Below are 447833 nucleotides of genomic sequence, written 5' to 3'. Positions count from 1 at the left end.
GAAAACGACAGCATCGCCGCCGAAGCCGAGCGCGAGCTGGCCTTCCGCGCCGACGAGGAACAAGCGCTGCGCGCCGAACTGCAGACGGTAAACAGCGACATCGCCAACCATGTGGCGGCCATCCGCCAGCGCGGCGCCGAGATCCGCGAAGCCGCGCTGCGCCCCGGTGCGCAGATGGACGCCGCGCAGCTGCTGCAAGCGGCGCGCGACCACTACCAGCGGGCCGAATCCGCGCACGAAGCGCTGCTGGCCATGAACGCCGAACTGGAAGCCGAGATCGCCGCCAAGCTGGCGCGCTACCGCAGCGACGAACTGTATGCCTACCTGCTCGGCGTCGGCTACGGCACATCGTCCTATCGCAGCGACGAGGGCGACCCGGCCAAGGACGAGTGGATCGCCGGCCTGTGCAATTTCGCCGCGAACCGCCGCAACGAAAACATCCTGCTGGCCATGCAGGAAGCCCTGCCTGCGCGCGCCGAACGCAGCGCGCAGGCGCTGGCCGAAGCGCGCGCGGAGCTGGACAAGCTGTCCTTCGCGCCGCCGCCGCCCACCATCGCCGAACGCATCGCCGAGGCGGTGGCGCCGCTGGAGGCGGCAGTCGCGCAGGCGGACGAACGTCTGCGCCGCGTGCGCGCCAGCCTGGCCGACTACGCCGCGCGGCGCGACCCGCGCTACCTGCGCGCGCAGGAGCTGCAGGCCGCCAGCCTGAAGTCGCTGCCGATCGCCGAGCTGATCGCACAGGCGCGCGCCACGCCCAGCCCCGAGGACGACAAGCTGGTGCTGGAAATCGTGAATTTGCAGGACAAGCTGGCCGGCAGCCGGCGCGACTACGAACGCGCGCTGGCCGCGCGCCGGCACGCCGAGGAGGACGCGCAGCGCGCCGAAGCGCTGGAAGCGGACCTGCGGCGCGGCGGCTTCATCGACACCAGGGAGATCGACTTCCGCGACGGCCTGGACCTGCCGTCGCTGATCGGCCGCTACATGAACGGCGAACTGTCGCTGGGCGGCTTCACGCTCGAACTGCAGCAGTACGCGCGTGAGCTGCGGCCCAAATTCCGCTACGGCGAAACCGCCTGGGGCAGCGGCGCCAGCCGCAGCTGAGCAAAGCCGGCGTGCAGCCCTCCGGCATGGGGCGGCGTCTGCTGCCCGCCTTGAATCCCGCCTTACAGCGCGCCCTGCAGCTGACGTTCCAGCGCGGCCACGCCGGCCGCCACGTCCACGTCCGCGCCCAGGTCCTTCATGGTCGAACCCAGCGCGTGCACGGTGCGGAACAGGTGGTGGGCGCGGCACTGTTCGCCCATCTGCCCGATGCGCACGATGTTGAGGCCGAAGGAACCGGAAATCTCCACCCGGTACTTGAGCGAGATCTGCTCGCAGATCTCGGCGCGGTTGATCCCGTCCGGCACCACGACGCCCACCACCGAATTCAGGCGCGACTCCGGCGTGCCGTACAGCTTCAATCCCATGGCCTCCACGCCGCGCTGCAAGCCCAGCGAGCAGCGCAGGTGGCGCGCGAAGCGTTCTTCCAGCGTCTCCTGGCAGATCAGGTGCAGCGCCTCGTGCAGCGCCAGGATGCCCGACACCGGCGCCGTGTAGTGGTAGGACGCGTTATGCCAGAACTGCTCCGCCAGCTTGGCATCCAGGCACCAGTGCGGCGGCGGCACCGGGCGCGCGCTGATGCGCTCCCAGGCACGCTCCGAAAACGCGATCAGCGACACGCCGGGAATCGACGACAAGCCCTTCTGGCCGCCGGTCACCATCGCATCGATCTTCCAGTTGTCCATCTCGCACGGCATGGTGCTCAGGGTGCAAACCGCGTCCACGATCACATAGCAGCCATACTCGCTGGCCATGCGCGTGATCTGCGGCAGGTGGATGTTGAACACGGTGGACGAGGTTTCGCCCTGCGCGATGGTCAGTACCTCCGGGCGGAAGCGCTCCAGGTATGCGCGCACGGCCTCCACCTGGGCCGCCTCGCCGTCCGACACGTTCAGGCACTCCACCTGGCCGCCCACGCGGGTGGCCATCTCGGCGAAGCGGCGGCCGAAGTAGCCGTTGCACACGCTCAGCACGCGTGTGCCGGGGAACACCAGGTTACACACGCTCATCTCCATCGCCGCCGAACCGGGGCCGGCCACGCCCAATATCCAGCGCGACTCGGTCTGGAACACATAGCGCGCCATCTCCTTCATCTGGTGGATGATCTTCGCCATCGTGCCGCCGAGGTGGTTGATGACGATGGAATTGGCCTGCGCCACGCTGTGCGGAATCGGCACCGGGCCGGCGCCCATCATCAGCAGCGGTTCGGAAGGAAGCAGGGAATTGATACTGTCTACGGTAGGCGGGGAGAACATGGGAGCGGCTTGCGTTGTAGTTAATGTTGCTACAACTATAGCCGAAGTACGGCCGGCCCGCTGCCGGCCCGCAGCATCACTACAGCATCAGCACCGCGAACAGCGATTTCACATCATTGGCCGACTCGCGCAGGATATCGTCCAGCGTGCCGTCGCCGATGGCGAAGTCGACGGTGCGGGCGGCGGCCTGCGTGGTGGCGCCGGGACGCTGGTGCATGGGCGAGGGCACGGGCGCGAGGTCATTGGCCAGCAGCAGCGTGTCGCCCAGGTTCTCCGGCGGCAGCGCGCGCATGCCTTCCCACATGGCCTCCACGGACGCCATCACCGCCTCCGGCACCACCAGCTTGCGCAGCACGCCGCGCCCGATGGCCATCTCCCCGTACTCCACCCACTCCTCCGGCTCGCCCTGCATGATGCCCGGGTAAGCGTCGGCCTGCGCCAGCATGTAGAACGCGCCCACCTCGTGCACGATGCCGGTAAACAGCGCTGTATCGGGATCGACATGAGTCACGCGGCGCGCGATGACCTGCGCCAGCGCCGCCACATGGGCGGTGTGCTCCCACAGCTGGGCGGACATGGCCTGCAGGGTAGGATCCGTGATCTTGCTGCCGAGCTGGCGCACGATGAGCGCAGCCACCAGCGACTGCAAGGTCCGCACGCCAAGCCGCTGGACGGCCGAGCGCACGCTGGAGATTTCGGTACCGGAACGGTTGTACGCCACCGAGTTGGCGATGGCCACGGTGCGGGCCGCCAGCAGCGGGTCGGCCTGGATCAGTTTGGCAGCTGCCTCCACGTGGCAGTCCGGATCGCTGAGCGCCTCCTGCAGGCGGATCGAAGCGTTCACATTGGTCGGGAACGCAAGATCCCCCCGGCTCGCTTGAGCAGCGATATGCTTGAAGGCGTCCAGTCTGTCCATCAGGAAATTATACGCAAATTATTGCCGCATAGAATTTAATTGCAGCACATTTCGCCCCCCGAAAAATGGGGTCAGGGTTAATTATTTGGGAAATGTTTCCTGCAAAATTAACCCTGACCCCATTATTTTAGTCGGCTTCGCTGAAGATGGCGTCGCAGCCTTCGCGCGTGCCTTCGGTATCTTGCAGTTCGTCCACCAGGCCGAGGTCGAACAGCTCCTCGATGGCGTTCATGAAGCTGTTGTGCTTGGTGGCGCCGATCAGGCGGTAGATTTCACCGTCTTCATTACGCACGCCGATCAGCAGCTTTTCCTTGCGCACTTCGTCGGGGGTGTCGACGTTGAGCAACAGGTTGCCGATGATGTGCTTGTCGAATTTCGCAGGCTTTTTGCCTTCGAGCAGGGAGGTTTTCAATGTCGTTCCTTGGTTGTTGGGGGGAATGGGCGCGCTGGGGCGGGTGCAGTCTGCTGCCGGCCCTCAGGCGCCGCCTGCCGATATCACTTGTTTGAGGCCGGACAGGGTTTTTTCAAGGGCGGCGAAATCGTCGTCGCTGAAGTTGGCGAAAATGTCGCCGCCACGGGCTATGACTTTGGGAAACACCTCGCGGAACACCTGCTCGCCTTGCGGCGTGAGCCGGATGAACCAGGAACGCTTGTCGTCCAGGCTGCGCTGGCGCTCAACCAGGCCTTTCTGCTCCAGGCGCTCAATCACGCCCGTCATCGTGCCCTTGGTGATCAGCGTCTTGTCGCCCAGCTCTTTGTAGGACATGCCGTCGGTGTTGCCCAGTGTGGCGATGATGTCGAATTGCGCATGGGTCAGCCCGCACTCGCGCACGTGCTCGCCCGACAGGCGTTCAAAGCCTTGCATGCATTCGGCCAGCAACCGGATGCTTTTCAAATATCGTTCACCCATAGACCATGATTATAGCGCCCGCGCCGCTGCGCGTCGGCAATCGCGGTACACTACGCGGCTAGCCAATATTACTAAAGAGACATGCCGTCCCTGCCTAACCACCTTCGCGGCATTGCCGCCTTGCTCCTCGTCACCCTGGTCTGGGGCACCACCTTCCCGGCCATGAAGGACATGACCGATTACCTGTCCACCAACTGGATCGTCGTGACCCGCTTTGCCATGGCCAGCCTGATCCTGTCGCCCTTCCTGTTCCGCGCCAAGTGGGCGGACTGCCGCTACGGCTTGCTGAGCGGCATACTGCTGTTCTTCTGCTATCTGTTCCAGGTGGAAGGGCTGGCGCTGACCAGCTCCAACCGCAACGCCTTCGTGTGCGGCCTGAACGTGCTGGTGCCGCCGCTGCTGGGCGTGTTCCTGGGCAAGCTGCCGGAGCGCCGCATTGTCGTGGCGCTGGCGCTGGCGCTGCTGGGCTTGTTCGCGCTGTGCTGGGACGGCGCCTTCGTCTGGGGCAGGGGCGATACCCTGGCGCTGCTGGCCGCGCTGTGCTTCGGCTGCTATATCAAGACCATGGAAGTGTTCAGCCGCAAGGCCGAGCGCCTCATGACGCTGACGGCCGCGCAAATCCTCACCGTGGCCGTGTGCGCGGCGCTGTGGATCGCCTTGCGCGAAGTGCCGCGCGGACCGGTGGCCGGCCCGCAGGACATGGGCGATTACTGGGAATACGTCTGGCAGGGCCTGAAGCTGTACCGCTGGAATCTGATCTACCTGGGCGTGGTGGCCACCGCCCTCATCATTTCGTTGCAGACCTGGGGCCAGAGCCACAGCACGGCCAACGAGGCGGCCGTCATTTACGCCTTCGAACCGGGCTGCGCGGCCATCTTCGGCTATTTCTGGCTGGGCGAGACCCTGGCATGGACGGGGCTGCTCGGCGCGATATTGTTGATCTCCGGTATGATAGTGAGCCAGTGGAGCGTTGCGCGTCCGCCGACCGCGCTGGCGCCCGAGTAAGACCCGGGTAAGAGCCAAGTAAGACCCGAGATTTCCGAACCACCTAGCTTAGATCCGCCGATGCCGTTTTCCGATTTGTCCCGCCTGTCCCAGGAGCAGCCGCTGCGCGTGCTGCTGGTCAACGCGGGCGAGGCGGATACGCTCACCTGGGCCGGCCTGGTCCAGCCGCTGCGCCTGGCCGCGCGCAGCGTGGGTCCCCAATTCCAGCTCGACATCCGTACGCCGCAGGAACTGGCCGCCGCGCCCGCCGGCAGCTGGCAGCTGGCGCTGCTGGTGGCCGACGAGCAGCAGGAAGCGCCCCCGCCCGCGCAACTGCGTGCCGTGGTGGAGCGCCTGCGCGCAGCGCCGTACTGGGGCGGGGTGGGCGCCGGCGTGCTGTGGCTGGCCGAGGCGGGGCTGATGGGCGGCGTGCGCATTGCGCTGCCCTGGGCGCTGTATGCGGACACCGAATCCATTTCCGAGCGCGCCATCCTCACGCCGCACCTGTTCGAGATCGACGGCCCGCACCTGAGCTGCTGCGGCGGCGCCGCCAGCGCCGACTTCGCGCTGACCCTGGTGGAGGCGCTGTACGGCGCGAACGTCCAGGCCGAGGTGAAGGAAGCGCTGTGCATCGACCGCGTGCGCGGCCACGAGGAGCGCCAGCGCGTGGCCCTGCAGGCGCGTTTCGGCGCCCTGCAGCCCAAGCTGTCGGAAGCGGTGACCTTGATGGAGGCCAATATCGAGGAGCCGCTGTCCACCGATGACATCGCCAACCTGGTGGGGCTGTCGCGCCGCCAGCTGGAGCGGCTGTTCAAGCAATACCTGGGCAGCCTGCCGTCGCGCTATTACCTGGAGCTGCGCCTGCAGCGTGCGCGCCAGCTGCTGCTGGAGACCAACTCCTCCATCGTGCAGGTGGGGCTGATGTGCGGGTTTTCGTCCGGCTCGCACTTCTCTACCGCCTTCGGGACCCTGTTCGGCAACACGCCGCGCGAGGAACGCCAGCGCAAGCTCAACGGCTGAGCCGGCGGGTTACGCCGCGCCGCGGCTAGGCCGCCCTACCCACTGCCGCCCGTACGTAGGGCGGGTTAGGCGGAGCCGTAACCCGCCGGCGCCGGCACCGGCACGATGCCGTGCGCGGCGCTGGCGGTGCTGTCGGTCGGCTCCGGCGCCACCAGCGGCAGGGTAAGCTCGAAGCGCGTGCCCTTGCCGTCTTCGCTGTGCAGCGCGATGGCGCCACCCAGTACGCCGGACACCAGCGTCTGCACGATGTACAGCCCCAGCCCCGAGCCACCCTGGCCCATGCGCGTGGTGAAGAACGGGTCGTACACCTTGTTGCGGTGCGCGGTGGGAATACCGGCGCCGTCGTCGGCGTAGCTGAGCTGCACGCGCTCGCCCGCCGGCACGGCCGTGATGCGCACCGTGCCGCCCGGGTGGCCGGCGAAGGCATGCACCAGCGAGTTTTCCAGCAGGTTGGACAGCACTTGCGCCAGCGGGCCGGGGAAGCTGTCCAGTTCGATGTCGGCGGGGATCTCGAGCAGCACGCGGTGCGGCGTGGCCTTCCAGGCATTGTGGTGGGTGGCCACCACTTCGCTCACCACGTGCGCCAGGCCGAAGCGGCGCCGCCGCGCGCTGGCCTGGTCCACCGCGATTTCCTTGAAGTTGTCGATCAGCGCGGAGGCGCGGTAGGCGTTGCGCTCGATGATGCCGCATGCCTGCTGGCACTGTTGCACGAACTGGTCGGCTTGCGAACGGCGCAGCCCGCCGTTGGTGAGCGCGGCCCCGAACTCGCGCACCAGGTCGCGCAGCGAGGTGGCGGCCGTCAGCGTGCTGCCCAGCGGCGTGTTGAGCTCGTGCGCGATGCCCGCCACCAGCCGTCCCAGGGACGCCACTTTTTCAGTCTGCACCAGCTGGTCGGCCGCCAGGCGCAGCTCGTCGTTGGCACGGCTCAGCTGCATGGTGCGCTGTTCCACGCGCAATTCCAGCGCCGCGTTCAGCAGCTGGATCTCGTCCTCGCGCGCGCGCCGCATGGCCACTTCGCGCTGCAGCTCGGCGGTGCGGCGCTTGACCATCACCCGCAGCTGCACGATGAACGCCACCGCCACCAGCAGCGCGCCCAGCGGCCGGTAGTCGAGCTCGTGGGTGAACTGAACCGTGGCCCACTTCTGCCGGATGGCCTCGCGCTCGCTGCGCGGAAGGGCCGCCAGCGCCGTGTCCAGGATGGGCAGCAGCTCCGGCCAGTCGGCCCGCACGCCGTAGCCGATGTGGTACTGGTAGTCCGTCTCGCCGGCCACGCGGATGTCGCTGGCGCCTTGCTCCACCAGCTGGTGGGTGCCGGTCAGCAGCGGGCCGACAAAGGCGTCGATGCGGCCGCTGCGCAGCAGTTCGGCCGCTTGCTTGAAGTTATCCGTCGGCACGGTGGTGATGCCGGCCCAGTCGCGGTGCAGCAGGCTTTCCACGCCGGTGCGCGCCGATACGCCCACCTGCTTGCCGGCCAGCCCGCTCAGCCCACCCGGCGGCGGCGAGCCTACCCGGTTGAAGATGACAATCGGCGTGGCGATGAAAGGCTGCGTCAGATTCATGTAGGCGCGCCGTTCGGGCGACTGCGTGATGGCGGACACGATATCCACATCCCGGCGCTGCAGCTTGTCGAGCTGCTCGGCCACGCTCTTGCTGGGCACCAGTTCGAAGCGCACGCCCAGCATTTCCTCCATGCGGCGCAGGAAGTCGAGCGAGATACCGCGCTGCTCGCCGTCTTCGCCGCGCCACTCGATGGGCGCGCGGCCGCCGTCCATGGCCACCCGCACCACGGGATGCGCGGCCAGCCAGTCGCGCTGAGCCGGCGTGAGCGGCAGGTCGCGCTGCACTTGCACGCCTTCGGCGCCGGCCAGCCAGCGCGAGCGTATCAGTTCGTGTTCGGCCGGCGTGATGGCGGCCAGGCCCTTGTTGACGATGGACAGCAGTTCCGGTGCGTCGTTGCGCAGCGCGAAGCGCACCGTGGCCGCTTCCGAGTAGTAGTACAGCAGGGCGATCTTGAGCTGGCGGTCGACGCCCATGGCGCGCTGGATCACGGGCAGGTCGTCGAAATAGCCGTCGGCCTGGCGCTGCTGCACGCTCGCCATGCCGTCCTGGATGCTGTCCACTTCCACCAGCACGCAGGCCGGGCAGCGCTCGCGCAGCACCGGCACCCGCACCGTGTTCTTCACCACGGCAATGCGCTGCCCGGCAAAGGACGCCAGGCTGCGCGCGCTGGCGTGATCGGGCCGGGTCGCCAGCGCAATCGGCAATTCCAGGTAGGGCGTGGAGAAGTTCAGCCGCGACTGGCGCTCGGGCCGCTCGCGGGCGCACAGCACGCCGTCCACCTCGTGCGCCATGCCCTTGCGCAGCGCTTCGTCCCAGGTAGAGCCGGCGAACTGGAATGTAAGCCCGGTGTAGCGCGCTACCAGCTGGGCGTAGTCGATGGACGCGCCGGCGTAGGAGTTCTCGTTGCCGTCGGCGCGGCGGAAGTTGAGCGGGGGATTGAACTGGTCCAAGGCCAGCGTCAGTTGCGGATGCGCCTTCAGCCAGGCTTGCTCCGCGGCTGTGAGCGCGACCGTTTGCGCCCGGGCCTGTGGTGCGGCGGCAACTGCCAGCAGCCACAGGCCGCATAGCCAGGCAGCAAACGATATTCGAGGATTTCGCATTGGAGTAATCTTGGGCAACGCCGTTTGGACAGCATAGCCGAGTATTCGTACAGGAAACAAGGCTGGCCGCAGATTCGTCTCGTGGAGTGCACAATGCGTCACTGTCTGTTGCTACTGGGCATCCCCGGGCTGGCGTGCGCGCGGGGCGGCGCCACCGTGTTCGGGGTGGTCGACGCCCCTTCTGAATTATGAAAATCCTTGTCGCATCCGCAAAAGAGTTTTAGCATCCCGCTTTTTATAATGTCGTACCACCCGTAGCCGCCTGGTTGCGGCCGTACCTCTATACATTGATAGGGAATGCCATGAACGCAAAGCTTGATTCGACTGTAACCACTCGCCCTGTCACCCGGCAGACTTTTGACGAAGTGCTGGTTCCAACCTACGCGCCCGCCGCGATGGTGCCGGTGCGCGCATCGGGCCTGGACCTGTGGGACCAGAACGGCAAGCATTACCTGGACTTCACCTCCGGCATCGCCGTCACCGCGCTGGGTCATTGCAACCCTGTCATCGTCGAGGCGCTGACCAGGCAGGCCAACACCCTGTGGCACCTGGGTAACGGCTACACCAACGAGCCGGTGCTGCGCCTGGGCCTGGCCCTGACCGAAGCCACCTTCGCCGACCGCGCCTTCTTCTGCAACTCGGGCGCCGAAGCCAACGAAGCGGCCCTGAAGCTGGCCCGCAAGCACGCCCACGCCAAGTTCGGCGAGCACAAGTCGCGCATCGTGTCCTGCTTCAGCTCCTTCCACGGCCGCACGCTGTTCACCGTGTCCGTCGGCGGCCAGTCGAAGTACACCGAAGGCTTCGAGCCGCTGCCGCCAGCGATCGATCACATCGAATACAACAACATTGAATCCGCGCGCGCCGCCATCGGCGACGACGTGTGCGCCGTGATCGTGGAACCGATCCAGGGCGAAGGCGGCGTGCTGCCGGGCGACAAGGCCTTCCTGCAAGAGCTGCGCAACCTGTGCGACAAGACCGGCGCCGTGCTGATCTTCGACGAAGTGCAGTCGGGCATGGGCCGCACCGGCCACCTGTTCGCCTACCAGGGCTACGGCATCACCCCGGACATCCTGACCTCGGCCAAGGCGCTGGGCAACGGCTACCCTGTGGCCGCCATGCTGACCACCAACGAACTGGCGGCTTCGCTGGGCGTCGGTTCGCACGGCACCACCTACGGCGGCAACCCGCTGGCCGCCACCGTCGCGCTGACCGTGCTGGACACCATCAACCAGCCGGCCTTCCTGGCGCGCGTGAAGGAAGCTTCCGCCAAGATGGTGGCCATGCTGGAAGGCCTGACCAAGGATTACCCGGCCATCCTGTCGACCGTACGCGGCAGCGGCCTGCTGCTGGGCGTGGTGGTGGCGGACGCCTGGAAGGGCAAGTCGAAAGACATCCAGAAGGCAGCCGAAGCGCAAGGCCTGATGGTGCTGATCGCCGGGACCGACGTGGTGCGCTTCGCGCCCGCGCTGGTGGTGACCGACGCGCAGATCGCCGAAGCCGAGCGCCTGCTGCGCGCCGCGCTGGACAGCCTGGCCGCGTAATGCTGGCGGGTTACGGCGTGCCGCCTGACCCGCCCCACGCCCGCCGAGGTTTCGATGTGCGGGTAATACGTAGGGCGGGTTAGGCGCAGCCGTAACCCGCCGCGCCGCAGCACCCGTAAGTATAAAAACAAAGGAGTTCACATGTATGTTGTCCGTCCGGTAGAACTTGCGGATATCGCAGCGCTGGAAAAGCTGGCTGCGGTAAGCATGCCGGGTGTCCATACCTTGCCCAAGACGCGCGACAAAATCGCGCAGGCGGTCGAGGCTTCGATCGCATCCTTCAGCGCCCACGTCGATATCCCCAGCGAGGAATCGTACCTGTTCGTGCTGGAATCCCTGGCGGACCACGGCATCGTGGGCACCGCTGCCATCTTCGCCTCGGCCGGCTCCAACGGCACCTACTTCTCGTTCCGCAACGACGTGATCCAGCAGGTGTCGCGCGACCTGAACATCAGCCACAGCGTGCACGCCTTGACGCTGTGCTCCGAGCTGACCGCCTATTCGCAGCTGTCCAGTTTCTACGTCAACGAAGCGGTGCAGAGCCGCCCCGAAGCGGCGCTGCTGTCGCGCGCGCGCCTGCTGTTCGCCGCCATGGCGCCGCAGCGTTTCGCGGACCGCTTCTTCGTGCCGCTGGCCGGCGTCACCAGCGCCAACGGCGAGTCGCCGTTCTGGAACGCGGTCGGCCGCAAATTCTTCCAGATGGACTTCCTCGACGCCGAGCGCACCATAGGCGGCGCGCGCAACCGCACCCTCATCGTCGAGCTGATGCCGCACTACCCGGTCTACGTGCCGCTGCTGCCGGGCGACGCGCAAGCCGTCATGGGCCAGATCCACCCGTCCGGCGAACTGGCCTTCAACCTGCTGACCGCCGAAGGCTTCGAGGCCGACGACTACATCGACATCTTCGACGGCGGTCCCATCCTGCAGGCGCACAAGCACGCGCTGCGCACCTGCACCTCGTCGCTGCAGCGCACCGTGGCCACGCCGCGCCCGTCGCGCGCCGGCGAGCCGGTGGTGCCGTACGCGGTGGCCGCCAACGCCGGCCAGGAGTTCCGCGCCGTGGTGGTGTCGGTGCCGGCCATCGAAGGCAGCGCCACCATTGCCCTGCCGGTGGAAGTGCAGGAAACGCTGCAGGTTGCCGAAGGCGGCAACGTGATTTGTGTACGCATCTAAAAAGAGACTCTTATGCTAGTAGTACGCGCCATACAAGCCACCGACCTGGACTCCCTGTTCGATATGGCCAGCCAGGTCGGCTCCGGCATGACCACGCTCAAGCCGGACATGAAGATGCTGGGCGACCGCGTGGAGATCGCCGTCGCCTCCTTCGCCGAAACCATCCCGCCTGAAAAGCGCGACTACATGTTCGTGATGGAAGACACGGACAGCGGCCGCCTGGCCGGCGTGTGCGCCATCAAGGGCGCCGTGGGCATGGACGAGCCGTTCTACAACTACCGCATCGGCACCCTGGTGCACTCCAGCCGCGAGCTGAAGGTGTTCACGCGCATGGAAACGCTGTACCTGTCCAACGACCTGACCGGCAGCACCGAACTGTGCTCGCTGTTCCTCAATCCGGCCTACCGCCATGGCAACAACGGCAAGTTCCTGTCCAAGTGCCGCTTCCTGTTCATCGCCCAGTTCCCGCACCTGTTCACGGAAAAGCTGATCGCGGAGATGCGCGGCTACCAGGAGTCCAGCGGCCGCTCGCCGTTCTACGAAGGCCTGGGCCGCCACTTCTTCAAGATGGAGTTCGACCACGTGGACGCGCTCACCGCGCAGGGCAAGAAGTCCTTCATCGCCGAGCTGATGCCGCGCCAGCCGCTGTACGTGGCCTACCTGCCGCAGGATGCGCAGGACGTGGTGGGCAAGGTGCACACCTCCACCGTGCCGGCGCGCCGCCTGCTGGAGCAGGAGGGCATGCACTTCGAAGGCTATATCGACATCTTCGACGCCGGCCCGGTGCTGCAGGGCCGCGTGTCCGAGCTGCGCGCGGTGCGCGACAGCGCGCTGGCCGTGGTCGACGTCGATACCGACATGACGCACGCCTGCGCGCCGCAGATGGAGCCGGTGCTGGTATCGAACACCAACCTGAAGGATTTCCGCATGATCCTGTCCGACGCCGCCTCGGTGAATGGCAAGATTGACCTGTCCGCCGACGACCAGAAACTGCTGCGCGTGCATGCGGGCGACGTCGTGCGTACCCTGACTCTCAACGTGAGGAAGAACACCAATGTCTGACGCATCGAACAACGCATCGAGCAACGCCCTGAGCAACTTCATCAACGGCCAGTGGTCCGCCGGCCACGGCGCCGAACTGGTGACCATCGACCCGTCGAACGGCAAGCAGACCTGGGCCAGCCGCGAAGCGACCGCCGAGGACGTGGCCGCCGCAGCGGGCGCAGCGCGCGCCGCCTTTGAAGACTGGGCGCTCACGCCGCTGGAGCAGCGCGTCGCCATCGTCACCCGCTTCCGCGACCTGCTGAAGGAAAACGCCGAAGAGCTGGCGCTGCTGATCGCCGAGGAAGTGGGCAAGCCGCTGTGGGAAGCGCGCACCGAAGTGACCACCATGGCCAACAAGGTGGACATTTCGATCCAGGCCTACGGCGCGCGCACCGGCGAGACCCGCAGCAAGGTGGCCGACGGGGAAGCCGTGCTGCGCCACCGGCCGCACGGCGTGTTCGGCGTGTTCGGCCCCTACAACTTCCCCGGCCACCTGCCTAACGGCCACATCGTGCCCGCCCTCATCGCCGGCAATACCGTGGTGTTCAAGCCCAGCGAATACGCGCCGCGCACCGCCGTGAAAACCGTGCAGCTGTGGGAAAAGGCAGGCGTGCCGGCCGGCGTGGTCAACCTGGTCAACGGCGGTCGCGACACGGGCATCGCGCTGGGCCAGAACAAGGACATCGACGGCGTGCTCTTCACCGGCAGCAGCCAGACCGGCGCGGCGCTGCACCGCCAGTTCGCCGGCCAGACCGGCAAGCTGCTGGCGCTGGAAATGGGCGGCAACAACCCGCTCGTGGTGTGGGACGTGCAGGACGTGGACGCCGCTGTCTTCATGGCCGTGTCGTCCGCCTTCATCTCGGCTGGCCAGCGCTGCACCTGCGCGCGCCGCCTGGTGGTGCAGACCGGCGCCGCCGGCGACGCCTTCGTCGCGCGCCTGGTGGACGTGGCCTCGAAACTGGTGGTGGGCGCATCGAACGCCGAGCCGCAGCCCTTCATGGGGCCGGTGGTGTCGGCGCCGATCGCCGCGCGCCTGGTGCAGGCCCAGCACGACATGGTGGGCAGGGGCGGCAAGCTGCTGCTGGAAATGAAGCAGCTGCAGGAAGGCACGGGCTTCGTTTCGGCCGGTATCGTGGACACCACCAACGCCGTTGGCATCCCGGACGAGGAATGGTTCGGGCCGCTGCTGCAGATCATCCGCGTGGACGATTTCGACAGCGCCATCAAGGTGGCCAACGCCACCGAATACGGCCTGGCCGCCGCGCTGATCTCGAACGACGCAGCGCTGTGGAACAAGTTCCAGGTGCTGGCGCGCGCCGGCATCGTCAACTGGAACCGCCCCACCACGGGCGCGGCCAGCAGCGCGCCGTTCGGCGGCGTGGGCAAGTCCGGCAACCACCGTCCGAGCGCCTATTACGCGGCCGACTACTGCGCCTATCCGGTCGCCTCGATCGAGAACAGCGCACTTGAAATGCCGGCGAAACTCTCGCCCGGCATGAACTTCTAAGGAAATCCGAGGACCCCATGCGGCAAGCACGCGAATTCAACTTCGATGGCCTGGTAGGCCCGTCCCACAACTACGCCGGCCTCTCGTTCGGCAACGTGGCTTCGTTCAACAACGTCAAGAGCGCGTCGAACCCTAAGCAGGCTGCCCTGCAGGGCCTGGCGAAGATGCGCGCGCTGGCGCAGCGCGGCTTCGCGCAGGCGCTGCTGCCGCCGCAGGACCGTCCCAATTTCCGTTTGCTGCGCAGCCTGGGCTTCACCGGCAGCGACGCCGACGTGCTGGCCAGGGCCTACAAGGAATCGCCGGTGATCCTGGCGTGCGCATATTCCGCCTCGCCGATGTGGACCGCCAACGCCGCCACCGTCAGCCCGTCGGCCGACACGGCCGACGGCCGCGTGCACTTCACGCCGGCCAACCTGAACAACAAGCTGCACCGCGCTTTCGAGCACGCGCAGTCGGCGCGCAGCCTGCGCGCCATCTTCAGCAATCCGCGCTACTTCGCCGTGCACGACGCGCTGCCCGGCACGCCGGCCTTCGGCGATGAAGGCGCCGCCAACCACACGCGCCTGTGCGCGGCGCACGGCGCCGACGCGGTGGAGATGTTCGTCTATGGCCGCGTGGAGTTCGACGCGTCCGCGCCCGCGCCGAAACGCTTCCCGGCGCGCCAGACGCTGGAAGCTTCGCAAGCCGTGGCCCGCCTGCACGGCCTGGCCGCCGAGCGCACCGTCTATATCCAGCAGAATCCGGATGTGATCGACCAGGGCGTGTTCCACAACGACGTGATCGCAGTCGGCAACGGCAACGTGCTGTTCTACCACGAGCAGGCCTTCGCCGACGAAGCGGCCACCTTGGCGTCGCTGCGCGCGGCCATGGCCGGCGTGGGCGCCGAGCTGCAGGCGGTGCGCGTGGACACCGGCGCCGTGGCGGTGGCGGACGCGGTGCACAGCTACCTGTTCAATTCCCAGCTGCTGTCCAAGCACGACGGCAAGATGGCGCTGGTGATCCCGCACGAGTGCCAGGAAAACGCCGCCGTGGCGCGCTACCTGGAAGGCCTGGTCGCCAGCGGCGGCCCGGTCGATGAACTGATCCATTTCGACCTGCGCCAGTCGATGCGCAACGGCGGTGGCCCGGCGTGCCTGCGCCTGCGCGTGGCGCTGACGGACGAGGAATCGTCGGCCATGCACCAGGGCGTGATCATGACCGAAGCGCTGTACCATACGCTGGTGGCCTGGGTGGAGAAGCACTACCGCGATCACCTGGAGCCGAAGGACCTGGCCGACCCCGCGCTGGCGCTGGAAACCCACGCCGCACTGGAAGAGCTGACCCGCATCCTCGGCTTGCCGGGCCTGTATGATTTGTAATTTGTAAAAACCGGATTCATCCCCATCTGGTGGCGGGGCCAACCCCCGCCACCGAATAAAGCGTCGCCGCCGTCCAGCCAAAAGCCTCACGGTGTGGACGGAATACACACAACGTATTGGAGAAGCAACGATGACACAAATGCCACAAGACCTGCGCAAACAGACGCTGGACCTGATCAACGCGAACAAATCGGCCGACAGCGGCCAAGTCTCCGCCCTGATCGGCGCCTGGCTCGCGGCCATAGACGAGGAAGACCTGGCCGGCGTTGCGCCGGAAAGCCTGGTCCCGGTGCTGTGGGAAGGTTTTGCGCAGGCGGCCAAGCGCACCGGCGCTGGCGTGCAGATCGCCAAGCTGCGCTACGCCGACGGCCGTGGCGGCAAGGCCACCGCGTTGCTGATCCTGAACGACGACATGCCTTACCTGGTGGACTCCATCGTCATGGCCCTGCGCAAGCAGCGCCTGATCGCCAACGGCGTGCTGAACGCCGTGCTGCCGGTGGCGCGCTCCGCCGACGGCGTGGCGACCGCAGTGGGCGCAGGTGCTGAAACGGCGGGCGGCAAATTCGAATCCTATGTGCTGGTGCTGCTGGCCGACGACCTGGCCGAAGGCGACCTGGCGGCCCTGGTGGCGCGCGTGGAACTGGTGGCGCGCGACGCCGCCGTGGTGCGCCGCGACCTGGACGCCATGAAGGAGCGCTTCACCAGCGTGGGCGCGGCCGCTGCCGCCAACGGTGGTGAGGAAGGCCAGGAAGTGGCCGCCTTCCTGGACTGGGCGCGCACCGAAGGCTTCGAGCCGTTCGGCTACGCCTACTACCAGGTCAAGCCGGGCGTGCGCGAACTGGAACGCGACATCCCGAGCCGCATCGGCGTGCTGCAGGACACCTCGCATCCGGTGTACGGCACCTGCCTGGCCAACATCCCCGGCGACTTCGACACCCTGTCCAAGCGCCCGCATACCCTGTCCATCGTGAAAGCCGACGTGGAAGGCACGCTGCACCGAGACCAGCAGCTGGACTTCATCGGCGTGCGCAACACCGACGCCAACGGCGCCATCCTGGGCGAGCACTGCTTCGTCGGCCTGTTCACCCGCGCCGCCACCATTACCCCGCTGGCCCGCATGCCGTTCGCGCGCGGCCGCATCGCGCAAGTGCTGCAGATCGCCGGCGTGCGCAAGGAAGGCTTCCGCGCCGAGAAGTTCGTCGAGATCCTGGAATCTCTGCCGCGCACCGAAGCCATGGAAGCCGAACCGCAATGGCTGGCCGACGTATGCGGCGCCGTTGTGTCGCTGTACAAGCAGCCGCGCACCAAGGTGTTCGCCCGCCGCGACGTGTATGCGCGTCACCTGAACGTGCTGGTCTACCTGCCGCGCGAGCGCTACAGCGCCTCGGTGGCGCACGCGCTGGCCAAGGCCCTGCAGCAAAGCTCGGGCGCCTCCCACGTCAGCTCGCAAACCCTGGTGGCCGACGGCCCGCTGGCGCGCGTCTACCTGATCGCGCACGCCGCCCGCTATCCACTGGACCTGGAGTCCGATATCCAGCGTCCGCTGCTGTCCATCCTGGACGGCTGGCACAACAGCTTCTCCACCCTGGCCGATGCCGTATCCGAAGAGGACACCCGCAGCAGCCTGCGCAAACTGTGCGCGACGCTGCCGGTGGACTACGTGAACGCCACCCCGCCCGCGGTCGCCTTCCATGACCTGGGCGCCATGCTGCGCCAGGGCGACGGCGGCCGCGTGGCCGCGCGCGTGGAACTGGCCTCGGCCGACAGCCAGGCCACCACCATCCGCCTGTACTCGGTGGAGCGCGTGCCGTCGCTGTCGAACATCCTGCCGGCGCTGCACAATGCCGGCGTGGCGATCGACCGCGAACAGACCTACACCATCCATACCGGCGACGGCAAACGCCACTTCGTCACCAGCCTGCTGGTGGACGCGGACAGCGCCGCCAAGCTGGCCCAGCCCGGTGTGGCCGAAGTGGTGCAGGACCTGGTCACGTCGCTGTTCAACAATGAAGCCGAAGACGGCCGCCTGAACGGCCTGGTCATCGAAGGCGGCTTGAGCACCCGCCAGGTGCAGCTGGTGCGCGCCTACGCGAGTTACTGGCGCCAGGCCGGCACCCGCTTCTCGGTGCGCTACATCGCCGAAATGCTGCGCAAGCAGCCGGTGCTGGTGAAGGAACTGGTGGACGCGTTCGAGCAGCGCTTCAACCCCGCGCTGCCTGAATCCGAGCGCGCCGCCGCGCTGGACAAGCTGGCCGCCATCAAGTCGCGCCTGCCGTCCGTGAACCACGCGGACACCGAGGAAATCCTGGCCGCCATGGTGGACCTGATGGCCGCCACGCTGCGCACCAACTACTACCAGAACAATCAGCAGGGCGACAAGATCATTTTCAAGTTCGACACCAGCAACCTGGCGCTGGTGCCGGAGCCGCGTCCGTTCCGCGAGATCTTCGTGTTCTCGCGCCGCTTCGAAGGCGTGCACCTGCGCGGCGGTCCTGTCGCGCGCGGCGGCCTGCGCTGGTCGGACCGCATGGAAGACTACCGCACCGAGGTGCTGGGCCTGGTGAAGGCGCAGATGGTGAAGAACGCCGTCATCGTGCCGGCCGGCGCCAAGGGCGGCTTCGTGTGCAAGATGATGCCGAAGGACGCCGTGCGCGAAACCATCGCCGCTGAAGGCGAAGCAGTCTACCGCCTGTTCATTTCCAGCCTGCTGGAAGTGACCGACAACCGCGTGCTGGGCAACATCGTCTCGCCGGCCGACACCGTCTGCTACGACGGCAACGACCCTTACCTCGTGGTGGCTGCCGACAAAGGCACCGCAACCTTCTCCGACATCGCCAACGGCATCGCCGTGCAGCGCGGTTTCTGGCTGGGCGACGCCTTCGCCTCCGGCGGCTCGAACGGCTACGACCACAAGAAGATGGGCATCACCGCCAAGGGCGCCTTCGAAGCCGTGAAGCGCCACTTCTACGAGATGGACCACAACATGGAAACCACCCCGTTCACCGTGGTGGGCGTGGGCGACATGTCGGGCGACGTGTTCGGCAACGGCGTGCTGCTGTCGAACCAGATCAAGCTGCTGGCGGCGTTCGACCACCGCCACATCTTCCTGGACCCGAATCCGGACACCGCCGTTTCCTTCGCCGAACGCCAGCGCATGTTCGCGCTGCCGCGCTCCTCGTGGGAAGACTACAACAAGGACCTGATCTCGCAGGGCGGCGGCGTGTTCCCGCGCAGCGCCCGTTCGATCGAACTGTCGCCGCAGATCCGCGCCGCGCTGGACATCGAAGAGACCGCGCTGTCGCCGGAAGAACTGATGCACCGCATCCTGCTGGCGCCGGTGGACCTGTTCTACAACGGCGGCATCGGCACCTACATCAAGTCGTCGGCAGAAACGCATGCGCAAGTGAAGGACCGCGCCAACGACAACATCCGCGTCAACGGAAATGAGCTGCGCTGCAAGATCGTGGCCGAAGGCGGCAACCTGGGCGCCACCCAGGCCGGCCGTATCGAGTTCGCGCTGGCCGGCGGCCGCATCTTCACCGATGCGATCGACAACTCGGCCGGCGTGGATTGCTCGGACCACGAGGTGAACGCGAAGATGTGGCTGGACGTGGAAATGAACGCCGGCCAGCTGTCCGAAGCGGACCGCAACCGCATCCTGAATGAAATGACGGACGACATCGAGCGCCTGGTCCTGCGTGACAACACGCTTCAAACCCACCTGCTGGTGCGCGAGCAGCAAGCCCAGTCCGAAGCTGCGGTGCAGGACGGCTACGCCGCGCTGATCGCCAGCCTGGAAGAAGAGGGCGCGCTGTCGCGCGAACTGGAGCAGCTGCCCACCGTGGCTGAACTGGCGCGCCGCAAGCTCGATGGCCGCGGCCTGACCACGCCGGAGCTGGCGGTGGTGATCGCCAACGTGAAGAACCGCTACAAGCGCATGCTGTCCGCGCTGCCGCTGACGGAAGAGAGCTGGGCCGAGTCCGTGCTCAAGCCTTACTTCCCGGACCTGCTGGTGGCCACCCGCCCGGCGCTGGCACACCCGCTGGCCAACGCCATCCTGGCCACCGTGCTGGCCAACGAGTCGGTGAACCGCTGCGGGCCGCTGATGCTGCGTGAGCTGGCGGCCGAGCACAGCGTCGACGAAACCGACGTGATCCTGGCGTGGGGCCAGGCATGGTCCGCGCTGAACCTGGCGCCGGTGTTCGAGGCGCTGGACGCGGATGCATTGAAAGTGCCGCGCGCCGTGTCGATCAAGGTCGACGGCCGCACCCGCAGCCTGCAGCGCGCCGTCATCCAGGGCGTGCTGGCAGTGCCGGGCGACCAGCTGCGCGCAGCCGGCGGCATCGCCGAGCTGACCCGTTTGTTCGCCCAGCCGGACATGCTGAAGAAACTGGTGCCGGCCGATAGCCAGTCCGAAGCCGACACCACGCCGGGCCTGCGTCCGCAGTTCGTGCAGGCGTGGAAAGCGGTGGACGCGATTGAAGGCGTGGCGGCATTCGTGTTCGCTGCGCTGTCGGTCAAGCGTCCGGGCGGCATGGACCTGCCGGGCTTCCTGCAAGTGGGCATGGCCCTGCGCAGCCAGGCCGGCATCGACACGCTGGAACGCGGCCTGAAGCTGCCAGCCACCAGCCGCTCGCAAGAGCAGCTGCGCAGCTACGCCCAGCATGCGCTGCGCCGCACGCAACAGCGCCTGCTGTCGCAAGTGCTGGCTCGCGCCACCAACGGCCACGACGCCACCGAAGCGGTGGAAGTGGTGACCAACACGCTGGGCCTGTCCGGCTACGCCACCTCGGCGGACCTGGAGCAGGCAATGCTGGACGTGTGGGCGCTGTCCGAAGCGGCCAACGCTGTTCCGCTGGCGGCGTAAGCGCATGGCCGTGGCAGACGACAAGGCGGCGCAAGCCGCCGGCGGTGACGCGGCGGCAATGCGTTCCGGCGCGCTGCCGCCGGCGCTGCCGGACGCCGTGCGCGCGCTGGCCGAGGCGGACTTCAGCGCCGTCGCGGCCCGCTTCACGGCGGCCGGTTTTGCGGTCACGCAGCCGGCCGACGGCATCCTCACCGTGAAGCGCCCGGCCGCGGCCGGCGGTGCAGTGCCGGCCGTGCTGGTCTCCGTCGGCGTGCACGGCGACGAGACCGGTCCCATCGAAGTGGTGGCCTACCTGCTGGACGCGCTGTCGCGCGACGTGGCGGCCAACGCTTCCGCGCTGGCGGTGGACCTGATGCTCTGCGTCGGCAACATCGGCGCCATCCGCGCCGGCAAGCGCTTCATCGACGCGGACCTGAACCGCATGTTCCGCGCCGAACGCGGCGCGCTGGCAGGCACCGCCGAAGCGGCGCGCGCCGACGAGATGGTGGCCGCCACCAGCGCCTTCTTCCAGGACGCCGGCCCGGTGCGCTGGCACCTGGACCTGCACACCGCCATCCGCCCATCGGTCTATCCGACTTTTGCCATCGTCCCCGAGATCATCGAGGACGGCGCGCGCAAGAAGCTGATCGACTGGCTGGGGCAGGCGGCGATAGGCGCCGTCATCATGAATCCCGCCTCGGTGGGAACCTACAGCTACTACTCCGCCGAGCACCACGCGGCGGCCGGCACCACCATCGAATTGGGCCGCATCGGCACGCTGGGCCAGAACAACCTGGAGCAGTTCGCCGAAGCGTCGCAGGCGCTGGACAACCTGCTGCGCGGCGCGCAGCCCAGGCAGGCCAAGGCAGCGCCGCACGTGTACGCCACGGCGCGCCAGATCATCAAGCTGAGCGACCAGTTCAAGATGGCCTTCGGCAAAGACACATGGAACTTCACCCCGCTCAAGCAGGGCGAGGAGATCGCGCGCGACGGCGACACGGTCTACACCGTGCAGCACCCGGAGGAGATGGTCGTGTTTCCGAACCCGGACGTGCGCGTCGGCCTGCGCGCGGGCCTGATGGTGGTGCGGCTGTCCTAGCGTTTCAGTCCAGGGCGATCACCCGGTCGCCCGGTCCGGCCTGGCATCCTGCGGCGGCCGGCGTCCAGCCCTTGTGCACCACGATCTGCCGCGCGTTGTGGCAGATCTCCGTGCGCTCGCTCGCCGGATACAGGCGCTGCACAAATTCCTCCAGCGTGGACGGCAGGCTGACCTTCAGCTTCATCTCATAGCGGTCCTGCTCCGGATGGTCGTCCAGGTGCACATGCGGCACGAAGTAGGAAGCCAGCATCAGCAAGGGCGAATCCACGTCCACGCCCTGCGGCGCATAGCCCGAATCGCGCAGCCAGGTCTGCGCCCGCGCGCGCACGTCATCGCCATTGGCCAGCTTGCCCCATGCCGTGGCCAGCAGCTCGGCCACCCATTGATTGCAGTTCTGGTAACGCAGGCTGAAGGCATAGGCATTGGCGCTGTAGGTGCCCGCCAGCAGGCCCAGTGCGATCTGCCCGTCCAGCGACGCCAGGCGCACCGCGTTGGCCGCCTCCGCGGGCAGGCGCAGCACGGAGATATAGCCCACCTTCGGATCGTCCGTACCCATGACGAAACCAGCCACGCCCTGGTCGAAGATGCGCGGTCGTTTTTCGTCGCAGGAGTAGTAGAGCTGGCGCGTGGTCCAGGCGCCGGTATCGCCGCGCCAGCCGAGGGCGGCATGCGAATAGCGGATGTTGAATCGGGACAGGTCGAGGCCGGAGCGGCTCACCAGCGCGGCGCTGCCGCCAGGTACCGCCAACTCCTCGCGCACCACGGCGGCAAAGCGCAGCAGCGTGTCCTGCTCGGCTGCGCTGAGGGCGTTGGCGCGGTCGCAGAAAGTGGCCGCCTGCGCATCGTTCAAAGGCAATGCGGCCAGCGGCAGCGCGGCCATGACACCCAGCGCGCATGCCGCCAGGCGGCGGACTATCACAGGCTGACCGGACGCGCTGCCAGTTCGCTGTGCCAGTCGTCTTCCAGCACCAGGAAGAAGGGCTTCTGCGTGTCCGCGTGGGCAAATTCAAAGCCGTAGGAACGCGGCTGCGTCAGCACCACGCCGCCCAATTCCAGGCCTTCCTTGGCCGCGATGGAGGCGGGCAGGTCCAGCACCAGCAGCTGCTTGCTGGCGTCGTGCTCCATGGTCAGGCGGGTGGTGTCCGCCTTGCCCGGCGCGGCGGCCATCTGGATGATGTGGTAGGGGCCGCCGGCGGTTTTCTTGTCGCCGCTGGAGCTGTTGCTGGAACCGTTGAGCGAGGTGGAAATGCTGCCGCTGGAGGCGGAGCCGGCGCTCGACGCGGACGAGGCAAAGCTGTCGGCCTGCGCGTTCAGGGCGAAGGTGGCGGCGGCTGCAACGCCGGCCGCCTTGAAGATGGTTGGGAACTTCATTGTCAATCCTATAATTACGCTTCTGCGAGCGAAAACCAGATAATACACGTATGATTTCCTCCTCACTACCAACGAAGGAAGCTGCCATGTCCCTATCCATGTATCAGGTATCGGTTCCGGTGTTTGTGCGCGCGCTGAAAGTGCTGTCGGCGCTGCTGAAGAAGGGCGAGGAACACGCCGCCGCCACCGGCGCGGTGCCGGACGTGCTGCTGGGCGCGCGCCTGGCAGACGACATGCTGCCGCTGTCCGCGCAAGTGCAGCGCGCCAGCGACGCGTCCAAGCTGTGCGTGGCGCGCCTGTGCGGCGTGGACGCGCCGAAGTATGAAGACAACGAGGCGAGCTTCCAGCAGCTGCAGGAACGCATCGAGAAGACCATCGCCTTTCTGGAAAGCGTGTCGCAGGCGCAGTTCGACGGCGCGGACGAGCGCAACGTCACGCTGACCTTCGGCGCCTTCAGCCAGTCCTTCACCGGCCAGGGCTATCTGCTCACCTTCGCGCTGCCGAACTTCTACTTCCACATCACCACCGCCTACGGCATCCTGCGCGCGCAGGGCGTGAAGATCGGCAAGCTGGATTTCCTCGGGCCGTTCTAACTGCCCGTGGCCACCGGCCACACCATCTCCAGCTCCATGCCGATGGAGCGCGCCAGGCCGTCCAGGTCCGGGAACAGCGTGGCGTTGGTGATGTTCATGCGGTACAGCGCTTTCATGGCCTCGTCCCGCATGGACTGCGGCAGCACGATCTGCTTGAGCAGGGCGCCGCTGTCGCCGTAGGCGGGCAGGATCTCGTCCAGCGGCTTGTCCAGCATGCCCGGCACCACCAGCGTTCCCGATTGCGCCACCAGGCGGCGGTCCATCTCGGTCGGCTCGCCGATCCAGATGATGGCGTGGCTATTGGGCAGGTAGAAGCGCGTGAAGTTGCCGCCCTCGCGCGGGTCGATATGGTCGCGGTCCATGCCGGGATCGGTGTGCGGCGCGGCGGTCCACAGGCGCGGCGTGTTCAGCGCATAGACGGCGGCGTCGCCGGTGGCGCGCTCGAGTGCGAAGAAGGCCGCCACGAAGGGCGACTTGGTGAAGTCCAGCAGGCGGGTCGGCGCGCCGTGGTGCTGCATCAGCGCCAGGCAGCGCAGCGCGTTGTCCAGCACCGACGGGTCGGTGAGGTAGTTGTGCGCCTTGCGGCGGAAGATGCGGATGGCGCGTTCCTCGCGCGCGCGCCAGCTGGCGCGGTCGGGAATGTAGGCGCTCAGGTAGCGCGACAATGACGTCATCAGCGGCCAGCGCACCTCCTGCTGGCCACGGAAAGCCCAGCCGTCCAGCTCCGCGCTGAGGGCCATGAATTCGTTCCAGTTGCTGACGCTGATCTGTTCCATCCGGTTCTCCAAATATTTGTGCGGCGTGCCGGCGGGTTACGCGCTTCGCGCTAACCCGCCCTACGATGCAATCGTTTCAGTACGGTACACAACGGTGTTACCGCGCCCGCCGTGCCCGCGTTACGCAGCCAGCAGCGCAAGGCGCTGCACCGCCGCGCGCGGCGCCGGCGCGTGCACGCCGTCGTCCGCGTTGAGGCGGAACACGCTCACCAGCCGCGCCAGCTCGGCCGCACGGTCCTGCAGCGCCTGCGCCGCTGCCGCCGCCTGCTCCACCAGCGCCGCATTCTGCTGCGTGGTCTCATCCATCTGCACCACCGCCTGGTTCACCTGCGCCAGACCGCTGCTCTGCTCCGCGCTGGCCGACGCGATCTCGCTGATCGACAGCGCCACCTGCGCCACGCTGCTCACCACATTATGCATCGTCGCGCCGGCCTGCTGCGCCAGTTTGCCGCCGTTTGCCACGCTGGCGGTGGATACGTCGATCAGCTGCTTGATGTCCTTGGCCGCCGCCGCAGAGCGCTGCGCCAGCGTGCGCACTTCGGACGCCACCACCGCAAACCCGCGTCCCTGTTCCCCCGCGCGCGCCGCCTCCACCGCCGCGTTCAGCGCCAGGATATTGGTCTGGAAGGCGATACCGTCGATCACGCCGATGATATCGCCAATCTGGCGCGAAGACGCGCTGATCGCGTCCATGGTCGCCACCACCTGTTCCACCACCGAACTGCTGCCCGTGGCCACGCCGGATGCGTCCTGCGCACGCTCGCGCGCCTGGCGCGCATGCTCCGCGTTCTGGCTCACCGTGGCCGACAATTCCTCCATGGCGGACGCGGTTTCCTCCAGCGCGCTGGCCTGTTGCTCGGTGCGACCCGACAGGTCCAGGTTGCCCTGCGCGATCTCGCTGGCGGCGCCGGCAATCGCGTCGGTGCCGCTGCGCACCTCGCTGACGATGTTGCGCAAGCTCCCGTTCATTTCTTTGAGTGCCTGCAGCAGCTGGCCCACTTCATCCTGCGAGCGCACTTCGATGTCGCTGCTCAAGTCCCCGCTGGCTACCGTGCGCGCCACCCGCACCGCGTCGCCCAGCGGGCCGGTGATGGAGCGCGTAATCCACAGGCCGAAGCCGACCGCCAGCACGCAGGCCACGCCGGCCAGCAGCAGGATGTGCAGCCGCTTTTGCGCATACAGTTCGGCCGCCTCGCGCCCGCTCTTTTCCATCAGCTTGCCGCCGCCGGCCAGGAAGCCTTTCATGCGCGCTGTATAGGCCAGCTGGTCCTCGCGCAGCGTGGTCATGAGCAGCGTGGACGCGTCGATGGTACCGCCGCTGCCCGCCAGCTTCATGAACTCCGCCTGGCCGGCCTGGTATTTCGCGCGCAGCACCTGCATGTCCGCGTAGGCCTTGCGTCCCGCTTCACTGGACAGCATGCCCTGCAGCTTGTTCAGTCCCTCCGCGATGGCCTGCTCGCCCGCCGCAATGGCGGCGGTCTCCGCCTTCAGCATGTCCGGGTTATCGGCCAGCAGCATGTTGCGCATGGAGATGGCGTTTTCGTTCACCTGCATCAGCAGGCCGGTGGTCAGCACCACTTGCGGATAGCGGTCGTCGACGATCTGGCTGGTGGCCTGGTTCAGGCTGGCCAGGCTTTGCACCGCTACCAGCACGATGCCGCCCAGCAGCGCAATGATGATGCCGAAGCCTGCCGCCAGCCGGGTGCCGATTTTGAGATTTGCAAACATGTGGAACTCCATAGAGAACGCCGCGCGGCCCGGAACGGGGCGGCGCGGCGTGGCAATGCGAACGGGATCAGAAGGAGTGGTGCACGCCTACCGTGGTCACCAGCTGGTTGCGGCCATCAGCCGCGCCGGTGTTGTTCTGCAGCGCGAAGCGCGCCGTGCCGCCGGCCTTCTGATAGGCTGCCTGCACGTAGAACTCGGTGCGCTTGGAGAAGGCATACGCATTGCTGATGCTGAACTGGTCGTACTTGGCGCCTTCCAGCTTGGAGCGGGTGTAGCCGAAGTTCAGGGTGTTCAGCGGGTTGTAGTTCCAGGCCGCGCCCAGGTCCGCGTTCTTTTGCTTGAAGCTGGACGCCGGCAGGTCCACCGTGCTTTGCGTGTACAGCGCATTCAGGCGCCAGTCGCCGACCTTGTAGCCGCCGCCGGCCGCCCAGGTGGTCAGGCTGCTGAACACCGTGCCCGCGTTGCCCAGGTTGAGCGTGGACAGGAAGGCGCCCGCGTAGCCTGCGGCGCGGTCGTTCTGCTTGCTGTAGGCCAGCGCCAGGCGCAGCGGGCCGTTCACGTAGCTGGCGCCGGCGCTGGTGTTGCGGCCCTTGCTGCTGTCGCCGGCCTGTTCGCCCAGGCCCACCATGGCGCTCACGGTCAGGCCGTTCATGGACGGCGAGGTGTAGCGCACCACGTTGTTGTACTGGTAGGTGTTGGCCAGCGTGTCCAGGTTACCGGGGTGGAAAAGGTAGAAGTTCGTCAGCTGGAAGCCGTTGCTCAATTTGCCCGCGTAGTCGAACACGATGTCCGGCATATTGCCCACGGTGACGCTGCCGAAATTGCCGGACAGGCCGACCATGGTGGTGCGGTTGAACAGCTTGGTGGCATTGACGCTGGCGCCGGTGTCGGTGGCGAAGCCGCCCTCCAGCTGGAACACGGCTTTCAGGCCGCCGCCCAGGTCTTCCACGCCGCGGAAGCCGAAGCGGTCCGGCTGCATGGTGCCCTGGTCGACGCGCGTGACCGACTGGCCATTCAGGTTGCTCACGTAAGCCACGCCCGCATCCAGGCTGCCGTAGATGGTGACGTTGCTTTGCGCCTGCGCTGCGCCGCCGGTGATGATGGTGGCGACGGCTGCTGCGGCGTGGATGTGCTTCTTCATCGGTACTCCCCTTTTGTTATGGGCGGCATGAGCCGCGTTTCATGGATAAAACGTCGTTTCAAACTTGAATGGGGCGCAAAAAAAACCGGAGTGGTCCGGTGGTGCGCTTTGCGGGTTACGCGCTACGTGCTAACCCGCCGTCACAGGTCGAGCACAAGCCGGTTCCCCTTGCAGCCCGATACGCAGACCATCATGGTCTTGCCCGACTCGCGCTCGGCCTTGGTCAGCACACCGTCGCGGTGTTCCGGCACGCCGTCCAGCACCGCCGTTTCGCACGAGCCGCACACGCCTTCGCGGCAGCTGTGGTCCACGTCGATGCCCGCTTCCAGCAGCGCGTCCAGCAGCGACTTCCCGGCCGGGACCATCACCATCTTCTGCGACCTGGCCAGCTGGCATTCGTATTCGCTGCCCTGCATCGCCACCACCGGCTCGGCGGGAGCGAAGCGCTCGATATGCACGTTGGGCAGCTTCAGCTCCGCGCAGATGCTTTCGAACGCATTCAGCATCGGCGTCGGGCCGCAGCAGTAGAAGTGCGCCGCGGCGGACTTGCCGGCCAGGTAGCCGCGCAGGTCCGGCGGGCCGCCCGCTTCCTGGTCGAAGTGGGTTTGCGCCCGGCCCTCGGCCACCAGCTGGTCGACAAAGGCGGCCTCCTTGCGGCTGCGCGCGCAGTACAGCAGCTCCACCGACTTGCCCATGCGGCGCAGTTCGTTGAACATGCTGTAGATCGGCGTGATGCCGATGCCGCCGGCGATCAGCACCGTGTGCGCGGCCGACTCGTCGAGCGGGAAGTTGTTGCGCGGCGTGCCGATCTGTATCGTGGAGCCCACCCGCAGCTGCTCGTGCACATAACGCGAGCCGCCGCGCGAGTTCCGGTCGTGCAGCACGCCGATCACATAGCGGCGACGTTCCAGCGGGGAGTTCGACAGCGAATAGCTGCGCACCACGCCGTTCGGCAGGTGCAGGTCGATGTGCGCGCCGGCCGCGAAGGCTGGCAGTTCGGCGCCTTCCGGCGACACCAGCTCCACGCTGACGATGCCCTGCGCTTCGAAGCGCATGGCTTGCACGCGCACGGTGATCTGTTGGCTGTTACTCATGGCGATAGCTCCCGATACTCTTTAATGATTTAGGCCGTCTTTTCCTCGGCGGCGGCGATCTGCGCCTTGGCCAGGTTGCGCAGGTGGCGGCGCAGGCGCACGATGCCCATGTCGTGCTGGTACAGCATTTCGCGCTGGTTGGCGTCCGGCTCCATCGCTTCCAGGATCTCGCGGTCCTGCTCCAGCACGTGCCAGTGGCGCGCCTCCAGGCGGTTCTTGTACAGGAAGCGCCAGGTGTCGCGCTGCCAGCCGTCCACCTTGCGCACGCGCCAGAAGAACACGGCGGTGGCGCCTTCTTCCATCGGCGCGTAGCCGCCGATGATGATGAAGTTGCCGCCCGGGCCGCCGGTCTTCGGATATGGAATCTCCAGGCGCATCCACTGGATGCCGGTTTCGGCGTATTCGGTCCAGTCGAAGTTCACGCCGCGCTGGCCTTCCTTCTCGAAGACAAAGCCGGTGTCGGTGTCGCGCACGCGGAAGGCGGCGGTCGATTCGCCCTCGGCCATGGAGTGCGACTGCTTGTGCAGGAAGGTGCCGTGCATCGGATCGAGCACGTTGTCCAGCACGTAGCGGTAGTCTCCGTTCCATTCGGCATAGCACAGGAAGTTGGAGTACTCGGGCGCGCTCAGTTCCGGCGGCAGTTCCAGCGGCGGCGGTTCCGCCACGTCCTTGCTGGCGTTGTAGAGGAAGATGGCGCCGGCCGCTTCCTGCACGTGGAAGGCGCGCGTGGCCTTGGCGCCTTCCAGCTTGCAGCCGGGGCTGCCCGGCACGCTGGTCACCACGCCGTCGAAGCGCACCTGCACGCCGTGGTAGCCGCAGGCGATGCGGTCGCCCAGCGCGATGCCTTTGGACAGCGGCGCGCCGCGGTGCGGGCAATGGTCTTCCAGCGCGTGCAGCTTGCCGCTCGCTTCGCGCCACAGCACGAATTTGCGGCCCAAGCGGCGCAGCGAGACGGGACGCTCGGCGATGAAGCTCGACGGGCAAATCGGATACCACAGGTCTTTCAGGCCGGCTGCGAGCACGGCGTCTACTGGGTCGTTGGCTACGGTTCTCATGGCTTGTCCTTCCTGATCAGCATTCAGCGGCCAGGCGCGCAACTTCGGCCTGGTATCCTTCTTCGGTCCACGCGCCGCCGCCGGGGAAGCCGGGGCCGGTGCGGTTCAAGTGCGCCACCAGCGCGGTGAGGTCGGCGATGCCGGACGCGAAGGCGCGTTCGATGGAATCGCCCAGCAGGTCCTCGTAGCCGGTGGGTTCACGGCGGCGGGTCTGGTGCACGGTGAGATAACGTTCTTGCATGATGGTTCTCCTTGTTCCGGATTCAGGACTTTGGTTTGTCAGTCAGGAATTTGCCTTCGGGCGCTTTCGCGTGGCGCTGGCGGCGGGTATTGCCATCCAGGCCGCCTTCGATGGCCCACTCGGCGAATACCGTGGGGCCGGGTTCGAATTCGCGCGGCTCCCAGTGCTCGTCCAGCTGGTCCTCGTCGGCGTAGTACTCGATCAGGCCGCCGGCCGGATTCTTGAAGTACCAGAAGTAGGCCGACGAAATCGGATGGCGGCCCGGTCCCAGCTGCGTATCCCAGCCCTGGCGCGACATGTGCATGCCGCCGCCGAACACTTCGTGGATATCGCGCACGGTGAAGGCCACGTGGTTCAGGCCGGCCTTTGGATCGGGCGTCTGCAGCAGGAACAGGTCGTGGTGTCCGCCCACGTCGGCGCAGCGCAGGAAGGCGCCGCGGCCGGGATAGCTGTCCGACTGCACGAAGCCGAAGTGCTTGCGGTAGAAGGCCTCGCAGGCCGCCACGTCCTTCACGAAGAACACCACATGGCCCACTTCGATCGGCGTGGCGCGCTCGTAGGCCGGGCTGCGCTGGTTCACGCGCGGGCGGTGCGACCAGGTGTTCATCTGGGCGCAGTCCACGTCCACGTCGCACTTGCGCGTCACCTGGAAGCGCACGGCCAGGCCGTTCGGGTCGGTGCAGCCGATGCGGCCGGCGGCTGCGTCCGCGTAGGCGCCGGGCAGTTCGCGCACGATGGCGCCGAAGCGGTCCATCACGTCGGCCGAGGATACGCCCCACACCACTTCGCGCAGCGTCGGGCCGGCCTCGATGGCGGGCGGCAGCGCCGGGTCGTCCGAGCGGCGCACCAGCACGCGGCAGCCGTTCAGGGTTTCGAAAGCCAGCAGGCTGTCGGTTTCTTCCACCAGCTTCAAGCCCCAGTCGGAGAAGAAGGTTTTGCAGGCGGGCAGGTCGTCCGCGCCATAGGTGATTTCATCAATGCCAAGGACATCCATTATTTCGCTCCCTGCGCCCACGGCAGCGGCATGTCGTTCATGCCCCAGTAGACGCTTTTCTGTTCCATGTACTGCAGAATGCCGAGCCGACCCTTCTCGCGTCCCAGGCCGCTGTCGCGCCAGCCGCCGAACGGGGTCGAAATCGAAAACTGCTTGTAAGTGTTGATCCACACGTTCCCGGCCTGCACCGCGCGGGCGTAGCGCCAGGCCTTCTTGTAGTCCTGGGTCCAGATGCCGGCGGCCAGCGCGTACACGCTGTCGTTGGCCTGGCGGATCAGGTCTTGTTCGTCCGCGAAGGGCATGGCCACCAGCACCGGGCCGAAGATCTCTTCCTGGCAGATGCGCCAGTCGTTCCGCACGTCTTCGATGATGGTGGGCAGGTAGTAGTTGCCCTTGTCGTAGGCGGCGCCCTGTGGACGCATGCCGCCGACGCGGATGCGGCCGCCCTCGGCCACGCCCAGCGCCACATAGGACTCGATGCTGTCGCGGTGGCGTGCGGTGATCAGCGGGCCGAGCTGCGTTTTCTCGTCGGCAGGGTCGCCCACGCGCAGCGCGGCAGCGCCGGCGGCCAGGCGCTCCATGAAGCTGTCGTAGATGCTGTGCGCCACGAACAGGCGCGAGCCGGCGATGCACGATTCGCCCGAGCTGCTGAAGATCCCGTACAGCACGCCGGCCACGGCGTGGTCGATGTCCGCGTCCTCGAACACGATGGTGGGCGACTTGCCGCCCAGTTCCAGCGACACCGGCATCATCTTGTCCGCCGCGATATGGGCGATGTGCTTGCCGGTGCTGGTGCCGCCGGTGAAGGACACGCGCTTGACCAGCGGATGCAGCGTGATGGCGTCGCCGATCACCGAGCCCTTGCCGGGCAATACGCTGATCAGGCCGGCCGGCACGCCCGCCTCGATGCAGATGCGCGCCAGTTCCAGCGCGGCCAGCGGCGTCACTTCGGCGGGCTTGACCACCACCGCGTTGCCTGCCGCCAGTGCCGGCGCCATCTTCTGCGCTTCGCTGGCGATGGGCGAGTTCCACGGCGTGATGGCGGCCACCACGCCCATGGGCTCATACACGCTCATGGTGAGGTTGTCGCCGCGCGCCGGGGTGATGGTTTCCTCCAGCGTTTCGCAAGCGGCGGCGAAGAACTGGAAGGTGGCGGCGGCGCTGGCCACCAGGTTGCGCGTTTCGGTGATCGGCTTGCCGTTGTCCAGGCGCTGCAGTTGCGCCAGTTCCTCGCCGCGTTCGCGGATCAGCTGCGCCACCTTGTTCAGCACTGCCGCGCGCTCGTGCGGCTTGCGCTGCGCCCAGCCGCTGGTGCGGAAGGCATGGTCGGCGCGCTCGATGGCTTCGTTCACGTCGCCGACGCTGGCGGCGTTCAGGTAGGCCACCGGTTCGCCGGTGGCGGGGTACAGCGTGGCGTACTTGTCGCCGCCGCCGAGGCGCCATTCGCCTGCCACGCAGATTGCTTGGGTGATGTTGGGGTTCATCTGTGTTCCCTTAGATCGAAAGTGCGTGCGCGCGGTTGTTCAGGGCGCGCACCACGCTGAACACCGTCAGCGCGGAAGTCTTGGGATTGGCCGCCAGCGGCTTGCCGCGCATGGTCAGCTCGAAGCCGCCAAAGGCGCCGCTCGCTTCCACGTGGTGGACGTTTTCCGTCACGCCGGGGTCGGCCAGCAGGCGCACCTGCGTGTGGTCCAGGCCCAGGCCCGCCAGCGACAGCGTGGCCGCCACGTTGGCGTTCTTCGGGTACAGGCGCGCCGCTTCGCGCGCCGTGCCTTCGAAGATCACGGTGGCCTGCGTCAGCGCATCCAGGTCCACCACCTGCTCGGCGGGCGTGTCCTTCCATGCGCGGGGCGGCTTGCGGCCGGTGTAGACCACCGAGTCCAGGCCGCCGATGCGGGCCGCCGACAGCGCGTCGATGGCGCCGATGGCGCCGGACAGCAGCTGCACCTGCGTCTTGCCGCGCTGCGCCGCCTGCTCCAATTTTTCAGCCAGGCCTTGCTCGGACAGCGCGCCCACCGACACCACCATGCACGGAATGCCGCTTGCCAGCGCCGGGATGATGTGCTCCTCGATGGCGAGGTGGCCGGCGCATTCGATCAGCAGGTCGGGACGGCTGCCGTTCAGGCCCACGTCCACGCGGGTGTGCGGGCACAGTTCGCGCACGGTGGCGCCGGCATGTTCCAGCCCGGACTGCGGCACGATCACCAGGTCGAACACCACCTCGGGATCGCTTTTCAGCAGCTCCATCACACCGACGCCGATGGCGCCGCAACCTATCATCGATACATGCAGCATGGCGGCTCCTTAAGCGGTGGCTTCGGCTGGGGCGGACGCAGGTTCGGCGGCTTTCACAGGAGGACCGGCGAAGGCAGTCTTGAAGCTGCCGATCGACAGCATGTCGATCTCCAGCAGGAAGGGACCCGGCTCGGACAGCGCGCTGCGCAGCGCCGCGTTCAGCCCACCCTCGACATCGGCCAGATTGCTCACGCGGGCGTGGCGCAGCTGCAGCGAGTGCGACAGCTCGGCGTAGTCCGGCGTGTGCAGGTCCACGTAGTGGCGGCGGCCGCCGTACTGCACGTCCTGGATGTTCTTGATTACGCCGTAGCCCCTGTCGTTCATCAGCACGATGACCATGTCGGCCTTTTCCTGCACCGCCGTGGCCAGCTCGCCCAGGTTCAGGATGAAGCCGCCGTCGCCGGCCAGCGTGAAGGTCTTCTTGCCGGACTTGGTGACGGCCGCGCCAATGGCCGCGCCGATGCCCATGGCCAGGCCCTGGCCGATGCCGCCGCCCAGCGCGTGCACGCCTGCCAGCGGATCGAAGATGCGCAGGTAGCGGTTGCCCCAGGTGGAGTTCGACACCGTCACGTCGCGCACCCAGTTGAAGCGGCGGCCGGCCGCTTCCTGCAGCTGGTCCACCAGCGCGCTGTAGGGACCGAGGCCGTCCACCAGGCCGGCCACGGCCACTGCGCGGGCGGCCTGCAGGTCGGCGATGAAGGTGGGGGCTATGCTCATCTTGCCTTCCAGGCGGTCTGCCAGCCCCTCCAGCGCCAGTTCCGCGTCGCCGCAAACGAAGTAGTCGCTCTTGTAGCAGCGGCCTTCGGCGGCCGGATCGGCGTCGATGCGGTACAGCGCGCGCGGCAGCTTCAGTTCGTACTTCAGCGTTTCATTGCCGCGCAGGCGCGAGCCCACCACCAGCATGGCGTCGCAGGTCTGGTAGAAATTCTCCACCGGCTTGTGCAGGTTGAACGCGCCCAGCGAACGCGGGTCGTCCTCCGGGACAACGCCGCGGCCCTGGGTGGTGGTGACCACGCCGAAGCCCATGTCCAGCAGGCGCTGCACCTGCTTCGAGGCGCCGCGGCTGCCGCCGCCCAGCCACAGCATGGGGCGCTTGGCCTTCTTCAGCTGCGCGGCCAGTTCGTCCAGCGCGTGCACGGACGGCTCGTTGCGCTGGATGGGCAGCGGCTTGAAGTCGGACGGCATGTCGATCAGCGCGGCCTGGATGTCGATCGGGATTTCCACGCTGACGGGACCCATCGGCGGCGTCAGCGCGATCTGGACCGCCTGCTTCACGGTGCTCAGCGCGGTGTCCGTGCTGCGGATGCGGAAGGCGGCTTTCGACACGGCCTTCAGCATGGTCAGCTGGTCCGGCGCTTCGTGGATATAGGACAGGCTCTGGTCCAGGTAAGGCGTTTCGATCTGGCCGGTCAGGTGCAGCAGCGGCGTGCCGGCGGTGAGCGCTTCCACCATGGCGCCGGCGGCGTTGCCCGCCGCCGTGCCGGTCGAGGTCAGGCACACGCCCAGGCCGCCGGTGCTGCGGGCGTAGGCGTCGGCCATGTTGGCGCCGCCCGCTTCGCCGCGTGCCGGCACGAAGCGGATCTGGCCGCGTTCGCCGAAGGCGTCCAGGATGGGCATGTTGTGGATGGAGATCACGCCGAACGCAGCTTTGACGCCGCACTGTTCGAGGAAAGCGGCGATGGCGCCGCCGACGGTGATTTGTTTGGTATTAAACATGGCGTGAAAGTCCTCCAGAGACGTCGATATGGCTGCCGGTAGTGTAGGAAGAGAGCGGAGAGGCCAGGAACATGATGGCGCGCGCTGCTTCTTCGGGGAGGCCGAGACGGCCGATTTGAATTTGTTTTTTCTGCGCCAGGCGGCGCGTCCACGCGGCCCAGTCCAGGTCCTGCTCTTCCGAAGGGCGGGCGTCGAAGCGGCGCTTCCACTGGCCCGATTCCACCAGGCCGATCAGGATGCCGTTCACGCGCACGCCGTGCGGCGCGAATTCGGTGGCCAGCGAGCGCACCAGGTTGTGCACCCCGGCGCGCGCGGCGGACGTGGCCACCATGTGCGGCTCCGGCTGCACCGCCAGCAGCGAGTTGACGCACACCACGGCGGCATCGGGCCCGGTTTTCAGCTGCGGCAGGAAGGCGCGGGTAGGGTGGATGATGGAGAAAAATTTCAGGCGCAATTCCTCCATCCACGCTTCGTCGCCGGTGTCGGCGAAGGTCGACACGCGGCCCTGGCCGGCGTTGTTGACCAGGATGGACGCGGCGCCCAGCTCCCGCTGCACGCGGGCGGCGAAAGCGGCCACCTGTTCCGGCGCCAGCACGTCGCAGCTTTGCGCCAGCAGGTGCGCGGCGGGGAAGCGCTCGCGCAGGCTGGCCACGGCCGTTTCCAGGCGGGCGGCGTCGCGGCCGCACAGGGCCACGGCGGCGCCGGCGTCGAGCAGCAGTTCCACGGTGGCGTAGCCGATGCCGGACGAACCGCCCGTCACCACCGCCACCCGGCCTGCAAGATTAGTCATGCTCATCATGTGCTCCGTTGTTCAGTGCTGCTTAGCGTTGCCACAGGTTGACGATCTGCGCGGTTTCGGTCGGCGCGTGGTCCAGCAGGCGGGACAACTCGTCGGCGCTGCCGCGCACTTGCGCCACCACGCGCTCCAGGTGTTCCGCGCCGATGTGCGGATCGGGAATCGTGGCGCCCAGCGCGGCGACCACCTTGCCGCTGTGGTCGCGCACCGGCGCGGCCATGGTGGAAATGCCGCGCTCGAAGAAGCCCTGCTCCCATACGTAGCCGCGCTCGCGGTCCTGCTGCAGCAGGTTGAACAGGTCCAGCACCGTGTGCGGGGTGCTTTCCGAATACACCTTCAGGTGCTCTTCCGGATACAGTTCGCGCAGCTGCGGCAGGGTCAGGTCCTGCAGCAGCACGCGGCCCAGCACGGTGGCGTGGGCGGGCAGGCGGGTGCCGACGTTGACGGTGCTGACGAAGGGCGCCGGCGTGCTGGACTTGGCCACGTACACGATGTTGCGCGCGTCGCGCACCACCAGCGTGGTGGAGTAGCCGATTTCGTCGCGCAGGCGCTCCAGCAGCGGGCGGCCGATTTCGGTCAGCTCCAGCGACGCCAGGTATTCAAAGCCCATGCGCAGCACGGCCATGCCGAGGCGGTAATCGCGGCCGCCTTCTGCGCGCTCGACGAAGCCCATGCGCTCCAGCGTGGTCAGCAGGCGGAACACGGTGGAACGCGGCACGTCCAGGCGCTTGGCCAGTTCCGGCGCGGACAGGGTCTTCTCGTGGCGGCTGAATTCACACAGCAGGCGCAGGCCGCGCTCCAGGCCGGGCACCGTGTACTTGTCGGCGCTGTCGTCTTCCGCTTGTTCAGGCTTGTTGTTCATGTGATGTCCCGTTAGTAGTGGTTGTTCAGTTCAGGATGGCGGCCGTGGCAGCCGTGGGCTGCTCTACGTAGCAGGCATGGCCAGCCTGGTCTATCAATGCAAAGGGCATTCCGTGGCGCTCGGCCACCAGGCGGCAGTCGGCCGGCGTGGTGACGTTGTCGGCGCTGCCGCAGTGGACCGAAGCCACGGCGCACACGGCGCCGGACAGCGCGTAATTCTCGATGGCGTCGCCGCACAGCAGGTGCACCGCCTGCGTGTAGCCGGGCAGGTTCAGCTGCGCCATGTTCCAGCGTACCCAGTCGCGCTGTTCGGTCGTTGCGCCGCCCGACAGCAGGCGGCTGGAGCGCTGCGTGGCCATGCCGTGCACGCCCAGCTCGCCCACCGCGGACAGGCGCTCGCGCGCCACTTGCGCGCCTTGCTCGAGCCGCGCCGCCTGGCCGTAGCCGCGCGCGGGGCTGAGCAGCACCAGCTTGTCCAGCGTGGTGGGATAGGCGGCAGCGTAGGCCGAGGCCATCATCGCGCCCAGCGAGTGGCCCACCAGCACGCAGCGGCCGACGCCCAGTGCCTGCAGCAGCTGGCGCAGGCGGGCGGCATAAGCGTCGGCGCCGGGACGGGCGGCCGGCAGCACCGAGGAGCTGCCGTAGCCGGGAGCGTTCCAGGCGATGATGCGGCTGCCCGGCGCGGCGGCGGCCAGCGCCAGCGCGCAAGGCAGCCAGGAGGCGGCGCCCGAGCCTATGCCGTGCAGCAGCACGATGACAGGCGGCGTGGCGGACTGCGCGGTGGATTGCGCAGGCTGCGCCGACGGTGCGCCCGGCGCCGGGGCGATCTCGCGGTAGCTCACCACGCCGCCTTCAACGGCGACGGTGCGTTCCGCGAAATGGCGCTCCAGCAGGGACAGGGCGTGCTGCAAGCTGTCCGCTTCCGGTGCCATGGCGCTGATGCCGGCAAAATTCATCTCAGCCTCGCTTGATGCTGGCCAGCGGGTGCTCTGGCGGATAAGTTGGCGTGACCGGCTTCTGCGCGCCCAGCATCACGCACATCAGCGCGTCTTCCTCGCCGATGTTGATCTCTTCGCGGTACACGCCGGGCGGAATCGACACCACGTCGCGGTCGGTCAGGATGGTCTCGTAGCGCTCGCCGTCCTTTTCCAGCACCAGCTTCAGCTTGCCGCGCAGGACGAAGAACACTTCTTCCACGTCCACGTGCACGTGCGGCGGGCCTTCATGGCCGGCCGGGATGATCATGGTGGAGAAGGTGAAGTGCTCGGACGGGATCACGCTGCTGTCGTTGGCCACGCCGGTGCCGCCGGTGCCGATGTAGCGCATCTGCGCGCGGCGGTATTTCGGGTCGTAGTCGGCCTGGAACTTCAGCGCGTTCCAGTCGTACTTGCGGGTGGAGAAGCGCGCCACGCGCGTGTTCATCCATTCCTCGAAGGAGGCGCCTTGCGGCTGGTCCCAGCTGCGCTGGATCTGCTTTTGTTCGGATACGTCGCTCATAATTACTCCTGATTAGTTCATAACGAAGCCGCCGTTGACGGCAAGGACTTGTCCGGTGACGAAGCGGGACAGGCCGGACAGCGCAAACAGCACCGCGCCGGTCACGTCTTCCGGCAACTGCAGGCGCTGCAGCGCGCGTCCGTCCTGGTAGGTCTGGTAGCGCTGGGCCGGCACGTATTCGGTCGCTTCCACTTTGGTCAGGCCCGGCGCCACTGCGTTGACGGTGATGTTGTGGGCGCCTTCCTCGCGCGCCAGCGAGCGCGTCATGCCGATGATGGCGCCCTTGCTGGCCACGTAGGCCATCAGGTTGGGCGCGCCCCACAGCGGCGTGTCCGAGGCCAGGTTGACGATGGCGCCGCTGCCTGAGGCGCGCAGCGCGGGCAGGCAGGCATTGGTCATCAGCCAGGTGCCGCGCACGTTCACTTCCATCACCTTGTCCCAGGTGCCGATCTCGATCTGCCCGGACGGCTTGCCGCCGGAATTGGTGATGGCGGCGTTGTTGACCAGGCCATCGAGGCCGCCCAGCCGGGCCACGGCCGCCGCGGCGCAGGCGTCGATCGATGCCGGATCGGCCATGTCGAGCGGGAAGCCGTGCACCTGCAGGCCGCGTTCGCGCAGCGCGGTCACCGAGGCGGCCAGCGTGTCGTGCAGGATGTCGGCCAGCGCCACGGTGGCGCCGGCTTCGGCGATGGCGGTGGCGAAGGCCAGGCCCAGGCCGCGCGCCGCGCCGGTGACGAGCACCTTGCGGCCGGCCAGCAGTTGGGGGGCAGTCAATTGAGTAGTAGTCATCTCGGTTCCTTTACTTCGTGCTGGTGGCGGCTTTGGGCAGGTAGTGCAGCACGCGCCGCTCCGCCCAGACCACGGCGCCGTAGGTGACGATGCCGGTCAGCGTCAGTGCGCAGATGGCCACGAACACGGCGGCGGTGTTGCCCTGGCCTTCGCCATCGACCAGCAGGAAGCCCAGGCCCTGGTTGCCGCCCACCAGTTCGCCCACCGTCACGCCGATCACGGCCAGCGTGGAGGCGATGCGCAGGCCGGAGAACAGGGCCGGCATGGCGGAGCGGAACTCCACCAGGCAGAAGATCTGCCAGCGCGAGGCGTTCAGCGTGCGCACCAGGTTCACCATGTCCGGGTCCACCGTGCGGATGGCCGACAGCACGTTGATCATCACGGGGAAGAACACGATCAGCACGGCGACGATGATCTTCGGGTAGATGGTGTAGCCCAGCCACATGACGAACAGCGGCGCGAAGGCGACCTTGGGTGCGATCTGCAGCGCCAGGATGTAGGGCGACAGCATGGCTTCGGCGCGCGGCGACAGGCCCAGCGCCACGCCGACCGCGAGGCCGAGCAGGGAGCCGAGGGCGAAGCCGATCACCACTTCCATGGCGGTGATGCCGAAGTGGCCCAGCAGGTCGCTGTTCTTCCACATGAAGACCGATTCCTGCATCACGCGCGAGAAGCGCGGCAGGATGAACTCGGGCATGCCCAGCGCGCCGGGACCCCATTCCCACGCTGCCAGGAAAATCGCCAGCACCAGCAGGCTGCCCAGCACGGTGCGGGTCTTCTCGCTCAGCAGCGGGGCGGTCTTGGCAGGCGTGGACATGGTGGTGGGGAGAGAGGTTGCGGTATCCATTTAGCGTGCCGTCCCGATGAACTGGTTGGTGAACAGGTCGTTGACGGCGGCCGCCTTGGAGACGATGCCTTCGCTGACGTAGAACTTCTGCACGCTGTCCATGCGCGCGGCGTCGATCTGGCCCAGCGGCTTCTGGTTGGCGTACACGTATTTGCGGTACATATTGAAGATCTGCTCGATGCTCGCTTCCTTGCCCTTGTAGGAAGGCACGGCTTCCACGTAGGCGGCGGTGGCCGCTTTCGGGTCCTTCATGATGTCTTCCATGCCGCGCAGGGTGGCGCGCACCAGGCGCTTGAGCAGCTCCGGCTTGTTCTTGATGGTGTCGTCGGAGGCCAGGATGGCCTGCGCCATGGACTTGAAGCCGTTGGTCTCGATGATGTCCACCTTGGCGCCGGCGTCGGTGGCGCTGACGATCCAGTCCGGCACGCCGGCCAGCGCCTGCGATTTGCCGGCCGCGAACACCTGCCACACGCCGGACGGGCCGGCAGCCTGGATGGCGGCGTCGCTCTTGCCCAGGTCCACGTGCTTCATATTGCCCAGCAGCGCGTAGTAGGTGGTGTCGGTGTAGGACATGACGGTGATGGTCTTGCCCTTCAGGTCGGCCAGCGACTTGATGCCGCCGCCCTGGTGTACGCCCACCATGGTCAGCGAGCCGGCGCCCAGCACCGCGATGGCTTTGACCGGCACGCCGTTGGCGCGCACGATGATGGGGGTGTCGCCGATGGCGCCGCCGATCACCGCGTTGCCCGCGCCGATCTGCTTGGCCACGTCCACGCCGCCCTTGGCCGCAACGAAGGTCACCTTCAGGTTCTCTTCGGCGTAATAGCCTTTTTGCTGCGCGATCATCCACGGCGCGAAGGCCGGGGTGTTCGGCGGCGCCGGCAGCAGGTAGGTGACTTCTTCAGGCGCCGCCATGACGGGTGCTGCGGCGAAGGCCATGGCGACGGCGCAGGCGGCCGAAGCGAGGATTTTATGCATGCTCATATAACACTCCTGAGGGATAATCTTTACAGCGATCGTAGAAATTAATGCAGTTCGGCTTCCTGGTCCTTGCCCACTTTCAGCAGCTCCATCAGGCGTCCCGCCAGGGGACCGATTTCAGGCAGCTTGCGGCGCGCCAGCGGGTCGTTGCGGTGCGGCAGATCGACCACGATTTCCTCGATCACGGTGCCGGGCCGTTCGCTCATCACCAGCAGGCGGTCGGACAGGGCGATCGCTTCGATCAGGTCGTGGGTGATGAACAGCGCGGTGCGCTGCTTCTCGTACAGCATCTGCGCCAGGTCCTGCTGCAGGATCATCTTGGTCTGCGCGTCCAGCGCGGAGAAAGGCTCGTCCAGCAGCAGCACGTGCGGGTCCACCGCCAGGGTGCGGGCCAGCGCGGCGCGCTGGCGCATGCCGCCGGACAGCTGGTAGGGGTAGTGGCCTTCAAAGCCTTTCAGGTGGCACTTGGCCAGCAGCGCGTTGGCCGCCAGGTCGCGCTCCCTGGCCGGCACGCCGTCGATCTCCAGGCCCAGTCCCACGTTGGCGCGGATGGTGCGCCAAGGCATCAGCAAATCCTTTTGCAGCATGAAGGCGACTTTCTTCACCGGCTTGGTCACCAGTTCGCCGCCCACGTAGACCTCGCCCACGGTCGGCAGGTACAGGCCGGCGCCCATGTTCAGCAGGGTGCTTTTGCCGCAGCCGGACGGGCCGATGATGGAGACCACCTCTCCACTGCGGATGGAAATGTTGACGTTGCTAACCGCTGCGCGCGGCTGTGAGGTTTGCCGGTCGATGAAACTCTTGCCGACGTTGCGGAATTCGATTTCGATCATCATGTCTCTCACAATCATGTGTTCCACATATAAAACGGTGCTTCGTATGTGGGTTGTAATGTGATTGAAATATAGCAGACATTTTTCAGGAATCCAGCACTTTGTCTCAAATAAAAATCAGCGTTTCATAGGTAAAACAAAGCGCAGAAAATGAGCAGGCGAAAAAAAGGGGCGCTGCCCTATGGCCGCGCCCCTTGTCGGATGAAAGTTGCTTTGAAGTGCTGTTGTTTTTGTGCCTGCTTTTTACGCTAGGTAGTGGAGGTGACATGCGCGGCGCGGCGCACGCGCGGCTGCATGGAACGGTCGGGCGCAGGGGCAGCAACGGGTGCTGCAACCGGAGCCGCAATCGGGGACGCCTGGGGAGCGGAGGAAACCGGTGGCATGTCGTTGTCGCTGTCGACGGCGCGCGGGTGGGCGGGCAGCCAGCCGGCGATGGCCGCGGTGCCGGCCATGCACAGCGCAATGACGGAGATCGCAGCGCCTGCGCTCAACGCGGAAAAGCGGTTGCTGACAGTGGGGATTTTTTTAATGATCGCCATGATGATCTCCTTTGTATTTTTTGCCGAGACTCAAGATTAGCGAGCCGTCACGCCGCAAGCTATACATGGCGCTGTATCAAAAGTAAGCAACTGTAACGAGGGACTTGAAGTGGCGGTACACTGGCGTCTTTTCCTGCACGGAGAGCGCCATGAGCCAGCTGTTCACACCCTATGCACTCGGCCCGCTGAAGCTGGCCAACCGCATTGCCGTCGCGCCCATGTGCCAGTACTCGGCGCACGACGGCCTGGCCACGGACTGGCACATGATCCACCTGGGCCAGCTGGCCCTGTCCGGCGCCGGCCTGCTGATGACGGAAGCGACCGCCGTCTCGCCAGAGGGCCGCATCTCGGCCTGGGACCTGGGCCTGTGGTCGGACGCGCACCAGGCCGCGCTGGCGCCGGTGGTGCGGGCCATCCGCGCGTATTCGGCCATGCCGCTGGCGGTGCAGCTAGGCCACGCGGGCCGCAAGGCGTCCAGCCAGCGGCCGTGGGAAGGCGGGGCGAGCGTGCCGCCGTCGGCGGGCGGCTGGCAGACCGTGGCGCCGTCCGCCGTGCCGCACGCGCCGGGCGAGCATGCGCCGCTGGCGCTGGACGAGGCGGGGCTGCAAAAAGTGAAGGACGACTTCGTGGCCGCTGCGCGCCGCGTGCATGCGCTGGGCATCGAAGGCATTGAGCTGCACGGCGCGCACGGCTACCTGCTGCACCAGTTCCTGTCGCCGCTGTCCAACCAGCGCACCGACCAGTATGGCGGCTCGCTGGAGAACCGCATGCGCTTCCCGCTGGAGGTGCTGCGCGCGGTGCGCGCTGCGGTGCCGGCATCCGTTTGCGTGGGCATGCGCATTTCAGCGTCGGACTGGGTGCAGGGCGGCTGGGACATTGAACAGAGCGTGGCCTTCGCGCTCGAGCTGCAGCAGGCCGGCGCGCACTTCATCCATGTGTCCAGCGGCGGCGTCTCGCCGCTGCAGCAGATCCCGCTGGGACCGGGCTACCAGATCCACTTCGCGCGCCGCATCAAGCACGCCACCGGCCTGCCCACCATCGGCGTGGGGCTGGTGACGGAGCCGGAGCACGCCGAATCCATCGTGGCCCAGGAAGACGCGGACGTGGTGGCGCTGGCGCGCGCCATGCTGTACGACCCGCGCTGGCCGTGGCACGCCGCCGCCAAGCTGGGCGCGCAGGTGCAGGCGCCGCCGCAGTACTGGCGTTCGCAGCCGCGCGAACTGAAGGATTTGTTCGGCAGCACCCGGCTCGGCCAGCGCTGATGCAGCGCTGATGCCCGCGCTGATGTCCGCACCTGACGGCGCCGCCGAACGCGTCTTAACGCAACAACATTGTTGCCATTCTTGTACAAAATTCCTCGTGGCGGCCGCCGCGTAAAGCCCTATAATCGCTTGTTTTTGACCGTACCCATCAGCAGAGCGCGGCGGCACAACCGGCGCGGCGGCTACATACCATACAAGGAATGCCTGTGACTCAAACGCTGGCCCAGAAATTGACTCGTACCAAGCCGGTCGGTTTGCACGCCGAACAAGGCGACACCCACACCGGAGGCCTGGCCCGTTCCATGGGCCTGTTCTCGCTGACCATGATAGGCGTCGGCGCCACCATCGGTACCGGCATTTTCTTCACCATGGTGGAAGCGGTGCCCAAGGCCGGCCCCTCGGTCATCCTGTCCTTCCTGCTGGCGGCCATCACCGCAGGCCTGACCGCGCTGTGCTACGCCGAGCTGTCGTTCCGCATACCCGCTTCCGGTTCCGCCTATTCCTTCGCCTACAGCACCGTGGGCGAGTTCCTGGCCTTCATCGTCGCCTTCTGCCTGCTGCTTGAATATGGATTGGCGGCCAGCGCCACGGCGATCGGCTGGTCGGACTATCTGAACAACTTCCTCGTCAACGCCATCGGCTGGCAGATACCCGAAACCCTGCGCACGCCGATGATACTGGCCACGCCCACCGGCTGGGCATGGAACGCAGGCCACTTCAACCTGCCGCCGATGGTGCTGGTGGCCATGTGCTGCGTGCTGCTGGTGCGCGGCACCAAGGAGTCCGCCACCACCAACGCCATCATGGTGCTGGTGAAGTTGGCCATCCTGGTGTTCTTCGCGGCGGTTGCGCTGAGCGGCTTCGACACCAACAACTTCACGCCATTCCTGAAGCCGGTGAGCGGCGAATGGCTGCCCGGCGCCACCGGCATCGCTGCCGCGGCGGGCACGGTGTTCTTCTCGTTTATCGGCCTGGACACCATCGCCACCGCCGGCGAGGAAGTGCGCAACCCCAAGCGCAACGTCCCCATCGGCATCCTGAGCGCGCTGGTCATCGTCACCGTGTTCTACCTGCTGGTGGCCGTCGCTGCCATGGGCGCACAGCCGGCGCACAAGTTTGAAGGCCAGGCCGCCGGCCTGGCGGTGATCCTGCAGAACGTCACCGGCAAGGCATGGCCCGCGCTGATCCTGTCGGCCGGCGCCGTGATCTCGGTGTTCTCCGTGACCCTGGTGACCATCTACGGCCAGACCCGCATCCTGTACGCCATCTCGAAGGACGGCCTGGTGCCGAAAGCCTTCCAGACCGTGAACCCGAAAACCCACTCCCCGGTCAGCAACACGCTGATCGTATGCGTGGTGGTGGGCGTGGTGGCCGGCCTGGTCGACTCCACCTTCCTGTGGGACATGGTCTCCATGGGCACGCTGACCGCCTTCATCATCGTGTCGGTGGCTGTGCCCGTGCTGCGCCGCAAGGACCGCGCGGCCGGCATCCCGACCAAGGGCGGCTTCCGCGTCCCCGGCGGCGCCTACTTCGTGCCGGCCCTGAGCATCGCCGCCTGCGCCTACCTGATGGTCAACCTGTCGCACGCCACCAAGGTGATCTTCACCATCTGGATGCTGGTGGCGGTGGCTACCTACTTCGGCTACAGCATTCACAACTCGCGTCTCAAAAAGGTATAAACCCATGCAGGTAAAGGCAATTGCTCAAGCAGTCTTTCTGGCCACGGCCACACTGTCGGGGGCGATTGCCCAGGCCGAGGGACAGGCCCTGCGCGAATACCGCGCGCTGGCGCTGTCCGGTGCGGGCGACCGTGTTGTGGCGCTGGAGTCGAACGATCCCGGCGGCCTGTCCAAGCGTCCGCACGCCACCGTGGTGGTGCGCGACGCGGCCAGCGGCAAGGTACTGAACGAATACGATCCCTGCGCCGCCTGCAATTACGACCGCCCGAGCTGGTCGCCGGACGGCCGCAGCCTGGCCTTCATCGCGTCGGACAGCAAGGCAGGCACCGCCATGCTGTTCGTGGCGCAGCAGGGCAAAGCGAAGCAGTTGCTCACGCTGAAGGGCGTGGCCAACACCGCGCGCTGGTCGCCGGACGGCCAGCGCCTGGCGCTGCTGGCCACGCTGAACGCGCGCAAGCAGGTGGGCGCGGTGGAAGCGGGCGCGCCGCAAGTGGGCGAGATCGGTGAAGTGGAAGACGCGCAGCGCATCGGCACCGTGCCTGCCGCTGGCGGCGCGCTGAAGCTGCTGTCGCCGGCCGACAGCTACATCTACGAATACGACTGGACGCCGGACGGGCAGGGCTTCGTGGCCACCGGCGCCAAGGGCAACGGCGACAACAACTGGTGGGTGGCCAGGCTGCTGCACATCGACGGCGCGGGCAAGGAGCGCGTGATCGCCGCGCCCGGCACGCAGATCAACCTGCCGCACGTGTCGGCCGACGGCAAGACCGTGGCCTACATCGGCGGCCTGATGAGCGACTTCGGCTCCATCGGCGGCGACGTGTACACCGTGCCGCTGGCGGGCGGCGAGCCGGTCAACCTCACGCCCGGCTACGCGGGCAGCTTCAACGGCCTGGCGTGGCGCGGCAAGCGCCTGCTGGCCACCGCGCTGGTTGGCGCGGACCACGCGGCGCTGGAATTGAGCACTACCGGCGGCAAGCACGCCGTGCTGTGGTCTGCCCCGGTGAGCGCCTCGGGCGCCGATGGCCGCATGGCCTTCAGCGCGGACGGCAGCGTGGCTGCGGCGGTGCTGGAAGACTTCCGCACCGCGCCGCATATCGCCACGGGCCGCCTGCCGCAGCTCAAGGCTGTCACGCAGGACAACGCGGCCTTCACGCCGCAGGTGTCGGTGCAGAGCATCAGCTGGACCAGCGACGCCTTCCAGGTGCAAGGCTGGCTGCTTGGTCCGCAGAAGACCGAGCCGGGCAAGACCTATCCGATGGTGGTGCAGGTGCACGGCGGCCCGGCCGCCGCGGCCTCGCCGCGCTATGTTGCCGGCGGCGAGCAGGCCAATCCGCTGATCCGCGAGCTGACCGCCAAGGGCTACTACGTGTTCCTGCCGAATCCGCGCGGCAGCTACGGCCAGGGCCAGGAATTCACGCGCGCCAACCGGCGCGACTTCGGCGGCGGCGACCTGCGCGACATCCTGGCCGGCGTGGACGCGGTGCAGAAAGCCGCGCCGGTGGACGGCGAGCGCCTCGGCATCTGGGGCCATTCCTATGGCGGCTTCATGACCATGTGGACGGTGACGCACAGCCAGCGCTTCAAGGCGGCGGTGGCCGGTGCCGGCATCGCCAACTGGATCAGCTACTACGGCCAGAACGGCATCGACCAGTGGATGGTGCCGTTCTTCGGCGCTACCGCCTATGACGATCCGGCCGTCTACCGCGCCGCGTCGCCGATCGAGTCGATCAAGGCGGCCAAAACGCCGACCATGATGTATGTGGGCGAACGCGATGTGGAGACGCCTGCCGTGCAATCGCAGGAGTTCTGGCATGGCCTGCGCGCGATGAACGTGCCGTCGGCGCTGGTGATCTACGAAGGCGAAGGCCACGCCATCCGCAAGCCGGACAACCAGCGCGACATCCGCCGCCGAACCATAGGCTGGTTCGACCGGTATCTGAAGTAAATGACGTAAAAAAAACCGGCTTCGGCCTAATGCCGTTCAGTTAAGACTGAGCGGCATTTTTATTTTGTGGTTGTAAACATTGCAAATCGCTGTTAACCTGCGTCGCAATGCTAGATGACGCCGTTCATTTCCTCGCCGATGGTTTAGAGTGCCCCGATTGGCGGCGGCTTGGGCAGCATTTACCCTATGATTGGATCGAAGAAGCGGTTGTCTGCACACACGCGGTGAGCATCCGCCAGCGTCGGTTGCCAGCCGAGCAAGTGGTGTGGTTGATCATCGCTCTGGCGCTGTACCGGCACAAATCCATAGGCGAGGTACTTGACGACTTGGGCTTGGCATTGCCGGACGCGCAAGCGCCTTTTGTGAGTAAAAGTGCGGCGGCCCAGGCGCGTCAGCGCCTCGGGGCCGAGCCACTGCAATGGTTGTTCGAGCGCTCGGCGCAAGCCTGGTGCGAGCAAGATCGCCGGGCCTATGTATTCAAGGGGCTCCAGTTGTTCGCTATGGACGGCACGACCTTGCGCACCCACGACACAGCGGATAACAGGGTCCATTTCGGTGCGCAAAATTACGCCGGCGACACTGTGGCCGGCTATCCGCAAGTACGCGGCGTAACGCTGACCGCGCTCCCCACCCACTTGATTCGCAACGCCGCGTTTGGGCCTTACGCAAGCAACGAGATGGTCTATGCTAAAGAGCTGGTACCCCATATTCCGGCTGATTCGCTCACCATATTTGACAAGGGCTTTCTGGCGGCCGAAATTCTGTGCGCTGTGACGACCGGGGCCGAGAACCGCCATTTCCTCATCCCCGCCAAATCCAACACCAAGTGGGAGGTGATCGAGGGCGAGGAGCACGACGCCATCGTGCGCATGCGGGTATCACCACAAGCGCGCGTCAAGTGTCCGGCATTGCCGGAGTTCTGGGAAGCGCGCGCCATCACAGTGGTTGACCAACAGGCGCGCAAAAGGATCCTGCTTACTTCGCTACGCGACCGTCGGCGCTATCGCGCTGCCGACATGGCGGCCTGCTATGAACGACGCTGGGGCATCGAAACCAGTTACCGCGAGCTCAAACAGACCATGCTGGGCACGGCGTTCACCTTGCGATCAAAGACGGTCGAAGGCGTGTATCAGGAAATATGGGGCACGCTGACTGCATACAATCTGATTCGACTGGAAATCGCCAAGGCGGCACTAGTCGCCAAGTGCGAGCCATCGGAGGTGAGCTTCATCAGGGCATTCCACCTCATCCAGTTCGAATTGCACTGGGCCGGCGTCACGCGCTCTTACGGCAAGCTGCCGGCATCGATGAAGCATTTGCGGGAAAGGTTGGTTACCCTCCTCAATGAGGAACGGCCCGGTCGGAAATTCGACCGGGCCGTCAAGGGCAGACCAAGGAAATATGCCGCCAGGGTACTAAAGAAAAGCCCTTAACTGAACGGCATTAGGCTTCGGCCGGTTTTTTTCTTGGTGTGGCCTGGTGTAGCCTGCTGCGGCTTAGTGTGCCTTGGCCAGCGTCTCCAGCTCTTCCAGCGAGCGGTCCAGCACAGGCTGCAGGCAGATGCGGGCGGCGACGACAGCGGCGCCAACGACGGTGGTGAACAGTGCGATCAGTTCCATGCTTAACCCCGCGAAGCCATGAAGTGCAGTTCGGCCATGAGGTTGGGCATGTTGGCTTGTGGACGGCTGGCCAGTTCGAACAGGGTAGGCTGCGGCGTGCTGCGCTGCACCGGGGCGGCGGCTGGCTTTTGCGCCAGCAGGGCAGCGATCAGACCGCGCACGGCGCGGCCAACGTTGGCCAAATAGCTGGTTTCGTTGTAGCTGTTGAACGTCAGGTTGCTTGCGGTGGTCATGATGTGCTCCAATGTGTGCGATGTTGCAGTGCAGTATAAGTGCCTTGCGTCCATAAATAAACTTTTCGTTTGTGATGTGGCCTATAAAAAATATAGATAACTCTCCCGATGAGAGAGAGGCGCCATGGTGTAGCTCTGTTGTATCATTGATGGCTTAAAAGCAATTAAAACAGGGGATAGGATGTCTTTGCGGATCAAACTGATGCTGGCGCTGCTGCTGACGGGGCTGGCGGCGGTGGCGGTGGTGGGCGGGCTGACTTATGCCAGCGTCAACAAGAAATTCGACACCATACGGAGCAAGCAGGCCGCCGAACATTTCCATAAGTACATGACGGCCTACCTGACCGAATACGGCGACTGGAAGACCGCGATCTCCACCGAGTCATTCGACCGCTTCCTGCAGCGCACCGAGCGCCGGGGCGGCGAGGGCGCGCCGGACGGCGAACGCCCGAGCGACCTGCTGGAGCGCATGCCGCCGAGTATCGACCTGCTGTCGCGCGGCAGGCCCGCGCCCGACGCCGGCTTCCCGCTGCCCGCCCCGCGCGCAGATGCGCCGCCAGCCGAAAACGGCGCCCGCCCGCCACGCCCTGCCGATGCTCGCCAGCCTGACGACCGCCAAGCCCCTCCCGACGGCCGTCGCCCCGAATACGACGACCGCCGCGGCCCGTCCGATGCGCGCCGCCCCGAGTTCGACGACCGTCGTGGCCCACCCGACGGCCGCCGCCCCGAATACGACGACCGTCGCGGCCCGCCCGATGCGCGCCGCCCCGAGTTTGACGACCGCCGTGGCCAGCCCGATGCCCGCCGCCCCGAATACGACAATCGCCGTGGCCCGCCCGATGCGCGCCGCCCCGAGCCGGATGACCGCCGCGCTCCCCCGGATGGCCGCCCGCAGCCGCCTGCCGAGCGTTCATCGCAGGCAGACGATCTTGCTGCGCCCCGCATCTGGCGCGCAACCTCCCGCCAGCCATCGCCAGCCTATGGCCCTCAGCAGCAGCCCGACACCGCGCGCGACGGCCTGCGCGATGGCCCGCGTGGCGACGAGGACGATCGCCGTGACGGCCCGCGCCCGCGCGGTCCCGGCGGCGATCCCGAACGCGGCCGTGGCGGCCCCGACCGCCAGCGCGACGTCCACCCATACCGCTTCGTCCTGACCGACCCCGACTACAAAGTATTGCTGGGCGCCGGCCAGTACGGCCGCGACACCATCCTGCCCGAAGACGCCCGCGCCCAGGCCCGCCCGATCGAAGTGAACGGCAAAGTGGCCGCCTACGTCTCCACCGAAGGCGTGGTCACGCCCACCCGCCAGGAACTCGAATTCCTGGACGCGATGCGCTCCTCGCTGGCCGCCGGCGCCGCCGGTGCGGCCGTGCTGGCGCTGGGCCTCGGCTTGGCGCTCAGCCGTGGCCTGAGCAGCCGCCTGAGCCACCTCACCAGCGCCGTGCGCGCCATGCACGGCGGCTCGCTGCGCCAGCAAGTCCCGGTGCAAGGCAAGGACGAAGTGGCCACCCTGGCCAGCGCCTTCAACGAAATGAGCGAACAGCTGGCGCGCAGCCACGAAGAGCTGCAAGCGTCGCATCAGACCATCATGGAACAGGCCGACCAGCTGCGCGAACTGAGCATCCGCGACGCGCTCACCAACCTGTACAACCGCCGTCACTTCGACGAGCAGGCCAGTTCGCTGTACAACCAGGCCGTGCGCCACAAACGCCCGCTGAGCCTGGTCATCGGCGACATCGACTTCTTCAAGAAGATCAACGACAACTACTCGCACGCCACCGGCGACGCGGTGCTGCGCCAGGTCGGCGCCATCCTGCGCCAGCATGTGCGGCTGAGTGACCTGGTGGCGCGCTACGGCGGGGAAGAGTTTGTGCTGGCGCTACCGGAAACCGACCTGCCGCAAGCCGCCGCCCTGTGCGACAAGCTGCGCCAGATCATCGAGCAGCACCCGTGGCACGAAGTGGAGCCTGGGCTGAAAGTCACCATGAGCATGGGGGTGTTCGCCGACTACGCGGTGGGCACCGCCGAAGCCATGCTCCAGAAAGCCGATGCGCTGCTGTACCGCGCCAAGGAAACGGGCCGCAACCGCGTCTGCCACGCTTAGGCGGTTTCGGTTTCGGTTTCGGCTTCGATCTCGGCCAGGCCGTAGTGGGCGCGCGCCGCGTTGCAGGCGGGCGTGCCCGCCTCGAATTCGCGGCAGGTGCTGGACCGCAGGGGATAAATGGAACAGCCGACCTGCCGGCCGACTTCGCCCTCCAGCGCCGCGCAACGCGACGGCCGGTGCTCGGTGCCGCGCATCGCCACCAGGTGCGGCGAAATCGGGATCACCATGCGCTGCGGCACGGTGCCGCCCGGATGCGCATCCGTTTCACCCCAATAAAACGACACCCGGAATTTGGCGCAGCATGCGCCACAGCTCTGACAGAATGACGACATCTTCCATAGCAATGAAACAATACTGCCTGCTATGATAATCAGGACGCCGCACGCGATCAAGCGTGCGCCGCACCGGGAGACGCCATGCCGCAGCCACTGCCTCCGCACCTGATCGCACCACGGCCCGCGCTCGGCGCCGCCGACACCGCCGCCCTGATCCCATTCCCGGCGCTGGCCGACGCGTTGCGCCTGGCCGTGGCCGAAGCCGCGCAAGGCACCATCGCCTGTCCCGCGCGGCAAGTCGTGCCGCTGGCAGGCGGCGGCGTGATCCTCTCCATGGTCGCCACCGCGCCCGATATCGCCGTGCACAAGCTGATCACTGTCGTACCGGCCAACAGCGCGCGCGGCCTGCCCACCATTGCAGGCCAGGTCAGCATACTGGATGCCGCCACCGGCGCCATCGTCTTCGCGCTGGACGGCGCCACCGTGACGGGGCGCCGCACGGCCGCGCTGTCCATGCTCGGCATCGCCACGCTGCTCGGCCGCGCGCCGCGCCATGTGCTGCTGGTCGGCACCGGCACGCAGGCACTGAACCACGCGCAGGCGCTATCCGTCATGTACCCGCAGGCCAGCATCAGCATTGGCGGCCGCACCGGCGCCTCCGCCGAACGCTTCATCGCCGAACACCTGCACCCGTCCGGCAGCAGCGCTGGCAACGCGCATCCCGGCATCATCCACGGCGCCGCCCCTGGCGCCGCCGCACGCCGCCCGGCTGCCGCCGACATCGATGCGGTGGCCGACGACATCGACGTCGTCATCACCGGCACCACCAGCAAGCAGCCGGTCTACCTGCACCCCGCGCGCGCCGGCCGGCTGATCATCGCCGTCGGCGCCTTCAAGCCCGACGCCGCCGAAATCGCCCCCGCCACGGTACTGGCCAGCCGCATCTACGTCGACGACCCCGAAGGCGCCCGCCACGAAGCCGGCGACCTGCTGCAAGCCGGCGCCGACTGGTCGCAAGTCCACGGCATCGCCGAGGCCCTCGGCGCCGCCCCGATGGCCGACACCGAGCCCGTCCTCTTCAAAACCGTCGGCTGCGCCGCCTGGGACCTCGCCGCCGCCCGCGTGGCGCTTAACACTATGCGCGGCCAGGGCTGAACGTTTATGCCGTGTCGACGAAGGACTAAGGCTGCACCTTGTGGTCTTCGGCCTGGGCTTGCTCCATGGCGGCGGGTTCGAGTTCTTCGGCGGAGCGGTTGAGGTGGATGAAGATACCCCACGAGGCCAGCAGCACGCCGACACCGGCGATCAGCGCGGCGACGTAGAGCAGGTCTTCGGCGTCGTCGTGCACGGCGCGGAAGGTGGCGACCAGGCCTTCGATGGCCAGCGCCACCACTACTACAACGAAGAAGCGCGACAGGAAGCGCCGCACGCGGGTGGGCGCGCTGATGTCGGCGTCGCGCACCACTTCTTCTTCGATGATGGTTTCGGCAATCTGCAGCGCCACCACGGCGGCGGCCAGGATGCCGATCGCTTCGATCACTTCCTGCGCCGCGGAGAGCCCGAACTCGCCGCCTGCCGCGTGCCAGCCCATGCGGGCGGCAATGGCGACCAGGAACAGCGCCCCGGCGCCGAACAGCAGCGCGATCATGGCGTGCAGGCCGCTGCAAATCAGCATCAGCTGTTTCATGGGAGGGCTTCCGTATGGTTGGGCTGCCTACATTGTAGGACGGCTTGCCGGCGCGTTATGTGCGCTACACATCATATGGCGCTTATGGATGAGCTCAGGCGCGGTCCAGCAGCCGGCCGCCCCACAGCACACAGGCAAGCGCGGCGACGATCAGCGCAATGCCGCTCCATTGCAGGCCGTTGATGGTGTCGCCCAGCACCAGCATGCCGGCCGCAATGCCGACCACCGGCACGCCCAGGCTGAACGGCGCCACGCGGTTGACTGGATGGCGCTTGAGCAGGCCGGTCCACATGGCGTAGCCAAGGATGGTGGCCATCCAGCCCAGATAGGCCAGCGAGGCCCAGGTGCTGAGCGGCGCGCCGGTCCAGCGCCAACGCGTGGCCGGGTCGTCGAACAGCAGCGCCAGGCCGATGAAGGGCAGGATGGGCGCCAGGCTGCTCCACACCATGAAGGCCAGCACGTCGAATTGGGGCGTGCTGCGCTGCGCGCGCCGCACCACGATGTTGGACACGGCCCACATGGCGGCGGCGCAAAGGCAGAGCAGGAAGCCGGCCAGCGTGGTGGCACCGGCGGCGCTGGCCGGGGCGCCGGCGGCGCCAGTGCCGGCCGCCGCCCCCGCGCCGCCCACGTAGTTCATGCCGAAGCATGCCAGCCCGCACGCGGCCAGCGCCAGGCCTGCCAGCAGCGCGCGGCTGGGACGTTCGCCCAGCACGGCGTAGCTGAAGATGGCGGTGAAGAATACCTGTGTCTGCAGGATGACGGAGGCCAGCGCGGCGCTCATGCCGGCCCGCAGCGACAGGAACAGCAGCCCGAATTGCCCCACGCCCTGGCACAGCCCGTACAGCAGCACGATGCGCCACGACAGCTTGGGCGGGCGGATGAAGAAGATCAGCGGCAGGATGGCGAACAGGAAGCGCCCGGCGCCCAGCTGGAAGGGCGTGAAGTCGCGCAGGCCGAATTTCATGGCGACGAAGTTGGTGCCCCAGATGAGGACCACGCACAGCGCGGCGATCAGGTCGCGGCCGCTCAGCGGTGCGTGGTCGTTCATATGGTCTCCCGGGGCTAGTTGGCCGAGACGTTGTGGACGATCGCCTCGCTGTGAACAATGATTTTATCCGCATCGGCCTGCAGCAGCCGGATGCGCCGCTGCACCACCGGCCAGCCGGACCAGGCCACCGCAGATTCCGCACCTGCCGCCGGCTCGGGCGCCGGCGAAGGAAGCGGCTGCGCGGGCAGCGGCGAAATCGGCTGGCCGTGCTGCGCCAGCGCGCGCGACAGGGTCTGGAACACTTGCGCGTGGCTGTGCGCCAGCATGGCGTTCACCGCGTCCGCCGGGATGTCCTTCACGTGCCGCCGCAGGATCGCGCGCAAGGCCGCCACGTGCGCCACCAGCAGGTAGTTTTGCACGATGAACAGGTTGATGTCCTCGGCCGCGCGCTGCTTGCTGGCCGGCTCGTCGAGCATGCGCACCAGGGCCGCGCTCAGGCCGGACAGGCTGTCCATCAGGCGCTTGCGCTCGATGCGGTAGGGGAAGTCGTTGCGGCACTTTCCCTGCAACAGATCGAACGAGGCCTGCATGTAGCGCAGGTTCACGTCCAGCACCTGCCGTATCAAACGCGGCAAGGTCTGGTATTCCCAGTTGGCCAGCACGAAGCTGAACGCCGTGGCCACCGCCGCGCCGATGAAGGTGTCCACCAGCCGCTCGGTGATCAGGCTGGTATTGCCCGGCGCGATCAGGTGCATCTGCAGCAGGATCATGATGGACACGGCAATCGCCGCGTAGCGGTAGCGCAGGTAGATGAAGGTGGGCGTGGCCACCGTCGCCAGGATCAGGATGCCGACGATGGCCGGCGTGTAGTGCACGAACTTCAGGATCAGCGCCGTGATCACGCAGCCGATGATGGTGCCGATGATGCGGTCGCTGCGGCGCTGCTTGGTCATGCTGAAGCTGGGCTTGAGGATGATCACGATGGTGAGCACGATCCAGTAGCTGTGCGCCGCGTACGGCAGCACATGGCCCACCGCCAGACCGGCCGCTATCGCCATCGCCACCCGCAGCGAAAAGCGGAAGATGGGCGAGTCCATGCGGAAGTGCGACAGCATCAGCTGCAGCTCGTACTTCTGCTGCGACAGGAAGGGCTGCATGTCGGCGTCCACCCAGAACGGCGTGCCCTCGTATGCCTTCTGGCTGGCCACGTGCAGCTCGCCTATCATGCGGACGATGGCGCGGATCTTGTTGCGCTGCGCGCGCAGCACGGCCAGCGCTTCGCCGGCCGGCTTGCCGGCGTCGGCGTCCGCCTGCAGCTGCGCAATGGCCGCCTCCAGCGCCTCCAGTTCCGGCGCATAGCTGATGGCCGCGTGCGACGGCCGCTTGCGCGTGACCGCATAGCCGACCGACTCGATATCGCGCGCCGCCTTGTACGCCAGGTCATGCAGCGTTGCCAGCACCGGCGAATCGGCCAGGTGGGCGCGCAGCAGCGCGTAGTCCGTGTGCGTGGACAGGATCTGCTCGTACAGGTCCAGCATGCAGACGTGGATCTGCACCACGATGGCGTCCTTGCGGTTCTGGTGGCTGCGCAGGATCAGGTCGCGCGAGGCTTGCTGGCGGTCCGCCAGCAGCGCCTGGTGCCGCACCAGCTTGTTGAACTGCTCGGCGAGGTTGTAGCGCGTGTCGTAGAAGTCGGCCTTGATGTCGATGTAGGCTGCCAGTTCGAACAGCGCTTCGGCCAGCACCTGCTGCTTGATGCGGTGGCGCAGCAGCCAGGCCAGCGCCATGGCGTAGCCGAGGTAGGCCACGCTGCCAAGCAGGAACAGGCCGGCGTGGATGAAGGACTCGCGCACCGTCATCACATGCTCCATCGACATGGTCATGATGAACAGCGTGGCGAGCTGCAGGGGCATGGACTTCTTCCCGTACACCACCATCATGCTGGCAAAGAAGCTCACCAGCACCAGCATGGTCATCAGCAGCCACGGCACGGCGCCGCACAGGCTGATGAGCAGGGTCACGGAAGTGCACAGCAGTACCGACGCCAGCATCTCGTTGAGCTTGTGCTTCAAGGGGCTGGGCATGTCCATCAGCGCCGTGCACAGCGCGCCGATGCACACCGTCATGGCAACGGCCATGCCGGCGAACTGCAGCGCGATGATGGTGACGCCGACCAGGCCTGCCGCGAAGCGCAGGCCCAGGTGGAAGTAGTGGCTGTAGAAGAAGGTCCGCAGGTTCAGTGCGTAGTGCATCGATCTCTTACAGGATCGACAGCACGGGGTAGCGGCGCCATTCCGGCTCGGCGTGCCGCTTACCGTTGTGGAAGATGAAGTGCAGCACCGCGTCCTGGTCGGACAGCAGCGCCGGGTTGGCCAGCTTCCACGCTTCGAACTTGGCCTTCAGCTCAGGCTCGGTTTCCAGCATCTCCAGCGCCAGGTCTTCGAACACGTAGTCGGAGAAGGCTTCCTTCTTTTCCAGCACGCTGTTGAAGAAGCCCCAGCGGAAGAAGCTGTCGTGGCCCTGCGGCTCCAGCGTCTCCACCGCGTAGCGGGCGTTGTCCTGGTCGAGCGGGACGATGTAGTCGCCCACGTTGAGCTGGAAAGCGCCGCTGCGCGCTTCCACTTCCACGCCGTCGTGGAACATATGGCCCTCGTAGGCGGTGGGGCGCGATTGCACGGAAGCGATGTGGTAGTACTGCGCCTGCACCGTTTCGGCTTGTTCAACGCGCGTCATCTGCACGCCGTTCCATTGCAGGCGCTCGATGGCTTCGCGCCACTGCTGCGGCACCACGTAGGCTTTCGGCGCGCGCACGGTGACGCTGGCGGGGAAGCTGTTGTAGTAGGCGATATCCTTTTCCCACGGCTGGCTGCGGTCGTAGGACAGGCGGGTGTAGTTGCCGATCACGCTGGGGTGGCGCCTGGCGGCGTAGCCCTTGAAGCGGAAGGTGGCGGGGTTGTTCTCGTCCATCTGCCACATTACCGGCCAGGCGGCCTGCTTGCGGCCTGCTGCCTTGGCTTCGGCGCGCAGGCGCTTGATCTCGGCGCCGTGCTGCACGGTGAAGGCCAGCGTGGTTTCCACCAGCGCGCGCATGGATTCGTAGCGGTCCGCGAATGGCTTGAGCATATGCGTCTCGGGCATGAAGCCGATCACGTGGTGCAGCGCTGCGAAGCCGGTGGAGAAGCGCGGCACTTCCAGGAATTCGGCGATGCCGTCATCCGGCGTATCCTGCACCGGATTGACGTAGGGGCAGGTGGGCCAGCCGCGCTTGTCCATCTCCGCGTAGATCGCGGGCAGCATGGTGTTGCGCAGGAAGGGGCCGAGGCCGTAACCCAGCTTGTCGGCCTGGGTGTGGATCAAGGTCATCGTATACGGATAGTCGGCGCCGTTGGAGGTGTGGGTGTCTACCATCACGTCCGGCTGCCAGGTGGCGATCAGCTGGTTGAACAGCTTCGCGTTCAGGGTGTCGCACTTGACGAAGTCGCGGTTCAGGTCGAGGTGGCGGCTGTTGCCGCGGAAGCCGAACTGCTCCGGGCCATCCTGGTTCACGCGCGAAGTGTTGGCGCGGTTCAGGCAACCGTCCACGTTGTACACGGGGATGAACAGGAACACGGTCTCGCCCAGCGCGGCCAGCTTGGCCGGGTCGTAGCAGAAGTCGCGCACCATGGCCATGCAGCTGTCCACGCCCTCCGGTTCGCCGGGATGGATGCCGTTATTGTTGAAGAACACAGTGCGGCCGGCGGCCTTGATCTCGTTGCGGCCGAACACGCCGTCCGCGCTCACCACGCCGCGATGCACGGGAATGCCGCCGTCCGATACGCCGATCTGCTCGAAGCGCAGCACCTGCGGGAAGCGGCGCGCCAGCTCCTCGTAGAAGGCGATGCATTCGGTCCAAAGGGTGGTCTGGTTACGGTTGCCCTTCTCGTAGGGCGTGAGCATTTCTGGGTGCATGGCGTCTGGATCTCAGAGGTATGGTGGTGAAGGCGCACCGGGTAGGCGCTGAATCAGAGCCGAATTGTAGCACCGGGGCGGCCGTTCCCGCCCCGGCGGCGCGCTTACACGGGCGCGTTCTTGTCCACCCAGGCGGCGTAGGCGGTGATGAACTTGCGCAGCACTTCGCGGGTCTGGTCGTTGTTCACTTTGCCGTCTTCGCCCAGCATCTTGGTGGCGCCGCCGATGTAGGCTTCCGGCGCCGGCATGGTCGCCACGTTGAGCGCCACCAGGGACTGGCGGATGGCGTGGTTGGCGCCGAAGCCGCCTACGCCGCCCGGCGACACCGTCACCACGCCGCCGGCCTTGCCGCTCCAGATGCTTTTGCCGGCAGGGCGCGAGCCGACGTCCAGCGCGTTCTTGACCGAGGCTGGCATGGAGCGGTTGTATTCGGGCGAGACGATCAGCACGCCGTCCACCTTGGCCATGGTGTCGCGGAAGGCGGTCCAGGCGGCAGGCGTCTGGCCTTCGTCGTCCAGGTCCTGGTTGTACAGGGCCAGGCCGCCGATGTCGACGAATTCGAACGCCAGCGAGGCGGGCGCCAGGGCGATCAGCTCGTGCGCGAACTTGCGGTTGATGGAATCCTTGCGCAGGCTGCCGATCAGGACGGCGATTTTCTTGGTGGTCATGGGTGGGCTCCAGGTTGATGAATGGGTAAGGCTGACTTTAACGCAACTATGTATTTTTCGGCGTGCATTAAAAATTGCTTGCTATTAAATAGCGCACTATGTATTATTCCTTCCATGCAGCGCCAACAACGTTGCCAGCTCCGGCTCAACAAGTAGTGCACTATCCAATAACTCACTATCTAAGGACAACTATCATGCGTACCATCAAGACCCTGATCGCAGCATCCCTGGCCACCCTGATCGCTTCGAGCGCCATCGCCGGCGGCCTGCCGGGCGTGGAGTCCAAGACCGCCAGGTTCCTGACCGCGCTGGAAGGCGGCCAGCCGCTCGAGACCATGACCCCGGCCGCCGCCCGCGCCGTGCTGGAAGGTGCACAGAAGGGCGCCAGGCTGCCTGCGGCCGACGTGTCGCGCAAGACCATCACGGTGGACGGCGAAGAGATCAAGCTGGTGATCGTGCGTCCGGCCGGCAGCAAGGGTACGCTGCCTGCGTTCATGTTCTTCCACGGCGGCGGCTGGGTGCTGGGCGACTTCCCCACCCATGAACGCCTGATCCGCGACCTGGTGTCCGGCTCCGGCGCGGCGGCGGTCTACGTGGACTACACCCGTTCGCCGGAAGCCGGCTACGGCGTGGCCATCAAGCAGGCTTACGCCGCCACCAAGTGGGTGGCTGCGCACGGCAAGGAAATCCAGGTGGACGGCAGCCGCCTGGCGGTGGCCGGCAACAGCGTGGGCGGCAATATGGCGGCGGTGGTGGCCCTGATGTCCAAGGACAAGGGCGAACCGAAGCTGCGCTCGCAAGTGCTGCTGTGGCCCGTGACGGACGCCAATTTCGACACGCCGTCGTATAAGCAGTTCGCCGACAACCATTTCCTCACCCGGAACATGATGGTCTGGTTCTGGGACAGCTACACCAAGGATGCGGCGCAGCGCAAAGAGATCTACGCGTCGCCGCTGCAGGCCACGCTGCCGCAGCTGCAAGGCTTGCCGCCAACCCTGATCCAGACCGCCGAGTTCGACGTGCTGCGTGACGAGGGCGAAGCCTACGGCCGCAAGCTGGACGCCGCCGGCGTGACGGTGACCAGCGTGCGCTACAACGGCATGATCCACGACTTCGGCCTGCTCAATCCCCTGAGCGATGTGGACGGCGTGCGCGCGGCGATGAGCCAGGCGTCGCAGGAACTGAAGGCGCGTCTTAAGTAAGTTGTTCTAACCCAGCGCTGCGCCCAGGTCTTCGTAGAGGAACTGGGTCAGCGCTTTGATGCGCGCGGTGTCTTTCAGGTCGCGATGGGTCAGCACCCACAGGCCCGTGTCGAAACGCGGATCGGGATCGGCAACGCGCTGCAGGCGGCGCTCCGGGTCTGCGAGGTGGCATAGCAGCGGTGCCATGCCCATGCCGTCGCGCGCGGCGTCCACCATGGCCAGCAGGCTGTCCACCCGCATGCGGATGCGTTCTGGGGGCACGTTCTGCGCCAGCCAGCGGGCCTGTTCCAGGTGCGCCAGCGAGTCATCCAGCCCGATCCAGTCGTGCGCCGCCCAGTCGTACGCAACCCGGTTAATCCGGGCGCCGCCGCTAACGCGGCCAGTGCCGACGCCGCGTTTGACCGCCGCCTTCAGGTAGCTGTGCGAGGCATAGATGGCGCTGGACAGCGCGCCCAGGCGGCGGCCGACCAGCGTGTCCGGCGGCGAGTTGGATGGCCGCAGCGCCACGTCGGCCTCGCGCCGGTTCAGGTTCAGGAAGGCGTTGTTCAGCACCAGTTGCAGGCGCACGCCGGGGTGGCGCTGCTGGAAGCGCGCCAGGCTGGGCATGAGCAGGCTGCGCGCCAGCGTGTCGGTGGTGGTGATGCGGATCTCGCCTTCGAGCTGCTGGTCATGCCCGGCAACGGCGCTGCGGGCCGCGGCGATCTGCTCCTCCACGCCCGCCAGGCGCGCCCGCAGTGTTTCGCCCGCTTGCGTCATCGTGTAGCCGGACTGGAACCGCTCGAACAGGCGCACGCCAAGCGCGCGCTCCAGGCTGTCCAGCCGTCGCAGCACGGTCGAGTGGTTCACGCCCAGTTCGCGCGCAGCTGCCGACACGCCGCCGCCCCGCCCCATGGCGCCGCTCAGGGCGATGAAATAGCGCAGGTCTTCCCAATCCGTACTGTGCATTTTTGCAGAACCATTTGGCAGTTTTTGCCAATTTTAATGCGTTTTTGCAGAACCTATACTGGCTCCGTCACTACACAAGGAGCCGCACCATGATCACGCTGTACACCGCCGATACCCCGAACGGCCAGAAAATCACCATCGCCCTGCAAGAGCTGGAACTGGCGCATGAAGTGCGCCTGCTCGACCTGAACGCCGGCCAGCAGCACCAGCCCGATTTCGCAACCATGAGCCCCAACCACAAGATCCCGCTGCTGGTCGATGACGGCCAGGCCATCTTCGAATCCGGCGCCATCCTGATTCACCTGGCCGACAAGGCCGGGCGCCTGCTGCCGAAGGACGGCGCGGCGCGCAGCGAAGTGCTGCAATGGCTGTTCATGCAAGTGGGCAGCGTCGGACCGATGCTGGGCCAGCTATGGTGGTTCCGCCATGGCGTTTGCGCCGCGCCGCGCAACGAGCAGGCGCTGGAGCGCTACGGCCGTGAAGTGCGCCGCCTGTACGGCGTATACGAGCAGCGCCTGGCCTCCAGCGCCTGGCTGGCGGGAGGCAGCTACAGCATCGCCGACATCGCCACCTGGCCGTGGCTGGCCTCGCACCACGAGCTGGGATTGGACATGGCCGAGTACCCGGCGGTGTCCGCCTGGCTGGAGCGCATCGCGCAGCGCCCCGCGACCAAGCGCGGCATGGCGCAGGCGAAAGGGCAGTGACATGGCCTGGCTGATCCTGCTGGCCGCCGCGCTGGTGGACATCGCGATGGCGGTGGCCTTGAAGTACGCCGAAGGCTGGACCCGTTTCTGGCCCAGCGTGGCAGGGCTGGCATTCGCCAACGGCGCCATCGCGCTGCTGACGATATCGCTCAAGCAGCTGCCGGTAGGCACAGCCTTTGCCGTCTTCACCGGCCTGGGCGCAGCCGGCGCCGCGCTGATCGGCATCGCCGCCTTCGGCGAAAGCGCCAGCCCGCTGCGCCTGCTGCTGATCGCCGCCATCATCGCCTGCATCGCCGGCCTCAAGCTGGCTCCCGCTTGATGCGCCCAGGCGAAAAAAAGCCACGCGGGCAGTCGGGCGCGCGTGGCTTTCAAAGGGCGGGGAGTGACCGCCCGAGTTAGACGCCGATGTTTACTCGGCGCCCATTTCTTTCAACAGGTTGTCGGCGTGGTCCACGTGCTTCATGTTCCACAGCATGTAGCGCAGGTCGACCTGGATGTCGCGCGTGTTGGCGTTGTTGAAGTCCCAGTCGGAGATGATGGAGTCCAGCGTGCCGTCGAAGGCCAGGCCGATGAATTCGCCCTTGGCGTTCAGCGCGGCCGAACCGGAGTTGCCGCCGGTGATGTCCAGCGTGGCCAGGTAGTTCACGGGAACGGTCTTCAGCACCGGATCGACATACTTGCCGAAATCCTTGTTCTTGATCGCTTCCAGCTGCGCTTTCGGCGCGTTGAACTCGCCTTCGCCGGTGGCTTTGGCGGCCACGCCTTTGACGGTGGTGAACGCGGTCCAGGCGGTGCCGTCGGCGGTGCCCCACGGGCGGCCGGCGATCTTGCCGAAGGTCACGCGCAGGGTGCTGTTGGCATCCGGGTAGACGGCCTGGCCCTTCGTCTTCATATAGGCGATCTTGGCCTTCATGTAGCTCGAATAGGCTTGCTGCAGGCTGCCCGCCAGTTCCTCGTCTTCCGCTTCTTCCTTCATCGCCACCTCATACATGACCACGGCGGCCTTGATGAAGCTGTCGTTCGATGCCTGGAAGTCGGCCGGCTTCTTGCCCAGCCATGCCTTGCGTTCGGCCGCGTCGCCCAGCTTGCTGCCGGCGTACAGCTTGTCGATCGCGCCCTTCAGCGCGGCCGCGTCCATGCCGTCCACGATGCCGATGGCGGCGTCCCAGTTGGCGTTGCGCTCGGCCTTCGGCATGGCGGCGTACTTGGCCAGGTGGTGCAGCACCAGCGCCTTGTCCACTTTCTCGTCGTAGTTGCGCACCAGGGCGGCCACCGACGCTTCAATGCGCTTCAGGTCGCGTTCCTGGTAGCCGGCCTTGCGCTCCACGTCCGGCTTTTGCGTTTCATTGGCCAGGCGGTACAGCGTGCGCGCGGTGTTCAGCAGGCGCGGCTGCGAATAGCTCAGCTCGAACTCGCGCTTGACGTTGGCGTCGCGCTTGGCGATCAGCTCTTCCACCTGCGCGATGCCGGCCGCGTATTCGGCCTTGCGCTTGGCGTCGCTGTTGACCCAGGCTTTCAGCTCTTCGTGCTCCCTGGTCTTGCGGGCCAGGAAGTCGCTGCCGGCGTAGGAGTCCAGCATGCCCTGGCGGTTCTTGTAGTAGTTGTTGATACCGGCCACCTGACCCGCGTATTTCAGCGCGGTGTCCTTGTTGTCCTTGGTCTCGGCAGCGATGATGGCCAGGTTGTCGCCCGACGCCTTGACGAACTGTGGATAGTTCCAGCCGAAGGTGAAGTCCACTTCCGACGGCAGGCGGTGGCGGTTGGTGCGGCCCGGATAGCCGGCCACCATGATGAAGTCGCCTTCCTTCACGCCTTCCTTGGCCAGCTTGAGCACGTGCTTGGGCACGTAAGGCACGTTGTCCTTGCTGAAGTCGGCGGCCTTGCCGTCCTTGCTCACGTAGGCGCGGTAGAAGCCGTAGTCGCCGGTGTGGCGCGGCCACATCCAGTTGTCGGTGTCGCCGCCGAACTTGCCCACGCCGGCCGGCGGCGCGTGCACCAGGCGCACGTCGCGGATTTCCAGTTGCTTGATCTTGTAGTATTCCAGGCTGCCGTAGTAGGCGGACACGGTGCAGCGGTGGCCCTCGTCCTTTTCGCACTCGGCCACCATGGCCTTCTGGTTCTTCTCGATCGCATCGCTGCGCTTCTTGCCGTTCAGCTTGGCCACTTCCGGCGTGATGATCTTGGAGGTCACGTCCACCACTTCCTTGGTCACGAAGATGCGCGTGCCCGGCGTGGCCGGCACTTCGTCGGCGAAGGTCTTGGCCAGGAAACCGTTGGCCAGCAGGTCGTTCTGCGGGGTGGAGTTATGCGCCACGCTGTTGTAGACGCAATGGTGGTTGGTGGCGACCAGGCCTTGCGGCGACACGAAGGAGGCCGAGCAGCCGCCCAGGCTGACAATGGCGCCCATCGGGAACTCGGTCAGCTGGGTCAGTTTGGACGGGTCCAGCTTCAGGCCGGCGGCTTTCAGTTGCTTGGCTACTTGTGGCAGCTGTTGCGGCATCCACATGCCTTCGTCGGCGTGGGCTGCGGTGCTCAGGATGGCGAGCGCGATCAGGGTTTTTTTCATTGAACAGAATACTCAGAGGGCGGAAAAATGCCGAGTATCCTGATGGTGTGCAATTACGTCAACGGGATTCTTAGTTGCTGTGCACAAAAAGCCAACGCTTTGCGTTGGCTTTTTGTTAATTGCGGGATGGGGCTAGCGCAAACGGCCACGGAATATCAGGTTGACTATGCCCAGCAGTATCACGGCGCCCAGGAAGGATACGAGCAGCGACAGCGCGCTGAAATCGTCCGCGTTGATCGTGCCTGCGCCGAACAGCGGCGAGAGCAGCCAGCCGCCCAGCAGGGCGCCGACAATACCAACCACCATGTTCAGCAAAATGCCTTGCTGCGCATCGGTCTTCATGACCATGCTGGCAAGCCAGCCGATGATGCCACCAATCACAATCCAGATGATAAAGTTCATAGTAATCCCCTTTACAGTTGACTGACAGGCCAACCCGGCCGGGTGGCCCTTGGGGCTATTCTCATTGCGAAACACGCGCCAGTCCGTGCGCCAGCGTACGCAGTTGCGCTTACATTTGATTACTCAGGAAACATTTTTCCAACAGCCCGATCCGTTTCTGGCGCGTTATCACCGGTATCGGCGCATCTGAGCGCCTATTTTACGGAGAAGAAAAATGGAAAATACCTCGACCAGCAACCGCATCCACCCGCTGATGGCTGTCGCCGCCGCGTCCGTCACCATCGCCAGCCTGGTTGGCGCCGCCGCGTTCGCCGGCTTGTTGCCGGGCTCGAAAGGCAGCGTGGAGAGCGCGCCCGTCACGGCAGCCGTGCAGGGCAGCGCGCCGGCCGAGTTGAGCGCCACCGCACCGGGCGCCGTGCCTGCGCCGGCCGCGAATGCGCTGGCCGCGCAGCCGGTTGCAGCGCAGCCGGCCGCAGCGGCCCCGGCGCCGAAGCAGGTCGTGCATCACAAGACCGTGGTGCATCATGAGTACGCGAAACCGGCTCCGGTTCAGGAAGCCGCGCCGCAGGTGGCACAGCAGCCGGCCCAGGCTCCGGCTCCGGCAGCGGCGCCGCAGAACAGCGCGCTGGGCATCGGCATCGGCGCCGTGGTGGGCGGCCTGGTGGGCAACCAGGTGGGCGGCGGCAAGGGCCGCACGCTGGCCACGGTGGCGGGCGCCATCGGCGGCGGCTACCTCGGCAACGAGATCGCCAAGCGCAACCAGGCCAGCTCGGCGCCCGAGCAGAAATAATGCGAGAATGTTGGGCTTAGCTACTGTGCCTGGCCCAGCATGACCGACTCCGCCGCATCCCCCACCGCCTCACCATTCACCGCCGCTGCAAGTGCCGCTGCCAATGCCGCAACGGTTGCGGGCCGCGCGCCGGGCGGCGGGCACGCGGTTCCGCTGGCCGCGCGCGATGCGCGCCGCATCGCGCACTATGCCGCTGCGGCGGACGCCGCGCGTTTCCTGCATCCCGTCCAGCAAGCCTTGCTGCACCGGCGCGGCTGGCTGAAGCTGCTGGCGCCGCGCGCGTGCGGCGGCGCCGAGCTGGCCCTGCCGGAGGCGGTGCGCCTGGAGGAAGCGGTGGCCGCCATCGACGGCAGCATGGGCTGGGTGCTGACGCTGTGCGCCGGCGCCGGCTGGTTTGCCGGCTTCCTGCCGCCGGACACCGCGCGCGCCATCGTCGGCACGCAGCGGGTCTGCGTGGGCGGCAGCGGCGCGCCGACCGGCTACGCCGACGCGGAAGGCGAGGGCTACCGCATCAGCGGCCGCTGGGACTACGCCAGCGGCGCCCCCATGGCCACCCATTTCACGCTGAACGCCGTGCTGCGCGCACACGGCCAGCCGCTGCTCGACGAGCACGGCGCGCCGCGCATCCGCGCCTTCATCGTGCCGGCCGCGCAGGTGCAGATGGTGCCGTCGTGGGGCAGCATCGGCATGCGCGCCAGCGCCTCGCACAGCTACCGCATCGACGGCCAGTGGCTGCACCGCGACCACGGCTTCACCATCAGCGCCGCAACGGCCACGGCGGACGGACCGCTGTACCGTTTCCCCTTCTATTCATTGGCTTTCGTCACGCTGGCCGCCAACATGGCCGGCATGGCCGCGCACTTCATGCAGCTGGCGCGCCCTGCGATCAGCCGCCGCAAGCATTCCATGACCGGCCTGCCGCTGCTGGAGGCGCCCGGCGTGGCGGCGCTGCTGCAAGCCAAGGAGCAGGCGTTCGCGGCCGCCCGCGACCACTTTTATGCCGTGCTGGACGCAGCCTGGGCGCTGGTGGCGTCGGGCGCGCAACTGGACGGCGGCGGCATGGCCGGCCTGCAGGGCGCGTCGCTGGCCCTGGTGGCGGTGTCGCGCCAGGCGGTGGACGAGCTCTATCCCTATTGCGGCCTGTACGCCGCCAGCGAAGCGAGCGACATGAATCGTGTCTGGCGCGATTTTCACACGGCCAGCCAGCACTCGCTGCTATTGCCCTGAGCCTTGTGCGCGGTAAAGACAGTGCCCTCGGGGGACCAGCAGCATCGGCAGACCTGGTGAAGATCGGCTCGATGATCAGCTGATGATCAGAGCTGCATGATGCCGCGGCGTACCGCGATCGCCACGGCTTCCGAGCGGCCACTGGCGCCCAGCTTGTCCAGGATGTGCTTCATGTGCGCTTTCACCGTTTCTTCTGAAATGCATAGCTGAGCGGCGATGTCCTTGTTGCGGTGGCCGCGCGCGACTTTGGACAGCACCTCGATTTCACGCGCTGTCAGGCCGGACTCGCCGGTGTAGTGAGCAAGCTGCGCGGCCACGTCCGCCGGTATGCATCGCCTGCCTTGATGGGCCTGGCGGATGATGGCCGTCAGCTCGTGCGGCAGGGTACTTTTAAGGACGTAGCCCCGCGCGCCGCCGCGCAGGCAGCGCTGGATGTCCACGTCCCCTTCCGCAGTGGTGAAGACGATGACGTTCGCTTTCTGATCCTCCGCGCGGATTGCCATCAGCACTTCGATACCGCTGATATCCGGCAGACGGAGATCGAGCAGCGTAATGGCCGGCCTGTGCTGGCGGTATAGTTCCAGCGCTTCCCTGCCGTTGGCCGCTTGCGCCACAACATACATGTCGGGCTGATCGTTGATCACCTTCGACACGCCTTCGCGCATCAGCGGATGGTCATCGACGACCAGCAGGCTGATTTTGGCGGGTCCGCTCATCACTCGGGTCCTTTTGCGTCATCGGTGGCAAGCTGCCTGCGCGCGAAACACTGTGCGACCTTGGCCGAGACGCGTTTCAGCATGCCGTAGGGTGGTGTCGCGTACGCCATCTTTCCCGGAACGGCCAGTTCCACCACCGTGCCGCCGTTCGGCCCGCCAGCAATGCTCAACTTTGCATGGATACGGCAAGCCCGCTCCTGCATGCCCAGCAGGCCGAAGTGCCCGGGCCGGCCGTTACTAGCGATATCAGGTGCAATCCCCGCTCCATTGTCGGAGATACGCACGATCAGCTTATGCGCGTAAACCAGCACTACTCGCAGCGCATCCCCGCCTGAATGCCGGAGGCCATTGAGGATGGCTTCGTTCCCGATGCGATAAACCTCTTCGCGCACGATGGGATGCAGGTCGCGCGGCTTTCCTTCAACAGACACCGTAAATCGCATCGAAGCGGGGACGCCGAGCGATTCGGCGGTGCACTGGAATGCCTGGGCAAGGTCGTTCTTTTCCACAGTGGACGAACGCAGGTCGTTCAGTGCCGCGCGCGCCTCCGTGGTCGCCTTCGCGAGCCAGTTGGAGATGCTGACGATAGCCTCGTTGAGTTCAGCCGGTTTTTGGGAGGCCGCACCGTGGCGCGCGTGGTCGGCAATCAGCTTGGTGGCCTGGATCGATTGCAGTATGGTGTCATGCAGCTCCGCTGCAAGCCGGGTGCGCTCGGCGGTCCGTTCATCAAACCGCGCGGTCAGGGCCGCTGCAATTTGCCGCACCCTGATACGGTATGCCAGATAGAAAAACATGACGGTCACGGCAGCGGCCAGGGCACGAAACCACATGGTCTGATAATACGCCGGAGTAATGCTGAAATTGAGCGCTGCCCCAGTTTCGTTCCAGACGCCATCATTGTTGCAAGCCATCACGTTGAAGCGGTAGCTGCCCGGCCGAAGATCATTGTAAAACGCCTGGCGCCGGTTGCCCGGTTCTTGCCAGGCGGCGTCATGCCCATCAAGCTTGTAACGGAATTTGACCTTCTGGGGCAGTGCGTAGCTCAGCGCCACGTAGTCGATCTGGATGTCTTTCGTCAGGGCGGGCAAGCTCATGCCGTTCGTGGGTGCGTAGCGCTTGCGGTCTGCGGTGATTGCTTCGATATGTACCGGCGGCGGGACGCGGTTATCCGGCAAGCGGCGCGGATCGATGACCTGCAAGGTCCGGTCATTGACAAACCACAGCCTGCCATCGGTCGATTTTGTGACCTCGGGAGAGAAGGGCGATGAACCCGCGACGTAACCGTCCAGCAAGCCGAAAAGCCGGAACTTGAGCGAGGCATTCGGACTGCCCCACCAAGTGTTCAATTCCGAGGCGGAGATGGAGATCACACCGCAGCTCGCATAGACCCAAAGAGTGCCGGCATCGTCTTTGATCACACTGTAGGCACGATCGCAGGGCAGTCCGTTACGGCTGTCCATGAGGCGTAATCCGTTGTCCTTCCAAAGTGCAATGCCACGCGAGGTTGCTGCCCATAATGAGCCGTCCCGCTCCGTCCACATCCCGCCAATGCCATTGTCACTCCCTGCACTGGCCACGACCGTCATTTTTCCGCGCGTGTAGTGCTGGAGGATTCCGCGCGCTCCCCCGATCCATACTCCCTCGCGGACGTCAGCCTTGATCGCCCGGCCCATCGCGGACTGCGGGACCGGAATCGATTCGAGTACTTGCGCGCCCCGGATTTTATGGAGTGTTTGCGGACTGCCAGTCGTCACAGCCCAAATGTTCTGCGCTCCATCCTGCACAATGCTGATGACGACGCCGAGCGCGCTGCCGTCGGGTTGGGCCACTATCCGAGAGCGGCCTTCCTCTCTCACCACCAGATTCACATCGACGCCATACCATAGCCTGTCCCGGTGGTCGATCAACAACGCCGTGATCTGCTTGCCCAGCAGGTCCTTCTCAGTGAGCGAATGGAGACGTCTGTCGTCCTTCAGAAAATCCAGCGCGTTGCCATTGCCGACCCAGAGCCCACCGTCGCGCGTGGCGGCCACGCTCGCCACATGGTCGCCGCTTAGTCCCTGCTGAGCGGTCAATGAGATGACCGGTAAATCGCGGAAGCGGTCGATGCCTTGCGATGACGCGACCCAGATATTCCCTTCGCGATCTTCAAACAACGCATCCGGGGACTCGCTGGCCAGTCCTTCGTGCCGGCTGAAATGATCGACCGCGCTGTCTTGCACGTGATAGATGCCGTCGCGGACAGTCGCCACCCACAGACCTCCTGAGCGGTCGGCATGCAGGGCACTGACAGCCCAGGCTGTCCCGTTGGCATCGTGCGCCCGGAAGCCGCTCCATGCGCCGTCCTGCAATCGCTGTAGCCCGAGTCCTTCGCCGCTTTGGCCCACGCCGACCAGGACGCTTCCGTCGGCCTGGCGCAGCAGTGCCAGGACACCGGTCGCGCCCGATGCGGTGGCGAGGGACGGCGGCAAGTGCGGCTTGGTCTGCTTGGGCGTCCAGTGGTAGACGCCATGAACCGTACCCAGCCACATTCCCCCAGAGCCGTCCTCGGCGACCGCTGCCAGGCCGTCCTTTTTGAATGGAAGACCGTCCTTTGCGCCGAAACAGGCCATGGCGGCCTCGGAGATGCGGCAGAGCGGCGCGTCGTCCGGAGCGACCAGCCTGGACTTGGCGATCCATACGCTGCCGGCGCTGTCTTCTACGATCTGGTTGATTTGTGCGCGGAGGGGATACTTCTTCGAGATGCCATTCTTGACGCGATACAGCCAGCGGGGCGTGCCGATCCATAGGCTGCCATCCCGCGCTCCCATCAGACTCAGTATGGCGCATTCGCAGAGGGCGTCTCCCGCCGGCGCCACCCAAGGCACAAAGCGCGCGCCATCGAAGCGGACCAGGCCTCCCTCGGTGCCCATCCAAAGGTAGCCATCGGTCGTTTGTGCTATGGCATGGGGTATGCCTGGCAGTTCGCCATCGGCCATGCGCCATGTCGTATGGGCGTATTGCGAGACTGAGCGGTTTGGATCGAGGGCACGGGCGGTGCGGGCAGGCAGCAAGGACAACAGCAGCATCCCTAGCAGCACCAAGCAGCCACCCCAGCGCGAAGTTAGCACCATGTTCCCATCTCTGTGAGAGGCAGTTCTACTGGGTTGTTGCAGTCTAACATTGAAATTGTGACATCGGGGTGGCAAAAAGATTACCCTTTCACGGGATAGCCGCCAATCGAGGGCGGTGACATGATCGGCTCAGGTTTTCATGTTTCGCAAACAAAGGAGCTGATGATGAAACGGTGTTTGAGAGCGGTATTCATGTTGCTGGCCCTGAGCGGCCCGTCTTTTTTCAACGTCGCCATGGCGGCCGGACAGAAAGTGCCTGCACTGCCGTCGAGCTTCAAAGCGCGCACGGTCAAGGCGCCCGATGGCACGTCGATTTTTGTCCGCGCGGGCGGCACCGGTCCTGCCGTGGTGCTGATCCATGGCTATGCGGAGAACAGCGACTCCTGGGGACCGCTGGCGGCCGACCTGATGAAGGACCATACCGTGATCGTGCCCGATTTGCGCGGCATCGGACGTTCGTCCATTCCGGCCAGCGGCTACGACAAGAAAACCCAGGCCGGGGACATCCGCGCAGTCGTCGAGGCCCTGGGCCACGACAAGACGGCGGTGGTGGCGCACGATATCGGCAATATGGTCGCCTATGCCTACACGGCGACTTATCCCGACAAGGTTGAGCGGTTGGCCGTCATGGATGCGCCGATTCCCGGCATCGGCCCCTGGAACCAGATCCTGCAGAACCCCGGGGTGTGGCATTTCAATTTCAACGGACCGGATGCGGAGCGCCTGGTGGCGGGCCGCGAACGGATCTACCTGAACCGCATCTGGAGCGCCTTCTCGGCCAGCCCGGATCAACCCAGTCCTGCCACGAAGGATTTCTTCGCGAGGACCTATTCCCGTCCCGGCGGCATGCGCGCCGGCTTCGCCCAGTTCGCAGCATTTAGCCAGGATGCCCAGGACAATCTGGCCTTTGCCAAGACCAAGCTGACCATGCCGGTGCTGGCCATGGGCGGAGAAGAATCCTTCGGCGCCATGCAGGCGCAGATCATGCGGGAAGTGGCGGTCAATGTCCAAGAGTCCGTCATCCAGGGATCGGGCCACTGGCTGATGGAAGAGAAGCCGGCCGAGGCGGTGGCAGTGATCCGCCAGTTCCTCGACAGTCCGTCCATGAAAGGTGGTCAGCCATGAACCTCGAACTGGCAGGAAAAACCGCGCTGGTCACCGGCTCCACCGCCGGGATCGGCCTGGCCATCGCCACGCGGCTGGCAGGCGAGGGCGCCGACGTGATCGTGAACGGCCGCACCGAAGAGCGCGTCAGCAAGGCGATGGCCGCCAGCGGCGCCGCGCATGGCCTGGTGGCGGACCTGGCAAGCGAAGGAGGTTTTCGGTTATGCATGGAACGCTTTCCGAAAATCGATATCCTGGTGAATAACCTGGGCATTTTCGAGGCCAAGCCGTTCGGCGACATACCGGACGCCGACTGGCGCCGCTTTTTCGAGGTCAACGTGCTGAGCGGCGTAAGGCTGTGCCGTCACTATCTCGCCCCGATGCTGGAGCAAAACTGGGGGCGCATCGTCTTCATCTCCAGCGAATCGGGCCTGCAGATACCGACCGAGATGATCCATTACGGCATGAGCAAGACAGCACAGCTTGCCGTCTCGCGCGGCCTGGCGGAAACGACCGCAGGCAGCGCCGTGACAGTCAACGCGGTCTTGCCAGGGCCTACCAAATCGGAAGGCGTGACGGCCTTTGTGGACCAGATGGCCAAGGAGGGCGGCCAGGGCAGGGACGAGGTTGAGAAAGCGTTCTTCCGGAACGTGCGGCCCACATCGATCCTGCAGCGTTTTATCGCCCCCGATGAAATCGCGGCGGTCGTCGCATTCGTCTGCAGTCCCCTGGCCGCCGCGATCAACGGCACGTCACTGAAAGCGGATGGCGGCGTGGTCCGCTCCATAGCGTAGAGTCCGGACGGTACCGACATGAAAATTCTTCACATCATCGCGATAGCCGGGGCATTGCTGGCCACGCAGGGGCGTGCCGCCGAGCCCATCTGGGACGGCAACAAGGTCGACATGGCCGGCGACAAGCTTGCTGACGGCGTGTACGCGTACTACGCCAGCAATGCCAAGGAGCTCAATGCCAGGGGCGGCGCTGCCGCGACCAGCGGCGGTCTCATCGTCGGCAGCAAGGGGGCGCTGCTGGTCGACACCATGCTGAACAAGCGCTTGAACGGCCAGGTGCAAGCCTTGAGCGAGCAGCTTGGCCACAAGCCCATCCTCTATGCCGTCAACACCAGCTCGCACGGCGACCATACCTACGGCAATATGTATTTGCCGGCGAAGACCATCATCATCCAGCATGAGCAGACGCGCAGCTATATATCCGGCCACCTGGACGACGACAAAGCATTCATGATCAAGAATTTCGGAACCGGGCGCGGCATTGAGCAAATCCGGGCGCGCGCGGCTGATTTGCTGGTTGCGCCCGGCGGCAAGGTAACGCTGGACTTGGGCGGCAAGACGGTCGACATCATCGACTTCGGCTTTGCGCAGACGGGCGGCGATTTATGGGTGTGGGAGCCGCAGGCAAAAGGCCTATGGACAGGCAACGCGGTGATTGCCAAAAAGCCCGCGCTCCCCTGGCTGCTTGATGGCCATCTGGTCGCCACGCTGGACACGCTGCGCCGGGTGCATGCCTTCCTGCCGGCCGATGCCCGCGTTGTTCCGGGACACGGCGTGCCGATGGGCAAAGAGGACATCAAGTGGCATATAGATTACCTCGATAGCGTCCGCAGCCAGGTGCAAGCTGCGGTGGATAAAGGGCTGGGCCTGGATGAAACGGTCAAGCAGGTCGCCTTGCCGGAATTTTCCGGCTACGTCCTCTTCGATTGGGGCCATCCCGCCTTGAACGTCCCCGCAGCCTATAAGGATTTAGGCGCGAAGCTGCAACAGCTTGTTCCGCCCAATTGAGAGCCTGGCCATCGCTCTTTGCCGCATTACGCCTGGAACGCCGCGGCGCCGTTTACTCGAATGCGGCGCGGTGTTTGGCGACGAACTGCTGCACGGTCATTGGGGGGATGCCGGTCAGTTTGCCGATAACGCTGTCCTCGCCTTCGAATACGCCGTTGCAGCAATCGGCCGCCACCTCGCACAGGTGCTGGATGATGTGCGGCCACAGGCCGCTGGCAGCCAGGCGCCTGCTGTACTCCTCCATGCCGATGGGCTGGTAGCGCACGTCGCGGCCCAGCGCTTCGCCAACCGCAGCGGCGATGCCGTGTTCATCCATCTCGACCGGCCCGTTCAGCACATAGGTCTTGCCCCGGTGCGGCGCAGGATCGGCCAGGATGGCCGCAATGGCGCGGCCCTGGTCTTCCGCCGCGATCGGCGCGTGGCGGCCGGCGCCGAACGGCAGCTTGATCACGCCCTCGCTGCGCAGTTCGGCCCGCACATGCGGATACAGCAGCCATTCAGCGAAATAGGTCGGCCGGATGTGGGTCACGCCCGCGCCGGACCAGTCGAAGACGCGCTCGGCGATCCAGTGGTCGCGCGCTGCGTTGCTGAGCGAATCGCGGCGCGCCGATATCTGCGACATGTTGACCACCGCTTCCACGCCGGCTTCCTGCACCGCCTGCGCGAAGTAGGCCGTCGCCTGCACCAGCCCGTGCTTGATCGGATAGATGAAATAGGCGCCCGCGACGCCCTCCAGCGCGGCGCGCACGCTGCCGATATCGAGCAGGTCGCCCGGCACCACTTCCACGCCGCGCGCGCGCGCAGCGCGGCGGCGCGCTCGTCGTCGTTGTGCACGAAGGCGCGCACCGCCAGGCCGCGCGCCAGCAGCGCGTCCACGGTGTGGCCGCCGGTGTGGCCGGTGGCGCCGGTCACGAGGTATGTTTTCGAATCCATTGCAGTTTCCTTATCAAACACCGTCATCCTGAAATTTAGATGTCGCGTGAAATCCAATTAGATATCAGGTAACATCTAAATGTCAAGCGGCTGCTGCGCCGCGGTTTTGGAAAGAAGCACAGGCAATGAGAAAATCGAGAGCGGAAACGGCGGCCACGCGCGAGCGCATCGTGGAGGCGGCGGCCGGGGAGTTCCGCCGCAACGGCATCGGCGCCACGGGGCTGAGCAATCTGATGGGGGCGGCGGGGCTGACGCATGGCGGCTTCTACAAGCACTTTGCGTCGAAGGAGCAGGCGGTGGCGGAGGCCTGCGCCTACGCCATCGAAGAAATCGGCGAAACGCTGGGCGCGGCGATGGACAAACGCGGCGCCAAACCGGCGCTGCACGGGGCGGTCAACGCCTATCTGTCGGTGGACCATCGCGACAATGCCGGTGCCGGCTGCCCGTTCGCGGCACTGGGGGCCGAGCTGGCGCGCGGCAGCGAGCCGGTGCGCGAGGCCGCCAGCGCCGGGCTGGAAGGCTTGATTGCCCAGCTTGCGGCGCGCCACGCGGAGCCTGGGTCCGCGCAGGCATCGACCGAGGCGGTGCTGACGCTGTCGTCCATGATAGGTGCGCTGGTGCTGTCGCGCATCGTCACCGACGACAAGCGTTCCAGGGACATCCTCAAGCAAATGCGCTTGCATCTGACGCAGGGCGGCTGATGGATACGCGCGAACAAATCTTGGCGGCAGCGCGCAAGATGGTGCAGGCGCGCGGCTACAACGCGTTGAGCTTTCGCGATATCGCCGCCAGCGTCGGCGTCAAGAGCGCCAGCGTGCACTACCACTTTCCCACCAAGGGCGACCTGGGCGCGGAACTGGCGCGCCGCTACACGGCGGACGGCGTGGCCTATCTGGACGAGCTGCTCGCTTCAGGTGGGGACTGGCGCGCCATCCTGCGGCGGTACACCGGCATTTTCCGGGCCGCGCTGGTGGACGGCAACCGCATGTGCTTGTGCGGCATCATGAGTGCGGAACATGAAGACCTGCCGCCCGAAGTGCGGCAGGAGGTGGACGCGTTCACCGAGGCGAACCTGGCCTGGCTGGCGCGCCTGCTGGAGACGCGCCGGCCCGGTACCGGCGGCGCCGAGGCGCAACAGCGCGCCATGGCGATCTTTGCCGCCGTCGAGGGCGCGCAGCTGGTGGCACGCGGTCGCGGCGACCCCGCAGTCTTCGACGCGATCCTGGCCGGCTACGAGGCGGCGGGGCTGTTCAGCTAAGGCCTGCTCAGCTAAGGCGTGCTCAGAAGCCCAGGCGCGCCAGGTCTTCCGCTTCGAAACCCTGGCCGCTGCGCCGCTTCACGCTGGGCAGCTCATGCACCCTGGCCTGCCAGGCCAGCAGCGCGCTGCATTCCGCCGGCACCGCCAGTCCTGCCGCACCGGCGAACATCAGGCCTGCCGCCACGGTGATATCGGCCATAGAGAAGCGTTCGCCCGCGACAAAGGGCTGCGCGCGCAGCACGCTGTCAAAGTAACGCATGCCGCGCAGCGCGCGTTCGCCTTCGCGCTGCCCCCATTCCGCCCGCGCGCCCCATTGCGGACTCTTGTGCGCTTGCAGGGCCGCGCCCAGGCCCGGCGTGGCGTGGTGGAAGTAAATCCCCACCGGGTCCAGCAGCTCGGACTCGGCGCGCCGCTGCATCATGTGGATCAGGCCCTTCTCGCGCGGCGTGGCGCCGGTCAGCACGGGCTTGCCGTCGAGATTGTCCAAGTACTCGGTGATGGCGGTCGATTCGGCCAGCACGGTGCCGTCGTCCAGTTCAAGCGCGGGGATCACGCCCAGCGGGTTCCTGGCGAGATAGGCGGGGACTCTTGTGCTCGGCGCCGATCAGATCGACGCTGACAAACTGCACCAGGTGCTCCAGGCCTTTCTCGGCCAGGACGATACGGATGCGGGCGGTGTTGGGAAAGCCGGAACGGTCATACAGTTTCATCATTCACTCCTAGGTTGTCTATCTATCGATAGGTAGATAGTGTGGCGATGGTACGGCAGGAATTTAGATGTTGTCAATCATATTTATGCGGCTGTCTTTAATTCACTTCGGCGACGCAAGTAAAATTTGCTCGAAGGCGGCGAACACGGCGGGGTCGAAATGGCCTTCGCGGGTCCAGTCCGCCATGCGGCGCAGCGCCTCCGGCCGGCTCCACGCGGCCTTGTAGGGACGCGGCGAGGTGATGGCGTCGTACACGTCGCACACGGCGCACATGCGCGCTTCCAGGCTGATGGCTTCGCCGCGCAGGCCGGACGGATAGCCTTTGCCGTCATAGCGTTCGTGGTGGTGCAGGCACACGTCGAGCACGATGGCGGGCAAGCCCCCGGCGGCGCGCAGCAGGGCGTGGCCGGCCACCGGATGCAGCTTGACGGCCTCGAACTCGGCCGGGCTCAGCCTGGCGGGCTTGTTCAGGATGTCGGACGGCACCGTGGCCTTGCCGATGTCGTGCAGCAGGCCGGCCAGGCCGCAGTCGCGCACCGCGCCAGCCTCCATGCCCATGTGCCGCGCCAGCGCCAGCATCAGCGAACCCACCGCCACCGAATGCGCATAGGTGTAATCGTCTATGGTGCGCAGCCGTTCCAGGCAGCGCAGGGCGCTGGTGCTGAGCGTAATTTCCTTGAGCATATCTGGATTCTTTTAATGCATCAGACCAGTATCAAGGCGATCACAAGCAAGCCCCACAGGCAGGCTCTTATAAGAATCATCGAATTGATCTATTGCGTGGCGGCTTAATGGTGGCGCGGCCCGGTTAATTGACGAGATTTGTAAATTACAATTTCAATTTGTGAATTGTTTAAGTCGGGGTGCTATAATTTTTCTCTGAATCAGTTGGCGCTGAATTGCAAAATGACCAATATACTTCCTTTTGGGAAATGTTCATAGGTCATTACCGGACATTCTTCAGGTCAGTTCAGGACAGGTAACAAGAAATGAATCAGTCAGTCAACGCCAGCCAATTGCTTCAGGATTCCAGCCCGTCCATTGTCGCCCCGTCCCCTTACAGCCAGGGCGTCCGCTTTTATCCGGCCCACCTGGTGGTCTTCCTGTTGGCCGAGCTGGCGCGGCGCGGCGTACCGGCGCAGCTGGCGCTGGCTGGCAGCGGCATCGGCGAGGCGGAGATGCGGGTGGCCGCCACGCGCTTCTCCGTGCTGCAGATCATGGCCGTGATCCGCAACGCGATCCGGCATGCGCCCGGGGTTGCGCTGCAAGTGGGTACTTGCTTCAATACCTCGGCCTGCGGCATTTTCGGTTTTGCCATCCTGAGCAGCCCGAGCCGCAAGGCGCTGCTGCAGACCGTCCTCCGATACAACCGCCTGATCGACCCGCTGACCAGCTTGCGCTACGCCGGCAGGGACGGCTGGGCCGTCTGGGAAATCGAACCCAGCCTGGCCTGCGCGCCGACCGATCCTTTATACCGGTTTGTGGTCGAATTAAAAATGTCGTGTTTTAAAGCGATGGGCCGGGATTTATATGGCGGTGATTTTGAATTAAAGCGTATCAGCGTGCGCTTTCCGTCGCCGCCCCACGCCGATGAATACAAGGGCATATTCGACTGCGATATATTATTTGACCAGGAAAGAAATGAAATCGTTTTCAGGGAAATATTAACCAATAAGGCGCGCCCCGAAGCGGATGCGATTACGCATGCGATGATGCTGGAATTGTGCGAACAGGCCTTGCAGAAGATGACGCGCAATGCCACGGCGGCCGGCGCGGTGCTGATGATATTGCTGGGCTGTTCCGGCGTCTTTCCGAATATAGACGAGGTGGCGCGGGAATTGGCCGTCAATGCCCGTACCTTGCGCCGCCGGCTGGAAGCGGAGGGCACCAGCTATAGCGAAATCCTGTCGCGCCACCGCATGCAGCTGGCCCTCAGTTATTTAAGGACCAGCGAGCTGAATAATAATGAAATCGCGGCGCGGCTCGGTTATAGCGATGCCACCAATTTCAGGCGCGCTTTCGTGTCATGGGCGGGCGCGCCGCCCAGCCACTTCCGGCCCTCACACCTTGCGTAGCACCAGGCGCGCCTCCAGGCCGCCGCCGTCGCGCTGGTGCAGCGTGAGCGTGGCGTCCATGGCTTGCGCCAGCTGGCGCGCGATGGCCAGGCCCAGGCCGGTGCCGCCGGTGTTGCGGTTGCGCGAGGTTTCCAGCCGCACGAAAGGCTCGAACACCGCTTCCAGCGATTCGGCCGGGATGCCGGGGCCGCGGTCCAATACAGAGATGGCCAGCGCGCCCGCTTGCGGCGTCACCACGATTTCGGCGGCGCCGCCGAACTTGAGCGCGTTGTCCACCAGGTTCACCAGCACGCGGCGCAGCGCCTGCGGGCGCGCCATCAGCGCGCCGCCGGCCTTGCCTTCCAGCGTCACGTCGTGGCAGGCGTCGCGGTAGTCGGCCAGCATGCTGTCGAGCAGGGCGTCCGGATCGATGCGGCGCGGCTCTTCGCCGGTGCCGTGCAGCGTGCGCGCGTACGCCACGCCTTCCTTGACCAGCGTTTCCATCTCGTGCAGGTCCTGCTGCAGCTTGGCGTGCTGGGGCGCGTCGTCCATCATGTCCACCCGCAGCCGCATGCGCGTGATCGGGGTTTGCAGGTCGTGCGAGATGGCGGCCAGGATCTGCAGGCGCTCGGTCATATAGCCGGCGATGCGGTCCTGCATGGCGTTGAAGGCGCGCGCGGCGCGGGCAACTTCGGACGGGCCGGTTTCGGGCAGGCGCTCGGCTTTCAGGTCCGGGCCGAGCGCATCGGCGGCCTGCGCCAGCTGGTGCAGCGGGCGGGTGGCCAGGCGCACGGCGAACCAGCAGCAGGCGGCCAGCACTGCCAGCTGCAGCGTGAGCAGCAGCGGCAGCCAGCGCGACAAGGGGATGCCGGGCATGGGGGTGATGTCGATGGTGAGCGGCGAACCGTCGCTCAGGCGCAGGTGCACTTGCAGGCGCTCGCGCTCGCCGGGCACGGCGTTGGCGGTCAATTCGTAGGTGGTGCCGATGCCCTCGGCGATGGAGGCCGCCACGCGGGCCGACAGGGTGGCGTCCGGCGCCACGCCGGAGACGCCGGGTTCGAGCATGAAGTGGTAGCTGCGGCGCGCCAGGCGCGGCAGCCAGGCCGGGCGCTCGGCGGCAGGCAGGCGGTCGAGCAGGGCGACCGAGCTGGCCACTTCGCGCTCGATGTAGCCGACCATCACGTTCATGGTGGCCTGGTTGCGCTCTGTCATGGTGAGCCAGAACGAGGCGGCGTTGCCGGCCGCCAGGCCCACGAACAGGATTAGCGCCAGGCGGGCGAACAGGGAGCGCGGCCAGCGCAGCGGGCTCGATTCGCGGCCTTCCAGCACCGTCACGGCGGCCGAGAACACATAGCCTTCGCTGCGCAGCGTCTTGATGTAGCGCGGCTCGCGCGCCACGTCCTTCAGCGTCTGGCGCAGGCGGCTCACCAGCAGGTCGATAGAGCGGTCGAAGGCGTCGGCCTGGCGGCCCTGGGTCAGGTTCAGCAGCTGGTCGCGCGTGAGCACGCGCTGCGGATGGTCGAGGAACACGCGCAGCAGCCGGTACTCGGCGCCGCTCAGCGCCACCATGGTGCCGTCGGCGTCGAGCAGGTGGCGCGCCACCGTGTCAAGCTTCCAGTCGCCGAAGCCCAGCACGTGGGCCGCCTCGGTCACCTGCATATTCTTGGGCAGCATGCGGGCGCGGCGCAGCACGGCGCGGATGCGCGCCAGCAACTCGCGCGAGGCAAAGGGCTTGGACAGGTAATCGTCCGCGCCCATCTCCAGGCCCACGATGCGGTCGGCCTCCTCGCTCAGCGCGGTCAGCATCAGCACCGGCACGGTGCGGTGCTTGCCGGCGCGCAGTTCGCGGCACAGCAGCAGGCCGTCCTCGCCGGGCAGCATCAGGTCCAGCACGATCAGGTCCGGCTCGCCCTGTTCCAGCACGGCGCGCATCTGGCGCCCGTTGGCGGCCAGCGACACGCGCATGCCGTTCTTTTCGAGGTAGGCAGCCAGCAGTTCGCGGATGCCGCGGTCGTCGTCGACGATGAGTACGTGGTCAGTATTTTCCATGCAGCCATGATAACCCAGGCGATTTGGGCTTTTGTATCCCTCTGTATCCCGTTCCGCGCCGTACACACTACATTGCAGCGCCGCCGTGCGGCGGACACAAGGGGGATACCTGGGGGCGGTCCAATGGAGGCTATCGAATCCACACAAGCACACGGAGCGCCGCCATGCACAACCTGATCGAAACGCCCTTGGCCCTGCTGGCCGGCGTGTTCACCATCGCCTCGCCCTGCGTGCTGCCGGTGATGCCCATCCTGCTGGGCAGCGCGGCGGGCTCCGGCGCCAGCACCAGCGCTACAACCCGTCCGCTGTACATCATCGCGGGCTTCATCATCACCTTCGCCTCCTTCGCCATGCTGCTGGGCGCGGTATCGTCGGCCGTGCACGCGGCGCAGGAAGCGCTGCGCAACACCGCCATCGCCATGCTGGCCATCTCCGGCCTGCTGCGCCTGTGGCCGCAGCCCTACGACTGGCTGGTGGCGCGCCTGCAGCAGCTGTTGCCCGGCATGGGGGCGGGCGCAGCGTCCGGCCCGCGCGACGGCAATCTCGGCGGCTTCGTGCTGGGCATGTCGCTGGGCGCCGTGTGGACGCCGTGCGCCGGCCCGGTGCTGGCCTCCATCCTGGCGCTGGTGGTGCGCTCGCAGGACTTGGGCTGGTCCGCGCTGCTGGTGACGCTATACGCCGTCGGCGCCGCCATCCCGATGCTGGCCATCATCTACGGCGGCCAGTACGCCACCGCCAGGGTGCGTGTGGTGGCGCGCCACGCCGCCCGCCTGCAGCAAGTGTTCGGCGTGCTGGTGATCGCCACCGCGCTGGCCATCTACCTGCAATACGACATCCTGGTTTACGCCCAACTGGCTTCCGTCTTCCCCACCCTGAAAGGACTCTGACATGAACATCCCACGCAAACTGGCCGCTGCCGCCGCCCTTGCCCTGGCCACCGGCGCCGCCGTCGCCGGCCCGCTGAAGAACCCCACCCCCGCCGCCGAATTCACCGGCATCGAAAAATGGCTCAACAGCGAGCCGCTGACGATGCAGCAGCTGCGCGGCAAGGTGGTGCTGGTGGACTTCTGGACCTACACCTGCATCAACTGCATCAACGTGCTGCCGCACGTGAAATCGTGGCACGAGAAATACAAGGACCAGGGCCTGGTAGTGGTGGGCGTGCACACCCCCGAGTTCCCCTTCGAGCGCAGCACCGGCAATGTGCAGACCGCCATCAAGCGCTTCGACATCCACTACCCGGTGGCGCAGGACAACCGCTACGCCACCTGGACCGCCTACAACAACCAGTACTGGCCGGCGCTATACCTGATCGACCGCAGCGGCAAAGTGGTCTACACCCACTTCGGCGAAGGCCAGTACGGCCAGACCGAGGCCGCCATCAAGGCCCTGCTGGCGCAAAAGTAGGGCGGGTAGGGCGGGTTAGCGCAGCGTAACCCGCCGCGCACGCACCGCGACACCCCAAAAAAAAAATCCCCCGTGGGCGAGTGCCGACGGGGGGGGCGGGCAGAAAGCGCTACAGCTTACTCAGCCTTGATCGCCTCCACCTGGATCGCCAGCTTCACGTCCGGCGAAAAGTTCGGCAAGCCATAGTTCAGGCCGAAGTCGCTGCGCTTGAATTCGGCGGTGGCATCGGCGCCGCACACCTCGCGCTTCAGGCGCGGATGCATGATGCACTTGAACTTGTTCACGCTCAGCGTGACCGGCTTGGTCACGCCCAGCAGCGTCAGGTTGCCTTCCACGCCCACCAGCTTGTCGCCGTCGAACTTCAGCGCCGTGCTCTTGTAGGTCACTTCAGGGAACTTCTCCACGTTGAACATCTCAGGCTTGCGCGCATGGGCGTTCATCGCTTCCAGCCCGAAGTCGATGGTCTTGGCGTCGATCACGATGTCCAGGCTGCCGGTCTTGCCGGCGCGGTCCAGGTTCACGGTGCCGGTGGTCTTGCCGAACTTGCCGCGCCAGACCGACAGGCCCATGTGGTCCGCTTCGAAGCTCGGGTAAGTGTGGTTCGGGTCGATGTTGAAGGTGTCGGCCATGGCCGAACCGGCGCTGGCTGCAACCAGGGCGGCGATCAAAAACTTGAATTTCATTGCGTCTCCGTAAAGGGGGTGGTGTTTACTGTGCTGCAACTACGTGAAACTTGATCGTAACATCATCGGCAACCATGCCGGTATCCTTCCACTCGCCTTCACCTATATTGAAGGCCAGACGCTTGATCGGCAGCGCGCCGTCGAAAATCTGGTTCTTGCCGTCGGCCTTCACGGTCAGCGGGAAGCTCACGTCGGCGGCCTTGCCCTTGATGGTCAGCTTGCCGGTAACGGTCAGCTTGCCGGGACCGGCGCTCTTGATGGCGGTGGAGGTGAAGGTGGCTTTCGGGAACTGGGCCGAGTTGAACCATTCCTTCTTGGCCACTTCCTTGTTCATGTCGGCGTCGCCCAGGTCCATGCTGGCGGTGTCGATTTCCACCGTGGCCTTGGACGATTCCGGCGCGGCCGCGTTGTAGTCGATGACGATGTTGTGCTTCTTGAATTTCGATTCGATCGGCACGTTCATCTGCTTGAAGGTGGCCGACACGGTGGACTTGGCCGCGTCGGTTTTCAGGACGGCGGCGCTGGCGGCCAGCGACAGGCCCAGCAGGGAAACGAGTACGGCGCGTTGCGTGGTGTTCATGGAAACTCCTGGGTGGTGGAAGGGTTAAAACTTCGGCAGCATGCGCTTGAGCACGTCGTCGCGGTCGATGAAATGGTGCTTCAGGGCGGCACCCGCATGGGCCAGCACGGCGGCGGCCATGGCCATGTTCAGCCAGTAATGGATGGGCTTGAAGAATTCCTTCAGCTCGGGCGTGCCTTCGAACAGGGCGGGGATCTGCCACAGGCCGAGGTAGACCACCGGCACGTTGGCGGCCGTGGTGTACAGGTAGCCCGAGACGGGCACGGCGAACATGAAGAAGTACAGTGCGTAGTGCATGGCGTCGGCGGCTTTGTGCTGCCACGCCGGCATGCCGGCCGGGGGCGGCGGCGGCACATTGGCCTTGCGCCACAGGATGCGCACGGCAGCGAGCAGCAGGACGGTCACGCCCATCCACTTGTGCCAGGAGTAGTACTTGAGCTTGGTGGGCGAGAAGCCTTTGATGTCCACCATCGTCAGCCCCAGGAAGAAGGCGGCGATGATCAGGACGGCGACCAGCCAGTGCAGCAGCATTGCGGTTTTGGAATAGCGTTGCATCGGCGTCTTTCAGAAATTAGTACGTGTTAGGACTAATATACCAAAGAAAACTGAAGCGTGCTTAAAACTGCCTTAGATCGGCGGGGGAGGGGTGTTAGCGGTGCTGTCGGCGGATGACGCGCTGTGCGCTAATCCGCCCTACGCCCAAGCCCAACGCCCAAGGTCTGCGCCGGGGCGTAGGGCGGGTTAGGCGGCACGCCGTAACCCGCCGTGCCTGCGTTTAGATGGCCTTGGCCAGCTTGTCGGCGATGCCGATGTAGTTGGACGGCGTCATGGCCAGCAGCAGGTCCTTGGCTTCCTGCGGGATCGCCAGGCCGGTGATGAAGTCGCGCAGCGCTTCCTTCGAGATGCCCTTGCCGCGGGTCAGCTCCTTGAGCTGCTCGTACGGGTTCTCGATGCCGTAGCGGCGCATCACGGTCTGCACCGGCTCGGCCAGCACTTCCCAGCTCGCGTCCAGGTCGGCCGCCAGGCGGGCCGGGTTGACTTCCAGCTTGTTCAGGCCGCGCAGGCAGCTGTCGTAGGCCAGCAGCGTGTAGCCCAGGCCCACGCCGATGTTGCGCAGCACGGTCGAGTCGGTCAGGTCGCGCTGCATGCGGGACACCGGCAGCTTCTCGGACAGGTGCTTGAGCACGGCGTTGGCCAGGCCCAGGTTGCCCTCCGAGTTCTCGAAGTCGATCGGGTTGACCTTGTGCGGCATGGTGGACGAACCGATTTCGCCGGCCTTCAGCTTCTGCTTGAAGTAGCCCAGCGACACGTAGGTCCAGATGTCGCGGTTCAGGTCCAGCAGGATGGTGTTGGCGCGCGCGAAGGCGTCAAACAGCTCGGCCATGTAGTCGTGCGGCTCGATCTGGATGGTGTACGGGTTGAACACCAGGCCCAGGCGCTGCTCGATGACCTGCTGCGAGAACGCAGCCCAGTCGAACGACGGGTAGGCCGACAGGTGGGCGTTGTAGTTGCCCACGGCGCCATTCATCTTGCCCAGGATTTCCACTTGCTCGATGCGCTTGACGGCGCGCTGCAGGCGGGCCACCACGTTGGCGAATTCCTTGCCCAGCGTAGTCGGCGAGGCGGTCTGGCCGTGGGTGCGCGACAGCATCGGCAGCGCGGCGTTGATGTGGGCGATTTCGGTCAGCTTGGCCACCAGGCCTTGCAGGGCCGGCACCATCACGCCGTCGCGCGCCGCTTTCAGCATCATGCCGTGCGAGGTGTTGTTGATGTCTTCCGAAGTGCAGGCGAAGTGGATGAACTCGGAGGCGGCCACCAGCTCGGGCACGTCCTTCACTTGCTCTTTCAGCCAGTATTCCACGGCTTTCACGTCGTGGTTGGTGACCGCTTCGATTTCCTTGATGCGGGCGGCATCGGCTTCCGTGAAGTTCGACACCAGCTTGTCCAGCAGCGCGGTGGCTTCGGCCGAGAACGGCTTGATCTCGGCGAACCCGGCTTGCGACAGCGCTTGCAGCCAGTTGATTTCGACTTTCACGCGGTTGTGCATGAAACCGGACTCGGACAGGATGGGGCGCAGCTTGTCGGTCTTGGAAGCGTAGCGGCCGTCGAGGGGAGACAGGGCCGACAGAGTGGAGTAGGGCGTAGTAGTCATGGAGGCGGGAAGCAAGTTAAAGAAGACGGAGCTAAAGAAGACGCAGCAGGCCGCCATTCTACCACCGCAGCGCCTTGGCCCGGATTGTCGATGTTATACTGCCAGCTACTTCTATCCTGTTGGCCTCTATGAAACTAATCGGTTCCCTCGCCAGTCCCTATGTACGCAAAGTCCGTGTTGTGTTGGCAGAAAAGAAGCTGGATTACCAGTTCGAGCTGGAAAACGTGTGGGTGTCGGAAACCCGCATCAATGAAGTCAATCCGCTCGGCAAGGTACCTTGCCTGATCATGGAAGACGGCCAGGCGATGATAGATTCGCGCGTCATGGTCGAATACCTCGATACGCTGACCCCGGTCTGCAAGCTGCTGCCGCCCAACGGCCGCGACCGCGCGGACATCAAGTGCTGGGAAGCCCTGGCGGACGGCGTGACCGACGCCGGCGTGCTGGTGCGCCTGGAGCGCACCCAGCGCCCGCCCGAGCAGCAGAGCGCGGAGTGGATCGCGCGCCAGCTGATGAAGGTGGACCTGGGCCTGGCCGAAATGGCGCGCAAGCTGGACGATACGCCGTACTGCGCCGGCATCCATTACACCTTGGCCGACGTGGCCGTGGGCTGCACCTTGGGCTGGCTGTCGTTCCGCTTCCCGGAAATCGACTGGCGCGGCGCGCACCCCAACCTGGCGCGCCTGTACGACAAGCTGTCCGAGCGGCCATCGTTCCGCGACACCGCGCCGCAGTAAGCGCCGGTCCCGCCTGCCCATGCCGCCCGTCAAACCCGAGGCGCCCAGCGCCCAGCAGCGCCGCCTGCAGATGGCCGACATCGCGCGGCTGGCGGGCGTGTCCACGTCCACCGTGTCGCGCGCGCTGGCGGGCAGCAAGCTGGTCAACGACGAAACGCGCCAGCGCGTCATGGAGCTGGCGCGCTCGCTCAACTACTCGATCAACATCGGCGCGCAGAACCTGCGCCTGAAGCAGAACCGCACCGTGGGCGTGGTGGTGCCGTACGACCCGGACACCCGCCAGCAGCTCACCGATCCCTTCTTCCTCGCCATGCTGGGCAGCCTGGCCGACGCGCTCACCGAGCAGGGCCTGGACATGCTGCTCACGCGGGTGGACGCCGGCACGCTGGACGCCGCCGCCCAGCCCTTCGACAGCGGCCGCGTGATCGGCGTGATCCTGATCGGCCAGTGGCGCCACCACGACCAGCTGAACCAGCTGGCGGCGCGCCGCGTGCCCATCGTGGTGTGGGGCGCGCAGCTGCCGCAGCAGCTCTATTGCACCGTCGGCGGCGACAACGTGGCCGGCGGCGCGCTGGCCACCGGCCATCTGCTGGCGCAGGGCCGCCGGCGCATCGCCTTCCTGGGCGACACCAATCTGCCCGAGGTGGCGCAGCGCTACCAGGGCTATTGCAACGCGCTGGCCGCGCAGGGGCGGCAAGCCGATCCGCAACTGATGGTGCCGGTGTCCTTCCTGCCGGGCGGGGGCGAAGAGGGCGTGCGCGAACTGCAGCGCAGGGGCGCCGGCTTCGACGGCCTGTTCGCCTGCAGCGATTTGCTGGCCATGGCAGCCATCAATACTTTGCGCGCCGCCGGGCGCAGCGTGCCGGACGACGTGGCCGTGGTGGGTTACGACGATATCGAGCTGGCTTCCTATTTCCATCCTCCGCTGAGCACGGTGCGCCAGCCGATAGCCGCCGCCGGGCGCGCCCTGGTCGGCGCGCTGCTGGCCCTGGCGGACGGCCATGACGCTGCCTCGCAGCAACTTCCCACCGAACTGGTGCGGCGCGCCAGCGCCTGACCTGCCCCTGCGCCGCAACAGCGGCGATGCAACCGTTTGCAATTAACTTCAGCCAGGCGTTTGCACGTTCTTTAAAAATTTATTGCAATCGATTGCAATAAATTTGGAACTGGTGAATAATGAGGCAACTGCACACCGCAGACCTGCCGCCAACGAATGCGGCGCCACCTAGAAGATCCAGGAGACATGATGCAAAACCAACCAGCCAAACTGGCTTGCATGGCCGCAGCCGTCGCAGCCGCACTGATGCACCTGAGCGCCGCCGCACAGTCCACCGCCACCGCCGCAGCCGTTCCCGAAGCCGCCGCCGCCGCCGAAGCAGCCCCTGCCGCTGCCGACGGCCTGAACATGGAGCGCGTGGTCGTCACCGGCACCGCGCGCGGCAGTTCCAAGATGAAGTCCAGCGTGTCCGTCAGCACCATGGACCCCGACACCATCGCCCTGACCGCGCCCACCAGCGCCGCCGAGGTGCTGCGCTCGGTGCCCGGCCTGCGCTCGGAATCGTCGGGCGGCGAGGGCAACGCCAACATCACCGTGCGCGGCGTGCCGATCTCGGCCGGCGGCTCGCGCTACGTGCAGATGCAGGAAGACGGCCTGCCCATCCTGCAATCGGGCGATTTCAACTTCATCACGCCGGACAGCTACGTGAAGATCGACGGCACGCTGGACCACCTGGAAGTGGTGCGCGGCGGCTCGGCCTCCACGCTGGCGAGCAATTCGCCGGGCGGCATCATCAACTTCATCAGCAAGACCGGCGAGAGCAAGGGCGGCAGCATCGGCATCTCGCGCGGCCTGGGCTACGACCAGACCCGCTACGACTTCAGCTACGGCGCCCCGCTCACCGACAAGACCCGCTTCTTCATCGGCGGCCACTACCGCACCGGCGAAGGCATCCGCCGCACCGGCATGAGCACGGAAGAGGGCGGCCAGGTCCGCGGCAACCTGACGCACGAATTCGAGCGCGGCTATATCCGCCTGTCCTTCAAGCACCTGGACGACAAGTCGCCCACCGCGCTGCCGGTGCCGGTGCAGGTCAACAACGGCCGCATCTCCGAGATCCCGGGCCTCGATCCGCGCACCGTCAGCTTCTACTCGCCGTACTGGGTGCGCGACGTGTCGCTGGACAAGGGCAATGGCCATGTATCGAGCAACGTCAACGACGGCCTGGCCGTGAAGAGCGACAGCTTCGGCATCGCCTTGTCGCTGGACCTGGGCAACGGCGTCACGCTGAGCGAGAACTTCCGCAAGAGCGACAACAGCGGCCGCTTCATCGGCGTGTTCCCATCCAATAACGGCACGACGGGCACCTACACCATCGCCACCGGACCGCAGAAGGGCCAGGCCTACAATGGCCGCGCCTTCAACGCCGTGGTGTTCAACACCTCCATCGACGACGCGGGCAACACGCTGAACGACGTCAAGCTGTCCAAGTCGCTGAACGTAGCCGGCGGCAAGCTGACCGGCACCGCGGGCCTGTACAACTCCCTGCAGCAGCTGGGCCTGACGTGGAACTTCAACGAGTACCTGATGCAGGCCAAGGCGGACAGCCCGGCGCTGCTGCAGACCGCCAGCACCGGTGCCAGCGCGACCCCCGGCCTGATCGGCCCTGCCTTCGGCGCCTGCTGCTCGCGCGCCGTGGACATGGAATACAAACTCACCTCGCCCTACGCCAACCTGGGCTGGGAAAGCGGCCCGGTGAACATCGACGCCAGCGTGCGCAAGGACAACCAGCGCGCCACCGGCACCGCCAACATCGCCAGCAGCGCCGGCAATGCGGGCCTGCGCTACGAGGCGGCCACGCAGCAACTGGTGAACTACAAGGTTGACCACACCTCCTACTCGGTGGGCGGCAACTACCAGCTGCAGCGCAACCTGGCGCTGTTCGCGCGCGTCAGCGACGGCGTGTCCTTCAACGCGGACCGCATCCTGTTCGGCAGCCCGCTGGACGGCAGTGCGCCGGTCAGCCTGAACACGGTCAAGCAGGTGGAAGGCGGCGTGAAGTGGCGCCAGGGCGGCGCCAGCGCCTTCCTCACGCTGTTCCAGGCCAAGACCAACGAAAGCAACTACGAGGCCACCACGCAGCTCAGCACCGCGAACCGCTATGAAGCCAAGGGCGCCGAACTGGAAGCGGCATGGAGCATGGGCGGCTTCCGCGTCAACGGCGGCCTGACCTACACGGACGCCGAAATCACCGGCACCGCGCCGGGCCAGGAAGCCGTGATCGGCCACACGCCGCGCCGCCAGGCCAAGGTGGTGTACCAGCTGGCGCCGAGCTATGAAATTGGCGACGTCACCTTCGGCGCCAGCATCATCGGCACCGGCCGCTCGTGGGCGGACGACGCCAACACCATCAACATGCCGGCCTATCGCGTGGTGCACGCCTTCGTGAAGTACCAGCTCAATCCGCAGACCGTGCTGTCGCTGACCGCCAACAACCTGTTCAACAAGCTGGGCTACACCGAGGTGGAAGGCGACGGCCACGCCGCGCGCGCCATCACCGGCCGCGCCGTCAAGGCCAGCCTGAGCTACAGCTTCTGACCCGCCCCGCAACCCGTAGAAGAAGATGATCAAGATGTCCCAGCCTTTGCAGTCTTTGCTGGCCGCCATGCCGGCGCTGCCCGCAGCGCGGCGCGCCGAGTTCGCGCGCCGCTACACCGAACAGGAGGCGGTGCTGCACCAGCGCCTGTCCGGCCTGTACGGCCAGCAGCCCGGCTTCGCGCAGTGGTATGCCGATCTGGCGGCGCAAGTGGGCCGCCTGGCGGCCGCGCGTCCGGCCGAGCTGCAAGCGCTGGACGAGCAGCGTCTGGCCCGGCCGGACTGGTTCCAGCACCAGTCCATGCTGGGCTACTGCGCCTACGCGGACCGCTTCGGCGGCACCCTGGCCGGCGTGGCCGAGCGCATTCCGCACCTGCGCGAGCTGGGCGTGCGCTACCTGCACTTGCTGCCCTTCCTGCGCCCGCGCGCCGGCGAGAACGACGGCGGCTTTGCCGTGGCCAGCTTTGACGACGTGGACCCCCGGCTGGGCGGCAACGCCGACCTGGACGCGCTGACCGCGCGGCTGCGCGCGGCCGGCATCAGCCTGTGCTCGGACTTCATCCTCAACCACGTGGCGGACGACCACCCGTGGGCGCGCGGCGCGCGCCATGGCGACCAGGCTCTGCGCGGCTACTTCCACGTGTTCCCGGACCGCAACATGCCGGACCGCTACGAGGCAACGCTGGGCCAGGTGTTCCCGCAGGTGGCGCCGGGCAATTTCAGCCGCGTGGACGAGATGGGCGGCTGGGTCTGGACTACCTTCTATCCCTACCAGTGGGACCTGAACTACGCCAACCCGGCGGTGTTCGCGGAAATGGCGGCGGCGCTGCTGCGGCTGGCCAACCGGGGCATCGAGGTGTTCCGGCTCGACTCCACGGCCTTCCTGTGGAAGCGCGAAGGCACCAACTGCATGAACCAGCCGGAGGCGCATGCGCTGCTGCAGGCGCTGCGCGCCATCGTCGCCATCGCCGCGCCGGGCGTGCTGCTGAAGGCCGAAGCCATCGTGCCGACGCGCGAGCTGCCCGCCTATTTCGGCGACGCGGCCGCGCCGGAATGCCACATCGCCTATCACAGCAGCTTGATGGCGGCCGGGTGGGGCGCACTGGCCGAGCAGGATGCATCGTTGCTGCGCGCCGTGCTGGCCCGCACGCCCGAGCTGCCGCCGCACACCTCGTGGCTGAGCTACGTGCGCTGCCATGACGACATCGGCTGGAACGTGCTGCGCGCCGAGGCCGGCGAAGACGGCGGCGCGGACGCTGGGCCGGAACGCGCCCGCGCGCGGCTGGCCGCGATTGCCAACTTCTACAGCGGTTCGGCAGGCGCCTATGCGGACGGCGCGCTGCCCGACGGCGCCGCCTTCCAGAGCAGCGACCCGACCGCCGCGCACGGCAGCAACGGCATGGCCGCCTCGCTGGCCGGCCTGACAGCGCCAGCCCAGCAGCACGCTGCGCTGCGCCGCGCGCTGCTGCTGCACGGCCTGGCCCTGAGCGCCGGTGCGTTGCCCGTGCTGTACATGGGCGACGAACTGGCCCAGCGCAATGACAGCAGCTACCGCGACCGCCCCGAACACGCCATGGACAGCCGCTGGCTGCAGCGCCCCGTCTTCGACGACCACGCTTTCGCGCAGCGCCACGACCCCGCCACGCCCGCCGGCGAGATGTACGGCGGCCTGCGCGCCCTGCTGGCCGCGAGAACCCGGCTGGACGCGCTGGCGGCGGGCGCGCCGCGCAGCGTGCTGCCCTCCGCCCCCGCCGTGCTGGCGCTGGCGCGCGGGCCGCGCTTCCTGGCGCTGTTCAATTTCTCCGGCGCCGCGCAACAGCACCCGCTGCCCCCGCATGGCAACCCGGGCAGCCCCGCCAGCCCCGGCAGCGCCTGGCGCGACAGCTTGACAGGCCAGGCCCGCTCGGGTGTAGTGGAGCTCGCGCCCTGGTCCATGCTATGGCTGGAGGCCGCGCCATGAACAACGCAGAAGGAGCAGCAATGAAGCAAGCACGCGGGGCCGCAACTGCCGTCGTATTCGGCGAAGCACTGGTAGACGATTTCGGCGACCTGCAAGTGGTCGGCGGCGCCCCGTTCAACGTGGCGCGCAATCTGGCCGGCTTCGGCATGCCGCCGCTGATGGTCACCCGCATCGGCGACGACGCCAACGGCGCCCGCATGCGCAACGAATTCCAGCGCTTCGGCATGAGCGAAGCAGCGTTGCAGACCGGCGCTGGCGAACCCACCGGCCGCGTGCAAGTCGAACGCACCGGCGACGGCAGCCACCGCTTCCACATCCTGCCGGAGCAGGCCTACGACCGCGTGCAGCCGGACGCCATGCTGGCCGCGCTGGCCGCCTGGACTGGGCAGCAAGCGGCCGCCGCGCCAGTCCCCGCCGCCGTCTACTTCGGCACCCTGGCCCAGCGCACGCCGCAAGGCCGCGCGGCCCTGCAAGCCCTGCTGCGAGCCAGCAAGGCGCCGCGCTACCTCGACCTGAACCTGCGCGACGGCCAGTTCACCGAAGCCACCGTGTTCGATTCGCTGTGCCAGGCCGACACGCTCAAGGTCAACGAGGAAGAACTGGTGCAGCTGTTCGACTGGTATGCCCACATCAGCCCCGGCACCGCCGACATGGACAGCCTGGACGTGCGCCTGGCGTGCGCCGAACTGATTACCAAGTTTTCGCTGGCCAGCATCATCGTCACGCTCGGCCCGCGCGGCGCGGTGCACTACGGCGCCGGCGGCGAAGTCACCGCCAGCGGCCCGGCAGCAGTGCCGCGCATGGTGGACACCGTGGGCGCGGGCGACGCCTTCTCCGCCGTCTACCTGTACGGCAGCGCGCAATGCTGGCCGCTCGCGCTCACCATGGCGCGCGCCAACGCCTTTGCCGGCGCCATCTGCGGCATCGCCGGCGCCGTCCCGCAGGACACGGCCTTCTACCAATCCTGGATCGCGCGCTGGCACAGCGCCGCCTGAGATCCCACTCGAACCCCAACCGGAGCACGCCATGGCGCTGCACAAGCCCCGCCTTTCGTTCTGGCAGATCGTCAACATGAACGTCGGATTCTTCGGCATCCAGTTCAGTTTCGGCCTGCAGCAAAGCAGCATGAGCCCCATCTACAGCTACCTCGGCGCCGACGAGGCCAGCCTGCCTTACCTGTGGCTGGCCGGCCCCGTCACCGGCCTGCTGGTGCAGCCGCTGGTGGGCGCGCTGAGCGACCGCACCCTGAGCCGCTGGGGACGGCGCCGCCCCTACTTCCTGATCGGCGCCATCCTGTGCAGCCTGGGCCTGCTGGCCATGCCCTTCAGCTCCGCGCTGTGGATGGCGGCCAGCCTGCTGTGGATACTGGACTCGGCCAACAACGTCACCATGGAACCGTACCGCGCCTTCGTCAGCGACCGCCTGGCGCCGGCCCAGCACTCGCTGGGCTTCCTGACCCAGAGCGCCTTCACGGGACTGGGGCAGACGCTGGCCTATCTGACGCCGTCGCTGCTGGTCTTCCTCGGCATGAGCCGGGACGCCGTCAGCGGCAGCCATATCCCGCACGTGGTGATTGCGGCCTTCCTGATCGGCGCCGTGTTCTCGCTGGGCAGCGTGCTGTGGACCCTGAAGACCACGCCCGAGCTGCCGCTGGACGACGAGGAAATACGCCGCATCCGCGCCGCGCCGGTGGGCTGGCGCAGCACGCTGGCCGAAATCGGCGCCGCCGTGCGCGACATGCCGTCCACCATGCGCCAGCTGGCGCTGGTGCAGCTGTTCCAGTGGTACGCCATGTTCTGCTACTGGCAGTACATCGTGCTGTCGCTGGCGGCCACCATGTTCCACAGCACCGACCCGGCTTCGCCCGGCTTCCGCGAGGCGGGGCTGCTGAACGGCCAGATCGGCGCCTTCTACAACTTCATCGCCTTCCTGGCCGCCTTCGCGCTGGTGCCGTTCACGCGCCGCTACGGTCCCAAGGCCATGCACAGCGTCTGCCTGGCGCTGGCCGGCGCGGGCATGCTGAGCATGCCGCTGATCCACAGCCCATCGTTGCTGCTGCTGCCCATGCTGGGCATTGGCGTGGCCTGGGCCAGCATGATGGGCAACCCCTACGTGATCCTGGCGGGCAGCATCCCGCCCGAGCGCACCGGCGTCTACATGGGCATTTTCAATATGTTCATCGTGATCCCGATGATCATCCAGATCCTCACGCTGCCGCTGTACTACCGCGCCTGGCTGGGCGGCCATCCGGAGAACGTGATACGGCTGGCGGGCGCGCTGCTGCTGTGCGCTGCGGTGGCGATGCTGCTGGTGAAAGTGAAGGCGGCGCGCGGCCGGGAGGCGGGGGACGTAGGGAAGGACCCGGCCGCCGCGGCGGGGGCGGCGGCCAAGGGGTAATGCGTTGGCGGCTTATTCGGACATCTGGCTCTGCAGGTAGTTCTGGATGCCGACTTTGCCGATCAGGTCGATCTGGGTTTCCAGCCACTCGATGTGCTCTTCGGTGTCTTCCAGGATCATCAGCAGCAGGTCGCGCGACACGTAGTCGCCCACTTTCTCGCACTGGGCGATGCCTTCCTTGATCGTGATGTGCGCGGCGCGTTCCAGTTTCAGGTCCAGGCCCAGCATCTCTTCGGTGTTCTCGCCGATCATCACCTTGTGCATGGCTTGCAGGTTCGGCAGGCCTTCCAGCATCAGGATGCGGTCGATCAGTTTGTCGGCGTGCTTCATCTCGCCGATCGATTCTTCGTACTCTTTCTTCGCGATCTTCTCGAAGCCCCAGTGGCGGTACATGCGCGCGTGCAGGAAGTACTGGTTGATTGCGGTCAGCTCGTTGGTCAGCTGCGCGTTCAGCAGGCGGATTACGTCGTTATCACCCTTCATGGGATACCCTCTTTTTATCTGGTTGTTGAAGCAGGAAATGCCGCCATTCTGCCACGAACGCCCTCATATCTCTAAGTAAAACATGAAAAAATGGTCAGATAATAGTGGTGGTGAAAACGCTGTTGGAAGTGCGAACAATTATCGTTTCTGTTAAGCGGCCTTTGTCGGATAATACCGGCTTAGCCCAAGCAAGGACCCGACCATGATGCTGCACATCCCCGGCGTGCTGACGCCGGAACAAGTACTGACTTTCCGCCAGCGCCTGGCGCAGACCGACTGGGTGGACGGCCGCGAAAGCGTAGGGGCGCAGGGCGCGCAGGTCAAGCGCAACCGGCAGCTGGCCGAAGGCTCGCCGCTGGCCAGGGAACTGGGCGACATCGTCGCGCGCGCGCTGACGGCCAACCCGCTGTTCTTCGCCGCCGCGCTGCCGCTGCGCATCCTGCCGCCTTACTTCAACAGCTATGCGGGCGGCGAACAGTATGGCCTGCACATCGACGGCGCCGTGCGCACCGACGGGCGCACCTTGCAGACGCTGCGCGCCGACGTGTCCACCACGGTGTTCCTCAGCGAACCCGAAGAATACGAAGGCGGCGAACTGGTGGTGATGGATTCCTATGGCGCGCATGAAGTGAAGCTGCCGGCCGGCGACGCCATCGTCTACCCGTCCAGCAGTGTGCACCGCGTGATGCCGGTAACGCGCGGCGAGCGCGTGGCGTCTTTCCTGTGGAGCCAGAGCATGGTGCGCGACGACGCCCGCCGCGCCATGCTGTTCGAGCTGGATCAGAACATCCAGAAGGTGCGCGCCCAGCTGGGCGACAACGACGCTGCGGTGGGCCTGGCCGGCCACTACCACAACCTGCTGCGCATGTGGGCGGAGATGTAGGGGAGGCTCAGGCCTGCTGGAAGTTGCTCGGGAAGCCCTTCTCGCTGAGCAGCACGCGCAGCATGACCACGCCGGTTTCGCCCGGGCGGCGCGGCATGGCGGGATAGACCGGTGCCGGCGGACTTACCCAGCCTGGCCAGCCCTGCGGTGAGGGCTAGTCTATCGTCATCGCATGCATTGCGCTTCTTACGTGGTCATGGACGGCCGCTTCAGGACGGTTTCGTTGATGCGGCCCAGGTGTTCGTTCAGGATCTCTTCCGCGGTGGAGGCGCACTGGCCGCAGCACGTGGCCAGGCCGAGGTCGGCGCGCAGTTCATCCATGGAAGTGATGCCCAGTTCGATGGCTTGACGGATTTCGCGGTCCGAGATGTTGTTGCAGATACAAACAATCATTGCGTTACCTTCTGGCTAGTTGCGGCTAGATGCGGCTAAGTTTTTGATGCTGATTCATCATTCTTAATAGTTTCTTAATGAGAATCATTATCATTACGTTTCCTATTCTGCCGCAGTCCGGCGTACAATGCAAGAAGTTCCTGCAAATCCAACTCATTCTCATTTAGCTTTATAATGGCCGCACAGAAATTCATCACCGATCCGACTGGAAGCCCCATGACGCAAGCGCCCCCCCTGACCCAACTGGACCTGCTGGAGACCGGCAAAAGCGCGGTGGTGGTGCATGTAGCGCCGGGCAATCCGCAAGACGTGGAAGACGGCGCAGACCTGGCGCGGCGCCTGATGGAGCTGGGTTTCGTGCCGGGCGAGCGCATCCGCATGCTCAAGCGCGGCATGCCGGGCGGCGAGCCGCTGGCCATCAAGGTAGGCAACTCCACTTTTGCGTTGCGCCGCTTCGAAGCCGCGCTGATCTCTATCCAACCGGACTAAACCATGGGTGCAGTAGAAAAACCGGCGCAGGCCGTAGCGCAGGCGCCGATGGTGGCCCTGCTGGGCAATCCGAACTGCGGCAAGACCGCGCTGTTCAACCGCCTGACGGGCGCGCGCCAGAAGGTGGCCAACTACGCCGGCGTGACCATCGAACGCAAGGAAGGCCAGTTCACCTCGCCCGACGGCCACGGCTTCCGCCTGCTGGACCTGCCGGGCGCCTATTCGCTCAAGGCGCACACGCCGGACGAAGCCATCACGCGCGACGTGGTGGCCGGGCTGCGCGCCGGCGAAGCGTCGCCGGACGTGGTGGTGTGCGTGGTGGACGCGACCAATCTGCGCCTGAACCTGCGCCTGGTGCTCGAGATCAAGCGCCTCGGCCTGCCGATGCTGCTGGCGCTGAACATGGTGGACGTGGCGAAAAAGCGCGGCATCGAGATCGATGCCGACAAGCTGTCCCAGGAACTGGGCATGACCGTGGTGGAAACCGTGGCCGTGACGGCCGGCGGCGAGAAGTCGCTGCTGCGCGCGCTGGACCAGATGTGGCCATTCGCCGCTGTCCAGGCCAACCCGCTGGCCGCCATCGACGCGGTGCCGGTGGAGGAGACGCAGCGCGAAGTGCGCCGCATCCTGTCCGTGGTCAGCAACGACAGCCGCGACAAGGGCAACCTGAGCGAAAAAATCGACGACGTGGTGCTGCATCCGGTGCTCGGCCCCATCATCCTGGCGGTGCTGATGTTCCTGGTGTTCCAGGCCGTCTTCACTTGGGCCGCGCCCGTCATGGAATGGATCAAGGACACGGTGGACGGCGGCGGCGGCCTGCTCAAGGAGCACATGGCCGACGGCGTGCTGCGCAGCCTGCTGGTGGACGGCGTGATCAGCGGCGTGGGCAGCGTGCTGGTGTTCCTGCCGCAGATTTTGATCCTGTTCTTCTTCATATTGGTGCTGGAAGACTGCGGCTACCTGCCGCGCGCGGCCTTCCTGCTGGACCGCCTGATGGGCGGCGTGGGCCTGTCCGGGCGCGCCTTCATCCCGCTGCTGTCCAGCTTTGCCTGCGCCATTCCCGGCGTGATGGCGGCGCGCACCATCCAGAACCCGCGCGACCGGCTGGTCACCATCATGATCGCCCCGCTGATGACGTGCTCGGCGCGCCTGCCGGTGTACGCGCTGGTGATTGCCGCCTTCATCCCCGAGCGCGAAGTGTGGGGCTTCCTCAGCCTGCAGGGCCTGGTGCTGTTCGCGCTGTACGTGGCCGGCATTGTCTCGGCCATGGGCGTGGCGTGGTTCTTCAAGCGCACGCTGGGCGCCAAGAGCAAGCAGCCGCTGATGCTGGAACTGCCCAGCTACCACTGGCCGCACCTGCGCAACCTGGCCATCGGCCTGTGGGAGCGCGCCAAGATCTTCCTGACTCGCGTCGGCACCGTGATCCTGACCCTGATGGTGCTGCTGTGGGCACTGAGCAGCTTCCCCGGCGCGCCCGAAGGCGCCACCCACCCGGCCATCTACTACAGCCTGGCGGGCCTGCTGGGACGCGGCCTGGAATTCATCTTCGCGCCGATCGGCTTCAACTGGCAGATCTGCATCGCGCTGGTGCCGGGCATGGCTGCGCGCGAAGTGGCGGTGGGCGCGCTGGGCACGGTGTACGCGCTGTCCCAGACCGGCGACGAGCTGGCCTCGCAGCTCGAACCCATCCTGGCGCACACCTGGTCGATGGCCACCGCCTTGTCGCTGCTGGCCTGGTATGTGTTCGCGCCGCAGTGCCTGTCCACGCTGTCCGTGGTGCGCCGCGAAACCGGCAGCGTGCGCTACGCCTTCATCATGGCCGGCTATATGTTCGCGCTGGCCTACACCGCGTCCTTCATCACTTACCGCGTTGCGGTCATGCTGGGAGCCTGATATGTGGCAGCAGATTATTGTCGGCCTGATTGTCGCAGCGGCACTGGTGCACGCCAGCACCAAGTATCTGCCGGCGGCCTGGCGCCGCCGCATCGTCTATACGCTGGCGCAGCGCGGCATGAATGAAGACAAGCTCGCGAAATTCTTCAAGGTGCAGGACAGCTGCGGCTCCGGCTGCGGCAGTTGCGGCAGCTGCGACAGTGGCAGCAGCGATCCCTCCGTTCCGCCGCCATCGCCCCCCGGCGCGCGCCGCGTCATCAAGCTTCACGTCCAGCGCTGAAGTCCGGCGGCTTACGCGCTGCGCGCTAACCCGCCGCAGCGCCGCCACTCACGCCAGCGGGTGGAAGGATTCGGCCTGGGCCATGGGCCAGTAGAGGCCGAATACGGGCGGCAGCCTGGCGAGCAGGCTGGGGTCGAGCAGCTGGCCCGGTTCCAGGTAGGGCAGCAGCGCCGATGCCAGCTTGACCTGGTTGGGCGAGATGCGCCGCACGATGTGGTGCGGCTTCAGTTGCGAGGGGTGCGTCAGGCCGGCGGCGGCGATCAGCTCGGCCAGCGCTTTCATGGTGTTCTGGTGGAAGTGCGCCACGCGGCTGGTCTTGTCCGGCACCACCAGCGCGCGCTGGCGCAGCCTGTCCTGCGTGGCCACGCCGGTCGGGCAGTGGTCGGTGTGGCAGCTTTGGCTCTGGATGCAGCCCAGCGCGAACATGAAGCCGCGCGCGGAGTTGCACCAGTCCGCGCCCAGCGCCAGCGTGCGCGCGATGTCGAAGGCGGTGATGATCTTGCCCGAGGCGCCGATCTTGATGCGCTCGCGCAGCCCGGCCCCCACCAGCGTGTTATGCACCAGCAGCAGCGCTTCCTGCAGCGGCGTGCCGACGTGGTCGGTGAATTCCAGCGGCGCCGCGCCGGTGCCGCCTTCGCTGCCGTCCACCACGATGAAGTCCGGCGTGATGCCGGATGCCAGCATGGCTTTCACGATGCCGAAAAATTCCCACGGGTGGCCGATGGCCAGCTTGAAGCCGGTCGGCTTGCCGCCGGACAGATTGCGCAGCCGCTCGATAAAGGCCAGCATTTCCAGCGGCGTGGAGAAGGCCGAGTGGTTGGCCGGCGAGATGCAGTCCACGCCCGCCATCACGCCGCGCGTGGCGGCGATCTCCAGGCTGACCTTGGGGCCGGGCAGCACGCCGCCGTGGCCCGGCTTGGCGCCCTGCGATAGCTTCAGCTCTATCATCTTGACCTGCGGCGTGCAGGCGTTGGCCACGAAGTTCTGCTCCGAGAAGCTGCCGTCCTCGTTGCGGCAGCCGAAGTAGCCGGAGCCGATTTCCCATACCAGGTCGCCGCCGTTTTCGCGGTGGTAGGGACTGATGCTGCCTTCGCCCGTATCGTGCATGAAGCCGCCGATGCGCGCGCCGCCGTTGAGCGCCAGGATGGCATTGGCCGACAGCGATCCGAAGCTCATGGCCGAGATGTTGAACACGCTGGCCTTGTAGGGCTGGGCGCGCGGGCAGTCCGGGTGGTTGCCGATCTCGATGCGGAAGTCGTGGCCGTTCACCGGCACCGGCTGGATCGAGTGGTTGATCCATTCGTAGCCGGCCTGGTAGACGTCGAGCTGGGTGCCGAAGGGGCGCTTGTCGGTGTCGAGCTTGGCGCGCTGGTAGACGATGCTGCGCTGGTTGCGCGAGAACGGCGCGGCGGACTGATCGTCCTCCAGCAGGTATTGGCGGATCTCGGGGCGGATGGCCTCGAACATGAAGCGGAAGTGCGCCAGGATGGGATAGTTGCGCCGCAGCGCGCGCTTGGTCTGCAGCACGTCGGCGATGCCCACCGCCGTCAGCGCCGCCGCCGCCGCCGGGACCCACAGCGGCGCGCCCATGGCCAGGGACAGCGGCACGGCAACGGCAGCGCCGGCGAATGCGGAATAACGCAACATGGTCATGGATGCTCCTGGATCGGTTGGTGGGCCGATTGTAGGGGCGAAGCAAAAAAAACGCCACCGTCATGCGGTGGCGTTTCAGAAAGCGGTGCAGGCTTAGAAGCGGATGTTGGCGGTCAGGCTGGCCGAGCGCGGGGTGCTCGGGGTGTAGCGGTAGCCGGACTTGTTGATCGCCGCCACGTACTCCTTGTCGGTGACGTTGTTCACGTTCAGCTGCAGGTCCACGTTCTTGTTGACGGTGTAGGCGGCCATGGCGTTGGCGACCCAGTAACCGTCGGCGTAGGCTGGGGTACCCACGGCGCCGTCGGTGCCGCGCAGCAGCTTGCCGGAGTAGCGCAGGCCGCCGCCGATCTTCACGCCGAACGGCAGCGTGTACGAGGTCCACGCGGTGAAGGAGTCCTTGGGCGTGTAGGTCAGCTGGTTCTGGCCGTTGGCCGTGACGGCCTTGCCCGACAGGACTTCGGTCTTCATGTGGGCGTAGCCTGCGCTGATCAGCCAGCCGCGCGTGATCTCGCCGGTGACGCCGATTTCCACGCCTTCCACGCGCTTCTTGCCGGTCTGGTAGTACTGCAGGTCCAGCGGGTCCTGTTCCACTTCGTTCTTCACGGTGGTGCGGTAGATGGCGCCGGTCAGGGCCAGCTTCTGCTTGAGCAGGTCCCACTTGCCGCCGATTTCCTGGGTGGTGGTTTCCTGCGGATCGAACTTTGGATTGGCCGCGCTGTTGGCGCTGGTCGACAGCGAGAAGTTGGAGCCGCCCGGCGGCTGCTTGGACGTGGCCACGGTGGCGTACACGCTGCTGTCGGGAGTGGGCTTGTACAGCGCGGACAGCTTGCCGTTGACCAGCGTGTCCGACAGCGCCAGGTTGGTCGGCACCAAGGTGCCGACCGGCAGGGTCGGATTGGCTGCGGCGGTCGACAGCGACGTGGCGCTGTAGGTGGTGCGGTAGTGGTCGGCGCGCACGCCGCCGCTGAACATCCAGCGCTCGCCCAGCTTGGCCGTGTCGAACAGGTACACGGTCTGGGTGTTGGTGGTGCCGTCGGTGAACACGCCGTTGCGCACCGGGTTCAGGCCGGACACCGGCGCCGACGGGTTCGGGTGGTACAGGCTGGCGTCGCCCAGCACGCCCAGGCTGGCCGGCACGTAGCCATACGTGACCTGCTTCTCGTTGACGAACTCCAGGCCGGCGATGGCGGTGTGCTTCATGCCGCCGGCGTCGAATTCAGCCGACAAGGTGGTCTGGTTGGTCAGGATTTCGTTCTTCTGGTCCTTGATGGTGCGGGTGGTGCGCGCCAGGCGCCATTGCGACGGGTCCAGCACCACGCCGGCCGGGGTTTCGGTGATCAGGTTGCCCAGCGCGCCGGTGGTGGCGTTGGTGCCGGTGGCCATGAAGGCGCTCAGCAGGTAGTCCTGCTTGGTCTTGCCGAAGCGCGCGGTGTTCTGCAGCTTCAGGCTCGGCGAGAAGTCGTGCTCGACGCGCACGGTGGCCATGTCGGCCTTTACCTTGTCGTAGTCGCTGGTCGAGCCGTAGAAGCCTTCCGGGTCCACCATGGGGGCGGTGTTCAGGTAGGTGCGGCGCTTGGCCGGGTTCGGGTTCAGCGAGTCCGGGCTGGTGTAGCCGGGCAGGCCGATGGTGGGCACGCCGCCGTCGGGGATGTTGTCCTGGTCCACGTGCAGGTAGCTCAGGGTCAGGCGGGTGGGGCTGCCCAGGCCGAAGGCCACGGTGGGGGCGATGGCCCAGCGCTTGTTCTCGATCACGTCGCGGCCTGGCTTGCCGCTGTTCTGCACCAGCGCGTTGAAGCGGAACGCCATGCCTTTCTCCGCGTTCAGCACCTGGTTCACGTCCACGGTGCCGCGCTTCTGCTTGGCGCTGCCGACCGTGACGCGGCCTGAGTAGGCGTCCTGCATCTGCGCCTGCTTGGAGGTCAGGTTGACCGAGCCGGTCGGCGAGCCGCGGCCGCTGTCGGTGCCGGCCGGGCCTTTCAGGATGTCGATCTGTTCCACGTTGAAGGTGTCGCGCGAGATCGAACCCATGTCGCGCACGCCGTCCACGTAGATGCTGCTGGAAGCGTCGAAGCCGCGCATGAAGATGGCGTCGCCGGTGTTGGTGTTGCCGTTCTCGCCCAGGAAGAAGGCGCCCACGCCCGGCGTGTTGGCCAGCGCTTCGGTCAGCGTGGAGGCGGCTTGCTGTTCGATCAGTTCGCGCTTGATGACGGTGATGGTCTGCGGCGTGTTTACCAGCAGTTCCGTGTACTTCATGGAGGCGGCGCGGTCGGCCTTGAAGTCGTTCTCTTTGGCACCGGCAACGCGCACTTCCTGCACCTCGCCCACGGGCGCGGCGGCGCTGCTGCCGGCGGCCGCTTCCACCTCGGCCGCATGGGCGCCGGTGGCAACCATAGGCAGCAGCATGGCGGCCAGAAGCGTGTTCATGGGAGTGAAGGCTGGGGTTGCGTGCTTGCGGCTTTTGATTGCCATGGTGTTGTTCTCGGTAAAAGTTTGTAAAGATCAACGAGATAATAGCAATTGCAAGCAACTATGTAAACGAGAATTGTTATCATTCCCATTCAAGTAGAGTGATAGTTCCAACCGAAACGTGGCTGGAATGCTAAGCTGGCGGATTGCGGGCGGCCGCCCGCGCACTATGAGGAAAGCGCCATGATCGTGGTCCACCACCTGAACAATTCGCGCTCGCAGCGCGTGCTGTGGCTGCTGGAAGAACTGGGGCTGGAATACGACATCGTGCGTTACCAGCGCGACCCCAAGACCATGCTGGCGCCGCCGTCGCTGCGCGCCATCCACCCGCTGGGCAAGTCGCCCGTCATCACCGACGGCGACGCCACGGTGGCCGAGTCGGGCGCCATCATTGAATACCTGGTGGAGAAGTACGGCAACGGGCGCCTGGTGCCGCCGGCCGGCAGCGCCGACAAGCGGCGCTGGACCTATTTCCTGCACTACGCCGAAGGCTCGGCCATGGCGCCGCTGCTGATGAAGCTGGTGTTCGACCGCGTGGAAAGCAGCCCTGCGCCGTTCTTCGTCAAGCCGATTGCCAAGGCCATCGCGGCCAAGGTCAAGGGCAGCTACATCCTGCCGCAGATCGGGCAGCACCTGGACTACCTGGAGGGCGAGCTGGGCAAGAGCGAATGGTTCGCCGGCGCCGAGTTCAGCGCGGCCGACGTGCAAATGAGCTTTCCGCTCGAAGCGGCCGCCGCGCGCGGCGGCCTGGCGCGCAGCCGCCCGAAGCTGATGGCCTTCCTGGACCGCATCCACGCCCGCCCGGCCTACCAGCGCGCGCTGGAAAAAGGCGGCCCGTACGAGCTGCTGCGCTGAGCCGGGGCTGAAGCAAGCGTGGCGCCAGTGCTAGAATGGCGCCACCGAACCAGAAGCAGATTTTCCATGGGTAGACTCCTCGCCATCGACGGCTTGAACATAGTGCGCCGCGTGTATGAAGCCAGCCCCGAACCCGATTCGGACCTGAAGGCCGACATCGCGCTGCGCCATGCGCTGTCCTCGTTCCGCAACCTGATCACCGACCACCAGCCCACCCACGTGCTGCCGGCCTTCGACTTCGGCGGCCCCACCTGGCGCCACCAGCTCTACGCCGGCTACCGCGAGGGCCGCGCGCCCATGCCCGGCGTGCTGCGCGAGGCGCTGCCGGAGTTCTACCAGAGCCTGGGCCGCTTCGGCCTGCGCGTGGTCAGCCTGCCGGACGTGGAGGCGGACGACGTGATCGGCACCGTGGTGCTGCGCTGGCTGGCCGAGGACCGCGGCGCGGCCGTGGTGGCCACCACCGACAAGGACCTGCATTGCCTGGTTGCCCAGGGCGCGCTGGTGTGGGACCATTTCAAGAGCGAGTGGCACGACCATGCCTGGTGCGAAAAGAAGTGGGGCGTGCCGCCCGAGCAGCTGCCGGAACTGCTGGCGCTGATGGGCGACGCCACCGACAGCATTCCGGGCGTGTCCAAGGTGGGCATGAAGACGGCGGCCAAGCTGTTGCGCACTTACGGCAGCCTGGACGCCATCATGGCCGGCGCCGGCATCCTCAAGGACACGCTGGGCGAAACGTTACGAAAAGAGCGCGAGATGCTGTATCTTTCTCGTCAGCTGGTGCAGTTAAAGACGGATGTGCGGGTCGGCGTGAGCTGGAACATGCTGGCCTGGGAGTCCGCGTGAGAATACAGAACAAACGGGGTGAGAGATGTTAAAAGCGGTGATAGTCGACACCAGCGCGGTGGCGCGCGGCTTGCTGAATACGGTGCTGCTGGACGGCGGCTACGACGTGGTGGGCCAGGGCCACACCGGCCCCAGCGCCATCGCGCTGATGGTCAAGCACCAGCCGCAGATCGTCTGCATCGCGCGCGACGTGTTCGATGCCGACGAGGCTTCCATCGCCGAGCTGCGCAAGAACTGGCCGAAGTCGCTGATCTTCATGGTCTCGAGCGAGTTCGACGCGGCCACCGTGCAGAAGGCGCACGCCATGGGCGTGAACGGCTTCATCGTCAAGCCCTTCAACGGCGGCACGGTCCTGAAGACCATCCGCAACACCGTACTCGCCATGGTAAAACGCCAGCAGAAAGCGCTGGCGGATCAGAACGGCGCCGAGCCGTCGGGCGGGTAGGGCGGGTCAGCGCGGCGCGCCGCGCGTAACCCGCCGCCTCAGAACGTCGAGCCGGCGATAATCCCGCCCCCCAGGCACACATCGCCGTCATACAGCACGGCCGACTGCCCCGGCGTGACCGCCCACTGCGCATCCGGGAAGCCCAGCGAGAAGTTCAGCGCGCCGTCCGCCTGCACGTCGCACGGCACATCCGCCTGGCGGTAGCGGGTCTTGGCCGATATGCGGCCGGCCTGCGGCGCCGTGCCCGCGATCCAGCTGGCCTGGTCCGCCGTCAGCGCGGACGACAGCAGCCACGGATGGTCGTGGCCCTGCACCACCCACAGCGTGTTGTTCTCGATGTCCTTGCGCGCCACATACCACGCGTCGCTGGAGCCGTCCGCATTCTGGTAAGTCTTCACGCCGCCGATGCCGATGCCCTTGCGCTGGCCCAGCGTATAGAACGACAGGCCCACGTGCTCGCCCACCACCTTGCCGTCCGGCGTCTTCATCGGACCCGGCTTGTGCTGCAGGTAGCGGCCCAGGAACTCGCGGAACGGGCGCTCGCCGATGAAGCAGATGCCGGTCGAATCCTTCTTGGCGGCGTTCGGCAACTGCAGCTTCTCGGCGATCTTGCGCACCTCGGTCTTCGGGATTTCGCCCAGCGGGAACAGGGTCTTCGACAACTGCGCCTGGTTCAGTCGGTGCAGGAAGTAGCTCTGGTCCTTGGTGTGGTCGAAGGCCTTGAGCAGCTCGAAGCGGCCGTGCTCCGTGTTCTGGCGCACGCGCGCATAGTGGCCGGTGGCGATCAGGTCCGCGCCCAGGTGCATGGCGTGGTCGAGGAAGGCCTTGAACTTGATCTCGGCGTTGCACAGCACGTCCGGGTTCGGCGTGCGGCCGGCCTGGTATTCGCGCAGGAACTCGGCGAACACGCGGTCCTTGTATTCGGCGGCGAAGTTGACCGCCTCGATGTCCACGCCTACCACGTCGGCCACGCTGGCCGCGTCGATCCAGTCCTGGCGCGTGGAGCAGTATTCGGAGTCGTCGTCATCTTCCCAGTTCTTCATGAACAGGCCGATCACCTCGTAACCCTGTTCCTTGAGCATCCACGCCGCGACCGAGGAATCCACCCCGCCAGACATGCCGATAACGACTTTTTTCTTACTCATTCTTGATTTCCGTCAAACTTCTTACAACTTCTTTTAAACCTCGTCGAACACGGAGATATGTGTGTGCAACAGGTCCAGCGGCGCGCGTTTGCCCGCCAGGTACTCGTCCACGCAGGTCAGCAGCAAAGGGCTGCGGTGGCGCTCGGCGCAGGCGGCGATTTCATCGCGGGTGAGCCACATGGTGCGCAGGATGCCTTCGTCCAGCGGACGGCCTTCGTGCAGGGCGCCGGCCACGCCGCAAAAGGCGAAGCGCAGGTACTGCACCGGCTCGCCGGTGCGGGCCGAACGGTAGCGCGACATATACATGCCCACCAGGCCGGTGGGTGTGAAATCGTAGGCCGTTTCCTCCAGCACTTCGCGCACCACGGCCTGTTCCAGCGACTCGAACGGGTCCAGGTGGCCCGCGGGCTGGTTCAGGCGTATGCCGTCGCTGGTTTCCTCTTCGATCAATAGGAATTTGCCATCGCGTTCGATGACAGCGGCAACGGTTACAGAGGGTCTCCAGGTACGCGGCATGTGTCTCTTCCTTGAAAGAGCCGCCATTTTAGCTTGTTCCGGGGCGTTGCGTTCCGATGTCGGCTAAATAGAGGGAAACTTCGATTAAAACCGGTTTCCGGGCCTTGTTTTGCACGTCGTGGGATATGGCTTTCACGGTATGAAACCGGGGGTATCTTATGCGCGACAGGCTATGGTTGTTGCCGGGCCAAAAAGGTTATCTTTCTAGAAAACCGTGCTATGTTCTCTGGAAGAGCAAGATATGCAACATTATTTGGCAATATTTAATAGCAATATTTAATAGCAACTTCTGGAGGCAACATGAGGATAGGCATACCGGCGGAAACGCGGCCAGGGGAAACCCGGGTTGCGGCCACGCCAGAAACAGTGAAGAAGCTCGCTGCCAAGCATCAGATCATCGTCCAGTCCGGGGCCGGCATCACGGCCTCGGTGACGGACGAGGCCTATGCGGCGGCCGGCGCCACCATCGGCACGGCAGCGGACGCCTATGGCGCCGAGGTGGTGCTCAAGGTGCGCGCCCCCAGCGCGGAGGAGCGCGTGCTGATGAAACCGGGAACGGTGTTGATCGGCATGCTCAATCCCTTCGATGCGGAGAACATCACGGCCATGGCGGCGGCCGGGCTGCAGGCGTTCGCGCTGGAAGCCGTGCCGCGCATCACGCGCGCGCAGTCGATGGACGTGCTGTCCTCGCAGGCCAACATCGCCGGCTACAAGGCGGTGCTGGTGGGCGCCAACACCTACCAGCGCTTCATGCCCATGCTGATGACCGCCGCCGGCACCGTGAAAGCGGCGCGCGTGCTGATCATGGGCGTGGGCGTGGCCGGCCTGCAGGCCATCGCCACCGCCAAGCGCCTGGGCGCGGTGATCGAAGCGTCCGACGTGCGCCCGCCGGTCAAGGAGCAGGTGGAGTCGCTGGGCGCCAAGTTCATCGACGTGCCTTTCCTCACCGATGAGGAAAAAGAGATCGCGCAAGGCGTCGGCGGCTATGCCCGTCCGATGCCGGCCGACTGGATGAAGCGCCAGGCGGCGCTGGTGCACGAGCGCGCCAAGCTGGCCGACATCGTCATCACCACCGCGCTGATACCGGGCCGTCCCGCGCCGGTACTGATCTCGGAAGAAACCGTCAAGGCCATGAAGCCGGGCTCCGTCATCGTCGACCTGGCCGTGAGCCAGGGCGGCAACTGTCCGCTGTCCGAACTGAACAAGACCGTCATCAAGCACGGCGTGCACATCGTGGGCGAGCCGGACCTGGCCTGCCACGTGGCGGCCGATGCCTCCGCCCTGTACGCGCGCAACGTGCTGGACTTCCTCAAACTGATCATCGACAAGGAAGACAAACTGGTGATCGACCGCGAAGACGAAATCCTGAAGGCCACCCTGGTGTGCGCCGACAATCTGGTGCTGCGCAAATGACTGCGCGAATAAGGAGAACAACATGGAAGTAAGCCACACCATCATCAACCTCATCATCTTCGTGCTGGCCATCTACGTCGGCTACCACGTGGTCTGGGGCGTTACGCCCGCGCTGCACACGCCGCTGATGGCGGTGACCAACGCGGTGTCGGCCATCATCATCGTCGGCGCCATGCTGGCCGCCGGCCTGACCGAAGGCCTGACCGGCCAGATCGCCGGCACCATCGCGGTGGCGCTGGCCGCCGTCAATGTGTTCGGCGGCTTCCTGGTCACCCAGCGCATGCTGGAGATGTTCAAGAAGAAGGAACCGAAGGCCAAGCCTGTTGCGGCCGCGATCGAGGGAGGCAAAGCATGAGCTTCATCAGCATGAACCTCGTCACGATGATGTACCTGATCGCCTCGGTATGCTTCATCCAGGCGCTCAAGGGCTTGTCGTCCCCGGCCAGCGCGCGCAAGGGCAACGCCTTCGGCATGACCGGCATGGCCATCGCGGCCGTCACCACGCTGGCGCTGATCCTCAAACTGCGGGCCGACGCGGCCAGCGCCGGCGCCGGCAACGGCCTGGGCCTCGGCCTGGTGGCCCTGGGCGTGGTGGTGGGCGGCGGCATCGGCGCCTACCTCGCCAAGACAGTCGAGATGACCAAGATGCCGGAACTGGTGGCGGCCATGCACTCGCTGATCGGCCTGGCCGCGGTGTGCATCGCGGTCGCTGCCGTGTCCGAGCCGCACGCGTTCAACATCGCCCAGGTGGGCGAGGCGCTGCCGATGGGTAACCGCATCGAGCTGTTCATCGGCACCTTTGTCGGCGCCATCACCTTCTCCGGCTCGGTGATCGCCTTCGGCAAGCTGGCGGGCAAGTACAAGTTCCGCCTGTTCCAGGGCGCGCCGGTGGTGTTCGCCGGCCAGCACATGCTGAACCTGGCGCTGGCCGTGGTGATGGTCGGCCTCGGCCTGGCCTTCGTGTTCGCGGGCGGCGTGGCGCCGGCGTGGACCCCGTTCATCATCATGACCGCCATCGCCTTCGTGCTCGGCGTGCTGATCATCATCCCGATCGGCGGCGCGGATATGCCGGTGGTGGTGTCGATGCTGAACTCCTACTCCGGCTGGGCGGCGGCGGGCATCGGCTTCTCGCTGAACAACTCCATGCTGATCATTGCCGGTTCGCTGGTGGGTTCCTCGGGCGCCATCCTGTCCTACATCATGTGCAAGGCCATGAACCGCTCCTTCTTCAACGTCATCCTGGGCGGCTTCGGCGGCGACGCGGCGGCCGCCTCGTCGGGCGGCGGCGCGCAGCCTGCGCGTCCGGTGAAGTCCGGCTCGGCCGACGACGCGTCCTTCATCATGGCCAACGCGGAAACCGTGATCATCGTTCCCGGCTACGGCCTGGCGGTGGCGCGCGCGCAGCACTCGCTGAAAGAGCTGGTGGAGAAGCTGACCCACAAGGGCGTGACCGTGAAGTACGCCATCCACCCGGTGGCGGGCCGCATGCCCGGCCACATGAACGTGCTGCTGGCCGAAGCCGAAGTGCCGTACGACCAGGTGTTCGAGATGGAAGACATCAACGGCGAATTCGGCCAGACCGACGTGGTGCTGGTGCTGGGCGCGAACGACGTGGTGAACCCCGCCGCGAAAGATCCGAAATCGCCGATCGCGGGCATGCCCATCCTGGAAGCCTACAAAGCCAAGAGCATCATCGTCAACAAGCGTTCCATGGCCTCCGGCTATGCGGGCCTGGACAACGACCTGTTCTACCAGGCCAACACCATGATGGTGTTCGGCGACGCCAAGAAGGTAATTGAAGACATGGTCAAAGCCGTCGAATAAAACCGCAGCAAGGCCGCGTAGGGCGGGTTAGCGGCGCAGCCGCGTAACCCGCCTTTTTTTATCGGCGTCCGTACATCATCAACTCTGCCAGCACGCCGCGCGCCGGGCCGAACAGGTCGATGGCGGCCAGCGACGCGCCCAGCAGCGCTTGCGCCGGCGACTCGTTGGCGAACACGCGCGCCATGGTATCGGTCAGCCGCACCGTCAGGCCGCGGTCGCCGCGCCGCAGCGCTGCAGTACTGCGCCAGCATGGCCGGCGTGGCGCCTTGCGCCAGCAGGCGCGCCAGCACGGCGGCGTCGCGCAGGCCCAGGTTCAGGCCCTGGCCCGCCACCGGATGCAAGGTCTGCGCGGCGTTGCCGATGGCAGCCATGCGCGCCGTGCCATCCTTGTCAGCCATGCCGGCGTTCAGGCCGAGCGGAAAGGCCAGGCGGCGGCTGGCGCTGGTGAAGCTGCCCAGGCGCGTGCCGAAGGCCTCGCCCAGCCGCTGCAGAAAGGCCGCGTCGTCCAGTCCCAGCAAGGCTTGCGCCGTGTCCGGGCGCACGCACCACACCAGCGAATACTCGTCGTCCTGCGGCAGCAGCGCCAGCGGGCCTTGCTCCGTGAAGCGCTCGTAGGCGCGGTGCGCCACCGGCGCGCTGCAGCGTACCTGCGCGATGATGGCGGTCTGGCCGTAGTCGCGCTGCATGGACTTGGCGCTCTGCTCGCCGAACAGGCCGCCCTCGGCCTGCACCACGATGGCGGCCGTCAGCGTGCGCGGCTTGCCGTCTGCCTCCACCGTCACGGCCACCTGGCCGGGCTGCTCGTCCAGGCCGGTCACCAGCGCCGGGCGCAGCGCGGCGATGCCGGCGCGCTCGCAGGCTGCGCCCAGCTCCGTCACCAGCGCGCCGTAGCGGCTCACGTAGCCCAGCGCGTCCAGCTTGTGCTCTGCGCGGTCTATCATGCTGCGCCCGAACTGGCCGCGGCGCGACACGTGGATCTGGTGGATGGCGGTGGCGGGCACCGGCCAGCAGCCGATGTCTTCCAGGATCTGGCGGCTGCCGTAGGACAGGGCCAGCGAGCGCGGATCGTTGCTGGCCTGCTGCAAGGTGCGCGCGTCGATCAGTGCGATGCGCTGCGGCGCCACGCCGCGTTTGGCCAGCAGCGCCGCCAGCGCCATGCCGGCCGGGCCGGCGCCGCAGATGGCGACGTCGTAATCCGGCGACGGCGCCGGCGCGTCCGCAGCGCCTGTGTAAGCGCTGGTGTAGCTGCGGTTCTGGGTTGCCATGCCGGTCATGCGCTTCTTGCCTGCTGCATCAGCTGCTCGATCTCGTCCACGGTCTTGGGCGCGGCGGCGCTCAGGATGGTGTAGCCGTCGTTGGTGACCAGCACATCGTCCTCGATGCGGATGCCGATGTCCCAGTACTGCCGGGGCACATCCTCGCCCGCGCGCACATAAATGCCCGGCTCCACCGTCAGCACCATGCCCGCGTGCAGCAGGCGCGATGGCGTGCCGGCGGTGCGCACGTCGCGGTACAGGCCCACGTCGTGCACGTCCATGCCCAGCCAGTGGCCGGTGCCGTGCATATAGAAGCGGGTGTAGGCCTTGGCGGCGACGGCTTCGTCCACCGTGTATTTCGCCTTGTCCAGCAGGCCCAGGTCCAGCATGCCCTGCGCCAGCACGCGCACGGCTGCGTCGTGCACCGCCTGGTAGGGCTGGCCGGGACGGATCGCCTGCAGCGCGGCGGCCTGCGCCGCCAGCACCAGCTCGTACAGCGCGCGCTGCGGCGCGCTGAAGCGGCCGTTCACCGGATAGGTGCGCGTGATGTCGGAGGCGTAGCCATCGAGTTCGCAGCCGGCATCGATCAGCACCAGGTCGCCGTCCCTGGTCTGCGCGTTGTTGGCGCTGTAGTGCAGCACGCAGGCATTGGCGCCGCTGGCCACGATGGAGTTGTAGGCCGGCGCCTGCGCGCCGTTGCGGCGGAACTCGTACAGCAGCTCCGCTTCGATTTCGTATTCGTGCATGCCGGGACGCGAAGCGCGCATGGCGCGCGCGTGCGCCTGGCCGGAGATGGTGGCTGCGCGCAGCATGGTGGCCTGCTCGTACTCGTCCTTGATGAGGCGCATCTCGTCGATCAGCGGCAGCAGGTTGTGCTGCGTTTCCGGCGCCGTGACGCCGGTGCGCGACTGGGCGCGCACCGCGTCTATCCAGCGCTTGATCTGCGGCTCCAGCTGCGCGTGCTGCGCGGCGCGGCCGTGCGGCGCGTACAGCGTGGGCACGTTGGCCAGCAGGCGCGCCATCTCCACATCGAGCGCGGCGACGGGGAAGGCGGCGTCGAAGCCGAAGGCCTCGCGCGCCGCTTCCGGGCCGTGCCGGTAGCCTTCCCAGATTTCGCGCTCGGCGTTTTTCTCGCGGCAGAACAGGATGGCCTGCGCCGGTGCGTCGTGATGCGGCGCCACCAGCACCAGCACCGCTTCCGGCTCGGTGAAGCCGGTCAGGTAGTAGAAGTGGCTGTCGTGGCGGTAGGGGTAGTCGCTGTCGCTGTTGCGCGGCACTTCGGGCGCGGTGGCCAGCACGGCCACGCTGCCCGGCTCCATCAACGCCAGCAGGCGCTTGCGGCGCAGGGCGTAGGCGTTCATGCCTTCACGCCGTTCAGCTCATTGAGCTGGTCCACGGTGCCCACGTTGACCCAGTCGCCCTCATACAGCTCGCCGCCCACCTGGCCCAGGTCGGCGTACTTGCGGATCAGCTTGCCCAGGCCGGCATGCTGGCCCGGCGCGATGCCGTCGAACATCTCGGGGCGGTACACGCCGATATTGCCGAAGTTCCACAGCACCTCGCCCTCGTTGGCCACCGAGTACATATTCAGCGCGAAGTCGCCTTTCGGGTTGTGCCACGGGTTCTTGGTCAGCCATACCCAGGCGATGTCGCGCTTGTCGCTGGCGTAGGGATTGCCCCACATGTCCTTATCGTGCAGCACGTCCTTGACCTGCTCGAAGTCGAAGTAGGGGCAGTAGATGTCGCCCGAGATGGCCAGGAAGGGCTCCTCGCCCAGCAGGTGGCGCGCCTGGGCGATGCCGCCCGCCGTTTCCAGCGGCGAGTCGGCCGGCTCGGGCGAATAGCGGATCTGCGCGCCGAACTGGCTGCCGTCACCCAGCGCGTCCTCGATCATGTGGCCCAGGTGCGCGTGGTTGATGACGATGTCCGTGATCCCGCCGCGCACCAGGTTCAGGATGTGCCACACGATCAGCGGCCGGCCGCGCACTTTGAGCAGCGGCTTGGGACACGCGTCGGTGAGCGGGCGCATGCGCTCGCCGCGTCCGGCGGCGAAGATCATTGCTTTCATGGCGCGTCCCTCAGAAGGTGTAGCCGACTTGGGGCTGTTTGTTTTCCAGCGCGTCCAGCAGGCGCACCAGCGGCTTCAGGTCCTTGTAGCGGCCGGCCGTCTTGCGCACGTATTCCAGCACCGTCGGCAGGTCGCCCAGGTACAGCGGCTTGCCGTCGCGGTAGTTCAGGCGGCAGAAGATGCCGAGGATTTTCAGGTGGCGCTGCAGCGCCATGTACTCGAAGTCCTTGTAGAAGGCGTCGATGTCCTTGTTCACCGGCAGGCCCTCGGCCTTGGCGTGCTGCCAGTAGCGGATGGCCCAGTCCAGCACCAGTTCCTCGTCCCACGAAATGTAGGCGTCGCGCAGCAGCGAGGCCACGTCGTAGGTGATGGGGCCGTAGACGGCGTCCTGGAAGTCCAGGATGCCGGGATTTTTCTCGTCCATCCACATCAGGTTGCGCGAGTGGAAATCGCGGTGCATATACACCTGCTGCTGCGCCAGGCAGTTGGCGATGATGGCGTCGAACACCTTCTGCAGCTCGGCTGCCTGGGCCTCGGTCAGCACGGCGCCCAGGTGCTTGGCGATGTACCATTCCGGGAACAGGTTCAGTTCGCGCAGCATGAAGGCGCGGTCGAATTCGGGCAGCACGCCGGGCTGGCTGGCCTTCTGGATCTTCACCAGCGCTTCCAGCGCCTCGGCGTACATGGTGGAGGCGTTGTCGTGGTCCAGCACCTGCAGGTAGGTGCTCACGCCCAGGTCCTGCAGCAGCAGGAAGCCGCGCTCGACGTCCTGCGCCACGATGGCCGGCACGGAAACGCCGGCGGCGGCGAACAGCGCGTCAACCTTGACGAAGGCCGGCACGTTCTCGCGTTCGGGCGGCGCGTCCATCACGATCAGGGTGGCGCCGTGGGCCGCTTGCTGCGCCGGCAGCACGTCGACGCGGAAATAGCGGCGGAAGCTGGCGTCGGCCGAAGCCGGGCGCGCGGACGCCGGGTCGACCAGGTTGAGGGAAACGAGCCAATCTTTCAACAGGATCAGGCGAGTATCGGGTGCCAGGGCGCCGTCTGGGGCGCCGTTGGATGGTGAATTAGATAATAAAGACATGAAACAGCCTGTGGAATCCGGTTGGTGTGAACAATTCCCATATAATAAGGGATTCAACTTAAAAAATCGCCTGTCAATGGTGTTTCGCCCCTTCATTTCATGAGCCGGTTCTCAGTCCCTCCTAGCCCCCACAGCTGGGCGTTCGCGCTCACGGCCCTCGTCACCGCCACGGCGGTGCCCGGCTACGCCCAGACCGCCCCCAAACGCAGCCACGTGGCGGACCCGGATGCGCCCACCATCGTCCGTGCCGAAGAATTCGACGGCCGCCCCGACCGCGAGCTGAACCTGACGCGCGACGTGGAAATCGTGCGCGACAAGACGCGCGTGACGGCCGACGTGGCCTGCTTCCGCCAGGTGGAGGATGAAATCGAAGCGCGCGGCGGCGTGAAGATCTGGCGCTACGGCGACTACTACACCGGCGACGAGCTCAAGCTGAACATGGAGTCGGGCAAGGGCTATATGCTCAACCCGACCTACAAGCTGGAACTGAACGCGGCCCAGGGCAAGGCGCAGCGCATCAACTTCCTCAACGAGGACGAGGCGCTGGTCATCGACGGCACCTACAGCACCTGCCAGGGGCCGAACCCGGACTGGTACCTGAAATCGAGCACGCTGAACCTGGACACCGGGCGCGACGTGGGCGTGGCCGGCAAGACCATCGTCTACTTCAAGGACGTGCCCATCATCGGCACGCCGGCCATGTCGTTCTCGCTGTCGGGCGCGCGCCGCTCCGGCTGGCTGCCGCCTATCCCGGGCTTCGGCTCCAAGGGCCGCGCCGAGCTGACGGTGCCGTACTACTTCAACATCGCGCCCAACCGCGACCTGACCTTGTTCCCGCGCCTGATCGCGCAGCGCGGCATCCAGATCGGGGCGCACGCGCGCTACATCGGCGAAACCGACGCCGGCAGCTACGCCGGCGACACCTTCATCGAGTACCTGCCGAACGACAAGCTGGCCAACGCCGACCGCTGGATGATCACGTCCAACCACACGCAGGCCATCGCCAAGGACTGGTCCTACGGCTGGAACGTGCGCGCCGCGTCGGACAACAACTACCCGAACGACTTCTCCAAGACCGTGTCCGGCTCGGCCGAGCGCCAGCTGCTGCGCGAGCTGCGCACCGACTACCGCGGCGAGTACTGGAGCCTGTCGGCGCGGGTGCAGAAATACCAGGTGCTGCAGGACCCGGCCGCCGCCACCGACGCGTCGCTGTTCGTGTCGCGCCCGTACGACCGCCTGCCGGCCATCAACTTCCACGCGGCCCGCTACGACGTGGCCGGCTTCGACTGGCAGGTGAGCAGCGAACTGACCAGCTTCTGGCACCCGACGCTCACGCGCGGCAGCCGCCTGGTGGCGGTGCCCCAGGTGAGCTACCCCATCATCGGGCCGAGCTACTTCATCACGCCCAAGCTGATGCTCAACGCGGCGGCCTACCAGCTCGACGCGCACGACGGCGTCGACGGCAAGTCGCTCACGCGCGCGGTGCCCACCATGTCGCTCGATTCGGGCCTGGTGTTCGAGCGCGACACCAAGCTGTTCGGCCGCGCCATCACGCAAACGCTGGAGCCGCGCCTGTTCTACGTGAAGACGCCGTACCGCGACCAGAAGGAAATGCCGAACTTCGACACCGCGGCCGCCACCTTCAACTTCTCGCAGATCTTCAACGAGAACCGCTTCGTCGGCTCGGACCGGGTCGGCGACGCCAACCAGATCACGGCCGCCGTGGTGTCGCGCTTCCTGGAAGCGAGCGGCGCCGAGCGCCTGCGCCTGGCCTTCGGCCAGCGCTTCTACTTCAGCGACCAGCGCGTGCAGCTGGACGCCAGCACGCCCACGCGCGACGCCAAGTCCGACATCCTGCTGGCGGCCACCGGCACGATTTCCGAGACCTGGGCGGTCGACAGCGCGCTGCAGTACAATCCCTCGGACAGCCGGGTAGTCAGTTCCAACCATGCGGTGCGCTGGAGTCCGGGCCCGAAAAAGGTGCTGAACCTGGGCTACCGCTACCTGCGCGACACGGTCAGCAACAAGGACGTGTTCAAGAACGTGGACCTGTCCAGCCAATGGCCGCTGACGGCGCGCTGGTACGGCGTGGGCCGCATCAGCTATTCCTTGCAGGACAAGAAAATCCTGGAAGGCTTGCTGGGCCTGGAATACGCGCACGACTGCTGGGTCTTCCGCATGGGCGCGCAGCGCTTCGTGACCACGGCCAAGGAAGCGTCCACGCCGATCTTCTTCCAGCTCGAGCTGAACGGCTTGTCCAAGTTCGGCGTCGGCAATCCGCTGGAAGCGCTGCGCAACAGCATTCCAGGCTACCAGCGCCTGAACGAGAGCACCCGCCGCTAACCCGGCTTTATCCTTCACCACTGACTCATGAGCGTCACATCTATGCGTAATGCCCGTATGCACCAACTCAAGATCGCAGCCCTGCTGCTGTGCGCCATCGCCGCCGGCGGCCACGCCGTGGCGCAGGACGCCAAGCCGGCCGCTGCCCCCGCCGCCGCACCGGCTGCCGCCGGCAAAGGCTTCACGCCGCCGGTCCCGGTCGGCCAGACCAGCAACACGCCGATCGACTCGATCGCCGTGGTGGTCAACGAAGACGTCATCACGCGCCGCGAGCTGACCGAGCGCGTCAAGACCGTGGTCCAGCGCATGAAGGCGCAGAACGTGCAGCTGCCCGGCGACGCCGACCTGCAGCGCCAGATCCTCGAGCGCATGATCGTCGAACGCGCCCAGCTGCAGCTGGCCAAGGAAATGGGCGTGCGCGTGGACGACAACCAGCTCGACCGCGCCATCGCCCGCATCGCCGAGCAGCAGAAGATGACGGTGCAGGACATGCGCAACCAGATGGAGAAGGAAGGCATCACCTTCGCCGCCTTCCGCGAAGAGATCCGCGAAGAGATCATCATGCAGCGCCTGCGCGAGCACGAAGTGGACTCCAAGGTGCAGATCTCGGACGCCGAAGTGGACGCCCAGCTGGCCGCCGAGGCGGCCATGGCGGCCGAGCAGTATGAAATGAACATCTCGCAGATCATGATCCGCATCCCGGAAAACGCCTCGCCGGAAGTGATCGCGCAGAAGAAGGCGCGCGCCGACGAGGTGATGCGCCAGCTGCGCACCGGCGCCGACTTCGCCAAGATGGCCGCCACCTATTCCGACGCCGGCGACGCGCTCAAGGGCGGCGAAGTGGGCTGGCGCAGCGCCGACCGCCTGCCGCCGCTGTTTGCCGAAGCGCTGGAAAAGCTCAAGCCGGGCCAGGTCACGCCGGTGATGAAGAGCGTGGGCGCCTTCCACATCCTCAAGCTGAGCGACAAGCGCAGCATGGCCGAAGCCCAGGCGGCAGCGGCCGTGACGCAGACGCACGCGCGCCACATCCTGATCAAGGTCACGCCCACCACCAGCGCGGCCGACGCCAAGCGCAAGCTGCTGGAACTGAAGGAGCGCCTGGACAACAAGGCCGCCAAGTTCGAAGACCTGGCGCGCCTGCAGTCGAACGACACCTCGGCCGCCAAGGGCGGCGACCTGGGCTGGCTGATGCCGGGCGACACGCTGCCCGAATTCGAAGCGGCCATGAACGGCCTGAAGATCGGCGAAGTGAGCGCGCCGGTGGAAACCAGCTTCGGCTACCACCTGATCGAAGTGCTGGAGCGCAAGACCGACGACCTGTCGAAGGAAAAGCAGCGCACCGCCGCCCGCAACGCCATCCGCGAACGCAAGACCGAGGAAGCGGCCGAAGACTGGCAGCGCCAGGTGCGCGACCGCGCCTACGTCGAGTACCGCGGCGACGACCTGAAATAACCACCAAAGGGGAGCCTCGATGAGCGCCACTCTGCAATCCGGGCGCCCCAGAGTGCGCCCCCCCGGCAGCCGGCCCGCCATTGCCGTCACGGTGGGCGAGCCGGCCGGCGTCGGCCCGGAAATCGCCATCCGCGCGGCCTGGGCCATGCGCCAGGACGTCAACTGCGTGCTGCTGGGCGACGCCGCCTTCCTGGCCATGACGGCCAGCTATATCGACCCCGCCATCCGCCTGTCCGCGCTGTCGCTGCAGGCGGTGCGCAACGGCGGCCTGCCGCATTTCGGCCCCGGCACCATCAGCGTCATCGACGTGCCGCTGGCCGCACACGTGGTGCCCGGCACGCTGGACAAGGAAAACGGCCGCGCCGTGCTGGCCACGCTGGACGCCTCCATCGAAGGCATCGCCGCCGGCTGGTTCGAAGCGGTGGCCACCGCCCCGCTGCAAAAGAGCACCATCAACGACGCCGGCGTGCCGTTCTCCGGCCACACCGAATACTACGCCGAGAAGACCGGCACCGCGCAGGTGGTGATGATGCTGGCCGGGCAGCCCCTGTCCCCGGCCGGCGAGGCGCCGCAGCCGCCGCTGCGCGTGGCCCTGGCCACCACCCATTTGCCGCTGAAGGACGTCGCCGCCGCGCTGACGGTTGACGGCCTGGGCACCACGCTGGACATCATCGCGCACGACCTGAAGACCAAGTTCGGCATCGCCGCGCCGCGCATCCTGGTGGCCGGCCTGAACCCGCACGCGGGCGAAAACGGCTACCTCGGCCGCGAAGACATCGACGTGGTGGCGCCGGCCATCGCGGCCGCGCAGGCGCGCGGCATAGCCGCCGCCGGCCCGTACCCGGCCGACACCCTGTTCCAGCCCAAATACCTGCAGCACGCCGACTGCGTGCTGGCCATGTACCACGACCAAGGCCTGCCCGTGCTCAAGTACGCCACCTTCGGGCGCGGCATCAACATCACGCTCGGCCTGCCGCTGATCCGCACCTCGGTCGACCACGGCACCGCGCTCGACCTGGCCGCCCAAGGCCTGGGGCTGGCCGACTGCGGCAGCATGGAAGCGGCCATCGCCGCCGCCGCCGCCATGGCCAACGCCGTCCACCACACTCAACCAGAACAACCATGAAACACATCGCACGCAAACGCTTCGGCCAGAACTTCCTGCACGACGACCACGTCCTGTCCAGCATCACCGAATCCATCAACCCGCGCGCCGGCGACGCCATGGTGGAAATCGGCCCCGGCCTGGCCGCGATGACGGACCAGCTGCTGCGTTCGCTGCCCCATATGCACGTGGTCGAACTGGACCGCGACCTGGTGGCGCGCCTGGAAAAGAAATACCCGCGCGAGAAGCTCACCATCCACTCCGGCGACGCCCTCAAGTTCGACTTCAGCACTATCCCGGTGCCGGAAGGCCAGAAGCTGCGCGTGGTCGGCAACCTGCCGTACAACATTTCCAGCCCGCTGCTGTTCCACCTGGCCGAGTTCGCGCCGCAGGTGCAGGACCAGCACTTCATGCTGCAAAAAGAAGTGGTCGAGCGTATGGTGGCCGAGCCCGGCAGCAAGGTCTACGGCCGCCTGTCCGTGATGCTGCAATGGCGCTACCACATGGACCTGCTGTTCGTGGTGCCGCCGGAAGCGTTCGACCCGCCGCCGAAAGTCGACTCCGCCATCGTGCGCATGATCCCCGTGGCCAAGCCGCTGCCGTGCGACCGCGAAACGCTGGAAGCGGTGGTGCAGAAAGCCTTCTCCCAGCGCCGCAAGGTGATCCGCAACTGCCTGTCCGGCATGTTCACCGAAGAGCAGATCCGCGCCGCCGGCGTCGACCCCACGGCCCGCCCCGAGACCGTGGCCCTGGAAGGCTACGTCGCCCTCGCCAACCTCCTCAAGCCCGTCTAGCCCCCGCGAAGCGCCCCCCAAAATGGGGTCAGGGTTAATTATTCGAGAAATATTTCCTGAATAATTAACCCTGACCCCATTTTTGTTTGCGCAGGGCAAAAAAAAGCCCGCTCAGGGAGCGGGCTAAATCCAATTCTTTGGGAAGAAATGGAGGAGACAGGTGCATTATGCTGCGCCGCAGAATATATCGCCAATTTATTTTGACGATACCAGTTATTCTCCTCCTTTATATCTTTCTTAGTTCGGTGCGCAAGTGACGACGATGTTGGCGCGGTTGGCGTTGCCCATCACGTCGGTGCCGTTGGCCACGCTGCAGCCCAGCTTCACAGGGGTGACCGTGGCCGAGGTGATGCTCAGCACCGTCACGCCGTAGGCCTGGCCGTCCGCCACCGGGGTGCCGAACGTGAAGTTAGGCGTGTCCTTGGTCAACGTGACCTGGCCGCCGGTGCTGCCGTTGGTCAGCGTGACCACGTAGTCGCCGGTGATGCCGCTCACCGTGCCGCCGATGGAGTAGGTGTTCTGGGTGCAGATCACGCTGGCTGCAATGGTGGCCGTGTGGCCGGCCGAACCGCTGCCGTTGACCACGCTGCACGTCATGTGGTTGGGCTGGGTCAGCACCTTGATGTCGTAGGCGGTGCCGTAGGAAATGCTGTTGGCGAACTTGAAGGTGGTGGCGCCCACCGGTACCGACAGGTTGTCGCCGCCGTTTTGCAGCACCAGGCCGCTGTTGGCCAGCGGCTGGCTGATGCCTTGGCTGGTGACGAATACGCCGGCCACGTCGAACGACGCTTTGCCGCCGCAGGCGGCCAGCGCCAGCAGCAGGGCCGCCGCGGCGGTAGTGCGTACAGGGGAATGCTTTCATGTAGGGCTCCAGGCTTAGATGCAGGTGACGGCGACGGTGGTGACAGCGGCCATCGGCATTTGCGCGGCGGTGCCGTTGGCCACGGTGCAGGTCTGGCCGGCTGGCTGCTTGAGCACGGTGACGCCGTACGGCGCGCCGTTCGGCACCAGGACCGGGAAGGTGAACGTGGTGGCGCCGGCCAGCGGGGCCACGGTGTTGTCGCCGTTGGCCAGCACCAGGCCGGAGCCGCTCAGGCCGGCAATCGTGCCGCCCAGCGGGAACGGATCGGTGCTGCAGCTGATCACGGTGGTGCTGTAGGTGTAGTAGTTGATCTTGTTCTTGTTATTGCTCGGCGTGCATTTCTGGCCGGCCGGGCTCTTGTCGACCAGCACTTCGAACGCCGTGTCCGGCGCCAGCAGGTCGGGGAAGGAGAAGGTGGTGGGCGCGCCGTCGATCACCAGCTGCTTGCCGCCGTTGCTCAGGATCAGGCCGGGACGGTTCAGGCCGATAATGCTGCCGCTCACCGGCAGGCTGCCGCTGTCGCTGCCGCCGCAAGCGGCCAGCGCGCTGGCCAACAGCAGGGCGGCGCCGCAACGCGAGGTCAAACTTTTCATAAAACTCTCCAGATACTGATGTAAGTACTTAAGGTAAGGAAGGCCGGGCCTTGCGGCGGCGGGTGCGATAGGCGCAATCGGCGCCTGATTTTAGTGCATCCGCAACCGGCAACTTGTAACAGCTTGTGACTTTTGGCATGGCGTAACCGGCTATTGTACTTGTGTCACGCTGCATGCGGAGCGTCTGCCGCTGATACGGCAGCGGTTTTTTATGGCGCCGAGGCGGTCGTGCACCGTCACGGTCCATACGCCGGGTGCGCCGCGCTCCATGGCCATGAAGCCGAAACCGCCTATCCAGGTGCTGAACTGGTCGGCCACGGCGCCCGGGGCGGGGGCGACGCCGGGCGGCAGGCTGGCCGGCAGCGGGGCCATGTCTTCGGCGGTGCCGGAGAAGCCGGCCACGAACTGCGTCGGGTGCGGGCTGGCAAAACTCAGCTGCTGCCACAGGTGCACATGGCCGGACAGCAGCGCCTGCACCTGGGCCGGCAGCAGCAGCGGGTTGAGCGAGCCGAAACTTTGCTGCAGGCCGAGGTCGCCCAGGTGCCATTCGAAGGCGCCGTCCGGCTTGACTTCGGCGCCCACGCCCAGTATCGGGTGGTGGGTGACGGCGATATTCCATGGCGCCTGCTGCGACAGCGCGTCCAGGCGGCGGTAGGCGGCGCGGTATTGCTCGTAGCCGGTGTCGCCCGGCTGCAGGCCTTTCCAGGTGGTGGCGGCGGTGTCGGCCACCAGCAGCTGGGCGCCGCCGCCCAGCGATACGGCGTAGGGATCGCTGTAGTTGGCGTCCGCGTCGCGGGCGGGATCGGCGCAGTCGCGGCCGGCTTGCAGCGGGCGCGGGTCGAGCAGGCGCCACCAGCCCTGGCCGGCGCGTTCGCAGCTTTCGTGGTTGCCGCGCGCCACCACCCACGGCGCGGCCGACAGCAGCGCGGCGGCCGGCGCGAAGAAGTCGGCGCGCCACACGTCCCAGCCGTAGCCGTAGGGGCTGCCCGCGCAGCCGGCGCGGCCGTCTGGGCAGGGGCTTTCGCGGTAAGCGTAGTCGCCCACGTGCACCACCAGGTCGGGCCGCCACGCGGCCGCTGCGGCGGCGACGGCGGCGAAGGGATAGGCTTGCGGGTCGTTGCAGTCCTGGTATTCGTTGCCGCTTTCTTTCATGCGGCAGCCGGTGTCGCCGATGACGACGATGCGCCGTGGTTCGGCGCGCGGCAGCGGCAGGGCGCGTCCCAGCACGCTGGCGCTGGCGGCGCCGGGCGGCAGCGCCGCCTCGCACACCCGCAGCGGGAAGGCGGACGGCTTGGCGTCGCCCTTGCTGGCGTTGGGGCGCAGCGGCAAGGTGGCGGGCGCGGCGCGCAGCGCCATCGGGCCGCTGGCGCCGTCCACGGTGATGGCCGGGCAGGCCGGCGCATCCAGCACCACGCGCGCCACGGCGCCGGATTCGCCCATCAGCACGTAGGCGGCGTAGCCATCCGGCGCGGCCGGTGTGCCGGACTGGGTGGCGCAGCCGGCCAGCAGGGCAAGCAGGGCTAAGGCGGCCAGCGGGGCCGGGGGCAGCTTGGGCAGCGGGGACAGGGTGGACAAGGGGTGCTCCGTGTAGACAATCCGCCAATTTTACATGCTGCCCGGGACATGCGCGGCGCGCGCCCGTAGCGCCGTGCCGCGCAGCCATGCGACAATATCGCCATGACTGCCCGCCTGCCCCTGAAAGCCATCCTGTTCGACCTGGACGACACGCTGTGGCCGATCGCGCCCGTGATCGCCCAGGCCGAGCTGACCCTGCACGCCTGGCTGGCCGAGCACGCCCCGCGCGTGGCGCAGCAATTTTCCATCGACGAGCTGCGCGCGCGCCGCATGGCGCTGCTGGCCGCCCGCCCCGAGCTGCACGTGGACCTGGCCAGCCTGCGCCGCGCCGGCCTGCAGGCCGCATTTGCCGAGCTGGGCGAGGACGAGCGCCACCTGGACGGCGCCATGCGCCATTTCTCCGCCGCGCGCAACGCCGTCCAGCTGTACGACGACGTGCTGCCCGGCCTGCTCAAGCTGAAGGAGCGCCTGGTGCTGGGCACCATCACCAACGGCAACGCCGACCTTGAAGTGGTCGGCATGGCCCACCATTTCAAGGTGTCGCTGGCGGCCGCGCACTTCGGCAGCGCCAAGCCCGATCCGGCCATCTTCCTGGCCGCCTGCCGGGCGCTGAACGTGGAGCCGTCCGAGGCGGTGTACGTGGGCGACGATTTGAAACTGGACGTGGAGGGCGCCCAGCGCGCCGGCCTGCGCGCGGTGTGGATGAACCGCGGCGGCAGCGCGGCCCACCTGGACGCGGGCATTGCGCCGGACGCCATCTGCGCCACATTCGATGAACTCCTGGACTGGCTGGAGACCCAGCTGGCAGATTGATCTACAGCCGGCGCGCGTCTGCGTGCATAATAAGCCCATGCAACTCGATACTCGTGCTCAAACCCTGCTCAAGGCGCTCGTGGAGCGCTACATCGCCGACGGCCAGCCGGTAGGCTCGCGCGCGCTGTCGAAAATCTCGGGACTGGAGCTGTCCCCGGCCACCATCCGCAACATCATGGCGGACCTGGAGGAGCTGGGCTACGTGTCCAGCCCGCACACTTCGGCCGGCCGCATCCCCACGCCGCGCGGCTACCGCATCTTCGTCGACACGCTGCTGACCGTGCAGCACATCGACGAGAGCTCGGTGGAGGCGCGCATGCGCCTGCCCAGCCAGCAGCCGCAAAAGCTGATCGCCAACGCGGCGCAGATGCTGTCCTCGCTGTCCCAGTTCGCCGGCGTGGTGATGGCGCCGCGCCACGAGTCGGTGTTCCAGCAGATTGAGTTCCTGCGCCTGTCCGAGAAGCGGATTTTGCTGGTCATCGTCAGCCCGGCGGGCGACGTGCAGAACCGCATGCTGCTCACCGACGTGGACTACACGCCGGCCCAGCTGGTGCAGTCGGCCAACTACATCAACCAGCACTACAGCGGCCTGGCGCTGGAAGAGGTGCGCGGCCGCATGCAGAACGAGCTGCGCCAGCTGCAGACCGACATGGGACGCCTGATGCAGGCGGCGGTGGAGGCCGGCAGCGAAGCGATGGCCGAGAGCGCGGACGACATGGTCATTTCCGGCGAGCGCAACCTGCTGTCGGTGAGCGACCTGTCCTCCAACATGAGTTCGCTGCGCCAGATGTTCGACATGTTCGAGCAGAAAACCGGGCTGATGCAGCTGCTGGACGTGTCCAGCAAGGCATCCGGCGTGCAGATTTATATCGGTGGCGAATCCAGCCTGGTGCCGATGGACGAGATGAGCGTGGTGACGGCGCCGTACGAAGCCAACGGCAAGATCGTCGGCACGCTGGGCGTGATCGGGCCGACGCGCATGGCGTATGAACGGGTGATCCCCATCGTGGACATTACCGCCAAGCTGCTCTCGAATGCGCTGAGCAACCATTGAAAAAAAAAACCGGGCCAGGCCCTAATGCCGTTCAGTTAAGACTGAGCGGCATTTTTATTTTGTGGTTGTAAACATTGCAAATCGCTGTTAACCTGCGTCGCAATGCTAGATGACGCCGTTCATTTCCTCGCCGATGGTTTAGAGTGCCCCGATTGGCGGCGGCTTGGGCAGCATTTACCCTATGATTGGATCGAAGAAGCGGTTGTCTGCACACACGCGGTGAGCATCCGCCAGCGTCGGTTGCCAGCCGAGCAAGTGGTGTGGTTGATCATCGCTCTGGCGCTGTACCGGCACAAATCCATAGGCGAGGTACTTGACGACTTGGGCTTGGCATTGCCGGACGCGCAAGCGCCTTTTGTGAGTAAAAGTGCGGCGGCCCAGGCGCGTCAGCGCCTCGGGGCCGAGCCACTGCAATGGTTGTTCGAGCGCTCGGCGCAAGCCTGGTGCGAGCAAGATCGCCGGGCCTATGTATTCAAGGGGCTCCAGTTGTTCGCTATGGACGGCACGACCTTGCGCACCCACGACACAGCGGATAACAGGGTCCATTTCGGTGCGCAAAATTACGCCGGCGACACTGTGGCCGGCTATCCGCAAGTACGCGGCGTAACGCTGACCGCGCTCCCCACCCACTTGATTCGCAACGCCGCGTTTGGGCCTTACGCAAGCAACGAGATGGTCTATGCTAAAGAGCTGGTACCCCATATTCCGGCTGATTCGCTCACCATATTTGACAAGGGCTTTCTGGCGGCCGAAATTCTGTGCGCTGTGACGACCGGGGCCGAGAACCGCCATTTCCTCATCCCCGCCAAATCCAACACCAAGTGGGAGGTGATCGAGGGCGAGGAGCACGACGCCATCGTGCGCATGCGGGTATCACCACAAGCGCGCGTCAAGTGTCCGGCATTGCCGGAGTTCTGGGAAGCGCGCGCCATCACAGTGGTTGACCAACAGGCGCGCAAAAGGATCCTGCTTACTTCGCTACGCGACCGTCGGCGCTATCGCGCTGCCGACATGGCGGCCTGCTATGAACGACGCTGGGGCATCGAAACCAGTTACCGCGAGCTCAAACAGACCATGCTGGGCACGGCGTTCACCTTGCGATCAAAGACGGTCGAAGGCGTGTATCAGGAAATATGGGGCACGCTGACTGCATACAATCTGATTCGACTGGAAATCGCCAAGGCGGCACTAGTCGCCAAGTGCGAGCCATCGGAGGTGAGCTTCATCAGGGCATTCCACCTCATCCAGTTCGAATTGCACTGGGCCGGCGTCACGCGCTCTTACGGCAAGCTGCCGGCATCGATGAAGCATTTGCGGGAAAGGTTGGTTACCCTCCTCAATGAGGAACGGCCCGGTCGGAAATTCGACCGGGCCGTCAAGGGCAGACCAAGGAAATATGCCGCCAGGGTACTAAAGAAAAGCCCTTAACTGAACGGCATTAGGCCAGGCCCGGTTTTTTATGGCTTGTGGGGGCAGGCTGTCTTGACGCAGTTGCCGTAGATGGCCAGCGCGTGCTCGGCGATCTTGAAGCCGCGCGCTTCGGCGATGCTCTGCTGGCGATGCTCGATTTCCTCGTCGAAGAACTCTTCCACGCGGCCGCAGTCCAGGCACACCAGGTGGTCGTGGTGCGAGCCGGCATTCAATTCAAAGATAGCCTTGCCGGTTTCGAAGTGGTTGCGGTTGAGCAGGCCGGCCTGCTCGAATTGGGTCAGCACACGGTAAACCGTTGCCAGGCCAACATCCATATTATCCGCCAGCAGGATCTTGTAAACATCCTCCGCAGTCAGATGGCGCACCGGGCTATTCTGGAAAATGTCGAGGATCTTCAGGCGCGGTAAAGTCGCTTTCAGGCCGCTTGCCTTCAGGTCGGTTGGGTTGTTGCTCATGTTTCTTACTCGTGTGTGGGACAATGTGCTTTATCATATAGTGTTTTGGCACTTCCGCTCAATCGATTTGAGGTCATTTATGCGCATCACCCAGGCTATACCGCAGTCCCTGTTGCACAGTATGAAACGCCGCACGCCCCTCGTGGCGGGGGCGATTTGCCTTGCGCTGTCCGTTTCCGGCTGCGCATCCCTCAGCACGCTGGGCGAGAAAAAGGCCGACCTCAAAGTCGAAGATAACGCGGTGGTGGCCAGCAAGGGCGCGCAAGTCCGCAGTATTTCTCAGCTGCAGAAATTCATGTGGTTCTTCTCGCCCTACCGTCCGGACATCCAGCAAGGCAACTTCATTTCCCAGGAAATGCTGCAGCAGCTCAAGCCCGGCATGACGCGCGACCAGGTCCGCTTCATCCTCGGCACGCCGCTGCTGCAGGACATCTTCCACGCCGAGCGCTGGGACTATCCGTTCCGCCTGGCGCGCGGCAATGGCGAGACCATCGACGCCACCGTGGTGGTCTACTTCAAGGACGGCAAGGTGGACCGCTTCGAAGGCGGCAACCTGCCGACCGAGCAGGAATACATCGCGCTGATCGCCGGCCCGGCCAAGAACGCCAAGCAGGCGCTGAAGGACCAGGACAAGGACAAGATCGTCGCGGGCAAGCAGAATCCGCTGCCGGCCGGCACCGACAAGCCGGCGCCGTCGGCCGTGGACGTGGAAATCAAGGCGAAAAACGATTCGAAGTAAGACCGAAGCTAGGACTATTGATGACTGAACTGAACATTGCAATCGCGGGCGCGAGCGGCCGCATGGGCCGCATGCTGATCGACGCCGTGCAGGCCGCGCCGGACGTGCGCCTGGCCGGCGCGCTGGACCGCGCCGGCTCGCCCAGCCTGGGCCAGGATGCCGCCGCCTTTTCCGGCAAGCCGGCCGGCGTGGCCATCGAATCCGACCTGGCCCAGGGCCTGGCCGGCGCAGACGTGCTGATCGATTTCACCCGCCCTGAAGGCACGCTGGAGCACCTGGCCTATTGCGCCGAGCATGGCATCAAGATGGTGATCGGCACCACCGGTTTCGACGAAGCCGGCAAGGCCGCCATCGCCGAGGCAGCCAAGAAGACCGCCATCGTGTTCGCGCCCAATATGAGCGTGGGCGTGAACGTCACCCTCAAGCTGCTGCAGCTGGCCGCGAAGAACCTGAACGTGGGCTACGACATCGAGATCATCGAGGCGCACCACCGCCACAAGGTGGACGCGCCGTCCGGCACCGCGCTGAAGATGGGCGAAGTGGTGGCCGACGCGCTGGGCCGCGACCTGAAGGATTGCGCCGTGTACGCGCGCGAAGGCGTGACCGGTCCGCGCGACCCGTCCTCCATCGGCTTTGCCACCATCCGCGGCGGCGACATCATCGGCGACCACACCGTGCTGTTCGCGGCGGACGGCGAGCGCATCGAGATCAGCCACAAGTCCAGCAGCCGCGTGTCCTACGCCAACGGTTCGGTGCGCGCCGCGCTGTTCCTGGCCGACAAGTCCGTGGGCCTGTTCGACATGAATGACGTGCTGTCGCTGAACTGACGATGGACGACCTGGAGAACCACTTCAGCCTGGCGCGCTACTGGGCGCAGGGCGACGCGCTGAGCCACGCGGTGGCCTACGTGCTGCTGGCGATGTCGCTGGTGAGCTGGTACTTCATCCTGTCCAAGGCCTACGCCTCGTGGCGGGTGCGGCGCAGCGCCGCCGCGGTGGAAGCGTTCTGGAACGCGCCCACCATGGGCGACGGCGTGGCCGCGCTGGAAGCGGCCGACCCGGAGCGCATCTACCTGCCACTGGCGCAGCAGGGCGCGGCCCAGGTGGACGTGGTCAACCGGCGCACGCTGGCGGGCGACATGGGCCACGCCGAGCAGGTCACGCGCGTGCTGCGCGGCGCCATCCACCGCTCCACCAGCCGGCTGGAAAGCGGCCTGACCCTGCTGGCGTCGATCGGCTCGACCGCGCCCTTCGTCGGCCTGCTGGGCACGGTGTGGGGCATATACCATGCGCTGTCGGCCGTCTCCAGCCACGGCACGGTGCAGATCGACAAGATCGCCGGCCCGGTGGGCGAAGCGCTGATCATGACCGGCATCGGCCTCATGGTGGCCATCCCCGCCGTGCTGGCCTACAATGGCTTCAACCGCGTGAACCGCCTGACGCTGTCCGAACTGGACGCGTTCGCGCACGACCTGCACGCCTACCTGACCAAAGCCCGCTAAGGAGTCCGCATGGCCTTCGGCGCATTCAACCACCACCGGCAGAAGGAAGCGATGTCCGACATCAACGTCACGCCCATGGTGGACGTGATGCTGGTGCTGCTGGTGATCTTCATTCTTGGCGCGCCGGCCTTCACCAGCGCCGTCAAGCTGGACTTGCCCAAGGCCCAGGCCACGCAGTCGCAGCAGCAGCCGGCCACGGTGACGGTGGCCATCGACGGCGCGGGCAAGATGTACTGGAACAATGAAGCGGTCACGCAGGCCGTGCTCGAGCAGCGCCTGGCCGAAGCGGCCCGGCTGGACGTGCAGCCCGAGCTGCAGCTGCGGGCCGACAAGGACACCCGCTACGAAACCGTGGCGCAAGTGATGGCGGCCGCGCAGACGCGCGGCCTGAGCAAGATGGGTTTCGTTACCGACCCGAAGGAAAAAAAATAATGGCTACCGCAGAACTGAACGGCGCAGCGATCAAGGATTTCGACAGCTTCCACGCCGAATGCAAGGCCGCCTTCGGCTTTCCCGACACCTACGGCAATACCATGGACGCGTGGATCGACTGCCTGAGCTATGTGCGCGACGAGGACGGCATGACGAAGTTCCACCTGAAGCCGAACGAGCTGCTGGAGATCGTCATCAAGGACGCCGCCGCCATGCAGGCGGCGGTGCCGGACATCCTGGAAGAAATTACCTACTGCATCGGCGGCATCAACGAGCGCTACGAGGACTACGGCGAAAAGCCGGCCCTGAAGCTGACTTTGCGCTGACGTTGCGCTGACTTTGCGGTGAATTGGCGTTGAATTGGCGGGTTGCGCCTTCGGCTAGCCCTGCTCGCCCGGCGCCAGCGTCAACACTTCGTAGCCGGTCTCGGTGACCGCCACCATGTGCTCCCACTGCGCGGACAGCGAGCGGTCGGCCGTCACCACGGTCCAGCCGTCCGGCATTTCGCGCGATTGCGGCTTGCCGGCGTTGATCATCGGCTCGATGGTGAACAGCATGCCCGGCTGCAGCGTCATGCCGGTGCCCGGCTTGCCGTAGTGCCGCACCTCCATCGATTCGTGGTACACCAGGCCGATGCCGTGGCCGCAGTAATCGCGCACCACGCTGAAGCCGGCCGCCTCGGCCACCCTCTGGATCGCGTGGCCGACGTCGCCCAGGGTGGCGCCCGGCTTGACCGCGCGGATGCCCGCCCACATCGATTGGTAAGTCACATCCACCAGGCGCTGGGCCTGCTTGCTGGGCTGGCCCACGTAGTACATGCGGCTAGTGTCGCCGTGCCAGCCGTCCTTGATCACCGCCACGTCGATGTTGATGATGTCGCCGTCGCGCAGCACGCGCTTGGGCGAGGGGATGCCGTGGCAGATCACCTCGTTCACCGAGGTGCACACGGTGGCCGGGAAGCCGCCGTAGCCCACGTTGGCGGGCGTGACCTGCTGCACCTTGACGATGTAGTCGTTGCAGATCTTGTCCAGGTATTCGGTGGTGACGCCGGCTTTCACGTACGGGCCTATCATGGTCAGCACGTCGGCCGCCAGCTGGGCCGCCACGCGCGCCTGCGCGATCTGCTCCGGACTCTTGATGAGGATTTCGTCCTGCTTCTTCTTACGCATGGTGCCTCCGCTCCTCGATGGGGGCGCCGATGGCGTCGGCCAGCGTGGGGCCGTCCTGCGCGGCGGCGCGCAGCAGCATCTGGCAGATGTCGCTGTAGCGCAGCTCGGGGTTGGTCTCGGCCAGCATGCCGATGCGCAGCCAGTGCTCGGCCTGCGCGTTGATGGAGCGGCTCAGCGCGCCGCTCGCCACCCGCAGGTTTTCATGCATCTGGTCGGAAATTTTTACTATGCCCATGGTGATCGTCTTATATATGGTTTGTATATGAAACGTATATTACCATGGATTGCGGGCTTAGCGCCGGACGGCGGTGATTTCCATGACGCCGGCAATGCGGTTCAGCAGCGGAATGTGGCAGGCGTAATGGTCCAGCCGCATCAGTTGCCGGCTGAATATGCTGTAGATGCGGCGCAACGCGGCCGGCATGCCGGTCAGGTTCTTCGGCACCAGATTGGCGCGCCGCATGCGCTGCACGTCGAAGCCGGCCTCGTCGAGCAGGGCGGCGATTTCCGTGCTGCTGTAACGGCGGGGATGGGAATAGCCCAGCTTGAAGCGCCGCACGACGGCCTCCTGCCACGCCGCGCGCTGCGGCAGCTGGTAGATCAGCAGCTTGCCGCCCGGGCGCAGGATGCGGGCGATTTCGCGCAGCGACTTCTTCTCGTTGCCCGCCTCGCTGTATTCGTCAACGTGCTCCAGCACGCCGCAGCTGAGCACGCCATCCAGCTGCTGGTCCGGGAAGGGCAGGTGCGTGGGATGCTGCGTGCGCACTACGTGTAAGCCCTCGCACAGTGGAATGTCGGGCAGCTGCATGTCGTCCGGCCCCAGCTCGAACGAGGTGACCTGCAGTGCGCGGCGGCGCAGCAGCCAGCTCATCTGGCCCCAGCCGCATCCCCAGTCGAGGATGTGGGCGCCGCCCGGAAGCTGGGCGGCGATGTCGTTGGCGATCCGCACATAGTTGTACAGATTGATGGTCTGATCGAGGTGCCAGAAGTCCAGGCCCGCAGCCCGTATCGCCCGGGCGTTGGTTTGCAGGAAGGCGATATCGCTTTGGTCTTGCGCTGAGGTCATGGGCGGGGGCGTATTGCGAAAGACGCAATTATAGCCCTAGCGCACGTCCTCCAGCTTGAACACGGGGTTGTAGATCAGGCCGAGGATGTTGCCGTATGGGTCGTTCAGCTCGGCTACCTTGATGCCTTCGCCTACTTCCTGGATGGCGGAATGCACGCTGGCGCCCAGCGCGGTGATGCGCTCGACTTCGGCGTCGATGTCGTCCACGCCCCAGTAGACGCGGCTGCCGGCCGGGCCGGGCGTGCCGTCCGGGATCAGGCCCAGTTCGAAGCCGCCGACGGCGTAGCCGGCATAGAAGGGCTGGTCGAAGTAGGGGGCGACGCCGAACACGCTGGTGTACCAGGACTTGCCCTGTTCCATGTCCGGCACCGGATAGATGGCGGTGCGCAATCCCTTGATCATCTTGTTCTCCTTGAAAGGTTGTCGATGCCGGCATCTTGCCACGCCCGGCGCCGGCGCGATTGGAAGAATGGAAAGTCAGCGCAGGAAGCTTTCCGGGGCGCTGCCGGAGAATTCCTGGAAGTCGTGGATCAGGTGGGACTGGTCGAAGTAGCCGCAGTCCAGGGCCAGCTGTGCCCAGTCCGGCGCGGCGGCCTGCGCCAGCGCGCTGGTGGCGCGGCGGAAACGGCAGATGCGGGCGTACATTTTCGGCGTCAGCCCCACCTTGGCGCGGAACTGGGCTGCCAGGTGCTGGCGCGACACGCCCAAGCCGTCGGCCAGGGCGTCGATGCGCAGCGCGCCGCCGCTGCGGTCGATAGCGGCCAGCGCGGCGCCCACCAGCGGCCCGGCGGGAAACGCCCGGGCGGCTGCGCCGCCTGCGCCGGCCGCCAAGGCGGCGCCGGGGCCGCCATGCGCTGCTGCCGCCGCTGCCGCCTCATCACCGCCCGCTGCGGCCTGGCGCAGGCGCGCCAGCAGGCTGCGTTCGACCAGGGCCAGGCGCTGCGTCTGGCTCAGCTCGCGGCTCCACAGGCTGTCGGCCAGGCGGTCGGCGTCGCCGCTGCCCCATAGCTGGTCCAGGCCGGTGCGCTGGTCTGCCAGCTGGTGCAGGGGCAGCGCCGGCGACAGGAACAGCCCGGCCGCGCCGGGCTTGAAGCGCACCGCCACGGTCCGCACCACCTGGTCCGAGGCCACGTGGATGGCGCGCGTCATCATCCCCACCGCGAAGGCCGGCGCGCCCGTGTCCTGCCACAGGATGTCGATGCAGTTGTCCGGCAGCACCCGGTGCGAGGCGGCGCGCCCGCCCGCCGCAGGCCCGCCGGACGCGCTGGCCCACAGGCAGGCGACATGCGCGCGCAAGGCGGGGTGAGGCGGAAATTCCTTATAGTGCATGCTGTTATAATGACCGGTTCATATCCACCAATATTTCATACTGGCCGCACACATCATGCAAGATAAATATAGTCCCGCCGACGTTGAAAAAGCCGCCCAATCGCACTGGAAGGCGATCGATGCCTACAAAGCGGTAGAAAACGACCCACGTTTCCCCAAAGGCAAGTACTACGCTTGCTCGATGCTGCCTTACCCTTCGGGCAAGCTGCACATGGGCCACGTGCGCAACTATACAATCAATGACGTGATGTACCGCTACCTGCGCATGAACGGCTACAACGTGCTCATGCCGATGGGCTGGGATGCGTTCGGCATGCCGGCGGAAAACGCGGCCATGGCCAACAACGTGCCGCCTGCGCAATGGACCTATTCCAACATCGCCCACATGCGCGAGCAGATGGAATCCATGGGCCTGGCCATCGACTGGTCGCGCGAAATGACCGCGTGCAAGCCGGAATACTACAAGTGGAACCAGTGGATGTTCCTGAAGATGCTGGAAAAAGGCATCATCTACAAGAAGACCGGCACCGTCAACTGGGACCCGATCGACCAGACCGTGCTGGCCAACGAGCAGGTGGTGGACGGCCGCGGCTGGCGCTCCGGCGCGCTGATCGAAAAGCGCGAAATCCCGATGTACTACGCCCGCATCACCGACTACGCCGACGAACTGCTGGACTACGTGGACACCAAGCTGCCGGGCTGGCCCGAGCGCGTGCGCACCATGCAGACCAACTGGATCGGCAAGTCGACCGGCGTGCGCTTCGCCTTCCCGCATGAGATCAAGGATGCCGACGGCAAGCTGATCCAGGACGGCAAGATGTTCGTCTTCACCACCCGTCCGGACACCATCATGGGCGTGACCTTCTGCGCCGTGGCCGCCGAGCACCCGCTGGCCACGCACGCCGCGCAGAACAACCCGGAACTGCAAGCCTTCATCGCCGAGTGCAAGATGGGCTCCGTGATCGAGGCCGACATGGCCACGATGGAGAAGAAGGGCATGCCGACCGGCCTGTTCGTCACCCATCCGCTGACCGGCGAGCAGGTGGAAGTCTGGGTCGGCAACTACGTGCTGATCACCTACGGCGACGGCGCCGTGATGGGCGTGCCTGCGCACGACGAGCGCGATTTCGCCTTCGCCAACAAATACAAGCTGCCGATCAAGCAGGTCATCACCACCGCCGCCAACCCGGCGTTCTCCAGCACCGAATGGCAGGAATGGTATGGCGACAAGGACGTGTCCATCGTCACCAACTCCGGCAAGTACGACGGCCTGAATTACGCCGCCGCCGTGGACGCCGTGGCCGCCGACATGGAAGCCAAGGGCCTGGGCGAGAAGAAGATCACTTTCCGCCTGCGCGACTGGGGCATTTCGCGCCAGCGCTACTGGGGCACGCCTATCCCGATGATCCACTGCGCCGATTGCGGCTCTGTGCCGGTGCCGGAAAAGGACCTGCCTGTCGTGCTGCCGGAAGACTGCGTGCCGGACGGCACCGGCAACCCGCTGAACAAGTACGAGGCCTTCCTGAAGTGCGACTGCCCGCAGTGCGGCAAGCCAGCGCGCCGCGAAACCGACACCATGGATACCTTCGTCGATTCGTCGTGGTACTACATGCGTTATACCTCGCCCGGTTCGGACAAGGCCATGGTGGACGAGCGCAACGACTACTGGATGCCGATGGACCAGTACATCGGCGGCATCGAGCACGCCGTGATGCACTTGCTGTACGCGCGCTTCTGGACCAAGATCATGCGCGACTTCGGCCTGGTGAAGTTCGACGAGCCGTTCGTGAACCTGCTCACGCAGGGCATGGTGCTGAACGAGACCTACTACCGCGAAGACGCGGCCGGCAAGAAGACCTGGTACAACCCGGCCGACATCAACCTGACCACCGACGACAAGGGCCGTCCGCAAAGCGCGCTGCTGAAGGAAGACGGTCAGCCGGTGCAGATCGGCGGCACCGAGAAGATGTCCAAGTCGAAGAACAACGGCATCGACCCGGCCGCGCAGATCGAGCAGTATGGCGCCGACACGGCCCGTTTGTTCACCATGTTCGCCTCGCCGCCCGAGCAGACGCTGGAATGGTCCGGCTCCGGCGTGGAAGGCGCGAACCGCTTCCTGCGCCGCGTGTGGGCGTTCGGCTATGCGCAGAAGGCGCGCATCGAGGCGGCCGGTTCCGCCGCCACCGCCGCCGCATCGGGCGACGCGCAGAAAACCCTGCGCCGCGAACTGCACAAGATCCTGCAACAGGCCGACTACGACCTGAAGCGCATCCAGTACAACACCGTGGTGTCGGCCTGCATGAAGATGCTGAACACGATGGAATCGGCCAAACTGGATGACAGCGCAGAATCGAACGCGGTGATCTCCGAAGGCTTCGCCATCTTCCTGCGCCTGCTGAACCCCGTGGCGCCGCACATCACCCACGTGCTGTGGGAAGGGCTGGGCTACGGCCAGGCGCTGGGCGACCTGCTGAACGCGCCGTGGCCGCAGGTGGACGCGGCCGCGCTGGAGCAGTCCGAGATCGAGATGATGATCCAGGTGAACGGCAAGCTGCGCGGCTCGGTGAAGGTGGCCAAGGGCGCCGACAAGGCCGCCATCGAAGCTGCCGCGCTGGCCGAGGAAAGCGTGCAGAAGTTCATCGAAGGCACGCCGAAGAAGGTCATCGTGGTGCCGGGCAAACTCGTCAACATCGTGGTGTGAGCATGAAGACCACCACCCATGTCCTGAAACGCGGCGCCGGCGCGCTGCTGGTGGCGGCGGCGCTGGCCGGTTCGCTGTCGGCCTGCGGCTTCCACCTGCGCGGGTCCGGCGGCCATTACACGCTGCCGTTCCCGTCCATGTACATCGGCCTGCCCGACTCATCGCCGCTGGCGATCGACTTGAAGCGCAACATCCGCGTCAACGGCAACACGGTGGTGGTGTCCGATCCGGCCAAGGCCGACGGCGTGGTCGAGGTGCTGACCGACCCGGAGAAGACCCGTACCAAGAGCATCCTGTCGCTGAACAGCAATGGCCGCGTGCGTGAATATCTGCTGGCGTACAACATCGTGTTCCGCGTGCGCGACAAGCTGGGCAACGAGCTGCTGGCGCCGACCACCATCAGCCTGAATCGTCCGATCACCTTCGACGAAACCCAGCTGCTGGCCAAGGAGCAGGAAGAAGCGCTGCTGTACAAGGACATGCAGACCGACCTGGTGCAGCAGATGATGCGCCGCATGGCCGCCATCAAGCCGGTGTCGGCGCTGTCGCTGCCGCCGGCCAAGCCGGTCGCCGCGCCGAAGGAATAAACGTATGCAATTGAGGCTGGACGCGCTGGACGGGCATTTGAGCAAGCCGCTGGCGCAGCTGTACGTCATCACCAGCGACGAGCACCTGCTGGCGCTGGAAGCGGCGGACAAGATCCGCCGCAGCGCGCGCGCGCAAGGCTATTCCGAGCGCGACGTGCTGACCGTGGAGCGCAGCTTCAAGTGGGGCGAGCTGCTGGCGGCGAACCAGGCCTTGTCCCTGTTCGGCGACAAGAAGCTGATCGAGCTGCGCATCCCGACCGGCAAGCCGGGCAAGGATGGCGGCGCGGCGCTGCAGAACTACGTGAAGGATTTAAGCCCGGACAACCTGACGCTGATCACGCTGCCCAAGCTGGACTGGCAGACGCAGAAGGCGGCCTGGGTGGCCAGCCTGCAGCAGGCCGCCGTGTACATCGACATTCCGAATGTCGAGCGCGCGCAGCTGCCGGGCTGGATAGGCAACCGCCTGGCAGCGCAAGGCCAGAGCGCGGACCGCCAGAGCATCGACTTCATCGCCGACCGCGTTGAAGGCAATCTGCTGGCGGCGCACCAGGAAATACAGAAACTGGGCCTGCTGCACGAAGCGGGCAAACTGACATACGAGCAGGTGCATGACGCGGTGCTGAACGTGGCGCGCTATGACGTGTTCAAACTGAGTGAAGCGATGCTGTCCGGCGATCCCGCGCGGCTGGTGCGGATGCTCGAAGGCTTGAAAGGCGAAGGCGAAGCGCTGCCGCTGGTGCTGTGGGCGGTGTCGGAAGAAATCCGCACGCTGCTCAAGCTGAAAGCCGGAACGGCGCAGGGACGGCCGCTGGGCGCGCTGCTCAAGGAGTACCGCATCTGGGGGCCGAAAGAGCGCATGATGGAACCGGCGCTGCGGCGCGTGTCGCTGCCGCTGCTGGAGGCTGCGCTGCAGGAAGCGGCGCAAATCGATAAGATGATCAAGGGCCTGCGCGCCAGGGCTTTTGCCGGCGACGCGTGGGACGCAATGCTGCAGCTGGCGCTGAAGGTGGCGCGCGGCTGATTTGGCGGCGCGTGGTGGCGGCTCGTTGTGGCGGCTTACGCGCTGCGCGCTAAGCCGCCCTACGTGCCGCTGGCGGCGCCTGACGGAACACTGCAACAACGGCATCAATGGCTTTACGTAGGGCGGCTTAGGCGCGCAGCGCCGTAAGCCGCCGGAACTGAACGGGACTGAAATGGACATCACCCAATACATGGAACAAGTAGGCCGTCAGGCGCGCGTTGCATCGCGCGCCATGGCCCGGGCCGACAGCGCGCAGCGCAACCGCGCGCTGCTGCTGATCGCCGACGCGATCGAACGCGACGCGGCCGCCCTGCGCGCCGCCAACCAGCTCGACCTGGACGCGGCGTCCGCCGCCGGCATGGCGCCGGCGCTGCTGGACCGCCTCGCCCTGTCCGACAAGGCCATCGCCACCATGGTCGAAGGCCTGCGCCAGATCGTGGCGCTGCCGGACCCCATCGGTGAAATCAGCGGCCTGAAATTCCGCCCGAGCGGCATCCAGGTGGGCCAGATGCGCGTGCCGCTGGGCGTCATCGGCATCATCTACGAAGCCCGCCCCAACGTGACGGTGGACGCGGCCGGCCTGTGCATCAAGAGCGGCAACGCCACCATCCTGCGCGGCGGTTCGGAAGCCATCCACTGCAACCGTGCGCTGGCCAGGCTGGTGATGGAAGGCCTGCAGGGCGCCGGCCTGCCTGCGGACGGCGTGCAGGTGGTTGACACCACCGACCGCGCCGCCGTCGGCGCGCTGATCACCATGCCGCAGTACGTGGACGTCATCGTGCCGCGCGGCGGCAAGGGCCTGATCGCGCGCCTGATGAAGGAATCGACCGTGCCCATGATCAAGCACCTGGACGGCATCTGCCACGTCTACATCGACGCCAAGGCCGACATGAAAAAGGCGCTGGACGTGGCGTTCAACGCCAAGTGCCAGCGCTACAGCCCGTGCAACACCATGGAAACGCTGCTGGTGGCCCGCGCCATCGCGCCGCAGGTGCTGCCGGAGCTGGCCAGGCTGTACGCGGCCGAGAAGGTGGAACTGCGCTGCGACCCCGAGTCGTACAAGATCCTGGAAGGCTACCCGCACCTGGTGCACGCCACCGAGGAAGACTGGGCCACCGAATACCTGGCCCCCATCCTCGCCGTGCGCGTGGTGGACGGCATCGACCAGGCCATGGACCACATCAGCACCTGGTCGTCCAAGCACACCGAGTCCATCATCACCGAAGACTACAGCGACGCCATGCGCTTCCTGCGCGAGGTCGATTCCGCTTCCGTGATGGTGAACGCCTCCACCCGTTTCGCGGACGGCTTCGAGTACGGCCTGGGCGCCGAAATCGGCATCTCCAACGACAAGCTGCACGCGCGCGGCCCGGTCGGCCTGGAAGGCCTGACCTCGCTCAAATACGTGGTGTTCGGCCACGGCGAAGTTCGCAAATAAGGAAGCCTATGCTCTGGGTAAAAGCGTTCCACATCCTGTTCGTCGTGTCCTGGTTCTCCGGGCTGTTCTATCTGCCGCGTATTTTCGTCAACCTGGCAATGGAAAAGGAAAGCGTGAGCAAGGAACGCTTGCTGCTCATGGCGCGCAAGCTGTACCGCTTCATGATGATGCTGTCGGTGCCGGCGGTGCTGCTGGGCGCCTGGCTGCTGTGGCTGCAGTACGGCGGCGAGGGCGGCTTCAGGATGCCCGGCGGCTGGATGCACGCCAAGCTGGCGCTGGTGGTGCTGGCCATCGGCTATTCGCACGCCTGCGGCGCCATCCTGAAGAAATTCGAGCGCGGCGTGAATACCCGCAGCCACACGTGGTACCGGTGGTTCAATGAAGTGCCGGTGCTGCTGCTGCTGGCGATTGTGATCCTGGTCGTTGTGAAACCTTTCTGAGAGAGAGACGCATGAGCAAAACCTGCCAATACTACTTTGCCCCGCACTCGCCGTGGAGCTATCTGGGCCACGAGCGCTTTGTGGCGCTGGCCAGGGCGAACGGCGCGCAGATCGATATCCGTCCCTTCGACCTGGGCAAGGTGTTTGGCGTGTCCGGCGGCCTGCCGCTGGCCAAGCGCGCGCCGCAGCGCCAGGCTTACCGCCTGGTGGAGCTGGCGCGCTGGTCCAGCTTCCTCGGCGTGCCGATGAACGTGCAGCCGAAGTTCTTCCCGGTGTCGCCGGACGCGGCCGCCAAGCTGATCATCGCCGCGCGCCTGACGCATGGCGTGGACACGGCGCTGCAGCTGTCCGGCGCCGTCATGCGCGGGCTGTGGGCCGAAGAGCGCAACATCGGCGACGAAGAGACGCTGGTGCAGATCGCGAACAGCTGCGGCCTCGATGGCCGCGCGCTGTTCAAATCATCGGAGACGGCCGGCGTGCAGGCCGAGTACGACAAGAACACCGAGGACGCCACCGCCGCCAATATATTCGGCTCGCCGTGGTACATCCTCGATGGTGAAAGTTTCTGGGGCCAGGACAGGCTCGATTTCCTCGAGCGTGCACTGGCCTCCTGAAGTACATCGTTCCGCGCAGGCGGAACGTTTTTTTTAAACGGATAAAAGGTACCCCTATGGCTTCCTATTTTTGCCCATGCCCGCGCGGCATGGAAGCGGCGCTGGCCGAAGAACTGACTGAAATCACGCAGCTGCCCGGCAGCACCCTGAAGGTGCACAACCAGGTGCCGGGCGGCGTGCACTGCTCCGGCGCGCTGGAAGACGCCTACCGCGTCAACCTGCACTCGCGCATCGCCTCGCGCGTGCTGATGCGCATGGCCGCCGGCGGCTACAAGAACGAGAACGACATCTACGACCTGACCCTGGCCCAGCCATGGGAAGAGTGGTTCGGCGTCGACCATACCATCCGCGTGGACGTGACGGCCGTGAAGTCGCCGCTGAAAAGCCTGGAATTCACCACGCTCAAGATCAAGGACGCGATCTGCGACCGCTTCCGCGACATGTACGGTTCGCGCCCGTCCGTGAACACCCGCGAGCCGGACATGCGCATTGTCGGCTTCCTGGATGCGCACCAGTACATCGTCTACCTGGACACCTCGGGCGAAGCGCTGTTCAAGCGCGGCTGGCGCGACGAGACAGGCGACGCGCCGCTGCGCGAGAACCTGGCCGCCGGCCTGCTGCGCGTGTCGGGCTGGAAGCCGGGCACGCCGCTGTTCGATCCGATGTGCGGCTCGGGCACCATCCTGTGCGAAGCGGCGCAGATGGTGCAGGGCATCCCGCCCGGCGCGCGCCGCCGCTTCGCGTTCGAGAAGTTCCACGACTTCAATCCGCAGCCGTGGCAGGACATGAAGAACGCCATCAAGCCCAATCCGCTGCCGTCCGAGCCGACCATTTTCGGTTCCGACATTTCGGGCGACATGGTGGCCATGACGCGCCATAACCTGAAGTGCGCCGGCATCATGTTCGACATTCCGCTCAAGCAGATCGAGGCGCAGCAGGTGCAGGCACCGACCGCGCAGCCGGGCATCCTGCTGACCAACCCGCCGTACGGCGAGCGTATCGGCGTGCGCGGCGACAGCACCCTGGCGGAAGATGAACTGGCCACCTCGTTCTACTCGGCCTTCGGCACCACGCTCAAGCAGCGCTTCGCCGGCTGGACGGCATTCCTGTTCACGGCCGACCTGGGCTTGCCCAAGCTGCTGCGCTTGAAGGAAGCGCGCAAGACGCCGTTCTTCAACGGCGCGCTGGAATGCCGCTTGTTCCGCTTCGATATGGTGGCGGGTTACAACCGCCGCGAAGAAGCCAAGCCGAAAGCTTGATGCGCGGCGGCCGCCGACCGGGGCGGCGGGTTACGCGCCTGCGGCGCTAACCCGCCCTACGCCAATGGCCGCCATTCCAACGCCGCCAGCGAGACCGCCCATGTTCCCCACCCCCCCCGCCAATCTCCCTCCCGATCCCGTCGCCGAGATCCCTCCGCCCGAGCCGAGCTACGCCAGGCCGCTGAGTGCCTTCGCGCTGGCCATCGTGCTGGCCGCGCTGGCCATGCTGGGGCCGTTCTCGATCGACGCCTACCTGCCGGCCTTCCCCAACATCCAGGCCTCGCTGCACGCCACGCCGCTGGAGGTGCAGCAGACGCTGACGGCCTACATGCTGGCCTTCGCCTGCATGGTGCTGTGGCACGGCGCGCTGGCCGACGCCTTCGGGCGCCGCAACGTGGTGCTGGTGTCGCTGGTGCTGTTCGCCATCGGCACCATGGGCTGCGCCGCCGCGCACTCGGTACACTACCTGTGGTTCTTCCGCGTGCTGCAGGGCGTGTCGGCCGGCGCCGGCGTGGTGGTGGGGCGCGCCATCATCCGCGACCTGTACGCGGACGCGCCGGCCGCGCGCCTGCTGTCCATGGTCACCATGATCTTCTCGATCGCGCCGGCCATTGCGCCGGTGCTGGGCGGCGTCATCGTCAAATACCTGGACTGGCGCGCCATCTTCCTGTTCCTCTTCGTCTATACCATCGGCCTGTTCGTGGTGTGCTACCGCCGCCTGCCCGAGACGCTGCCGCCGGGCCGGCGCCAGCCCTTCAACCCGCGCTACCTGGTGCACAACTACCGCACCATATTGATGTCGCCGCTGTTCCACATGAAGTCCGGCGTGGTGGCCTTCAATTTCGCCGGCCTGTTCGTCTACATCACGGCGGCGCCGGTGATGCTGCCGCGCCACCTCGGCCTCGGACCGGACCAGTTCGGCTGGCTGTTCATCCCCGCCGTGAGCGGCATCTTCCTCGGCGCGCTGGCGGCCAACCGCATTGCCGGCAAGATGAGCTTCGCGCGCCAGATCGGCATCGGCTTCTGCTTCCTCATCGTGGCCGCCAGCGTCAACGTCATCTACCATTTGTTTCTGCCGCCCGCGCTGCCCTGGAGCGTGGCGCCGCTGTTCTTCTATACCTTCGGCATGTCGGTGGTGGCGCCGGCCGCCACGCTGCTGGGGCTGGACCTGTTCCCGCACATCCGCGGCACGGTAGCATCCTGCCAGTCATTCGCCACCACCTTGCTGGGCGCCGTGGTGGCCGGCGGCATCGCGCCGGTGCTGTCGGACTCGGTGTTGTGGCTGGCCTACGGCCAATTGGGCTTTACCCTGGCGGCGCTTGCATTGTGGTTGACGGCGCGCTATTACCGGCGCATGCTTCTAGCCGATCAGGCGGGCGGGTAGTTATCGGCAAGGAAGTGTGATAAGTTTAGGAAGAAATTTTTCTTGCCGATAAGTTATCTAAGTTGTTTATGCTACTATCGCTTTTTGAGTGCCTGGTTTTTATACAGTTGGTTAAATAATAATGCGGTGGCGCCTTGCCGTTGTGCGCCTCTCACTCCTCGATGGAATTCCTTGGCGGCAATGCGTGATACGATGCATCAATCAGACCATGATATTCGCAATCGCTTGCTGATTGCCCGTCTGCCGGCCATGCCGCAGATACTCATCAAGTTGATAGAGCACTTGCAGGCCGACGACGCCGGCATGCCGGAACTGGCCGCGCTGATCGCCAAGGACGCCGGCATGACCAGCAAGATCCTGTCGGTCGCCAACAGCTCCGCCTACCATCGCAACAACCGCGCCGTGGGCCTGGAACAATCGCTGGTGTCGCTCGGCACGGACATGATCAAGACGCTGGTCATCAGCGAATCGGTATTCCAGACCTTTAACAGTTTCCCCCACTCCGGCAGCACCGACCTGCGCAGCTTCTGGAAAAGCTCGCTCACCACCGCCGTCATCGCGCGCGACATCGCCAAGCAGCTCGACTACCCGCACGTGGAGGAAGCCTACCTGGCCGGCCTGCTGCACAACGTGGGCCGCCTGGCGCTGCTGGCCACCGCGCCGAAAGAATACGCCTTCAACTTCACCGCGCGCGACGACGAGGACCTGTGCGCGGTGGAGCAGCGCACCTTGCAGATCACGCACTCCGAAGCGGGCGCCTGGCTGATCGAGCGCTGGAACCTGGATTCCTTCCTGGCCGATTCCGTGCTGTACCACCACGAGCCGGTGGCGCGCCTGGAAGCGGCGCATCCGCTGATCCGCATCGTGCGCCTGGCGCACCTGCTGTGCTGCCACGAGGACGAGGATGAAGCCATTGAAGCGGGCGCCGGCCTGTGCGCCATCGACAGCGACGCGCTGCACGTGATCTGCCACGCCGCCGCGCGCCAGGTGGAAAAATCGGCCGCCTACCTCGGCATCGAACTGGCCGGCGCGGACGACATCGTGGCCCCTGCCGCCTACGCGCCGCCGCCGCCGGTGGACCCGGTGCAGCAGCGCCTGTCCGAGGAAGTGCGCAACATGGTGCTGGTGTCCGAAATGGGCCAGACCTTCGCGCGCCAGACCGGCGAAACCGGCATGCTGGAAGCGATGACGCGCTCGGCGCGCATCCTGTTCGACTTCGACAATACGGTGATTCTGCTGGAGAACCCCACCGGCCACGCCCTGGTGGGCATGACGGCCGGCGAGCAGCAGCAGCGCCTGGCCGAATTCTCCATCCCGCTGGCGAAGGGCGGCACCGTGGCGGACGCCGCGCGCGAACGCCGCGTGGCCTACCTGAGCAAGGCCGGGCAGGGCGCGACGCCGGTGGGCATTTCGGAAGAACAGCTGTTCCGCATCCTCGGCACCGAGAGCATGGTGTGCGTGCCCATGGTGGCCGGGCAGCGCTGCCTGGGCGTGCTGGTGGGCGGCGCGGCGGCCTGGCAGCTGCCGTCGTACCACAAGCGCGAGCGCTTCCTGCAAGCGTTCGGCAACCAGGCCGCCACGGCGCTGGAAACCCAGCTCTCCGAACGCGGCCACGCGCGGCGCCAGATCGCCCACGTGGCCGAGGAATACCGCGAGGCCTCGCGCCGCGTGGTGCACGAGGTGAACAACCCGCTGTCCATCATCAAGAACTACCTGTCGGTGCTGGACACCAAGCTGGCGCGGCGCGAGCCGGTGGTGGGCGAGATGTCCATCCTGAACGAGGAGATCGACCGCGTCGGCTCGCTGATCAACGGCCTGGCCGACCTGCAGCCGTCCGACGGCAACCGCGTCACCGACGTGGCGCGCGTGGTGGACGACGTGCTGCGCCTGTTCCGCGCCACCGATTTCGTGCCGGCCTCGGTGCAGATCCTGGTGCGCATGCAGGACGAGCCGGCCGAGATCGACGGCGACGCCGACATCCTGAAACAGATCCTGGTCAACCTGGTCAAGAACGCGGTCGAAGCGCTGCCGGACGGCGGCAGGATAGAGATCGCCAACCGCGGCCACGTGAACCGCGAGCGCAAGCTGTACCTGGAGCTGGTGATCGGCGACAATGGCCCCGGCCTGTCGACCGAGGTGCTGGCCAACCTGTTTACGCCGGTGCGCAGCAACAAGGAAGGCAAGCACCACGGCCTGGGCTTGTCCATCGTCCACAGCCTGGTCAAGAAGCTGGACGGCATGATCACCTGCCGCAGCGGCAAGAGCGGCACCACTTTTGAAATCCTGCTGCCCGTACGGGCCGGCACTACCCTCACCGCCGGCGCGCAAACGCGGGCGATGGACTCTGTATGAACAACGCGAACTCGCCCAGCGCTGCCGGCGCCCCAACCCTGCATCCGGCCAACGACGCAACGAGCGCAAGCGCCGCCGTCAGCGTGGCGAGCGATTTTTGCCCCCGCCTGCTGCTGGTGGACGACGAGCCGCGCCTGTTGTCCTCGCTCTATGAACTGCTGCGCGACCGCGACTACCAGCTGGTGACCGCCACCTGCGGCAGCGAAGCGCTGGCCCAGCTGACCAGGATGAAGTTCGACCTGGTGCTGCTGGACCTGCGCCTGCCCGACATGAGCGGGCACGAGATCATGGACTTCATGAACGGCAAGGGCATCGACAGCGACGTGATCGTGATGAGCGGCGACGTCGGCATCGAGGCGGCCATCGGCGCGCTCAAGCGCGGCGCCTACGACTACCTGCGCAAGCCCTACAGCCGCGAAGAGCTGCTCAAGACCGTGGAGAACGCGCTGGCGCAGCGCCGCCTGGCGGTGGACAACGAACGCATCGCGCAGCGCCTGGAAACCTCCGAGCGCATGTACCGCAACCTGGTGGACAGCTCGCCGGACATCATCTACACGCTGAACCAGGAAGGCCAGTTCACCTTCGTGAACGACCGCGCCTATCAGCTGCTGGGCTTCACGCGCGAGGAACTGCTGGGAAAGCACTATTCGGTGCTGATCCACGACGAGGACCTGGAGCGCGCGCGCTACGTGTTCAATGAGCGCGGCGGCGAGCGCCGGGTGGATGAACGCGCCTCGCGCAACGTCGAGCTGCGCCTGAAGTGCAAGGGCAACGGCATCGAGCGCACCTTCAGCAACACCCTGATGACGATGCCGATGAACGCCATCGGCGTGCACATGCCGGACCAGTCGCGCCAGGAGCACTACGGCATCTACGGCGTGGCGCGCGACATCACGGACCGCAAGCGCGCCGAGGAAGTGATCTCCTACCAGGCCTACCACGACATCCTGACCGACCTGCCGAACCGCATGCTGTTCAAGGACCGCCTGGGCCTGGCCGTGATCCAGGCCAAGCGCAAGCTCACAGAGCTGGCCGTGATGTTCGTCGACCTGGACCGCTTCAAGCTGGTCAACGACACGCTGGGCCACGTGAAAGGCGACGAGCTGCTGCAGCAGGCCGCGCTGCGCCTGAAGGAATGCCTGCGCAAGGGCGACACGCTGGCGCGCCAGGGGGGCGATGAATTCACCATCGTGCTGCCGGAACTGCGCGACCGCACCGACGCCAAGGTGATCGCGGAGAAGTTCCTGGAAAGCCTGCAAAAGCCGTTCGACCTGGACGGCCACCAGGTGCACATCTCGGCCTCGATCGGCATTGCCGTCTACCCGAGCGACGGCGAAAGCATCGACGAACTGCTGCGCCACGCGGACATCGCCATGTACCAGGTGAAGGCGCTGGGCAAGAACGGCCACAGCTTCTATCACAACTCCATGCTGGACATGTCGCACCAGAAGATCGCGCTGGAGCAGGCGCTGCGCCGCGCGCTGGAGCAGAACGAACTGGAAATGTATTACCAGCCGCAGATCGACGTGGGCACCGGCCGCATCATCGGCGCCGAGGGCCTGATGCGCTGGAACCACCCGCAGCGCGGCCTGCTGTCGGCCGGCGAGTTCCTGCCGTTCGCCGAAGAGAACGGCCTGATGCTGCCGATCTCGGACTGGATGCTGGGCGCGCTGTGCCGCGACCTGCTGCAGTGGAACGCGGCCGGCGGCGAGGCGATCCGCCTGTCGCTGAACCTGTCGCCGCAATACCTGGACCGGGGCGACTTCTTCGAGAAGATGCGCGGCGCGCTCACGCGCTACGGCATTTCGCCGGCGCAGATCGAAGTGGAAATCACCGAGAACATCTGCATCCGCAATCCGCTGTACGCCATCGAGCAGTTGAACAAGCTGTGCCAGCTGGGCGTGTCGGTAGCGATCGACGATTTCGGCACCGGCTATTCGTCGCTGTCCTATCTGCACCGCTTCCCCATCCACACCATCAAGATCGACCAGAGCTTCGTCAAGGAGATCCACGACGAGCAGGGCCATTATCCGGTGATCCTGGCCATCATCTCGATCGCGCGCGGCCTCGGCCTGCACCTGGTGGCGGAAGGCGTGGAGACCGAGATCCAGGCGCGCTACCTGCAGGCCAACGGCTGCACCACCATGCAGGGCTATCTGTACCACCGGCCGATTTCGCTCACCAGCTTCATCGGCGTGCTGCAGCAGCAGGCGCCGGAGCAGCTGCGCAGCGATGCGCAGCACGCGCCGGTGATCGCCGCCTTCCAGGCCTGACACGGCGAAGCGGCGCATGCAAAAATACTCGGCTTCGGAAGCGCACGCCCCGGGCGCCGGCACCGGGCCGGAAAACTACACCGCCGAATTCCTGCGCATCAAGGACCTGGCCGAGCGCGGCGTGGCCAACGCCCAGCACAGCCTGGGCTTCATGTACTTCAACGGGCAGGGCGTGGCGCAGAGCTACGAGCTGGCCGTGGCCTGGTACCGCCAGGCCGCCAACGCGGGGCTGGAGCACGCGCAATACAACCTGGGCGTGATGTGCCAGAAGGGCCAGGGCCTGAAGCAGGACCTGGCGGAGGCGGCGCGCTGGTATCAGCTGTCGGCCGAGCAGGGCTACGCGGCCGCGCAGTACAACCTGGGCTGGATGTACGCCAAGGGCCAGGGCCTGCCGCAGGACACGCAGCAGGCCATGCACTGGTTCAGCAAGGCCGCCGAGCAGGGCGATGCCGGCGCGCAGAACAACCTGGGCATGATGTACGACACCGGCAAGGGCGTGCCGCAGGACTTCAAGCAAGCCATCGCCTGGTACCGCAAGGCCGCCGAGCAGGGCTATGCGCGCGCCCAGTTCAACCTCGGCCTGCGCTACGACAACGGCCAGGGCGTGGCCAAGGACGTGCACCAGGCCATGTCCTGGTACCGCAAGGCCGCCAACCAGGGCTATGCGCCGGCGCAGTTCAACCTGGCGCTGCGCTACGACAAGGGCGACGGCGTGCCGCAGGACAGCCAGCAGGCCATCCAGTGGTACCGCTGCGCGGCCGAGCAGGACCACGCCAGTTCGCAGTTCAATCTCGGCCTGATCTACGACAACGGCGGCGACAAGGTCCCGCGCGACGAGCAGAAGGCGCTGCACTGGTACCGCAAGGCCGCCGCGCTGGGCCACGCGGCCGCGCAGAATAACCTGGGCCTGCGCTACGATCACGGCCAGGGCGTGCCGCAGGACTACGAACAGGCGCAGCAGTGGTACCGCATGGCGGCCGAGCAGGGCTACGCGGCGGCGCAATACCATCTGGGCCTGTTGTACGACAATGGCCACGGCGTGCCGCAGGATGCGCAGGAAGCGGTGTTCTGGTACCGCAAGGCGGCCGACCAGGGCCACTTGCGCGCGCAGTTCGACCTGGGGCTGCGCTATGAAACGGGACGCGGCGTGCCGCAGGACGGCCGCAAGGCCATCGCCTGGTACCGCAAGGCCGCCGAGCAGGATTACGCGGCCGCGCAGTACAGCCTGGGCCTGCTGCTCGACAGCGACGACAGCCCGGCGCCGGACAGCGTGCAGGCCGGCCAGTGGTACCGCAAGGCGGCCGAGCAGGGCCACGCGCTGGCGCAGTTCGCGCTGGCGCTGCGCTATGACACGGGACACGGGCTGGTGCGCGACTACGCCGAGGCGCTGGCCTGGTATCAGAAAGCGGCGGCGCAGGGACACGCGCGCGCGCAGTTCAATGTGGGGCTGATGTACTACAGCGGGCAGGGTACGGCGGCGGACATGGCGCAGGCGTGGCTATGGCTGTCGATGGCCGAGCGCAGCGGCGTCAGCGGCGCCTCGCGCTACCTGCAGAACGCGGCCGGCCGCATGGACCCGCCGCAGCTGGCGCTGCTGCGCGAGCGCGTGGAACTGCTGCCGGCGCCGGTGTAGGCGGCTCCGGCGGATTACGCTTCGCTAATCCGCCCTACGTGCATTCCATGGCCGCTTGATGCGTTGTGCGTTCATGCGTCAATGCGTAGGGCGGGTTAGCGCAACGCGCGTAACCCGCCGTCAGCCGGCGCCCGCCCAAACTGCCGATCGAGCCAATCGTACGCCGCGTCCTGCTCCGCCTGCGGAAACACATGCCCGCCCGGCAGCATATGCGCCTCGAACTTGTCCCGCGCGCCCCACGCTCTCCACACCTGCTCCATCTTCCCGAACGCCGTGCGCACCGACGCCGCCGGGAACAGCCTGTCCTGCTCGCCCGCGAAGAACATGGCCGGCTTGGGCGCCGCCAGACTGGCCACGTCCGGAAAATCCATCTGCCGCAACAGGCCGGGATGCAGCATATTCCACGCCGAGCTGCCGCGCAGCTGGTTATTCCCCGGCACCATCAAGCCTTCGGTGGTGGCCATCCAGTTGGCCGCCACCACCGCCGTCACCGCGTCCGACAGCGCCGCCGCCTGCCACGCCCGGAAAGCGCCCATCGAGAAACCGATGGCCGCCACCTTGTGCTTGTCCACCTCCGGCTGCGCCGCCAGGAAAGCCGCCGCGCGCGCGTCCTCGGCCGCCATGATGCCGGCCAGCGAGCTGCCCAGGTTGAAGGCGTTGGCCGCCAGCGCCTGCTGCGTGTCGCCCGTCAGCGGACCCCGGTCGCCCCAGCCCAGCGCATCCACCGCCAGCACCACGTAACCGCGCCTGGCCAGCGCGTCGCCCGGATACCGCCCCGAGAAATGCTTGTCCGCCCAGGCCTGCGACGACGCCAGGCGCGCCGCATCGGTCGCCGTATCGCCCCACGGCTGGATCGCCTTCTCCTTGCCGATATCGAACTTGCCGCCGTGGTCGTGCAGCATCAGCGCGGCCGGGAACGGCCCTGCGCCTTTCGGCACCAGCATCAGCCCGCGCACGCGGCTCTCCGCGCTCAGGTTGAACACCACCTGGCGCGCCACATAGCTGCCCCGGTCGATTTCGGCGATCACCTGCGGCTGGAAGGGCGTGTTGTCGGGCGCCTGCAAGGTCAGCTCCCACAGCTTGGCCCGGCCGGCGCTGCGCCATGCCGGCAAGTCCTTCACCTGCGGCGACCACGCCATGGGAAAGGTCAGCTTGGCCTTCAGCGCCTGCTGGAACACCGGCATGTTGTCGGCCACGCCTGCGTGCTGGTAGTCCTGCGCGCCTGCAGGCAGCGCCATCGCGGCGGCCAGCAACAGCGCTGCGTTCGCCCTGCGAAAATGTCTAGGCATATTTGTAACATCCTGAAAAATTGCCGCACAATAAGTATAAGAATAGTAACCTTGGACACTACTTATTGAAAGGACGACTGTGATGCTGAAACGAGTTCTTCCCGCGTTGTGCCTGGCTTTGCCGGCGCTGTCCGCCTTGGCGCAAACCGAGGCGCCGCCGGCTGCCGCCGATGCGGAAGCCGGGGCGGTGCCGGAACAGATCCTGGTGGTGGGCCAGAAGCCCGGGCCGGGCCTGTGGAAGGTGAGCAAGGACGGCCATGTGCTGTGGGTGTTCGGCACCTACTCGCCGCTGCCGCACAAGATGGAATGGCGTTCGCAGCAGGTGGAGAGCATCCTGGCCCAGTCGCAGGAATACCTGACGCCGCCGGGCGCGCACGCCAGCGTCGGCTTTTTCGGCGGCCTGGCCCTGCTGCCCAACCTGATCGGCCTGAAGAAGAACCCGGACGGCGCTACCCTGAAGGACGTGCTGCCGGCCGACGTCTACGCGCGCTGGCTGCCGCTGAAAGCGAAGTACCTGGGCGACGACGACGGCATCGAGCGCGAGCGCCCCATCTTCGCCGCCGAGACGCTGTTCAGCGCAGGCCTGAAAAAGGCAGGACTGTCCAAGGGCTATGAAGTGCAGCGCAAGCTGGACGACATCATCAAGCAGCACAAGATCAAGGTGGTCAAGACCAGCATCGAGCTGCCGCTGGAAGACCCGTCGAAGATGCTGAAGGAATTCAAGCAGTCCCAGTTGGCCGACACCGCGTGCTTCTCGAAGACGCTGGAGCGCCTGGAAGGCGACATCGACGCCATGCGCGTGCGCGCCAATGCATGGGCCAAGGGCGACCTGGAAGCGATCCAGAAACTGAGCTATCCGGACCAGGAGACCGAGTGCGGCGACGCCATGCGCGGCGCCGAATTCACCAAGACCCGGCCCGGCTTCCAGAACGTGAAGGAACGCATGCAGGCGGCCTGGCTGGGCGCGGCCGAGAAGGCGCTGGCCGCCAACGGCAGCACCTTCGCCACGCTGCGCCTGGCCGACATCCTCAAGCCGGACGGCTACCTGGCCGCGCTGAAGGCCAAGGGCTATACCGTGGAAAGCCCGGATTGAGCGTGCTTGCCTGGGGCATTGCCAAGGCCCGTCCATCCCCTTAGCATAGCGCCTTCAGCGGCAACGGCGCCGCTAGAGAAAATGACAAGGGGACGTGAATGAATCGATACGGCAAGCTGGCCATCATGGTGATGGCGGCGTGGGCCTGCGCGGGTGCGCCGGTGCAGGCGCAGGACGGCGCGGGCGGGGCCAGCGTATGGGCGGGCAAGAAGTCGTCGTGGCTGGCGCTGCAGGGCGGGCAGCGCGACGAGGTGTTCCGCTTTGCCGAGCAGTACAAGGAATACCTGGCCGTGGCGCGCAGCCCCTACAGCGCCACCGCCGAAGCGATCCGCCTGGCCAAGGCGGCCGGCTTTGCCGAACTGACCCGCCCGGAACAGGTGAAGCCCGGCGCGCGCCTGATCCTGCCGGCGCGCGACCGCGCCGTGGTCCTGGCCGTGATCGGCCAGCAGCCGTTGGCGGCGGGCTCGCACGTGGTGGGCACCCACCACGACAGCCCGCACATCGCGCTCAAGGCGCGCCCCGTGAACGGCGCCGCGCGCGACGGCCTGGCCGTGTTCAACACCGTGTACTACGGCGGCATCAAGAAGTACCAGTGGGCCAACGTGCCGCTGGCGCTGACCGGCCGCATCGACACCACCGACGGCCGCAGCATTCCCGTGTCGATCGGCTTCAACGCCGCCGATCCCGTGTTCGTCATCGGCGACGCGGCGCCGCACGCCGACAAGGACCTGCGCAACCGCAGCTACACCGAAGTGTTCAAGGGCGAGGAGCTCGATCCCGTGGCCGGCAGCATCCCGGGCGAGAAGTCCAGCGTGGTGGCGGAAGTGCTGCGCGCGCTGAAGGACAAATACCGCATCCAGGAAGAGGACTTCGTCAGCGCCGACCTGCACCTGGTGCCCGCTGCGCAGCCGCGCGACGTGGGCATCGACCGCGGCCTGGTGGGCTCGCACGGCCAGGACGACCGCCTGAGCACCTACTGCGCCCTGCGCGCGGTGCTGGACATGGACGGCACGCCGGCGCAGACCGCCATTGCCTACCTGTCGAACTTCGAGGAAGTGGGCTCGGTGAACAACACCGGCGCCTCGTCGCAGCTGCTCAACACGGCGTACGCGCGCCTGGTGAGCGGCCAGAAGGGCGCGCAGTACAACGACCTGGACCTGCGCACCGCGCTGCGCCACGCGCTGGTGGTGAGCGCCGACACCAACGACGGCGTGTCGCCGCTGTTCCCGGAAGCCACCGAAGCGACCAATGCCGCCAGGATCGGCTACGGCGTCACCATCAAGCGCTACGGCGGTGGCTTCGATGCCAATTCCGAATACACCGCGAAGATACGCGGCATCCTGGACCAGGCCTCGATTCCATGGCAGACCCACACGCCCAAGGTGGACGTGGGCACCGGCGGCACCATCGGCCGTTTCATGTCGCAGCAGGAGATGGAAGTGATCGACATGGGCGTGCCGCTGATTAGCATGCACTCCACGTTCGAGATGGCTAGCAAGGTCGATGTGTGGAACTTCTACCGTTTCATGAAGGCTTTCTACGCGGCGAAGTAAGCCCGCCGTAAACGCACAGCGGGACCGCGCGCAAGCCGGTCCCGCCGATGCGGCTGCTGCCGCCGGCGCTAGCGTCAGGCGCGCCGCGCCGCTGGTGCCGCGTGCTGCGTGCCGCCCTCCCGCGCCGCGCGTGCCGCCGGCACCAGGCTGACCACACCCTTGCCCTTGGCGCCCGCCTGCGGCGGCAGCTTGAACACTTCCAGTGCCTTGGCCACGGCCTGCGCCTGCTTGTCCAGCACCCCGGTGGCTGCCGAGGCTTCCTCCACCATCTGCGCGTTCTGGTGCGTCACCTCATCCAGCTGCACGATGGCGTCCTTCACCTGGCTGATGCCGGTGCTCTGCTCGCGCGTGGAGTGGCTGATGTCGCCCATGATGCCGGCCACCCGGCCGATGGCGGCGATCACCGCATCCATGTCCTGGCCCGCCGTGGTGGCCATGCTCGCGCCGGTGGCGATCTTGCCTGCCGAGGCGTCGATCAGCGCCTTGATGTCTTTCGCGGCCGCCGCGCTGCGCTGCGCCAGGCTGCGCACCTCGCCCGCCACCACAGCGAATCCGCGTCCGCTCTCGCCGGCGCGCGCCGCTTCCACCGCCGCGTTCAGCGACAGGATATTGGTCTGGAAGGCGATGCCGTCGATCAGGCTGATGATGTCCACGATCTGGCGCGACGACGCGCTGATGTCGTTCATCGCGGCCACCACCTGCGCCACCGCCACGCCGGTGCGCTCGGCCAGTGCCGTCGCTTCGCTCGCCACGCCGCTGGCGGCGTTCACGTTGTCGGCGGTCTGGCTCACGGTGCCGGTGATGTGGCCCATATTGGCCGAAGTCTGTTCCAGGTTGGAGGCCTGCGCCTCGGTGCGTGCCGACAGGTCTGCATTGGCTGCGCGCACTTGCGTGGTGGTGCTGCGCGTGAGCGCGAAATTGCCGCTGATGTCCACCAGGATGGAAGCCAGGTTCAGGTTCAGCTGGCGGATGAAGGCTTGCAGCTGGCCCAGTTCATCGTGGCGGTCCACCGCCATGCGGGTGGTCAGGTCGCCGCCGGCCAGGATGCGGGTGGCGTTGATGCTGGCCTGGATGGGCGCCACCACCGCCTGGTGCAGATTGCGCCACCCGTACAGCGCCAGCACCGCCAGCAGCAGCGCCTGCACGTGCAGGGCGCCTTCACCGTAGGGCAGCACGGCGTGCGCCGCCATGGCCAGCGCCAGCAGCGCCGTGCTGCCAAAGCACAGCGCGAGGCGCTGCGCCAGCGTGACGTCGCGCAGCGCGTTGCGCACCTTGTTCCAGCCGCGCGCGGCAGCCGCGCCGCGCACGATGCGGATGCCGTCCGGATTGCCGCCCTTGACGCTGCGGTACAGCTGTTCGGCTTCCTGGATCTGCTCGCGCTTCGGCTTGGTGCACACCGACATGAAGCCGGTGGTCTTGCCTTTTTCGATCACCGGCGTCACGTTCGCAATGCACCAGAAATAGCCGCCGTCCTGGCGCGCATACTTCACCAGCCCGCGCCACGGCTCGCCCGACAGCACGGTGCGCCACATGTCCGCGTCCACCTCCTGCGGCATGTCGGAATGGTAGAGCGAGTTCTGCACCCGGCCCGCCAGCTGCTCGCCTTCGTAGCCGCTGGCGTCGGTGAAGGTGGAGTTGGCGTAGGTCAGGCGGCCCTTCAGGTCCGTGGTGGTGACGATGGGCTTGCCGTCTTCAAGGACGGTCTCGTGAACTGCCGCTTGCGGTGCGCTGCGCATATGCAAATCCTGTGCATGTGGTTGAATTGGTGGCCAGCATGCTAACAGATTTAGGCATCAACTATTTCCAGTGGGCACGAAAGCAACAGTTCATTTTTCCGCTTGTTTTTTCTGCACGCGCACCCCTGCCAGCTGCGCCACGCCGGCCAGCGTGGTCTGCGCCGCGTTCAGGCCAAGCAGGAAATCCTTGTCCGAATAATTGGCGTACAGGTCGGTGGGCTGGTGCCAGTGCGGATTCCAGCCGGCGCCGATCTGCTGCCCGCGCTCGTTCTCGCGCAGCGAAATCGACGGCACCAGGTCCATGAAGGGCGTGGAATCGGTGTTGGTCATGTGGAAGCCGACGGCGGCCGGGTAGTGCGTGGCGTACTTGTCGTTCGCGGCGCGGAAGGCCCAGGCCAGCCTGGCCGAGCCGTCGGCCTGCTTCGACTGCGCCTGGTACTCGATATTCACGTCCGCCTCGGCGCGCTGCTCCCTGGGCGCGGTGTAGACCGGCTGGCCCTTCGCGTCCAGCACCGGCTTGCCGGCCGCGTCGAGCTTGGGCACCGGCATGCCGTGGTCGAACAGCATCATGTCGTGCTGGATCATGCCCAGCCACTTCGGCTCGGGATACTTGCCCGAGCCGGCGGGCGACTCCACGCCCTGCAAATGCTGGCGCTGCGCCACATAAGCGGCGGCGCCGTTCAGGCCCGTCTCCTCGTTGTTCCACAGGACGAAGCGGATCGAACGGCCGGTCTCCACGCCGGGCGCACTGAAGATGCGCGCCAGCTCCATCACCAGCGCGGTGCCCGAGCCGTCGTCGTTGGCGGCTTCGCCGAAGCCGATGCCGTCCATGTGCGCGCTGACGATATACATCTCCTCCGGATGCGTGGCGCCCACCTTGGTGCAATAGACGTTCTCGCGCAGCGAGGTGCCTTGCGGCGTCTGTTCCGCGTTGAGTGCGCGCAGGCGCTCGTCGGGCTGCAGCATGGGGTCCGTGTTCACGCCGGTGGGAGCGCGCCTGCCGAACAGCGTGCTGCCGCCCTGGCCCGGCGGACCGCCCGCGCCGCCACCAGCCTGCACGGCGGGCTTGCCGCGCACGGCAGGCTCTGTGAACTGATACTGCAGCCGCGCGGTATTCGTGCAGCCGTAGGACTTCAGCTGCGCCTCGATCCAGTCCAGCGCCTGCCGGTTGCGTGCCGTCCCCTGGCGCCGGTCGCCGAAGCGGGTCAGGCTCTTGATGGTGGCTTTGTACTTTTCCAGGTCGAGCTGGCCGACCAGCTGGGCGACGGGATCGTCCGGCGCTGCCGGCTGCTGCGCGGCAGCCAGCGGCACGGCGCAAATGAACGAAACGGCCAGCGCGAGGGCACCGGCGCGGCGGAACGAGGTTGGCGTCATGTCAAAGTCCTTGGTTCGGGGCAATGCCAGCCATCATGGCAGAATTACAAACGGCGGGCAATTCCGGGGCAGGGCGTTCCCATTGCAAAGTAGAATGGAGCAATTGGCAACCAGGGGTCTTCATGAAAAAACGCTTTGCATCCATGCTGTTTGCAGTCCTCATGCCATTTTCCGCACATGGCGCCGTAACTGAGCTCGTGGCCGACATAGGCGGAATCAAACAGGTCGTGGAAATCAGCACGGATGACGCGGCCAAGCCCGTTCTTTTGCTGTTGTCCGGCGGGCCAGGAAGTTCGATGATGAACAACGCGGAATCCTTCACCTACCTGCTGAAGGATAAGTTCACCATTGTCCAATGGGACCAGCGAAATGCCGGGAAAACCTTAAAGCTCAACCCTTCGCCCAGCCAGCCCACGCTGGCGCAGATGGAGAGCGACACGGATGAGGTAATCGACTTCGTCAGGAAAGAGCTGAAGCAGGAAAAAATCTACCTCCTGGGCAGCTCGTGGGGAAGTGTCCTCGGATTTCATGTCGTCAGGACCCGCCCCGGCCTGCTGCACGCGTATTTCGCGGTGAATCCCGTCGTCAGCCAGCTGGCGAGCGAAAAGGCGCTGCTGGACACCTTAAAGACCCATCTGAAGGAAAATCGCCAGGCGGGCAAAGAACTGGCCAGCGTGCGCATTCCCTTTCAGGCTGACGAAGACCTGTTTTACCTGCGAAAATGGCTCTTCTACAAGGAGGGCAAAACGTACGTAACCAGCGACGAGTTCAAGAACGGTTTCCTGCAATGGTCCAAGGTCTGGTCGCCGGTCTGGAACGAGGTGATGGTCACCGATTTGCCCAAGACCTTGACGCAGGTCGACTGCCCGGTATATTTCTTGGTGGGCAAGGATGACATCCAGACTTCCACCAGGATCACGACAGAATATTTTGAGGCATTGCGCGCGCCGAGGAAAGGGCTGTTCCTGTTCGAAAAATCGGGCCATCAGATTCATCGGGATGAGCCGGAAAAATTCCAGAAAACCTTGATCCAGGCTCTGTAAGCAAGCAGCCGACGGCTAAAGCGTCCGGTTCCGGTTGCGGGTTTGCCAACAACGTGCAAACCCGCGTAGAATGCGCCTAACGCGGGTGTAGTTCAATGGTAGAACGGCAGCTTCCCAAGCTTCATACGAGGGTTCGATTCCCTTCACCCGCTCCAATCAAATCTTTGTGGCCTCAGACAAACGGCGTGTAAGCGTAGCCGTTGGCGATGAGCGCCGCGTTCAGGCCCTGGCTCTCGGGGCTTTCCGAAAATCCCAGCATCACCTGCGGCACCGATACGCCACGCGCCAGTACTTCCAGCCAGAACTGCATGCCGCCCGGTTCGGGTTCGCGGTCCAGCGCGTTGTGATACAGGCTGGTGACGAGCGCCACCGGGTCCGTGGTGTTGCCGTACAGGTTCTTGAATTCGGGCGCCTGCGTGAAGCCGGTGGCGATCTGTTCCAGCGTGAGCCCGTTGTCCATGGCTTTCAACCAGAATCCGGCGCCGCCGACGTCGGGCGCGCGGTTGAAGGCGCTTTGGTAGAGGCGGAACAGCTGGCCGGCGCTGCCGTTGCTATCCAATGCCAGGCCGCTGTCGGAGAACTGGATGCGTTCAATGTTGACCAGCGTGTCGGCCAGGCCGCCGGCCGCCGCCGAGACGGTGTAGCCGCTGGCCGTCGCGGCCACGGTGTAGTCGGCGCGCTTGCCGGCGAAGACCGCCGTGTCCACGCCGTCTCCGCCGTCGACCTTGTGGCCGTAATCGTTCATGACGATGGTGTCCCTGCCGCTACCGGCGTTGACGGACAGGCGCGCGCCGCCGCCGGTGAGGCTGATGCGATCGTTGCCGGCGCCGGAGGCAATCAGCCAGTCGGTGTTGACGATGGCGGGCAAGGTCACGGCGATGGCATCGTCGCCGCCGAAGTTGGCGGCGTTGGCCAGCAGCAGCTGTTCGTTGGCCACCGTGCTGCCGGTGACGGCCATCTCCGCCCCGCTGATCTGGGCCGAACTGCCGTCCGTGTAGTACTGGGCGTAGGAGGTGAGCGTGCCACTGATGGCGGTGCTGGCGGTGTTCTGGCCGATGGCCGTGGAATCCCCCGACACGTTGAAGCTGCCCGTGATGCGGCCGCCCTGCTCGAACAGCTCGGTGGTGCGCGTGAGGGTGTCCACTTCGCCCGAGAACAGGTTGCCGTCGCTGGTGACGGCGCCGTGCGCTTTGAGCACCGTGTTGCCGATGGTGGCGTCGTAGCCGGTGCTGCCGCTGGTGACCAGCTGCTGCAGGGTGAGCGTGCTGATGGTGCCGCCCTGGTTGGACAGCAGCAGGCCGTTGCTGGCGGAGCTGGTGTAGCCGAAATTGAGCTGGCCGTCATACACCAGGCGGTAGTTGCCCGATACGTGGTCTTCCAGCGAGCCGGCCGAGAAGGTGCCGCTGGCGGCGCCCGGGGTGGTGTTGACCAGGCCCGCGAAGGTCTGGAAGGCGCCGTCGGGATAATCGAGATAGCCGTCCGGCCCCGCCAGGGAGCCGCCCGTGTAGACGTTGTGCGCCGTGGCGAAGTTGTAGCCGGCCTTGACGAACTTGTCGAAGTCCTGCGCCAGCGTGGCGGTCGGATGGGCCGCACGGTAGGTTTCCAGCGTGGCCAGCACGGACTGGCTGAAATCGATGGTAACAGTAGTCATTGCGTATCTCTTTGCTAAGGACGTCGGTCAACGGGACAAGTCTATGTCCAGCCATACAGCATACGCCAAATGCTTGCCTTCCCAAACAGCGCCGCCGCGTATGGCAGCGTCGCAGGAGACGGACTGGCCTTCGATCTCTTCGCGCCGCTGCGCTTCGCGGAAAGCTTGCGCGTCTTTCGGCGACAGGTAGCCGGTCATGCGGCCTTCGATGAACACCGCCACCGGCTTGTCGTCGTAGGGATTGAGCGGGTCCACCGCCAGCACGGCTTGCAGGCGGGTGTCGGCGCCTTTGTCGCCGTGCTGGCCCGCCAGCTCGCGCACCGTGGCGTGGTAGCGCGATTCGGCCACCACCTCGGTCAGCATGCGGCCGCCGTCGGACCAGTGCTTCACCGGCGCAGCCGGCTGCGCGGGCAGGTAGCCGGCACCCGGCGCCTTGCCTGCGGGCGGCGGCGGCGTGCGGAAGCCTTTTTTCAGCAGCAGGTACATGGCGGCCAGGGACAGTGCCATGATGGCAATCAGGAGTGCGTCGGTCATCGTCGGAAGGGGCTAGTCGGTCAAAGCCGTATTATGGCAGGCCGGGCTCACGTATAATGGTGGATCGTCCCTTGAATTTGTCTATTCCATGTCTTCCGATACTCCAAACGATAACCCGACCAATCCAGCACGCGCCATGCTGTATGACCCGACCGAACACCGCATCCGCAGCTTCGTCACGCGTGCCGGACGCCTGTCCACCGCGCAGGCGCGCGCGCTGGAAGAGCTGGGTCCGAAATTCATGGTCAACTATGCCAAGGCTCCGCTCGACTTCGAGCAGGCCTTCGGCCGCAAGGCGCCCGTGGTGCTGGAAATCGGCTTCGGCATGGGCGACACCACCTCGCACATCGCGCGCGGCATGCCGGAGAAGGATTTCCTCGGCGTGGAAGTGCACACCCCGGGCGTGGGCAGCCTGCTCAAGCAGATCGGCGAGCAGGGGCTGACCAATCTGCGCCTGATCCAGCACGACGCGGTGGAAGTACTGAACAATATGATCCCGGACGGCTCGCTGCATGGCGTGCACGTGTTCTTCCCGGACCCATGGCACAAGGCGCGCCACAACAAGCGCCGCCTGATCCAGGGGCCGTTCGTCAAGCTGCTCACCGAGAAGCTGGCGCCGGGCGGCTATCTGCATTGCGCCACCGACTGGCAGGAATACGCGGAGCAGATGCTGGAAGTACTGGGCGCCGAGCCTGGCCTGCAGAACACCGCCGAAGGCTACGCGCCGCAGCCGGCCTACCGTCCGCTCACCAAGTTCGAGAACCGCGGCCTGAAGCTGGGCCACGGCGTGTGGGACCTGGTGTTCACCAAGAAGTAACTACAGCGAACTACAGCGGATTACAGCGCACCCGCGTCGTAGACCACCTTCCCGCCCACCACGGTCTGCAAGACCTTGGTGTTGGCGATGTCCTCGGCCGGGACTTCCATGAAGTTCCGGTCCAGGACGATCAGGTCGGCCATCTTGCCGGCTTCCAGCGATCCCGTCTCCTTCTCCTGCCTCAGCGTGTACGCCGCGTTCATCGTCACGGCGCGCAGCACGGCCGCGCGCGGCATGCCGGGGGCCTCGCCCAGGCGGCCGGCGTACTCCGGCCCCGCATTCGGCGCGGCGGTGCGCGTCACGCCCACCTTCAAGGCAAACCACATGTCCAGCGGGTCCACCGGCCAGTCGCTGCCGTAGGCGATGCGCGCGCCCGCGTTCAGCAGCAGCGATTGCGGCTCGACGATGGCGTAGCGCTCCTTGCCCATGTATTCCTTCAGCGCGCCCACCGTGTCCGGCGCCGGCTTGGCCCATTGGAAGGACAGCACGGCCGTCGCGTCCAGCTGCTTGAAGCGGGGGAAGTCGGCCGGGTCCACGATCTCGTCATGCGCGAGCGCGGGGCGCACGTCCTTGCCTTCCGGCGTGGCGCGCAGCGCCTGCACCGCGTCCAGTGCGTCGCGCACGGCGCCGTCGCCGTCCACGTGGATGTGCGGATCGATGCGGGCCTTGGCCAGTGTCGACAGGGTGGACTTCAGCAGCGCCGGCGTGAAGTAGCTGTCCGGCCCTTTGCTGGTGCCCGGCGCCCAGTGCGGCTGCTGCGGCGTGCCCTGGTTGGTGTAATAGGGCGCGAGCATGGTGCCGGTGAGGGCCGGCGCGGCGATCACGCCGTCCATAAACAGCTTGGCGTGGCGCACCTGCATGGACGGTTCAACGCGCGTGGCGCCCTGGTCGAACTGCCTGGCCTGCTGGCGCAGTTCCTTGAAAGCCTTGCCGGAGATGGCGTCCTTGGGATCGATCAGCACCGCGAAGTGGGCGCGCGCGGTGAGCTTGCCTTGCTTTTGCAGCTGCGAGAAGGCGGTCAGCGTTTCCGGATCGGTGTAGGCGTCGAGGAAGGTGGTGATGCCCTGCTTGCGCATGGCGTCCAGCGCGGCGGTGGAGGCAGCCAGGTTTTCCTTCGGCGTGAGCACGGGCATGAACTTGCTCACCATGTCCTGCGCCGCGTCCTCCAGGATGCCGGTGGCGTTGCCGGCGGCGTCGCGCGCGATCTTGCCGCCCTCGGGGTCGGGCGTGCGGCGGGTGACGCCGGCCAGCTTCATGGCGCGCGAGTTCAGTAGCGCGGAATGGCCGAAGGACGACCGCACGACCACGGGGCGGGTGGTTTTCAGGCTGTCCAGCGTGGCGCTGGTGAGCTCCACGCCGTCCGGCAGCATGCCCTGCTGGAACCAGTTCACCACCCGCAGCCAGCGCCTGGGGCTTACCTTCTTGGCCTGGTCCTGGTCCAGGCAGGCCTGGATGCGGGCCTGGAACTGCGGCACCGTCAGCGGCTGGTAATCCAGGCTGCAGTTGAGCAGGCGCGTGCCGCCGGACTGCGGGTGCATATGGCCGTCCACCAGCCCGGGCATCAGCATGCGGCCTTGCAGGTCGATGACACGGGTCTGGGCGCCGGTGTGCTCGTCCGCGCCGGCATTGCCGCCCACGTAGACGATGCGGCCGCCGCGCACCGCCAGCGCCTGCTGCACGCTGTCCTGGGCGTCCACCGTGTAGACGTAGCCGTTGCGGTACACAATGTCCGCCGGCGCCGCATGCGCGCCTGCAGAGAGCAGCGAAAGTATCAGAGCGATTGCGGATCGGGCCATGCACAGTCTCCTTGGAAGGCGGTAAGGAATGATACTGTGGAATTGGCCCGCCGCGATCAGCGCGGCGGCGGCGGCTTGCCGGCCGGCTCCAGCGTGCGCAGATAGGCGATCAGGTCGGCGCGGGCCTGGGCGTCGGCGACCGCGTAGTTCATGGACTGGCCGGGCACCAGCTGCTCCGGGTTGCTCAGCCAGCGGTCCAGCGTGCCGGCGTCCCACACGATGCGCGAGCGCCGCAGCGCGTCGCTATAGGCGAAGCCGGCGAGCGATCCCGCCTTGCGTCCGAACACGCCCCGGTGCGCCGGCCCGGCCATGCTGACGTCGACCGAATGGCAGGCGATGCATTGCTGGCTGTAGAGCTGCTTGCCCCTGGCGGCGTCCCCGCCCGCCTGGGCCGCGCCGGGCGGCGCGGCCAGCGCGAACGCCGGCAGGCAGAGCAGGGCGCGCAGCGCGGACCGCAGCGTAGCCATCACGCGCCGAACATCATGGCCTTCGCCAGCGGCTGGCCCAGCGCCTGGTTGAGGATGGTCCAGTGTCCCACCTCGTCCGCCGCCAGGCGCGCCGCCACCTTGGCGTAGCCGTGGTCCTTGAAGGCCGGGATCACGCCCAGATAGGCATTGGTGGCGCCCAGCTCCAGCGAGGCGGCCAGCGTCAGCACGTCGTTCTGGCTGCGCAGCGCGGCCGCGTTCAGCGCGGTGGCGTAAGCTTCCAGCGATTTTTCTTCCACCGGTTTGCCGCCCAGCTTGCGGATCGCATCGATCAGCAGGTCGCGGTGCACTTTGTGGTCCGCCTGGAACTTCAGCGCGATGTCGAGCACCGGCTTTTGCAGCAGGCCGCTCTTGGCGCCCAGCGTGTAGGCGTTGATGCCCTGGTGTTCCAGGCCGAGGGCGGTGTTGAGGATGCCGATGTCCGCCGCGACGTCGCCCTGGCCGGCGGCTTGCGCGCCATGCCCGGCGAGCAGCAGCACCGCGCCGGTGGACAGCACGGCGGCGCTGCTGTTGCGCAGGAAGGAACGGCGGGGAAGGACTTGAATGGATGGATGGGCTGGCATGGCGTACTCCTGGCTGGTGGGTGGGTGATGACTATCAGCATAGCCAATTTAAAATACTTTGTACAGTTATATGTGTTTTAAGTTGGTTAATGCCGCGCATGCGGTAGAATGAAGACATGAACATCGGGGGAAATCATGCTGGACATGCTGGGAGACAGGCAGAAGGACTTGCTGCGGCTGCTGCTGAAAAACAAGGCGGGCATTACGGTGGAGCAGATCTCGGACGGCCTCGCGATCACGCGCAGCGCGGTGCGCCAGCATATCGCGGCGCTGGAGAACGAGGGGCTGGTGGGCAAGGGCGCCAGCCGGGCCACGCGCGGGCGCCCGGAGCAGCTCTACATCCTGACGGACAAGGGGCGCGAATGCTTCCCGCGCCACTACGCGTGGTTCGCCCAGCTGCTGATCGAATCGGTGCAGCGCGAAGTGGGTGCGGAGGGCATGGAAGAACGCTTCCAGACCATGGGTACGCAGGTGGGCCAGCAGTTGCGCGGCCAGCTGGCGGGCGGCTCGCAGCCTGCCGAGCGCCTGCGGCAGTTGTCGGGCGTGATGGCGGACCTGGGCTATGCCGCCCGCGTGCCGGGCGGCCCGGGAATCGGACCTGATCGAAGCCGACAACTGCGTCTTCCACAACCTGGCCACGGCCCATCCCCACATCTGCAAATTCGACCTGGCGCTGATGTCCGCCTTCAGCGAGCGCGACGTCGAGCACCAGGAGTGCATGGCGACGGGCGGCCAGGTCTGCCGCTTCAAGTTCAGGCAGCCCTAGGTAGCGGCCTTGCGCGCGCCCAGGGCGGGCCAGGACGGCATGAAGGCCAGCAGGTTGCCCATCAGGACCAGCGCCAGGCCGCAGAAAGCCAGCGCGCTCCAGTGGTAGTCCTCGAACACGGTGGATGCGCTCAGCGCCACGATGGGGAACAGGACCGTGGAATAGGCCGCGCGGTCCGGGCCGATGCGGCCCACCAGCATCAGGTAGGCGGTAAAGGCGATCACCGAGCCGGGGATGGCGAGGTACAGCAGCGAGCCGGCATAGCGCGCGCCCGGCTCCCACGTGAACGGCATGCCCAGCACCAGCGCGCCGGCGGTGAGGATGGACGCGCCTATCATCATGGCCCAGACGTTGGTCAGCCACGGCGCCAGGCCGAGCGCCTGCATGCGGCTCGAGAGCAGGTTGCCGGTCGAGAAGCACAGGGTGCCCAGCAAGGCCAGGCACAGGCCGGCCAGCATGCCGCCGTCGCCCCAGTGGCCCCGCATCTGCGGCAGGAACAGCAGGGCGATGCCGCCCAGGCCAAGCAGGGCGCCGCCCACCACTTGCGGGCGCAGCGCGCGGCCCAGGAACAGTCGGCCGTTCAGCGCGTTCCAGATCGGCGCGGTGGAAAACACCACGGCCACCAGGCCGCTCGGCACCCACTGGCTGGCGTAATAAAAGCACAGGAAATTACAGCAAAACAGCGCCACGCCCTGCGCCGCCAGGTAAGGCCAGGCCGCGCGCGGCGGCCACACCTTTTTGCGCATGGCGAACAGCACCAGCAGCAGCACCGCCGCCGCGATCCAGAAGCGGTAGGCGATGGACACGGGCGCGGGCACCACGCCGAGCTGGAACTTGATGGCGATCCAGGTGGTGCCCCAGATCAGGACAGTGAGCAAGTAAAGAAAAGCGTTCATGGAGCGGTCCGGTTGACTAAGAGCCTGCATCATCCCGCCGCCGCGCCCCCGCCGCTTGTCTCCGCTTGCGCAAATCGCGCCACCTGGCCCCAAGCAACCTGAGCCGCATTCGGGGTCAGACCCCGAATGCGGCTCAGGCTGCTTAGGGATTGTCTGATCTTGCGCAAATGTGGACGGGGGCGGGGCGGCGGCTGGGTGGGCGTGCTAGACTTTTTGCATGGCTACCATTTCCCGTCCCGTTTTCGATACCGCTGCGCCGCCCGGCGCGGAAGCGATTTCGCATGCGGTGTTCAAGACCATGTCGAATACCGATGCGACGCTGGAGCGCTTCGCCTGGCTGGGCGACGGCTTGGCTGCGGCCATCTGGCAGCGCGAGACGGATGAGGAAGTGACCACTTACTCCCAGCCCGGCCATCACACGTTTTCCTGCTACCTGGGCGGCGGCTACCGCACCGAGCGCAATGGCGCGGGCGTGGCGCCGGGGCAGTACGGGGCGCCGAAGCGGCTGTGCACTTTGCCGGACTGGCACGAGTCGCACTGGCTGGTGCGCGACAAGCTGCGCCTGCTGCATGTGTATTTCATGCCGGAGCATTTCACCCAGCGCGCCGTGGTGGAGCTGGACCGCGAGCCGCGCGAGCTGACCCTGGCCGACCGCACCTATTTCGAGGACCCGCGCCTGGTGCAGCTGTGCGAGGAGCTGGTGTCCGCGCCGTGGCAGGGCGCCGACGCGCTGCTGCGCGTGAACGAGATCACGCACGCCACCTTGAGCGAGCTGTTGAAGTCGCAATCGATGATAAACCCGGGCGCGCGGCTGCGCGGCGGGCTGGCGCCTGTGGTGCGGCGCAGGCTGGCCGAGTATATCGATGCGCATTTGGCGGATGCCATCACGCTGGGCATGCTGGCGCAGGTGGCTTGCATGTCGGAGTTTCACCTGGCGCGCATGTTCCGGGTGTCGTTCGGGATGCCGCCGTCGGCCTGGGTAGCGCAGCGCCGGCTGGACCGGGCGCGCAGCATGCTGAAGTCGACCGAGCTGCCGCTGCAGCAAGTGGCGGACGCCTGCGGCTACGCGGACCTGAGCCATTTCAGCCACCGCTTCCGCGCCGCCGTCGGCGCCCCGCCCGGCCGCTACCGCCAGATCATCGCCGCCTGACCCCGTAGCCCAGCCGGATGCCAATGCCGGGAGCCAACCCCGAACCCCGGGGTCAGATCCGGCAACCTGCCAAAATGTCCTGTTGCCGGACCTGACCCCGCGGTTGAGGTTCGCGGTTTTGGGCCGGGGTCTAGAGCATCTCGGCGATGAGGGCGACGATTTCGTCGCCGTAGGAGGCGAGTTTTTTTTCGCCCACGCCGCTGATGCCGCGCATGTCGTCCAGCGAGGTGGGCTGGGCCTTGGCGATTTCGCGCAGGGTGGCGTCGACAAAGATCACGTAGGCCGGCACGCTGTGCGCGCGCGCTGTCTCCACCCTCCACCAGCGCAGCTTGTCGAAGATGGCTTGCTCCTTGCCGGACAGTTCGGTCTCGGCGTAGCCCTTGGCCGCCGCCGCTGTGGAGCGCTTTTGCTTGACCGGTTTCTGGTACTGCCGCAGCTGCACTTTCTGCCCGCCCTTGAGCACCGGCCGCGCCGCGTCGGTGAGCTTGAGGGAGCTGTATTGTTCGTGGTCCACCGTCACCAGCCCGAGCGCGATCAGCTGGCGCAGGATGGCGCGCCATTCCTGTTCGCTGCGGTCGGCGCCGACGCCGAACACGGACAGGGAATCGTGGTGCCAGGTCTTGATGCGTTCCGTCTCCACGCCGCGCAGCACTTCGATCACGTGCCCGGCGGCGAAGCGCTGGTCCACGCGGTAGATGGCCGACAGCAGCTTCTGCGCCGGCACCGTGCCGTCGAAGCTCACCGGCGGGATCAGGCAGGTGTCGCAGTTGCCGCAGGGCGTGGCCTGTTCGCCGAAATAGTCCAGCAGCCGCACGCGCCGGCAGCTGAGCGTTTCGCACAGGCCCAGCATGGCGTCCAGCTTGGTGCCCAGCACGCGCTTGAAGGTTTCGTCGGCTTCCGACTCGTCGATCATGCGCCGCTGCAGCACCACGTCCTGCAGGCCGTAGGCCATCCAGGCGCTGGCGGGCATGCCGTCGCGGCCGGCGCGGCCGGTTTCCTGGTAGTAGCCTTCGATGGACTTGGGCAGGTCCAGGTGGCACACGAAGCGCACGTCCGGCTTGTCGATGCCCATGCCGAAGGCGATGGTGGCGACCATGACGATATTGTCTTCGCGCAGGAAGCGGGCCTGGTTGGCGGCGCGCTTGGCGTGTTCCATGCCGGCGTGGTAGGCCATGGCGCGCACGCCGTTCTCGTTCAGGAATTCGGCCGTCTCTTCCACCTTCTTGCGCGACAGGCAGTAGACGATGCCGGAGTCGCTGCCATGTTCGGCGGTGATGAAGTCCAGCAGCTGCTTGCGGCCGTTGGCTTTCTCCACGATCTGGTAGCGGATGTTGGGCCGGTCGAAGGAGGACACGAACTGCATCGCGTCTTCCAGCTGCAGGCGCTGCACGATCTCGGCGCGGGTCTGCTGGTCGGCAGTGGCCGTGAGCGCGATGCGCGGCACGTTGGGGAACTGCTCGTGCAGGATGGACAGCTTGATGTACTCGGGCCGGAAGTCGTGGCCCCATTGCGATACGCAGTGCGCTTCGTCGATCGCGAACAGTGCGATGTTGGAGGCCTGGAACAGCTCGAAGCAGCGCTGCGTCATCAGGCGCTCGGGCGCCACGTACACCAGGTCGATCTGGCCGGTGCGCACCAGGCGCTCGATGCGGCTGGCTTCCTCGTAGGTCTGGGTGGAGTTCAGGAAGGCGGCGCGCACGCCCACTTCGGCCAGCGCGTCCACCTGGTCCTGCATCAGGGCGATCAGCGGCGAGATCACCACGCCCACGCCGTCGCGCACCAGCGCCGGGATCTGGTAGCACAGCGACTTGCCGCCGCCGGTGGGCATCAGGACCAGCGCGTCGCCGCCGTTGCTGACATGGTCGACAATTTCTGCCTGCTGGCCGCGGAAGGCTGGGTAGCCGAAAACGGTCTGGAGCAGGTTGAGGGCGCGTTCGCTGGTGTCCTGATTGGTCATTTCATTAACTTAGTCGGCCCACACTACGAGGCCGGAATAGGCGGTGGCAATGACCACCAGTCCGAATATGATGCGATACCACGCAAAAATTGTGAAGTCGTGCGAGCTGATATAGCGCAACAACCAGCGCACGCACAGGAAGGCCGACACAAACGCGGCCACCAGGCCGACGCCGAACATCGGCAAGTCGGCCGCCGACAGCAGCGCGCGTTCCTTGTACAGCGAGTATACCGTGGCCGACAGCAGCAGGGGAATGGCGAGGAAGAAGGAAAATTCCGTGGCCGCCTTGCGCGACAGGCCGAACATCATGCCGCCGATGATGGTGGCGCCGGAGCGGCTGGTGCCGGGAATCAGCGCGAACGCTTGGGCGCAGCCCACTTTGAGAGCGTCCAGCGCGCTCATGTCGTCCACGGTGTGCACCCGCACGGCGGCCGGATTGGCCTTGGCGCGCTTTTCCACCCACAGGATGATGAGGCCGCCCACGATGAAGGCGGCGGCCACCGGAATCGGCGAGAACAGGTGCGCCTTGATGGCCTTGTTGAACAGGAAGCCGAGAACGGCGGCCGGCAGGAAGCCGATGACCAGGTTGACAATGAAGCGCCGCGCCCTGGCTTCGCTGAACATGCCGCTCAGCACCGCAGTCAGGCGCGCGCGGTATTCCCAGATGACGGCGACGATGGCGCCGGTCTGGATCACGATCTCAAACACTTTCACCTTCTCGCCGACGAAGTTGAGCAGGCTGCCGGCCAGGATCAGGTGGCCGGTGGAGGAAATGGGCAGGAATTCGGTAAAGCCTTCTACCAGGCCCATGATGAAGGCCTGCAAAGCGAGTGTGATGTCCATGTTTGTCGTAATAGCAAGTGATATGGGAAAAGGGCGTCGAAGCTTACCATGCCCGGCCGCGTTCGCCATGGCCCGAATCGGGCGCGCGGCGCATTGTACCTTGCCTGTGATAAGCCTTGCTTATCACAAGGCGCCGAAAGACGAATTGGATGTAAACCGGCGGCAATTCCATACTTCAGCCATCCACTTTATGCAGGAGGCTGTCATGAATACAAACATGAACACAAACAACAATACAAGCGCGGTACCGAAAGGATTGATTACGCTGCTGGCGCTGGTGTGCGGCGTGTCCATCGCCAGCGGGTATTACGCGCAGCCGCTGCTGGGCGACATCGGCCGCTCGCTGGGCGTGTCGGAAGCCTACGCCGGCGCGCTGCCCATGTTCACGCAGATCGGCATCGCCATCGGCGCGCTGCTGTTCCTGCCGCTGGGCGACATTGTCAATGACCGCAAGCTGATACTGGCCATGATCAGCGCGCACGTGGGCGCGCTGGTGCTGGTGGCGCTGGCGCCGTCCGCGCCCTCGCTCACCTGGGCCAGCGCGCTGATGGGCGTCACCACCATCACGCCGTATCTGCTGCCGGCCTACGCGGCCAAGATCGTCGGTCCCGAGCAGCGCGGCCACGTCACAGGCCTGCTGGCGCGCGGCATTTTCGCCGGCATCCTGCTGGCGCGCACGGCCAGCGGCTACATCGGCCACTACACGGACTGGCGCACGGTGTACTGGATCGCCGCCGCGCTGATGCTGGTGATGACGGCGCTGCTGGCCTGGCGCCTGCCGCCCACCGTGCCGCGCAGCGACTTGAGCTATCCGCGCCTGCTCGCTTCCATCTGGACCGTGTTCCGCCAGCAGCCGGTGGTGCGCTACGCCGCCGCGCGCCAGGGGCTGGTGTTCGGCGCCTTCAACGCCTTCTGGATCAGCCTCGTGTTCTACCTGGAGACGCCGCGCTTCCACATGGGCAGCGACGTGGCCGGCCTGTTCGGCGTGATCGGCGCGGCCGGCGCCTTCGCCGCGCCGCTGTTCGGCAAGGTGGCCGACAAGCGCGGCCCGGTGTTCGCCGTGCGCCTGGGCACCGGATCGGCGCTGCTGGCTTGGGTGGTGATGGCGCTGTTCGGCCAGCACCTGGCCGGGCTGGTGGTGGGGGTGCTGCTGCTGGACCTGGGCGTGACGGCGTCGCACGTGTCCAACCAGACCATGATTTACCACCTGGGACAGGACATCCGCGGCCGCGTCAGCACCATCTACATCCTCGGCATCTTCATCGGCGCGGCCGTCATGTCCGGCCTCACGGCCTGGGTGTGGAGCTTGTGGGCCTGGCACGGCGTGTCCGCGCTCGGCATCGCGGCGACCGGGCTGGCGGTGGCGGTCAGCTTCTTGCAGCAAGATCAAGCTGGGCACGGCGCGCTTCAGCCGCAACCAGCTCGATAAACTCCAGCACCAGCGAGCGGTCCTCGCCGCTGCGGGAGAACACCTGGACCTGCAGCGGCGCCATGTCCGCCACCGGCTTGACCACCAGCCCGGCCGGCGGCGATGAAAACACATAGGTGGTGCCCACCATGGTGCCCATGCCCTGGCTCACCAGCGACATGCCCATCTGGGCTTGCGAGGTCTGGTAGACAAAGTTTGGCGTGAAGCCACGCGCGCGGCAGGCGTCCACCATGCGGTCGTACAGCACGGTGTTCACGCCGCGCTCGAACATGATGAGGCGCTCGCCGCGCAAGTCGTCCACCGTCACCGTGGGACGCGCGGCCAGCGGGGCGTCCTCGCGCACCAGCACGGCCCAGCTGGAATCGAAAATCGGCCGCGCCAGCAGGCTGCCGTCCTCCGGCAGCGGCGCCACCTGCACGCCGAAGCCCACGTCGATGGTGTGCTTCTGCAGCGCATCGGCCTGCAGCACGGAGCTCATCTCGTGGCGCTGCACGCGCATATTGGGGTAGAGCGCCTGCAGCCGTATCAGCGCCGGCGGAATGAACACCAGGTTGGTGTACTCCACCAGGCCGATGGACAGCGAGCAGCTGCGGTAATGGCCGGCCTCGCGCGTGAGGCGCAGCGCGCGGTCCATCTGGCCGAACATGGTGTCGAGTTCGTCGCGCAGCACCACGCCGGCCGGGGTCAGCTCCACGCCGCGCCGGTCGCGCCGCAGCAGCTCCACGCCCACGGTCTGCTCCAGCTTGGCGATCTGCTGGCTCAGCGCAGGTTGCGTGACGAAAGCCAGTTCCGCCGCGCGCCGGAAATGCAGTTCCTTCGCCACGATGGAAAAATAGCGCAGCTGCCGAAGTTCGATTCCTCTCATACGTCCTCACTTACAACCCATGGTGGTTTCTGTTTTACCATGCATGATATAGATACAAGGCCGGGCGCGCGTTATAGTGACCGGCCGGACCACAAGGAGAGCTTGCATGGAATACGTGAATCTCGGCCGCACCGGCCTGAAAGTATCGCGCCTGGCGCTGGGCTGCATGACCTACGGCGTGCCCGACCGCGGCGGCCACGAATGGACGCTGGACGAGGAGCATAGCCGCCCCGTGATCCGCCACGCGCTGGAGTCGGGCATCAACTTCTTCGACACCGCCAATTCGTATTCGGACGGCACCAGCGAGGAAATCGTCGGCCGCGCGCTGCGCGACTTCGCCCGCCGCGAGGAAGTGGTGATCGCCACCAAGGTGTACTTCCCGCAGGGGAAAGGGCCGAACCAGCGCGGCCTGTCGCGCAAGGCGCTGATGGCGGAAATCGACAACAGCCTGCGCCGCCTGGGCACCGACTACGTGGACCTGTACCAGATCCACCGCTGGGATTACGGCACGCCGATCGAGGAAACGCTGGAAGCGCTGCACGACATCGTCAAGGCCGGCAAGGCGCGCTACATCGGCGCCTCGTCCATGTACGCCTGGCAGTTCGCCAAGGCGCTGTACACGGCCGACCTGCACGGCTGGACGCGCTTCGTCACCATGCAGAACCAGCTCAACCTGATCAACCGCGAGGAAGAGCGCGAGATGCTGCCGCTGTGCGCGGCCGAAGGCATCGGCGTGATCCCCTGGAGCCCGATGGCGCGCGGCCGCCTCACGCGCGACTGGGCCGAAGCCAGCAAGCGCTCGGACACCGACCTGATTGCGAAAGAAATGTACACCGCCACCGAAGCGTCGGACCGGCTGGTGGCCGAGCGTGTCAAGCAGGTGGCCGAAGCGCGCGGCATCCCGCGCGCGCAGGTGGCGCTGGCGTGGGTGCTGCAAAAGTCCGTGGTCACCGCGCCCATCATCGGCGCCGCCAAGTTCTCCCACGTGGACGACGCGGTGCAGGCGCTGTCGGTGCGCCTGACGAAGGAAGAACTGGCGCTGCTGGAGTCGGCCTATGTGCCGCATCCGGTGGCGGGCTTTAGCTGACGCTGGCCTGGCCGCCTCTGTTCGCCAGCGCACTGTGCGCATGGCGGCCGGGGCGTAAGGTGGCAGTTCCAGCCATCAAGGAGATTGCCATGAGTAAGCACAGCAACGATCCGCGCGAACAGCAGCAGCGCGAGGCGCAGCAAGCGCAGCAGGAAGCGGCCAAGAATCAGCAGCGCGCCGAGGAAGCCGAGGTGGCGGGCCGCCACAAGAACGACGGCCAGAAGGACCACAAGGGCGCCGACAAGGGGCCGCGCGGCCAATAGGTACGCCGGGCGCTGTGCCTGCAGCGTGCACAGCGCCTGCGGCGCCCGCAGCATCCGCACGCGCTTAGGGCGCGGTAGCGCGCTCCAGCTCCGCCAGCCACACCATGGCGTGTTCGCGGCTGCCGCCGCACATGTCGGCAGCAGGCTGCAGGCCGGCGCAGAAGGCCGGCCGTTCAGGCTGGCCGAAAATCTTGCAGCGCATGTCGTCGGCCAGCTGGATGCAGCGTACGCCGGCCGGCTTGCCGTCTGGCATGCCGGGGATGGGCGAGGTGATGGACGGGGCGGTGCAGCAGGCCCCGCATCCGGGACGGCACTGCACTGCGGTTTCTGCTGTTGTCATGAGTACACTGTTGTAGCTGCGCGGCGTTTCGATAAGAGGCCGACAGTATACTCCTGCGCGCTACGGCCGCAGCGACGGCCAGCTGCTCAGCGCAAACGTCGCGCGCGCCTGCTGGCCCGGCTGCAAGCCGGCCACTTCGCCCAGTTCCAGATACAGCTTGGCGGTCTGCATCGGCTTGTCGCCCTGCGAAATCACGATCACCTTGTGCGCCTTGACGCGCTGGTTCAGCGCGGCGATGTCCACCTGCACCGGTTCGTCCAGGTTCAGTTCGCGCAGCCGCGAGCGCGGCACCGAGGCCACTACCCGCATGCGGGTGGGGTCGAACACGGTGAGGATGTGCCGGCCCGGCATGGCCACTTCGCCTACCTTGGCCATGATGGCCGAAACGATGGCGTCATACGGCGCGGTGATGTCGCTGCCGCCGACGCGCGCCAGCAGCTGGCCCGCTTTCACGCGGTCGCCGGCCTTCACCAGCATCTCCGTGATTTCGCCCGCCACGCTGGAGCGCAGTGTGCGCTGGCGCAGCGCTTCGGCATAGGCGTCGCTGATGCGGGTTTCGGTGGTTTCCTGCGCAGCGGCGCTGCTGTTGGTAGCGGAAGCAGCGGAAGCAGTGGAGGCCTTGGAGGCCGCGAGGGCGTCCAGCGGCATCAGGCTCAGGAGCGGCGAGAGTGCGGCCGCGGCGCAAAAAGTCATACTGGCCAGCGATTTTTGGGCTGGCGTAGGCAAGGTCAAAGCCATGGTTGGGGCGTCCCTGAAGTGTTATATTTTTTATCATGTCCGTGCGGTGCGGGGGTGGGGCACGCGCGGGCAAGTTGCCGAGTATATAAAACACTTGGGAGGAATGCATGCAAATTGTCGAAGGCTGTTGTTTCGGAGTCAGGCCGGGGCGCGCGCGGCCTTGACGCTGCGCCAGGCCTTGCGCAGCTTGCCCCCGCCGCCATGCTGGCTCGAGGCCAGGTAGCCGCGCATGAAGGCTGCGCTGCCGTCCAGCCGCGCTTCGCCGTGCTGCAGCTTCTTCAGCAGGCCGTCGGCCACGGCGGTGTCGTTCAGCCAGCCCAGTTCATCCTGCAGCCGCGACAGGCTCTCAATATAACCGTGCACCTGCCGCTTCGGGTATAGCGACTGGAAAAACTCGGCCGCGTAGCGCGCGCGCTTGGCGGCGATGCGCACCCGGTGGCGCATGCGGTCGCACTTGGCGTCGGCGCCCGCGCCGCGCAGCTTGCGGCCGCGCTTGAGCAGGCGCTTGCGGCTTTGCTCCAGCACCTCGTCCGCAAAGCGCCGCGTGGGCCTGGCCAGCGCGTTGCGCTGCACCGCGCTGCAGTGGCTGCGCCAGGCCGCGTCGTGCAGCCAGCTGCCCAGGTTGCGCATCAGCTCCGCGTAGCGCTCGGTGCTGACCGCCTCGGCCGCCGTGGCGCGCAGTTCGTTGGCGCGCGTCTCGGCCGCCAGGCGCACCAGCACCAGTTCCATATCGTCCGGCAGGTCCTCGGCCACGCGCGGCAGGGTGGATGCGGCCAGCACGTCCCAGTCGCGCGCCGCGCCCAGCTGCTCGCCCAGCCAGCGCAGGTCGGCGCGCAGCGCAGCGGGCAGCTCCAGCAAGGGTGAAAACAGCTTCAGCGCCGAGCGCAGGCGGCGCAGGCCGACGCGCATCTGGTGCAGCGCCTCGGGCGCATTGCCGCGCGCGACGGCGGGGTGGTTGGCGGCGATCTGTTCGCGGCAGTTGGCGGCGATGCGGCGAAATGCCTGTTCCACGCTGAGTTGCCTGTTCAGTGCCAGCGGCGCGGCGCGCACGGCGCTGTTGTCCGGTTCCGCGCGGTGCACTTCGGCGATGGCCGCCGGGTCCACCGTGTCGAGATGGGCGTTCATGGCGTGTCCTCCTGATGCAGAAGCTTCACCTTAGCACTTTGCGCCACCAGGCCGCGCTAGCTTGCTGACAATAAAGTTGCCGTATCGTCATACCCGTGTAACAAAGGCATGGCAAGATGCCGCCTGTTCATCTCTCTCCCAATGGATGTTTAGGCCCGCACACTCCCCGGTGCGGGCCGTTTTTTTCGAACGACTTCTCTAAAAGGAACCGGCTGTGGAGTTCAATGCATCGCGCCTGGATCTGCCCCGCTTCCGTCTGTCGACGGCGGCCGACTTGTGCATCGAAACGGTGTCCGTGCAGTCGGACATGAGCAACTTCGGCGTGCTGGAGCTGTTCACCGAACGGCGCGACCTGATGAGCCTTCCCGTCATCGAGAACGAGCGCCCGATCGGCCTGATCAGCCGCAACATCTTCATGTCGCAGATGTCCAAGCCCTTCTACCACGAGGTGTACGGCAAGAAGAGCTGCATCGCCTTCATGGACAAGGAGCCGCTGATCGTGGATGCGGCCATGAGCATCGAAGCGCTCACCTTCCGCGCCGTGGAGTCGGGCGAGAAGGCGCTGGCGGACGGCTTCATCATCACGCGCGGCGGCGCCTTGGGCGGGGTGGGCTTCGGCCTGCAGCTGATGAACGTGGTGGCCAATATGCAGGCCGAGAAAAACCGCCAGATCATGCACAGCATCGACTACGCCAGCGTGATACAGCGCGCCATGCTGCGCACCTCGCGCGCGGCGCTGGCCGACACGCTGGCCGATGCGCACCTGGTCTGGCAGCCGCGCGACGTGGTGGGCGGCGATTTCTACTATTTCGCCAGGTACGAGGACGGCTGGTTCGCCGCCATCGCCGACTGCACCGGCCACGGCGTGCCGGGCGCCTTCATGACGCTGATCTCCTCGTCCATCCTGACGCAGGCCTTGCAGACACTGGGGCCGCGCGATCCGGCCGCGCTGATCGCGGAGGTGAGCCGGCGTGTGAAATCCATGCTGGGCCAGATGGAAGGGCAGGGCGGCGCCACCGAATCGGACGACGGCATGGACGCGGCCTTCCTGTGGTTCGAGCCGTCCAGCCGCAAGCTCAGTTTCGCCGGCGCGCGCCTGGCGCTGCAGATCCTGCCGCCGGAACCGGCCGATTCGGACGCGCTGGTGCAGACGCTGGACAGCGACCGCATGGGCGTGGGCTATGTGGACACGCCGTTCGGCTTCAGCTGGACCGCGCGCACGGTGGAGGTGGCGCCGGGCAGCCTGCTGTTCATCACCACCGACGGCCTGATCGACCAGATCGGCGGCCCGCGCGAAATCGCCTACGGCAAGCGCCGCATCCGCGACGTGCTGCTGGCGCAGCGCGCCGCGCCGGCCGCGCAGCTGAGCCAGGCCTTGCTGGACGATTTCCAGGCCTGGCAAGGCGTGCAGCCGCGCCGCGACGATCTCACCTTTTTCTGCTGCCGTCCTTAGGAAGGAACGATTTTGCTCTACGAAGAATTCAACGAGTTTTGGGACGTGGCGCGCAAGCGCAACATCATCTTTTTCTACGCCGGCTATTTCTCGCAGCACGTGGTGGCGGCGATTGCCGAAACCATCAAGGCACGCCTGGACACGGCCGGTGCGGCCGGGCCGACGCGGCGCCGCATCTTCTCGTCTTTCGTCGAAATGTCGCAGAACATCATGCACTACTCGTCCGACACGCTGACGCCGCACCACGCGCAGGAGAGCCAGATGCGGCGCGGCTCGTTCTGCATCGGCATGCGCGAGGACAGCTTCTTCCTGCTGTGCGCCAACCCGGTATCGACCGAGAGCGTGGACGCCATCCGCGCGCGCCTGGAGCCGCTGCACAGCATGACCATGGAAGAAATCAAATCCGCCTACAAGAAGGCGCTGCGCGACGAAACCCCTGCCGACAGCAAGGGCGCAGGTCTCGGCTTCCTGACCATGGCGCGCGACGCCAGCGCGCCGCTGGAGTTCGAGTTCGTCAAGGAGACGCACGACCCGGATACCACGGTGTTCTGCATCAAGGCCATTATCTGAACAAGAAAAGCTACGTCATGGAACCCTACTACATCTCTGCTTCACCCACTTCGCCCGAGATTGATTTCCGCTTCGACCGGCACACGCTGTCGATCAAGGGCGAGTCCTATCCGGAAAACGCGGCGCTGTTCTACGGCCCGGTGATCGAGCAGGTGCGCGCCTACCTGGCCGGCTGCGGCCGGGCCGACATCACCGTGAACGTGTCGCTGGCCTACTTCAACAGCTCCAGCACCAAGATGCTGTTCACGCTGTTCGAGGCGCTGAACCAGGCCGCCATGGACGGCTGCGCGGTGCGCCTGAACTGGTACTACGACGAGGACGACGACACCATCCTGGAATTCGGCCAGGAACTGCAGGACGACTTCGGCGCGCTCGCATTCGTCAACCACCCCGTCGCTCACCACTGAGGCCATGGTGGAACCGGACCTGTTCGCCGCCGAAAGCGCGGTCCTGGCGGCCGCGCGCGCGGCGCACGAGGACGACAGCGCCGGCGCCGCCGACTACCGCCGCGTGCTGGGCGAAATGATGGTGCACTACGAGCGCCTGATGCGCGAGACGCGCCGCCTGATCCGCCGCAGCGACCGTGCCGAGCGCGATATGAACCAGCTGAACCGCCAGCTGCACGAACTGGCCGGCCAGCTGGAATACCGCGCCACGCACGACCCGCTGACCGGGGCGCTGAACCGGGCCGCGCTGATCGAACGCGCCAGCCGCCTGCTGGAGCAGGGCGACATGGCGCTGATCGTGCTCGACATCGACCACTTCAAACAGGTCAACGACGATTTCGGCCACCCGGCCGGCGACGCGGTGATCCAGGCCGTGGTGCGCTGCCTGAGCGCGCTGCTGGGCGAGCGGGTCGACATCGGGCGTGTGGGCGGCGAGGAATTCTCCGTGGTCTGGCCCACGCGCTACGCCGCCGAGGCGGCCCTGCTGGGCGAGCGCATTTGCCACGCCATCGCGCGCGAGGTGTTCGCCGCGCCCATCGACCGTCCCGTGACGGCCAGCGTGGGCATCAGCTGGAATCCCTGCGGCACGCCGTTCGAAGCGGCCTACCTGCGCGCCGACGAGGCCCTGTACGACGCCAAGCGCGCCGGCCGCAACTGCGTGCGCCTGGCGCCGTTCCATTAAGCGCGGGGCGCGGAAAAACAGCCACCTGATGGCGTTTCTGCAATAGAATCGACAGGTCGTCTTCGCCAGCAGGAGGTGTACCGCCCATGCGCTCGCCCGAGCCGCATCCCCCGCGCAGGCAAGCCATCGGCGTGCGCGCGAGCCTCGCCCTGCTTGTCCTGGGCTGCGTCTTGCCCATGGCCGCAGTGGCTGGCTTCTTGATAGTCGACTTCTACACCCGCGAACGCGCGCAGCTGCTGGCCAGCACCGTGGGCCAGGCGCGCTCCATCATGGCCGCCGTCGACGGCGGCTTCACCCGCACCGAGGCGGCGCTGCTGGCGCTGGGCACCTCGCACCAGCTGCAGCGCGGCGACCTGGCCGGCTTCCACGCGCGCGCCGTCGAGGCCTTGCGCGACATCCGCGCCGACAGCATCGTGCTGATTGAACCAGGCGGCAAGCTGCTGCTGTCCACGCGCCGCCCCTACGGCGAGCCGCTGCCCACGTTGCCGCCCACGCCGCTGCTCAAGCACATCCTGGGCAGCGGCCAGCCCGGCGTGTCCGACCTGTTCGCCGCGCCCGTGGACGGCCGGCTGATCTACACCATCGGCGTGCCGGTGCGGCGCGGCGGCGCCATCGTCATGACGCTCAACGCCACCGCCTCGCCGGACCAGCTAACGGGGCTGCTGGCCGAACGCAAGCTGCCCGACAGCTGGCGCGCCGCCATTATCGACGGCAGCGGCAGGACTGCGGCGCGCTCGCACGATATCGCGCGCTTCCTCGGCCGCGCCACCACGCCGGCCCTGCAGCGCCAGCTGGACCTTGCCGACGAGGGCGGCTTCGAGACCACCACGCTGGAGGGCATCCCGGTGTACACGGTGTACAGCCGCTCGGCCGGCAGCCGCTGGAGCGTGGCGCTGGGCATTCCGCTGGACGAACTGACGGCCGGCCTGCGCCGCTCGCTGGCCTGGCTGATCGTGGCCACGCTGGCCGCGCTGGCGGCCGGCCTGGTGCTGGCCTGGCGCATCGGCGGCGGCATCGCGCGTTCGGTGCGCGCGCTGGCCGGGCCGGCGGCGGCGGTGGCCTCCGGCGAGGTGCCCGTGATCCCGCCGCTGGCGCTGCGCGAAGCCAATGAGCTGGGCCTGGCCCTGCAGCAGGCGGCGGCCACGGTGCGCGTTGCGCAGGCCGAGCGGCGCGAAAGCGAGCAGCAGCTGGCGCTGGCGGCCGAGGCGGCGCGGCTGGGCATCTGGGTGCGGGACCTGGCGCGGCGCCAGGTCTGGGTGTCGCCCTCGTGGCGCGAGCTGTTCGGCTTCCGTCCGTCCGAGCCGGTGTCGGTGGAGGCGCTGCTGCAGCGCGTGCACCCGGACGACTGCGCTGCCGTGCGGCGCGTGCTGGAGCAGGCCAGCCGCGGCGGCCGCTACGAGATCGAATACCGCATCGAACTGCCGCAGGGCGGGCTGCGCTGGGTCGCTTCGCGCGGCAGCTGCGAAACGGACAGCGACGGCACGCCGCTGCGGGTGCGCGGCGTGGCGCTCGACATCACGCAGCGCAAGCTGGCCGAGCTGGAAATGCAGCAGAAACAGCGCGAAGTGACGCACCTGGCGCGCGTGGCCACGCTGGGCGAGCTGTCCGGCGCGCTGGCCCATGAGCTGAACCAGCCGCTGACGGCCATCCTGAGCAACGCCCAGGCCGCGCAGCGCTTCCTGCGCCGGGCCAGCCCGGACCTGGACGAGGTGGACGCCATCCTGGCCGACATCGTGGCCGAGGACCAGCGCGCCGGCGAAATCATCCGCCGCCTGCGGCGCCTGTTCGACAAGCGCGAGGCGCCGCTGCAGCCGGCCGACGTGAACCAGCTGGTGATCGAGGTGCTGCGCCTGCTGCGCAACGACCTGCTCAGCCACGGCGTGGCGCTGTCGTCGGTGCTGGGGGCCGGCGGCGCGGCGGTGCTGGCCGACAGCGTGCAGCTGCAGCAGGTGCTGATCAATCTGCTGATGAACGCGGTCGACGCCATGGCCCTGACGGAAGCGGGCGGCAAGGCCATCGGCGTGCGCACCGCGCTGGACGACGACGGCTGGGTGCGCATCAGCATCGCCGACTGCGGCAGCGGCATCCCCACCGCCGCGCTGGAGCAGGTGTTCGCACCCTTCTACACCACCAAGGACAGCGGCATGGGCCTGGGCCTGTCGATCTGCCGCAGCATCGTGGCGGCGCACGGCGGCCAGCTGTGGGCGGAGAACAATCCGGACCGCGGCGCCAGCTTCCATGTGCGGCTGCCGCCGTTGCCGGCGCGCGAGTCAGTACCGGCAGCGGCGGCAGCGGCGGGATCGGCAGCGGGAGCGGCGCCATGAACGCCAGCATGAACGGCGCCGTGCCGCCGCCGTGCCGGGTTTTCCTGGTGGACGACCAGCCGGCCATCCTGAAGGCGCTCACGCGTTTGCTGGCCTCGGCCGGTTTCGAGGTGGCGCCGTACGACTCGGCGCAGGCCTTCCTGGCCAGCGGCAACGCGGCGGCGCCGGGCTGCCTGGTGCTGGACCTGTCCATGCCGGACATGGACGGCATGGCGCTGCAGCAGGCGCTGGCCGGGCAGGGCAGCGCGCTGCCGCTGATCTTCCTGACCGGCCACGGCGACATCGCCAGCGGCGTGCGCGCCATGAAGCTGGGCGCGTTCGACTTCCTCACCAAGCCGGTGGACGACGGCAAGCTGCTGGCTGCCGTGCAGGCGGCGCTGGAACGCAACGCGCAGCAGCGCACGGCGGATGCAGAACGCGAGGAGCTGCGCCAGCGCCACGCCAGCCTGACGCCGCGCGAGCGCGAGGTGATGGCGCTGCTGGTCGAGGGCCTGCTCAACAAGCAGGTCGCGGCCGAGCTGGGCACGGTGGAAAAAACCGTCAAGGTGCACCGCGCCCGGGTCATGGCGAAAATGCAAGTGCGCTCGCTGACGGCGCTGGTGCGCCTGGCCGACAGGCTGCGCGGCTGACAACGGCGTAGGGCCAAGGTCCAATATCGCGGCGCCGCCTGCCGCGTTATCTTGGCAGCATGGACACCAATCATCTTCCCTGGGTCGCCGTGGTCGACGACGAAGCCGCCATCCGGCGCGCCTTGCTGCGGCTGCTGCGCGCGGCCGGCATCCCGGCCTGCGGCTACGAGGGCGGCGCCGCGCTGCTCGCCGCGCTGCAAGAGGAGGCCGGCGCGCCGTACTGCGTGGTGCTGGACCTGAACATGCCGCATATGTCCGGCTTCGAAGTGCAGGCGCGGCTGGCCGAACTGTCGCCGCGCACCGGCGTCATCGCCGTCACCGGCCACCACTCGGCGGAAGGGCAGGCGCGCGTGCAGCGCGCCTGCGCACTGGCCTACATGCTGAAACCCATGAACGACCAGGCATTGCTGGAGGCGATCGCCGTCGCCCGCAGCGGCTGGGAATGCCCATAACAACAGCACTGGAGAACACCATGGCAAGCTTGTCCGAATTGCACCGCGCCGGCATCCTGATCGTCGACGACCGCCCAGCCAATGTGCTGCTGCTGAAGGCGATGCTGGAATACGCCGGCTACACCCGCATCGATTCGACCAGCGACCCGCGCGGTGTGGTGGCGCGCCACCGCCAGCAGCGCTACGACCTGATCCTGCTGGACCTGAACATGCCCTTCATGAACGGCTTCGAGGTGCTGGAAGGCTTGAAGGAAGTGGAGGCGGGCGAATACCTCCCGGTGCTGGCGGTGACGGCGGCGCCCGAACACAAGCAGCGCGCGCTGGACGCGGGCGTGATGGACTTCGTCTGCAAGCCCTTCGACCACACGGAGCTGCTGGCGCGCATCCGCAACCTGCTGGAGGTGCGCCTGCTGTACACCGGTGCGCGCGACCAGGGGGCGCGCCTGGCCTGCTACGACGCGCTGACCGGCCTGCCCAACCGCGCGCTGTTCCAGCAGTCGCTGGAGCAGATGCTGGCGGCCGGCGACAGCCAGGCCAGCGCGGTGCTGATGCTGGACCTGGACGGCTTTGCCCGCATCAACGACACCTTCGGCCATGCCGCCGGCGACGCGCTGCTGAGCCAGTTCGCCCAGCGCCTGCAGCGGGCCGCGCCGGCCGGCAGCGTGGTGAGCCGCTTCGGCAACGACGAATTCGCCCTGGCGTTGGGCGGCCTGGTGACCCAGCACGACGCGCTGCAGGCGGCCGAGCAGGTGCGCCACTGCTGCGCCCAGCCGTTCCAGCTGGCGCAGGGCGAAACGCGGCTCACTTCCAGCATCGGCATCGCGCTGCACCCGGACGACGCGGCCGACGCCGCCACCTTGATGAAATACGCCAGTACAGCGCTGCACCAGGCCAAGCAGGCCGGCGGCGGCGGCTGCCGCTTTTTCACCGACGCCATGGACGTGCAGGCGCAGCGCCGCTTCGATTTCGAGCGCGCGCTGCGCCAGGCGGTCAGCAACAGCGAATTCGAGCTGTACTACCAGCCCAAGGTGGAGGTGAGCAGCGGCCGCATGGCCGGCGCCGAGGCGCTGCTGCGCTGGAACCGTCCCGGCTACGGCCCGGTGCCGCCTTCGGCCTTTATCCCCCTGCTGGAGGAAACCGGCCTGATCGTGGAAGTGGGCGCCTGGGTCATCGATACGGCCTGCCGCCAGATCGCGCAGTGGGCCGGCTGCGCCGGCGGCCCGGTGCCGGTGGCGGTCAACGTGGCCAGCCGCCAGTTCGCCGACAGCGCCCTGCAGCAGACCGTGGCGGACGCCCTCGCGGCGCATGGCATCGCGCCCGAGCTGCTGGCGCTGGAAGTGACCGAGAGCGCGCTGATGGACGACGCCGAGCGCACCGCCGCCACGCTGGCCGCGCTGCGCGCCATGGGCGTCAAGGTGGCCATCGACGATTTCGGCACCGGCTATTCCAGCCTGGCCTACCTGAAGCGCTTCCCGGTCGACGCGCTCAAGATCGACATCGCCTTCATTCGCGACGTCACGGTGGACCCGGGCGACGCCGCGCTGGTGGAGGCCATCGTCTCCATGGCGCACAGCCTGGGCCTGGAAGTGGTGGCCGAAGGCGTGGAAACCGAGGCCCAGCTGGCCTGCCTGGCGCGCCGCCACTGCGACCAGATCCAGGGCTATTTCTTCAGCCGCCCGGTGCCCGCCATGCAGTTCGAGCACCTGCTGCTGAAGGGCGCCAGCCTGGCCCCGCCGGACAGCGGCGCGCCGCAGGTGCGCACGCTGCTGCTGATCGACGACGAGCCGCACGTGCTGTCGTCCCTGCAGCGGCTGCTGCGCCAGGACGGCTACCGCGTGCTCACGGCCAGCGGCGCGGCCCAGGCCTTCGACCTGCTGGCACGGCACAAGGTGCAGCTGGTGCTGTGCGACCAGCGCATGGAGGAAATGAGCGGCACCGAGCTGCTCGACGAGATCAAGGACATGTATCCCGACACCTTCCGCATCATCCTGTCCGGCTACACCGACCTGGCCACCATCATGGAATCGATCAACCGCGGCTCGCTGTACCGCTTCTACACCAAGCCCTGGGACAACCGCATCCTGCGCGAGAATATCCGTGCCGCCTTCCGCCACTACTGGCAGCTGCACGGCCTGTCGCCGGCCGACACGGCGCGGTGCGCCTGAACCGCCGCAGGAGAACGCCATGTCCGCTTCCCGTTCCCTGTCCGCCTGGCTGTGCGCCGCCGCGCTGGCCCCGGCCGGCGCGCCGGCGCTGGCTGCGCCCGCCGCCGAACCGATCCAGCCGGTGCCGCAGTCGCTGCGCCAGGACCCGGCCAAGGCCGCGCTGGGCCGGCGCCTGTTCAGCGACACGCGCCTGTCCGTCAACGGCCGCGTGTCCTGCGCCAGCTGCCACGACCTGGCGCGCGGCGGCGCCGACAGCCGCGGCGCGTCGCTCGGGCTGGACGGCAAGCCGGCCGCGCTGAACGCGCCCACGGTGCTCAACGCGGCGCTCAATTTCAGGCAGTTCTGGAACGGCCGCGCCGAGACGCTGGAGGCGCAGATCGGGCAGGTGGTGGAAAACCCCGCCGAAATGGGCTCGCGCTGGCCGGACGTGGTGCGCAAAGTACAGCAGGACCCGGACTACCGCAGCGGCTTCGCGGCCGCCTACAAGGACGGCGTGACGCGCGCCAATATCGAGAACGCGCTGGCGTCGTTCGAGCGCACCCTGATCACGCCCAATTCGCGCTTCGACCGTTTCCTGCGCGGCGAGCAGGGCGTGCTCACTGCCGCCGAGCAGGCCGGCTACGCGCGCTTCAAGAAATACGGCTGCATCGCCTGCCACCAGGGCGTCAACGTGGGCGGCAATATGTTCCAGAAGTTCGGCGTGATGGAGGACTATCCGGCGCGGAGCGGCACGCAGCGGCCGGACCAGGGGCGTTACGCGCTCACCGGCAGCGAGGAAGACCGCCGCGTGTTCAAGGTTCCCGGGCTGCGCAACGTGGCGCGCACCGCGCCGTACTTCCACGACGGCTCGGCCGCCACCCTGGAGCAGGCCATCGACGTGATGTTCAAATACCAGCTGGGCCGGCCCGGCAGCGCGCAGGACAAGGCCCTGATTGCCCAGTTCCTCGCCACGCTGAGCGCGCAGCCGGGAGCGCAGCCTTGAAGGCCCGCGTGCCGCTGTCGGTGCTGGGCGCGCTGCTGGCGTCCGCGCTGCTGTTCCTGTACTGGCAGGCGCCCAGCTATGACGCTTCCGGTTATTTCGAGAACGTGGCGCGGCTGCGCCAGATCAAGCAGCTCGACGCGCAATGGGAGCTGGACGCGCTCAAGTCCAAGCTGGGCATGAACCAGAGCTACGACCCGCTGGTCGATCCCTTGCCGCTGCTGCACGCGCTGCCGCACCAGCTTGGCGCGAGCGCCGCCCCGCAGGACCGCGCCGGCGCGGAAGAACTGGCCGCCAGCGTGGCGGCGCTGGAGCGCGAACTGGCGCGCAAGGCGGCGCTGATCGAGTCGTTCAAGTCGCACAACGCGGTGCTGCGCAATTCCATGTCCTTCCTGCCGGTGGCCGCCGACGACATCGCCGCGCTGGCTGCGAAAGCGCGGCTGGCGCGGACCGAAGGCGCCGTCAGGAATCTGCTGCTGCAGACCATGATGGTCGAAGACGGCGCCGTGGTCGACCGCGCCGGCCTTGAGCGCCAGCTGGCGGCACTGGCGGCGCTGGCGGCAGCCCCGGAACAGCTGCCGGCCGAGCTGGCCGGCAGCCTGCGGCTGTTCGTGCTGCATGTGCGCACGGTGCTGCGCGAATACCAGCAGGTGGCAAACCTGCTGGAGCGCATCGAGGCGGCACCGACCGCCATCCACCTGGACCGGATCGGCGCCCTGCTGAATCGCGAGCAGGAGCGCAACACGCTGCAGATGCAGCAGCACCGCCTCAACCTGATGCTGCTGTCGGCCGCGCTGGCCGTGCTGCTGCTGTATGCGGCCTGGCGCCTGGTGCGCAGCCACGCCATCATCAACGGCGTCAACGGCCAGCTGCTGCAAGCGAACGAGGGGCTGGAAGCGGCGGTGCGCGAACGCACCGGTGAACTGCTGCGCGCCAACGGCCAGCTGCAAACCGAGATCGCCGAACGCAAGCAGCTGGAAGGACGCCTGGTGCAGTCCGAAAAGCTCGCTTCCATCGGCCAGCTGGCGGCCGGCGTGGCGCACGAAATCAACAACCCGCTCGGCTTCCTTGCGTCCAATGCCGACATGCTGGAGCAGTACCTGGAGCGCCTGTTCGAGATGCTGGCACTCTACCAGGATGCCGAACCGGCCCTGGACGCCGTGCCCGGCCTGGCGGCGCGGCTGCAGGCGCACCGCGCGCGGCTGGACCTGGAATTCCTGCGCGAAGACATTCCCGTCATGCTGGCCGAATCGCGCGACGGCATGGCGCGCGTCAGCAAGATCGTGCAGTCGCTGAAAGATTTTTCGCGCACCGACTCGCTGCGGCAATGGGAGTGGGCCGACCTGCACCGCTGCATCGATTCCACGTTCAACATCATCGCCAGCGAAGTGCGCAAGGTGGCCGAAGTGCGCAGGGAGTACGGCGCGCTGCCGGAAGTGGAGTGCATGCCGTCGCAGCTGAACCAGGTGATCATGAACCTGCTGGTCAACGCCAGCCACGCGGTGGGGCCGCAGCGCGGGCTGATCACCATCCGCACCGGCGCGGCGGATGGCCAGGGCTGGATCGAAGTGGAAGACGACGGCTGCGGCATCCCGGACGATGTGCTGCCCCGCATTTTCGATCCCTTCTTCACCACCAAGGCCATTGGCAAGGGGACCGGCTTGGGCCTGTCGCTCTCGTACGGCATCGTGCAGAACCACCATGGCCGCATCGACGTGCAGACCGCACCCGGCGCCGGCAGCCGTTTCCGCGTCACGCTGCCGCTGCGGCAGCAAGCCGCGCCGCGGGACGGAACGCGTACCCTGGAAGTTGAATCTGAGTTAATCTTGCATTGATTGCCGTTCCGACTAATGCAAGCTCGATTCGAGGCTTCCGTGGCGCCAGCTTCTTCCAACGATCCTGAACAGCTCCGTGCCTGGCTGGCGGCCGCCGCCGCGCGCGACGCCAAGGCATTCAAGTCCCTGTATCTCGCCACGTCGCCGAAACTGTTTGGCTACGCGCTGCGTATATTGCATAAGCGCGAGCTGGCCGAGGAAGTGCTGCAGGAGAGTTTCGTCTCCATCTGGAACAGCGCGCGCACTTACCAGAGCCAGTTGTCCGCGCCCATGACGTGGATGGCCGCGATCGTGCGCAACAAGGCGCTCGACGCGCTGCGCCGCATGGACGGCAACCCGGAGATCGACGTGGATACCTTCGACAGCAGCATCCTGGCCGCGCTGCGCGACCCCGGCGCCACGCCCATCGAGGCGCTGCAGATCAGCAGCGACGCCAGGGCACTGGCGCATTGCATGTCGCTGCTGGAAGGCTTGCAGCGGCAAGTCATCGGCATGGCGTTTTTCCACGACTTGTCGCACAGCGAGGTGGCGCAGCAGATGGCCATCCCCATCGGCACGGTCAAGACCTGGATACGGCGCAGCCTGGAACGGCTGAAGACCTGCCTGGCCAGGGAGGAGCGGAAATGAACATCCGTGGCAACCCCGGCCTGCGCGAGAAACTGGCCGCCGAATATGTGCTGGGCACGCTCAAAGGCGGCGCGCGCCGCCGCTTCGAGGGCTGGCTGCACAACGACGCGGCGCTGCGCCGCACGGTCGGCGAATGGGAAGAGCGCCTGCTGCCGCTGTCCGAGTTCGCCGGCGAGCAGCCGCCGCGTGCGGAAGTGTGGCGCGGCATCGAACGGCGCCTGAACCTGAAGCCCGCCGCGCCGGCCTGGCAGTTCTGGCGCCAGGATTCGGTAGGCTTCTGGCGCGGCCTGAGCGTGGCTTCGGGCGCGGTGGCGGTGCTGGCTGTCGCCGTGGCGCTGACCTTGACGCAGGCGCCGGTGGCGCCGCCGGCCATCAACTACGCGGCCACGCTGACGGACGAACAGGCCCGCACCGCCATCCTGCTGACCGGCGACAGCCGGCGCGGCGTGCTGCAGGTGCGCGTGGTGAGCAGCGTGGCCGTGGCCAGCGACAAGACGTTGCAGCTGTGGGCCATCCCGCAGCAGGGCCATCCGCGCTCGCTGGGCATCCTGCCGGACAACCGCAGCGCCACGCTGGCGCTGTCGGAGCGTGCCATCGGCGCCGACGTGCAGCTGCTGGCGGTCAGCCTGGAGCCCAAGGGCGGCTCGCCCAGTCCGGACGGCCCCACCGGCCCGGTGCTGTTCAAGGGCAGCTGGGTGAGGCTGCTCTAGCAGGGGAAGCTACCGCCTGCGCCGCCGTCTGCGCCGCCGTTTGTGGCGGCGCTTCGGCCGCGAAGGCGCGTTCGCCGAACCACATGCTGGCGGCCAGCACGATCATGGCGGAGCCGCCGGTGAGCACCAGCCGGCGGTAGAACCAGGTGGCGCGCAGCAGGAAGGCCAGCGGCAGGAAGGCGGCCACGATGGCCAGCTGGCCCAGCTCCACGCCCGCATTGAAACCCACCAGCGCAAGCAGCAGCGAGCCTTGCGGCAGGCCGAGGTCGGCCAGCACGCCGGCAAAGCCGAAGCCGTGGATCAGGCCGAACAGGAAGGCGCCCACCCAGCGCCGCGCCTGCACCATGGGCGCGATGTTGTTCAGCGCGGCGGCGATGACGGAGGCGGCAATGGCCGATTCCACGAGACGCGACGGCAGCGAGACCAGGCCGAGCGCCGCCAGGCTGAGGGTGACGGAATGCGCCAGCGTGAAGGCGCTGACGGTCTTGAGCACGTCGACGGCGGCGGCGCGCAAGCCGGGCGCGGCGCGCCAGGCGTGTTCGCGCCATACCAGCACGGCGGGCAGCAGCAGCGACAGCAGGAACAGGATGTGGTCGTAGCCTATCCAGATGTGCCAGACGCCGTGCCGCAGGTAGGCCGTGAACTGGGTCAGGCGGGAAGGGCCGGCCAGCTGCAGCAGCTGGTCCGGCCGGTCCGCGCCGAAGATGGCGCTGGTGGCGGCCATGCCGGCGTGCTCCAGGTGCAGCAGGCCTTTGTGCTGCGGATCGACATCGGCAAACAGGCGGTAGCCGATGCGCAGCGCAGCCGGCACGCCGGGGCAGTCGGCGCGGAAGCGCAGCACGGTGTAGGCGCCGTCGGTGTGGCGGTCGATCAGCTGCTCGCCTGCGCTGAGGCGGCAGGGACCGCGCGCGGCGCCGTCTGCGGCCAGCGACAGGCGCGACAGCGCGTAGGCGGCGATCCGGGCATGGTGCGCGCGCACCTCGTCCCAGGCGAGCTGGCCGTCGCCGTTGTCGTCCAGGCCCAGGGCGTAGTCCAGGTCGCGCAGGGCGATGTCCCACTGGCCGTCGATGCGCTGGCCGTCGGTGCGCAGCGTGAGGTAGCTGTCGCTCGGCTTGTGGGCGGAGGCGGGGCCGGCGGCGCAGCACAGCAGCAGGCAGGCCAGCAGCAGGCGGCGCATCATGGCTGGCCTCGCTGGGCCAGCGCGGCAAGCGGCCGGATGGCGGCGTCCTCCAGCCCGGTCTGCGCCAGCCAGGCCAGCGCAGCGGCGGCGGCGGCGCGGTCGCCGGCCTGCTGCGCCGCTTCGAGCAGGATGCGCAGGTCTGCCGGCTCTTTCTGCACGCCCCAGTTCTGCTGCGCCAGCGCCAGCGCGGCCTTGGCGTTACCGCGCAGGTGCAGCTCGTAGCGGGCCTGTTCGCGCTGATGGATGCTGTCGCCGCGCAGCGCGGCCGCGTCGAAGCGCGCCTGCAGCTCGCGCACGGCTTCGGCCAGTGCGGCGGTGCTGGCGGTGGTGGCCGTGGTGGCGGCACTGGCGGCGCTGGTGGCGCCGGTGGCGTCGGGACCGTACCCCGGTCCCGTTGATCGCCCGTCCTGCTGCTTGAGCGCCAGCGCGTAGCGCAGCAGCAGGCCGTCCACGCGGCGCTGATCCTTCAGCAGCGCGGCCGCCTCGGCGGGGCGCCGGCTGTCGAGCAGGAAGTCGGCGTACGCGCCCAGCAGATAGCTGTCGCGCGGGGCCAGCCTGAGCGCGGCCTGGTAGCGTGCCTCGGCCAGGCGCGCGTCGCCGCGCCGCGTGGCCATCTCGGCCAGCTGCGTCAGCGTCCACGCCTGCAAGGCCGGTTCTGCGCCTGCGCTGCGCGCCAGCGTGGCGGCCAGCAGCATGTCGCTCTTGAGCAGCCGCCCCGTCAGGCCGGACACATTGGTCAGGCAAGTGATGCTGGCCAGTTCGCCCGCCAGCGCGGACAGGCGCGCGCAGCTGGCCGTGGCCGGGCCGTACTGGCCCAGCACCGTCTGCACGGTGGCGCGCGTGAGCCAGGCTTGCGCGTTGGCCGGATCGGCTGCCGTCACGGCGTCCAGGTCCGCCATGGCCGCCGGGAAGCGGTGCGTGCCCTGCAGCAGCGTGGCGCGCAGCAGGCGCACGGCGGGCGGCGGCGCGGCCTGGTTCCACCATGGCGCCAGCGCGGCCTGCGCGTAGCCGAAGTAGCGCGGGTCGGCCTCGCTGCGGCCGATGCCGATATAGCGCTGCGCCAGCGCCGTGGCCAGCTGCACGTCCTGCGGCGCGGCGGCCAGTTGGCGGCGCATGCCTCGCAGCTCCTGCTGTACGGGATCGGTGCGGCGCGGCAGGGTCTCGAGCACTTCCGCGCCCGCGCGGGGCAGGTAGGGCGCCGCCGGTGCCGGGGCGGCCGTCAGCGCGAGGACGGTGGCGCAGGCCGCCGCCAGCGCGCGCAAGGAAAAGACGATGCGGTGCTTGCTGTTCATGGTTGTGCCATCCAGAAGAAAGCCCCGCGCCGGGCTGCGGCGCGGGGCGGCTGCGGTCAGGATTCCGGCTCGGTGTTGTCCGGCGCCGTGGGCGCGATGCCCTCCACCGCCACCGGCTCCTTGTCCTCGGGGCTGCTGCCGACCAGGGACAGCACCGCCGAGTAGAACGCGTCCGCCATGGTGACCGGCGGCGGGGTGACGACGGGCGGCGTGGCCGAGCCGCCGCCCGAACCGCCGCCGCCGCAGGCGCCCAGCAGCATGGCCATGGCCAGCGCCATCGCCAGGAAGGCGAGAGATGTGCGAGTTTTCATGGCGTCCTCCTTACTTCTGTGGAGAGCCGGGCAGCGGCGTCTTCAGGTAAGGGAAGCTGGCGGCGATGAAGGTCTCGTCCAGGTAGGCGCCGTCGGTGAAGCGCAGCGCGCCGGCCGGCGCGTCGGCCGGCGCGCAGCCCAGGTTCAGCGTGCACAGCTTGCCCATCATGACGCGCAGCGCGATATCGACCACGTCGTCGCCCGGACGGCGGCCGTTGGGGAAGCCCGCGTTGTCGCCGTCGATGACGCCCAGGCGCTTTTGCGCGCCGCTGGCGGTGGGCGCGATCGACGTGTTCAGGCGCAGCATCTCGGACGCGACGACATTGGCGGGCTGGTTCAGCCCCTTCACTCCGGTGAGGAAGGCCGCCACCAGGTCATTGCGCGGGAAGTTGGTGGGGGCCTTGGCGCCCGCGCTGCCGTACAGGATTTCCACCAGCGCCGGCAGCGTGGGGTTGGTCACGTAGTCGGCAAACTGGCCGTCGCCGGACGGTTTGCTGTGGTTGAAGCGGTCCTTGTCCTTCAGGCCGATCACCACCTCGTTCACCAGTGGCGCGCCCAGGCGCGACACCTGCGTCCACGCCCCGCCTTCGCGCGAGGCGCCCACCGCGCTGCCGGGATAGGCGTTCAGCACGCGGCCCTGGCGCAGGCTGGCCGTGGTCCAGCCGCCGATCACCGGGTCGCCGGCGGCGCCGGCCGTCAGGCAGTCGGCCGCCACTTCCAGCTCGATCGCCGTGACGTTCTTGAACGCCAGGTCATCCCTGGCGTTCTTTTCGGCGTTGGCCAGGAACTCCACGGCCGGCGCTTTGATGTTGATCAGGTCGAAGGTCTCGCCCAGGTTGACCACGAACGGGTCCTTGCGCTGGCCGACGAACATGCGCGCCGGCGTGGCGCAGCCGGGAATGTTTACCGCGTACACATGCTTGGCGGCGTAGGCGGCGTAGTCCGGTATGGTCTTGTTGCCGATATTGTCCACCGGCTTGTCGAAGGTGGTTCCGCCGCCGGCCGCGTTGGTCACCGCCGTGCGCGCGCCGGCGCGCCGGTCGCCGCGCACCACGGTGACGCTGTAGGTTTCGCGCACGTTCAGCCCGGCCGGATTCACATCGTTGACGGCGCCGCCGTTGATCACCAGCGGGATCGACATCTTCTTGCCGCCCACGGTGAGCTGCGTGTCCTTGTTGGTGTTGCTGAAACGAAACTGGAAGCTGATGTCTTCCCTGGCGTCGCCGTTGTTGTCGATGTGGATCTCGTACAGCGCGTCCGGGTCCATGGCGAAGTAATTCGGGCCGCCGTAGGCGTCCTGCAGCGGCACGTAGTTGGCGATCAGGGTGACGAATTTCTCGCGTCCCGGCTCATAGCTGCGGAACATGTAGAAGTCGGTGGCGTCCACCTTGGGCTGCCTGGTGATGAAGGGCGCTTCCCGGTGGCTGGATGCGAACGCGTGCGGCGCCAGGGCGGCCGCCAGCAGGCTGGCGGCCATCGCGGCCCGCAGCCGGTACTGCTTGATAGTTCCCATGCTCATTCCCCTTTCGTATGCGTGTACAGCACGTGCTGTAGACGGATATACGCAGGGCAGGGCGGATCGGATTCAAAAAATCAGGCGCAGCCCCAATCCGGCCAGCGCGCACACGCCGATCACGTGCATGACGTTGGCCTTGTAGCGCAGCAGCGCCACGGCCGCGCCCAGCGCGATGAGCGCGGAGACCCAGTCGAAACGGCCGGCGTAGCCCTGCGGCCACAGCACGTGGTAGCCGAAGAACAGCGCCAGGTTCGCAATCACGCCCACCACGGCGGCCGTGATGGCAGTCAGCGGCGCGGTGAACTTCAGGTCGCCGTGCGTGGACTCCACCAGCGGGCCGCCGGCCAGGATGAACAGGAAGGACGGCAGGAAGGTGAACCAGGTCACCAGCGCGGCCGCCGCCGCGCCGGCCAGGAACAGCGCGTCCGGCCCCAGCGCGGCCTTGGCGTAGCCGCCCACGAAGGCGACGAAGGCCACCACCATGATCAGCGGGCCGGGCGTGGTTTCGCCCAGCGCCAGGCCGTCCATCATCTGCGTGGCGCTGAGCCAGCCGTAGTGGTCCACCGCGCCCTGGTAGACGTAGGGCAGCACCGCGTAGGCGCCGCCGAAGGTGAGCAGGGCCGCCTTGGTGAAGAACCAGCTCATTTGCGTGAAGGTGTGCTGCCAGCCGAAGACGGCGGTGAGCGCGGCCATCGGCACGGCCCACAGCGCGGCGCCGGCGGCGGCGATGCCGGCCAGCTTGCGCCAGCTGAAGCGCGCATGCGCCGGCGTGGGCGTGTGGTCGTCGATCAGCGCCGCGCCGAAGGACTGCTGCGCCGCGCCGTGGCCGCCGCCAAGCTGGAACTTGTCCGGCATGTAGCGCCCGCCCGCGTAGCCCGCCAGCGCGGCGGCCAGCACGATGGCGGGGAAGGGCACGCCGCCGAGGAAGATGGCGGCGAAGGCGGCGGCCGCGATGCCCCACAGCCAGCCATTTTTCAGCGCCCGCCCGCCGATGCGGTGCGCCGCCTGCAGCACGATGGCCGCCACGGCGGGCTTGATGCCGTAGAACAGGCCCGCCACCAGCGGCACGTCGCCATAGGCGGCGTAGACCCAGGACAGGCCGGTGAGCATCAGCAGCGAGGGCAGCACGAACAGCGCGCCGGCCGCCACGCCGCCCCGGGTGCGGTGCATCAGCCAGCCGATATAGGTGGCCAACTGCTGCGCCTCGGGGCCGGGCAGCAGCATGCAGTAGTTCAGCGCATGCAGGAAGCGCCGCTCGGAAATCCAGCGGCGCCGCTCGACCAGCTCCTGGTGCATGATGGCGATCTGCCCTGCCGGGCCGCCGAAGCTGATGAAGCCCAGCTTGAGCCAGAAGCGGAACGCCTCGCCGAAGGGCACGGCGGCGGGGGCGGAGTCTTGCGCGGGGGCGGGCGCTGGTGTGGGCATGCGGCTGGACGCTAGCGATAGGATTGCAGTATTTTATCCGGTATCCCCGCTTGCAGCAGCCGTTGCTGCGCCAGCTGCAGCTGGTCCAGCGTCACGCTGCTGTATCTGGTGCGCGCGCAGTACAGCGAGAAGCGGCTTATCACCAGCGGGGCCAGCGCCAGTCTGGCCAGGCGCGGGTCGCGCCGCTGCAGGTAGTGGAAATCGAGCGTGCGCATGACGGAGACGTCGGTGCGACCGGCCAGCTGCTTGGCCAGCAGCGCCGCCCCGGACGGCGCATCGTCGCGCCGCGCGCGGCCGGCGTCGGACAGCGGCGCGAGCTTGCGGTACTGGTAGCCGTGCACGGTGCCGATGCGCTTGCCGTCCAGGTCGGCCATGGTGTGCACCGGGGCCGCGCCGGCGTTGCCGACGACGCGTTCCTCCACGTCCATGAACGGTGGCGGCCAGTCGTAATCGGCGGCCGCGTCGGCGCTCAGCCACTCCGGGCTGACGAAGCAGCGCAAATCCACCTGGCGCCGGGCCACGGCCTGGTCCTGCCGCTTGCGCGGCAAGACCAGGCTGACCGGCGTGCGCCCCAGCTCCGCCGCCAGCGCATCCTGCCATTCCTTGATGATGCCCGGCCCCAGCGCGGCCCCGCGCTGTCCGCCGCTGGCGGCGCGGGCCTGCGCCAGCGGCATGCCGTGGCCATCGACCACCAGGAAGCGCAGCGGCGGGGCGGCGTGCAGCGGAAGCGCCGCCAGCAGCGTCATCAGCGGCGGCGCCGGCAGGCTGCGGCGCAAGAGGTCGGTGAGGTCCATGGGGCCATTTTATGCCAGTGCGGCGCGTCCCCCTTATGCTTTTTCGCTGAGGTTCCTTATATGCAAGAGCTGCTTGCCGTCCGCTAGCGGTTGACCATCGACGGCTGCGCCACCCTGCGCACACGCAGCTGCTGGCCGAGGACATCCGAGGCCTGCCGGCGCGCTGACGCCGGGCGCAGCGCGTCACGGTCACCGTTTTCCGCTATGATGCGCGCATGTCTACCACCGCTCCCTGCCAGAATGCGGCGCCCGCGGCCGATCCCGTGGCGCCGGCCCGCGTGTTGCGCCAGTTCCGCGTTCTGTTCAACGCCGTGCGCGGGCATTTCCGCGCCGTCGAACGTGCCGCCGGCATCGGCGGCGCGCAGCTGTGGGCGCTGAGCGAGATCGGCGGCTCGCCCGGGCTGGGCTTGGGCGACCTGGCGGCGGCGCTGGATATCCACCAGTCCACCGCGAGCAACCTGGTGCGCGCGCTGCTGGAGCGCGGCCTGATCGTGCAGGCGCGGCGCCAGGACGACAGGCGGGCCGTGGCGCTGACCGTGTCCGACGCCGGCCTGGCCTTGCTGGACCGGGCGCCGCCGCCTTTCCGTGGCGTGCTGCCCACTGCGCTCGGCGAGCTGGACCCCGCCGTGCTGGCGCGGCTGGAGGAGGATCTGCACGTGTTGATCGGGCTGCTCGAGACCGGCGACCAGGGGGCGCAGACGCCGCTGGCCGAGCTGTGACGCGGGCCGCGGCGCTTACCGCGGCGGCGCGCGGTTCTTGCCGATGATGGCCAGCAGGATCAGCCCGTAGGAGGCCAGCCGGATCAGATAGTATTGCGGCGCGTCGGCCTCGCTTTGCGGGGCCAGCGCCCACAGCAGCCGGTGCAGCGCCTCCAGCACGAACGCCACCGCGAAGTACAGGAAGAAGCGGTCGCGCGTCTGGCGCCAGAAGCGCAGGAAGAACAGGGCGGCCACCAGCGCCGCCAGCACGATCGCGCCGCTGAGCAGGGCGTTGACCATCATTCGTCCTCCCATATCAGGCCGTACAGCAGGGGCATCAGGGCCAGCAGGGCCGCCCCCAGGCGCCAGGTCGACAAATCCTCGTCGGGCAGGACCAACCGGTCCAGCACCAGCAGCAAATTGTTCAGGAACATGCCGGCAAAGCACAAGCCGCTCCACAGCAGCAGGCGGTGCCGGGTGGCGCGGTAGCTGCGCAGCAGCAGCCAGGAGCAGGCCAGCGCCGTCGCGGCGCACAGCAGATAGATGACAGCGGCCATTCAGTGATCCTCCTTGTGCGTTTTGCGCAGCACGAATGCGTCGGCGAACAGGCGCGCCTTGCGGTTCGATCCGGCGTGGATCAGGGTGCTGACTTCAACCAGGTTCTGCGCATACACGGCGGCCAGCCGGTCCGCCATGGCGCCCAGCTGCGCCGTGCGCGGGGCGTAGCGGTAGCGTGGCGGTGTGGCGGCGTCGCGCGCCAGCAGGCCGATGCGGCTCAGCTGTTCGAGCAGGATGGCGGCGGCGGGCGCCCCCAGGTACAGGCGCGCCGCCAGTTCCGTGCTGTCCCAGTCGCGCTGTGCGCCGTCGCGCAACAGCAGCAGCGCTTCCAGGAAGGGGACCGAGGGAACGTACTGGACGATAAAGCGCCGGATGTCGTCGGGAATCATGGCGGCGCGGCCGGCAGACGGCGCAGCTGCAGCTGCGCCAGCGCACCATACAGGGGCGGGCTGAGCACGCGCGAGACCGTGCTGGCGATGACGGCGCAGGCCATCAGGCTGAGCACCATGGCGTGGCCGTCCACCATCTCCATGACAATGATGAAGGCGGTCAGCGGCGCTTGCGTGGCGGCGGCCAGGAAGCCGACCATGCCCAGCGCGATGAGCGCCGGCGCGTAGGGGTAGGCGGTCAGCAGGGCGATGTCGCGCCCCAGCGCGGCGCCGATGGACAGGGACGGGGCGAAAAATGCCGGCCGGCGCGCCGCTCCACACGGTCAGCCAGGTGGCCACGAATTTGTGCAGCGTGAAGCCGGCCGGCGGCACGCCCGTACCGTCCAGCATGGCCCGGGTGGCCTCGTTGCCGCTGCCAAAGGTGGCGCCTTGGCTGAGCAGGCCGATCAGCGCCACCGCCAGGCCGCAGCAGGCGGCGAACAGCACCGGGCGGCGTGCGCGCCAGCGGCTCGCGTGGTCTGCCGATGCGCCGCCCAGGCTGGCCAGCAGCAGGCGCGCGAACAGCCCCCCCGCCAGCCCGGCCGCCAGCGCGGTCAGCAATCCCGGCCCCAGCAGCGCCCAGCCGATCGGGCCGGGGTGCACCACGCCGAAGTGGGTGGCGTTGCCGTACACCGACACGGCGATCAGGCCGGCCAGCACGATGCCCGCCACGATCAGCCCGCTGTTGCGCTGCTCCGGCGCGCGCGACAGTTCTTCAATCGCGAACATGACGCCGGCCAGCGGCGTATTGAAGGCGGCGGCGATGCCGGCCGCGCCGCCGGCCACCAGCAGCGCGTGCGCCGACACCAGCGCGCGGCGCGGCAGCAGCGCTTGCGCCGCCAGCATCACCCCGGCGGCAATCTGCACCGACGGCCCTTCCCGGCCCAGCGACAGGCCGCCCAGCAAGCCGCCCGCAGTGAGGGCGATCTTGGCCGCGCTCAGGCGCAGCGAGACGAACAGGCCCTGTTGCGCGGGCGGGACTTGCCCGTCCAGGCTGGCCATGACTTGCGGGATGCCGGAGCCGGCCGCGCCGGGCGCGTAGCGCCGCGTGAGCCAGACGATGAGGGCGGCGCAGGCCGGCGTCCACAGCAGCGGCAGCCACCATGCGTAGGCGCTGCCTTGCAGGAACAGCGCCAGCGCCGCTTCGGCCAGCCAGGTGAACCCCACCACGGTCAAGCCGGCGATGGCGGCGGCCCCCAGCACGACGGCCCTGCTCCACCACAGGCGGGGCGTCGCAAACTCGCGCCGGAAGGCGCTGGAGATATCGTGCCGCTGGTGCATGGGTGGGCGCAGAGATGAAAGTTGCCATTATAGTAGATAGATTTGAGCAAATGTATTTCTTGTTGGGTGCAGTCCGCTTGACGGTCGCTTGTCTGACGACTAATATAAATGACTCAAAAGTAAGTAAGATGGCAACACATCACTATCCTCATGCAAGCTCCCACTGATACCAAACCGCGCTGGGAACGGCGCAAGGACGCGCGGCCGCAGGAATTGCTGGAGGCGGCGCTGGAGCTGTTCGTCGAGCGCGGCTTCGCCGCCACCCGGCTGGAGGACGTGGCGCGCCGCGCCGGCGTCTCCAAGGGCACGCTGTACCTGTATTTCGAAAACAAGGAGGAACTGTTCAAGGCCGTGGTGCGCGCCACCATCGGCCAGGCGATCGGGCAGGCCGAGCTGGACCTGGCCGCCTCCGACGCGCCCAGCGCCGCACTGCTCAAGGAAATGCTGCTGCGCTGGTGGGGCCAGGTGGGCGCCACCAAGCTGGCCGGCATCACCAAGCTGATGATGGCCGAGTCCGGCAATTTCCCGGAACTGGTGCGCTTCTATGAAGACGAGGTGGTGGCGCGCGGCAATGCGCTGCTGGTGCGCGTGCTCGAGCGCGGCCTGGCGCGCGGCGAGTTCCGCCCGCACGACCCGCAGGTGATGATGCCGGTGCTGAGCGCCCCGGTGCTGATGCTGATGATGTGGAATAACGCCTTCCTGCCCTGCGGCGGCGGCAGCAGCATCGACCCGGACCAGTACATGGCCGCCTTCCTCGACCTGGCCCTGCGCGGCCTGGCTCCGGATGCCGCCCTGCCGCGCAAATGAGCAGTCCGGGGCCGTTTTTGCGCGTTCAGCCCCCCGAATCTGCAGACTGTCGCAATTTCCCGCTGTCCGTCGCCGATATCGTTAATATGCCGTCCTGACCAGTTCAACGATAAAATGACGGATTATTTAATCCTTCACCGAGTTTAAAGATGAATATCGAACAAGCCCGCTTCAACATGATCGAACAGCAAATCCGTCCATGGGACGTCCTGGATGTGGACGTGCTGGAGGTGCTGAACGTGGTCAAGCGCGAGAACTTCGTCCCGGCCAGCCACAAGAGCCTGGCCTTTGCCGACACCGAAATCCCGCTGGGCAACGGCTACACCATGCTGACGCCCAAGCTGGAAGCGCGCATCCTGCAGGACGTGCAACTGAAAAAACATGAAAACGTGCTGGAAATCGGCACCGGCAGCGGCTACATGGCCGCCCTGCTGGCGCACCGCGGCCGCCACGTGACCACCGTCGAGATCTCGCCGGAACAAAAGGCGCGTGCCGAGCAGAACCTGGCCGCCGCCGGCGTCACCAATGTCACCGTGGAACTGGGCGACGGCTCGCAGGGCTGGGCCAACGGCGCCCCGTTCGACGTCATCGTGCTGTCCGGCGCGGTGCCCAAGCTGCCGGAACAATTCCTGGCGCAAGTGAAGGTGGGCGGCCGCATTTTCGCCATGATAGGCGAAGCGCCGGTCATGTCGGGCGTGCTGGTCACCCGCACCTCGGACGGCTACGAACAGAAAAAACTGTTTGAAACCGACGTCAAGCCGCTGCAGCTGGCCGCCAAGCCGTCGCAGTTCACGTTCTGAGCGGAACGGGAGCGTCGCATGCAACACATCACTGCGCTGGAACTGGCCGACTGGCTGGCCGACGAAGCGCGCCCCAGCCCGTTTCTGCTGGACGTGCGCGAGAACTGGGAATACGAGACCTGCCACATTGCCGGGTCCACGCTGATGCCGATGAACTCCATCCCGGCCCGCATCGACGACCTCGATGAGGACGCCGCCATCGTCTGCATTTGCCACCACGGCGCGCGCAGCATGCAGGTGGCGGCCTTCCTGGAGCGCAACGGTTTCGGCAAGATCACGAATTTGACGGGCGGCATCCATGCCTGGGCTGTTCAGGTCGACAGCAACATGCCAAAATACTAATTGTTATTGATTCCACGGAGAACGCAATGCAGAAACCCTTAATCGCCTTGCTGATCAGCAGCGCGCTGTTGACCATAAACGCACAGGCGGCCGACCTCATCCAAGTGTACCAGCAGGCGCTCGCCAACGACGCCACCTATGCCAGCGCGCGCGCTGCACTTGCTGCGGGTCAGGAAAGGACGACGCAAGGGCGTTCCGGCTTGCTGCCGGTCATCGGCCTGGGTGGTTCCAGCACCAAGATCACCGGCGACTTCGAGGACAAGTCCGACAACATCTTTTCGGCCAGCGGCCCGCGCGACAATTCGCGCAACCAGTGGGCGCTGAGCCTGTCGCAGCCGCTGTTCCGCTGGGACCGCTGGGAGACCTACCAGCAGAGCAAGCTGAGCCAGGCCAGCACGGAAGCCGTGTTCGCCCAGGCCCAGCAAGACCTGATCACCCGCGTGGCGCAAGCCTATTTCGACGTGCTGACCGCGCAGGACAACCTGTCGTCGATCCAGGCGCAGAAGTCGGCCACCACCGAGCAGCTGGCCTCGGCCAAGCGCAACTTCGAGGTCGGCACCCAGACCATCACCGACACGCATGAAGCGCAAGCGGCTTACGACCTGGTGGTGGCGCAGGAATTCGCCGCCATCAACGACCTGGAAGTGAAGCGCAACGCGCTGCAGCAGATCATCGGCACCACGCCGGCCTCGCTGTCCACGCTGCGTCAGGGCGTGACCATCGGCGCGCCGCAGCCGGCCGCCATCGAGCCGTGGATCGCCTCGGCCGAGCAGCAGAACTATTCCGTGGTGGGCGCCCAGCTGAACCTGGAAATCGCCAAGCGCGATATTTCCCGCAACCGCGCCGGCCACTTGCCGACGCTGGACCTGGTGGCCAGCAAGGGCCGCGACAGCGTCACCGCGTCCGGCATCACCAAGGCCAACTCGGTGGGCGTGCAGTGGAACGTGCCGCTGTTTAACGGCTTCGCCGTGACCAGCAAGGTGCGCGAATCGATCGCGCTGGAAGACAAGGCGCGCAACGACCTGGAGGCGACGCGCCGCGCCGCCGCGCAGAACGCGCGCACGGCCTTCCTGGGCATGAACAGCGGCCTGGCGCAGGTGCGCGCGCTGGAAGCGGCCGAAGTGTCGAGCAAGTCGGCGCTCGATTCGAACAAGCTGGGCTACCAGGTGGGCGTGCGCATCAACATCGACGTGCTCAACGCGCAGCGCCAGCTGTACTCCACCCAGCGCGACCTCTCGCGCGCCCGCTACGACACCATCATGAACGGCCTGCGCCTGAAGTCGGCGGCCGGCACGCTGAAGGAAGCGGACCTGGTGCCGATCAACGAATTGCTGGTGAAGTGATGCCGCGTTGGCGGGTTACGCACCTGCGGTGCTAACCCGCCCTACGGTTCCCGGTGGCGCCGCAAGCCGCCAGCCTTAGCGCAGTCCGCCGCCCTGGCCGTCGAACTGGCGTTCGATCAGTTCGATCTTGTAGCCGTCCGGATCGGTGACGAAGGCGATCACGGTGCTGCCGCCCTTGACCGGGCCGGGTTCGCGCGTGACGTTGCCGCCGTTGGCCTTCACGGCGGCGCAGGCGGCGTGGATGTCGTCGGCCGAGATGGCCAGGTGGCCGTAGGCCGTGCCCTGCTCGTATTCGGTGACGCCGTAGTTATAGGTCAGCTCCAGCTCCGCGTGGTCGGGATTGGAACCGTAGCCGACGAACGCGAGCGTGTATTTGTACTCGGGATTGTCGCTGGTGCGCAGCAGCTTCATGCCCAGCACCTTGGTGTAGAAATCGATGGAACGTTGCAGGTCGCCGACCCGCAGCATGGTGTGCAGTATGCGCATAGAAATCCTCGTGTAAAAGCAGGATTCTATGCGCTTTGCCGCGATTGTGCAGGGGCCGCTTAACGGTTGCCCGGGTTGCTCGGGTTGTAGCCGCCGCCCAGGTCGCTTTGCAGGGTGCTGGTGCTCGAACCCATCACGCTGCCGCTGGAGGTGCGGTAGCCGGCGCCGGGCGTGGTGCCGTAGTAGCTGTGGATGGTGTTGCTGAACTCGGCGCTGGCCATGTCGGGCCAGTTGTCCTTGTCGAAGCCGGGGGCGTTTTCCAGGCGCTCCTTGCTCACGTCCAGGATGAAGCGCTTGTTCACGGTGTCCAGCTCCAGCGCCTGGAACGGCACGGCGAACAGCTTGTTGCCCATGCCCAGGATGCCGCCGAAGGACAGCACCGCGTACGCGACTTGCCCGGTTTGCATGTCGAGCATGATTTCCTTGATGTCGCCCAGGTCCTCGTCCATGCGGTTGTACACATCTTCACCCATCAACGTGTCGGCCCCCATCAGGCGCGGGCCGGGGCCGCTGTCGGTGTCGCGGTAAATGCCAAAAGTGTCTCGGTCCAGATAGCTCATTGTCGTCTCCAATCGAGTAAGGCCGGCCGGGCAAAACCGGCTGAAGGTTGCCCGTTGCGCGCGCTCTTTCAGTTCCCTTGTTTGGGCGTTACGCGCCAGATGATGTTGCCGACATCGTCGGCCACCAGCAGCGCGCCGCTCTTGTCTACTGCCACGCCGACAGGACGGCCTTGCGCTTTGCCGTCCCGCGTGAGAAAGCCTGCCAGGAAATCCTGCGGCGGGCCGGATGGCTGGCCGTTGGCAAACGGCACGAACACCACCTTGTAGCCGCTGTGCGGCTTGCGGTTCCACGAACCGTGCTGGCCGATGAAGGCGCCGTTCTGGTAGCGTTCCGGGAACAGCTTGCCTTCATAGAACGCCAGGCCCAGCGAGGCGGTGTGGCCGCCCAGCGCGTAGTCCGGCGCGATGGCCTTGGCCACCAGCTCCGGCTTGGGCGGTTTCACGCGCGCATCCACGTGCTGGCCGTAGTAGCTGTAGGGCCAGCCGTAGAACGCGCCTTCCTTCACCGAAGTCAGGTAGTCGGGCACCAGGTCGTTGCCCAGTTCGTCGCGTTCGTTCACCACGGTCCACAGCGCCTTCGACTGCGGCTGCCAGGCCATGCCGTTCGGGTTGCGCAGGCCGGTGGCGAACAGTTTCGATTTATTGGTGGCCAGGTCCAGCTGCCAGATGGCGGCGCGGCCTTCCTCCTTGTCCATGCCGTTCTCGGCCACGTTGCTGTTCGAGCCCACGGTGGCGTACAGGTATTTGCCGTCCGGGCTGGCGATGATGTTCTTGGTCCAGTGGTGGTTCAGCGGCCCGCCCGGCAAGTCCATCACCTTCACCGGCGCGGCCGTGATTTCCGTTTGTCCCTCCTGGTAGGGGAACTTCACCACCGCGTCCGTGTTGGCCACGTACAGTTCCTTGCCGATCAGCGCCACGCCGAACGGCGAGTTCAGATTCTTCAGAAACACCTTGCGGGTTTTCGCCACGCCGTTGGCGTCGATGTCGCGCAACAGCGTGATGCGGTTGGCCGAGGGCGTCACCGCGCCCGCCTTCTTCATCTGCGACTTCATGATGGCGCCCTTGATGCCCTTGCTGTCCTCGGGCTTGGGTGGGGCGTTGGTTTCCACCACCAGCACGTCGCCGTTCGGCAGCACGTGCACCCAGCGCGGATGGTCCAGGTCGCGGGCATAGGCGCGCACCGTGAAACCGGCCGCCGCCACCGGCGCGCCGTTGGCCTGCCAGCGCTCCACCGGCGCCACGTTTACCGTGGGCACGAGCGAACGCTCGGGCTCGGGCAGCACGGGTTGCGGGCCGAAGCCGGGCGGATAAGTCTGCGCGTCCGCGGCGCTGGCCATGACGACCAGCGCCGCGACCGCGAAGGCAGTCATGGCAAGGGCGGGACGGATCGTGGCGGTTTGCGAACTCATGTGCTGGTTTCCTGTTCTGTGGTTAAAGGACGGCTTAATCGCGCTTGCTGCCGGGCTGGGGCTGCGCCGTGCCGGGCGCGCGCGGCTGCACTTTTTCCACGCCGCGCGTGCCGTGCAGGTCGGTGTCCACCAGGCCCTGTTCCAGGTCGCTGGCGGCCTGCCGGATCACGCTGCGTTCCTTGGGCGGATGGCCTTCCGGCGATTCGTCGCGTTCGTGCGGCAGGCGCTTGCCGTCGTCGCTGCGCGCCGGCGCATCGGTGTTGACCTGGCGGTCTTTGGCTTCGGTAACCATGATCTGCCTCATTTGTCTGCATCGAGGAATCATCTTAGCGCCGCGTACCGTGCGCAGTCGCGCAATTGAACTTTATTGAAATAGTGCATCTTTTGCATGAACTCGGGTAACATTCCTGCTTGCTCCGTCCGCCCATGAGAGAACCGCCCGTGAAGCCCGAACTCGCCCACCCGCAGCATGATGGTCCCGCCCACTGCCTGAACTGCAACGCCGCCGTCAGCGGCAATTACTGCCACAACTGCGGGCAGGAAACGCGCACCCACGCGCCCAGCTTCATGGAGTTTGCGCACGAGTTCATCGGCCACTATGTGGCGCTCGAAGGGCGGCTGTGGGGAACGTTTACGCGCCTGCTGTTCCGGCCGGGCGCGCTCACGCTGGAATACCTGGCCGGGCGCCGCAAGCGCTACGTGGAGCCGCTGCGGCTGTACCTGACGCTGAGCATCCTGTTCTTCGCGCTGCTCAAGTTCACCAATACCGAAGTCATCAACCTGGGCAAGGACACGGCCAGGCCCGCGGCCGAGGTGGCGGAGCAGGTGAAGGAGGAGGCCAAGGGCATACAACGGGAAATCATGGCCAACGGCGTGGTCAAGGACAAGGACGGCATGGAGGTGATGCTGGACGAGACGGTGCGCAGGAAGTCGCCGCGCTTCGCCGCCGCCGTGGAGCACTTCCAGCAACTGCCGGTCGAGAGCAAGGGCAAGGCGCTGTCGGACGGCTTCTTCCACTACGGGCCATACGCCATGTTCGCGCTGATGCCGCTGTTCGCGCTGTACCTGAAGGTGCTGTACCTGGGATCAGGCAAGCGCTACGGCGAGCATCTGCTGTTCGCGCTGCATACCAGCGCGTTCGCCTTTGTGATGTTCGCGGCGATCAAGCTGTGCCCGGACGGGTTCTTCACCTTCGCGCTGCTGTGCTGGCTGACCGGCTATCTGCCGTGGGCCATGCGCCGCGTGTACGGCGGCAGCAAGACCGCCACCGCGCTGCGCTGGATGGCGCTGATGCTGGCGCACTGCATTTCGCTGGCCGCGGCCATCGCCCTTGCCATGGGCGCCGGCGCGGCCACCGCGCATTAGGCGGCCGGCGCCTCGGCGCCACGGCCGGCTGCCACAGCTCGACCTTGTTGCCGTCCGGGTCCATGAACCAGCCGAAGCGGCCGTAGTCGAAGGTCTGCGGATCGCCCACCAGTTCGGCGCCGCCGGCCACCACCTGCGCCAGCGCCTCGTCCAGCTTGTCCACCACCAGGTTGAACATGAACTCGCGCTTGGACGGCGCGAAGTAGCCGGTGGTGTCCTTGAACGGGCTGAACACGGTGCAGCCGCCGGCCGGCATGGCGCCGGGGAAGAAGGAAGCGTAGTCGGTCGATTCGCCCGGGAAGCCCAGGTGGGCCTGATACCAGGCCATCAGCGCTTGCGGGTTGCGCGATTTGAAGAAGACCCCGCCCACGCCCAATGCTTTTGCCATGCCGTTCTCCTGTGGTGATGTTGCGTCGTCGATTGCCTTGTCGATTGCGTCGTTATAGTCCTGGCTTGCACTCTGCAGCCTGCCGATTTATACTGTTCGAATATACAGTATTTGTGTGCGTGTTGATGCATGGCAGAAGGCTGCATTATCGGTTACTCTGACTAGTGTTGCTACCCCCAATCCAGCCCGAGAGATCTATGCCCGCCACGCACGCCTTATTCCACACCATCGCCCTGGTCGTTCGACAGAACACGGCGGGCATCGAAGCCCCGGTCCGCAGCCTGCTGGCGTTCCTGAAGGAAGGCGGCCACCACGTCGTGCTGGAGGCGGAAACGGCGGCCCACCTGGGCATGCAGGATTACCCGGCCATGACGCCCGACGAAATCGGCAAGCACGCCAGCGCCGCCATCGTGATGGGCGGCGACGGCACCATGCTGGGCCTGGCGCGCCAGCTGGCCCCCTACGACGTGCCGCTGATCGGCATCAACCAGGGCCGGCTCGGCTTCATGACCGACATCCCGCTCGAAGGCATGCTGCCCATCCTGGCGCAAATGCTGGCCGGCAGCTACCAGGCCGAGCGGCGCACCCTGCTGGAAGGCAGCGTGCGGCGCGACGGCAAGGAAATCCATGTCGGCCTGGCCGTCAACGACGTGGTGGTGTCGCGCGGCGCCGGCGCCGGCATGGCCGAGCTGCGCGTGGACGTGGACACGCACTTCATGTACAACCAGCGCTCGGACGGCCTGATCATCTCCACCCCCACCGGCTCCACCGCCTACGCGCTGTCGGCCGGCGGCCCGCTGCTGCATCCCACGCTGGGCGGCATCGTGCTGGTGCCGATCGCGCCGCACGCGCTGTCGAACCGGCCCATCGTGCTGCCCGATTCGAGCGAGATCCAGGTGGAGATCGTGCGCGGGCGCGACATCACCGTCAATTTCGACATGCAGACCTTCGCCAGCCTGCAGGCGCAGGACCGCATCATCATCAAGCGTTCGCCGCACGCCATTACCTTCCTGCATCCGGAAGGCTGGAGCTACTACAACACGCTGCGCGAAAAGCTGCACTGGAACGAATACCCGTCCGGCGACGGGAAACTGGTCTAACCTTCATCCTCTCTTGCCCATGCTTCGTACCCTGTCCATCCGCGACTTCGTCATTGTCGATACCATCGAGCTTGAATTTTCCTCCGGCTTCACAGTCTTCACCGGCGAAACCGGGGCCGGCAAATCCATCCTGATCGACGCGCTGACGCTGGCGCTGGGCGGCCGCGGCGACGCCAGCGTGGTGCGCGAAGGCGCGGCCAAGGCCGACATCACGGCCGATTTCGCCGTGACCGAGCAGGCCGCCGCCTGGCTGGCCGCCAACGAGTTCGCGGCCGACGAGGGCGGCGCGCTGCTGCGCCGCGTGATCGACAACGCGGGCCGCTCCAAGGCCTACATCAACGGCGTGGCCGCCACCGCCGCCCAGCTGCGCGAACTGGGCGACATGCTGGTCGATATCCACGGCCAGCACGCCCACCAGTCGCTGCTCAAGGCCGACGCGCAGCGCGAGCTGCTCGACAGCCAGTCCACCGTCAAGGACGCCGGCGCGGCCGAGGAACTGAAGGCGGTGGCCGCCGCCCACAAGGCCTGGCGCGCGCTGGCGCGGCAGCTGGAAGAATACGAAACCAACGCCGCCAACCTGGCCTACGAGCGCGAGCGCCTGGAGTGGCAGGTGGGCGAGCTGGACAAGCTGGCCGCCAAGCCCGGCGAATGGCAGGACATCTCCAACGAGCACAGCCGCCTGTCGCACGCGGCCAGCCTGCTCGAAGGTGCGCAGGAAGCGCTGGCCGCCATTTCCGAAGCGGAAGACCATCCCATCGTCTCGCAGCTCGGTTCGCTGAGCCAGAAGCTGGGCAAGCTGGCCGCCATCGACACCGAACTGCAGCCCACCGTGGACCTGATCGAATCGGCCCGCATCCAGCTGCAGGAATCCGTGTACGCGCTGAACAATTACCTGGACCGCGTGGAGCTGGACCCGGACCGCCTGCGCCAGGTGGACGCGCGCATGGAAGCGCTGCACTCGGCGTCGCGCAAGTTCCGCGTGGCGCCGGACGACCTGCCGGAAGAACACGCGCAGCTGTCGGCCAAGCTGCGCCAGCTGGCCGACGCCAGCGACCTGGACGGCCTGCGCCAGCAGGAGGAAAAACTGAAGGCGGCTTATATGGACGCGGCGCGCAAGCTGTCGGCCACGCGCGCGGCCGCCGCCAGGGCGCTGGCCACGGCCGTCACGCAGGCGATGCAGGAACTGAACATGACGGGCGGCTCCTTCGACATCGCGCTGAACCCCTGCGAGCCCGGCGCGCGCGGCCTGGAGCAGGTGGAATTCCTGGTGGCCGGCCACGCCGGCGTGGCGCCGCGTTCGCTGGCCAAGGTGGCCTCGGGCGGCGAGCTGGCGCGCATCGCGCTGGCCATTTCCGTCATCACCTCGAACGCCACCACCACGCCCACGCTGATCTTCGACGAAGTGGACAGCGGCATCGGCGGCGGCGTGGCCGAAGTGGTGGGGCGGCTGCTGAAAAAGCTGGGCCAGGCGCGCCAGGTGCTGTGCGTGACCCACTTGCCGCAGGTGGCCAGCCAGGCCGGCCAGCACTTCCAGGTAGCCAAGGGCACGCTGGACAACGGCAAGACCGCCTCCCGCATCGACATACTCGACAGCAAGGCGCGCGTGGAGGAAGTGGCGCGCATGCTGGGCGGCCTGGAAATCACCGCCACCACGCGCAAGCACGCCCGGGAGTTGCTGGCTTTATAATGTCGGGTCATCCTCCCGTCATTGCGATCCATGGCCTTCCTCAAAGAACCACCCCATACCCACGGCAGCAGCGGCGGCAGCGCCGTGGTGCTGGTCAACCTCGGCACGCCGGACGCGCCCACGCGCCCGGCCGTACGGCGCTACCTGAAGCAGTTCCTGTCCGACCCGCGCGTGGTGGAAATTCCGCGCGCCGTCTGGTGGTTCATCCTTAACCTCGTCATCCTGCCGTTCCGCTCCGGCCAGTCGGCCAAGAAATATGCGTCGATCTGGACCCGGGAAGGCTCGCCGCTCAAGGTCCACACCCAGGAGCAGGCGCTGCTGCTGCGCGCCGCGCTGGGCGAGCGCGGCCACGACAACGTCACCGTGGCCATGGCCATGCGCTACGGTTCGCCGTCCTTGCCGGACGTGCTGGCGCGCCTGAAGGCCGACGGCTGCGAGCGCGTGGCCATCCTGCCGGCCTATCCGCAATACTCGGGCACCACCACCGGCTCCATCTACGACGCCGTGTTCGCGCACTACAAGCAGATCCGCAACGTGCCCGAACTGCGCTTCGTGCGCAACTACCACGACCACGACGGCTATATCCACGCGCTGCAGGAATCCATCCTGGCGCACTGGGACGCGCACGGCCGCCCGGAGAAACTGGTGATGAGCTTCCATGGCGTGCCCAAGCGCACCTTGCTGCTGGGCGACCCCTACCACTGCGAATGCCTGAAAACGGCGCGCCTGCTGGCTACCAGGCTCAAGCTCGCGCCCGAGCAGTACGTGGTCACCTTCCAGTCCCGGTTCGGCAAGGCCGAGTGGCTGCAGCCCTACACCGCGCCCACCGTGCAGCAGCTGGCGCGCGACGGCGTGCGCCGGCTGGACGTGATCTGCCCCGGCTTCACCAGCGACTGCCTGGAAACCCTGGAAGAAATTGCGATGGAAGTGCGGCACGACTTCCTGGCCGCCGGCGGCAAGGAATTCCACTACATCCCCTGCCTGAACGCCGCACCGGGCTGGATCGCCGCCATGGCCGAGATCGCCGAACAGCACATGATAGGGTGGCCGACCATGATGGCCCAGCCGCAGCGCGATGCTCTTAAGAAAGACGGGGAAGCCGCGCGCGCAGCCGCCCTCAGGCTTGGTGCGGAAAACTGACAGTCGCCGGGCCGGTGCTGTCCGAGTGACAATCAGCACTTGCCGGTGGTGAGTGCCAGCCTGTTACAATACCCGCTCTTCGGGCGGCAACTACTGTAATAATTCGGTGTAGCAGATCCAGGCGACGGCCAGAACGATGTAGGCCACGATGGACGCTGCGATGAGTGGCAACTTCATGATGCGCTCCCCACGCTGTGCGTTGATGGGACGGCGCGGCGGCGCCGTCTTCCATTACATAGTAGCTGCTGCGGTGCAGAAAAATATCTCTCTTGTGAGTCAGTTTGTAACGGCGCTGTTACACATATTGCAACGTCGCACGAATAACCCTTGAAAAGATAGGTTATAGCCCCATTTGCTGCCCGTGCCGTAACCAGTAATGTCTAACACACGATTTGTAGGAGTCTTTCAGATGCAAGATCAGGAAAATCAAGCAGTCCCTAATCCCGAGGCGGAAGCAGCGCCAGCGCAGCCATCGACTCCCGCCGAAGCCGGCACGCCTACGCTGGAAGAACAGCTGGCCAGCACCGAAGCGCGCCTGGCTGAAATGCACGACGCCTTCATGCGCGCCAAGGCGGACGGCGAAAACATCCGCCGCCGCGCCCAGGAAGACGTGGCCAAAGCGCACAAATTCGCCGTTGAAAGCTTTGCCGAAGCCATGGTGCCGGTCAAGGACAGCCTGGAAATGGCGTTGAAAGTGGAAGCGCCGACCCTGGAATCGCTGAAGGAAGGCGTGGAAATGACGCTGAAACAGCTCAATTCGGCCTTTGAAAAGAACCGCCTGCTGGAAATCATGCCGGCCCAGGGCGACAAGCTGGACCCGAACAAGCACCAGGCCGTGGCCGTGGTGCCTGCCGAGCAGGAAGCCAACACCGTGGTATCCGTGCTGCAGAAGGGCTACATGATTGCCGACCGCCTGCTGCGCCCGGCCATCGTGACGGCTGCGCAGGCAAAGTAAAGAGTAAGAGTTGCTCAGCGCAAGCACTTGAAATTACACAGCATTTCCCACATATAAGAAGCATCTGAAACTTAGCAAACAAGGAAAATAAATCATGGGCAAAATTATCGGTATTGACCTGGGAACCACCAACTCCTGCGTTTCCATCATGGAAAACGGTCAGCCTAAGGTAATCGAGAACGCGGAAGGCGCGCGTACCACGCCATCGATCATTGCTTACCAAGATGACGGCGAAATCCTGGTCGGCGCGCCGGCCAAGCGCCAGGCAGTCACCAACCCGAAGAACACCCTGTTCGCGGTGAAGCGCCTGATCGGCCGCAAGTTCGAAGAAAAAGAAGTGCAGAAGGACATCGCGCTGATGCCTTACCAGATCACCAAAGCCGACAACGGCGATGCGTGGATCGGCGTGCGCGACAAGAAACTGGCGCCGCCGCAAATCTCGGCTGAAGTGCTGCGCAAGATGAAGAAAACGGCGGAAGACTACCTCGGTGAAGAAGTCACCGAAGCCGTGATCACCGTGCCTGCCTACTTCAACGACTCGCAGCGCCAGGCCACCAAGGACGCCGGCCGCATCGCGGGCCTGGACGTCAAGCGCATCATCAACGAACCGACCGCGGCCGCACTGGCTTTCGGCCTGGACAAGACCGACAAGGGCGACCGCAAGATCGCCGTGTATGACCTGGGCGGCGGTACCTTCGACGTATCGATCATTGAAATCGCGGACGTGGACGGCGAGAAGCAGTTCGAAGTGCTGTCGACCAACGGCGACACCTTCCTGGGCGGCGAAGACTTCGACCAGCGCGTGATCGACTACATCATCGACGAGTTCAAGAAGATCAACGGCCTGGACCTGAAGAAGGACCCGATCGCCCTGCAGCGCATCAAGGCTTCGGCCGAGCGCGCCAAGATCGAACTGTCGTCCTCGCAGCAGACCGAGATCAACGAGCCCTACATCGCCATGGCGAACGGCGCCCCGGTCCACCTGAACCTGAAGATGACCCGCGCCAAGCTGGAATCGCTGGTGGAAGAGCTGATCAACGCCACCATCGAGCCATGCCGCACCGCCATCAAGGATGCAGGCGTGAAAGTGTCCGACATCGACGACATCATCCTGGTCGGCGGCATGACCCGCATGCCGAAGGTGCAGGAAAAGGTCAAGGAGTTCTTCGGCAAGGACCCGCGCAAGGACGTGAACCCGGACGAAGCCGTGGCCGTGGGCGCCGCCATCCAGGGTTCCGTGCTGTCGGGCGACCGCAAGGACCTGCTGCTGCTGGACGTGACCCCGCTGTCGCTGGGCATCGAGACCCTGGGCGGCGTGATGACCAAGATGATCCACAAGAACACCACGATTCCGACCAAGTTCTCGCAAGTGTTCTCGACCGCCGACGACAACCAGCCTGCCGTGACCATCAAGGTCTACCAGGGCGAGCGTGAAATCGCGGCCGGCAACAAGGGCCTGGGCGAATTCAACCTGGAAGGCATCCCGCCGGCAGCACGCGGCACGCCGCAGATTGAAGTGACCTTCGACATCGACGCCAACGGCATTCTGCACGTGGGCGCCAAGGACAAGGCCACCGGCAAGGAAAACAAGATCACCATCAAGGCGAACTCGGGCCTGACCGAAGACGAGATCCAGAAGATGGTGAAGGACGCCGAGCTGAACGCGGAAGAGGACAAGAAGGTCAAGGAACTGGCCGAGTCGCGCAACCAGGCCGACGCGCTGGTGCACTCGACCAAGAAGTCCCTGACCGAATACGGCGACAAGCTGGAAGCGGGCGAGAAAGAGAAGATCGAAGCGGCCATCACCGAGCTGGAAGCGTCGATCAAGGCCGGCGACAAGGCCGACATCGACGCCAAGGTGGCGGCGCTGTCGACCGCTTCGCAGAAGCTGGGCGAGAAGATGTACGCCGATATGCAGGCGCAGCAAGCCGGTGCCGCCGGCGCCGAAGGCGGCCAGCAGGCCGGCGGCCAGCAAGAGTCCAAAGCGCAGCAGGACGACGTGGTTGACGCCGACTTCAAAGAAGTCAAAGACAACAAGTAATCAGCGCCCAGCACTAGTCCCCGGCTGCGGCCGCAAGACTGACGCCGAGCCGTGCATCCCTGCAAAGGGGCCGGCTCGGCTTTTTCGCATAATCAGTACCAGTAAATACAGCAAGGTGCCTACAACATGGCAAAGCGTGATTTTTACGAGATCCTCGGGGTCGCAAAGAATGCGTCCGAAGACGAGATCAAGAAGTCCTATCGCAAACTGGCGATGAAATACCATCCGGACCGCAATCCGGACAGCAAGGAATCGGAAGAGAAGTTCAAAGAGGTCAAAGAGGCCTACGAGATGCTCACCAACCCCGAAAAGCGCGAAGCGTATGACCGCTACGGCCATGCCGGCGTCGATCCGAACATGGGCGGCGGCGGTGGCGGCGGGTTCGGCGCGGGCGGCTTCGGCGACGCCTTCGGCGACATTTTCGGCGACATCTTCGGCGGCGGCGGCCGCGGCCGCAGTTCCGGCCCGCAGGTCTACCGCGGCGCGGACTTGCGCTACAACCTGGAAATCACGCTGGAACAGGCGGCGCACGGCTTCGACACCACGATCCGCGTGCCGTCCTGGGACAAGTGCGACACCTGCCACGGCTCCGGCGCCAAACCCGGCACCTCGCCGGTCACCTGCTCGACCTGCGGCGGCCACGGCCAGGTGCGCATGCAGCAGGGCTTCTTCAGCATCCAGCAAACCTGCCCGAAATGCCATGGCACCGGCAAGATCATCACCGATCCCTGCTCGCCTTGCGGCGGCGCGGGCCGCATCAAGCGCAACAAGACGCTGGAAGTGAAGATTCCGGTTGGCATCGACAACGGCATGCGCATCCGCTCGTCGGGCAACGGCGAACCGGGCACCAACGGCGGGCCGCCGGGCGACCTGTACGTGGAAATCCACATCAAGCCGCACGCGGTGTTCCAGCGCGAAGGCGACGACCTGCATTGCGAAATGCCGATCTCGTTCGCGCGCGCGGCGCTGGGCGGCGAAATCGAAGTGCCTACGCTGTCGGGCAAGGTGTCGTTCACCATTCCCGAAGGCACCCAGTCGGGCAAGACTTTCCGCCTGAAGGGCAAGGGCATCAAGGGCGTGCGTTCCGGCTATCCGGGCGACCTGTTCTGCCACGTGGCGGTGGAAACGCCGGTCAAGCTGACCGACAAGCAGAAGGAGCTGCTGCGCGAGTTCGACCGTGCCACGGTCGAGGGCGGCTCCAAGCATAGTCCGCAAAGCAAGACCTGGCGCGACAAGGTAAAAGACTTCTTCGAATAAGAATCATTGCCCGGCGCAGATGATGCGCCGCATCAAATCAGGTAACATAGCAATATCCCGGACCGCCCCTTGCCACCCCGGCAAAAGGGCGGTCTTCGCACGTATGAGAGGACATATGAGTGAACAAAACGTAAGCGGCTCCCCATTGGCGGACCTGCTGGTCAACAACCGCGCCTGGGCCGATTCCATGGTCCAGCGCGATCCGGAATTCTTCAAGCGCCTGGAGCAGCAAGCCTCGCCCGAATACCTGTGGATAGGCTGTTCCGACAGCCGTGTGCCGGCGAACGAGCTGCTGGGCCTGGCGCCTGGCGACGTGTTCGTGCACCGCAACATCGCCAACGTGGTGGTGCACTCCGACCTGAACTGCCTGTCGGTGCTGCAGTTCGCCATTGAAGTGCTGAAAGTGAAGCACGTGATCGTCGTGGGCCACTACGGCTGCAAGGGCGTGCACGCGGCCATGACCGGCACCCGCGTCGGCCTGGTCGACAACTGGCTGCGCCATGTGAACGACGTGGCCCAGAAGCACGAGCGCTACCTGGGCGACGTGCTGCCGTCGCGCGAACGTTCCGAGCGCATGTGCGAGCTGAACGTGGTGGAGCAGGTGGTCAACGTGTGCCAGACCACCATCGTGCAGGACGCGTGGGACCGCGGCCAGCCGCTGACCGTGCACGGCTGGGTCTACGGCCTGAAGGACGGCCATCTGCACGACCTGGAGATGACCGTGAGCGCCGGCCACGAACTGGCCAACCGCCTGCAAAGCCGCCTCGGCAAATACGCCGCCACCGCCTAAGAGCGCCGCAGCGGGTCCAGGGCGCTGGTGTAGGGCGGGTTAGCGCTGCAAGCGTGTAACCCGCCATGCTGACCCGCCCCTGACCCGCTAATTTCCCCTAGTTCCTCGCCCGCCCGCGATATACTGTGTATATATACAGTATCGAGGCATGCAATGGAACTCACCGACAAGCTTGAAATCCTGGCCGACGCCGCGAAATACGACGCCTCCTGCGCCAGCAGCGGCGCGCCCAAGCGTCACTCCATCGGCAAGGACGGCCTGGGCGCGAGCACCGGCATGGGCATCTGCCACAGCTACACGCCGGACGGCCGCTGCGTCTCGCTGCTGAAAATCCTGCTCACCAACTTCTGCATCTACGACTGCCAGTACTGCGTGAACCGGCGCACCTCCAACGTGCCGCGCGCCCGCTTCACGGTGCAGGAAGTGGTCAAGCTCACGGTCGATTTTTACCTGCGCAACTACATCGACGGCCTGTTCCTCAGCAGCGGCATCATCCAGTCCGCCGACTACACCATGGAACAGCTGGTGGCCATCGCCCGCGAGCTGCGCGAAACCCACCAGTTCCGCGGCTACATCCACCTGAAAACCATCCCCGACGCCGACCCCGCGCTGATCGCCGCGGCTGGCCGCCATGCCGACCGGCTCAGCGTCAACATCGAACTGCCGTCGCAAGCCAGCATCGCCCGCCTGGCGCCGGAAAAGAACGTGCACACCATCAAGCTGGCCATGGGCGCCATCCGCCTGCGGCTGGACGAGAAGGCCGAAGAGCCGAAAGCGCCCGCCTTCGCGCCGGCCGGCCAGAGCACGCAAATGATCGTCGGCGCCGACGCCAGCGACGACAAGCACATCCTCGGCACCGCCGAAACACTGTACGGCAGCTACAAGCTCAAGCGCGTGTACTACTCCGCCTTCAGCCCCATCCCGGACAGTCCGAAAAGCGTGCCGCTGGCGCCGCCGCCCATGCAGCGCGAGCACCGCCTGTACCAGGCCGACTTCCTGCTGCGCAGCTACGGCTTCCAGGTCAGCGAGCTGCTGCCCGGCGAGGGGACGCAGCCGGTCAACCTGGCGCTCGACATCGACCCCAAGCTGGCCTGGGCGCTGGCCAACCGCCAGCATTTCCCGATGGACCTGAACCGCGCCGACCTCGGCATGATCGCGCGCGTGCCCGGCATCGGCCTGCGCAACGCGCAGCGCATCGTTGACCTGCGCCGCCTGCGGCGGGTGCGCTACGCCGACCTGTCGCGCCTGCGCTGCAGCATGAAAAAGATCGCGCCTTTCATCATCGTGGCCGACTATGCGCCCGCGAGCGACACCACGCCGTCCGAGACCCTGCGCCGCGCCATGGCCGACGCGCCGCAGCAGATGAATTTGTGGCCGGAGCTGCAGGCCGCGTAATGGGCGGCCGCACGCAGCCCATTGCCGTGGCCGGCTTTGACGAGTGGCGCGCGGCGGCGCGCGAACTGATCGTGCGCCGCGTACCGCCCGAATCCGTACAATGGACCTCACCAGGAGGCGGCGGCGACTTGTTCGGCGCCCAGCCCGGCCCGGCTCCCGAGCCCGGTACTGCCGAGCAGCCCGCTGCGCCGCAGACAACGCGCGCAGCCGAAGGCGTGGCCGCCGCCTCGGTTCCCGCAGCGTCCACGCCGCCCGCGCCCTTCGGTTTGCGCGTGCCGCGCGCGCTGATGGAGCTGCTGCAAACTGCGGCCTGCTACCGCGCCGGCGACCGCTGGTCCTTCCTCTACAAAGTCCTGTGGCGCTGGCAGCAAGGCCAACAGGAGGTCATGTCGATGGCAGACGAAGACGGCAACCGCTTGCAAACCATGGCCCGCGCCGTGCGGCGCGAAGAGCACGACATGCACGCCTACCTGCGCTTCCGCGAGCGTCCCGCCGGAGAGGGCGCGCCGCGCTTCGTAGCCTGGTTCGAACCCGCGCACGACGTGCTGCCGCAAGTGGCGCAGCACTTTGCCGCGCGCATGGGCCGCGCCACCTGGCTCATCGCCACGCCGGAGGCCACCGTGCTGTGGGATGGCGCCGCGCTGCATTTCACCGGTCCGCTGGCGCGCGGCGCCGCCGACATCGAGGACGCCGGCGAGGCGCTGTGGCTCACCTACTACCGCAGCATCTTCAACCCGGCGCGCCTGAACCCGGACGTGATGCACAGCCACGTGCGTACGCGCTTCTGGAAGAACATGCCGGAGGCGGCGCTGGTGCCTGACATGGTGTCGCAAGCGGCCGCCGGCGCGCGCCGCGTCGGCCAGGCCAGCGCGGTGGGCCGCCGCAGCGGCACCACCATCCCGATCGCGCCGGAGAAAGCCCAGCCCGAGCGCCAGCAGCCGCACACGCTGGACGAATGCCGGCGCTGCGAGCTGTGGGAGCGCGCCACGCAAGCGGTGCCCGGCGAGGGCGCGAAAAAGGCGCGCATCATGCTGGTCGGCGAGCAGCCCGGCGACCAGGAAGACCTGCAAGGCCACCCCTTCGTCGGTCCCGCCGGCGCGCTGCTCGACCGCGCGCTCGCGCAGGCCGGCGTGGACCGCAGCACGGTCTACGTCACCAACGCCGTCAAGCACTTCAAATGGGAACCGCGCGGCAAGCGCCGCCTGCACAAGACGCCCGCGCAGAAAGAGATCCTGGCCTGCCACTACTGGCTGGAAGGCGAGCTGGAGCAGGTCGGCCCGCGCGTGGTGGTCGCGCTCGGCAGCACCGCGCTGAAAGCCGTCCTCGAAGACAGCCACGCCGCGCTGAAAGACTACATGGACCAGCCGGTGCAACACGCCGGCCGCTGGGTCGTCGCCACCTACCACCCGGCCTACGTGCTGCGCGTCCCTGGCGCCGACGAAAAAGCCCGCGCCCTCGCCGCCATGGTCGAGGCGCTGCGCGCCGCAGCGAAAATCGCATATGAATAGCCGATAAGCTTCGTTTTCTTCATGAAGGGAGCGGCATAGACTGGGCGCATATTCAACGCAAGGACCAGTCCCATGTCTGCCGTTCTCAGTCCCGTTCAAACTTTCGATATCAAGGTGTTCGATGCCCCGCTCGGCGCGGAAGTGACGGACCTGGATCTGTCGCAGCCGCTCGGCAACCGCGACTTCCAGCGCCTGCACCGCGCCCACCTGGACCATCATGTGCTCGTGTTCCGCGACCAGCGCATCACGCCGCAGCAGCAGGTGGCGTTCAGCCGCCGCTTCGGCCCCTTGCAGATCCACGTGCTGCGCAACTTCCAGCTGGCCGAGGCGCCCGAGGTGCTGGTCATTTCCAACATCATCGAAAACGGCCAGCCCACCGGCCTGGGCGACGCCGGCCACTTCTGGCACTCCGACCTGTCGTACAAGGAAAAGCCCAGCCTGGGCTCCATGCTGCACGCGCAGGAGCTGCCGGAAGAGGGCGGCGACACGCTGTTCGCCAATATGCACCTGGCCTACGACACGCTGCCGGTGGCCTTGCGCCGCGCCGTGCAGGGCTTGCGCGCGGAGCACAGCTACCTGGCGCAGTATGAGGAACTGCGCCGCCGCAATCCCTTCCGTCCGCCGCTGACGCAAGCGCAGCTCGACGAAGTGCAGCCCGTGCTGCAGCCGGTGGTGCGCGTGCATCCCGAGACCGGCCGCCGTGCGCTGTTCGTCAGCGAGCATTTCACCACCCGCATCCAGGGCCTCCCCGAAGACGAGAGCAAGGCGCTGCTGGCGGAACTGTTTGCGCACAGCGTCAAGCCGGAGCACATCTACCGCCACCAGTGGCGCCCGCACGACATGGTGTTCTGGGACAACCGCTCGCTGATGCACCTGGCGGCCGGCTGTCCGGCGCATATGCGCCGCAAGCTGTACCGCACCACCATCGAGGGCGACGTCCCGTTCTGAACACCATCCGGAGCATGCATGAGCAAACTGAAATTCATCGCCGCCGCCATTGCGGCAGCCACCCTGGGCCTGAGCACGCCGGCGCAGGCCGAAGGCCGCATCCGCATCGCCGAGCAGTACGGCGTCACCTACCTGCTGCTGAACATCGCGCAGGACCAGAAGCTGATCGAGAAGCACGGCAAGCAGCAGGGGCTGGACATCACCGTTGAACGCACCCAGCTGTCGGGCGGCGCCGCGATCAACGACGCGCTGCTGTCGGGCAGCATCGATATCGCCAGCGCGGGAGTCGGCCCGCTGCTGACGATATGGGACCGCACCCACGGCAGGCAGAACGTGCGCGGCGTGGCGTCGCTGGGCAACTTCCCCTACTACCTGGTCAGCAACAACCCCAAGGTGAAGAGCATCGCCGACTTCACCGAGAAGGACCGCATCGGCCTGCCGGCGGCGGGCGTGTCGGTGCAGTCGCGCATCTTGCAGATGGCGGTGGCCAAGCAGTGGGGCGACAAGGAGTTCAACCGGCTGGACAAGCTGACCCAAACGCTGCCGCATCCGGACGCGGCGGCGGCCGTGATCGCCGGCGGCACGGAGATCAACGCGCACTTCGGCAATTCGCCCTACCAGGAACAGGAGCTGGCGCAGAATCCGAACGCGCGCATCGTGCTCAATTCGTATGACGTGCTGGGCGGGCCGAGTTCGTCGACGGTGCTGTACGCCACCGAGAAATACCGCAACGAGAACCCCAGGACCTACCGCGCCTTCACGGCCGCGCTGGCGGAAGCGGCACAGTTCGCGACCGCCAATCCCGAGGGCGCGGCGGACGCCTATCTGCGCGTGAGCAAGAGCAAGGTGGACCGCGCGCTGCTGCTGAAGATTATCAAGAACCCGCAGGTGCAGTTCAAGGTGGCGCCGCAGAACACCTATGGCCTGGCGCAGTTCCTGCACCGCGTGGGCGTGCTGAAGAACCAGCCCGCCAGCTGGCGCGACTACTTCTTTGAAGACCCGGCCATCGGCCAGGGCGGATGAGGCGACCATGAGCCAGCCGTCGCCGCAGCATCCGCCGTCCTACCCGCCCTTGCACGCCGTGCCGAAATGGCACACGTTGCCGGACCGCGCGCCGCAACCAGCCGTGCAGCCGCTGTTGCGGGCGGAGGGCGTGAGCCTGGAGTACCGCAGCCGCGCCCACACGGTGCGCGCCACGCATGACGTGAGCTTCGACGTCTATCGCGGCGACCGTTTCGTGCTGCTGGGGCCTTCGGGCTGCGGCAAGTCCTCGCTGCTGAAGGCGGCGGGCGGCTTCCTTGCGCCCAGCGCCGGCAGCATCAGCCTGAACGGCCAGGCGGTGCACGGGCCGGGGCCGGACCGCGTGGCGGTGTTCCAGGAATTCGACCAGCTGCCGCCGTGGAAGACGGTGCGGCAGAACGTCATGTTCCCGCTGCTGGCGTCGAAAAAGCTGAAGCGCAACGAGGCCGAGGAACGGGCCATGCACTGGATCGCCAAGGTGGGCCTGGCCGGCTTCGCGGACGCCTATCCGCACACGCTGTCCGGCGGCATGAAGCAGCGCGTGGCGATTGCGCGCGCGCTCGCGATGCAGCCGGAAGTGCTGCTGATGGACGAACCCTTCGCCGCGCTGGACGCGCTCACCCGGCGCAAGATGCAGGAAGAGCTGGGCCGCCTGTGGGAAGAGGCGCGCTTCACGCTGCTGTTCGTCACGCACTCGATAGAGGAAGCGCTGGTGGTGGGCAACCGCATCCTGCTGCTGTCGCCGCACCCCGGGCGCGTGCGCGCGGAACTGAACAGCCACCAGTTCGGCTTGCACAGCACCGGCAGCCCCGAGTTCCAGGCCGCCGCCAACCGCATCCACCGCCTGTTGTTCGACGAGGATACCCAGCCGGCGCAGAGCCACGCGGCCGCGCCGCCGGACGTTAGCGCTCCGGCCGAGGTGTCGATTTCCGCTGCCGCGATTGCGATTGCCAGCGCAGCGGGCCTGCCCGTGCCCGTGCCTGCCGCATCCTCGGGCTACGGTGCCGTGGATGCCGTCGGCCGGAGGCTCGCACTATGAGCCTGCTGCTGGAACCGCCAATCCGCCAGGAATTCGAATACGCCGCCGCGCCGCCGGCGCCCGCCAGCGTCACGCGCCCGCTGCCGCTGGCGCAGCGCGCCTGGCAGCAGGACTGGCTGCGCAAGGCGCTGATCCTGCTGGCGCTGGCCGCCGGATGGGAAGCCATCGCCCGCTGGCAGAACAATGACCTGCTGCTGCCCACCTTCCTGCAAACCGCGCGCGCCTTCACGGAAGGCATTGCCAGCGGCGAGTTGCTGGAGCGCGTGCGCATCTCGCTCAGCGTACTGCTGCAAGGCTATGTGCTGGGCGTGATCGCCGCCTTCGCGCTCACCGCGCTGGCCGTCACCACCCGCCTCGGGCGCGACCTGCTGGAAACGCTGGTCGCCATGTTCAACCCATTGCCAGCCATCGCGCTACTGCCGCTGGCGCTGCTGTGGTTCGGCCTGGGCAACGGCAGCCTGCTGTTCGTGATCGTGCACGCGGTGCTGTGGCCGCTGGCGCTGGGCGCCTACGCCGGCTTCCAGGGCGTGCCCGAGACGCTGCGCATGGCCGGCCGCAACTACGGCCTGCGCGGCCTGCCGCTGGTGGTGCAGATCCTGGTGCCGGCCGCGCTGCCCGCCATCGTCTCCGGCCTGAAGATAGGCTGGGCCTTTGCCTGGCGCACCCTGATCGCGGCCGAGCTGGTATTCGGCGTCTCGTCCGGCAAGGGCGGGCTGGGCTGGTACATCTTCCAGAACCGCAACGAGCTGTACACCGACAAGGTCTTCGCCGGCCTGGCCGCCGTCATCCTGATCGGCCTGCTGGTCGACAGCCTGGTCTTCCGCACGCTGGAGCGCCTCACTATCCGCCGCTGGGGCATGCAGCGCTGACGCGGCACGGCGTGTGCCAGGTTCTGCTTGAGCAGAAAAATGGTTAAGATGGCTGTCTTGCCAATTCATGAAAGCCATACTCATGCGTCATGCATACGCTTTACTGCTCGCCCTGGGTCTCACTGCCGCCCACGCCGCCGATGCGCCGGAGGAGGCGGCGCTCAAGCACGCCAGGGCGCTGCTGGACAAGGTGCCGCTGGTCGATGGCCATAACGATCTGCCGTGGACCATACGCGAGAACAAGGCCCACCCGATGGACGTAGATGCCTACGACCTGCGCCAGCTGAACGGCCAGCAGACCGATCTGCCGCGCCTGAAGGAAGGCCGCGTGGCGGTGCAGTTCTGGAGCGTGTTCGTGCCGGGCGAGTTGAAGCAGGGCTGGGCGCGCACCCAGCTGGAGCAGATCGACCTGGCCAAGCGCATGATCGCGCGCTATCCCGAGCGCCTGGTGCTGGCCACCCGCAGCACCGACATCGCCAAGGCCCGCAAGGCCGGCAAGATCGCCAGCTTCATCGGCATGGAGGGTGGCCACGTGCTGGAGAACAGCCTGGGCGCGCTGCGCGCCTATTACGACCTGGGCGCGCGCTACATGACGCTGACCCACAACGTGACCCTGGACTGGGCCGACGCCGCGCTCGACCAGCCGCGCCACAACGGCCTGACCAACTTCGGCAAGGAGGTGGTGCGCGAGATGAACCGCCTCGGCATGCTGGTCGACCTGAGCCACACCAGCCCGGACGTGATGCGCCAGGCGCTCGACACCAGCGAAGCGCCCGTCATCTTCTCGCACTCCAGCGCCCGCGCGCTGGTGGACCACCCGCGCAACGTGCCGGACGACGTGCTGGCCCGCATGGCGGCCAACGGCGGCGTGGTGATGGTGACCTTCGTGCCCGCTTTCGTCTCCACCGACTACATGCGCTGGAAGGAGGGCCTGATCGCCCGCACCCGCACCATGGAGCGCGACAGCGCCGCCTACAAAGTGGTGGAAGCGGCCTACATCAAGCAGGCCGGCGCGGCGCCGAAGTCCACGCTGCAGCAGGTGGCCGACCACATCGACCATGTGGCCAAGGTGGCCGGGGTGGACCACGTCGGCCTGGCCGCCGACTTCGACGGCGGCGCCACCACCGAAGGCTTGCAGGATGTGTCGACCTACCCGGCCCTGTTCGCCGAACTGATACAGCGCGGCTGGAAAGATGCCGACCTCGCCAAGTTGGCGGGAGGCAACATTATCCGCGCGCTGGCCAAGGCCGAACAGGTCGCGGCCCGGCTGCAGAAGGAACGCGCGCCCTCGCTGGCCGCGCTGCCGTCAAAATAGTGATTGTTCGGGGTGGTTTGATTCTTGCTAGTAACCCAGTATTGAATCAGAGCATCCCAAGATGGCACCCAAGCGACAATCAGCGCCCCCGGCGCGCAATCTCCGTATCGTAGTGGTCCAGGCGGCCGACGCGGCGCTGCGCGCGCACGCGCTGCACGCAGGCCTGCAAGAGGCCGGCTACGAGATCGTCGCTTCGCTCCCCGCCGACATGCATCTGCCTGAGCAGATCGCCCTGCTGCAACCCGACATGATCATCATCGACGCCGAATCGGACGCGCGCGACGTGCTGGAGCACATCGTCATCGCCACCCGCGACGAGCGCCGCCCCATCGTCATGTTCACCGAGGACGACGCCCCTTCCAGCATGGAAGCGGCCATGGCGGCCGGCGTGTCGGCCTATATCGTGGCGGGGCTGCAGGCCGAGCGCATCAAGCCGGTGCTGAACGTGGCGCTGGCGCGCTTCAGGCAGGAGCAAAAGCTGCTGGCCGAACTGGACGATACGCGCCACAAGCTGGCCGAGCGCAAGGTGATCGACCGCGCCAAGGGACTGCTGATGACGCGCCATGGCATGACGGAAGACGCGGCCTACCAGAAGCTGCGCACCATGGCCATGAACAAGAATTTGAAACTCGCCGAGATCGCCCAGCGCATCCTCGACGTCGAGGACTTACTCGGCTGATTTGGTGCATTGCACCAACTTAGTGCGTTTTTTAGGGGAAAAGAGCAATGACGAAGCATGCGGCACCGGAAAAGCAAATGGTCAGGATAGGGTTCAACCCGCTGACCGACTGCGCCTCCATCGTCATGGCTGCGGTGCTGGGCTTTGATGAAAAATACGGCATCAAGATCGTGCCGAGCAAGGAATCGTCCTGGGCCGGCGTGCGCGACAAGCTGCTGACCGGCGAACTGGACGCCGCGCATTCGCTGTACGGCATGGTGTACGGCACCCAGCTGGGCATAGGCTGGCAAAAGCGCGACATGGCCATCCTGATGAACCTGAACCGCAACGGCCAGGCCATCACCCTGTCGCGCCGCCTGGCCGAGCAGGGCGCGGTGGACGGCGCCACGCTGGCCGCGCTGATGCAGAGCGCGCCGCGCACCTACACCTTCGCGCAGACCTTCCCCACCGGCACGCACGCCATGTGGCTGTACTACTGGATGGCGGCGCACGGCATCGACCCCATGCGCCATGCGCGGGTGATCACGGTGCCGCCGGCGCAGATGGTGTCCAACCTGGGCGCCGGCCATATGGACGGCTTCTGCGCCGGCGAACCATGGGGCCACCGCGCCGTGATGGACGGCATCGGCATCACCGCCGCCACCAGCCAGCAGATCTGGCCCGAGCACCCGGAAAAGGTGCTGGCCGCGTCGGCCGAATTCGCCCGCACGCATCCGAACACCTGCCGCGCGATGATCGCCGCCGTGCTCGAGGCCGGGCGCTGGATAGACGAAAGCGCCGCCAACCGCATGGCCATGGCCGAGATCATCTCCGCCGTGCCCTATGTGAACACCAGCAAGGACGTGATCTGCCAGCGCATCCTGGGCCACTACCAGGACGGCCTGGGCAAGAGCTGGGAAGACCCGCACCCGCTGCGCTTCCACCACGAAGGCGCGGTCAATTTCCCTTACCTGTCGGACGGCATGTGGTTCATGACCCAGCAACGGCGCTGGGGCTTGCTCAAGGCCGATCCCGACTACCTGGCCGTGGCCAGCGCAGTACACCAGATAAAGCTATACCGCGAAGCAGCGGAAATGACGGAGACACCCGTGCCGCAAGGCGTCCTGCGCAGCTCCACACTGATGGATGGCAAACAGTGGAATGGCAGCGACCCGGAACGCTATGCGGCGTCCTTCAGCATCAGGCAGTAACGAGGCGACAACCCCACCACCAAGAGGGTGCAGATGGCACATTACGGATCGGCCGCACTGGCCACCAGGAACGAAGCGCCCGCGCTGTCGGGCGAAGTATTTGGCGCATTGATCAACCTTTCCGGCCGGCGGCGCTTCACGTCGCAGCGCCTGGTGCTGTACGCCGTGCTGGCGGGGCAGGGCCAGGAAAACGCGGCGGCCACCGCGCGCGAGGCGCTGGCGCTGTTCCGCGGCGCGCACCACGCGCTGGTGGAAGGCTCGGACACGGTGCCGGGCATCTTCTGCCCGGAACTGGAAGACATCTATTTCGGCCGCCCGGGCGGCGACCGCCAGATCCGCGACTTCATGGAACTGGCCGACCGCACCCTGCAGGCCTGCGAAAGCGAATCGCGCAACGCCGCCGCGCTGCTGGCGCAACTGGTGGAAATGACCACGCCGGTGCTGGCGCTGCTCAACCAGATCACCGCCATCTATGAAGAGCAGTCCAAGAAGCACGCGCTGCTGATGAAAAAGCAGCTGCGCGGCGTGATCACGGAAATCGAGACCATCGCCAAGCAGGCCAAGATGGTGGCCTTCAACGCGCGCATCGTGGCGGCGCGGGCCGGCTTCGCCGGGCGCGAGTTCGCCGTGGTGGCCGGCGTGCTGTCCAATATCACCGGCGAAATCGACGACATGGTGAAAACGGCGCTCAACGCCGCCAACGCATAAGGGAGCAGTCATGAGCAAAGCAGGCAAAGTCACCCTGGTGGGCGCCGGTCCCGGCGACCCGGACCTGTTGACCGTCAAGGCCGCCAAGGCCATTGCCGCGGCCGACGTGCTGCTGGTGGACGACCTGGTGAACCCGGACATCCTGGCCTGCGCCTCGCCGCAGGCACGCGTGATCCAGGTGGGCAAGCGCGGCGGCTGCCAGTCCACGCCGCAGGAATTCATTGAACGGCTGATGATCGCCGAAGCGCGCGCCGGCCACAGCGTGGTGCGCCTGAAGGGCGGCGACCCCTACCTGTTCGGGCGCGGCGGCGAGGAGCGCGCGCAGCTGCTGGCGCACGGTATACAAGTGGACGTGGTGCCCGGCATCAGCAGCGGCCTGGCCGCACCGTCCAGCATCGGCATTCCGCTCACGCACCGTGCATGGAGCCAGGGCGCGGTCTTCGTCACCGGCCATGGCAAGGATGCCGAGTCCGAGCCGAACTGGCCGGCGCTGGCGCAAAGCGGGCTGACCCTGGTGATCTACATGGGCGTGGCGCGCTGCGCCACCATCCAGGCCGGCCTGCTGGCCGGCGGCGCCGGCGCGGACACGCCGGTGGCCGTGGTGCAGTCGGCCACGCGCGAGGCGCAGCGCCAGCTGATCACCACCTTGGGCGAACTGCCGCAGGCGCTGGCGGCCAGCGGGCTGGGCAGCCCCAGCATCATCGTGGTGGGCGACGTGGTGCGCTGCGCCGATGCATGGGGTGCCCACGACGGTGCACCAACGCTGTGCGCTGTTGCACCGCAATATGCCACCGGCACCGTGAATTAGTTCAGAGCAGTAACAAAACCGGGCCGCTGCCCCGGTAAGCCGCCCCTGTTCGATCTGGCACGCCTCTTGCAAAGGATAAGGACAGGATCAATGGCGATCCCCCAAACAAATGCGCTGGTCTAACGACGGACTGGCAGGACAACGGCGTCCGCCCAGCTTGATGTTAGATCAAGGCTGCGCGGACGCTTTTTTGTTTTCTAGACGGGATAAAAAAATGGCCAGCAAAGCTACCAGCATCAAGCTCTTCACGATCTCCACGCCGCCGATGCGCGCCTTCCACCTGACGTGGATGGCCTTCTTCATCTGCTTCTTCGCCTGGTTCGCCTGCGCGCCGCTGATGCCGGTGATTAAAGGAGAGTTCGGCCTGACGATGGCGCAGATCGCCAACATCAACATCGCCGCCGTCGCCATCACCATCGTCGTGCGCCTGATCATCGGCCCGCTGTGCGACCATTTCGGCCCGCGCAAGGCCTACACCGGCCTGCTGCTGCTGGGCGCCATCCCCGTGCTGGGCGTGGCCGCCGCGCAGAGCTACGAAAGCTTTTTATTTTTCCGCTTGCTGATCGGCGCGGTGGGCGCCAGCTTCGTCATCACCCAGTACCACACCTCGGTGATGTTCGCCCCTAACGTGGTGGGCACCGCCAACGCGGCTGCGGCAGGCTGGGGCAACGCCGGCGGCGGCGCCGCGCAAGCGCTGATGCCGCTGCTGATGGCCGCCCTGGTCATGATGGGCGTGGGCGAGAAGTTCGGCTGGCGCGCCGCGCTGGTGGTGCCGGGCGTGCTGATGCTGATCATGGCCGTGGTCTACTACAAATTCACGCAGGACTGCCCGCAGGGTAACTACAGCGAGCTGCGCGCCGCCGGCATCGTTATTGAAGGCGGCAAGAAAGGTGGCTGGGACAGCTTCAAGCTGGCCGCCTCCAACTACCGCGTATGGCTGCTGTTCGTCACCTACGGCGCCTGCTTCGGCGTGGAGATCTTCATCCACAACATCGCCGCCGTCTACTACACCGACCACTTCAAGCTGTCGCTGGGCCAGGCCGGCATGGCCGCCGGCAGCTTCGGCCTGCTGGCGCTGTTCGCCCGCGCCCTGGGCGGCTGGATCTCGGACAAGGCCGCGCTGCGCGGCAACCTGAACAGCCGCGTCACCCTGCTGTTCATCATGATGATAGGCGAAGGCGTGGGCCTGCTGTGGTTCGCCCACGCCGACAGCGTCGCCTTCGCGGTGATCGCCATGCTGGTGTTCGGCCTGTTCACCCACATGGCCTGCGGCGCCACCTACGCGCTGGTGCCCTTCGTCGACAAGCGCGCCCTGGGCGGCGTGGCCGGCATCATCGGCGCGGGCGGCAATGTCGGCGCGGTGGCGGCGGGCTTCCTCATGAAGGGCATGGGCGGCAACGTACAGCAAACCCTGAGCATCCTCGGCATGCTGGTCGCCGCCTCGGCAGTGTGCGCCATCGCGGCGCGCTTCAGCCCCGCCGCGCAAGAAGAGTCGGCCCTGGCCGCAGCTTAAGAATTTAGGAGCATAGCAATGAACATCATCGTCATCGGCCACGGCATGGTAGGCCACAAATTCCTCGAAAGCCTGGCCACGCACGGCGGCAACACCAAGCTGAACGTGACCATCCTGTGCGAAGAACCGCGCCCGGCCTACGACCGCGTGCACCTGTCCGAATTCTTCGCTGGCAAAAGCGCCGCAGACCTGTCGCTGGTGAAGCCCGGCTTCTTCGAGCGCGACGACATGGTGCTGCGCCTGAACGCCCGCGCCACCGCCATCGATCCGGCCGGCAAGACCGTCACCACCAACGACGGCGAGGTGCTCGGCTACGACAAGCTGGTGATCGCCACCGGCTCCTTCCCCTTCGTGCCACCGCTGCCGGGCAAGGACCGCAAGGACTGCTTCGTCTACCGCACCATCGAAGACCTGGAAGCCATGCTCGAATGCGGCAAGCGTTCCAGGACCGGCGTGGTGATCGGCGGCGGCCTGCTGGGCCTGGAGTGCGCCAAGGCGCTGCGCGACATGAACCTGGACACCCACGTGGTGGAGTTCTCGCCGCGCCTGATGGCGGTGCAGGTCGATGACGGCGGCGCGCGCGTGCTGCGCTCCAAGATCGAAGCGCTGGGCGTGACCGTGCACACGGCGAAAAACACCACCGCCATCGTCGACGGCGTGGACGGCACCCACCGCATGGAATTCGCCGACGGCTCCCACCTGGACGCCGACATGATCGTGTTCTCGGCAGGCATCCGCCCGCGCGATATGCTGGCCAAGGAAAGCGGCCTGGAAGTCGGCCCGCGCGGCGGCATCGTCATCGACAACAACTGCATGACCTCGGACCGCGACATCTACGCCATCGGCGAGTGCGCGCTGTGGGGCGGCATGATCTACGGCCTGGTGGCGCCCGGCTACGAAATGGCGCGCGTGGCGGCCAAGCACCTGCTGGGCGAAGCGGCCGAATTCAACGGCGCCGACATGAGCACCAAGCTCAAACTGATGGGCGTGGACGTGGCCTCCATCGGCGACCCGCACGGCAAGGAAGAGGGCAGCCGCGTGTACCAGTTCATGGACGAGCGCAAGCAGATCTACAAGAAGATCGTGGTGTCGAGCTGCGGCCGCTACCTGCTGGGCGGCGTGATGGTGGGCGACGCCAGCGAATACGGCACCCTGCTGCAAATGATGCTCAACAAGATCGAGCTGCCCGAGTCGCCCGAGTTCCTGATCCTGCCTCAGTCGGACGGCAAGGCCAAGCCCGGCCTGGGCGTGGACGCGCTGCCCGACAGCGCCCAGATCTGCTCCTGCAACGACGTCTCGAAAGGCGCCATCTGCGCCGCCGTCGGCGACGGCGCCACCAGCATCGGCGCGCTCAAGTCCTGCACCAAGGCCGGCACCGCCTGCGGCGGCTGCGTGCCCCTGGTGACGCAGGTGATGAAGGCCGAAATGAAAAAGCTCGGCATGGACGTCAACAACCACGTCTGCGAACACTTCGCCTACTCGCGCCAGGAGCTGTACCACCTGATCCGCGTCGGCCAGATCCGCACCTTCGACGCGCTGCTGGCGCAGCACGGCAAGGGCCTCGGCTGCGACGTGTGCAAGCCGCTGGCGGCCAGCATCCTGGCCTCCTGCTGGAACGACTTCGTGCTGAAGAAGGAACACGCCAGCCTGCAGGACACCAACGACTACTTCCTCGGCAATATCCAGAAGGACGGCACTTATTCCGTGGTGCCGCGCATGCCGGGCGGCGAAGTCACGGCGGACGGCCTGATCGCCGTCGGCACCGTGGCCAAGAAATACGGCCTGTACACCAAGATCACCGGCGGCCAGCGTGTCGACCTGTTCGGCGCCCGCGTCGAGCAGCTGCCGCTGATCTGGGAAGAACTGATTGCTGCCGGCTTCGAAACCGGCCACGCCTACGGCAAGTCGCTGCGCACGGTGAAGTCCTGCGTCGGCTCCACCTGGTGCCGCTACGGCGTGGACGACAGCGTCGGCCTGGCCATCGAGCTGGAAAACCGCTACAAGGGCCTGCGCACGCCGCACAAGATCAAGTTCGGCGTGTCCGGCTGCACCCGCGAGTGCGCCGAAGCGCAGGGCAAGGACGTCGGCATCATCGCCACCGAAAAGGGCTGGAACCTGTACGTGTGCGGCAACGGCGGCATGAAGCCGCGCCACGCCGAGCTGATCGCCTCCGACCTGGACAAGGCCACGCTGGTGCAGTACATCGACCGCTTCCTGATGTTCTACACCCGCACCGCCGACCGCCTGCAGCGCACCAGCACCTGGCGCGACAACCTGGAAGGCGGCCTGGATTACCTGAAGGACGTGGTCATCAACGACAAGCTGAACATCGCCGCCGAGCTGGAAGCGGAGATGCAGAACGTGGTGGACACCTACGAGTGCGAGTGGAAAGTGGCCGTCACCGACCCCGAAACGCGCAAGCGCTTCCGCCACTTCGTCAACAGCGAGCAGGCCGACCCGAACGTCATCTTCATGGAAGAGCGCGGCCAGATCCGCCCGGCCACGCTGGAAGAGCGCAAGGCGGTCGTCATCCCGATCAAAGTAGCTTGAGGAGAAGCACCATGCACCGCGACATCCAAAACGACCGCTGGACCGCCGTCTGCGCGCTGGAAGACATCGTCCCCAACACCGGCGTGTGCGCGCTGCTGCAGGGCGAGCACGTGGCCGTGTTCCACGTCAACGACGGCGAGCAGCGCGTGTTCGCCATCCACAACTACGACCCCAACTCCCAGGCCTCGGTACTCTCGCGCGGCCTGGTGGGCAACCTGGGCGAACGCATCGTGGTCGCCTCGCCGATCTACAAGCACCATTTCGACCTGCAGACCGGAGAATGCCTGGAAGCGCCCGAGCACTCGGTGGCCACCTATCCGGCGCGGATCGACGGCGGCAAAGTCTGGGTGGGTGCGTAATGAAACCCGCACTGGTCGTCATCGGCAACGGCATGGCGGGCATGCGCACCGTCGAAGAGCTGCACAAGCTCGCGCCGGACCTGTACGACATCACCGTGTTCGGCGCCGAGCCATACGGCAATTACAACCGCATCCTGCTGTCGCCCGTGCTGGCGGGCGAAAAGACGGTCGACGACATCATGCTGCACACCCGCGAGTGGTACGAAAAGCACCACATCACGCTGCACGCGGGCGACCCGGTGGTGCACATCGACCGCCGCAAGCGCATCGTGCGCGCCCGGTCCGGCAAGGAAGTGCGCTACGACCGCCTGCTGCTGGCCACCGGCTCCAAGCCCTTCATCATCCCCGTGCCCGGCCACCAGCTGCCCGGCGTGATCGCCTTCCGCGACATCCAGGACGTCGAAACCATGCTCGAAGCGTCGCGCAACCACAAGCACGCCGTCGTCATCGGCGGCGGCCTGCTCGGGCTGGAAGCGGCCAACGGCCTGCTGCGCCAGGGCATGCAAGTGACCGTGGTGCACGTCACCGACGCGCTGATGAACCAGCAGCTCGACAAGCCAGCCGCCCAGCTGCTGCAAAAGGCGCTGGAAAACAAAGGCCTGCAGTTCATGCTCAGCGCCCAGACCGCCGAAATCGTCGGCCCGGACCGCGTGACGGCGGTGCGCTTCAAGGACGGCAGCGAAATCCCGGCCGACCTGGTCGTGATGACGGCCGGCGTGCGCCCCAACATCGCGCTGGCGAAAGAAGCCGGGCTGCACTGCGACCGCGCCATCGTGGTCGACGACACCCTGCAAACCTACGACCCGCGCGTCTACGCCGTTGGCGAATGCGTGCAGCACCGCAGCGCCACCTTCGGCCTGGTAGCCCCGATCTGGGAACAGGCCCGCGTGTGCGGCGCCCACCTGGCCGGCGCCGGCCACCGCCGCTACGTGCAGCAAACTTCGCCCACGCGCCTGAAAGTGACCGGCGTGGACCTGTACTCCGTAGGCGACTTCATCGGCGGCGAAGGCAGCGAAGACCTGGTCCTGCGCGACGCCAAGCGCGGCGTCTACAAGCGCCTGGTGCTCAAGAACGGCTGCATCACCGGCGCCGTCCTATACGGCGACGTGCAGGACGGCCCCTGGTACTACGACCTGATCCAGAACCGCACCGACATCACCCCGATACGCCAGCACCTGCTGTTCGGCCAGGCCCTGTGCGCCGCGTAAAAAACTTTGGGGGTCAGGTCCGGCATCGCGCCATAACTTCAGGATATGGCGTGATGCCGGACCTGACCCCGAATAGGAAGAATCATCGTGAACCTGTCTCAAGATAATCTGTCGGTGCAAACCACCTGCGCATACTGCGGCGTGGGCTGCGGCGTGAAGGCCACGCCGAACGGTGATGGCACGGTAGCCGTGGCCGGCGACAAGGACCATCCGGCTAACCTGGGCAAGCTGTGCGTCAAGGGCTCGGCGCTGGGCGAGACGGTGAGCCTGGATGGCCGCCTGCTGTATCCGCAGGTGCGCGATGAGCGCGGCTCGGCCGCGCTGCGCCGCGTGTCCTGGGACGAGGCGCTGGACAAGGTGGCCGACAAATGGCAGGCCATCATCGCCGAACACGGACCGGATGCCGTGGCGCTGTACGTCTCCGGCCAGCTGCTGACGGAAGACTACTACGCCGCCAACAAGCTGATGAAGGGCTACGTGGGCAGCGCCAACATCGATACCAACTCGCGCCTGTGCATGTCGTCCGCCGTGGCCGGCCACAAGCGCGCCTTCGGCGAGGACCTGGTGCCGGTCTGCTACGAGGACCTGGAGCTGGCCGACATGATCGTGCTGGTGGGCTCGAACATGGCCTGGTGCCATCCCATCCTGTTCCAGCGCATCGCGCGCGAGCGCGCGAAGCGGCCCAACCTGAAGCTGGTGGTGGTCGATCCGCGCCGCACCGCCACCTGCGAACTGGCCGACCTGCACCTGCCGGTCAAGCCGGGCACGGACGTGTGGCTGTTCAACGGCCTGCTGAGCTATCTGTCGCGCATCGGCGCGGTCGATCCGGACTACGTGGCTGCGCACACCAGCGGCTTCGACGCCGCGCTGGCCGCCGCCGAGGTGGATTGCGCCGATCCTGCCGCCGTGGCCAAGGCCTGCAAGATCAGCCTGGCCGCGCTGATGGAGTTCTACGAATCCTTCGCCGCCACCGCCAAGGTCATCACCGCCTTCTCGATGGGCGTGAACCAGTCCTCTGCCGGCACCGACAAGGCCAACAGCATCATCAATTGCCACCTGGTCGGCGGCCGCATCGGCAAGCCGGGCATGGGGCCGTTCTCGATCACCGGCCAGCCGAACGCCATGGGCGGCCGCGAAGTGGGCGGCCTGGCCAATATGCTGGCCGCGCACATGGACCTGGACAACCCCGCCCAGCGCGACGCGGTGCAGACTTTCTGGAACTCGCCGCGCATGGCGGACAAGCCGGGCCTGAAGGCGGTGGACCTGTTCGAGGCCATCGAGTCGGGCCGCGTGAAGGCGGTGTGGATCATGGCCACCAATCCGGTGGTGAGCCTGCCGAATGCGGACCAGGTCAAGCGCGCGCTGGAGAAGTGCGAGCTGGTGGTGGCGTCGGACATCGTGCTGGGCACGGACACCAACACCTATGCCGACGTGCTGCTGCCGGCGCTGGGCTGGGGCGAGAAGGACGGCACGGTCACCAATTCAGAGCGCCGCATCTCGCGCCAGCGTCCCTTCCTGCCGGCGCCCGGCGAGGCGCGCGGCGACTGGTGGATCATCTCCCGGTTCGCGCAGCGCATGGGCTACGCCGGTTTCGATTTCGATGGCGTGCACGAGGTGTTCGACGAGCACGCGCGCCTGAGCGCGTGGCGCAACAGCGCCGACGACCTGCCGCGCGTGTTCAACATCGGCGGCCTGGCCGGCATGGACCGCAGCGCCTTCGACGCCATGTCGCCCATCCAGTGGCCGGTGCTGCAGCATGTCAGCCTGGGCGGCGGCACCGCGCGCCTGTTCGGGGACGGCCGCTATTCGCACCCGGACGGCAAGGCGCGCTTCATCGCCACCGTGCCGCGCCTGCCGGTGCACCAGGTCGACGAGGACTTCCCGCTGTCGCTGAACACCGGCCGCGTGCGCGACCAGTGGCACACCATGACCCGCACCGGCCGCTCGGCCAAGCTGGCCGACCACGTGCCCGAATCCTTCATCGACATGCACCCGCAGGACGCGCTGATCCACGGCGTGCGCGAGGGCGAGCTGGCGCGCGTGACCAGCCAGTGGGGCTCCATGGTGGCGCGCGTGCAGCACGGCGGCGGCATCGCGCGCGGCGGCGTGTTCATTCCCATCCACTGGAGCGGCCAGACCTCGTCGGACGCGCGCGTGGGCGGCGTGGTCAACCCGGTGGTCGATCCGGTGTCGGGCGAGCCGGAGTTCAAGCACACGCCGGTGCGCATCGAGCAGTTCCGCGTGAACTGGCATGCCTTTATCTTGAGCCGCACGGAGCTGGACCTGGACAGCGTGGCGCACTGGACCCGCATCCAGGGCAAGGATTTCGCCCGCTACGAGCTGGCCGGCCGCAACAGCATCGCCGACTTCAGCGACTGGGCGCGCGAGCTGCTGGGCGTGCAGGACCCGGACGCGGACTGGCTGGAATACGCCGACCGCACCGAGGGCATGTACCGCGCGGTGCACGTGGTGGACGACCGCATCGAGCAGTGCATCTTCCTGTCGCCGCGCCTGGACCTGCCGGCGCGCAGCTGGCTGGCCGGCCTGTTCGCCGAGGACCAGCTGGCCGACGCCGACCGCGCCAGCCTGCTGATCGGCCGTCCGCTGAAGAAGGGCGTGGATGTGGGGCCGACCGTGTGCTCCTGCTTCGGCGTGGGCCGCAACACGATCTGCTCGGCGATCCGGGACAAGGACCTGAAGTCGGTGCCGGAAGTGACTGCCTGCCTGAAAGCCGGCGGCAATTGCGGTTCCTGCGTGCCTGAGCTGAAGAAACTGCTGGCGGAGACGCGGCTGGAAATCGCTGCAGACGCGCCGGCGTGACGCCGGGCGCGTGCAGTAACAGATGTGGCAATAGATGTGCCGGTGTGTGGATTTAGAGCCAATGTGTTGTGCGTGATGCTAGCAAATCTGGAAATGTGATAAATTGGCTTATCGCTTAAACGGAGGCCTCTGCACAGAGACTGAAGCCATGCGCCGACCATTAGTCATTGTTCCCGCCTGCACCCGGCATATAGGCTCGCATCCGGACCACGCCGTGCATTCCAAGTACATCGACGCCGTTGTACAGGGGGCCGGCTGCATGCCGCTGATCCTGCCCGCGCTGGGCGCGCAAACCGATTTCGAAACCGTCCTTGCCGCCGCCGACGGCATAATGCTGACCGGCTCGGCCTCCAATTTGCAAGCCATCCTGTATGGCCAGGAAGTCCTCAACCTGGAACTGCCGCAGGACCATGCCCGCGACGCCACCACGCTGCCGCTGATCCGCGCCGCCATCAAGCGCGGCATACCGCTGATGGCCATCTGCCGCGGCTTCCAGGAGCTGAACGTGGCGCTGGGCGGCTCCCTGCACCAGGCGGTGCAGGAAGTGCCCGGCATGATGGACCACCGCGACAGCCCGCAGGACCCGCTGGAAAAACAATACGGCCCGGCGCACCGCGTCCACATCGCGCCGGGCGGCAAACTGGCGCGCATTCTGGACGGCGCCGCCGAGATCATGGTCAATTCCCTGCACGGGCAGGGCGTGGACCGCCTCGCACCCGGCCTGGTGGCGGAAGCCACCGCCGACGACGGGCTGGTGGAAGCCTGCACCGTCGCCACCGCGCCGGGCTTTACGCTGGCGGTGCAGTGGCACCCCGAATGGCAGGCCACTGCCAACCGGGACTCCATGAAAATGTTCCAGGCCTTCGGGCAAGCATGCCGTACCTACCAGGAACGCATTCCGTAGCGCGGGTCAGGCAAAGCCGTAACCCGCCAGCGCGGCCCGCAGCCGGCCGCGCCAGATCAAGACTTTAGAGAGCGTCTCATGGCAATTCGCGAAAACTTCACCTATACCGATATGGATTTGTGGCTCAATGAAAAACGAGTCACCGAAATTGAATGCCTGGTCCCCGATCTGACCGGCGTCGCCCGCGGCAAGATCCTGCCGCGCGGGAAATTCACGCAGGAACGCGGCATGCGCATCCCGGAAGCGGTGCTGGGCATGACCGTGACCGGCAACTACCCGACCGACGACGCGGCCTATGACCGCGCCATCTCGGCCACCGACCGCGACATGATCCTGAAGGCCGACCCCACCACCATCACCATGGTGCCCTGGGCCACCGACCCCACCGCGCAGGTGATCCACGACTGCTATTTCGCCGACGGCGCGCTGGTGGACTTCGCCCCGCGCACCGTGCTGCGGCGCGTGCTCAAGCTGTACGCGGAGCGCGGCTGGAAGCCGGTGGTGGCGCCCGAGCTGGAGTTCTACCTGACCGACAAGAACACCGATCCCGACCTGCCGCTGAAGGCGCCCATCGGCCGCAGCGGCCGCGCCGAAACCAGCCGCCAGATCTACAGCATCGACGCGGTCAACGAGTTCGACCCGCTGTTCGAGGACATCTACGACTACTGCGACCTGATGGGCCTGGACGTGGACACCCTGATCCACGAGATCGGCGCCGGCCAGATGGAGATCAACTTCCTGCACGGCGACCCGCTCGGCCTGGCCGACAAGGTGTTCTTCTTCAAGCGCACCCTGCGCGAGGCCGCACTCAAGCACGACATGTACGCCACCTTCATGGCCAAGCCCATGGCCGGCGAGCCGGGATCGGCCATGCACGTGCACCAGAGCGTGGTGGACGTGAAGAGCGGCCGCAACATCTTCAGCAACGAGGACGGCTCCCCGGCCACCGTGTTCAAGCACTACATCGGCGGCCTGCAGCGCTACATGCCGTCCGCCATGGCCATCGTGGCGCCGTACGTGAATTCCTACCGCCGCCTGGTGCGCCACACGGCCGCGCCGATCAACATCCAGTGGGCGTGGACAACCGCACCGTGGGCTTCCGCGTGCCCGAATCCGGCGTGCAGGACCGCCGCGTGGAGAACCGCATCATCGGCGCGGACGCCAATCCCTACCTGGCGCTGGCCGTCACGCTGGCCTGCGGCTACCTCGGCATGACCGAGCAGCTTGAACCCACGCCCGCCACCACCGGCAGCGCCTACGACATGAAGTACGAGCTGCCGCAAGGCCTGCCGGAGGCGCTGGCCGCGCTGCGCAAGGAGGACAAGCTGCGCGCCGTGCTGGGCGACCGCTTCATCGACGTGTACGCCGCCATCAAGGACGTGGAGCACCAGGAGTTCATGAAGGTCATCAGCCCCTGGGAACGCGAACACCTGCTGCTGCACGTTTAACGGAGGCTGTCATGACGGACACCAAGACCATCCAGCAGCAGGACCACGCCCATTACATGCATCCCTTCACCGACCACAAGGCGCTGGGCGAGAAGGGCGCGCGCGTGATGGTGCGCGGCGAGGGCATCTACCTGTGGGATTCGGAAGGCAACAAGATCCTGGACGGCATGTCCGGCCTGTGGTGCGTGGCGGTGGGCTATGGCCGCACCAGCATTTCCAAAGCCGTGTACGAGCAGATGGAGACGCTGCCGTTCTATAACAGCTTCTTCAACACCACCAACGTGCCGGCGGTGCAGCTGGCGGCGCGCCTGTCGCAGCTGGCGCCGGCGGGCTTCAACCACGTGTTCTTCACCGGCTCCGGCTCGGAAGCGAACGACACCAATGTGCGCATGGTGCGGCGCTACTGGGACCTGCTGGGCTTCAAGGAGCGCCACGTCATCGTCAGCCGCCACAACTCCTACCACGGCAGCACCATGGCGGGCGCCTCGCTGGGCGGCATGAGCGGCATGCACGAGCAGGGCGGGCTGCCGATTCCCGGCATCGTCCACATCGGCCAGCCCAATTACTATGACGACGGCGTGGGTCTCACGCCGGACGAATTCGGCCTGCGCGCCGCCTCCTGGCTGGAGGCCAGGATACTGGAGGTGGGGCCGGACAAGGTGGCCGCCTTCATCGGCGAGCCGGTGCAGGGCGCGGGCGGCGTCATCATCCCGCCGGACAGCTACTGGCCCGAGATCCGCCGCATCTGCGACAAGTACGGCATCCTGCTGATCGCCGACGAGGTCATTACCGGCTTCGGGCGGCTGGGGTGCTGGTTCGCGTCCGAACCCTTCAAGCCGGACCTGATCACCTTCGCCAAGGGCGTCACCTCGGGCTACGTGCCGCTGGGCGGCGTGCTGGTGGGCGACCGCGTGGCGGATGTGCTGATCGGGCAGGGCGGCGACTTCAACCACGGCTTTACCTACTCCGGCCATCCTGTGGCCTGCGCGGCGGCGCTGGAAAACCTGCGCATCATCGAGGATGAAGGGCTGGTCGGGCGGGTGGCGAACGACACCGGCCCTTATCTGAAGCGCGCCTTCGGCACGCTGGCCGAGCACCCGCTGGTGGGCACGGCTGAAACCTGCGGCTTCGTGGCGGGCCTGAACCTGGTCAGGCGCAAGGCCGACAACGTGCACTACCAGGTGCGCTTCGACCCGGCGCACGGTGTGGGCATGCTATGCCGCGCCCACATGTTCAACACCGGCATCATCATGCGCGCCGTGGGCGACCGCATGATCATCGCGCCCCCGTTGGTGATGACGCACGCGCAAATCGACGAGATGGTGGAGCTGATCCGCCGCGCGCTCGACCTGACGCTGGCGGAAGTGCGCGGGAAGGGGCTGTTGTAACCGCATTTTGGTAGTCTTCCTCGATATGCTGCATTTATAATCACGTCTTTTGCCGTGCGGCTTCGCCGTGCGCGTGCATTTTAATAAAGTTTATTCATTCGCCAATATGACGACAGCCCAACCCGCCGCCGACGCTGGTCAGCCCTTCCTGTTAATCCGCAATCTGGTCAAGGACTTTGACGGCGTACGCGCCGTGAACGATGTGTCGGTGACGATCAACAAGGGCGAAATCTTCGCCCTGCTGGGCAGTTCGGGCTGCGGCAAGTCGACCCTGCTGCGCATGCTGGCCGGCTTTGAAACGCCGACCTCGGGCGACATCACCTTGGGCGGCAAGGACATCATCAGCACCCCGCCGTACGAGCGACCCATCAATATGATGTTCCAGTCGTACGCGCTGTTCCCGCACCTGTCGGTGTGGGACAACATCGCCTTCGGCCTGCGCCGCGACGGGCTGCCCGCGCAGGAAGTGGCCGAGCGCGTGGACAAGATGCTGTCGCTGGTGCAGCTCACCGCCTACGGCAAGCGCAAGCCGCACCAGCTGTCCGGCGGCCAGCAGCAGCGCGTGGCGCTGGCGCGCAGCCTGGCCAAGCGCCCGCAGCTGCTGCTGCTGGACGAGCCGCTCGGCGCGCTGGACAAGAAGCTGCGCGAGCAGACCCAGGTCGAGCTGGTGAACATCATCGAGCAGGTCGGCGTTACCTGCGTGATGGTCACGCACGACCAGGACGAAGCCATGAGCATGGCCACCCGCATCGCCATCATGAGCGAAGGCCGCATCCTGCAGGTGGGCGCGCCGGGCGAGATCTACGAAACCCCGAACTGCCGCTTCGTGGCCGACTTCATCGGCTCGGTGAACCTGTTCGAGGGCCGCGTCATCGAGGACCAGCCGGGCTACGTGGTCATCGAATCGGACGAGACCAAGCATTACGTCAGCCACGGCATCACCGGCACCGACAACATGGAAGTGACGGTCGCCGTGCGCCCGGAGAAGATCGTGCTGCAGCCGAACGCGCCCACCATGTCGCAGCGCGCCAAGGTGGAAGAGCACGGCCACAACTGCGTCCAGGGCGTGATCAAGGCGATCTCCTACTTCGGCAACGAAACCCACTACCAGGTGAAGCTGGACAGCGGCATGCAGCTCAAGGTGGCGCGCACCAACTCGGCCCGCCACGCCGAAGCGAGCCTGCAGCGCGACCAGCGCGTGCACGCGTGGTGGGACGGCAGCGACGTCGTCGTGCTGACCCGCTGAGCGGCCGAGCCTGAAAGACCACACGCCCATGTCCAAGTTCCTCAAAGACCTGCTGACGCTGCGCTGGCTGAACGGCCGCACCGCCGTCATCTCCGTGCCCTACCTGTGGCTGATAGGCGCCTTCCTGATCCCTTTCCTGATCGTGGCGCGCATCAGCTTCACCGAAGTCGATGCCGGCAACCCCTTCGGCACGCTGGCCACCTACGCCGACGGCATCGTCGACATCAAGATCAAGGTATCGAACTACCTGTTCATCGCGGCCGACGAGCTGTACGTGCTGACCTATCTCAGCTCGCTCAAGTACGCCGCCATCACCACGTTCTGCTGCCTGCTGATCGGCTACCCCTTCGCCTACTTCATGGCGCGCGCCAGGCCCGCGCTGCGCCCGGTGCTACTGATGATGGTGATGCTGCCGTTCTGGACCTCCTTCCTGCTGCGCATCTATGCCTGGAAGGGCATCCTCGCCAACCAGGGCATCCTGAACCACTTCCTGATGTCCATCGGCGCGATCCAGGAACCGCTGCACATGATGAATACCTCGTTCTCGCTGGTGATCGGCATGGTGTACGCCTACCTGCCGTTCATGATCCTGCCGCTGTACACCAACCTGGCCAAGATGGACCTGCGCTTCCTGGAAGCGGCGGCCGACCTCGGCGCCACGCCGTGGCAGGCGTTCTGGCGCATCACGGTGCCGCTGTCGAAGTCCGGCATCATCGCCGGCTCCATGCTGGTGTTCATCCCCGCCGTGGGCGAGTACGTCATCCCCGAGCTGCTGGGCGGCCCGGAAACGCTGATGATAGGCCGCGTGCTGTGGGACGAGTTCTTCACCAATAACGACTGGCCGATGGCGTCCTCCGTCACCGTGGTGGTCATCCTGCTGATCCTTGTGCCGATGGCCATCCTGAACAAATACCAGGCCGAACAAACGGAAGGAGGCCGGAAGTGAGCAATTCCATGAAGGGTTCCCTGATCCCGCGCTGGTTCGGCCGCGGCTGGCTCTCGCTGGGCTACCTGTTCCTCTACCTGCCCATCGTCGTGCTGGTGGTGTTCTCGTTTAACAGCTCGCGCCAGGACATGGTGTGGACCGGCTTCTCCACCCAGTGGTACGGCGAATTGATGAACGACGCCGAAATCATTTCCGGTTTCGGCCTGTCGCTGCGCATCGCCTTCCTTACCGCCTGCTCGTCGGTGGTGCTGGGCACCTTCGCCGCCTTCGTGCTGAACCGCTACCGGCGCTTCGCCGGCCGCACGCTGTTCTCGGCCATGGCCAGCGCGCCGCTGGTGATGCCGGAAGTGATCATCGGCCTGTCGCTGCTGCTGATGCTGGTGTCGGTGCAGAAGATGTTCGGCTTCCCCGAGCGCGGCCTCGCCACCATCTGGATCGGCCACACGCTGCTGGGCATGGCCTACGCCACCGTGGTGGTGCAATCGCGCCTGCAGGAGATGAGCAAGTCGCTGGAAGAAGCGGCCATGGACCTGGGCTGCCGCCCGCACCAGGTGTTCTTCCTGGTCACGCTGCCCAACATCAAGCAGGCGCTGGCCTCGGCCTGGCTGCTGACCTTCACGCTGTCGCTGGACGACGTGGTGCTGTCGGCCTTCCTGTCCGGCCCCGGCTCGTCCACCATGCCGCTGGTGATCTTCTCGCGCGCCCGCCTGGGCCTGGACCCGCGCGTGAACGCCGTGGCGGCCATCACCATCCTGGTGGTGACGGTCGCGGTGGTCGCCTCCAGCATCATCATGGCGCGCGCCCAGCGCGCACGAATCAAACAAGTCTCCGCCGCCGGCAAGGCGTAGAATCGGGGGAACCCGGCCGCGCCCTGCGCAGATGCGTAGGGCGGGTTAGGCGCATCGCGCCGTAACCCGCTAAGCGCCGAGCCGCCCCACGACAAGGAGCCCAGCATGGCAGACGCACTTTGGCACGAGCGCGCACTTGCGCTGAACATCGACGGCCGCGCCTTCATCAACGGTGAGCGCGCCTGGTCCCGCACCGGACAGCAGTTCGACAAACACTCCCCCATCGACAACCGCAAGCTGGCCGCCGTTGCGCGCTGCGGCGCCCCCGACGTGGACGCCGCCGTGCAAGCGGCGCGCGCCGCCTTCGAGGACGGCCGCTGGGCCGGCATGCCGCCCGCCAAGCGCAAGCGCGTGCTGATCCGCTTCGCCGACCTGATCCAGCAGAACGCCGCCGAACTGGCGCTGCTCGAAACGCTGGACATGGGCAAACCCATCAAATACAGCCAGAGCGTGGACGTGGGCTCGGCCGCCAACTGCATCCGCTGGTACGGCGAGGCGGTGGACAAGGTGTACGACGAAATCGCCCCCACCGCCAGCAACAGCCTGGCGCTGATCACGCGCGAGCCGGTGGGCGTGGTGGGCGCCATCATCCCCTGGAACTACCCGATGATCATGGCCGCGTGGAAGATCGCCCCGGCGCTCGCGGCCGGCAACAGCGTGGTGCTCAAGCCGTCGGAGAAGGCCCCGCTGACCTCCTTGCGGCTGGCCGAACTGGCGCTGCAGGCGGGCGTGCCGGCCGGCGTGTTCAGCGTGCTGCCCGGTTACGGCAGCGAGGCCGGCAGCGCGCTGGCGCTGCACATGGACGTGGACTGCATCGCCTTCACTGGCTCCACCCGGGTGGGCAAGCAGATCATGCAGATGGCCGGACAATCGAACCTGAAGCGCGCCTGGACTGAGCTGGGCGGCAAGTCGGCCAACATCGTCTGCGCCGACTGTCCGGACCTGGACGCGGCCGTGGCGGCGGCGGTCGGCTCCATCTACTTCAACCAGGGCGAGAGCTGCAACGCGCCTTCGCGGCTGTTCGTGGAAGAGTCGATCAAGGACGCCTTCATCGAGAAGGCACTGGCCATGGTGCCGCGCTACCAGCCGGGCGACCCGCTGGACGAGGCCACCGTGATGGGCGCCATCGTGGACGAGGTGCAGATGAAGACAGTGCTGGGCTATATCGAAGCGGGCAAGGCGGGCGGCGCGCGGCTGCTGGCCGGCGGCGCGCAGGAGCGCACGCAAAGCGGTGGTTACTACGTGGCGCCGACTCTGTTCGACCAGGTGGACAGCGGCATGAAGATCGCGCAGGAAGAGATATTCGGCCCGGTGCTGTCGGTGCTCAGCTTCAGCGACGTGCAGGGCGCGGTGAAGCAGGCCAACTCCACGCCGTACGGCTTGCAGGCGGCCGTCTGGAGCGCCAACATGAGCAAGGCGATCCAGGTGGCGCGCGCGCTGCGCGCCGGCACGGTGCACGTGAACCAGTACGACGGCGACGACATCACCGTGCCGTTCGGCGGCTACAAGCAGTCCGGCAACGGCCGCGACAAGTCGCTGCACGCCTTCGACAAATACACGGAGCTGAAAACCACCTGGATACAAATCGGGTGAGGGGATGCTTGGCGGGTTACGCGCAAGCGCTAACCCGCCCTACGATCCGGCGATATCACCAGGCCTGCCGGCTCGTCGCCGGCCCGTAGGGGCGGGTTAGCCGAAGGCGTAACCCGCCGCTGCGTGCGCCTAGAAGCAGTGTTCCGGCGCCGGGAACGACCCGTCCTTGACCGCTGCCACGTACGCGCTGACAGCCGCATCAATGCTGGTCTGCCCTTCCATGAAATTCTTCACAAAGCGTGCCTTACGCCCCGGGAAAACGCCCAGCAGATCATGCATCACCAGCACCTGCCCCGAGCAATCCGGCCCCGCGCCGATGCCGATGGTCGGCATGGTCAGCAGTTCCGTCACTTCCTTGCCCAGCTGCGTAGGAATCGCCTCCAGCACCACCATGGCCGCGCCGGCGGCCTGCAGCTTCAGCGCGTCCGCCTTCAGCAGCTCGGCGCTCTCGATGGTCTTGCCCTGCACCTTGTAGCCGCCCAGCTGATGCACCGACTGCGGCGTCAGTCCAAGGTGCGCGCACACGGGCACCGAGCGCTCGGTCAGGAACTTCACGGTCTCGGCCAGCCATGCGCCGCCCTCGATCTTCACCATGTGCGCGCCGGCCTGCATCAGCTTGACCGCGTTGTCGAAGGCCTGCTGCGGCGTGGCGTAGGTACCGAACGGCATATCGGCCAGCACCAGCGCCGACTTGCTGCCGCGCGCGACAGCCTTGGTGTGGTAGGCCACTTCCTCCAGCGTTACCGGCAGCGTCGAATCCAGGCCGTTGCACACCATGCCCAGCGAATCGCCGATCAGCAGCACTTCCACGCCGCAGCGGTCCATCAGCGACGCGAAGCTCGCGTCGTAGCAGGTGAGCATGGTGATCTTGTCGCCGGCGGCCTTGCGCGCGTTCAGCGCGGGAATGGTGACCGCCTTCTGCGTCACGGGTTTCGCCGGCGCTGCAGCCGGCGCCGGGGTTGCGCCTGCGGCCGGCACAGGAGCGTTGCCCGCCATTTCGTTTCCTTGCAAATAACCAGACATGGGATTCCTCAAGTAGTGTGACCGGGATGGCGCCAGTGTAATCCCGGGCGCCAAACCGCGTATTCTACCCGTGAACGAACTTTCTTTTCAGCGTGGAAACGGGAAATAGACGGCGGCCACTATTTGCCGACGAAGAGGAAGGCCACCGCCGCCATGATGCAGCCGAACGCCGCCAGGTGCCGCCAGCTCACCGGCTCGCCGAGCACGGTCACCATGAAGACGCCGAACACGATCAGCGCGATGGCCTCTTGCGTCACCTTCAGCTGCCCGGCACTCCAGCCGCTGGCGAAGCCGATCCGGTTGGCCGGCACCGCCAAGCAGTACTCCACGAACGCAATCGCCCAGCTGATCATGATGACCATGAACAGCGGCTTGTTCATCCCGCCCTTCAAGTGCCAGTACCACGCGACGGTCATGAAAATGTTGGAGGCAGCGAGCAGCAGGAGTGTTTGCATGGGATGGTGTCGTTATTTCAAATTGGGATGAACTGCGGCGAGCCAAGTTTGCACGCTCGCCAGCATCGTTTCGGCTTCGGCAATGCATGCTTCAAGTAGCGAAGGGCTGATCGGATCGCCATTGTAGTCCGAGATGTTGCGTTGTTTGCGGAATGTGTCCAGCAGAATCATTGTTTTGCTGTCGAGGCCTATTGTCAGGGGCAGGGCCTGGATGGCGGTTTGATGGTGGCCAGGCTGGCTCGTGGATGTGCGATATCCGCGTGCACGGAGCGCTGCCATGGCACACTGCATGATGCACTTGTAGGCGGAATCGAAGCGGCTCTCCTCGCTGACAGCACTTACATTGGCGTCCGCAAGATTGCGCTTGGCGGCATCAAGCAGGCGCCGAATGTCATCGCGGTTTGGCGCCAGTGGTGACAGGCGGCTATCTTCAACAAGTTTTACAAAGTCATCGGCGGTGCCTTTCACGAATAGTTTGGCACTGGTTGCCACTTCGCGCGTCCACGCATTGCCGCTGGCGAGCTTTTGCCGGAAATCCTCCGCGTGATAAACAACCGGGTTGATTTCGCGGCCCAAAACGGCTTGTAGTGGATACAAGGCTGCCACAATTTCGCTGAAGCTGATATCGCCTAACGCAAGGATGTCGATATCTGACGAGGCTTGTACTTCTCCCCGCGCGACAGAGCCAAAGATGAAGGCGCATTGGATTCGGGCCGACAGTGGCCGGAGGGCGGCGGTGATCTGGTCCGCGAGGCCTGAGGTTTTGCGTAGCAGGCTGGTGATCTCGCCGAGGATTGGGCAGTCGGGATTAGCGCGGTAATGGATCTGGTTGCCTATTTGCTGGCGCGTCAGAATACCCGCTTCAGTGAGTTTGGTCAGTTCGCGGTTGACGCTGCCGGGCAGGGCATCCAACTGGCGCGCCAGTTCCCGCACGTGCCATGATTCCTCCGGGCGCAGGAGCAGCGCAGACAGGACGCGGGTGCGAAATGGACCTAGAAGGAAATCGGCAAGCATGGCTATAAGTGTATCCCAATTGGAGACGATTGTATCCGATTGGGAAACGGTGTTTAGAGCCGGGTGATGGCCTGGTCGGCGACGGCAGATTCGTAGCAGCGCGCGGGCACGCGGCCGGGGATGGTGACGTTGCCGGCGATTTCGAGCAGCGGCACGATGACGAAGGCGCGCTCGCACATGCGTGGGTGCGGCACTTGCAGCGTGGGTGTCCTGATCTCCTGCTGGCCGTAGAGCAGCACGTCCAGGTCCAGCGTGCGGGGGGCGTTGCGGTAGGGGCGCTCGCGGCCGTGGGCCAGCTCGATGCCTTGCAGCGCTTGCAGCAATTCTTCAGCGCCCAGCTCCGTCTCCACGCAGGCGACGGCGTTGATGTAGTCGTCGCCGCTGGAGTCGATCGGGGCGGTGCGGTACAGCGAGGACACGGCGCTCACCGTGCAGCCGGGCAGGGCGCGCAGGCGCGCGATGGCGTCCTGCACGTTGGCCTGCGCGTCGCCCAGGTTGGCGCCGATGCCGATGTAGGCGGTGGTGCTCATGGCTTTCAGGACCGCGTTCATTCGCCGTCGTTGCCGTTGCCATGGCCGCCGCCGTTGCCGACGGTGTCGGCGCCGGCGGAGGCGCGGCTGCGGGGCGCGCGCGGGGCGCGTGCGCGCGGCGGACGCGGTTCGCGTTGCTCACGTGGCTCACGTGGCTCGCGTGGCTCAGAGGGCGCCGGGGTGGCTTCCGTGCCAGCGCTTGCGCCAGCGCCACGGCCGCCGGAGGCTGCACGGGGCGCGTCGGCGTAGCTGTCGTCGCCCTGGCCGCTGTCGCTGCCTCCGCCTTCGCCGCCGTCGCCCTTGCTACGGCCGCCGCGGCGCGGCGGGCGCTTGCGTTTCGCGCCGCCGGCGGCAGCGCCGCCATGGCTCAGGCTTGCGACCAGCTGTTCGCGCTCGGTTTCATCGCCGTCGTAGAAGGCGGTCCACCATTCGCCCAGCTCGGCGTCGATCTCGCCCGAAGCGCAGCGCAGCAGCAGGAAGTCGTAGCCGGCGCGGAAGCGCAGGTGTTCCAGCAGCTTGTACGGGTTCTTGCCGGTGCGGCGCTCGAAGCGCGGCTGCATGGACCAGATGTCGCGCATGTCCGAGCCGATCTTGCGCTGCAGGGCCAGTTTTTCGGTCTGCGAATCGAGCACGTCGTCCGCCGCCAGGTGCAGCGCGGGGATGGGGAATTCGCCGGCCGCCTTGTACGCGTTCCACTTCTCCAGCACCTGGTGCCACAGCAGCGACGCGAACAGGAACCCCGGCGACACGGTCTTGCCGGCGTGGATGCGCTTGTCGGTCGAGTCCAGCGCCAGCGTCACGAACTTCACGCCCAGCGGCTGTTCCAGCACCACGTCCAGCAGCGGCAGCAGGCCGTGGTGCAGGCCTTCCTTGCGCAGCTGCAGCAGGCAGGCCAGCGCCTGGCCCGACATGAGCAGCTTGAGCATCTCGTCGAACACGCGCGCCGGCGGCACGTTGTTGATCAAGGGCGCCATCACGGTGATCGGCTCGCGCGTGCCCGGCTCGATCTGGAAGCCCAGCTTGGCGGCGAAGCGCGTCACGCGCAGCATGCGCACCGGGTCTTCGCGGTAGCGCGCTTCCGGCACGCCGATGATGCGCAGCGTCCTGGCGCGGATGTCCTCGATGCCGCCGTGGTAGTCCCACACTTCCTGGTTGGCAGGGTTGTAGTACATGGCGTTGATGGTGAAGTCGCGCCGCTCGGCGTCCTCCGCCTGGCTACCGAAGGTGTTGTCGCGCAGGACGCGGCCGTGTTCATCCTTGGGCGCGTTGTCGGTGGACGGGCCGCGGAAGGTGGTCACCTCCAGCAAGTCCTGGCCGAACATCACGTGCACGATCTGGAAGCGCTTGCCGATGATGAAGGCGCGCCGGAACAGGCGCTTGACCTGCTCTGGCGTGGCGTTGGTGGCGATGTCGAAGTCTTTCGGCTTCACGCCCAGCAGCAGGTCGCGCACGGCGCCGCCGACCACGAAGGCCTGGTAGCCCGCTTCCTGCAGGGTGCTGGTCACGCGCACGGCATTCGAGGACAGCAGGCGCGGGTCGATGCCGTGCTGGTCGGCGCCCAGGATGACCGGCACACCGGTGTTGCGTTTTGCCTCGCGCACGGGAGCTTCCTTGACGCCGAGGATTTTGCGGATCAATTTCTTAATCATTGAATATATTTATCGTTGGCCAGCCTTTTTCGGCGGCGTGGCTGGTCAGTGCGGCATTCGGATTGGTCGCCACCGGGTGGGTGACCACCGACATCAGCGGAATGTCGTTGTGCGAATCGCTGTAGAAGTGCACGGTCTCGAAGTCTTCCAGGCGCTTGCCCAGTTTCTCGAGCCAGGCCTTGGTGTGCACCACCTTGCCCGCGCCCTGGGTCGGCGTGCCCACCAGCTTGCCGGTGATGCGGCCGTCGGCCGCCACTTCCGGCATGGCCGCGATCAGGTGCTCCACGCCCAGCGCCTCGGCGATGGGAGCGGTAACGAAGTGGTTGGTGGCCGTGACGATGGCCACCAGGTCGCCGGCGTCGAGGTGCTTTTGCAGCAGCGCGCGCGCCGACGGACGGATCGCCGGGGCGATCACTTCGCGCATGAACTGCGCGTGCATCTCGTTCAGTTTGTCGCGCGGGAAGCCGGCCAGGGTGCCCAGCGAGAATTCCAGGTACTCCACCGGGTCCAGCGTGCCGGCCTGGTACTGCTCGAAGAAAGCCTGGTTGCGGGCCGCGAAGGCCTTCGTGTCAACGGCGCCGATGCGGCACAGGAATTGGCCCCATTCGTAATCCGAATCGATGGGCAGCAAGGTGTGGTCGAGGTCAAACAGGGCCAGGTTCATCATTCTTTCGCTTCCGCCTGCAGCCATTCGCGCAGCAGCGGCAGGGTAATGGGACGTTGGGTTTCAAGGGAATATTGGTCGAGCGCGTCCAGCATTTCCGACAGCGAACGCATGTCGCGCCGGTAATGCGAAAGCAAATAGGGTAACACGCCGGGCGACAGCGTCAACCCGCGGGCCGCCGCCGCCGTGGTCAATGCGGCAACCTTTTCATCGTCGGTCAGGCCGTGCAGGCGGTAGATCAGGCCCCAGCCCATGCGCGTGCGCAGGTCCTCGCGCACCGGCAGCACGGCCGGCGCCACGGCGCCGCTGCACACCATGAAGGCGTTGTTGGCGCGGATCTCGTTGAACAGGGCGAAGGCGTCGATCTGCGCCAGCGGCGACAGCTTTTCGCAGTCGTCCAGCAGGTACAGGTCCACCTCCGGCGAGTAGACGAATTCGGATTCGATCGAGAACGGCGAGATGTAGCGGGCCTTCTCGAGCGCGCCGAGGGCCTTCAGGATATGGCTTTTGCCCGCGCCCATGTCGCCCCACAGGTAGGCGAAATGTTCGCGCGAAGTGCGGCCGGCGAACTCGCGCATCAGCGCGGCCACCTCGGCGTTTTGACCCACTTCGAAAGAATCGAGGGTGAGCACAGGCTCGGCGCCTAAATCCAGCACCAGTTGCTTCATGGCTCGCGCCCCGCAGTTTGTAAATTCGTCTTCACACTACGCATTATAAAAGCTGCTGCGCAAGTAGTGGCTGCGAAGATGTTTGAAGGCCACCATCAGGATGGCGGAAGCGGGCAGCGCCAGCAGCACGCCGACGAAGCCGAACAGCTGTCCGAAGGCCAGCAGCGCGAAAATCACCGCCAGCGGGTTGAGGCCGATGCGCTCGCCCACCAGGCGCGGCGTGAGGAAGAAGCCCTCGATCACCTGGCCGGCGCCGTAGATGATGGCCACCGCGATCACGCCGCTCCAGTCGGTGAACTGCAGCACGGCGGCGATCAGGGCCAGCACCAGGCCCAGGCCGAAGCCCAGGTAGGGAATGAACACCAGCAGGCCGGTCAGGATGCCCACCGGCAGCGCCACGTCGAAGCCGGCGATGGCCAGGCAGCTCGAGTAGTACACCGCCAGCACCACCATCACCAGCAGCTGGCCGCGCAGGTATTGCGCCAGCAGCGTATCCACTTCCTCGGCCATGGCCACGGTGGCGCCGATGTAGCGGCGCGGCACGGCGCCGGCGATGCGGGCGATCATCTGGTGCCAGTCCAGCAGCAGGTAGAACAGCAGCACCGGCACCAGCACCACGGTGGCGATCCAGCCCAGCACGGCGGTGCCGCCCACGCGCGCCGAGGCCAGCACGGCGGCCCAAATTTCGTCGCCGCTGGTGACCATCTGCTGCGATACCAGCTTCTTGATGCCGGCCGAATCGAGCTGCACCTTGATGCCCATCTCGCGCAGGCGCGGCCCCAGCAGGTCGTTGGCCTTGGCCAGGAAGGCCGGGATCTGCGCCTGCAGCAGCGGGATCTCGGTCTGCAGCACCGGCACCACGATCAGTACCAGCGACAGCACGGCGCAGAAGAACAGCAGCACCACGACCACCACGGCCAGCGGGCGCGGCACGTCGAAGCGGCCCAGGCGCAGGCGGTCGATGCGGTCCACGCCGGGGTTGAGCGCGTAGGCGATGATGGCCGCCGCAAGGAAGGGCGTGAGTATCGGACCCAACGCCACCAGCAGTACGCCGAATGCCAGCCACAATGCTACCCAGAATGCCGTTTGTTTTTGTTCGACCGAGAGGGGAAATGGCATGTGGGGAAGATGTTTTTCGTAAAAACGGCAGGTTGACGGGGCATTTTGATAAAATAGCGGACTTGCCGGGTTTTGCGTCACAAATGCACGAATTCCGGCCACCGCCTTCTATTTTACCGCCTCCGCTGCGAAATACACCATGAGCCAACCTTCTAATGTTTCCCTGTCCTACCGTGACGCCGGCGTCGATATCGACGCGGGCGATGCTTTAGTCGAAGCGATCAAGCCGTTTGCCAAGCGCACCATGCGTGAAGGCGTGATGGCCGGCATCGGCGGCTTCGGCGCGCTGTTCGAGATCAGCAAGAAGTACCAGGAGCCGGTGCTGGTGTCCGGCACGGACGGCGTCGGCACCAAGCTGAAGCTGGCCTTCGAGCTGAACCGCCACGACACGGTGGGCATCGACCTGGTGGCCATGAGCGTGAACGACATCCTGGTGCAGGGCGCCGAACCGCTGTTCTTCCTCGACTACTTCGCGTGCGGCAAGCTGGACGTGCCGCAGGCGACCGACGTCATCAAGGGCATCGCCAAGGGCTGCGAACAGTCCGGCGCGGCGCTGATCGGCGGCGAAACGGCGGAAATGCCGAGCATGTACCCGGCCGGCGAATACGACCTGGCCGGCTTCGCCGTGGGCGTGGTGGAAAAATCGAAAATCATCGACGGCAGCAAGATCGCCCCGGGCGACGTGGTGCTGGGCCTGGCCTCGTCGGGCGCGCACTCCAACGGCTACTCGCTGGTGCGCAAGATCATCGAAGTGGCCAAGCCGGACCTGGAAGGCGACTTCCACGGCCGCAAGCTGGCCGACGTGCTGATGGAGCCGACCCGCATCTACGTCAAGCCGCTGCTGGCGCTGATGGCGTCGATGGAAGTGAAGGGCCTGGTGCACATCACCGGCGGCGGCCTGGTCGAGAACATCCCGCGCGTGCTGCAGCCTGGCCTGACGGCCGAGCTGGACGGCAAGTCGTGGACCCTGCCGCCGCTGTTCCAGTGGCTGCAGCAGCACGGCGGCGTGGCCGACGCTGAAATGCACCGCGTGTTCAACTGCGGCATCGGCATGACGGTCATCGTCTCGGCCGAGAACGCGGACGCCGCCATGGCCCAGCTGCAGGCCGCCGGCGAAACCGTCTACCGCATCGGCGCCATCCGCGCCTCGGCGGCAGGCGAACACCAGTGCGTCGTGGTGTAAATCCCGGCGCGCGGACCTGATCCGCCGCCCAGGAAAAAGCGGACCGCGCCTTGCATGGTCCGCTTTTTCTTTTGTGTCGCGTGATTATGTGTGAGTTTGCATTGATATTGAAATGATAATATTAAACTCCCTCCACTGCCATCGCCCGGGTCCCTCATGAAAAAGCCTGCCGCGCTGTTGATGCTGTCTTCCCTGTTCGGTTGCGTCGCCTACCAGTACCAGGCGCCCAAGCCGGACGAGTCCCAGGCCACGCTGAACATCGACGGCGAAGCGAGCCTGACCGCCGCCACCAACTGGTGGGTGAACGAGCAGCCCTGCCAGAAGAAGGTCGAGGCTGGCGGCCTGGTATCGACGACCAGCAACATCACCGGACGGCACAAGCAGGTCGCCATCCGCGCCGGCCAGCCGGTCTACCTCGTCGTGGTCACCAATGCCACCACCGGCATCACCCCGTCGGGCTCGGGCGGCACCATCGTCAACATCGGCAATTGCACCGCCGCCATCCGCTTCACGCCGGAAAACGGCAAGGTGTACGACTCCAAGCTGGCGCCCAACCAGTGCGGCTTTACCTTGCGCGAACACCAGTCTGCGCGCCTGCCCGCCGGCGCCAAGGTGTTGACCAGGACCGAGCTGGAACAAGCCGGCCAGGCCTGCAAAAGCTGAGTCCGCTGAGGGCCGTGACAGCACGCTGCGGCGTGCTTTTTTGCACCCATACTCATTACATGGTGTATCAAATGAATTGCTGAAAATGGGATTTATGTTCTCGCTTGGAATAACTATAGTTCTTCCATGCCGGACAGAAACGGCCCCAACATCACAATCAGGAGAAAACCATGAACTCGAATATCGTTATCGTGTACCACAGCGGCTACGGCCACACCGCCAAGATCGCCGAGGCGGTTGCCGCCGGCAGCGAAGGCACCTTGCTCGCCATCGACGCCGATGGCCAGCTGCCCGAAGCGGGCTGGGACCTGCTGGCCAACGCCCGCACCATCATCTTCGGCTCGCCCACCTACATGGGCAATGTGAGCTGGCAGTTCAAGCGCTTTGCCGACACCGCCTCGTCGGTCTGGTTCAAGCAGGGCTGGAAGGACAAGCTGGCGGCCGGCTTCACCAACTCGGCCTCGGTGGCGGGAGACAAGCAGACCACGCTGTACACCCTGTTCACCTTGGCGCAGCAGCACGGCATGCTGTGGGCCGGCACCGGCATGATGCCGAGCAACGCCAAGAACGCGCAGCGCGACGATGTGAACTACCTGTCGTCCTTCGCCGGCCTGGCCACTGCCACCCCGTCGGACGCGTCGGTGGACGAGATCCCCGCAGGCGACCTGAAGACCGCGCGCCTGTTCGGCGAACGCATCCGCCAAGTCACCGCACGCCTGGCTTGAGGAGCGCACCATGAACTTCGCCATCAAACGCATCGCCGGCGCGCTGGCCGGCGCCTTTGCCGCCGCCGCGCTGGCGGCCAGCTTCGCCGCGCCGGCCCAGGCCGCGCCGGCTGCCGTGAAAGCCACCGCACCCCAAGCCGCCTCCGCTCAAACCGCTGTCGCCGTCGCCGCGCCGCTCAGCGCCGAGGCGCCCGACGCCAAGGTACGCGTGACCCGCGTCACGCCCGCCTACTGGAAAGTCACTTTCGCCAACGCGCCGCTGAACATCGTCGGCCCGAAGGAAGTGCGCGAACTGGTGAAGATCGTGGAAGCCATCGAAGCCGACCAGCAGGTGCAGGTGGTGGTGTTCGACAGCGCCCTCCCGGGCAGCTTCATCGCGCACTACGACCTGCTCACGCCGCTGGAAGAATCGACCGGCATGGCGCCCGGCCCCACCGGCATGCACCCGGTGCCGGACATCATGGTGCGCATCGCGCGCCTGCCCATCGTCACCATCTCGTCCATTCGCGGCCGCGCCACCGGCATCGGCAGCGAGCTGATACTGGCCACCGACATGCGCTTCGCCAGCCGCGAAAAGGCCGTGCTGTCGCAATGGGAAGTGGGCGCCGGCCTGGTGGCGGGCGGCGGCCCGATGGCGCGCCTGCCGCGCCTGGTGGGACGCGGGCGCGCGCTGGAAATCCTGGTGGCGTCGGACGACATCAGCGGCGACGTGGCCGAGCGCTACGGCTACGTGAACCGCGCCCTGCCGGACGCCGAGCTGGACGGCTTTGTGGACACCATGGCGCGCCGCATCGCCTCCTTCGAGCGCGCCGCCATCGTCGACACCAAGGCGCTGGTGAACCTGGCCAGCCTGCCTCCGGACGCCGAAATGCAGCCGGGCTGGGACGCCTTCATCGCTTCCGTCAAGCGCCCCGCCACCCAGCAGCGCCTGAAAGCGCTGGTTGACCAGGGCCTGCAGCAGCCGGGCGGCATCGAGGCCGACCTGGGCCGCGCCACCGCCGCCTACCGCAAGTAAGCCGTGCGCCCGCAAGCCGGCCGGCTCGCCTCGGCCGGCAATGCGCGCCGAAGACCCTGCGGCTAGCCATCGCCGTGTGGTGCGCCGCCCGCTTCCGCATGACCTATCTCCGATTTTCGGTGTAGACTTGAATTTCGACCAAGTTTTACTCTATTCCGGGGGAAACTGATGAACGTTGATACCTTGTCGCGCCGCTGGTTTCTTTGCGCCATATCCTATTTTGTCGTCGGTATCAGCCTGGGGGTGTACATGGGCGCCAGCGAAAACCATACGCTGTTCCCGGTGCACGCGCACATCAACCTGCTGGGCTGGGTCTCCATGGGCCTGACAGGCATGCTGTACCGCGCCTTCCCTGCGGCCGCGCAGTCCGCGCTGGCCGTCTGGCACTTCCGCCTGTTCCAGGCCGGCGTCCCCGTGCTGCTGGCCGCCGTGGCCGCCATCTACCTGGGCCACCGCGAAGCCGGCCCCGTCGCCGGCATTTCATCCATCGTCGTGCTGGTCTCCGTCCTGCTGTTCTGGTGGGCGATCTACTCGGCCCGCAACAGCAAGATGTCCTAGCGCTGCCCCAGCCGGGCGGTCATGAAGTCGACAAAGGCGCGCACCCGCAGCGACAGGTGGCGCGCGTGCGGGTACAGCAGGATGAAGGGACGCGAGGTGCCGCCGAACTCCGGCAGCAGCTCGACCAGCGAGCCGTCCGCCAGGTCGCGCTCGACGATGTAGCGGTAGGTCTGCACCAGCCCCGCGCCGGCGCGCGCCAGCGTCACGATGCCCAGCACGTCCTCGGCGCAGGTGTAGCCGCCGGTGGTCATCACGTCGATCTGCTTGCCGTCCACCTTGAACTGCCAAGGGATCTTGCGTCCGCTGCTGGGCAGGTCGAACTGGATGCACTCGTGCTGGTGCAGTTCGTCCAGCGACTTGGGGCGGCCGGCCCGCTTCAGGTAGGCCGGCGACGCCACCAGCACCAGTTCCGCATCCTCCAGCTTGCGCGCGATCAGCGATGAGTCGGCCGGGTCGCGCCCGCGCACCACCATGTCGTAGCTTTCCTCGGCAAAGTCGATATTGCGGTTGCTGATGTGGACCTGCACCGTCACCTCCGGGTACAGCGCCCGGAATTCCGGCAGCATGGGCAGCAGCCGGTAATGCCCGTAAGGCGTGGGCACGCTGATGCGCAGCGGCCCGGCCGGCGCCTTCTGCGCCCCGGTCACTTCGCGCTCCGCTTCGAGCAACCGGTCCAGCGCCTCGCGGCACTGCTCGTAGTAGCGCTGGCCGCCGTCGGTGAGCCGGATCTGCCGCGTGGTGCGCACGAACAGCCTCACCCCCAGCCGCTCCTCCAGCCGCGCGATCGAGCGGCTCACCGCCGCCGGCGTCACGCCGCTCTGGTTGGCCGCCGCCGTAAAGCTGCCCAGCTCCGCCGCCTGGCAGAACAGCTCGATCGTACCGAGCTGCATTTCGTCGAAGTTTCTCTGCATACGTTACACCGTGTATTAAGTCATGTTCCATATTAGCCATTTATTGGCCCGGATGGAATAAGTAAAGTGTGTCCATGCCGCACACGAACCCAGCGGTAACCCTCTCAAACTGAACTGGAGCACACCATGAACACCAACAAAACCGTCATCGTCACCGGCGCATCGAGCGGCATCGGCTTTGCCATCGCCAAGGCTTACCTGGCGCGCGGCTACAACGTGGTCGGCAACGCCCGCAGCGCCGACGGCCTGCAGACCGCCGCCGCCCAGCTGGGCAATCCTGCCAACTTCGTGCAGGTGCCGGGCGACATCGCGCTGGCGTCCACCGCCGCCGCGCTGTTCGAGAAAGCCGTTGCCGCCTTCGGCAAGGTGGACATCCTGATCAACAACGCCGGCATCTTCCTGCCCAAGGCCGTGGGCGATTACACCGAGGAAGAAGTCAACGCCATCGTCGGCACCAACCTGATGGGCTTCTTCTACCCGTCGCAGCAGGCGGCCCGCCACATGAGCGCCAACAAGGCCGGCCACATCGTCACCATCACCGCCTCCATCGCCGAGCAGCCCAACGCCAAGGTCAACGCGCTGCTGCCCATCCTGATCAAGGGCGGCCTGAACCACGCCACGCGCGGCCTGGCCATCGAACTGGCCGGCTCCAACGTGCAGGTAAACGCGGTGGCGCCCGGCATCATCCGCACCCCGATGCACGGCACCGACGAAGGCACGCAGAACTTCCTGAAGGGCCTGTCGCCCGCCAACCGTATCGGCGAGACCGACGACATCGTCAACGCCGTGCTCTACCTGACCGATTCGTCCTTCGTCAGCGGCACCGTGGCCGTGGTCGACGGCGGCGCAGCGGCCGGCACCTGGTAAGCCAGCTTTCACCCACCACCTCAATCAAGGAGAATCACCATGCCGTACGTAAATATCCGCATCACCAAGGAAGGCGCCACCCCTGAGCAGAAGCTGGAACTGATCGAAGGCGCGACCGACCTGCTGCAGCGCGTGCTGAACAAGAACCCGGCCACCACCTTCGTCATCATCGACGAGGTGGAGATGGACAGCTGGGGCGTGAACCGCGAAAACGTCATCACCATGCGCAAGCGCGAAGCGGCGGAGCGCGCGGCGGCCAAGCTGGGAGACAAGTCATGAAACTGGTGTTTGCCGGCGACCCGATGTGCTCGTGGTGCTACGGCTTCGGCAAGGAGCTGGCGGTGCTGACGCAGCGCCACCCGGAGCTGGAACTGCAGATCCTGGTGGGCGGCGTGCGCGCCGGCGCCACCGATCTGCTGGACGAGACCGGCAAGCAGTTCCGCCTGGGCCACTGGGCGCGCGTGGAAGAGGCCAGCGGCCTGCCGTTCAACCGCGCCGCGCTGCTGGCGCGCGAGAACTTCGTCTACGACACCGAGCCGATTTGCCGCGCTGTCGTGGCGGCGCGCCGCCTGGCGCCGCAGGCCGACCAGCTGGCCGTGTTCCGCGCGCTGCAGCACGCCTTCTACGTCGATGGCCTGGACACCACCAGCGGCAAGGTGCTGGCCGACGTGGCAGCGGCCGCGCTGGCGAAGCAGGGCCACGCGGTGACGGCGGCAGCCTTGTTCGCCGAGTGGGACAGCGCGGCGGCGATCGCCGTGACGGCGGCGGAATTCAGCCACGTCCGTTCGCTCGGCATCCGCAGCTTCCCCGCGCTGCTGCTGGAGACCGAAGCCGGCTTGTATGAAATCAGCCCCGGCTATGCGCACGCCGACAAGCTGGAGCAGCAACTGCAGGCCACCCTGCAGCACATGGCCGCAGCCGCCTGAGGCTGCACGGGAGGGCGCCGGCCGGCGCCTTCCCATTTTTCAGGGAGCACGAGATGAAGCAAGCATCCACACAGTCCGCCGCAGCCGACGTTGCGGCCATCGCCGGCGTGGCCGAGGCCTACCTGCGCGGCGTCTACGAAGGCGACACGGTTGCGCTGGCCGCGCTGTTCGCGCCGGAAGCACTGGTCTTTGGCGACATCAACGGCCAGCCCTACTTGAAGACTATCGCCTCCTACCTGGAGGGTGTCGCCGGCCGCGCCAGCCCGCAGTCGCTGGGTGAGCCGTACCGCATGCGGGTACTGTCTGCGGACAGCATGGGCAACATCGGCAGCGTGCGCCTGCATTCACCCATGCTGGGTTTCAATTACCACTTGTACCTGACGCTGCGCCGCAGCGAGAGCGGCTGGCGCATCGTGAACAAGACCTTCGCGCACATTCCGTGAGTGCCCGGGCGGCGCCGGCGCATTCGCGGCCTTTAGCCACGGGGCGGACCGCCGGGACGCAAAATCCTGGCCACCGGCGCCGCCCGCAGGCGGAACGCGTCCGGCATGCCGGCGCCGAGCAGCGGCCGCAGGTACAGGCGGAAGGCGTCCGTCACGTCGGTGCCGCTGGCGCTGATGAACTCGTCCTCCATGGTGCGCGTCTTGCCGGCCACGTGCTCCAGCGGCAGCAGTTCGTAGTCCACCGAATAGTAGCCGGTGCGCTTGATGGCCACCGAGCCGCAGCGCTCGCCCCACATGGCGAACTGCACCGCCTTCTCGCCCACCTCGCGCGCCTCGCGCTGGTCCACGTCCGACACGCAGCCGATGAAGGAGCGCTGCAGATAGCCGAAGGTGTCGCCGCGCACGCGCTTGATGCCCAGCTTGTCCTTGATCTCGTCGCACAGCAGGTCGGCCAGCGCGCCGGTGCCGGACAGTTGCACATTGCCGTGCGCGTCGCGCTCCACTTCCTTGGCCAGCAAGGTGGCGATGGCTTCGCCGGACGCGTCGTGGATGCCTTCGGACACGGCGATCACGCAGCGGCCGTGCTTCTCGTAGGTGGCCTTCACGTCCGCCAGGAACTGCTCCAGCGAGAACACGCGCTCGGGCAGGTAGATCAGGTGCGGGCCGTCGTCCGGGAACTTCTTGCCCAGCGCCGAGGCGGCAGTGAGGAAGCCCGCGTGCCGCCCCATCACCACGCCCACGTAGACGCCGGGCAGCGAGGCGTTGTCCAGGTTGGCGCCGGCGAAGGCCTGCGCCACGAAGCGCGCCGCCGACGGGAAGCCGGGCGTGTGGTCGCTGCCCACCAGGTCGTTGTCGATGGTCTTGGGAATGTGGATGCAGCGCAGCGGATAGCCGGCCGCCTTGGCGCGCTCGCTGACGATGCGCACCGTGTCGGAAGAGTCGTTGCCGCCGATGTAGAAAAAGTGCTCGATCTCGTGCGCGCGCAGCACCTCGAAGATCTGCTCGCAGTAGGCCGCGTCCGGCTTGTCGCGCGTGGAACCCAGCGCGGAAGAGGGCGTGGCGGCCACCAGTTCCAGGTTGTGGCTGGTTTCCTGGGTCAGGTCCACGAAATCCTCGTTGATGATGCCGCGCACGCCGTGCAGCGCGCCGTACACCCGCGTGACGTGGCGGAAGCGGCGCGCCTCCAGCACCACGCCCGCCAGCGACTGGTTGATGACGGCGGTCGGCCCGCCTCCCTGTGCGACCAGAATTTTTCCCGACGGCATGCGCATCTCCTTGTGAGTGGACTGCCGCCAGCTTACTCCGTTTTTACTCGGCTTTGGCGGCCGGACCGATGTGCTTGTTGAGGAATGTCTCTACCCGGCCCCAGAAGTCGAACTGGGTCTGGGGCAGCGACCAGCCGTGTCCCTCGTCGTCGTAGATGACCAGTTCGGCTTCGGGATTGCCGGCCTTGACGGCATTGTAGAAGGCCTTGGCCTGCGCGATGGGCACGCGCCGGTCCGCGCTGCCGTGCGCCAGCAGCACCGGACGGGTGACGCGCCCGGCCTGCTGCAGCGGCGAGGTGGCCTTGAACCGGTCCGCGTCCCGGACCGGATCGCCCACCAGCACGGGCAGGCCGAACTGGCGGTAGCTGTCGCCCATGTCGGAAACGAAGCGGTTGCCCTGGCCGGCCAGCATGGCCAGGTCGGTCACGCCGGCCCAGCTCACGCCGCAGCGGTACAGCTGCGCGTCGTTGACCAGGCCCATCAGCGTGGCGTAGCCGCCGTAGCTGGCGCCGGCGATGCAAATGCGCTTGGGATCGGCAATGCCTTGCGCCACCGCCCAGCGCGTGGCGTCGGCCACGTCGTCCTGCATGGCCAGGCCCCATTGCTTCCAGCCGGCGCGGAAGTGGCGCGCGCCGAAGCCGGTGCTGCCGCGGAACTCCGGCTGCAGCACGGCGTAGCCGCGCGAGGCCAGGAATTGCGCCTGCGCGTCCCAGCCCCATTCCTCGCCCCGCACGAAGGGGCCGCCATGCACCAGCACCACCATGGGCAACTGCGGCCTGGCTTGCTTTTCGCTGCCCTTGGGCAGGGTCAGCCACGTTGGAATGACCAAGCCGTCGCGCGCCTTCACGCGGTGCAGGTCCTGCTGCGCCATCCGGGCCGGATCGATGGCCGGGTGCGCGCTGCCTAGCTTGTTGAGTACCTTGGTCTCGGTGTTGTACACCAGGTAAAGCGCCGGCTGCTTGTCGGAAAACGCGCTCACCAGCACCCACGGCGACTGCGGCTGCTTCGGCGGGCGCAGCAGGTTCGATGTATTCGGCAGCAGCGCGTCCACCGCCTGCTGCACCTTGGCCATGGCCGGGTCCAGCCACGTCATGCCGCGCGCGTCGCTCAGCAGCTCCACGCCCAGCATGCGCCCCTGGCTGTACACCAGCTCGCCGGAGAAGTCATAGTCGGCCAGCTCGATCAGCGCCTCCTTGTCCAGCTGGCTGCTGGCCAGGTCGTAAGTGCGCAGGCTGCGCTTGTCGGCGCCGGCCTGCGCGGTGACGTACAGCTTGCCGTTCGCGCCGAAGCCGACCGGGTGGAACACGCCCGACGTGAGGCCGTAGGTGGCGAAGCTGGCCAGCTGGCGCCAGTTGTTGTGCGCCGGGTCCAGGTAGTGCAGCGCGCTGCGGCCCGCTTCTTCCGTCACCGCCAGGCGCGGCACGCCGTGCTGGTCCAGCAGCCAGTCCTGCACGTCGCCGGGGCGTCCCAGCGTTTCCACCGCGCCGGTGACGGTGTTCAGGCGCAGCAGGTCGTAGCTTTTCACTTCGTTGCGCACTTCGTTGAAGTTGGCGCGCCGCACGTACACGGCATCGGAATTCTGTGCGCCGTCCTGCCGCAGCAGATAGGTGTTATACGGCAGCACGCGCGCGCGGATGTTGGTGCCGGTGGTGTCGCGCCCATAGGTGGCGCGCTCGACCAGCTGGCGCAGGTCGCTGCCGTCGCGGTTGGCCGCATACATGCCCGGGGCGTAGTGCACGGCGCCCGGCGCCTGGTTGCGGTCCACCGTGTCGAACACCAGGCGCTGGTTGTTCACCCATTGGAACTGGCCGATATCGACGTCGCTGAAGCGCGCCACGCCGTTCACGGCATTCGATTCCAGGTTGACCACCGCCAGGCCATCGCGTTCGGTGCCATTGTTGATGCGGAAGGCGGCGTAGCGCCCGTCCGGCGACAGCTGCACCGCGCTGATGCTGGCCCGGCTGAAAAAGCTTTCCACGGCGGGCGGCGTGGCGGCGGCCGTGGTGGCTGTGGCGGCCAGCGCCGTCAGCGCAGTCAGCGACAGGGCGCCGGCCAGGATGGAGCGATGAATCAGACTGCGCATGGATAGGTCCTTCATGGTTGGGAGCCGATGTGACGGGCCAGGAACGTCTCCACCCGGCCCCAGAAGTCGTAGCGGTTTTTCGGCAGCACCCAGCCGTGGCCTTCCTCGTCGTACTGCACCCACTCGACTTGCTGGTTGGTCTTCTGCACCGCGTCGCGGAATTTCTTGCCGTGGTAGATGGGCACGCGGCGGTCCGAGCCGCCGTAGGCCAGCAGCAGTGGCTGCGTGATGCGGGACGCCTGCTCCAGCGGCGAGGTGGCCTTCAGCTGTTCGGCGTCCTTTTCGAGGTCGCCCACCAGGTAGGGCATGCCGTACTGCTTCCACGAATCGGGTAGGTCGGACTGGAAGCTCCAGTGGCCGGTGTACATCAGCTTGATGTCGGTGACGCCGGCCCAGTCGATGCCGCAGCGGTACAGCTCGGGGTCCTTGATCAGCCCCATCAGCGTGGCGTAGCCGCCGTAGCCGGCGCCGGCGATGCAGATGCGCTTGCCGTCCGCGATGCCCTCGGCGATGGCCCAGCGCGTGCCGTCGGCGATGTCGTCCTGCATTTTCAGGCCCCATTGCTTCCAGCCGGCGCGGAAGTGCGCCTCGCCGAAACCGGTGCTGCCGCGGAACTCCGGCTCCAGCACGGCGTAGCCGCGCGAGGCCAGGAACTGGGCGTTTGCATGCCAGCCCCACTGGCCGCCGCGCACATAGGGGCCGCCGTGCACCAGCACCACCATGGGCAGGTTCTTGCGCTGGCCTTTGGGCAGGGTGAGCCAGGCGGGAATCTTCAGGCCGTCGCGCGCCGCATAGGTCACCAGGTCCTGCTTGCCCATCTGGGCGGGCTTGATCTGCGGCCGGGCCTCGCCCACCTTGCTGAGCTTCTTGGTGGCGCTGTTGTAGAGCAGGAAGACGCGCGGCTGCACGTCGGAATACGCCTCCACCAGCAGGTTGGGGGTGTCCGGGTGCGACGGCGGCGTGACCAGGTTGACGGTGCCCGGCAGCAGCGCGTCCACTTCCTGCTGCACCGCCTGCATGGCCGGATCGAGCCAGCGCGTGCCCACGGCGTCGGCCAGGAAGCGTACGCCCAGCAGCTTGTCCTTGTCCATGATGAGGCGGCCGCTGAAGTCGTACTGCTCCAGCTCCACCAGCGGCTTGGGATTGATGTTGCCGGCGGCCAGGTCGTAGCTGTGCACGGCCGACTTGTCCTTGTAGGCGCTGGTGACCACGTACAGCGTGCCGTCCGGCGCGAAGGCCAGCGGCCGGAACGAACCCTTGCCGCCGGTGAACTGGCCGAACGAGACCAGCTCGCGCCACTCCTTGGTGGCCGGGTCCAGGTAATGCACGGAGCTGCGGCCTTTCTCCGCCACGGTGACCAGGCGCGGCTCGCCCTTGCTGTCGAGCAGCCAGCTTTGCGCGTCGCCGGGACGGTTGACGGTGGTGGTGTAGCCGTTGCGCGTGTTCAGGCGCAGCAGGTCCACATACTCAACCTGGCCGGGGCCGGTGATTTTCTTGCTGGTCACGTAGGCGTATTCGCTGTCCTGCGCGCCGCGCTGGCCCAGCATATACGTGTGCCAGGGCAGTATGCGCTGCACCGCCAGCCCGCTTTGCACCGCGCCGCTGCGCGCGGCCAACTGGCGGAATTCCTTGCCGTCGCGGTTGACCGCGTACAGGCCGGGCGCGTAGCGCAGGTCGCCCTGCCCGGACTGGTTGTCGGCCGTGTCGAACAGCAGGCGCTCGTCGTTGACCCAGGCGAACTGGCCCACGTCGGCATCCTGGAAACTGGCCACCGCCTGCGCGCTGCCGTTCGCCAGGTCCACCACCGCCAGGCGCTCGCGGCCGTTGGCATTGGCCAGCTTGGCCGCCAGATAGCGCCCGCTCGGCGACAGCTGGGCCGCGCTGAACTGCGGGTTGCTGAAGAAGTCCTGCAGCGGCGGCGCCGCGCTCGCCGGCGCCTGAACCTGAGCTGCGGCAGGCACGGCCAGCACCGCCCAGGCGGCCAGCAGGGCCGGGAACAGGCGTTGAAGAAAATTCTGCATGAATTACCCTCGAAGTTACAAAATAATCAATATAGCAAACTTTGGCTCAAGGCTGGGGACCGATGTGCTGTCCCAGGAATTTTTCCACCCGGGTCCAGAAGTCGATGCGGTTTTTGGTCAGCGACCAGCCGTGGCCTTCGCCTGGATACACCACCAGCTCGGCCGCCGGATTGTGGGCCTGGACGGCCGCGTGGAAGCTGCGCCCGTGCGGCAGCGGCACGCGGCGGTCGTCGCTGCCGTAGGCCATCAGCAGCGGCTGCCTGATGCGCGCGGCCAGGTTGACCGGCGACGTGTCGCGCAACTGCTGCGCATCCTGCACCGGGTCGCCCACCAGTTGCGGCAGGCCGTACTGCCGCCAGCCCGTATCGGCATCGGACACCACGCTCCAGTGGTCCTTGTACAGCATGGCCAGGTCGGTCACGCCCAGCCATTCCACGCCGCATTTGAACAGTTCCGGATTGTTCGCCAGGCCCATCAGCACGGCGTAGCCGCCATAGCTGGCGCCGGCGATGCAAATGCGCTGCGGGTCGGCGTAGCCCTGCGCAATGGCCCACTTGGCGGCGTCGGCGATGTCGTCCTGCATGGCCAGGCCCCATTGCTTCCAGCCGGCGCGGAAATGGCGTGCGCCGAAGCCGGTGCTGCCGCGGAATTCCGGCTGCAGCACGGCATAGCCGCGCGAGGCCAGGAATTGCACCTGGGCGTCCCAGCCCCATTCCTCGCCTCGCAGGAAGGGGCCGCCATGCACCAGCACCACCAGCGGCAGTCTCTTGCCGGCGCCGGCGGGCAGGGTCAGCCAGGCCGGGATGGTCAGCCCGTCGCGCGCCTTGATCCGCACCAGGTCTTGCTGGCCCATGGCGGCCGGGTCGATGCGGCCATAGGCCGCGCCCAGCCTGGCCAGTTCCTGCGTGTCGGCGTTGTACACGTAATAGGTCATGGGCTGGCGGTCCGAATACGAGGTCACCAGCATCCACGGCGTTTCCGGCCGCAGCGCGGGGCGCACCAGGTTCACCAGGCCCGGCAGCTTCGCGTCCACGCCCTGCTGTACCGCCTTCATGCGCGCATCCAGCCACACCGTGCTGCGCGCGTCGGACAGTACTTCCAGGCCGACGATGCGGCCGCCGCTGTAGATCACGCGGCCGTTGTAGTCGTAGTCGGCCAGCGAGACCACCGGCTCGGCGCCGAGCTGTTTGGTGGCCGGGTCGTACTGGTACAGCGCTTCCTTGTCCTGGCCGGCGCGGCTGCTCACGTACAGCTTGCCGTCCGAGCCCAGTCCCATGGGCCAGAAGCCGGCCGCCGAGTCGCCATAGGAGGGGAAGCTGGCCAGCTGGCGCCAGGCCTGCGTGGCCGGGTCCATGTAGTGCACGGCGGAGGTGCCATCCTGGTCCGACATGGCCACGCGCGGCTCGCCGCGCGCGTCCAGCAGCCAGCTCAGCACCTTGGCCGGACGCGGCAGCGTTTCCGCCTTGCCGGTGACAGTGTTCAGGCGCAGCAGGTCGAAGTGGTCCAGGTCCCAGCTCACCTCGTCCCAGTTCGCGCGGCGCACATAGATCGAGTCGCTGTCCTGCGCGCCTTGCTGGCCCAGCAGGTAAGTGTTGTAGGGTAGCGTGCGCTGCTTGATCATGCTGCCGGTTTCGCTGGCGGGCGTGAAGCTGGAGTCCACCAGCATGCGGAAGCCGCTGCCGTCCAGGTTGGCCGCGAACAGGCCGGGCGCGCTGTTGCGGTCGCTGGCCGGCACGCTGGCGTCGCGCGTGTCGAACACCAGGCGCTGGCCGTTGACCCATTCAAATTCGTCGATGTCCACGTTGTCGAACCGCGCCACGCCCTTGATGCTGCGGCTGGACAGTTCCGCCGCGTACAAGCCGGCGCGGTGGCGGCGCCCAGCAGGGCGGTGAATGCGCAGGCCAGGGCGGCGCGCAGGGGAAGCATGATCGGCATAGGGGCGGCAAGCGGCACCTGGCGTGCACTTGCAAATAAAATAATTTCCCTACAATAACATTTACCGTTTGGTTTGCCTAGCTTTGCTCGGGGGCGCGGATGTGGGCCAGCAGCGCCGCGGTGTCGCGGCCCGGCGCCGGCGTCAGCAGGCTGATCACGGCCATGGCCAGCATGCCGGCCGGCACGCCGAAGATGCCGGCCGATACCGGCGCGATGTGGAACCACTGCCCGGCCGCGCTGCCGCCCAGGATGGGATTGGCGTGCAGCATGTAGTACAGGCACACGCCGAAGCCCACTATCATGCCGGCCACCGCGCCCTGGCGGTTGGCGCGCGGCCAGAACACGCCCAGCACCAGCGCCGGGAACATGGTCGAGCCGGCCAGCGAGAACGCGGCGCTCACCAGCGACAGGATGTCGGCAGGCTTGGTGGAGGCGGCGTAGGCGGCGATGAAGGCCACCGCCAGCAGCAGCAGCTTGGAAATGGTGACGCGCTTTTGCGTGGACGCGTTGGGGTCGACGATGCGGTAGTAGATGTCGTGCGACAGCGCGTTGGAAATGGCCAGCAGCAGGCCGTCCGCCGTGGACAGCGCGGCAGCCAGGCCGCCCGCCGCCACCAGGCCGGAAATCACATAGGGCAGGCCGGCGATCTCCGGTGTGGCCAGCACCAGCACGTCGCCGTCGATGGCGATTTCGGCCAGCTGCACGATGCCGTCGCGGTTCACGTCGGCGATGCTGATGAGCGGATTGAGCTTGTCCACATTGGCCCAGTAGGATACCCAGGTCGGCAGTTTCGCGAACTCGCTGCCCACCATGGCGGTGTAGACGTCGAACTTCACCAGCACCGCCAGCGCCGGAATGGTGAGGTAGATCAGCAGGATGAAGAACAGGGTCCAGAACACCGACACCCGCGTCTCGTGCACGGACGGCGTGGTGTAGGAGCGCATCAGGATGTGGGGCAGGGCGGCCGTGCCCACCATCAGGCAGAACACCAGCGCCAGGAAGTTGTTGCGCTTGCTGTCCGACTGCGCCCGGTCCGGCGCCGGGAACGGTTCGGCGTGCGGCGTGGGCGGCGCGGCGCGGCGCAGGTTGTAGGCGCGCGCGGCGTCCCAGGCGGCGGCCGCTTCCTCCACGGTTTTCGGATAGTTGATCAGCGCTTTTTCCGCCGCGCGGATTTCCAGCAAGGTGGCGTTGCGCTGCTTGACCGCGTCCAGCCGGCGCTGCGCCTCCACGCGGCCGGCGTCCCAGCTGGCCGGCAGGCCGTCCAGCTTCTGGCCGTAGTCGTCGGCGCGCTGCAGGAAGATGGCGCGCACTTCGCGTTCCTTGGGATCGATCGCCAGGCTGGCTTCGCGCGCCCCCAGCGTGGGCAAGAGCTTGCCGTAGGCCACTTGCGGGATGGGGTTGCCGCTGTGCTTGGCTGACAGCCACATGGCCGGCAGCAGGAAGGCCACCAGGATGATGATGTACTGCGCCACCTGGGTCCAGGTGATGGCGCGCATGCCGCCCAGGAAGGAGCACACCAGGATGGAGGCCAGGCCGAGGAAGATGCCGACCGAGAAATCCACGCCGGTGAAGCGCGAGGCGATCAGGCCCACCGCGTAGATCTGCGCCACCACGTAGGTGAAGGAGACGATGATGGTGGCCGCCACCGCCATGATGCGCACGTAGCGCCCGTGGTGCGGGCCGCCGTAGCGCGCGGCCAGGAAGTCGGGAATGGTGTACTGGCTGAACTTGCGCAGATAGGGCGCGATCAGCAGCGCCACCAGGCAGTAGCCGCCGGTCCAGCCCATGATGTAGGCCAGGCCGTCGAAGCCGTGCAGGTACAGGGTGCCGGCCAGGCTGATGAAGCTGGCCGCCGAGATCCAGTCGGCCGCGGTGGCCATGCCGTTGAACATGGCCGGCACGCGCCGCCCGGCCACGTAGTATTCGGCCACGTTGGAGGTGCGGCTGACCAGGCCGATGGCGGCGTACAGCGTGATGGTGGCCAGCATGAACAGATAGCCTATCCACACGCGCGGCATGCCCTCCTTTTCCAGCACCGCCAGCGCCACCAGGAAGCCGGCGAAGCAGGCCGAGAACATCAGGTAGTAGCGCGACAGGCGCCTGAAGTAGCCGGGCTTGGCGTTCATGCGCGCTCCCCGTCCGGCGCGGCCGGCGCCGAGGCGGCAAACTGCTGGTCCAGCCAGCGCATGCGCCAGGCGTAGATGCCGATGATGGCCAGGTACACCAGCGAGGCGCCCTGCGCCGCCAGGTAGAACGACAGCGGCCAGCCGAACAGCATCATGCCGGTCAGCTCGCGCGCGAAGAACACCGCGCAGAAGCTGGTGGCCAGCCATAGCAGCAGCAGGGCGGCGGTGATGCGGCGCGTCTTGCGCCAGTGGCGGGCGCGGCGCGCTTGCAGGGGGCTGTCCGCCGTGCCGGGTGCGCCGGCCGCGTTGATGTGCTTATCCATAGTAGAGCTGGTCCTGCTCGGGTTCGTCGTCGGGCGCGCGCAGCGGGAAGGTCAGGCGGAACAGGCTGCCGGGCAGCTTGGCGTTGTTGCTGCGCGGGTTGCTGAAGATGTCGATGTCGGCGCCGTGCTGCTGCGCGATCTCGCGCACGATGGCCAGCCCCAGCCCGCTGCCTTCGGCGCTGCTGCCCAGGATGCGGTAGAAGCGCTCGAACACGTGGGTGCGCTCGGCCGGCGGGATGCCGGGGCCGGTGTCCTCCACCTCCACCACGCCTTCCTGCCCGGAGCGCCGCACGCGCACCGTCACCGAGCCGCCGGCCGGCGTGTAGCGCAGCGCATTGTCGATCAGGTTGGACAGCGCCTCGCGCAGCATGGTGGGGTTGCCCTCGATCGGCACTTCGCCGTCAGACGGCGCTTCGAAGCCCAGGTCGATGCGGTAATTGAAGGAGGCCGGCACCCAGTCGCGCACGGCGCTGCGCGCCAGCTCGGCCAGATCCACCGGCAGCAGCGCCGCGCCGGCCTGCGGCTGGTTCTCGGCGCGCGCCAGGGCCAGCAGCTGGTTCACCAGCCGCGTGGCGGACTCCGAGCTTTTCGCCAGCTGCTCCAGCGAGCGGTGGATTTCGCCCTGGTCGGTCTGGCGCAGCGCCAGTTCGGACTGCATGCGCATGCCGGCCAGCGGCGTTTTCATCTGGTGCGCCGCGTCGGCGATGAAGCGCTTCTGCATCTCGATCGACAGCGACAGCCGCGCCAGCATCTCGTTGAGCGAGCGCACCAGCGGCGTGATCTCCTCCGGCACCTGGCGCGAATCGATGGGACTCAGGTCGTCCGAGCTGCGCGCGCGGATGCGCTCCTGCAGCTGGGCCAGCGGGGACAGGCCCCGGGCCAGCGCGAACCAGACCAGGGCCAGCACGATGGGCAGCACGATGAACTGCGGCAGGATCACGCCCTTGATGATTTCATTGGCCAGCTTGGCGCGCTTTTCCAGCGTCTCGGCCACCTGCACCAGCGCCAGCCGCGTGTCCTCGGCGCCCTGGTCTTCCAGCGCCACCCAGGAATAGGCGATGCGGATCGGCGTGCCGTGCATATTGCCGTTGCGGAACTGCACCAGGCCGGGCTTGGCCTTGTCCTCGTCCGGCGGCGCGGACAGGTCGCGGTCGCCGTCCGCGACGGCGCCGTTGGGGCCGGCGATCTGGAAGTACACGCTGTCCACGTCGTCCGCGCGCAGGATGTCGCGCGCCGAGCCGGGCAGGCGCGGCGCCAGCTTGCCGTTCACTTCATGGATCTGCTGCGCCAGCACGGTCACGCTGTCTTCCAGCGCGTGGTCGAAAGGCTGGTTGGCGATGGACTTGGCCACCAGGTAGGTGATCGCGATGCTCATCGGCCACAGCAGCAGCAGCGGCGCCAGCATCCAGTCCAGGATTTCGCCGAACAGCGAGTGCTGGATATCGTCTTCCCTGGCGCCGCCGGCCGGCTCCCGCCAGGACAGGTCTTCCTCGTCCTGGCCTAGATCCTTGTCCATGGCGGTCCCGGCGTCGCGTTCGTTCACGGCTTACTTGGCTTCGCCGCGCGGCGTGTCGCTGTACTTTTCCAGGCAGTAGCCCAGGCCGCGCACGGTGGCGATGCGCACGCCGCCCACTTCGATCTTCTTGCGCAGCCGGTGCACATACACTTCGATGGCGTTGTTGCTCACTTCCTCGCCCCATTCGCACAGGTGGTCCACCAGCTGTTCCTTGGACACCAGGCGCCCGGTGCGCGCCAGCAGGATTTCCAGCAGGCCCAGTTCGCGCGCCGACAGGTCCAGCATCTGGTCGTTGATATAGGCCGAGCGGCCCACCTGGTCGTAGCTCAGCGGGCCGTGCTTGATGATGGTCGAGCCGCCGCCCTGGCCGCGCCGGGTCAGCGCGCGCACCCGCGCCTCCAGCTCGGACAGCGCGAACGGCTTGGCCATGTAGTCGTCCGCGCCCAGGTCCAGGCCGTTCACGCGCTGCTCGATGGAATCGGCGGCCGTGAGAATCAGCACCGGCAGCAGCGAGGAGCGCGCGCGCAGGCGGCGCAGCACTTCCAGCCCGGACAGCTTGGGCAGGCCCAGGTCCAGGATCAGCAGGTCGAATTCCTGCGTGGACAGGGCGGTGTCCGCCTCCTGGCCGTTCTTCACGCAGTCGATCGCATAACCGGACTGGCGCAGCGAACGGGTCAGCCCGTCGGCCAGTACGCTGTCGTCCTCGGCAAGTAAAATACGCATAATGTCACCCGGCTTCAGAAGCTTCCATTGTGTTTCATTTCACTTAACATGGCTAGTTTTTGATCGGCGTCAAACTTCTGAAAACAATGCTTGCAAAAAGCACTGGTTTTTTATACAGTACCACCTGTACAGACTAATCACTTGCCGAAAGATCAATCATGGACGACAAAAAAGGCGCAGTACCCGCCGGCGAAAAAGCCAAGGCGCTTGCAGCAGCACTGGCTCAAATTGAAAAGCAGTTCGGCAAGGGTTCCGTCATGCGCATGGACGCCAGCGCCCCCATCGAAGAAGTGCAGGTGGTCTCCACCGGCTCGCTGGGCCTGGACATCGCACTGGGCGTGGGCGGCCTGCCGCGCGGCCGCGTGGTGGAAATCTACGGTCCGGAATCGTCGGGTAAAACCACGCTGACGCTGCAAACCATCGCCGAAATGCAGAAACTGGGCGGCACCTGCGCCTTCATCGACGCCGAACACGCGCTGGACGTGGGCTACGCGCAGAAGCTGGGCGTGAACCTGCACGAGCTGCTGATCTCGCAGCCGGACACCGGCGAACAGGCCCTGGAAATCTGCGACGCGCTGGTGCGCTCCGGTTCCGTGGACATGGTGGTGGTCGACTCCGTGGCCGCGCTGACGCCGCGCGCCGAGATCGAAGGCGACATGGGCGACTCGCTGCCGGGCCTGCAAGCCCGTCTGATGTCGCAGGCGCTGCGCAAGCTGACCGGCTCCATCAACCGCACCAACACCCTGGTCATCTTCATCAACCAGATCCGCATGAAGATCGGCGTGATGTTCGGTTCGCCGGAGACCACCACCGGCGGCAACGCGCTGAAGTTCTACGCCTCCGTGCGCCTGGACATCCGCCGCACCGGCTCCATCAAGTCGGGCGACGAGGTGATCGGCAACGAAACCAAGGTCAAGGTCGTCAAGAACAAGATCGCGCCGCCGTTCAAGGAAGCGCACTTCGACATCCTGTACGGCGCCGGCACCTCGCGCGAAGGCGAGATCATCGACCTGGGTGTGGAAGCGAAGATCGTCGAGAAATCCGGCAGCTGGTACAGCTATAACGGCGAGCGCATCGGCCAGGGCAAGGACAACGCCCGCACCTTCCTGGTGGAGCGTCCCGAGCTGGCGCACGAAATCGAAAACAAGGTGCGCGCCTCGCTGGGCGTGCGCGAACTGCCGGGCCTGGGCGCCGAACCTGCACCCAAGCTCAAAGCGGTAGAGTAAGCTGGCAGTTGGCGGATTACGCGCCTGCGGCGCTAATCCGCCTACGATGCGATACGATCGTCGTCGTCGTTGCCGTAGGGCGGGTTAGGCGCAGAGCGCCGTAACCCGCCGAGCCCGCGTCCTGCCCTATCACCATGCCCCTCCCACCCCTCAGCCTCAAAGCCCGCGCGCTGCGCCTGCTGTCCACGCGCGAGCACAGCCGCATGGAACTGGCGCGCAAGCTGGCGCGCCACGCGCAAGAGGGCGACGACGTCGAAGCGCTGCTGGACTTCCTCGAAAAAAACAACTGGCTGTCCGAAGAACGCTTCTCCGAATCCCTGGTCCACCGCCGCTCGGCGCGCTACGGCAACGCCCGCATCGTGGCCGAGCTGCAGCAGCATGGCATCAAGGGCGAGGCGCTGAGCGAACTGAAGGCCGGCCTGGCCGAAGACGAGACTGCGCGCTGCTGCGAAGTATGGCGCCGCAAGTTCGGCACCCTGCCGCAGGACGCCCAGGAACGCAGCAAGCAAATGCGCTTCCTGCTGCAGCGCGGCTTCTCCCAGAAGGCCATCCAGGCCGCTATGAAAGGCGTCGATCTCGACGAATTCTGAGGCCTGCGCGCAAGCGCAAAACTCCCTGCGGCGGCTAATAATTTGCCACTACTTGTTATATGCCACGTCGCAAGTCGCGCCGGGGTGTGCTACACTTTTGGGGTTTTTGCAGCACCGCGGGTGCGGTGGTTGTCCGTAGAAGCTGCGGCAACGTGCTTTCTTGTTAAGAGAAATGTGCAAGGCTGCTTACTAATTTTTGCCGCGCGAGCGGCATCGGTCTTATGTCCCTGTCAACTCCAGTCTCCCGACGTGCGCTGCGGCACACGCGCGCCATAGACATCCAAGCGTTCGCGCGCGACGATGGCCTGTGGGATCTTGACGCCCATATCACCGACATCAAAGTTTAACGCCACCAAGCTCGCCTCCGGCGTGCGCGAAGGCGGTATGCCCCTGCACGACCTCTCCTTACGCATTACGGTAGACCGCCAACTGAATATCGTTGCCGCCGAAGCCGTCTCTGACGCGGTTCCCTATCCCGGTTTCTGCAACACCATCGGCCCCGCCTACGCGGCCCTGGTGGGACTGAACCTGATGAAGGGATTCCGGCATGAACTCAAGCAGCGCCTGCATGGCATCGCCGGCTGCACCCATCTGACGGAACTGGCCCAGATCCTGCCAACGGCGGCAGTCCAGGCCTTCGCCAATGATGTCTGGCCGACGCATGATGCGGCTAGCGACAACGTTCCGCACGAAAAGCCTTTCCAGCTCGACAAATGCCACGCCCTCCGCACCGACGGCGGGGCCGTGGCGCAGTTTTACCCGCGCTGGGTAGCGAAATCCGAGCTGGCCTAGCGCACGCAGCACAAAATCGTTTCTTACTTTACATAATCGCAACTTTACATATCAGTAAATCAGAAGGGAAGCCAGCATGAAAATCCATGAGTATCAGGGCAAAGAAATCCTCCGAAAATTCGGAGTGACGGTTCCGCGCGGTATCCCGTGCCTGTCCGTAGACGAAGCAGTCAAAGCTGCTGAGACGCTGGGCGGCTCGGTTTGGGTAGTCAAGGCGCAGATCCATGCTGGCGGCCGCGGCAAAGGCGGCGGCGTGAAAGTGGCCAAGTCGCTGGAACAAGTCAAGGAATACGCCAACCAGATCATGGGCATGCAGCTGGTAACCCACCAGACCAGCGCCGAAGGCCAGAAAGTGCGCCGCCTGCTGATCGAAGAAGGCGCGGACATCAAGAAAGAACTGTACGTATCCCTGGTCACCGACCGTGTCACCCAGCGCGTCGTGCTGATGGCTTCCTCCGAAGGCGGCATGGACATCGAAGAAGTGGCCGAGTCCCACCCGGAACTGATCCACACCATCGCCATCGATCCAGCCGTCGGCCTGACCGACGCTGAAGCGGCCGGCATCGCCGCCAAGATCGGTGTACCGGAAGGCTCGATCGCCGACGCCGTCACCAACCTGCAAGGCCTGTACAAAGCCTACTGGGAAACCGACGCATCGCTGGCCGAAATCAACCCGCTGATCCTGACCGGTTCGGGCAAGGTTATCGCCCTGGACGCCAAGTTCAACTTCGACGCCAACGCCCTGTTCCGCCAGCCGGAAATCGTTGCTTACCGCGACCTGGACGAAGAAGATCCAGCTGAAGTCGAAGCGTCGAAATTCGACCTGGCCTACATCTCCCTGGACGGCAACATCGGTTGCCTGGTGAACGGCGCCGGCCTGGCCATGGCCACCATGGACACCATCAAGCTGTTCGGCGGCGAGCCAGCCAACTTCCTGGACGTAGGCGGCGGCGCAACGGCAGAGAAAGTGACCGAAGCGTTCAAGATCATGCTGAAGAACCCGGAACTGAAAGCCATCCTGGTGAACATCTTCGGCGGCATCATGCGCTGCGACGTGATCGCCGAAGGCGTGATCACCGCGTCGAAGGCCGTTTCCCTGAAAGTGCCACTGGTCGTGCGCATGAAGGGCACCAACGAAGACCTGGGCAAGAAGATGCTGGCCGAATCCGGTCTGCCTATCATCGCAGCCGACACCATGGAAGATGCAGCCAAGAGCGTTGTTGCCGCTGCAGCCGGTCAAGCTTAATTAAGGAATCAACATGTCCATTCTGATCAATAAAGACACCAAAGTCGTCACCCAAGGCATCACCGGCAAGACCGGCCAGTTCCACACCCGTATGTGCCGCGAATACGCGAACGGCAAAAATGCCTTCGTCGCAGGCGTGAACCCGAAGAAAGCCGGCGAAGACTTCGAAGGCATTCCAATTTTCGCTAACGTGACCGAAGCGAAAAAAGAAACCGGCGCCAACGTTTCCGTGATCTACGTTCCACCAGCAGGCGCAGCTGCCGCCATCTGGGAAGCCGTGGAAGCCGAAATGGACCTGGCCATTTGCATCACCGAAGGCATTCCTGTCCGCGACATGATGGCCCTGAAGGACCGCATGGCCAAAGCCGGCTCGAAGACCCTGCTGCTGGGTCCTAACTGCCCAGGCCTGATCACCCCTGACGAAATCAAGATCGGCATCATGCCAGGCCACATCCACCGCAAGGGCCGCATCGGCGTGGTATCCCGTTCGGGCACCCTGACCTATGAAGCAGTGGCACAGCTGACCGCTCTGGGCCTGGGCCAATCGTCGGCAGTTGGTATCGGCGGCGACCCGATCAACGGTCTGAAGCACATCGACATCATGAAGGCCTTCAACGACGATCCGGATACCGACGCGGTCATCATGATCGGCGAAATCGGCGGTCCTGACGAAGCCAATGCTGCCTACTGGATCAAGGACAACATGAAGAAGCCGGTAGTTGGCTTCATCGCCGGTGTAACCGCTCCTCCGGGCAAGCGCATGGGCCACGCCGGCGCGCTGATCTCCGGCGGCGCCGACACCGCGCAAGCCAAGCTGGAAATTATGGAAGCCTGCGGCATTACCGTCACCAAGAACCCGTCCGAAATGGCGCGTCTGCTGAAAGCAATGCTGTAATTCACTCTTTTAGTGAATAATAACGGGGAGCTGCGGCTCCCCGTTTTTTTTGGGGGACGACCGGGGCGGGCAGGGCGTAGGGCGGGTTAGCGCAGCGTAACCCGCCACAACAGGCACGGAGACCAAGTTTGGGGAAGATCATCATTTCGCGCGACGGTGTGGTGGAACAGGAAATCCCGCTGAGCCGGGAGCGGATGACCATCGGCCGCCGCAGCCGCAACGACATCGTGCTGAGCCACCCTGCGGTCAGCGGCGAGCACGCCGTCATTACCACCATCCTCGACGAATCCTTCCTGGAAGACCTGCGCAGCACCAACGGCACCTTCGTCAACGGGCAGCGCGTGGGCAAGCACTTCCTGCAGCACCAGGACATGATCAAGATCGCCAAATACCGGATCGAATACCTAGCCGACGGCGTGCGGCCTGTGCCCGTGCCGATGGGCGAAAGCGCCACCATCCCCGTGCCCCCGGCGCCGCGTCCCGGCCCCGCGCCGACGCGGGTGGCGGCCCCCGTTCCAGCCGCGGCGCCCGCCACTCCGGCGCCCGTGCTCGGCCGCATCGAGGTGCTGAACGGCGCCAACGCCGGCAAGCAGCTCGCCCTGACCAAGCCGCTGACGACGCTGGGCCGGCCCGGCGTGCAAGTCATCGTCATCTCGCGCGCGCCGGACGGCTATTCGGTAGTGCAGTCCGAAGGCGACGCCATCGCCACCCTGAACGGCGCCGCCCTCGGCAAGCAGCCCCAGCGCCTGAAAGACGGCGACGTCCTCGACCTGAGCGGCACGCAGATGTCATTTAAACAAGATTTCGCCTGACAAAAATCGTCAACTGCCAAGTTTCGGCACCCCAGCTGACAAAAATCGTCAGCCCGGCACCACCAAAGTGACGAAAATTGGCGCAAATCTCATCAAAAAGCGCGGTTTCAGACCTGGCACACCAATTGCTCTAACTCAAGTGTGGCACCAAACAACCAGTTCACCTCTTGAGGAGCAACAAAATGAAATCGATGAAAATGATGAAGAAACAAGCCCAAGCCGGCTTCACCCTGATCGAACTGATGATCGTTGTGGCCATTATCGGTATCCTGGCAGCAGTGGCAATCCCTGCTTACAGCGACTACACCAGCAAGGCGAAAGCATCCAACGTGGTGTCGTCAGTTGACTCGATGAAGAAACAAATTGCGCTCTGCGCGCAAGAAAACAACGGTGACCTGACCGCGTGTGATTCCGGCACGAACGGTATCGTTGATGCTAGTGCTTGGAAGCCAACCAAGGAAATTGCTTCGGTGACTATCGTCGATGGCACCATCACCACCACTTTGTCAGCAACCGGCCTGGGTAGTGGTCTGGACGGCAAAACCATCACCTTTAAGCCTAGCCAGACGGTTGGTGATGCTGTGCTGCACTGGACTGTTGATACTACGATCAGCACCGCAGCCGTGGCAGAATCTCTGAAGAAGAACAATCCGCCAGCAGCACCAGCAACCCCAGCAACCCCAGCTGGCGGCTAATCAGACACGGCATTGCCCTGAGCTGGCGCTGCGGCGCCGCCGAAAAAAACCTGGCTGCGGCCAGGTTTTTTGCTTTCCACTTACACAATCTTCTGCCGGTCTGCGATCAGCGCTTCGTAGGTGAGGTTTTGCAGCAGGGTGTAGTGGGTCGGATCGAGGTTGACGAACTGCACACCATAGGTGAACACCTCAGGCTTGTCGGCAGTCGCCGGCTTGATCACATTGATGTTGCGGATGCTCGCATGTGTATTGACCAGCACCTGCCGGTTCCCCGGCTGCGCGATCAGCGTGAAGGACAGTGCCACCATCTCATCATCCGATTCCAGCGGCCGCTTCGACTCAATCAGCGCGCCTGACACGCTCAGGTTCACCAGGAATACCGGCACATTGCCGGTCGCCTCGCAATTGAGCTGCGCCGGAATATCCACCTTCACCCGCATCGCCGTGCGCAAGCTGGTGCCCTGGATTTTCTCGGGAAAGCTCAGATGCGCATAAAACAGCGGCCGCCCGAACACGCGCTGCACGATGGCCGAGAACGAGCACACGTTGACGCCCGAAAACACCCGTATCGTCAGCTTGTCGCCCTCGTTCACCGAGATCGGCGCGCCGTTCTCGAAAGGCACCTTGACGATCATGTACTCGTCCTTCACCCAGCCGATCAGCGTGGAAAAATGCTGGATAGGCTTCATGGTCCTGTGCGTGATGAACTGTATCCTGCCACCCACCTGCAGGTTCATCTGCTCGAATTCATATTCCTGCGGCTTGATCTCGGCTGGCGAAGTACCACTACTCATTCGTGCGACCTTTTGTTGTGCCTATGTCTATAAAAACGATTATATACCGGCCCCAAAAGTTTTACACTATTGCAATAAATCAGCCTTTGTCCTGCACAGAGTGGTTGATGCTACCGCGCGCAGCGCTTGCGCCGGCTTAGCTGGTCGCGCTCCAGTCGCCGCTCTTGCCGCCGTGCTTTTCCATCACGCGGATGTCGGTCATGACCATGCCGCGGTCGACCGCCTTGCACATGTCGTACACGGTCAGCAGGCCGACCTGCACGGCGGTCAGCGCTTCCATTTCCACGCCGGTCTTGCCGTAGGTTTCCACTTGCGCACTGCAGTGCACGCTGGAATTGGCTTCGTCGGTGGTGAAGTCCACCGTGACGCGGGTCAGGGCCAGCGGGTGGCACAGGGGCACCAGGTCGCTGGTGCGCTTTGCGCCCATGATGGCGGCGATGCGCGCGATACCCAGCACGTCACCTTTCTTCGCGCTTCCCGCTAAAATAATCGCCAGCGTCTCCGGCTTCATGCGGATGCTGCCGCTGGCGACGGCGATGCGGTGCGTTTCCTGCTTCGCGCCGACATCCACCATGTGGGCCTGGCCGGTGGTGTCGAAGTGGGTCAGCTGGTCGGGAGTGGAGGTGCTGGTCATTGGAGTATAGTTCGTCAGTTGCGGGTATCGACAGGTATCATATCATTGTGAAATCAAAACGTTTTTTGCTGCGCTTGCTCCCCCTGGCTGCATCCCTGCTGTTGGCCGCCCCTATGGGCATGGCGCAGATGCCCGTGTCCAAGCCCCTGAATCTCCCCAGCCTCGGCGACACCGAGCGGCAGGAGCTGTCGCCGCTGATCGAGCGCAAGCTGGGCGAGGAGATCATGTATGACATCCGCAGCAACAAGGATTACCTGGACGATGCCCCCATCCTCGAATACCTGAACACGCTGGGCAACACGCTGGTGACGGCGCACCCGGGCGCGCGCGGCGAGGCCGGCTTCAACTACTTCTTCTTCGCCGTGCGCGACGGCCAGCTGAACGCGTTCGCGCTGCCAGGCGGCTTCATCGCCGTGCACTCGGCGCTGCTGCTGGCGGCGCAGACGGAATCCGAGCTGGCGTCCGTGCTGGGCCACGAGATCGGCCACGTGGCGCAGCGCCACATCGCGCGCCAGCTGGGGCAGCAAAAGCAGGACGCGCTGATCCCGCTGGCGGCCATGATACTGGCCGTGCTGGCCGCCAAGTCCAGTCCGGACGCGGCCATGGGCGTGATGATGGGCGGGCAGGGCCTGGCCATCCAGCGCCAGTTGAACTTCGGCCGCGACGCCGAGCGCGAGGCGGACCGGGTCGGTTTCCAGATCATGGGCGAGGCGGGCTTCGACACCAGCGGCATGGTGGCCTTCTTCCAGCGCATGCAGACGGCCAGCCGCAACTATAGCGACCTGGTGCCGGCCTATCTGCTGACGCACCCTTTGACCACCGAGCGCATCGCCGACATCCAGGCCCGCATCCGCGAGCAGCCCTACAAGCAGCGGCTCGACAGCCTGGCTTTCTACCTGGTGCGTTCGCGCGCGCGGGTGCTGCAGGACTTGAGCACGCAGGGCCTGGCGGAGTCGATCCAGTATTTCGAGGGTTTGATGGAGCAGGACAACCGCCAGCAGAAGACGGCGGGGCAGTACGGCATGGCGTTTGCCATGTTCAAGAAGAACGATTTCGCGGCGGCGCAGCGCTGGCTGGACAAGGCGCGCGCCACCATCGAGGCGCCGATGCCGGCCGGCGTGTTCGGCATGGGCAAGCGGGATACGGCGCCGACTGTGTTTACGAGTTTGTCGCTGGATATCAAGCTGGCGCAGGAGTCGAATCAGGCGATGATCGCGGCGGCGCTGAAGGAGGCGACGGCGGCGCATCAGCAGTTCCCGCTGTCGCGCGGCATTGCGCACCAGTACGCGGAGGCGATGATCGCGTCCGGCCAGCTGGAGGAGGCGGCGCGCTTCCTGCGCGAGCAGGCGCAGTTCTACAAGGACGAGCCGGAGGTGCATGATTTGCTGGCCAAGGCGTATTCGAAGCAGGGCAAGATGGCTTTGCAGCATATGGCGCTGGCGGAATCTTATACGCTGCAGGGAGGGACGCTGGCGGCGCTGGATCAGCTGAACCTGGCGCGCAAGTCGAAGGATGCGTCGTTTTATGACCAGGCGCAGATCGATGCGCGTGAACGCGAACTCAAGCAGCGGCGCAAGGATGCGATGGGGGATAAGTATAAGGAGCCTTAGGCGGCGCTCGGCGGGTTACGGCTGCGCCTAACCCGCCGGGCGTCAAGGTGCCGCGTCCGGCTGTGGCAGGCGCACAAAGCCGAAGCGGGCAGGGATGTCGGCGCGGCGCAGGCGCTGCACGGGTACGGTGTGCTTGCCGGCGCCCGCGCCGGTGCGCAGGGACAGCGCGGCGGTGGCGGCGCCATCTGCCAGCCACGCCAGCAGCGTCTCGTCGCCGATGGCGTGACCGTCCATCTCCAGCCGTTCCAGGGCCTGCCCCACGTCGCGGTCGTCCAGCTGCGCCACCACGGCGCCGCGCTGCAGCAGCAGTTCGCCATCCTCGGTCAGGTAAGCCGCCTCCGGCTCGCCCAGCGCCTCGCCGGTATGCAGCACAAAGCCCTGCGCCGGATCGGTGCGCGCCACGTACGGCGTGGTCTCCAGGTTCAGGTACACCCGCTGCGGACCGTTCTGGAAATACCAGCAGCCACGCTCGTCGCTCGCGTAATTGCGCACAATAAAGCCCACCAGCGCAGGATTGGTCAGCTTGTCGCCGGGCAGGTTGAAATGCTGCGCGCGCTCGTCGCGCATGCGCCAGTTGCCGCGCGCGTCCAGACCCAGCCAGCCGTAGCAGTGGGGCACGTTCGGCCATTTGGCCAGCGCTTGTTTTACGATGTCATCCATAGTTCAAGCTTCGCACATCTGGCCTTGGCCGGACGCACTGCTGGCGTTCTCGCCTTCGAGGAAATGGATCATGCGCCGGGGCAGCCAGTCCAGCGAGCCGGGCGGCGCGCCCACGGCGAAGCCGACATGGCCGCCTTGCTCCGGATAGTCCAGCAGCACGCTGGCCGCTGCGCGGCGCGGCAAATGGATGCCGGGCAGGAAGGGATCGTTTTTGGCGTTCAGCACCAGGGTCGGCACCGTGATGTCGAGCAGCACGTGCTTGGCGCTGGCGCGGTCCCAGTAGTCGTCGGTATTGCGGTAGCCGTGCAGCGGCGCGGTCACCACGTTGTCGAAGGTGTACAGGTCCTTGGCGGCCATCAGCGCGTTGAGGTCGTACAGGCCGGGGAACTGCTTCAGCTTGGCCACGCACTTGGGTTTCAGCGTGTTCAGGAACATGCGCGTGTAGATGCGGTTGAAGCCGCGCGACAGCGACTCGCCGCCGCGCGCCAGGTCCAGCGGGGCCGACACCGCGCACGCCGCGTCCACGATCTCGGCGCCATGCTGCGACTCGCCCAGCCAGCGCAGCAGCGCATTGCCGCCCAGCGATACGCCGGTGGCGTAAAAACGGCTGCACGCGGCGTCTTTCGCGCGCGCGTGCAGGCGGCGGATGATCCAGTCGATTTCGGCCGCGTCGCCGGAATGGTAGAAGCGCGGCGCCAGGTTGGCCTCGCCCGAGCAGCCGCGGAAGTGCGGCACCGCGCCGGACCAGCCGCGCGCACGCACGTCGGCCATCAGCGAGCGCGCGTAGTGGCTGTCGGACGAGCCTTCCAGGCCGTGGAACAGCACCACGAAAGGCTGGCCGGGCTGGCCGTCGACAAAATCGACATCGATGAAATCGCCGTCCGGCGCCTGCCAGCGCTCGCGGCGGAAGGGCACCGGCGGCTTGCTGATGCAGGTGGCCGGGTAGATGGTTTGCAGGTGGCCGCTGGGCAGCCACAGTGGTGCGGTGTACTTCATGGCTGAACGCGGCTTAGTGCAGCACCTGCGCCGGGTTGTCCACCGGGATAGGACCGGGCGCCACGGACACGTGGCGCAGCACGATGCGCCAGCCCTTCGGCGTCTTGATGTAGACGTTGCTGGCCACCAGGTGGGCCGGCTCGCCGGTGGCGGCGGTGGTGCCCTCGACCACGGAGTGGATCGAGCTCATCAGGTTATGCGTCTCGTGCAGCACCGCCGGCCGGATGTGCAGGCCGCCGTGCTCGAGGATGATGGACCACGATTCGCGGATCGCACGGTGCCCCACCAGGCGCGGGCCGCCCGGGTGGATGCAGGCGATTTCCTCGTCGTCGGCCCACAGCGCCATCAGCGCTTCGACGTCGGCCCGGTTCAGCGCGTCGTAAAAAGCGGCTTCGACTTCGCTTGCGCTACCGTTTAATTGCTTTTTTGGCATGGCAGCCTCCGGGCGGGGTTGGTTAGTGGTGGGGAACCACGGCGCCTGGCTTCAGGCGGTAGGCGGTGCCGCAGTACGGGCACTTGGCCACGCCGTCGTGGTTGAACTCCAGGAATACGCGCGGGTGCGAGGACCACAGCGGCATGGCTGGGTTCGGGCAATGGGCCGGCAGGTCTTTTCCGTCGAGCTCAACTGCTGCGGCTTGGGTGGCTTGGGTCATCTTGGCTATCTCCGTGAAACTTAGGCTGAAAACACCGATTTTAACGGATTCGCGCAATTCCAAGAATCATCGGTAGAATAGCGCCTGATCTACAGTACCGGCCGATGGCGTTCGCTTCCACTGAAACGAGGCGCGCGTGGCAGGAAAACCACATGAACGAAGCCACTCCTGCCCCCGCCGCCGCGTCTCCCCTTGTCGATGTCGCCCTGCACGATGAAGCCGCCTGGCGCGAAGGCCTGCGCACCGGCATTCCCACGCTGTTCGGCATCGGCGCCTGGGGCCTGGTGGTGGGCGTGGCCATGGTCAAAAGCGGGCTGACGGTGCCGCAGGCGCTGGGCATGACGCTGATGGTATTCGCCGGTTCCGCCCAGCTGGCCTCGCTGCCGCTGATCGCCGCCGGCGCGCCGATCTGGGTCATCTTCCTGACCGCCTTCGCCGTCAACCTGCGCTTCGTGATTTTTTCCGTCATCCTGGCGCCGCACTTCGCCGGCCTGCCGTGGCGGCAGCGCTTCGTGCTGGGCTACTGCTCGGGCGACATGACCGCCGCGCTGTTCCTGCAAAAATACCCCACCGAAACGCCGGTGCGCGGCAAAGTGTCCTATTTGAAAGGCCTGATGTACCCGAACTGGGCCGCCTGGCAGATCGGCTCGATTGCCGGCGTGCTGCTGGGCAGCACGGTGCCGGCCGAGTGGGGCCTGGGCTTCGCCGGCACGCTGGCCATCATCTGCATCATGGTGCCGCTGACGGCCAACCGGCCCGCCGTGTGCGGCGTGATCGTGGCCGGCGCGGTGGCGGTGGCCGGCGCCGGCCTGCCGTACAAGCTGGGCCTGCTGGCCGCCGTCATAGTCGGCATGCTCAGCGCCATGGCGGTGGAAGAACTCACGGAAAGGCTCAAACGTGGCTGACTGGGAAATCTGGCTCACCATCGCGGCGCTGGCGGTTGCCACGGCGGCCACGCGCGCCTCGTTCTGGCTCATCGGCCACCACATCGCCATCCCGAAACGGGTCCATGACATGCTGCGCTACGCGCCGGCCTGCGCGCTGGCGGCCATCGTCGCGCCGGACCTGCTGCTGGAGCCGGGCGGCCAGGTCCATATCGGTTTGGACAACCTGAAACTGGTGTCCGGCGCCGTGTCCATCGCGTTTTACGTGGTGCGGCGTAACATGTTGGAAACCATCATTTTCGGCATGGCTTTCTTCACCGCCCTGAGAGTGTTGCATATTTTCTAAGGGAATCGTGCGCTGCGTTGCGGTAGAATAGCGGTCTTTCCAACCTTCGTCCTTTGGGTAGCCATGCAAGCTGTTCTGAACTTCATTCGTCTGCAAGATCTGATCGACCAAAATGCGCTGCAAGGCAAGCGCGTGTTCATCCGCGCCGACTTGAACGTGCCGCAAGATGACGCCGGCAACATCACGGAAGACACCCGCATCCGCGCCTCCGTGCCGGCCATCCGCGCCGCCGTTGCCGCTGGCGCCAAAGTGATGGTCACCTCGCACCTGGGCCGCCCCACCGAAGGCGAGTTCAAGCCGGAAGACAGCCTGGCGCCGGTTGCCAAGCGCCTGTCCGAGCTGCTCGGCCAGCCGGTGGAACTGAAGCAGAACTGGGTGGACGGCGCCGGCCTGGAAAACCTGCAAAACGGCCAGGTGGTGCTGCTGGAAAACGTCCGCGTGAACAAGGGCGAAAAGAAGAATTCGGATGAGCTGGCGCAGAAGATGGCCGCGCTGTGCGACGTCTACGTCAACGACGCTTTCGGCACCGCGCACCGCGCCGAAGCGTCCACCCACGGCATCGCCAAGTTCGCGCCGGTGGCTGCCGCCGGCCCGCTGCTGGCGGCCGAACTGGACGCGCTGGGCAAGGCGCTGGGCGCCCCGGCCCGTCCGCTGCTGGCCATCGTGGCCGGTTCCAAGGTGTCGTCCAAGCTGTCCATCCTGAAGGCGCTGTCCGAAAAAGTGGACGGCCTGATCGTGGGCGGCGGCATCGCCAACACCTTCATGAAGGCGGTTGGCCTGAACATCGGCAAGTCGCTGGTGGAGAACGACCTGGTGGCCGAAGCGAAAGCCATCATCGACATCATGGCCGCGCGCGGCGCCGAAGTGCCGATCCCGCTGGACGTGGTGTGCGCCAAGGAATTCTCGCCCACCGCAGCGGCCACCACGAAAGACGTGGCCGACGTGGCGGACGACGACATGATCCTGGACATCGGCCCGAAAACCGCCAAGCTGCTGGCCGACAAGATCGCCGCCGCCGGCACCGTGGTGTGGAACGGCCCGGTCGGCGTGTTCGAGTTCGACCAGTTCGGCGAAGGCACCAAGACGCTGGCGCTGGCCATCGCCAACTCGAAGGCTTATTCGATCGCCGGCGGCGGCGATACGCTGGCGGCGATTGCAAAATATGACATTACCGATAAAATTGGTTATATCTCGACTGGTGGCGGCGCTTTCCTTGAGTTCCTGGAAGGCAAGACCCTGCCTGCAGTGGAAATCCTGGTTCAACGCGCCTGACCCGTCCCACGGCCGTCGCGCCGGTTCGCACGTAGGGCGGGTTAGCGCCGCAGGCGCGTAACCCGCCAACTCCGCAAAGGAACTTTATGTCCCGTGGTACCAAAATTGTCGCCACCATCGGCCCCGCTTCCACCGACTTCGGCATCCTGGTCAAAATGATACGGGCCGGCGTTGACGTCGTGCGCCTGAATTTCTCGCACGGCAAGGCGCAGGACCATATCGAGCGCGCCGCGCTGGTGCGCAAGGCCGCCGCCGAGTGCGGCCGCGAGGTGGCCATCATGGCGGACATGCAGGGACCGAAAATCCGCATCGGCAAGTTCGAGCATGGCCGCATCGAGCTGGCCAACGGCGACAAGTTCATCCTGGACGCGAAGTGGGGCGAGAACGGCGAACTGGGCAACCAGGAGCGCGTGGGCCTGGACTACAAGGCGCTGCCGACCGACGTGCGCGCCAGCGACGTGCTGCTGCTGAACGACGGCCTGATCGTGCTGGTGGTGGACCGCATCAGCGGCAGCGAAATCCACACCACCGTGAAGATCGGCGGCGACCTGTCCAACAACAAGGGCATCAACCGCCAGGGCGGCGGCCTGACCGCGCCGGCCCTGACCGCCAAGGACATGGAAGACATCAAGACCGCGATGAGCTTCCAGTGCGACTACCTGGCCATCTCCTTCCCGAAAAGCGCCACCGACATGGCCATGGCGCGCCAGCTGGCCAATATCGCCGGCGAGCCTTACCACCACAAGCCGATGATGATCGCCAAGATCGAGCGCGCCGAAGCCATACCGGCGCTGCAGGAGATCCTGGACGCGTCCGACGGCATCATGGTGGCGCGCGGCGACCTGGCCGTGGAAGTGGGCAACGCCGCCGTGCCGGCGCTGCAAAAGCGCATGATCAAGATGGCGCGCGAATCGAACAAGCTGGCCATCACCGCGACCCAGATGATGGAATCGATGATCGTCAACGCCGTGCCGACCCGCGCCGAAGTGTCCGACGTGGCCAACGCCGTGCTGGACGGCACCGACGCGGTCATGACCTCGGCCGAAACGGCCTCCGGCAAATACCCGATCGAGACCGTGGAAATGATGGCCGCGATCTGCGTCGAGGCCGAACAATCCGAATACAACAAGCTGGACGCCGACTTCCTCAACGTCCGCTTCACCCGCATCGACCAGTCCATCGCCTACGGCGCGCTGTTCACCGCGCACCACCTGCGCGTGAAAGCCATCGTGGCGCTGACCGAGTCCGGCTCCACCGCGCTGTGGATGAGCCGCCACAGCATCGACACCCCGATTTTCGCGCTCACGCCGAGCGTGACCACCGCCCGCAAGGCTTCGCTGTACCGCAACGTGCGCGCCTACCAGCTGGCGCAAGGCGCCGAGAGCGCCGTCGTGCTGCGCCAGGCGGAAGAGCTGCTGGTGGAGTACGGCATCGTCAAGAAGGGCGACATGATCGTGGTCACCTGGGGCGAGCCGATGGGCCAGGTGGGCGGCACGAATGCATTGAAGATAGTGAAGGTGGGCGAGTTCTCCTGACCATTCGCCTGATTTCCGCACCGATTTTTTTATTGTTTGGAGTAATACCATGTCCCTCGTATCCATGCGCCAACTGCTGGACCATGCCGCTGAAAACGGCTATGGCATCCCTGCATTCAACGTCAACAACCTGGAGCAAGTGCAGGCCATCATGGCTGCCGCCGATGCTCTGAACAGCCCGGTCATCATGCAAGCGTCGGCCGGCGCCCGCAAATACGCAGGCGAAGCCTTCCTGCGCCACCTGATCGACGCCGCCGTCGAAGCCTACCCGCACATCCCTGTCGTCATGCACCAGGACCACGGCCAGTCGCCGGCGGTGTGCATGGCCGCGATCCGCTCCGGCTTCACCTCGGTGATGATGGACGGCTCGCTGGAAGCGGACGGCAAGTCGGTCGCCTCCTACGAATACAACGTGGACGTGTCGCGCGAAGTGGTGAAGTTCTCGCACGCCATCGGCGTGACGGTGGAAGCGGAACTGGGCGTGCTCGGTTCGCTGGAAACCATGAAGGGCGACAAGGAAGACGGCCACGGCGCCGAAGGCACCATGACCCGCGAAATGCTGCTGACCGACGTGGCGCAAGCGGCCGACTTCGTGCAGCGCACCCAGTGCGACGCGCTGGCCATCGCCATCGGCACCTCGCACGGCGCCTACAAGTTCACCCGCAAGCCGACCGGCGACATCCTGGCGATCGACCGCATCAAGGAAATCCACGCCCGCATCCCGAACACCCACCTGGTGATGCACGGCTCCTCGTCGGTGCCGCAGGAACTGCTGGCCATCATCCGCGAATTCGGCGGCGACATGAAGGAAACCTACGGCGTCCCGGTTGAAGAGATCCAGGAAGGCATCCGTCACGGCGTGCGCAAGATCAACATCGACACCGACATCCGCCTGGCCATGACCGCCGCCGTGCGCAAGTTCATGTTCGAGAACCCATCCAAGTTCGACCCGCGCGACTTCCTCAAGCCGGCCCGTGCCGCCGCCGAAGAAGTGGTGCGCGCGCGCTTCCAGGCCTTCGGCTGCGAAGGCCAGGCCGGCAAGATCAAGCCGCTGCCGCTGGAAAAAATGGCCGAGCGTTACAAGGCCGGCGCCCTGGCGCAGATTGTGAAGTAAAATTCTGTCTGGAACGGGCCGGGGGCACCCCCGGCCCGATTTTCTTGACCGGCGGGCATGCATACCCGTGCGCCGGTTTCGCTTTATCTTTGCGTTATCTTTCCTCTCCCCCCGCTATGAACAGCCTTTACCAATCCTCCATCAAGTCCCTGCCACTGCTCGGCCACGGCAAAGTCCGCGATAACTACGCTGTCGGCGACGACAAGATCCTGATCGTCACCACCGACCGCCTGTCGGCGTTCGACGTCGTCATGAACGAACCGATTCCGGGCAAGGGCATGGTCCTGAACCAGATGAGCGATTTCTGGTTCGAGAAACTGGGCCACATCGTGCCTAACCACCTGACCGGCGTTGCGCCTGAGTCCGTGGTGGCCGCCGATGAGGTGGAGCAGGTCAAAGGCCGCGCCGTGGTGGCCAAGCGCCTCAAGCCCATCATGGTGGAAGCGGTGGTGCGCGGCTACATCATCGGCTCCGGCTGGAAGGACTACCAGGACACCGGCAGCATCTGCGGCATCAAGCTGCCGGCCGGCCTGAAGCAGGCCGAGAAACTGCCTGAACCGCTGTTCACCCCGGCCGCCAAGGCCGACCTGGGCGAGCATGATGAAAACATCAGCTTTGCCGAAATGGAAAGCCGCATCGGCGCCGAACTGGCCGCCAAGATGCGCGACACCAGCATCGCGCTGTACAAGGCCGCCGCCGAATACGCCGCCACCAAGGGCATCATCATCGCCGACACCAAGTTCGAATTCGGCCTGGACGAAAACGGCGTGATGCACCTGATGGACGAAGTGCTGACGGCCGACTCCTCGCGCTTCTGGCCGGCGGATTCCTACCAGCCGGGCATGTCGCCGCCGTCGTTCGACAAGCAGTTCGTGCGCGACTACCTGGAAACCCTGACCTGGGGCAAAACCGCACCGGCGCCTGCGCTGCCGGCGGACGTCATCAACAAGACCCAGGCCAAGTATTTCGAAGCCATTGAACGCCTGACCGGCGAAAAGCTGAAGGTATGAGCATGGCCGACCAGAACAAACCCTTGGTCGGCGTCATCATGGGCTCGTCTTCGGACTGGGACGTGATGCAACATGCCGTGGCCATCCTCAAGCAGTTCGGCGTGCCGTTCGAGGCGCAAGTGATTTCGGCGCACCGCATGCCCGACGAGATGTATGCCTACGCCAAGAGCGCCCGTGCGCGCGGCCTGCGCGCCATCATCGCCGGCGCCGGCGGCGCGGCCCACCTGCCCGGCATGGTGGCCGCCATGACCATCGTGCCGGTGCTGGGCGTGCCCGTGCCGTCCAAGTACCTGCGCGGCGAGGATTCGCTGCTGTCCATTGTGCAGATGCCCAAGGGCGTGCCGGTGTCCACCTTCGCCATCGGCGAAGCGGGCGCCGCCAACGCCGCGCTGACGGCCGTGGCCATGATCGCCGCCACCGACGACGCGCTGGCCGACAAGCTGGAAGCCTTCCGCGTCCAGCAAACCGGCGTGGCCAAGGCCATGACCTTACCGCTTGAATAACGCAATGAGCAATTCGAAGTCTTCACCGCAGTTCACCCCCTTCCTGCCCAGCGCCAATCCGCAAGCCTGGCTGGGCGTGATGGGCGGCGGCCAGCTGGGCCGCATGTTCGCACAAGCCGCGCAAAGCATGGGCTACCAGGTGGCCGTGCTGGAACCGTCCGACGACTGCCCGGCAGGGCAGGTCGCGCAGCGCCTCATCAACGCCGGCTACAGCGACGGCCAGGGCCTGGACGTGCTGGCGGCGCAGTGCTTCGCCGTCACCACCGAGTTCGAGAACGTGCCGGCCGACAGCCTGTCGCGCCTGGCGCAGCACGTGTTCGTGGCGCCCAATGCGCACGGCGTGTCGGTGGCGCAGGACCGCATCGCTGAAAAGCGCTTCTTCGTCGATTGCGCGGCCAAGTCCGGCGTGCAGCCGGCGCCGCACAAGGTGATCGCCGCGCAGGAAGACATCGACGCCATCGATGACGCGCTGCTGCCCGGCATCCTGAAAACCGTGCGCATGGGTTACGACGGCAAGGGCCAGGTGCGCGTGCGCTCGCGCGAGGACGTGCGCGCCGCCTTCGCCGCCATGGGCCAGGTCACCTGCCTGCTGGAGAAGATGCTGCCGCTGGCCTACGAAGTATCGGTGCTGACCGCGCGCGGCGCGGACGGCCAGTCGGTGGTCTATCCGATCGCCGAGAACGTGCACCGCGACGGCATTTTGTTCACCACCACTGTGCCTGGCCCGAACGTGTCGGACGACTGCGCGAAGAAGGCGCAGGCGGCGGCGCAAGCCATCGTGGCCGAACTGGGCTACGTGGGCGTGCTGTGCATCGAGTTCTTCGTGCTGGAAGACGGCTCGCTGGTGGTCAACGAAATGGCGCCGCGCCCGCACAACAGCGGGCACTACACCATGGACGCCTGCGTCACCAGCCAGTTCGCGCAGCAGGTGCGCGCCATGGCGCGCCTGCCGCTGGGCGACGTGCGCCAGCATTCGCCGGCCGTGATGCTCAACATCCTGGGCGACGTCTGGTTCACCGACGACAGCGACGCCACGCGCGAACCGGCCTGGGACCAGGTTCTGGCGCTGCCGGGCGCCAATCTGCACCTGTACGGCAAGGACGACCCGCGCCGCGCGCGCAAGATGGGCCACCTGACCTTTGTCGCGCCGACGCTGGCCGAAGCGCAGCAGCAGTTGCACGCCGCCTGCGCCATCCTGGGCATCGCGCCGTGAGCGGCGCTGCCGTCGACGCGGCCGCCATCCGCGCGGCCACCGTGCTGCTGGAAGCCGGCAAGCTGGTGGCGTTTCCCACCGAGACCGTGTACGGCCTCGGTGCCGACGCCGAAAACCCGCAAGCCGTGGCGGCCATCTACGCCGCCAAGGGCCGGCCGCAGGACCATCCCGTCATCGTGCACATCGCGCCGGGCGCCGACATCGGCTACTGGTGCAGCGACATTCCTGCCGAAGCCTACAAGCTGGCCGAGGCCTTCTGGCCCGGTCCGCTGACCATGATCCTCAAGCGCAACGCCCACATCCCCGACGCCGTTTCCGGCGGCCAGGACACCGTGGGCATGCGCTGCCCCTCGCACCCGGTCGCGATCGCCTTGCTGAGCGCCTTCAAGGGCGGCAAGGGCGGGGTGGCCGCGCCGTCCGCCAACAAGTTCGGCAACGTCAGCCCCACCACCGCGCAGCACGTGCGCGACGAATTCGGCGCCATGGCCTTCGACGACGCGGAAGCGGCCGAAGCCGCCGCGCATGCCTACGCCGCCGCCATCACCGCGCGCATGGCCGACCCGGCCGCTGCCGGCGCCGGCTCCTCCGCAGCGGCCGCCAGCCCTGCCGCCGCTGCACCGGGCGGCGCGCTGCGCCTCGCCGTGCTGGACGGCGGATCCAGCCAGGTCGGCATCGAATCCACCATCCTCGACCTGTCGCGCCTGGCCACGCACGGCCCGGTGCTGCTGCGCCCCGGCCACATCGGCGCGCAGGACATCGCCGACGTGATCGGCGTCATGCCCAACCTGCCCGACCAGACCGCCCCGCGCGCGTCCGGCACGCTGGAATCGCACTACGCGCCGAAAGCCCCGGTGGCCCTGTGCGACAGCGCAGCATTGGCGGACACGCTGGCCAGACTGGCCGCCAAGGGCCGCCAAGCCGCCGTCATCCACTACACGCCGCAGCCGCAAGCAAAGCAAGGCCCGCACCAGCACATGCCCGCCGACGCCGCCGGCTACGCCTTCGGTCTGTACGCCGCGCTGCGCGCCATGGACCAGACCGGCGCCGAACTGATCCTCGTCGAAACGCCGCCACAAACCGACGCATGGTTGGGCGTCAACGATCGATTACGGCGCGCAGCTTTCGGATCTTCTGGTATTGTTGAGACGTTCCTGCAATCGTAAAAGGAACCACGCCGGAGCGGTCCGGCGCGCATAACAAGAAGAGGAGGTCGCCGTGACCCGAACCCGAACCTTGTATGCCTGGATGGCGGCAGCTTTGGCCGCCGCTCCCGCAGCAGCGGCGGCGCAGGACGCGTCCCCGCCGCTGGCGCCGGTCAGCATGCCCCGCCCGGGAGCGCCGGCCGCGCCGCTGCGCGCCGCCCTCCTGCCGCCAGCCGCCCCGGTCATCGCTTCGCCCTCGGCCTTGCCCGCCACCACCGCTTCCACCGCTTCCGCCGCACGCGCCGCCATCCCCTCGCAGACGGCCGCCAGGCCGGCCCCGCCGCGCGGCACGCTGCTCGCCGGCCCCTCGGCCGTCCCCATCGACCTGATTACCGACACGGTCTACAAGCTCGAACCCGGCCTGCTGCGCAACCTGCTGACCCGGCGCGACGGCCTGCTCGCCGTCACCGGCGAACCGCGCTGCGCCATCGCCGTGCACAGCATGCGCTACCAGACCGTAGGCGGACAGGGCGAGCCGGCCGATGCGGGCGGCGTCATCATGCTGCCCTCCGGCGCCGGCCCGGACTGCAGCGGCCCGCGTCCCGTGCTGCTGTACGCCCATGGCACCGTGCTCGACAAAAGCTTCAGCATGGCCCGCCTGAACGGCGAAGCGCGCCTGATCGCCTCCATGTTCGCCGCCCAGGGCTACATCGTGGTCGCCCCGGACTATGCCGGCTACGGCGGCTCCAGCCTGCCATACCACCCCTACCTGAACGCCGAGCAGCAGGCGGCCGACATGGTGGACGCGCTGCGCGCCGCACGCCATGCCTACGCCGCGCTGGGCGCCAGTCCCGCGCCCCAGCTCTTCCTCACCGGCTACTCGCAAGGCGGCTTCGTCGCGCTCGCCACCCAGCGCGCCATCCAGCTGCACCACAGCGACGAATTCACGGTCACGGCCACCGCCGCGCTGTCCGGCCCCTACGCGCTGGTGAAAATGGCCGACAACATCTTCAGCGGCCACCCCAACACCGGCGTCACGTCCTATCTGCCGCTGCTCACCACCTCCGGCCAGCGCGCCGGCGCCGCCCTGTATGCCGCGCCGGAAGACCTGTACGAAGCGCGCTACGCCAGCGGCATCGAAACCCTGCTGCCCAACAAGGTGCGGCTGGACGACCTGGTCAGCAAAGGCAAGCTGCCCAAGGGCGGCGCCCTGTTCGCGCGCGACTCGCAACCGCAGGCGGCCGACGCTTCGGCCTTCTTCGCCGACCGCAACCTGGTGCGTACCAGCTACCGCAACGCCTACCTGCAGGACATGGCCAGCAACCCGTGCGAGCGCGACCCGGCCGACCCGCTGGCCTGCACCCCGCAGCACAACCTGCGCAAATGGATGCAGAAGAACGACCTGCGCACCTACGCCCCGTCGACGCCGCTGATGCTGTGCGGCGCCGGCAAGGACCCGGTGGTTCCCTTTGCCAATGCGGCAGCGACCTCGGCCTACTTCCAGGCCCGCGGCGCGGCCCCGGTGCTGGTGGACCTGGAAACGCCGGTGGCGGATGATCCCTATTTGCCGTTCAAGCAAGCTTTCGCGCGCGAACGCGACAAGTTGCGCGCCGATGCTGTCAAAAAGGGTAGTGATCCTGTCAAGGCAGTGTCCGATCGATACCACAGCCGCCTGGCCGCGCAGTTCTGCCTGATGTCCGCCCGCAGCTTTTTCCAGTCCGCCATGCCCTGACTCTGCTATGCTGATTTGACGTGAAAATCAGCGGAGTAGGGCATGTTTTACCAGAAGTTTATTGCATTGTCGGTACTGGCGGTTGCTGTGGCCGCTTGCGGCGGCGGCGCCGGCGGCAGCGGTGTCAGCGTCGGCGCGCCCGGCAATACCAGCCCTGTGGTGGTCGCGCCGCCCCCGCCGCCCTCGCTGCGCGGCAACCTGGTGGGCGGCCCGGTCGCCGTGTCCAGCTACGACGCGCAGACGCTCAAGCAGATGCTGGAGAACGCCCAGCTTGGCATGAGCGGCATCACCAGCACGCCCGTCTGCGCCGTCAGCACCCACACGGTGCGCTACCGCACCATAGGCTCGGCCGGCGAGGACACCGAAGCCAGCACCGCCGTCATGCTCCCCTCCGGCAGCGACCCCGCCTGCAGCGGTCCGCGCCCTGTGCTGTTGTACGCGCACGGCACCTCCCCGCTGAAGAGCTATGACATGAGCAAGCTGGACGGTACTGAAGCGCGCATGATCGCCGCGATCTTCGCCGCCCAGGGCTACATCGTGGTCGCCCCCAACTACGCGGGCTACGCCGGCTCCAGCCTGGCCTACCACGCCTACCTGGACGCCGAGCAGCAATCGGCCGACATGGTGGACGGCCTGCGCGCCGCGCGCGCCGTGTTCAGCCAGATGGGCGCCAGCGCGTCCGCCAAGCTCTACGTCACCGGCTACTCGCAGGGCGGCTTCGTGGCGCTTGCCACCCAGCGCGCCATGCAGACGCGCCACGCCGCCGAATTCGCCGTCACGGCCGCCGCCGGCCTGTCCGGCCCCTACGCGCTGCTCAAGTTCGGCGACACCATGTTCGGCGGTGCGCCCACCTTGGGCGCCACCGCCTTCCTGCCCATGCTGGCGAACGCCGCCCAGCACGCCGGCGCGCGCCTGTACGCCAGCCCCGGCGACATGTACGAGGCGCCGTACGCGGCCGGCATCGAAACCATCCTGCCCGGCACGCTGGGCCTGGGCGAACTGGCCAGCCAGGGCAAACTGCCCGCCAGCGCGTTGTTCGCGTGGAACTCCGCGCCGCAGGCGGCCGGCAGCAAGCAGTTCTTCAACGACGGCAACCTGGTGCGCACCAGCTACCGCGACGGCTACACCGCCGACATGCAGCTGCGCGCCTGCGGCGACAGCAATCCCGCCAGCGCGCTGGGCTGCGCGCCGCAGCATCCGCTGCGCCAGTGGCTGAAGAAAAACGACCTGCGCAACTACGTGCCTAGCATACCGCTACTGTTGTGCGGCGGCGACGCCGACCCCATCGTCCCGTACTACAACACCAGTGCGGCGGCCGGCTATTTCGGCGCGCAAAACATGGCCGCCGCGCTGCATGTGGTCAATGTCGATTCCACCCCGTCGCTGTTCGGCGACGACTATGCCCAGCCCAAGCTGGGCTTCCTGGCCGCCAAGGCTGCGGTACGCGCCGACGCCGCCCTCAGCGGCGGCTCCGGCGACGCCGCCGTGCGCGACGCCTACCACGCCGGCCTGGTGGCGCCATTCTGCCTGCGCGCCGCCCGCGACTTCTTCCGCGCCCGCTGAGTTGTTCTAAATCAACAACACCTCGTGCCGTTCAGGCTAGAGTGTCAATTTACAAAAATGCGCTATACATCCGCAGTTCGGACTGGCATATTAACTGGGTTGCAAATAGCACGCCCGTGCGTTTAAAACAAGAAAATTTTTTCAGGAGACACAATGCGTCACACCAAACTCGCCTTGGCAGTCATGGCCTCGGCAATTCTGGCCGCTTGCGGCAGCGGCAGCCCAACCGGCGGCAAGCAAGACCTCAAAGTTAAATTCGCCTCCCAGGTATCGTTCGGCGACAGCCTGTCCGACGTCGGCACCTACAAGGTCGGCACCGTGGCGGCGCTGGGCGGCGGCAAATTCACCATCAACGGCGACAATACCGCCGCCAACCCTGCGCTGACCGGCAAGATCTGGATCGAGTTGCTGGCCGCCCAGTTCGGCCTGCCAGCTCCGTGCGCCGCGCAGACCGGTTTGGAAGGCAATGCCGCCAAGGGCTTCAGCGTACCGGTACAAAACCACACCGGCTGCTACGCCTATGGCCAGGGCGGCGCGCGCGTCACCAATCCTGTCGGCGAAGGCAACAAGGCCACCGGCAGCGAAGTGGGCGCGCTGACCGTGCCGGTGGTCACCCAGGTCAAGAACCACCTGGCCGCCGTCGGCGGCAAGTTCAAGGGCGACGAGATCGTCTTCATGTGGGGCGGCAATAACGACCTGCTGGTCGGCCTGGGCGGCCTGTCCGCAGCGGCCACCGCCGCCGGCACCGCCGCCGGCAACACCGCCTTCGCCAACAGCCTGATTGCCCAGCTGGCGGCCGGCGCCACCAATCCGCAAACCGCTGCCGCCTCCATCGGCCTGGCCCTGGCCACCGAAAACGCGCGTCCCGGCCATACCGAGACGTCGGTGGTGACCGCCGCCGTGACCGCCGCCGTCATGGCCGGCAACACCGCAGCCGCGTCGCCGACCACGCAAGCCACCATCATCGCCAAGGCCAAGGCCGACGGCGCTGCCGCCGGCGCCAAAGCCGGTGCCGACTACGCCGCCGCCAACGGCCCGGCGCTGGTGCCCACCATGGTCACCGCGGCCAAGGAAGTGTCCGCGCTGGTGAAAAACCAGCTGCTGGCCAACGGCGCCAAGTATGTGGTGGTCAACAACATTCCGGACGTGGCCAACACGCCGTCCGGCCTGTCGCAGTCGGAATCGTCGCGCGCGCTGATCAACGCCATGGTGAAAGCCTTCAACGACACGCTGACCGCCGAACTGGGCACCACCGACAGCGTGCTGATCATCGACACCTTCAGCGAAAGCCACAACCAGTCCACCAATCCGGCGCCATACGGCCTGACCAATGTCAAGGACACCGCCTGCGACCTGGCCAAGAGCCCGCTGGGCAATTCGCTGAGCTGCAACGCGACCACCCTGAAAGCCGGCGATGTCAGCCACTACTCGTACGCCGACACCGTGCACCCGACCCCGTTCCTGCACCAGCTGCTGGCGCGCTACGTGGCCGAGAAGATGGTCGTCAAGGGCTGGCTGTAATCACTGCATTTCTGGAGACATAACAAGATGAAAATTCGCATCAATAGTGCAGTGAAAGTGCTGGCGCTGGCCGCCGCCATGGGCGCCGCCTCGGGCGCCTCGGCGCAGGCAGCGGGCGAGTGGGTGGTGAAGGCCGGTATCAACAAGATCACGCCCAAGGTCAAGAGCGGCAACGTCAGCGCCCCGGCGCTGCCTGAGAGCAAGGCCGACATCGGTTCGGACACCCAGCCCATCTTCACCGTCGGCCGCATGCTGACCGACAACATCGCGCTGGAACTGGACCTGGGCCTGCCGTACAAGCACAAGATCTATGGCGCCGGCTCGCTGGAAGGTACCGGCCAGCTGGCCAGTTCGGAAGTGCTGCCGCCGACCGTGTTCCTGCAATACCACTTGTTCGAGCCGGCCGCCAAGATCCGCCCCTACGCCGGCGTCGGCGCCACCTACGCCTACTTCCGCAAGGAAACCGGCTCCGGCCAGCTGACCGCGCTGCTGAATCCGGGCGGCCCGCCATCGACCTTCTCGATGAAGAACAAGTGGGCCGCCAGTGTCCAGCTGGGCGCCTCGGTGGCCATCGACGCCAGGTGGTTCGCGGACGTGAACGTGGTCAAGACCAAGCTGAAGACCTCGGCCCGCTACTCCACCGGCCAGACCATGGACGCCGCGCTGGACCCGCTGGCCTTCAGCGTCACCGTCGGCTACCACTTCTAAGCGCAGCGCCAGGCGAAAAAAAACCGCCCCCGGCGGTTTTTCCTGAAAATGGAGCCAGGGTTAATTATTTAATTAACCCTGGCTCCATTTTTTTAGAGTTTATTGGAAGGCCTGGATGCCGGTCTGGGCGCGGCCGAGGATGAGGGCGTGGATGTCGTGCGTGCCTTCGTAGGTGTTCACCACTTCCAGGTTGACCATGTGGCGGATGACGCCGAACTCGTCGGAAATGCCGTTGCCGCCCAGCATGTCACGGGCGACGCGGGCGATGTCCAGCGACTTGCCGCAGGAGTTGCGCTTCATCATGGAGGTGATTTCCACGGCGGCGGTGCCGGCGTCCTTCATGCGGCCCAGCTGCAGGCAGCCCTGCAGGCCCAAGGTGATCTCGGTCTGCATGTCGGCCAGCTTCTTTTGCACCAGCTGGTTGGCGGCCAGCGGGCGGCCGAACTGCTGGCGGTCCATGGTGTACTGGCGCGCGGTGTGCCAGCACGCTTCGGCCGCGCCCAGCGCGCCCCAGGCGATGCCGTAGCGCGCCGAGTTCAGGCAGGTGAACGGGCCTTTCAGGCCGCGCACGTCCGGGAAGGCGTTTTCTTCCGGGCAGAACACGTTGTCCATCACGATTTCGCCGGTGACCGAGGCGCGCAGGCCGAACTTGCCGTGGATGGCGGGGGCGCTCAGGCCGGCCATGCCTTTTTCCAGCACGAAGCCGCGGATCGCGCCTTCGTCGTCCTTGGCCCACACCACGAACACGTCCGCCACCGGGGAATTGGTGATCCACATCTTGGCGCCGGACAGCGCGTAGCCGCCCGGGACCTTCTTGGCGCGGGTGATCATGGAGCCGGGATCGGAGCCGTGGTTCGGTTCGGTCAGGCCGAAGCAGCCTATCCACTCGCCGGTAGCCAGCTTGGGCAGGTATTTCTGCTTCTGCGCTTCGGTGCCGAATTCGAAGATGGGCACCATCACCAGCGACGATTGCACGCTCATCATGGAGCGGTAGCCGGAGTCCACGCGCTCGACTTCGCGCGCGATCAGGCCGTAGCTGACGTAGTTCAGGCCGGGGCCGCCGTATTGTTCCGGGATGGTGGGGCCGAGCAGGCCCAGTTCGCCCATCTCGCGGAAGATGCTGGTGTCCATGCGCTCGTGGCGGAACGCTTCCAGGATGCGCGGCGCCAGCTTGTCCTGGCAGTAGGCGGCGGCGGCGTCGCGCACCATGCGTTCTTCGCTGGTCAGCTGGTCGTTCAGCAACAGGGGATCGTCCCAGTGGAATTGCGCGCGGGCTTGGCTCATCGTGTGTCCTAGTCTCTGGTTATGGTGAATGATTTCAGCATTCTAGAGCGGCGGACGGCGCCGCGCTTTTCAAATGGCGACACCAATTTCCGTTTTTTAGCCCGGCCTCAGCTGATACCCTTGAATTGGCCGCCGTGGAACACCAGCGGCGCCTGCGGGGCCGATTCGCAATGCTCGACCTCGCCCACGAAGATCACGTGGTCGCCTTCCGGATAGCGGCTGCGGTTGTGGCATTCGAACCACGCGGCCGCGCCTTTCAGGATAGGCTGGCCGGTGCGCGACAGCTCGTATTCCACGCTGGTCCACGGGTCTTCGCCGCGGCTGGAGAACAGCTTGGCCAGGTGCGCCTGGTCCGCATTGAGCACATTGATCACATAGTGCGAGTTGCCGCTGAAAATGGGCAGGCTGTTGGCGCCGTTGGCCAGGCTCCATAGCACCAGCGGCGGATCGAGCGACACCGAGTTGAAGGAGCTGGCGGTCAGGCCGCGGAAAGTGCCGTCGGCCAGGCGGGTGGTGATGACGGTGACGCCGGTGGCGAACTGCGACAACGCCTGGCGGAAGTGCAGCGTATCGAATTCACGCGAGTCGGCGCGGGGGGAGCTAATATTCATGAGGAACCTGTATTTTCCAACATTATGCCAAAGAACAGCACTGCACAGCATTTGCAGGTGCATGCGCTGGCGCTTTGCGTTACAGTAGCCATTAGCAGCTATTATCAAAAGCATACTCTGAGCGGGAGGGGCGGCATGACTAGCAACGCGGCGGCGACCGAAGTGGCCGTGCTCGGCGGCGGCTGTTTCTGGTGCACGGAAGCCGTGTACCTGGAGGTGCGCGGCGTGCACAGCGTGGAATCCGGCTACACCGGCGGGCAGCAGCCCAACCCTACCTACGAACAGGTCTGCACCGGCGCCACCGGCCACGCGGAAGTGGTCCGGATCGAGTTCGATCCAGCCGTCATCAGCTACCGCGACCTGCTGGAAATCTTCTTCACCATCCACGACCCCACCACGCTGAACCGCCAGGGCAACGACGTCGGCACCCAGTACCGCTCGGTGATTTACTACCAGTCGCCGGAGCAGGAAGCCACCGCGCGCCAGGTGATCGCCGAAATGGCGGTGGTGTGGGACGCGCCCATCGTCACCGAACTGTCGCCCGCGCAGCCGTACTACAAGGCCGAGGACTATCACCAGAATTACTTCGAGCAGCACCCGCTGCAAGGCTATTGCGCCTTCGTGGTGGCGCCCAAGGTGGCCAAGTTCCGCAAGACCTATAGCAATCGCCTCAAATAAAGCCGGTGGCGCCGGGCCTATAACAAGAAAGGCGTGACTGCCATGATGGTAGTGATCGTCGATGACACCCACATCAACCTGGTGTTGATGTCGCGCCTGATCGGCAAGCTCGAAGGCGTCGAAACCGTCAGCTTCCAGGCCGCGCGTCCGGCGCTCGAGTGGTGCAACAGCCATGCCTGGGACTTGCTCATTATCGACTACATGATGCCGGACATGGACGGCCTGGCGCTGATCGCCGCCCTGGCTGTCGCCCCGGCCGAGCGCCCGCCGGTGCTGATGGTGACCGCCAGCACGGACGTGGACGTGCGCCACCGCGCGCTGGAGAACGGCGCCAGCGACTTCCTCATCAAGCCCATCGACAAGGTGGAGTTCCTGGCGCGCACGCGCAACATGCTGCAGCTGCGCCGCGCCACCGTGGGCCTGCGCGACGAGGTGCGCAAGGCCACCGCCGAACTGCGCGCGCGCGAGCAGGAGACCATCATGCTGCTGGCGCGCGCCTCCGAATACCGCGACCCTGAAACCGGCGCCCACATCCTGCGCATGGCGCACTACTCGCGCCTGATCGCGGCCGAGCTGGGCCTGTCCGAGCAGGAGCAGGAGGACATCCTGAACGCGGCGCCCATGCACGACGTGGGCAAGGTCGGCACGCCGGACCAGATCCTGCTCAAGCCGGGCCGCCTGAATGAGGAGGAAATGGCGGTGATGCGCCAGCACGCGCGCATGGGCTACGACATCCTGAAGGGCAGCCAGGCGCGCATGCTGCAGCTGGCCGCCGAGATCGCGCTCAGCCACCACGAGCGCTGGGACGGCGCAGGCTATCCGAACGGCCACGCGGGCGACGCCATCCCGCTGGTGGGCCGCATCGTGGCCGTGGCCGACGTGTTCGACGCGCTCACCAGCGTGCGGCCCTACAAGCAGGCCTGGAGCATGGAGCAGGCGCGCCAGTACCTGGTGGACAACCGTGGCAGCCATTTCGATGCGCGCTGCGTGGACGCTCTGCTGGCGCGCTGGTCCGACGTGCTGGCCATCAGCGCGCGCTATCGGGACGAAGGCCATGCAGTACCCCCGCCTGCTTAAGCTGGTGCAGCGCGCGCTGGGCGCGCAGGACGAGGCGGAGATGCAGCAGCGCCTGGCGGACTTGCGCGCCATCGGCGAAACCACGCTGGCTAACGGCTTGCTCGGCTTGCTGGCGGAGGGCGAGCGCGCCGATCCCGGTCCCGGCTTGCCGCCGCCACGCGAGCCGGAGGAAGACGTGCGCCACCGGCAGGAGCTTACCGAGCAGATTTTGGACCAGCTGCCCATCCCGGTGTTCCTGAAGGACCGCGAAGGCCACTTTCTGCGCTTTAACAAGCGCTTCGAGGAATTCACGCAGCGCACGCGCGAGGAGATTTTGGGGCGCACCATCGAGCATTTCGCGTCGCCGCGCTGGGCCGAAGCCACGCGCGCCGAGGACAGCCTGGCCTGGAGCAGCGGCCGCATGGTGACCAGCGAGCGCCGCCTGACGAGCTTCGATCCGCCGCGCGACGTGCTGGTGAGCCGCTGCGTCATCAACAGCGGCGGACGCAGCTACATGCTGGGCTACTTCATCGACATCAGCGAGCAGCGCGCCGCGCGCGACGCCATGCAGCGTGCGGTGGAATCGGCCGAAGCGGCCAGCCGCGCCAAGAGCGAGTTCCTGGCCAATATGAGCCACGAAGTGCGCACGCCGATGAACGGCATCCTGGGCATGACGGAACTGGTGCTCGAATCGGACCTCACGCCCGAGCAGCGCGCCGACATCGGCCTGGTGAAAGCGTCGGCGGACGCCTTGCTGTCCATCGTCAACGACATCCTCGATTTTTCCAAGATCGAGGCCGGCAAGCTCGATCTGGAGGACGTGCCCTTCGACCTGCGCCAAATGGTGGAGGACAGCGTGCGCGTGATGGCGCTGCGCGCGCGCCAGAAAGGGTTGGCGCTGCGCTGCGAGCTGTCTGCCGCCTTGCCGCGCAACGTGAAGGGCGATCCGGGCCGGCTGCGCCAGGTGCTGATCAACCTGATCGGCAACGCCATCAAGTTCACCAGCGAGGGCAGCGTGACGGTGGCGGCAGTGCCGGGACGCGAGGACGACGAGCGCTGCGACATCACCTTTTCCGTGACGGACACCGGCATCGGCATTCCGCAGGAAAAGCAGAAGCTGATCTTCGAGGCCTTCGCGCAGGTGGACGGCTCCACCACGCGCGAGTACGGCGGCACCGGGCTGGGGCTGACCATCTGCCGCCGGCTCGTGATATTGATGCAGGGCCAGATCGGCGTGGCCAGCGAGCCCGGGCAGGGCAGCACCTTCAGTTTCACCGTGCCGCTGCGCCACACCGGCCTGGCCGCCGCGCCGTTGCCCGCGCTGCATGTCCCCGGCACGCGCGGACTGGTGATGGGCGAGGGCGATACGGCGCCCGCATCGCCCGCATCGTCTGCGTCGCGGCTGCCGCGCGGCGCCGATATGCGCAGCGGGCGGGACCGGCGCCGCGACGCGGCGGCAGGCGGACGTCCCGGCCAGCAGGCCGAGGCGCGCGATGGCAGCCTGCGCGTGCTGCTGGCGGAAGACAACCCGGTCAACCAGCGCCTGGCGCTGCGCCTGCTGGACAAGCTGGGCCACCGCGCCACCCTGGTCGATAGCGGCGTGCGGGCGCTGGAGTACGCCACCAACGCCAGCTACGACGTGGTACTGATGGACGTCCAAATGCCCGGCCTGGACGGCCTGGCCGCCACGCGCCACATCCGGCTGTGGGAGCAGACCAGGGAGCAGACCAGGGAACAGGATGGCGGCCGCGGCGGAAAACCCGGCGGCATGGGCGGCAGCCGCCACCTGCCCATCATCGCGATGACGGCGCGCGCCATGGCGGGCGACCGCGAACGCTGCCTGGAGGCGGGCATGGACGACTATCTGTCCAAGCCCATCGGCCTGGCGCGCCTGCGGGACGTGCTGGCCAAGTGCCTGCCGGCTGGCGCGCCCGGCAGCACGCCCGTGCTGGACTGGCCGGGCGCGCTGCTGCGGCTCGATGGCGACGAGGATTTGCTGCGCGAACTGGCCGTGTTGTTCCTGCAGGACGGTCCGCAGCTATGGCACGAAGTCACAGACGCACTGGCCGCGCAGGACAGCAAACGCGCCCCGCGCGCGCTGCACAGCCTGCGCGGCGTGCTGGTGAATTTCGGCGCCGCGCGCGCCATCGCCGCGGCTGATCGCTTGAGCGCCGAAAGCGCCGCCCCCGGCGCGCGCAGCACGGGCAGCACCGGCGGCGCGGGTGGCGCAGCCGCCATGGAAGCCGCCCTGCAGCAGCTCTACTCCGCGCTCGGCGCGTACATATAGCCGCGCGACCACGGCAGCGCGCGCGGATTGCGTCCCGCCTTGCCGCACACGATCTGGTACAAGCTCACCAGGTCCTGCTCAAAGCCGTACACACAGCCCGCCAGGTACACATGCCAGATGCGGAAGCGCTTCTCGCCCGCCAGCGTCTTGATGCGCTCCGCGTTGGCCTCGAAACTGTCGGTCCAGATCGAGCAGGTACGCGCATAGTGGCGGCGCAGGTTCTCCACGTCGTACGCCTCCAGCCCGCCCTGCTGCATGGCCTTCAGCACCTGCCCCAGGTGCACCAGCTCCCCGTGCGGGAATACGTACTTGTCGATGAATTCCCCGCCCCCGTATGGCGTCTCGCCGTTCTCCGGATCGGTGCTGGTAATGCCGTGGTTCATGGCCACGCCGTCGTCCGCCAGCAGGCGGTTCATGGCGCTGAAATAGTCCGGCAGGTGCTTCAGGCCCACATGCTCGAACATGCCCACGCTGGTGATGCGGTCGAACTGGCCGCGCACGTCGCGGTAATCCTGCAAGCGGATCTCCACCAGGTGCTCCAGCCCCGCCTCGCGCACCCGCTCGCGCGCCAGGTCGAACTGGTTCTGCGACAGCGTGATGCCGACGCAGCGCGCGCCGTACTGCTGCGCCGCGCGCATCACCAGCGCGCCCCAGCCGCAGCCGATGTCGAGCAGCGTCTGCCCCGGCTGCAGGCGGATCTTGGTCAGGATATGGTCGATTTTTTTTGCCTGGGCGGTGGCCAGGTCTTCGTCGCCGCGTTCGAAGTAAGCGCAGGAATACACCATGGCCGGGTCCAGGAACTGCTGGTAGAACTCGTTGGACACGTCGTAGTGGTAGCGGATCGCCTCCGCGTCCTTCTTGCGGTCGTGGCTGAAATTGCGCGCGATGCGGGCGAAGCGGCCCTGTTCCTTGAGCGTGGAGCGCGCCAGCGCGTTCACCACGGCGATCATGTCGCGCGCCGCGCCGCGCACCTCGATCAGGCCCTCCACATAGGCCGAACCCAGGTTCGACAGGGACGGCGTGAGCAGGTAGCGCGCGGCCGAGGCGCGCGGCAGGCGTATCGTCACGCGCGGCGGCTCAGGGGAAAAGTCGAACTGCTGGCCGTTCCACAGTTCGATGCGCAGCGGCATGGCGATCTGTTGTCTTACGCCCGCCATCCAGGCGCTGAGTCGGTTTTGCGCGAACAATGTAGCCTCCCATGGTCATGGTCAAGGCTGCAAGCGTTCCTTCTTCCAGCTGCCGTCCGCTTGCAGCGTATACACAATGCGGTCATGGAAGCGCGAGCGGCGGCCTTGCCAGAATTCCACCCGTTCCGGCACCAGGCGGTAGCCGCCCCAGTGCGGCGGGCGCTGCGGCTGGCCGCCGCTGGCCGCTTCCACGGCCGCAAAATTCGCTTCCATCTCGGCCCGGCTGGCGATGCGCTCGCTTTGCTGCGAGGCGACCGCCGCCAGCTGGCTCTTCACGGGACGGCTGTAAAAATACGCGTCGCTGTCCTCGGCCGAGGTTTTCTCCACGCGGCCCTCGATGCGCACCTGGCGTTCCAGCTCGCGCCAGAAAAACAGCAGGGCCGCATGCGGGTTCTGCGCTAACTGGTGGCCTTTCTGGCTCTCGTAATTGGTGTACCACGTAAAGCCGCGCTGGTCGTACTGCTTGATCAGCACAATGCGCGAGCTGGGCTTGCCGTCCGCGCCCACGGTGGCCACGCTCATGGCGTTGGCCTCGAAAACTTCCGCCTTCATGGCTTCGTCGAACCATTTGGCGAACTGGTCCACGGGGTGGTCCAGCGTGTCGGCCTCGTCCAGGCTGGCGCGGCCGTAATCGAGCCGCAGATCGGCCAGGTCCACCCCGGCGGCCACGGCCTTGGCCGGCGCCGCTGCCGCCGCGCCAATGCCCCTGCGCGCCTGCATCGCCTCGCCCAGTTCCTGCATTTGCGCCGGGCTGAAGATGCGTTTGGCCATCGGCGCGATGTTCTGTTCTTCCTGCTCCATGTGGGCCGTATAGTCGGCGACGAATTTCTCCACCGCTGGAGCGGACAGGGCTGTATCTGTCCCTGTGGCAATTTTGTCAAGTTGTGATTTGATTATATTCCAATCCGCGTCCATTTGCTGATGCTGCGCAAGGAGGCGCGGCATCATTTCGTGTAGCACATCGGCGTCCGCGCCGCGCGCCGTGGCGTCCAGCATCGGCAGCAGGTTGTGCTCCTCGTCCTCGTGGTGCAGATGGGCCGCATTGTTGAAGTATTTCAGCACCGCCCGCGCCGCCTGGCGCGCCTGGTCGTCGGCGCCGTGCTGCGGCAGGTGGGCCAGCAGGTTTTGCAGCGTGGCGAGCTGCTTGCGGATGCGGTCGTGGCAGTGTTTCAGCACGGCGATGGGCTGGCTGAAGTCGGGCGCCGTGTCGATCAGGGAGTTGCTCATGGTGGGGCTCGTCGGTTGGGCAAAGGATAGTCAGGCATTCTAGAATAAATCCTTGCCGCCCGCGTCCGCTAAAATGGCGGCATGAACGAACTGAACATCCCCCCAAACCCGGACGTGGACTTCGAGCGCCGCTTCGGCGGCATCGGCCGCCTGTACGGCCAGCCCGCGCTGGAACGTTTCCGCAACGCCCACATCTGCGTGATCGGCGTCGGCGGCGTCGGCTCCTGGATCGTCGAGGCGCTGGCGCGCAGCGCGGTCGGCCGCCTGACGCTGATCGACCTGGACAACGTGGCCGAATCGAACATCAACCGCCAGATCCAGGCCATGACGGACACCGTCGGCCAGGCCAAGATCCACGCGCTGGCCGAGCGCATTGCGCAGATCAACCCCTACTGCCAGGTGACCCAGGTCGAGGACTTCATCGACGCCGACAACCTCGAGCAGATGGTCGGCGTGGGCCGCTACGACTATGTGGTGGACGCCATCGACAGCGCCAAGGCCAAGACCGCGCTGGTGGCCCACTGCCACCGCAACAAGATCCCGCTGATCGTGATCGGCAGCGCCGGCGGCAAGACCGACCCGGCCAAGATCGAAGTGCGCGACCTGTCCAAGACCGAGCAGGAGCCGCTGCTCAAGAAAGTGCGGCGCCGCCTGCGCAGCAACTACGGCTTCCCGCCCGGCATGAAAAACAAATACAACATCGACGCCGTGTTCTCCATGGAACCGCTGCAGCTGCCCAACACGGGCGAAGCGTGCTCGATCGACGGCGACGAGCGCGCCGTCACCGGCCTGAACTGCGCCGGCTACGGCTCCGCCGTGGTGGTGACCGCCACCTTCGGCATGATCGCCGCCGGCCACGTGCTCAACAAGCTCGCCGCCCAGGCCGCCGTCCCCGCCACCGCCACCGCCATCCCCGTCCCCGACAGTGAAGCAGCCTGAGCCGCATTCGGGGTCTGACCCCGAATGCGGCTCAGCTCGGCTGTCGGTGAGGGGCGGGGCCTGTCAGGCGGTCTTGACGGCGATGGGGGCGTAGATGCCGCTGGGGAAGGATTCGACCAGCGCGACCTCGCGGGCCTGCCACGGCACCGGGGCGAAGTGGGCGGCGGACGGGGCGGTCTTCGCTTCGCGCGCCAGCGTGATGTGGGGCTTGAACTGGCCGTGCGTGGCGGCCGAGAAGCCGGTCGCTTCCAGCTTTGCCATCAGCTCGGCCTGCATCGCCAGCAGTGCCGGCGGCGGCGCCGTCAGGCCGGCCCAGGCGATGCGCGGACGCTGGAAGTAGCCCAGGCAGTCAACCCGTAGCGGCAACGCCGGCACCGCCAGCCCTTCCAGGATGGCCAGCAACGGCGCCAGCGCGGCGGCCGGCTGCTGCCCCAGGAAGGCCAGCGTCAGGTGCAGCTTGGCCGGCGCGATGGCGCGTCCCGGCGCCAGCGGCTGCAGCCGCGCCAGCGCGGCGCGCGTGTCCTCGTCCGGCCACAAGGCGAAAAAAAGCTTGTGCCCGGACGGCTGAATAATTGCATCGGAAGGCTGATTTGTTATCATGTGCGTCGCTTGAAACTTCAACGAAAGAATACATCATGGCCCGTAGTTCTGTTTTGTTCGCTCTCCTGTTTGCATCCGCCACGCTGGCAACCGCCACGCTGGCGCAGGCCGCCGGCCAGGCATCCGCCGCCGCGGAAGCGCCTGCGGCGCCGGCCGCCCCGGTGGTGGTCGGCTCCGCCCAGCCCGGCCCGGCCGCCGATTCCCTGATCGTCAACGATGTCAAAGTCGGCGCCGGCAAGGAAGCCCTGGCCGGCCAGGTCGTGCGCGTCAACTACACCGGCTGGCTGTACCGCCCGCTGGCCAAGAACCAGCGCGGCAAGAAGTTCGACAGCTCCATCGGCCGTGAGCCGCTGGAATTCACGCTGGGCAAGGGCCAGGTCATCAAGGGCTGGGACCAGGGCGTGCAGGGCATGAAGGTGGGCGGCAAGCGCATCCTGATCATCCCGGCGGAACTGGCTTACGGCCCGCGCTCGGCCGGCGAGATTCCGCCGAACTCGGCGCTCACTTTTGAGGTGGAACTGCTGGACGTGAAATAATCGCGCAGGGCGGCGCCGCCATGGCGCGCCGCCCGAAAATCGGCGTAGACTGAAGCCTCCAGCCACTCGAGCGGAGCCTACGCCATGAATATTGCCAACGACGTTACTGAACTGATCGGCAACACACCGCTGGTTCGCATCAACCGGATGGCCGCCGGCGCACCGGCGCAAATCCTTGCCAAGCTAGAGTTCTACAGCCCCGCGCACAGCGTCAAGGACCGCATCGGCCTGTCCATGATCCAGGCCGCCGAAGCGGCCGGCCAGATCCGTCCCGATTCCATCATTCTCGAACCGACCAGCGGCAACACCGGCATTGCGCTGGCCATGGTGTGCGCCGCGCGCGGCTACCGCTGCGCGCTCACCATGCCGGACACCATGAGCCGCGAGCGCCGCATGCTGCTGCGCGCCTATGGCGCCGAACTGATACTCACGCCCGGCAGCGAAGGCATGCTGGGCGCCATCCGCCGCGCCGAGCAGCTGGCCGAGTCGGACAAGCGCTACCTGATCCTGCAGCAGTTCAACAACCCGGCCAACCCGGACGTGCACCGCCGCACCACGGCCGAGGAAATCTGGCGCGACACCGACGGCCGCGCCGACATCCTGGTGTCCGGCGTGGGCACCGGCGGCACCATTACCGGCGTGGGCGAAGTGATCAAGGCGCGCAAGCCGGAATTCCAGTGCATCGCGGTGGAGCCGGACGCGTCGCCGGTGCTGTCCGGCGGGGCCAAGGGGCCGCACCCCATCCAGGGCATAGGCGCGGGCTTCGTGCCGGCCGTGCTGAACACGCATGTCTACAATGAAGTGATACGGGTGAAGAACGAGGACGCGTTCGCCACCGCGCGGGCGGCGGCGTCGCAGGAGGGGCTGATGGTGGGCATCTCGTCGGGCGCGGCGCTGTGGGCCGCGATCCAGGTGGCGCAGCGGCCCGAGAACGCGGGCAAGCTGATCGTCACCATCATCCCGTCGTTCGGCGAGCGCTATTTGAGCACCGCCTTGTTCTCGGGGCTGGCCGACCAGTAGCCGCCCGGCGCGCGCTAAGCGCTAAGCGGCTGCCGCCGTCAGGGCGCCTTCAGGCAGCAGGCGTGGTCGGTGGTGCCCATCTCCACCTGCAGGGTGCAGTGGTGTACCGAGAAGTCGGCCTGCAGGCGCGCGGCGATCTCGTCGAGCGCCTCGTCGCCGGGGTGGCCGCCCGGCATCACCAGGTGGGCGGTGAGCGCCGTTTCGGTGGTGCTCATGGCCCAGATGTGCAGGTCGTGCACTTCGTCCACGCCGGGGCGGGCGCGCAGGAAGCGCTCCACCTCGGGCGCGTCCACCGAATCCGGCACCGCCGCCAGCACCAGCTTGAGCGCCTCGCGCAGCAGCGACCAGGTGCTGGCCGCGATAAAGAACACGATGGCGATACTGACCAGCGGGTCCAGCCAGGTCCAGCCGGTCCACATCACGGCCAGGCCGGCCACCAGCACGCCCAGCGAGATCGCGGCGTCGGCCGCCAGGTGCAGGTAGGCGCCGCGGATGTTGATGTCGTCCTTGGCGCCGGCCATGAACAGCCAGGCCGAGAAGCCGTTCACGGCAATGCCCACCGCCGCCACCACCGAGACCGTCAGGCCGTGCACCGGCGTGGGGTGGACCAGCTGCTGCACGGCTTCCCAGGCGATGGCGCCGCAGGCGGCCATCAGCAACATGGAGTTGAACAGCGCGGCCAGCATGGAGCTGCTGCGCAGGCCGTAGGTGTAGCGCTGGTTGGGCGCGCGCTTGGCCAGGATGGCGGCGCCCCAGGCCAGCATCAGGCCCAGCACGTCCGACAGGTTGTGGCCGGCGTCGGCCATCAGCGCGGTGGAGTTGGCGATGAAGCCGTAGCCGAATTCGATGGCGACAAAGACCGCGTTCAGCGCAATGGCGATGGCGAAGGCGCGGCCCTGGCTGTTCGGGTCGCCGTGGTGGTGATGGTGGCCGCCGTGGCCATGGCCGTGATCGTGGCCATGGTCATGTTCATGCTTGCGGTCGTGCTTGTGCTCGTGGCCGTGGCCGGCGTGGTGGTCGTGGTCGTGTGGCATGGGCTTATTCCGGTTCGGCGATATGTTCGAGCATATCGTTGAGAACGCCGCTGATGTGGGCATCGGCGGCGGAGTAGAACACCTGCTTGCCCTGGCGCTCGGACTTGACGATGCGGGCCGCGCGCAGCAGGCGCAGATGGTGGCTGACCAGCGAACTGCTCAACTGCAGCGAGGCGGCGATGTCGCCCACCGCCACCGGCGCGGCCAGGCAGGCCAGCACGATGCGCAGGCGCGTGGGGTCGCCCAGCAGGTGGAACAGGTCAGCCAGCTGCGAGATGACGGGATCGGAAGCGTCGGATGCGTGTAAGGTGCACATAGGTCAACATGTGAATAGATGTTCACATGTTAGCACATTGTGCGGGCGGCTTTATTTTTGCAGTTCAGCCTGGATCTGGTCGCGGGTCTTGGCGTCGAGCTTGTCGATGGCGCGGGCCAGCTTTTCGGCCTGGGCCAGCGCGGACGCCTGCTGCGGCGTGAGCGCGGCGGGCTTGCTGAACAGGGCCTGCATGCCGACCACCAGCAGCGCCGCCAGCAGCGCGATGCCGGCGGCGGCCGCCAGCAGGCGCCGTTCGCGCGGCGTCACCAGCGGCGGCTGGGTGGCGATGGCTTTCACCGGCGCGGCGGGCGCCGGCTCGTAGCCCGGCGTGGCGCCGGCGCCGGCTTGCGCGGCCGGCCGTGGCGCCAGCCCGCCGGCGGCGCGCACCTGCTCGGCCAGCTCCTGCGAGGCAGCGTCGATGCGTTCGATATGGCGCTCCACCGATTCGGCCAGCACCGCTTCGTTCAGCGCCACCAGGGCGAAGATGGGATCGTCGATATCGACCTTGACGCCGGTCTTTTCAAACACGAGGCTGCGCAGCTTGTGCTGGTCCATGGCGCGCTCCGCTTACCAGTTGACCATGTCGAGCTGCTCGAACAGGTCGCGGAACACCACCTTGATGCGCTGCTTTTCCATCACGTTGAACTTGTCGCTGGCTTTTACTTCCTCGGCCGTCAGGCGCGCCGTGTTCATCTTCTTGATGTCGGCGCCGAAGGTGTCGGCATTGCGCTGCGTGAGCACCACGCGGCCCACCACGCGCGAGGCGTTGTCGGCGTAGGTCTGCGATTCGATGAAGGACTTGCCCGAGGCCGACACCAGCGCGCCGAAGTGCTCGTTCTCCCACAGCACCAGCGGCACCGAAGTCGATTTGGCGGTGGACAAAAATCCCATCGCGGTGTCGTGCAGCGTGTCGCCGCCGCCGACGATGGTGTGGATGTAGACCTTGCGGCCCGATTCCTGCAGCAGCGCGAAGCAGTCGTTCTCGATCAGGTAGGCCACCAGCGGCGAGAAGGTGTTGGCGCCGTTGTCGATCACGCAGTTGCCGTCTTCTTCCAGGATGTCGATCATCAGCGCGTCGAAGCGCTTGGGGTCGATGGTGCGCGCATCCGTCATCACCGGCACGTGCTTCACGTCCATCGCCTTGTAGCGCGAGAAGGTGGCGTTTTCCTGGTCGGTGTCGTAGCAGCGCAGCGGGGTGTCGTCCTTGGCCGCCAGCCATTGCGCCAATATCGTCGATACCAGGGTCTTGCCTATGCCGCCTTTGCCCTGAAGGATGAAATGTACGGTGTTCTGCATCGAGTTTTCTCTGAAATTAGTCGGCCTGCCCGGCACGCACTATACCAAAAAGCGCAGCAGCCCTTGCAGCGAATGCGCCACGGCCTGCTCGCGCACGGCGCGCCGGTCGCCGCCGAACACCAGGCGCTCGGTGTGCACGCCTTGCGGCCCGGCCCAGCCGAAGCACACCGTGCCGACCGGCTTGCCGGCCACCGCGCCGCCCGGCCCGGCGATGCCGGTGGTGGACAAAGCCACCTGCGCCGCGCTGTGCGCCAGCGCGCCGGCCGCCATGGCCGCCGCCACTTCTTCGCTGACCGCGCCGTGCCGGGCGATCAGCTCGGCCGGCACGCCCAGTAGTTCGCTCTTCGCTTCGTTCGAGTAGGTGACGAAGCCGCGCTCGAACCAGCCGCTGGAGCCGGCGATCTCCGTCACCGCCTGCGCCGCGCCGCCCCCGGTGCACGATTCGGCCGTGGCCAGCAGCATGCCCTTGCCGTGCAGGACAGCGCCCACCTCGGCCGCGAGCCGCGCCAGCGCCTGCCCGGCGTGTTCCGTTGCGTCCTTGTCCATTGCATACTCCTCTTGCATTGTGTACTTTAATCGTGTGCACATTTTAGCCTGTGGCGTCTTGCGCACGGTCAAAAAAGTCTGCTCAGCAAAGCCAAAAATGCGTACACTCGACTAGCCTGGGTCGGCCCGGCATCTCAGCTAAAAGGAGGGAGACATGCAGTTTGCAAGCCTGCCGCGACTGCTGCGACTGATGCTTCCACTGCTGCTTCTTGCCGTGCACCTGCACGGCCGGACCCAGGACCAGAGCGTGGAGCGCCAGGTCAAGGCCGCCTATCTGGTCAAGTTCGCCGGCTTTGTCGAGTGGCCCGAAGGCAGCTTCGTGCGGCCCGACAGTCCGCTGCTGATCGGCGTGATGGGCGCCGACGAGCTGGCCGGCCAGCTCGAACGCATCGTGGCCGGCCACAGCGCCAACGGCCATCCGCTGCAGGTGAAAAAACTGAAGAAGGGCGAACCGCCCGGCCACGTGCACATGCTGTTCCTCGGCACGCTGGACAAGGCCAGCCTGCAGGAAGTGCTGGCCGCCACGCGCAGCCAGCCGCTGCTCACCGTGTCCGACAGCGAGGAGGCGCACGCGCTGGGCAGCATCATCAATTTCGTGCTGGCGGACGAGCGCCTGCGCTTCGAAGTGGCGCTCAAGCCGGCCGCCGCCGCCCGCATCCGCATCAGCGCGCGCATGCTGTCGGCCGCTTACCGCGTCGCGTCGGGAGCAAGCACATGAGGAGGGACCGATGATCAGGATGCGTTCCCTGCGCCAGAAGCTGCTCGGCGTGGTCATGCTGTCCACGCTGGTGGCGCTGCTGGTGTCGCTGGCCATGATCGTGGCCTATGACCTGCGCGCCTACCATCAGAGCGTGAGCGGCGACATGAGCACGCAGTCCGAACTGATCGGCCACATGAGCAGCGCCGCGCTGGCCTTCGACGACAAGGCGCTGGCCAAGCAGACCCTGTCGCTGCTGCGCCTGCGTCCCAAGATCAACGCCGGCGCCATCTACAACGCCAGGGGCAAGCTGTTCGCCAGCTACGTGGCGCCCGGCCAGGACGACCATTTCCCGCAGCAGGCCGAACCCGACGCGATGCGCTTCGAGAACGGCAAGCTGACGCTGTTCAAGCGCATCGTCGACAACGGCGAGCTGCAGGGCACGGTCTACCTGCGCGCCGAATACGAAATGCTGGGCCGCCTGGGCGACTACATGGGCATCGTGCTGCTGGTGATCCTGCCGGCCATGGGCATCGCCTACCTGATCATGCGCCGCACCGACTACATCATCACCCGCCCCATCCTCGACATCCGCGACGTGGCGCGCGAAGTGGTGCAGACCGGCGACTATTCGCGCCGCGCCGCGCCCACCAGCGAAGACGAGGTGGCGCAGCTGGTGGAGTCGTTCAACTCCATGCTGAGCGAAGTGGAGATCCGCCAGCGCGAGCTGGCGCAATCGAACGGCGAACTGGCGCGCGAGGCCGAGCAGCGCTCGCAGGCGCAGCAGGAGGTGATGCGCCTGAACGCGGAACTGGAGCAGCGCGTGCACGAGCGCACCTTGCAGCTGGAAGCCACCAACGGCGAGCTGGCCATGGCCATGGAGGAGGCCAAGAGCGCCAACCAGGCCAAGTCGGCCTTCCTGTCGTCCATGAGCCACGAGCTGCGCACGCCGCTCAACGCCATTCTCGGCTTCGCCCAGATCCTCACCTCCGACAAGCTGCCCTCGACGCTGGCGCAGAAGAAGGAATTCGCCAGCCACATCCTGAAGTCCGGCCGCCACCTGCTCACCCTGATCAACGAAATCCTGGACCTGGCCAAGATTGAATCGGGCACCGTGGCGCTGTCGATGGAGCCGGTGGCGCTGCAGGAAATCCTGCACGAGGTGCGCAGCATGACCGAGCCGCTGGCGGCCGCGCGCGGCATCCGCATGCTGTTCCCGGACCAGTGCCCGGCCGCGGTGGGCGCCGACCGCACCCGCCTCAAGCAGGTGCTGCTCAACCTGCTCTCCAACGCCATCAAGTACAACCGCGAAGGCGGCGCGGTGGTGGTCGACTGCAGCAGCAGTGCGCCCGGCCTGATGCGGCTCTCGGTTCAGGACACCGGCATCGGCCTCAAGCCGGAACAGGTGGCCATGCTGTTCCAGCCCTTCAACCGCCTGGGGCAGGAGAGCGGCCCGGAGGAGGGCACCGGCATCGGCCTGGTGGTGACCAAGCGCCTGGTCGAGCTGATGGGCGGGGTGATCGGCGCCTCCAGCAGCCAGGGCGTGGGCAGCCTGTTCTGGATCGAGCTGCGCGCCACCGACCCGCTGCCCTCGCTGATCGACAGCGAGGCGGCGCGCGCGCTGGGGGGCGCGGCCGGCCAGCGCGCGCCGGACGCGCCCGCCGTCATCCTGTATGTCGAGGACAATCCGGCCAACCTGAAGCTGGTGGAGGAGATCATCAGCTTCCGGCCCGATCTGCGCCTGCTGTCGGCGCCGGACGCCCACCTGGGCATCGAGCTGGCGCGCGCGCACCAGCCCGACATCATCCTGATGGACATCAACCTGCCCGGCATGAGCGGCCTGGACGCCCTCCGCGTCCTGCGCGCGGACAGCGGCACCCAGCACATTCCGGTCATCGCGCTGACCGCCAACGCCATGCCGCGCGACATAGAAAAAGGCGTTGCGGCAGGATTCTTCCGTTACCTCATCAAGCCGATCAACATCGATGAATTCACGGAGGCCATCAACAGCACGCTGGCCACCATCGCGGAGCGCAAAGCCAGCAAGGAACTGTCATGATTACCCAGGCCGACATCCTCAACGCCAAGATCCTGATCGTGGACGACCAGGCCGTCAACGTGCAGCTGCTGGAGTACCTGCTCAACACCACCGGCTACACGGCGGTCAGCTCCACCACCGATCCGCGCGTGGTGGCGCCCTGGCACGAGCAGCACAATTACGACCTGATCATCCTCGACCTGCACATGCCCGGCATGAGCGGCTTCGAGGTGATGAACGTGCTCAAGCCGCTGGAGGCGGACGCCTACCTGCCGGTGCTGGTGGTGACGGCGCAGCCGGACCACAAGCTGGCCGCGCTGGAGGCCGGCGCGCGCGGACTTCGTCAGCAAGCCGTTCGACCCGGTGGAGGTGCTCACGCGCATCCGCAACATGCTCGAAGTGCGGCTGATGCACCGCGAATCGAAAAACTACAGCGCGCTGCTGGAGCAGACCGTGCGCGAGCGCACCGCCGAGCTGCAGCGCTTCCGCAGCGCGATGGACGCCACAGCCGACGCCATCTTCCTGATCGACACCGCCACGCTGGCGCTGGTGGACGTGAACGACGGCGCCTGCCGCATGCTGGGCTACGGCCGCGCGCCGCTGCTGGCGCTGGAGCCGGCGCGCATCGGCCTGGGCACGCGCGAGAACCTGCAGGCCCACTGCGCGGCGGCCATGGCCACCGTGGCGGCCGCGCGCGCGCCCGAACTGGTGGAGACCGAGCTGACGCGCCAGGACCTGGCGGCGGTGCCGGTGGAGCTGTACTGGCAGCTGCAGCACCGCACCGACGCCGAGCGCGCCGCCGGTCCCGAGCCGGGCGGCGTGCCGCCCACGCTGATCTGCGTGGCGCGCGACATCAGCGAGCGGCGCCAGGCCCAGGAGCGCCTGCTGCACATGGCGCACTACGACAGCCTGACCGGCCTGCCCAACCGCACGCTGTTCTTCCAGACGCTGGCCGAAGCGATCGAGCTGGCGCAGGACAAGGAGTGGCGCATCGTGGTGCTGTTCATCGCGCTGGACCGCTTCAAGAACATCAACGATTCGCTGGGGCCGGCCGCCGGCGACGAGCTGCTGCGCCAGTTCAGCAACCGCCTGGTGCAGTGCGTGCGCATCCGCGACACGGTGGGCCGCCTGGGCGGCGACGAGTTCGCGCTGATCCTGACGATGACGCGCAACCAGCAGGACGCGGTGCTGGTGGCCAACGAGGTGCGCGAGGCGCTGCGCGCGCCGTTCGACCTGGACGGCCACCCGGCCGCGCTGACGGCCTCCATCGGCATCGCCATGTACCCGGACGACGCCACCGATCCGGAGACGCTGGTGAAGTACGCCGACACCGCCATGGAGCGCGCCAAGCAGGCCGGCCGCGACGGCTACCGCTTCTTCACCGCCGGCATGAACGTGCAGGTGCTGGCGCGGCTGGACCTGGAGCTGGCGCTGCGCCGCGCGCTGGACGAGAACGAGCTGCTGCTGTACTACCAGCCCAAGGTGAACCTGACCACCGGCCGCATCAGCGGCGCCGAGGCGCTGCTGCGCTGGCAGCGGCCCAATTACGGCCTGGTGTTCCCGGCCGAGTTCGTGCCGGTGCTGGAGGACACGGGACTGATCGTGCGGGTGGGCGCCTGGATCATCGACGCGGCCTGCCGCCAGATCGCGGCCTGGGGCCGTTCCATGGTGGGGCCGGTCACGGTGGCGGTGAACGTGTCGAGCCGCCAGTTCGTCGAGGGCGACCTGGAAGGGGAGGTGAAGGCCGCGCTGGAGCGCCACAAGGTGCCGCCCGAATTGCTGGAGCTGGAACTGACCGAGACCGCGCTGATGTCCAACGCCGAGCGTACCATCGGCGTGCTGGGGCGGCTCAAGGAGCTGGGCGTGAAGTGCTCGATCGACGATTTCGGCACCGGCTATTCCTCGCTGGCCTATCTGCAGCGCTTCCCGATCGACAAGCTGAAGATCGACATCGCCTTCGTGCGCGACATCACCACCAATCCGAACGACGCGGCCATTGCGCTGGCCATCATCAGCATGGCGCACAGCCTGAAGCTGCGCGTGATCGCCGAGGGGGTGGAGACGCGGCCGCAGCTGGAATACCTGCGGCGCAACCGCTGCGACGAGATCCAGGGCTATTTCTTCAGCCGCCCGCTGCCGGCCGACGAGATGGGGCAGCTGGTCGAGGGCGGACGCAGCCTGCCGCCGGACCCCAACCAGGCCACCGAGCCGCCGCAGACCCTGCTGATCGTGGACGACGACGTCAACGTGCTGTCCTCGCTGCACCGGCTGTTCCGGCGCGACGGCTACCGGATACTGACGGCGGCCTCGCCGGCGGAAGGGTTCGAGCTGCTGGCGCTGTACCCGGTGCAGGTGATCGTGTGCGACCAGCGCATGCCCATCATGAGCGGCACCGAGTTCCTGAGCAAGGTCAAGGAGATGTATCCGGACACGATACGCATCATCCTGTCCGGCTACACGGGGCTGGAGGCGGTGCTCGATTCGATCAACCGCGGCGCGATCTACCGCTTCTACACCAAGCCCTGGGACGACGTGCAGCTACGGGACAATATCCGGCTCGCGTTCCATCACTATTGGCTGATGCACGGCACCGGCCGCCGCGCCGGCGAGCCGGGCGAGGACCACACGTCGCTGGCGTAGCCGGCGGGTTAGGCGCAGCCGTAACCCGCCGCTGCTCAGCCGAAGTGGTCGAAACCCTGTACGCGTAGCGCCAGCGGCGCGCCGTGCGCGTCCACCAGGCGCAGGCCGGGTTCGGCCTCGATACGGCCCACGCGCGTCACGGGGGTGCCGCTTTGCGCGCCGGCCGCCAGCACCGCCTCGCGTGCCGACGCGGGCGCCGTGAAGCACAGCTCATAATCATCGCCGCCGGCCGCCGCGTAGGCACGCCGCCATTGCTGCGCGCAGCCGGCCAGTACCGGACCGGCCGGCAGCGCGTCCACGTCCAGCATGGCGCCCACCCCGGACAGCTTGAGGATATGGCCGATGTCGCCCACCAGCCCGTCCGAGATGTCGATGGCTGCGTGCGCGATGCGCTGCTGCGCCAGCAGGCGCCCCAGCGCCACGCGCGGCGTGGGCGCGTGCAGGCGCGCCGAGGCCGCCGCCAGGCGCGCCGTCTCGCCCGCCAGCTGCGCGCCCGCGCCCGGCTCCTTCAGACAGGCCGCCAGCGCCAGGCGCGCGTCGCCCAGGGTGCCTGAGATCCAGATATCGTCGCCCGGCCTGGCCGCGTCGCGCCGCAGCGCCTCGCCGGGCGCCAGTTCGCCGAAGATGGTGATGCAGATGTTGAGCGGACCCTTGGTGGTGTCGCCGCCTATCAGCTCGCAGCCGTGGGCGTCCGCCAGCGCGAACAGCCCGGCCGAAAAGCTTGCCAGCCACCCCCGGTCGGCCGACGGCAGCGCCAGCGCCAGCGTAAAGCCCACCGGCCGCGCGCCCATGGCTGCCAGGTCGGACAAATTGACGGCCAGGCTTTTATGCCCCAGCTGCACGGGATCGGCGCCGGCGAAGAAATGGCGGCCTTCCACCAGCATGTCCGAGGAAATGGCGGTCTGCATGCCGGCGCCCGGCGTGAGCAAGGCGCAATCGTCGCCTATGCCCAGCGTGGCGCGGACAGGGCGGGGGCGGTTGAAGTATTCTGCGATGAGGTCGAATTCGGAGAGCATGCCGCCATTGTACTAGCGTGCCGGGTACTAGCGTGGCGGGCGTTGCCGCCCTCGGCCAGTCAATCGTCGAGCGCCCGGCGCTTGTGGCGGCTGGAGCTGTAGCCCCACACCGCGGTCGAGGCCACGGCCGCCGCGCCGAGCAGCGCCGACTGCACCGAACCGGGCTCGGCGAAACACAGCATCACCGTGGCCACGGGAAAGACCACACTGGAGAGTCGGAAGCAGTTGTGCCAGAACTGGGAGCTCATCGCGTGCCTTTCTCTCAAGGATGTCATACAACCCAGTCTATTACGCGTATTCCACATTGTCTAGAAGAACTATAACTTTTATGCAATTTGGCGCAATCCTTGCATGCGGAAAGGCGCCGGCGCCATAGAAAAAATTGATAATATTGATAATACCGATAGTTATTCTGTCTGATTCGTGAAAATACCTAGCTAACTGAAAGAATTGGTCTGATAGAATCGGAAGCTTTCCCGATAGACAAACAGGAAGGCAGTACAGCATGGATTCGTCATCTGATAAAAAAGAGGAATTGAGACAACAACTGCGCCTGGCCGCGCTCGAGTACCACGAGTGCCCCAAACCCGGCAAAATCAGTGTTACCCCCACCAAGCAGTTGACCAACCAGCGCGACCTCGCGCTAGCCTATTCCCCCGGCGTGGCTGCCCCCTGCGAAGAAATCGTCGCGGACCCCGCCAACTCCTACAAGTACACCGCGCGCGGCAACCTGGTTGCCGTCATCACCAACGGCACCGCCGTGCTGGGCCTGGGCAATATCGGCCCGCTGGCCGCCAAGCCTGTGATGGAAGGCAAGGGCGTGCTGTTCAAGAAATTCGCCGGCATCGACGTGTTCGACATCGAGATCAACGAATCGGACCCGGACAAGCTGTGCGACATCATCGCCGCGCTGGAACCGACCTTCGGCGGCGTGAACCTGGAAGACATCAAGGCGCCCGAGTGCTTCGCCATCGAGCGCCAGCTGCGCGACCGCATGAAGATCCCCGTGTTCCATGACGACCAGCACGGCACCGCCATCATCGTCGGCGCGGCGCTGCTCAACGGCATCCAGCTGGTGGGCAAGAACATCAAGGAATGCAAACTGGTGGTATCCGGCGCCGGCGCGGCCGCGCTGGCCTGCCTGGACCTGATCGTCGACCTCGGCTTCCCGCTGGAAAACATCTTCGTCACCGACCTGGCCGGCGTGGTCTACAAGGGCCGCACCGAGCTGATGGACCCGGACAAGGAACGCTTCGCGCGCGACACCACGGCCCGCACCCTGGCCGAAGTGATCCCGGACGCCGACATCTTCCTGGGCGTATCCGCCGGCGGCGTGCTCAAGCAGGACATGGTCAAGCAGATGGCGCCCAACCCGCTGATCCTGGCGCTGGCCAACCCGAACCCGGAAATCCTGCCGGAAGACGTGAAAGCGGTGCGCGGCGACGCCATCATCTGCACCGGCCGTTCGGACTACCCGAACCAGGTCAACAACGTGTTGTGCTTCCCCTACATCTTCCGCGGCGCGCTCGACTGCGGCGCCACCACGATTACCCGTGAAATGGAAATCGCCGTGGTGCACGCGATCGCCGAGCTGGCGCACGCCGAGCAGTCCGACATCGTCGCCACCACGTATGGTGTCAACAACCTGTCGTTCGGCCCGGAATACCTGATCCCGATGCCGTTCGACCCGCGCCTGCTGACCAAGATCGCCCCGGCCGTGGCCAAGGCGGCCTTCGAGTCCGGTGTGGCCACCCGTCCGATCAAGGACCTGGAAGCCTACGCCGACAGCCTGCAGCAGTTCGTGTACCGCTCCGGCACCTTCATGAAGCCGCTGTTCGCGGTGGCCAAGCAGACCCCCGCCGAGCTCAAGCGCATCGTCTACGCCGAAGGCGAAGAGGAACGCGTGCTGCGCGCGGTGCAGGTCATCGTCGACGAGCGCCTGGCGCGCCCCATCCTGGTGGGCCGTCCGCCGGTGCTGGAGAGCCGCATCCACAAGTTCGGCCTGCGCCTGAAGCAGGGCGTGGACTACGACGTCATCAACCCGGACTTCGACGAGCGCTATCGCGACTACTGGCAGTCCTACTACGCGCTGACCAACCGCCAGGGCGTGACGCAGGAATACGCCAAGCTGGAAATGCGCCGCCGCCACTCGCTGATCGGCGCCATGATGATCAAGAAGGGCGACGCCGACGGCATGATCTGCGGCACCTTCGGCACCACCGACCTGCACCTGAAGTATATCGACCAGGTGCTGGGCCGCCGCCCGGGCGCCTGCGTGTACGCCGCCATGAACGTGCTGGTGCTGCCGGAGCGCCAGCTGGCCATCGTCGACACCCACGTCAACGAGAACCCGGACGCCAACCAGCTGGCCGCCATCACCATCATGGCCGCCGAGGAAATGAAGCGCTTCGGCCTGCAGCCGCGCGCGGCGCTGCTGTCGCACTCGAACTTCGGCTCGTCCAACAGCGCCTCGGCGCAGAAGATGCGCGCCGCGCTGGCGCTGGTGAAGCAACAGGCGCCGGACCTGGAAGTGGACGGCGAAATGCATGGCGACACCGCCATGGATTCCAAGCTGCGCAAGAAGATCATGCCCGATTCCACCCTGACGGCGGACGCCAACCTGCTGGTGATGCCGAACATCGACTCGGCCAACATCGCCTACAACCTGCTGAAAACGGCGGCCGGCAACGGCATCGCGGTCGGCCCCATCCTGCTGGGCTGCGCCGCGCCGGTGCACATCCTGACCCCGTCGGCCACCGTGCGCCGCATCGTCAACATGACGGCGCTGTGCGTGGTGGACGCGGTGGCGCAGCGCAAGGCTTGATAGCGGTTAGTTGCCCTGTAACAAGATGTAAGTAGTGTAAGCCCGCTCCGGTGCGAACCGGGCGGGCTTCATGTCTCTGTTACAATACCCGGCTGTCAAAGTTCTGTTGGAAAACGTGAATATCATGCAAAAGACTAAAAAAGCGCTCGTTACGGGCATTACCGGCCAGGATGGCGCCTACCTGGCGGAACTGCTGCTGGGCAAGGGATACGAAGTCACCGGCACCTACCGCCGCACCAGCTCCGTGAACTTCTGGCGCATTGAAGAACTGGGCATCCAGAATCACCCCAACCTGAAACTGGTCGAATACGACCTGACCGACCTGAGTTCGAGCATCCGCCTGATGCAGAACGGCGATTTCGACGAGGTCTACAACCTGGCGGCGCAAAGCTTTGTGGGCGTGTCCTTCGAGCAGCCCGTCACCACCGCGGAAATCACCGGCATCGGCCCGGTCAACCTGCTCGAAGCGATCCGCATCGTCAATCCGAAGATCCGCTTCTACCAGGCGTCGACCTCGGAAATGTTCGGCAAGGTGCAAGCCATTCCGCAAGTGGAAGACACCCCATTCTATCCGCGCAGCCCGTACGGCGTGGCCAAGCTGTACGCGCACTGGATGACGGTGAACTACCGCGAGTCCTACGGCATCTTCGGCTCCTCGGGCATCCTGTTCAACCACGAGTCGCCGCTGCGCGGCCGCGAATTCGTCACCCGCAAGATCACCGACTCGGTCGCCAAGATCAAGCTGGGCAAGCTGGACGTGCTGGAGCTGGGCAATATGGACGCCAAGCGCGACTGGGGCTACGCCAAGGAATACGTGGAAGGCATGTGGCGCATCCTGCAGGCGGACGAGCCGGGCACCTACGTGCTGGCCACCAACCGCACCGAGACCGTGCGCGACTTCGTCACCATGGCCTTCAAGGCCGCCGGTATCGCCATCGAATGGAAGGGCGAAGCGGAGAATGAAACCGGCCACGACGCCAAGACCGGCAAGACGCTGGTGCGCGTCAATCCGAAGTTCTACCGTCCGGCCGAAGTGGAACTGCTGATCGGTAATCCGGCCAAGGCCACCAAGGAACTGGGCTGGACCCCGAAAACCACGCTGGAAGAGCTGTGCCAGCTGATGGTGGACGCCGACCTGCGCCGCAACGAGATCGGCTTCTCGTTCTGATGGACGCGCCGGTGCCGCAGTCGTTGCAACCCCTGCAGCTGCTGTCGCCCTCGCAGGAGGGCGCCGGCAAGCGCGCGCTCGTCACCGGGCTGGCCGGTTTCACCGGCCGCTACGTGGCGGCCGAGCTGCGCGCGGCCGGCTACCGCGTCACCGGTACCACGGTGCCGGGCCACGGCGGCGTGTCCGAGGACATGCTGGCGGTGGACCTGACCGACCGCGCCGCCGTCGCAGCCATGGTGCAGCAGGTGCAGCCCGACGTGGTGGTGCACCTGGCGGCGATCGCCTTCGTGGCGCACGCCGACATTGAACAGATTTACCGCGTCAACGTGGTGGGCACCCGCAACCTGCTGGAAGGCCTGGCCGCGCTGGCGAAAAAACCGTCCGCCGTGCTGCTCGCGTCGAGCGCCAATATCTACGGCAACGCCGACTTGCCCATGCTGGGCGAGGACGTGCCGCCGTCCCGGCCAACGACTATGCGGTATCCAAGCTGTCCATGGAATACATGGCCCGCCTGTGGATGGACAAGCTGCCCATCATCATCACCCGCCCGTTCAACTACACGGGCGTGGGCCAGCATGAAAACTTCCTGCTGCCGAAAATCGTTGCGCATTTCCGCCGCAGGGCCGCCGACATCGAGCTGGGCAACCTGCACGTGTGGCGCGACTTCTCGGACGTGCGCATGGTGGCCGCCGCCTACCGGCAGCTGCTGGCCAGGGCGCCGGCCGGGCAAACCTTCAACATCTGTTCCAGTACCGGCTACTCGCTGGGCGAAGCGCTGGACATGATGGGCCGCATCGCCGGCTACCAGATCAACGTGCATGTGAACTCCGCCTTTGTGCGCGCCAACGAAGTGGTGCGCCTGGTTGGCGACAACACCCGCCTGGCAGGCGTGGTGGGGCAGATTGTGCCGGTGCCGCTGGAGCAGACCTTGCGCTGGATGTACGAGGCTTGAGTGTCTTGCGCGTTGGCCTTTCCACCACCACTGTTGAACCGGTCCTGACCGGTGGCCGCCTTGACGGCATAGGCGTCTATAGCCAGGCCCTGCTGCGGCATCTGCCGCAAGCGGGCTGCCCGGTGCAGCCCCTGTCCTTTGCACCGTTCGCGCCCTTCGGCAAGGGCGCCTCCGCGCTCAGCGTGGGCACCGCCATGCCGCACTCCTTCCCTGTGACCACGCTGCGCGACCTGTGCACGCCCGGCGCCATGCGCGAGCACATGCCGGGCGTGGACCTGTTCCATTCCACCGACTACCGCACCGTGCGCATGGACTGCATGGTGGTGGCCACGCTGCACGACGCGCTGCCGGTATCGCACCCCGAGTGGTGCAATCCGCGCCTGCGCGGCCTGAAGAACTGGCTGCAGGCCAAGGCCGCGCGCAAGGCCGATCACGTGATCGCCCACACCGAATTCGCCATCCGCGAGCTGGTGGAATGCTTCGGCGTGAGCGAACAGCGCATCAGCGTGGTGCCCTGCGGCGTGGAAGCCGAATGGCTGGACGCGCCGGCGCCGCAAGCCGTGGCCGCCACGCTGGCGCAATACGGCCTGAAGCCCGGCTACTTCCTGTTCGTCGGCACGCTGCAGCCGCGCAAGAATGTCGGCCGCATCCTGGAAGCCTACCTGGCGCTGCCGCCGGTGGTGCGCGCCAAGCGCCAGCTGGTGGTGGTGGGCGCGCCGGGCTGGCGCAGCGAAGAACTGCAGGCGCAAATGAAAGCGGCGGTGCAGAACGGCGAGAACGTGCTGTGGCTGGACCGCCTCACCCACGCCGAACAGCTGCGCCACGTCTACGCCGGCGCCGGCGTGTTCGTATTCCCGTCCCTGTACGAGGGCTTCGGCATCCCGGTGGTGGAGGCGTTTGCCTCCGGCGTGCCGGTGATCGCCTCCAACACCTCGTCGCTGCCGGAAGTGACGCGCGGCGCGGCGCTGGAAGTCGATCCGCTGTCGGTGCCCGGGATCGGCGCGGCCATGCTGGAGCTGGCGCGCGACGACGCCTTGCGCGCGCGCTGCGTGGCCGCCGGACGCGTGCGCGCCGTCGAGCTGACCTGGGCCGAAACCGCGCGCAAGACGGCAGCCGTGTACCACTCCCTCTTATCCTGAACCTATGCGCGTCCTCCATTTCTACAAGACCTATTACCCCGACACGTGGGGCGGCATCGAGCAGGTGATCCGCCAGATGTGCGTGGGCACCACGCGCCTGGGCGTGAAGAACGACGTGCTGACGCTGACCCGCAACGGCGGCCCCGCGCAGATGGAAATCGAGGGCCATACGGTGCACCGCGTGCCGCTCAGCGTGGAAATCGCGTCGAACGCCATGTCCTTCGCAGCCATCCGCAAGCTCAAGCACCTGGCGCGCGACGCGGACGTGATCCACTACCACTTCCCGTGGCCCTTCATGGACCTGGCGCACTTCCTGGCGCGCATCGACAAGCCCAGCGTGGTCACCTACCACTCGGACATCGTGCGCCAGAAGGCGCTGCTGCGCGTGTACACGCCGCTCAAGCAGCGCTTTCTGCGCAGCGTGAACGCCATCGTGGCCACCTCGCCCAACTACCTGGCCTCGTCGCCGGTGCTGGGCCGCTACAAGAACAAGACCCGCACCATCACCTACGGCCTGGACCAGTCGATCTATCCCAAGCCCTCGCCGGCGGTGCTGGACAAGTGGCGCGCGCGCTGCGGCGAGCGCTTCTTCCTGTTCATCGGCATGCTGCGCTACTACAAGGGCCTGCACATCCTGCTGGACGCGCTGGCCGGCACCGATTACCCGGTGGTGATCGTCGGCGCGGGGCCGCTGGAGCAGGAGCTGAAGGCGCACGCCGAACGCCTGGGGTTGACCCACGTGATGTTCGTCGGCGCGCTGGAGGAGGAGGACAAGGTGGCGCTGCTGGAGCTGTCCTACGCCATGGTGTTCCCTTCGCACCTGCGTTCGGAGGCGTTCGGCATTTCGCTGCTGGAAGGGGCCATGTACGGCAAGCCGATGATTTCGAGCGAGATCGGCACCGGCACCACGTACATCAATGTGGACCAGGTGACCGGCATGGTGGTGCCGCCGAGCGACCCGCAGGCCTTTGGCGCGGCCATGCGCGCCTTGTGGGAGCAGCCCGACGTGGCCGCCGCCATGGGCAAGCGCGCCGCCGAGCGCTACCAGGAACTGTTCACCGCCGAGCGCATGGCGCGCAGCTACATGGAGCTGTACCGCGAGCTGGCGGCCGGCGGATTACGCGCTGCGCGCTAACCCGCCCTACGGATCAGCGTTCCGCGACGCTCTCCTGGTTCCGTGGTCCCGTAGGGCGGGTTAGGCGCAGCCGTAACCCGCCGCCTCAGCGCTCCGCCCAGCGCTCCTTGATCTCCACGATCTCGGGCAGGTGCTCCAGGAACAAGTCCACCAGGTGCGCATCGAAATGCTGGCCGCGCTGCTGGCGCAGGTACTGCACCGCTTCCTCCACCGGCCACGCCTCCTTGTAGGGCCGGGACGAGGTCAGCGCGTCGAACACGTCCGCGATCGCCACGATGCGTCCTTCCAGCGGAATATCCTCCCCAGCCAGGCCGCGCGGATAGCCGCTGCCGTCCCACTTCTCGTGATGCGTGAGCGCGATGTTGCGCGCCAGCGCGAGCATGCCGTGGGTGTGCTCGCCGATGATGTCCGCTCCTATCGTCGAGTGCGACTGCATGATCTTCCATTCCTCCTTGTCCAGCGCGGCCGGCTTTTGCAGGATGCGGTCCGGGATGCCGATCTTGCCCACGTCGTGCATGGGCGCGGCGTGCAGCAGGTCTTCGGCGGCGGTATCGCTCAGGCCTGCGGCCAAGCCCAGCACGCGCGCGTAGTGGCTCATGCGGATCACATGCAGCCCGGTTTCGTTGTCCTTGTATTCTGCCGCCAGGCCGAGCCGCTGCACGATCTGCAAGCGCGTTTCCTTCAGCTCGTCGGCTCGCACCAGCGACAAGTGGGTGCGCACGCGGGCGCGCACGATGGGTGGGCTGAGCGGCTTGGTGATGTAATCCACCGCGCCGGCCTCGAAACCGGTCACTTCGTCGTCCGGGTCGTTCAGCGCGGTGGCGAAGATGACGGGGATGGCGGCGGTGGCCGGATCGGCTTTCAGGATGCGGCAGGCTTCGTAGCCGGTGATGCCGGGCATCATGACGTCCAGCAGGATCAGGTTGGGGCGTTCCTGGCGGGCCAGGTCGAGGGCGCGCGCGGCGTCCTTGGCGAACAGCAGGCGGTACTGGTCTTGCAGGATGTGGCGCAGCAGCTGCAGGTTGCTCGCTTCATCATCGACCGCCAGGATCAGCGGCTGCAAAGGGGCTTGGTTCATTGCGGACTTTCTCGGGAAAGGGGCAGCGCATCGGCCATGACGGCGTCCAGTTTAGCCTGCGCCAGCGGGAAATCAAAATTGGCCACGGCCTGGTGCAGCTGGTCCAGCGTGGCCGGCGCCACGTGGCCCTGCACATGGCGCGACAGGCTGGTCAGGGCGTCGTCGTCCAGCGCGCCGCGCCGCAGCGACTGCAGCAGCCGCTGCGCATCGTCGCGCGCCGCCGCGATGTCGAGCGCCAGCGCGGCCATGGCGGGCGAAGGGGGCATGGCGCCTGACCCGCCGTGCTCCGCCGCCGCTGGCGACGCCGATTGCTGGCGCTGCAGCAGCGCGCGGATGGCTTTCAGCGCAGCGGCCAGGTGCAGCGACGCGCTGGCCAGCGCCGCCTCCAGCGCCGCCTCCAGCGCCGCCGCTGCCGCCGCCGTCGCCGGCTTTGTCGCTGCGTCCGCCGGCGCGGCCTTGCTGCCTCCGTCCGGCAGACTGGCGTCGACCTGTTCTTCGATCTCCGCCAGCGCCTGCGCCAGCTGCTCCAGGCCGAGGTTGGCCGCCACGCCGCGCGCGCGGTGGGCCAGTGCCCGGATGGCGGCATGGTCGCCGCTGGCATGCAGCGCTACGAGTTGATGCGCGTCGTCGCCGTGTTCGGTGAGGAAATGGGCCAGCGCCGCCTGGTAGCCTTGCTCGCTGCCGTCCCAGCGCCGCACCCCGGCGGCCTGGTTCAGCACGTGCAGGCCGAGTGCAGGATGCGCGCCGTACAGCGCCGGCGGCACGCCAGCCGAGGGCAGCGCGTCCGCCGCAGGCGCACCGGCCGCTGCGCCGGCGGCAGGCGAAGCGGCAAGCGCCTGCGCCACATCCAGCGCCACCACGCGCGCCAGTTCGCGCGACAGCTGCGGCCAGTCGACCGGCTTGGACGCAAAACCATCCATGCCGGCAGCCGAACTGGCCTGGCGGTGCGCTTCCAGCACGCTGGCCGTCATGGCGATGATGGGCACGCGCCGACGGCCTGCCTGCGCGGCCTGCGCGCGGATGGCGCGGGTGGCGGCCAGGCCGTCCATCACCGGCATCTGCACATCCATCAGGATCACATCGAATTCCGCGCTGCCCGCCAGCTGGGCGGCGGCGGCGCCGTCGGCCGCCGTGGTCACGCTGTGGCCGCGCCGTTCCAGCATCAGGCGCAGCAGTTCCAGGTTCTGTGCCACGTCGTCCGCCGCCAGGATGCGCAGCGGCGGCAGCGCGAACGCCGCGTCCTGCTGCGCTCCTTCGCCCGCGCCGGCGGCACCGGCGGCACCGGCCGCGCCAGCCAGCGCGCTGCGCCCTTGCTCTTGCGCTGGCTGCAGCGGCAGCAGCACATGGAACACCGTGCCCTCGCCCTGCACGCTCTCGGCCCAGATCCGTCCACCCATCAGCTCCACCAGCTGCCTGCTGATGGTGGTGCCCAGTCCCGTGCCGCCATAGCGCCGCGTCATCGACGGGTCGGCCTGCGTGAAGGGATCGAAGATGGCTTCCAGCCGGTCCTGCGCAATGCCGATGCCGGTGTCGCGCACCGCCAGGTGCAGCTGGCCCTCGCGCAGCGATGCGCGCAGCGCCACGCTGCCTTGAGCGGTGAACTTGATGGCGTTGTCCAGCAGGTTGCTCAGGATCTGCCGCATGCGCAGTTCGTCGCCGTGCAGGCGCACCGGCAGCTGCGGCGCGTAGCTGACCTCCATCGCCAGTCCCTTGGCGCGCGCGGCGGCGCCGCTGGTGGAAGTCAGCTCGTCGACCAGCGCCAGGAAGTCATAGTCGGCCAGCTCCAGCTCCACTGCGCCCTTGTCCAGCTTGGCCGTATCCAGGATCTCGTTGAGCAGCCGCAGCAGCGCGCGGCCCGCGTTGCGCACCGTGTTCAGGTGGCGCCGCTGCTCCGGCTGCAGCTCGGTATCGAGCAGCACGTCGGTAAAGCCGAGGATGGAATTCATCGGCGTGCGGATCTCGTGGCTCATATTGGCCACGAAGCTGGCGCGCGCGGCGGCCGCCTGCTCGGCGTTCTCCTTGGCGCGGCGCAGCTCCTGCTCCATGCGGCGGCGCTCGGTAATGTCCAGCATCACGCCGTCGATCCAGCGCACCTCGCCGGCGGCGTCGCGCACCACCGCGCCGTGCTCCCAGATCCAGCGCAGGCTGCCGTCCGCGTGCTGCAGTGCGTATTCGATCAGGTAGGGCTGCTCGCTGGCGATGCTGCGGTCCAGCGCGTCCACCACGTTCTGGCGGTCGGCCGGCACGATCAGGTCGGTCAGCGAGCGGCTCGCGTCCGGACCGACGAAGTCGCGCGCCGGATAGCCGGCCACCAGTTCCACGCCGTCGCTCAGGAACACCAGCGGGTGCGCCCCGCCGGCCAGGCAGCGGAAGGAGATGCCGGGAATGTGCCCGATCAGCGAGCGGAATTGCTGCTCGCTTTCGCCCAGCGCCTGCATCATGGCGCGGCGCTCGCTGATGTCGGTAATGAACAGCACGAACACGTCCTCGCCGCCCTGGCTGGCGTGCCCCAGCGCGCGCCGGATCGGCACCAGGCTGCCGTCCTTGCGCAAGCCATACAGCTCGGCGCCGGCGTGCGCCGCCTGCGTGTCGCGCTGGCGCAGGTGGTACAGCAACCCGTCCTGCGCCGACTGCAGCGGGTCGGCCACCAGCACCGCCACGTTGCGGCCCACGATCTCGCTGCGCCGCCAGCCGAAGATGCGTTCGGCCGAGGCGTTGAAATCCTGGATCACGCCGTCGCCGTCGACCGACACCACGCCGTCCACCGTGGTGGTCAGCAGCGCGCGCATCCAGCTCTCGCTGCGGCGCAGGCTGCGGTACAGCTCGCGATAGCGCAGCAGGCCGTAGGCGCCGGTGACGAACACGGTGAAGGCCACCGTGATGACGGAAATGGCCAGCGCCAGGAAACCGCTGCCGGGACCGGGCGCCGAGCCGGGCGGCGGCACGCCGACAAAACGCGCCGCCGCCATGCCGGTGTAGTGCATGCCGGCGATGGCGCAGCCCATGAACAGCGCGCTCAATGCCAGCCGGGCGCCGTTCTTCAGGCGGCTGGCGCCGCGCAAGCCGAAGCGCACCCACAGCGCCGCCGTGCCCAGCACGACCGCGACCAGGATGGAAACGGCAAACAGCAGCGGGTCGTAGCGCAGGACCAGGGGCGATTCCATGGCCGCCATGCCCGCGTAGTGCATGGCGCCGATGCCCAGGCCCACCAGCAGGCCGCCGCAGGCCAGCGTGCGGCCCGTGAGCCGGCGCCGCCGCACCAGGGCCAGCGCCACGCAGGACGCGCCCAGGCTGGGCAGCAGGGACAGGATGGTGAGCGTGGGTTCGTAGCTGACGCTGGTGCACAGGTTAAAGGCCAGCATGCCGATGAAGTGCATCGACCACACGCCGCAGCCCAGCGCCAGGCTGCCGGCCAGCAGGGCCACGGTGCGCAGCATGCGGTGGCTGCCGCCGCGCGCCTGGCCGGCGAGCTGCAAGCCCATCCACGAGGAAAACACCGCCACCAGCACCGACAGCGCCACCAGCGCGGGGTCGTAGCGGCCATACGTCATCAGGGCCGGATCGGCGGGAGGGGAAAACAGCTGCAGCAGGGAGCTATGGTCCATGGCGATTGGCGATTAAGTAATTCCTGTTGCAAAAAATGTCAGCTACATACAGTATCACATTTCCGCGTGGAAATACCCATGGCTGTTGCTGCCGCGCCCCAGGAACCGCCCGGCGCGCCTAGCGCCACTGGCGCAGATAGGCCTGGTACTCCGGCGACTGCCGCACCGTGCGGATGGTTTGCCAGTAGCCGTCGATGGCGGCGCGGTTGCGCTTGTAGAAGCCGCGGTTGACCATCAGGTACAGCGGCGTCAGGTTGAAGGGGATGGGCAGGGCCTCGATGCGGCCCTTATAGTTCTGCTCGACGTAATAGCCTGCCTCGGCTTCCTGCGCGATGGCGGCCGACAGCCGGTCGAAGGCCAGCTTGCCCAGGTTCTGGTCGGCGCTCTTGGCGCCGTCGTCCACGGTGACGCCCAGCTTTTGCAGCAGCGGGCCGTGGATGAAGCTGGCCTGCACGCCCACCGGCAGCGTGCCCAGGCCGCTGAACTGCTTGCCGTTCCACTGCACTGCGCTGCCGCTGCGGCGGTACACCATGAAGCGGGTGATGGCCAGCGCGTACGATTCGTCCGGCTGGCCGCCCAGCATGGGGATGGCGCCGTAGCTCACGCGTTCCGGTGCATAGGCCGCCACCAGCGCGTCGGTCTCGCCGTGCTGCAATTGCGCCAGGCAGCGCGCGCGCGGCGCGAAGGTATTCTCGATGCGGATGGCGCTGCCCCTGGCGGCGCGCCGCAGCAGTTCCTGGGTCTGGCCGCTGCCGTCCGGCATCGTGTAGGGCGCGAACGGCCGGTCGAACGTGCATAGCCGTACCGTCAATGCGGACGCATTGCAGGCGATCAGGCACAGGCTGGCGGCGATTAGGCGGAACACGGATTTCCCATAGGAATTGAACAACAACTATAGCGGCAGTTGCGCCATATTGTCCAATATGCAGCAGATTTATGGGGGAGGGATACAACAGGAAGGATTGCGGTATTGGTGCCCCGGGCCGGAATCGAACCGGCACGAATTTCTTCGGCAGATTTTGAGTCTGCTGTGTCTACCAGTTCCACCACCAGGGCGGCACGGTACGCGCAAGGCATACATTATAGTCCAGCCGCGCTGAAATTGTAACCCTGATCATAGCCGGCCTGTGTCATCATTCTGGCTACGTATGCAAACCGCCCTCAGCAGGCGCAGACCGCATGAAAAACAAGAAGATACGCGAAATCATCCTGGGCAAGGCGCTCGATCCGATGCGCAGCGAAACGCGCCATTCGATGGCGCTGGTGGCCTTCCTGGCCTGGGTCGGCCTGGGCGCCGACGGCCTGTCCTCATCCGCCTACGGCCCGGAGGAAACCTTCCGCGCGCTGGGCGCGCACACCCATCTCGGCCTGTACATGGCCATCGCCACCGCCATCACGGTGTTCATCATCGCGCTGGCCTACAACCAGGTGATCGAATTGTTCCCCACCGGCGGCGGCGGCTACCGCGTGGCCACCAAGCTGGTGGGGCCGTACATGGGCCTGATCTCCGGCTGCGCGCTGGTGCTCGACTATGTGCTCACCATCGCCATCTCCATCGCTTCCGGCGTGGACGCGCTGGCGTCCTTCCTGCCGCTCGGCTTCCAGCCCTACAAGCTGTGGGCGGAAGTGTTCTTCATCGGCCTGCTGATCGTGATGAACCTGCGCGGGCTGAAGGAAGCCATCCAGATCCTGCTGCCGATCTTCATCGGCTTTGTCGTCACCCACTTGATCCTGATCGTGTACGGCGTCTACGCGCACGCCGACAACCTGCCCGGCCTCGTGCCCAGCACCATTAACGAGACCGTGAGCCTGGCGCAGGGCATAGGCTGGACCGGCGTGGCCGGCATGCTGCTGCTGGCCTATTCGCAGGGCGGCGGCACCTATACCGGCCTGGAGGCCGTGTCCAACAACGTCAACCTGCTGGCCGAGCCGCGCGTGCGCACCGGCAAGATGACCATGCTGTACATGGCGCTGTCGCTGGCGGTCACGGCGGGCGGCATCATCATGTTGTACCTGCTGTGGGACGCGCAGCCGGTGGCGGGCGAAACGCTGAACGCGTCCACCTTCAAGAGCATCATCAACCACATGGGCCTGGGCGGGCCGGTGGTGAACCAGGTGCTGCTGGCGGTGGTGCTGGCCTTCGAGGCGGGGCTGCTGTTCGTGGCGGCCAACACCGGCTTCCTGGGCGGCCCGTCGGTGCTGGCCAATATGGCGGCCGACTCCTGGGTGCCGCAGAAATTCCGTTACCTGTCGACCCGGCTGGTGACGCAGAACGGCATCCTGGTGATGGGCCTGGCCGCGCTGGCCATCCTGTGGTGGACCGGCGGCAGCGTCACCCTGCTGGTGGTGCTGTACTCGATCTCCGTGTTCCTGACCTTTGCCATTTCGCTGTTCGGACTGTGCCTGTACTGGGTGCGCAACCGCAAGAAGAACCGGCGCTGGCTGGGGCGCTTCCTGCTGTCGCTGGTGGGCTTCGCGATCTGCGCCGGCATCCTGGTGATTTTGCTGTTCGAACGCTTCGCCGAAGGCGGCTGGGCCACGGCGCTGATCATCGGCGGTATCGCCGCCTTGTGCGTGGTGGTGCGCAACCACTACCGCGAAACCAAGCGCGCCATCCACTCGGTGGACGAAGTATTCTCCAGCCAGCCATTCGGCCCCAACACCGAGCCGGTGGAGCCGGACCCGCAGGACCAGACGGCGGTCTTCATCGTCGGCAATTCGCGCGGCGGCGGCCTGCATGCGCTGCTGTGGGTGCAGCGCATGTTCCCCGGCCACTTCAAGAATTTCCTGTTCATCAATGCGCGTACGGTGGATTCGCACGCCTACGGCGGCGAAGGCGCGCTGGAGCAGATGCGCAGCGACGCCGAGACCACGCTGGAATACTTCGTGGACTTCTGCCACAGCCACGGCATGGCCTCGTCTTCCTACCTGGGCTTCGGCACCGACGCGGTGGACGAAGTGACGCGCATGTGCGAAGAAATCAGCAATGAATTCCCGAACGCGATCTTCTTCACCAGCAAACTCATTTTCTCCGCCGACAACTGGTTCACGCGCGCCCTGCACAACCAGGCCTCGCTCGCCATCCAGCGCCGCCTGCACCTCGAAGGCCTGCAGATGGTGATCCTGCCGATGAAGGTCTAGGAGCGTTTATTACGGTTTGTTGCGGTTCGGAAACTGACTTGTATTCAATAAAATCAATGACTTAGTGTTCTTTGTCGTTCGCGGTGGTTCGATATCATCCGCAATGAACGGAGCCATCAGCGGAGCCATTTTGAAAACGTGATAATCTGATGGCTCCAATGCTTCATAAGTGAAACGAAAATGGCTCTCAATCACACCCAGTTGCGGGCGCTCAAGCCGGCGGAAAAGCCATACAAGGCGACCGACCGCGATGGTCTCTATCTCGATGTGCTGCCATCCGGCGTGATGACTTGGCGCTTTCAGTACCATTTGAACGCCAGGCGGGAAAAGGTCACGTTCGGCCGCTATCCTGAAATCGGCTTGGCTGATGCGCGCAGGATGCGGGAGGAGGCGGCGGCGCTTGTCGCCATTGGCCAAAGTCCAGCGAAAATCAAGCAGGCCGACAAGACGGCCGCCCGCATCGAGGCGGCGCAGGCCAGCACGTTCAAGGAACTGTCTGAGCGGTGGTTTGCGGACGAAGTAGCGTTCAAGTCGGAGAACTGGAAATACAGCGTGCAGAACTGGCTAAACCTGGACATTCTCCCTGCCCTGGGCAAGATGAAGCCGAAGGACATAACTGCGGATGACGTACACGCGTTGGTCAAGAAGGTTGTCGGCCGTGGCTCGCCAGCGAGCGCCAACAAGGTGCGCATGATCTGCGTGCAGATGTTCCGCTATGCGGTCAGGAACAAAGAACTGAAGGCAAACCCAGCCATGGAAGTTGAGGCCGTGGCCACCCCGGCTGCGCGCAGCCACCGGGCATTGGGCGTAAAGGAAATCGGGCCGTTCCTCCTGGCGCTCGATGCCGTGGGCGCGAAGGAGATCAACAAGCTGGCCATCAAACTGATGTTGCTGACCTTTACGCGCAAGGACGAGCTGCGCCTGGCCAAGTGGAGTGAGTTCGATCTTGATAACGCCGTGTGGGACATTCCTGCGCACCGGATGAAGATGGGCGAGCCGCACAGGGTTTACCTCTCCAGCCAAGTGCTTGCGCTGCTACAGCAAGTGAAGCCGCTTTCCTTTGGCGGCGACTACCTATTTCCAAACAACTCCACGCGGTCAAAACCCATTGGCCATACGACGCTCAATAGCATCATTGACCGCCTGGACATTGGCGGTGCGCGCTTCGTGCCGCACGGCTTCCGGGCGACCGCCAGCAGCATCCTGAACGAAGCGAATTTCCGGCCAGACGTGATTGAAAGGCAGTTGGCGCACAAAGAAACCAACCGCGTGCGGGCCGTGTATAACCAAGCGGAATATGCGCATGAGCGCCGGGAAATGCTCCAGTGGTGGGCGGACTACGTGGACACGCTCCAAGCCGGATCAAACGTCATACCGATTAATGCCAGGAGGTTGGCCCGCGCCTGATGCCGCTATGTCGCCCCTTGAAACCGCGCCAGCAACGCGGTTTTTTTTCGTCAGAACGGCGAAAGCGAGTATGGGAAAGCAAGAAAAGTTTACTGGGACACTGGGACAAGTGGAAAATACTTAGTAAGTCATTGAATATAAACGTTTTATTTGTCCCAGTTAATATATATAGTTACTGGGACAAAGCTGGGACAGAGCTGGGACAGTTGTATTCGTCAGGCTCTCCCGTTCGGCGCGTTCCTCTGGCAGATGTTCGACGGGCCATACCTCCTGGAACTATGCGCGAAGGGTTCTCCCTGTGCCGCCCTCGCCGCCGGGGCCGGCGATTTGTGCAGACGTCTGCACGGCTGGCAATGGGCGCGTCTATTGCTTGAATGTCGGCATGCGCTGCCGCTGGCGGGTGCTGATGCCGGCCATCGACTTGGTGCTTCCGACGTGCCGGCGCTAAGGCCAGACAGCGCTTGGTGGCGGCTATGGTGATCGAGCTGGCGCCTTGAGTGCCGGTGGCCGGCGCGGCTATCGCTGGCCAGGCTGCTGGTGCAGGCCATCGCCCTCGCGCTATCCACATGCCGGCGCTGCAGCCAGGCTCACATCATGGCGGCGTGCCGTGATGGTAGAGCTGGCGCCGTGCATGTCATTCGTGCCGGCGGCCGGCGCCGTTGACCAGGCCGCTGGTCCAGGCTCTCGCCCTGGTGCTGCCCGCGTACCGGCGCCGCTACCAGGTTCCACCTCGTGGCGGCCGTGATGATCGAGCTGGTGCCGTGCGTACCGGTGGCTGGCGCCGCTGCCGCTGGCGAGGCTGCGGGTGCAGGCCACCACCCTGGTGCTATCCACTAGCCGACGCTACGGCCAGCACCGCCTGGTGGCGGGCCGTGGTGAACGAGCTGGCGCCGTGTGTGCCGGTGGCCGGTGCCGCTGCCGTTGCCCGGGCCGTTGGCGCAGGCCATCGCCAGATGCTGCCCACGTGCCGGCGATGCGGCCAGGCTCCACATGGTGGCGGCCGTAGTGATCGAGCTGGTGCCGTGCGTGCCGGCGGCCGGCGCCGCTGCTGCTGGCCAGTGTTGGTGCAGGCCATCGCCTGGTGTTACCTACGTGCTGACGCTGCGGCCAAGTGCCGCCAGATGACGGCCGTGGTGGTCGAGCTGGCCCCGTGTATGTCAGCGCCCGGCGCCGCTACGAGCTGCGCTATGCCCCCCAAGAGTTCAATATTTGAATGGGCGCTTCTCGCTTCGATAGCGGCCAACGGAATGGCGCTCAGTGATGACTTTGACTCGGCTTACATGGTGAACCTCGATTGAGGCCATGACAAGACGGAGCGTTTCCGGGCGGTCGTCGTCGTCGGGGAGGGGCGGTGGAGTGTAATGTAGGTAGTTCTCCAGAAAGGCATCTTCGTTGCTATCTGTCTTCGACGCTTCCGATGGGGGCACGATCTCGGTAACGGAATAGTCGAACTCCCAGCCGTCTCCTAAGTCCTGGCCGGTGCTAGCCGTGATTTCCGTCCCCTCTGGAATTGCCTCTTCCGCGACTTTCGCCGATTCGTGGAAGAGGACCACGTTATTCCCTTTCTTCACCTGCACGGACGGAAAGATGATTCCGTCGAGGCGCGGGGCGTTGGCGGTTGCAAGGAAGTCTGCGACAGCCTGCGTCGGCAAATAATCGATCCCCTCGTCATCCGGCAGCACGGGACGCACCATGCGGCGCGCTAATGAGCGCAGAAAATCGGCGCGGTGCAAACGTTCTTTGAAGGATGGATCGAAGATGCTGCCATCCACGTGCACATCATTTGCTGCAGAGAGGTCAAGTAGGCGCAGTCGCCGTGTGATGTCGAATCTGGCGACGACCACGCGGCTTCCGACGGGCGGCCGGACTTCGGCAATGGCAACATCCGCCTTCGTTGCGCCATAGAACACAGAAATTCCCTGTGCGTTCATGCGACCGGCGCGCGCCATTTTTGGGGGCGGTGAACCGATGCGGGCGTCAGGACGACACAGCGCTTCACTAAGCCCATCTTCCGCCTGAAACACGCGCGAACGATAGAGATGATCTAGCCGCGTCTTTGGGCCTGCGTTCACGACAAGCGGGCGGCCCTTTCTGGTCGAGAGCGTATCGGTTCCCCCAAAAATCCGAGCGAGAAGTTCTTCCGCCGTACGACTAAAGAAGCGCGCCTTGGTCTTGAGGGAATGCTCAAACTCGTGCCATCCCATGTGAAGTCCGATAAAGGTCGGGTCTCTCTGCTCGTAGTACGATTCCGAAGAGAACTCGCTCTCCACACCGAGATTGTCCTTGTCCGGGTACGGCGCATGCCTCTCTTCAAGGATTTCGAGGACATCGGCTGCGGGCTCCTCGTCGATACCTGCGGCCTCCTGGATCGCCTCGTTGACCGGTAATCCCTTACGGTTCCATTCGTAATCTAACTCGCTGTCGGCCAGCAGGCGCTCCTCCTCCCAGTTAGGCTGGTCCGCAGTACGGGTGTAGTGATCGGAAAACGCTTCCTCGATCCGCTCTGCTAGCACGCCGACGGCTATCGACGGTGCGTTTTCACCGCAGTAATCGCATTCGGCTTCGTCACCAGACGATCTGATTTCGCTGGCGAGATAGGTCTCGCCGATGCAGCAGTGACAGATGCGTTTGATCGCTATATCGTCGTTCTCGATGTCGGCCATGGTGGCGGATTCCTCATAATGCATTTTGCAAATAATGTGTCTGGTCGTCGCACCCATCTGAGCGACTGTTTCAAGCCGGCGGGACGGTGCCGCTGCTAGGCTGCTTGTGTGTGCATCGCCCTGGCGCAGCCACCGGGCTAGCGCGGGTTCAGTCGCAATGAGGGTAGCTTCGGGTCAGCCCGCTGTCCAGACTCTCATGCTCTGCCGCCACCGCACTTGCGTCCGCTTTGTGCCGAACTCATCCTGGGGCCGCAAGGATAGCACCTCGCATACCCGAAAATACGCGAGATGTCACAGGATGATTGGTGGTCGAGTTAGTGTCGTGCGTGCCGGCGCCGACTCCCTAGCCGTTGACTAGGCCGCTAGTACACGGCTTCGTCTTAGACTACGTTGAATTTTTGGCGGCGGCGATCAAAGGAAATCGCTGGTTCCCCCTGATAGGATGAGAATTGGCTGCGCCAGAGATGTGATTATTGAAAGAGGTCCGCTTGTACGATACGAACTTACTGTAGCGCGGGTAAATCAACCATCGTCAACACGTTCACATGGACGCCAGCATCGACACTGGCAACGTGTCGGATGATCATTGGGACCGCTGCAGCAAGCCATGCCGCCTCCGCTGGCGTTGGTTCTGGTGCACCAGCCTTTCGCGCGAACTGCGCTCCGCCGCGCTCCGATGTCAACTCTCCAAGTGTGTTGAGGACATTCACATCGATCCTAAAATGCTCTGCCGCCGGTCCTCGCCCCTTGCGCTGTACCGAGTTTCCCGCTGCCGCTTGCAACTCCGTCAGGCAATAATATCCCGACGTGAAAATTGATTCCCGCTTCTCCTGGTAGGTCTCGAAGCGACTGTACATGCGTCGAGCCAAGTCGGAGACAGTGGCCCAGCTGGGCGGTGCCGGATATTCGCGCGGGCTCACCGTAATGTTGCCCATTACGGTGAACGAGGACGACATGATGCACGTAGCTGCTGCCAGCACTACCGTGCCGCTGTGCTCGGGGTTGCGGTCAATAACCTCGCCATCCAGGAACGAGAATGCAATTTTGTACCCACGAAGGTGTGCGTCCACCTCCCACGCGCGTAGAAATGCGTCAACCGGCTGCTGAGCATCCAGGATGGACGGAAAATGGGCGTTCATTGTCACTTCCAAACTTCCGTTATGCAGCTTGGCGTGGAACTGAGCTTGCGACACATTCACCGCCGGCACCTCCTGGTAGATCAGGCCGGCGGGCACCAACAGGGTGTACTTCAAGCTAACGACGTGGGGATCTCTCATATTGATTTGATGTGACGGATATGTATGGATTGGCGTGGCCGCCATCATAGCTCACTAAGCCAAAACGTGGCCGAGGATCCACACGATGCACAGTACATCCGGAAACTGCGCGAAAACCCACAGCCAGCGTTGCTGCTGCTTGCCACTTGATGGTAGCGGTCGTGATCGAGCTGGCGCGGGCGTGCTGGTGGTCGACACTGCTCCCGCTGGCCAAGCTGCTGGTGCAGGCTATCGTCAGTGCTGCCCAAGTGCCGGCACTATGGCCAAGCACCGCCTGGTGGCGGCCGTGGTAGTGGACCTGGCGCATGCGTCTCGGCGGCCGGCGTCGCTGCTGCTGGCCAAGCTGTTGGTGCAGGCCATTGCCCTGGTGCTGCTCAAGTGCCAGCGCGGCGGCCTGACTTCACTTGGCGGCGGGCCGTGGTAGTCGAGTTGGCGCCGTACGTGTCGGCGGTCGGTGCCGCTGCCGTTGACCAGACCTGGTGCAGCTCGTCATCCTGGTGCGTTCATCGTGCCAGCGCTGCGGCCAGGCTCCACCTGGTGGGGGGATCGAGTTGATGCCGTGCGTGCCGGCGGCCGGCGCCGCTGGCCAGGCCGCTGCTCCAGCCCCTCGCCATGGTGCTGCCCAAGTGCCGGCGCCGTAGCGAAGCCGCACCAGGTGGTGGTCGTGGTGGTCGAGCTGGTGCCGTTCGTGCCGACGCCGCTGCCGTTGGCCTGGTTGCTGGCGCAGGCCATCGCCTGGTGTTGTCCGTGTGCCGACGCTGCGGCCAGGCGCCACCTGGTGGCGGCCGTGGTGGTCTAGCTGGCGCCGTGCATGCCGGTGGCCGGCTCCGCTGCCGTTGGCCAGGCTGCTGGTGCAGGCGATCGCCTGGTGCTGCCCAAGTGCCGGCGCTGTAGAGAAGCCGCACCAGGTGGCGGTCGAGCTGGTGCCGCTCGTGCTGACGCCGCTGCCGCTGGCAAGGGTGTTGGTGCAGGCCATCGCCTGATGCTGTCCGTGTGCCGGCGCTGCGGCCCGGCGCCACCAGGTGGCGGCCGTGGTGGTCGAGCTGGCGTCGTGCATGCCAGTGGCCGGCTCCGCTGCCGTTGGCCAGGCTGCTGGTGCAGGCCATTGCCTGGTGCTGCCCAAGTGCCGGCGCTGTAGCGAAGCCGCGTCAGGTGGTGGTCGTGGTGGTCGAGCTGGTGCCGCTCGTGCCGACGCCGCTGCCGCTGGCCAGGGTGTTGGTGCAGGCCATCGCCTGGTGCTGTCCGTGTGCCGGCGCTGCGGCCAGGCGCCACCTGGTGGCGGCCGTGGTGGTCGAGCTGGCGCCGTGCATGCCGGTGGCCGGCTCCGCTGCCGTTGGCCAGGCTGCTGGTGCAGGCCATCGCCTGGTGCTGTCCGCGTGCCGGGCGTTGCGGCCAGGCGCCACCTGGTGGCGGCCGTGGTGGTCGAGCTGGCGCCGTGCATGTCGGCGGCCGGCGCCGCTGCCGTTGGCCAGGCTGCTGGTGCAGGCCATCGCCCAGTGCTGTCAATGCCGGTCCTGCCTTGGTGGTGGAGCTCGCGCATGCGTGTCAGCGGTAGGGCGCCGCTGCCGCTATGAGCAGGCTAGATGCGCGGGCGGCTGCGGACCGTAACGGTCTCTGGCATATGTGGAGGTAGGTTGTTAGAATCTGCGTCTGCCAAGCCTAGAGCGGCCACTCGAAAGCCGGATACCTTCGCCGGTTGGCTTGGCATCTATCGAGGGAGTGCGTGAAGGACGTATGTATCAGTGAAGACCCTGCGGGCAAGGGCGCGACCTCGCATGAGCAACTCTATGCGATGTCTCGTGATGAGTTCAGAGAGTGGACGAAGACCGAGGAATACGAGCAATTGGCTGCCACATTTCGCCAGCGACTGGCAGCAACGCCTGGTGCTGCAATTGGGTTGGCATCCGCTTTTTATAAGTGCGCGTCTACTGAGGTGCGTACTGGCGCCGAAGCGGTCAACGCAGTGATTTTTGGAATTGGGGAGCTTGTAAATACTCCTGAAATCCAAGCATCAGCAGAGATAGCAAGAGTGCTTACGGAAGTGCAGGCTGCGCTTAGTGGACTTACCATATTCGATGCCACTGCAAATGATGTCGCGGCGGCGTTCGCTATGCCCGCAAGGCGCATGACGAACAGGCTCAATGCTAAGCAGCCTAGGCTTGATGGCGTCTTAAAGGCGGAGGCCTACTTCAAAAAGTGGGAACAAAATCCAGACCTCTATCCGAATATGGCTGCGTACAAGAAAGACTTGCTCAGCAAAGAACTTTGTCTTGATATCGGTACTGCCGGCCGATGGCTAAAAGGCTTTGTCGCAACACTTCCGTCTGACAGTCCCCTTCGTCAAAAATTAGGAAAGCGATAAGGCATACCGGCGCTATGCCACTGCTTAGCGTTGCTATGCAATGGTCTTGCGTCGCTGGCCTCTCGGTGAACTTCATTTCCAGCTGCATTATCCGCTCTTACCGGACTTTTCCGGTCTTTAACGGATGAATGAAAATGGAAAATAGTTCTGCTGGCAGGCTCCTTCGCCTGCCTTCTGTATTAGCCCAAGTCGGGCTGAAGAAAACGACGGTCTATGACGGCATCAAGCGAGGTACGTTCCCAGCGCCACTCAAGCTGGGCGCACGTGCCGTGGCTTGGTCTGCGGCGGATATAGACGCTTGGGTTGGGTCCCTGAACAAGCAGGGGGCAAAGTGAGAACCCCTGAGTTCACCTTTTTGCAGTGCATCGCAGCGTTGCCTGGCTACTTCCTGCTAAGCGAGATAAGCGACGACAATGGCCGCCCTGAATACGTCCATAAAGAGCCGATTGTTGCCTGGGCGATTGAGGATGTCTCTTACGCACCGTACCCAATTACTTGCGCTGGTGTCGATACCAAAACCTCTCCGGTCTTGCGGCCGGATGGAACAGTCGCAACCCCGTTTACGCAATGGTTGGACGTTGACGATTGGATGCGGTCGGAGAAAGATGACTGGGAGGTGCGGAGCAAGCAGAAGCGTTGGGACGAAGCGCGTAAGCAGGCGGGCATATGACGGCGCGCTGGAAACGCATCGCCGCCCGTACTGTGCAGACGTCTGCACACTGCGAGATTGCTAAGCGCCGTCATAGGCCAGGAGCTAATGGCCTAGCTGTTCGGGCCTCGTCTGGCCTTCCTGGCAGTCATCCACATGGCCATGTGGAGGCAGCGTTGCCCGTTGCTGCGCTTGTCTTGCGCTGCCTGAAAGGCTGTGCCACATGATGCCGGTAGCCCACGGTTGGCGCACGGTCCTTGCGTACCGTCGCCGAAACGCCTATGATTCAATTGTCCCCGAAAAAGAGGGGAACGGGTTTGGAAGCCTGATTACTCAAAGCGCACAGACCGCGCCATGCGGTTTTTTTACGTGCGTATGCCTTCGTGCGTCTCCTATGAGCGGCGGTGGTGGAGAAGCCTTCGGGCTTGCTGGTCTCTTTGGGTGCCGGTCTTCCAACTCCACCATTTGCCGCTCACCCCGTTTGGAAGCGGGGCGCGGTGTAACCGCTACCCAAGGAGGCTCACATGCCTAGCTGCATTCGCACGCCGGAACAAATCAAAATTGCAACCATCGCCTGCGAAAAGCTCGCGGAAATCAAACCGTCCACGTTTGAGGCGCAGTTGCTTCTCGCCTTCCGAAAGAATAACGACCTGGCGCAGAGTCAGATTCTCCAGTTCGTGGGCGCTATGGCGAAAGCGCACCCGCGTGTGCCGGCCGCTGCGTTGCGCCTGGTGGTTGGAGGCGGCCAATGATCGCCCCGAAGAAGGCCCAAGCGCTTAAAGCTGCTCGTAAGGCTGGAATGGAGCGTGCCGAGCTTTGGCTGCAGTCTGACGAAGCGCCTGTTCACGCGAGAACCGCTGCCGCGTGGCGTGCGATTGGCTACGCCGATGCCGTGATGGGATACGAGCAAACTCCGTACTTCATGGAGTTAATGGAGGAATGGGAGAAGGGATTTGATGCCGTCATTGCCCCTCTTGCGGCTGACACCGAATCGCCAATTTTGGCCGGTTCTCCTGTGGATCACTCTGGGATAGAACATGACGTTGATATCCCTGCTGCGCGGCTTGGCCTCGCCTTTCGTGGCGGTGCCGACAATCCCCATTTCCAGAACGCTGAACGGGCGCCCTATGAGCTGGGGCATTTGCTGATGGCCTTGCCCATGGACTTCGGCGTTTCGACTGCTGCCGAAGAAGCGGACCTGCAAAAGGCCGCCGCTGCCCGACTCCACGCCGACAATGCGGACCGCACGATTTTGAGCGGGATCGAAGCGATAGGGCAGTTGATGGAGATGGTGGGAGGACAAGCCGAAGAAAAGGTAAGTTCGCACACGCTGCTTAGCCTGGGTGACTTGCTGCGCCATATGGCAGTAGAGGCGCAGTTTGTACGCGAGACCTCCGACAATTTGACGTACTGCTTGAGCTTGCACGATCAGCGCCAGTCTGCTCGTAAGCCAGGAGGCGATCATGCTCGCTAAAACGCCGACACAAGAGGCCGTGGTGATGTGGTGTGCGTGCGCTGCGGAGGAAGTTTGCACCGCCGGTGAAGTTGCCGAACGCATTCATTCCGGTGCAGTGTATTCGTCCAAGCAAGAAGCATGGGCCGAAGCCGAAAGTATGTGTCAGGCACTTGGCAGCGCTGGCCTGTGGTTTGGTGCCAAGCGCACCGTGGTGTCACCAGCTCAGGGAGGTGGTCATGCACGCTAAGCGCAGCAATCCTGCAGTGCTGGAAAGCCTGCGCGGCCCCCATCGGCCTCCTGTTGCTTTGCCCGTTTCGGCGGACTACCAATTCTGTGTCGATGCTGGTGTTCTGGCAGGCGCGGGCTTTCTCGATGACTTGGCGTTGTTCTGCCTGCACGAACACATCGCGGGTTCAATGCGCGCCTTTGTGCTTGGGCTGGATCGTGCCTGGTCGGCACCACGCGAGGCATGTGACGTGTGGCCGGCTAGTCGCCGACAAGCTTGTGTTGACGCCTTCGCTGCCGGCTATCTGGGCCGCATTCAGCAAGAGCTGCAACTGTTTGCACAGGCAACCGAATTCGGAGTGCGCCCATGAAAAAGCGCGAAACTAAACTGGTAAAACTGGGTATCACGCTTAGTGGAGAAGGCTTAGCCGTCGAGCATCCTGACGAGCGTCTGCTACTGCTGGCCTTCCGGGACATACCTCCGGGGAGTTCTGAGCGAGGAACCATTTTGCGTACGATGGCTGCGGTTGCCGAACGCTTACGGCCACGCGGACAGCCCCGGCTGTCGCTGGTGGTGAACAAGGGAAGATTGAATGAGTAAGAGAGCATTTCCGGTCAGCGTTGACGCTGCACGTGCCGCCCTGGCGGTCATTCCGAGGGATGACCGCGACGTGTGGTGGCGGATGGGCATGGCGCTGAAATCGGAGTTTGGTGAAGACGGGCTCCAGTTGTTCCAGGACTGGAGCGAAGGGGGAAAGACTTTCGATCTCAATGCGCTCAAATCGACATGGAAAGGCATTGTGCCGGGCGGTCCCATCACGATAGGCAGCTTGATTGCGGAGGCCAAGAAGTACGGCTTCAACCCGAAGGACTTTGCACCAGTGGCGCCATTGTCTTCGGCCGATAGGGCGCGCTTGCGCAAGGAACGTGCAGCGAGGGAAGAGGAAGCGGCCGAAACTAAGGCAAAGGAGCATGAGGCAATGGCCAGCAAGGCCGTAAAGGATTGGGAGAGTGCAGCGGAGAGCGGCAATAGCGCATACCTGGTGCGTAAAAGCGTGCAACCCCATGGCGTCCGCTTCGAGTCCGGCACGGTGGTGCTGGTGCCGTTGCGCGACGTCGATGGCAAGCTATGGAACGTGCAGCGCATCCTTGCCAACGGCGACAAACGCTTTCCCGCTGGCGGCCGTGTTTCAGGCTGCTTCCATGTGATAGGTGATATATCCGCGTCCGCGTGGGTCTTGATTGCAGAAGGGTACGCCACTGCGGCGACACTGCACGCAGCGACCGGCTATGCAGTAGTGGTGGCCTTCAACGAGGGAAATTTGCGGCACGTTGCGCCGTTGGTGCGCAAGCTTCTGCCAAGCGCAAAGCTGATGCTGTGCGCCGACGATGACAAAGAGACCGAGGCCAGGACTGGCAAAAATCCAGGGGTGATGGCCGCATCTGAGAGCGCTGCCGCCATGGGCGGTTCATGGTGCAAACCAGAAGGGTTGGGCGTGGACGAGACAGATTTCAATGACCTGGCCAAGACGGCAGGTATCGAGGTAGTGCGTATGCAACTTGACGCTGCGTGCAAAAAGGCAGAGGAACCAGGCGAGCGAGCTACGCCAGCGGTTGCGGCAGTATCGGCGGACTCGGCGCCATCTCACGCGCCGAAAGCCAAACGGGTGCAAAGCGAGGACGCCAGCAGGGAGCGCAAGGCGGCGAACGCCAAGGGTGGCGGCCAGCCGTCTCGGCCATTCTTCCATGTTGATGACGATGGCGTGTGGTTCCATGGCTTTAGTCAGCAGGGCGATCCGCTACCCGCGCAATGGATTTGTAGCGAGCTGAACGTCACAGCCCAGTCGCGGGACGCCGGCAACGGCGAGTGGGGCTATTTTCTGGAGTTCAAGGACGGCGACCGCAACGCGAAGCAATGGGCGATGCCGGCAAGCCTGCTGGCCGGTGACGGTACGCAATACCGGGCGCAACTGCTGGGGATGGGCTTGCGCATCGGCGCGGGAACGGCCGCCAAGAACCATTTGACCGTCTACATACAAACCCAGCAAACGGATGTACGTGTTCGTTGCACGGACCGTATTGGTTGGCATGACGATGTGTACGTTCTGCCGGACCGCACGATAGGCGGCGGCGAAGAGAAGGTGATATTCCAGGCTGCCGGCGGTGTGGTGTCGCAGTTCAAGCAACGCGGCACGTTGGACGAGTGGCGGCGGGAAGTCGCTGGACCATGCCGTGGCAATTCCCGCATGCTGTTCTGCGTGTCAGCCGCGTTCGCAGCGCCCTTGCTGCACTTGGCTCGCGTGCCGTCCGGTGGCTTCCACATCTGGGGCGATAGCTCCAGCGGCAAGAGTACTGCTTTCAAGGTGGCCGGGTCGGTCTTTGGTGGCAAGGACTATCCGCGCAACTGGCGCATGACCGATAACGCGCTGGAGACCGTGGCCGCGCAGCATAGCGATGCCCTGCTGTTGTTGGATGAAATCGCGCAAGTCGATCCCAAGGTGGTTGGCGATACCGTTTACATGCTGGCCAACGAGGCGGGCAAGGGGCGGGCGACGCAAACTGCACTGGCCCGCAAGGTGGCCACCTGGCGAGTGCTGTTCTTGTCGGACGGCGAGGTGAGTTTGGCGAATCACATGGAGCAAGCAGGGAAGGGGACGAAAGCCGGCCATGACGTTCGCATGGCACACATCGCCGCTGATGCTGGCCACGGCCTGGGCGTTTATGAAACCCTGAACGGCTTTTCCAGTGGCGCGGCGTTATCGGACCATTTGGTGAGCAAGGCGCACCAGCACTATGGTACGGCCGGTATGGCGTTCATTGAATACGCCGTGGCGCACGCGGCGATGCTGAGCGAGATGCTTCAAGTGAGCGTGGCGCAACTGGCCAGGGACATATGCCCTGCCGACTCGCACGGCCAGGTGTCGCGGGTGGCCACCCGCTTTGCTCTGGTCGGCACGGCCGGGGAGCTGGCTACCAGTGCGGGTATCACTGGCTGGGAGGCGGGGGAAGCGATGAGCGCGGCGCGCACCTGCTTTACTGCCTGGCTGGATGGTCGTGGCGGTGCGGGCAACGTCGAACACGTTTCGATCCTGCGACAGGTGAGCGGCTTCTTCCAGGCACACGGCGAGTCTCGCTTTGTGTGGTGGCACCGGGCGACGGACGACCACAAGCCGAACACGATTAACCGTGCCGGCTTCAAGCGCCTACTGTCTGCTGATGGCACTGCGATCAATTCGAATTCGGATCATCACAAAGCGTATGGGGACAAGGTGCATCCGGCAGACGCCGAAGCAGCCCGCCAAGAGTACTTCGTGTTACCTGAGGTGTTCAGGAACGAAGTATGCAAGGGCTATAACCCCAAGACCGTAACGCGCTTGTTGGTTGAGCGCGGACTGTTGGTGACGGACGGCGAGGCGAGCGTTACTCGCAAAGAGCGTTTGCCAGGTATAGGCCTGATGCGTGTCTATCGCTTCACCCCGGATATCGTAGGTCTTGACGCGTAGCGTGGTGGCCGCCGGCCGATGGGGGCGGCGCGGGGAGTTCCCAAGCGCGCGGAAAAATCAGCAGATCGTTGAATGAATACCAAGAAAGGCGGGCTACGGTCCGCCTTTCTTGCTTTCATTGCATCAACTTTGCCTAGTAAACGAGCAAACCAATCCTTTTGTCCCAGCTGTCCCAGCTGAAAATCGCTTGCTGGGACACCTCTCTGGGACAGCTTTTCTCATTAAAATCAGATGCTTGCATGCTGTTTTGCGAGTTGTCCCAGTGTCCCAGTAAAAAAAGTAGTGCTGCCGAGACCGCACACGATGCGGCCGGGGGATGCGTTCGTTTTTTTTGCAGGCTGGCGCCACATTCTGGCATGGCCCCGGGGTGCTCAAAAGGCTGAGCGTTTTTACCGTAGACCGTGCGGTTCCTTTAATTCCCCGCAGGCTTGGATTTCGGATAGGGGGGGGGTCGAATACAGACCGGCGTGGCGATGCGAAGGGGGAGCATCCAGCGTCAGTCTGAAAGGCGCGCTACGGGCTTCCTGCGCGGTCGTATGACCTATCCCATCCATTGGCGCACCCTGATTGTTCCGCCCCGCTTTTCTGCGGGTCCTCCCCGGCGCTTACCAGTATGGGTAATTGGAGCCCCGTAGTCTCCTTCCTGGCTGTTGCCTGGAGTTAGTGAAGTCAGGTGGGTGAAGTGAAACGGTGCGGGTAAGTGAAGGTGCGGCGGCGCACTGGGAAGCAAGGAGGGGGGAGGGCGGGTCAAATGTCTGGGCTTCGCCAGCGGAAACCGTTAGCTTAGCTACAAATTTTAGCAGAGCGAAAACTACCCCCGGGGGGTTAGCGCTTGTGCTGGTGCTGGTGATGCAGTTGAGATAGCATGGGTTACTTTCCACGACAATCGGACATTATCATGAAGGCAATTCTTAGGGAGCTGGACATTGGCAATTCGGTGGCAGAGTTTGATGAGTCACTAGAGAAGTATTTTGTCGAAAATGAGGCGTTCTATAAATTAGTCAACGATAAAATTGATATTGTTGCAGGTGATAAGGGGACGGGAAAGACTGCTCTGTTTCAAATAATAAAGAAACGCTATGGCTCAATTGCGGAATTGAAGGGCATTGAAGTTCTGGCTGGCTTCAATCCCGTCGGATCGCCGGTTTTTCAAAAACTTGTTCGGGAAAGGGTTTTGACGGAAGGACAATATGCTAGCGTATGGAAGGCGTATATTATCGCGCTAGCTGGAAACTGGGTTTTGGACATCGCCGGTGCCGATTATTCTGAATCATTTTCCTCGTTGTCTAGAATGTTGGAGCGGACGGGGCTGATATCTAAGGACGATAAGCCAGAGACCATTTTCAGCAAAATTGTTAGCGCAGTTCAACGAGCGTTGTTACCTACGGAGGCTGAAATAGAGTTTACGTTCTCGGAAACTGGTGTGCCTGTCGTCACTCCAAAGATGAAGTTCGGCAAACGGGACGACGAGGAAGCAGTTGATGAAGTGTCCCATGAAGAAGCGTTTGCATTACTGGAGCAATGCCTCTCTGAAATTGGGTTTTCACTATGGATAGTGCTTGATCGATTGGATGAGGCATTCCAGGGATTCGCTGAGGTAGAGATTCCGGCGCTAAGGGCGCTATTCAGGACATATTTGGACTTGTTGCCATATAAAAATGTTAGATTGAAGTTATTTGTTCGTCGTGATCTGCTGCGACGAATAACTGCGGGCGGGTTTGTTAATCTTACGCACATTAATGCTCGTAAGGTAGATATCACGTGGGACGAAGCTGATCTTTTGAATTTATATTGTCGGCGTGTTCGTGACAATAAGCACGTAATGGCAATCTTTGAAAAGGCTGCACTTGAAAAAGGAAATGCTGATTCGGGGAGTATTGGGACGGGAGTGATAAAGCCGGACCCGATAACGGATGAAGATTTATTTTATTGTATTTTCCCTGGTAAGATCGACCAGGCTGAACGAAAGCCGACTACTTGGAGCTGGATCATGTCCAGGATAAGGGATGGTAACGACGTGCGCCCGCCTCGTAACTTGATTGGACTAGCCAAAGAAGCCCAAGACGAGCAGCTGAAGAGTGAGGGACGCGCACCGAGGGCGTATACATCAGGGATGCCGATCATCACGACGGATGCGGTACGGAAGGCACTTGAGAAGTTAAGTGAAACTCGTGTGCACGATACATTGCTTGCCGAAGCTAGTCCTGAAGTGGCAGCGCATATTCAGAAATTCCGGCGCTCCCGCTCGGAACATAATGAGGCGAGCCTATCCGAGGTCATTGGTTTAAGCGGTGACGCATTGCAATTGGCTATAAACCAATTGGTACAGATTGGCTTCTTGGAGTCTCTGAAAGCCTCATGGAAGATACCGATGCTTTACAGGGATGGTTTGGAGATCACTCAGGGCAAAGCATTTGGAGGGGCAAATGGTGCAACTCCAGCAGAAGACGATGAAACTTAACCGGGATTATGTGTGAAATTTGCTGGCGTCGAGCGTGTTTTCGGAATTGTACAAGAACTAAGGCGCAGGGGCCGCTAGTGAATATTTATTAAGGTGACTATGCCAGACTTTTCGGATCGCGTAAGAGCGGCAGCTAATTTTGAGGTGGCCGGTGAGCAGACACGACTTTTCGCTACGATAGGGAAAGTCAGAGAAGACGCAATTAGAACGAATAATTTATCTTCCAGTCGGGTTGCGGTTGCCATTATGGAAGCATGCGTAAACAGCTTCCGTAAGTGCGGGGAAATAATCTGGACTACTTGTGCTCATGAATTGCGCTCAGATGTGTTCTATGTTCTTGGGTGTAGCGAAAAAGAGATTATAGAGAACCTTTCAGTTCTCTTGGATAATTTATTAAGATTTCATATTGAGGCGTTTAATGTTGATGCCGAGAATGTTATAAGTAATTTAGGAATGTCATTAGATAAGTGGCACGAGCCAATTTATGTCGCTAGAGTCCAAGCGGAACAACAATATGAGATGCAGGTTAAACAGCTATTTTCTCTGGCGCGGGGAAATATATGACTGAGAAGCATGCGAGTGATGGGAGCGAAAGACTACTAGATGAGGCGCGGGCTACTCAAACGGTAATGCGGCTTGCAGTTGGTCTGGGAGTTGTTTTTGCTATTGCTGTTGTTGGTGTATATATGGCAAATTTTGGTTCAATTGAGGCGGACCATGAGCGTTGGGGGCAATTTGGTGACTACTTTGGCGGGACACTTAATCCTGTTTTTAGCTTTCTTGGGTTGGTTGCAATTGTTGTAACTATGCGGTTGCAGATTAGTCAGCTAAGGCAAGCTACGGAGGATAATATACGCCAGTCCAAACGAGCCGACTTAGTCCAGTTTCAAGCGACTTTTTTTCAATTGCTGGAATTCCATAATAAGATAGTTGGTGAAGCGGTAATAGCAACTGGCTTCGGCGATTTTCTACGCGGACGAGAAGCCTTTAGGCTTATCGTTGCTCGACTTGACAGCATTCGTTTTAGAGATGATGTTTCTGATGGACGGGGCGTTGTCGAGATCTATGAGTCTATCTACGTGAAAAATCAGGACTTGCTTGCACATTACTTTAGAAACCTCTATCACGTCATCAAGTTTATCGATATGAATGATTTTTCGGATCAACAGTATTACGCCGACCTTCTTAGGGCGCAACTTTCGTCATCTGAGGCTACACTGCTTTTTTATAACGGGCTTTCGCAATGGGGAGTGAAGAGGGCAAAGCCGCTTATTGAAAGATATGGCTTATTAAAAACCTTGCCAGCTGAGTTGGTGTTGCCTCCGGACCTAATTGTGATGTATCAAGATAGCGCTTATAGAGAAGGTTACGCAGAGAGGAATTAACGCGAAAATCTGGATGGAGTGAGTGGATTCCGGTTATTTGCCTTAAGACATTTAGAGTTCCGCAATGCTGACTGAGCTTACCCCGGAGCTCAGTGGTTGTTGTGGCCAGCACGTAGGAGGGCTGCCGGTATTCTATTGCGGCTGTGTCTTTGCCTCAGGCCTGGCTGGTAATGGCCATTATTGCCTCCTGCGCGGAGCCCTTGTGTCGGGCTGCTGTAGGGGGGATTTTGCGGCCCTGCGGCGCGAGTTGCTTCTACCGGCTAAATTGCCAGCCAATGTCTCACCTGCACTTTGCAAAACGGAGCCATCAGCGGAGCCATGGAGTAATGATTTTTTGACGTGACGTAGATTTCATGCGGGTTGGCGGGGCGTTTGATGATTCTGCCGATGAAAGTGTAATCAGGGCAGCAGCTTGCGCATGGTGGCGTTGGCCAGCAGTTCGCCGCGCACGGCGACCTGGTTGCGGGTTTCGACGGTGAAGCCGTGGCGCGTGAAGAAGGGTTCGGCGGTCAGGCTGACGTCGGAGCGCAGCACGGCGATGCGGCGCTCGGCCGCCAGCCCGAACAGGTGCAGCAGCAGCGCCTGGCCGATGCCGCGCCGGGCGTACGGCGCGGCCACGAAGAACATGTCTATATAACCGGACGGCTGCAGGTCGGTGAAGGCTGCCGGCGCGCCGTCCAGCTCCGCTACCCAGCTCTGGTTGGCGCGCATGCGCTGTTCCCACAATGCGGCATCGTAATCGTCCGGCGCCCACGCGCGCAGCTGCTCGGCCGTGTAGTGCCGGCTGGCGAGCCCGTGCACGGAGGAGTGGAAGATGGCGCGCAGCAGGGCTTCTTCGCCGCGCCGGTAAGGTCGGATCTGCATGCTGCTATCTTACTCCGCCGTTCCGCCGTCTGTCCGCGTGAAATGCAGTTCGGCCCCGTCAATCCGCCGTTTGTCGCGTGCCCGCTGCGGCGCCGCGCATGCTTTGCTATCTTGATCCTGTCCCCGCTAAAACGAGAACAGCGGTGACCGCCAGGTCAACCAGCATACGGAGAAGCATCATGAAAAAAGCATTCGTCGCAATGGCAACCGCTGCCGCCCTTTCCATCCTCGCTACCAGCGCCATCGCCGGCCCGCAAGTGGTCGGCGACAGGGACGACAGCGTGCAGATCACCCGGTCGAACTACAAGCTGTCGCCGTCCGAGTTCAACGATTACGCGTATCTGTTTGTGCTCAACAACGGCACCAAGATCAAGTTCACCAACAGCGTGAACCGCTACTACGCCGAACTGCCGGGCGACGGCCGCGTTGAAATGTATGCGCTGGCGCCGGGCGTGTTCAAGACTGCCGCCGGCACGCGTTTCGAATTCCGCGAAGGCGGCGATGCGGTGGCCATCGACAATGTGGAGCGCCTGCCGATGGCGCACAAAATGGCCGCCACCGGCGTGACCGTGCTGGCGCGCCGCTGAAGCGCGCCTGTATGTACGGGCCTATCTTCGGGCTATTGCTACCGGCCCGGGGATAGAAATAATCAGTGCATTCGCAAGTTACGCTCGGCCGCATGACTGCTAGTATGGAGTGATGTGGCAGCGGCCTTGCCGCTGATAGGAGTGCATCATGAAAACTGCTGTGGGCGCCGCACTGTGTGCGGCCTTGGGGATGGGCATGTGCGGTGCCTATGCGGAACCGCAGGCGGACAGCGTGCAGATCAAGGCGCCGCAGCAGGCGCCGAAGGCCATGCGCCTGGCGCCCGGCGAATTCGATGAGTACGCCGCATCCTATGATTTGAGCAATGGCCAGCGCATCGCGTTCACCCAGCGCGGGCAGCGCTATTTTGCGCAGCTCGACGGCGAGGCGCGTACCGAGCTGCTGCCGCGCGCGCCCGGCGTGTTTACGACCGTGGCCGGTGCGCGCATGGAGTTCGCCAACAAGGGGGCCGACCTCACGATACGCAACTATGAACGCCTCGTCACCAGCACCGTCCTGCCTCCCGGCACGGTGATGATGGCGGCGCGCTGAGGCGCGGACCGGGCTGCGGGTCTCCAGGCCGCAGCCCGCAGTCCTCAGGCCGCCGCGCTGCCGCGGCGGTCCGCCACGCGGCGCTCGGGACGCTGCAGCGGCGCCGTGTCCAGGCGCTCTTCCAGCAGCGCGAAGATTTCGTCCTTCGACAGCACGTAGCGTTCCAGCAGCTCGTCCTTCACCGATTCCATGACGGCACGGTAGTCGCCGATGGCACCCAGCGTATAGCTGTACAGCTCGTCCGCCTTGGCTTCGACCTGCAGCAGCGTGTGCTCGTTGTTGTCGTGCTTGAACTGGCTGTAGTCCAGCTTGGAGCGCGAGTACATCGACAGCTGGTTGACCATAGTGTCCAGCATGCGCGTGGCTTTCTGGATGTCGTTCTGGCTGCCCACCGAAATGCCGCGCGCGCCGTAGAACAGTTCTTCGGCCGCCACGCCGCCGTACAGCTGGATCACGTCCTGTTCCAGTTCCTCCAGCGTGCGCAGCGCCATGTCGTCGCCGGCCGACAGCACATAGCCCAGCGCGCCCAGCTTGGACACCGATTCGGTGCTGATCTTCAGCAGGTGCGACTTGTCCTTCACTTCGGCCAGCGGCAGGCCCTGGCGCAGATACGGGTCGATCTGCATGAAGAAGTGGCCCAGCTCGTGCAAGGCGATGCGTTCGCGCTGGCGGGATTTCTCTGCCGTGGTGGCGCGGTCGGTCAGGCCGATGGTGGCGCGCTCGAAGGCGCGGAACATCAGGTCGGTGTCGATGATCTTGCCTTCCTGGATGGCGATCATGCTGGCGCGCTCGACCACGGTCTCCAGCACCGCCGGACTGAGGTTGGCGGTGATCTCGGCCACCTGGTTCAGGTCCAGCTTGTTCCAGTCCACGCAGCCTTCCTGCTTGCGCTTGAGGAAGGACTCGACCAGCTGCGCGCGCTCGTTCTTGTTCGGCAGGCGGAAGTTGATCTTCACCGAGAAGCGGCGCAGCATGGCTTCGTCCATCTGCGAGCTGCTGTCGTCGAAGTTGGAGGCCACCACCCAGATCACGCCGGCGCCTTCTTCCTTCTTCACGCCGTCCAGCAGGCCAAGCAGGGTGTTGGCGGTGTCGTCTTCCCATTTCTTTTCGCCGCGGCCGCGCGGCATGAACAGCGCTTGCGCTTCATCCAGGAAGATGATGCAGGAGCCGCGCGCGCAGGCTTTCTTGTACAGCGCATTGAGCGCCTTGGAACCGCCGCCGATGTAGCCCGATTCGAGCGCCGAGCCGGAGGCCTGGATCAGCGGAATGTTGAGGCGCTTGGCCAGGTAGCCGGCCAGCTTGGTCTTGCCGGTGCCCGCCGGGCCGGTCAGCATCACGTTGAAGGGCTTGTCGATGGCGTGGGACTGGTAGACGCGGCGGTTGCGTATCATGTCTTCCAGGTGCAGCACTTCCTGCTTGATGTCGTCCATGCCGATCAGGTCGTCCAGGCTGCCCTTCAGCTGGTCCGGCGAGATCACGCTGGCGCTCATGCCCATGCCCGGAATGCCGAACTTCAGGCCCAGCAACAGCAGCAGCACCACGGTGATGTCGAAGGCGTGGCGCTGCAGGAAGTCGCGCGTGGGCGCCAGCGCGCCGCCGTCGTCCTGCAGCACGGCCTTGTGGCTGGCCAGCCATTCTTCCTGCGCGATGCCGTAAGGGATGGCGTTGCGCAGCAATACCTCGCGCTCCAGGCTCAGGTGGGACGTGCTGGGCACCTTCACCACGTGCAGCTCGGGCGCGTCCTTGAACTTGTAGATGTAGCGCGGCGCCTCCGACAGCGGCCTGGCCACCAGCAGGTAGTCGAGGCGGTCGCGCTGGGCGGCCAGCGCCGTGATCTCGGCGATGTTTTGCGAACGCACCACCGGGCTGGCGTCCTGCGCCACATTGCTGCGCCAGGTGGTGATGCCGAACGCCAGCGCAATGGCGGACAGCAAGGCGATACGGACCCAAGTGTTCTTGAGCGCGAGCTGAAGCTTATAGATGTTGAACATGTGTTTTGGACTCGGCAGACTGCTGGCGGGCTGTGGCCAGGAGATGTCGTACAGGGCTGGCGCGCAGGATGGGGCGGTGGCCAGCGTTGCTTTCAAGCATGCCCTTGGGCAATGGATATCGAGCACTATAGCGTGCTCTGCCTGTTTTGTGTGCAATTGGCGGAGAAAAAAATCGCCGCCGCGACACTGTGGATAAGTTGATAATGCCTTGATTACAATGACTATTTTCGTTTTTCCAACAGTGCGTACTTGCGTTCCACGCGGGTGAAGGTGCCGTCGCGGCGCATGCCGTCCAGCACGGCGTTCATCTTGTCCACCAGCGCGTCCGGCACGGCCGGGTTGCACGCCAGGTAGACCTTTACCTTGTGGAAGGCCAGCAGCGGCACCAGCTCGCCGCTCTCGATTTCCGGGAAGCGCGACGGCGCCTGGCTGCCCACCCGCACGCCGATGGCCCACAGGTCGATGCGGTTGAGCAGCAGTTTTTTCGGGTTGGAAGCGTCGTTCTGCACCGGTTCCACGTTGAAGCCGCGCGCGCGCAGGAAGTCGTCGCGCGCGTCGCCGTTGTAGGTGCCGATGCGCAGCGCACGCGCGTCTTCCAGGTTGCGCAGCGGGAATTTGTGGTCGGGGCGGCCGATGAAGACCCACTCCGCCTCGTCGGTGGGGCCGACCCATTTGAACTGCTGTTCGCGCTCCGGCGTGCGGGAGGTGGAATAGAGGCAGGCGTTGGCCTGGCGCTGCGCCAGCACGTAGCCGCGCTTCCAGGGCAGGATGTCGATCTGGTACGGAATCTCTGCGCGCGCCAGCATTTCGCGGATCTTTTCCGTTTCACGGCCGGTGACTTCGCCGCCTTCCTTCCAGCTGGCCGGCGGTACATGCTCGCCGGCGATAAACAGAGTGGCGGGCGGATCGGCCAGCGCGGCCCGGGGCAGCAGCGCCGCCGCCAGGCCCAGGCCCGCCGCCAGCGCGCAAGACATTGTTCTAAAGCTCATCCTGTTGCCGTACCTACTCTCTTGATGGGCTTAGCATAGCATGGCGCCGCCTCAGGGCTGGCGACGGTACAGCCTGAAACGCTCCTGGCGGTCGGAGGCGCGGCGGCCGTCCCAGATCTGTTCCCAGTGCGGCGCGCGGTAGCTGGGCGCCAGTTCCAGCGTGTCGTCGACGCGGATGTTGTCTTGCAGTAATAGCATCGGGCAGCGCTCGCCGGGTTTGCCGAACGGCAGCTTGCCGAAATAGACGAAGGAGGCGCGCTGCGCCGGGGCCACATTGGTTTCCACGCAGCCGGTGCCGGGCGGGAGCGCCGCGGCCGCCTGGCGCGCCACGGTGGCGTAGCTCTTGCTGTAGTTGGCGGCGGGCAGGAACAAGGTCATGGACAGTATCCACACCAGGATCAGGCCGCCGGACGAGAGCACCACGGCGCGCCACAGCACGGCCGGCTGGCGCGACAGGCGCCAGTGCACCAGCAGGAACCAGCCCACGGTGGCGCACAGGGCCACCAGCACGGCCAGCGGGCGGAATTCCGGCACGAAGCCGGGCACCAGCTTGAGCGCGTTGTGCGCCGCCTTGGCCGGCCAGCCGGTCAGCATGGCGCTCCAGAACAGCCACAGCGTGGCCGCGCACAGGGTCAGCACCATGACGGAGAACCAGTCGATGGCGTTGATGGCGCCGCGCTTCATGGTCAGCAGGCCGAAGGCGGCCATGATGGCCAGCGGCGGCAGCAGCAGCAGCAGCTGGCCCTGCTCGGGCGACGGGTGGAACAGGGCCAGGAAGGTGGCCATGCCGGTGAAGGTGACCGGCACCACGATGTGCAGCACGCGGCGCTGGCGGCGCCAGGCGTACACGGCCCAGGCGGCGAACGGCCAGGCCGGCCAGAAGAACCACACGCCCACGCGCAGGAAGTAGCCCAGCGACTGCAGCGACGGCAGGCCGATCTGGGCGAAATTCCATTGCATCCAGGCGGCCAGCTGGGGTTCGCCATGGCTGAGCACGGCGGGCAGCAGCCACGGCAGGGTGGTCAGCGCGCCGACCCCGGCCGACACGGCCAGGTGGCCCAGGCTGCGGGCGGCCGGCATGGCCAGGAATTGCGAGCACAGGAACAGGGCCAGCACCAGGAAGGCCGGCGCCAGCCAGCCGCGCGCCAGCACCATCAGCCCGAGCGCCAGGCCGATCAGGGCGGCGTTGCGCAGCGACGGCAGTTCCATGTAGCGCACCGAGCGGTACAGCAGCAGCGACAGCAGCGCCACCTGCAGCGGCTCGGCGGTGGTGACGTGGCTCTGCACCAGCAGGCCCAGGCAGCCCAGGTAGATCAGGCTGGCCGCGTCGGCCAGGGTGCGGCCGAAGTCGTCCGGCGCGGGCTGGCCGCCGAAGGCCAGCTTGAGCGGCTGCGCGTCCTGGCGGCGGCCCAGCGCGAAGGTGACGTACCACAGCGACAGCACGCCCAGCAGGAACACGATGACGGTGGACACGCGCGCGGCCAGCACGTCGCCCAGCAGCCAGCTGAACAGCTTGATGCAGGCGGCGCCCAGCCAGAACGCCAGCGGGCCTTCGTCGGGCATGGGCAGGCCGGCGATATTGGGCCACAGCCAGTCCTGCAGGCCGCCTTGCGCCATGGTCCACATGATGCCGAAGCTGGCGGCGTCGTCGGCCTTCCACGGCTCCCGGCCGATCAGGCCCGGCAGGATATACAGCAGGCCGAGGGCGTAGATGGCCCAGCGCGGCAGGGCGAGGGTGGCGGCGGCGGGCAGACGGACAGGCTTCATCGGCAGGGGCGCAAAAAAGAGTGAGTATGAATGAAAAAAAGGCAGCCGTAGCTGCCTTTTTTCGTGCATCGGGGCAGATTAGCCTGCTGCGACGGCGGTCTTGGAACCGACTTTGCCGAACTTCTGGCGGAATTTCTCAACACGGCCGGCGGTGTCGACGATCTTGTGCTGGCCGGTGAAGAACGGGTGCGATTGCGAGGAAACCTCGATCTTCACCAGCGGGTATTCTTTACCTTCGAAGGTGATGGTGTCGCGGGTGCCGATGGTCGAGCGGGTGATGAATTTGAAGTCGCACGACAGGTCGTGGAACACAACTTCGCGGTAGTCTGGATGGATTTCTGGTTTCATGTGCTTCTCTCTGTGGTTTGGTAGCCAAACAGCACTTCGTCGGTCGTCCCGCTTCTTGACCCGATTGCCGCTCACTTGCCGGTGGTTAAAAACAACCGTCGATTATACAGCGGATAAAAAAAAGCGGCAAGCCGCCGGGGGCGCCCCCCGCGTGCTTGCCGCATTGCCATGCTGCGAGGAGGCTTAGCCGCCGCGACGCATCATGTCGAAGAATTCCAGGTTGGTCTTCGTGGCCTTCATCTTGTCGAGGATGAACTCCATCGCTTCGATCTCGTCCATCGAGTACAGCAGCTTGCGCAGAATCCAGATCTTCTGCAGCTGGTCGGCCTTGATCAGCAGTTCCTCGCGGCGGGTGCCGGACTTGTTCAGGTTGATGGCCGGGTAGACGCGCTTCTCGGCCAGGCGGCGCTCCAGGTGCACCTCCATGTTGCCGGTGCCCTTGAATTCCTCGTAGATCACGTCGTCCATGCGCGAGCCGGTTTCGATCAGCGCGGTGGCGATGATGGTCAGCGAGCCGCCTTCTTCGATATTGCGTGCCGCACCGAAGAAACGCTTAGGACGCTGCAGCGCGTTGGCGTCCACACCGCCGGTCAGCACCTTGCCGGAGGCCGGGATCACGGTGTTGTAGGCGCGCGCCAGGCGGGTGATCGAGTCCAGCAGGATCACCACGTCTTTTTTCATCTCGACCAGGCGCTTGGCTTTTTCCAGCACCATTTCGGCAACCTGCACGTGGCGGGTGGCCGGTTCGTCGAAGGTGGAAGCGACCACTTCGCCGCGCACCGAGCGCTGCATCTCGGTCACTTCCTCGGGACGTTCGTCGATCAGCAGCACGATCAGCGTCACGTCCGGATGGTTGGCGGTGATGGCGTGCGCAATGTGCTGCAGCATTACGGACTTGCCGGACTTCGGCGAGGCCACCAGCAGGCCGCGCTGGCCCTTGCCGATCGGCGAGATCAGGTCGACGATGCGGCCGGTGATGTTCTCGGCGCCGTTCATCTCGCGCTCCAGGCGCAGCGGCTCGTTCGGGTGCAGCGGCGTCAGGTTCTCAAACAGTATGCGGTGCTTCGACGCTTCCGGCGATTCGCCGTTGACCTTGTCTACCTTGACCAGTGCGAAATAGCGCTCGCCGTCCTTCGGCGTGCGCACTTCGCCTTCGATCGAATCGCCGGTGTGCAGATTGAAGCGGCGGATTTGCGAGGGCGAAATATAGATGTCGTCGGTCGACGCCATGTAGGACGCGTCCGGAGAGCGCAGGAAGCCGAAGCCGTCCGGCAGCACTTCCAGTGCGCCGTCGCCGAAGATCTGCTCGCCGGACTTGGCGCGCTTCTTCAGGATGGCGAACATCAGTTCCTGCTTGCGCAGGCGGGCCGCGTTGTCGATGTCCAGGCCGATCGCCATCTCCAGCAGGGCGGAGACGTGTAAGGCCTTGAGTTCAGATAGATGCATATGTGTGAGTGTCCCGTGACGGGAAGAAAAAGGTAGGGGAGGGAACTGCGTGGGGTTGATCAATAAGGGAAACGGTATGGCCCATTTCCCGGCCAAGCAGGCGGCGCTGCGGGCGCAGCACCGCCTATCTTACTTAAATATTGCTGTCGATGAAAGAGGTCAGCTGGCCTTTTGCCATCGCGCCGACTTTTTGCGCTGCCGGTACGCCGTTCTTGAACAGGATCAGGGTCGGGATGCCGCGGATGCCGAACTTGGCCGGCACAGCCTGGTTCGAGTCCACGTCCAGCTTGGCGATGGTCAGCTTGCCTTCGTATTCCTTGGCCACTTCTTCCAGGATGGGGGCGATGCTCTTGCAGGGACCGCACCACTCAGCCCAGAAGTCCACCAGCACAGGACGGTCGGATTTCAGCACTTCGGCTTCGAAGGATGCGTCGGAGATGTGTTTGATATTTTCGCTCATGTTTTTCCCTCGGTGGGAGGTATAGGTTAGTTACGCCTGGATGATTATGCCACTGTAGATGGATATCGTCTTGACGCTGCCGGATTACAGGCCGCAGATGGAGACATATTCCATGAATTCAACAGATGCCCTAAATGATGGCAAGAGGATAACAGGCGGGAGATGGATCAAATAATAACGCATTTTTGCCGCGTGTGCGGAAAATGCTGTTGTGGCTTGCAGGCAACACCTGTGGCAGCACTTCTGCGCCCCCCGCGTCTAGGCGCGGCGGTGCGCCATGGCCAGCGCCACCAGGTCGCCCAGCTCGGCCGGCGCCACCGGCTTCTTGCACGCGCCCAGGATGGTCAGGCCCTGCGCCATGGCCAGGCGTTCGGCCGCGCGCAGCACGCCGGCGTCCATGCCCGACAACAGCACCACCGTGCCGCGGTAGTCGGTCTCGGCCACCAGGCGCAGGAATTCGATGCCGTCCATGTCCGGCATCGACAGGTCGCACACCAGCAGGTCGCGCGCGCCCTGCGCCAGCAGCGCCAGCGCGGCCTTGGCGGAAGGGGCGCTGGCCACGTCCAGGCTGCCCGGCTGCGGACTCACGTCGTCCAGCATGTCCTCCAGCAGGGACAGCATGAAGGGATCGTCGTCCAGCAGCAGCACGCGCAGGGGCGGTGCGCCCGCAGCGCTTGATTCTTGTGTACTCATAACTAGTTGTCGTTGGCGAAAGTGGTGTTGTTCATGATGACTTCGGTCACGCGCTCGAGCAGCGGCCACAGGCCGGCGGCCAGGGCGCGGGCGCGGGCCAGTTCCTCGCCCGGCGCGCCGGCGGGCAGCTGTTCCAGCGCCAGGCAGATCTCGGCCATGCCGAGCGCGCCCACGGTGCGCGCCGAGGACTTGATGCGGTGTCCCAGCTCGCGCACGCGCGCCACGTCGCCGCGCGCCAGCGCGCTGTCGATCTCGTCGAAGCCATCCTGCGTGGTCTGCAGGAACTTGAAGGCGAACTTGCGTATCTTCTGCGGATTGTAGCCCAGCAGCTGGGCCAGGATGGATAAATCGATCACCGCCGGGTCGCCCGCCAGCGTCGGCTTGAAGGCCGGCACGCGCGGGCGCGCGCTGGGCGCGGCGGTGCCGGGCGGGCCGAGCGCTTCGCTGTCTTCCACGCGCTGGGCCGGCAGCCAGTTGGCGATGGTCTGGTACATCAGCGCCGGCTGGATCGGCTTGGAAATGAAATCGTCCATGCCCGCGTCCAGGCAGCGCACCCGGTCCTCGCTGGTGGCGGTGGCCGTCATGGCCAGCACGCGCAGTTCGGCCAGCGCGGGGTCGGCGCGGATGCGGCGCGTGGCCTCCAGGCCGTCCATCAGCGGCATCTGCACGTCCATCAGCACGCAGTCGAAGCTGGCCTGGTGCAGCAGGGCCAGCGCTTCCTGGCCGTTGTTGGCCAGGCACACCGAGCTGCCCGCTTCCTCCAGCATTTCCAGCGCGATCTGCTGGTTGAAGGTGTTGTCCTCCACCAGCAGGATGCGGGCGTCCTTCAGCGAGGCCATGACGGCGGCGGTGCGCGCGCTGGCCACCAGCTCGGCGGCCGCGTCGCTCACGCTGCTGATCAGTTCGGGCACCGCGCGCGCCGACACGCCCAGGCGCGCCGTGAACCAGAAGGTGCTGCCCTGGCCGGGCGTGCTGCGCACGCCGACCTCGCCGCCCATCAGCTGGGCCAGCTGCTTGCAGATGGCCAGGCCCAGGCCGGTGCCGCCGTACTCGCGCGTGGTGGAGGTGTCGGCCTGCTGGAAGGACTGGAACAGCTTGCCCATTTCCTCTTCCGACAGGCCGATGCCGTGGTCGCGCACTTCGAAGCGCACCAGGCAGTTGGCCGCGTCGCTGACGGCGTTGACCACCTTGACCACGATGTGGCCGTGCTCGCTGAACTTGATGGCGTTGTTGGTGTAGTTGATCAGCACCTGGCCCAGCCGCAGCGGGTCGCCGCGCAGCACCGGCGGCAGGGTCGGGTCGAGCTCGAACAGCAGGTTCAGGCCCTTGCCGGCCGCCTTGGGCGCCACCACCGTGGTCAGGGTCTGGATCACGTGGTCGAGCGCGAAATCGACCTGCTCGATTTCCAGCTTGCCGGCCTCGATCTTGGAAATGTCGAGGATGTCGTCGATGATGCCCAGCAGGTGCTCGCCGGCGAAGCGGATCTTTTCCAGGTAGTCGCGCTGGCGCGGGTCGAGGTCGGTCTTCAGCGCCAGGTAGGCCATGCCGATCACGCCGTTCATCGGGGTGCGGATCTCGTGGCTCATATTGGCCAGGAACTGGCCCTTGGCCAGGCTGGCTTCCTCGGCCACCTGCTTGGCCTGGTCGAGCTGCTCGGTGCGCTGCGCCACGCGCTCTTCCAGGTGCTCGTTCAGCTCGCGCAGCGCCTGTTCGGCCTGCTTGCTGTCGGTGATGTCGATCGACATGCAGATCAGGTAGGCCGGCTGGCCGCGCTCGTCGAACACCGGGTTCTTGAAGGTGCGCAGGTGGCGCAGCTCGCGCAGCGTGGGGTTCCAGATGGTTTCTTCGTAGTCCAGCATCACGCCGCCGGCAAAGGCGGCCGCGTCGCGCGCGCGGAAGGCGGCCAGCTCGTCGGGCGAGTGGAAGGCGCTGTCGTCGCCGCCCATCAGCTCCTCGAAGCGGTAGCCGAACTGCGCCTCGCAGGCCGGGTTCATCAGCAGGAAGCGGCCGTCGGGCGCCTTGATGAACAGGCCGGTCGGCATCATCTTGATGATTTCCTGCAGGCGCTGCTCGCCCTGGCGCAGCGCGTCCTCGCTGCGCTTGCGGTAGCTGATGTCGGTCAGGCTGGCCACGGCCATCGGCGTGGCGCCCAGTTCGTCGCGCATCGGCTCGGCGTTCACCGACAGCCAGCACTGGCTGCCGTCGGCCAGGCGCACGCCCATCACCACGCCGCGCACCGACTGGCCCGACACCAGGGCCAGGTACACCGGGTGCTCGTCGCGCGCGAACGGCAGGCCGTCCTCGTGCACGCCGGGCCACAGGCCGGCGCCGGGGTGGGCCGCCGCGCCCAGCATGCGCGCGGCTGCCGCGTTGCTCTCCAAAATCAGGCCGTCGCCGTTCAGCACCACCAGGCCGTTGGTCACCGCGTTGAACACGGACGCCATGCGGCGGCTGGAATTGCGCAGCGCCTGGTCGGCCAGGCGGCGGTCGTTGATGTCGGTGATCATGGCCAGCGTGCCGGCGTAGGCGCCGCTGTCGGTGTTGACCAGGGTGGTCGAGAGCAGGCCCCACATCGGCGTGTGGTCCTTGCGGAAGAAGCGCACGTCGCCCTGCTCGGCCTGGCCGGAACTGCGGCGGCGCTGGTGGCGCAGCAGCAGCGCCTGGCCTTCCTCGTCCATGAAGGCGCTCATCGGCTGGCCCAGCATCTCCTCGATCTCGTAGCCCAGCATGCGCGCCATGGTGGGGTTGACGAAGGTGGTCTTGTCGTCGGCGCCGGTCATCCAGATGCCCTCGGCGGCGGTCTGCACGATCAGCCGGTAGCGCTCCGAATTGGCTTGCAGCGCTTCCTCGGCGCGCTGGCGCTGCGTCATGTCGCGCAGCGACAGCACCGACAGGCCCTGGCCGGCCATCTGGATCGGCGCCAGGTGCACCATGGCCGGGAAGCGGCTGCCGTCCTGGCGGCGCGCGGTGAGCACGCGGCCGGGCAGGCCGGGGCGGGTGAACAGCTCGCGCGGGCGGCCCGGCGTGCTGCGCATGGTGTCGGGCACCAGCAGTTCCATCGACAGCCCGGTCATCTGCTCCGGCGCGCCGTAGCCGAAGCAGCGCGCGCAGGCGCCGTTGGCCTGGCGCACGTGGCCGTCGCGGTCGGCCAGCATCATGGCCGCCGGCGTCGCTTCCAGGATGGCCGCCACGCGCGCCTCCTCGGCGGCGGTGCGCTCGCTGATGTCGCCCAGCGTGCCGGTCATGCGCAGCGCCCGCCCGCCGGCGTCGCGCGCCACCACCATGCCGCGTCCCAGCACCCACTTCCAGTTGCCGTCGCGGCAGCGGATGCGGAATTCGCAGGACAGGGCGGTGCGCTCGGCGCCGCCGGTCTCGAGCGGGGCGGCGTTCACCGGCAGCATGAATTCCTCGTTGACGCGGGCCAGGTCGTCCGGGTGCACCAGCGCCATCACTTCCTGCGCGTTGGGCTTGAAGCGGGCCGGGTCATAGCCCAGGATGTCGCAGTAGCGCGGCGACAAGGTCAGCACGTCCTCTTGCGGCAGCCAGTCCCACACGCCGTCGCCGGTGCCTTCCAGGGCAAAGCTGGTGAGCTGCTCGGCCTTGCCGGCGCGGTCGCGCGCCGCCGCCAGCGCCAGCGTCAGGCGGCGCAGGCGCAGCGCGCCGGCCGCGGCCAGCAGCAGCACCAGGATGGCCGCGCCGGCGCCGTACTGCCAGGCCAGGTGGTCGGACTGCGGCTGGTACAGGAAGCCGTCCAGCGGGAAGTGGGACGGCATCATGCCCAGGCCGGCGTAAGTGTCGGCGATGGCGCGCCAGCGCGCCGGGTTGCTGTAGCCCAGCTCGATCAGGCGCTGCTCCAGCAGCGGGATGGTCTGCTGGGCCTCGAACATCAGGTGTTCGCGGCTGTGGCTGTTGGGGTAGCGCGCGCGGATCAGGTCGGCGATCTCGCCCGGGTGGGCCATGGCGTACTGCCAGCCGCGTAGGGTGGCCGCGCGCATGGCGGCGGCGCGCTTGGGATGCTCGCGCAGCTCGCTTTCCGTGGTGTACAGGATGTCGCCGTAGAAATCGATGCCGGCCGCGCGCGGCGACAGGATGTCGTAGCGCAGATTGCTGCGGTCCAGCACATACGGCGCTTCCGAGGTGTAGGCCGACATGGCGTCCACCTTGCCGTTGATCAGGTCGTCCAGGTTGTAGCTGTGCGGCAGCACGTGCAGCGCGTCCAGGTCGACGTTCAGCTGTTTCAGGTAGGCGCGCAGCTCCTCGTTGCCGGGCGCCAGCATGACGCGTTTGCCGCGCCAGTCGCGCGGCTTGCCGTTGTCGCCATGCCGCGCGATCAGCGCCACCGACGAATGCTGGAAGATGGAGGCCAGCACCACCAGCGGCTCGCCGGCGGCGCGCCTGAGCAGCAGGGCGCTGCTGCCCACGCCGTATTGCGCTTTGCCGTCCAGCACGGTCTGCACCGGATCGACGCCGGACTGGACTTCGCGCAAGGTCACGTCCAGGCCCGCGTCGCGGTAGTAGCCCTTGTCCTGCGCCGCGTAATAGCCGGCGAACTGGAACTGGTGCAGCCATTTGAGCTGCACCGTGACCGGCTCGGCCGCGGCGGCGGCGCCGCCCAGCAGCAGGCTGGCCAGTGCGGAGGCCAGCGCGGCTGCCCCGCGCAGGCGGCGCAGGCCGGACGGCAAACTGGACTGAGGACGGCGATGCAGCAAGAGCTTCCCTTTCGCAAATGCGACAGAGGGCGCGGCGGCTGTTTTGTCCAGCCAGGCGGCCCGATTTGTCCAGTCAACTATAGCATCGAAATTTTGGCCGTAGTGTTTACTTTGTGGCCGTCAAGCACTGGTTTTTCCTGACTTGCAATCTACTAGCGATCGCGCCGCCGGCTCAGGCGAAACTGCCGGCGAACTGGTAGCGGTGGCCCGGGTGCCACATGGTGGCGATGGACGCCACCTGGCCGGCCGAGCGGGTCTGGCGCTTGAGCACCAGGCAGGGCTGGCGGGTGTCGATGGCCAGCATGTCGGCGATGTCGCGCGGCGGGCTGAGCGCTTCGATGCTGTAGGTGGCCCCCTGCAGCGGGGCGGCGGCCATCAGGTATTCGTTCGGCGTGATGGCGGCGAAGTCCTGGCTCATGTAGAGCGGGGCGCAGGCCGGGTTGACCCAGCGGTCTTCCACCTGGATGGGCACGCCGTTCTCGAAGTGGATGATGACGGAATGGAACAGCACCGAGGCGGGCGGCAGCTCGAACTGCTTGGCCAGCAGGTCGCCGGCCTTGCTCTGTTCGAGCAGCTGCAGGCTGCTGCGGTGGGCGTGGCCGCGCGCGCGCACCTCGTCGGCGATGCTCTTGATTTCCAGCAGCGTGGCCTGGTATTTCTGCTGCGCCACGTAGGTGCCGGAGCCCTGGCGGCGCGTCAGCACCTGCTCGGCGGTCAGCTCGCGCACGGCGCGGTTGACCGTCATGCGCGACACGCCGAACTGCTTGACCAGCGCCTGTTCGGACGGGATCACGTCGCCTTCTTTCCAGACGCCGGCGGCGATCTGCTCCAGCAAATGGTCCTTGATGCGCTGGAAGATGGGGGTGGTTTCGGCTGCCTGTTGTTCGTTCATGGAAGGATTTTAATTCAAAAGCAAGAGTCGGGGTGTGGCGATCTTGGCGGCTGGCTACCATGGCCCCATAATGAAACCATGATGGAGCAGGCCATGAACACCACCTTCAAGAACGACGACGAGCGCTGGGCCGCGGTGCAGCAGCGCGACGGCCATGCCGACGGCCAGTTTTACTACGCGGTGCGCACCACCGGCGTCTACTGCCGCCCCTCGTGCGGCGCGCGCCCGGCGCTGCGCCGCAACGTCAGCTTCCACGCCAGCACGGCCGAGGCCGAGGCGGCCGGATTCCGGCCCTGCCTGCGCTGCAAGCCGGACCAGCCGCCGCTGGCCGAGCGCCACGCCGCCATGGTGGCGCAGATGTGCCGCCTGATCGACGAGGCCGAGAGCGAACCGGACCTGGCCAGCCTGGCCGAGGCCAGCGGCATGAGCCGCTTTCACTTTCACCGCATCTTCAAGGCGCAGACCGGGCTCACGCCCAAGGCCTACGCGGCGGGCGTGAAGCAGCGCCGCATGCAGGCCGGGCTGGCCGGTCCCGGCAAGCAGGCCAGCGTCACGGACGCCATCTACGCGGCCGGCTTCAACTCGAGCGGGCGCTTCTACGCCCAGTCGTCCGGCGCGCTGGGCATGACGCCGAAAGCCTACCAGGCCGGCGGCAGCGGCGCGGCGATCCGCTTCGCCGTGGCCGAATGCTCGCTGGGCGCCATCCTGGTGGCCAGCACCGACAAGGGCATCTGCGCCATCCTGATCGGCGACGACCCGGACGAACTGGCGCGCGACCTGCAGGACCGCTTCCCCAAAGCGGAGCTGATTGGCGCGGAAAAGGACTACGAGCAGGTGGTGGCCGCCGTGATCGGGCTGGTGGAAGCGCCCGAAATCGGCCTGGCGCTGCCGCTGGACGTGCGCGGCACCGCCTTCCAGCAGCGCGTGTGGCAGGCCTTGCGCGAGATTCCCGCCGGGCAGACCGTCAGCTACGCCGAGCTGGCCGAGCGGGTAGGGCTGCCGAGCGGGGCGCGCGCCGTGGCAGGCGCCTGCGCCGCCAACGCCATCGCCGTGGCGATTCCCTGTCATCGCGTGGTGCGCAACGACGGCTCCATCTCCGGCTACCGCTGGGGCGTAGAGCGCAAGCAGGCGCTGCTCGAACGCGAGGGCTCCAAGTGAGCGCCGCGCTGCCCGCTCCCGCCGTCCCAGCGCCTGCCGGGAGGGGCGCGCCTGCCGATGGCGCCGCCCTGTCCGGCATCGCCGCGCCATCGCCGCGCGCCTTCGGCCGGCTGGCCGCGCGTTGCGCCGCGCTCGACTGGCCGCGCATCGGCGCAGACCTGGACGCTCACGGCTGCGCCATGGTCCCCGCCTTCCTGACGGCCGAAGAATGCCGGCGCCTGGCCGGTGCCTACGCCAGGCCCGAACTGTTCCGCAGCCGCGTCGTCATGGAGCGCCACGGCTTCGGCAAGGGCGAATACCAATACTTCGCCTACCCGCTGCCCGGCCCCATCGCCCAATTGCGCGCCGCCCTGTACCCGCCGCTGGCCGGCATCGCCAACCGCTGGTACGAAGCCATGCAGCTGGAGCCGCGCTTCCCGCCGGCGCACGAAGACTTCATCGCCCGCTGCCACGGCGCCGGCCAGACCCGCCCCACGTCCCTGCTGCTGCAATACCGCGCTGGCGACTACAACTGCCTGCACCAGGACCTGTACGGCGACCACGTCTTCCCCCTGCAAGCGGCCGTGCTGCTGTCCCGGCCCGGCGCCGATTTCGACGGCGGCGAATTCGTGCTCACCGAGCAGCGCCCGCGCATGCAGTCGCGCGCCGAAGTGGTGCCGCTGGAGCAGGGCGGCATGGTCATCTTCCCCGTCTTCCACCGCCCCGTGAATGGCACGCGCGGCAGCTACCGCGTCAACATGCGGCACGGCGTGTCGCGCCTGCGCAGCGGCGCGCGCCATACCCTCGGCATCATCTTCCACGACGCCAGCTAAGGCAGCTCCCGGCCCGAAAACGGATCGATCGAATAGGGATGGCACAGATGCAGGAAACCCTCCTGCGCCGCCACCCGCTCCGCCCAGGCCGCCACGTGCACGAATTCCGCCAGCGGCAGGTTCGCCTCCTCCGCCCGGTGCGTGTATGCATACAAGGACATATCCGCAATCGTGTACGCATCGCCCGCGATGAAAGGCCTCGTGGCCAGCTCCCGGTCCAGCATGCGCAGCGCGCGCAGCGAGCCAGCGCGCTTCATGGCCACCAGCTGCGCCGGGCGGCGTTCCAGCTTGCCCGTCATGGTCCAGTGGCGCAGCGTGGCGATGGCGCCCACATAGTCCTGCTCGAACGACATCCACTGCATCACCCTGGCCTGCCCGAACGCGTCCCCTGGCAGGTAGCGCGTCCCTTGCGCCAGGAAGAACAGGATGGCGTTCGACTCCGCCAGCACACGGCCATCGTCCAGCCGCAGCGCCGGCACCGCGCCGGTGGGATTCACCGCCAGGAATTCCGGCCGCTGGCCCTCGCCCTCGAAAATGCTGACGTACTCCGGGTGGTAGGGCAGCTGCAGGTGGTGCAGCAGCAGGCGCACCTTCCACGCGTTCTGGGAAGGCAGGTAATCGAACAGGGTCAGCATGGTTCTCTCCACGGGAAAAAACCGTATTGGACCAGCGTGCAAACTTCGCTACACTCTCCTTCTTGCTATTGAATTCACACTGGAGATTGTTTCGATGCGCCTGACCACCCTGATGCTTGCCCTCGCCGCCGCGCTGCCCGCCGCAGCCAACGCCGCCACCATCGTCGACAACGCCAACGGCTACACGCTCAACGCGTCCGGCAAGCTGGTGAAGTTCGCCGCGCTGGCCTACGACGACCAGGGCAAGATCATCGCGGTGGGCAGCAGCAAGGCGGTGGCCGCCAAGGCGCCGGCCGGCGCCACCCGCGTCGACATGCAGGGCAAGACCGTGCTGCCCGGCCTGATCGACGCGCACGGCCACGTGTTCGGCCTGGGCGCCATCGCCACCGGCGTGGAACTGTACAGCTCCACCTCGCTGCCCGGGGCGTTGCAAGCCGTGGCCGGCTTCAGCCAAGCCAACCCGCAGCGCGCCTGGGTGGTGGGCAATGGCTGGAACCAGGAGATCTGGAAACTGGGCCGCTTCCCGACGGCGGCCGAACTGGACAGCGTGGTGGCCGACCGTCCCGCGCTGATGCACCGGGTGGACGGCCACGCCGTCTGGGTCAACAGCAAGGCGCTGGCGCTGGCCGGCATCACGCATGACACGCCCGACCCGGCCGGCGGCAAGATCGAGCGCGACGAAATCGGCCGCCCGACCGGCATCCTGGTCGACGCCGCGATGGACCTGGTGAACAAAGTCGTGCCCGCGCCCACCGAAGCCGAAGCGCGCGCCGCGCTCGACGGCGCGCTCGCGCACATGGCCAAGGTGGGCCTGACCGGCGCGCACGACGCCGGCATCGGCGTGAGTGAAGACCGCCTGTACCGCGCCTACGCCGACAACGGCAAGCTCACCGCCCGCATCTACGCCATGATAGGCGACACCACCGCCGACTTCGACCAGCTGTCCAAGGACGGCCCGCTGCCAAGCTACGCCAACGGCCTGTACGCGCTGTCGGCCGTCAAGCTGTACTCGGACGGCGCGCTGGGCAGCCGCGGCGCCGCCCTGATCGCGCCCTACAGCGACGCCCCGCACACGCACGGCCTGCTGTTCTACAAGAACGACGAGATGCTGGCCAAGATGGAAAAAGCCATGAAGGCCGGCTACCAGGTCAACGTGCACGCCATCGGCGACGCCGGCAACCACCAGATCCTGGACGCGTATGCCGAGCTGCTGAAGAAATACCCTGCCGCCGCCGCGCAGCGCCACCGCATCGAGCACGCGCAGGTGGTGACGCTGGCCGACATCCCGCGCTTCAAGACGCTGGGCATCATCCCCTCCATGCAGCCGACCCACGCCACTTCCGACCAGAACATGGCCGAGCAGCGCGTCGGCCCGCAGCGCATCAAGGGCGCGTACGCGTGGCAGACCTTCCTCAAGCAGGGTTCGAAGATCGCCTGCGGCTCCGACTTCCCGATTGAATCGCCCAACCCGCTGGCCGGCATCCACGCCGCCGTCACGCGCCAGGACGGCAGCGGCATGCCCGCCGGCGGCTGGTACAAGAACGAAGCCATGACGCTGGTGCAAGCCTTCCGCTGCTTCACGCTGGACGCCGCCTACGCCGCGCGCCAGGAAAAGGAGGTGGGCACGCTCGAAGCTGGCAAATGGGCCGACTTCATCGTCACCGAGGCCGACCTGTTCAAAGTCCCCGCCGCCAACATCGGCAAGATCACCGTACTGCAAACCTGGCTGGCCGGCAAACAAGTGTACAAACGTTAATCCCCCATCCCACCCCGAGCCGAGCCGAGCCGAGCCGAGCCTTATGCCGAGCTGAGCCGCATTCGGGGTCAGACCCCGAATGCGGCTCAGCTCGCTTTGGGACACAGAAATGGGTTGACTTGGTTGTATAGACAACTTATGCTGGGAAGATGCGCGGCGGGCGCGTGGCGATCCCATGCTCCTCCGCATCACCTGCTACCAAGGAGACGACATGAGCACTTCCCTCGCCAACGACCCACGTTTCGATGCCACCCGCAACATCCGCGCCCCGCGCGGCCCCGAGCGTGTCTGCAAGACCTGGGGCGCGGAAGCGGCCTATCGCACGCCTGCAGAATAATCTCGACAACGAAGTGGCCGAGAATCCGCAGCACCTGGTGGTGTACGGCGGCATCGGCCGCGCGGCGCGCAACTGGGAATGCTATGACCAGATCCTGGCGTCGCTAAAGGAACTGGAAGCGGACCAGACCCTGCTGATCCAGTCCGGCAAGCCGGTCGGCGTGTTCCAGACCCACGAGGACGCGCCGCGCGTGCTGCTGGCGAACTCCAACCTGGTGCCGAAATGGGCCAACTGGGAGCATTTCAATGAGCTGGACCGCGCCGGCCTGTTCATGTACGGCCAGATGACGGCCGGTTCCTGGATCTACATCGGCACCCAGGGCATCGTGCAGGGCACCTACGAGACCTTCGCCGAAGCCGGCCGCCAGCACTTCGGCGGCGACATGGCCGGCCGCTGGATCCTGACCGCCGGCCTGGGCGGCATGGGCGGCGCGCAGCCGCTGGCGGCCACCTTCGCCGGCGCCGTGTCGCTGAACATCGAATGCCAGCAGAGCAGCATCGACTTCCGCCTGCGCACCAAGTACCTGGACAAGCAGGCCGCTTCCATCGACGAGGCGCTGAAGCTGGTCAAGCACCACACCGAGCGCAAGGACGCGGTCTCCATCGGCCTGCTGGGCAATGCGGCCGAGATCCTGCCGGAGCTGGTCAAGCGCGCCAAGGAAGGCGGCGATGCCGGCGGCATGGTGCCGGACCTGGTCACCGACCAGACCTCGGCGCACGACCTGGTGAACGGCTACCTGCCGCGCGGCTGGAGCGTGGCGGACTGGAAAGCGGCGCAGCAGGACCCCGAGCGCCACGCGCGCCTGGTGGCCGCCGCGGCCGATTCCTGCGCCGCCCACGTGCAGGCCATGCTGGAGTTCCAGCAGCTGGGCGCGAAGGTGGTCGATTACGGCAACAACATCCGCCAGGTGGCCTTCGACCAGGGCGTGGAAAACGCCTTCGATTTCCCCGGCTTCGTGCCGGCCTATATCCGCCCGCAGTTCTGCGAAGGGCGCGGCCCGTTCCGCTGGGTGGCGCTGTCCGGCGACCCGGAGGATATCTACAAGACCGACGCCAAGATCAAGGAGCTGTTCCCGCACCACGCGCAGGTGCACCGCTGGCTGGACATGGCGCGCGAGCGCATCGCCTTCCAGGGCCTGCCGGCGCGCATCTGCTGGCTGGGTCTGGGCGAGCGCCACATTGCCGGGCTGGCCTTCAATGAGATGGTGCGCAAGGGCGAACTGAAAGCGCCCATCGTGATCGGCCGCGACCACCTGGACACCGGCTCCGTCGCCAGCCCTAACCGCGAAACAGAAAGCATGAAGGACGGCACCGACGCCGTCTCCGACTGGCCGCTGCTGAACGCGCTGCTCAACACCGCCGGCGGCGCCACCTGGGTCTCGCTGCACCATGGCGGCGGCGTGGGCATGGGCTATTCGCAGCACTCCGGCGTGGTGATCGTGGCGGACGGCACCGACGCCGCCGCCAAGCGCCTGGCGCGCGTGCTGGTGAACGACAGCGGCTCGGGCGTGATGCGCCACGCCGACGCCGGCTACGAAACGGCAATCGCCTGCGCCAAGCGCAATGGCCTGAACCTGCCAATGATCAAATAAGGAATACCCCATGACTCAAACCGCCACCCAAGCCTGGACCCTGAACCCTGGCAAGATGACCCTGTCCGAACTGCGCGCCGCGTGGAACGCCTTCGCGCCCGTGGCGCTGGCCGCCGAAGCCTATCCGGTGATCGAAGCGTCGGCCGCCGCCGTGCGCGCCATCGTGGCCAAGGGCGATGCCGCCTACGGCATCAACACCGGCTTCGGCCTGCTGGCCAAGACCCGCATTCCGGACGAGAAGCTGGAGCAGCTGCAGCGCAACCTGATCCTGTCGCATTCCGTGGGCACCGGCGAGCTGCTGTCGGACGCCGTAGTGCGCCTGATCATGCTGATGAAGATCGGCAGCCTGGCGCGCGGCTACTCCGGCGTACGCCCGCTCATCATCGACACCCTGCTGGCGCTGTACAACGCCGGCATCGTGCCCGCCATCCCGGCCAAAGGCTCGGTCGGCGCCTCGGGCGACCTGGCGCCGCTGTCGCACATGACCCTGGCCATCATGGGCGTGGGCGAGGTGCGCTTCAAGGGCGAACTGGTGCAGGCTGCCGACGCGCTGAAGGCCGCGAATGTCGCGCCCGTGGTGCTGGCCGCGAAAGAGGGCCTGGCGCTGATCAACGGCACCCAGGTGTCGAACGCGCTGGCGCTGCACGGCCTGTTCATGGCCGAGCGCCTGCTGGAAGCGGGCATGGTCACCGGCTCGCTGTCGCTGGACGCCGCCAAGGGCAGCGATTCGCCGTTCGACGCGCGCGTGCATGAAGTGCGCGGCCAGCCGGGCCAGATCGCCGCCGCCGCCATCTACCGCGAACTGGTGAGCAACAGCGCCATCCGCGCCTCGCACCTGGTGGGCGACGAGCGCGTGCAGGACCCGTACTGCCTGCGCTGCCAGCCGCAGGTGATGGGCGCGTGCATGGACCTCATCGCTAACGTCAGCCGCACCCTGCTGATCGAGGCGAACGCCGTCACCGACAACCCGCTGCTGTTCCAGGAAGGCGACAGCGCCGTGGTGGTCTCGGGCGGCAACTTCCACGCCGAGCCGGTGGCCTTCGCGGCCGACACGCTGGCGCTGGCCATCGCCGAAATCGGCAGCATCGCCGAGCGCCGCATCGCGCTGCTGATCGACGCCACCCTGTCCGGCCTGCCGCCGTTCCTGGTGCGCGACCCGGGCGTGAACTCGGGCTTCATGATCGCCCACGTGACCGCCGCCGCGCTGGCGTCCGAGAACAAGTCGCTGGCCCATCCGGGCAGCGTGGACACCATCCCCACCTCGGCCAACCAGGAAGACCATGTGTCCATGGCCACCTACGCGGCGCGCCGCCTGGACGACATGGCGCACAATACGGCTGTCATCCTGGGCATTGAGCTGCTGGCGGCGGCGCAGGGCATCGATTTCCACCGGCCGCTGAAGACTTCGCCGCAGCTGGAGCACGTGCACGCGCAGCTGCGCGCACAAGTGCCGTTCTTCGACGCCGACCGCTTCTTCGCGCCGGACATCGAGGCGGCCAAGCAGATGGTGCTGAAGGGTGAGCTGAGCGCGACCTGCAAGAACCTGTTCACGCCGCTGCATCCTTAAACGGCCCGGAGGGACGAGCAGATGGACTATCAATTCACGGCAGGCAGCCTGCCATTGCTGGTGTCGATGCCGCACGTGGGCACCGACATCCCGGACGATATCGCGGCCAGCTTCGCGCCCGCCGCAGCGGTGAAGACCGATACCGACTGGCACCTGGTGCAGCTGTACGGCTTCCTGCGGGAGATGGGCGCCTCGACCTTGTCGGCGCGCTGGTCGCGCTACGTGATCGATCTGAACCGTCCGCCCGAGAACACCAATCTGTACCCGGGCCAGGACACCACCGGCCTGTGCCCGGTCGACACCTTCGGCCGCGAGCCGCTGTACCCGGCAGGCGGCGCGCCCGACAAAGCCGAAGTGCAGCGCCGCCTGCGGCTGTACTGGAAGCCATATCACGACCGGCTGCGCGCCGAGCTGGACCGCCTGCTGGCCATGCACGGCCGCGTGGTGCTGTGGGACGCGCACTCCATCGCGTCCGTGGTGCCGCGCTTCTTCGACGGCAAGCTGCCGGACCTGAACTTCGGCACCGCCGACGGCGCCTCGTGCGCGCCCGGCATGACGGACGCCATCGCCTCGCTGGCGCGGGCGCACGGCGGCTACACGGTGGCCGTGAACGGCCGCTTCAAGGGCGGCCACATCACGCGCCATTACGGCAAGCCGGCGCAGAACGTGCATGCGATCCAGCTGGAGATGTGCCAGTCCACCTATATGGACGAGACGGCGCCGTACGGCTACCGTCCCGACCTGGCCGCGCAGGTGCAGCCGCTGCTGCGCCAGCTGACGCAGGCCGCCGCCGACTGGGCCGGGAAGGGGGCGCAGGCGTGAGCGCGCTGTACGCCAAAAACGCGCTGCTGCCGGCCGGCTGGGCGCAGGACGTGCTGCTGCAATGGGATGCCGCCGGCGAGCTGAGCGACGTCACAGCCAATGCCTTGCATCCGGCCGGCGTGGAGCTGGCCGAATATGCCATCCCCGGCATGATCAACCTGCACTCGCACAGCTTCCAGCGCGCGCTGGGCGGCCTGACCGAGAAAGCCGGCGACGGACCGGATTCGTTCTGGACCTGGCGCGACCTGATGTACCGCTTCGCCCGCAACATCACGCCCGAGCACATGGAAGCCATCGCCGCGCAGCTGTTCAGCGAATGCCTGCGCCACGGCTACACCTCGGTGTGCGAATTCCACTATGTGCAGCGCGCGCCGGACGGCGCCCTGTACGCCAGCGCCGCCGAAACGGCCGCCCGCGTGATCGCCGGCGCGCGGCTGGCCGGCATCGGCATGACCATGCTGCCGGTGCTGTACAGCTACGCCGGCTTCGGCGAGGCGCCGCTCAAGCCCGAGCAGCAGCGCTTCAAGACCGACGCGCAGGACGTGCTGAAGATTATCGGCGAGCTGGAAGCGCTGCGCGACGCGCAAACCGAGGTCGGCGTGGCGCCGCACTCGCTGCGCGCCGCTTCCGTGTCCCAGATCAAGGAAGTGCTGTCCAGCTTGCCGCACAATCGCCCGGTGCACATCCATATCGCCGAGCAGCAGGCCGAGGTGCGCCAATCGCTGGACTTCAGCGCGCGCCGTCCCGTGCAATACCTGTATGATGAGGTGCAAGTGGATAGCCGCTGGTGCCTGGTGCACGCCACTCACCTGGCGGAGGCCGAGGTGCAAGCCATCGCGCACAGCGGCGCAGTGGCGGGCCTGTGCCCGACCACCGAGGCCAACCTGGGCGACGGCCTGTTCCCGCTCGAGCCCTTCCTGGCCCAGGGCGGACGTTTCGGCATCGGCAGCGACAGCCATATTTCGCAGAGCGCCGTCGAAGAACTGCGCTGGCTGGAATACGGCCAGCGCCTGCAGCAGCAGCGCCGCAACATCGCGGTGTCGGCCGCGCAGCGCAATGTAGGCGACTTTTTGTGGCAGGGCGCCTTGCAGGGCGGGGCGCAGGCGGCGGGGCGCGCGGTGGGCGCGCTGGCAGCAGGCAAGCGGGCGGACATCGTCGTGCTCGACGGCGATCACCCGAATCTGTACGGGCTGGCGGCGGACGAAGTCCTCGGCACCCTGGTATTCAGCGGTAACGACAATCTGGTGAAGCATGTATTGGCTGGCGGCCAGTGGGTGGTGCGCGAGCAGAGGCACGCGGCGCAACCGGCCATCACCGCGCGCTTCAAACAGACGCTGGCCGAACTGCGGGAGTTCCGGTAATGAGCAAGCTGATACAGTACGCAAGCCTGCACGCCACGCCGTGGAAGAACGGCGGCGGCAGCACCACCGAGATCGCCATCGCACCCAACGGCGCCACCTTTGACAACTTCGACTGGCGCATCAGCCTGGCCACGATTTCGCAGAGCGGGCCGTTCTCGCTCTTTCCCGGCATCGACCGCACGCTGACGCTGGTGAACGGGCCGTGCGTGGTGCTGGACGTGGGCAATGAGCGCAAGGTGGCGCTCAGCGAGCGCGAGCCGGTGGTGGCTTTCCCGGGCGAGATTGCTGTGTCGGCCACCGTCAGCGACGGTCCCACCACCGATTTCAATGTGATGACGCGGCGCGCGCGCTGTACCCACCAGCTGGAGCGCCGCGTGGTGCGCGACTTTTCCACGCTGGAGCGGCGCAGCCCCACCACCATCGTATTCCTGGCCGACGGCGAGAGCCTGACCATGATCAGCGCCGACGAGCGCGTGGCCATGGTGCGCTACGACGCGCTGGTGCTGAGCACCGAGGACGTGTGGACCATGGAGGCCGCAAGCGCCACCGTGTTCATCGTCGATATCATCCCCAACGAGGAAGACGAAGAACAATGATGTGGGACGTGTTGTACACCAATGTGCACCTGGCCACCATGGCGGGCGCCGGTGCCGGTGCCGGTGGCTACGGCGAGCTGCGCAACGGCGCCATCGCCGTCAAGGATGGCCGCATCGCCTGGCTGGGCGCGGCGGCCGATGCGGCGGCGGCCGGCAGTGCGGCCGCCATGCATGACGGCGCCGGCTGCTGGCTCACCCCGGGCCTGATCGACTGCCACACGCACATCGTTCACGCCGGTAACCGCAGCGACGAATTCGAAGCACGCCTGAACGGCGCGACCTACGAGGACATAGCGAAAGCCGGCGGCGGCATCATGTCCACCGTGCGCGCCACACGCGCCGCCACGGACGAGGAACTGTACGCGCAAAGCCTGCCGCGCATCGCCAGCCTGCTGGCCGAAGGCGTCACCACGCTGGAGATCAAATCCGGCTACGGCCTCACGCTGGAGTCGGAAGCGAAGATGCTGCGGGTGGCGCGCCGCGTGGGCCGGCAGCTGCCGGTAAACGTGGCCACCACCTTCCTCGGCGCGCACGCCGTGCCGCCCGAATTCGCCGGCCGGGTGGACGACTACGTGGCCGAAGTGTGCGCCATGATGCCGCTGCTGGCCGAGCAAGGGCTGGTGGACGCGGTGGACGCCTTCTGCGAGCGCATCGGCTTCAGCAATGCGCAGACCGAGCGCGTGTTCCAGGCAGCGGCCGCCCTGGGCCTGCCGGTCAAGCTGCACGCCGAGCAGCTGTCGGACCAGCGCGGCGCCGAACTGGTGGCGCGCTACAAGGGCCTGTCGGCCGACCATCTGGAGCACCTGACCGCAGACGGCATCGCCGCCCTGGCCGCCAGCGGCACGGTGGCCGTGCTGCTGCCCGGCGCCTACTACTTCCTGCGCGACACCACGCCGCCGCCAGTGGCCGCATTGCGCGCCGCCGGCGTGCCGATGGCGGTCGCCACCGACAACAACCCCGGCACTTCGCCGATGACGTCTCTGCTGCTGGCCATGAACATGGTCTGCACCCTGTGGCGGTTGACGCCGCTGGAAGCGCTGGCCGGCTGCACCGTGCACGCCGCCCGTGCGCTGGGACGGCAGCACGACATCGGCACGCTGGAAGTGGGCAAGCGCGCGGACTTCGCGCTGTGGAACATCGCCCGCCCGGCGGACCTTTCCTATTCCTTCGGCTACAACCCGTGTCGGGGCGTGGTCAACGGCGGCGTGCTGCGCGCCCCGCAGGTTGCCGCTGCCTTTGCCACTCCTGCTGCTGCTGCTCCGCGCTGATTGGACCCGGCGGTGCCGGCGATCGTGTACATTAACGCGGTCGCCAGCCCTTTCCGCCATCTTATGCATCTGACCCGCCTCGCCGTCCTCCTGGCAGTTGCCGCCGCAGCCGCACCGGCGCAAGCCGACGACGGCGTGCTGCGCATCGGTTCCAAGCGCTTCACCGAGTCGTACATCCTCGGCGAAGTGCTGGCGCAGACCGCCGCGCCGCACGTGAAGGCCGAGCACAAGCAAGGACTGGGCAACACCGCCATCGTGCTGGCCGCCCTGCAGGCCGGCAAGATCGACGTCTATCCCGAATACACGGGCACCATCGCCCTGGAAATCCTCAAGCGCAGCAGCCCGGCGCCTCTGGAGCAGCTGCGGCGCGACCTGGCGCCGCTGGGCCTGGGCGTGGCGGTGCCGCTCGGCTTCAACAACACCTATGCGCTGGCCACGCGCGGCGATGGCGGCAGCGGCGCCGTGCGCACGCTGAGCGGGCTGGCGGGGCAGGGCGGCTACAAGTTCGGCCTGTCGCACGAATTCATCGGCCGCGCGGACGGCTGGCCGGGGCTGGCGCAGCGCTATGCCCTGCCGCAGAAACCGGTCGGCCTTGATCATGGCATCGCCTACGAAGCGCTGGCGCACAAGCAGGTGGACGTGATCGACATCTACTCCACCGACGCCAAGATCAGCCAATACGGCCTGCGCGTGCTGGACGACGACAAAGGCTACTTCCCGCGCTACGACGCCGTACTGCTCTACCGCCTGGACGCGGCCCAGCGCTTCCCCGCCGCCTGGCGCGCCATCCAGCAACTCGAAGGCCGCATCTCCGCCGCCGACATGATCGCCATGAACGCGGCCGCCGAAGTAGACGGCAAAAGCTTCGCCGCCGTCGCCAGCGCCTGGCTTGCCACCCCCGCCGCCCGCCGCGCCGCCGCACCCGCCGCCGCCTCCCCGCTTCCGGCCAGCCCAGCCGCCGCCCCGCGCCCCGGCCTGCTCGCCAAGATCTTCGACGCCAACCTGTGGCCCCTCACCCGCCAGCACATCACGCTGGTGCTGCTGTCAGTGGCGCTGGCCTGCGCGGTGGGCATACCGCTCGGCGTGCTCGCCGCTTACGCGCCGCGCCTGCGGCAAACCGTGCTGGCGCTGACCGGCATGCTGCAGACCATCCCCTCGCTGGCCCTGCTGGCCATCATGATCCCGCTGCTGGGCAGCATCGGCACCGGCCCCGCCCTGGTGGCGCTGTTCGTCTACGCCCTGCTGCCCATCGTGCGCAACACCTGCACCGGCATAGGCCAGGTACAGCCCGGCCTGAAACTGGCCGCGCAAGCATTGGGACTAAGAGGATGGCACAAGCTGGTGCACGTCGAGCTGCCGCTCGCCATGCCGGTGATCCTGGCCGGCGTGAAAACGGCCGCGGTGATGAGCGTGGGGACGGCCACGATAGCGGCCTTTATCGGCGCCGGCGGCTACGGCGAACGCATCACCATAGGCCTGGCCCTGAACGACAACGACATGCTGCTGGCAGGCGCCTTGCCCGCCGCCGCATTGGCCCTGCTCACTCAAGGCCTGTTTGAACTGCTCGAACGCCTGGCGGCGCCTGCGGCAAAATTTAGTCGGTAGCCAGCTGCGACAAGGCATCGCCGGTCACGCGGCAGATGCGCCAGTCCGGCATCACCGTCGCGCCCATGCCCTGGTAGAACTTGATCGCGTTCTCATTCCAGTCCAGCACAGACCATTCGAAGCGGCCGCAGTTGCGCTCCACCGCCAGCTGCGCCAGCGCCACCAGCATCTGCTTGCCATAGCCCTTGCCACGGCAGTTCTGCTTCACGTACAGGTCTTCCAGGTACAAGCCCTTCTGGCACAGGAAGGTGGAGAAGTTATGGAAGAACAGCGCAAACGTCACCACCTCCCCGTTCTCCACGCCCACGATGGCCTCGGCCGCCGGATGGTCGCCGAACAGGCTCTCATGCAGCTTGGCCTCGTTGGCCACCACCATGTGCTCCAGTTTTTCAAACACCGCCAGTTCGAAAATCATGCCAAAGATGGCGTTCACGTCTTCAGGAAGGGCAGGGCGGATGGTCAGACTAGTTGAATTCATGGCGCTTCGAGTTTGCTTTCTAAAGGGATGGATGGTTCATTCTTCGCGGGCGACGGCGCTTTCAGCGCCCAGGCCACGCTGGACAGGCACAATACCATGCCGAACCACTCCATGGCACCTGGCCGGTAGTGTTCCAGCTGGATCGACAGCAGCACCGAGATCACCGGCGTCACCACCCCGATGTACACCGCCTTCTGCGAGCCGATGCGGTGGATCAGCGTGAAATAGGCGCCGAAGGCGATCACGGAGCCGAACAGGGACAGGTAGAGCAGGCCGGCCCAGTAGCTCGGGCGCGACGGCAGGCGGAACTCTACGCCGGTGAGCAAGGCCCAGCTGGCGACCGCCAGCGTGCCCCAGAACATGGCCCAGGCCATGGTCAGGAACACATTGGACGACTCCTCGCGCACCTTCACCACCACCACGTTGCCGATCGTGCTGGCCACGGTGGCGCACAGCGCCAAGCCCAGGCCGAGCAGGAAATGGCCGCTGCCGCCGGCCAGGATATCGTTCCAGGCATGGCTGATCGGCTCGTAGAACAGCAGGATCACGCCGCAGATCGACACCGCCGCCGCGCTCCACATGCGCCACGTGAGCGGCGTGCCGAACATGAAGCGGTTGCAGATCGGCGTCCAGAACACCATCAGCACGAACAGCACCGCCACCAGCGCGGACACCAGGTACTGCTCCGACGTGTAGGTGCACACATAGCTGATGGCGAAGGTGGCCACGCCCTGCAGCATCATCCAGCGCTGCACCTTCCACGGCATGCGCAGGCGGTCGCCGCGCAGCAGGCACCAGGAGAACAGCGTGGCCGAGGCCAGCCCGAAACGGTAGACGATGGAGACGGCCGGGGCGACATCGCCCAGCTGCAAAGTGATGGCCCAGAAGGTGGAACCCCAGATCAGGCAGGCGATGGCGAAGAGGATAGGCGAGGACATCCGGGCAGTATACGGATTTTCCACATGTCTTGCTTGATGGCTAACTTAGTAGGCCAGCTTCAGCTTGCGGTACAGGAAGCTCAGCACGAACAGCGGGCCGATCAGCAGAAAGCGCACATCGTCGAAGAAGGACGGCTTCTTGCCTTCGATCTTGTGGCCGATGAACTGGCCTATCCAGGCCAGCACGAAGATGGCGATGGACAGCGGCAAGATGGTCGGCGGCGGCAGCACCGAGAGCACGCCCAGCATCACCAGCGACATCACCAGCATGCCGGCCGCGAACGGAATCGACAGCCGCACATAGTACGCCAGCGACAGCAGCACCACCCCCAGCGCCGCCATGGGTTGCAGGCTCCAGATCAAGCCCAGCAGGGAAAACACAATGGCCGGCACGCACACGAAATGGATGATCTCGTTGGTGTGGTTCAGATGGCTTTCGCTATACTTGGCCAACAGGACATCGATGGGACGGGGTTCACTCATGCTCGCAATCTCCGGCATTGTTATTGTTCAGTACTACCGTCCGATTCTACACTGGAACCTGTCATACTATGACTTCATGACGAACAAACAAGACCCCCTGGCGCTGGCCGGACTGGCCCCCGTCATCGACGTCCGCACCCGCATCCTGATCCTCGGCAGCTTCCCCGGCGCCGCCTCGCTGGCCGCGCAGCAGTACTACGCCCACCCGCGCAATGCGCTGTGGCCTATCCTGTCGGCGCTGACGGGCGAGCCGCTGGCGCAACTGCCGTACGGCGAGCGCCTGCCGCGCCTGCTGGCGCACGGCTTCGGCCTGTGGGATGTGCTGGGCGCCTGCGAGCGCGAAGGCAGCCTGGACTCCGCCATCCGCAAACCCGCCGCCAACGACTTCGCCCGCCTGCGTGAGCTCTGTCCGCTGCTGGAGACGGTGGGCTTCAACGGCCAGACTTCCGGCAAGTTCGCCCCGCAGTTCGCCGCCGCCGGATATCGCACGCTGGTGCTGCCTTCCACCTCGCCAGCCCACGCATCACTGACGCTGGCGCAAAAGCTGGAGCAGTGGAGGATGCTGCTTTAGCGGGCGGTCATGCCGGCGTCGGCTGCGGCGAAGTGCGCCATCTGGTCGGCGTGGGCTTTGATGAAGGCGGGACGGGAGGTGGCGCGGGCGACGTAGGCGCGGCAGCCGGGGGACTCGGCCAGGCCGTCGAAGCGGTCCACCAGGCGCAGTACGTCGGCCATCAGGATGTCCGCGATGGAGAAGGGGCCGGCCAGCCATTCGCGCTCGGCCAGTACCGGTTCCAGGTGGGGGAGACGGGATTTCTTGAGGAAGCTGTCCATCATGTTCCAGCCCGGTGAACCGTCATTGTTGCCCGAGAAGTGCATGAGCGCCCATGGCAGGCTGGCCATTTCGACCGAGTTCAGGGCGGCGAACAGCCACTCCACGGTTTCCGCGCGGCCGCGCGGGTCGGCCGGCATTAGCGTCGTGCTGCGTTCGCCGAGGTGCAGCAGGATGGCGCCGGTCTCGAAGATGGAGAGGTCGCCGTCGCTCAGCCACGGCACCTGGCCGAAGGGCTGGTGCGAGAAATGGTCGGCATTCCTGTCGCTGAACGGCACGCTTCGCACGCGGTAGGGCAGGCCGGCTTCTTCCAGCGCCCAGCGCACGCGGATGTCGCGCACGAAGCCCCTCGGCATCTCGGGCACCCAGTCGAAGGTGGTGAGGACGAGCGGCTTGGGAGCGACCAGGTCCGCGAGCAAATCGAACGCCAGCGTCCAGCCCTGGGCGTGCGCCTTGCCGGCTTCGTGGCCGGGCATGCGCTCGTGCGTGAGCACGATTTCGGTGCCGTTGGCGGCGATCTTGAATTCCACCGTGACCAGTGTTTCGGTGTGCCGCGTGGCGTCCGAGATCCAGGTGAAGGCGAGCTTTTTGTTGCGCTCGATGTGGCGGTATTCGCCGTGGTGGCGCAAGGGCTTGTCCGGTGTATGCATCACCACTTCGAAGGCGCCGCCGACGCGGGCATCCACGCTCGCCGTGCTGCGTACGGTGCTGCCGGGGTGCATCCACTGTGCCAGGCTGTCCGGGTCCAGCCAGGCGTCGAACAGTTCGTCGACGGTGGCCGGGATGGTGCGCCTGATTACGATGGTCCCCGCGATGGTGCCCGCGATGGTGGCTTCATTGCTGCTGTTTTGTGCTGGTGTCATTGCTTGCTCCCGGGGTTGTCCGTCTTGCGTTTCTTGAGTACGAAATCCTCCAGCGCCGCCAGGCGGCTGTCCCAGAAGCGGCGGTAGAACTCCATCCATTCGGCGGCTTCCGCCATCGGCGCGGCGTTCAGGGACAGCACATGCTCCCGGCCCTGCACGGTGCGCGTTACCAGCCCGGCGCGTTCCAGGATGCGGATGTGCTTGGAGGTCGAATTGAGCGAGATTGGAAAGGCGCTGGCCAGTTCCGTCACCCGCGCATCCGACTCCGCCAGCCGCGCCAGGATGGCGCGCCGCGTGCCGTCGGACACCGCTGCAAAAAGCTCATCGAGCCGTGATGTGTTATATTCACCCATAAGGGTTAATATAGGCCGGTGCCGGATCGGCGTCAAGCGGATTCCGTTTGAACTATAGCCATCCTCGGCCTGAAGCCTTCCCGTCAGATAGCGGCGCCCGGCGCGCTGTAGAATGCGGCATGAGCAAGCCATTGAAAATATCCAGAATTCTGCACGCCGGTTATGTGTTCGAATGCGACGGCACCAGCATCGCATTTGACACCATCTTCGAGAACCCGTTCAGCCGCAACTGCCACGCCTTTCCCGACGTACGCTTCGACGAGGACCTGATCCGCCGCCAGCGCTACGCGGCGGTGTTCATTTCCCACTTCCACGACGACCACTGTTCGCTGGAGAGCCTGGACCTGCTGGATCGCGCCACGCCGCTGTACATCTACTGCATCTTCGACGAACTGTTCGACATGGTGCGCCAGCTCGGCTTCACCCATGTGCAGCAGCTGCAGCTGAACGTGCCGGTGCGCGTCGGTCCCTTTGAAGTGGTGCCGCGCGAGGCGATGGATGCGGACGTGGATACCATGTTCCAGGTGAGGGCGGCCGGCATGAATGTGCTGAACGTGGTCGATTCCTGGATCGACGACACCACGCTGGCCCAGCTGGCGCACGAAGGCCCGTGGGACATGGTGCTGTGGCCTTTCCAGACCATGCGCGAGATCGAGGTGCTGCAGCCCTCGCGCTCCGCCGCCGCGCCGCCCGCACTGCCGGAAGAATGGATCGCGCAGCTCAAGGTGCTTGCGCCGCGCTACGTGGTGCCGAGTTCCTGCCAGTTCCTGCAGGAGCCGTGGTCCTGGTACAACCGCGCCTTCTTCCCGATCAGCTACCGCCAGTTCACGCAGGAAGTGAGCGAGGCGCTGCCGCAGGCGCAGGTGGTGCGCCTGAATCCTTCGGTGTCGGTGCTGCTGGACGCGCACGGCTTGCGCGCCGCGCCGCCGCTGGCCTGGATCGTGCCGGTCGGCGAGCAAGACGTGGATTACCAGTACGAGGGCAACGCCGCCCCGCCCCGCACCGCCGACATCGCCCGCCATTTCGCCCCCGCTGACGGCGCAGCAGAGCGCGCGCGTGATGGACTATTGCCGCGCGGGCCTGCTTGAAAAGTACGGCGACGTGGAAGCGGGCTCCGACTATTTCGAGCAGACGCGCATCTGGCAGCTGACAGTCTATGACCACGAAGGGCAGGGCACGCAGTTCCGCTACCGCCTCGAACCCGACGGCAGCGCCCACGCCGATGCAGGCAGCGCGCCGCTGGGCTGGACCACGGACATCCCTGCGGCCAAGCTGTATGCCGCGCTGGAACTGGGTGAGTCGCTGACGTCGATGTATATGCGCATCAACGACGCCGCGTTCGATGCCGCCACCGAGCGCGACCTGGCGGAGGCCGACGCGGTCGACGATCCGCTGATCCGCTGCCTGTTCAGCGATACCTTCGGCGCCTACCAGGCCGCCCAGCTGCGCCGCCTGCTGGTGCGCTAGCCGGCCGGCTGCCTGCGCGCTACTTGCCCAGCAGGGCCAGCGACTGTTCCCAGTCGCCGCGCCAGTCGTACAGGAAGTCGTGCGACTTGAAGGCGCGCTTCAGGGAGCCGATCGGCACGCCGTACACGTCGTGCAGGCCGAGCGCCAGCGTGACGGGATTCCACACCGCGTTGCGCTTGGCTTTCTTCGCGCTGGCCTTCACCCGCGCGCCGTCGTCGCCGAAGATGCCGATGGCGTCGTCCAGCGCCTTGTCCAGGTCCAGCTTGGCCAGCCGGCCGAAGGCGGCCAGCACCTCGGCCTTGGAGATGCCGAACTGCGACTCGCGCGCCGCTTCCACCTTGGGCGGCCTGGCCACTTCTTCGGCCTCGTGCCTGAGCCGGCCCGCCAGCTTTTCCAGGTCCTTCTTCTGGAAGCGCAGTTCGTCCAGCGCGCGCCGGAAGCCCGGCTCGGGCAGGCGCGTGACGATCTTGTAGGCGTCCTTGGTGATGGTGATCAGCACGTCCTCGCTGCCGGCTGCCAGGCGCTGCGTATCGCCCTCGTAGAAGATGGGCGCCGCGTAGCCGCCGTTGGCGTCGCCGAACAGGTCCGGGTAGGCCGGATCGTAGTCCAGCCATACATAAGGCGTCAGTTCATGCTCGATCAGCTGCGCCAGCGTCCAGGGCGTGGCGGTCTGCTGCGCCAGCCAGGCGCAGGCTTCGGCGGTGGTGGCGCGGTAAGGCAGGTCGGAGGTGCTCATAAATCTTTCTGAAATTAATTTTGTGCGGCGCACAAAACTGTGTTACACTTGCTTCTTCGGTGGAGTTCTGAACCCCGCCGCCCCCTACGGGACAGCCGGTGCCGCATGTGTAAAGCAGCGAAGCTCATCAGGCCGGAGGGGATTGTAGTTCAAGGATACGATAGTCGGTTTACACATTGGAGGCACCACGCAGATAGCATGGGCGTCCAAAGCTCCGGCACCGCGCAGATAGCACGGGCCAAGCAGCGATTGTAGCATTATTGGCAATACATTGAAACGAAGCCCGCAGCAAGCGGGCTTTTTTTTTCCCGCCTCCCGTCCTCCCCCGTTGGCCCCCGAATTGGCGCAGCTGCGCCCACACAGGAGTAAATGCATGGCTAAAGAAGAACTGATCGAAATGAGTGGCGTCGTGTCCGAAGCGCTGCCGGAACTGCGTTTCCGCGTGGACCTGGACAACGGCCACAAGCTGATCGCCTACACCTCGGGCAAAATGCAAAAGAACCACATCCGCATCCTGGCGGGTGACAAGGTGACGCTGGAGCTGTCGCCGTACGACCTGACCAAAGGCCGCATCATTTTCCGCCACATCGAAAAGCGCGGCCCGGCGCCCGCGCAAGGCTTCCCGCGCCGCCGCTAAACCGCGCGCCCATCGAGCTGAGCCGCATTCGGGGTCTGACCCCGAATGCGGCTCAGCTCGTTTACGGCAGGACTTGCAGTGCGAGGCCGGAGGCCATGCCGGGCGCGTGGTAGACGCGCTGCGTGGCTTTCTTGAAGTCCTCGGCCTTGGCGCGCGGGATGTCCATGAAGGTTTGCGGGTTCAGGTCCACCAGCGGGAACCAGGAACTTTGCACGTGCACCATGATGCGGTGGCCGCGCCGGAAGGTGTGGTTGACGTTGCCGATACTGTAGTTCAGCGCTTCCACTTTGCCCGGTACGAAGGGCTCGCCCTTCTCGAAGCCGTGGCGGAACTTGCCGCGCAGCGGGTTGCCGCGCACCAGCTGCTGGTAGCCCGCCATGTTCACTTGCGGCGCCCCCACGTCGTGCTCTTCTTCCTTGCCCGTTTCCTTGCCCGCTTCCTGCTTCGGATAGTCGTCCGGATACACGTCGATCAACTTGACTACCCAGTCGGCGTCGGTGCCCGTCGTCGAGACGAACAGCTTCGGCGACACCGTGCCCACCACCGTCACATCCTCTTCCAGTGCTTCGCTGCGGTACACCAGCACGTCCGGCCGCGAGGCGGCGAAGCGCTGGTCGGACACCATGTATTCCTTCGGCACGCCGGTCGCCGGGTAGCCGATGTAGGGCACCGGCCTGGCCGGGTCGCTTACGTATTCGTCGTAGCCGGCGCCGCTCATGGCCGCCGGCGTGGCCGGCTGCTGCCAGCCCAGCGTGCCGTTCGGGCCGAAGTACAGCGTGCGCGCCCTGGCTTGCTGCGGCGGCCACGCGCTGTAGCTGCGCCAGACGTTGCTGCCGGTCTCGAACACGCGCACGTTGGGCGCGGCCGGTCCTTTTTCGTCCTTCAGGTGCTGCTCGAAGAAGGGCAGCAGGATGTGCTGGCGGTAGTAGTCCGAGGTCTTGGCGTCGAAGCGCACGTGGCCCATGCGCTTGCCTTCGTCGACCGCCCAGCCGCCGTGCACCCACGGGCCGATCACCAGGCCGTTGTAGATGCCGGCGTTGTTGCGCTTGATGGACTGGTAGGTGGTGAACGGGCCTTGCAGGTCTTCCGCGTCGAACCAGCCGCCCACCGTCAGCACGGCGGCCTTGATGTTCTTCAGGTGCGGCGCGATGTTGCGGCTTTGCCAGAAGGCGTCGTAGGTGCTGTGCTCGACGTTGGGCCAGAACAGCGCGCGCTGCTTGTCGCTCATGGTGGCGCCGATTTTTTCCAGCGTGCGGTGCTTCAGGAAGAAGTCGTAGCCGTCGCTCACGCCGTAGTCGAAGTCGGTCCAGGTGGCCGGCAGCGGCGTCGGGTTCTGCTCTTCGGTGAAGGCGGCGTAGAAGTCGAAGTTGGCGGCCAGCATGAAGGCGCCGCCGTGGTAGGAGTCGTCGTTCATGTACAGGTCGGTCACCGGCGCTTGGGGCGAGGCGGCCTTGATGGCCGGGTGCGAGTCGATGATGCTGGCCGAGGTGTAGAAGCCGGGATACGAGATGCCGTGGATGCCGACCTTGCCGTTGTTGTTGGGGACGTTCTTCAGCAGCCATTCCACGGTGTCGTACATGTCCTGGCTTTCGTTGCCTTCGCCCGGTTGGCGCTTGGCGTTGACGTGCGGCGTCATTTCCTGCCATTTGCCTTCGGACATGAAGCGGCCGCGCACGTCCTGCTTGACGAAGATGTAGCCGCTGGTCTCGAACTCGCGCGACGGGCCGATGCGCTTGGGGTAGAAATCCACGCCGTAGCGCAGCTTCTCGTCCACCGTCACGCCGGCGCTGTAGGGCGTGCGCTGCATCAGGAAGGGATAGCGTTTGGAGCTGTCCTTGGGCACGTAGACAGTGGTGAACAGGCGCACGCCGTCGCGCATGGGGATGCGGTATTCGTACTTGGTGTAGTGCTCGCGCAGCGAGTAGGTGTCGGCCGGGGCGGCGGGGGCGTCGTCGCGGGCGGCGGAGGCGGCCGAGGTGGCGGCATGGGCCGGGCCGAAGGCCAGCAGCAGGCCGAAGGCCAGGGCGGAAAGTGGGGAGCGCAGTGCGGTCATGGGCGGTCACAAAGTCGGGGCTGAGCCCGGCAGTGTAACCCGCTCTGTCCGTATCTTGTCAATTTGAATAGGCGTTGCGCTGGCGTTCCTGGAACTTCAGCCGGTCCAGCTTGGCCGCGTACAGGTCGTGGTCGCTGCGCGTGGTGCTGTTGTCCATCGCCAGCTTCATGTGCTTGTCGGCGGTTTTCATGTCGCCCAGGTAGTAGGACGCCACCGCCAGCCAGAAGTGGAACTCGTGGTAGTAGGGCGCGCGGTCCACTTCGCGCGCGAACAGCTGGCGCGCCTTCTTGTAGTCGCCGTCCTTCATGGCTTGCTGGCCAAGGTTGAAATAGTGGAAAGGCGGATAGGGATCGAGCCGCGCCAGCTCTTCGCGCAGCGCGGCCGCCTCCAGCGGACGGCCCAGGTTGTCCAGCACCTGCACCAGGTTGAACATGGCGATGGTGTTGTTCGGCTGCAGCACCTGGGCGTAGCGCAGCGCCGCCTCGGCGTGCTGCAGGTTGCCGTGGTGCTGGTAGACGATGGCCAGCGTGTTGTAGGGGCTGAAGAAGGTGGGGTCCGCCACGGTGGCCTTGCGCGCCCACCAGTAGGCCCGGTTCAATTCCTTGCGCGCCAGCGACTCGGCGGCGCGGTTGTTCATGAACATGGCGATGATGCGGTTTTCCGAAATGGGGATGGTCACCAGGTTCTTGGTTTCGGCCGGCGGCTCGAAGTCCACCACCATGAATTGGTTGGGTTCCACGCTATGCACGTCCTTCATGCGCGGCTTGCCCAGCACCAGGTTCACGTGGCCGCTGGCGAAGTACAGGTTGCCGCTGCGGCTCCAGGTTTCGTCGGTGGTGACGGCCTGGTATTGCACCGTCATGTCCATTTCGCGCGCCATGGCCGCCGTCATCACCACCAGCGACAGGCAGTTGCCGCGCCGCGCCTGGAAGGTCTGGGCGGCGTTGCGCGTCATGGTGGAGTCGTATTCAAGCTGGAGCTGGTCGCGCTTGTAGAGCGCGTCGAACAGGATCAGCTGCGGCTCGCGCTTGGCGCGCGAGAATGCCAGCGTCTGCGCATACTTCTTCATCTCGTCGGTGAGGGCGAAAATCTGGTCGGCGCCGATGTCGGCATCGGGCTGGCCGAACAGTTCGTCGTGGAAGAGCTGCGGCGGAGGCGGTGGCGGCGCCACGGTGGCGCAGCCGGTCAGCAGCTGGAAGGCAAGCAGGGATGTGAGCAGGGCAGCAAAGCGTTTCATGGTACACCTCCATGAAACAAGTATCCTCGGCTGCCATGTCACTGTCAAACGGCAATTATGCGGCGCTGCCGCATGCCGCTTCAGGCCAGAGGGCGGGCGTCCACGGGCTGGTTCCGGGCGTCGAATTGCTGCGCCACGGACACGCTGTGCAGGCCGATGGTGGCCAGCGCGTCGGCGATGTCGTCCACTTCCATCTGCAGGTCGCAGCCCAGGTCGATCGGCTTGTCGCACGACAGGATGGCCGGCCCGCCCGGCGCGGCGTACAGGTTCACGCGCAGCACCATGTCGCCGCGCACGTCGGCCGGGGCGATGACGGCGGCTGCGCCCGGATGCGCCTGCAGCGCCTGGCCCAGTTTCGCCATCATGTCCAGCATTGCGTATTCGGACTGGGCCTGCTCCTTGGCGCCGTAGAACAGGTCCTGGTACAGGAAGTTCAGTTCCAGCGGGCGCGCGCCGGCCAGGCAGCGCTGCACCAGCGGCGCGGCCTTGAGGGTCCATTGGCGGTAGCGCTCCATGCGCGCGGCGTAGTACGCGTCCTGTTCCTGCTCGCCCTCCGGGGCGTGGTAGAAGGCGTCGTCGGCGCGCTTGAGCGCAAAGCCCAGCAGGAAGCGCAGCTCCACCGCGGTGTCGTCCGCGCCGAAGGCGGTGGCGGCCCAGCCGCCCATGCTGCGCTCGAGCGCGGGCGCGGCCTGCATCTTCTTCTCCGTCATGGAGGTGGCCGCTTCGCGCACCATGGCGTTCAGCTGGCTGTAGCTGACGCGGTCGATCTCGTCCAGGTCGTAGGCGTGCTGCACCAGCACCACCCTGGCCTTGGGGCTTTCCAGGCCGTCCTTGGTGAAGCTTTGCAGCAGTGCTTCGAACGCGGCTTCGTCCTGGAATTCCTGCGCCTGCACCAGGCCGCCCGTGCTGTGCACGAACACCGGAATGGCGAAGGCGTTGATCTCGATGTCGGGCTGGCCTTCGCGCCGGATCAGCACGGTGCCGGCGGCGTCTTCCACCGTTTCACGCAGCAGGCGGTAGGCATCCACGTCCTCGAAGCGGGCCAGCTCGATGGCGCTGTAGAGCAGCTCGTCCTTCTTCTGCTGCACGTATTTGCGCACTTGGCGCGGGAACTCGGCGGCTTTCTGGCGCAGCTCGGCGCTCAGCTGTTCGCCGTCTTCCTGTTCGGCGAGTTCCAGCGCGGCGGCGCACAGCGCCTCGGCCAGGAATTCTTCTTTTTCTTCGGGTGGGGTGCTGTTCTTGCGGGGAGCGGGGCGCTTATTTTTAGGCATGTTGTGCGCTGATGGAGCGTTTAGTGTTCAATGTTCAGTGTGGAAGGTTTCGTGCAATTCGTCGAGCAGGTCGGCCGTTTCGTCCTCGGACAGGCCGAGGTGGGCGCAGGCGATGGCGCCGCCCTTGTCCCATTCCAGCGAGCTGCCGTAGCCGTGGAAGCGCTGGATGCCTTTCTCGGCCAACACGGAGAGCGCGACCAGCGAGCGCACCGCGTCGTCGGTGGCGTCGTCGTTCATGACGGCGTAGTCGTGGTGGTGCAGGATGGCCCAGGACACGTCCGGCGACAAGCCCCAGTTGCGCGCCAGCAGGCAGCCGATGGCGGCGTGGTTGGTGCTGTGGCGGGCGTCCTCGACCAGCGTGAACTTGCGCTCGGCGTCGCGGCTGGCGATGGCGAAGGTGTCCTTGTAGTCGGGGAAGCGGCTCATCAGCAGCGGCACGCCGATGTCGCAAAACAGGCCGAAGGTGTGGGCGATGTCCGGCGGCGCGATGCGCAGCTTGCGGGAGGTGAACACGAGTGCCTGGGCGCGGCGCGCCGAGGTTTCCCAGAAGCTGTCCAGGTTGCCGTCCTTGCCGTCGATGGCCTGGCGCGCCAGCAGCCCGGTCAGCAGGGCGGCGCACTGGTTGATGCCGAGGAAATTGATGGCCTGCTCCACCGACTTGGCCTTGCGCGCGGCGCCGAAGAAGGGCGAATTGGCCAGTTTCAGCAGCGCGCCGGACATGCCGACGTCGTTGCCGATGATGCGGGCGATGCGGCGCGGCGACGGGTCGGACTCGGCCAGCTCCCGTTGCAGATCGACCAGCAGGCTGGGGCGCGGCGGTATGCGGATCGAGCGCAGCAGTGCGTCTTCTACCGTGGAGGCGATTACCGGGGCTGGGGCTGCTACTGTGGTCATGATGGTTAAGGGCGGGTCCGCACGAATTGCTGATTATCGCTTGTTAAGCATTGCTGTAGCGCAAAATTCCAAGAAAAAAATGTAAATGCGGCGTAGGCGGAACGAAACATTGGCAGTTGTGCACCGGGCGCAAGCGGGCCGGGCGCGCTACTATTGTGCTTATGACTACTTTCATTGCCGGGATAGATTTTAGCGCACCTTCGCACGAGGTGGCGCCGCAGCTCATCGGGGTAACGGTGCTGGTGAACGGCGTGGGCGGGCGCATCGTGGAAACCGAGGCCTACGACATGACCGAGCCGGCCGCGCACACCTTTGGCGGCCCGAGCGCGCGCAATGCCGCCATGTTCGGGCCGCCGGGGCATGCTTATGTGTATCTGTCGCACGGCATTCACTGGTGCCTGAATTTCGTGTGCCGCGAGCCGGGGCACGGGGCCGGGGTGCTGATCCGGGCCATCGAGCCGCTGGCGGGGCTGGACGCGATGCGGGTGCGGCGCGGCGGCGAGGACGTGCGCATGCTGTGTTCCGGGCCGGGCAAGCTGTGCCAGGCGATGGGGGTGACGCGCACGGAACACAACGGCAAGGCGCTGACCGCGCCGCCGTTCGAGCTGCTGGCGCGCGGCGCGTGGGAGGCACGCACGGGGCACGGGGCAGCTGCGGCTGCGGCGGCGCTGGTGGTGGCCGTGGGGCCGCGCATCGGCATCTCGAAGGCGGTGGAGCTGCCGTGGCGCTTCGGCGAGGCTGGGTCGCGCTTTTTGAGCCGGCCGTTCCGGTAGCGCCGCCGGCTTGCGAGCATGGCGGGTTAGGGCGCAGCCCGTAACCCGCCGGGGGGGCGCTGGCGCTGGCGCGGCGCGGGCTGCGTCACCGCCAGCTCGCGCATCGGGCTGCTTGCTGCGCGGCGCTCGCCGTGCGGCGCCGCCGCTGGCGCGGGCTGCTCACTCCCGCCCGCGTCGTCCAGTTGGAACACGCCCACCGCCAGCGACAGCTGCGCGGCCTGCTCCTGCAGGCTTTCGGCGGCGGCGGCGGCCTGTTCCACCAGCGCGGCGTTCTGCTGCGTCACGTCGTCAATCCGCTCCACGGCCTGGTTCACTTCCGTGATGCCTTGCGCCTGCTCGGCGCTGGCGCTGCTGATGCGGGTGATGATGTCGTTCACTTGCTGCACCGATGCCACGATGTCGTCCATGCTGCTGCCGGCCTGGTTCACGCAGGCGCTACCGCTGTCGATGGTGGCCACCGAGGCGGCGATCAGTGCCTTGATCTCCTTGGCGGCGGCGGCCGAGCGCTGTGCCAGCGTGCGCACTTCGGACGCCACCACCGCGAAGCCGCGCCCGGATTCGCCCGCGCGCGCCGCCTCCACCGCCGCGTTCAGCGCCAGGATGTTGGTCTGGAAGGAGATGCCGTCGATCACGCCGATGATCTCCACGATCTTGCGCGAGCTGGCCCGTATGCTGTCCATGCTGGTGACGGCTTGCGCCACCGCCGCGCCGCCCTTGCTGGCCAGCCCGCTGGCGCTGGCCGCCAGTTCGCAGGCCAGGCGCGCGTTGTCGGCGTTCTGCCGCACCGCCTGCGTCAGGTTCTGCATGGCGCTGGCGGTTTCCTCCAGCGACGCGGCCTGGCGCTCGGTGCGGTTGGACAGGTCCATATTGCCGCTGGCGATTTCGTGCGAGGCGGTGTCGATCGACTGCACCGCGCCCAGCACGGTGCGCAGGGTCTGGTTCAGCTTGGCGATGGTCTGGTCCAGCGCGCGCGCCGTGTCGGCGATTTCGTCGCGGCCTTCGTTGCGCTTGCCCAGCGCGAGGCGGCCGGCGGCCAGTTCGCGCACCGCGTTGCCGATGGCGTGGATGTCGCGCAGCAGCGCCGCGCGCACCCGTATCGTGGCCAGCAGAGACAGCGCGATCGACAGCAGCACCAGCCCGGCCATGGTGACGCCCAGCGCGTGGAAATCGGCGCGCGCCTGCGCGTGGGCCTGCTCGCTGAGCGTCTTCTCCAGCGCGGCCAGCTTGCCCAGCTGCTCGTTGAGCAGCACGAACTGGGCCTCGGCCTTGGCCATGGAATTGGTGGCGATGGACTGGTCGATGGCGGAGATTTCCATGGTCTCGAGCACCAGCTTGCGGTAGCCGGCCAATGCCTGCGCCGACGCGTCCACGATCTTGCGCTCGGCCGGATCGGCCACGTCGGCCAGCGCCGCCAGCTGCTTTTCCACGCCGGCGTGGCGCGCCTTGATCTGCGCGCTGAGCGCGTCCAGCCGCGCCTGCGCGAAGCTGCCGTTGATCCAGGCCAGCAGCTGGTAGATGTTGGCGTGCGCGAACCTGGCGTCGCCCATCACGCCGGCGGTCGCCTGCAGGCGCGCGGCGCGCACCTGCACCAGGTTTTCCATCGACGCGTTCTGGCGCACCATGCCGTAGTAAGCGCTGGCCGAGGTGACCACCAGCAGTACCAGCACCAGGCAGGGCGCCAGCAGCAGTTTCGGTCCGATCCGCAATTTGTTCAGCATGGCAGCCTCCCCGGCAATGTGCACTCCGCTACTGCTATTTTTTGTAGATGCCGGCTTCCAGCACCACGTCGCCCACCCGCAGGATGTAGGTGGTCTTCGGCTCGATCTTGCCGGTGGCCGGATTCTTGTACATATAGTCCACCCAGCCCTTGCCCTTCCTGGCGGCCAGCTCGATGATCTCGCGGCGGTACTTCTTGCCGTTGGCGTCCGGCACGTCGGTCAGGTCCTTGCCGACAATGGCGGGGTTTACCGGATGCGCCAGCACGATGCCGGTGTTGATGTCCCGCATGTCCACGTACAGCGAGCCCTGCAGGAAGTCCGGGTCCTTGGCGCTGATCTTCTTCATCATCTCTTCCTTTCCGTTGGCCTTGATGAAGGCCGCGCCGCGTTCGGCCATGGCGATGGCGTCTTTTTCGGTGGGCTCGGTGCTGGCCCAGGCGCCGGCGGTGCCGAGGCACAGCAGGGTGCCGATCAGGATGCGTTTCATGGAGGTCCTCCAGGTTGGGTTGTGTGTCGGAATACTTTACGTCCGGCAGGCGGAGTCCGAATTGCGATAACGCAAGCTTGCTGCGGGTCATGTTATTGCCATGCAGATGCGTCAAAAAATTGTCCCTTTCTGAAAAATAGCCGGGTCCAAATTGATGTACGGCAATCCGTGTTTTCCTGTGATAACTACGATGAAATTCCCATCAGACAGGAGATCGCAATGACCGCCAGCCCCGTGCCCGTGAAGTTCAAGCCCTACACCCGCCAGACCATCAAGCAGGCCCGCCAGTGGGAATGGATGCCGGACGAGTTGCGCGAAGCGACGCAGGTGGTGTCGCACGTACTGCCGTTCCGCACCAACGAATACGTGCTGGACCAACTGATCGACTGGAACAAGGTGCCGGACGATCCGATCTACCGGCTGGTGTTCCCGCACCGCGACATGCTGGCGCCGGAGGAGTACGCCCACCTGCGCGACCTGGTGCTGGTGAAGAAGGACGACGCGGCCATTGCGCAGTACGTGCACGGCATCCGCATGCGCATGAACCCGCATCCTGCAGGGCAGATGACGCACAACGTGCCGCGCGTGAACGACGCGCCGCTGAAAGGCTTGCAGCACAAGTACAAGGAGACGGTATTGTTCTTCCCGAGCGCGGGCCAGACTTGCCACGCCTACTGCACTTTCTGCTTCCGCTGGCCGCAGTTCGTGGGCATGGACGACATGAAGTTCGACGCGAAGGAAACCACGCAGCTGGCGGCCTATCTGCGCGAGCACCAGGAAGTGACGGACGTGCTGATCACCGGCGGCGATCCGCTCATCATGAACACGCGCTCGCTGGCCGAGTTCATCGAGCCGCTGCTGGCGCCGGGGCTGGCGCATATCCAGAACATCCGCATCGGCACCAAGTCGGTGGCGTACTGGCCGCAGCGCTTCGTGTCGGACAAGGATGCGGACGATTTGCTGCGGCTGTTCGAGCGGGTGGTCGCGTCGGGCAAGAACATGGCCATCATGGGGCACTACAACCATGCGGTGGAGCTGCGCCAGGAGATTGCGCAGAAGGCGGTCAAGCGCATCGTCGGCACGGGCGCCACCTTGCGCATGCAGGGGCCGCTGATCCGGCACATCAACGAGGACCCGAAGAGCTGGGCCGAGCTGTGGACCACCGGCGTGCGGCTGGGGGCTATTCCCTACTATATGTTCGTGGAGCGCGACACGGGGCCGCGCGAGTATTTCCAGTTGCCGCTGGCGCGCGCGCACGAGATTTTCCAGCAGGCTTACCAGATGGTGTCCGGCTTGTCGCGCACGGTGCGCGGGCCGTCCATGAGCGCGTTCCCGGGCAAGGTGGTGATCGACGGCGTGGCCACCGTCGCGGGCGAGAAGGTGTTTGCCTTGCAGTTCCTGCAGGCGCGCAATGCGGACTGGGTACGCAAGCCGTTTTACGCGAAATTCGATCCGGCGGCGACGTGGATGGATGACCTGGTGCCGGCGTTCGGCAAGGAGAGGTTCTTCTTCGAGGAGGGGGAGGCGGCGCCGCGCAAGGTGATCCGGCTGGCTTCCGCGCGCGGCGATGCGGTGCTGCCGCCGTCCGGCTGCGGCACGCATAGCAATGCTGCCTGATGGAGAGGATGCCATGGCTGATGCGGATTCCGCCGCTGCTGATGCTGCTGCTGATGCCGCTGCTGCTGCTGCTGCTGCTGATGCCGCTGGCGGCGCTTGGCGGGTTACGGCTTCGCCTAACCCGCCCTACGGTGGCGCGCCGGTTCCGCTGCGCGCGCGTTCCTGGCTGGATTATGGGGTGCCGGCCGTTATCGGCCGGGTGCGCGTGCCGGGGACGCTGCCGGGCGTGCAGGTGTTCTTTCTGGTGTTTCTGCCGTTTGCACTCGGCCACTATATCTCCAGCCTGCTGCGCAATGTGAACGCCATCCTGGCGCCACACTTGATGGCGGAACTGGCGCTGACGCCGGCGCAGCTTGGACTGCTCACCAGCGCTTACTTTTTCTCTTTCGCGCTGGTGCAGCTGCCGGTGGGGATGGCGCTGGACCGCTACGGCCCGCGCCGCGTGCAGTTCCTGATGCTGTGCGTGGCGGCCTCCGGCTCGCTGGCCTTCGCCGGCAGCCGCGAGCTGGACCAGCTGCTGCTGGCGCGCGCGCTGATGGGCGTCGGGCTGGCCGGCTGCTTCATGGCGGCCGTGAAGTCCATCTCCACCTGGATCTCGCCGGCCAGGCTGCCTTCGGTGCAGGGCTATCTGATCGCCGCCGGCGGCCTGGGCGCGGCCAGCGCCACCTTGCCGGTGCGCCTGGCGCTGCACTACGTGGACTGGCGCTGGCTGTTCGTTGCGCTGGCCGGCGGCTGCGCCATCATCGCGCTGCTGATCTACCTGCTCGCGCCCACGCCAACCGAGGCCCAGCGCAAGCCGCAGCGCATGCCCATGCGGCGCATGCTGGCCGAGGTGTACGCGCATCCCGTGTTCCGCGAAACGGCCTGCCTGGTGCTGGTGCCGCACGCGGTGTTCTTCGGCATCCAGGGCCTGTGGATCGCGCGCTGGCTGAACGACGTGGCGCGCTTCGACCAGCAAGCCATCGCCTGGCTGCTCTACCTCGGGATGGCGGCCGTCATCTTTGGCGCCATCTCGGTCGGCATGATCACCGAATGGGCCGCGCGCAAGAACATCGCGCCGCTCAGCGTGGCCGCCGCCGGCATTGCGCTGTACGTCGCCGTCCAGTGCGGCTTTGTGGTTGACTGGGCGCCCAGCTACCAGCTGCTGTCGGTGCTGTTCACACTGGTGGGCACCATTACCGGCATCGAGTACGCCATCGTCGCGCAGGCCATGCCGCCGGGCCTCACGGGACGCGCGTCCACTTGCCTGAACCTGTTGATCTTCCTGGGCGCGTTCGCCGTGCAGGCCGGCTTCGGCGCCATCGTCGGCCTGTGGCGGCCGGACCTCTCGCAGCACTATCCCGCCATCGCCTACCGCACCGCGTTCGGCGTGCTGGTGCTGCTGCAAGCGGCGGGGCTGATACGCTTCCTGGTGCGCCGCCGGGGTGCTGCCGCGCGATCCGGTAAAATGGCGGCTATCAACTCCAAGGAAGACTATGAAACTGGTTCGTTACGGCCGTCCCGGCAAAGAGAAGCCCGGCCTGATTGATGATGAAGGCAAGCTGCGCGACCTGTCCGGCGTGATCGATGACATCGGCCCCGAACAGCTGTCCGACAAGGCCATCAAGAAGCTGTCCAAGATTCCGCACGCGGACCTGCCCCTGGTGCGCGGCAACCCGCGCATGGGCGTGCCGGTGGCGAAAGTGGGCAAGTTCATCGGCATCGGTTTGAACTACTACGACCACGCGGCCGAAATGAACCTGCCGATTCCGAAGGAACCCATCGTGTTCATGAAGGCCGTCACCTGCCTGTCCGGTGCGGACGATCCGGTGATGCTGCCTAAGGGCTCGAAGAAGACCGACTGGGAAGTGGAGCTGGGCATCATCATCGGCACCCGCGCGCGCTATGTGAGCGAGAAGGACGCCGAGAAGCATATCGCCGGCTACTGCGTGATCAACGACCTGTCCGAGCGCGAGTACCAGCTGGAGCAGGGCAGCCAGTGGGACAAGGGCAAGGGCTGCGACACCTTCGGCCCGGTCGGCCCGTGGCTGGTGACGCGCGACGAGGTCTACCACATCGACAAGCTGGACCTGTACCTGGAACTGAACGGCAAGCGCATGCAGACCGGCAGCACCGAGAACATGATCTTCTCGGTGAGCCGCATCGTCAGCTACCTGTCGCAGTACATGACCTTGGAACCGGGCGACGTGATCGCCACCGGCACCCCGCCCGGCGTGGGCAATGCCCGCAAGCCGAAGCGCTTCCTGAAGAAGGGCGATTTCATGCGCCTCGGTATCGCCGGCCTGGGCGAGCAGCAGCAGGACGTGATCGAGTACCAGCAGTATTGATATCGCCGCGGCGGGTTACGAGATCTCGCGCCACGTCACCCCGTAGGGCGGGTTAGCGCGCAGCGCGTAACCCGCCGGCTCAGGCCAGCGCCCCCGCCAGCGCCTCCCGCAGCCGCATCACGATCTCGCCCAGCTCCGCCTCGGTGGCGATGAACGGCGGCGCCAGCAGCACATGGTCGCCCTGCTCGCCATCGATGGTGCCGCCCATCGGATACACCATCAGCCCGCGCGCCATGGCCGCCTCCTTCACCGCCGCGTGCACCCGCGCCGACGGCGCGAACGGCTGCTTGCTGTCGCGGTCCTGCACCAGCTCCAGCGCCCAGAACAATCCCCTGCCGCGGATGTCGCCCACGTGCGGATGGTTGCCGAAGGCGTCCTTCAGCATGCGCCGGAAGGCCGCGCCGCGCACCGTCACCGCGCCCAGCAGGCAGTCGCGCTGGATCACCCGCTGCACCGTCAGCGCCGCCGCCGCCGCCACCGGGTGCCCGATGTAAGTGTGCCCGTGCTGGAACACGCCGCTGCCCTCGCGGATGCGCTGCACCACGTGCTCGCGCGCCACCACCGCGCCGATCGGCTGGTAGCCTGCGCCCAGGCCCTTGCCCAGCGCCACCAGGTCCGGCAGCACGTTCTCCTGCTCCACCGCGTACAGTGTGCCGGTGCGCCCCATGCCGCACATCACCTCGTCCGCGATCAGCAGCATGCCGTACTTGTCGCACAGCGCGCGCACGCCCTTGAAGTAGCCCGGCGTGGGCGGTACGGCGCCGCCGGTGGCGCCCACCACCGGCTCGGCGCAAAAGCCGATCACGTTCTCCGGTCCGGCCGCCAGGATCTCGGCCTCCAGTTCCGCCAGCAGCGAGGCCGTGTAGTCGCCCAGCGTCTGCTGCGGCAGGCGGTCGCGGTATTCATAGCAGGCCGACACACGCCGCACATCCATCAGCAGCGGCGCGAAATGCCTGCGGCGGAATTCATTGCCGCCCAGGGCCAGCGCGCCCAATGTGTTGCCGTGGTAGCTCTGGCGGCGCGCGATGAACACGCTGCGCTGCGGCTGGCCGCTCTCCACGAAAAATTGGCGCGCCAGCTTGAGCGCGGTCTCCATCGCTTCCGAACCGCCGGACACGAGATAGACGTGGTTCAGGTCGCCCGGCGCATCGAACGCCAGGCGCGTGGCCAATTCCTCGGCAACTTCCGTGGTGAAAAAACCGGTGTGGGCGTAGGCCAGGCGGTCGATCTGCGCGTGCATGGCGGCCAGCACGTCGGGATGGCCATGGCCCAGGGAGGAGACGGCAGCGCCGCCGCTGGCATCCAGGTAGGTGTTGCCACGGCTGTCGCGGATGGCGATGCCTTTGCCGCCGACGGCTATCGGCGGCGTGTGACGCAGGCTGCGGTGAATAATGTGGCTCATGTCGTCCTCACGGTGATGTGGAGAAACGACGATAGAACGCCCCGCAGCCAAGGGCGTTGATATTGCTCAACGACTACGTTTGCGGGCTACTGCTCCCACCAGCGCCATGCCAGCCAACAGCATGCCGTAGGTTGCCGGCTCGGGGACGGCAGGGATGTTCATCGACAGCAGGCTGCCGACCTTGTCCGGGCTGTCGCCTTCATACATGCCGACCTTCAGGTGCGGCGACGTGAAGTTCTGCGTGCCGCCGGCGAAGGTGAACTCGAACACCATGTCGTCGGTCAGCGCCAGGTGGCTGCCGAATGCGCAAATCTTCATCGCATTCGCGCCGTTGACGCAACCGTTGGCGGACAGTTCATTGTTGTTGATCGTCCAGCTCAGGCCACCGGGTGGCGCGGCGGTCAGCGATACGCTGCTGAATGAGCCGACGTCCTTGATGCCGAGCATGCCCAGCGTGGTGGCGGTGGACCAGTCGCCGGTGGGGTTGGCGGCATCGATTTCCAGCCGCAGTACGTTGTCCATAAAGGACGACGTGAAAGTGACCCCCTGGAACGTCAGCACGCCTGCATTGGCGCTACCGCCAATGCCCAGACAGGCAGCAACTGCAAGGGGTGCTGCAATGCGCTTGAGAAATAACGACATAATGACTCCTTTATAAAAGAAGGGTTGGGACTGCCCTTCCATCAATAGCACATTGATAGCTTCAGGCTGCTCGAAAAAATCAATCGTGCGCGCTATTCCCATCGAATTTGCTGCTACTATTTCCTGATGACAGTTCGCCTCGGCCCCATTCCTTTCTCGCAGCTAACGCCGCAGCAACAGGCCGCAGCCCAGGCCATCATCGACGGCCCGCGTGGTGCGCTGTATGGTCCCTTTGTGCCGCTGATACGCAGCCCTGAACTGATGGAGTGTGCGCAGCGCATGGGCGAGTACCTGCGCTACCGCAGCGCCATCGGCACGCGGCTGTCCGAGCTGGCCATCCTGGTGACGGCGCGGCAGTGGGACCAGCAGGTGGAATGGGCGATCCACGCGCCCATCGCGTTGCAGGAGGGCCTCAGCCCGGCCATGGTGGAGGCGATCGCCGCGCGCCGCCGGCCCGAAGCCATGATGGACGACGAGGCGCTGGTGCATGATTTCTGCATTGAACTGCACCGGAACAAGCGGGTGTGCGACGCGACCTACAGCGCGGCATTGGCGCGCTTCGGTGAGCACGGCGTGGTGGATTTGATGGGCTTGAACGGTTATTACACGTTCCTGGCGATGGTGATGAATGCGGCGCAAACGGCGCCGCCGCCGTCGAGCGTAGCGCCGTTGCCGTAGCGAAGCTGTTTTGAGGCGGGGCTTGGCGGCGCGGCTTGGCGGATTACGCCCTGCGGGCTAATCCGCCCTACGTGCTTATTGCGGGGCGAGGCCGCGCGTGACGACGTCGGCCACGACTTCGTTGAGGTCCTTGCCGCTGTCTTTGGCGAGCGCTTGCAGCTGCGCTACCAAGTCGCTGTTGAGCTTGACGGCGAAGGGCACGAGGCCCAGCGCCTGGTCGCGGCGGCGCTGTTCGCGCTTGTCCACCGCGGCCGCCTCGGTGTTGCCGAATCCGGCCGCGCCCGGGGCAAGCATTTTGCCCATCAACTTCTTGGCGTCGCTTTTTGCCATGCCGGTTTTCTTCATTTTCTGCTTTCAGTGGTACTGCGGGGTTAGGCCAGGACCTTCTTGAGCCATGCGCTGATGTGCACAACCTCTTCCTGGCACAGCGAGTGCTGCATGTAATAGTCGTGCCATTCCACCTGGTAGCCCAGCTTGACCAGCAGGTCGCGCGAGGCTTCGGCGCGCGCCACCGGGATCACCGGGTCCATGCGTCCGTGCACCATGAAGATCGGGGTCTGCACGCTGGCTTCGCTGCGCTCGGCGGCAACCTTGTCGGCCAGCGGCACATAGCCGGACAAACACATCAGGCCGGCCAGCTTTTCAGGATGGCGCAGGCCGGCCTGCAGGGTCATGGCGCAGCCTTGCGAGAAGCCGGCCAGGATGATGCGGCTGGCCGGGATGCCGCGCGCTTTCTCGCGCGCGATCAGCGCCTCCACCTGCAGCCTGCGAGGTGCGCAGGCCTCGTTCGTCTTCCTGGCGTCCCAGGTCGGTGTGGACGATGTCGTACCAGGAGCGCATCACATAGCCGTTGTTGATGGTCACCGGCATGGTGTTCGCGTGCGGGAAGATGAAGCGGATGGCGGGCAGTCCGTCCAGGTCCAGTTCATTTACCATGGGCACGAAGTCGTTGCCGTCGGCGCCCAGGCCGTGCATCCAGATGATGGACACGGCCGGGTTGGTGCCCGATTCGATTTCGATGTTTTCCAGCAGTGCGGTCATTGCAAATCCTCAGGCAGGCTTGATTGCCGATTTGGGGCGGAATGCCTTGCAGACCGCCGGATTGGTTTCCATGTAGGGGCCGCCGATCAGGTCCACGCAGTAAGGCACGGCCGCGAAGATGCCGCCCACCAGCTGCTTGCCGTCGGCGTCCTTCAGGCCTTCCAGGGTTTCCTTGATGGCCTTGGGCTGGCCGGGCAGGTTCATCACCAGCGCCGCGTGATCGGGGTTGGCCCCCGGCGTTTCGCGGATCACGGCGGTCTGGCGCGACAGGATTGCGGTCGGCACGAAGGCCAGGCTGATCTGGCGCATCTGCTCGCCGAAGCCGGGCATTTCCTTGGTGCCGATGGCCAGCGTCGCTTCCGGCGTCACGTCGCGGCGCGACGGGCCGGTGCCGCCGGTGGTCAGCACCAGGTGGCAGCGCGCCGTGTCCACCAGTTCCACCAGCGTGGCCTCGATCTGCGCGCGCTCGTCCGGGATCAAGCGGGTTTCGACGCGGAAGGGCGTGGTCAGCGCGGACGCCAGCCAGTCCTGCAGCGCGGGCAGGCCCTTGTCTTCATACACACCGCCGCTGGCGCGGTCGGACACCGACACCAGGCCAATGACCAGCTCAGTCGGCGCGTTCCCCGCGTTCAGCTCACTCGCCATCTTCTTCGCTGTCCTCGTCCTCGCCTTCGGCATCGTCGGCCTTGGCCTTGCGGTGCTTGGCGTCGACCTGCTTCAGGATCTGGAAGATTTCACGGTAAGCCTTGGGCGGCTTGTTCTCGGCCTGCTCCTTGCGGGCGTTGCGGATCAGCGTGCGCAGGTGCTGCACGTCCAGTTCCGGGTTCTCCGACAGCAGCGTGGTGAGCGCGCCGTCGTCCACCAGCAGCTTGTCGCGGCGGCGTTCCAGCGCGTGCATGGCGGCCGTATCGGCCTTGGAGGCGCCTTTCCAGCCCTCGATGGTGCGCTGGATGACGGCGACTTCTTCCTCGTCCAGCGAGCGCATCTTCTTGCCCACGAACTGCATCGCGCGGCGGCGGCCTTCGTGATTAGTGATAGTTTGGCAAGTCAGGATGGCCTCTTTCACGTCCTCCGGCATCGGCACGCGCTTGACGCGGTCGCGCGGGGCTTCCACCAGCGCGGCGCCCAGCGCCTGCAGGGCGTCGGACTGGCGCTTGAGTTCTGTTTTGGATGGACGGCCGTATTCTTGTTCGAACTCGGAAGATTGGAAGCCGACGGCGCCCCGGTTTGCATTTGGCATGATAACTGTGAGGCAGGGCGTGAACCCGGCCTGTAAAAACTGTAAACGACTGCTATGATAACTGTTTTAACGGTCACCCGAAGAAAACACCACATGAGCGACTCCGCATTTAGCCACAGCCAGGATCAATTGAAGCAGCTTGCACGCGACGTTTTGGCGTATGCGCGCGAGAAAGGCGGCACCGATGCCGCCGTCGAGATCAGCGAGGGCAGCGGCTTGTCCGTCTCTGTGCGCAGGAGCAAAATCGAGACCATCGAGCAAAACCGCGACAAGGGCTTGGGCGTGACCGTGTTCATCGGCCAGAAGCGCGGCAACGCCAGCACCTCGGACTTTTCGGCCGCCTCGCTGCGCGCCACCGTGGACGCGGCCTACAACATCGCCAACTTCACGGCCGACGATGACTGCGCCGGCCTGGCCGACGAGGACATGCTGGAGAAGAACCCGCGCGACCTGCAGCTGTACTACCCGTGGCTGATCTCCACCGAAGAAGCGGTGGCGCTGGCGCAGCGCGCCGAAGCGGCCGCCTTCGAGGTGGACCCGCGCATCACCAACAGCGAAGGCGCCGGCGTGCACGTGCAGCAGTCGCACTTCGTGTCGGCCAACTCGCGCGGCTTCATCGGCGGCTACCCGTACTCGCGACACACGCTGTCGGTGGCGCCGATTGCCGGCAAGGGCGCCAAGATGCAGCGCGACGACTGGTACAGCTCGGTGCGCGACGCCGCCAAAATGGCCGCGCCGGAAGCCATCGGCCGCTACGCCGCCGAACGCGCGCTGGCCCGCCTGAACGCGCGCAAGCTCGACACCCGCACCTGCCCGGTGCTGTTCGAAGCGCCGCTGGCGGCCGGCCTGCTGGGCGCCTTCGTGCAAGCGACCTCGGGCGGCGCGCTGTACCGCAAGTCCACCTTCCTGCTCGACAGCCTGGGCAAGTCCGTGTTCCCGTCCCACATCCAGATCGAGGAAGACCCGCACGTCATCGGCGCGGTTGGCTCGGCCCCGTTCGACGAGGAAGGCGTGCGCACCCAGCGCCGCGACGTGGTCAAGGACGGCGTGGTGCAGGGCTATTTCCTGTCCACCTACTCGGCGCGCAAGCTGGGCATGAAAACCACCGGCAACGCCGGCGGCTCGCACAACCTGTCGCTGACGTCCTCGCTGACGAAGAAAAACGACGATTTCGTGGCCATGCTGAAGAAAATGGGCACCGGCCTGCTGGTGACCGAACTGATGGGCCAGGGCACCAACTACGTCACCGGCGACTACTCGCGCGGCGCGTCCGGCTACTGGGTGGAGAACGGCGTGATCCAGTACCCGGTGGAAGAGATCACCATTGCCGGCAACATGAAGGAAATGTTCCAGCAAATCGTCGGCATCGGCTCGGACGTGCTGGTGCGCGGCACCAAGCAGACCGGCTCCATCCTGATCGAAAAAATGGTTGTTGCAGGAAGCTAATTTTTCGTTGCAAGCTTGCCCACGTTTCCATACACTGTCCCCGGCATATTAAAAAAACCTAGGAGACAATGTATGGAACGCCGTTCATTCATTACCAAGGCCGCCGTCGGCGCCACCGCAGGCGTGATCGCCGCCCCGGCCCTGGCGCAGTCGCTGCCCACCATCAACTGGCGCCTGGCGTCCAGCTTCCCCAAGTCGCTGGACACCATCTTCGGCGCCGCCGACACCTTCACCAAGCGCGTCTCCCAGCTCACCGGCGGCAAATTCAACATCCGCTCGTTTGCGGGCGGCGAAATCGTCCCCGGCCTGCAGGTGATGGACGCGGTGCAGGCCGGCACCGTCGAGTGCGGCCACAGCGCCTCCTACTACTACTTCGGCAAGGACGCGACCTTCGCCTTCGACTGCGCCGTGCCCTTCGGCCTGACCTCGCGCCAGCACACGGCCTGGTACGACCAGGGCGGCGGCCGCGAACTGACCCGCGAATTCTTCAAGGGCTACGGCATCATCAACTTCCTGGGCGGTAACTCGGGCACGCAGATGGGCGGCTGGTTCCGCAAGGAAGTCAAATCCGTGGCCGACCTGAAAGGCACCAAGATGCGCGTCGGCGGCTTCGCCGGCAAGGTACTGGAACGCCTGGGCCTGGTGCCGCAGCAGCTGGCCGGCGGCGACATCTATCCGGCGCTGGAAAAGGGCACCATCGACGCGGCCGAATGGGTCGGCCCGTACGACGATGAAAAGCTGGGCTTCCACAAGGTGGCGCCGTTCTACTACGCGCCGGGCTGGTGGGAGGCGGGCGCCTCGTTCTCGTTCTACGTCAACATCAAGGAATGGGAAAAGCTGCCCAAGGAATACCAGGCCGCGATCGAATGCGCCTCCTACGAAGCGCACGTGGTGATGCAGGCCGAATACGACTTCCGCAACCCGACCGCGCTGGCGCGCCTGCTCAAGAGCGGCGTGAAGCTGCGCAACTTCCCGAAAGACATGATGGATGCCTGCTACAAGGCAGCGACCGACGTCATGAACGAAGAAGCGGCCAAGAACGCCAAGTTCGCCAAGATCTACGAGCCGTGGAAGAAGTTCCGCCAGGACCAGAACCAGTGGGCCTCGGTGGCCGAAGCGACGATGCAGAACTTCCTCATCAGCGCCGGCCGCGGCAAGTAAGCCATGGCGGATTACGCGCGTTGCGCTAATCCGCCCTACGGTCCCGCCGGCCCGCCCGCCGCTGGCAAACCGATGGCGTAGCCCGCCATGCTCCGTCAGCGGCAGAGCGGGCTTTTCGGCTCGCCGCAGGCGATCAGGCGGCCCACGTCCGGGTTGTCCAGGTAGCGTACATGGGCGTCAACGGGGTTCTCGAAAGCCCCGAACCAGGTGCGCGCGTTCGACACCAGCACGTTGTGCACCGCCACGCCGGGTCGCTCGTATTTTTCCTTTTGCAGCGTGTAGGACAGCAAATCGTTCGGGTCCGTGAACGCCACCAGCGTCAGGCCGTCGATGGATGCCGCCGCTGCTGCGCTCCGGCTGCGGCGCCGTTCCAGCACCCGCTGCAGGCTGTCCTGCGGCAGCGCGCGGCGGCCGATCTCCACCGGCAGCCCCTGGTCCGCCAGTCCCAGGATGGGGATCTGGTTGGCCGCCATCACCAGGTAAGCCATGCGGTCCAGCGTCTGCTGGGCGGCGTCGGCGGCGCGCTTCGCGTCCGGCGCGGCGCTGTTTTCGTCCAGCATGCCGCTCAGCGTGTCGAACAGGATCTTGCTGCCCAGGCTTTCCGAGACCACCACCAGCGGCGCATCCGGCGCCGCGTTGGCCGTGGCGCGCATCACCGCCTCGCGCATGCGCTGCTGGATCTGGCCGCGCGCCTCGCCCTGGTAGATCAGCGCGTCCGGCAGGCAGTCGTCCATCAGCCGGTCCTTCACCCTGGCATTGATGCCGGCGCGCTGCGGCGCGTAGGGCGGGCTGCCCTGGCAGATGGGGGATTTTTCGCTCTGGTCGTAGCACAGCTGCTGCTTGAGCGGCGTGGTCAGCGGCGACCAGATCAGTGACTGGAAGCGGATCGCGCCGTCGCCGGCCGGCACGGTGGCCGGGATGATCTCGATCTGCCCGGGCGCGGCGCGCGCGCGACGCGGCAGGCGGGCGCGGCAGGTTGGCGGCCAGCGCGCCGCTCAGTTGCTGCACGGTTTCCGCGGCCCAGCCGGCGTCGTGCGTGCACATGCCGTGCACCAGCAGCACGTCGACCTGGTGGCCGGGTGTTTGCGCGACAAAATGGGCCAGGCCCGGGAAGGTGGCGCCCGGTTCCATGAACTGCGCGGGGCGGTAGGGCATGCTGCAAGCGGACAGGCACAGCAGCAAGGGGAAAAGGCGCAGCGTGTTCATGGCGGGCTCCTGGCTAGGATCAGGAGACCATCATCTGCCCAGACGGGCTCCGCCGCAAGGGGGAACTTGCGGCGGCTTTGTGCTGGATCAGAATTTCATTTCCAGCAGCGCACGCACCACGGCGGTGGTGGGGGTGATGGTGCCGTCGCGCAGGGCGCCGGTGGCTTCGACGAAGGTCGATTCGGTGTAGTTGTCCTGGTGCAGGGCGTTGGCCACGGCCACGCGCAGCTGGGTCTTCGGGGTGAACTTCCACAGCCCGTACAGGTCCAGCGAGCGCTTCGGTATCGAATACGCGTACTGCTTCTCGGAAATGCGCACCGGGCCGCCGCTCTGGAAGCTGAAGCTGCCGCCCAGCGTCAGCGGCAGGGTGTCCAGTTTCCAGTCGGCGCCGACCGTGCCGCTGACCGGGGTCTGCTGGTCCAGGCGGTTGTTCGGGACGGGCACGGAGTCCAGGTCCGACCAGTTGCGCGACAGGTTGGCGCGCATTTCAATCGCCGGCGCTTTCGGGTACATGGAGCGCAGCGGCAGCTTGGCCTCCAGTTCGATGCCGCGCGTGTTGGCGGTGCCGGCGTTCACCGGGCGCGACACGTACAGGCCGTCGATCAGCGCCACCTGCTGGCGCGTGATGTCCTTGATGCGGCGCACGAAGGTGCTGGCCGTCATCAGGCCGCCGCCGGGCAGGTAGTGCTCGAACGCCAGGTCCAGGCCCCAGGCCAGCTCGGGCTTGAGCAGCGGGTTGCCGGTCTGGTCCGGGCTGGTGGCGGTGTTGTTGTTGGAGGCGAAGCGGCGCGGGATCAGGCTGTTCACGCCGGGCGCCTTGTAGGTGCGGGACACGCCCAGGCGCACCTGGTCGGCCTTGCTGCCGGGGAGCTTCCACAGGGTCTGGAACAGCGGGCTCCACACGCTGGACTTGTTGCTCACCGGCGCGTAGTCGTTGCCTTCGCTGGTGGTCTCGATGCCTTCCCAGCGCAGGCCGAAGTACACCGACCAGCGGTCCGTGATGGTCCATTCGTCCTGCGCGTACAGGGCCAGGCGCTGCACGTCGGCGTTGTAGACCTGGTCCAGGTTGGCGGCCGGGGCGCCCACGGTGCTGCTCTCTCGCTGGATGCGGTCTTCGTCGCGCTTGCTGTAGCCGGCGTCCCAGCCGGTGGCCAGCGCGTGGCCTTCGAACAGCGGCGTGGAGTATTTGCCGGTGGTGGTGAAGCCCTTGTCGGTGGAGTCGGACGTGATCATGCGGTCCAGGGCCAGCACGTTGTTGGCGTAGTACTGCTGCGACGGCGCCTCGGTGGAGCGCTTGTTGTAGTTGGCGCCGCCTTTCACTTCCAGCTTGGCGCCGCCGGCCAGCTTGCGGGTCCAGGTCAGGTCGGTGCGCAGCAGGGCCACGCTGGAGTCGATGTCCACGCTGGTGGCGCTGTAGCGCGGCAGGCTGCCCTGCAGCGTGTTCACGCGCTCGTCCGTGTCGCCGCGGAAGCGGTTCACGTTGACGAAGCTTTGCGAGGTGACGATGTCGTTCGGGCCGAGGTTGATGTTGATGCGCGGCGACAGGTTCAGCGCCTCGAAGGAGCCGCGGCTGGTCTGCTCGGTGCGGCGCGACAGGTTTTGCACGCCGGCCGGGGTGTAGCCGCTGGTGACGATCTCAGCCGGACGGTTGAACTTGCCATAAGTGACGCCGCCGCCCACCGCGTAGGACACCGCGCCCTTGCGGTCCGACACCTGGAAATTGGTGTTGGTGCCCAGCTTGCCATTGTCGTCCTGCAGGCCGACCTTCACTTCGCGCTGCGCGGTGACAATGGCTTTTTTCAGCACGATGTTGATGCCGCCGGCAATGGCCTGGGTGCTGAATTCGGCCGTGGCCGCGCGCATCACCTCGATGCGTTCGATCATGTCCGGCGACAGCGAATCGAGCGAGAAGCCGGGCGGCGCCGGCTCGCCGTTGAGCATGATCTGGGTATAGCCGCTGCCCAGGCCGCGCATGCGGATGTCGCCGCCGCGTCCCTGCACGCCGCCCACGGTGATGCCCGGCAGGCGCTTGAGCACCTCGCCGATGGTGGTGTCGCCGTTTTTCAGGATTTCTTCCTGCGTCACCACGATCTTGGTGGCGGTGTCGTTGCGGCGCGCGTCATAGGTCTCGGCCGCGCCTTTGATTTCCACCTTCTGGATGGGTTCTTTGGCGGGCTTGACGGGTTCGTCTGCCGCGTAGGCGTGGGCCGGGCCGAGCAGGATGGGGGCGGCGGCCAGCAGGCGCAATAGGGTAGGGGACGGGCGGGTCATGGTGGTTGCCGGTAGGGTGATATTTGGGGAAAAATCGCACAAGAAAAAGCCCGCTCAAGGCGGGCTTTATTCCACTTCGCTAGCATGGTAATAGGAATGTTGCCTATTTTCAATCACGCCGTGGCGCGGCTGCGGATTTTTCGCTTAAACCGGGCTTAAGCGTTGGCCCGCAGCGACAGCAGCACCGGCTGCAGGATGGCTGCGCCCAGGCGGGCGCTGCGGGCGCCGTCCCAGCCGGTGACCGGGTCGGGGTCGTTGGCGTTGTCCTTGAACGGCATTTCCAGCGTCAGCGACAGGCAGCCGAAGGCGTGGCTGATGTGCGGCGAACCCATGGTCAGGGTTTCCGGCGTCAGCGGGCTTTCGCCGTAGCCGAATTCGTCCTGGAAGTCCGGGCTGGCGATCTTGAAGTCGTCCACGAAGCGCTGCTGGCGCGCCGCGTCGTCCTTGCTCCAGCTTTCCAGCGCTTCGCTGCCGGCGGTGAACACGTAGGGCAGGCCTTCGTCGCCGTGGATGTCGAGGAACAGGTCGCAGCCGACTTCCTTCATCTTGTTCAGCACCAGGAACACTTCCGGGCTGCGCTCCATGGTCGGGTTCAGCCACTCGCGGTTCAGGTTGGCGCCGGCCGCGTTGGTGCGCAGGTTGCCGCGCACCGAGCCGTCCGGGTTCATGTTCGGCACCACGTAGAACACGGCTTCCTGCAGCAGCTGGCGGCCGAACGGGTTGGCCACGTCCAGCAGCGCGTCGACCATGCCTTCCACGAACCATTCAGCCATGGTTTCGCCCGGGTGCTGGCGCGCGATGACCCACACCTTGGGCTTGCCTTCTTCCGGCTCGCCGATCACCAGCAGATTCATGTCGTGGCCGTCCAGGGTGCTGCCCAGGTCTTCCATGCGCACGTAGTCGTTGAGCTGGGCGTTGTCCAGCAGGGCCAGGTGGCGTTCCCACGAGTAGGGCTCGAAGTAGGCGTAGTAGACGCTGTCGTACTCGGGCGTATGCTCGATGGTCATGGTCTTGCCGTCGTACGAGGTGGGCACGCGGAACCAGGTTTCGCGGTCATAGCTGGCGGCGGCCTGGTAGTCTTTCCAGCCGTCCGGATAGGCGGCCTGGCCGGCGTTCAGGAAGTTCATCGTCAGCGGGGTCGCCTTGGCGCCCTGCACGCGGAAGTAGAACCACTGGATGATGTCGGCAGCGGAGTCCTTGCGGATGTTCAGGTCGATCGCGGAAGGGTCGTCCGCGCGCAGAACGTCGATGGCGCCAGCATCGAATTGGTGGCTGATTTTGATAGGCATTGCGTCTGTCCTGATGGGTAAAAGTATCGGGTGTGCGACATGATACTAGTTTTATGGACAAGCTTGGGATTGCAAGCTTGCTAATTCGGTCATACACTAGGCCGGGATTCCTCATGAAAACAACACCGGAGACTGAACTTATGCAGCGTCGTTCCTTCCTGAAAAATGCCACCCTGGGCGCTGGCGCCGGCGCGCTGGCCGTGGCCCCGGCGCTGGCCCAGGCGCAGCCCGCCATCACCTGGCGGCTGGCGTCCAGCTTCCCGAAAACGCTGGACACCATCTACGCGTCGGCCGAGCACTTCTGCAAGCGCGTGGCCGAGCTGACCGGCGGCAAATTCACCATCCGCCAGCACGCGGCCGGCGAGATCGTGCCCGGCCTGCAGGTGATGGACGCGGTGCAGGCCGGCACGGTGGAGATGGGGCACACGCCGTCCTACTACTACTTCGGCAAGGACCCGGCCTTCTGCTTCGACTGCGCCGTGCCGTTCGGCCTGACCTCGCGCCAGCAGACCGCCTGGTACGACCAGGGCGGCGGCCGCGAGCTGATGCGCGAGTTCTACAAGGGCTACGGCATCATCAACTTCATGGCCGGCAACACGGGCACGCAGATGGGCGGCTGGTACCGCAAGGAAGTGAAGACCGTGGCCGACATGAAGGGCTTGAAGATCCGCATCGCCGGGTTCGCCGGCCGCGTCATGGAGCGCATGGGCGCGGTGCCGCAGCAGATTCCGGCCAGCGACGTGTACGGTTCGCTGGAAAAGGGCACCATCGACGCGGCCGAGTGGGTGGGACCGTACGACGACGAGAAGCTGGGCCTGCAGCGCGTGGCGCCGCACTACTACGCGCCGGGCTGGTGGGAAGCCGGACCGCAACTGTCGTTTTATATCAACATCAAGGAATGGGAAAAGCTGCCCAAGGAATACCAGGCGGCGGTGGAATGCGCCAGCTATGAGTGCCACGTGATCATGCAGGCCGAGTACGACACCAAGAACCCGCCCGCGCTGGCGCGCCTGCTGAAGAACGGCGCCAAGCTGCACACCTTCTCGAAAGAGATCATGGACGCGTCGTACAAGCTGTCGACCGCCGTGATGGAGGAGGAAGCGGCGAAGAACGCCAAGTTCAAGAAGATCTACGAGCCGTGGAAGAAGTTCCGCCAGGACCAGAACCAGTGGGCCTCGGTGGCCGAAGCCACCATGCAGAACTATCTGATTAACGCGGGCCGCAGGTAGCGATGGTATCCGGCGCGGCGCTGCGGCAGCCGTCGTGAGCGCGGCGCAGCTTATCGGCATCGCGGCGCTGCTGGCCGTGGTCGCCGGGCCGGCGGCGCTGGCGCTCGCTGGGTGGCTGCGTGCCCGGTACACGCTGCCCGCCCAAGGCGCGGGAGTCAGGCGGCGGTGGCGCTGGAAGCTGACCGCGATGTCGGCGCTGCTATACGTGCTGGCCTTTAACCTGACCTTCTTCATCCAGGAACTCTTCCTGGTACTGCCCAAGGCGCTCACGCCGGGCTTGCGTCCAACCCTGTTTCACAACAATCACACCTGGCACGGCCACCACCCGCTGGCGAGCCTGTTCCAGGGAACGGGCGCGCTGGCGACGTTCGCGGCGGCGCGCCTGTTCCTGTTCTGGATGGCTTACAGCGGCATGTTCATGGCGTTGCCGCAGGTGGCCATCGGCGCGGTCAGCACCCAGAGCGACCTGGGCATGGCGATGTCATACCTGGGCCTGGCGCTCCCTGCCAAGGTGGTGCTGGCGCTGCTCGCTCTGGCCGCCATCCCGCTGATCGCGGCCCGGCTCGCGCGCCTGCTGCTGGCGCAGGCTGGCGACACCCCTCTGATCGCCACTGCCGGCGGACGCCACCTGTTCGTATTCGAGGCCGCAACGCTGCCGGCCTTGGTCGCGCTGCCTGTCATTTTCCTGTTCCGCATTCCGCGCGAGTGGACGGAAGTGGTGATGGTGCCGGTGGCGGTCACCGTGGTTGGCCTGCTCTGGGTACAGGCCGGCGCCTGGCGCGCGCGCCAGGGAAGCGTCGATGCGCCCGGACCGGCGTCCGGGCCGGAATCCATTGCCTGGCCGCTTGCCGCGGTGTTGGCCTTGTTGCTGCTGTTCCAGTTGCTGCTGAGGCCGGGCATACGTTTCTACTGAAGCGCGCCGCCGCCAACATGCGCATTCGCTGAGCCATATCAACGTGTCCTGAGCCGCTGTTTGCTATGTTGGCTTGCGGCCCTCCGCATCGTGCGGCGGCGCCGCGCAACCAGGAGACCATCATGGAACATTGCGGACCTGAACACATCGAGGTGCTGGAAAAGAAAATCACCGCCCTCAGCGACGCGCTGGCGCATCTGGGCCAGGGCACCAGCCTCAAGGAGCTGCTGCGCATCATCCGCTTCCCCGGCTACACCACGCCCGCCGAGTTCGCCTTCTCGGTCGCCATGCTGGACGCCATGGCCCATCAGGCGCGCCTGCTCGAACAAATGAGCGAAGAACTGCTCGGCGCGGCCAAGCAGGTGGGCCAGGAGGGCTGACGCGCGCGCAGTAAAATAATGGCGCCGGCTGTCTTTCGCCAGGGCGCCTATCGTTTCTTCTTCTTTTCGCGCGAGGAAACCAGAATGGATTCCGTCCGGGACCCTGCGGCGTTTCCGCTTGTTGCGTCGCGCTGACAACTGCTTCGGTCAGGGGAAATGTGCGCTACACTGCCTTGGCCGCTTGCCGGGCAGTGCGGCGCTTTCCATATCGATAAGGGGACACGGATGAAGCAATTGTTTCGGGTAGCGTTGGCGGCCTTGCTGGCTTGTTCATTCATGCACGGCGCTTCGGCTGCCGCCAATGTCGGCACGGCGGATGAGGCGGTGGCGATGGTGAAGAAGGCGGCGGCCTACATCGCCGCCAACGGCAGGGACAAGGCCTTTGCCGAGATCAGCAACCCCAACGGCCAGTTCAAGGACCGCGACCTCTACATCGCCGTGCTGGACCAGAAAGGCGTCACGCTGGCCCACGGCGGCAACGCCAAGCTGATCGGCAAATCCATGATCGACCTGAAGGACGTGGACGACAAGCACTTCATCAAGGCCTTCCTCGACGTGGCCGCCACCAAGGGCAACGGCTGGGTGGACTACAAGTGGCCCAACCCGGTCAGCAAGGCTATCGAGAAGAAATCCACCTACGTGGAAAAGGCCGGCGACCTGGTCATCATTTGCGGCATCTACAAAGGCTGATCAAGCCTGGCTCAGCCCGCCAATACAACGAAGCCACGACCATCGCCGCCATCATCCGCGACTTCAAGCGCTACCTGCCGTCGGCGCTGATTTATGTGTTCGACAACAACTCCACCGACGATACCGTGCGCATCGCCCGCGAGGCCGGCGCCATCGTGCGGCATGTGCCGGCGCAGGGCAAAGGCAGCGTAGTGCGCCGCATGTTCGCCGACGTGGAGGCCGACGCCTACGTGATGGTGGACGGCGACGATACCTACGACGCCTCGGTGGCGCCGGTGCTGGTCGGCCGGCTGCTCGACGAGGGGCTGGACATGCTGGTGGGCAGCCGCGTCACGGAGGAGCAGAGCGCCTACCGCTTCGGCCACCGCTTCGGCAACCGCCTGCTCACGGGCTGACTGTCCGTCGTATTCGGCCGCACCTTCAACGACATCCTGTCCGGCTACCGCGTGTTCTCGCGCCGCTACGTCAAGTCGTTTGCCGCGCATTTCGCCGGGTTTGAAATTGAAACCGAACTGACCGTGCACGCGCTCGAACTGCGGCTGCCGGTGGCCGAGGTCGAGACGGTCTACAAGTCGCGCCCGGAAGGCTCGTTCGGCAAGCTCAACACCTACCGCGACGGCGCGCGCATCCTGATGACCATACTGCGCCTGTTCAAGTCGGAGCGGCCGCTGGCGTTCTTCGGTATCGGCTTCCTGCTCTGTACGCTACTGTCGGCCAGCTTGGCCATGCCGCTGCTGGCGACCTATTGGCAGACCGGCCTGGTGCCCCGTTTGCCGACCGCCGTGCTGTGCGCATCCCTCATGCTGCTGGGGATCATCCTGCTGGTGTGCGGCCTGATATTCGACGCCGTGACCAAGGCCCGCATAGAGCAAAAACGCTTCGCCTACACGGCGGTGCCGGTATTCAGCCGAAACGCATCGTGAGCCAGGCCTTGCCGGGCCGCCTGGCAGCCCGGCTGCTGCGCTGAGCCGCGCCGGGCGCTATTGCAGCCCGCCGAAACGCTGGTAGAAGTCGCCGCCCGCTTCGGCCGTGGCTTCATCCTCGCGCCGCAGCACGGCCAGGATGTGCTGCTCGGCCGCGCCGGCCACCATGCGGTACAGCTCGCGCGCCAGCTCGTAGGCGGCGGCGCCCGGCCACGGTTCGGGCAGCAGTTCCACCGGCAGTTGCGGATCGTGCAGCTGCACGCGGCGGTAGGCGTGGGTCAGCAGCGAGCGGATCACGAAGGCTTGTTCCGGCTCGGGCTGGTGGCCGCCGCGCAGCAGGGCCAGCAGCGGCTCGAACTGCCCGATGAACTGCCGGTAGCCGCCGGCCACGCCGCTCAGGTCCCAGCCTTCATCGATCATCTCGCGCAGCGGACGGCCGTTGCGCGCGCCCGGCATCTCGCCGGCGTGGCAGATGAACAGCTTGTCGCGCGTGCCGGTGCGCGCCAGCAGTTCGTCCAGCGTCTCCGGGTTGCCGGCCGGATGGCCGAACACGCCGGCCGACACCAGCCCATAACCCTCCCATACCAGCTCCTTGCGCAGCAGCGTGCGTTCGGCCGCGCCCAGGCTGTTGCCGCTCATGACCAGGGTCCAGTTGCCGTCCCAGTGCACATGCAGCGGCGCATAGATGCGGCGCTGGGCGCGCGCGAAGCGGGCCTGCGACTCGGGCGCGATGGAGTAGGACGAGCGCCGCCCGTCGCGCTGCGACGCCAGCCAGCCCTCCTGCGCCAGCCGGAACACCGAGGTGCGCAGCAGGCGGTCATTCACGCCGAACGGCGCCAGCAGCTCGATCAGGCTGCCCAGCCACACCACGCCGCCGTGCGGCACGATGGCGTCGCCGAAGATGGTCATCACCAGCGACTTCGAGCGCGGCGGGTCGCTGGCCAGGAAGTGGGCTATCCATTCGTTGCTGTTCAGGGTCTTCATCTTGCGCACGGGTGGTTTTCTCTCAAGCCGGGAGTTTACTTTGCTGTGGCTTCGGCGCAGCATTATTTTTCTGCCACCTGGACATTCTGGCACCAATCCGCCTCAAAGGGATACAGTTTTTTAATTTGAGTCAAAAAAACAGTATGCAAACGAATTTTTGTATCGTATTATGATTTCACACCTTGAACGAGGAGACAGAACATGTACGCACAGATGGTTGAAACCGGCCTGAAGAAAGTTCAGACGAACGAGGACATGAGCGCCGAGGAGCGCGCGTTCCAGGCCCGTATCGACGCCGGCGTGAAGATCGAGGCGAAGGACTGGATGCCGGACGCCTACCGCAAGACGCTGATCCGCCAGATCTCCCAGCACGCCCACTCCGAAATCGTTGGCCAGCTGCCCGAAGGCAACTGGGTGACGCGCGCCCCCACGCTGAAACGCAAATCCATCCTGCTGGCCAAGATCCAGGACGAAGCCGGCCACGGCCTGTACCTGTACAGCGCCGCCGAAACGCTGGGCGTGTCGCGCGACGAGCTGCTGGCCGCCCTGCACAGCGGCAAGGCCAAGTATTCGAGCATCTTCAACTACCCCACGCTGAGCTGGGCCGACATGGGCGCCATCGGCTGGCTGGTGGACGGCTCGGCCATCATCAACCAGATTCCGCTGTGCCGCTGCTCCTACGGCCCGTATTCGCGCGCCATGATCCGCGTGTGCAAGGAAGAGTCCTTCCACGCACGCCAGGGCTACGACATCATGATGTCGCTGGCCAAGGGCACGCCCGAGCAGAAAGCCATGGCGCAGGATGCGCTGAACCGCTGGTGGTGGCCGTCGCTGATGATGTTCGGTCCGTCCGACGCCGAATCGGTCAACAGCGCGCAGTCCGCGCAGTGGCGCATCAAGCTGTTCTCGAACGACGAGCTGCGCCAGCGCATGGTGGACCAGACCGTGCCGCAGGCCGAATACCTGGGCCTGACCATCCCCGACCCCGACCTGAAATTCAACGCCGAGACCGGCCACTATGAATTCGGCGACATCGACTGGAGCGAATTCCAGGCTGTCCTGAAGGGCAACGGCCCGTGCAACCGCGAGCGCCTGCGCACCCGCGTCAAGGCCTACGAGGACGGCGAGTGGTTCCGCGACGCGCTGGTGGCTTACGCCGACAAACACAAAGAGGAGAAGGCTGCGGCCTGAGGAGACATAAGATGAGCAAAGAATGGCCATTGTGGGAAGTTTTCATCCGCAGCCAGCACGGCCTGGCGCACAAGCATGTGGGCAGCCTGCACGCGTCCGACGCCGCCATGGCGGTCAACAACGCGCGCGACGTGTACACCCGCCGCAATGAAGGCGTGAGCATCTGGGTGGTGAAAGCCACTGACATCGTCGCCAGCAGCCCGGCCGACAAGGACGCGCTGTTCGAGCCGTCCAACAGCAAGGTCTATCGCCACCCCACCTTCTTCCCGATGCCGGAAGAAGTGAAGAACCTGTAAGGCGGGCGCCATGGACGATAAAGTTAGCTACCTGCTGCGCCAGGGCGACAACGCGCTGATCCTGAGCCAGCGCCTGTCCGAGCTGTGCGGCAAAGGCCCAGCGCTGGAAGAAGACATGGCGCTGACCAATGTGGCGCTGGACCTGCTGGGCCAGACCCGCATGTGGTACAGCTACGCCGGCGAACTGGAAGGCGCAGGCCGCGACGAAGACAAGCTGGCCTACCACCGCGACGCGCACGACTTCAAGAACTGCCTGCTGGTGGAGCAGAAGAACGGCAACTACGCCGACACCATGATGCGCCAGTTCTATTTCGACACCTGGCATTACTTCTTCATCGGCGCGCTGACCAAGTCCGGCGACGAACGCATCCGCGAGATCGCCGAGAAGTCGCTGAAGGAAGTGACCTATCACCTGCGCCGCAGCGGCGACCTGATCGTGCGCCTGGGCGACGGCACCGAAGCGAGCCACGCCAAGACGCAAACGGCGGCCGACGAACTGTGGATGTACACGGGCGAGTTCTTCAAGTACGACGCCATCGACGACGCCATGGTGGCCGCGGGCGTGGCGCCGGCTTCCGAGCCGCTGCGCGCGCAATGGCTGGCGCACGTGAGCGACATCTTCGGCGAAGCCACGCTGGCGATGCCGTCGCCGGACGCCTGGATGCAAAAGGGCGGCAAGCAGGGCACGCACAGCGAGCACCTGGGCTATCTGCTGGCCGAGATGCAGTTCCTGCAGCGCGCCTATCCCGGCTCGGAGTGGTAAATGAAGGCCGCCACCGCCACCGCTGCAATCAGCGCTGAGCAAGTCTGGGCCTGGCTCGCCGAGGTGGCCGACCCGGAGATCCCGGTGATCTCCGTGGTGGACCTGGGCATCGTGCGCGACGTGGCCGTGGCGGCCGACGGTGGCTGCACCGTCACCATCACGCCCACCTATTCGGGCTGCCCGGCCATGCAAGTGATCGCGGACGCGGTCACCGGTGCGCTGCGCGAGCGCGGCATCGAACAGGTGGAGTTGCGTACGCAGTTGTCGCCCGCCTGGACCACCGACTGGATGAGCGAGGCAGGCAAGGCCAAGCTGAAAGGCTACGGCATCGCCCCGCCCGCGCAGCAGGTGATCGACATCAGCGGCCTGCGACGGGGCGCATCCGGCAATGCGGACCTGGCGGCCGGCGTGCGCCGGGGCGCCATTGCAGCGCCCAAGGTGGTGTGCCCGCACTGCGGCTCCAGCCATACCGAAAACACCAGCCAGTTCGGCTCCACGCCATGCAAGGCGCTGTACAAGTGCCTCGACTGCCGCGAACCGTTCGACTACTTCAAGTGCCACTAAAATTATGAGCAAATTCTATCCGCTGTCCGTCGCCAAGGTGAACAACGAAACGCGCGACTGCATCGCCGTCACCTTCGCCGTGCCGCCCGAACTGGAAGAGAGTTTCAAATACCAGCAAGGCCAGCACCTCACGCTGCGCACCCGCATCAACAGCGAAGACGTGCGCCGTTCGTACTCGATCTGCTCGGCCGTGCAGGACGGCGCGCTGCGCGTGGCCATCAAGCGCACGCCCGGCGGCATGTTCTCCACCTGGGCCAACGATACGCTCAAGCCCGGCACCGTGATCGAAGTGATGCCGCCGATGGGCCACTTCAACGTGCCGCTGGACGCGGCCAACCGCAAGAACTACATGGCCTTCGCGGCCGGCAGCGGCATCACGCCCATCCTGTCGATTATCAAGACCACGCTGCTGACGGAGCCGAACAGCCGTTTCACGCTGTTCTACGGCAACCGCGCTTCGTCGTCGGTGATCTTCAAGAACGAGCTGGCCGACCTGAAGGACATCTATACCGACCGCCTGAACATCGCCTACGTGATGAGCCGCGAGCAGCAGGACATCGAGCTGTTCAACGGCCGCATCACGAAGGAAAAGGCGCAGCAGTTCCTGCAGCACTGGGTGCGCGTGGAAGACTACGACACCGCCTTCATCTGCGGCCCGGAAGACATGATGCACGGCGTCTCGGCCGCGCTGCAGGAAGCGGGCATGCCGAAGGCGAACATCAAGATCGAGCTGTTCGCCGCCAGCATACCGAAACACCAGCACAAGCCGCGCGCGCAGTCCGACGTGGGCGCCGGGCTGACCGAAGTGACCGTGGTCATGGACGGCAACCACACCATGTTCACTATGGACCGCGACAAGGAGTCCATCCTGGACGCGGGCCTGCGCGCCGGCATCGACATGCGCTACTCCTGCAAGGGCGGCGTGTGCTCCACCTGCCGCTGCAAGGTGCTGGACGGGAAAGTGGACATGGACGTGAACTACGCGCTGGAAGACTACGAGATCGCACGCGGCTTCGTGCTGAGCTGCCAGAGTTTCCCGGTGACGGACAAGGTCGTGGTCGACTTCGACCAGGCCGAATGAACGCCGGCGGGTTACGCGCTGCGCGCTAACCCGCCCTACGGGCATACCCTATACGAAACACTGAAACGCTGAAACACCGAAACATGAATGTAGGGCGGGTTAGCCGAAGGCGTGACCCGCCAACAACGAAGGACAATGGAGGAGACGCCATGAGCTACGAAAATATCCTGTTTGAGATCAAGGGCGGCATCGCCAGGCTGACCCTGAACCGCCCGGACAAACTGAACAGCTTCACCCAGGCCATGCACCTGGAAGTGCGCGACGCGCTGGCCAGGGTGCAAGCCGACAAATCCGTGCGCGTCTTCCTGCTCACCGGCGCCGGGCGCGGCTTCTGCGCCGGCCAGGACCTGGGCGACCGCGCCGTGGAACCGGGCGCCGACGGCGTGGACCTGGGCGACTCGGTGGAAAAGTTCTACGCCCCGCTGGTGCTTGCGCTGCGCAGCCTGCCCATGCCCGTCATCTGCGCGGTAAACGGCGTGGCCGCCGGCGCTGGCGCCAACCTGGCGCTGGCCTGCGACATCGTCATCGCCGGCAAATCGGCCAGTTTCGTGGAAGCTTTCTGCCGCCTGGGCCTGATCCCGGACACCGGCGGCACCTGGATACTGCCCCGCCTGATCGGCATGGCGCGCGCCACCGGCCTGGCCATGCTGGGCGAAAAGCTCACCGCCGACCGCGCCGAGCAATGGGGCCTGATCTGGAAAGCCGTTCCCGACGAGCTGCTGATGACCGAAGCCACCGCCATGGCCGAGCATTTCGCCATCGCCCCCACCAAGGGCCTGGCCTTCACCAAGAAGGCGCTGCAGATCAGCCATTGCAACTCGCTGCCCGAGCAGCTCAAGCTGGAAGGTGAGATGATGCGTGAGCTGGGCTACAGCCACGACTACCGCGAAGGCGTTGCCGCCTTCATCGCCAAGCGCACGCCTGAATTCAAAGGGGAATAAGGAATGGCAGCTCTGGATAAAGCCAGCGTCGTCGCCGTCATCGGCAGCGGCGCCATGGGTTCGGGCATTGCGCAGGTGGCGGCGGCCGCCGGCCACACCGTCAAGCTGTACGACACGCGCGCCGAGGCGGTTCAGAAGGCCATCGCCGACATCGCCAAGGTCTACCTGAAGCTGGTGGACAAGGAGCGCATGACGGCGGCCGAGGCGCAAGCCGCCACCGCGCGCCTGCAAGCCGCCGACGGCCTGGCGGGCGTGGCCGACGCCGCGCTGGTGGTGGAAGCCATCGTCGAGAACCTGGACGTGAAGCGCGCCCTGTTCGCCGACCTGGAAGGCGTCGTCGGCGACGGCTGCATCCTGGCCACCAATACCTCCTCGATTTCCGTGACCGCCATCGCCGCCAAACTGCGCCGCCCGCAGCGCCTGGTGGGCATGCATTTCTTCAATCCGGTGCCGCTGATGGCGCTGGTGGAAGTGATCAGCGGCCTGGCCACCGACGCCGCCGTGGCCGACTCCGTGTACGACACCGCCATCGCCTGGGGCAAGAACCCGGTGCACGCCAAGTCCACGCCCGGCTTCATCGTCAACCGCGTGGCGCGCCCTTACTATGCCGAAGGCCTGCGCCTGCTGAACGAGCAGGCGGCCGACGCCGCCACCATCGACGCGGTGATGCGCGAGGCCGGCGGCTTCCGCATGGGACCATTCGAACTGATGGACCTGATCGGGCATGACGTGAACTATTCCGTCACCCAGTCCGTCTTCAACGCCTATTACAACGATCCGCGCTTCACGCCGTCCGTGATCCAGCAGGAGCTGGTGAACGCCGGCTTCCTGGGCCGCAAATCCGGCCGCGGCTTCTACGCCTACGGCGACGGCGCCTCCGTGCCGGCCGCACGGAGCGAAGCCGTGCAGCCCAAACCGGACTACGTGAGCTACAGCGTGGAACCGGGCGCCAGCGGCGCGTCGGCCGTCACCGACGCCGTGCTGGCGCGCTTCCAGGAGCGCGGCATCGCCGTCACGCTGCGCAAGGCCAATGAAGCGCACGGCCACGCGGCGGGGCACGACTCTGCGCCGGCCTTCCATTGCAACGGCGCCGCCGTCTACCTGACCGATGGCCGCAGCGCTACCCAGCGCGCGGCCGACAACAAGCACCCGGACACCGTGCTGTTCGACCTGGCCCTGGACTACGGCAAAGCCACCCGCATCGCCATCGCCGCCGCCGACCAGTGCAGCGCCGCCGCGTACAGCGCCGTGGTGGGCCTGTTCCAGGCCGCCGGTTTCGCGGTGACGAAGCTGGACGACGTGCCCGGCCTGGCCGTGATGCGCACCGTGGCCATGCTGGCCAACGAAGCGGCGGACGCGGTGAACCAGGGCGTGTGCAGCGCGCAGGGCGCGGACACCGCCATGCAGAAGGGCGTGAACTATCCGCGCGGCCCGCTAGCCTGGGCCGACGCCGTCGGCGTCGAGCGCATCGCCACGGTATTGAACAACCTCGCAGCCGCCTATGGCGAAGACCGCTACCGCGTGTCGCCGCTGCTGCGCCGCAAACAGGCATCGGGAGCGACATTCCATGCATAAGGACGCAATCCACGCCCACGGCCAAGCCCACGCCCACGCCCACGCACCCGCAGCGGCGCCCACGCCCGAGCAGGCGCAAGCCCTGGCCCAGGCAGCCGGCGACGCGATGTATGCGCGCGACCGCGCCACGCAGGCGATGGGCATGCTGCTGGCCGAGATCCGGCCCGGCTACGCGCGCATGACCATGCCGGTGCGGGAAGACATGCTGAACGGGCACCAGACCTGCCACGGCGGCTTTATTTTCGCGTTGGCGGACAGCGCCTTCGCGTTTGCGTGCAACAGCCACAACCAAAACACGGTGGGCGCGGGTTGCACGATCGAGTACCTGGCTCCCGGCCGCCATCACGACCTGCTGACTGCGGAAGCGGTGGAGCAGGCGCTGGCCGGCAAGAGCGGCATTTACGACGTCAAGGTCAGCAACCAGGACGGACGCATTATTGCCCTGTTCCGTGGCAAGTCGCACCGCGTGAGCGGCGAAGTGGCGCCACAGCAGGGCTAGTTAAGAACTCGAATACGAGGAGACAGCAATGGTTCAACGCAATCCCGCCCCAGCTGACCTGGAGCCTATCGAACGCGCTAGCAAGGACGAGCTGCTGGCGCTGCAACTGGAACGCATGAAATGGACGCTGAAGCATGCGTATGAAAACGTGCCGCACTACCGCGCCGCATTCGACGAGAAAGGCGTGCACCCGGACGACCTGAAGACCCTGGCCGACCTGGCCAAGTTCCCCTTCACCGACAAGAAGACCCTGCGCGACAACTACCCGTTCGGCCTGTTCGCCGTCCCGCGCGAGAAGGTGGTGCGCATCCACGCCTCGAGCGGCACCACCGGCAAGGCCACCGTGGTGGGCTACACGCAGAACGACATCGACACCTGGGCCAACGTGGTGGCGCGCTCCATCCGTGCCGCTGGCGGCCGCGCCGGCGACATGGTGCACATCTCCTATGGCTATGGCCTGTTCACCGGCGGCCTGGGCGCGCACTACGGCGCCGAGCGCCTGGGCTGCACCGTCATTCCCATGTCGGGCGGCCAGACCGAGAAACAAGTGCAGCTGATCCAGGACTTCAAGCCCGAGATCATCATGGTCACGCCGTCGTACATGCTGAACATCATCGAGGAATTCCAGCGCCAGGGACTGGACGCTGCCGAGTCATCGCTGAAGGTGGGCATTTTCGGCGCCGAGCCGTGGACCGACGCCATGCGCTCCGAGATCGAAGCGCGCGCCGGCATCGACGCGGTGGACATTTACGGCCTGTCCGAAGTGATGGGGCCGGGCGTGGCCAGCGAGTGCATCGAATCAAAAGACGGCCCGGTGATCTGGGAAGACCATTTCTACCCCGAGATCATCGATCCCGAAACCGGCGAAGTGCTGCCGGACGGCTCGGACGGCGAACTGGTGTTCACCTCGCTGTCGAAGGAAGCGCTGCCCATCATCCGCTACCGCACGCGCGACCTCACGCGCCTGCTGCCGCCGACCTCGCGTTCGATGCGCCGCATCGGCAAGATCACGGGCCGCTCGGACGACATGTTGATCATCCGCGGCGTGAACGTGTTCCCCACGCAGATTGAGGAACTGATCTGCAAGATGCCGAAGCTGGCGCCGCAATACCAGCTGGTGGTGAGCCGCGACGGCCACCTGGACAAGCTGGACGTGATCGGCGAACTGCGCCCCGAGCTGACCGGCAAGCTGACCGCCAACGAAGTGGAAGCGCTGGCGCGCGAGCTGGAACACGCCATCAAGACCTATGTGGGCGTGTCGACCCGCGTCAGCCTGCTGGCGTCGAACAGCATCGAGCGTACCATGACCGGCAAGGCCAAGCGCGTGATCGACAAACGACCGAAGACTGTTTAAGGAACGACTATGAACGAAGCATTTATCTGCGACGCGGTGCGCACGCCCTTCGGCCGCTACGGCGGCGCCCTGGCCGGCGTGCGCGCGGACGACCTGGCGGCGGTGCCGCTGGCCGCGCTGAAAGAGCGCAACCCCGGCGTGGACTGGTCCGAGCTGGACGACGTGTACTACGGCTGCGCCAACGGCGCCGGCGAGGACAACCGCAACGTGGGCCGCATGGCCGTGCTGCTGGCCGGCCTGCCGGTGGAAGTGCCCGCCAACACCATTAACCGCCTGTGCGGCTCCAGCCTGGACGCGGTGGGCATAGGCGCCCGCGCCATCAAGGCCGGCGAAGCGCACCTGGTCATCGCCGGCGGCGTGGAGAGCATGACGCGCGCGCCCTTCGTCATGGGCAAGGCCGACAGCGCCTTCTCGCGCGCAGCCAAAATCGAGGACACCACCATCGGCTGGCGCTTCGTCAACCCGCTGATGAAGCAGCAGTACGGCATCGATTCCATGCCGGAGACGGCGGAAAACGTGGCCAATGATTTCAACATCAGCCGCGCCGACCAGGACGCGTTCGCCGTGCGCAGCCAGCAGCGCTGGGCCGCAGCCCACGCTGCCGGCCACTTCAAGAGCGAGATCGTGCCGGTGACGATCCCCCAGAAAAAAGGAGAGCCGAAGATCGTCGACACCGACGAGCATCCGCGTCCGGACACCACCATTGAAATGCTGGCCAAGCTGAAGGGCGTGGTCAAGCCGGACGGCAGCGTCACGGCGGGCAATGCCTCCGGCGTGAACGACGGCGCCTGCGCCATCCTGCTCGCCTCCGCCTCGGCGGTGGACAAGTACGGCCTGAAGCCGCGCGGCAAGGTGCTGGGCATGGCCACGGCCGGCCTGGCGCCGCGCATCATGGGCTTCGGCCCCGCTCCTGCATCGAAGAAGGTGCTGGCGCAACTGGGCCTGACCATCGAGCAGATGGACGTGATAGAGCTGAACGAGGCGTTCGCCGCGCAAGGCCTGGCCGTGACGCGCGACCTGGGCTTGGCGGACGACGCCGCCCACGTCAACCCGAACGGCGGCGCCATCGCCATCGGCCACCCGCTGGGGGCTTCCGGCGCGCGCCTGGTAACGGCCGCGCTGAACCAGCTGGAACGCACGGGCGGCCGCTATGCCCTGTGCACCATGTGTATCGGAGTGGGGCAGGGCATTGCACTGGTAATTGAACGCGTTTGAACACGATCCAAAACTAAAACTACGGAGACAAAACAATGTTCACGAATATCCTGAAGAAGACCGCCATCGCCGCTTCCTTGATCCTCGCCGCCGGCAGCGCCCTGGCGCAAAACATCAAGATCGGTTCGGTGCTGTCCGTATCCGGCCCGGCCGCCTTCCTGGGCGACCCGGAGCTCAAGACGCTGCAGATGTATGTCGAGAAGATCAACGCCGAAGGCGGTGTGCTGGGCCGCAAGCTGGAACTGGTGCATTACGACGACGGCAGCGACGCCGCCAAGGCCAACGGGTTCACCAAGCGCCTGATCGAGTCCGACAAGGTGGACGTGCTGATCGGCGGCACCACCACCGGCGCCACCATGGCCATGGCCCCGCTGGTGGACAAGGCCGGCCTGCCGTTCATTTCGCTGGCCGGCGCCGTGGTCATCATCGACCCGATGAAGAAGTGGGTGTTCAAGACGCCGCACACCGACCGCATGGCGGCTGAAAAGGTCTTCGAGGACATGAAGAAGCGCGGCATCAGCAAGGTAGGCCTGCTGTCCGAAACCAGCGGCTTCGGCGCCTCCGGCCGCAAGGAGTCGCAGCATGTGGCTTCTAAGTACGGCATTACCCTGGTGGCCGATGAAACGTACGGCCCGAAAGACACCGACGTGACCGCGCAGCTGACCCGCATCAAGAACACCGCGGGCGTGCAGGCGGTGTTCGTGTTCGGCCTGGGCCAGGGGCCTGCCGTGGTCACCAAGAACTACGGCCAGCTGGGCATGACCGCGCTGCCGATGTACCAGTCGCACGGCGTGGCGTCGGACGAGTACCTGAAGCTGTCCGGCAAAGCCGCCGAGGGCGTGCGCCTGCCGACCCCTGCGCTGCTGATCGGCCAGATGCTGCCGGCGAACGACCCGCAGAAAGCTATCGTCACCGGCTACGACAAGGCCTACAAGGAGCGCTACAAGATCGACCCGTCCACCTTCGGCGGCTACGCGCTGGACGCCCTGAACCTGTCGCTGGACGCCATCAAGCGCGCCGGCGGCACCGACAAGGAAAAAGTGCGCAACGCGCTGGAGCAGACCAAGGGCTTCGTGGCCACCACCGGGGTGTTCAACATGAGCCCGACGGACCACATGGGCCTGGACCTGTCGGCCTTCCGCATGGTTGAAGTGAAGAACGGCGACTGGCAGTTGCTGAAGTAAGCAGGGGACCATCATGCTCGCCCAATTCCTCCAATTCCTGTACTCGGGAATGACGGTCGGTTCCGCCTATGCACTGGCGGCGCTCGGCTTTACCATCATCTACAACACCAGCGGCGTGATCAATTTCGCCCAGGGCGAATTCATCATGCTGGGCGGGATGCTGGCCGCGATGATGGCGGGGGCGGGCGTGCCGCTGCCGCTGGCCATCATCGGCGCCGTCATCCTCACCGCCATCGTCGGACTGGTGATGGAAAAGGCCGTGATCGAGCCGGCGCAGAACGCGCAGGTGGTCACGCTCATCATCATCACCATCGGCGCCTCGCTGGTGGTGCGCGGGCTGGTGCAGATCTGGCTGGGCAAGGGCACGCACACGCTGCCCGCCTTCTCGGGCGACACGCCGATCCAGTTCCTGGGCGCGAGCCTGCTGCCGCAAAGCCTGTGGGTGCTGGGCGTGACGATCGCCATCGTGGCGGCGCTGGGCTGGTTCTTCGGCCGCACGCTGCTGGGCAAGGCCATGCTGGCCACCTCGCACAACAAGCTGGCCGCGCAGCTGGTGGGCATCAACACGCGCCGCGTGCTGCTGCTGTCCTTCGGCCTGGCCGCGCTGCTGGGCGCAGTCGGCGGCGCGCTGCTGGCGCCCATCACCTACACCTCCTACGACGCCGGCATCATGCTGGGCCTGAAGGGCTTCGTGGCGGCGGTGCTGGGCGGGCTGGGCGGCGGCGTGGGCGCCATCGCCGGCGGGCTGATACTGGGCATCGCCGAGGCCATGACGGCCGGCTACATCTCGTCGGCCTACAAGGACGCGGTACCCTTCGTGCTGATCCTGCTGATCCTGTTCTTCATGCCGCGCGGCCTGTTCGGCGCCAAAGTATCGGAGCGCGTATGAAGACCTTCGCTTCCCGCCATGCCGGCCTGCTGATCCTGGCGCTGGTGCTGGCCGCGCTGCCGCTGCTGCTGCCGAACGCCTATTACTTCGACGTGGCCATCCGCATCGCGCTCAACGCGGTGGTGGTGATCGGCCTGAACCTGCTGATGGGCTACACCGGCCAGATCAGCCTGGGCCACGCCGGCTTCTTCGGCCTGGGCGCGTATGCGTCCGCCGTGCTCACCACGCACTACAACTGGCCGCCGGTCGCCGCGCTGGCCGCCGGCGCCGCCGCCACCGGCCTGCTGGCCTTCGTGCTGGCGCGCCCGGTGCTCAAGCTGAAAGGCCACACGCTGGCCATGGCCACGCTGGGACTGGGCATCATCATCTCCATCGCCATCAACAACGAAGGGCAGTGGACCGGCGGGCCGGACGGCATTTCGGTGCCGGGCTTCGCCGTCCTCGGTGTCGAGATCACCGGCGAAAAATCGTGGTACGCCGTGGCGGCCGCCTTACTGCTGCTGGTGACGTGGTTCGCGCTCAACCTGATCGATTCGCCGGTGGGCCGCGCGCTGCAAGCCATCCACGGCTCGGAGGTCGCCTCGCGCGTGGTCGGCATCGACACCACGCGCTTCAAGGTGCGCGTGTTCGTGCTGTCGGCCGTGGTGGCCAGCATCGCGGGCAGCATCAGCGCCCACTACATCGGCTTCATCACGCCCAATATGGCGGGCTTCTTCCATTCCATCGAACTGGTGACCATGGTGGTGGTGGGCGGCATGGCGTCCGTGTTCGGCTCCATCCTCGGCGCGGCCCTGCTGACCTTGCTGCCGCAGCTGCTGTCCGCTTTCGAAGGCTGGGAAGTGGTGGTGTTCGGCGCCATCCTGATGCTGACCATGATCTTCCTGCCGCGCGGCCTGGTGCCATCGCTGGCGCGCCGCCGCAGCAAGCCGGCGCCGGCGGCGCCCTTGACCCTGGTGAAGAAAGCCGGAGGCGGCCATGCTTGAGATCCGCAACCTGAGCAAGAGCTTCGGCGGCGTGCATGCCGTGCAGGACGTGAGCTTCGCCATCAAGGAAGGCTCGATCCACTCGGTGATCGGCCCCAACGGCGCCGGCAAGACCACGCTGTTCAACCTGATCACCGGCGTGTACACCCCCACCAAGGGCGAGATCGTGCTGCGCGGCGAGAACGTGGCAGGCCTGACGCCCGACCAGCTGGCGCGGCGCGGCATGAGCCGCACCTTCCAGAACCTGCAGATCTGCCTGAACATGACGGCCATCGACAACGTAATGGTCGGTGCCCACCTGCGCCTGAACCAGAACCTGTTCGCCTCCATGCTGCGCCTGCCGTCGGTGCGCAAGGCCGACCAGGTGTGCCGCGACGAGGCGGCGCAGCTGATGGACTTCGTTGGCGTGGGCCAGTACGTGGACGCCGATTCCAGCCAGATGCCGTACGGCGCCCTGAAGCGCCTGGAGATCGCGCGCGCGCTGGCCGCGCGGCCGAAAGTGCTGCTGCTGGACGAACCGGCGGCGGGCCTGAACCACACCGAAACCGGCGAGATCGAAGCGCTGATCCGCAAGGTGGCGCAGTCCGGCGTGACGGTGGTGCTGGTGGAGCACGACATGAAGCTGGTGATGAATTTATCCGACCATATCCTGGTGCTGGACTACGGCAAGAAGCTGGCCGAAGGCACGGCCGCCGAAGTGCGCGCCAATCCGGACGTGGTGGCGGCTTATCTGGGAGCGGCAGCATGAGGGACGCCATGACTAACAATACCGACGTGACGGTGAAGCCGCTGGTGCTCGAAATCAAAGGGCTGACCAGCCACTATGGCCGCATCCAGGCCCTGCACGGCATCGACATCGAGGTGCGCCAGGGGCAGCTGGTGGCGCTGGTGGGGGCCAACGGCGCGGGCAAGACCACGCTGCTGCGCGCCATCTCCGGCGTGCAGCCGATCAGCGGCGGCAGCATCCACTTCAGCGGGCAGGACGTGAGCCGCGCCAGCGCCGACAAGCGCGTGCGCGCCGGCATCTGCCAGGTGCCGGAAGGGCGCCAGGTGTTCGGCCCCATGTCGGTGGAGGACAACCTGCTGCTGGGCGCCTACACGCGGCCCAAGGCGGAAGTGGCGGCGGACATGGAGCGCATGTACCAGCTGTTCCCGGTGTTGCGGGAGAAACGCGCTCTGCTGGCGGGCACGCTGTCCGGCGGGCAGCAGCAGATGCTGGCCATGGCGCGCGCGCTGATGGGCAAGCCGTCCGTGCTGCTGCTCGATGAACCCAGCATGGGCCTGGCGCCGCTGCTGATCGCCGAGATCTTCCGCATCGTGGCCAGCCTGCGCGACCAGGGCATCACCATTTTCCTGGTGGAGCAGAACGCGCACGCGGCGCTGTCGATCGCGGACGTGGGCTATGTGATCGAGACCGGCGCCATCACGCTGTCCGGCCCCGGCCCCGAGCTGCTGAAAAACGAACAGGTGCAAAGCGCCTACCTGGGCATGTAATGGCGGGTTACGGTTGCGCCTAACCCGCCGATAGAGGAGCAAGCATGGTCAAAGTATACGAAATGAACGGCATCACCCCGGTGGTGCACCCCACCGCCTACGTGCACCCGAGCGCCGTGCTGATCGGCGACGTGATCGTCGGCCCGCGCTGCTACGTCGGCCCGCACGCGTCCATGCGCGGCGACTTCGGCCGCCTGATCCTGGAAGAGGGCTCGAACCTGCAGGATGGCTGCATCATGCACGGCTTCCCCGGCGAGGACACGGTGGTGGAAGTGGACGGCCACGTCGGCCACGGCGCCGTGCTGCACGGCTGCCGCATCGGCCGCAACGCGCTGGTGGGCATGAACTCGGTCATCATGGACAACGCCGTGATCGGCGCCGACAGCATCGTCGCCGCGATGAGCTTCGTCAAGGCCAACATGGTGGTGCCGCCGCGCAGCCTGGTGGTCGGCACGCCGGCGCGCGTGCTGCGCGAAGTCACCGACAAGGAAATCGAATGGAAGACCTCCGGCACCGCCCAATACCAGGAACTGAGCGTGCGCTCCCTGGCCACCATGCGCGAGACCGTGGCGCTGACCGAGGTAGAGCCGGACCGCCAGCGCATGCAGTGGGAGTCGTCGCTGCCGCTGCACCTGCACAAGAACGCAACTGCGAACACAACTGCGAACGCGACCGAATAAATAGACTGGAGAACCCGAATGGCACCAACTCTGCAAAGCCTGATCGCCGGCCGCTGGCACGGCAAGGAAGCGGCCACCCCGCTGCACAGCGCGCTGAACAACAGCCTGATCTACCATACCCACGCCGAAGCCATCGACTTCAGCGAAGCCGTCACCTACGCCCGCAAGACCGGCGTGCCGGCCCTGATGAAGCTGGACTTCCAGCAGCGCGCAGCGCGCCTGAAGGCGCTGGCCTTGTACCTGATGGAGCGCAAGGAAGAGCTGTACAAGATTTCGCACCTCACCGGCGCCACCCGCGCCGACAGCTGGGTGGACGTGGAGGGCGGCATCGGGACCCTGTTCGCCTACGCCAGCATGGGCAGCCGAGAGCTGCCGTCGTCCAACGTGCTGCACGAAGGCCCGGCCATGGCGCTGGGCAAGCGCGGCGGCTTCGCCGGCACCCACATCCTGGTGCCGCGCGGCGGCCTGGCGGTGCACATCAACGCCTTCAACTTCCCGATCTGGGGCCTGCTGGAGAAATTCGCGCCCAGCTTCCTGGCCGCCATGCCCTGCATCGGCAAGCCCGCCACCGCCACCAGCTACCTGACCGAAGCGGTGGTGCGCATGGCGCATGAATCGGGCCTGCTGCCGGAAGGCGCGCTGCAGCTGGTAATCGGCAGCACCGGCGACCTGCTGGACCGCCTGGGCGGCGCCGACGTGGTGACCTTCACCGGTTCCGCCGACACGGCCGCCAAGCTGCGCACCAACCGCAACCTGATCGCCAACTCGGTGCCGTTTACCGCCGAGGCGGATTCGCTCAACTGCGCCATCCTGGCGCCGGACGTGACGCCGGACGACCCCGAGTTCGACCTGTTCGTGAAGGAAGTGGCGCGCGAGATGACCGGCAAGGCCGGCCAGAAGTGCACCGCCATCCGCCGCATCATCGTGCCGAAGGACCGCGTGGACGCGGTGGCCGCACGCCTGCGCGAGCGGCTCGCGAAAGTGACCATCGGCGACCCGTCGGTGGAGGGCGTGCGCATGGGCGCGCTGGCCTCGAAAGACCAGCAGCGCGACGTGGGCGAACGCCTGGCGCTGCTCGCGGCGGGCAACGAGATCGTGTTCGGCGAAAAGGACGGCTACAAGCTGGTGGGCGAAGGCGTGGCCGAAGGCGCGTTCTTCTCGCCCACGCTGGTCCTGTGCCGCAACGCCGGCAGCAACGACGCGGTGCACGACGTTGAAGCCTTCGGCCCGGTCAGCACCATGATGACCTACGACGGCATCGACGAGGCGCTGGAACTGGCCGCGCGCGGCAAGGGCAGCCTGGTGAGCACGCTGGTGACGAAAGACCCGAAGACGGCAGCCTACGCGGTGCCGATCGCCGCCGCCTCGCACGGCCGCGTGCACATCCTGGAGCGCGAGTCGTCGGTGGACTCCACCGGCCACGGCTCGCCGCTGCCGCAGCTCAAGCACGGCGGCCCGGGCCGCGCAGGCGGCGGCGAAGAACTGGGCGGCATCCGCGCGGTGCGCCACTTCCTGCAGCGTGCAGCCGTGCAAGGCTCGCCGACCATGCTGGCCGCCGTGACGGGAGAGTATGTGCGCGGCGCGGCCGTGAATGAAAGCGAAGTGCACCCGTTCCGCCGCCACTTCGAAGACCTGAAAATCGGCGACTCGCTGCTGACGCATCGCCGCACCGTGAGCGAAGCGGATATCGTCAACTTCGGCGGCGTCTCGGGCGACTACTTCTACATGCACTTCGACGACATCGCTGCGAAGGACACGCAATTCGGCAAGCGCATCGCGCACGGCTACTTCGTGCTGTCGGCGGCCGCCGGCCTGTTCGTCTCGCCCGCACCGGGTCCGGTGCTGGCCAACTACGGCCTGGACAACCTGCGCTTCATCACCCCGGTCGCCATCGGCGACACCATCCGCGCGCGCCTGACCTGCAAGCGCAAAGTGGACCGCAACCGCACCGACGACAAAGGCGTCGGCCAGGGCGTGGTGGCGTGGGACGTGCAGGTGACCAACCAGAACGACGAACTGGTGGCCAGCTACGACATCCTGACGCTGGTGTCCAAGCACCAGTAAAAGGGCATGGCGAGGAGGGGGCTGCGCCCCTCCTGACCTCACTTCGTCTTGTTCAAGCCGAACGGATCGTCGATGCTGTGGGCTGGCTCGGTGAACCATTTCGGGCCGGACTCGGTCATGTAGAAATGGTCTTCGTGGCGCACGCCGAATTCGCCGGGGATGCAGATCATCGGCTCGTTCGAGAAGCACATGCCTGGCGCCAGCGGCGTGGTGTCGCCGCCCACCAGGTAGGGCCATTCGTGGATGTCCAGGCCGATGCCGTGGCCGGTGCGGTGCGGCAGGCCGGGCAGCTTGTAGCCGGGGCCGTAGCCGTCCGCTTCCAGTGAGCGCCGCGCGGCCTGGTCCACCTGCTCGCACGGCACACCCAGCTGGGCGGCACTGAACGCGGCGGCCTGCGCCTTCTTCTCGCTGTTCCACACGCTGCGCTGGCGCTCGCTCGGCGCGCCGTACACATAGGTGCGCGTGATGTCGGAGATGTAGTTGTGCAGCTTGCAGCCGGTGTCGATCAGCACCGTGTCGCCCTGCTTCAAGGTCTGCACGTAGCTCACGCCATGCGGGTAGGCGGTGGCTTCGCCGAACAGCACGATGACGAAGTAGGAGCCGGGCGCACCTACCTTGCGGTGCGCGGCGGCGATGAACTGTTCCACCTCGGTCGTGGTGATCCCTTCATGCAGCATGCTGGCGGTGGCCACGTGCACGGCCAGCGTCATGTCTTTCACACGCTGCATCAGCGCGATTTCGGCGGCGGATTTGCGGGTGCGGCAGTGTGCCGTCACGGGACGCGCATTCTCCAGCGCGTAGCCGACGGCCAGCGGGCGGATGCCGTCGTAGATGAAGAAGGCGGCGCTTTCGCAGATGCCCACGCGCGGCGGCTGCGCTGCATTGGCGGCGATGCCCATGCGGCCCAGCGTGTCCACGAACAGCTGGTAGGGGCTTTCGTGTTCGTGCCAGCCGTTCACTTTGCCTTCCACCAGCATGAAGTCCAGCAGCGTGCTTTCCTCGAAGGCGGGGGCGATGTACTCCAGCGCCCCTTGCGCGGGCAGGATGGCGCCCACCATGCGTTCGCTGGCGTGCCAGCGCGTGCCGGTAAAGTAGAGCAGGTTGGCGCCCGCGTTGATGTAGATGGCGGCGATGCCTTGTTCGCGCATATAGGCCTGGGCCTTGGCGATGCGCTGCAGGTGTTCTTCCTTGCCGATAGGGATGGCGCCCGCCGTCATGTCGGACAGGGTCGCCAGTGCTTGTTCCGCGGTTTTGCCGCCTACGCCTATGCTCATGCTCATTGTCATACTACCGTCCTCCAGAAGTGATGGCGGGGATGATATCAGTTTTGGGCGGCGGCGCGACCGTGAACAGGTCGGCCGGATAGGTGAACAGCCAGTCGGCGTAGCGCGGCTTGCGGTTCAGGTTTTTGTCCTCGTCGCGGAAGCCGCCCTGCTTGATGGGCATCTGTTCGGACAGCGAATACACGCCCACGATGCGGCCCTGCTGGCGCAGCAGTCCCCATTCTGCCTTGCCGGTGATGGGGTCTTTGTACAGGCGGCGCAGGTGGCGTTTGGCGCCGGGGTAGCGCGGATCTTTCAGCAGTTCTTCCAGTGTAAGCGGGTACTGGGCCGCGCCGCCCGCGCCCTGCGCTTCGTGGTAGCGGCTCAGAGCCTGGCGGAACTCGTGGCCGATGAACAGCAGCTGCGCTTCCTTGTCGCGCCGCGCCGCCGTGGCGTAGGTCTCCGATGCAATGGCCAGGCCCACACCCATGAAGGCCACCAGCATCAGGTTCCAGAGGTAGGCGAAGCCGTGCTGCCTGCTCATAGCTGCCCGTAGGGGATGCCGTCGCGCGTGCTGCCCTTGGCACCGCTGCGCACGTCGGCAACGCCGGACTTTTCGCGGTCCTGCGGCGTGACCAGTTGCCAGGTGCTGGCCGATTCGGTGATGGGATCGACCGGAACCTTGTTGAAGTAGCGGTGCGTCACGAGGTCGGCCAGGCCGGCCGGGTATTCGCCTTTGTCGCCGTAGAATTTGTCGATACTGATGCGCAGCACCTTCAGGTTTTCCTTGAGCGCCACTTCCTTGGATTTCTCCACCGAGCCGAAATAGCGCGGCAGCGCCACCGTCAGCAGCAGGGAAATGATGGCCAGGACCACCAGCAGTTCGATCAGCGTGAAGCCTCGCGTGCGCATCGTCGTTACCATGTCTTGAGGGGGATGCCGTTCAGGCCAAGCTTGTCCGAACGAGAGGAGATGTCGAATACGTCCTCGCCTTCGGTGGGATTGTCGGGCGGCGAGTTGTAGGCGCGCTTGTTCCAGGTGGCGGCGGCGCTGGAGACGCTGGCCGGCGCGAACGGGTCGCGCGGCAGGCGGCGCAGGAAGTAGATGTTCTGCTTGCGCGGGCTGCGCTGGTCGGGCACGCCGTCCACCAGCTCTTCGAGTTTTTTGGGAAAGCCGGAGTCGCCGATGTTCAGCTTGATGCTGCCGTTGTCGGCGGCGCGCTTGTACGCGTCGATGGCCTCGCGGATTTCCAGCAGGGCGGCGCGCAGCTGGTGCTCGCGTTCGCGCTGCACGCCCACTTGCACCATGGGCACCGCCACGGCGGCCAGCGTGGCCATGATGGCGAGCGTGATCATCAGTTCGATGAAGGTAAAGCCGCGCTGGGCGGCGCGCGGTGCGCGGGCTTGCATCTATTGGCCCTTTTTAGGGACGTTCGGCACCGGCCCCGCCGGCTCGGGTTTGGCCGAGCTGGATGGCTGGGCAAAGGCGCTGCCCTGGTTGTCGTCGGCGCCTGTCATGGGGGAGTTGCGCGGCGGCGGCGGGGCGGGTTCTGACGGCGCAGGCAGCGCTGCCTGTGCGCTGCCTGCGCCGCCATCGCCGCCGCCCATCGGACCGCGCCCGCCGATATTGGACTCGGTCCCCGACAGGAACTCGGCCTCGCTCAGCTCCGGCCTGCGGATCGCGCGCACCAGGCGCGGCGTAATGGACAGCACGATCTCGCTGCGAGATCGGTCGTCCTTCTGGCTGCCGAACAGGCGGTTCAGCATGGGCAGTTCGCCGATGCCGGGCACCTTGTTGCCGGTGCTGCGGTCTTCGTCGCTGATCAGCCCCGCCAGCATTTGCGTCTCACCGTCGCGCAGGCGCAGCACGGTGGAGGCGCTGCGCGTGCCGATCTGGTAAGCCTGCGTGCCGGACTTGCTGGTCACGTCCTTCACCACATTGCTCACTTCCAGGTTGACCTTGATGGCCACCTCGTCGTCCAGGTAGACGTTCGGCTCCACGTCCAGCTTCAGGCCCACGTCGATGTAGTTCACGCTGTCCGAACTGACGCCGTTGTTGGTGGTGACCGTGATGACCGGCACCCGGTCGCCGATCAGCACCTTGGCCTTGTCCTTGTTGCGCACGCGGATGCGCGGGTTGGCGAGGATGTTGCTGTCGGTGTCCGTCTTGAGCGCGTTGATGACTACCGAGCCCAGTTCCAGGTTGGTGGTCTCGCTGCTCACGCGGCGCAGGTCGGCCAGTTTCAAGCCGCCTACGCTGCTGGCCGCGCTGCCGACACTGAGCTTGGCCTGTTCAGGCCAGCGCACGCCCAGCTCCTGCAGGCGGGTGCGCTTCACCTCCAGTACTTCCACTTCCAGCACCACTTCCGGATCGGCCACGTCCTGCACGGCGATGATGCGCTCGGCCATGCGGATCAGCTCCGGCGTGTCGCGCATGATGATGATGCCCACCCGTTCGTCGGTCACGATGTCGCGCGCCTTGAGCAAGGTTTTCAGCGTGAAGGCCACCTGCTTCACGTCCGCGTTGGTGATGAAGAAGGTGCGCACCACCAGTTGCTGGTAGTCCTTCACCTTCTGCGCGGTGTTGGGATAGATGGTGATGGAGCGGTCGCCGGTGACGCTTTGTTCGAGCTGGTTGGCGCCGAGCAGCATGGAAATGGCCTCCTCGATGCTGGCGTCGCGCACGGAGATGGTGGCGCGCAGGCCGGGATCGACTTCCTTGTCGAAGGCGAAGTTCAGGCCGGAGACCTTGCCGATAAAGTCGAACACGGAGCGCAGCGGGGCGTCGCGGAATTCCAGCGTGACCGGCTTGCGGTAGGCGGCGGCCAGGCGGCCGGCGGGCTTCTGGCGGCCTTGTTCGCCGGCGATGCGGGCCTTGAGGCGCAGGGCGTCGCGCTGGTCGGGGCGCTCCTGCAGCACGGGGCGCAGCAGTTCCATCGCCGCTGCCAGGCTGGCGTCGCCGCCGCGCCGGGTCAGCGCCTCGGCTTCAGCCACGGTTTGGCGGTAGCGGCGCTCCTGCGCCAGCGCAGCCTGGCCCTGGCGCGCGATGGCGTTGTTGGGATCGATGCCGAGCGCCTGCTGGTACAGGCTGTCCGCCTGCGCGGCGGCGGCGTCCCCGCCTTGCGCGCGCTGGGCGTCGGCGCGGGCGTTCAGGCTGTTGACCAGGCCGGTCTTGCGGCTCAGGAGCGTGATGCGGTATTGGGCGTTGTGGGGATCTTCGCGCACGGCCTCTTCGAGCCTGGCCAGGCCTTGTTCGGTCTGGCCTGCATCCAGCAGCGCGTTGCCTTCGTTGTAGGTCTGGCTGCTGGCGCAGGCGGCGAGCAGCACGCTTAGCGCCAGGATGTGCAGGCGTTTGGCGGCGGAGTGGTTCAATTCGTGTCCCCTACGGCTAAGGTTTGTTTCAGGTTGAGCGGCAGATAGGTGAAGGTCAGCGTGCCGTTCGCGGCGGCGTCGAGCTGGTAGTTGTCGCCGAGTTTTTCGCCCACGCGGGCGACGACGTTGCGGTCTTCCACTTGCAGGAAGTAGGCAGTCTTGCCGTCGTCGATGAAGCGGCCCATGAACTGGAACGGCAGCGGAGGCGGACCACCCGCCGAGGCGCCTGCGGCTGCGCCGGAGCCGGTTTGCTGGCCCTGCTGGTCTTGCTGGGCGCGGGCGGCGGCGGGCTTGAGCGGGGAAGGGGCTTGCCAGCCGGTGCTGGAGAACAGGTTGCCCGGGTCTTCGTCGGCCACGCGGCGCTGGATTTGCAGCTCGATCGCAATGGCGGCGCTAGCTGCGACCTTGGCGGCGGCGATTTGGGCCGCAATGACGGCGTTGTTGGCGGTGGCGGTAGCGTCGTAGGCCGGGCGCGGCGTGGCGGCGGCGGGGGCGACGATCATGCCTTCGTCGTCCGGCGCAAACCACGCGGCGAGCAGGGTTGCGGCGGCGCCGCCCAGTATCAGCTTCCTCATCGCGCGTCCTCCGCCTTGCGCACCAGCAGCACGAACTGGATGCGGGCTTCGGTTTCGCCGCTGTCGGCGCGCTCGCGCTTGAATGCCACGCTGTCCAGCGTGAGCGTGGGCATGGCTTGCAGCGCTTCCAGCATGAAGGCTTGCACGCTTGCGTATCCGGCCTTTACGGGAAGGGTCACCTGGTAGTGCATGAAGCCTGCGCGCGGCTCGGACTGGGCTTTGTACTCAGCTTTGGCCAGCGGCACCTTGTGCTTCCCGGCGATGTCGACCAGCGTTTGCAGCTGCGCGGGGATGGCGTCGTGCGCGGGCAGGTAGGCGTAGAAAGCGCTCAGGCCGTCGGCTGCCGTGGGGATGGGCGCTTGCGGCTGTGTCGCGACGCGTGTGGCTGCGGCGAGCTGCTGGCGCAGGGCCAGTTCGCGTTCGTGCATGCCGGTGGTGTGCCATTGCGCCAGCAGGGCGGCCGCGAGGGCGACGGCGCCCGCGCGAGCGGCGCGGCCGGTCTTGCGCCACAGGCGTTTGCATTCCCAGGCCAGGCGCGGGCCTGCCGTGGCGGGCAGCATGCGTTGCAGCGCGGCGCCGGATTTCATTGCCGCCATTGGGCCTCCAGCTGGAATCGGTATGACTGGTCAGCCGCGCCGCCGGCCATCTCGTGCTTGACCAGGTAGACGGAGCGGAACATCTGCTGCTGGTTCAGGAAGGCCAGGTAGCTCAGCATGTCTTGCGCGGTTTCCGCTTCGGCGGCGATCTTGAGGGAGCCGGAGGGAACATGGGCGGCGTCCGCGTCTTGCGCGGGCTGGCCGTTCAGGTCGAGGCCGAGCAGGGCGACGTGCAGGTCGGCGGGCGCTTGCAGGGTTTTCAGCAGGCGCGCCACGGGCAGGTTGAGCTGGCGCACGGCTTCGGCGGCAGCCTTGGTCTGCTGGTCCTGTTCGCGCTGCTGGGTGGGCGTGAGCGCCGGCTGGGGCGCGCGGCGCGGCTGCGCCTTGGCCAGTTGCGTCTCCAGGCGCCGGACTTCGTTTGCCTGCTGCAGCCAGCGCATGGAAGACGGGAGCAGGGCGATGAGGCCCGCAGCGAGCAGCGCCAGGCGCCAGCCGTTCAGCGGCGGCGCTGCTGGGACGAAGGAGACGCGCGTGACCGTCATGCGGCCTCCTTCGCACCGCCGCTCGTTTTGGCTGCGGGGACGATTGATAGTGGCAGCTTGCCACCGGGGCCGGTCCTGGCACGGGCGGCGGGCGGCAGGCCGGCGCCACCGCCGAACGGCGAAGCGGCCAGCCAGAATAGCGCTGGGAGATGTGCTGCCGCGAGCCCTGCGGGCTGGCCGCTCAGGTCGATTACCGCGACGTCTGTGACGGCCGCCAGTTCGGGAGCGCGCAGGCTCCAGCGCTGCCAGGCTAACGCGAGTTCGGCGTGCCACGCCGGGCTGCATGGTTGCGACTGCACGGCGCTGATGCGGCCTTTCGCCAGCGCGGCCATGGTGATGCGCCACGGTTCAATGATGGCGATGGCGTCGGGCCTGTTCGCGGCGAGCGATGCGCAGACCGTGCTGGCCAGCGGCTCGATGGCGGCGCAGCGCGTGCCGTGTTCGGCGGCCAGTGCGTGCAGCGCATCTAGCAATCCGGTAGTGATGCCGCAGACAAGGCGCGGCTGGCCGTACGGCGCGTCGTCGCCTTTGACGGTCCAGCCGCGTGCGGCGTCGCCGTAGACGGCGGCAAGCTGCATTTCCAGCAAGTGTGCGGCGCCGCGTTCGGACAGCAGCGCATCGCTCCATGGCGCCACCAGCATCTGGCACCAGCGGCCGGACAGGCTGACGTGCAGCGGCGAGTGCTCCGCCAGCGCCGCGCGGACGGCGACGCCGTATTCGGCGGCCGGTGCGGCAAGCGGCATCCGGTCGGCCGCATGCGCGGGCGCTGCACAATGCGCATCGTTTCCGGCAGCGGCCAGCGTGTCGGACGCGTAGGCGCAGTCGGGCTGGGCGAGCAGCGCGCGCAGGGCGGCGAGAGGAGCTTGCCATTGTCCGGCTGGATTGGCGAAAGCGATGTGCAGCGCGCCCCCCTCCACGATGCGGCCGCCATGGCGCACCACGGCCAGCAGGCTTTGCGGCGCGAGATGGACATGCAGCGTGCGGCGCGCGGGCAGCAGCGCGGCGAAGTATTTAATAAGTGACACGATTGAGCTCCGTCAGCGTGGTTTCCCCCAGCCGCACCAGTTCCAGCGCGGCTACGCGCGCCAGCCGGAATCCGTTCTGTGCGGCTTCTTCCTTCATGCGGCTGACCGGCGCGCGGGTGCAGATCATTTCGCGCATGGCGTCGTTCAGCATCAGCACCTCGGCCACGGCCTTGCGGCCTTTGTAGCCGGTACCCCGGCAATGGCCGCAGCCGGCGCCGGCCCTGAAGCGCCATCCCTGCACCGCCTGCTCGGTGAGGCCGCTGTCGCGCAGGTCCTGCGGGTCGGGCGGCACGTCCACCGCGCAGTGCTCGCAGTTCAGGCGCAGCAGGCGCTGGGCCACGATGCCGTTCAGCGCCGCCGCAAAGCTGTACGGATCCACGCCCATGTGCAGGAATCGGCCCACCACGTCGAACACATTGTTGGCGTGCACGGTGGTGAACACCAGGTGGCCCGTCAGCGACGCCTGCACCGCGATCTGCGCGGTTTCATCGTCGCGGATTTCGCCGATCAGGATCTTGTCCGGGTCGTGCCGCAAGATGGAACGCAGGCCGCGCGCGAAGGTCAGGCCCTTCTTCTCGTTGACGGGGATCTGCAGCACGCGCGGCAGCCGGTATTCCACCGGGTCCTCGATGGTGACGATCTTGTCGCGCCCCGTGTTGATCTCGGTGATGGCTGCATACAGCGTGGTGGTCTTGCCCGAGCCGGTGGGGCCGGTCACCAGCAGCATGCCGTGCGGCTTGGCTGCCAGCCGGCGGATCTGCACGATGGCGTCCGCGTTCAGGCCCAGGCTCTCCAGGCGCAGCGCCGCTGCGGCGGCGGTCAGCGCGCGCCGGTCCAGCAGGCGCAGCACCGCGTCCTCGCCGAAGATATTCGGCATGATGGAGACGCGGAAGTCGATCTCGCTGCCCTTCACGCGCACCTTGAAGCGGCCGTCCTGCGGCACGCGGCGCTCGGCGATGTCCAGGTCCGCCAGCACCTTGATGCGCGAGATGATCTGCTCGGCCATCTGCAGGCCCTGCACCTGGCCGGCCTGCACCAGCACCCCGTCCACGCGGTACTTGATGACCAGGCTGGCCACGTCGCATTCCAGGTGAATGTCGCTGGCCTGGAACTTGAGCGCATCGTAGATGGTGGAGTTGACCAGCTTGACCACCGGGCTGCTGTCCTCGCTGATGCGGATCAGCGAGATGTCCTCGATGGTCTGGTCCAGGTCCGCGTCGCCGGCGGCGTCCTCGCTCATGCCGGCCATGGCCTGCTGCACGGATTCCTGCTGCGCCAGGTAAGCGGCCAGGTCGTCCGGGTGCGCCAGCACCACCGTGAAGGCGGCGTCCACCGAGTAGGCCGCCCATTGCAGCACGTCGTCCGCGAAGGGATTGGCGATCACCAGCACCGGCGCCGCGGCGCCTTCCATCAGCACGCATTCGCGCTGTGCGCAGTCGGTGTAGGGCAGCAGCGAGTAGGCCGGCTTGGCCGCCTGCAGGCCGGCCATGGGCCAGGCCGGATAGCAGAACAGCGCCGCCAGCTGGCGCGTGAATTCGTCCGGCGCCAGGCCTGCCATCTCTTCCAGCACTGCCAGCTGCGGCCGGCCCTGGGACTGCGCGGCGGCGCAGGCTGTGCGCAGCAGCTCGGGCGTGACGGCCGGCGGCGACGGTGCGCGTGCGTTCATGTCAGGCTCCCTGCGAGTTCAAAGATCGGCATATACATCAGCACCACCACGCCGCCGATCACCACGCCGATCAGCGTCATCAGCAGCGGCTCCAGCAGGCGCGAGGCCCAGTCCACCCAGCGCGCGAATTCCTCGTCGTGGAACTTAGCCGAGCGCTCCAGCATGTCGCCCAGGCGGCCGGTGTTCTCGCCCACCTTGAGCAGCGACTGCGCCACCGGCGTGGCCAGTCCCTGCCGCTCCAGCGCGGTGGAAAAGGGCTGCCCTTCCTGCACGGCGCGGCGCGCCTGCGCCAGGGCATGCTGCTGCTCCGGCAGAAGCATGGCCGACACCATGGCCAGCGCTTTCGGTAGCGGGATGCCCGCGTGCAGCAGCAGGCTGAGGGCGCGGTAGAAGCGCGCCAGGCGGAATTCGGCGGCCTTGGCGGCCAGCAGCGGCAGGCGCAGCACCTGCAGCAGCAGGGCGCCGCGCGCGGCGGTGTTGGTGGCGGCGAACACGGCGCCGCCGGCCGCGCCCAGCAGCGCGCCCAGGCACAGCCAGGGATGGGCGGCCAGCTGGCGGCCGAAGGCCAGCAGCATCTGCGACATCCACGGGATCTCGCGGCCGGAACTTTCGTACACCACGCTGAACTTCGGCACCACGTAGCCGAGCAGGAACAGCGTGACCAGCGTCCCCACGCACAGCAGCATCACCGGGTAGATGGCGGCCGAGACCAGCTTCTTGCGGATGGCGTCGAACTGCAACTGGTAGGCCACATAGCGCGCCAGCGCCTCCGGCAGGTTGCCGGAACGTTCGGCCACGTGCACGGTGGAGACATAAATATCGGGGAAGATGGCCGGAAAACCGGCCAGCGTGTCGGAAAAGCTTTTGCCCTGCTGCAGCGCGAGCCGGATGCCGGCCAGCGTGGCCTTGGCGCTGCCGCGCGCCTCCTTGTTATACAGGGTGGCGATGGCTTCGCTCAGGTTCAGGCCCGCCTCCAGCAGGGCGAGCAGCTCCTGGCTGAATTGCAGCAGCGGGAATGGCTGCGCGCGCGAGGAGGGCGGCGGCGACGCAGCCCCGGCGGCCTGCGTGCCGCCCACGGCCAGCACGCGCCAGCCCTGGCGCAGCGCGAGGCGTACCGCTTCCGATTCGCTTGATGCGTCTATTGCGATGGTCTGTCGGCCAGCGGCGCCGGCGGCGCGCTGCACCTGTATCTGGAACTGCATTACCGCCCTTCACTATCTTTCCCGCAGGTACTTGAAAAAAGCCGAGCTGAGCCGCATTCGGGGTCAGACCCCGAATGCGGCTCAGCCTGGCTGGGGTGCTGCGCTTACTGGGTGACCAGGCTGACCTTGTCCAGCACGAACGAGGTCTGGGCCGACGAGTCTTCGGTCATGGCGAACGACAGCGTCACCGTCTGGCCTTTGTACGGCAGCAGGTTGAAGGTGCGGGTCTGGTAGCCGGTGGCCTTGTTCAGGTTGGAGTAAGTGGCCAGCGTGCCGAGCACCGCGCCGCTGCTGTTTTTCACCGTCACCGTCAGCTTGTCGTAGGCGGTGGTGGTGGTCGTTTCAGCGGTGTCGATGTGCAGCGCGAAGTTCAGCGTGGCCGCGGTGGCGGTCGATGGGATTGCCACGGCTTGCGTCAGCGTTTCGGTGGCGGTGGTGCCGTTGCCGCCCAGCCAGGCGAAGCGGGTGCCTTCGAACGCAGTCTGGCCGCTGAAGGAGCCGATCACGCCGGTGGTGCCCGCCCAGCCGGTGGTGCTGGACTCGAAGCCGCCGTTGGTCACGCGTTCGACGCCGCCCGTGGTAGATACGGTCAGCGTGGCGTTGCTCGACGTGGCCGTCACTGCCGGCGACGAGGAATCGGTCACGGTGGCCTTGAACACGGCGCCGTTGTCGGTGCTTTGCGCGGTGAACGAGTAGGTCGGCGAAGTGGCGCCGGAGATCAGCGCGTTGTTGCGGTACCACTTGTACACGTACGGCGCGGTGCCGCCGCTGGCGCTCACGGAGAACGACGCGGTGGCGCCCGGGGCGACCGTGATGCTGCCCGGCTGGGTGCCAATGGTGACGCCGCCGCCGGCCACTTCGTCCACGTCCAGGCCGACGTTGATGGCCGCGTAGGCGCGCTTGACGGCGGTCGCTTCCTTGCTGCCCACGCCGTACAGTTCCTCGGCCGCCGTGATCATCTTGGTGCGCGCGTCGGCGTAGTTGGTGGACGAGGTGAACTTGGTGGTCACGGCCTTGAACCAGATGCGGTAGGCCTTGTCGTTGCCGATGCCGGTCATGGCCAGCGGCTGCTTGGTCAGGTAGGAGCTGTAGTAGTCGCTGCTGGAGGTGGAGTTCGAGCCTTGCGACAGGAAGTAGAACATGCGGTTGTTCGGGCCGCTGCTGTAGTGCACGTTCAGGTTCTTCAGCGTGCTGCTCCACGCGTTCGGGCTGCTGCCGTCCTTGCTCGGCTTGTACATCCAGCGCAGCGGCTGGCCGCTCTTCGAGATTTCTTTGCCCATCACCCAGTCGTTGCCGGTGGCCGGGATCACGCTGCCGGTGCCGCCTGCGCGGGCGTAGGCTTCGGTCATTTCGCCGGCAATGTCGGCGCCCGACTCATTCAGCCCGCCCGACTCGCCCGCGTAGGTCAGGTTGGAGGTGGCGTCGATCACGCCGTGGCCCATCTCGTGGCCGATCACGTCGATCGAGCCCAGGTTGTTGAAGGACGTGTCGCCGTCGCCGATATACATGCATTTGCAGTTCGGGTCGAAGAAGGCGTTGTCGTAGTTGTTGTCGACGTGGACGGCGATGTAGGTGGCGGTGTTGTTACCGTCCAGCGACTGCCAGCCCATGGTGTTCTTCATGGTGTCGTAGGTGTTCATCAGGCCCCACATCGCGTTAACGGCCGCGGTCTGGCCGTTGGCGTTGGTGGTGCTGCCGCCGCTGATGTACTGCTGGCCGTCGCCCCAGGTGTTGCTGCTGTTGGTGTAGATGGTGCCCGGGGTGGGATTCGATTCCGGCGCGTGGTTGGCGTTGGTGATGGCCATGCCGCCGAAGCTGCCGCCCACGCCGCGCGTGGCGTCCTTCATCTGGTAGGTGCTGCCCGACAGCGTGGTGTTGATCGGCACGGCGCCGTTGTACTGGCTGTTGCCGGTGCCGACCACGGTCTGCAGCGCTTCCCACTGGGCGATCACGGCGCCGGTCTTGGCGTTGACCACGGTGTCGTGGTACAGCACGCGCTTGCGGCTGTCGGCCATGCGGGTTTTCACCAGGTAGGCCAGCTCGTAGCGGTCCACCACCTCTTCCAGGTCGGTCGCGTTCAGCGCCGATTCGGCCTTGTTCAGGGCCGAGGCCACGCGCACCGATTTCATTACCGGGTAGATCAGCAGTTCGGCTTGCGGCGCCCAGCGGTGCACGCCGTTCGGCGCCACGCTCTTGACCACGGCGGCGATGGCGTCGGCGCTGCTCAGCGCCGGCGCCAGGTCCGGCGCGCCGGTGCGGCTGCCGTTGGCGGCCACGCCGCGCGGCGCGTTCAGGCCGGCGCGGCGGTCGGACACGGATTCGCTGACGATGTTGTCGGCCGCGTCGGTGACGACCACGGATTCGGAACCGAACACGCGCAGGCCGTTGAAGGTGTGCTGGGCGCGCGTGATCTTGGTGCCGGCCACGCCGGGGTGCTGGGCGCCGATGGCGAAGCCGTGCTGCATGCCCAGGCCGGCCGAGCTGGGGCGCTTGGCCAGTTTGGCTGCCAGGCCGGCGCTCTCTTGTGGAGAGGCCTGCGCCACTGGCGCAGCCATCATTTGCGGACCGGCCGCGTAGGCCTGGGCGGCGAGCATCATCGGCAGGGCGGCGATGGATGCGGCAAGCATGTTCTTACGTAGATTCATCTTCTCTCCAAGGTGTGCGTTAGTGTTCTGGCAGTGCTTTTGGCGGGCCAGCGCAGCGACACTATTCCTTGCCGAGGCGGCAAGTCAAAAAACTTGGAAAATGAGTCGCAAGGACGGGAAATGTTAAAAATGAGACAAAATTGCCCTTGCCCCGCGCCGGGGATAGGCTACAAAAACGCCGGCAGTGGCGCACGATAGGTGGGTTTCAGGACGATACTGTGTGTTACGCGCAACGGAATAGACGTAACACTCTATTTTCGTGCCGTACGCGACACATTGCCCAATTCTTCAGCACGCTCGGGTTGCAATTTCTTAATGTTGCGATCTACACTAGAAGCACAAAGCGCAGGGCCTGACCCACAAAAACGACGCGCACCGGGAACTACAGGGAACGAGAACATGACCACACGCACAGCGCCACCCCAGCCTTCATAGGGCCAAGCCGGGCCACGCCGCCGCCCCCAGCACATCCGTACACTGCCCGCCGCAACCCGGCTTCCGCGGTGCCATCGCGCGCCTTCGCCCACCCGTGGCCAGGTTCGCAGGGACAGCTTTTTTCTTTGTTTACTATGCTCTCTATATCTACCAAAGTTGAGCGGATCGTCATGGAATCGCCCTTCCTTACCGAAGGCCTGGGGCGCGGATTGATCAACCTGTCGGAACTGGCGCGGCAGCTGCAGCCGCAGCTGGAAACGGACCTGTGGAAGCCGGTCGGGCAGGCGGCCGTGGTGATGGCGCTGCGGCGCGTGGCCGAGCGCCTGCCGCAGCAGGAGGCGGCCGCGCACGGCGAGCTGTCGCTGGCGCGCAAGACGGGCGAGCTGACCACCCGCACCGACCTGACCATGTACACCTTCCGCTATTCGGAGAATACCTATGAGTGCCACCGCCAGCTGCTGGCCATGGCCGCGCCGCAGCAGGGCGCGTTCGTGTCGGTCACGCGCGGCATTCACGAGGTGATGGTGGTGTGCAGCCGGCCGCTCACCAGCGTGATCGACGAAGTGTTCGTCACGGAGCGCCAGTTGGCGCGGCTGGAGAACCTGAACGCGGTGACCTTGCACCTGGACCCGGAGACGTTCAACATGCCGGGCATCTACCACGGCATCCTGAAGAAGCTGGCGTGGGACAAGATCAATCTGGTGAACATGATCTGCACCCACACCGAGCTGACGATACTGCTGGAGCAGCGCCAGACCGGCGCTGCGATTGCGGTGCTGTCGCGCCTGGTGGCGCAGTGATGGCGGCGCTTGGCGGGTTACGCACTGCGTGCTAACCCGCCGTGACGGGCGCTTACCCCGCCAGCTGTCCGCGCACGCGGGCGATGGCTTTGCGCACCTGGTTCGGCGCGGTGCCGCCCACATGGTCGCGCGCGGCCACGGAGCCTTCCAGCGTCAGCACCTGGAAGATGTCCTGCTCGATCAGCTTGGAGAACGCTTGCAGCTGCTCCAGCGACATTTCCGACAGATCGATACCCAGGTCCACGCAGGCGCGCACCGCATGCGCCACGGCTTCGTGCGCGTCGCGGAACGGCAGGCCTTTCTTCACCAGGTAGTCGGCCAGGTCGGTGGCGGTGGCGTAGCCTTGCAGGGCCGCCGCGCGCATCGCTTCCGGCTTGACGGTAATGCCGCCGGCCATGTCGGCGAAGATGCGCAGCGTGTCCATCAGCGTGTCCACGGTGTCGAACAGCGGTTCCTTGTCTTCCTGGTTGTCCTTGTTGTAGGCCAGCGGCTGGCCTTTCATCAGGGTCAACAGGCCCATCAGGTGGCCGTACACGCGGCCGGTCTTGCCGCGCGCCAGTTCGGGCACGTCCGGGTTTTTCTTCTGCGGCATGATGGACGAGCCGGTGCAGAAGCGGTCCGCGATGTCGATGAAGCCCACGCGTGGACTCATCCAGATGATCAGCTCTTCGGACATGCGCGAGACGTGCGTCATGATCAGCGAGGCGGCGGCGGTGAATTCGATGGCGAAGTCGCGGTCCGACACGGCGTCCAGCGAGTTGTGGCACACGTCGTCGAAGCCCAGCGTCTTGGCCACTTGCAGGCGGTCGATCGGGAAGGTGGTGCCGGCCAGCGCGGCGGCGCCCAGCGGCAGGCGGTTTACGCGCTTGCGGCAGTCGGCCATGCGTTCGGCATCGCGGCCGAACATTTCAACGTAGGCCAGCATGTGGTGGCCGAAGGTGATCGGCTGCGCCACCTGCATGTGGGTGAAGCCCGGCAGGATGGTGTCGGCGTGTTTTTCGGCCAGGTCGGTCAGTGCGCCGCGCAGCTGGTTCAGCAGGGCGGTCACGTCGTCGATAGCCGAGCGCACGTACAGGCGGATATCGGTGGCCACCTGGTCGTTGCGCGAACGGCCGGTGTGCAGGCGCTTGCCGGCGTCGCCTACCAGCTCGGTCAGGCGCTTCTCGATGTTCAGGTGGACGTCTTCCAGGTCCAGCAGCCATTCAAACTTGCCCGCTTCGATTTCCTGGCTGATCTGCGCCATGCCGCGCTGGATGTCGGCCAGGTCGGCCGCCGTGATGATCTTTTGCGCGGCCAGCATGCCGGCGTGCGCCAGCGAGCCTTCGATGTCGGCTTTCGCCAGGCGGTTGTCAAAAAATACAGAGGCGGTATAGCGTTTGACGAGGTCGGAAACCGGTTCGGAGAAGCGAGCGGACCAGGCTTCGCCCTTCTTGGAGAATTGATCAGTCATGATTTTTATAAGAGGGTGGGCGTGCGGATTAGCGACGATTATAAACAAGGTTGGGCCTTCCCACCGATTCCGGGCCGCCGCGGGCGTGACAGCAAGGCGGAAATCGCCGATGATGGCACCATGAAAATCGGGGAGAACAGACCATGAAACAGCCAGCCAAAGCCAGCTTGATGTGCGTTTTGATGGCCGGTGCGCTGTGCTGCGCGGCAGCCACGGCCGGGGAAACCGGCGCCGCCGCCGCGCCGGCAACCGCAGCCGCGCCGGCAACCGCAGCCGCGCCGGCCGACGACAGCGCCGCCCAGGCCATCGCGCCCGAGCTGAAGACGCTGGACGGCATCCTGTCCGCGCTGTACGGCACCATCTCCGGCGCCGCCGGCGCCCCGCGCGACTGGGAGCGCCTGCGCAGCCTGTTCGCGCACGACGGCCGCATGGTGGTGCACGGCGCGAACAAGAACGGCGAGGTCACCACCCGCGTGCTCAGCGTCTCCGAGTACATTTCGCGCGTGACGCCGGTATTCGCCAAGGAAGGCTTCTACGAGTCCGAACTGGCGCGCAGCACCGACACGTTCGGCCAGATCGCCCATGTGTTCAGCACCTACGAATCGCGCCGCGCGCCGGACGAGGCCAAGCCTTTCCAGCGCGGCATGAACAGCATCCAGCTGGTGAACGACGGCCAGCGCTGGTGGATACAGTCCCTCGTATGGCAAGCCGAAACCGAAAAGTATCCGCTGCCTGAACGCTATTTGAAAGGCAAGCATTGAACATCAGTACCGACCAGGCGGCACTCGACATACCCCTGATTCACGGTTTTCTCAGCGAGCGTTCCACCTGGGCGGTGGGCATGCCGCTGGCGCTGCTGGAAAAAGCCATCGCCAATTCGCTGTGCTTCGGCGGCTACGAGGACGGCAAGCAGATCGCCTTCGCCCGCGTGATCACGGACGGGGCCACGTTCGCCAACCTGGTGGACGTGTTCGTGCTGCCCGAGCACCGGGGCCTGGGGCACAGCAAACGCCTGATGGAGGCCGTCATGGCGCATCCCGAGCTGCAAGGCCTGCGCCGCTTCACGCTGGCTACCGGCGACGCGCACGGCCTGTACGCCCGCTTCGGCTTCGCGCCCCCGCAGCGCCCGCAGACCTTGATGGAGCGCTATTTCCCGGACGTCTACCTGCAGGGGTGAGTCGCGGGCCGGCTTGGCGGGTTACGCGCTCCGCGCTGACCCGCCCTACGAGGTTGCGAGGTTGCGAGGGGGCCGTAGGGCGGGTTAGGCGAAGCCGTAACCCGCCATCACTGCCAATGCATCAGGCAAGGCGGAATCAGCAGCAGCAGCGCCATCACCGCGTAGATCAGCTGCAGCGGCACCATCCACTTGGCCCAGGTGATCCAGGGGATGCGGGCCAGGGCCAGCACGCCCACGGTGATGCCGGAGGTGGGGATCATCGGCGTGGTCAGCTCGCCGAACTGGAAGGCCAGCACCGCCGTCTGGCGCGTCACGCCCACCAGGTCCGCCAGCGGCGCCATGATGGGCATGGTCAGCGAAGCCTGGCCGGTGCCGGAGTGGATGAAGAAGTTGATCACGGTCTGGATGCCGAACATCTTCTGCGCCGCGAACACGGGGCTGGACGATTGCACCAGCGGCAGCAGGCCATGCAGCATGGTGTCGATGATGTTGGCGTCGCGCGCCAGGATCATGGTGCCGCGCGCCAGCGCGATCACCAGCGCCGTGCCCACCAGGTCCTTCGCGCCCTGGATGAAGGCGCCCACCAGTTCGTCCGAATCGAGTCCGCCGATCAGGCCGATGACGATGCCCATGGTCATGAACAGCGCCGCGATCTGCTCGATGTACCAGTCGAACTTCACCACGCCGATCACCATGCCCAGCAGCGAAGCGGCGAAAATCCACAGCACCACCTTGTGCTTGAGCGTCATGCCGGCGAAGTCGTTCAGGTCCAGATGGCTTTCCTTGCGCTTGGCCTGGTCCAGCACATAGGTCGGGCTCAGCTCCGGATTGCGCTTGATGCGCGCCGCGTACCACATCATGAAGGCGGCGGTGATGGCGGTGGCCACCACCCAGCAGATCAGGCGGTAGCTCATGCCCGAGAACACCGGGATGCCGGCGATGCCCTGCGCGATGCCGACGTTGAACGGGTTGAGGAAGGCCGCCCCGAAGCCCACCTGCGAGCCAAGGAAGGGAATCGACACGCCGGTGATGGTGTCGTAGCCCAGCGCGAGCGCCAGCGGCACGAAGATGAGGATGAACGGTATCGCCTCCTCGTTCATGCCGAAGGTGGCCCCGCCCAGCGAGAACAGCGTGATGAACACCGGGATCAGCGCGGCCCGCACAAAGGGCGAATGCGTGTGCGCCTTGGCGATGGACTTGATCATGGCGTCGATGGCCTCGGTCTTGTGCAGCACCTGGAAGGTGCCGCCCACGATAAGGATGAAGCCGATGATCAGGCCCGCTTCGGCGAAGCCCTTGATGGGCGCCATCATCAGCGCCGTGAAGCCCTGCGGCTTGCTGTCGATGTAGTGGAAGGTGGCCGGGTTGATCAGCTGCTTGCCGTTGACCAGGTGGGTGTCGTATTTGCCGCCGGGGATCAGCCAGGTGGCCAGGGCGATCAGCGCCAGGATGGCGAAGACGAGGACGTAGGTATTCGGGATGCGCAGTTTCATAGCGGCCTTGTTGTGTTATTGGCTGAGCAGGTCGCCCGAGCGGAACGCGGTGGCGCCCGCGATTTTGCCGATGTTCCAGCCGCGCAGCACGTGGCGGTGCGCGGTGCGCGCAAAGAGCACGCCGTCCACCGTGCAGCATACCGGCGTGACGGTGCCGTTGGCCGCGTCGATCACGTCCGCCACCGCGTCGCCCGCCTTGAGCCGCTCGCCCATCTCGCGCTTGTAGACCAGGATGCCGGCATGCGGCGCCAGGATGGGTTCCACGCCTTCCAGCGGCGTGGCCTCGCACAGCGGCGCGGGCAGCTGGCCCACTTCCGCGTCGAGCACGCCGGCGTGCGCCAGGAAGCGCACCAGCGCGTCCGCGTCCTGCTGCGCCAGCTCGTAGCTCACGTCCATTTCGCCGCGCAGCTCCACGGTGGTGGACAGGCAGGCCGGCGGAATCGGCACCTCGGGGAAGTGCGCTTGCAAATCCCACCACAGGCGGCTGCATGCCTCGTCGAACGGCTCGCCGCCGGCCGCCAGGGCCAGCAGCACCGCGTGCGCGCCCATCAGGCGCGCCAGCGGGGCGATGGCGTCCGCCAGCGGCGTGCCGGCGTAGATGTGCAGCACGGCTTCGTTATCGCAATGCAGGTCCAGCACGATGTCCGCGTCGATGGCCATTTCCAGCAGCAGCTTCTTGTGCGCCTCGCCGTCCGACTTGGGCTGCCAGGCGGCCACCGAAGCCAGCGCATGCTCGCGGATGGTGCGCACGTTGGCGTGCGCGTCCGGTCCCAGCTTGCCGTCCAGTTTGGTTTTCAGCTCGTCGGCCACGTGCTTGTAGGCGCGGTTGAAGTTCACGCCCGTGGTCAGGTCGAAGCGGCCGAACGGCGCGCCGTGGATGGCTTGCGACAGGCCGATGGGATTGGCCGCCGGCACCAGGATGATCTCGCCCCGCACCTGGCCCGCCGCATCCAGCGCGTCCAGCCGCTTGCGCAGGAATTGCGCTACCAGCATGCCGGGCACTTCGTCCGCATGCAGCGCGGCCTGGATGTAGACCTTCTTGCCGGTGCCGGGCTTGCCGTAGTGGTAGCTGGTCAATTCGAACTGGGCGCTGCTCTGGGGCGCCGAGATGGGATGTTTTAGGGTACGCATGGGGAAAGCCCGTTGGTTTGGTATCGAGGGATTATGCGCATTTGATGTATATTTGCAAGCAGGAGGCACCGTTTCGGGCGCTTCCGCCGCAATTTCTCTGTAAAACGGACAGGATATGGGTGTACTCAAGACTTTGATTCATAGCATAGGCCGCGTTTCTCTGCTTTGGTACGCCATCATCGGCGTCCACACGCACGCGCACGCGGCCGAACCGGCCCAGCCCAAGGGGTCGCTGGTCATCATCGGCGGCGGCCTGCGCGGCGA

At 66.1% G+C, this 447833-nt stretch carries 411 protein-coding genes, 2 tRNA genes and 14 pseudogenes (2 of these 427 only partly in view); 239 read left to right on the top strand and 188 right to left on the bottom strand.

What is annotated here, in order from left to right; translation table 11 throughout:
- Nucleotides 1-1101 carry the 3' portion of a hypothetical protein gene (locus tag ACFJI2_RS24980; RefSeq protein WP_377702352.1) on the top strand. It extends 165 nt beyond the left edge of the window, so only the last 1101 of its 1266 coding nucleotides appear in the window; its start codon lies off the left edge, out of view; the stop codon is at nucleotides 1099-1101.
- Between the two features lie 62 nt (nucleotides 1102-1163).
- On the opposite strand, the gene ACFJI2_RS24975 is transcribed toward ACFJI2_RS24980, so the two are convergent.
- The 4 genes from ACFJI2_RS24975 to ACFJI2_RS24960 all read right to left on the bottom strand — a co-directional run bounded on the left by ACFJI2_RS24975 (nucleotide 1164) and on the right by ACFJI2_RS24960 (nucleotide 4135).
- A complete protein-coding gene (locus ACFJI2_RS24975) occupies nucleotides 1164-2354 on the bottom strand; it encodes a pyridoxal-phosphate-dependent aminotransferase family protein (protein WP_377702351.1) in 1191 nt (396 codons plus the stop codon).
- A gap of 79 nt (nucleotides 2355-2433) precedes the next feature.
- Nucleotides 2434-3270, bottom strand: coding sequence for an HDOD domain-containing protein (locus ACFJI2_RS24970; protein ID WP_377702350.1), 837 nt, complete (start codon nucleotides 3268-3270; stop codon nucleotides 2434-2436).
- 127 nt (nucleotides 3271-3397) lie between these two features.
- Nucleotides 3398-3682: a hypothetical protein gene (locus ACFJI2_RS24965; protein ID WP_107873384.1), complete on the bottom strand. Its 285-nt coding sequence runs from the start codon at nucleotides 3680-3682 to the stop codon at nucleotides 3398-3400.
- A 63-nt stretch (nucleotides 3683-3745) separates the two neighbouring features.
- Nucleotides 3746-4135, bottom strand: coding sequence for a MarR family winged helix-turn-helix transcriptional regulator (locus ACFJI2_RS24960; protein ID WP_377702349.1), 390 nt, complete (start codon nucleotides 4133-4135; stop codon nucleotides 3746-3748).
- A 126-nt stretch (nucleotides 4136-4261) separates the two neighbouring features.
- Here ACFJI2_RS24960 and ACFJI2_RS24955 point away from each other — a divergent pair, with 126 nt between their 5' ends.
- Both ACFJI2_RS24955 and ACFJI2_RS24950 read left to right on the top strand, forming a co-directional pair.
- On the top strand, nucleotides 4262-5185 hold the full coding sequence (locus ACFJI2_RS24955) for a DMT family transporter (RefSeq protein WP_377702348.1): 924 nt from the start codon (nucleotides 4262-4264) through the stop codon (nucleotides 5183-5185).
- Nucleotides 5186-5245: 60 nt separating this feature from the next.
- The gene (locus ACFJI2_RS24950) at nucleotides 5246-6184 is read left to right on the top strand and encodes a GlxA family transcriptional regulator (RefSeq protein ID WP_377702347.1); all 939 of its coding nucleotides are present in this window, start codon (nucleotides 5246-5248) and stop codon (nucleotides 6182-6184) included.
- A gap of 65 nt (nucleotides 6185-6249) precedes the next feature.
- On the opposite strand, the gene ACFJI2_RS24945 is transcribed toward ACFJI2_RS24950, so the two are convergent.
- Entirely contained in the window at nucleotides 6250-8844 is a 2595-nt protein-coding gene (locus tag ACFJI2_RS24945; RefSeq protein ID WP_377702346.1) for a transporter substrate-binding domain-containing protein, read from the bottom strand.
- Nucleotides 8845-9146: 302 nt separating this feature from the next.
- Between ACFJI2_RS24945 and astC the strand changes: the two genes are divergently transcribed.
- The 7 genes from astC (at nucleotide 9147) to ACFJI2_RS24910 (ending at nucleotide 21412) form a co-directional block, all read left to right on the top strand.
- Entirely contained in the window at nucleotides 9147-10385 is a 1239-nt protein-coding gene (gene astC, locus ACFJI2_RS24940) for an acetylornithine/succinylornithine family transaminase (protein ID WP_377702345.1), read from the top strand.
- 141 nt (nucleotides 10386-10526) lie between these two features.
- Nucleotides 10527-11558 (top strand): arginine N-succinyltransferase, encoded by a 1032-nt coding sequence (locus tag ACFJI2_RS24935; RefSeq protein ID WP_377702344.1) that lies wholly within the window; start codon nucleotides 10527-10529, stop codon nucleotides 11556-11558.
- A gap of 12 nt (nucleotides 11559-11570) precedes the next feature.
- Entirely contained in the window at nucleotides 11571-12620 is a 1050-nt protein-coding gene (gene astA / locus ACFJI2_RS24930; protein WP_377702343.1) for an arginine N-succinyltransferase, read from the top strand.
- The gene (gene astD, locus ACFJI2_RS24925; protein ID WP_377702342.1) at nucleotides 12613-14109 is read left to right on the top strand and encodes a succinylglutamate-semialdehyde dehydrogenase; all 1497 of its coding nucleotides are present in this window, start codon (nucleotides 12613-12615) and stop codon (nucleotides 14107-14109) included. The genes astA and astD overlap by 8 nt, the downstream gene beginning before the upstream one ends.
- Before the next feature lie 17 nt (nucleotides 14110-14126).
- Nucleotides 14127-15467, top strand: coding sequence for an N-succinylarginine dihydrolase (gene astB / locus ACFJI2_RS24920; protein WP_107873403.1), 1341 nt, complete (start codon nucleotides 14127-14129; stop codon nucleotides 15465-15467).
- A 130-nt stretch (nucleotides 15468-15597) separates the two neighbouring features.
- Complete coding sequence (locus tag ACFJI2_RS24915; protein ID WP_377702341.1) at nucleotides 15598-20334, top strand: NAD-glutamate dehydrogenase domain-containing protein; 4737 nt, start codon at nucleotides 15598-15600, stop codon at nucleotides 20332-20334.
- 58 nt (nucleotides 20335-20392) lie between these two features.
- A complete protein-coding gene (locus ACFJI2_RS24910) occupies nucleotides 20393-21412 on the top strand; it encodes a succinylglutamate desuccinylase (protein ID WP_377705905.1) in 1020 nt (339 codons plus the stop codon).
- Nucleotides 21413-21416: 4 nt separating this feature from the next.
- Here the strand turns inward: ACFJI2_RS24910 and ACFJI2_RS24905 are convergent, their stop codons facing one another.
- Together ACFJI2_RS24905 and ACFJI2_RS24900 are read right to left on the bottom strand one after the other, a co-directional pair.
- Entirely contained in the window at nucleotides 21417-22292 is an 876-nt protein-coding gene (locus tag ACFJI2_RS24905; protein WP_377705904.1) for a DUF2145 domain-containing protein, read from the bottom strand.
- 35 nt (nucleotides 22293-22327) lie between these two features.
- Nucleotides 22328-22783, bottom strand: coding sequence for a hypothetical protein (locus ACFJI2_RS24900; protein WP_377702340.1), 456 nt, complete (start codon nucleotides 22781-22783; stop codon nucleotides 22328-22330).
- 86 nt (nucleotides 22784-22869) lie between these two features.
- Here ACFJI2_RS24900 and ACFJI2_RS24895 point away from each other — a divergent pair, with 86 nt between their 5' ends.
- Nucleotides 22870-23376, top strand: a complete 507-nt coding sequence (locus tag ACFJI2_RS24895) for a DUF1993 family protein (RefSeq protein WP_377702339.1) — start codon at nucleotides 22870-22872, stop codon at nucleotides 23374-23376.
- On the opposite strand, the gene ACFJI2_RS24890 is transcribed toward ACFJI2_RS24895, so the two are convergent.
- From ACFJI2_RS24890 to ACFJI2_RS24800, 19 genes are all read right to left on the bottom strand, one after another.
- Nucleotides 23373-24152, bottom strand: coding sequence for an FRG domain-containing protein (locus ACFJI2_RS24890; protein WP_107873413.1), 780 nt, complete (start codon nucleotides 24150-24152; stop codon nucleotides 23373-23375). The two genes, ACFJI2_RS24895 and ACFJI2_RS24890, sit on opposite strands and share 4 nt — an antisense overlap.
- Nucleotides 24153-24272: 120 nt before the next feature.
- The gene (locus tag ACFJI2_RS24885; RefSeq protein WP_377702338.1) at nucleotides 24273-25880 is read right to left on the bottom strand and encodes a methyl-accepting chemotaxis protein; all 1608 of its coding nucleotides are present in this window, start codon (nucleotides 25878-25880) and stop codon (nucleotides 24273-24275) included.
- Nucleotides 25881-25947: 67 nt separating this feature from the next.
- Entirely contained in the window at nucleotides 25948-27021 is a 1074-nt protein-coding gene (locus ACFJI2_RS24880) for a porin (protein ID WP_377702337.1), read from the bottom strand.
- A gap of 140 nt (nucleotides 27022-27161) precedes the next feature.
- Nucleotides 27162-28115, bottom strand: coding sequence for a PDR/VanB family oxidoreductase (locus ACFJI2_RS24875; RefSeq protein ID WP_377702336.1), 954 nt, complete (start codon nucleotides 28113-28115; stop codon nucleotides 27162-27164).
- A gap of 29 nt (nucleotides 28116-28144) precedes the next feature.
- The gene (locus ACFJI2_RS24870) at nucleotides 28145-29170 is read right to left on the bottom strand and encodes a Rieske 2Fe-2S domain-containing protein (protein WP_377702335.1); all 1026 of its coding nucleotides are present in this window, start codon (nucleotides 29168-29170) and stop codon (nucleotides 28145-28147) included.
- Between the two features lie 16 nt (nucleotides 29171-29186).
- Nucleotides 29187-29411: a recombinase-like helix-turn-helix domain-containing protein gene (locus ACFJI2_RS24865; protein WP_057152692.1), complete on the bottom strand. Its 225-nt coding sequence runs from the start codon at nucleotides 29409-29411 to the stop codon at nucleotides 29187-29189.
- A gap of 22 nt (nucleotides 29412-29433) precedes the next feature.
- On the bottom strand, nucleotides 29434-30405 hold the full coding sequence (locus ACFJI2_RS24860; protein ID WP_377702334.1) for a VOC family protein: 972 nt from the start codon (nucleotides 30403-30405) through the stop codon (nucleotides 29434-29436).
- Nucleotides 30405-31889 (bottom strand): aldehyde dehydrogenase, encoded by a 1485-nt coding sequence (locus ACFJI2_RS24855; protein ID WP_377702333.1) that lies wholly within the window; start codon nucleotides 31887-31889, stop codon nucleotides 30405-30407. Before ACFJI2_RS24855 ends, ACFJI2_RS24860 begins: the two co-directional genes overlap by 1 nt.
- 10 nt (nucleotides 31890-31899) lie before the next feature.
- Entirely contained in the window at nucleotides 31900-32700 is an 801-nt protein-coding gene (locus tag ACFJI2_RS24850) for an aspartate dehydrogenase (protein ID WP_377702332.1), read from the bottom strand.
- A 9-nt stretch (nucleotides 32701-32709) separates the two neighbouring features.
- Complete coding sequence (locus ACFJI2_RS24845) at nucleotides 32710-34416, bottom strand: thiamine pyrophosphate-binding protein (RefSeq protein ID WP_377702331.1); 1707 nt, start codon at nucleotides 34414-34416, stop codon at nucleotides 32710-32712.
- Nucleotides 34409-35212: an SDR family oxidoreductase gene (locus ACFJI2_RS24840; RefSeq protein WP_377702330.1), complete on the bottom strand. Its 804-nt coding sequence runs from the start codon at nucleotides 35210-35212 to the stop codon at nucleotides 34409-34411. The genes ACFJI2_RS24845 and ACFJI2_RS24840 overlap by 8 nt, the downstream gene beginning before the upstream one ends.
- 25 nt (nucleotides 35213-35237) lie before the next feature.
- On the bottom strand, nucleotides 35238-36074 hold the full coding sequence (locus ACFJI2_RS24835) for an IclR family transcriptional regulator (RefSeq protein WP_107873429.1): 837 nt from the start codon (nucleotides 36072-36074) through the stop codon (nucleotides 35238-35240).
- Between the two features lie 25 nt (nucleotides 36075-36099).
- Entirely contained in the window at nucleotides 36100-37029 is a 930-nt protein-coding gene (locus ACFJI2_RS24830) for an alpha/beta fold hydrolase (protein ID WP_377702329.1), read from the bottom strand.
- A gap of 1 nt (nucleotide 37030) precedes the next feature.
- Entirely contained in the window at nucleotides 37031-37570 is a 540-nt protein-coding gene (locus ACFJI2_RS24825; protein WP_107873433.1) for a cupin domain-containing protein, read from the bottom strand.
- A gap of 12 nt (nucleotides 37571-37582) precedes the next feature.
- Nucleotides 37583-38359 (bottom strand): SDR family oxidoreductase, encoded by a 777-nt coding sequence (locus tag ACFJI2_RS24820; RefSeq protein ID WP_377702328.1) that lies wholly within the window; start codon nucleotides 38357-38359, stop codon nucleotides 37583-37585.
- A 10-nt stretch (nucleotides 38360-38369) separates the two neighbouring features.
- The gene (locus tag ACFJI2_RS24815) at nucleotides 38370-39206 is read right to left on the bottom strand and encodes an ABC transporter permease (protein ID WP_107873437.1); all 837 of its coding nucleotides are present in this window, start codon (nucleotides 39204-39206) and stop codon (nucleotides 38370-38372) included.
- A complete protein-coding gene (locus ACFJI2_RS24810; RefSeq protein WP_377705902.1) occupies nucleotides 39207-40184 on the bottom strand; it encodes an ABC transporter substrate-binding protein in 978 nt (325 codons plus the stop codon). It lies immediately after the preceding gene.
- 47 nt (nucleotides 40185-40231) lie between these two features.
- A complete protein-coding gene (locus ACFJI2_RS24805; RefSeq protein WP_377702327.1) occupies nucleotides 40232-41023 on the bottom strand; it encodes an ABC transporter ATP-binding protein in 792 nt (263 codons plus the stop codon).
- Nucleotides 41024-41268: 245 nt separating this feature from the next.
- The gene (locus ACFJI2_RS24800; RefSeq protein ID WP_132375781.1) at nucleotides 41269-41559 is read right to left on the bottom strand and encodes a hypothetical protein; all 291 of its coding nucleotides are present in this window, start codon (nucleotides 41557-41559) and stop codon (nucleotides 41269-41271) included.
- A gap of 149 nt (nucleotides 41560-41708) precedes the next feature.
- Between ACFJI2_RS24800 and ACFJI2_RS24795 the strand changes: the two genes are divergently transcribed.
- From ACFJI2_RS24795 to ACFJI2_RS24780, 4 genes are all read left to right on the top strand, one after another.
- On the top strand, nucleotides 41709-42821 hold the full coding sequence (locus tag ACFJI2_RS24795; RefSeq protein ID WP_377702326.1) for an NADH:flavin oxidoreductase/NADH oxidase: 1113 nt from the start codon (nucleotides 41709-41711) through the stop codon (nucleotides 42819-42821).
- Between the two features lie 206 nt (nucleotides 42822-43027).
- The gene (locus ACFJI2_RS24790; RefSeq protein WP_377702325.1) at nucleotides 43028-44500 is read left to right on the top strand and encodes an APC family permease; all 1473 of its coding nucleotides are present in this window, start codon (nucleotides 43028-43030) and stop codon (nucleotides 44498-44500) included.
- 4 nt (nucleotides 44501-44504) lie between these two features.
- Entirely contained in the window at nucleotides 44505-46448 is a 1944-nt protein-coding gene (locus tag ACFJI2_RS24785) for an alpha/beta fold hydrolase (RefSeq protein WP_377702324.1), read from the top strand.
- Nucleotides 46449-46555: 107 nt separating this feature from the next.
- The gene (locus tag ACFJI2_RS24780; RefSeq protein ID WP_377702271.1) at nucleotides 46556-47881 is read left to right on the top strand and encodes an IS4 family transposase; all 1326 of its coding nucleotides are present in this window, start codon (nucleotides 46556-46558) and stop codon (nucleotides 47879-47881) included.
- A 63-nt stretch (nucleotides 47882-47944) separates the two neighbouring features.
- Here ACFJI2_RS24780 and ACFJI2_RS24775 read toward each other — a convergent pair whose 3' ends face one another.
- Both ACFJI2_RS24775 and ACFJI2_RS24770 read right to left on the bottom strand, forming a co-directional pair.
- Nucleotides 47945-48067, bottom strand: coding sequence for a hypothetical protein (locus ACFJI2_RS24775; RefSeq protein WP_377702323.1), 123 nt, complete (start codon nucleotides 48065-48067; stop codon nucleotides 47945-47947).
- A gap of 2 nt (nucleotides 48068-48069) precedes the next feature.
- Entirely contained in the window at nucleotides 48070-48300 is a 231-nt protein-coding gene (locus ACFJI2_RS24770; protein WP_132375783.1) for a hypothetical protein, read from the bottom strand.
- Between the two features lie 181 nt (nucleotides 48301-48481).
- Between ACFJI2_RS24770 and ACFJI2_RS24765 the strand changes: the two genes are divergently transcribed.
- Entirely contained in the window at nucleotides 48482-50404 is a 1923-nt protein-coding gene (locus ACFJI2_RS24765; RefSeq protein ID WP_377702322.1) for a diguanylate cyclase, read from the top strand.
- Here the strand turns inward: ACFJI2_RS24765 and ACFJI2_RS24760 are convergent.
- Complete coding sequence (locus ACFJI2_RS24760) at nucleotides 50401-50688, bottom strand: YkgJ family cysteine cluster protein (RefSeq protein WP_377702321.1); 288 nt, start codon at nucleotides 50686-50688, stop codon at nucleotides 50401-50403. The two genes, ACFJI2_RS24765 and ACFJI2_RS24760, sit on opposite strands and share 4 nt — an antisense overlap.
- 132 nt (nucleotides 50689-50820) lie before the next feature.
- Here ACFJI2_RS24760 and ACFJI2_RS24755 point away from each other — a divergent pair, with 132 nt between their 5' ends.
- Nucleotides 50821-51834, top strand: a complete 1014-nt coding sequence (locus ACFJI2_RS24755) for a delta(1)-pyrroline-2-carboxylate reductase family protein (protein ID WP_377702320.1) — start codon at nucleotides 50821-50823, stop codon at nucleotides 51832-51834.
- 25 nt (nucleotides 51835-51859) lie between these two features.
- On the opposite strand, the gene ACFJI2_RS24750 is transcribed toward ACFJI2_RS24755, so the two are convergent.
- From ACFJI2_RS24750 to ACFJI2_RS24730, 5 genes are all read right to left on the bottom strand, one after another.
- Nucleotides 51860-52366, bottom strand: coding sequence for a hypothetical protein (locus tag ACFJI2_RS24750; protein WP_107873453.1), 507 nt, complete (start codon nucleotides 52364-52366; stop codon nucleotides 51860-51862).
- Between the two features lie 94 nt (nucleotides 52367-52460).
- Nucleotides 52461-53414 carry an EamA family transporter gene (locus ACFJI2_RS24745; protein ID WP_377702319.1) on the bottom strand — a complete coding sequence of 318 codons (954 nt, stop codon included), beginning with the start codon at nucleotides 53412-53414 and terminating at the stop codon, nucleotides 52461-52463.
- A gap of 14 nt (nucleotides 53415-53428) precedes the next feature.
- On the bottom strand, nucleotides 53429-55606 hold the full coding sequence (locus ACFJI2_RS24740; RefSeq protein ID WP_377702318.1) for an FUSC family membrane protein: 2178 nt from the start codon (nucleotides 55604-55606) through the stop codon (nucleotides 53429-53431).
- Between the two features lie 7 nt (nucleotides 55607-55613).
- Complete coding sequence (locus ACFJI2_RS24735) at nucleotides 55614-57302, bottom strand: M14 family zinc carboxypeptidase (RefSeq protein WP_377702317.1); 1689 nt, start codon at nucleotides 57300-57302, stop codon at nucleotides 55614-55616.
- 104 nt (nucleotides 57303-57406) lie between these two features.
- The gene (locus ACFJI2_RS24730) at nucleotides 57407-57970 is read right to left on the bottom strand and encodes an NADPH-dependent FMN reductase (RefSeq protein ID WP_377702316.1); all 564 of its coding nucleotides are present in this window, start codon (nucleotides 57968-57970) and stop codon (nucleotides 57407-57409) included.
- 194 nt (nucleotides 57971-58164) lie between these two features.
- Here ACFJI2_RS24730 and ACFJI2_RS24725 point away from each other — a divergent pair, with 194 nt between their 5' ends.
- Nucleotides 58165-59172: an alpha/beta hydrolase gene (locus ACFJI2_RS24725; protein ID WP_377702315.1), complete on the top strand. Its 1008-nt coding sequence runs from the start codon at nucleotides 58165-58167 to the stop codon at nucleotides 59170-59172.
- Between the two features lie 6 nt (nucleotides 59173-59178).
- On the opposite strand, the gene ACFJI2_RS24720 is transcribed toward ACFJI2_RS24725, so the two are convergent.
- Nucleotides 59179-60117, bottom strand: a complete 939-nt coding sequence (locus ACFJI2_RS24720; protein ID WP_377702314.1) for a LysR family transcriptional regulator — start codon at nucleotides 60115-60117, stop codon at nucleotides 59179-59181.
- A gap of 89 nt (nucleotides 60118-60206) precedes the next feature.
- Here ACFJI2_RS24720 and ACFJI2_RS24715 point away from each other — a divergent pair, with 89 nt between their 5' ends.
- Both ACFJI2_RS24715 and ACFJI2_RS24710 read left to right on the top strand, forming a co-directional pair.
- Nucleotides 60207-60821: a glutathione S-transferase family protein gene (locus ACFJI2_RS24715; protein ID WP_377702313.1), complete on the top strand. Its 615-nt coding sequence runs from the start codon at nucleotides 60207-60209 to the stop codon at nucleotides 60819-60821.
- Between the two features lies 1 nt (nucleotide 60822).
- Entirely contained in the window at nucleotides 60823-61140 is a 318-nt protein-coding gene (locus ACFJI2_RS24710) for a DMT family transporter (RefSeq protein WP_377702312.1), read from the top strand.
- A 90-nt stretch (nucleotides 61141-61230) separates the two neighbouring features.
- Here the strand turns inward: ACFJI2_RS24710 and ACFJI2_RS24705 are convergent, their stop codons facing one another.
- Both ACFJI2_RS24705 and ACFJI2_RS24700 read right to left on the bottom strand, forming a co-directional pair.
- Nucleotides 61231-63387 carry a S46 family peptidase gene (locus tag ACFJI2_RS24705; RefSeq protein ID WP_377702311.1) on the bottom strand — a complete coding sequence of 719 codons (2157 nt, stop codon included), beginning with the start codon at nucleotides 63385-63387 and terminating at the stop codon, nucleotides 61231-61233.
- A gap of 132 nt (nucleotides 63388-63519) precedes the next feature.
- Nucleotides 63520-63789: a GlsB/YeaQ/YmgE family stress response membrane protein gene (locus ACFJI2_RS24700; RefSeq protein ID WP_132137679.1), complete on the bottom strand. Its 270-nt coding sequence runs from the start codon at nucleotides 63787-63789 to the stop codon at nucleotides 63520-63522.
- A gap of 214 nt (nucleotides 63790-64003) precedes the next feature.
- On the opposite strand from ACFJI2_RS24700, the gene ACFJI2_RS24695 reads away from it, so the two are divergent.
- Together ACFJI2_RS24695 and ACFJI2_RS24690 are read left to right on the top strand one after the other, a co-directional pair.
- On the top strand, nucleotides 64004-64579 hold the full coding sequence (locus ACFJI2_RS24695) for a glycine zipper 2TM domain-containing protein (RefSeq protein WP_377702310.1): 576 nt from the start codon (nucleotides 64004-64006) through the stop codon (nucleotides 64577-64579).
- 39 nt (nucleotides 64580-64618) lie between these two features.
- The gene (locus ACFJI2_RS24690) at nucleotides 64619-65806 is read left to right on the top strand and encodes an acyl-CoA dehydrogenase (protein WP_377702309.1); all 1188 of its coding nucleotides are present in this window, start codon (nucleotides 64619-64621) and stop codon (nucleotides 65804-65806) included.
- Between the two features lie 86 nt (nucleotides 65807-65892).
- Here ACFJI2_RS24690 and ACFJI2_RS24685 read toward each other — a convergent pair whose 3' ends face one another.
- Entirely contained in the window at nucleotides 65893-66522 is a 630-nt protein-coding gene (locus ACFJI2_RS24685) for a response regulator (RefSeq protein WP_377702308.1), read from the bottom strand.
- The gene (locus ACFJI2_RS24680; RefSeq protein ID WP_377702307.1) at nucleotides 66522-69590 is read right to left on the bottom strand and encodes a triple tyrosine motif-containing protein; all 3069 of its coding nucleotides are present in this window, start codon (nucleotides 69588-69590) and stop codon (nucleotides 66522-66524) included. The genes ACFJI2_RS24685 and ACFJI2_RS24680 overlap by 1 nt, the downstream gene beginning before the upstream one ends.
- A 165-nt stretch (nucleotides 69591-69755) precedes the next feature.
- On the opposite strand from ACFJI2_RS24680, the gene ACFJI2_RS24675 reads away from it, so the two are divergent.
- The 3 genes from ACFJI2_RS24675 to ACFJI2_RS24665 are packed head-to-tail and all read left to right on the top strand — an operon-like array spanning nucleotide 69756 to nucleotide 72541.
- Nucleotides 69756-70760, top strand: coding sequence for an alpha/beta fold hydrolase (locus ACFJI2_RS24675; protein WP_377702306.1), 1005 nt, complete (start codon nucleotides 69756-69758; stop codon nucleotides 70758-70760).
- On the top strand, nucleotides 70757-71533 hold the full coding sequence (locus ACFJI2_RS24670; protein WP_377702305.1) for an SDR family NAD(P)-dependent oxidoreductase: 777 nt from the start codon (nucleotides 70757-70759) through the stop codon (nucleotides 71531-71533). Before ACFJI2_RS24675 ends, ACFJI2_RS24670 begins: the two co-directional genes overlap by 4 nt.
- Before the next feature lie 18 nt (nucleotides 71534-71551).
- Nucleotides 71552-72541: an MBL fold metallo-hydrolase gene (locus ACFJI2_RS24665; protein ID WP_377702304.1), complete on the top strand. Its 990-nt coding sequence runs from the start codon at nucleotides 71552-71554 to the stop codon at nucleotides 72539-72541.
- A gap of 52 nt (nucleotides 72542-72593) precedes the next feature.
- Here the strand turns inward: ACFJI2_RS24665 and ACFJI2_RS24660 are convergent, their stop codons facing one another.
- Complete coding sequence (locus ACFJI2_RS24660; RefSeq protein ID WP_377702303.1) at nucleotides 72594-73328, bottom strand: NmrA family NAD(P)-binding protein; 735 nt, start codon at nucleotides 73326-73328, stop codon at nucleotides 72594-72596.
- A gap of 83 nt (nucleotides 73329-73411) precedes the next feature.
- A pseudogene (locus tag ACFJI2_RS24655) lies at nucleotides 73412-73474 on the bottom strand (hypothetical protein); the annotation flags it as partial.
- 125 nt (nucleotides 73475-73599) lie between these two features.
- On the opposite strand from ACFJI2_RS24655, the gene ACFJI2_RS24650 reads away from it, so the two are divergent.
- Both ACFJI2_RS24650 and ACFJI2_RS24645 read left to right on the top strand, forming a co-directional pair.
- A complete protein-coding gene (locus ACFJI2_RS24650; RefSeq protein ID WP_377702302.1) occupies nucleotides 73600-74175 on the top strand; it encodes a TetR/AcrR family transcriptional regulator in 576 nt (191 codons plus the stop codon).
- A complete protein-coding gene (locus ACFJI2_RS24645) occupies nucleotides 74175-74732 on the top strand; it encodes a TetR/AcrR family transcriptional regulator (RefSeq protein ID WP_377702301.1) in 558 nt (185 codons plus the stop codon). Before ACFJI2_RS24650 ends, ACFJI2_RS24645 begins: the two co-directional genes overlap by 1 nt.
- A gap of 22 nt (nucleotides 74733-74754) precedes the next feature.
- On the opposite strand, the pseudogene ACFJI2_RS24640 reads toward ACFJI2_RS24645, so the two are convergent.
- Both ACFJI2_RS24640 and ACFJI2_RS24635 read right to left on the bottom strand, forming a co-directional pair.
- Nucleotides 74755-75442, bottom strand: a pseudogene (locus ACFJI2_RS24640) (glutathione S-transferase family protein).
- A 102-nt stretch (nucleotides 75443-75544) separates the two neighbouring features.
- Nucleotides 75545-76126 carry an HD-GYP domain-containing protein gene (locus ACFJI2_RS24635; protein ID WP_377702300.1) on the bottom strand — a complete coding sequence of 194 codons (582 nt, stop codon included), beginning with the start codon at nucleotides 76124-76126 and terminating at the stop codon, nucleotides 75545-75547.
- A gap of 422 nt (nucleotides 76127-76548) precedes the next feature.
- Between ACFJI2_RS24635 and ACFJI2_RS24630 the strand changes: the two genes are divergently transcribed.
- Nucleotides 76549-77517, top strand: a complete 969-nt coding sequence (locus ACFJI2_RS24630) for an AraC family transcriptional regulator (RefSeq protein WP_377702299.1) — start codon at nucleotides 76549-76551, stop codon at nucleotides 77515-77517.
- Here the strand turns inward: ACFJI2_RS24630 and ACFJI2_RS24625 are convergent.
- Both ACFJI2_RS24625 and ACFJI2_RS24620 read right to left on the bottom strand, forming a co-directional pair.
- A complete protein-coding gene (locus tag ACFJI2_RS24625; RefSeq protein ID WP_377705900.1) occupies nucleotides 77503-78822 on the bottom strand; it encodes a sensor histidine kinase in 1320 nt (439 codons plus the stop codon). The two genes, ACFJI2_RS24630 and ACFJI2_RS24625, sit on opposite strands and share 15 nt — an antisense overlap.
- Before the next feature lie 30 nt (nucleotides 78823-78852).
- Nucleotides 78853-79545 (bottom strand): annotated as a pseudogene (locus ACFJI2_RS24620) (response regulator); the annotation flags it as partial.
- 164 nt (nucleotides 79546-79709) lie between these two features.
- Between ACFJI2_RS24620 and ACFJI2_RS24615 the strand changes: the two are divergent.
- Nucleotides 79710-80432 (top strand): cytochrome c biogenesis CcdA family protein, encoded by a 723-nt coding sequence (locus tag ACFJI2_RS24615; protein WP_377702298.1) that lies wholly within the window; start codon nucleotides 79710-79712, stop codon nucleotides 80430-80432.
- A gap of 1 nt (nucleotide 80433) precedes the next feature.
- Nucleotides 80434-80952, top strand: a complete 519-nt coding sequence (locus ACFJI2_RS24610; protein ID WP_377702297.1) for a thioredoxin family protein — start codon at nucleotides 80434-80436, stop codon at nucleotides 80950-80952.
- Nucleotides 80953-81068: 116 nt separating this feature from the next.
- Here ACFJI2_RS24610 and ACFJI2_RS24605 read toward each other — a convergent pair whose 3' ends face one another.
- The 4 genes from ACFJI2_RS24605 to purB all read right to left on the bottom strand — a co-directional run bounded on the left by ACFJI2_RS24605 (nucleotide 81069) and on the right by purB (nucleotide 84367).
- Nucleotides 81069-81635 carry a YceI family protein gene (locus ACFJI2_RS24605; protein WP_377702296.1) on the bottom strand — a complete coding sequence of 189 codons (567 nt, stop codon included), beginning with the start codon at nucleotides 81633-81635 and terminating at the stop codon, nucleotides 81069-81071.
- 25 nt (nucleotides 81636-81660) lie between these two features.
- The gene (locus ACFJI2_RS24600) at nucleotides 81661-82215 is read right to left on the bottom strand and encodes a YceI family protein (RefSeq protein ID WP_377702295.1); all 555 of its coding nucleotides are present in this window, start codon (nucleotides 82213-82215) and stop codon (nucleotides 81661-81663) included.
- A gap of 24 nt (nucleotides 82216-82239) precedes the next feature.
- A complete protein-coding gene (locus tag ACFJI2_RS24595; RefSeq protein WP_132137691.1) occupies nucleotides 82240-82770 on the bottom strand; it encodes a cytochrome b in 531 nt (176 codons plus the stop codon).
- Between the two features lie 220 nt (nucleotides 82771-82990).
- Complete coding sequence (gene purB, locus ACFJI2_RS24590; protein ID WP_377702294.1) at nucleotides 82991-84367, bottom strand: adenylosuccinate lyase; 1377 nt, start codon at nucleotides 84365-84367, stop codon at nucleotides 82991-82993.
- 128 nt (nucleotides 84368-84495) lie between these two features.
- Between purB and ACFJI2_RS24585 the strand changes: the two genes are divergently transcribed.
- The 6 genes from ACFJI2_RS24585 to ACFJI2_RS24560 all read left to right on the top strand — a co-directional run bounded on the left by ACFJI2_RS24585 (nucleotide 84496) and on the right by ACFJI2_RS24560 (nucleotide 93053).
- Nucleotides 84496-85104, top strand: a complete 609-nt coding sequence (locus ACFJI2_RS24585; protein WP_107873510.1) for a glutathione S-transferase N-terminal domain-containing protein — start codon at nucleotides 84496-84498, stop codon at nucleotides 85102-85104.
- Between the two features lie 19 nt (nucleotides 85105-85123).
- Nucleotides 85124-86161: a LacI family DNA-binding transcriptional regulator gene (locus tag ACFJI2_RS24580; RefSeq protein WP_377702293.1), complete on the top strand. Its 1038-nt coding sequence runs from the start codon at nucleotides 85124-85126 to the stop codon at nucleotides 86159-86161.
- A 186-nt stretch (nucleotides 86162-86347) separates the two neighbouring features.
- On the top strand, nucleotides 86348-88699 hold the full coding sequence (locus tag ACFJI2_RS24575; RefSeq protein ID WP_377702292.1) for a TonB-dependent receptor domain-containing protein: 2352 nt from the start codon (nucleotides 86348-86350) through the stop codon (nucleotides 88697-88699).
- Between the two features lie 25 nt (nucleotides 88700-88724).
- On the top strand, nucleotides 88725-90656 hold the full coding sequence (locus ACFJI2_RS24570) for an alpha-amylase family protein (RefSeq protein WP_377702291.1): 1932 nt from the start codon (nucleotides 88725-88727) through the stop codon (nucleotides 90654-90656).
- A gap of 20 nt (nucleotides 90657-90676) precedes the next feature.
- The gene (locus tag ACFJI2_RS24565; protein ID WP_377702290.1) at nucleotides 90677-91651 is read left to right on the top strand and encodes a PfkB family carbohydrate kinase; all 975 of its coding nucleotides are present in this window, start codon (nucleotides 90677-90679) and stop codon (nucleotides 91649-91651) included.
- 31 nt (nucleotides 91652-91682) lie between these two features.
- Complete coding sequence (locus tag ACFJI2_RS24560) at nucleotides 91683-93053, top strand: MFS transporter (RefSeq protein ID WP_377702289.1); 1371 nt, start codon at nucleotides 91683-91685, stop codon at nucleotides 93051-93053.
- Nucleotides 93054-93065: 12 nt separating this feature from the next.
- On the opposite strand, the gene bfr is transcribed toward ACFJI2_RS24560, so the two are convergent.
- A complete protein-coding gene (bfr, locus tag ACFJI2_RS24555; RefSeq protein ID WP_107873516.1) occupies nucleotides 93066-93536 on the bottom strand; it encodes a bacterioferritin in 471 nt (156 codons plus the stop codon).
- A 202-nt stretch (nucleotides 93537-93738) separates the two neighbouring features.
- On the opposite strand from bfr, the gene ACFJI2_RS24550 reads away from it, so the two are divergent.
- Nucleotides 93739-94419, top strand: coding sequence for a Fe2+-dependent dioxygenase (locus tag ACFJI2_RS24550; RefSeq protein WP_377702288.1), 681 nt, complete (start codon nucleotides 93739-93741; stop codon nucleotides 94417-94419).
- A gap of 186 nt (nucleotides 94420-94605) precedes the next feature.
- Here ACFJI2_RS24550 and ACFJI2_RS24545 read toward each other — a convergent pair whose 3' ends face one another.
- Nucleotides 94606-94812: a bacterioferritin-associated ferredoxin gene (locus ACFJI2_RS24545; protein WP_377702287.1), complete on the bottom strand. Its 207-nt coding sequence runs from the start codon at nucleotides 94810-94812 to the stop codon at nucleotides 94606-94608.
- A gap of 216 nt (nucleotides 94813-95028) precedes the next feature.
- On the opposite strand from ACFJI2_RS24545, the gene ACFJI2_RS24540 reads away from it, so the two are divergent.
- From ACFJI2_RS24540 to ACFJI2_RS24530, 3 genes are read left to right on the top strand one after another with little or no spacing between them, the layout of a single operon-like run.
- Nucleotides 95029-95301, top strand: a complete 273-nt coding sequence (locus ACFJI2_RS24540) for a ferrous iron transport protein A (RefSeq protein WP_377702286.1) — start codon at nucleotides 95029-95031, stop codon at nucleotides 95299-95301.
- A 3-nt stretch (nucleotides 95302-95304) separates the two neighbouring features.
- The gene (locus ACFJI2_RS24535; protein WP_377702285.1) at nucleotides 95305-97194 is read left to right on the top strand and encodes a ferrous iron transporter B; all 1890 of its coding nucleotides are present in this window, start codon (nucleotides 95305-95307) and stop codon (nucleotides 97192-97194) included.
- 1 nt (nucleotide 97195) lies between these two features.
- Nucleotides 97196-97474: a DUF6587 family protein gene (locus ACFJI2_RS24530; RefSeq protein WP_107981513.1), complete on the top strand. Its 279-nt coding sequence runs from the start codon at nucleotides 97196-97198 to the stop codon at nucleotides 97472-97474.
- Nucleotides 97475-97522: 48 nt separating this feature from the next.
- Here ACFJI2_RS24530 and ACFJI2_RS24525 read toward each other — a convergent pair whose 3' ends face one another.
- Nucleotides 97523-99127: an FMN-binding glutamate synthase family protein gene (locus ACFJI2_RS24525; RefSeq protein WP_377702284.1), complete on the bottom strand. Its 1605-nt coding sequence runs from the start codon at nucleotides 99125-99127 to the stop codon at nucleotides 97523-97525.
- Nucleotides 99128-99220: 93 nt separating this feature from the next.
- Complete coding sequence (locus tag ACFJI2_RS24520; RefSeq protein WP_377702283.1) at nucleotides 99221-101551, bottom strand: catecholate siderophore receptor Fiu; 2331 nt, start codon at nucleotides 101549-101551, stop codon at nucleotides 99221-99223.
- A 225-nt stretch (nucleotides 101552-101776) separates the two neighbouring features.
- On the opposite strand from ACFJI2_RS24520, the gene ACFJI2_RS24515 reads away from it, so the two are divergent.
- The 3 genes from ACFJI2_RS24515 to ACFJI2_RS24505 all read left to right on the top strand — a co-directional run bounded on the left by ACFJI2_RS24515 (nucleotide 101777) and on the right by ACFJI2_RS24505 (nucleotide 103736).
- The gene (locus ACFJI2_RS24515; RefSeq protein ID WP_107873530.1) at nucleotides 101777-102448 is read left to right on the top strand and encodes a glutathione S-transferase; all 672 of its coding nucleotides are present in this window, start codon (nucleotides 101777-101779) and stop codon (nucleotides 102446-102448) included.
- Nucleotides 102449-102514: 66 nt separating this feature from the next.
- The gene (locus ACFJI2_RS24510; RefSeq protein ID WP_377702282.1) at nucleotides 102515-103291 is read left to right on the top strand and encodes a 5'-3' exonuclease H3TH domain-containing protein; all 777 of its coding nucleotides are present in this window, start codon (nucleotides 102515-102517) and stop codon (nucleotides 103289-103291) included.
- 25 nt (nucleotides 103292-103316) lie between these two features.
- On the top strand, nucleotides 103317-103736 hold the full coding sequence (locus tag ACFJI2_RS24505) for a response regulator (protein WP_377702281.1): 420 nt from the start codon (nucleotides 103317-103319) through the stop codon (nucleotides 103734-103736).
- A gap of 38 nt (nucleotides 103737-103774) precedes the next feature.
- Here ACFJI2_RS24505 and mnmA read toward each other — a convergent pair whose 3' ends face one another.
- Together mnmA and ACFJI2_RS24495 are read right to left on the bottom strand one after the other, a co-directional pair.
- Complete coding sequence (mnmA, locus tag ACFJI2_RS24500; RefSeq protein WP_377702280.1) at nucleotides 103775-104881, bottom strand: tRNA 2-thiouridine(34) synthase MnmA; 1107 nt, start codon at nucleotides 104879-104881, stop codon at nucleotides 103775-103777.
- A gap of 33 nt (nucleotides 104882-104914) precedes the next feature.
- Nucleotides 104915-105397, bottom strand: coding sequence for an NUDIX hydrolase (locus tag ACFJI2_RS24495; protein WP_107873536.1), 483 nt, complete (start codon nucleotides 105395-105397; stop codon nucleotides 104915-104917).
- Nucleotides 105398-105697: 300 nt separating this feature from the next.
- Between ACFJI2_RS24495 and ACFJI2_RS24490 the strand changes: the two genes are divergently transcribed.
- From ACFJI2_RS24490 to ACFJI2_RS24480, 3 genes are read left to right on the top strand one after another with little or no spacing between them, the layout of a single operon-like run.
- Nucleotides 105698-106810, top strand: coding sequence for a Re/Si-specific NAD(P)(+) transhydrogenase subunit alpha (locus tag ACFJI2_RS24490; protein WP_107873538.1), 1113 nt, complete (start codon nucleotides 105698-105700; stop codon nucleotides 106808-106810).
- 22 nt (nucleotides 106811-106832) lie between these two features.
- Entirely contained in the window at nucleotides 106833-107165 is a 333-nt protein-coding gene (locus ACFJI2_RS24485; protein ID WP_107873540.1) for an NAD(P) transhydrogenase subunit alpha, read from the top strand.
- Complete coding sequence (locus ACFJI2_RS24480; RefSeq protein WP_132137710.1) at nucleotides 107162-108634, top strand: NAD(P)(+) transhydrogenase (Re/Si-specific) subunit beta; 1473 nt, start codon at nucleotides 107162-107164, stop codon at nucleotides 108632-108634. Before ACFJI2_RS24485 ends, ACFJI2_RS24480 begins: the two co-directional genes overlap by 4 nt.
- A gap of 58 nt (nucleotides 108635-108692) precedes the next feature.
- On the opposite strand, the pseudogene ACFJI2_RS24475 reads toward ACFJI2_RS24480, so the two are convergent.
- The 4 genes and pseudogenes from ACFJI2_RS24475 to ACFJI2_RS24460 all read right to left on the bottom strand — a co-directional run bounded on the left by ACFJI2_RS24475 (nucleotide 108693) and on the right by ACFJI2_RS24460 (nucleotide 113042).
- Nucleotides 108693-109791 (bottom strand): annotated as a pseudogene (locus ACFJI2_RS24475) (FAD-dependent monooxygenase).
- Nucleotides 109792-109904: 113 nt separating this feature from the next.
- Nucleotides 109905-111251, bottom strand: a complete 1347-nt coding sequence (gene pepP, locus ACFJI2_RS24470) for a Xaa-Pro aminopeptidase (protein ID WP_377702279.1) — start codon at nucleotides 111249-111251, stop codon at nucleotides 109905-109907.
- On the bottom strand, nucleotides 111248-111958 hold the full coding sequence (murU, locus tag ACFJI2_RS24465; RefSeq protein WP_107873546.1) for an N-acetylmuramate alpha-1-phosphate uridylyltransferase MurU: 711 nt from the start codon (nucleotides 111956-111958) through the stop codon (nucleotides 111248-111250). Before murU ends, pepP begins: the two co-directional genes overlap by 4 nt.
- A gap of 10 nt (nucleotides 111959-111968) precedes the next feature.
- Nucleotides 111969-113042, bottom strand: a complete 1074-nt coding sequence (locus ACFJI2_RS24460; RefSeq protein WP_377702278.1) for an aminoglycoside phosphotransferase family protein — start codon at nucleotides 113040-113042, stop codon at nucleotides 111969-111971.
- Between the two features lie 99 nt (nucleotides 113043-113141).
- Here ACFJI2_RS24460 and ACFJI2_RS24455 point away from each other — a divergent pair, with 99 nt between their 5' ends.
- Genes ACFJI2_RS24455 through rsmA form a run of 4 tightly spaced genes read left to right on the top strand, consistent with a single transcriptional unit; the run spans nucleotide 113142 to nucleotide 118736 of the window.
- Nucleotides 113142-115385 (top strand): LPS-assembly protein LptD, encoded by a 2244-nt coding sequence (locus ACFJI2_RS24455; protein ID WP_107873550.1) that lies wholly within the window; start codon nucleotides 113142-113144, stop codon nucleotides 115383-115385.
- Between the two features lie 57 nt (nucleotides 115386-115442).
- Nucleotides 115443-116837: a peptidylprolyl isomerase gene (locus ACFJI2_RS24450; protein WP_107873553.1), complete on the top strand. Its 1395-nt coding sequence runs from the start codon at nucleotides 115443-115445 to the stop codon at nucleotides 116835-116837.
- Between the two features lie 19 nt (nucleotides 116838-116856).
- Nucleotides 116857-117963, top strand: coding sequence for a 4-hydroxythreonine-4-phosphate dehydrogenase PdxA (gene pdxA, locus ACFJI2_RS24445; RefSeq protein WP_377702277.1), 1107 nt, complete (start codon nucleotides 116857-116859; stop codon nucleotides 117961-117963).
- Nucleotides 117960-118736: a 16S rRNA (adenine(1518)-N(6)/adenine(1519)-N(6))-dimethyltransferase RsmA gene (gene rsmA, locus ACFJI2_RS24440; RefSeq protein ID WP_377702276.1), complete on the top strand. Its 777-nt coding sequence runs from the start codon at nucleotides 117960-117962 to the stop codon at nucleotides 118734-118736. Before pdxA ends, rsmA begins: the two co-directional genes overlap by 4 nt.
- 237 nt (nucleotides 118737-118973) lie before the next feature.
- Here rsmA and ACFJI2_RS24435 read toward each other — a convergent pair whose 3' ends face one another.
- From ACFJI2_RS24435 to ACFJI2_RS24425, 3 genes are all read right to left on the bottom strand, one after another.
- The gene (locus tag ACFJI2_RS24435) at nucleotides 118974-119513 is read right to left on the bottom strand and encodes a hypothetical protein (protein WP_377702275.1); all 540 of its coding nucleotides are present in this window, start codon (nucleotides 119511-119513) and stop codon (nucleotides 118974-118976) included.
- Between the two features lie 99 nt (nucleotides 119514-119612).
- Entirely contained in the window at nucleotides 119613-120191 is a 579-nt protein-coding gene (locus ACFJI2_RS24430; protein WP_107873562.1) for a hypothetical protein, read from the bottom strand.
- Between the two features lie 150 nt (nucleotides 120192-120341).
- Nucleotides 120342-121766, bottom strand: a complete 1425-nt coding sequence (locus ACFJI2_RS24425) for a metallophosphoesterase family protein (RefSeq protein ID WP_377702274.1) — start codon at nucleotides 121764-121766, stop codon at nucleotides 120342-120344.
- Nucleotides 121767-121868: 102 nt separating this feature from the next.
- On the opposite strand from ACFJI2_RS24425, the gene ACFJI2_RS24420 reads away from it, so the two are divergent.
- From ACFJI2_RS24420 to ACFJI2_RS24410, 3 genes are all read left to right on the top strand, one after another.
- Nucleotides 121869-122579, top strand: coding sequence for an HAD family hydrolase (locus ACFJI2_RS24420; protein ID WP_377702273.1), 711 nt, complete (start codon nucleotides 121869-121871; stop codon nucleotides 122577-122579).
- Between the two features lie 37 nt (nucleotides 122580-122616).
- Nucleotides 122617-123633: a heat-inducible transcriptional repressor HrcA gene (hrcA, locus tag ACFJI2_RS24415; RefSeq protein WP_377702272.1), complete on the top strand. Its 1017-nt coding sequence runs from the start codon at nucleotides 122617-122619 to the stop codon at nucleotides 123631-123633.
- Between the two features lie 102 nt (nucleotides 123634-123735).
- The gene (locus tag ACFJI2_RS24410) at nucleotides 123736-125061 is read left to right on the top strand and encodes an IS4 family transposase (protein WP_377702271.1); all 1326 of its coding nucleotides are present in this window, start codon (nucleotides 123736-123738) and stop codon (nucleotides 125059-125061) included.
- Nucleotides 125062-125090: 29 nt separating this feature from the next.
- On the opposite strand, the gene fur is transcribed toward ACFJI2_RS24410, so the two are convergent.
- Nucleotides 125091-125519, bottom strand: coding sequence for a ferric iron uptake transcriptional regulator (gene fur, locus ACFJI2_RS24405; RefSeq protein ID WP_107873569.1), 429 nt, complete (start codon nucleotides 125517-125519; stop codon nucleotides 125091-125093).
- 121 nt (nucleotides 125520-125640) lie between these two features.
- On the opposite strand from fur, the gene ACFJI2_RS24400 reads away from it, so the two are divergent.
- The 5 genes from ACFJI2_RS24400 to ACFJI2_RS24380 are packed head-to-tail and all read left to right on the top strand — an operon-like array spanning nucleotide 125641 to nucleotide 128517.
- On the top strand, nucleotides 125641-126258 hold the full coding sequence (locus tag ACFJI2_RS24400) for an outer membrane protein assembly factor BamE (RefSeq protein WP_377705899.1): 618 nt from the start codon (nucleotides 125641-125643) through the stop codon (nucleotides 126256-126258).
- 20 nt (nucleotides 126259-126278) lie between these two features.
- Nucleotides 126279-127085, top strand: coding sequence for a 4-hydroxy-tetrahydrodipicolinate reductase (gene dapB / locus ACFJI2_RS24395; protein ID WP_377702270.1), 807 nt, complete (start codon nucleotides 126279-126281; stop codon nucleotides 127083-127085).
- A gap of 2 nt (nucleotides 127086-127087) precedes the next feature.
- Nucleotides 127088-127759, top strand: coding sequence for a MotA/TolQ/ExbB proton channel family protein (locus ACFJI2_RS24390; protein WP_107873573.1), 672 nt, complete (start codon nucleotides 127088-127090; stop codon nucleotides 127757-127759).
- 9 nt (nucleotides 127760-127768) lie between these two features.
- Nucleotides 127769-128191, top strand: coding sequence for a biopolymer transporter ExbD (locus ACFJI2_RS24385; protein WP_107873575.1), 423 nt, complete (start codon nucleotides 127769-127771; stop codon nucleotides 128189-128191).
- A complete protein-coding gene (locus ACFJI2_RS24380; protein ID WP_107873577.1) occupies nucleotides 128191-128517 on the top strand; it encodes a barstar family protein in 327 nt (108 codons plus the stop codon). Before ACFJI2_RS24385 ends, ACFJI2_RS24380 begins: the two co-directional genes overlap by 1 nt.
- Before the next feature lie 54 nt (nucleotides 128518-128571).
- Here ACFJI2_RS24380 and map read toward each other — a convergent pair whose 3' ends face one another.
- The 5 genes from map to ACFJI2_RS24355 form a co-directional block, all read right to left on the bottom strand.
- Nucleotides 128572-129360: a type I methionyl aminopeptidase gene (gene map, locus ACFJI2_RS24375; RefSeq protein WP_377702269.1), complete on the bottom strand. Its 789-nt coding sequence runs from the start codon at nucleotides 129358-129360 to the stop codon at nucleotides 128572-128574.
- Nucleotides 129353-129595, bottom strand: coding sequence for a ParD-like family protein (locus ACFJI2_RS24370; protein ID WP_107873581.1), 243 nt, complete (start codon nucleotides 129593-129595; stop codon nucleotides 129353-129355). The genes map and ACFJI2_RS24370 overlap by 8 nt, the downstream gene beginning before the upstream one ends.
- A gap of 57 nt (nucleotides 129596-129652) precedes the next feature.
- Entirely contained in the window at nucleotides 129653-130426 is a 774-nt protein-coding gene (locus ACFJI2_RS24365; RefSeq protein ID WP_377702268.1) for a class I SAM-dependent methyltransferase, read from the bottom strand.
- A gap of 36 nt (nucleotides 130427-130462) precedes the next feature.
- Nucleotides 130463-130828 (bottom strand): VOC family protein, encoded by a 366-nt coding sequence (locus tag ACFJI2_RS24360; RefSeq protein ID WP_377702267.1) that lies wholly within the window; start codon nucleotides 130826-130828, stop codon nucleotides 130463-130465.
- A 75-nt stretch (nucleotides 130829-130903) separates the two neighbouring features.
- Entirely contained in the window at nucleotides 130904-131755 is an 852-nt protein-coding gene (locus ACFJI2_RS24355) for a DUF6597 domain-containing transcriptional factor (RefSeq protein WP_377702266.1), read from the bottom strand.
- 55 nt (nucleotides 131756-131810) lie between these two features.
- Between ACFJI2_RS24355 and leuS the strand changes: the two genes are divergently transcribed.
- From leuS to ACFJI2_RS24300, 11 genes are all read left to right on the top strand, one after another.
- Entirely contained in the window at nucleotides 131811-134456 is a 2646-nt protein-coding gene (gene leuS, locus ACFJI2_RS24350; protein WP_377702265.1) for a leucine--tRNA ligase, read from the top strand.
- A gap of 2 nt (nucleotides 134457-134458) precedes the next feature.
- On the top strand, nucleotides 134459-135043 hold the full coding sequence (gene lptE / locus ACFJI2_RS24345) for an LPS assembly lipoprotein LptE (protein WP_377702264.1): 585 nt from the start codon (nucleotides 134459-134461) through the stop codon (nucleotides 135041-135043).
- 4 nt (nucleotides 135044-135047) lie between these two features.
- Nucleotides 135048-136064 carry a DNA polymerase III subunit delta gene (gene holA / locus ACFJI2_RS24340; protein ID WP_377702263.1) on the top strand — a complete coding sequence of 339 codons (1017 nt, stop codon included), beginning with the start codon at nucleotides 135048-135050 and terminating at the stop codon, nucleotides 136062-136064.
- A 172-nt stretch (nucleotides 136065-136236) separates the two neighbouring features.
- Complete coding sequence (locus tag ACFJI2_RS24335; protein ID WP_377702262.1) at nucleotides 136237-137502, top strand: glutamate-5-semialdehyde dehydrogenase; 1266 nt, start codon at nucleotides 136237-136239, stop codon at nucleotides 137500-137502.
- Between the two features lie 8 nt (nucleotides 137503-137510).
- A complete protein-coding gene (locus ACFJI2_RS24330) occupies nucleotides 137511-137942 on the top strand; it encodes a CopD family protein (RefSeq protein WP_107873595.1) in 432 nt (143 codons plus the stop codon).
- Between the two features lie 11 nt (nucleotides 137943-137953).
- Nucleotides 137954-138556, top strand: a complete 603-nt coding sequence (locus ACFJI2_RS24325; protein ID WP_377702261.1) for a 2-hydroxychromene-2-carboxylate isomerase — start codon at nucleotides 137954-137956, stop codon at nucleotides 138554-138556.
- A 56-nt stretch (nucleotides 138557-138612) separates the two neighbouring features.
- Entirely contained in the window at nucleotides 138613-139815 is a 1203-nt protein-coding gene (locus ACFJI2_RS24320) for a class I SAM-dependent RNA methyltransferase (RefSeq protein WP_377702260.1), read from the top strand.
- 100 nt (nucleotides 139816-139915) lie between these two features.
- The gene (locus tag ACFJI2_RS24315; protein WP_377702259.1) at nucleotides 139916-141199 is read left to right on the top strand and encodes a multidrug effflux MFS transporter; all 1284 of its coding nucleotides are present in this window, start codon (nucleotides 139916-139918) and stop codon (nucleotides 141197-141199) included.
- Nucleotides 141200-141391: 192 nt separating this feature from the next.
- Nucleotides 141392-143551 (top strand): HDOD domain-containing protein, encoded by a 2160-nt coding sequence (locus tag ACFJI2_RS24310; protein ID WP_377702258.1) that lies wholly within the window; start codon nucleotides 141392-141394, stop codon nucleotides 143549-143551.
- Nucleotides 143548-145824: a putative bifunctional diguanylate cyclase/phosphodiesterase gene (locus ACFJI2_RS24305; protein ID WP_377702257.1), complete on the top strand. Its 2277-nt coding sequence runs from the start codon at nucleotides 143548-143550 to the stop codon at nucleotides 145822-145824. Before ACFJI2_RS24310 ends, ACFJI2_RS24305 begins: the two co-directional genes overlap by 4 nt.
- Nucleotides 145825-145840: 16 nt before the next feature.
- Nucleotides 145841-147457, top strand: coding sequence for a tetratricopeptide repeat protein (locus tag ACFJI2_RS24300; protein ID WP_377702256.1), 1617 nt, complete (start codon nucleotides 145841-145843; stop codon nucleotides 147455-147457).
- A 95-nt stretch (nucleotides 147458-147552) separates the two neighbouring features.
- Here the strand turns inward: ACFJI2_RS24300 and ACFJI2_RS24295 are convergent, their stop codons facing one another.
- The gene (locus ACFJI2_RS24295) at nucleotides 147553-148746 is read right to left on the bottom strand and encodes a dienelactone hydrolase family protein (RefSeq protein ID WP_377702255.1); all 1194 of its coding nucleotides are present in this window, start codon (nucleotides 148744-148746) and stop codon (nucleotides 147553-147555) included.
- 82 nt (nucleotides 148747-148828) lie between these two features.
- On the opposite strand from ACFJI2_RS24295, the gene ACFJI2_RS24290 reads away from it, so the two are divergent.
- Nucleotides 148829-149839: a TraB/GumN family protein gene (locus ACFJI2_RS24290; RefSeq protein WP_377702254.1), complete on the top strand. Its 1011-nt coding sequence runs from the start codon at nucleotides 148829-148831 to the stop codon at nucleotides 149837-149839.
- A gap of 98 nt (nucleotides 149840-149937) precedes the next feature.
- On the top strand, nucleotides 149938-151392 hold the full coding sequence (locus ACFJI2_RS24285; RefSeq protein WP_377702253.1) for a hypothetical protein: 1455 nt from the start codon (nucleotides 149938-149940) through the stop codon (nucleotides 151390-151392).
- A 74-nt stretch (nucleotides 151393-151466) separates the two neighbouring features.
- On the opposite strand, the gene ACFJI2_RS24280 is transcribed toward ACFJI2_RS24285, so the two are convergent.
- Both ACFJI2_RS24280 and ACFJI2_RS24275 read right to left on the bottom strand, forming a co-directional pair.
- Nucleotides 151467-153128, bottom strand: a complete 1662-nt coding sequence (locus ACFJI2_RS24280; protein ID WP_377702252.1) for a methyl-accepting chemotaxis protein — start codon at nucleotides 153126-153128, stop codon at nucleotides 151467-151469.
- A 90-nt stretch (nucleotides 153129-153218) separates the two neighbouring features.
- A complete protein-coding gene (locus ACFJI2_RS24275) occupies nucleotides 153219-154502 on the bottom strand; it encodes a M28 family peptidase (RefSeq protein WP_377702251.1) in 1284 nt (427 codons plus the stop codon).
- 122 nt (nucleotides 154503-154624) lie between these two features.
- On the opposite strand from ACFJI2_RS24275, the gene ACFJI2_RS24270 reads away from it, so the two are divergent.
- Entirely contained in the window at nucleotides 154625-155545 is a 921-nt protein-coding gene (locus tag ACFJI2_RS24270; RefSeq protein ID WP_377702250.1) for an alpha/beta fold hydrolase, read from the top strand.
- An 81-nt stretch (nucleotides 155546-155626) separates the two neighbouring features.
- Nucleotides 155627-155700: transfer RNA gene (locus tag ACFJI2_RS24265), tRNA-Gly, on the top strand.
- A 17-nt stretch (nucleotides 155701-155717) separates the two neighbouring features.
- On the opposite strand, the gene ACFJI2_RS24260 is transcribed toward ACFJI2_RS24265, so the two are convergent.
- Nucleotides 155718-157196 carry a DUF4214 domain-containing protein gene (locus ACFJI2_RS24260; RefSeq protein ID WP_377702249.1) on the bottom strand — a complete coding sequence of 493 codons (1479 nt, stop codon included), beginning with the start codon at nucleotides 157194-157196 and terminating at the stop codon, nucleotides 155718-155720.
- Between the two features lie 27 nt (nucleotides 157197-157223).
- Nucleotides 157224-157703 carry a hypothetical protein gene (locus tag ACFJI2_RS24255; RefSeq protein ID WP_377702248.1) on the bottom strand — a complete coding sequence of 160 codons (480 nt, stop codon included), beginning with the start codon at nucleotides 157701-157703 and terminating at the stop codon, nucleotides 157224-157226.
- A 163-nt stretch (nucleotides 157704-157866) separates the two neighbouring features.
- Here ACFJI2_RS24255 and trmB point away from each other — a divergent pair, with 163 nt between their 5' ends.
- Nucleotides 157867-158547, top strand: a complete 681-nt coding sequence (trmB, locus tag ACFJI2_RS24250; RefSeq protein ID WP_107980238.1) for a tRNA (guanosine(46)-N7)-methyltransferase TrmB — start codon at nucleotides 157867-157869, stop codon at nucleotides 158545-158547.
- A 20-nt stretch (nucleotides 158548-158567) separates the two neighbouring features.
- Here trmB and ACFJI2_RS24245 read toward each other — a convergent pair whose 3' ends face one another.
- The 3 genes from ACFJI2_RS24245 to ACFJI2_RS24235 are packed head-to-tail and all read right to left on the bottom strand — an operon-like array spanning nucleotide 158568 to nucleotide 161391.
- Nucleotides 158568-160343 (bottom strand): amidohydrolase, encoded by a 1776-nt coding sequence (locus ACFJI2_RS24245; RefSeq protein WP_377702247.1) that lies wholly within the window; start codon nucleotides 160341-160343, stop codon nucleotides 158568-158570.
- A 56-nt stretch (nucleotides 160344-160399) separates the two neighbouring features.
- The gene (locus ACFJI2_RS24240; RefSeq protein ID WP_377702246.1) at nucleotides 160400-160810 is read right to left on the bottom strand and encodes a c-type cytochrome; all 411 of its coding nucleotides are present in this window, start codon (nucleotides 160808-160810) and stop codon (nucleotides 160400-160402) included.
- Entirely contained in the window at nucleotides 160810-161391 is a 582-nt protein-coding gene (locus tag ACFJI2_RS24235) for a ferritin-like domain-containing protein (RefSeq protein WP_107873643.1), read from the bottom strand. The genes ACFJI2_RS24240 and ACFJI2_RS24235 overlap by 1 nt, the downstream gene beginning before the upstream one ends.
- 135 nt (nucleotides 161392-161526) lie before the next feature.
- Here ACFJI2_RS24235 and ACFJI2_RS24230 point away from each other — a divergent pair.
- Nucleotides 161527-161670, top strand: a pseudogene (locus ACFJI2_RS24230) (HTH domain-containing protein); the annotation flags it as partial.
- Nucleotides 161671-161953: 283 nt separating this feature from the next.
- Nucleotides 161954-162157, top strand: a complete 204-nt coding sequence (locus ACFJI2_RS24225) for a hypothetical protein (protein ID WP_377702245.1) — start codon at nucleotides 161954-161956, stop codon at nucleotides 162155-162157.
- Here the strand turns inward: ACFJI2_RS24225 and ACFJI2_RS24220 are convergent.
- Nucleotides 162154-163053: a DMT family transporter gene (locus ACFJI2_RS24220; protein ID WP_377702244.1), complete on the bottom strand. Its 900-nt coding sequence runs from the start codon at nucleotides 163051-163053 to the stop codon at nucleotides 162154-162156. The two genes, ACFJI2_RS24225 and ACFJI2_RS24220, sit on opposite strands and share 4 nt — an antisense overlap.
- Nucleotides 163054-163270: 217 nt before the next feature.
- Between ACFJI2_RS24220 and ACFJI2_RS24215 the strand changes: the two genes are divergently transcribed.
- On the top strand, nucleotides 163271-164203 hold the full coding sequence (locus ACFJI2_RS24215) for a helix-turn-helix domain-containing protein (RefSeq protein ID WP_377702243.1): 933 nt from the start codon (nucleotides 163271-163273) through the stop codon (nucleotides 164201-164203).
- 130 nt (nucleotides 164204-164333) lie between these two features.
- On the opposite strand, the gene recQ is transcribed toward ACFJI2_RS24215, so the two are convergent.
- Entirely contained in the window at nucleotides 164334-166160 is a 1827-nt protein-coding gene (gene recQ / locus ACFJI2_RS24210) for a DNA helicase RecQ (RefSeq protein ID WP_107873652.1), read from the bottom strand.
- 9 nt (nucleotides 166161-166169) lie between these two features.
- Nucleotides 166170-167003 (bottom strand): undecaprenyl-diphosphate phosphatase, encoded by an 834-nt coding sequence (locus tag ACFJI2_RS24205; RefSeq protein WP_377702242.1) that lies wholly within the window; start codon nucleotides 167001-167003, stop codon nucleotides 166170-166172.
- 217 nt (nucleotides 167004-167220) lie between these two features.
- Between ACFJI2_RS24205 and ACFJI2_RS24200 the strand changes: the two genes are divergently transcribed.
- Nucleotides 167221-168432: an MFS transporter gene (locus ACFJI2_RS24200; protein WP_377702241.1), complete on the top strand. Its 1212-nt coding sequence runs from the start codon at nucleotides 167221-167223 to the stop codon at nucleotides 168430-168432.
- Here the strand turns inward: ACFJI2_RS24200 and ACFJI2_RS24195 are convergent.
- A complete protein-coding gene (locus ACFJI2_RS24195) occupies nucleotides 168371-169297 on the bottom strand; it encodes a LysR substrate-binding domain-containing protein (RefSeq protein WP_107873662.1) in 927 nt (308 codons plus the stop codon). The genes ACFJI2_RS24200 and ACFJI2_RS24195 overlap by 62 nt on opposite strands.
- Before the next feature lie 106 nt (nucleotides 169298-169403).
- On the opposite strand from ACFJI2_RS24195, the gene ACFJI2_RS24190 reads away from it, so the two are divergent.
- Both ACFJI2_RS24190 and ACFJI2_RS24185 read left to right on the top strand, forming a co-directional pair.
- Entirely contained in the window at nucleotides 169404-170384 is a 981-nt protein-coding gene (locus ACFJI2_RS24190; RefSeq protein ID WP_377702240.1) for an aldo/keto reductase, read from the top strand.
- A gap of 89 nt (nucleotides 170385-170473) precedes the next feature.
- On the top strand, nucleotides 170474-170647 hold the full coding sequence (locus tag ACFJI2_RS24185) for a hypothetical protein (protein WP_161070942.1): 174 nt from the start codon (nucleotides 170474-170476) through the stop codon (nucleotides 170645-170647).
- A 64-nt stretch (nucleotides 170648-170711) separates the two neighbouring features.
- Here ACFJI2_RS24185 and ACFJI2_RS24180 read toward each other — a convergent pair whose 3' ends face one another.
- The 3 genes from ACFJI2_RS24180 to ACFJI2_RS24170 all read right to left on the bottom strand — a co-directional run bounded on the left by ACFJI2_RS24180 (nucleotide 170712) and on the right by ACFJI2_RS24170 (nucleotide 172850).
- The gene (locus ACFJI2_RS24180; protein WP_377702239.1) at nucleotides 170712-170987 is read right to left on the bottom strand and encodes a YkgJ family cysteine cluster protein; all 276 of its coding nucleotides are present in this window, start codon (nucleotides 170985-170987) and stop codon (nucleotides 170712-170714) included.
- A 60-nt stretch (nucleotides 170988-171047) separates the two neighbouring features.
- Entirely contained in the window at nucleotides 171048-171680 is a 633-nt protein-coding gene (locus ACFJI2_RS24175; protein WP_377702238.1) for an HlyD family efflux transporter periplasmic adaptor subunit, read from the bottom strand.
- A gap of 183 nt (nucleotides 171681-171863) precedes the next feature.
- Complete coding sequence (locus ACFJI2_RS24170) at nucleotides 171864-172850, bottom strand: CHAD domain-containing protein (protein WP_377702237.1); 987 nt, start codon at nucleotides 172848-172850, stop codon at nucleotides 171864-171866.
- A 214-nt stretch (nucleotides 172851-173064) separates the two neighbouring features.
- Between ACFJI2_RS24170 and ACFJI2_RS24165 the strand changes: the two genes are divergently transcribed.
- The 12 genes from ACFJI2_RS24165 to ACFJI2_RS24110 all read left to right on the top strand — a co-directional run bounded on the left by ACFJI2_RS24165 (nucleotide 173065) and on the right by ACFJI2_RS24110 (nucleotide 185722).
- Entirely contained in the window at nucleotides 173065-174303 is a 1239-nt protein-coding gene (locus ACFJI2_RS24165) for a SpoIIE family protein phosphatase (RefSeq protein ID WP_377702236.1), read from the top strand.
- A 12-nt stretch (nucleotides 174304-174315) separates the two neighbouring features.
- The gene (locus tag ACFJI2_RS24160; RefSeq protein WP_107873677.1) at nucleotides 174316-174873 is read left to right on the top strand and encodes a SiaB family protein kinase; all 558 of its coding nucleotides are present in this window, start codon (nucleotides 174316-174318) and stop codon (nucleotides 174871-174873) included.
- A gap of 17 nt (nucleotides 174874-174890) precedes the next feature.
- Nucleotides 174891-175280 (top strand): DUF1987 domain-containing protein, encoded by a 390-nt coding sequence (locus ACFJI2_RS24155; protein ID WP_377702235.1) that lies wholly within the window; start codon nucleotides 174891-174893, stop codon nucleotides 175278-175280.
- Between the two features lie 4 nt (nucleotides 175281-175284).
- On the top strand, nucleotides 175285-176001 hold the full coding sequence (locus tag ACFJI2_RS24150; RefSeq protein ID WP_377702234.1) for a GGDEF domain-containing protein: 717 nt from the start codon (nucleotides 175285-175287) through the stop codon (nucleotides 175999-176001).
- A gap of 86 nt (nucleotides 176002-176087) precedes the next feature.
- A complete protein-coding gene (locus ACFJI2_RS24145) occupies nucleotides 176088-178325 on the top strand; it encodes an ATP-binding protein (protein WP_377702233.1) in 2238 nt (745 codons plus the stop codon).
- Nucleotides 178322-178954 carry a response regulator transcription factor gene (locus ACFJI2_RS24140; protein WP_377702232.1) on the top strand — a complete coding sequence of 211 codons (633 nt, stop codon included), beginning with the start codon at nucleotides 178322-178324 and terminating at the stop codon, nucleotides 178952-178954. The genes ACFJI2_RS24145 and ACFJI2_RS24140 overlap by 4 nt, the downstream gene beginning before the upstream one ends.
- Nucleotides 178955-179013: 59 nt before the next feature.
- On the top strand, nucleotides 179014-179406 hold the full coding sequence (locus tag ACFJI2_RS24135; protein WP_377702231.1) for a response regulator: 393 nt from the start codon (nucleotides 179014-179016) through the stop codon (nucleotides 179404-179406).
- 20 nt (nucleotides 179407-179426) lie between these two features.
- The gene (locus ACFJI2_RS24130) at nucleotides 179427-181571 is read left to right on the top strand and encodes an EAL domain-containing protein (protein ID WP_377702230.1); all 2145 of its coding nucleotides are present in this window, start codon (nucleotides 179427-179429) and stop codon (nucleotides 181569-181571) included.
- 19 nt (nucleotides 181572-181590) lie between these two features.
- Complete coding sequence (locus ACFJI2_RS24125) at nucleotides 181591-182553, top strand: cytochrome-c peroxidase (protein WP_377702229.1); 963 nt, start codon at nucleotides 181591-181593, stop codon at nucleotides 182551-182553.
- Nucleotides 182550-184385, top strand: a complete 1836-nt coding sequence (locus ACFJI2_RS24120; protein WP_377702228.1) for a DAHL domain-containing protein — start codon at nucleotides 182550-182552, stop codon at nucleotides 184383-184385. Before ACFJI2_RS24125 ends, ACFJI2_RS24120 begins: the two co-directional genes overlap by 4 nt.
- A 39-nt stretch (nucleotides 184386-184424) precedes the next feature.
- Nucleotides 184425-185012, top strand: coding sequence for a sigma-70 family RNA polymerase sigma factor (locus tag ACFJI2_RS24115; protein ID WP_377702227.1), 588 nt, complete (start codon nucleotides 184425-184427; stop codon nucleotides 185010-185012).
- Nucleotides 185009-185722: an anti-sigma factor domain-containing protein gene (locus ACFJI2_RS24110; RefSeq protein WP_377702226.1), complete on the top strand. Its 714-nt coding sequence runs from the start codon at nucleotides 185009-185011 to the stop codon at nucleotides 185720-185722. Before ACFJI2_RS24115 ends, ACFJI2_RS24110 begins: the two co-directional genes overlap by 4 nt.
- Here ACFJI2_RS24110 and ACFJI2_RS24105 read toward each other — a convergent pair.
- The 6 genes from ACFJI2_RS24105 to ACFJI2_RS24080 all read right to left on the bottom strand — a co-directional run bounded on the left by ACFJI2_RS24105 (nucleotide 185694) and on the right by ACFJI2_RS24080 (nucleotide 192240).
- Nucleotides 185694-186902, bottom strand: coding sequence for a HupE/UreJ family protein (locus ACFJI2_RS24105; RefSeq protein WP_377702225.1), 1209 nt, complete (start codon nucleotides 186900-186902; stop codon nucleotides 185694-185696). The two genes, ACFJI2_RS24110 and ACFJI2_RS24105, sit on opposite strands and share 29 nt — an antisense overlap.
- Nucleotides 186899-188194 carry a hypothetical protein gene (locus tag ACFJI2_RS24100; RefSeq protein ID WP_377702224.1) on the bottom strand — a complete coding sequence of 432 codons (1296 nt, stop codon included), beginning with the start codon at nucleotides 188192-188194 and terminating at the stop codon, nucleotides 186899-186901. The genes ACFJI2_RS24105 and ACFJI2_RS24100 overlap by 4 nt, the downstream gene beginning before the upstream one ends.
- A 56-nt stretch (nucleotides 188195-188250) precedes the next feature.
- Nucleotides 188251-188505, bottom strand: coding sequence for a hypothetical protein (locus ACFJI2_RS24095; RefSeq protein ID WP_377702223.1), 255 nt, complete (start codon nucleotides 188503-188505; stop codon nucleotides 188251-188253).
- 10 nt (nucleotides 188506-188515) lie between these two features.
- Nucleotides 188516-190024 carry a DUF4331 domain-containing protein gene (locus tag ACFJI2_RS24090; RefSeq protein ID WP_377702222.1) on the bottom strand — a complete coding sequence of 503 codons (1509 nt, stop codon included), beginning with the start codon at nucleotides 190022-190024 and terminating at the stop codon, nucleotides 188516-188518.
- A gap of 66 nt (nucleotides 190025-190090) precedes the next feature.
- The gene (gene chrA, locus ACFJI2_RS24085) at nucleotides 190091-191446 is read right to left on the bottom strand and encodes a chromate efflux transporter (RefSeq protein WP_377702221.1); all 1356 of its coding nucleotides are present in this window, start codon (nucleotides 191444-191446) and stop codon (nucleotides 190091-190093) included.
- 11 nt (nucleotides 191447-191457) lie between these two features.
- A complete protein-coding gene (locus ACFJI2_RS24080; RefSeq protein WP_377702220.1) occupies nucleotides 191458-192240 on the bottom strand; it encodes a substrate-binding periplasmic protein in 783 nt (260 codons plus the stop codon).
- A gap of 215 nt (nucleotides 192241-192455) precedes the next feature.
- Between ACFJI2_RS24080 and ACFJI2_RS24075 the strand changes: the two genes are divergently transcribed.
- Nucleotides 192456-192959 (top strand): MarR family winged helix-turn-helix transcriptional regulator, encoded by a 504-nt coding sequence (locus tag ACFJI2_RS24075; protein ID WP_377702219.1) that lies wholly within the window; start codon nucleotides 192456-192458, stop codon nucleotides 192957-192959.
- A gap of 15 nt (nucleotides 192960-192974) precedes the next feature.
- Here ACFJI2_RS24075 and ACFJI2_RS24070 read toward each other — a convergent pair whose 3' ends face one another.
- The 4 genes and pseudogenes from ACFJI2_RS24070 to ACFJI2_RS24055 all read right to left on the bottom strand — a co-directional run bounded on the left by ACFJI2_RS24070 (nucleotide 192975) and on the right by ACFJI2_RS24055 (nucleotide 195205).
- Nucleotides 192975-193241, bottom strand: a complete 267-nt coding sequence (locus ACFJI2_RS24070; protein WP_377702218.1) for a DUF5985 family protein — start codon at nucleotides 193239-193241, stop codon at nucleotides 192975-192977.
- On the bottom strand, nucleotides 193238-193495 hold the full coding sequence (locus ACFJI2_RS24065) for a DUF5985 family protein (RefSeq protein ID WP_107873719.1): 258 nt from the start codon (nucleotides 193493-193495) through the stop codon (nucleotides 193238-193240). Before ACFJI2_RS24065 ends, ACFJI2_RS24070 begins: the two co-directional genes overlap by 4 nt.
- On the bottom strand, nucleotides 193496-193885 hold the full coding sequence (locus tag ACFJI2_RS24060) for a hypothetical protein (protein WP_377702217.1): 390 nt from the start codon (nucleotides 193883-193885) through the stop codon (nucleotides 193496-193498).
- Nucleotides 193882-195205: pseudogene (locus tag ACFJI2_RS24055) on the bottom strand (chloride channel protein). Before ACFJI2_RS24055 ends, ACFJI2_RS24060 begins: the two are co-directional and overlap by 4 nt.
- Before the next feature lie 150 nt (nucleotides 195206-195355).
- On the opposite strand from ACFJI2_RS24055, the gene ACFJI2_RS24050 reads away from it, so the two are divergent.
- The 4 genes from ACFJI2_RS24050 (at nucleotide 195356) to ACFJI2_RS24035 (ending at nucleotide 198497) form a co-directional block, all read left to right on the top strand.
- Nucleotides 195356-196012 carry a TetR/AcrR family transcriptional regulator gene (locus ACFJI2_RS24050; protein ID WP_377702216.1) on the top strand — a complete coding sequence of 219 codons (657 nt, stop codon included), beginning with the start codon at nucleotides 195356-195358 and terminating at the stop codon, nucleotides 196010-196012.
- Nucleotides 196013-196161: 149 nt separating this feature from the next.
- A complete protein-coding gene (locus tag ACFJI2_RS24045) occupies nucleotides 196162-196812 on the top strand; it encodes a protein-L-isoaspartate O-methyltransferase (protein ID WP_377702215.1) in 651 nt (216 codons plus the stop codon).
- Between the two features lie 18 nt (nucleotides 196813-196830).
- Nucleotides 196831-197154 carry a rhodanese-like domain-containing protein gene (locus tag ACFJI2_RS24040; protein WP_377702214.1) on the top strand — a complete coding sequence of 108 codons (324 nt, stop codon included), beginning with the start codon at nucleotides 196831-196833 and terminating at the stop codon, nucleotides 197152-197154.
- A gap of 26 nt (nucleotides 197155-197180) precedes the next feature.
- Nucleotides 197181-198497, top strand: coding sequence for a TolC family outer membrane protein (locus ACFJI2_RS24035; RefSeq protein WP_107873732.1), 1317 nt, complete (start codon nucleotides 197181-197183; stop codon nucleotides 198495-198497).
- Between the two features lie 75 nt (nucleotides 198498-198572).
- On the opposite strand, the gene gloA is transcribed toward ACFJI2_RS24035, so the two are convergent.
- The 4 genes from gloA to ACFJI2_RS24015 all read right to left on the bottom strand — a co-directional run bounded on the left by gloA (nucleotide 198573) and on the right by ACFJI2_RS24015 (nucleotide 201244).
- Nucleotides 198573-198983 (bottom strand): lactoylglutathione lyase, encoded by a 411-nt coding sequence (gene gloA / locus ACFJI2_RS24030; RefSeq protein WP_107873735.1) that lies wholly within the window; start codon nucleotides 198981-198983, stop codon nucleotides 198573-198575.
- Between the two features lie 59 nt (nucleotides 198984-199042).
- The gene (locus tag ACFJI2_RS24025; RefSeq protein WP_028833777.1) at nucleotides 199043-199543 is read right to left on the bottom strand and encodes a PRC-barrel domain-containing protein; all 501 of its coding nucleotides are present in this window, start codon (nucleotides 199541-199543) and stop codon (nucleotides 199043-199045) included.
- Between the two features lie 68 nt (nucleotides 199544-199611).
- Nucleotides 199612-200952: a PQQ-dependent sugar dehydrogenase gene (locus tag ACFJI2_RS24020; RefSeq protein ID WP_377702213.1), complete on the bottom strand. Its 1341-nt coding sequence runs from the start codon at nucleotides 200950-200952 to the stop codon at nucleotides 199612-199614.
- 34 nt (nucleotides 200953-200986) lie between these two features.
- Nucleotides 200987-201244 carry a hypothetical protein gene (locus tag ACFJI2_RS24015; protein WP_028833775.1) on the bottom strand — a complete coding sequence of 86 codons (258 nt, stop codon included), beginning with the start codon at nucleotides 201242-201244 and terminating at the stop codon, nucleotides 200987-200989.
- Between the two features lie 149 nt (nucleotides 201245-201393).
- Here ACFJI2_RS24015 and ACFJI2_RS24010 point away from each other — a divergent pair, with 149 nt between their 5' ends.
- Nucleotides 201394-202317 carry a DUF3667 domain-containing protein gene (locus tag ACFJI2_RS24010; RefSeq protein WP_377702212.1) on the top strand — a complete coding sequence of 308 codons (924 nt, stop codon included), beginning with the start codon at nucleotides 201394-201396 and terminating at the stop codon, nucleotides 202315-202317.
- A gap of 46 nt (nucleotides 202318-202363) precedes the next feature.
- Here the strand turns inward: ACFJI2_RS24010 and ACFJI2_RS24005 are convergent.
- Nucleotides 202364-202705 (bottom strand): annotated as a pseudogene (locus ACFJI2_RS24005) (VOC family protein); the annotation flags it as partial.
- A gap of 197 nt (nucleotides 202706-202902) precedes the next feature.
- Between ACFJI2_RS24005 and ACFJI2_RS24000 the strand changes: the two are divergent.
- The 30 genes and pseudogenes from ACFJI2_RS24000 (at nucleotide 202903) to ACFJI2_RS23855 (ending at nucleotide 239977) form a co-directional block, all read left to right on the top strand.
- On the top strand, nucleotides 202903-203805 hold the full coding sequence (locus ACFJI2_RS24000) for an NAD kinase (RefSeq protein WP_028833772.1): 903 nt from the start codon (nucleotides 202903-202905) through the stop codon (nucleotides 203803-203805).
- 19 nt (nucleotides 203806-203824) lie between these two features.
- A complete protein-coding gene (gene recN, locus ACFJI2_RS23995; protein WP_377702211.1) occupies nucleotides 203825-205492 on the top strand; it encodes a DNA repair protein RecN in 1668 nt (555 codons plus the stop codon).
- Between the two features lie 30 nt (nucleotides 205493-205522).
- Nucleotides 205523-206632, top strand: coding sequence for a ferrochelatase (hemH, locus tag ACFJI2_RS23990; protein ID WP_377702210.1), 1110 nt, complete (start codon nucleotides 205523-205525; stop codon nucleotides 206630-206632).
- A gap of 409 nt (nucleotides 206633-207041) precedes the next feature.
- Nucleotides 207042-207587 (top strand): nucleotide exchange factor GrpE, encoded by a 546-nt coding sequence (gene grpE, locus ACFJI2_RS23985; RefSeq protein ID WP_028833760.1) that lies wholly within the window; start codon nucleotides 207042-207044, stop codon nucleotides 207585-207587.
- A gap of 94 nt (nucleotides 207588-207681) precedes the next feature.
- Entirely contained in the window at nucleotides 207682-209628 is a 1947-nt protein-coding gene (gene dnaK / locus ACFJI2_RS23980; protein WP_028833761.1) for a molecular chaperone DnaK, read from the top strand.
- A 126-nt stretch (nucleotides 209629-209754) separates the two neighbouring features.
- A complete protein-coding gene (gene dnaJ, locus ACFJI2_RS23975) occupies nucleotides 209755-210885 on the top strand; it encodes a molecular chaperone DnaJ (RefSeq protein WP_132137801.1) in 1131 nt (376 codons plus the stop codon).
- Nucleotides 210886-211000: 115 nt separating this feature from the next.
- A complete protein-coding gene (gene can, locus ACFJI2_RS23970) occupies nucleotides 211001-211675 on the top strand; it encodes a carbonate dehydratase (protein WP_028833763.1) in 675 nt (224 codons plus the stop codon).
- Between the two features lie 153 nt (nucleotides 211676-211828).
- Nucleotides 211829-213070, top strand: a complete 1242-nt coding sequence (locus ACFJI2_RS23965) for a putative DNA modification/repair radical SAM protein (RefSeq protein WP_377702209.1) — start codon at nucleotides 211829-211831, stop codon at nucleotides 213068-213070.
- Complete coding sequence (locus ACFJI2_RS23960; protein WP_377705897.1) at nucleotides 213070-214578, top strand: UdgX family uracil-DNA binding protein; 1509 nt, start codon at nucleotides 213070-213072, stop codon at nucleotides 214576-214578. The genes ACFJI2_RS23965 and ACFJI2_RS23960 overlap by 1 nt, the downstream gene beginning before the upstream one ends.
- Before the next feature lie 72 nt (nucleotides 214579-214650).
- Nucleotides 214651-215526, top strand: a complete 876-nt coding sequence (locus ACFJI2_RS23955; protein WP_377702208.1) for a TauD/TfdA dioxygenase family protein — start codon at nucleotides 214651-214653, stop codon at nucleotides 215524-215526.
- A gap of 18 nt (nucleotides 215527-215544) precedes the next feature.
- Nucleotides 215545-216549: an ABC transporter substrate-binding protein gene (locus tag ACFJI2_RS23950; protein ID WP_377702207.1), complete on the top strand. Its 1005-nt coding sequence runs from the start codon at nucleotides 215545-215547 to the stop codon at nucleotides 216547-216549.
- A 7-nt stretch (nucleotides 216550-216556) separates the two neighbouring features.
- A complete protein-coding gene (locus ACFJI2_RS23945) occupies nucleotides 216557-217585 on the top strand; it encodes an ABC transporter ATP-binding protein (RefSeq protein ID WP_377702206.1) in 1029 nt (342 codons plus the stop codon).
- On the top strand, nucleotides 217582-218454 hold the full coding sequence (locus ACFJI2_RS23940) for an ABC transporter permease (protein WP_377702205.1): 873 nt from the start codon (nucleotides 217582-217584) through the stop codon (nucleotides 218452-218454). Before ACFJI2_RS23945 ends, ACFJI2_RS23940 begins: the two co-directional genes overlap by 4 nt.
- An 82-nt stretch (nucleotides 218455-218536) precedes the next feature.
- Nucleotides 218537-219769, top strand: coding sequence for a dipeptidase (locus tag ACFJI2_RS23935; RefSeq protein WP_377702204.1), 1233 nt, complete (start codon nucleotides 218537-218539; stop codon nucleotides 219767-219769).
- Nucleotides 219770-219830: 61 nt separating this feature from the next.
- Complete coding sequence (locus ACFJI2_RS23930; RefSeq protein WP_107873774.1) at nucleotides 219831-220448, top strand: ANTAR domain-containing protein; 618 nt, start codon at nucleotides 219831-219833, stop codon at nucleotides 220446-220448.
- 47 nt (nucleotides 220449-220495) lie between these two features.
- Complete coding sequence (locus tag ACFJI2_RS23925; protein WP_107873777.1) at nucleotides 220496-221638, top strand: CmpA/NrtA family ABC transporter substrate-binding protein; 1143 nt, start codon at nucleotides 220496-220498, stop codon at nucleotides 221636-221638.
- A gap of 33 nt (nucleotides 221639-221671) precedes the next feature.
- Entirely contained in the window at nucleotides 221672-222346 is a 675-nt protein-coding gene (locus ACFJI2_RS23920) for a methyl-accepting chemotaxis protein (protein ID WP_107980445.1), read from the top strand.
- Between the two features lie 10 nt (nucleotides 222347-222356).
- Nucleotides 222357-223154 (top strand): uroporphyrinogen-III C-methyltransferase, encoded by a 798-nt coding sequence (gene cobA / locus ACFJI2_RS23915; RefSeq protein ID WP_377702203.1) that lies wholly within the window; start codon nucleotides 222357-222359, stop codon nucleotides 223152-223154.
- A gap of 214 nt (nucleotides 223155-223368) precedes the next feature.
- A complete protein-coding gene (locus ACFJI2_RS23910; protein ID WP_107873786.1) occupies nucleotides 223369-224667 on the top strand; it encodes an MFS transporter in 1299 nt (432 codons plus the stop codon).
- Between the two features lie 18 nt (nucleotides 224668-224685).
- Nucleotides 224686-227217, top strand: coding sequence for a nitrite reductase large subunit NirB (nirB, locus tag ACFJI2_RS23905; RefSeq protein WP_377702202.1), 2532 nt, complete (start codon nucleotides 224686-224688; stop codon nucleotides 227215-227217).
- An 11-nt stretch (nucleotides 227218-227228) separates the two neighbouring features.
- A complete protein-coding gene (gene nirD, locus ACFJI2_RS23900) occupies nucleotides 227229-227576 on the top strand; it encodes a nitrite reductase small subunit NirD (RefSeq protein ID WP_107873792.1) in 348 nt (115 codons plus the stop codon).
- Nucleotides 227576-228784, top strand: a complete 1209-nt coding sequence (locus ACFJI2_RS23895) for an NAD(P)/FAD-dependent oxidoreductase (RefSeq protein ID WP_377702201.1) — start codon at nucleotides 227576-227578, stop codon at nucleotides 228782-228784. The genes nirD and ACFJI2_RS23895 overlap by 1 nt, the downstream gene beginning before the upstream one ends.
- Before the next feature lie 87 nt (nucleotides 228785-228871).
- Complete coding sequence (locus tag ACFJI2_RS23890) at nucleotides 228872-231604, top strand: molybdopterin-dependent oxidoreductase (protein WP_377702200.1); 2733 nt, start codon at nucleotides 228872-228874, stop codon at nucleotides 231602-231604.
- Nucleotides 231605-231752: 148 nt separating this feature from the next.
- On the top strand, nucleotides 231753-232508 hold the full coding sequence (locus ACFJI2_RS23885; RefSeq protein ID WP_377702199.1) for a gamma-glutamyl-gamma-aminobutyrate hydrolase family protein: 756 nt from the start codon (nucleotides 231753-231755) through the stop codon (nucleotides 232506-232508).
- Between the two features lie 78 nt (nucleotides 232509-232586).
- Nucleotides 232587-233956: pseudogene (locus ACFJI2_RS23880) on the top strand (glutamine synthetase family protein).
- Nucleotides 233957-233967: 11 nt separating this feature from the next.
- On the top strand, nucleotides 233968-235344 hold the full coding sequence (locus ACFJI2_RS23875; protein ID WP_377702198.1) for an aspartate aminotransferase family protein: 1377 nt from the start codon (nucleotides 233968-233970) through the stop codon (nucleotides 235342-235344).
- A 106-nt stretch (nucleotides 235345-235450) separates the two neighbouring features.
- Nucleotides 235451-236590 (top strand): polyamine ABC transporter ATP-binding protein, encoded by a 1140-nt coding sequence (locus tag ACFJI2_RS23870; protein WP_107874408.1) that lies wholly within the window; start codon nucleotides 235451-235453, stop codon nucleotides 236588-236590.
- A gap of 28 nt (nucleotides 236591-236618) precedes the next feature.
- Complete coding sequence (locus ACFJI2_RS23865) at nucleotides 236619-237536, top strand: ABC transporter permease subunit (protein WP_107980266.1); 918 nt, start codon at nucleotides 236619-236621, stop codon at nucleotides 237534-237536.
- Nucleotides 237537-237544: 8 nt separating this feature from the next.
- Nucleotides 237545-238384, top strand: coding sequence for an ABC transporter permease (locus tag ACFJI2_RS23860; protein WP_377705896.1), 840 nt, complete (start codon nucleotides 237545-237547; stop codon nucleotides 238382-238384).
- Nucleotides 238385-238489: 105 nt separating this feature from the next.
- Entirely contained in the window at nucleotides 238490-239977 is a 1488-nt protein-coding gene (locus tag ACFJI2_RS23855) for an aldehyde dehydrogenase (protein WP_377702197.1), read from the top strand.
- 129 nt (nucleotides 239978-240106) lie between these two features.
- Here ACFJI2_RS23855 and panB read toward each other — a convergent pair whose 3' ends face one another.
- The 8 genes from panB to ACFJI2_RS23815 form a co-directional block, all read right to left on the bottom strand.
- Nucleotides 240107-240973, bottom strand: a complete 867-nt coding sequence (panB, locus tag ACFJI2_RS23850) for a 3-methyl-2-oxobutanoate hydroxymethyltransferase (protein WP_377702196.1) — start codon at nucleotides 240971-240973, stop codon at nucleotides 240107-240109.
- A gap of 146 nt (nucleotides 240974-241119) precedes the next feature.
- A complete protein-coding gene (locus ACFJI2_RS23845; protein ID WP_107873822.1) occupies nucleotides 241120-241455 on the bottom strand; it encodes a DMT family protein in 336 nt (111 codons plus the stop codon).
- A 12-nt stretch (nucleotides 241456-241467) separates the two neighbouring features.
- Nucleotides 241468-242469: a nucleotidyltransferase domain-containing protein gene (locus ACFJI2_RS23840; protein WP_377702195.1), complete on the bottom strand. Its 1002-nt coding sequence runs from the start codon at nucleotides 242467-242469 to the stop codon at nucleotides 241468-241470.
- Between the two features lie 53 nt (nucleotides 242470-242522).
- Nucleotides 242523-243020, bottom strand: coding sequence for a 2-amino-4-hydroxy-6-hydroxymethyldihydropteridine diphosphokinase (gene folK / locus ACFJI2_RS23835; protein WP_107873825.1), 498 nt, complete (start codon nucleotides 243018-243020; stop codon nucleotides 242523-242525).
- Nucleotides 243017-244648: a polynucleotide adenylyltransferase PcnB gene (pcnB, locus tag ACFJI2_RS23830; RefSeq protein WP_377702194.1), complete on the bottom strand. Its 1632-nt coding sequence runs from the start codon at nucleotides 244646-244648 to the stop codon at nucleotides 243017-243019. Before pcnB ends, folK begins: the two co-directional genes overlap by 4 nt.
- Nucleotides 244641-245312 carry an HAD family hydrolase gene (locus tag ACFJI2_RS23825; protein WP_377705895.1) on the bottom strand — a complete coding sequence of 224 codons (672 nt, stop codon included), beginning with the start codon at nucleotides 245310-245312 and terminating at the stop codon, nucleotides 244641-244643. Before ACFJI2_RS23825 ends, pcnB begins: the two co-directional genes overlap by 8 nt.
- On the bottom strand, nucleotides 245312-245980 hold the full coding sequence (hda, locus tag ACFJI2_RS23820; RefSeq protein WP_377702193.1) for a DnaA regulatory inactivator Hda: 669 nt from the start codon (nucleotides 245978-245980) through the stop codon (nucleotides 245312-245314). The genes ACFJI2_RS23825 and hda overlap by 1 nt, the downstream gene beginning before the upstream one ends.
- Nucleotides 245981-246016: 36 nt before the next feature.
- Nucleotides 246017-247099 (bottom strand): AI-2E family transporter, encoded by a 1083-nt coding sequence (locus tag ACFJI2_RS23815; protein ID WP_377702192.1) that lies wholly within the window; start codon nucleotides 247097-247099, stop codon nucleotides 246017-246019.
- Nucleotides 247100-247238: 139 nt separating this feature from the next.
- Here ACFJI2_RS23815 and purM point away from each other — a divergent pair, with 139 nt between their 5' ends.
- The 5 genes from purM to ACFJI2_RS23790 all read left to right on the top strand — a co-directional run bounded on the left by purM (nucleotide 247239) and on the right by ACFJI2_RS23790 (nucleotide 251243).
- Nucleotides 247239-248282 (top strand): phosphoribosylformylglycinamidine cyclo-ligase, encoded by a 1044-nt coding sequence (purM, locus tag ACFJI2_RS23810; protein WP_107873837.1) that lies wholly within the window; start codon nucleotides 247239-247241, stop codon nucleotides 248280-248282.
- A 156-nt stretch (nucleotides 248283-248438) separates the two neighbouring features.
- Nucleotides 248439-248945 carry a hypothetical protein gene (locus ACFJI2_RS23805; RefSeq protein ID WP_377702191.1) on the top strand — a complete coding sequence of 169 codons (507 nt, stop codon included), beginning with the start codon at nucleotides 248439-248441 and terminating at the stop codon, nucleotides 248943-248945.
- A gap of 170 nt (nucleotides 248946-249115) precedes the next feature.
- Nucleotides 249116-249670 carry a flavodoxin family protein gene (locus ACFJI2_RS23800; RefSeq protein ID WP_377702190.1) on the top strand — a complete coding sequence of 185 codons (555 nt, stop codon included), beginning with the start codon at nucleotides 249116-249118 and terminating at the stop codon, nucleotides 249668-249670.
- A 10-nt stretch (nucleotides 249671-249680) separates the two neighbouring features.
- Nucleotides 249681-250685: an enoyl-CoA hydratase/isomerase family protein gene (locus ACFJI2_RS23795; protein WP_377702189.1), complete on the top strand. Its 1005-nt coding sequence runs from the start codon at nucleotides 249681-249683 to the stop codon at nucleotides 250683-250685.
- 168 nt (nucleotides 250686-250853) lie between these two features.
- Nucleotides 250854-251243: a hypothetical protein gene (locus tag ACFJI2_RS23790; RefSeq protein WP_377702188.1), complete on the top strand. Its 390-nt coding sequence runs from the start codon at nucleotides 250854-250856 to the stop codon at nucleotides 251241-251243.
- On the opposite strand, the gene ACFJI2_RS23785 is transcribed toward ACFJI2_RS23790, so the two are convergent.
- Entirely contained in the window at nucleotides 251240-252154 is a 915-nt protein-coding gene (locus ACFJI2_RS23785) for a LysR family transcriptional regulator (RefSeq protein WP_377702187.1), read from the bottom strand. The genes ACFJI2_RS23790 and ACFJI2_RS23785 overlap by 4 nt on opposite strands.
- Before the next feature lie 126 nt (nucleotides 252155-252280).
- On the opposite strand from ACFJI2_RS23785, the gene ACFJI2_RS23780 reads away from it, so the two are divergent.
- From ACFJI2_RS23780 to ACFJI2_RS23765, 4 genes are read left to right on the top strand one after another with little or no spacing between them, the layout of a single operon-like run.
- Nucleotides 252281-253021: an SDR family NAD(P)-dependent oxidoreductase gene (locus ACFJI2_RS23780; RefSeq protein WP_377702186.1), complete on the top strand. Its 741-nt coding sequence runs from the start codon at nucleotides 252281-252283 to the stop codon at nucleotides 253019-253021.
- A 39-nt stretch (nucleotides 253022-253060) separates the two neighbouring features.
- Nucleotides 253061-253300, top strand: a complete 240-nt coding sequence (locus ACFJI2_RS23775; protein ID WP_107873859.1) for a 4-oxalocrotonate tautomerase family protein — start codon at nucleotides 253061-253063, stop codon at nucleotides 253298-253300.
- On the top strand, nucleotides 253297-253947 hold the full coding sequence (locus ACFJI2_RS23770; RefSeq protein ID WP_107873862.1) for a DsbA family protein: 651 nt from the start codon (nucleotides 253297-253299) through the stop codon (nucleotides 253945-253947). The genes ACFJI2_RS23775 and ACFJI2_RS23770 overlap by 4 nt, the downstream gene beginning before the upstream one ends.
- A 53-nt stretch (nucleotides 253948-254000) precedes the next feature.
- Nucleotides 254001-254390 carry a nuclear transport factor 2 family protein gene (locus tag ACFJI2_RS23765; protein ID WP_377702185.1) on the top strand — a complete coding sequence of 130 codons (390 nt, stop codon included), beginning with the start codon at nucleotides 254001-254003 and terminating at the stop codon, nucleotides 254388-254390.
- Nucleotides 254391-254422: 32 nt separating this feature from the next.
- Here the strand turns inward: ACFJI2_RS23765 and ACFJI2_RS23760 are convergent, their stop codons facing one another.
- From ACFJI2_RS23760 to ACFJI2_RS23725, 8 genes are all read right to left on the bottom strand, one after another.
- Nucleotides 254423-255655 (bottom strand): 6-phosphofructokinase, encoded by a 1233-nt coding sequence (locus ACFJI2_RS23760; protein ID WP_377702184.1) that lies wholly within the window; start codon nucleotides 255653-255655, stop codon nucleotides 254423-254425.
- A gap of 43 nt (nucleotides 255656-255698) precedes the next feature.
- A complete protein-coding gene (locus tag ACFJI2_RS23755; protein ID WP_377702183.1) occupies nucleotides 255699-257738 on the bottom strand; it encodes an alpha/beta hydrolase family protein in 2040 nt (679 codons plus the stop codon).
- Nucleotides 257739-257749: 11 nt separating this feature from the next.
- Nucleotides 257750-259759: a prolyl oligopeptidase family serine peptidase gene (locus ACFJI2_RS23750; RefSeq protein ID WP_377702182.1), complete on the bottom strand. Its 2010-nt coding sequence runs from the start codon at nucleotides 259757-259759 to the stop codon at nucleotides 257750-257752.
- A gap of 46 nt (nucleotides 259760-259805) precedes the next feature.
- Nucleotides 259806-261617: an alpha/beta fold hydrolase gene (locus ACFJI2_RS23745; RefSeq protein WP_377702181.1), complete on the bottom strand. Its 1812-nt coding sequence runs from the start codon at nucleotides 261615-261617 to the stop codon at nucleotides 259806-259808.
- Between the two features lie 154 nt (nucleotides 261618-261771).
- Nucleotides 261772-263820, bottom strand: coding sequence for a sodium:solute symporter family protein (locus ACFJI2_RS23740; protein ID WP_377702180.1), 2049 nt, complete (start codon nucleotides 263818-263820; stop codon nucleotides 261772-261774).
- Nucleotides 263817-264143 (bottom strand): DUF4212 domain-containing protein, encoded by a 327-nt coding sequence (locus ACFJI2_RS23735; protein ID WP_377702179.1) that lies wholly within the window; start codon nucleotides 264141-264143, stop codon nucleotides 263817-263819. Before ACFJI2_RS23735 ends, ACFJI2_RS23740 begins: the two co-directional genes overlap by 4 nt.
- On the bottom strand, nucleotides 264136-265659 hold the full coding sequence (locus tag ACFJI2_RS23730) for a sensor histidine kinase (protein ID WP_377705894.1): 1524 nt from the start codon (nucleotides 265657-265659) through the stop codon (nucleotides 264136-264138). The genes ACFJI2_RS23735 and ACFJI2_RS23730 overlap by 8 nt, the downstream gene beginning before the upstream one ends.
- A 30-nt stretch (nucleotides 265660-265689) precedes the next feature.
- Entirely contained in the window at nucleotides 265690-266382 is a 693-nt protein-coding gene (locus ACFJI2_RS23725; RefSeq protein ID WP_107873882.1) for a response regulator transcription factor, read from the bottom strand.
- A gap of 158 nt (nucleotides 266383-266540) precedes the next feature.
- On the opposite strand from ACFJI2_RS23725, the gene recA reads away from it, so the two are divergent.
- The 7 genes from recA to ACFJI2_RS23690 all read left to right on the top strand — a co-directional run bounded on the left by recA (nucleotide 266541) and on the right by ACFJI2_RS23690 (nucleotide 272638).
- The gene (gene recA / locus ACFJI2_RS23720) at nucleotides 266541-267608 is read left to right on the top strand and encodes a recombinase RecA (RefSeq protein ID WP_107873885.1); all 1068 of its coding nucleotides are present in this window, start codon (nucleotides 266541-266543) and stop codon (nucleotides 267606-267608) included.
- Nucleotides 267609-267742: 134 nt separating this feature from the next.
- Nucleotides 267743-268198, top strand: coding sequence for a recombination regulator RecX (gene recX / locus ACFJI2_RS23715; RefSeq protein WP_377702178.1), 456 nt, complete (start codon nucleotides 267743-267745; stop codon nucleotides 268196-268198).
- A gap of 384 nt (nucleotides 268199-268582) precedes the next feature.
- Nucleotides 268583-268990 carry a DUF2889 domain-containing protein gene (locus ACFJI2_RS23710; RefSeq protein ID WP_377702177.1) on the top strand — a complete coding sequence of 136 codons (408 nt, stop codon included), beginning with the start codon at nucleotides 268583-268585 and terminating at the stop codon, nucleotides 268988-268990.
- A 76-nt stretch (nucleotides 268991-269066) separates the two neighbouring features.
- Nucleotides 269067-270236 carry an ADP-forming succinate--CoA ligase subunit beta gene (gene sucC, locus ACFJI2_RS23705; RefSeq protein WP_107873894.1) on the top strand — a complete coding sequence of 390 codons (1170 nt, stop codon included), beginning with the start codon at nucleotides 269067-269069 and terminating at the stop codon, nucleotides 270234-270236.
- A gap of 13 nt (nucleotides 270237-270249) precedes the next feature.
- Nucleotides 270250-271131: a succinate--CoA ligase subunit alpha gene (sucD, locus tag ACFJI2_RS23700; protein ID WP_056401948.1), complete on the top strand. Its 882-nt coding sequence runs from the start codon at nucleotides 270250-270252 to the stop codon at nucleotides 271129-271131.
- A gap of 128 nt (nucleotides 271132-271259) precedes the next feature.
- Nucleotides 271260-271943, top strand: coding sequence for an FHA domain-containing protein (locus ACFJI2_RS23695; RefSeq protein WP_377702176.1), 684 nt, complete (start codon nucleotides 271260-271262; stop codon nucleotides 271941-271943).
- A 182-nt stretch (nucleotides 271944-272125) separates the two neighbouring features.
- Nucleotides 272126-272638 (top strand): prepilin-type N-terminal cleavage/methylation domain-containing protein, encoded by a 513-nt coding sequence (locus ACFJI2_RS23690; protein WP_377702175.1) that lies wholly within the window; start codon nucleotides 272126-272128, stop codon nucleotides 272636-272638.
- Nucleotides 272639-272718: 80 nt separating this feature from the next.
- On the opposite strand, the gene ACFJI2_RS23685 is transcribed toward ACFJI2_RS23690, so the two are convergent.
- Complete coding sequence (locus ACFJI2_RS23685; RefSeq protein ID WP_107873904.1) at nucleotides 272719-273432, bottom strand: flagellar brake protein; 714 nt, start codon at nucleotides 273430-273432, stop codon at nucleotides 272719-272721.
- Between the two features lie 136 nt (nucleotides 273433-273568).
- Nucleotides 273569-274066 (bottom strand): cyclic pyranopterin monophosphate synthase MoaC, encoded by a 498-nt coding sequence (gene moaC, locus ACFJI2_RS23680; protein ID WP_132137842.1) that lies wholly within the window; start codon nucleotides 274064-274066, stop codon nucleotides 273569-273571.
- 128 nt (nucleotides 274067-274194) lie between these two features.
- On the opposite strand from moaC, the gene ACFJI2_RS23675 reads away from it, so the two are divergent.
- The gene (locus ACFJI2_RS23675; RefSeq protein WP_377705892.1) at nucleotides 274195-275676 is read left to right on the top strand and encodes a M48 family metalloprotease; all 1482 of its coding nucleotides are present in this window, start codon (nucleotides 274195-274197) and stop codon (nucleotides 275674-275676) included.
- Between the two features lie 42 nt (nucleotides 275677-275718).
- Here ACFJI2_RS23675 and ACFJI2_RS23670 read toward each other — a convergent pair whose 3' ends face one another.
- The 4 genes from ACFJI2_RS23670 to ACFJI2_RS23655 are packed head-to-tail and all read right to left on the bottom strand — an operon-like array spanning nucleotide 275719 to nucleotide 277985.
- Nucleotides 275719-276336: a DUF2946 family protein gene (locus ACFJI2_RS23670; RefSeq protein ID WP_377702174.1), complete on the bottom strand. Its 618-nt coding sequence runs from the start codon at nucleotides 276334-276336 to the stop codon at nucleotides 275719-275721.
- A 3-nt stretch (nucleotides 276337-276339) separates the two neighbouring features.
- A complete protein-coding gene (locus ACFJI2_RS23665) occupies nucleotides 276340-277332 on the bottom strand; it encodes a YheT family hydrolase (protein WP_377702173.1) in 993 nt (330 codons plus the stop codon).
- 13 nt (nucleotides 277333-277345) lie between these two features.
- On the bottom strand, nucleotides 277346-277765 hold the full coding sequence (locus ACFJI2_RS23660) for a YybH family protein (protein ID WP_377702172.1): 420 nt from the start codon (nucleotides 277763-277765) through the stop codon (nucleotides 277346-277348).
- 22 nt (nucleotides 277766-277787) lie between these two features.
- Nucleotides 277788-277985, bottom strand: a complete 198-nt coding sequence (locus tag ACFJI2_RS23655) for a zinc-finger domain-containing protein (RefSeq protein WP_057152971.1) — start codon at nucleotides 277983-277985, stop codon at nucleotides 277788-277790.
- A 152-nt stretch (nucleotides 277986-278137) separates the two neighbouring features.
- Here ACFJI2_RS23655 and ACFJI2_RS23650 point away from each other — a divergent pair, with 152 nt between their 5' ends.
- From ACFJI2_RS23650 to ACFJI2_RS23590, 13 genes are all read left to right on the top strand, one after another.
- On the top strand, nucleotides 278138-278890 hold the full coding sequence (locus ACFJI2_RS23650; RefSeq protein WP_107873921.1) for an AzlC family ABC transporter permease: 753 nt from the start codon (nucleotides 278138-278140) through the stop codon (nucleotides 278888-278890).
- On the top strand, nucleotides 278883-279215 hold the full coding sequence (locus ACFJI2_RS23645) for an AzlD domain-containing protein (protein ID WP_377702171.1): 333 nt from the start codon (nucleotides 278883-278885) through the stop codon (nucleotides 279213-279215). Before ACFJI2_RS23650 ends, ACFJI2_RS23645 begins: the two co-directional genes overlap by 8 nt.
- 63 nt (nucleotides 279216-279278) lie before the next feature.
- Complete coding sequence (locus ACFJI2_RS23640; RefSeq protein WP_377702170.1) at nucleotides 279279-280487, top strand: phosphoglycerate kinase; 1209 nt, start codon at nucleotides 279279-279281, stop codon at nucleotides 280485-280487.
- 86 nt (nucleotides 280488-280573) lie between these two features.
- Nucleotides 280574-282022: a pyruvate kinase gene (pyk, locus tag ACFJI2_RS23635; RefSeq protein ID WP_107873930.1), complete on the top strand. Its 1449-nt coding sequence runs from the start codon at nucleotides 280574-280576 to the stop codon at nucleotides 282020-282022.
- 49 nt (nucleotides 282023-282071) lie between these two features.
- Nucleotides 282072-283136, top strand: a complete 1065-nt coding sequence (fba, locus tag ACFJI2_RS23630; RefSeq protein ID WP_107980291.1) for a class II fructose-bisphosphate aldolase — start codon at nucleotides 282072-282074, stop codon at nucleotides 283134-283136.
- 116 nt (nucleotides 283137-283252) lie between these two features.
- Nucleotides 283253-284146, top strand: a complete 894-nt coding sequence (locus ACFJI2_RS23625) for a phosphoribosylaminoimidazolesuccinocarboxamide synthase (RefSeq protein ID WP_377702169.1) — start codon at nucleotides 283253-283255, stop codon at nucleotides 284144-284146.
- Between the two features lie 2 nt (nucleotides 284147-284148).
- The gene (gene purE / locus ACFJI2_RS23620; protein WP_377702168.1) at nucleotides 284149-284649 is read left to right on the top strand and encodes a 5-(carboxyamino)imidazole ribonucleotide mutase; all 501 of its coding nucleotides are present in this window, start codon (nucleotides 284149-284151) and stop codon (nucleotides 284647-284649) included.
- A gap of 4 nt (nucleotides 284650-284653) precedes the next feature.
- A complete protein-coding gene (locus ACFJI2_RS23615) occupies nucleotides 284654-285862 on the top strand; it encodes a 5-(carboxyamino)imidazole ribonucleotide synthase (RefSeq protein ID WP_377702167.1) in 1209 nt (402 codons plus the stop codon).
- On the top strand, nucleotides 285859-287025 hold the full coding sequence (locus tag ACFJI2_RS23610; RefSeq protein ID WP_377702166.1) for an L-threonylcarbamoyladenylate synthase: 1167 nt from the start codon (nucleotides 285859-285861) through the stop codon (nucleotides 287023-287025). Before ACFJI2_RS23615 ends, ACFJI2_RS23610 begins: the two co-directional genes overlap by 4 nt.
- A gap of 52 nt (nucleotides 287026-287077) precedes the next feature.
- Nucleotides 287078-288736 (top strand): alpha/beta hydrolase family protein, encoded by a 1659-nt coding sequence (locus ACFJI2_RS23605; protein ID WP_377702165.1) that lies wholly within the window; start codon nucleotides 287078-287080, stop codon nucleotides 288734-288736.
- 42 nt (nucleotides 288737-288778) lie between these two features.
- A complete protein-coding gene (locus tag ACFJI2_RS23600) occupies nucleotides 288779-290299 on the top strand; it encodes an alpha/beta hydrolase family protein (protein WP_377702164.1) in 1521 nt (506 codons plus the stop codon).
- A 153-nt stretch (nucleotides 290300-290452) separates the two neighbouring features.
- A complete protein-coding gene (locus tag ACFJI2_RS23595) occupies nucleotides 290453-291820 on the top strand; it encodes an SGNH/GDSL hydrolase family protein (protein ID WP_377702163.1) in 1368 nt (455 codons plus the stop codon).
- A gap of 27 nt (nucleotides 291821-291847) precedes the next feature.
- Nucleotides 291848-292528, top strand: coding sequence for an OmpW family protein (locus tag ACFJI2_RS23590; protein ID WP_377702162.1), 681 nt, complete (start codon nucleotides 291848-291850; stop codon nucleotides 292526-292528).
- A 99-nt stretch (nucleotides 292529-292627) separates the two neighbouring features.
- On the opposite strand, the gene ACFJI2_RS23585 is transcribed toward ACFJI2_RS23590, so the two are convergent.
- Complete coding sequence (locus ACFJI2_RS23585) at nucleotides 292628-293812, bottom strand: acyl-CoA dehydrogenase (protein WP_107873958.1); 1185 nt, start codon at nucleotides 293810-293812, stop codon at nucleotides 292628-292630.
- Between the two features lie 107 nt (nucleotides 293813-293919).
- Nucleotides 293920-294423 (bottom strand): flavin reductase family protein, encoded by a 504-nt coding sequence (locus ACFJI2_RS23580; protein ID WP_377702161.1) that lies wholly within the window; start codon nucleotides 294421-294423, stop codon nucleotides 293920-293922.
- Between the two features lie 135 nt (nucleotides 294424-294558).
- Here ACFJI2_RS23580 and msrA point away from each other — a divergent pair, with 135 nt between their 5' ends.
- Genes msrA through ACFJI2_RS23565 form a run of 3 tightly spaced genes read left to right on the top strand, consistent with a single transcriptional unit; the run spans nucleotide 294559 to nucleotide 298444 of the window.
- On the top strand, nucleotides 294559-295101 hold the full coding sequence (gene msrA, locus ACFJI2_RS23575) for a peptide-methionine (S)-S-oxide reductase MsrA (RefSeq protein WP_107873964.1): 543 nt from the start codon (nucleotides 294559-294561) through the stop codon (nucleotides 295099-295101).
- 42 nt (nucleotides 295102-295143) lie between these two features.
- Nucleotides 295144-296178, top strand: coding sequence for an HD domain-containing phosphohydrolase (locus tag ACFJI2_RS23570; protein WP_377702160.1), 1035 nt, complete (start codon nucleotides 295144-295146; stop codon nucleotides 296176-296178).
- Nucleotides 296156-298444 carry an ATP-binding protein gene (locus ACFJI2_RS23565; RefSeq protein ID WP_377702159.1) on the top strand — a complete coding sequence of 763 codons (2289 nt, stop codon included), beginning with the start codon at nucleotides 296156-296158 and terminating at the stop codon, nucleotides 298442-298444. Before ACFJI2_RS23570 ends, ACFJI2_RS23565 begins: the two co-directional genes overlap by 23 nt.
- On the opposite strand, the gene ACFJI2_RS23560 is transcribed toward ACFJI2_RS23565, so the two are convergent.
- The gene (locus ACFJI2_RS23560; RefSeq protein ID WP_107873969.1) at nucleotides 298417-299631 is read right to left on the bottom strand and encodes a cyclopropane-fatty-acyl-phospholipid synthase family protein; all 1215 of its coding nucleotides are present in this window, start codon (nucleotides 299629-299631) and stop codon (nucleotides 298417-298419) included. The genes ACFJI2_RS23565 and ACFJI2_RS23560 overlap by 28 nt on opposite strands.
- A gap of 21 nt (nucleotides 299632-299652) precedes the next feature.
- Nucleotides 299653-300858: a pyridoxamine 5'-phosphate oxidase gene (pdxH, locus tag ACFJI2_RS23555; RefSeq protein ID WP_377702158.1), complete on the bottom strand. Its 1206-nt coding sequence runs from the start codon at nucleotides 300856-300858 to the stop codon at nucleotides 299653-299655.
- 81 nt (nucleotides 300859-300939) lie between these two features.
- On the opposite strand from pdxH, the gene tcdA reads away from it, so the two are divergent.
- Nucleotides 300940-301797 (top strand): tRNA cyclic N6-threonylcarbamoyladenosine(37) synthase TcdA, encoded by an 858-nt coding sequence (gene tcdA / locus ACFJI2_RS23550; RefSeq protein ID WP_377702157.1) that lies wholly within the window; start codon nucleotides 300940-300942, stop codon nucleotides 301795-301797.
- Nucleotides 301798-301860: 63 nt separating this feature from the next.
- Here the strand turns inward: tcdA and thpR are convergent, their stop codons facing one another.
- Nucleotides 301861-302397 (bottom strand): RNA 2',3'-cyclic phosphodiesterase, encoded by a 537-nt coding sequence (gene thpR, locus ACFJI2_RS23545; protein ID WP_377702156.1) that lies wholly within the window; start codon nucleotides 302395-302397, stop codon nucleotides 301861-301863.
- Nucleotides 302398-302432: 35 nt separating this feature from the next.
- Here thpR and ACFJI2_RS23540 point away from each other — a divergent pair, with 35 nt between their 5' ends.
- Nucleotides 302433-302933, top strand: coding sequence for an FKBP-type peptidyl-prolyl cis-trans isomerase (locus ACFJI2_RS23540; RefSeq protein ID WP_377702155.1), 501 nt, complete (start codon nucleotides 302433-302435; stop codon nucleotides 302931-302933).
- Between the two features lie 84 nt (nucleotides 302934-303017).
- Entirely contained in the window at nucleotides 303018-303953 is a 936-nt protein-coding gene (gene cysK / locus ACFJI2_RS23535) for a cysteine synthase A (RefSeq protein WP_377702154.1), read from the top strand.
- A gap of 38 nt (nucleotides 303954-303991) precedes the next feature.
- Here the strand turns inward: cysK and ACFJI2_RS23530 are convergent, their stop codons facing one another.
- From ACFJI2_RS23530 to ACFJI2_RS23510, 5 genes are read right to left on the bottom strand one after another with little or no spacing between them, the layout of a single operon-like run.
- Complete coding sequence (locus ACFJI2_RS23530) at nucleotides 303992-304987, bottom strand: cation diffusion facilitator family transporter (RefSeq protein ID WP_377702153.1); 996 nt, start codon at nucleotides 304985-304987, stop codon at nucleotides 303992-303994.
- A gap of 4 nt (nucleotides 304988-304991) precedes the next feature.
- Nucleotides 304992-305303, bottom strand: a complete 312-nt coding sequence (locus ACFJI2_RS23525) for an ArsR/SmtB family transcription factor (protein WP_377702152.1) — start codon at nucleotides 305301-305303, stop codon at nucleotides 304992-304994.
- A gap of 51 nt (nucleotides 305304-305354) precedes the next feature.
- Nucleotides 305355-305858, bottom strand: a complete 504-nt coding sequence (locus ACFJI2_RS23520; protein ID WP_377702151.1) for a hypothetical protein — start codon at nucleotides 305856-305858, stop codon at nucleotides 305355-305357.
- A gap of 12 nt (nucleotides 305859-305870) precedes the next feature.
- Nucleotides 305871-306599, bottom strand: a complete 729-nt coding sequence (locus tag ACFJI2_RS23515; protein WP_377702150.1) for a hypothetical protein — start codon at nucleotides 306597-306599, stop codon at nucleotides 305871-305873.
- 39 nt (nucleotides 306600-306638) lie between these two features.
- Nucleotides 306639-307145: a CinA family protein gene (locus ACFJI2_RS23510; protein WP_377702149.1), complete on the bottom strand. Its 507-nt coding sequence runs from the start codon at nucleotides 307143-307145 to the stop codon at nucleotides 306639-306641.
- A 154-nt stretch (nucleotides 307146-307299) separates the two neighbouring features.
- Between ACFJI2_RS23510 and ACFJI2_RS23505 the strand changes: the two genes are divergently transcribed.
- The 3 genes and pseudogenes from ACFJI2_RS23505 to ACFJI2_RS23495 all read left to right on the top strand — a co-directional run bounded on the left by ACFJI2_RS23505 (nucleotide 307300) and on the right by ACFJI2_RS23495 (nucleotide 312520).
- On the top strand, nucleotides 307300-307863 hold the full coding sequence (locus ACFJI2_RS23505) for a YfiR family protein (protein ID WP_377702148.1): 564 nt from the start codon (nucleotides 307300-307302) through the stop codon (nucleotides 307861-307863).
- A 10-nt stretch (nucleotides 307864-307873) separates the two neighbouring features.
- A complete protein-coding gene (locus ACFJI2_RS23500) occupies nucleotides 307874-309901 on the top strand; it encodes an ATP-binding protein (RefSeq protein WP_377702147.1) in 2028 nt (675 codons plus the stop codon).
- Nucleotides 309898-312520 (top strand): annotated as a pseudogene (locus ACFJI2_RS23495) (EAL domain-containing protein). The gene ACFJI2_RS23500 and the pseudogene ACFJI2_RS23495 overlap by 4 nt, the downstream one beginning before the upstream one ends.
- 35 nt (nucleotides 312521-312555) lie before the next feature.
- Here the strand turns inward: ACFJI2_RS23495 and thiL are convergent.
- The gene (gene thiL, locus ACFJI2_RS23490) at nucleotides 312556-313536 is read right to left on the bottom strand and encodes a thiamine-phosphate kinase (protein WP_377702146.1); all 981 of its coding nucleotides are present in this window, start codon (nucleotides 313534-313536) and stop codon (nucleotides 312556-312558) included.
- A gap of 59 nt (nucleotides 313537-313595) precedes the next feature.
- A complete protein-coding gene (locus ACFJI2_RS23485; RefSeq protein WP_377702145.1) occupies nucleotides 313596-313784 on the bottom strand; it encodes a hypothetical protein in 189 nt (62 codons plus the stop codon).
- 257 nt (nucleotides 313785-314041) lie between these two features.
- Between ACFJI2_RS23485 and ACFJI2_RS23480 the strand changes: the two genes are divergently transcribed.
- The 5 genes and pseudogenes from ACFJI2_RS23480 (at nucleotide 314042) to ACFJI2_RS23460 (ending at nucleotide 320754) form a co-directional block, all read left to right on the top strand.
- Nucleotides 314042-316360 carry an NADP-dependent malic enzyme gene (locus tag ACFJI2_RS23480; RefSeq protein WP_377702144.1) on the top strand — a complete coding sequence of 773 codons (2319 nt, stop codon included), beginning with the start codon at nucleotides 314042-314044 and terminating at the stop codon, nucleotides 316358-316360.
- A 124-nt stretch (nucleotides 316361-316484) separates the two neighbouring features.
- Nucleotides 316485-317528, top strand: a complete 1044-nt coding sequence (gene gmd / locus ACFJI2_RS23475) for a GDP-mannose 4,6-dehydratase (RefSeq protein ID WP_132137875.1) — start codon at nucleotides 316485-316487, stop codon at nucleotides 317526-317528.
- A gap of 41 nt (nucleotides 317529-317569) precedes the next feature.
- A pseudogene (locus tag ACFJI2_RS23470) lies at nucleotides 317570-318480 on the top strand (NAD-dependent epimerase/dehydratase family protein).
- A gap of 5 nt (nucleotides 318481-318485) precedes the next feature.
- Nucleotides 318486-319619, top strand: coding sequence for a glycosyltransferase family 4 protein (locus tag ACFJI2_RS23465; RefSeq protein ID WP_377702143.1), 1134 nt, complete (start codon nucleotides 318486-318488; stop codon nucleotides 319617-319619).
- A 4-nt stretch (nucleotides 319620-319623) separates the two neighbouring features.
- Entirely contained in the window at nucleotides 319624-320754 is a 1131-nt protein-coding gene (locus ACFJI2_RS23460) for a glycosyltransferase family 4 protein (RefSeq protein ID WP_377702142.1), read from the top strand.
- Nucleotides 320755-320839: 85 nt separating this feature from the next.
- On the opposite strand, the gene ACFJI2_RS23455 is transcribed toward ACFJI2_RS23460, so the two are convergent.
- From ACFJI2_RS23455 to ACFJI2_RS23440, 4 genes are all read right to left on the bottom strand, one after another.
- Nucleotides 320840-321832: an HD-GYP domain-containing protein gene (locus ACFJI2_RS23455; protein WP_377702141.1), complete on the bottom strand. Its 993-nt coding sequence runs from the start codon at nucleotides 321830-321832 to the stop codon at nucleotides 320840-320842.
- Entirely contained in the window at nucleotides 321829-325437 is a 3609-nt protein-coding gene (locus tag ACFJI2_RS23450; protein WP_377702140.1) for an MHYT domain-containing protein, read from the bottom strand. Before ACFJI2_RS23450 ends, ACFJI2_RS23455 begins: the two co-directional genes overlap by 4 nt.
- Before the next feature lie 118 nt (nucleotides 325438-325555).
- Nucleotides 325556-326302 carry a substrate-binding periplasmic protein gene (locus ACFJI2_RS23445; RefSeq protein ID WP_377702139.1) on the bottom strand — a complete coding sequence of 249 codons (747 nt, stop codon included), beginning with the start codon at nucleotides 326300-326302 and terminating at the stop codon, nucleotides 325556-325558.
- 106 nt (nucleotides 326303-326408) lie between these two features.
- Nucleotides 326409-326493, bottom strand: a tRNA-Leu gene (locus ACFJI2_RS23440).
- A gap of 123 nt (nucleotides 326494-326616) precedes the next feature.
- Here ACFJI2_RS23440 and ACFJI2_RS23435 point away from each other — a divergent pair.
- Together ACFJI2_RS23435 and ACFJI2_RS23430 are read left to right on the top strand one after the other, a co-directional pair.
- On the top strand, nucleotides 326617-328578 hold the full coding sequence (locus ACFJI2_RS23435) for an APC family permease (RefSeq protein ID WP_377702138.1): 1962 nt from the start codon (nucleotides 326617-326619) through the stop codon (nucleotides 328576-328578).
- Between the two features lie 180 nt (nucleotides 328579-328758).
- Complete coding sequence (locus tag ACFJI2_RS23430; protein WP_377702137.1) at nucleotides 328759-329985, top strand: tyrosine-type recombinase/integrase; 1227 nt, start codon at nucleotides 328759-328761, stop codon at nucleotides 329983-329985.
- A gap of 1202 nt (nucleotides 329986-331187) precedes the next feature.
- Here the strand turns inward: ACFJI2_RS23430 and ACFJI2_RS23425 are convergent.
- A complete protein-coding gene (locus tag ACFJI2_RS23425) occupies nucleotides 331188-332648 on the bottom strand; it encodes an RES domain-containing protein (RefSeq protein ID WP_377702136.1) in 1461 nt (486 codons plus the stop codon).
- A gap of 503 nt (nucleotides 332649-333151) precedes the next feature.
- Nucleotides 333152-333901 carry a hypothetical protein gene (locus ACFJI2_RS23420; protein ID WP_377702135.1) on the bottom strand — a complete coding sequence of 250 codons (750 nt, stop codon included), beginning with the start codon at nucleotides 333899-333901 and terminating at the stop codon, nucleotides 333152-333154.
- Nucleotides 333902-334184: 283 nt separating this feature from the next.
- Here ACFJI2_RS23420 and ACFJI2_RS23415 point away from each other — a divergent pair, with 283 nt between their 5' ends.
- The 3 genes from ACFJI2_RS23415 to ACFJI2_RS23405 all read left to right on the top strand — a co-directional run bounded on the left by ACFJI2_RS23415 (nucleotide 334185) and on the right by ACFJI2_RS23405 (nucleotide 334908).
- The gene (locus tag ACFJI2_RS23415) at nucleotides 334185-334349 is read left to right on the top strand and encodes a hypothetical protein (RefSeq protein ID WP_377702134.1); all 165 of its coding nucleotides are present in this window, start codon (nucleotides 334185-334187) and stop codon (nucleotides 334347-334349) included.
- Nucleotides 334350-334484: 135 nt separating this feature from the next.
- On the top strand, nucleotides 334485-334724 hold the full coding sequence (locus ACFJI2_RS23410) for a hypothetical protein (RefSeq protein ID WP_377702133.1): 240 nt from the start codon (nucleotides 334485-334487) through the stop codon (nucleotides 334722-334724).
- Nucleotides 334725-334761: 37 nt separating this feature from the next.
- On the top strand, nucleotides 334762-334908 hold the full coding sequence (locus tag ACFJI2_RS23405) for a hypothetical protein (RefSeq protein WP_377702132.1): 147 nt from the start codon (nucleotides 334762-334764) through the stop codon (nucleotides 334906-334908).
- A 165-nt stretch (nucleotides 334909-335073) separates the two neighbouring features.
- Here the strand turns inward: ACFJI2_RS23405 and ACFJI2_RS23400 are convergent, their stop codons facing one another.
- Entirely contained in the window at nucleotides 335074-335415 is a 342-nt protein-coding gene (locus ACFJI2_RS23400; protein ID WP_377702131.1) for a hypothetical protein, read from the bottom strand.
- A 233-nt stretch (nucleotides 335416-335648) separates the two neighbouring features.
- Here ACFJI2_RS23400 and ACFJI2_RS23395 point away from each other — a divergent pair, with 233 nt between their 5' ends.
- The 12 genes from ACFJI2_RS23395 (at nucleotide 335649) to ACFJI2_RS23340 (ending at nucleotide 345966) form a co-directional block, all read left to right on the top strand.
- Complete coding sequence (locus ACFJI2_RS23395) at nucleotides 335649-336287, top strand: hypothetical protein (RefSeq protein ID WP_377702130.1); 639 nt, start codon at nucleotides 335649-335651, stop codon at nucleotides 336285-336287.
- Between the two features lie 128 nt (nucleotides 336288-336415).
- A complete protein-coding gene (locus ACFJI2_RS23390; RefSeq protein ID WP_377702129.1) occupies nucleotides 336416-336622 on the top strand; it encodes a helix-turn-helix transcriptional regulator in 207 nt (68 codons plus the stop codon).
- Nucleotides 336619-336957, top strand: a complete 339-nt coding sequence (locus ACFJI2_RS23385; RefSeq protein ID WP_377702128.1) for a hypothetical protein — start codon at nucleotides 336619-336621, stop codon at nucleotides 336955-336957. Before ACFJI2_RS23390 ends, ACFJI2_RS23385 begins: the two co-directional genes overlap by 4 nt.
- Nucleotides 336958-337460: 503 nt before the next feature.
- Nucleotides 337461-337688: a hypothetical protein gene (locus ACFJI2_RS23380; RefSeq protein ID WP_377702127.1), complete on the top strand. Its 228-nt coding sequence runs from the start codon at nucleotides 337461-337463 to the stop codon at nucleotides 337686-337688.
- Nucleotides 337685-338410: a hypothetical protein gene (locus ACFJI2_RS23375; protein ID WP_377702126.1), complete on the top strand. Its 726-nt coding sequence runs from the start codon at nucleotides 337685-337687 to the stop codon at nucleotides 338408-338410. The genes ACFJI2_RS23380 and ACFJI2_RS23375 overlap by 4 nt, the downstream gene beginning before the upstream one ends.
- The gene (locus tag ACFJI2_RS23370) at nucleotides 338400-338639 is read left to right on the top strand and encodes a hypothetical protein (protein WP_377702125.1); all 240 of its coding nucleotides are present in this window, start codon (nucleotides 338400-338402) and stop codon (nucleotides 338637-338639) included. The genes ACFJI2_RS23375 and ACFJI2_RS23370 overlap by 11 nt, the downstream gene beginning before the upstream one ends.
- On the top strand, nucleotides 338629-338988 hold the full coding sequence (locus ACFJI2_RS23365; RefSeq protein WP_377702124.1) for a hypothetical protein: 360 nt from the start codon (nucleotides 338629-338631) through the stop codon (nucleotides 338986-338988). Before ACFJI2_RS23370 ends, ACFJI2_RS23365 begins: the two co-directional genes overlap by 11 nt.
- Nucleotides 338985-339218: a hypothetical protein gene (locus tag ACFJI2_RS23360; RefSeq protein ID WP_377702123.1), complete on the top strand. Its 234-nt coding sequence runs from the start codon at nucleotides 338985-338987 to the stop codon at nucleotides 339216-339218. The genes ACFJI2_RS23365 and ACFJI2_RS23360 overlap by 4 nt, the downstream gene beginning before the upstream one ends.
- On the top strand, nucleotides 339211-342120 hold the full coding sequence (locus ACFJI2_RS23355) for a DUF927 domain-containing protein (RefSeq protein WP_377702122.1): 2910 nt from the start codon (nucleotides 339211-339213) through the stop codon (nucleotides 342118-342120). Before ACFJI2_RS23360 ends, ACFJI2_RS23355 begins: the two co-directional genes overlap by 8 nt.
- Nucleotides 342121-343018: 898 nt before the next feature.
- Nucleotides 343019-344581, top strand: coding sequence for a P-loop ATPase, Sll1717 family (locus ACFJI2_RS23350; protein WP_377702121.1), 1563 nt, complete (start codon nucleotides 343019-343021; stop codon nucleotides 344579-344581).
- Between the two features lie 99 nt (nucleotides 344582-344680).
- Nucleotides 344681-345145, top strand: a complete 465-nt coding sequence (locus tag ACFJI2_RS23345; protein WP_377702120.1) for a hypothetical protein — start codon at nucleotides 344681-344683, stop codon at nucleotides 345143-345145.
- Complete coding sequence (locus ACFJI2_RS23340; RefSeq protein ID WP_377702119.1) at nucleotides 345142-345966, top strand: putative phage abortive infection protein; 825 nt, start codon at nucleotides 345142-345144, stop codon at nucleotides 345964-345966. Before ACFJI2_RS23345 ends, ACFJI2_RS23340 begins: the two co-directional genes overlap by 4 nt.
- Before the next feature lie 399 nt (nucleotides 345967-346365).
- Here the strand turns inward: ACFJI2_RS23340 and ACFJI2_RS23335 are convergent, their stop codons facing one another.
- A complete protein-coding gene (locus ACFJI2_RS23335) occupies nucleotides 346366-346830 on the bottom strand; it encodes a GNAT family N-acetyltransferase (RefSeq protein WP_377702118.1) in 465 nt (154 codons plus the stop codon).
- Nucleotides 346831-347009: 179 nt separating this feature from the next.
- On the opposite strand from ACFJI2_RS23335, the gene ACFJI2_RS23330 reads away from it, so the two are divergent.
- Nucleotides 347010-347417 carry a hypothetical protein gene (locus ACFJI2_RS23330; RefSeq protein ID WP_377702117.1) on the top strand — a complete coding sequence of 136 codons (408 nt, stop codon included), beginning with the start codon at nucleotides 347010-347012 and terminating at the stop codon, nucleotides 347415-347417.
- A gap of 148 nt (nucleotides 347418-347565) precedes the next feature.
- Complete coding sequence (locus ACFJI2_RS23325; protein WP_377702116.1) at nucleotides 347566-347967, top strand: hypothetical protein; 402 nt, start codon at nucleotides 347566-347568, stop codon at nucleotides 347965-347967.
- Between the two features lie 44 nt (nucleotides 347968-348011).
- Here the strand turns inward: ACFJI2_RS23325 and ACFJI2_RS23320 are convergent, their stop codons facing one another.
- From ACFJI2_RS23320 to hutC, 9 genes are all read right to left on the bottom strand, one after another.
- The gene (locus ACFJI2_RS23320; protein WP_377702115.1) at nucleotides 348012-349958 is read right to left on the bottom strand and encodes an AAA family ATPase; all 1947 of its coding nucleotides are present in this window, start codon (nucleotides 349956-349958) and stop codon (nucleotides 348012-348014) included.
- A 221-nt stretch (nucleotides 349959-350179) separates the two neighbouring features.
- The gene (locus ACFJI2_RS23315; RefSeq protein WP_377702114.1) at nucleotides 350180-350947 is read right to left on the bottom strand and encodes a substrate-binding periplasmic protein; all 768 of its coding nucleotides are present in this window, start codon (nucleotides 350945-350947) and stop codon (nucleotides 350180-350182) included.
- A gap of 51 nt (nucleotides 350948-350998) precedes the next feature.
- A complete protein-coding gene (locus ACFJI2_RS23310; RefSeq protein ID WP_377702113.1) occupies nucleotides 350999-352714 on the bottom strand; it encodes an ArnT family glycosyltransferase in 1716 nt (571 codons plus the stop codon).
- Nucleotides 352715-352792: 78 nt separating this feature from the next.
- The gene (locus ACFJI2_RS23305) at nucleotides 352793-353062 is read right to left on the bottom strand and encodes a type B 50S ribosomal protein L31 (RefSeq protein WP_107874054.1); all 270 of its coding nucleotides are present in this window, start codon (nucleotides 353060-353062) and stop codon (nucleotides 352793-352795) included.
- 183 nt (nucleotides 353063-353245) lie between these two features.
- Nucleotides 353246-354508, bottom strand: a complete 1263-nt coding sequence (rho, locus tag ACFJI2_RS23300; protein ID WP_057153038.1) for a transcription termination factor Rho — start codon at nucleotides 354506-354508, stop codon at nucleotides 353246-353248.
- Nucleotides 354509-354641: 133 nt separating this feature from the next.
- On the bottom strand, nucleotides 354642-354968 hold the full coding sequence (gene trxA, locus ACFJI2_RS23295) for a thioredoxin TrxA (RefSeq protein WP_107874055.1): 327 nt from the start codon (nucleotides 354966-354968) through the stop codon (nucleotides 354642-354644).
- Nucleotides 354969-355226: 258 nt separating this feature from the next.
- Entirely contained in the window at nucleotides 355227-355661 is a 435-nt protein-coding gene (locus tag ACFJI2_RS23290; protein ID WP_107874058.1) for a response regulator, read from the bottom strand.
- Between the two features lie 2 nt (nucleotides 355662-355663).
- Nucleotides 355664-360370, bottom strand: a complete 4707-nt coding sequence (locus ACFJI2_RS23285) for a PAS domain S-box protein (protein ID WP_377702112.1) — start codon at nucleotides 360368-360370, stop codon at nucleotides 355664-355666.
- 172 nt (nucleotides 360371-360542) lie between these two features.
- Entirely contained in the window at nucleotides 360543-361262 is a 720-nt protein-coding gene (gene hutC / locus ACFJI2_RS23280; protein WP_107874067.1) for a histidine utilization repressor, read from the bottom strand.
- Nucleotides 361263-361355: 93 nt separating this feature from the next.
- On the opposite strand from hutC, the gene ada reads away from it, so the two are divergent.
- The gene (gene ada, locus ACFJI2_RS23275; RefSeq protein ID WP_377702111.1) at nucleotides 361356-362420 is read left to right on the top strand and encodes a bifunctional DNA-binding transcriptional regulator/O6-methylguanine-DNA methyltransferase Ada; all 1065 of its coding nucleotides are present in this window, start codon (nucleotides 361356-361358) and stop codon (nucleotides 362418-362420) included.
- A complete protein-coding gene (locus tag ACFJI2_RS23270) occupies nucleotides 362417-363232 on the top strand; it encodes a 2OG-Fe(II) oxygenase (RefSeq protein WP_377702110.1) in 816 nt (271 codons plus the stop codon). Before ada ends, ACFJI2_RS23270 begins: the two co-directional genes overlap by 4 nt.
- On the opposite strand, the gene ACFJI2_RS23265 is transcribed toward ACFJI2_RS23270, so the two are convergent.
- Entirely contained in the window at nucleotides 363229-363867 is a 639-nt protein-coding gene (locus ACFJI2_RS23265) for a glutathione S-transferase family protein (RefSeq protein WP_377702109.1), read from the bottom strand. The two genes, ACFJI2_RS23270 and ACFJI2_RS23265, sit on opposite strands and share 4 nt — an antisense overlap.
- 94 nt (nucleotides 363868-363961) lie before the next feature.
- Between ACFJI2_RS23265 and ACFJI2_RS23260 the strand changes: the two genes are divergently transcribed.
- The 8 genes and pseudogenes from ACFJI2_RS23260 (at nucleotide 363962) to ACFJI2_RS23225 (ending at nucleotide 374770) form a co-directional block, all read left to right on the top strand.
- A complete protein-coding gene (locus ACFJI2_RS23260; protein WP_377702108.1) occupies nucleotides 363962-365623 on the top strand; it encodes an amidohydrolase in 1662 nt (553 codons plus the stop codon).
- Between the two features lie 211 nt (nucleotides 365624-365834).
- Nucleotides 365835-367551, top strand: a pseudogene (gene hutU, locus ACFJI2_RS23255) (urocanate hydratase).
- 10 nt (nucleotides 367552-367561) lie between these two features.
- Nucleotides 367562-369118, top strand: coding sequence for a histidine ammonia-lyase (gene hutH / locus ACFJI2_RS23250; RefSeq protein ID WP_377702107.1), 1557 nt, complete (start codon nucleotides 367562-367564; stop codon nucleotides 369116-369118).
- A gap of 21 nt (nucleotides 369119-369139) precedes the next feature.
- Nucleotides 369140-369940, top strand: a complete 801-nt coding sequence (gene hutG / locus ACFJI2_RS23245) for an N-formylglutamate deformylase (RefSeq protein WP_377702106.1) — start codon at nucleotides 369140-369142, stop codon at nucleotides 369938-369940.
- A complete protein-coding gene (locus ACFJI2_RS23240; RefSeq protein WP_377702105.1) occupies nucleotides 369937-371301 on the top strand; it encodes a formimidoylglutamate deiminase in 1365 nt (454 codons plus the stop codon). The genes hutG and ACFJI2_RS23240 overlap by 4 nt, the downstream gene beginning before the upstream one ends.
- Complete coding sequence (locus ACFJI2_RS23235) at nucleotides 371301-371897, top strand: HutD family protein (RefSeq protein WP_377702104.1); 597 nt, start codon at nucleotides 371301-371303, stop codon at nucleotides 371895-371897. Before ACFJI2_RS23240 ends, ACFJI2_RS23235 begins: the two co-directional genes overlap by 1 nt.
- The gene (gene hutI / locus ACFJI2_RS23230; RefSeq protein ID WP_377705891.1) at nucleotides 371897-373165 is read left to right on the top strand and encodes an imidazolonepropionase; all 1269 of its coding nucleotides are present in this window, start codon (nucleotides 371897-371899) and stop codon (nucleotides 373163-373165) included. The genes ACFJI2_RS23235 and hutI overlap by 1 nt, the downstream gene beginning before the upstream one ends.
- 63 nt (nucleotides 373166-373228) lie before the next feature.
- A complete protein-coding gene (locus ACFJI2_RS23225) occupies nucleotides 373229-374770 on the top strand; it encodes a glycine betaine ABC transporter substrate-binding protein (RefSeq protein ID WP_377702103.1) in 1542 nt (513 codons plus the stop codon).
- Here the strand turns inward: ACFJI2_RS23225 and ACFJI2_RS23220 are convergent.
- From ACFJI2_RS23220 to ACFJI2_RS23210, 3 genes are read right to left on the bottom strand one after another with little or no spacing between them, the layout of a single operon-like run.
- On the bottom strand, nucleotides 374760-375248 hold the full coding sequence (locus tag ACFJI2_RS23220; RefSeq protein ID WP_377702102.1) for a GNAT family N-acetyltransferase: 489 nt from the start codon (nucleotides 375246-375248) through the stop codon (nucleotides 374760-374762). The two genes, ACFJI2_RS23225 and ACFJI2_RS23220, sit on opposite strands and share 11 nt — an antisense overlap.
- Entirely contained in the window at nucleotides 375245-376186 is a 942-nt protein-coding gene (locus ACFJI2_RS23215; RefSeq protein ID WP_377702101.1) for a DMT family transporter, read from the bottom strand. Before ACFJI2_RS23215 ends, ACFJI2_RS23220 begins: the two co-directional genes overlap by 4 nt.
- Before the next feature lie 45 nt (nucleotides 376187-376231).
- A complete protein-coding gene (locus tag ACFJI2_RS23210; protein ID WP_377702100.1) occupies nucleotides 376232-376669 on the bottom strand; it encodes a DUF962 domain-containing protein in 438 nt (145 codons plus the stop codon).
- Between the two features lie 76 nt (nucleotides 376670-376745).
- On the opposite strand from ACFJI2_RS23210, the gene ACFJI2_RS23205 reads away from it, so the two are divergent.
- Complete coding sequence (locus ACFJI2_RS23205) at nucleotides 376746-377240, top strand: DNA-deoxyinosine glycosylase (RefSeq protein WP_377702099.1); 495 nt, start codon at nucleotides 376746-376748, stop codon at nucleotides 377238-377240.
- On the opposite strand, the gene ACFJI2_RS23200 is transcribed toward ACFJI2_RS23205, so the two are convergent.
- Both ACFJI2_RS23200 and ACFJI2_RS23195 read right to left on the bottom strand, forming a co-directional pair.
- Complete coding sequence (locus ACFJI2_RS23200) at nucleotides 377237-378361, bottom strand: SRPBCC domain-containing protein (RefSeq protein ID WP_377702098.1); 1125 nt, start codon at nucleotides 378359-378361, stop codon at nucleotides 377237-377239. The two genes, ACFJI2_RS23205 and ACFJI2_RS23200, sit on opposite strands and share 4 nt — an antisense overlap.
- Nucleotides 378358-378714 (bottom strand): ArsR/SmtB family transcription factor, encoded by a 357-nt coding sequence (locus ACFJI2_RS23195; protein WP_377702097.1) that lies wholly within the window; start codon nucleotides 378712-378714, stop codon nucleotides 378358-378360. The genes ACFJI2_RS23200 and ACFJI2_RS23195 overlap by 4 nt, the downstream gene beginning before the upstream one ends.
- A gap of 119 nt (nucleotides 378715-378833) precedes the next feature.
- Here ACFJI2_RS23195 and ACFJI2_RS23190 point away from each other — a divergent pair, with 119 nt between their 5' ends.
- Both ACFJI2_RS23190 and ACFJI2_RS23185 read left to right on the top strand, forming a co-directional pair.
- Entirely contained in the window at nucleotides 378834-379802 is a 969-nt protein-coding gene (locus tag ACFJI2_RS23190) for an MBL fold metallo-hydrolase (RefSeq protein ID WP_377702096.1), read from the top strand.
- A complete protein-coding gene (locus ACFJI2_RS23185; RefSeq protein WP_377702095.1) occupies nucleotides 379771-380181 on the top strand; it encodes a hypothetical protein in 411 nt (136 codons plus the stop codon). The genes ACFJI2_RS23190 and ACFJI2_RS23185 overlap by 32 nt, the downstream gene beginning before the upstream one ends.
- Nucleotides 380182-380200: 19 nt before the next feature.
- On the opposite strand, the gene ACFJI2_RS23180 is transcribed toward ACFJI2_RS23185, so the two are convergent.
- Complete coding sequence (locus ACFJI2_RS23180; RefSeq protein WP_377702094.1) at nucleotides 380201-380917, bottom strand: hypothetical protein; 717 nt, start codon at nucleotides 380915-380917, stop codon at nucleotides 380201-380203.
- Nucleotides 380918-381290: 373 nt separating this feature from the next.
- Between ACFJI2_RS23180 and infA the strand changes: the two genes are divergently transcribed.
- Nucleotides 381291-381554, top strand: coding sequence for a translation initiation factor IF-1 (gene infA / locus ACFJI2_RS23175; RefSeq protein ID WP_107874111.1), 264 nt, complete (start codon nucleotides 381291-381293; stop codon nucleotides 381552-381554).
- A 61-nt stretch (nucleotides 381555-381615) separates the two neighbouring features.
- On the opposite strand, the gene ACFJI2_RS23170 is transcribed toward infA, so the two are convergent.
- From ACFJI2_RS23170 to ACFJI2_RS23155, 4 genes are all read right to left on the bottom strand, one after another.
- Entirely contained in the window at nucleotides 381616-383607 is a 1992-nt protein-coding gene (locus ACFJI2_RS23170; protein ID WP_377702093.1) for a CocE/NonD family hydrolase, read from the bottom strand.
- A 58-nt stretch (nucleotides 383608-383665) separates the two neighbouring features.
- On the bottom strand, nucleotides 383666-384844 hold the full coding sequence (locus ACFJI2_RS23165; protein ID WP_377702092.1) for a tetratricopeptide repeat protein: 1179 nt from the start codon (nucleotides 384842-384844) through the stop codon (nucleotides 383666-383668).
- Nucleotides 384845-384924: 80 nt separating this feature from the next.
- The gene (locus ACFJI2_RS23160; RefSeq protein WP_377702091.1) at nucleotides 384925-386115 is read right to left on the bottom strand and encodes a DUF2863 family protein; all 1191 of its coding nucleotides are present in this window, start codon (nucleotides 386113-386115) and stop codon (nucleotides 384925-384927) included.
- A gap of 27 nt (nucleotides 386116-386142) precedes the next feature.
- On the bottom strand, nucleotides 386143-387009 hold the full coding sequence (locus ACFJI2_RS23155) for an HDOD domain-containing protein (protein ID WP_377702090.1): 867 nt from the start codon (nucleotides 387007-387009) through the stop codon (nucleotides 386143-386145).
- Nucleotides 387010-387170: 161 nt separating this feature from the next.
- On the opposite strand from ACFJI2_RS23155, the gene ACFJI2_RS23150 reads away from it, so the two are divergent.
- Complete coding sequence (locus ACFJI2_RS23150; RefSeq protein ID WP_377702089.1) at nucleotides 387171-387782, top strand: DNA-3-methyladenine glycosylase; 612 nt, start codon at nucleotides 387171-387173, stop codon at nucleotides 387780-387782.
- 26 nt (nucleotides 387783-387808) lie between these two features.
- Here ACFJI2_RS23150 and ACFJI2_RS23145 read toward each other — a convergent pair whose 3' ends face one another.
- Entirely contained in the window at nucleotides 387809-389500 is a 1692-nt protein-coding gene (locus ACFJI2_RS23145; RefSeq protein WP_377702088.1) for a methyl-accepting chemotaxis protein, read from the bottom strand.
- A gap of 34 nt (nucleotides 389501-389534) precedes the next feature.
- A complete protein-coding gene (locus ACFJI2_RS23140) occupies nucleotides 389535-389987 on the bottom strand; it encodes a cache domain-containing protein (RefSeq protein WP_377702087.1) in 453 nt (150 codons plus the stop codon).
- A gap of 151 nt (nucleotides 389988-390138) precedes the next feature.
- Here ACFJI2_RS23140 and ACFJI2_RS23135 point away from each other — a divergent pair, with 151 nt between their 5' ends.
- The 4 genes from ACFJI2_RS23135 to ACFJI2_RS23120 all read left to right on the top strand — a co-directional run bounded on the left by ACFJI2_RS23135 (nucleotide 390139) and on the right by ACFJI2_RS23120 (nucleotide 393931).
- Entirely contained in the window at nucleotides 390139-390210 is a 72-nt protein-coding gene (locus tag ACFJI2_RS23135; RefSeq protein ID WP_377705889.1) for a microviridin/marinostatin family tricyclic proteinase inhibitor, read from the top strand.
- Nucleotides 390207-391604, top strand: coding sequence for a KamA family radical SAM protein (locus tag ACFJI2_RS23130; RefSeq protein ID WP_377702086.1), 1398 nt, complete (start codon nucleotides 390207-390209; stop codon nucleotides 391602-391604). Before ACFJI2_RS23135 ends, ACFJI2_RS23130 begins: the two co-directional genes overlap by 4 nt.
- A 178-nt stretch (nucleotides 391605-391782) precedes the next feature.
- Entirely contained in the window at nucleotides 391783-393132 is a 1350-nt protein-coding gene (locus ACFJI2_RS23125; protein WP_377702085.1) for an MFS transporter, read from the top strand.
- Entirely contained in the window at nucleotides 393080-393931 is an 852-nt protein-coding gene (locus tag ACFJI2_RS23120; protein ID WP_377702084.1) for a fumarylacetoacetate hydrolase family protein, read from the top strand. The genes ACFJI2_RS23125 and ACFJI2_RS23120 overlap by 53 nt, the downstream gene beginning before the upstream one ends.
- A gap of 79 nt (nucleotides 393932-394010) precedes the next feature.
- Here ACFJI2_RS23120 and ACFJI2_RS23115 read toward each other — a convergent pair whose 3' ends face one another.
- The gene (locus ACFJI2_RS23115) at nucleotides 394011-395333 is read right to left on the bottom strand and encodes an aspartate aminotransferase family protein (RefSeq protein WP_377702083.1); all 1323 of its coding nucleotides are present in this window, start codon (nucleotides 395331-395333) and stop codon (nucleotides 394011-394013) included.
- A gap of 66 nt (nucleotides 395334-395399) precedes the next feature.
- Nucleotides 395400-395486: pseudogene (locus ACFJI2_RS23110) on the bottom strand (PEP-CTERM sorting domain-containing protein); the annotation flags it as partial.
- Between the two features lie 615 nt (nucleotides 395487-396101).
- Between ACFJI2_RS23110 and ACFJI2_RS23105 the strand changes: the two are divergent.
- A complete protein-coding gene (locus tag ACFJI2_RS23105) occupies nucleotides 396102-396653 on the top strand; it encodes a carboxymuconolactone decarboxylase family protein (RefSeq protein ID WP_377702082.1) in 552 nt (183 codons plus the stop codon).
- A 75-nt stretch (nucleotides 396654-396728) separates the two neighbouring features.
- On the opposite strand, the gene ACFJI2_RS23100 is transcribed toward ACFJI2_RS23105, so the two are convergent.
- The 4 genes and pseudogenes from ACFJI2_RS23100 to yjgA form a co-directional block, all read right to left on the bottom strand.
- Nucleotides 396729-396998, bottom strand: a complete 270-nt coding sequence (locus tag ACFJI2_RS23100) for a hypothetical protein (RefSeq protein WP_377702081.1) — start codon at nucleotides 396996-396998, stop codon at nucleotides 396729-396731.
- Nucleotides 396999-397024: 26 nt separating this feature from the next.
- Nucleotides 397025-397694 (bottom strand): annotated as a pseudogene (locus ACFJI2_RS23095) (alpha/beta hydrolase).
- A 9-nt stretch (nucleotides 397695-397703) separates the two neighbouring features.
- Complete coding sequence (mog, locus tag ACFJI2_RS23090; protein WP_377702080.1) at nucleotides 397704-398339, bottom strand: molybdopterin adenylyltransferase; 636 nt, start codon at nucleotides 398337-398339, stop codon at nucleotides 397704-397706.
- Entirely contained in the window at nucleotides 398329-398934 is a 606-nt protein-coding gene (gene yjgA, locus ACFJI2_RS23085) for a ribosome biogenesis factor YjgA (protein WP_132137916.1), read from the bottom strand. Before yjgA ends, mog begins: the two co-directional genes overlap by 11 nt.
- A 93-nt stretch (nucleotides 398935-399027) precedes the next feature.
- On the opposite strand from yjgA, the gene pmbA reads away from it, so the two are divergent.
- Both pmbA and ACFJI2_RS23075 read left to right on the top strand, forming a co-directional pair.
- A complete protein-coding gene (gene pmbA / locus ACFJI2_RS23080) occupies nucleotides 399028-400380 on the top strand; it encodes a metalloprotease PmbA (RefSeq protein WP_377702079.1) in 1353 nt (450 codons plus the stop codon).
- Between the two features lie 72 nt (nucleotides 400381-400452).
- Nucleotides 400453-401541, top strand: coding sequence for a TRAP transporter substrate-binding protein (locus ACFJI2_RS23075; RefSeq protein WP_107874161.1), 1089 nt, complete (start codon nucleotides 400453-400455; stop codon nucleotides 401539-401541).
- 95 nt (nucleotides 401542-401636) lie between these two features.
- Here the strand turns inward: ACFJI2_RS23075 and ACFJI2_RS23070 are convergent, their stop codons facing one another.
- The 3 genes from ACFJI2_RS23070 to ACFJI2_RS23060 form a co-directional block, all read right to left on the bottom strand.
- On the bottom strand, nucleotides 401637-402449 hold the full coding sequence (locus ACFJI2_RS23070; protein ID WP_377702078.1) for a hypothetical protein: 813 nt from the start codon (nucleotides 402447-402449) through the stop codon (nucleotides 401637-401639).
- Between the two features lie 385 nt (nucleotides 402450-402834).
- Nucleotides 402835-405018 carry a TonB-dependent receptor plug domain-containing protein gene (locus ACFJI2_RS23065; RefSeq protein ID WP_377702077.1) on the bottom strand — a complete coding sequence of 728 codons (2184 nt, stop codon included), beginning with the start codon at nucleotides 405016-405018 and terminating at the stop codon, nucleotides 402835-402837.
- A gap of 155 nt (nucleotides 405019-405173) precedes the next feature.
- Nucleotides 405174-406307, bottom strand: coding sequence for a M14-type cytosolic carboxypeptidase (locus ACFJI2_RS23060; protein ID WP_107874171.1), 1134 nt, complete (start codon nucleotides 406305-406307; stop codon nucleotides 405174-405176).
- Nucleotides 406308-406447: 140 nt separating this feature from the next.
- On the opposite strand from ACFJI2_RS23060, the gene ACFJI2_RS23055 reads away from it, so the two are divergent.
- The 5 genes and pseudogenes from ACFJI2_RS23055 (at nucleotide 406448) to ACFJI2_RS23035 (ending at nucleotide 410442) form a co-directional block, all read left to right on the top strand.
- Nucleotides 406448-407536 (top strand): TRAP transporter substrate-binding protein, encoded by a 1089-nt coding sequence (locus tag ACFJI2_RS23055; protein WP_107874174.1) that lies wholly within the window; start codon nucleotides 406448-406450, stop codon nucleotides 407534-407536.
- A 34-nt stretch (nucleotides 407537-407570) separates the two neighbouring features.
- The gene (locus ACFJI2_RS23050; protein WP_377702076.1) at nucleotides 407571-408449 is read left to right on the top strand and encodes a hypothetical protein; all 879 of its coding nucleotides are present in this window, start codon (nucleotides 407571-407573) and stop codon (nucleotides 408447-408449) included.
- A 122-nt stretch (nucleotides 408450-408571) separates the two neighbouring features.
- Nucleotides 408572-408829 carry a hypothetical protein gene (locus ACFJI2_RS23045; protein ID WP_107874180.1) on the top strand — a complete coding sequence of 86 codons (258 nt, stop codon included), beginning with the start codon at nucleotides 408572-408574 and terminating at the stop codon, nucleotides 408827-408829.
- A 225-nt stretch (nucleotides 408830-409054) separates the two neighbouring features.
- A complete protein-coding gene (locus tag ACFJI2_RS23040) occupies nucleotides 409055-409519 on the top strand; it encodes a cache domain-containing protein (RefSeq protein WP_377702075.1) in 465 nt (154 codons plus the stop codon).
- Nucleotides 409498-410442, top strand: a pseudogene (locus ACFJI2_RS23035) (glycosyltransferase family 2 protein). The gene ACFJI2_RS23040 and the pseudogene ACFJI2_RS23035 overlap by 22 nt, the downstream one beginning before the upstream one ends.
- Before the next feature lie 57 nt (nucleotides 410443-410499).
- Here ACFJI2_RS23035 and paaX read toward each other — a convergent pair.
- Nucleotides 410500-411426 (bottom strand): phenylacetic acid degradation operon negative regulatory protein PaaX, encoded by a 927-nt coding sequence (gene paaX, locus ACFJI2_RS23030; RefSeq protein WP_377705888.1) that lies wholly within the window; start codon nucleotides 411424-411426, stop codon nucleotides 410500-410502.
- 201 nt (nucleotides 411427-411627) lie between these two features.
- On the opposite strand from paaX, the gene paaA reads away from it, so the two are divergent.
- The 17 genes from paaA to paaZ all read left to right on the top strand — a co-directional run bounded on the left by paaA (nucleotide 411628) and on the right by paaZ (nucleotide 428199).
- Nucleotides 411628-412617, top strand: coding sequence for a 1,2-phenylacetyl-CoA epoxidase subunit PaaA (gene paaA / locus ACFJI2_RS23025; RefSeq protein WP_377702074.1), 990 nt, complete (start codon nucleotides 411628-411630; stop codon nucleotides 412615-412617).
- Between the two features lie 11 nt (nucleotides 412618-412628).
- Nucleotides 412629-412913, top strand: coding sequence for a 1,2-phenylacetyl-CoA epoxidase subunit PaaB (gene paaB, locus ACFJI2_RS23020; RefSeq protein WP_056402283.1), 285 nt, complete (start codon nucleotides 412629-412631; stop codon nucleotides 412911-412913).
- Between the two features lie 10 nt (nucleotides 412914-412923).
- Nucleotides 412924-413676: a 1,2-phenylacetyl-CoA epoxidase subunit PaaC gene (paaC, locus tag ACFJI2_RS23015; RefSeq protein ID WP_377702073.1), complete on the top strand. Its 753-nt coding sequence runs from the start codon at nucleotides 412924-412926 to the stop codon at nucleotides 413674-413676.
- Nucleotides 413677-414240 (top strand): 1,2-phenylacetyl-CoA epoxidase subunit PaaD, encoded by a 564-nt coding sequence (paaD, locus tag ACFJI2_RS23010; protein WP_377702072.1) that lies wholly within the window; start codon nucleotides 413677-413679, stop codon nucleotides 414238-414240.
- 4 nt (nucleotides 414241-414244) lie between these two features.
- Nucleotides 414245-415321, top strand: coding sequence for a 1,2-phenylacetyl-CoA epoxidase subunit PaaE (gene paaE / locus ACFJI2_RS23005; protein WP_377702071.1), 1077 nt, complete (start codon nucleotides 414245-414247; stop codon nucleotides 415319-415321).
- 149 nt (nucleotides 415322-415470) lie between these two features.
- Entirely contained in the window at nucleotides 415471-416262 is a 792-nt protein-coding gene (gene paaG, locus ACFJI2_RS23000; RefSeq protein WP_377702070.1) for a 2-(1,2-epoxy-1,2-dihydrophenyl)acetyl-CoA isomerase PaaG, read from the top strand.
- A gap of 3 nt (nucleotides 416263-416265) precedes the next feature.
- Nucleotides 416266-417837, top strand: coding sequence for a 3-hydroxyacyl-CoA dehydrogenase PaaH (paaH, locus tag ACFJI2_RS22995; RefSeq protein WP_377702069.1), 1572 nt, complete (start codon nucleotides 416266-416268; stop codon nucleotides 417835-417837).
- Nucleotides 417838-417943: 106 nt separating this feature from the next.
- Nucleotides 417944-418336 (top strand): hydroxyphenylacetyl-CoA thioesterase PaaI, encoded by a 393-nt coding sequence (gene paaI / locus ACFJI2_RS22990; RefSeq protein ID WP_377705887.1) that lies wholly within the window; start codon nucleotides 417944-417946, stop codon nucleotides 418334-418336.
- A 28-nt stretch (nucleotides 418337-418364) separates the two neighbouring features.
- Nucleotides 418365-419690, top strand: coding sequence for a phenylacetate--CoA ligase PaaK (gene paaK, locus ACFJI2_RS22985; RefSeq protein ID WP_377702068.1), 1326 nt, complete (start codon nucleotides 418365-418367; stop codon nucleotides 419688-419690).
- A 9-nt stretch (nucleotides 419691-419699) separates the two neighbouring features.
- Nucleotides 419700-420905 carry a 3-oxoadipyl-CoA thiolase gene (gene pcaF / locus ACFJI2_RS22980; RefSeq protein WP_107874216.1) on the top strand — a complete coding sequence of 402 codons (1206 nt, stop codon included), beginning with the start codon at nucleotides 419700-419702 and terminating at the stop codon, nucleotides 420903-420905.
- Between the two features lie 35 nt (nucleotides 420906-420940).
- The gene (locus tag ACFJI2_RS22975; RefSeq protein WP_377702067.1) at nucleotides 420941-422089 is read left to right on the top strand and encodes an ABC transporter substrate-binding protein; all 1149 of its coding nucleotides are present in this window, start codon (nucleotides 420941-420943) and stop codon (nucleotides 422087-422089) included.
- A gap of 13 nt (nucleotides 422090-422102) precedes the next feature.
- A complete protein-coding gene (locus tag ACFJI2_RS22970; RefSeq protein WP_056402313.1) occupies nucleotides 422103-422978 on the top strand; it encodes a branched-chain amino acid ABC transporter permease in 876 nt (291 codons plus the stop codon).
- Nucleotides 422975-423961 carry a branched-chain amino acid ABC transporter permease gene (locus tag ACFJI2_RS22965; RefSeq protein ID WP_377702066.1) on the top strand — a complete coding sequence of 329 codons (987 nt, stop codon included), beginning with the start codon at nucleotides 422975-422977 and terminating at the stop codon, nucleotides 423959-423961. Before ACFJI2_RS22970 ends, ACFJI2_RS22965 begins: the two co-directional genes overlap by 4 nt.
- Nucleotides 423954-424709 carry an ABC transporter ATP-binding protein gene (locus tag ACFJI2_RS22960; RefSeq protein ID WP_377702065.1) on the top strand — a complete coding sequence of 252 codons (756 nt, stop codon included), beginning with the start codon at nucleotides 423954-423956 and terminating at the stop codon, nucleotides 424707-424709. Before ACFJI2_RS22965 ends, ACFJI2_RS22960 begins: the two co-directional genes overlap by 8 nt.
- An 8-nt stretch (nucleotides 424710-424717) precedes the next feature.
- The gene (locus ACFJI2_RS22955) at nucleotides 424718-425455 is read left to right on the top strand and encodes an ABC transporter ATP-binding protein (protein ID WP_132137937.1); all 738 of its coding nucleotides are present in this window, start codon (nucleotides 424718-424720) and stop codon (nucleotides 425453-425455) included.
- Between the two features lie 44 nt (nucleotides 425456-425499).
- Nucleotides 425500-426135: a phenylacetic acid degradation protein PaaY gene (locus tag ACFJI2_RS22950; RefSeq protein ID WP_107874231.1), complete on the top strand. Its 636-nt coding sequence runs from the start codon at nucleotides 425500-425502 to the stop codon at nucleotides 426133-426135.
- A gap of 18 nt (nucleotides 426136-426153) precedes the next feature.
- Nucleotides 426154-428199 (top strand): phenylacetic acid degradation bifunctional protein PaaZ, encoded by a 2046-nt coding sequence (paaZ, locus tag ACFJI2_RS22945; RefSeq protein WP_377702064.1) that lies wholly within the window; start codon nucleotides 426154-426156, stop codon nucleotides 428197-428199.
- A gap of 38 nt (nucleotides 428200-428237) precedes the next feature.
- Here paaZ and ACFJI2_RS22940 read toward each other — a convergent pair whose 3' ends face one another.
- The 12 genes from ACFJI2_RS22940 to ACFJI2_RS22885 form a co-directional block, all read right to left on the bottom strand.
- Nucleotides 428238-429473, bottom strand: a complete 1236-nt coding sequence (locus tag ACFJI2_RS22940) for a M24 family metallopeptidase (protein ID WP_377702063.1) — start codon at nucleotides 429471-429473, stop codon at nucleotides 428238-428240.
- Between the two features lie 13 nt (nucleotides 429474-429486).
- Nucleotides 429487-430005: a type II secretion system protein gene (locus tag ACFJI2_RS22935; protein ID WP_377702061.1), complete on the bottom strand. Its 519-nt coding sequence runs from the start codon at nucleotides 430003-430005 to the stop codon at nucleotides 429487-429489.
- Nucleotides 430002-430373 carry a type II secretion system protein gene (locus ACFJI2_RS22930; protein ID WP_377702060.1) on the bottom strand — a complete coding sequence of 124 codons (372 nt, stop codon included), beginning with the start codon at nucleotides 430371-430373 and terminating at the stop codon, nucleotides 430002-430004. Before ACFJI2_RS22930 ends, ACFJI2_RS22935 begins: the two co-directional genes overlap by 4 nt.
- Before the next feature lie 5 nt (nucleotides 430374-430378).
- Nucleotides 430379-430870 carry a type II secretion system protein gene (locus ACFJI2_RS22925; RefSeq protein WP_377702059.1) on the bottom strand — a complete coding sequence of 164 codons (492 nt, stop codon included), beginning with the start codon at nucleotides 430868-430870 and terminating at the stop codon, nucleotides 430379-430381.
- Entirely contained in the window at nucleotides 430871-432832 is a 1962-nt protein-coding gene (locus tag ACFJI2_RS22920; protein ID WP_377702058.1) for a secretin N-terminal domain-containing protein, read from the bottom strand. It abuts the gene before it with no gap.
- Nucleotides 432829-433407 (bottom strand): hypothetical protein, encoded by a 579-nt coding sequence (locus ACFJI2_RS22915; protein WP_377702057.1) that lies wholly within the window; start codon nucleotides 433405-433407, stop codon nucleotides 432829-432831. Before ACFJI2_RS22915 ends, ACFJI2_RS22920 begins: the two co-directional genes overlap by 4 nt.
- Entirely contained in the window at nucleotides 433404-434003 is a 600-nt protein-coding gene (locus tag ACFJI2_RS22910) for a hypothetical protein (protein ID WP_377702055.1), read from the bottom strand. The genes ACFJI2_RS22915 and ACFJI2_RS22910 overlap by 4 nt, the downstream gene beginning before the upstream one ends.
- Complete coding sequence (locus ACFJI2_RS22905) at nucleotides 433991-434545, bottom strand: hypothetical protein (protein WP_377702054.1); 555 nt, start codon at nucleotides 434543-434545, stop codon at nucleotides 433991-433993. The genes ACFJI2_RS22910 and ACFJI2_RS22905 overlap by 13 nt, the downstream gene beginning before the upstream one ends.
- A complete protein-coding gene (locus tag ACFJI2_RS22900) occupies nucleotides 434542-435570 on the bottom strand; it encodes a hypothetical protein (protein ID WP_377702053.1) in 1029 nt (342 codons plus the stop codon). Before ACFJI2_RS22900 ends, ACFJI2_RS22905 begins: the two co-directional genes overlap by 4 nt.
- On the bottom strand, nucleotides 435557-437236 hold the full coding sequence (locus ACFJI2_RS22895) for a GspE/PulE family protein (RefSeq protein WP_377702051.1): 1680 nt from the start codon (nucleotides 437234-437236) through the stop codon (nucleotides 435557-435559). Before ACFJI2_RS22895 ends, ACFJI2_RS22900 begins: the two co-directional genes overlap by 14 nt.
- The gene (locus ACFJI2_RS22890; protein WP_377702050.1) at nucleotides 437233-438438 is read right to left on the bottom strand and encodes a type II secretion system F family protein; all 1206 of its coding nucleotides are present in this window, start codon (nucleotides 438436-438438) and stop codon (nucleotides 437233-437235) included. Before ACFJI2_RS22890 ends, ACFJI2_RS22895 begins: the two co-directional genes overlap by 4 nt.
- Before the next feature lie 104 nt (nucleotides 438439-438542).
- Nucleotides 438543-441083, bottom strand: coding sequence for a M4 family metallopeptidase (locus tag ACFJI2_RS22885; RefSeq protein WP_377702049.1), 2541 nt, complete (start codon nucleotides 441081-441083; stop codon nucleotides 438543-438545).
- A 605-nt stretch (nucleotides 441084-441688) separates the two neighbouring features.
- On the opposite strand from ACFJI2_RS22885, the gene ACFJI2_RS22880 reads away from it, so the two are divergent.
- Nucleotides 441689-442318 carry a hypothetical protein gene (locus tag ACFJI2_RS22880; protein ID WP_132375621.1) on the top strand — a complete coding sequence of 210 codons (630 nt, stop codon included), beginning with the start codon at nucleotides 441689-441691 and terminating at the stop codon, nucleotides 442316-442318.
- 52 nt (nucleotides 442319-442370) lie between these two features.
- On the opposite strand, the gene argH is transcribed toward ACFJI2_RS22880, so the two are convergent.
- A complete protein-coding gene (gene argH, locus ACFJI2_RS22875) occupies nucleotides 442371-443768 on the bottom strand; it encodes an argininosuccinate lyase (RefSeq protein ID WP_377702048.1) in 1398 nt (465 codons plus the stop codon).
- Between the two features lie 143 nt (nucleotides 443769-443911).
- Between argH and ACFJI2_RS22870 the strand changes: the two genes are divergently transcribed.
- Nucleotides 443912-444529, top strand: coding sequence for a hypothetical protein (locus ACFJI2_RS22870; protein WP_377702047.1), 618 nt, complete (start codon nucleotides 443912-443914; stop codon nucleotides 444527-444529).
- The gene (locus ACFJI2_RS22865) at nucleotides 444526-444945 is read left to right on the top strand and encodes a GNAT family N-acetyltransferase (protein WP_377702046.1); all 420 of its coding nucleotides are present in this window, start codon (nucleotides 444526-444528) and stop codon (nucleotides 444943-444945) included. Before ACFJI2_RS22870 ends, ACFJI2_RS22865 begins: the two co-directional genes overlap by 4 nt.
- Nucleotides 444946-445052: 107 nt before the next feature.
- Here the strand turns inward: ACFJI2_RS22865 and ACFJI2_RS22860 are convergent, their stop codons facing one another.
- Nucleotides 445053-446438: a YfcC family protein gene (locus ACFJI2_RS22860; RefSeq protein ID WP_377702045.1), complete on the bottom strand. Its 1386-nt coding sequence runs from the start codon at nucleotides 446436-446438 to the stop codon at nucleotides 445053-445055.
- Between the two features lie 15 nt (nucleotides 446439-446453).
- Nucleotides 446454-447569 carry a succinylglutamate desuccinylase/aspartoacylase family protein gene (locus ACFJI2_RS22855; protein ID WP_377702044.1) on the bottom strand — a complete coding sequence of 372 codons (1116 nt, stop codon included), beginning with the start codon at nucleotides 447567-447569 and terminating at the stop codon, nucleotides 446454-446456.
- A gap of 115 nt (nucleotides 447570-447684) precedes the next feature.
- On the opposite strand from ACFJI2_RS22855, the gene ACFJI2_RS22850 reads away from it, so the two are divergent.
- Nucleotides 447685-447833: the start of a cyanophycinase gene (locus ACFJI2_RS22850; protein ID WP_377702043.1), read on the top strand. It continues 1099 nt past the right edge of the window; only the first 149 of its 1248 coding nucleotides appear in the window; the start codon lies at nucleotides 447685-447687; its stop codon lies beyond the right edge, outside the window.

Source organism: Pseudoduganella sp. UC29_71, assembly GCF_042693265.1.
Lineage (GTDB): Bacteria > Pseudomonadota > Gammaproteobacteria > Burkholderiales > Burkholderiaceae_D > Rugamonas.
This window is presented reverse-complemented; position numbering and strand designations above follow the sequence as displayed.

What these genes read in the sequence shown, in the direction of transcription:
- ACFJI2_RS23155 (WP_377702090.1), bottom strand. Translation starts at nt 387,009, where the DNA reads ATGACCACAGTAGCAGCCCCAGCCCCGGTAATCGCCTCCACGGTAGAA.
- ACFJI2_RS23580 (WP_377702161.1), bottom strand. Translation starts at nt 294,423, where the DNA reads ATGAATATTAGCTCCCCCCGCGCCGACTCGCGTGAATTCGATACGCTG.
- ACFJI2_RS23510 (WP_377702149.1), bottom strand. Translation starts at nt 307,145, where the DNA reads ATGGACAAGGACGCAACGGAACACGCCGGGCAGGCGCTGGCGCGGCTC.
- ACFJI2_RS24635 (WP_377702300.1), bottom strand. Translation starts at nt 76,126, where the DNA reads ATGCTCAAGGAAATTACGCTCAGCACCAGCGCCCTGCGCTGCCTGGAA.
- ACFJI2_RS24245 (WP_377702247.1), bottom strand. Translation starts at nt 160,343, where the DNA reads ATGGCCCGATCCGCAATCGCTCTGATACTTTCGCTGCTCTCTGCAGGC.
- ACFJI2_RS23055 (WP_107874174.1), top strand. Translation starts at nt 406,448, where the DNA reads ATGCAGCGTCGTTCCTTCCTGAAAAATGCCACCCTGGGCGCTGGCGCC.
- ACFJI2_RS24080 (WP_377702220.1), bottom strand. Translation starts at nt 192,240, where the DNA reads ATGGACCTCACCGACCTCTTGCGCCGCAGCCTGCCGGCGCCGCCGCTG.
- ACFJI2_RS24325 (WP_377702261.1), top strand. Translation starts at nt 137,954, where the DNA reads ATGAGCAAAACCTGCCAATACTACTTTGCCCCGCACTCGCCGTGGAGC.
- ACFJI2_RS23750 (WP_377702182.1), bottom strand. Translation starts at nt 259,759, where the DNA reads ATGCAGAATTTTCTTCAACGCCTGTTCCCGGCCCTGCTGGCCGCCTGG.
- ACFJI2_RS23315 (WP_377702114.1), bottom strand. Translation starts at nt 350,947, where the DNA reads ATGAGCTTTAGAACAATGTCTTGCGCGCTGGCGGCGGGCCTGGGCCTG.
- hda (WP_377702193.1), bottom strand. Translation starts at nt 245,980, where the DNA reads ATGAAGCAACTGGTGCTGGATTTAGGCGCCGAGCCTGTGCTCACCCTC.
- ACFJI2_RS23960 (WP_377705897.1), top strand. Translation starts at nt 213,070, where the DNA reads ATGGGCGGCCGCACGCAGCCCATTGCCGTGGCCGGCTTTGACGAGTGG.
- rho (WP_057153038.1), bottom strand. Translation starts at nt 354,508, where the DNA reads ATGCATCTATCTGAACTCAAGGCCTTACACGTCTCCGCCCTGCTGGAG.
- recQ (WP_107873652.1), bottom strand. Translation starts at nt 166,160, where the DNA reads ATGACCAATCAGGACACCAGCGAACGCGCCCTCAACCTGCTCCAGACC.
- ACFJI2_RS23190 (WP_377702096.1), top strand. Translation starts at nt 378,834, where the DNA reads ATGAGCAAGCCATTGAAAATATCCAGAATTCTGCACGCCGGTTATGTG.
- ACFJI2_RS24775 (WP_377702323.1), bottom strand. Translation starts at nt 48,067, where the DNA reads ATGGAACTGATCGCACTGTTCACCACCGTCGTTGGCGCCGCTGTCGTC.
- ACFJI2_RS24780 (WP_377702271.1), top strand. Translation starts at nt 46,556, where the DNA reads ATGCTAGATGACGCCGTTCATTTCCTCGCCGATGGTTTAGAGTGCCCC.
- ACFJI2_RS24125 (WP_377702229.1), top strand. Translation starts at nt 181,591, where the DNA reads ATGTCCGCTTCCCGTTCCCTGTCCGCCTGGCTGTGCGCCGCCGCGCTG.
- ACFJI2_RS24700 (WP_132137679.1), bottom strand. Translation starts at nt 63,789, where the DNA reads ATGAACTTTATCATCTGGATTGTGATTGGTGGCATCATCGGCTGGCTT.
- paaB (WP_056402283.1), top strand. Translation starts at nt 412,629, where the DNA reads ATGAGCAAAGAATGGCCATTGTGGGAAGTTTTCATCCGCAGCCAGCAC.
- ACFJI2_RS23265 (WP_377702109.1), bottom strand. Translation starts at nt 363,867, where the DNA reads ATGCTGACCCTGTTCGATTACCTGCCTTCCCAGAACGCGTGGAAGGTG.
- ACFJI2_RS23305 (WP_107874054.1), bottom strand. Translation starts at nt 353,062, where the DNA reads ATGAAACCAGAAATCCATCCAGACTACCGCGAAGTTGTGTTCCACGAC.
- ACFJI2_RS24855 (WP_377702333.1), bottom strand. Translation starts at nt 31,889, where the DNA reads ATGAACCCCAACATCACCCAAGCAATCTGCGTGGCAGGCGAATGGCGC.
- hutC (WP_107874067.1), bottom strand. Translation starts at nt 361,262, where the DNA reads ATGAACGAACAACAGGCAGCCGAAACCACCCCCATCTTCCAGCGCATC.
- purB (WP_377702294.1), bottom strand. Translation starts at nt 84,367, where the DNA reads ATGACTACTACGCCCTACTCCACTCTGTCGGCCCTGTCTCCCCTCGAC.
- ACFJI2_RS23930 (WP_107873774.1), top strand. Translation starts at nt 219,831, where the DNA reads ATGGCACCCAAGCGACAATCAGCGCCCCCGGCGCGCAATCTCCGTATC.
- ACFJI2_RS23205 (WP_377702099.1), top strand. Translation starts at nt 376,746, where the DNA reads ATGACGAACAAACAAGACCCCCTGGCGCTGGCCGGACTGGCCCCCGTC.
- ACFJI2_RS23480 (WP_377702144.1), top strand. Translation starts at nt 314,042, where the DNA reads ATGGATTCGTCATCTGATAAAAAAGAGGAATTGAGACAACAACTGCGC.
- astC (WP_377702345.1), top strand. Translation starts at nt 9,147, where the DNA reads ATGAACGCAAAGCTTGATTCGACTGTAACCACTCGCCCTGTCACCCGG.
- gmd (WP_132137875.1), top strand. Translation starts at nt 316,485, where the DNA reads ATGCAAAAGACTAAAAAAGCGCTCGTTACGGGCATTACCGGCCAGGAT.
- ACFJI2_RS23200 (WP_377702098.1), bottom strand. Translation starts at nt 378,361, where the DNA reads ATGACACCAGCACAAAACAGCAGCAATGAAGCCACCATCGCGGGCACC.
- ACFJI2_RS23425 (WP_377702136.1), bottom strand. Translation starts at nt 332,648, where the DNA reads ATGGCCGACATCGAGAACGACGATATAGCGATCAAACGCATCTGTCAC.
- pmbA (WP_377702079.1), top strand. Translation starts at nt 399,028, where the DNA reads ATGAGCGACTCCGCATTTAGCCACAGCCAGGATCAATTGAAGCAGCTT.
- ACFJI2_RS23925 (WP_107873777.1), top strand. Translation starts at nt 220,496, where the DNA reads ATGACGAAGCATGCGGCACCGGAAAAGCAAATGGTCAGGATAGGGTTC.
- ACFJI2_RS24360 (WP_377702267.1), bottom strand. Translation starts at nt 130,828, where the DNA reads ATGATCAAGGGATTGCGCACCGCCATCTATCCGGTGCCGGACATGGAA.
- ACFJI2_RS24330 (WP_107873595.1), top strand. Translation starts at nt 137,511, where the DNA reads ATGCTCTGGGTAAAAGCGTTCCACATCCTGTTCGTCGTGTCCTGGTTC.
- ACFJI2_RS24645 (WP_377702301.1), top strand. Translation starts at nt 74,175, where the DNA reads ATGGATACGCGCGAACAAATCTTGGCGGCAGCGCGCAAGATGGTGCAG.
- paaC (WP_377702073.1), top strand. Translation starts at nt 412,924, where the DNA reads ATGGACGATAAAGTTAGCTACCTGCTGCGCCAGGGCGACAACGCGCTG.
- ACFJI2_RS23500 (WP_377702147.1), top strand. Translation starts at nt 307,874, where the DNA reads ATGATCAGGATGCGTTCCCTGCGCCAGAAGCTGCTCGGCGTGGTCATG.
- ACFJI2_RS24455 (WP_107873550.1), top strand. Translation starts at nt 113,142, where the DNA reads ATGAGCCGGTTCTCAGTCCCTCCTAGCCCCCACAGCTGGGCGTTCGCG.
- ACFJI2_RS23150 (WP_377702089.1), top strand. Translation starts at nt 387,171, where the DNA reads ATGACTACTTTCATTGCCGGGATAGATTTTAGCGCACCTTCGCACGAG.
- ACFJI2_RS24695 (WP_377702310.1), top strand. Translation starts at nt 64,004, where the DNA reads ATGGAAAATACCTCGACCAGCAACCGCATCCACCCGCTGATGGCTGTC.
- ACFJI2_RS24950 (WP_377702347.1), top strand. Translation starts at nt 5,246, where the DNA reads ATGCCGTTTTCCGATTTGTCCCGCCTGTCCCAGGAGCAGCCGCTGCGC.
- ACFJI2_RS23215 (WP_377702101.1), bottom strand. Translation starts at nt 376,186, where the DNA reads ATGTCCTCGCCTATCCTCTTCGCCATCGCCTGCCTGATCTGGGGTTCC.
- ACFJI2_RS24380 (WP_107873577.1), top strand. Translation starts at nt 128,191, where the DNA reads ATGGCTACCGCAGAACTGAACGGCGCAGCGATCAAGGATTTCGACAGC.
- ACFJI2_RS23225 (WP_377702103.1), top strand. Translation starts at nt 373,229, where the DNA reads ATGCATCTGACCCGCCTCGCCGTCCTCCTGGCAGTTGCCGCCGCAGCC.
- ACFJI2_RS23640 (WP_377702170.1), top strand. Translation starts at nt 279,279, where the DNA reads ATGCAAGCTGTTCTGAACTTCATTCGTCTGCAAGATCTGATCGACCAA.
- purM (WP_107873837.1), top strand. Translation starts at nt 247,239, where the DNA reads ATGAGCCAACCTTCTAATGTTTCCCTGTCCTACCGTGACGCCGGCGTC.
- ACFJI2_RS23595 (WP_377702163.1), top strand. Translation starts at nt 290,453, where the DNA reads ATGCGTCACACCAAACTCGCCTTGGCAGTCATGGCCTCGGCAATTCTG.
- ACFJI2_RS24720 (WP_377702314.1), bottom strand. Translation starts at nt 60,117, where the DNA reads ATGCACAGTACGGATTGGGAAGACCTGCGCTATTTCATCGCCCTGAGC.
- ACFJI2_RS24065 (WP_107873719.1), bottom strand. Translation starts at nt 193,495, where the DNA reads ATGGCCGCTGTCATCTATCTGCTGTGCGCCGCGACGGCGCTGGCCTGC.
- ACFJI2_RS23365 (WP_377702124.1), top strand. Translation starts at nt 338,629, where the DNA reads ATGCACGCTAAGCGCAGCAATCCTGCAGTGCTGGAAAGCCTGCGCGGC.
- ACFJI2_RS22955 (WP_132137937.1), top strand. Translation starts at nt 424,718, where the DNA reads ATGACTAACAATACCGACGTGACGGTGAAGCCGCTGGTGCTCGAAATC.
- ACFJI2_RS24480 (WP_132137710.1), top strand. Translation starts at nt 107,162, where the DNA reads ATGAGCTTCATCAGCATGAACCTCGTCACGATGATGTACCTGATCGCC.
- ACFJI2_RS24520 (WP_377702283.1), bottom strand. Translation starts at nt 101,551, where the DNA reads ATGAACACGCTTCTGGCCGCCATGCTGCTGCCTATGGTTGCCACCGGC.
- ACFJI2_RS24505 (WP_377702281.1), top strand. Translation starts at nt 103,317, where the DNA reads ATGTTAAAAGCGGTGATAGTCGACACCAGCGCGGTGGCGCGCGGCTTG.
- ACFJI2_RS24770 (WP_132375783.1), bottom strand. Translation starts at nt 48,300, where the DNA reads ATGACCACCGCAAGCAACCTGACGTTCAACAGCTACAACGAAACCAGC.
- ACFJI2_RS23765 (WP_377702185.1), top strand. Translation starts at nt 254,001, where the DNA reads ATGAAGCAAGCATCCACACAGTCCGCCGCAGCCGACGTTGCGGCCATC.
- recN (WP_377702211.1), top strand. Translation starts at nt 203,825, where the DNA reads ATGCTTCGTACCCTGTCCATCCGCGACTTCGTCATTGTCGATACCATC.
- ACFJI2_RS24540 (WP_377702286.1), top strand. Translation starts at nt 95,029, where the DNA reads ATGACGCAAGCGCCCCCCCTGACCCAACTGGACCTGCTGGAGACCGGC.
- ACFJI2_RS24860 (WP_377702334.1), bottom strand. Translation starts at nt 30,405, where the DNA reads ATGGATGTCCTTGGCATTGATGAAATCACCTATGGCGCGGACGACCTG.
- ACFJI2_RS23505 (WP_377702148.1), top strand. Translation starts at nt 307,300, where the DNA reads ATGCAGTTTGCAAGCCTGCCGCGACTGCTGCGACTGATGCTTCCACTG.
- ada (WP_377702111.1), top strand. Translation starts at nt 361,356, where the DNA reads ATGAACACCACCTTCAAGAACGACGACGAGCGCTGGGCCGCGGTGCAG.
- ACFJI2_RS23290 (WP_107874058.1), bottom strand. Translation starts at nt 355,661, where the DNA reads ATGAGTACACAAGAATCAAGCGCTGCGGGCGCACCGCCCCTGCGCGTG.
- ACFJI2_RS24915 (WP_377702341.1), top strand. Translation starts at nt 15,598, where the DNA reads ATGACACAAATGCCACAAGACCTGCGCAAACAGACGCTGGACCTGATC.
- ACFJI2_RS24895 (WP_377702339.1), top strand. Translation starts at nt 22,870, where the DNA reads ATGTCCCTATCCATGTATCAGGTATCGGTTCCGGTGTTTGTGCGCGCG.
- ACFJI2_RS23590 (WP_377702162.1), top strand. Translation starts at nt 291,848, where the DNA reads ATGAAAATTCGCATCAATAGTGCAGTGAAAGTGCTGGCGCTGGCCGCC.
- ACFJI2_RS23380 (WP_377702127.1), top strand. Translation starts at nt 337,461, where the DNA reads ATGCCTAGCTGCATTCGCACGCCGGAACAAATCAAAATTGCAACCATC.
- ACFJI2_RS22870 (WP_377702047.1), top strand. Translation starts at nt 443,912, where the DNA reads ATGAAACAGCCAGCCAAAGCCAGCTTGATGTGCGTTTTGATGGCCGGT.
- rsmA (WP_377702276.1), top strand. Translation starts at nt 117,960, where the DNA reads ATGAAACACATCGCACGCAAACGCTTCGGCCAGAACTTCCTGCACGAC.
- nirD (WP_107873792.1), top strand. Translation starts at nt 227,229, where the DNA reads ATGCACCGCGACATCCAAAACGACCGCTGGACCGCCGTCTGCGCGCTG.
- ACFJI2_RS24155 (WP_377702235.1), top strand. Translation starts at nt 174,891, where the DNA reads ATGGAACCCTACTACATCTCTGCTTCACCCACTTCGCCCGAGATTGAT.
- ACFJI2_RS24945 (WP_377702346.1), bottom strand. Translation starts at nt 8,844, where the DNA reads ATGCGAAATCCTCGAATATCGTTTGCTGCCTGGCTATGCGGCCTGTGG.
- ACFJI2_RS22940 (WP_377702063.1), bottom strand. Translation starts at nt 429,473, where the DNA reads ATGAGCATAGGCGTAGGCGGCAAAACCGCGGAACAAGCACTGGCGACC.
- ACFJI2_RS23760 (WP_377702184.1), bottom strand. Translation starts at nt 255,655, where the DNA reads ATGCCGTCGGGAAAAATTCTGGTCGCACAGGGAGGCGGGCCGACCGCC.
- ACFJI2_RS23120 (WP_377702084.1), top strand. Translation starts at nt 393,080, where the DNA reads ATGAAACTGGTTCGTTACGGCCGTCCCGGCAAAGAGAAGCCCGGCCTG.
- ACFJI2_RS23195 (WP_377702097.1), bottom strand. Translation starts at nt 378,714, where the DNA reads ATGGGTGAATATAACACATCACGGCTCGATGAGCTTTTTGCAGCGGTG.
- ACFJI2_RS23430 (WP_377702137.1), top strand. Translation starts at nt 328,759, where the DNA reads ATGGCTCTCAATCACACCCAGTTGCGGGCGCTCAAGCCGGCGGAAAAG.
- pyk (WP_107873930.1), top strand. Translation starts at nt 280,574, where the DNA reads ATGTCCCGTGGTACCAAAATTGTCGCCACCATCGGCCCCGCTTCCACC.
- ACFJI2_RS24740 (WP_377702318.1), bottom strand. Translation starts at nt 55,606, where the DNA reads ATGCACTACGCACTGAACCTGCGGACCTTCTTCTACAGCCACTACTTC.
- ACFJI2_RS24870 (WP_377702335.1), bottom strand. Translation starts at nt 29,170, where the DNA reads ATGAGAACCGTAGCCAACGACCCAGTAGACGCCGTGCTCGCAGCCGGC.
- ACFJI2_RS23360 (WP_377702123.1), top strand. Translation starts at nt 338,985, where the DNA reads ATGAAAAAGCGCGAAACTAAACTGGTAAAACTGGGTATCACGCTTAGT.
- ACFJI2_RS23220 (WP_377702102.1), bottom strand. Translation starts at nt 375,248, where the DNA reads ATGAATTCAACTAGTCTGACCATCCGCCCTGCCCTTCCTGAAGACGTG.
- ACFJI2_RS24295 (WP_377702255.1), bottom strand. Translation starts at nt 148,746, where the DNA reads ATGCCTAGACATTTTCGCAGGGCGAACGCAGCGCTGTTGCTGGCCGCC.
- ACFJI2_RS24225 (WP_377702245.1), top strand. Translation starts at nt 161,954, where the DNA reads ATGCCGCCCGCGTGCCGGGCGGCCCGGGAATCGGACCTGATCGAAGCC.
- ACFJI2_RS23665 (WP_377702173.1), bottom strand. Translation starts at nt 277,332, where the DNA reads ATGAAGTACACCGCACCACTGTGGCTGCCCAGCGGCCACCTGCAAACC.
- ACFJI2_RS24000 (WP_028833772.1), top strand. Translation starts at nt 202,903, where the DNA reads ATGCCCGCCACGCACGCCTTATTCCACACCATCGCCCTGGTCGTTCGA.
- ACFJI2_RS24050 (WP_377702216.1), top strand. Translation starts at nt 195,356, where the DNA reads ATGCAAGCTCCCACTGATACCAAACCGCGCTGGGAACGGCGCAAGGAC.
- ACFJI2_RS23370 (WP_377702125.1), top strand. Translation starts at nt 338,400, where the DNA reads ATGCTCGCTAAAACGCCGACACAAGAGGCCGTGGTGATGTGGTGTGCG.
- ACFJI2_RS23755 (WP_377702183.1), bottom strand. Translation starts at nt 257,738, where the DNA reads ATGCGCAGTCTGATTCATCGCTCCATCCTGGCCGGCGCCCTGTCGCTG.
- ACFJI2_RS23800 (WP_377702190.1), top strand. Translation starts at nt 249,116, where the DNA reads ATGAACTCGAATATCGTTATCGTGTACCACAGCGGCTACGGCCACACC.
- ACFJI2_RS24305 (WP_377702257.1), top strand. Translation starts at nt 143,548, where the DNA reads ATGAACAACGCGAACTCGCCCAGCGCTGCCGGCGCCCCAACCCTGCAT.
- ACFJI2_RS23350 (WP_377702121.1), top strand. Translation starts at nt 343,019, where the DNA reads ATGAAGGCAATTCTTAGGGAGCTGGACATTGGCAATTCGGTGGCAGAG.
- ACFJI2_RS23415 (WP_377702134.1), top strand. Translation starts at nt 334,185, where the DNA reads ATGGCCAAGCACCGCCTGGTGGCGGCCGTGGTAGTGGACCTGGCGCAT.
- ACFJI2_RS23910 (WP_107873786.1), top strand. Translation starts at nt 223,369, where the DNA reads ATGGCCAGCAAAGCTACCAGCATCAAGCTCTTCACGATCTCCACGCCG.
- ACFJI2_RS23320 (WP_377702115.1), bottom strand. Translation starts at nt 349,958, where the DNA reads ATGTTCAACATCTATAAGCTTCAGCTCGCGCTCAAGAACACTTGGGTC.
- fur (WP_107873569.1), bottom strand. Translation starts at nt 125,519, where the DNA reads ATGAGCAACAACCCAACCGACCTGAAGGCAAGCGGCCTGAAAGCGACT.
- ACFJI2_RS24290 (WP_377702254.1), top strand. Translation starts at nt 148,829, where the DNA reads ATGCTGAAACGAGTTCTTCCCGCGTTGTGCCTGGCTTTGCCGGCGCTG.
- ACFJI2_RS24735 (WP_377702317.1), bottom strand. Translation starts at nt 57,302, where the DNA reads ATGCACCCAGAAATGCTCACGCCCTACGAGAAGGGCAACCGTAACCAG.
- ACFJI2_RS24275 (WP_377702251.1), bottom strand. Translation starts at nt 154,502, where the DNA reads ATGACGCCAACCTCGTTCCGCCGCGCCGGTGCCCTCGCGCTGGCCGTT.
- map (WP_377702269.1), bottom strand. Translation starts at nt 129,360, where the DNA reads ATGCGTAAGAAGAAGCAGGACGAAATCCTCATCAAGAGTCCGGAGCAG.
- ACFJI2_RS24570 (WP_377702291.1), top strand. Translation starts at nt 88,725, where the DNA reads ATGATCAAGATGTCCCAGCCTTTGCAGTCTTTGCTGGCCGCCATGCCG.
- ACFJI2_RS24180 (WP_377702239.1), bottom strand. Translation starts at nt 170,987, where the DNA reads ATGACAACAGCAGAAACCGCAGTGCAGTGCCGTCCCGGATGCGGGGCC.
- trxA (WP_107874055.1), bottom strand. Translation starts at nt 354,968, where the DNA reads ATGAGCGAAAATATCAAACACATCTCCGACGCATCCTTCGAAGCCGAA.
- ACFJI2_RS23210 (WP_377702100.1), bottom strand. Translation starts at nt 376,669, where the DNA reads ATGAGTGAACCCCGTCCCATCGATGTCCTGTTGGCCAAGTATAGCGAA.
- ACFJI2_RS24885 (WP_377702338.1), bottom strand. Translation starts at nt 25,880, where the DNA reads ATGTTTGCAAATCTCAAAATCGGCACCCGGCTGGCGGCAGGCTTCGGC.
- ACFJI2_RS24600 (WP_377702295.1), bottom strand. Translation starts at nt 82,215, where the DNA reads ATGAACACCACGCAACGCGCCGTACTCGTTTCCCTGCTGGGCCTGTCG.
- moaC (WP_132137842.1), bottom strand. Translation starts at nt 274,066, where the DNA reads ATGACCAGCACCTCCACTCCCGACCAGCTGACCCACTTCGACACCACC.
- ACFJI2_RS24960 (WP_377702349.1), bottom strand. Translation starts at nt 4,135, where the DNA reads ATGCAAGGCTTTGAACGCCTGTCGGGCGAGCACGTGCGCGAGTGCGGG.
- ACFJI2_RS23325 (WP_377702116.1), top strand. Translation starts at nt 347,566, where the DNA reads ATGAAAACTGCTGTGGGCGCCGCACTGTGTGCGGCCTTGGGGATGGGC.
- ACFJI2_RS24260 (WP_377702249.1), bottom strand. Translation starts at nt 157,196, where the DNA reads ATGACTACTGTTACCATCGATTTCAGCCAGTCCGTGCTGGCCACGCTG.
- ACFJI2_RS24605 (WP_377702296.1), bottom strand. Translation starts at nt 81,635, where the DNA reads ATGAAATTCAAGTTTTTGATCGCCGCCCTGGTTGCAGCCAGCGCCGGT.
- hutI (WP_377705891.1), top strand. Translation starts at nt 371,897, where the DNA reads ATGTGGGACGTGTTGTACACCAATGTGCACCTGGCCACCATGGCGGGC.
- ACFJI2_RS24135 (WP_377702231.1), top strand. Translation starts at nt 179,014, where the DNA reads ATGGACACCAATCATCTTCCCTGGGTCGCCGTGGTCGACGACGAAGCC.
- paaG (WP_377702070.1), top strand. Translation starts at nt 415,471, where the DNA reads ATGAGCTACGAAAATATCCTGTTTGAGATCAAGGGCGGCATCGCCAGG.
- paaD (WP_377702072.1), top strand. Translation starts at nt 413,677, where the DNA reads ATGAAGGCCGCCACCGCCACCGCTGCAATCAGCGCTGAGCAAGTCTGG.
- ACFJI2_RS24525 (WP_377702284.1), bottom strand. Translation starts at nt 99,127, where the DNA reads ATGACCATGTTGCGTTATTCCGCATTCGCCGGCGCTGCCGTTGCCGTG.
- hutG (WP_377702106.1), top strand. Translation starts at nt 369,140, where the DNA reads ATGGACTATCAATTCACGGCAGGCAGCCTGCCATTGCTGGTGTCGATG.
- dnaK (WP_028833761.1), top strand. Translation starts at nt 207,682, where the DNA reads ATGGGCAAAATTATCGGTATTGACCTGGGAACCACCAACTCCTGCGTT.
- ACFJI2_RS24890 (WP_107873413.1), bottom strand. Translation starts at nt 24,152, where the DNA reads ATGGAACAGATCAGCGTCAGCAACTGGAACGAATTCATGGCCCTCAGC.
- ACFJI2_RS23770 (WP_107873862.1), top strand. Translation starts at nt 253,297, where the DNA reads ATGAAACTGGTGTTTGCCGGCGACCCGATGTGCTCGTGGTGCTACGGC.
- ACFJI2_RS24280 (WP_377702252.1), bottom strand. Translation starts at nt 153,128, where the DNA reads ATGCGCAGCGCACCGCAAGCGGCAGTTCACGAGACCGTCCTTGAAGAC.
- ACFJI2_RS23805 (WP_377702191.1), top strand. Translation starts at nt 248,439, where the DNA reads ATGAAAAAGCCTGCCGCGCTGTTGATGCTGTCTTCCCTGTTCGGTTGC.
- ACFJI2_RS23650 (WP_107873921.1), top strand. Translation starts at nt 278,138, where the DNA reads ATGAACGAAGCCACTCCTGCCCCCGCCGCCGCGTCTCCCCTTGTCGAT.
- ACFJI2_RS24650 (WP_377702302.1), top strand. Translation starts at nt 73,600, where the DNA reads ATGAGAAAATCGAGAGCGGAAACGGCGGCCACGCGCGAGCGCATCGTG.
- ACFJI2_RS23885 (WP_377702199.1), top strand. Translation starts at nt 231,753, where the DNA reads ATGCGCCGACCATTAGTCATTGTTCCCGCCTGCACCCGGCATATAGGC.
- ACFJI2_RS24045 (WP_377702215.1), top strand. Translation starts at nt 196,162, where the DNA reads ATGAATATCGAACAAGCCCGCTTCAACATGATCGAACAGCAAATCCGT.
- ACFJI2_RS24070 (WP_377702218.1), bottom strand. Translation starts at nt 193,241, where the DNA reads ATGATGGTCAACGCCCTGCTCAGCGGCGCGATCGTGCTGGCGGCGCTG.
- ACFJI2_RS24515 (WP_107873530.1), top strand. Translation starts at nt 101,777, where the DNA reads ATGATCGTGGTCCACCACCTGAACAATTCGCGCTCGCAGCGCGTGCTG.
- ACFJI2_RS23460 (WP_377702142.1), top strand. Translation starts at nt 319,624, where the DNA reads ATGCGCGTCCTCCATTTCTACAAGACCTATTACCCCGACACGTGGGGC.
- ACFJI2_RS24585 (WP_107873510.1), top strand. Translation starts at nt 84,496, where the DNA reads ATGAAACTAATCGGTTCCCTCGCCAGTCCCTATGTACGCAAAGTCCGT.
- ACFJI2_RS23260 (WP_377702108.1), top strand. Translation starts at nt 363,962, where the DNA reads ATGCGCCTGACCACCCTGATGCTTGCCCTCGCCGCCGCGCTGCCCGCC.
- ACFJI2_RS22965 (WP_377702066.1), top strand. Translation starts at nt 422,975, where the DNA reads ATGAAGACCTTCGCTTCCCGCCATGCCGGCCTGCTGATCCTGGCGCTG.
- ACFJI2_RS24025 (WP_028833777.1), bottom strand. Translation starts at nt 199,543, where the DNA reads ATGAGCTATCTGGACCGAGACACTTTTGGCATTTACCGCGACACCGAC.
- ACFJI2_RS24335 (WP_377702262.1), top strand. Translation starts at nt 136,237, where the DNA reads ATGGACATCACCCAATACATGGAACAAGTAGGCCGTCAGGCGCGCGTT.
- ACFJI2_RS23815 (WP_377702192.1), bottom strand. Translation starts at nt 247,099, where the DNA reads ATGCCATTTCCCCTCTCGGTCGAACAAAAACAAACGGCATTCTGGGTA.
- ACFJI2_RS23855 (WP_377702197.1), top strand. Translation starts at nt 238,490, where the DNA reads ATGGCAGACGCACTTTGGCACGAGCGCGCACTTGCGCTGAACATCGAC.
- hemH (WP_377702210.1), top strand. Translation starts at nt 205,523, where the DNA reads ATGGCCTTCCTCAAAGAACCACCCCATACCCACGGCAGCAGCGGCGGC.
- ACFJI2_RS24450 (WP_107873553.1), top strand. Translation starts at nt 115,443, where the DNA reads ATGCACCAACTCAAGATCGCAGCCCTGCTGCTGTGCGCCATCGCCGCC.
- folK (WP_107873825.1), bottom strand. Translation starts at nt 243,020, where the DNA reads ATGAACGCGGTCCTGAAAGCCATGAGCACCACCGCCTACATCGGCATC.
- paaX (WP_377705888.1), bottom strand. Translation starts at nt 411,426, where the DNA reads ATGAAGACCCTGAACAGCAACGAATGGATAGCCCACTTCCTGGCCAGC.
- ACFJI2_RS24495 (WP_107873536.1), bottom strand. Translation starts at nt 105,397, where the DNA reads ATGCCGCGTACCTGGAGACCCTCTGTAACCGTTGCCGCTGTCATCGAA.
- sucC (WP_107873894.1), top strand. Translation starts at nt 269,067, where the DNA reads ATGAAAATCCATGAGTATCAGGGCAAAGAAATCCTCCGAAAATTCGGA.
- ACFJI2_RS23310 (WP_377702113.1), bottom strand. Translation starts at nt 352,714, where the DNA reads ATGAAGCCTGTCCGTCTGCCCGCCGCCGCCACCCTCGCCCTGCCGCGC.
- ACFJI2_RS23785 (WP_377702187.1), bottom strand. Translation starts at nt 252,154, where the DNA reads ATGCAGAGAAACTTCGACGAAATGCAGCTCGGTACGATCGAGCTGTTC.
- ACFJI2_RS23840 (WP_377702195.1), bottom strand. Translation starts at nt 242,469, where the DNA reads ATGCTTGCCGATTTCCTTCTAGGTCCATTTCGCACCCGCGTCCTGTCT.
- ACFJI2_RS24550 (WP_377702288.1), top strand. Translation starts at nt 93,739, where the DNA reads ATGATGCTGCACATCCCCGGCGTGCTGACGCCGGAACAAGTACTGACT.
- grpE (WP_028833760.1), top strand. Translation starts at nt 207,042, where the DNA reads ATGCAAGATCAGGAAAATCAAGCAGTCCCTAATCCCGAGGCGGAAGCA.
- ACFJI2_RS23675 (WP_377705892.1), top strand. Translation starts at nt 274,195, where the DNA reads ATGCCCGTGTCCAAGCCCCTGAATCTCCCCAGCCTCGGCGACACCGAG.
- ACFJI2_RS24565 (WP_377702290.1), top strand. Translation starts at nt 90,677, where the DNA reads ATGAAGCAAGCACGCGGGGCCGCAACTGCCGTCGTATTCGGCGAAGCA.
- ACFJI2_RS24595 (WP_132137691.1), bottom strand. Translation starts at nt 82,770, where the DNA reads ATGCAACGCTATTCCAAAACCGCAATGCTGCTGCACTGGCTGGTCGCC.
- trmB (WP_107980238.1), top strand. Translation starts at nt 157,867, where the DNA reads ATGCTGTATGACCCGACCGAACACCGCATCCGCAGCTTCGTCACGCGT.
- ACFJI2_RS22905 (WP_377702054.1), bottom strand. Translation starts at nt 434,545, where the DNA reads ATGACGGTCACGCGCGTCTCCTTCGTCCCAGCAGCGCCGCCGCTGAAC.
- ACFJI2_RS24255 (WP_377702248.1), bottom strand. Translation starts at nt 157,703, where the DNA reads ATGGCACTGTCCCTGGCCGCCATGTACCTGCTGCTGAAAAAAGGCTTC.
- ACFJI2_RS24755 (WP_377702320.1), top strand. Translation starts at nt 50,821, where the DNA reads ATGCCGCAGCCACTGCCTCCGCACCTGATCGCACCACGGCCCGCGCTC.
- ACFJI2_RS24880 (WP_377702337.1), bottom strand. Translation starts at nt 27,021, where the DNA reads ATGAAGAAGCACATCCACGCCGCAGCAGCCGTCGCCACCATCATCACC.
- pcaF (WP_107874216.1), top strand. Translation starts at nt 419,700, where the DNA reads ATGAACGAAGCATTTATCTGCGACGCGGTGCGCACGCCCTTCGGCCGC.
- recA (WP_107873885.1), top strand. Translation starts at nt 266,541, where the DNA reads ATGGACGACAAAAAAGGCGCAGTACCCGCCGGCGAAAAAGCCAAGGCG.
- ACFJI2_RS24400 (WP_377705899.1), top strand. Translation starts at nt 125,641, where the DNA reads ATGAAACGCCGCACGCCCCTCGTGGCGGGGGCGATTTGCCTTGCGCTG.
- yjgA (WP_132137916.1), bottom strand. Translation starts at nt 398,934, where the DNA reads ATGCCAAATGCAAACCGGGGCGCCGTCGGCTTCCAATCTTCCGAGTTC.
- ACFJI2_RS24170 (WP_377702237.1), bottom strand. Translation starts at nt 172,850, where the DNA reads ATGAACGCCCATCTCGACACGGTGGACCCGGCGGCCATCGCCGAAGTG.
- thiL (WP_377702146.1), bottom strand. Translation starts at nt 313,536, where the DNA reads ATGCTCTCCGAATTCGACCTCATCGCAGAATACTTCAACCGCCCCCGC.
- ACFJI2_RS24145 (WP_377702233.1), top strand. Translation starts at nt 176,088, where the DNA reads ATGCGCTCGCCCGAGCCGCATCCCCCGCGCAGGCAAGCCATCGGCGTG.
- ACFJI2_RS24765 (WP_377702322.1), top strand. Translation starts at nt 48,482, where the DNA reads ATGTCTTTGCGGATCAAACTGATGCTGGCGCTGCTGCTGACGGGGCTG.
- ACFJI2_RS23485 (WP_377702145.1), bottom strand. Translation starts at nt 313,784, where the DNA reads ATGAGCTCCCAGTTCTGGCACAACTGCTTCCGACTCTCCAGTGTGGTC.
- ACFJI2_RS24460 (WP_377702278.1), bottom strand. Translation starts at nt 113,042, where the DNA reads ATGTCTTTATTATCTAATTCACCATCCAACGGCGCCCCAGACGGCGCC.
- ACFJI2_RS24040 (WP_377702214.1), top strand. Translation starts at nt 196,831, where the DNA reads ATGCAACACATCACTGCGCTGGAACTGGCCGACTGGCTGGCCGACGAA.
- ACFJI2_RS24430 (WP_107873562.1), bottom strand. Translation starts at nt 120,191, where the DNA reads ATGAAAAGTTTGACCTCGCGTTGCGGCGCCGCCCTGCTGTTGGCCAGC.
- ACFJI2_RS24900 (WP_377702340.1), bottom strand. Translation starts at nt 22,783, where the DNA reads ATGAAGTTCCCAACCATCTTCAAGGCGGCCGGCGTTGCAGCCGCCGCC.
- ACFJI2_RS24580 (WP_377702293.1), top strand. Translation starts at nt 85,124, where the DNA reads ATGCCGCCCGTCAAACCCGAGGCGCCCAGCGCCCAGCAGCGCCGCCTG.
- ACFJI2_RS22960 (WP_377702065.1), top strand. Translation starts at nt 423,954, where the DNA reads ATGCTTGAGATCCGCAACCTGAGCAAGAGCTTCGGCGGCGTGCATGCC.
- hrcA (WP_377702272.1), top strand. Translation starts at nt 122,617, where the DNA reads ATGCAACTCGATACTCGTGCTCAAACCCTGCTCAAGGCGCTCGTGGAG.
- ACFJI2_RS22860 (WP_377702045.1), bottom strand. Translation starts at nt 446,438, where the DNA reads ATGAAACTGCGCATCCCGAATACCTACGTCCTCGTCTTCGCCATCCTG.
- ACFJI2_RS23180 (WP_377702094.1), bottom strand. Translation starts at nt 380,917, where the DNA reads ATGAGCACCTCCGACCTGCCTTACCGCGCCACCACCGCCGAAGCCTGC.
- ACFJI2_RS24535 (WP_377702285.1), top strand. Translation starts at nt 95,305, where the DNA reads ATGGGTGCAGTAGAAAAACCGGCGCAGGCCGTAGCGCAGGCGCCGATG.
- ACFJI2_RS24390 (WP_107873573.1), top strand. Translation starts at nt 127,088, where the DNA reads ATGGACGACCTGGAGAACCACTTCAGCCTGGCGCGCTACTGGGCGCAG.
- ACFJI2_RS24810 (WP_377705902.1), bottom strand. Translation starts at nt 40,184, where the DNA reads ATGCATAAAATCCTCGCTTCGGCCGCCTGCGCCGTCGCCATGGCCTTC.
- ACFJI2_RS24355 (WP_377702266.1), bottom strand. Translation starts at nt 131,755, where the DNA reads ATGCACTATAAGGAATTTCCGCCTCACCCCGCCTTGCGCGCGCATGTC.
- ACFJI2_RS24190 (WP_377702240.1), top strand. Translation starts at nt 169,404, where the DNA reads ATGGAATACGTGAATCTCGGCCGCACCGGCCTGAAAGTATCGCGCCTG.
- ACFJI2_RS24490 (WP_107873538.1), top strand. Translation starts at nt 105,698, where the DNA reads ATGAGGATAGGCATACCGGCGGAAACGCGGCCAGGGGAAACCCGGGTT.
- ACFJI2_RS24205 (WP_377702242.1), bottom strand. Translation starts at nt 167,003, where the DNA reads ATGGACATCACACTCGCTTTGCAGGCCTTCATCATGGGCCTGGTAGAA.
- ACFJI2_RS24875 (WP_377702336.1), bottom strand. Translation starts at nt 28,115, where the DNA reads ATGAGTAACAGCCAACAGATCACCGTGCGCGTGCAAGCCATGCGCTTC.
- ACFJI2_RS24725 (WP_377702315.1), top strand. Translation starts at nt 58,165, where the DNA reads ATGCGTACCATCAAGACCCTGATCGCAGCATCCCTGGCCACCCTGATC.
- ACFJI2_RS24195 (WP_107873662.1), bottom strand. Translation starts at nt 169,297, where the DNA reads ATGAGAGGAATCGAACTTCGGCAGCTGCGCTATTTTTCCATCGTGGCG.
- ACFJI2_RS23075 (WP_107874161.1), top strand. Translation starts at nt 400,453, where the DNA reads ATGGAACGCCGTTCATTCATTACCAAGGCCGCCGTCGGCGCCACCGCA.
- ACFJI2_RS23115 (WP_377702083.1), bottom strand. Translation starts at nt 395,333, where the DNA reads ATGAGCCACATTATTCACCGCAGCCTGCGTCACACGCCGCCGATAGCC.
- recX (WP_377702178.1), top strand. Translation starts at nt 267,743, where the DNA reads ATGCCCCTCCCACCCCTCAGCCTCAAAGCCCGCGCGCTGCGCCTGCTG.
- ACFJI2_RS24800 (WP_132375781.1), bottom strand. Translation starts at nt 41,559, where the DNA reads ATGGCGATCATTAAAAAAATCCCCACTGTCAGCAACCGCTTTTCCGCG.
- astD (WP_377702342.1), top strand. Translation starts at nt 12,613, where the DNA reads ATGTCTGACGCATCGAACAACGCATCGAGCAACGCCCTGAGCAACTTC.
- ACFJI2_RS24795 (WP_377702326.1), top strand. Translation starts at nt 41,709, where the DNA reads ATGAGCCAGCTGTTCACACCCTATGCACTCGGCCCGCTGAAGCTGGCC.
- ACFJI2_RS24675 (WP_377702306.1), top strand. Translation starts at nt 69,756, where the DNA reads ATGATCGGCTCAGGTTTTCATGTTTCGCAAACAAAGGAGCTGATGATG.
- ACFJI2_RS23725 (WP_107873882.1), bottom strand. Translation starts at nt 266,382, where the DNA reads ATGCGTATTTTACTTGCCGAGGACGACAGCGTACTGGCCGACGGGCTG.
- ACFJI2_RS24670 (WP_377702305.1), top strand. Translation starts at nt 70,757, where the DNA reads ATGAACCTCGAACTGGCAGGAAAAACCGCGCTGGTCACCGGCTCCACC.
- ACFJI2_RS24865 (WP_057152692.1), bottom strand. Translation starts at nt 29,411, where the DNA reads ATGCAAGAACGTTATCTCACCGTGCACCAGACCCGCCGCCGTGAACCC.
- ACFJI2_RS23825 (WP_377705895.1), bottom strand. Translation starts at nt 245,312, where the DNA reads ATGAACCTGGCCCTGTTTGACCTCGACCACACCTTGCTGCCCATCGAT.
- ACFJI2_RS23065 (WP_377702077.1), bottom strand. Translation starts at nt 405,018, where the DNA reads ATGACCCGCCCGTCCCCTACCCTATTGCGCCTGCTGGCCGCCGCCCCC.
- ACFJI2_RS24150 (WP_377702234.1), top strand. Translation starts at nt 175,285, where the DNA reads ATGGTGGAACCGGACCTGTTCGCCGCCGAAAGCGCGGTCCTGGCGGCC.
- ACFJI2_RS24220 (WP_377702244.1), bottom strand. Translation starts at nt 163,053, where the DNA reads ATGAACGCTTTTCTTTACTTGCTCACTGTCCTGATCTGGGGCACCACC.
- ACFJI2_RS24060 (WP_377702217.1), bottom strand. Translation starts at nt 193,885, where the DNA reads ATGATTCCCGACGACATCCGGCGCTTTATCGTCCAGTACGTTCCCTCG.
- ACFJI2_RS24820 (WP_377702328.1), bottom strand. Translation starts at nt 38,359, where the DNA reads ATGACTACTACTCAATTGACTGCCCCCCAACTGCTGGCCGGCCGCAAG.
- ACFJI2_RS22895 (WP_377702051.1), bottom strand. Translation starts at nt 437,236, where the DNA reads ATGAACGCACGCGCACCGTCGCCGCCGGCCGTCACGCCCGAGCTGCTG.
- ACFJI2_RS24955 (WP_377702348.1), top strand. Translation starts at nt 4,262, where the DNA reads ATGCCGTCCCTGCCTAACCACCTTCGCGGCATTGCCGCCTTGCTCCTC.
- ACFJI2_RS22950 (WP_107874231.1), top strand. Translation starts at nt 425,500, where the DNA reads ATGGTCAAAGTATACGAAATGAACGGCATCACCCCGGTGGTGCACCCC.
- ACFJI2_RS24970 (WP_377702350.1), bottom strand. Translation starts at nt 3,270, where the DNA reads ATGGACAGACTGGACGCCTTCAAGCATATCGCTGCTCAAGCGAGCCGG.
- pdxH (WP_377702158.1), bottom strand. Translation starts at nt 300,858, where the DNA reads ATGAGCAACTCCCTGATCGACACGGCGCCCGACTTCAGCCAGCCCATC.
- ACFJI2_RS23710 (WP_377702177.1), top strand. Translation starts at nt 268,583, where the DNA reads ATGCCCCTGCACGACCTCTCCTTACGCATTACGGTAGACCGCCAACTG.
- ACFJI2_RS23340 (WP_377702119.1), top strand. Translation starts at nt 345,142, where the DNA reads ATGACTGAGAAGCATGCGAGTGATGGGAGCGAAAGACTACTAGATGAG.
- ACFJI2_RS23160 (WP_377702091.1), bottom strand. Translation starts at nt 386,115, where the DNA reads ATGCCTAAAAATAAGCGCCCCGCTCCCCGCAAGAACAGCACCCCACCC.
- ACFJI2_RS23130 (WP_377702086.1), top strand. Translation starts at nt 390,207, where the DNA reads ATGACCGCCAGCCCCGTGCCCGTGAAGTTCAAGCCCTACACCCGCCAG.
- ACFJI2_RS23100 (WP_377702081.1), bottom strand. Translation starts at nt 396,998, where the DNA reads ATGAAGAAAACCGGCATGGCAAAAAGCGACGCCAAGAAGTTGATGGGC.
- murU (WP_107873546.1), bottom strand. Translation starts at nt 111,958, where the DNA reads ATGAAAGCAATGATCTTCGCCGCCGGACGCGGCGAGCGCATGCGCCCG.
- ACFJI2_RS23570 (WP_377702160.1), top strand. Translation starts at nt 295,144, where the DNA reads ATGATGGTAGTGATCGTCGATGACACCCACATCAACCTGGTGTTGATG.
- paaE (WP_377702071.1), top strand. Translation starts at nt 414,245, where the DNA reads ATGAGCAAATTCTATCCGCTGTCCGTCGCCAAGGTGAACAACGAAACG.
- ACFJI2_RS22880 (WP_132375621.1), top strand. Translation starts at nt 441,689, where the DNA reads ATGGAATCGCCCTTCCTTACCGAAGGCCTGGGGCGCGGATTGATCAAC.
- ACFJI2_RS23060 (WP_107874171.1), bottom strand. Translation starts at nt 406,307, where the DNA reads ATGCCTATCAAAATCAGCCACCAATTCGATGCTGGCGCCATCGACGTT.
- ACFJI2_RS24410 (WP_377702271.1), top strand. Translation starts at nt 123,736, where the DNA reads ATGCTAGATGACGCCGTTCATTTCCTCGCCGATGGTTTAGAGTGCCCC.
- ACFJI2_RS23600 (WP_377702164.1), top strand. Translation starts at nt 288,779, where the DNA reads ATGTTTTACCAGAAGTTTATTGCATTGTCGGTACTGGCGGTTGCTGTG.
- ACFJI2_RS24665 (WP_377702304.1), top strand. Translation starts at nt 71,552, where the DNA reads ATGAAAATTCTTCACATCATCGCGATAGCCGGGGCATTGCTGGCCACG.
- paaK (WP_377702068.1), top strand. Translation starts at nt 418,365, where the DNA reads ATGGTTCAACGCAATCCCGCCCCAGCTGACCTGGAGCCTATCGAACGC.
- ACFJI2_RS23780 (WP_377702186.1), top strand. Translation starts at nt 252,281, where the DNA reads ATGAACACCAACAAAACCGTCATCGTCACCGGCGCATCGAGCGGCATC.
- ACFJI2_RS22915 (WP_377702057.1), bottom strand. Translation starts at nt 433,407, where the DNA reads ATGAGGAAGCTGATACTGGGCGGCGCCGCCGCAACCCTGCTCGCCGCG.
- ACFJI2_RS23045 (WP_107874180.1), top strand. Translation starts at nt 408,572, where the DNA reads ATGGAACATTGCGGACCTGAACACATCGAGGTGCTGGAAAAGAAAATC.
- pepP (WP_377702279.1), bottom strand. Translation starts at nt 111,251, where the DNA reads ATGAACGCCTACGCCCTGCGCCGCAAGCGCCTGCTGGCGTTGATGGAG.
- ACFJI2_RS24300 (WP_377702256.1), top strand. Translation starts at nt 145,841, where the DNA reads ATGCAAAAATACTCGGCTTCGGAAGCGCACGCCCCGGGCGCCGGCACC.
- ACFJI2_RS23730 (WP_377705894.1), bottom strand. Translation starts at nt 265,659, where the DNA reads ATGGACAAGGATCTAGGCCAGGACGAGGAAGACCTGTCCTGGCGGGAG.
- ACFJI2_RS24910 (WP_377705905.1), top strand. Translation starts at nt 20,393, where the DNA reads ATGCGTTCCGGCGCGCTGCCGCCGGCGCTGCCGGACGCCGTGCGCGCG.
- hutH (WP_377702107.1), top strand. Translation starts at nt 367,562, where the DNA reads ATGACTCAAACCGCCACCCAAGCCTGGACCCTGAACCCTGGCAAGATG.
- cobA (WP_377702203.1), top strand. Translation starts at nt 222,357, where the DNA reads ATGAGCAAAGCAGGCAAAGTCACCCTGGTGGGCGCCGGTCCCGGCGAC.
- thpR (WP_377702156.1), bottom strand. Translation starts at nt 302,397, where the DNA reads ATGATAACAAATCAGCCTTCCGATGCAATTATTCAGCCGTCCGGGCAC.
- ACFJI2_RS23740 (WP_377702180.1), bottom strand. Translation starts at nt 263,820, where the DNA reads ATGAACGCCAAGCCCGGCTACTTCAGGCGCCTGTCGCGCTACTACCTG.
- ACFJI2_RS23945 (WP_377702206.1), top strand. Translation starts at nt 216,557, where the DNA reads ATGAGCCAGCCGTCGCCGCAGCATCCGCCGTCCTACCCGCCCTTGCAC.
- ACFJI2_RS24705 (WP_377702311.1), bottom strand. Translation starts at nt 63,387, where the DNA reads ATGAAAAAAACCCTGATCGCGCTCGCCATCCTGAGCACCGCAGCCCAC.
- ACFJI2_RS24485 (WP_107873540.1), top strand. Translation starts at nt 106,833, where the DNA reads ATGGAAGTAAGCCACACCATCATCAACCTCATCATCTTCGTGCTGGCC.
- ACFJI2_RS22970 (WP_056402313.1), top strand. Translation starts at nt 422,103, where the DNA reads ATGCTCGCCCAATTCCTCCAATTCCTGTACTCGGGAATGACGGTCGGT.
- ACFJI2_RS24270 (WP_377702250.1), top strand. Translation starts at nt 154,625, where the DNA reads ATGAAAAAACGCTTTGCATCCATGCTGTTTGCAGTCCTCATGCCATTT.
- ACFJI2_RS23845 (WP_107873822.1), bottom strand. Translation starts at nt 241,455, where the DNA reads ATGCAAACACTCCTGCTGCTCGCTGCCTCCAACATTTTCATGACCGTC.
- ACFJI2_RS24830 (WP_377702329.1), bottom strand. Translation starts at nt 37,029, where the DNA reads ATGAATTTTGCCGGCATCAGCGCCATGGCACCGGAAGCGGACAGCTTG.
- ACFJI2_RS24365 (WP_377702268.1), bottom strand. Translation starts at nt 130,426, where the DNA reads ATGACCTCAGCGCAAGACCAAAGCGATATCGCCTTCCTGCAAACCAAC.
- ACFJI2_RS23565 (WP_377702159.1), top strand. Translation starts at nt 296,156, where the DNA reads ATGCAGTACCCCCGCCTGCTTAAGCTGGTGCAGCGCGCGCTGGGCGCG.
- ACFJI2_RS23235 (WP_377702104.1), top strand. Translation starts at nt 371,301, where the DNA reads ATGAGCAAGCTGATACAGTACGCAAGCCTGCACGCCACGCCGTGGAAG.
- ACFJI2_RS24745 (WP_377702319.1), bottom strand. Translation starts at nt 53,414, where the DNA reads ATGAACGACCACGCACCGCTGAGCGGCCGCGACCTGATCGCCGCGCTG.
- ACFJI2_RS23170 (WP_377702093.1), bottom strand. Translation starts at nt 383,607, where the DNA reads ATGACCGCACTGCGCTCCCCACTTTCCGCCCTGGCCTTCGGCCTGCTG.
- ACFJI2_RS23145 (WP_377702088.1), bottom strand. Translation starts at nt 389,500, where the DNA reads ATGCTGAACAAATTGCGGATCGGACCGAAACTGCTGCTGGCGCCCTGC.
- ACFJI2_RS24750 (WP_107873453.1), bottom strand. Translation starts at nt 52,366, where the DNA reads ATGAAACAGCTGATGCTGATTTGCAGCGGCCTGCACGCCATGATCGCG.
- ACFJI2_RS22910 (WP_377702055.1), bottom strand. Translation starts at nt 434,003, where the DNA reads ATGGCGGCAATGAAATCCGGCGCCGCGCTGCAACGCATGCTGCCCGCC.
- purE (WP_377702168.1), top strand. Translation starts at nt 284,149, where the DNA reads ATGGCCGACCAGAACAAACCCTTGGTCGGCGTCATCATGGGCTCGTCT.
- ACFJI2_RS23345 (WP_377702120.1), top strand. Translation starts at nt 344,681, where the DNA reads ATGCCAGACTTTTCGGATCGCGTAAGAGCGGCAGCTAATTTTGAGGTG.
- ACFJI2_RS24560 (WP_377702289.1), top strand. Translation starts at nt 91,683, where the DNA reads ATGGCGCTGCACAAGCCCCGCCTTTCGTTCTGGCAGATCGTCAACATG.
- panB (WP_377702196.1), bottom strand. Translation starts at nt 240,973, where the DNA reads ATGGCGGGCAACGCTCCTGTGCCGGCCGCAGGCGCAACCCCGGCGCCG.
- ACFJI2_RS23400 (WP_377702131.1), bottom strand. Translation starts at nt 335,415, where the DNA reads ATGGCCTGCACCAGCAGCCTGGCCAACGGCAGCGGCGCCGGCCGCCGA.
- astB (WP_107873403.1), top strand. Translation starts at nt 14,127, where the DNA reads ATGCGGCAAGCACGCGAATTCAACTTCGATGGCCTGGTAGGCCCGTCC.
- ACFJI2_RS23375 (WP_377702126.1), top strand. Translation starts at nt 337,685, where the DNA reads ATGATCGCCCCGAAGAAGGCCCAAGCGCTTAAAGCTGCTCGTAAGGCT.
- ACFJI2_RS24935 (WP_377702344.1), top strand. Translation starts at nt 10,527, where the DNA reads ATGTATGTTGTCCGTCCGGTAGAACTTGCGGATATCGCAGCGCTGGAA.
- ACFJI2_RS23955 (WP_377702208.1), top strand. Translation starts at nt 214,651, where the DNA reads ATGTCTGCCGTTCTCAGTCCCGTTCAAACTTTCGATATCAAGGTGTTC.
- ACFJI2_RS24175 (WP_377702238.1), bottom strand. Translation starts at nt 171,680, where the DNA reads ATGACTTTTTGCGCCGCGGCCGCACTCTCGCCGCTCCTGAGCCTGATG.
- ACFJI2_RS24615 (WP_377702298.1), top strand. Translation starts at nt 79,710, where the DNA reads ATGCACAACCTGATCGAAACGCCCTTGGCCCTGCTGGCCGGCGTGTTC.
- nirB (WP_377702202.1), top strand. Translation starts at nt 224,686, where the DNA reads ATGAACATCATCGTCATCGGCCACGGCATGGTAGGCCACAAATTCCTC.
- can (WP_028833763.1), top strand. Translation starts at nt 211,001, where the DNA reads ATGAGTGAACAAAACGTAAGCGGCTCCCCATTGGCGGACCTGCTGGTC.
- ACFJI2_RS23685 (WP_107873904.1), bottom strand. Translation starts at nt 273,432, where the DNA reads ATGAGTAGTGGTACTTCGCCAGCCGAGATCAAGCCGCAGGAATATGAA.
- ACFJI2_RS24370 (WP_107873581.1), bottom strand. Translation starts at nt 129,595, where the DNA reads ATGGGCATAGTAAAAATTTCCGACCAGATGCATGAAAACCTGCGGGTG.
- ACFJI2_RS23895 (WP_377702201.1), top strand. Translation starts at nt 227,576, where the DNA reads ATGAAACCCGCACTGGTCGTCATCGGCAACGGCATGGCGGGCATGCGC.
- ACFJI2_RS24840 (WP_377702330.1), bottom strand. Translation starts at nt 35,212, where the DNA reads ATGAGCATGACTAATCTTGCAGGCCGGGTGGCGGTGGTGACGGGCGGT.
- ACFJI2_RS23690 (WP_377702175.1), top strand. Translation starts at nt 272,126, where the DNA reads ATGAAATCGATGAAAATGATGAAGAAACAAGCCCAAGCCGGCTTCACC.
- ACFJI2_RS23625 (WP_377702169.1), top strand. Translation starts at nt 283,253, where the DNA reads ATGAACAGCCTTTACCAATCCTCCATCAAGTCCCTGCCACTGCTCGGC.
- ACFJI2_RS24850 (WP_377702332.1), bottom strand. Translation starts at nt 32,700, where the DNA reads ATGCTGCATGTATCGATGATAGGTTGCGGCGCCATCGGCGTCGGTGTG.
- ACFJI2_RS24845 (WP_377702331.1), bottom strand. Translation starts at nt 34,416, where the DNA reads ATGTTTAATACCAAACAAATCACCGTCGGCGGCGCCATCGCCGCTTTC.
- ACFJI2_RS22890 (WP_377702050.1), bottom strand. Translation starts at nt 438,438, where the DNA reads ATGCAGTTCCAGATACAGGTGCAGCGCGCCGCCGGCGCCGCTGGCCGA.
- ACFJI2_RS24090 (WP_377702222.1), bottom strand. Translation starts at nt 190,024, where the DNA reads ATGAGCATGGGAACTATCAAGCAGTACCGGCTGCGGGCCGCGATGGCC.
- ACFJI2_RS24690 (WP_377702309.1), top strand. Translation starts at nt 64,619, where the DNA reads ATGACCGACTCCGCCGCATCCCCCACCGCCTCACCATTCACCGCCGCT.
- ACFJI2_RS24110 (WP_377702226.1), top strand. Translation starts at nt 185,009, where the DNA reads ATGAACATCCGTGGCAACCCCGGCCTGCGCGAGAAACTGGCCGCCGAA.
- ACFJI2_RS23540 (WP_377702155.1), top strand. Translation starts at nt 302,433, where the DNA reads ATGGCCCGTAGTTCTGTTTTGTTCGCTCTCCTGTTTGCATCCGCCACG.
- gloA (WP_107873735.1), bottom strand. Translation starts at nt 198,983, where the DNA reads ATGCGCATACTGCACACCATGCTGCGGGTCGGCGACCTGCAACGTTCC.
- ACFJI2_RS23335 (WP_377702118.1), bottom strand. Translation starts at nt 346,830, where the DNA reads ATGCAGATCCGACCTTACCGGCGCGGCGAAGAAGCCCTGCTGCGCGCC.
- infA (WP_107874111.1), top strand. Translation starts at nt 381,291, where the DNA reads ATGGCTAAAGAAGAACTGATCGAAATGAGTGGCGTCGTGTCCGAAGCG.
- ACFJI2_RS24215 (WP_377702243.1), top strand. Translation starts at nt 163,271, where the DNA reads ATGGCTACCATTTCCCGTCCCGTTTTCGATACCGCTGCGCCGCCCGGC.
- ACFJI2_RS24785 (WP_377702324.1), top strand. Translation starts at nt 44,505, where the DNA reads ATGCAGGTAAAGGCAATTGCTCAAGCAGTCTTTCTGGCCACGGCCACA.
- chrA (WP_377702221.1), bottom strand. Translation starts at nt 191,446, where the DNA reads ATGCCCACACCAGCGCCCGCCCCCGCGCAAGACTCCGCCCCCGCCGCC.
- tcdA (WP_377702157.1), top strand. Translation starts at nt 300,940, where the DNA reads ATGAACGAACTGAACATCCCCCCAAACCCGGACGTGGACTTCGAGCGC.
- ACFJI2_RS23040 (WP_377702075.1), top strand. Translation starts at nt 409,055, where the DNA reads ATGAAGCAATTGTTTCGGGTAGCGTTGGCGGCCTTGCTGGCTTGTTCA.
- ACFJI2_RS23775 (WP_107873859.1), top strand. Translation starts at nt 253,061, where the DNA reads ATGCCGTACGTAAATATCCGCATCACCAAGGAAGGCGCCACCCCTGAG.
- ACFJI2_RS23670 (WP_377702174.1), bottom strand. Translation starts at nt 276,336, where the DNA reads ATGGATGACATCGTAAAACAAGCGCTGGCCAAATGGCCGAACGTGCCC.
- ACFJI2_RS24420 (WP_377702273.1), top strand. Translation starts at nt 121,869, where the DNA reads ATGACTGCCCGCCTGCCCCTGAAAGCCATCCTGTTCGACCTGGACGAC.
- ACFJI2_RS23660 (WP_377702172.1), bottom strand. Translation starts at nt 277,765, where the DNA reads ATGCCAAAAAAGCAATTAAACGGTAGCGCAAGCGAAGTCGAAGCCGCT.
- ACFJI2_RS24730 (WP_377702316.1), bottom strand. Translation starts at nt 57,970, where the DNA reads ATGACCACCAAGAAAATCGCCGTCCTGATCGGCAGCCTGCGCAAGGAT.
- paaZ (WP_377702064.1), top strand. Translation starts at nt 426,154, where the DNA reads ATGGCACCAACTCTGCAAAGCCTGATCGCCGGCCGCTGGCACGGCAAG.
- ACFJI2_RS24105 (WP_377702225.1), bottom strand. Translation starts at nt 186,902, where the DNA reads ATGATGCGCCGCCTGCTGCTGGCCTGCCTGCTGCTGTGCTGCGCCGCC.
- ACFJI2_RS24685 (WP_377702308.1), bottom strand. Translation starts at nt 66,522, where the DNA reads ATGAGCGGACCCGCCAAAATCAGCCTGCTGGTCGTCGATGACCATCCG.
- ACFJI2_RS23525 (WP_377702152.1), bottom strand. Translation starts at nt 305,303, where the DNA reads ATGTGCACCTTACACGCATCCGACGCTTCCGATCCCGTCATCTCGCAG.
- ACFJI2_RS23615 (WP_377702167.1), top strand. Translation starts at nt 284,654, where the DNA reads ATGAGCAATTCGAAGTCTTCACCGCAGTTCACCCCCTTCCTGCCCAGC.
- msrA (WP_107873964.1), top strand. Translation starts at nt 294,559, where the DNA reads ATGACTAGCAACGCGGCGGCGACCGAAGTGGCCGTGCTCGGCGGCGGC.
- ACFJI2_RS24075 (WP_377702219.1), top strand. Translation starts at nt 192,456, where the DNA reads ATGTCTACCACCGCTCCCTGCCAGAATGCGGCGCCCGCGGCCGATCCC.
- ACFJI2_RS24320 (WP_377702260.1), top strand. Translation starts at nt 138,613, where the DNA reads ATGGCTTCCTATTTTTGCCCATGCCCGCGCGGCATGGAAGCGGCGCTG.
- fba (WP_107980291.1), top strand. Translation starts at nt 282,072, where the DNA reads ATGTCCCTCGTATCCATGCGCCAACTGCTGGACCATGCCGCTGAAAAC.
- ACFJI2_RS24200 (WP_377702241.1), top strand. Translation starts at nt 167,221, where the DNA reads ATGAACACAAACAACAATACAAGCGCGGTACCGAAAGGATTGATTACG.
- ACFJI2_RS24575 (WP_377702292.1), top strand. Translation starts at nt 86,348, where the DNA reads ATGATGCAAAACCAACCAGCCAAACTGGCTTGCATGGCCGCAGCCGTC.
- ACFJI2_RS24710 (WP_377702312.1), top strand. Translation starts at nt 60,823, where the DNA reads ATGGCCTGGCTGATCCTGCTGGCCGCCGCGCTGGTGGACATCGCGATG.
- ACFJI2_RS24905 (WP_377705904.1), bottom strand. Translation starts at nt 22,292, where the DNA reads ATGGCCGCGCTGCCGCTGGCCGCATTGCCTTTGAACGATGCGCAGGCG.
- ACFJI2_RS23875 (WP_377702198.1), top strand. Translation starts at nt 233,968, where the DNA reads ATGACGGACACCAAGACCATCCAGCAGCAGGACCACGCCCATTACATG.
- ACFJI2_RS24975 (WP_377702351.1), bottom strand. Translation starts at nt 2,354, where the DNA reads ATGTTCTCCCCGCCTACCGTAGACAGTATCAATTCCCTGCTTCCTTCC.
- ACFJI2_RS23795 (WP_377702189.1), top strand. Translation starts at nt 249,681, where the DNA reads ATGAACTTCGCCATCAAACGCATCGCCGGCGCGCTGGCCGGCGCCTTT.
- ACFJI2_RS23935 (WP_377702204.1), top strand. Translation starts at nt 218,537, where the DNA reads ATGCGTCATGCATACGCTTTACTGCTCGCCCTGGGTCTCACTGCCGCC.
- ACFJI2_RS23585 (WP_107873958.1), bottom strand. Translation starts at nt 293,812, where the DNA reads ATGAGCCAAGCCCGCGCGCAATTCCACTGGGACGATCCCCTGTTGCTG.
- ACFJI2_RS24015 (WP_028833775.1), bottom strand. Translation starts at nt 201,244, where the DNA reads ATGGTTACCGAAGCCAAAGACCGCCAGGTCAACACCGATGCGCCGGCG.
- pdxA (WP_377702277.1), top strand. Translation starts at nt 116,857, where the DNA reads ATGAGCGCCACTCTGCAATCCGGGCGCCCCAGAGTGCGCCCCCCCGGC.
- ACFJI2_RS23390 (WP_377702129.1), top strand. Translation starts at nt 336,416, where the DNA reads ATGAAAATGGAAAATAGTTCTGCTGGCAGGCTCCTTCGCCTGCCTTCT.
- ACFJI2_RS24240 (WP_377702246.1), bottom strand. Translation starts at nt 160,810, where the DNA reads ATGGCTACGCTGCGGTCCGCGCTGCGCGCCCTGCTCTGCCTGCCGGCG.
- ACFJI2_RS23165 (WP_377702092.1), bottom strand. Translation starts at nt 384,844, where the DNA reads ATGAAACGCTTTGCTGCCCTGCTCACATCCCTGCTTGCCTTCCAGCTG.
- paaH (WP_377702069.1), top strand. Translation starts at nt 416,266, where the DNA reads ATGGCAGCTCTGGATAAAGCCAGCGTCGTCGCCGTCATCGGCAGCGGC.
- ACFJI2_RS24805 (WP_377702327.1), bottom strand. Translation starts at nt 41,023, where the DNA reads ATGATGATCGAAATCGAATTCCGCAACGTCGGCAAGAGTTTCATCGAC.
- ACFJI2_RS24235 (WP_107873643.1), bottom strand. Translation starts at nt 161,391, where the DNA reads ATGCCAGCCCATCCATCCATTCAAGTCCTTCCCCGCCGTTCCTTCCTG.
- ACFJI2_RS24310 (WP_377702258.1), top strand. Translation starts at nt 141,392, where the DNA reads ATGCATCAATCAGACCATGATATTCGCAATCGCTTGCTGATTGCCCGT.
- cysK (WP_377702154.1), top strand. Translation starts at nt 303,018, where the DNA reads ATGAATATTGCCAACGACGTTACTGAACTGATCGGCAACACACCGCTG.
- ACFJI2_RS24835 (WP_107873429.1), bottom strand. Translation starts at nt 36,074, where the DNA reads ATGAACAACAAGCCTGAACAAGCGGAAGACGACAGCGCCGACAAGTAC.
- holA (WP_377702263.1), top strand. Translation starts at nt 135,048, where the DNA reads ATGCAATTGAGGCTGGACGCGCTGGACGGGCATTTGAGCAAGCCGCTG.
- ACFJI2_RS23455 (WP_377702141.1), bottom strand. Translation starts at nt 321,832, where the DNA reads ATGAACCAAGCCCCTTTGCAGCCGCTGATCCTGGCGGTCGATGATGAA.
- ACFJI2_RS23140 (WP_377702087.1), bottom strand. Translation starts at nt 389,987, where the DNA reads ATGAAACGCATCCTGATCGGCACCCTGCTGTGCCTCGGCACCGCCGGC.
- ACFJI2_RS24545 (WP_377702287.1), bottom strand. Translation starts at nt 94,812, where the DNA reads ATGATTGTTTGTATCTGCAACAACATCTCGGACCGCGAAATCCGTCAA.
- mnmA (WP_377702280.1), bottom strand. Translation starts at nt 104,881, where the DNA reads ATGAGTAAGAAAAAAGTCGTTATCGGCATGTCTGGCGGGGTGGATTCC.
- ACFJI2_RS23965 (WP_377702209.1), top strand. Translation starts at nt 211,829, where the DNA reads ATGGAACTCACCGACAAGCTTGAAATCCTGGCCGACGCCGCGAAATAC.
- ACFJI2_RS24385 (WP_107873575.1), top strand. Translation starts at nt 127,769, where the DNA reads ATGGCCTTCGGCGCATTCAACCACCACCGGCAGAAGGAAGCGATGTCC.
- ACFJI2_RS23655 (WP_057152971.1), bottom strand. Translation starts at nt 277,985, where the DNA reads ATGACCCAAGCCACCCAAGCCGCAGCAGTTGAGCTCGACGGAAAAGAC.
- ACFJI2_RS24815 (WP_107873437.1), bottom strand. Translation starts at nt 39,206, where the DNA reads ATGGATACCGCAACCTCTCTCCCCACCACCATGTCCACGCCTGCCAAG.
- ACFJI2_RS24315 (WP_377702259.1), top strand. Translation starts at nt 139,916, where the DNA reads ATGTTCCCCACCCCCCCCGCCAATCTCCCTCCCGATCCCGTCGCCGAG.
- dnaJ (WP_132137801.1), top strand. Translation starts at nt 209,755, where the DNA reads ATGGCAAAGCGTGATTTTTACGAGATCCTCGGGGTCGCAAAGAATGCG.
- ACFJI2_RS24020 (WP_377702213.1), bottom strand. Translation starts at nt 200,952, where the DNA reads ATGAGTTCGCAAACCGCCACGATCCGTCCCGCCCTTGCCATGACTGCC.
- ACFJI2_RS22930 (WP_377702060.1), bottom strand. Translation starts at nt 430,373, where the DNA reads ATGCGCACGCGAGGCTTCACGCTGATCGAACTGCTGGTGGTCCTGGCC.
- ACFJI2_RS23950 (WP_377702207.1), top strand. Translation starts at nt 215,545, where the DNA reads ATGAGCAAACTGAAATTCATCGCCGCCGCCATTGCGGCAGCCACCCTG.
- ACFJI2_RS23435 (WP_377702138.1), top strand. Translation starts at nt 326,617, where the DNA reads ATGAAAAACAAGAAGATACGCGAAATCATCCTGGGCAAGGCGCTCGAT.
- ACFJI2_RS23870 (WP_107874408.1), top strand. Translation starts at nt 235,451, where the DNA reads ATGACGACAGCCCAACCCGCCGCCGACGCTGGTCAGCCCTTCCTGTTA.
- ACFJI2_RS24825 (WP_107873433.1), bottom strand. Translation starts at nt 37,570, where the DNA reads ATGAGCGACGTATCCGAACAAAAGCAGATCCAGCGCAGCTGGGACCAG.
- argH (WP_377702048.1), bottom strand. Translation starts at nt 443,768, where the DNA reads ATGACTGATCAATTCTCCAAGAAGGGCGAAGCCTGGTCCGCTCGCTTC.
- ACFJI2_RS23865 (WP_107980266.1), top strand. Translation starts at nt 236,619, where the DNA reads ATGTCCAAGTTCCTCAAAGACCTGCTGACGCTGCGCTGGCTGAACGGC.
- ACFJI2_RS22935 (WP_377702061.1), bottom strand. Translation starts at nt 430,005, where the DNA reads ATGAGCAGGCAGCACGGCTTCGCCTACCTCTGGAACCTGATGCTGGTG.
- ACFJI2_RS23920 (WP_107980445.1), top strand. Translation starts at nt 221,672, where the DNA reads ATGGCACATTACGGATCGGCCGCACTGGCCACCAGGAACGAAGCGCCC.
- ACFJI2_RS23790 (WP_377702188.1), top strand. Translation starts at nt 250,854, where the DNA reads ATGAACGTTGATACCTTGTCGCGCCGCTGGTTTCTTTGCGCCATATCC.
- ACFJI2_RS24130 (WP_377702230.1), top strand. Translation starts at nt 179,427, where the DNA reads ATGGCAAGCTTGTCCGAATTGCACCGCGCCGGCATCCTGATCGTCGAC.
- ACFJI2_RS24185 (WP_161070942.1), top strand. Translation starts at nt 170,474, where the DNA reads ATGAGTAAGCACAGCAACGATCCGCGCGAACAGCAGCAGCGCGAGGCG.
- ACFJI2_RS23940 (WP_377702205.1), top strand. Translation starts at nt 217,582, where the DNA reads ATGAGCCTGCTGCTGGAACCGCCAATCCGCCAGGAATTCGAATACGCC.
- ACFJI2_RS23330 (WP_377702117.1), top strand. Translation starts at nt 347,010, where the DNA reads ATGAAAAAAGCATTCGTCGCAATGGCAACCGCTGCCGCCCTTTCCATC.
- leuS (WP_377702265.1), top strand. Translation starts at nt 131,811, where the DNA reads ATGCAAGATAAATATAGTCCCGCCGACGTTGAAAAAGCCGCCCAATCG.
- ACFJI2_RS23530 (WP_377702153.1), bottom strand. Translation starts at nt 304,987, where the DNA reads ATGCCACACGACCACGACCACCACGCCGGCCACGGCCACGAGCACAAG.
- ACFJI2_RS22925 (WP_377702059.1), bottom strand. Translation starts at nt 430,870, where the DNA reads ATGCAAGCCCGCGCACCGCGCGCCGCCCAGCGCGGCTTTACCTTCATC.
- ACFJI2_RS24140 (WP_377702232.1), top strand. Translation starts at nt 178,322, where the DNA reads ATGAACGCCAGCATGAACGGCGCCGTGCCGCCGCCGTGCCGGGTTTTC.
- ACFJI2_RS23450 (WP_377702140.1), bottom strand. Translation starts at nt 325,437, where the DNA reads ATGGACCATAGCTCCCTGCTGCAGCTGTTTTCCCCTCCCGCCGATCCG.
- paaI (WP_377705887.1), top strand. Translation starts at nt 417,944, where the DNA reads ATGTATGCGCGCGACCGCGCCACGCAGGCGATGGGCATGCTGCTGGCC.
- ACFJI2_RS24680 (WP_377702307.1), bottom strand. Translation starts at nt 69,590, where the DNA reads ATGCTGCTGTTGTCCTTGCTGCCTGCCCGCACCGCCCGTGCCCTCGAT.
- ACFJI2_RS23860 (WP_377705896.1), top strand. Translation starts at nt 237,545, where the DNA reads ATGAAGGGTTCCCTGATCCCGCGCTGGTTCGGCCGCGGCTGGCTCTCG.
- ACFJI2_RS22855 (WP_377702044.1), bottom strand. Translation starts at nt 447,569, where the DNA reads ATGCGTACCCTAAAACATCCCATCTCGGCGCCCCAGAGCAGCGCCCAG.
- ACFJI2_RS23735 (WP_377702179.1), bottom strand. Translation starts at nt 264,143, where the DNA reads ATGGATAAGCACATCAACGCGGCCGGCGCACCCGGCACGGCGGACAGC.
- sucD (WP_056401948.1), top strand. Translation starts at nt 270,250, where the DNA reads ATGTCCATTCTGATCAATAAAGACACCAAAGTCGTCACCCAAGGCATC.
- ACFJI2_RS24100 (WP_377702224.1), bottom strand. Translation starts at nt 188,194, where the DNA reads ATGAACAGCAAGCACCGCATCGTCTTTTCCTTGCGCGCGCTGGCGGCG.
- ACFJI2_RS24715 (WP_377702313.1), top strand. Translation starts at nt 60,207, where the DNA reads ATGATCACGCTGTACACCGCCGATACCCCGAACGGCCAGAAAATCACC.
- ACFJI2_RS24530 (WP_107981513.1), top strand. Translation starts at nt 97,196, where the DNA reads ATGTGGCAGCAGATTATTGTCGGCCTGATTGTCGCAGCGGCACTGGTG.
- ACFJI2_RS24035 (WP_107873732.1), top strand. Translation starts at nt 197,181, where the DNA reads ATGCAGAAACCCTTAATCGCCTTGCTGATCAGCAGCGCGCTGTTGACC.
- ACFJI2_RS24285 (WP_377702253.1), top strand. Translation starts at nt 149,938, where the DNA reads ATGAATCGATACGGCAAGCTGGCCATCATGGTGATGGCGGCGTGGGCC.
- ACFJI2_RS24095 (WP_377702223.1), bottom strand. Translation starts at nt 188,505, where the DNA reads ATGAAAACTCGCACATCTCTCGCCTTCCTGGCGATGGCGCTGGCCATG.
- bfr (WP_107873516.1), bottom strand. Translation starts at nt 93,536, where the DNA reads ATGAAGGGTGATAACGACGTAATCCGCCTGCTGAACGCGCAGCTGACC.
- ACFJI2_RS23105 (WP_377702082.1), top strand. Translation starts at nt 396,102, where the DNA reads ATGACAGTTCGCCTCGGCCCCATTCCTTTCTCGCAGCTAACGCCGCAG.
- lptE (WP_377702264.1), top strand. Translation starts at nt 134,459, where the DNA reads ATGAAGACCACCACCCATGTCCTGAAACGCGGCGCCGGCGCGCTGCTG.
- ACFJI2_RS23355 (WP_377702122.1), top strand. Translation starts at nt 339,211, where the DNA reads ATGAGTAAGAGAGCATTTCCGGTCAGCGTTGACGCTGCACGTGCCGCC.
- paaA (WP_377702074.1), top strand. Translation starts at nt 411,628, where the DNA reads ATGTACGCACAGATGGTTGAAACCGGCCTGAAGAAAGTTCAGACGAAC.
- astA (WP_377702343.1), top strand. Translation starts at nt 11,571, where the DNA reads ATGCTAGTAGTACGCGCCATACAAGCCACCGACCTGGACTCCCTGTTC.
- mog (WP_377702080.1), bottom strand. Translation starts at nt 398,339, where the DNA reads ATGGCGAGTGAGCTGAACGCGGGGAACGCGCCGACTGAGCTGGTCATT.
- pcnB (WP_377702194.1), bottom strand. Translation starts at nt 244,648, where the DNA reads ATGATTAAGAAATTGATCCGCAAAATCCTCGGCGTCAAGGAAGCTCCC.
- ACFJI2_RS24610 (WP_377702297.1), top strand. Translation starts at nt 80,434, where the DNA reads ATGAACATCCCACGCAAACTGGCCGCTGCCGCCGCCCTTGCCCTGGCC.
- ACFJI2_RS23515 (WP_377702150.1), bottom strand. Translation starts at nt 306,599, where the DNA reads ATGCAGAACACCGTACATTTCATCCTTCAGGGCAAAGGCGGCATAGGC.
- ACFJI2_RS24510 (WP_377702282.1), top strand. Translation starts at nt 102,515, where the DNA reads ATGGGTAGACTCCTCGCCATCGACGGCTTGAACATAGTGCGCCGCGTG.
- dapB (WP_377702270.1), top strand. Translation starts at nt 126,279, where the DNA reads ATGACTGAACTGAACATTGCAATCGCGGGCGCGAGCGGCCGCATGGGC.
- ACFJI2_RS22975 (WP_377702067.1), top strand. Translation starts at nt 420,941, where the DNA reads ATGTTCACGAATATCCTGAAGAAGACCGCCATCGCCGCTTCCTTGATC.
- ACFJI2_RS22885 (WP_377702049.1), bottom strand. Translation starts at nt 441,083, where the DNA reads ATGAATCTACGTAAGAACATGCTTGCCGCATCCATCGCCGCCCTGCCG.
- ACFJI2_RS23520 (WP_377702151.1), bottom strand. Translation starts at nt 305,858, where the DNA reads ATGGACCAGCACAAGCTGCGCAGCCTCGTGTTTGAAAAGACCGGCGTC.